This is a genomic window from Halarcobacter ebronensis (genome assembly GCF_013201825.1).
Taxonomy (GTDB): Bacteria; Campylobacterota; Campylobacteria; order Campylobacterales; family Arcobacteraceae; genus Halarcobacter; species Halarcobacter ebronensis.
This window is the reverse complement of sequence record NZ_CP053836.1, coordinates 1903158-2364530: the sequence shown is the minus strand read 5'-3', so window position 1 is coordinate 2364530 and position 461373 is coordinate 1903158. Positions and strand designations below refer to the sequence as shown.

Below are 461373 nucleotides of genomic sequence, written 5' to 3'. Positions count from 1 at the left end.
CTCTAAAGAACCGTGAAGATTATAGTGGTCAACTGTAAATCCGTGAGTTTCATCTTCTGCTCTTTCAAGGTTTGTAAGATACATAGTAACTCTATCACCTTTGTTTACAGTGATTCTCTCAGGATTGATGTGAGATCTAACTAAAGTTCCATAAACTTTTACATGGTTTCCATCCCTTTCAATTCTCTCTTGCCCTGCTAGAGTTTTACCAATGTGTTGTTTACCAGTTTTTGTATTTGTACCCATCTCATATCTTACATGAGGATGAAGTTTACTAGCTCTAATAGCAACTGCTTGGTGAGGTTCTCCCAATGGAAGAGGCATATCAACCAAAAGATCCATTGTTTTACCACTAATATCAATTAATTGGTGGTTTTGTGGGTGAAGTGGACCAACATTTTGGAATCTATCAATTGCCAATTTATTTAATGCAATAATATATTCCCCTTGAGGGTCAGCAGATTTCCCTTCCATACCAGCTAAGTGACCAATATTGTAGTGAACATTCTCTTTGTCAAGTACTTTTAGAGTTTTAAAGTTCCATTTTACAACTTGTGAGTCAACATATAATGAAGTATAAATCTCTCCATCAACAGGTGAGTATTGGTTATGCAGTGGCCCAAGTCCCAACTCTACTTGACCGTGAAGTGATTTTTTCATATCTAAAATTGGAATACCAAATGGGTCTTTACCAACAAACTCTTTATTGTCGATTAGTTTTTTGATTTTTTTGAAATCATAAACAGACGCATGAGTATCTAATTTACCACAAACAACAATATATTGTCCAGTTGGGTCAACATCAACTCCGTGTGGTGATTTTGGTTCAGGAATTAAAAATAGCGCATTATTTTTAACTGCAACATCCATTGGAATAACTTTGTGGTCGTTTATAATTTTTACATTTTTAGGGTCTTTAGATAGTTTGTAAAGTTTTTCCCAATTATAAACATGTAAGTAGTCAGTGTCATTTCTTGACATACCAGCTTCATTTGGTGGCATACCAACTTCAATTCCCCCTGTATACATCTCAGAGTTAAATGAGTTTGTAAATCCCCAACCATTACTTAACCCTTTCCCAGAGTCTGATAAATCTTGCATATATGGTGGCATCTCAATTGTATATGAGTCATTTGGAACAACTCTACCAATTTTTGGGTCAAATTTCCATACAGTTACCCCACCTCTATAAGTCTCTTTGTACTCTTCAATTGGGTGGTAGTTATTATCAAAAGGTGCAGCATATTGTGCAGCCTCTAAGATATGCTCAGAGTTTGGAGTAAAAAATGCTCCACCATGATCTGATTTGAATACAGGGTTAACTACAATCTGTTTTGTTTCAAAATCAGCTAAATCAATGATTGCAATTCTTGGGTTAGCTTTGTCATTGATTGCTAACCATTTCCCATCATATTTCCCATCAGTTTCAGAAAGTGCAGGGTGGTGAGTATCTCCCCAGTTAATCTCTCTACCTCTAATGTTTCCTTGTCTTAAGACATCAATTGAATCCTTATCGTATCCATAACCTTGCCAAGGTTCAGGAGTAAACACAGCAATATATTTAAGTATTCTCATAGATGGAACACCGTAAACAATCATTTGTCCAGATTGTCCACCAGAAGAAAATACCACATATTTGTCCTTGACACCAGTTGGATTATAAGTCTTAGCGGCTCTGATTACATCAACCTCAGAGAGACCTCTATCTTTCATAATCTTAGCTAACTCACCTGTTGCCCCAGAAGCGACTGAAGTAGTAAGTGCAGTTCCTAAAACCAATGAAGAAATTGTACTAAATGACTTTTTCATCTTAACTTCTCCTCCTTTAAATTTATTAGAAATAAATCCCTAATACGACAAATATTAACTATTACCAAGAATCAACATTAAAATTAATAATAAAAAATTACTATTAATATTAATTAAAACTTTATTGTCTAAATTAATATTTAATCTTAAAGTAATTCTACAATAGCTTGAGTCTCTTTTGAGTCGCTAGAATATAAATTAAAAAAATAATTTGAAAAGGTTAGTCAATCATATATCCAAGTTTGGATACACTTTTAATAACTTCACTATTTAATTTTTTTCTTAATTTGAAGACAAGATTTTTTAGTGCACTTGGTGGTACTTCATCATAGATGTAGAGTTTCTCTTCAATATCTTGTTTGGTAACAAGAGTTCCTCTGTGGGCTAAAAGTATTTCAAAAAGGTCAATTTCTTTGTTTGTAAGAAGGATATTTTCCTCTTTACAGGTAAAAATTTTATTATCAAAATCATAAAATTGATTACCCCCTAGATCTATTATTGTTTTTGAATTTTTAGATAGAATTTTTGCACAGCGTTCAAGTAGTTGTGAGAGATTTGCTTCGCGTATTGGTTTTACAACGTATTCAACAAGAGATAATTTTATAGATTCTAATAAAAAGTTTTGATCAGTATAAGCACTTGTAACAATAATTGGAATCTCTTCATTCTCTTCTCTAATTTTTTTTATTAAATCTAATCCACTTAGTTTTGGCATCTTTAAATCTGTTATTAAAATATCAGGTTTATACTTGTCATAAAGTTCCAAAGCTTCTTGTCCATCTGCTGCTAAGTAGACTTTGTCCACATAAAGTAGTAGAACTTTTTTAAAACTATTTCTTACATCATCTTCATCTTCTGCTAAAAGAATAGAAGACTTTTTAAGTTTTATCTCATATTTTTCTATCATTAAACTAATCCAGGAATAATTTTTAATAAGTTATGATAGCAACATAAGTTTAAATGATGATTAGGATGCCTATGCACGAAAGTTTAAGTCTTACCAAAAGATATATCTTAGCTCTTACTATTATTGCTTTTCTATCAATACTAGCTTTTTTTAATTTAAGTAAACTCTTATCAATTCAGTCAAACGATGCACAACTAGTTAATATGAGTGGGAATCAAAAAATAATTACAAGAGAAATTGCTTTTTATGCAATCTATTACAAAATTGATAAACTAAAAGCAAAAATAATTGAGATGGAAAAAACCCATAATATTTTGACCTCTTTAAAAATGTCAGAGGAATTACACTCAATCTATTTTGGGAAAGAGGTAAACTTAGATGAGAAGGTAAAAACTTATCTTTTTCATGCTAAAAGATTTTATGTTCACAGAGATGGGCGAAGTCAAAATTATGTACTAAAAAATTCAGAAAAACTTCTACTTGATTTAGAAAAAGCTGTAGTTGTATATTTAAAAGAGGCTTCTGAAAATACACGGAAACTACAAAAAGTAGAGACATATATTCTGATTCTTACTCTTCTTACTCTACTTTTTGAAGCAATTTTTATCTTTATGCCAGCAAGTAGACAAATTAATAGTCGCACAGAAGAGTTAATAAGAGAGAAAGAGTTTTCAAATGCTGTTATTGAATCAAGTAGAAATGCAATAATTACTTTAGATAGCAAAATGAAGATAAGAACTTTTAATAGTGAAGCAGAAAAGATATTTAAATATACAAAAGAAGAGATGTTAAATAAGACAAAATTCAATGAAATAGTTTTGGATAAATATAATATTAATGATTTAGAGAGTTTAAAAAAGGTTCAAGAGTCTAAAGGGAAAGATAAAAATGGAAAAAAATTTCCTATTAGAATCTCTTTTGGAACAAGTGGAGAGAATAGGGATATTGCGATTGTTGCAAATATTCAAGATATTTCAAAAGAGAAGTTAAATGACAAAATTTTACAACAGCAATCAAAATTTGCAGCTTTGGGAGAGATGATTGCAATTATTGCCCACCAATGGAGACAACCATTGGCTCAATTAAACTTTAATTGTATGTATATTAGAAAAAAATCAAAAGATAAAGAGATAATAGAAGAGACAATTGCAAATGAGGAGATTATTCAATTTATGTCTGAAACCATTACGAATTTTCAAGATTTTTATAAAAAGAGTGATAATACTATTTTTAATCCTCAAACAGCCATTGAACAAGCTCTTAAAATTGTCTCTTCTTCAATAAAACTAAATCAAATTGAGTTAAAAAAGCAGATAGATTCAAAAATAAAAATCTTTGGAAATCTAAATAGTTTAGCGCAGATTGTTCTCTCAATTATACAAAATAGTATTGATATTATAAAATCAGATAAAATAGACTCACCTACTATTACAATTACTTTAAAAGATAGTGAAAAACATACTATATTGATCATCTCTGACAATGCTGGTGGAATAAAAATTGAGCCTATAAAAGATGTCTTTAAACCTTTTAATACAAAAAAAGAGAAGGCTTCAACAGGTATTGGGCTTTATATGTCAGAGATAATTATAAAAAATCAGTTTAATGGAACAATTGAAGCAAGGAATATTGAAAATGGGGCAGAGTTTACTATTATCTTACCCCATAATTTGCCTAATTTAGGTTAATTAGATATCACCATTCAATAGCTCAATAAGAGCCTCTTTTAAATCAGAGAACTTTAGGATTCTTCTTCCATGGTTCTCATCCATAAATTTTTTTGCATCATCTAATTGTGCAAAAGCAGGAATATCATCTCCTGCAAGTGAAACCTTATGACTTCCATAAACATAAAAAGCCTTTTTAGCATCTATTGGTTTCATTGTTTTATAATCAGTTACAACAAGAGCTTTTAAATCCTCTTCTTTGTGAACATTTGTTTCTGGCCATTTTGCTGGATTATAGTAGTATTCCATTAAAGATTTTGGACTTATAAAATAGAACTCTTTATTCTCTTTTGTAACAATTTTAGCAGTCCAAGCTGGGTCCTTGTAAACTTTTATTTTTCTAATTAAACTTACAGTCTCTTTATCAAAATTCATTGAATAGGTTTCATTAGCAGATAGTATTGACGCTGCTATTAATGAAGAGAGTGTAAAAACTAAATATTTTTTCATCAAATAATCCTTTAAACTAAATCTTTTTTAGCAAAGATTGTATAACCAATAATGGCAAAAATAACACCTAATAAAAGTGGATACAAAATTGAGAAGAGTACAAATGTAGTCTGTTTGAAAGTATCCAAAATATAGAAAGCAACAGGTCCCATTACTGTAAGTGCTGGATCAAAAAGTGAGATAGCTGCAACTCTGAAAATTTCCATAGGGTTTAATAGGGCAATTGAGATAATCAAACCTTCACTAAATCTACTTTGCATCATAAGTGAGATAAGTGCAATATCAATAAATGCTAAAAGAAAAATCCAAATAAAAAATGAGATTCCAAGAGCAACTTCACTTGTTTTTACAAATGATGAGATAAAAAATGCAATTCCCAAAAATGAAGATGAGAGTGAGAAAAGTAAACCTGAGTATAATAAAAAAATATCCCAAGGTATATCAGCACCGATAATAGCTCCATAAATAATTGCAATAAACATTGCAAAAAATACAGGTAAAAATACAGTAATAAATCTACCTAAAATTTTACCCCAATAGTACTGTTTAAGTGAGATTGGAAAAGAGAGCATATACTCCAAGATATGTGTATCTCTATCTCCTGAGATAGATCGAACTGTTGTAATTAGTATAAATATTGGTAAAATAACAATAGTTACTTGAATATACATCAAAAGAAGTCTACTTAAACCACTAAATCCCATAACCTGAGACTGAGTAACACCAGCAATAAAAAACAGAGCAATCATCCCTCCAAAAACTAAAGAGTAGATAATAAACCACTTCGCTCTTATGGACTCTTTTAAGTCAAGGTATGCAATTAATGAAAGATTTTTCATATTTGTCCTTTAGTCAATTTTGTCAAATTATAGTGCATCATACAATAAGAATCAATAATTTTTATTGATTTTTATCAATTTTTTTAAAAAAAGATTAAATTTTTAAATTAAGTTGATAACTTATAGCTACTATTTTTGAAAATACAATTTTATAAGAAAACACCATTTCTAATATAAAAACTAAGAGGGTACAAACTTACAATTATCACATAAACAAAAGAAAAAATAATTGAGTAGTTATAGTATTTATTGCTACTATCTCTGTCTTGTAAGATAATGTTTTTTAAAGTTATTATAAAACCAAAAAAAGTACCTAAAAAAAGAGTTATATAGATAATATATCCAATATAATAGTACCCTTTTTGAAGCATACAAAATGGACAGTGGTGTGTTGGAAGTTCATATATATAAGTTCCAAAAAACATAATTAAAGAGATTAAAGAGATAATCAAAAATAGAAGATTGAAAATAGTATATAAGTAATCATTTTTAATAAAATATGATAGAACTAACAGAGCAAAAATAGTGTAGAAAACAATCAAAATATAGCTATTATCAAAGGCAAAAAGAGATGAAATATATGAACCACTACTATTTGAATATAGAGTTCCACAACAGCTAACTAATTTATCAACTTCTATTGAACCAAACATTGTAATTTCGATTATTGTTTCAACTAAGAAAATAAGATAAATAAAGAGATAAAAACCAAACTTTAGTTTTGTAAATTTCAGCTCTTTTGTTTTCATATCAATATTGTGAATAACAAGCCAGAAACCAAAAAAGTAAATATTTATAAGTTTAAATAGAAGCAAATAGATACCATAACTTGTAGCATCTACAACTCCTGCTGCACACATGGCTCCTGTTAGAACATTTGATATTTTGTCTAAAGTAAAGATAAAAAAGATAAAGATAAGTATTTTTAAAAATAGAATATATTTTATGATTGTTGCAGTTAGATAACTTTGGTTTTCCAAACTATATTGCAATTTTGAAGTTGAGTTTATATCCCAATTGAAAAAAATCTTTATACTTAATAAAAAGGCAACCGTTCCAAAGATTAGAAAGATTGAATTTATTATGATAATTGTCAATACTTCAGGGGTTAAAAGCATTTATAAAATCTCCCCATTTGAGACTTCAATTACTCTATCAACAAAATCAAGGTCAAAAAAGAGTGGGTCATGGGTTGCTACAATTATAGTTTTTCCATCGTTTTTTAACTCTCTTAAAATCTCAATAAAGTGAAGTGATAACTCTTTGTCCAAGTTTGCAGTTGGTTCATCTGCTATTATGATATTTGGATTATTAACTTGACTTCTTGCAATGGCTACTCTTTGTTGTTCTCCACCTGATAGATTCTTTACAATCTCATCTTTTTTATGTTCAATTTTAAATTTTTTCATAACTCTTTTTAAAATCTCTTTTGCCTCAAGGTTTGAAGGATTTTGAGGAATTAAAGGAACTAAAATATTTTCACTAACACTTAATGTTGGTATTAAATTATATTTTTGAAAGATAAAACCAATATTTTCTCTTCTAAAGAGTGAGGCAAAGTTATCAGGAAGTTTTGATACTCTATTTTCACCAATAACAACCTCACCTGTTGTTGGTTTAGATAATCCTGCAATTAAAGATAATATTGTACTTTTACCGCTTCCGCTAGCCCCTTTTAAAACAATTAACTCAGACTCTTTTATCTCTAAATTCACACTATTTACAGCAACAGTTTTATTGTTTTTATTTAGTTCAAAAACTTTTGTTAAATCTTTTAATATTATCATCTTAAAACCTTATCAGTTTCAATTGTTGCGCTTCTCCAAGAAGGAATTATAGTTGAGGCTATATATATTGGTACTGTTAGAAAAAATAGTAAAAACAGAGTATTTACATCCAATACAAAAGGCAATTGAAAACTTGTTTTTAGTTCAGAGTAACCGCTAAAAAGATTGCTTAAAAGAGGAGCATTGAAAACATATACAAAAGTAAGAGCAATTAAAACTCCAAAAATATAACCAAAAAATGAGATTATAAAACTCTCATAAAACTTCTCTTTTAAAACATCCTCTATTTTCCAGCCTAAAGCTTTTAGAACTCCTATTTCCCTTTTCTCTTCAGAGCTTAGACCACTTGCTTTATCATAAACAATTATAAAAAAGGTGAAAATTGCAACAATAAACACAGCTAAAAAAATCCCCCCTTTATAGTCAAAAATATTTTGATAACTAATCTCCAAATCTTTGTTTGTAATTACCCTTGTATCTGGATAAAGAAGTTTGATTTTATTTGCAACTGTTGGTATCTCTTCTGGGTTTGCTACTTTAACAACAATATCTGTTGCTTTTGAGTCATCCATTCCAAAAATCTCAAGAGCTAACTCTTTTGGAAGAAGAATTGTATCATTTGATTCAAGCTCCAAAGAGCTTTTAAATACTCCTGCAATATTAACTTTTTTGAAAGTTCCATCGGGTTTTATAAAGTTAAAATATTCATTGTAGTAGTTCTCATTTAAAGCTTTTTTTACGCCTTCTCCCACAATCATAGAATTGTTTTCCAAAGCTTTAGAAAAATCAAACTCTTTGATAATTTTATTTAGTGAGGTTTTATATTGGTTTTCATACTCATCAATTCCAATAATTGAAAAGTTTGCTCCCAAATTTGCAAAATAGTAGTATCCCCAAACTCTTGGAATAGCATCAGTAACACCTGCAATATTTATTATCTCATCAACTACATTTGTATTTATATCATAATGTCTTCCAGCTTTTAGTTTTTGCACTGTTATTTGTGGAAGAGCTTTTAGTGTTGAGTTTAGTTCATACTTAATTGAGTTTGAAATAAAAAATATTGAAGCTAATATTGAAGTTAACAAAATAAAAATAAAAAGAATAAAAATATTTTTGAATTTTTGTCTTAAAATAGAGTTTATTGCATACTCTATTAGATACAGATTTATTTTACTTTTCATTAATTACCTTTGATGGTGTATTTGAAAAAATATGTGAATGGGAATAGACAAAAGTTGAAGGGAAATACTCTCTTAGTTCCGGAGATTCTTTAAAAATAGAGAAGGTATCAGCCAAACTTCTATGTCTTATATACATGGCTTCAGTTGAGATTGCCAAATCTGGTAAGGCTGTAACTTTTAGTAGTGACAACTTTTCATCTATCTGTGTTTGTTTTAAACTTTTAAAACTACTTAGATAAAAGATTTCAAAAAAGATTGCAATGATTGTTAAAGATAGAATTGATATTAAATATTTACTCTTTTTATTCATCCAGTTTATAAATCTCACTCTCTTTTACAGTATCAAATTTTACAATCTTTTTCCCTAAATGGTCTTTTTTAAATGTTTTTGCATCATTTTCATTTAAAAAAGGTATCAGTTCATGTCCCATAGGACCATATACATCAGAGCCAATTACATAAAAAGCCTTTGTTGCATCAATGGCATTTTGAGAATAGTAGTCTGTAACTAAGATTTTACTAATCAAATCTTTTGAAACAGGATAGTCTCCCCATTTTTTAGGGTTAAAGTAAAATTTAAACATATCTTTTACTCCATCAAAAGAGAATCTGTGTTCATGATCACCATGTTTATAATAGATTTGTGCCGCCCATCTAGGGTATTTTGCTACAAACATTCCACAAACAGGACATTTCTCTTTCTCTTCAACTTTTATTCTATTCTCATTTGTTTCTAAATCTCCAAATCTTTTTACTTCCCAAAGATAAAGAGCAACTGCTTGAAGTTTCTCTTCATCAAGGGTTTTACACAGACCATTTTGTACTATATTGGCTTTTAGTTCATTTATCTCAATATATTGCGTTGGGTCAATATCTTTATTGCAGAGTTTTTCAAAAATCTTTTTCCCCATTGGGTAGACTTTTTTTATCTTTTTGGTTTTGATTTTTGTTAAATCATTTTTCATACTCTCTTGGGCAAGTTTTTGAGCCTCTTCAAAAGTAGCTAGTTTTCCACCATATTTTTTAATAAAATCTTGTGCATCATTTTTATTTTGGAAAGCTAGTTTGCTAACCATACTCATGGTTCCTTTTATTCTACTATCAATTACATAAAAAGCATTTTTTGCTTGGATTAATTTTTCTGTTTTTGCATCAACAACTTGGATACTCTCTTCTAAGATTCCATACTCTTCTTTATCTTTTACCAAACATGCAAGGGAACAGTATTGTCTTTGAGTACCATTTTCTAGTTTTGCAGTATGTGAAGTTTTATAATACTTTTTTATACTCATCCCACAAACAGGACACCATTGTTTTTCACTTCCTTTTTGAAGTAATATAGGTTCTTTCTGAGCCTCTTTGCTAAAGTTACCATCTGCTTGAGTATTTGTTATTATTAAAAAAATTGAAAGAATAATAAGAAGTTTATGCATTATTTTACCTTATACTTTTTCAAATAATAGCAAAGTAATGTTAAGTAAAAGTTAAATATTACTTAAATTTAACATTTAATTAACAGTTGAAAGATTATAATTATTTTGAAAATATCAAAAGGAAATAAGATGAAAAAACTATTTACAATTGTAGTAGCTTTAGCTATGACAATGAGCCTTTTAACTGCAAGTGAAGCAGAAAAAGAGAAACCAAAAATGGCATATCAAGCTGTGCCAATGAATAAAGCAACACTTGTACAAGAAGGAAAAGAGAAGAGTTATTGCCCTGTTTGTGGAATGACACTACCAATGTTTTATAAAACAAATCATGCGGCAAATCATGAAGGAAAAGAGAAACAATATTGTTCTATTCATTGTATGGTTGAAGATTTAGAACTAAATGGTGCAAAACTAAGTGATATGAGAGTTGTTGATAACAAATCTCTAAAATTAATCAGTGTAAAAGATGCAACATATGTAGTTGGAAGTTCTAAACCAGGAACTATGAGTATGGTTAGTAAATATGCCTTTGCAAATGGTGATGATGCAAAAGCTTTCCAAGCACAAAATGGTGGAGAGATTAAAAATTTTGATCAAGTTTACGCAATGGTAAAAAGCTCTTTAGCTAAAGAGAAAGAGATGATTGCAAAAAATCAAGCAAAAATGCAAATGATGGGTGAAAAAGTTTATAACAAAATGTGTAAAAAAACTGATATGAAATTCACATCAACTGCACAAGCTAAAGCATATTTAGTAGAGAGTGGTCTTTGTGGAAATATGAAAGGTAAAAATTTACAAGCTGTAGGAATTTATCTATCAAGAAGATAATAAAAGAGGAGAACTCCTCTTTTATTTAAAATACAAAAACTCTGTTTCTTCCTGCATCTTTTGCATCATATAAAGCTTTATCTGCATTTTTTAAGACGTCATCAAATTTTTGTCTACTATTTTTAAAGTTGCTAATTCCAAGAGATATTGTAACTTTGCCAACTTTTGAAAAAGTATTAGATTCAACCTCTTTTCTTATTTTTTCACAAAGAGACTCGGCAATAGTAAGATTATTATTGTTTATAATCAAAATAAACTCTTCACCTCCCCATCTTGCAAAAATATCATCAACTCTTATTTTGCTAGAGATTAAAAAAGCCAACTCTTTTAAAACAACATCACCTACATCATGTCCATAGGTGTCATTTATTAATTTGAATTTGTCAATATCAAGTATTGAAACACAATACTCTTCATTGTTTAACTCTTTGTTTATCTTCTCAAAAAGACCACTTCTATTTAACACTTTTGTTAAGGTATCAAAATAGGCTTTTTGCTGAAGAGTTTTATTATTTGTTGTAAGTTCTGTGTTTCTTTCTCGCAAATTTTCTAAAAGAATATTAAAAAATTTTGCAACAATACCTACTTCTGTATCCCTCTCTTCATATATCTTTTTTTGAATATTCCCTGTTTTCATAATACCAATAATACTCTCAATAGTTTCAACCCAAGGAAGTCTTGCATTATGTTCACTTGTATTAAGTCCAAGAACTTCATGTTTTTTTCTAACTCTTAACAGATTTAATTTATGTAAAAAAAGAAATAGGGCAAGACCTAAAATAAAAGAGAAGATAAAAGCACTTAAAACACCTATTGTTTGTATAGTTATAAAATCAAATCTTGTCATGCCTTCAGCTGGAACTGCAAAAATTCCAACTGCAATAGTTCCCCAAACTCCTGCAAATCCGTGAATACTTACAGCACTTAACGGATCATCTATTTTTAATTTTTTTGTTAAAAATTGGTCTGAAAAATGCATTATAAAAGTTGAGACAAAACCAACAAAAGCTGATTCGTATAAAGTCAAATTATTACAACCTGCTGTTATTCCAACAAGTCCGGCAATTATTCCAAAACTTAATATTTCAACTTCAAGTTTTTCTTTAGATACTAAAGAGATAAACCAAGCACCAACTCCTCCAAATACTGCAGAGATAAGTGTATTCATTAAAATTGAAGTAACCCTAAAGTCGATTGCTAATAAACTTCCACCATTAAAGCCAAACCAAGCAAAAAAGAGCATAAATACTCCAAAAACTATCAGATTATGATTGCTAGGAGAGAAATATTTAACTTGACCATTTTTAAATTTTCCAAGTCTTGGTCCAAGTACTATTGTTCCTGCTAACCCTATCCAAGCTCCAACTGAGTGTACAACAGTTGAACCTGCAAAATCTATAAAACCTAATTTGGCAAGCCAACCTTGGCTATTCCAAGCCCAGTGACCAACTATTGGGTAGATAAAAGCAGTTACTAAAATAGCAACAACAATATAACCATTGAATTTTATTCTCTCTGCTACAGCTCCTGAAATAATTGTAGTTGCTGTTGCAGCAAACATTGCTTGAAAAAGAAAGATTGCATTTAATTCAAAATCAGAGCCATCAATTAAAAATTTATCGGTACCAATTAGTCCAAAACTATCCGTACCAAACATCAATCCAAAACCAATAAGCCAGAAAAACACAACACTAAAGATAGTATCAATTAGATTTTTCATGGCAACATTAATTGTATTTTTAGTTCTAACAGTTCCAGTTTCTATTAAAGAGAAGCCAAATTGCATTAGAAAAACTAAAAATGAACTTAATAATATCCATAAAAGGTTTATTTCACTCATACTGTTTTCCAAAAAATAATTTATAAATCATAACAAAATCTAGACAGTAAAAAATCTTATAGTTATATATAAAATATACAAAGGTTTAAACAAGAAAAGACTAATGAACTTTTGAGTATAATCGCAAAAAAATTAAGATAACAGAGGATTTATTTTGAGAGCTCTAATTAGTGTTAGCGATAAAAGTGGAGTAGAGAATTTTGCCAAAGAGTTAGTATCTTTAGGTTATGAAATAATATCTACAGGTGGAACTTATAACAAGTTAAAAGAGGCTGGAATAGCTGTAGTTGAAGCGAATGAAGTTACTAAGTTCCCTGAGTGTTTTGAAGGAAGAGTAAAAACTCTAAATCCATATATTCATGGGGGAATTTTACATAGACGAGATAAACAATCACACCTAGACCAAGCAAAAGAGTTGGGTGTTGAAGGTATTGATTTGGTTTGTGTAAACTTATACCCTTTTAAAGCAACTATTGAAAAGACTGATGATTTTGAAGAGATTATTGAAAATATTGATATTGGTGGACCAGCAATGGTTAGAAGTGCAGCTAAAAACTTTGACAGTGTAATTATTGTAACAGACGTTGCTGATTACGATCTAGTATTAAATAATCTTAAAAATGGAACAAACAGTGTAGAGTTTAGAAGAGATTTAATGATAAAAGCTTATGAGCATACAGCAGCTTATGACTCTATGATTGCAAACTATATGAATAAAAGATTCAATGGTGGAATGGGAGCAAAACAGTTTATTGTTGGAACAAAAGTATTTGATACAAGATATGGAGAAAACCCACACCAAAAAGGTGCTTTATATGAGTTTGAAACTCAATTTACAAATAAATTTATTGTTGTAAAAGGTGAGCCAAGTTTTAATAATATGGGTGATATTAGTGGTGCTGCTAAAATTGCCGCTTCATTTGGTGATGATAATGCAGTTTGTATTGTAAAACATGGAAATCCATGTGGTTTTGCAATAAAAGATACACTTTTAGAAAGTTACACAGAAGCACTTAAATGTGACCCAGTTTCAGCATTTGGTGGAGTTGTTGCAGTAAATGGAACAGTTGATTTTGATTTGGCTGTTAAAATGAACGAAATCTTCTTAGAGGTTGTTTTTGCGGCTGATTTTACAGAAGAAGCAGTTGAAGAGTTAAGCAGAAAGAAAAGAATCAAACTATTTAAACAAGGTACAAAAAAACTAGAACTTGCAAATGATCCATACAACTTTAAAATGGTTGATGGTGGATTTGTTTACCAAGAGTCTGATAAAGTTTTAGAAAATGAAGTTACAAATGCAGAACTTAAATCAAAAAGAGCAGCAACAGCTCAAGAGATAAAAGATATGGAAATTGCTGTAAAAGTAGCAGCAGGAACTAAATCTAACTGTGTTGTTTATATCAAAAATTCAGCTATGGTTGCTGTTGGTATGGGTATGACAAGCAGAGTTGATGCGGCAAAAGCAGCTTTAAGAAAAGCAGAAGATATGGGACTTGATGTAACAGGTTCAGTTCTTGCTTCTGAAGCATTCTTCCCATTTAGAGACTCAATTGATGAAGCTAATAAAGCTGGTGTTAAATGTATTATTGAGCCAGGTGGAAGTATTAGGGATGATGAGGTTATTGCTGCAGCAGACGAATATGGTATGGCATTGTATTTTACAGGAATTAGACACTTTTTACACTAGTCAGAAAAAGATGATTTAAATAATCATCTTTTCTCATAAATAGGCGTTGGATAGAAAAACAGATATAGTCATTTACTTCAGTAAACTCCTATAATCTGTTTTCCTCTCCGCCTTTATTTCTTTCAAAATCTAATCATTTAAATCACTTTTTTTAATTAAAATTATTATTTTTTAAATATATTTTGATAATATATTTATTATTTACTTTATCATAATATTCTAAAATATTATAATAGGGGAAAGGAGTAAAGAATGGCTTATGAAAAACCAATGATATTGGCAGAAAGTACTATTCAAATGGCTGATTGCCGTCCAAATAGTAAGCCTAGTGGTAGACCTTGTAATCCACCTGGACCACGTGGAGGTAAATAATATTTTATCAGGTAGTGTGTATTAAAAAGCATTACCTGGGTTAAAGGAAATATAATATGTTTTTTAAAAAAAAATCTAACATATTGTTTAGATATTATGATTCTTTTGGATATATAACAGATAATAGAAATTTTGCATATAAACGATTAGATGATAATAGGGAAGATATTGGTGATAAAATATTATCAGAGAGTGGAGCAGTTTTTTTTTCTGTTTTAGATAATCATCCTCAAATTATTGGTGAATTATTAATAAAAATCAGTAATATTTATTCTGATATAAATATTAAGTTATTAGAAAGAGATGTGATAGAGTTTTACAGTACTCTTGAAAAAGCTGGATTTATTACTTCTGGAGATACTTTTAGAGAATGTGATGAAAAAGATGAAAAGTTTTCATATACTAAAATACTAGATACAACTTTTAAAAAGAATTTATCAAATAATCAAATGTCAACTCAAGATTATTTTCAAGCTTTTTTTAATAATAAACCACAATTAACAAGTTTACATATTGAAATAACAAGTAAGTGTAATGAACGATGTATTCATTGTTATATTCCTCATGAAAATAAAATTAATAATATTGATTCTGATTTATTTTATAATATTTTGAATCAAAGTAGAGAAATGAATTTATTGCACATTACTATCAGTGGTGGAGAACCAATGTTGCATAAAGATTTTTGTAATTTTTTAAAAGAATGTAGAAAAAATAATTTTTCTGTTAGTGTACTTAGTAATTTGACTTTATTAAATGAAAAAATTCTTAAAGAAATGAAATCTAATCCTCTTTTGGGTGTTCAAGTCTCACTATATTCAATGAATCCAAATATTCACGATGAAATAACTCAAATGAAAGGAAGTTTTGAAAAAACAAAGAATGCAATTTTAAAACTTGTTGAAAATGATATTCCATTAAAGATAAGCTGTCCCATATTGAAAGAGAATAAAAACTGTCATAATAATGTCGTAAAATGGGCTAAAAAAAATAATATATCTGTTGGTAATGATTATTTAATTTTAGCAAAATATAATCATTCTTGCGAAAATTTAAAGCATCGTCTATCAATTGACGATGTAAATGAGATAATTGAAAATATAGTTGAAAATGATTCAGAATATGTTATTGAAATAGAAAAAGAAGCTGAGAAAAAAAAGAATATTTCAGAAAATGATTTTGTTTGTAGTGTTTGTCATTCGTCAATTTGTATTTCTGAAAATGGTAATGTATATCCTTGTGCAGGTTGGCAAGATTACTCAGTAGGAAATATATTAAATGCTTCTCTTAAAAACATTTGGTATAACTCTGAAAAAGTTAATTATTTAAGAGATTTAAAGAAAAAAGATTTTCCACAATGTTTAACATGTTCAGATAAAGAGTATTGCACTATGTGTATGGTAAGAAATGCAAATGAAGATATATCTGGGAACCCTTTAGTCATAAATAAGTTTTATTGTAATGTTGCAAATATTAATAAAAATGTAATAAGAAAATTTAATAAAAAAATTAAAACTAAAGTATAGCAGTTTTAATAAAGTTTGCTTGCTTTTCTCAAAGAGAGTGCAAGCACAAGGCACAACCTTTTTCAATATGTAATCCTGCTTGCAGGCAAAAAGGTTGTAATCGTGACACACGAATGTGTGCACAGAAGAAAAGGAAATCTTGTGACTTAATGTCACAAGGAAACTTTTTGCGTAGATTTAGCACCTTGCGTAGCAAGTGCCAAAAGTTTTAAATCACAGCTTTTATTCTTCCACTATCCTTGACAAACCGTACGTAATCAAGTACAATATTAAAAAAACAAAAGGCTAAATATGACAAAAGTAATGCCAGCAAGCCAAGTTAGAGCAGATATATATAATCTTATGGATGAAACAGCATTAACACATGAGCCAATACTAATTACAGGTAAAAGAAATAATGCTGTAATGCTCTCTCAAGAGGATTGGAATGCTATTGAGGAGACTTTATATTTAAACTCTATTCCAAATATGGCAAAATCTATCCAAGAGGGTATGGCACAAAGTGATGATGAGTTTAGTGAAGATATCAAATGGTAGAGTATAAAATCCTTTACAGCAAACAAGCTCAAAAGGATGCAAAAAATCTAACAGGCGCTAAATTAGATAAAAAAGCAAAAGAGTTAATAGAGATAATCAAAAAAAATCCCTTTGAAAATCCACCACCATATGAAAAGCTTGTTGGGAATCTAACAGGGGCTTACTCTAGAAGAATAAATATTCAACATAGAATCATTTATGAAGTAAAAGAGGAGCAAAAGATTGTTAGAATCTTAAGAATGTGGACTCACTACGGTGATTAGTTTTCTATAATTCTAATAAAAGATAATCTAATTATTTAAATATCTTTTAAGCCTAAAGGGTATATTATCCAATTTTGTGAAAAATACAAATTTAAAATTTAAAAAACTAAATAGTTCAAAAATCATTCGTACAATTGAAGCAATTATTGAGATAATCTTTAGATTGTTTTCAATCTACTTGGTTTATCTTATCTTTAATTGGCTAATTACTACTGTTTTGGTAAAAGATGCATCCAATGACACTTTGCTAAGCCTTTTATTACTTCCAGCACTTTATGTACTAAGAGATTGTGGTCAAATTATTGATCCTTGTACGGTTGAAGTTTTACAATATGAGGATAGAATTACAGTAAAAAGGGGCTTACATCCAAGAGTAAATGATACCTTAGAGTTTGTTCATGTTGAAAATATAGAGATTATGACAACGCTACTTGGAAAATATTTTGACTATGCAACAGTAATATTATACTCTCCTGGAGGAAATGTGGAGATGCCATATATCAAAGGTGCAGAAGAGATAGTAAAAGAGATAAGAGACAAAAAACAAGAACTGAAAATTAGTGATAGTTTACAATCTTCAAATCTCTCTTTTAAAGATACAATAGCAGAGACAAAAACTAAAAATATACTTTTTGCATAGCAAAGAAATATAGTTTATAGTTAAACCTTTTATTTTAATTCAAATGGTGTCTCTTGATATACAAAATAGTTAAGCCAGTTTGCAAATAGTAAATGGGCAGAAGAGCGCCATTTTACTTTTACTTTTTGTTTAGGGTCATTATCTTTAAAATAGTTTTTTGGTATCTCTATATCAAGACCTTTTTTCACATCTCTTACATACTCTTTTTTTAGTGAGTTTGTATCATATTCCAAATGTCCACTCATAAAGACATGTTTTCTATCTTTTGAAGCAACTAAACATACCCCTGAATCTTCTGAGTAAAGTAAAAGTTCCAACTCATCAATTTTGTCAATATCTTTTTTTAAAACAGTTGTATATCGTGAGTGTGGAATATATGCTTCATCATCAAAACCTCTTAAAAGAGGATTTGTTTTATTAAAAAGTTCATGTTCAAATACACCAAAAGTTTTTTTCTTTTGTTCATATTTTTGAATTCCATGATGATAATATAAACCTGCTTGTGAGCCCCAACATATATGCAGAGTTGAAGTAACATTTGTTTTAGAAAAATCCATAATTTTTGTTAATTCGTCCCAATAAGAAACCTCTTCAAAAGGCATAGTTTCAATTGGAGCACCAGTTATGATAAGTCCATCAAAGGTATGTTTTTTTATCTCATCAAAGGTTTTATAAAAACTCTCTAAATGGTCTTCTGAAGTGTGCTTTGACTTGTAAGTTGCTGTTTTTAAAAGAGTTATCTCCGTTTGTAAAGGGGTATTCCCTAACAATCTTAATAATTGTGTTTCAGTTTCTATTTTATTTGGCATAAGATTTAATATGATGATTTTTAGAGGTCTTATATCTTGTTCCACTGCTCTAATGTCATTCATCACAAAGATATTTTCTTGGTTTAAAATTTCAACTGCTGGTAACTCTTTTGGTATAACTATTGGCACGGGTACTTCTTTGATTTTTTGTTGGATTATAGCATTATTGTATAAATAATTTATTAATATTAAATGCCCAATAGTTGTTTTTAAGATAGATTTTTAGCTTTGGTAAAGATTGCTTAATTTTTCCACATAATTATATTTAATCAATATGTGAATTAGTGTATTATATTGAAACTATAAAAGTAAAAGGTATAAAAATGACTATAGCACTAGTAGCACACGACAATTTGAAACATGATTTAATTGATTGGGCACTTTTTAACAAAGGAACTCTTCAAAAACATGTGATTTATGCAACAGGTACTACTGGTAAGTTATTACAAGAGAAAGGTTTTGGTGTTCATAGATTAAAATCAGGTCCCTTAGGTGGTGACCAACAAATTGGAGCAATGATAGCTGAGGGTAGGGTAGATATTCTTTTTTTCTTTGTTGATCCAATGGCTCAACAACCCCATGAACCAGATATTACAGCTCTTAGAAGAATATGTGATACCTATAGAATACCAATTGCAACAAACCGACAAACAGCAGATTTTATAATCTCTTCACCACTGTTTGAAGGGTATATTCATGAGATGCCAGATTGGTCAAAGTATCAAAATAGAAAACTTTAGTCTTCTTCTATATTTAGAATCTTTTTGATATCTAAGATTAAACCTTTACTTCTAAATTGAGGTAAGATATTTACTAAAAAATCTTTTCCATGATAAGAGATATGTTCTATTAATAACTCTTTTCTTGAATCAGAGTTTAAAATTAGCTCTTCAACTTCACTTATGTTGTTTGATTTTATTGCATTTAAAAACTGTACTGATGCTGGAATAAATGACATAAATTCTCTCCAAAATAAAAATTTGCTGGCATAATGGCAGGTTATTACTTAAGTTGTATTGATTTTGATGAAGCCATTTTGTAACCATTTAAAACCAGTTTTTTGTTTTTAATCTAATAAATCATAAAGAAGCTTAGTAGTATAATCTTCAAAATTAACAGATTCTAGAAGCTCAATAAATCACGGCTTTCCGTATATTTATACAAAAATTACTTATTACAAAAGTTATTTGAATCCCTATTTGAAAACCAAAGGAAATTATAATGACGATAAAAAAAGATAAAATTTTTAATGCCAATTTTGCAAAAAAATTAATTATTTTTACTATTGGACTTTTTATTATGGCACTTGGAGTTTCCTTGTCCATAAAGGCTGATATTGGTGTCTCTCCCATATCTTGTGTGCCTTATGTTTATAGTTTGGGTCTTCCCCTTACTGTTGGTGAGTTGACTATACTTTTAAATATATTTTTTATTATGCTTCAAATTGCAGTAGCACGTAAAAACTATAATATTTTTCAACTTGTACAACTGCCAGCTGTAATTGTTTTTGGTTATTGTATTGATATTACCATGTATTTTATTACTAATTTAATACCAACAAACTATATAGAGCAACTACTTTTATGTATTATTGCTTGTATCACTTTGGCTTTTGGAATTTTTCTTTTAGTTAAAACAAGACTTACCTATCTTCCAATTGAGGGTTTAGTGATTGTTCTTGTTCAAACATTTAAATTGGAGTTTGGTAAGGTAAAAATATCTATTGATAGCACAATGGTTATTGTTGGAGTTCTAAGCTCTTTTGTTCTTTTAAACAGTCTTCAAGGAATTAGAGAGGGAAGTATTATAGCAGCTCTTACCGTTGGAGTTTTAATTAAATTTTATAATACAAAATTGCCTTTTGTGGAGAAATGGATTTCAAAAGGTATGCCTACACCGCAAGTAGCAAAAGAAGAATTTAGCAAATATAATAATAGTTTTGTTATTACAATTTCAAGAGAGTTTGGTAGTGGAGGGCATGAGATAGGAAAACTTATTGCAAAAGAGTTAGGAATTGCTTTTTATGATAAAGAGTTAATTAGATTAACAGCAGAGCAAACAGGTTATAATATGGAGTATATTCAAGAGAATGAACAAAAACTTACAAACTCATTATTATATGATTTGTATGAGCAAAACTACTCTTATGTAAATGATGAACTTCCTCCAAAAGATGTACTTTTTCTAATACAAAGTAAAATTATAAGAGATATATGTGCAAAAGAGTCTTGTGTTATTGTTGGTCGTTGCGCAAACTTTATTTTAAAAGACCATCCAAATGCCATAAATATCTTTATTCATGCAAATAATGAGTATAGAATTGATAAAATAAATAATCAATACAAAAGGGTACCACCCTTTACTGAAGCTGATTTAGAAAAATCTGATGAACAAAGGGCAAATTACTCTATCCACTTTACAAAAAAAGAGTGGAGAGATGCAACAAATTATCATTTAACTATTGATAGTTCATTATATGGTTCTAAATTAAGTGCAACAAGAGTGATTGAATTTATAAAAAATAGAATAAAATAGAGCTATTTCATAACTAAGATTTTATATGAAGTTTCGCTAGAATAGTTTTTAAAGATAAAGGATTTGCATGAGTTGGCAAGAGATTGATAAAGAACATGTTTGGCATCCCTATAATAGTTTACCTTCTAAAACACCTATTTTATCAGTTAAAAAGACAGATAAAACAAAAATTATTTTGGAAGATAACAGTGAGCTAATTGATGGAATGAGTTCATGGTGGAGTGCTATTCATGGATATAACAACCTAAGATTAAATGAGGCTTTAAAGAGTCAAGTTGAGATTATGCCTCATATAATGTTTGGTGGTTTAAGTCATGAAAAAGCTGCCACCTTATCAAAAATCTTAGTTGATTTAACAGGTCTTCATAGTGTATTTTTATGTGATTCTGGTTCAGTTTCTGTGGAAGTTGCATTAAAAACAGCTATTCAATACCAAGAGGCTTTGGGTGAAAAAAGATATAAATTTATTGCCTTAGAACATGCTTATCATGGAGATACTTTAGCAGCAATGAGTGTTTGTGATCCTAAAAATTCAATGCACTCTATATATGGAACATACTTGCCAAAACATATCTTTACAAAAGCTCCAGAACTTGGATTTGATGCTGATTGCAGTGAATCAATTAGAGCCTTAGAAGAGTGTGTTGAAAAACACCATAAGCAGTGTGCAGGAATTATAATTGAACCTGTTGTTCAAGGTGCTGGTGGAATGAGAATTTATAATCCTATTTATGTAAAAAGAGTAAGAGAACTTTGTGATAAATATGATTTAGTAATGATTGCAGATGAAATTGCAACAGGATTTGGTCATACAGGGAAAATGTTTGCTTGTCAATGGGCAGGAGTTAAACCAGATATTATGACTCTTGGTAAGGGGTTAACTGGCGGTTATATGACAATGGCAGCAATGATAACAACAAAAAATATAAGTGAAACTATCTCAAACTCAACCTTAGGGGCTTTGATGCATGGTCCAACATTTATGGGAAATCCACTTGCATGTAGTGTTGCAATAGAGAGTGTAAACCTACTTTTAGAAAGCTCTTGGCAAGAAAGGGTAAAAAATATTGAGAATATTTTTACAGAAGAGCTAAGTGAAGCAAAAAATCTAAAGCTAGTTGCAGATGTTAGAAATATTGGAGTAATTGGAGTAATTGAGTTAAAAGATGACTCTTATGCTCAAAAAATACAAGAGTATTGTGTTAAAAAGGGAGTTTGGATTAGACCATTTGGAAAACTTGTATACTCAATTGTTGCCTATATAATCAGTGAAGAAGAGCTTAGAAAAATTATAAAAACAATGGTTGAAGCAATAAAAGCAATCGAGGAAAATATATAATAAATTTTTAAATAAAATAAGCAACTTTAATGAATAAATAAGAAAATTTTATGCTAAAATGAAAAGATTGCATGGAGAATTAATATGTTATTGAGAGTTTTTTTTGTTCTATTATTATCTTTATCAACCCTCTTTTCAAAAGACTTAAGAAGAGTATCTTTACAACTTTCATGGTTTGATCAATTTCAATTTGCTGGGTATTATATTGCAAAAGAAAAAGGCTTTTACAAAAACTATGGACTAGATGTAGATATCAAACCTTTTAAATTTGGAATAAATGTTGTAGATGATGTAAATTCAAAAAAAGCTGACTTCTCAATTGCAAGGGAGACTTTGATTTTAGATAGGGTTGAAGGCAAAAATGTTGTTGCACTTTATGCTCTTTTCCAAAACTCACCTTTAATACTTCTTTCTTTAAAAAACAGTGGTATAAATAATATTGAAGATTTTAAAAATAAAAGAATAATGACTACCATTGATGATGCAAGTGAAGTATCTATAAAAGCCATGCTTTTATCTAGAAATTTAGATTTTTCAAAATTAGATTTTATAAAACACAGCCACAATATTATGGATTTGGTTAATAATAAAACTGATGTAATCTCTGCATATATATCAAAAACACCCTATGATTTAAAAAAGATAGGTGTTGATTTTAATATTTTTGCACCAAAAGATTATGGTTTTGATATGTATAGTGATTTTTTAATTACAAATGATGACTTTGTAAAGAGTGATATTTATAGTGTAAGAGCTTTTAAAGAGGCATCATTAAAAGGGTGGGAATATGCATTTTCTCATATAGAAGAGAGTGCAAAACTAATTTATGAAAAATATAATACTCAAAATCTAAGTTTAGAGGCTTTAATTTATGAGGGTGAAAAACTTAAAGAGTTGGCTTATCATGGAAACAATAAGTTAGGCGATATAAAACTTGATAAGATACAAAGGATTTATGATTTATATAATGTAATGGGTTTAGTAAGCCATAAAATTGATCCTCACAAACTATATTTAAATGGAGATGGAAGTTCTCAAATCTATCTAAATAGAAAAGAGAGCAATTTTGTAAATAAGAATCAAAAAATCAAGATGTGTATTATTCCAAATATTAAACCATATAGTTTTGTGGATGATGGAACATTCTCTGGAATTGTTGCTGATTACATGAATTTAGTTGCAAAAAAGAGTTCATTGAAATTTGAATTAATAAATACAATGACTTTTAAAGACTCTTTAGAGTATCTAAAAGAGGGCAAATGTGATATTCTTAGTGCAGCTGAAAATATAAAAAGTAGAGAAGAGTTTTTTAATTTTACAAAGCCATATATAAATGTCTCTTTGGTTCTAATAACAAAAAATAGTGGATCATTTATTGATGATTTATCTATACTAAAAGATAAAAAAATAGGAATATATAAGCACTACTCTTTTAATAAAAAACTAAGAGAAAACTATCCAGAAAATGGTTTTGTGGATGTTGATAGTATTGATGATGCAATAAATAGAATAAACAGAGATGAGATATATGGATATGTGGATTTAATCCTTAGCTCTTGGAATAAAATTGTTGAAAAAGAGTTTGGAAATCTTAAAATATCTGCAAAGCTTAACTTAAATACGCCCCTTTCAATTGCTGTAAAAAAAGAGGAACCTACTTTATATGCAATTTTGGAAAAAGCTGTGGGAAGTATCTCAAAAAAAGAGAGAGAGGAAATCTTTAGAAAATGGCAAAATGTAGAATATAAAAAAGAGTTTGATTATGATTTATTATGGAAATTTTTAATTATTTTTGTTTTGATTGTTTCAGTAATTGTTTATAAACAAAGATTACTTAAAAATATGAATGATACCCTTAAAGAGAAGGTTGAAGAGAAAACAAAAGAGCTAAAACAGATAAATCAAGAGTTGGAACAAAGGGTAAAAAAAGAGGTTGAAGCGAACTTAAAAAAAGATAGTATTTTATCAAGACAAGCCAAATTTGCAGCAATGGGAGAGATGATACAAAATATTGCCCATCAATGGAGACAACCACTATCTATTATCTCAACTGGTGCAAGTGGGTTAAAACTAGAAAAAGAGTTAAATGGAGATATTGATGATAAGTTATTTGATGACACATTAAGTAGAATTATTGATACAACTTCTCACCTTTCAAATACAATTGATGATTTTATGTATTTTTTTAAACCAAATAAGAATAAGAGCAAATTTAAAATTGAAGAGACCATTGATAAAACTCTTTCACTATTTAATGATCATCTAAATAAGAGAAAAATAAATATTATAAAAGATATAAATAGTGTAACAATAAAAGGTTATGAAAGTGAACTGATTCAAATATTAATCAATATAATAAACAACTCTAAAGATGCTTTTGCACAAGAAAAAACAGAAGGTGAAATGTATATTTTTATAAGTGCAAAAAATCTTGAAAAAGCTATTTTGATTGAAGTAAGAGATAATGCAGGTGGAATAAAAGAGGAGATTATAGATAAAATTTTTGAACCATATTTTACTACAAAACATCAATATCATGGTACAGGAATTGGTCTATATATGTGTAAACAGATAATTGATAAACATATGCATGGCTCAATAGAGGGTAAAAATATTACATATAAGTATAATAACAAAGTTTATAAGGGTGCATCTTTTATAATCTATTTAGAGAAAGAACAGAATATTGAAAAAAAGTGAATTTAAAAAATTAATTAAAAGTTTGCCAAAATATCCAAATGTAATGGCAAGGGATAGATATTTAAACTCAGCAGTTTTAATACCTATTATAAAAATAGATAAAAAATTTTATATCCTTTTTCAAAAAAGAGCAGAAAATATACGACAAGGTGGAGATATTTGCTTCCCTGGCGGAAGATTTGAGGAAGAAGATATTACCTTTGAAAACACTGCAATTAGAGAGACATACGAAGAGTTAGGAATAAAAAAGAGAGATATAAAAATCTTTGGACAGCTTGATACCTATGTGGCACCTATTGGTGCAGTTGTTGAACCTTTTGTTGCAAGGGTAAAAAAGAGAGCTTTAAAGAGTATGAAGATTGATAAAAATGAGGTAGAAAAGACTCTTTTAGTTCCCATAGAATTTTTTAAAAATAATCCTGCTGTTGAATATACTTTAAAATATGAAGTTCATCCTTATTCAATAGATAAAGATGGAAATAAAGAGATACATTTTCCTGTCCAAGAGTTAAACTTACCCAAAACATACCACAAACCTTGGGGACATAAAAGACACAAGGTGTGGGTTTATAACTACAAAGGTGAAGTTATTTGGGGGCTTACAGCTGTAATAATAAATGAACTATTAAAAAAATTTAAATAGTCATTACAGCCCAACTCTCATCTTTTAAAGCTTTAGTTAAAAGCTCTCCTGTATGTTCAATGTTAATATTTAAGTTTTCCAATTTTTTAACTGCTTTATAATCTTCTACACAAACAATACAAGCACTCATTGTTACACCAGTTTTTTGAATCTCTATTAATTTTTTTCTAATTTTTTTACTTTTTTTTACCAAAAGTATTGATGGTCCCCAAAGCATTAGATGACAACTATTCCAATAATTTCTCTCCAAAAGAACTGATGAGTACAGAAGTGGAAACTTGTTTGCTACCTCTTTATCACCATTTGACCAAACAATAAGCAGATTTTCTTTCATTTTATTAAAACCTTTAGATATAATAATTTCTTGTTATGAAATTATAATATTATGTTAGTAAAAAAGGAAAAAAATGAATCATATAATTTTAGAAAATCAATTAATTTATCCATCAAAAGTAGTATGTATAGGAAGAAATTATACTGAACATATAAAAGAGTTAAATAATGAAACTCCTGAAGAGATGGTATTTTTTATAAAACCAAACTCTGCTATTACAAATAAATTATTATTTCCCAAAGAACAAAACAGTTGCCACTATGAAGCAGAAATCTCTTTTTTAATTGAAGAGAATAAAATAACAGCAGTAGCTTTTGGTTTGGATTTAACTTTAAGAGAGGTACAAAGTAAATTAAAAACCAAAGGTCTTCCTTGGGAAAGAGCAAAAGCTTTTAATAATTCAGCTGTTTTTTCTAAATTTGTGCCGATTTCGGAAGAAGATATCTCTAAATTATCAATTGAACTCTATATTAATAATGAACTAAAACAAAAAGGTGATTATTCACTTATGATAAATAAACCAAATGAGATGATTAAAGAGGCAAATACTTTTTTAAGTTTTGAAGATGGGGATATTTTAATGAGTGGAACACCAAGTGGAGTTGGTTCATTTAAAATTGGTGACACTTTTTTAGGTAAAATATTATTAGATAAAAAAGTAATAGTAGAAGAGAATTACAAAGCAATCTAAATAAAAAATAGATTTTGTGGGGGTTTTTGTTGAGATTTCTTATTGTTAATATTTTATTTATATTAGTTCTTTTTGCAAATGATAAAAACCTATTGACCCAAGATGAAAAGAATTGGATAAAGAGTAATCCTATTGTAAAAATAGGTGTTGATTCCAGTTGGCCCCCTTTTGAATTTGTTGATGAGAAGGGTGAGCACATAGGGATTTCATCTGAATATTTGAAACAAATCTCCGCAAAAACAGGTTTGAAATTTGAAATCTACTCCAATGATTGGAGTAGTGTAATGAAAAAGATAAAAAATAAGGAATTAGATGCTCTATCTTGTGCTGTTGAAACAAATGAGAGATTGGAGTATCTAAATTTCTCAACTGCTTATTTAGTTTTTGATAAAGTTCTTGTATCAAGAAAAGATTTTAAAATTAGTTCCTTAGATGAAATAGAAAAGTTTAGAGTTGTGGTTCAAAAAAGTGACTACATCTATGAACTTTTACTTGAAAAATTTCCCAATATTAAATTTATTTATGCAACATCAAATGAGGAGGCACTAAAACTAATCTCCTATGGAAATGCGGATATTTATATAGATAATCTGCCTGTGGTAAACTATTATATAGAAAAAGATTTATTAACAAATCTTGAAATAAAGTTTAGTGTTAAAGAGTTTGGTCAATCAAAGGTTGCAATTGCAACACTAAAAGAGAAGAGTGTTTTAAATGATATTATCAATAAAGTTTTAAACAGTATTAAAGATAGTGAAAAAAAAGAGATAAATAAAAAGTGGGTATTTGAAAAAGAGTTAAGATTTCATGGTATAGATTTTACTCTTGAAGAGCTAAACTGGTTGAAAAAAAATAGAGAAATTTTAGTTGCAGGAGATCCAGCCTGGCCACCATTTTCATATGTAGAAAATGGGAAATATGTGGGGATTGTTCCTGATTTAATACATTATATGAGCCAGATTAGTAAAGTGAATTTTAAAACAGTTACAAGCAATAGTTGGACACAGAGTATAGATCTTCTTAAAAAGGGCAAAGTACAAGTATTAGATGCAGTCTCTTTAAATAAAAAGAAGAGTGAATTTTTAGATATTACTTCTAAATACATACTATCTCCAATTGTAATAATTGGAAATGAAAATAACAAATCATACATTAGTTCAATACAAAATTTACCAAATCCACAAAAGATAAAACTTGGAGTGGTTGAAAATTACTCTATTGTTGAAAAAATAAAAAAAGGTAATCCAAAAATAGAAAAGTATGTTCAGTTTAGTACTACAGAGCAAGCGTTGAAATCTCTCTCTTCTCATACAATCGACTATTTTATTATTGATATACCAACCTTTGAATACTACTCAAAAAAATATAATCTTAGCAATCTTAAAATAGTTGGACCAACGGGTTATGAAAGTGAGTATGGTTTTGCAGTTGCCAAGGGAAATAAAGAGTTATTATCTATACTAGAAAAGAGTTTAAAACAAGTTCCTCAAGTTAAAAGAGATGAGATTTATAGAAAGTGGATTAAACTAGATTATGAACAAGGTATTGATTATACTTTGATGTGGAAAATAGGGATTATCTTATTTTTTGTTTTATTTGGAACTTTTTATTGGAATAGAAAATTGAAATTCCAAATAATTGAAAAAGAGAAGATGCAAGAGCAACTTGAAGATGAGAGAAATCATATTGAGGCTTTAAATAAAGAGTTAATAAAAGCAAAAAATTCGGCTGAAAATATTGCAAAACAAAAGGGTGAGTTTTTGGCAAATATGAGCCACGAGATAAGAACTCCTATGAACTCAGTTATAGGATTTGCAGAGATTTTGGATAAAGAGATAAAAGATCCTGTACATAAAGAGTATTTGGACTCTATAAAAAAGGGAGGAAGCTCTCTTTTAAGAATTATAAATGATATTTTAGATTTGTCAAAAATTGAGGCTGGAAAACTTGAAATAAAAAATGAGTCTTTAAATCCAACTTCACTATTCTTGGAAATTGAGTCTATTTTTCACTCTAAAATCATAAGTAAAAATATAAGTTTTATAGTAGATATTGATAAAACAATACCTAAATATATAATCATTGATGGAGTTAGATTAAGACAAATTCTTTTTAATCTAATTGGAAATGCAATAAAGTTTACTGAAAAAGGTTTTATAAAACTAAAAGTTGAGAATATCTATAAAGATAAAATTAAAAGTAAAGTAGATTTGATTTTCAGTGTAGAAGATAGTGGGATAGGGGTTGATGAAAAGAACCTTGAACTAATTTTTAATGCTTTTGAACAAGAGAGCAGCACAGATAGTGTCAAATATGGAGGAACAGGTTTGGGACTTGCAATTTGTACCAAACTTGTACAGATGATGAATGGAAAAATAAGTGTTGAAAGCCAAAAACACAAAGGTTCTAAATTTACTGTTCATATCTATGATATACCTGTTAGCTCAATGGTTGAAGAGAAGAGCCAAAACACTTTAGAAACAGATAATATTGAGTTTGAAAAAGCACAGATTTTAGTAGTTGATGATATAGAAGAAAACAGAAAATTAGTAAAAGCCTCTTTAAAAGATTATGATATTGAAATTATAACTGCAATTAATGGACAAGATGCTCTTGAAAAGTTAAAGAATGTAAGTGTTCAAATGGTATTGATGGATTTACGAATGCCTGTTATGGATGGATATGAAGCGGTTACAAAGATAAAAGAGGATAAAAAACTAAAAGAAATACCTGTTGTTGCCCTTACTGCTTCTGTTATGGGAAAAGATTTACAGAAGGTTTCTGAATATGGCTTTGATGGATATTTAAGGAAACCAGTTGTATTAAAAGATTTGATTGAAGAGTTAGCAAAATATTTAAAATATAGTTTTAAAACAAATAGTAGTAGTGTTGAGACAAAAGAGAAAAAAATAGATAAAAATTCTCTTATAAAAGTTATCTCTATTTTGGAAGAGGACTTAAAAGAGGATTGGCAAGAGATAAAAGATGGTGGAGATTTTACACTAATCGAACAATTTGCAAAAAGAGTAGAGGCAATAGCGTTAGAGTATGATATTTATATTTTAAAAGATTACAGTGATGAAATGCTAAAAGATATTGAGGCGTTTGATATAGAGAAGGTTGATTTTCTTCTAAATAGTTTTGAAGAGCTTATAAAAAGACTAAAGGATATGAATTGATTGCAAATATACTAATTGTAGACGATACACCAAAAAATATTCAAATGGCAATGAATATCCTAAAAAGTGAAGGGTATAAAATGTTTTATGCAAAGAGTGGCAAAGCTGCATTAAAACTAATTGATGAAAACAGTTTTGATCTTATTTTGCTTGATATAATGATGCCTGATTTAGATGGTTATGAGGTTTGTAAAATTATAAAAGAGAGTTCAAAAAATTGTAAAATACCAATTATTTTTCTCTCAGGGAAAGAGTCTTCAAATGATATTGAATTAGCTTATGAGTGTGGAGGGATTGATTATGTTGTAAAACCTTTCATCTCAATTGAGTTATTAACAAAAGCTAGAAATTATATAAAACTAAAAAAGCTAGAAGAGATGCAAAGTGAAAGGGAGTAATTAATATGGAAAAAAAATTTGAAGAGAAGATACTTCTTGTTGATGATGATGCAAAAAATCTACAAGTTGCAATGAACATATTAAAAGATTACAATGTTATCTATGCACAAAGTGGAGAGAAGGCTTTAGAGTTAGTTGAAAAAAACTATTTTGATTTGATTCTTTTAGATATTGTTATGCCTACACTAAGTGGTTTTGAAGTGTGTAAAATATTAAAAGAAAACGTACTAACAAGAGATATTCCTATAATCTTTTTAACAGTAAAAGATGAAGAAGGAGATATTGTAAAAGGCTTAAATCAAGGTGCCGTTGATTATATAACTAAACCATTTTCTTCTCAAGTTTTGTTAAAAAGAGTTGAGCTTCATTTAAGTCTTACCCATACTATAAAAGAGTTAAGTCAAGTTAATAAAAATCTAAACAGTATTGTTCAAAAACAACTATTGGATATTAGAAAAAAAGATGAACTTCTTTTTAAACAGTCAAAAATGCTTGCTATTACTGAAATGATTGAGATGATGACAGAACAACTAACATATCCTTTAGGACTTATAAAGTTACAAAATCAAGCATTAGAGATAATGATTTCAAATGATGACTTAAATAAAGAGATGATAGAAAAAACTATTGAACTAACTTTTAATCAATTAGAACATCTAAATCTTACAATTGATGACTTTAAAAGCTTTTTCAAAACCGATGCACAAAATGAAAGATTGTGTTTGAATGTTATGGTAAACAGTGCAGTCCTCTTTTTTAAAGATATATTTATAAAAGGTAAGATTACAACAACAATTAAAGGTGATATTAATATTCATGTAAATTTTGTTTTGGCTGAGTTGAAACATATTTTAATAAAACTACTGTTTAATATTGTATATTTATTTGAAGAGATTAAACAAAAAGATAAGAAAATAGAACTATTTTTTAGTGAGTATAATGACTATATACAGCTTGATTTGAAGACAAATATAGATAGTAAAAATACAAAATATATCAAAGAGTTGTTTGATAAAATTGAGTTTGATTTAGACTCTTCTGCTAACTACTATTTTGGTCTACATTTGGTAAAAATAATTGCCGAAAAAAACAATGCTTTGGTATATGTAGATGAAGAAAATGGGTTATTTTCTTTTAACATTAAGTTCTTTAAATGAAAAGTTTGACTAAGTATTAAAGATAAAAATTATATGTAAATTTTATTCTTATATTGTCTATCAATTTGTTAGAATTCCTAAAAATTACCATTTGAGGAAATGATGAGTTATAACAAATTAACTACAGAAGAGTCTTATGTCATAGATAACAAAGGAACTGAAAGACCCTTCTCTGGCAAATATAATGATTTTTATGAAGAGGGCACTTATCTTTGCAAAAAGTGTGGTGCTGCACTATACCGTTCAAAAGATAAATTTACCTCTGGCTGTGGTTGGCCTAGTTTTGATGACGAAATAAAAGGTGCCGTAAAAAGAGTAAGAGATAGAGATGGAAGAAGAGTTGAAATAGTTTGTGCAAACTGTGATGCACATTTAGGTCATGTATTTGAAGGTGAAGGTTTTACTAAAAAAAATACAAGACACTGTGTTAACTCTATCTCTTTGAAATTTGAAGGGAAAGAGAAGTGCTGCGAAGAGCACGCTTTTGCATATTTTGCTGCTGGCTGTTTTTGGGGTGTAGAGTACCATTTTGAGAAATTACCAGGGGTTCATTCAGCTGTTTCTGGTTATATGGGGGGACATTATGAAAATCCAACCTATAGAGTTGTATGTAGTGGAATGTCTGGACATTTAGAGACAGTAAGAGTAGAGTATGATGAGTGTATTATCTCTTTTAAAGAGTTAGCAAAACACTTCTTTGAAATCCATGATTTTACCCAAAAAGATGGACAAGGACCAGATATAGGGAATCAATATCTCTCTGCAATATTTTATACAGATGAAAAACAAAAACGAGCTACTTTAGAGCTAATTGATGAACTTGAAGATATGGGATATAAAGTTGCAACCTCTTTATATGATTTTTCAAAATTTTATGAAGCAGAAGAGTATCATCAAAACTACTACGAAAAAAATGGCAAGATTCCATATTGCCATACCCATCATAAAATTTTTAACTAAGTTAGTTCATAGTTAAAAGGGATTGTTAACTCAATCTCTTTTTTAGGAGCTTCAAACTCTTTTGAAGCCTTTTTTAAAATCTCAATACTATTTTTATTTAAAATTTCAAAAGATGATTTTTCCACAAAATCTATATTTCTAATTTCACCCTTTGAGGTGATTATACATTTGATAATAACTTTTCCTTCCATTTGCATCTTTTTAGCTAAGTAAGGATACTTTTTATGTTTTTTTATGGCAGCAATTATTTTTGATAAATTTGATTTTATATATTTTTCTTGATAGTTTTCACCATTTTTCACTCTTTTTATACTATCTTCTTCTTTTTTTATTATAGGTTTTTTCTCTATCTCTTTACTTTTTACTATCTTTTTTAACTCTTCTTTTTGTTCCTCTTTAATTTTCTCTTTCTCTAGAGTTTTTTTTACTATCTTTTTCTCTTTTTTTATTAAAGGTTTCTTTTCAATTCTTTCAACACTCTTTTTTTCATCTTTAGTATTGATTTTTTGTTCTGCTTTTTCTACTTTTTTTGTTTCAATAATCTTATCAATCATATTCATATTTAAAACTATTATCTCTTTTTTCTCTTTTGTAGTATTAATAGAAAAGTATGCAGCTACAAGTAGACTATGAACAAACAAAGAGATTATAAAAGCAATAACAGAGTATTTCATTTTTCTACTTCTGTTATTATTGATATTTTTTCTAGTTTCAGTTCTTTGAAAATACTAATAACATAAACAAAAGTTTTAAAAGGTGTATTTTCATCAGCTTTTATGGAGATATTTGTCTCTTTTGAAAGAGGTATTAACTTCTCTTTTAGATTTTGTAATGTTACAATCTCTTTTTCAAATGTTACACTGCCATTTTTATCTATTGTCAACTCTTTTAGTTTTAAATCAATTTGTTCACTTGTTGTTGATTTTGGGAGTTGCAATTGTAATCTTCCTTGTGCTATAAAAGTTGAAAAAGTAAGTACAATAGTCAATAATACAAGCATAATATCAATGAAAGGGATTACATTCATAGAGTCAAATTTTTTGATCTTCATTTAAATCTTCCCATCTTGTTATTAATACTTCTGCTTTTCTTGCCAACATATTATAAATAACTGTTGCAAGTATTGCCACTAAAATCCCTATAGCTGTTGCTTTAAGAGCCAAAGCAAGACCTAACATTACACTATTTGTCTCAAAGTTACCATCTAGTGAGATTTTATAAAAGGTAATCATAATCCCGCATACAGTTCCTAAAAGACCAATATATGGTGCATTTGACGCGATTGTTGAGATTATGGTAAGGTTTGAAGTGAGCCTATTTTCAAGCTCACCTCTTTTTTCAAAAGTTCTTATATCCACTTTTGTTAGATAAAAAACTCTCTCTAAACCAAACCATAAAGTTAAAAAACTCATAAATCCTAAAATCCCGATTATCGAGTATTCGATATATATTTTAATTAACTCTATCATTTAAATATCCTAAAATTTAATTGAATAACTTATTCCAAAAATTGCTCCAACATCTTCCCAACCAATTTTTGTCATATATTTTTTATCTGTTATATTTTTTCCATATATAGAAGCTATTGCATCATATCCATTGAGTTTATGTCTATAATCAACTCCCATATCAACAACTACAAAATCCCCAACTTTGTGATAATTATTATCTGTTGTAAAGAAGTTTGATTCGTATCCATCAACATATTTTGTTGTTATGTTTGTGTTAATATCTTTATATGTGTAACCAAATTTTGCAGAGGCTATATGATTTGGAATTTCATTGTTTTTATTGTCAGCTTTAACATATGAATAATTAAGTAAATAATCAAATGAGTCAATTTTCCCTTCAAAAGATAACTCACTACCATATCTCTCTTGGTCATATTGTGAGAATACAATTTGTGGGTTTGCAGCAGTTCCAATATAATATGGGGATTTTAAATTATTTATATCATAATAAAAAACATTTGCTTTTGCAACTGCTTTTGCAAAATTGTATTCATATCCCAACTCATATCTATATTGCTCCTCTTTTTCAAGAGCAGTTCCCACTTCTGATGTTGTTATATCACTTGTTACAGAGTTAGAAGCATAAGCAAATTTACCTGTTAGTGTATTTTTATCATCAATTTTATATAAGGCACCAAGAGCTAGATTTAGTGTTGCTTTTGCCCATTTATCATTTATAGTTGAAACTTTTGTATTATTTAGATTCCCAGGATAACTAAGATCTGTATTTGGGCTATATCTTTCCAAAAGAGAATCAATATGTTTTTTATCAATTCTAATTGCTTCATCAATTATAAGTTTGTCACTAATAAAGTGTTGAGCTTGGATAAAAGCACCATAAATTTGCTCTTTTCTCTCATATCCTTCATAAAAAAGTTCTCCATTTGGAGAATCATACCAGATAGCTTGTCCACCAACTTTTAAGATTGTATCAGCAAGTTTCATTGTATGTTTGATATTAACTGAATCATTAGTTTGTGAACCAACAAAATAGGTATAAGTTACCCCTGTTGTATCTTGATTGTGTGTCCAGTTTGATTTTGCGTGAGATAGTGTTATATTGGTATTTTGATTACTGTTCCAGTTTTTTGTCATACTAAGACTTATTAAACCATTTTCGAAAGGTTGGTATTTCCAATATACGTTGTAAAACCTACTAATTGGCAAATTGGCTTTTTGAATCTCTTGAAAATATCTTGAATAAAAACCACTTAGTTCAATATTGAAATCATCTTTATCCATACCAACTTTAAAAAAACCACTTGCTCCCTCTTTTGCAGTGTTATACCCATCTTTACCTTGGCTATCAACTGCATCAATTGAACCCATATAGTAGATATCATCACTTCTTCCACCATAAAAAAAGTTTGTCTTTTTTGTATTGAAACTCTCGTAAGCAACTTTTAATCCACCCTCATTTTTGAGTGGTTTTTTAGTTTTTATTACAATATAGCCTTGAAGAGGTGAACCATTTGGATTACCAAAAGCTTGCATTGGTGCAAGACTTAGGGCACTTGAATCTCTTACAATTTGTAAAGACTCTATCATTTCAGGAGGTAAAACCTCTAAAATTCTCATTGCTGTATTATCACTAAGTAAAGCCCCATCTAAAATAATGCCAAAAGAACTAGCACCAACTCCTGTTGAACTACCTCTAAAAGAGATTGTATAAGGGTGTTTTCTTCCCATATATAAGATGTTAACACTTTGGGCACTATTTAATATTTCATAAACATTTTTTGGTTTGATTTTTTCAATATCACTTTTTGTAAATGTCTCTGTTGATAAAGTTGAACTAGCTGTTGGCACTTGAGGATCGTTTAACTGCTCATATTTTATCTCATCCATTGTTTTTGCTGACAAAGTATCAGTAACCTCTATTTGCTCAAGTTTAAACTCTTGTGTAGCATAAAGTGTACTACTTAAAAATAGTGCTGTAATTAGACTTGTGTGTGTATATTTCATTGTTTTCCTTTTTTTAGTTATTGTTATCTCATGCAACCTTTTGTAAATAACATTAATTTAGGAACTCTTTTTTTACATCTAATCCTCTCCTTTATTCAATTAACTTAATTTGTATTTCATCTAAAGAATAAACGTGTCTAGGTCCAGTTAAAAAATCTTTTTTAGAATATAGAGAAAAGCTATTGTTTTCATATACTACAATTATGGAGTTTCCAATATCAGTATTGAATATTTCGTTATAACTAAAAGCAACAGCATAATCATCTGTTGCTTTTGCTAAAACTATAATTTGATTTAGCTTTTTTTTACTTTTTATAGCAACTTTAGCTTTTTGTACCAAATCCATTAATAAAACACCATTTAAATCTTTTGGTTTTTGTTTCTCTTCCCCTGATGCACACACCACACTTACATCTTTAAGTGTAGTGTGTGTTAAAAGATTGAACTCTTTTTCATCTAAAGAGTAGGGCTCTTTAATATCTCCTTGTATACTCAATGAGTATGCAAAAAGATTTAAAAAAGTTAAGGTAAATAGAACTATTATTTTCACAAAATTCTCCTATTAAAATGTATATTTCATATTTATAAAGTACTCTCTACCAGCCTCATAATAACCCAAGTCATAGTAGTAGTTTTCATCAAAAAGGTTTTTTACACCTGCTTCAAGTGTCATATTTTCATATTTATAAGTAAGTTTTGTATCAACGGTTGTATAACTATTTTTATCATAACTATTATCTCTATATTGTAAATATGTATCATCTTCAATTTTTAGATTTGCATACAAAGATAGATCATTTGTTAAATCATATTTTCCATATAAAAAGATAGAGTGTTTTGGAATACCTGTTCTTATATAATCACTTTCATTTCTATTGTCAATATCAATATAAGTGTAGTTTAAACCTGTAGTAAGTCTTTCAAAACTGCTGTTTAGTTCAACTTCTACTCCTTTATGTCTAAAATCTCCAATATTTTGATTTTGGTCTAGTCCTAAAACAGTTACACTTTGAATAGCATCTTTATAATCTATTAAAAAAAGATTTGTTTTTAGATTTAAGTAATCAGTTAACATATTTGAGTAAGAGAGTTCGTAGTGGGTAGCCTCTTCTTCTTTTAAATCAGGATTTGCTAATCCTGTACCCATTTTTTCAGAGTATCTCTCTTTCATTGTAGGAAGGTGAGTTTTTCTAGCAACAGTAAAACTTACTTTTTGTCTCTCGTTTATGTCGTAAAATATTCCAATTTGAGGATTAAAACTATCCATACTTTTTATTGAATAAGTTCCTGTACTATCCCAGATTTTATCATCATCTAATCTATCGTAGCTAAGTCCAGTAACAAGGGTTAAATCTTTTGTTATAAAATAGCTATCTTCCAAAGCAAGAGAGAGTGTTTTATCTGCATAATCTTCATCTTTTACATCACTTTCATCATAGGCTTTATGTGAATCATATTTATAACTAATTGATGAAACAATTTCATGGTTAGAAATTGGCATACCAAACTCTATTGAACCTCCGTAACTATAATCATCATATCTGCTTCCCCATTGAAAGTTTTTCCAATTTGAATTATTTTGATATTGAACTAAATAGTTGTCAAACTTATCATAAAACCATCTAGTTTTTAAATAGTTGTCGCCAAATTTATTATCTGTAAATGCATAAATTCCCTCTTTGTCCCATTGTGGCCAATCCCACTCTCTAGCTCTTGCTAAAGCATTATTGGCTATTGTAGTTTTTGGTTGCTCTTTTTGGGCATCTGTTTTAGAGTACATAAGAGCATATTCACTATCCTCTGTTGGTGTCCAACCACCTTTAATACTAAATTTCTTATCATTTGAAGAGGATTGAATTCTCTCTCCATTAGGTTGATTTGCTGTTGCTTGATAATCATGAGATAAATCAAAATGATCTCTGTCTCTTATGCTTCCTGAAAATTGTAAGTAGTAATTCTCTTGTTTTGTTCCTAAATTTATTGCTGTTGTATATTCGCTTAATCCAAAATCATCATCAAAACTTGAACCTAAACTAATATCTCCTTCAAACTCTTTAGTTGGTTTTTTTGAGATGAGGTTTATTACTCCTGCCATAGTATTTGCACCATATCTAACCGATGAAAAGCCTTTTGAGATGTCAATTTTTGACAAATCAGCAGTAGTGAATCTTGCATAATCAAAGTTACCATCATAAGGCATGTAAATAGGAATTCCATCCATAAATACAGCAACTCTTGTTGAACTAAAACCTCTAATTGAGATTGTTTTTTCAGCTCTTGCTCCACTATTTGATAAAAATATCCCACTTGTTTCACTTAATGCTTCAGAGATATCACTATAGTTGTGTAACTCAATATCTTCACTATAAATCTCTTCTTTACTGTTTACATCTTTTTTCCCATTAATATCTATTACACCTAAACTAAACTCTTCACTTTCACTTGCATATAGAAGTGAAGCTAAACAGATTGAACAAATTATTGTTTTCTTCATTTTTTCTCCTTTAAAATCTATATCTTTTCAAATTTGTAAAATAAGTCACAAAATTGTTATATACTTTTGTATATAACGATAATAAAAAAATTTTACATTGCTAAACAAACTTTTCTATTATAAACAGTTGTGATCTTTGATTCAATGTTATACACTCTTTTTATATTCTCCTCTCTTATTATTAAATTTGGATCTCCTTTTTCAAGGATTTTACCTCTATCCAAAAAAAGTGCTTCATTTGAAACAAAAAAAACATGGTCTGGGTAGTGACTTGTTTTTATAAAGGTTAAATCTTTTTTTGATAACTCTTTGATTTTATTGAGTAGTTTATATTGATTTCCAAAGTCTAAGCCATTTACTGGTTCATCCATAATAAATATATCAGCTTGTTGTGTTATAGCTCTTGCAATTAACACTAACTGTCTTTGACCTCCACTTAAGGTGGTATATATTTCATCTTTTAACTCTAAAATTCCTAAAGTATCTAAAGCTTTTAATGTAATCTCTTTATCATATTTGTTATAGTTTGAGAAGAGAGTTTTATAGGGCATTCTTCCCATTAAAACAACATCTTTTACCAAATATCCAAAGGCACCATCATGTATTTGAGGTATATAAGCTACTTTTTGAAAAAGCTCTTTAGGTTTTATTTTATGTATCTCTTTATTATCAAAATATATTTTCCCTTCTGTGGGTTTTAAAAAACCTAACATTATTTTTAGAAGAGTAGTCTTCCCACATCCATTTGGACCTAAAATAGATACTATGTCGGAGCTATTAATTTCAAAACTAATGCCTTTTAAAATCTCTTTTTTCCCATAAGAGAACTTTAGATTTTCTGCTCTAAACATCAACCCCATCCTTTTTTTACATTTTTTAAAGCATAAGCAAAGAAAGGTATTCCAATAAGTGAAGTTAAAATGCCTATAGGGATTTCTACACTAAAAAGTGTTCTAGATAGATTATCTATTATTAATAGATAAATTCCTCCAAGAAGTGCAGAGATAGGAACTATAATAATATTATTAGAGCCAAAAAGTAGTCTTGCAATATGTGGTATTACCAAACCTACCCATCCTATCATTCCTGCTAAAACTACAGTTAAAGCACTAATGAATGTGGCAATTAGGATAATAACAAATCTTATAAGTTTTACATTTACTCCCAAACTTTTTGCCTCTTCATCTCCCAAGCTTAATATATTTAGATATTTTGAGAGAAGTATCATTAGGAAAATTCCCAATAAAATTGGAATTGAGATTATATAAATAGTCTGTTTATCAATGAGTGCCAAACTTCCCATTAGCCAATATACAATTGCAGGAAGCTCATTATAAGGATCTGCCATATATTTAGTAATTGAGAGCATAGAACTAAAAAATGCTGAACTTACAACTCCTCCTAAAATCAATAGGATTAGTTGATTTTGCCTATTAAACATAGAGATAAATAGTGCAATAAATACAGCTAAAACACCAAAAACAAAAGATGAAACTTGAATTAATAAAAACTTTTTAAAAAATATCATTCCTAAAGCAGCGCCAAAAGCAGCGCCTGAAAGTACTCCTAAAATACCAGGGGAAACTAATGGGTTTTTAAACATTGATTGAAAAGCAACTCCAGAGATTGCCAATGAAGCACCAATTAATATTGAGGCAACAATACGAGGAAATCTTATCTCCATAATTATATTTTGTAGTAGTTGGAAATTATCAATCTCTTTTAAACCAACTTTATAAAGAAAAAAATCAAAAATTTGTGATATTTCTAAATGATATTGCCCCAATGAGAGTGAAAAAATAGAGATAAATACTAATAGTATAAATAGAACTAAAATCGATTTCATTTTATTAAAAGCTAGGTAAAATCTCTTTAGCAAATTTTTCTAAAGAGGTTTTGTTTTTTTCTACATCATTTGAAATCGGTTTTAATGCTAAGTTTGTTATGCCTAAATCTTTCAATTCTTTGATTTTTTTAATGCACGTTTCTTTATCCCCAATTATTCCATTTTCAATCCAATAATTTTCATCATAAAAAATTGGACTGCTAATTCCTTGTTTTTCCATCTGTTCTCTAAATCTTATAAGCGCGGGAAGCGCTTCATTTATAGCTTCTTCATTGCTACTTGCCATATAAAACCCTCTTGAACACATAATTTGGGGAGGAAGGTTCCGATAATTGGCTTTTTTATATTGCTCAATCATGGTTTTAATAATTTCAGTAGACCATAAATGAGCAGCCATTAATCCTATGTTATTTTGGGCTGCATAGGTAATAGATTGCTCATCTTTAGAAGCTATAAAAGTCGGAATATTGCTAATAGGTTTTGGAAATACAGAGCTTTCTTCTTTTAAATATGAAAATATTTCATCAAGAGAGTGAAGCATTCTCTCCCTTGAGTTTTCAAAGTCTAACAACTCATTCTGTTTTTTGAAGGGACCACCTTTTGCAACGCCAAAATTGAATCTGTTGTTACTGAGGACATTAAGAGTCGCAATTGCCTCAGCAACAATTATTGGACTATAAATAGGAGTAAGTATTGAGGCTGTTCCTACTCTTATTTTTTTTGTCGTTGCAATTATATATGCCATTAGAGTTAAAATTGATGAGCTTAAACTAAATTTATTAAAATGATGTTCAGTTATCCAAACTTCATCTAAACCTAGCTCTTCACCTAACAATATTAATTCCTGTTGTTGTTGGAAAGCATTTGAATAGTTGTTATCCCAATTTTCATACAAAAGCATTAAACCTATATTCATTTCAACCTACTTGCAATTTTTCGTTGTATATTGTAATATATAGCGAATAAAATGTCAACACAAAATAAAATAAATTTTGTTTATTTTATATACAAAATTACAAAAAAGGAGTTTTTGTGAAAAAATTGGTTTTATTTTTGCTAGTTTTAGATTTTCTTTACTCAAAGGATAATCTTACTATTTTTGGTGCTTCTCCTCCTGCAACATACTTTTTATACTCAATAAATCCTAAGTTAATTGCTGGGACAAATTATGCATTTAGAGATAAAGAGTTGCTTTATTTAAAAGAAGAGATGAGAAGTTTGCCTATTATAGGTGGTTGGTATGGGCAAGGAAAAACTCCAAACTTTGAAACACTTATAAAAGTAAATCCTGATCTTGTAGTAACTTGGAACTATAACAATGGATTTAAACAGGTAAATGAGAAAATAAATAGTTTGGGATTTAAAACTTTTGAAGTAAATCTTAGCTCTTTAAAAGATTATGTAAAAGTTTATGATGAAATAGGGAAAGCTCTTTTTATGGAAGAGAGAACAAAACTACTATCAGAATATACAAAAACAAAGTTAGAAGAGATTGAAAATTTGCAAAAAAAAATAAAAATGAGAAAGAGTGTCTATTATGCAGAAGGAACAGATGGGTTATTAACAGAGTGTGATAAATCTATTCATGCAGATTTAATTGAATACATTGGTGCAGAGAACCCTCACAAGTGTAGTAATAAAATGGGCTTTGGAAGAGATAGAATCTCTTTAGAACAACTGCTACTTTATAATCCAGATGTAATCATAACACAAGAGCAAAATTTTTATAACAATATTTATAAAAATGAAAAATTTAAAGATATCAAAGCTGTAAAAAACAAAGAGGTATATCTAATACCTAGTTCACCTTTTAGTTGGTTTGACAGACCACCTTCATTTATGAAAATACTTGGGGCACAGTGGCTTGGGAATCTTGTTTATAAAGATATTTATAGTTTCAATATAAATAGTAGAGTTAAAGAGTTTTATAGACTCTTTTTAGATGTTTCATTAGATGATGAAAAAATTATAAATTTATTAAAAGGAGAGTAGAAAATGGAACAATTTTGGGATTTTAAATCAAAAAATTATCCAACACCAATGGAAGAGGAGGGATTAATTACTCCAAATAGAGTTTTAAAAAGAGTAAAAGAGTTTGGAGTAGATTTTAGCAATAAAAGTGTATTGGATATTGGCTGTGGAACTGGATTATATAGTTCAATAATATCAAAAGATGCAAGTTCTATTTTAGGAGTTGATTTATCTAGTGGAATGTTAGGTCGTTTTAAAGAGTATATTGATAAAAATGCAATTGATAATATAAGATTGATAAAAGAGGATTTTAAAAAGTTTAATACAGATGAACAGTATGATATTGTTTTAAGTGCAATGACACCAGCTATTAGTTCTATTGAAGATTTGCATACAATGATGAATTTATCAAAAAAAAGCTGTATTTTTGTCTCTTTTTCTAAAGATAGACATAGTCCAATTATGGATGATATAATGAAACTTTTAGGATATGAGTTTGAAGGAACAGTAAATAAGTTTAATATGACAAAAGAGTATCTTAACTCTTTAGGATATGAAACAAAAGAGGAGTTTTTTGAGCATAATTGGACTCAAGAAGGAACAATAGAAGAGATTGCAAAAGATGTAGTGGAACATCTAAAATTAAAAGATATGGATATCTCTATTGATGAGGCAATTGAATTTTTAAGACCTTATGAAAAAGAGGGCAAAGTTATAAGAGAGACTTTCTCTAGTATTGGAGTTTTAGTTTGGGATATAGCTTAAGAAGATACTTTGGTATCTTCTTAGGTTTAAAAAGCCTCTTTTATGATACTTTGTAACTCTATAGTATTTAGCTCTTTATTAAAGAAGAGTTTATAAAAATCTTTTATCTCTTCGTTGATATCTTTTGTGTATCTATTAGGATAGAAGATTTTGCTTAACCAATGAATTGCAATAAGTCTCATAAAAGAAGGAGGTCTATCTATCCAGTTAAAAGGAACTCTTGGGACTAGATAAACATTTCTATTTTTTACAGCTTTTAAAATTTTCCATTTCTCATCTATAAATATCTTTTTATAAAACTTTGGAGACTGAACAATTATAAAATCAGGGTCTGCATTTAAAATTGTTTCAAAATTTATGCTCTCCATCCCCATGGTATCTTTTTGTGCACACATATAGATATTTTTTGCTTTTATAAATCTAAATGGCGTAGTATGAAAAGAGTAGGTACAGTCACTTTGAAGCCCTTCATTTCCTTCTGCATAATAAAAGCTTTTTTGCTCTTTATCACTAATATTCTCAGTAATACTTTTTATATAAGAGATAGAGTTTTTTGCATATAATGATAGTTCCTCTCCTCTTTTTTCATCATTTAGAACTTCTCCCAAAAATTTGAAAGTTTCAGGCATCTTTTCTAAGTTGTCTGCATCAACCATTACAACAGGTATATTAATGTTTTTTAAACTGTTCTCAACTTTTTTTAGTAAAAAATCATTTTGCCAAGAGAAGATAACTTGAGTGTTTAAACTTAAAAGTTTTTCAATACTTGCACCTTTTTGGTTCCCTTGCCATCCTCCTAAAATAGGAAGATTCATAAAATATTCACCCACATACTCTTTTGAAGCAAAGTTATTTATATTGTAAACAGGGAAGTTATGCCCTACAAGAATATTTGGATTAAAAAGCGAGATTAAATATGTGGTTGGTGGTGCAGAACCAAAAACCTTTTCTATTTTATCTGGAATCTCAACTTTTGTGTAACTCATATCAGTTATGGTTTTTGCTTGCAGTGATAAATTTATAAAACAAAAAAGGAGAAGATATATTAGTATTTTACTACTTTTCATTATTTTCTCCTAAGCCAAACTCATTGGCAATTGCTTCAAAAGGGTATCTTTTAGGAAGTTCCATCATTGTTCTTCTATTTATCATTCTAAGGGACATTGGCTCCAACCACTCCCAAAAAGCTTTTATATATTTTTTTGGAACATCTAAATCTTTTAAAGCTTTTTTAAAAAACATAAGCCAAATCTCTCTTGCTTTTTCGTCAATTGTAAAAGGGAAATGTCTAGCTCTTAAGTGAGGATGTCCATATTTTGAAGAGTATTTTTCTCCACCACCTAAAGCTTCAAGAAAGAAATCAGCAGTTCTGTCAAGTACAATTTTAAACTTATCTTCTTCATGGGTAAAGAGATGTCCAATGGCACTTTTTCTCATTAAATTGTGGTGATAAAAAACCAGTTCTCTAATTTTCTCTTCTCCTAACTCTTCATAAAAATATTTTGGAGGGAAGGGGATTTCAGGAAATACAAAATCAATCATTGGTTCTTTTATTCCAGTAGGATTGAATTTTTGTGTAATATCACATGCAGTGAATTTTTTTATATTTGGAAGATTTTCATAATCCAAATTTTGGTATGAATTTTTTGCATTCATATTTGTCCTTTACTTAATTTGTGAAAAATGCAAGTAGTTTAAGTAAATGAACTTCGTAGTATAATATAATATATAGCGTTTGTCAATAATTTAAATAATTATATTTAAATTATAAGTTTGAATTATATATGATAAATTAAAAAGAGGGGGAATAAGATCCCCCTAGAGTGTTATTTTGTTCCTAAAATATAATAAACTTCTTTTTTATCAAGTTTTTGAAGATCAACATTATATTTTTCTGCCCATTGATTAACATAATCATGGAACTCTTCTAATATTTCATCTGCGTCATTTTCATCACATTTAATTTTTAAGTATTCTGATGAGTTAGATAGAGCCACATAGGCATTCATTTTTTTTAAATTGTCATTTAAACTTATGATATGTTTTGAAAACTTATCAAACTCTTTTGTTTGTTTCATTATTGTTTGTGCTTGTTTTAGTGCTGAATCACTTTTTGTGTAGCCAAGTTGTGATAGTAGAACTTCAGGTGAAACTTCTAGTTGCATATTGCTCCTTTTTAAATATTTATTTTGTCATATTAACGTAAATTTGATGAAGATGTCTTAAATTAATAAAATAAATATTTTTTTAAAATTTAAATATTTTCACTTAAAATTTAATGTAATATAATTACTCAAAATATATTATTTAATAAGGTTGAAAATGAGCGTATTATTACAAATGGCAATGTTCCCAACAGACGGCAGTGAGAGCAAAAGTGAATATGTGGCAGAGGTTATAAAAGTAATTAGAGATTCAGGGGTTTCTTATCAATTAACTCCAATGGCAACAATTATTGAAACAGAAGAACTTTCAAAAGCTTTAGAAATAATCCAAAAATGTTATGATACCTTGGATAAATTAGGTTGTAACAGAGTTTATTCTCCAATCACTTTTGATATTAGAAAAGGTCATAGTAATAGATTAAAAGGGAAAGTTCAGTCAATTGAAAACAAAATTGGTGAAGTTTCAAAATAGGGTTTAAAAGAGAGTTTTTTGAACTCCTAGGCTCTCTTCACCCAAGGCTTTTAGTTTGAAGCTTTTTCTATGAAGTTCACATCTTCCAAACTTTTTGATTGTATCAACATGCTCTTGTGTGCCATATCCTTTGTGTTTTTCAAAGTTATAGTTTGGATATTTTGAAGCAATCTCACACATAAATCTATCTCTACTAACTTTAGCTAAAATAGAGGCTGCACTAACTTCCTCTTCTGTAGCATCTGCTTTTATTTTGTGTTGAAGTGTTTTTATTCCAAAAGAGGTATTTCCATCCATTAGATAAGAATTTGCTTCAATATTTTCCATAATCTCCAAAATTGAGCTTTTTAGACATGAGCTAATACCTTTTTCATCAATCTCTTTAGCGCTTTTAAAAACTATATGAAAATCACAATTTTTAATAATAACATCAAAAAGCTCTTCTCTTTTTTTTTCTGTTAGCTTTTTTGAGTCATTTAAGCCTTTTATCTCTTTTTTTATAACTACACCCGCCACAACTAAGGGACCAGCTAGTGGACCTCTTCCTGCTTCATCTATACCACACTTCATATAATCTCCTAAGAGTTGAATTCTAGTATGATTTTTTGTAAAGAAAGATAAATATAGGTTTGAAATTGTATAATTAATTATAACAATGGAGAGAAAATGAAAAAAACTATTATTTTATTAATTATTTTTTTTACTTGTTTCTTACTGTTTATTTTTTTTATAAAAAAAAGCGATCAAATTAGAATAGGTTTCATTGGTGGACTAAGTGGAAAATACTCTGATTTAGGACATTCGGTTTTAAATGGGCTTAGATTAGCTTTTGAAGATAGTGATTACAAAATAGGTAATACCAAACTTAGACTTTTAGTAAAAGATGATATGCAAAATGAAAGTCAAGCAAAAAAAATTATTAATTTCTTTAAAGAAGAAAAAATCTCTTTGGTAGTTGGTAATACAACAAGCTCAATGGTAAAAGTATCCCTAGAGGAAACAAAAAATAGCGATATAGTTTTTATTTCACCTTCAGCAAGCAGTAGCACTTTTAGTGGGATTGATGATAATTTTTTAAGAGTGCAAATGGCACAATCACAAAAAAAATTTGAGATACTTTTAGAATATCTAATTAAAAATAATCTAACTGATATTTATGCAATCTATGACTTAAAAAATAAGGATTATTCAGACAGTTATATTAAAAATATGCAAAAATCACTTTTTAGTAGTCTTGGGAAAAATTATCTTTCAGTTAGCACCTTTGATGAAAGTTTTGAAGAGATATTAAAGAAAATAAAAGCTCTTAAAAAAGTGGATGCCCTTCTTATTGTTGCAGGTTCATTGGACTCTTCAAAGTTGATTCAATATCTTAGAATAAATGGTATTAAACAAAAAATCATAACTTCAGCTTGGGCACAAACTACTGAGTTTATAACTGAGGGTGGAAAAAATATAGAAGGAACAATATTTTTATCTTCATATGATGAAAACTCTAAAGGAGAGAGATATTTAGATTTTGTAAATAAATATAAAAAAAAGTTTAATACAATTCCAACCACTTTTTCTGCCCAAGGATACGAAACAGGACTTATTATTTTGGAGGTTTTAAGAAAAAATCAAAATATAAAAGAGTTTAAAAATGAGTTATTGAAAATAAAAAAATTTCAGGGTTTGCAAGGGTATATACTATTTGACGAATTTGGTGATGTAAATAAAGAACAATATTTAACCCAAGTGAAAAATGGGAATTTTGTTAAAATAGAATAGGTTATGATGAAAGAGAAGAGTTTAAATAAGCAGATACTTCATCTGCTAATGTTGATTACTATTTCAGTAATTATTACAGTAGGGACATTGTCGATTATAAATATTTATAATTCAAAAAAAGAGTTGATAAATTTTAATCAAAGCCTTGTGTTAAAGCAAGTAAATACAAAGATAAATGAACTGATTAATGAGATTGATGATGTATCAAGATATATCAAGAGAAATTATGGTTTAGATGATAAAAGTTCAATAAACAATCTTTTAGAGTTAAAAAGTTTTATCTCTTCAATTCTGGTTTTAAATAAAGATGGTACTGTTGAAAACTTCTATTCAAAGTCAGTACAACAAAATGTTTATAAAGGTTTTGATTATTCAAATAAAGAGTATTATAAAAAGTTAAAAAGTACAAATGTTTATTGGTCAAATGTGTTTCTTTCATCTGTTGATGAAACTCCTACTATCTCATATAGCTTTAAAATGGGCAATAAAATAGGGGTAGTTTTAATAGATTTGTCAAGTTTGTCTACATTTGTAATAAAGTTTAAAAATCAAGATGGTTCTCATATGATTAGAGTTTTTGATAGAAATGGAATTATTATAATGAATCCAGATACAAAAGCTTTGATTTCACAAAGATATGATGCAAGCTCTTCAGAGGTTTTTACTGAACTTATTAATAAAAAAAGTCCTGACTCTCATGGGGTTTTCAAATCAAATGTAAGTGGAGAGAAGCAATATGGTTCCTATTGGCAAAATAGTAGAACAGGCTGGTATCTTATAGTAAGAAATAATTACAATGAGATAATGAGACCAATATACTATATTGTAGTAGTTTTTATTTTATTAATCATTTTTTTTATTGCCTTGTCAATCTATTTTTCATTTAAAATTTCTAAAAAGATATTTAAATCTTTTGATAATCTTCATACAATAACTTCAAAAATTGCAGATGGACACTATAGTTTAGAACATAAAGATATGTATTATGATGAGTTTAACAAACTGCTAAATAGTTTTAGCAAAATGCAAGAAGAGATTGATAAAAGAGAAGATAAATTAGAGCAATCTCTAAGTAGCTTTAAAGCACTTTTTAACTCTACTATGGAGTCAATTGTACTCTCTTCTGGATATGATATTATTGACTTAAATGATGTAACTGTTGAAATTTTTGGTTTTGAATCAAAAGAGGAAGCCATAGGTAGAAATGTATTGGATTTTGTAAGTGAAGATTATAAAGAGCTTGTAAAAGAGAGATTTAAAAAGAATATTCTTGAACCCTATGAAGTTGATTTTTGTAGAAAAGATGGAACTATAATTAATGGATTGGTTCAAGGTAAATTTTTAAAACTAGATGGTAAAAATATTAGGGTTTCTGCTTTAATAGATATAAGTGATGTAAAAAGTAAAGACAAACTTTTATTTCAACAAACAAAAATGGCATCAATGGGAGAGATGATTGGAAATATTGCCCATCAATGGAGACAACCATTAAATGTTATTAGTACAAGTGCAAGTAGTATTAAACTTGAAAAAGAGTTTGGAATATTAGAAGATAAACAAATAGATATAGCAATGGATATGATTGTTCAAAATGCTCTGTATCTTTCAAAAACAATTGATGACTTTAGAAACTTTTTTAGAATTGACAAAAGTTTAGAAAAATTTGAAATTAGAGACTCAATTGATAAGGCATTAAAACTACTCCAAGCAAGTATAAAAAATCATAATTTGGTTATTAAAACAGATTTTTTAGATAAAAAGTTTGAAGTTGAAGGTTATCCAAATGAGTTTATTCAAGTAATTATCAATCTAATTAACAACTCAAAAGATGCCTTTATTGCTAATGATATCTCTCCTAGAATAATAGAGATTAGAGAGCTTGTAAATAGAGACTCTTATAAATTAAAATTTAGTGATAATGCAGGAGGGATCCCTGATAGTATTTTACTTAAAATTTTTGATCCATATTTTACTACAAAACATAAATCACAAGGTACTGGAATTGGTCTTTATATGTCCCATCAGATAATAGTTGACCATATGAGAGGTGAGTTTTATGTAAAAAATATCAATTATAAGGTTGAAGATAAAAACTATAAAGGGTGCTGTTTTACAATAAAATTGCCTAAAAACATCTCACATTCATATACTTTTGAAATTTAACTTGACAAATTAGCACTCAAGTAGTATAATACTCTTAGCAATTAAACATTAGGAGTGCTAAATATGAATAAACTATTTGAAAAACTAACAAATCAACTAGCTGAAACTATTGATTCTTCAGTAGCTTTGGCTTTACATAATAAAAATCAAGAAGTTGAAGTTATACATCTTTTATGGGCGTTATTAACAAATACAAACTCTGTATTAAATCAACTTTTAAATAAAATGAATAAAGATAAAGCTGCAATTGAACTTGAAGCTAAATCTTATGCAAGTAAACTTCCGGCTGTTTCAAATTTAACAAAAGAGAATATAAAACTTTCAAGAAATTTTGTGGAATCTTTACAAAAAGCAGAAGGGCTAATGGCAAAAACAGGGGATAAATTTATAGCTGTTGATACTTGGCTTATTGCAAACTTTGATTCAAAAGTATTAAAAGAGGTATTAGGTAAATATATAAATTTACTTGATGCAAAAAAAGAGCTTGAAGCAATGAGAGCAGGAAGTACTATTGATAGTGCAAGCGCAGATGAAAATCTTGAAGCTTTAGGAAAATATGGAATAGATTTAAACAAAAAGGCTATTGATGGTGAACTTGATCCAGTAATTGGTAGAGATGAACAAATAAATAGGATGATGCAAATTCTAATAAGAAAAACAAAAAACAATCCAATTTTATTAGGGGAACCAGGAACAGGAAAAACTGCCATTGCTGAAGGACTTGCACAAAGAATTGTAAATAAAGATGTTCCAACTTCACTATTAAATAAAAGAGTTGTAACTTTAGATATGAGTTCACTAATTGCAGGGGCAAAATACAGAGGTGAGTTTGAGGATAGATTAAAAAAAGTAATTGATGAGGTTAAAAAAGCTGGAAATATTATTCTTTTTATCGATGAGATTCATACAATAATTGGAGCTGGAGCTAGTGAAGGTTCGATGGATGCTGCAAATATTTTAAAACCAAGTTTGGCTAGAGGTGAACTTCATACAATTGGTGCAACAACATTAAAAGAGTATAGAAAATATTTTGAAAAAGATGCCGCAATGCAAAGAAGGTTTCAACCTGTTAATGTTGATGAACCAAGCGTAAATGAAGCCTTACAAATTTTAAGGGGGATCAAACAAAGACTTGAAACACACCATAATGTAACTATAAATGATTCAGCCCTTGTTGCAGCAGCAAAATTAAGTGATAGATATATAAGTGATAGGTTTTTACCAGATAAAGCAATCGACTTAATTGATGAAGCAGCTGCTGAACTTAAAATGCAAATTGAGAGTGAGCCAATTGCACTATCAACCATTAAAAGAGAGATTCAAACAATAAATGTTGAAAAAGAGGCTCTTAAAATGGAAAAAACTAAAAAAAATGATGAGAGATTAGAGCAAATAGAAAAAGAGCTTGCAAACTTAAATGAAGAGAAACAAAATCTTGAAGCAAGGTTTGACAATGAAAAACAAACTTTTAATGCAGCTAGTGAACTAAAAGCAAAAATAGATGAACTTAAAACCCAAGCAGAAAGGGCAAAAAGAGAATCAAATTTTGAAAAAGCTGCTTCAATTGAGTATGGAGAGATTCCATCCCTTGAAGCAAAAATCAAAGAGAACCATGAAAAATGGGAAAGAATGCAAAAAGAGGGAACACTTCTTAGAAACTCTGTTGATGAAGAGGCGATTGCAAGTATTGTAAGTAGATGGACAGGAATCCCTGTAAATAAAATGATGGATTCTGAAAAAGAGAGAATCTTAAAAGTAGAAGATGAACTAAAAAAAGATGTTGTTGGACAAGATGAAGCCCTTAAAGCAATAAGTAGAGCCATAAAAAGAAATAAAGCAGGATTAAGTGAAGAGTCTAGACCTATTGGTTCATTTATGTTTTTAGGGCCAACAGGAGTTGGTAAAACTGAGAGTGCAAAAACATTAGCAAGATTTTTGTTTGATGATGAAAAAGCTCTTATTAGATTTGATATGAGTGAATATATGGAAAAACATGCAGTTAGCAGACTTGTGGGAGCTGCTCCTGGATATGTTGGATATGAAGAGGGTGGACAACTAACAGAAGCAGTTAGAAGAAAACCTTATAGTGTAATTTTATTTGATGAGATTGAAAAAGCTCATCCTGATGTATTTAATATTCTTTTACAAGTATTAGATGATGGAAGATTAACAGATAATAAAGGTGTAACAGTTGACTTTAAAAACACTATAATAATTTTAACTTCAAATATAGGAAGTTCTAAAATTATTGAAATTAGTGATAAAGAGGCAAGAAGAAAAGAGGTTTTAAATGAATTAAAAGCATATTTTAGACCAGAATTTCTAAATAGACTTGATGATATTGTTATATTTGAACAATTAGGACTTGAAGCGATTACAAATATTGTAGATATATTATTTAAAAGTATTAAAAAAAGAGTAGAGCAAAAAGATATAAATATCTCTTTAACAAAAGCTGCAAAAGAGTTTATTGCAAAAGTTGGATTTGATCCTGTATACGGTGCAAGACCACTAAAAAGAGCAATATACGAGATTGTTGAGGATAAATTAGCGGATTTAATTTTAGAAGATAAAATAGGTGAGGGCTCAAGTGTGGAGTTTGATGTTCAAGGTGATGAGGTGGTTGTAAAAATAAGTTAAATATTATAAATGACTTAAACTAAAGAAAGTTTAAGGATTCTTTAAATATAATACGCGACTTAATTCGTCAATAAGGGACTATGAATATGAAAAGAACGTATCAACCACATAACACACCGAGAAAAAGAACGCACGGTTTTAGAATTAGAATGAAAACTAAAAACGGAAGAAAAGTTATCAAGGCTAGAAGAGCTAAAGGTAGAAAAAGATTAGCTGTTTAAGCAAAAAACACCGTTTAAAAAATTCTAAAGATTTTAACAAGCTTTATAAAAGCGGCAAAAAGTGGCACACCCACTCATTTGTCGCTTTTTTTTCGCCTTATGAAAATTTTCATATAGCTTATGTAGCTTCAAAAAAAGTTGGTAATGCTATAAAAAGAGCAAAAGCAAAAAGAGTTCTTAGAGCTTTGTGCCTGGAAAATGAGAATAAAATTCAAAAGGGAAAATATATTTTTGTTGCAAAAGAGAAACTTTTTGAAAAGAGCTTTGAAGAGCTTAAAAAAGATTTTAATTATGCAATGAAGAAACTTCAATTAATCAAAAATGAAAACCCTAATTAAACTTTTAATTAGATTTTATCAAAAATATCTATCTGTCATATCATTTGGTAGTTGCAGATATTATCCAACTTGTTCCAATTATGCAATCTGGCAAATAGAGAACAATACTTTTTTTAAGGCAATTTATTTTACAATATTGCGCATATTAAAATGTAATCAACTTTTTGATGGTGGGTTTGATTATCCAGTAGTAACAAAAGTTGTAAAACATAATAATATCAATTTTAAAAAGATAAAAGTTAAGTATTGGTTTGTGCCAATAGCTAACAATAAATACCTCATAGTAAAAAATCGGGAGTGGAAGAGTAGTAATGAATAATCTTAATCAGAATAATGGTATGCAAAAAAGAATGTTAATAATGACACTTGTTGTATTTGTGTTTTTTATAGCTTATGAATTTTTGGTTTTAAAACCGCAACAAGAAGCAAGAGCTAAACAAGCAGAAGTTGAAAAACAACAAAGTCAAAATGCAGCTCCTGATGTTACAACAACAGATACATCAATTCAAGGTGCACCAACAAATAATAATATGAGTAACTCTATCTCAAGTCTTTCAAGTAAAGCAGTTGGTAGTTCAGATATTATTACAACAATTACAACAGCAAAAAATAGAATTTTAATTGATAGATTAGGAAGAGTTGCACAAGTAACACTTTTACAAAGTATCTATAAAGATGAAGAGGGTAAAGAGATTAAGCTTTTTGAAGCAGATCAGTTAAGACCCCTTGAAGTTAGATTTGCAAATACAGATATAAATAATAAAGCCTTTGAAGTTAATTATACAACAACAGCAGAGGTTGTTGATGCAACAAAAAATGTTCAAAAATTTACTTTGACACAAGATATTGATGGTTTAGTTTTAACTAAAGATTTTACAGTTTATCCTGATGGTCACTATGACTTAAAAGTTAAAACATCACAAAAAGAGCAGTTTTTTATCACAAATGGATTTAGACCAAATGTATTAGCTGATATGTATGCAGATCATGGTGTTTATGTTAAACAAAATGATGGAACAATGGAATTAACTTCAGATGAAAAATTGGACAAAATTAAATCATATACTGGAATTAAATTTGTATCAAACTTTGATAGATATTATGCAACAGTAATTTATAACTTTGATAAATCTCTTCAAGTTTCACTTATGCCTGATAGTGAACAAAATCCTCAAGCGTTTGTTCATGCTCAAGGGGAGATTGATTTCTCAGGTTATATGGGACCAAAAAACTTTAATGATTTAAAAGCTTTAAATCCACAATTAACTGATGTTATTGAGTATGGTTGGTTTACATTTATTGCAAAACCAATGTTTACATTCTTACAGTTTGTTCACACTTATGTTGGTAACTGGGGTTGGACAATTGTTATTCTTACAATTATCATTAAGCTTATTTTATATCCATTATCATACAAAGGTATGGTATCTATGCAAAAGCTTAAAGATTTAGCTCCAAAAATGAAAGAGATTCAAACTAAATATAAAGATGATAAACAAAAACAATCTATGCATATGATGGAGTTGTATAAGAAGCACGGTGCAAACCCAATGGGTGGATGTTTACCACTACTTTTACAAATCCCAGTATTCTTTGCAATCTATAGGGTTTTATTAAATTCAATTGAGTTAAAAGGTGCAGAGTGGATTTTATGGATTCATGACTTAGCTGAAATGGATCCATATTATGTATTACCAATTTTAATGGGTGTATCTATGTTTATCCAACAAAAAATTACACCAAATACAATGCAAGATGAAACACAAAAGAAAATTTTCCAAATGTTGCCAATTATATTTACGTTCTTCTTCTTGTGGTTCCCAGCTGGATTGACACTTTATTGGTTTACAAACAACTTGTTTACAATTGGTCAACAATATAGCATTAATAAAATTTTTGAGAGACAAAGAGCTGCTAAAAAGTAGTAGGAGATACTATAATGAAACAATTTGAGGGTAAGAGTTTAGAAGAGGTTTATGCACAGGCATCAAACGAGTTTAACTGTTCTATTACAGAACTTGATATTGATATAGTTCAACAACCAAGCAAAGGGTTTTTAGGAATTGGGAAAAAAGGTGCAATTATTATTGCAACTCCCAAAAGAAATAGAAAAAGAGATTTTAATAAATCTAAAGAGCATAATAGATTTAAGAAAAAAGATATCAAGATTGAAGATTTTTCTAAAAGAATTGAAGATTCAAATAGAAAAGATGAAAAAAGAGCTGAAGATAAAAGAAAAAAAGATGACAGATTTAAATCTGTTCCAAAAGTAGAATCAAAAGAGCAAATCTTTGATAACTTCTATAGTGAAGCTGAAGAGAAAAGAACAATTTCCAAAATTATTGTTAAAAAAGATAAAGAGCAGATAGTAAATGAGGTTAATGAAGGTTTAATCTCACTATTTAAAGATACCTGTTATGGTATAGATAATATCAAAGTTGAATTTTTTGATGAAGAGACTCTTTATATAGAGTTTACAGGAGAAGATTCAGCACTTCTAATAGGTAAAGAGGGATATAGATATAAAGCTTTATCTTATATCTTATTTAACTGGATAAATGAAAAATATGGACTTATGTTAAGATTAGAGGTTGCAGAGTTTTTGAAAAACCAAGAGACAGCTATCCATACATATTTAGGACCAGTGATTGAAACAATAAAAGATAAAGGTAGTTTTAAAACAAAACCTTTAGATGGAATTTTAGTTCATATAGCACTTAAAAAATTAAGAGATGAATTCCCTGATAAATATGTTGCAGTTAAAACAAATATCAAGGGAGACAAATATGTACTTGTAAACGAGTACAGAAGTAAAGAGCAATAAAATTGCTAAATGAAGATACAATTGTAGCAATTGCTACAGCAAACGGTATAGGTTCAATATCTATTGTAAGAGTAAGTGGAACTGCTGCTTTAGATATTGCTCTTAAACTCTCAAAAAGACCCCACTTAACTCCAAGATTAGCAACACTTAGCTCTATTTATAACTCTAAAGATGAAATAATAGATGAAGCTCTTTTAATCTATTTTAAAAATCCTTTCTCTTTTACAGGAGAAGATATTGTTGAATTTCAGTGTCATGGGGGTATTGCCATTTCAAATATAATTATGAGTGAAGTGATAAAACTTGGAGCAAGACTAGCTCAACCAGGAGAGTTTTCAAAAAGAGCTTTTTTAAATGGAAAAATAGATTTAAGTAAAGCAGAAGCAATAGCAAAAATAATAGAAGCTAGAAGTGAAGATGCTGTTAAACTATTAGCAAAACAGTTAAAAGGTGAATTAACTGATTTTGTAAATAGTATAAGAGAAGATTTGCTATTTATGCTTGCATATACTGAGGTAAATATTGATTATGCCGAAGAGGATTTGCCAAGTGATATTTTTGAACAAATTACTAATAAGTTAGAAAAAATAAAAATAAAACTAGAAGATACTTTAAGTGCAAGCAGAAGAAGAGAAGGACTTATTGAAGGTTTTAAAGTAGCAATTGTTGGAAAACCAAATGTAGGTAAATCTTCACTATTAAACAGACTTTTAAACTTTGATAGAGCCATTATCTCTGATATTGCAGGTACTACCAGAGATACAATAGAAGAGTCAGTAAAAATAGGAACTCATATTATTAAAATAGTGGATACTGCTGGAATTAGAGATGCACATGATGTAATAGAGAAAATTGGAATTGAGAAATCTATTAAAGCAGTAGAAGAAGCAGATATTGTAATAGCTTTGTTTGATAATAGCAAAGTTTGTGACAGAGAAGATGAAAAAATATTGTCTCTTCTAAAAGAGTATTCAAATAAAGAGATTATAAAAGTTTTAAATAAATCAGATTTAGATAATAATTTTGATAAAAGCAAATTAGAAGAGTTTATTCAATTAAGTACAAAAGAGACTATTAATCCTTTGATTTTTAAATTAGAGACACTTTTAGATTTAAATACTCATAGCGATGATATGACACTGATCTCAACCAGACAAATCGATGCAGTGGAACAAACACTCTCGCATATAGAACAATCAACATCTCCTCTTCAAACTGGAGAGTTGGAATTTTTTGCTTACCATATAAATGAAGCACTTCTAAATATTTCAAATATTACAAGACCATATGAAAATGATGAGATGTTAGATGTTATGTTTGGAGCCTTTTGTTTAGGGAAATAGTCTATATAAATAGACTATTTTCAAACAACTAAATCTACACTTGTAATTAAGCCAGCTTCCCCATTCTCTTTTAAAAATATGCTTGATTCTTTTAGACTTGCAGTTTGATTTCCATAAGATTGTGAATAACTAAATCCACTTGCTATACTTGATAAAAATATTGCGCCAACTCCTGCTTGTCCAAGAGTTATAAGATTATTTTCTCCATTTTCATTTATTTGCCAAATTCTCAAATCTTTAAAAATGGAGTCAGCCTCATCAATCCAATTATTTCCATCTTCATCATACTTAGCTAACTCTTCAAACCCATCACCAGTTTTTGCTCCAAATAGTTCACTTCCATCATCTATCTCATTATTATTGTTTTTATCTAAAGCTAGAAATCCACTCCCTTTTTTTAGAAGAGGGAGATCCTCTTTTTCTTTATTACTATTAATGTCAAACTTAAAAGTCATTTCATTATCAATATTATCAAATCCACTTGCATCATCTGAAAAGTTTATTATTAGTGGGTCTTGTAGATTCACTTCATATAACTCAATTTTTGTTTTGTGTTGTTCATAGAACTCTTGTGTATATGAGAGATTAAGATTTATATTAAAAGAACCATTATTTGTGTTAATAGTTGCTTTTGTTTCAAAATAGACTGAACTTTTTTGATAATATGTCTCTGTTGTTTCAAATGATGCACCATATGAGTTTATATTAGTTCCATTTGAAAAAGAGGGATTAAAAATATAGTTTTTGTTTTTTAATTCATTGCTAAAAGGGTAGATACTCTCTTTAGTTTTTTTGCCTTTGAACTTACCTAAAAGCATCTCAATAAGCGTTTTAATCATTCTATCTTTGATAGACAAATTTTCTTCAGAGTTAAATACCAAAGATTTACTATGATCAACTTGTTGTATATTTGAACTACTTATATCATCTCCACTTTGCCTATCATTAATTTTTTGTGTTATTGAAGTACTGTTTATTGATGATTCATGTTTTTGTACAAAACTACTTGCTGATTGCATTTTTAGATTGTAAGATTCAATTAGCATATTCTATCCTTTTATCTATATTTAAGAATTGTATAGCAATAAGTATAAATTTGTATTTAAGCAATAAAACTAATTATTAAAAGATTTTAGATAATATTCCACATGGAAAAAATTCAATATGATTTAATAGTTATTGGTTCTGGAGCTGCTGGAATGATTGCTTCCATAGTTGCTGCAAGAAGTGGTAAAAGAGTACTTTTATGTGAACAACAAAGTAAGCTTGGACCTAAATTAAAAGCAACTGGTGGAGGGAAATGCAACTTAACTAATACCCTTACAAATGAAGATTTTATGAACTCTTTTGGTAAAAATGGACGTTTTATGCAAGATGCATTAGAAAAGTTTGATTATAAGAGTTTGATAGAATTTTTAAATACTATAGGAGTTGAAACCCATATTCCAGATGGCTTTAGAGTTTTTCCTGTAAGCCACAGTTCTGAAACAATAATAAACGCTTTAGAAAATGAAATATTAAAACAAAATATTGAGGTAAAAAAAGAGACTAAAATAGTTGATATTTTATGTGAAAATGAGAAAATTTTAGGGGTTAAAAGCCAAATAGCTAACTACTATTCAACTTGTGTAATTGTTGCAACAGGAGGACTTGGTTTTTCAAGCTTAGGTGCAAATGGAGATGGTTATAAATTTGCAAAATCTTTAGGACACAAAATTACAGAACTTTACCCTGCAATGTTACCATTAATAACCAAAGAGAGTTGGGTTTCAAATTGTAGAGCAGATACAATTGCAAAAGCTCAAATAAGAGTTGATTTGAAAAAAGCAAAAAAACTAAAAGCTTGTGGAGATTTAATATTTACTTCAAAGGGGTTAAGAGGACCCGTTATATTAGATTTTTCTAGAGAAATTACACCACTACTTGAAAAGTATAAAGAAGTGCCACTTATAATAAATATGATAAAAGGTTTAAATGAAGATGAGCTTTTTTTATATATAAAAGAGTACTCTTTAAAACATAATGATGCCAATATTAAAGAAGTACTTGAACACCTTTTGCCTTTTTCAGTATTAAATGAACTTTGTAAATTGGTTGGCGCTGATTATAATAAACGGTTTAAAGATTTAGAAGGAACAATTAGACAAAATCTTATTAAGATATTAGTTTCAACTCCTTTAACAATTGTAGATCATATAGGTTTTGAAAAAGCGATGATAACAAGAGGTGGAGTAAGTTTAAAAGAGATAAATCCAAAAACAATGCAGAGTAAAATCATTGAAGGACTATATTTTTGTGGTGAAGTGATGGATTTAGACGGCCCTTGTGGAGGTTACAATCTTCAGTGGTCTTTTGCAAGTGGTAACCTTGCTGGTGAGCTTTTGAACTAGAGTTCGTAAAGCTCTACAAACCTTGAATTATTTCTATCTATTTGTGTCCAAGAGTCACAATCAAACTCAATTTTTATTGCTGTTGCCATTTGCAGTTCAGTTTTAAAATTTGTAAAAGTAATCGCTAGTGCTGTTAATGAAGGATTATGTCCTACTATCATAAGAGAGTTAATATTATCATAAGTATAACTAATTGATTCAACTAATTCATTTAGATATGCTTGATAAATTACTTCATTATACATTACCCCTTTGTTGTAATCTATCTCTTTTGCAATTACCTCTGCACTTTGTCTTGCTCTAATAGCTGGGCTTGAAACAATTAAATCAGGTAAAACTTTTTTTCTTTTTAGTAAAGTACCTAAATTTTTTGCAGCTTCAATACCTCTTTTTGTTAATGGAACATCATAATCATATTCGTAATTATCGGTATTTTCTTTTTGAGCATGTCTTATAATATATAGCTCTTTCATTTTGTAATAGCCTTTGGTTATTTATAATTATGATTTTAATCTATTTGAAATAAAATAGAATTGAAAAAATATCAATTTTTTATGGAACTTTTTTTATATTCTTTTTAGGGTAATCAAAGGATATAAATTTTGCATTTTTTCTACATACTTCTCTCCATGAATCACATTTAAATTTTATTTCAAGAATACCACATGTAGGTAGATTTTCATTAAAATCAATAAGATAAAAAGCCAATAGATTTAAACCAGGATTGTGCCCAACTAAAAAAATATCATCATATTGATCATCAATAAAGTTTAGAACATCTAAAATTGTTCTAAGTGAGGGTTCATAAAGGTATTCATTATACATAATTTTTTTACAATAGCCAATCTCTTTTGCAAAACCTTTTGCAGTTTTTCTTGCTCTAAAAGCTGGTGAAGAGATAATAAGATCGGGGCATATCTCTCTTTTGGCAACTCTTTTTGCCATAAAAGGAAGATCTTTTTTACCTCTTTCATTTAGAGGTCTGTCAAAATCATCCAAATCTGGATTTGTCCAATCAGATTTTGCATGTCTAATTATGAAGAGTCTTTTCATATGAGACCTTTTTATATTGTTTTTTATTATATCTATTTTTATTAAAAAGTAATTAATACGAAATTGTATGAAATATTAAGGAACATTATCTATATTTTGTTATAATTAAATATGGATAAAATAAAAATATTAATAGTAGAAGATGAAAGCATTGTTGCTTTAGATATAAATAGATCATTAAAACTTTTAGGTTTTGATATTGTTGCAAATGCAAAAAATTATGAACAGGCTTTAGATTATGTAGCAAACAAACCTATTGATATTATTTTGATGGATATTAATTTAAAAAATAGTCAAGATGGAATTCAAGCGGCAATTGATATTAAAAATAGAAGAGATATTCCTATTATATTTTTAACAGCATATAGTGATGATGCAACTATTGATAGAGCATTGGAGTGTGATCCTATTGGATTTTTAGTTAAACCTTTTAAAAAAGAGGAATTAAACTCTACAATAAAAATTGCAATAAAAAAGATGACAAATACAAAGGTTGAAAAAGTTAACTCAAATATGCAGCATATTTATGATAGGTATTATTATGAAAGTTCTACTAGCATGTTGTATTATGATGACTTACCTATAAAACTTAGTAAAACTGAAAAGAGTTTTTTGACACTTTTAGTCGAGCATAAAGGTAGAATTGTAACTTTTGAATATATAGAAAACTATATTTGGCCAGATAAAGCTGTTTCAAATAGTACAACAAGAAGTTTAATCCATAGATTTAGATGTAAAACTGATCCTAATTTCATACAAACAATTACAGGTTGTGGATGTAGATTAGTCTAAGCTATTTTTTTGCATCTAATCTTTTCTTTATATCTTTTATAGAGTAAATTACATAAAACAGTAAGATATGACCTAATCCAAAAGGTATAAAGATTCTACAAAATCCAAATAACCCTTCCAAAAAATTCCAATTAAATATCTCAATATTTTGATGTAATGCTTCTATAAATATTATAGAGAGTCCTAGCCAAAAAATGACAGGTAGAAATTTATCAACTACTGAAAATACAATATTTTTTTCAAAATCAAAACTTTTGTAATTGTAGTAGTCAACAGAGTTTTCACTATTTGTTAAGCTTTCTGATTCAATCTTTTTCATGATAAACTCCTTAATCTTTAATTCTACTAACATTTTGTTGCAATATTGTTGCAAATTCAAAATATTAAATTTTTGTTAACCATATCATGCTAATATTTTGATAATATTTAATATTAAATTTGAGGGAAGATATGGAACAAATAAAAACAGTTTTTTTGTTAACTCTATTAACAGTGTTATTTGTGTCAATTGGGTTCTATTTTGGTGGTACAAATGGAATGTTGATTGCATTTTTGCTTGCAGCAGGAATGAATTTTTATGCATATTATTATTCTGATAAACAGGTATTAAGCCACTATAATGCAACACCTATTGAAGATACAAGACATCCTGTTTATATTATTACAAAAAGATTAGTACAAAAAGCAAATCTTCCAATGCCAAAGGTCTATTTGATACCTGATCATACGCCAAATGCTTTTGCTACAGGAAGAAACTATGAAAATGCAGCAGTTGCAGTTACAATGGGATTGTATGAGATGTTAAATGAAAAAGAACTTGAAGGGGTTATTGCCCACGAACTTTCACATATAAAACATTATGATATGTTAATAGGAACAATTGCAGCAGTTTTTGCTGGGGCAATTGCAATGATTGCAAATATGATGCAATTTTCAGCCATGTTTGGTGGAAATAATAATAGACAAGGGGGAAACCCAATTGTAATGATTCTTATGGCTATATTGTTGCCGTTAGCAGCTTCTGTTATTCAAATGACTGTTAGTAGAAGTAGAGAGTTTATGGCTGATGAGGGCGCTGCTAAAATGACAGGAAATGTTGAAGGTTTACAAAGTGCTTTAATAAAACTTGAAAATTATGCAAAAAGAGGTAATCCTTTACATAATGCAACAGAACAAACTGCGCATATGTTTATTATAAACCCTTTTTCAGGTATGAAAAGCTCTTTAGGAAATCTGTTTAGAACCCATCCTACTACAGAAGATAGAATTGCAAGACTTGAAGAGTTAAAGTTTGATTTATAATAGAAGCTATTTAAGCTTCTATTGAAAAATACTTACAATATTATCTTTTGTAACTTCTTCTTGTAAAATAGGGTAAATACCTTTTGCAATAAGAGATATTTTTAAATCATAATCAATATCTCCCACAAGAAAATAGTTTACTGTATAATCGTATAAAACATCTGGTAGAATATTACAAGGTGCATCTTCCTCATTATTATATGCAGGATTATTAATACAGTTTACCGATTTTAATTTATAATCTTTTATAAAAAATATCCAGATATACCTAGCTTCTGGATCTGCATATTCTAGTTCAGTATTACTATTTGAGCATACTGCGACATGAAATTCATTTTTTATTTCGTGAACTTTTATATTGCTTCCCGTAATAAGCGCAAGTGAAATCTTTTTTCTAGCACTTTTGATAATTCTTGCAAAAGTAGCTCTTGATACATTCATTCTTTTTGCAGCATCCTCTTGATACATACAAAAAGAGTCCATTAAATGAATTGCTTCAAGTTCTTCATGCAATAAGATTACATCTTGTTTTGCTTCAATATCTTTTGGTCCGAAATATTTTGATACGGGCTTTAACTCTAACTTTCTTTCAAGCTTCTCTCTTGCCATGCAAACGCCTTCTTATATAATGTTAATTTTAGCATAATTTAATTGAATAATACTTGACATATGTTCAAAAAGTTGATACAATTCTGTCATATGTTCATAAAGCAGTATTAGGTTTGACTAATTAATGCATTTGGTGCAATATAAAATTGTGATCTCTCTCATTGGTGACCTTTTTGGTTCCCGTTATTGTACAAATTGTATATAAATATTAGCTTTAACAGAATATATTTTTAAACATCAGTTTAGTTAGGATAACACATAATTGTCTTTTCCCTAGTCATTACTTTTTTTCACTCATCCTAGCGAAAGACTGATGTTTTAAATCCCTTTATTTATTTTTTTAAGGAATTAAATATGACTAAAATCGTATTTCCTACACAAGAGAAATTAAGTTATATTTCCCCTGTTATTAACTCTTTTGAAGAGTCAAAATATCTTACTATAATTAGTTGCAAAGGTCAAAATATTGACTCTGTTGACATGGTTCTTAACCCTTATAATCCATCGCATAAAAAGAATTTTATAAAATATTGTAAAACTAGTCATTTTAATGTACTTGTTACTCCTGATGGTAGTTGTTTACCTGTTAAAAAATTAGAAGATCAACATATCTCTGTTTATAAAACAAAAGAGAATAAAATTATATTGAATATTTTTAGTGATTTTGTACAGGATAAACTAGCAAAAGTAAAATAAATTATAAAGTTTCTAAATATTGACATTTAGAAACTTAATAAATTTAAAAAATTGATTACTACTTTTTTATAGAATAGGTATTTATATTAACTATTTTATCTATCTTTGTTGACATATAGACAGCAAATAAACCAATAAAAGAACAAGTAAGTATTATATTTTCATATCCAAAAATACCTGATAAAGAGACTGACAAAGAACTAAAGATTATTCCTGAAAATGAGAATATACTATGTTGTATGGCAAATTGTGATGCAGGAGATTTTTGTGAAGATTGATTCATCATAAATGTTGACATAATTACCATAGAAGGCGTATATGATGAAAATATGAATCCAATTACTAAAATTGTTGTTAGATTACTGCTATCATGGAATAACACTAATAAAAGTAATGTTCCTAATGTTTGTCCTATTGCAGCGCCAATTAAAATATATTTCTTCCCAAATTTTTTAATAAACCATGAACTGGTAAATGATGCAAGTATTCCTATACTATAACCTACAATATGTACAATAAAACCTATTTTATCTAAACTCCATCCTAAATCAACTAGAATGGGTGTACTCATTCCATAAGCTGCACTAATAGAGGCTGGATATAGAAGTAATAATATTAGCCATTGTAATTTTTTCTTACTTTTCCAAAAATTTATATACTGTTTATAATCAATACTTTTTTGTATATTCTCTTTTTTAGTTTTTGTCTCTTTATAAAATAGCATTTGAATAAGTGCTATAAACATAGTTGTAGCAACAATTATTAGTGTGAACATCCAACCTATATGCGTATAAAGAATTAATCCTACCCCACCACCTAAAACCATTCCTATAAAACCACTTGAGGTTTTAATAGACATTGCAATTGCTCTTTGTTTTTTAAAAACAGATTTATAGACAAAACCATCAAGTGCAATACTTTGAGAAGAAGATAAAAAAGCAAATAGAATACTTAAAATAATAATTGTTTTAAGATCATTAATTACATTAAAAATAGATACAACAAGAAGAATAATAGTCATTAAAAATTGAAATATTATAATCCAACCTTTATAATGACCAATTTTTTTAAATTCTATTTTATCTATAAATGGTGCCCACAAGAATCTAAATACCCAAAATAGTCCAAGCATATAAATAATACCTAAATTTTCTAAGGAAACACCATTTTGTCTAAGTATACCAATTAGAGCTTGCATAAAAAAAGCTAATCCGATATATTGTGAGGTATAGAGGCTAAGTAGTAGTGACAAGTCTTTAATATTAAGTTTTTTTTTCATTTAATTTTTTCCTTTTAATATTACAATCAAATCTATTTTCAAATAGTTCAGTATTTATATATTAAATAATAGATCTTATCAATACTAGAGTATGAATAGAAGGATTTTTTTTTATTCCAAAGGGAAATTAGAATAATAAATTAGCAATAAACTTTACAACGATTCTCTTTTTTTATCTCTAATGGAGTTATTCCAAACTGATTTTTAAATATTCTACTAAAATGACTTGAACATTTATATCCAACTATTAAAGAGGCTTCGTTTATATTTATCTCATTGGATTCAAGAAGCTTTTTAGCCTTATTCAATCTATACTCTTGTAGAAATCCATAAACTGTATTCCCAAAAAGTTGTTTAAACCCTTTTTTTAGTTTAAATTCATTTATTGCTGATTTGTAAGCCAATTCTTTTAAAGATGGAGGATTTGTTATATTTTCAATTAAAATTTTTTTAGCTCTGTTTAAAGATTCTATATCTTGTGAACTTAAGTAGATCTCATTTGTTCTATTTTGATTTTCAACAGAATTTACACTTGCATAAATAAGTTCTAAAAGTTTTGATTCTAAATATAGAGTCTGAAGTTTATCCTCTAATGCAGAGGTAACTAATAAATCATTAAGAAGAGTTTTTTGGTGAGTATTAATATGATTATTAAAATTTACTTCTATTCTTTCACCCTTATATAGAGGTTTTATATTTTTGTAATTTTGATTATTTTGTGTAAAATCTTTAAATAAACTGTTGTCAAAACCAATATAGTGCATCATTACTCGTTGATTTTTTTTGTGTTTAGAAAGGGAAATATGTCCTGAATATTGTTCTCCGTTTAGACAAATGTTGGAATCCCATTGCATCTCGTTTTTGATAAAAGAATCTTTCATATAAATTGTATTTCCAGTATTAAAACTAAGAAAGGATGAGTTATATGAATTACAATTTTCAACAATAGTATCTTCATAGAAATTTGCAATAAAAGAGGAGTAAATAATTCCAAATCCTGTACTAAAATGATTAATATTTATTTCTCCATAATCATCTTTAATGGAAATATTATTTTTCCCTCTATTACTATTTGGATAACATAATTTTTTACAAATGGTATCCCAAAGTTGATTTGATGAAAGATATCTGCTCATTTATTACCTTTAGTCATTAAAATATTCCTTCTATTCATATATAAATATTGATAATTAGTATTAATTAAAATATAATTATGCTTAAAATACCATTAATATAGGAGAATAGATGTATTCAAAAAAAAATTTAATGATTTTTTTACTTGTAATAATTAATTGTCAAACTCTTTTTGCAAACAATTCAATTAATAACTTGGATGAAATCACAGTGACTGCAAATAAAATTGAAGAGAACATTAAAGATGTTCCCCAAAGTATTACTATAATTGATGCTGAAACCATAGAAAACAAGGGAATAAAAACGGTTTCTGATGTAATAGATATAATTCCTAATATGTATATGAATCCAGAAAATCATGGAGGAGCTATAAATTTTAGGGGATTAAATACTTCAATGTTTACCAATTCAAACCCAATTGTAATCTATGTGGATGGGGTTCCCACAAGTAGTAGAAATGCATTTGAAATTTCTATGGAAAATATAGAAAAAATTGAAGTATTAAGAGGCCCTCAAGGAACTTTGTATGGTAAGGATGCTATTGGAGGTGTTATTAATATAATAACAAAAGCCCCAGCAAATGAAACAAATGGGAGTATTGGTTTTGAATATGGAACTAATAACTATAACAGAGAAACTTTTAATATAAATACTCCAATACTTAAAGATAAACTTTTTTTGAATTTGAATAGTGAAATATCTTCTGATGAAGGTTGGATTACAAATAATTACAATGGTAATGATAAAGCTGCAAAGGAGAATAGTTATAAGTTAGGGTCTTCTTTATATTTTAAGGCTACCGATAATTTTTCTACGAAATTGGTAATAAAAAGAGAAAAAAGAAAAAATTATTGGGGAAATTATAGTGTAATGCAAAATGTTGTAAGTTTAGATCAATTTAGTAAAAATTCTGTAAAAAATGCAAATTTTGATATGCCCACAATTGAAAATAATGAGATAGATACTCAAAGTTTGAATTTGAAATATGAAACAGATAACTATCTTATTGAGGCAATTACCTCACATAAAGATACAGATTTTAAAAGTACTTATGATATTGATTTTACAGCTAATACATCTCTTGATGGTTCTTTTATGACTCGAAATACAAATACTGAGACTTATACTAACGAGATAAGAGTATCAAATAAAAGTGAGAATCTTAGATGGATAGGGGGAGTATATTTTGATTCTGAGAAAATCAAAGAGGATCCTTATAGTCAAACACTTTATGTATCAGGAGTAAAAGCTGCGTATGCAAACGCAACTTCAAGTAGTGACAATAGTACAAGTGCAATATTTACTCAGATGATGATACCTTTAAATAGTAGTTTTGATTTAACATTAGGAGCTAGATATCAAAGAGTAAAAAAAGAGATAGATATGACAGTGGATGGTTCTTCAAGCTTTGATTTTAATGCAGATAAGACATGGGATGTGTTTATTCCTAAAGGTGCGCTATCTTATAAAATAAATGATAATTTATCTACTTATTTATCTGTGTCAAAAGGTTATATGGCAGGTGGTTTCAATAGCTTTGCTTCTTCTTCAAATGTTGAGAATAACAGATTTGAACCACAAAAATCTACAAACTATGAGATTGGAATAAAGAGTATTTTTGATAATCTTATCTTAAATGCTTCAATATTTAGAATGAATATAAATGATATTCATATTTATAAACAAGTATTAGGAAATTATTATACTGATAATGCCGATAAAGCACATTCTCAAGGTATAGAGTTTGATTTTACTTATCTACCAACAGATACAATAGAGGTAAATGGAGCATTAGGTTTTATAGATACAAAATATGATTCTTATGATGCAGGGGATTATAATTTTAGTGGAAATAAAATAGAAAATACTCCATCTCATACAGCAAGTTTGAGTATATCATACTACCATCCAAGTGGTTTTTATGCAAGGGGTGATATAAAAAATCAAGGTTCTTTATATTTTTATGATGATAGACAAAAAAAATTCTTAAAAAATAAAGGATATACGACAATTGATGCCAAAGTAGGTTATAAATATTCAAATTTTGATATCTTTGCATATGCTAAGAATTTAACAAATGAAGAGTATATAACATATTATCAATCAAGTTCAATTGTATCCCTTGCTACTTTTGCTGATCAAAGAACCATTGGAATAGGACTTAGATATAGATTTTAGGAAAACTTATAAAGAGATTTTCTCTTTATAAGTTAGATTACACTAACTTTGAAAAGTTGTATGAAATATTTTTATATTTATTTAAAGCATTTTATTAAAGTAATAAAATTTTAAAACCAATTAAAATAAGTATCAATCCCCCTAGTAATTCAGCTTTGCTTTCATATTTGTTACCTCCTTTTTTACCAATATATATTCCAAATATTGATATAAAAAAAGTTGTAACTCCAATGATAAATAGTGCAGTATAAACTGTAACATTTAGAAGATGTAATGTAAAACCTGCAGCCATTGCATCAATACTTGTGGCTATTGCAAGTATTAATAATAGCTTATTAGATATTAAAGTGATATCCTCTTCAATATTCTCTCCAAAAGACTCATAAATCATTTTAGAACCAATAATCAAAAGTAATATAAAAGCTATAATAGAGTCATATCCTTGTATATATTGCTTTAAACCCACACCACCCATATAACCAATAAAAGGCATAAGTGCCTGAAACATACCAAAGAATAGGCCTGTTTTAATTGCTAATATTTTTATATTTTTAGTATTTTTTATTCCAAGTCCAATGGATACAGCAAAGGCATCCATGCTAAGTGCTAGGGCTAATAATAGTAGCTCTATCATCTGTATTTTGAACCTCCTTTTTTGTTATATTCTCAATTTTTAAAGATAATAATGCAGCAGAACCTCCAATAAGTGAGCAGATTATAATCACATTTGAATAACCAAAAATACCTGATAGTGTTAAGGAAATACTAGTAAAAAATATTCCTGCAAACATAAAAAAGCTATGTTGTATAGCAAATTGTGCTGCAGGGGATTTTTTTGAAGCTTGATTCATCATTAAAGTTGACATAATAACAGCAGAGGGAGTATAAAAAACAAAAATAAATCCAACAACAAACATTACTACATAATCGCTTGAGTCATAAAAAAGTACCAAAAGTAGAAGAGCACCAATACTTTGACCAATGGCTGCAATAACTAAACTATTTTTTTTACCAAAATATTTTATAAACCATGTGGCACAAAAAGATGCAATAATTCCAAAACCATAACCAATAATATTTACAATGTATCCAATTTTATCCAAGCTCCATCCTAAATCTACCAAAATTGGAGTAGTCATTCCATATGCAGAGGCAATACTTGCAGGATATATTAATAGAAGAACTAACCACATTTTCCTTTTTTTACCTCTCCAAAACTCTATATATTGTCTGAAATCAATTTTATTCTCACCCATTATTTTCTCTTTAATTTGTGGTTCTTTATAAAAAAATAGTTGTATTAATGATAGTGAGGTTACAAAGGATATAAGTAGAATAGTATATTGCCAATTTGTATAGGAGTAAATAATTAATCCCACTCCTCCACCTAATACCATCCCTATAAGTCCACTTGATGTTTTAATTGATAGTGCTAGTGACCTTTGACTTTTAAAGGTACTTTTATATACAAGGGCATCCAGAGCAATATTTTGTGAAGATGCAAAAAATGCAAAAAATAGACTTAAAAAAATAATTATACTTAATTGGGTTGCAACATCAAACATAGATATTGCTATTAATACTATTACCATAAGGGATTGAAATATTATAATCCATCCTTTGTAGTGACCTATATTTTTAAATTTAATTTTATCAATAAAAGGAGCCCACAAAAATCTAAACACCCAAAAAAGTCCTAACATATAAATCAGCCCTAGTTGCTCTAGGGGCATATCTTCTTGTCTTAAAATACCTATAAGAGCAACACTAAAAAATGCTAAACCCAAATATTGTGTAGTATATAAACTAAACAATAAAATTATCTGATTTATTGATAATTTCTTTTTATTCATTTTTTTTCTTTGTTATTGAATTCCATTCTTTAGTTCTTTCTTGAGCTTGAACCATAGAGTAGTATTTCTCTTTTTTAGCCATTAATTCAATATGTGTTCCTCTCTCTTTTAATTTTCCATCTTCTATTACTAAGATATTATCAGCATGGGCTATGGTTGAGAGTCTATGTGCTATTACAATTACTGTTTTATTTTTTATTAGTTCATCCAAGGCATTTTGAACTGCAACTTCACTTTGTGTATCAAGTGCAGAGGTTGGTTCATCAAGAATAACAATAGGAGCATCTTTTAAGATGGCTCTAGCTATTGAAATACGTTGTCTCTCCCCACCACTTAAACTTCCCCCAATCTCACCAATTTTTGTATCGTAACCTTTTGGTAACTTTGAGATAAATTCGTGACAAAAAGCAGCTTTTGATGCAAGCATCACTTCTGCATTATTAGCATTTGGTTTCCCCATTCTAATATTATTTAAGATGGTATCATCAAATAGGTAAACATCTTGAAATACCACAGAAATATAACTCATTAACTTAGATTGTTCCATATTTCTTATATCTACATCTCCTATTTTGATAGTTCCATTTTGTGGGTCTGCATAACGCATTATAAGTTTAGTAATTGTAGTTTTACCGCTCCCTGATGGACCAACTATTGCTGTTAGAGAATTTTGTTTTATCTCTAAAGATAAATATTCTAAAGCTTTTTTATCACTATCATCATAATTAAAAGTTACATTGTCAAAATCTATATTGAACTTTTTAGGTTCTAATATTGGCTTATGTATTGTAAAATCTTCTGTATCAAAAATTTTTTTAATATTTTTAAATCCTGCATGCATAACATCAAGAACTCCTGCGATGGCTAAAAAATTAGCTAAAGGTTCACTAAGCCTTCCTAAAATAATAAGAAGTGCAGCTAAAGCAGCAAAAGATAACTCCTCTTTTGCAACCCAAAGAGCTCCTAAACTAAGTATAAGTAAAAAAATAAACTCTATAAGTGTATTCATAATTATCATAGGTAAAGAGGAACCTATGACACCTTTTTTTTGAACTTCTCTTACGGTTACAATAGATTTTTTAAGTGTAGTTGCATTTTCTCCTATTTGATTGATAGATCTTAATACTGTAAGTCCTTGTAAATACTCTATTGTATCTGCTTCTAGTGTAGCGTGGGCTTTTGCCCCTTCTTCTTTTTCCCATTTAGTTTTTTTTCTTGACCAATTGTATATGGGAATTGCTATAGGAATAGCTACTAAAAGTGCAATTCCCATTTTAAAATCTATTATAAAAGTTCCAATCACAAGTACTATTGGTATAACAATAGTCTCTAGTGCCATTCCCGCAACAATACCCATATGAAGTACAGAGTCATCAACATTTTGTGCCAAGGTTGAGTTTAGCTCTCCTGTTCTATACTTATATAGACTTTGAAGGGGCATTGATTTTATTTTTTTTCCTAATTTCACTCTTAAAGAGTGGGTTACCTCTACTAAATCACCAGAATATTGAAAATTCGTAGCAAGCCATTTAAATATAAAAGATATTAGACTTAAAACAACTATTGCACTTAACCAAATAAGAGAGTTTTCTAGTGAAAACTCTTTTGCAAATATTGCATTTAATAGCGGATAAAAAAGTAGAAAAGCGATAGCTTGAAATATAAAAGATAAGATATAGTACATATAACTTTTTTTTACAAGTTTTGAATATTTTCCTGCAAGTTCTAAACTTATTTTATATGACTGTTTAAATGAAATGCTTTTATCTTGATTCATTGCAATCTCCTTTTTCTAAATTCCATTTTGTAGCTTCTTTGTAGTTTTCCCATAGTTGAAAATAGATTTTTTTATTTTCAAGTAGTTGATTATGTTTACCTTTTTCTGATATTTTTCCCCTATCAAAAACAACAATTTGATCCACGTTTTTTATGGTTGAAAGACGATGGGCTATCATAATAACAGTCTTGTTTTTTGTAAGATTTGATAAAGCTTTTATTATCTCCTCTTCACTCTCCGGGTCTGCAAATGCAGTAGCTTCATCAAGAACAATTATTGGAGCATCCCTTAAAATTGCTCTTGCAATGGTAATACGCTGTTTTTGTCCACCTGAAAGATTTGCTCCCCTATCTCCTGCTTTTGTATCATAGCCATTGGGTAAACTTTTAATAAATTCATCTATTTGGGCTGCTCTTGCAGCATTTATTACATCCTTCTTTGTTGCATTAGGATTTGCCATTTTTATATTATTAAAGATTGTATCAGCAAAAAGAAAAGTATCTTGAAATACGAAAGAGACCTTATCCATTAAAGTTTTTGAGTCAATATCTTTAATATTTATTCCTCCTATTAATATTTCTCCTTTAGTTACATCCCAAAATCTTGGAATCAATTTTGCAACTGTACTTTTACCTGCACCACTAGGACCTACTAGTGCCGTTACACTGTTTTGTTTAACCTCAAAGTTTATATCCTCTAAGGCATAATCATTTATATTGTCATATTTAAAATATACATTTTTAAATTCAATATTAAATTCACTTGGTTGTTTTGGATTTTTTGGCTCTTGTAAAATCTTTTCATCTAAAACCTCTTGAATTCTAAGTGCCGATGCTTGAGATTTTTTTATAAAGTTTTGAAGCCACATTATAGGCATCATTGATTCAGCCATTACTGTACTTAAAAAAAGAGCAGAAATAAAAGCAAAAAGATCCAAAGAACTATATTCCATCAATAAAATGCTTGTAATAAAAATTACAATAAGAGTAGGCAATGGACTTAATATAATCATACCTAGTTTTGCTGGAAATGAGCTAATTGCCATCCACTCATTTAAATTCTTTTTATACGACAAAAGTGAATTATTGTACCTTTTAAAAGAGCTACTTCCATCATCAAAAGTACGAACAACAGGCATAGCTTGAGCAAATTCAATAACTGCTCTATTTATATCACTTTGGCTTTTTTCATATTTTTGTCGTAAAACTTTTGAATCTCTCATGGCATATGCCATTGTAATCCATCCTAAAACTAAAACTAAAATGCTAACTAATGCTAGTCTATAGTCTATAATTAATAGTATAATTAGGGTGAAAATTGGAGCAATAATGCTTTTTGCAATCATAGGAGTGCTATCTGCGATAAAAGTATGTAAAGCTTTTACATCATCTTGCATAACTTTTTTTAAGCCACCTGAACCATTAGTGATAATATAACCTAAAGGAACTTGGGCCAAATGTTGAGCAAGTTTAGTTCTTAAAATTTCTTCTAATTTAAAAGCTCCCATATGAGATACAATAAAACTTGATAATCTTGATAAAAATGCAACTATAGTAATTGCACCAAGAATTAAAATTGCATTTAGAAGATTTAACTTTATATCTAATATTTGCAATTGACCACCATGCAAAATTTGAGTTAAAAAGTAAGATAATAGAGTTAGAAAAAAAATAAGACATATTGCTCCCAAAGATGAGAGAAACATTGCAGCTCTTATTTGAAACATTACAGGCTTTATAATAGCCCATAATCCATATTTTTTATTTGATTGTTTATTCATTTTAAACCTAATTTTATTTTAAGTATATGGATATTGATACTTTTTATCAACATATATATACTTGTAGCGGGATTTTTATTTATGCATAAGGGATTAAAAGCTATATCTTGCACCAATTCCAAAGAATCTTGGTTCATTAAATAGAGCAATTGCTAAACCTGATTTAGACATATATGAAGTTACATAATCTTCATCTGTTATATTATCAACATATGCGTATATATCCCAATTTGAAAACTTTTTACCTATTTTTATGTTTATAGTAGTGTTTCCATCATCCTCTAAGAATCTTTTGTTATTATTATCATAGAAGTTTATATTCCCTCTATTTACAACATTTACATAACCATAGATTCCACTATTCCCATTATAGTTTAATGAAAGATTTAAAGTATGTGAAGGTATATTTTCAATATCTTGTCCATCAAATTTAACTCCTCCTCCTGCATCATAATCGTCATATTCTGATTTAATCAATCCTAAACTACCACTAATATCAAAAACATCACTTAAAAAATATTTCCCTTCAAGTTCTAATCCATATGAGTGTGCTTTTTTTGCATTATCTGTAAACCAGTTCATTCCATCAGATTTATATATATGGATATCACTAATATCCATATAAAATAATGAAGCTGCAAAGTTAAAATCTTTAAATGCTCCTTTAACTCCCATTTCATAATTTATTGACTCTTGGGGTTTAAACATTGCATCATTGATATTTGGTGATGAAGGGAAATAGTTAAAACCTCCTGGCATATAGCCTTTAGAAATAGAAAGAAAAGATGCAAGATCTTCATCTATTTTATAAGACATAGCTACTTTTGGTAAAAATACATTCCAAGTTTTTTCTGTATCTATTGTAAAATCTGATAGTGTAAAACCACCCCAAGTATTTAAAACATCCACATAAAAATCTTTTTTAATTTTTTGGTATCTTCCTCCTAGAGTAAGCTCCAATTTTTCTGTAAGGGGTATCATTGTCTGACCAAAGAGTGCATAAGTTTTTGATTTAGTTGTCGAATCTGCATTCCCATGATATACAGCTCCTCCACTAACACTATCATATCCATAAGGACTTTGAACTACTTTTTGGGAATCAAAATATAGTCCTCCAACCCACTTGATAAAATTATCATAGTTTGATACTCTAAGTTCATTTGTATAAGTTTTAGTATCTGTAGAATTCCATTGGGTAAGACCAGCATCAGGTTTAGTTCCATCCAAATAATCTGAATCATAAATTCCATTAAGATCTGAGTCTCTGTATGTTGATACAAAATTAAGATCAAAATAATCTAAATTGTATTCTAAAGCTAAACTTAGTGAATCAGATTCAATTTTTTCTGTTGTTGGAATATCCATACTTACAGTTTCTGCTCCACTTCTTTTTATATCTTTTATATTTGTTGATGTAAAAACATTCCCATTTATACCATTATCATCAGTCTCACTATGAGTTATATTAAACTTCATACTCAATCTATCTGTAGGTAGATATTTGAAATATGCATTTATATCTTTATTTTCACTCTTCTCTGATTTATTATCATTTAGATAAGTATTTGTTTGCCATCCATCATCTTTAGAAAACTCACCATTAATTCCCGCATATAAGATATTATCAACTAAAGGAGCACTAATATTAAAATTTGTTTGCATAAAGTTATTACTACCATATTCAACTCCAACAAATCCTGTTATATTATCAGGTGTGTCTTCTGTAACTATATTAATAACTGCACCAATTGCATCTTTTCCATATAAGGTTCCTTGTGGACCTCTTAATACTTCGACTCTTTTTACATTAGTTAATGCTGCTTTATAAGAGTATTTATCCATTACAGGTACCCCGTCTATGTAAACAACTACTGGGTTATTGTTTGTAAACATAGATGTATTTAAGCCTCTAAAATTTACAGTTGTTCCAAATGCTTTTTCCTTTGCAATATGCATATTTGGAATTTGATCAATAATTTTTGGAATAGAGTTTATATTCTTTTCAGTTAACTCTTCTTTTTCAATAACTGTAATACTTTGTGGAACATTTATAATATTCTCTTCTACTTTATTCGCAGTTACTGTTACTTCCCCCACGCTATTTTCATTTCCAAAAAGAGCACAACTTATTAATATACTTCCATATATTATTCTTTTCGAAAACATTATCTTCTCCTTACACTTAACCAGAAATAAAGCAAAATTCTAGTTAAATTAAGAATAATTATCAATATTGTTTTATTGTTATAAGGATTTTTTTTATCATTAGGAGTATTTTTATGAGTAGAATTGTTTCTTCAAAAGAGTTTTGGGAGGATATAAAATATAAGTGTCTTCCTAATAGAAATAGAGATAAAAATAGTTTAACCTTTGATACAAACTTAGGTAAACTTAATTTAAGCTATTTTAACACAGGATTGGGGTTTACATACTCTTTTTATACTGCTTATTATTATGATGATATTATATTAGAAGCCTTAAATAGTGAAGAATTCTCTTTTATGGGTTTTAATATTGGTGAAGTCTCATATATGAAAGACAAAAAAGGCAGAACTATTGATATAAACACCAATTTATGCTACACAGGAGAGTACTTAAATGGCTCTGATACTAAAGGGTTATATCATAAAAATAGATTATACTCCTCCCACTATATAACTTTTGAGGATAATCTTTTTAAAGAGATAAAAAAGAATAATGAAAAATTATTAAAAACAAAACCTCTTTTTGAAAGTGATTTTATAAAGTTTTGTTTTAATAACTACATTAATGAGTATCAACAAACACTACTAAAAGAAATTTCACAAATCTCTATGGTTGAAGATAGATTAAAAGAGTTATATTTAGAGTCTAAACTTTATGATTTGATATATACAACTTTAAATACAGTAGAGATACAAAATGAGCAGATATTTCTAACTAATCAAGATATTGAATCTCTAAATAAAGCAAAAAAAATTCTTTTTGATAATATTATGAACCCTCCTTCACTAAAAGAGTTGGCTCATAAAGCTGCAATTAATGAGTTTAAATTAAAAAAGGGTTTTAAGCAGTTATTCGGAAATACCGTATATGGATTGCTTCAAGAACATAGACTAATGGAGGCAAAAAAACTTTTAGAAAGTAGTGATATAAATATAGGTGAAGCTTCTTTTTTGGTGGGTTATAAAAGTATAAGCCATTTTAGTAAAATTTTCAAAGACTATTTTGGTATTACTCCTATGCAGATAAAAAAAGAGAGTAGAACTATCTATTATGGGAGATAAAAGCTAGTATAAAACTAGCTTTTACTACAACAAGATTTATCTTCACAACAACTGCTTGTTACTGTCCCTTTTGAGGTATTAAAACCAGAAGTAGGTGCTTTAGAGCTTCTACTATCTTCTCTATTTCCCTCTTTAATTTTTTTCTCTTCTCTTCTAGTGTCTTTATTTTTACTCTCTTTTAATATTCTCATTGAGTTAAGTATTGCTAAAAGTGCTACACCAATATCAGCAAAAATTGCTTCAGCCATCCCTATTATAGCACCAGCTCCTAATATTAAAAAGCCAACTTTAATAATCATAATAAAAACTATATTTTGGTAAACAATTACTTTTGTTTTTTTTGAAATTTTTATTGCATCTAGTATTGAATCTAATTTATCATTTAGAACAACCACATCAGCAGATTTTACTGCTAAATCACTTCCAATTCCTCCCATAGCAAAGCCAATATCAGAGCTTGCTAGAGTTGGGGCATCGTTTATACCATCTCCTACAAAAGCAGTAATTTTGCCTGTTTTTTCTTTTATTTCTTTAAAACTTGATAGTTTATCTTGTGGTAATAGTTCATATCTAACTTCATCTATTCCTAAGTTATTTGCAACTTTTAAAGCTACTTCTTTTTTATCTCCTGTGAGCATATAAGTTTTTTTGATTTGAACTCTTTTAAGTTCTTCTATAAAGTTTTTTGCCTCTTCTTTTATTACATCGTCAACAACAATAAATCCAGCAATTTTTGAATTAATAGCTACAAAAACAACATTTAAATCTTCACTAATTTCTTCTGGAATATCAACTGAAAATCTATTTAATAATTTTTGATTTCCAACTAAAACTTCAGTATTTTGTATGGTGGCCTTTACTCCTAAGCCACTAAATTCTTCATGAGAGCTAACTTTTTCATGATTTATCTCTTTATTAAAAGCCTTTACAATTGATTTTGCAATAGGGTGGGTTGAGAAGCTTTCACTTAAAGCTGCAAGCTCTAAAAGTTCTTCTTCTTTTATTCCATAGGTTTTTATTTTTGTTACTTTAAAAATACCATGGGTCAAAGTTCCTGTTTTATCAAAAATAATATTCTCTATTTCAGTTAATTTTTCCACATAATTTGCACCTTTAACTAAAATACCCTTTTTTGAGATTGCTCCAATGGCACTAAAAAAAGATAAAGGTATAGAGATAACCAAAGCACAAGGACAAGAGATTACTAAAAATACCAAAGATCTTTCAATCCAATCAGAGTATAAGGCTCCTTCTATAAATAAGGGAGGAATAAATGCTAACAATAGTGCTGCTACAACAACAAAAGGTGTGTAAATAGAGGCAAATTTAGTTATAAATTTTTCTGCTCTTGCCTTTTGTGAAGAGGCATTTTCTATAAGTTCAATTATTTTTGCTATGGTTGAGTTTTTATATAATGAGGTTACTTTTATATTTGATGCTTGAGATAGATTTATATATCCACTTAATATCTCATCCTCTTTATTTAAGGTTTTTGGTTTAAACTCTCCTGTAATTGCACTTGTATCAAAAGAGCAAGTATCAGATAATAAAACCCCATCAACAGGAACTTTTTCTCCTACTTTAACTACAATAGTCTCACCAATCTTTACCTTTTCTGGATTTTTCTGGACAATGTTATTTCCCTCTTTTACATTAGCAAATTCAGGTTTTAAGTCAATTAAAGAGTTTATGCTATCCCTTGAATTATTAACAGCAACTGCTTGAAACATCTCACCTATTTGATAAAATACCATTACAGTAATACCTTCAATATATTCGCCTAGTGCAAAGGCTCCTATTGTGGCAATTCCCATTAAAAAATTTTCATCAAAAAGCTTTCCTTTTAGAATATTTCTAGTTGCTTTATATAATACATCCCAGCCTACTAATAAATATGCAAGTAAATACATTAAAACTTGAAAATAGTTTTGAGAAATATAGTTATATGAAAAAAAAGTTAAAAGAATAGAGATAGTTGTAATAAGTAGAAGTTTTTTATTTAATAGTTGCCAAAAACTTCTAGCTTCATCTTTTTTATCTTCTACAACATTTACATCTTTTTCAATACTTTGTATTACTTCTGTTATTTTATCAATAATATTTTCATTGCTTTTTTGCTCAAAACTAAGTGTTGAGGTAGAAAAGTTTAATTTTACATTCTCTAACTCCTCCATTGCATTTAAAGAGTTTTCAATTTTTAAAGCACAATGTGCACAATCTAAGTTTTCTAATTTAAGTTTTTGCATTTCTAACCCTTGGTTATATGTTCTAATCCCATATCATAGATTTTTTTTATGTGTTCATCATCTAGGGTATAAAATATCTGTTTCCCATGTCTTGTATGTTTTACAATTTTTGCATTTTTTAAGGCTCTTAATTGGTGAGAAATTGCAGATTGACTAATGTTTAATAATTCACTTATTGCCCCAACACAAAGTTCTTCTTCTTTTAATACAGATATGATTTTTATTCTTGTTGTATCAGCAAAAGCTTTAAAAAGTTCAGCTATATCGTAAAGAGTCTCCTCTTCAATTAGGTTTTTTTTAACCCTTTCTACCTCTTTTGAGTGATCACAGCAAGTTGTAGCCATCTAATTCCTTTATATGAACATATGAATATCTAATCATATGATATAAAAGCTTAAATTAAAATTTAATGAAGGCTCTTCTAACATCTTACTATATGATAAAAAAGCCATATTTAAAACAAAAGAGATTTTATTAGAAAATATGCAAAAGATAAAATAAATGAAGTTAAAACAATACTTGAATCTGGTAAATATAATATACATAAAGTGGCTTTACATATGGGCTTTAAATATTCAAATAACTTCACAAACTCTTTTTATAAAGAGTTTGCGGTTTTGCATAAAGATATTATGAAAAATTTTAGTTTTTCACTCTTTTTCTCTCAATTATACTTATAATTGCGGGTAAAAGCATAAGATCAAATACCATTGCTAAAGAGAGTGCAATTGAGCTAAATAATCCAAAGTTTGAATAAAGAGCAAAGTCACTAAAAAGAAAAGTTCCAAATCCTAAAACTAAGATAACTGTTGTAATAACTATGGCACTTCCACTTAGTAATAGAGACTCTTCAATGGCTTCAATTGGTGTTTCTCCTTTTTTTATTGCAGCTTTATATTTTGATAAAAAATGTACTGTATCATCTATAGCTATACCTATTATTATTACAAAAACAATAGCCATACCAAGGTCTAAATCCATTCCAAGCCAACCTGTAAGTCCTATTGTGATAAGAAGTGGTGCAATATTTGGTAAAGTTGAAACTCCCATAAAGAACTTACTTTTAAATGTAAACCAAAAGATTAATGTCACTAAAACTAATGCCAAAGAGATAGATTTTATCATAGTATCAGTTAGTTGTAGTCTCATGTGACCACTTATCATGGTCACACCCTCTATGCTAGCTGTGTACTTACTATTTTCTTTCCACCATCTTTTTGACCATTCATACATCTCAAACTTCTTTTTTTCACTAGAGATATTCATCATTGCACTTATCCTTAAATATCTAGCATCAACATCCATCATATCATTTATACCCATACCTTGTGGTAGAGATAAAGAGTAAAGAAGCATATATTGAGAGATAAGCTGCTTTGACTGGGGAATCTTATAAAACTCATCTGTATCGCCATTCATAAGTTTATGATAACGCTTTACAACTTGAGTTAGAGAGTTTATATGTCTTATTCGATCAAATTTTTGTTTAAAAGCTTCACTGTAGTTATCCACATCTTTCATAAGTTGCGGCTCATATATTCCTGAATTCTCTTTACTATCTATAATGATTTCTATAGGTATCGTACCACCAATATTTTTTTCCACAAACTCTGCACTTTTTCTAATTGGCATATCTTTACTAAACTGCTTTGCAAATTCTGTATCCACACTCACATCTTTTATACCTATTGTGCAAACTAAGATAAATAAAACCCAAATCGTTATAATTAATTTGTCATTTCTTATTATAAAGTTAGTGTACCTTTTAATAAATTTTTTTAAATTATTAGCCTTTTGTATTTTTACTTTTATTTTAGGATTTATAACACTAAGAAGGGCAGGTAAAAATAAAATACTTAGAATAAATGCCATAAGAGAACCACTTGCTAAAAGTAATCCAAATGCTTGTAGTGGTACTATTTTGCTAATTCCTAAGGAGATAAAACCTGCAAAAGTAGTAAGTGAAGTAATAAGTGCAGGAGTAAAGTTTTTTTCTATTGAAAAAATAATACTTTCATTATTATCTAGTCCCTCCTCCTGTTTATGTTTCCAAACCCAAAAGATATGTATGGAATCTGCAATTCCAATAGCTATAATAAATATAGGGAACATTGAAGTAATAGTATTTAGTTTATATCCAAGCCCAAAGGTAAACCCTGCAATAAATAAAATAGTAAGAAAAACTACACTTATAGGTAATATTACACTCCAAATATTTCTAAATATAATTGCAAGTAAAATTATAATTGTAATTAAAAAAACAGGGAAAAATGTTTTTCCATTACTTTGAATAGCATTTACAAAAGCATTGGTATATGCTGGGATTCCCATATTATGATACTCTACACCTTTTAGTCTGTACTTTTCAATAAGTAAATTTGCATCATTATATAAGTCAATATAATCATTTGGCGCCATATGTTTTGAATAAACCATTCTAGCAACTATAACTGCAGCCTTTCCATCCTCTGATATAAGTAAATTTTTTGTTTGTATATCTGTTTTGGCAAACTCCTCTTTTTGTCTAAGTTCTTCTTCACTTAAAGCATCTATATCATTTAAAAAATCTTCAACAATAATCTCATCTTCATCATCTTTACTTACATGTACATATTGAAAGTTTGTAATAGAATCAACCCTTGCTATATGTTTTACCTGCCAAAGTTCATTTGTCATCTCTTGGATGCTTTTTAAAATCTCTTTTTTAAAAATTCCATCTTCACTTCTTAAGGCAATAAGTAATCTATCATCTGAACCAAAGGTTTCTTTGAAGTGATCAAAGTTTTTCATAATAGCCGAATCTTCATCAAACCAGATTTTAAAATCTGTTTCAAAGCCTGCTTTTTTTATGTTTAGTATAAAAAGTAAAACTATCAAAAGTGGAGCAATAGTTACTATAGGCCATCTAAATTTTATAATATTTTGTGCAAATTTTGTTTTATTCATTAAAATTCCTTTTTTAAATTCCTTTTTGAATCAAGATTTAAAAAGAAACCATATTATTGATAATCTCTTTTAACGATGGAAATAAATTTCATCTAAAGAAACAAACTCTAAAGTAAGCAACGAGTTGCTCTATATTTAAAAGTAGTATCTTACTTCACATCCAAAACGTAGATGTTTATCTAGATAACTCTCACTCTTTACATATCTTAAATCTGCACTTATTTTCAAAGTATCAGTAAGTCTTCCCTCATATTTTATATATGCACTTAACTCTCTATCATCTATATCTTTTACAATACCACCTAAAAACTCACTTGAATCTGCATCGTTTAAAGAGTAACGAAGAGCTAAAAAAATATCATTATCCATACTTGTAAGAGAGTTGTCACTTTTATAATACTCTGCAATTATCCCTAAGTTATGATTTTTATATATTTGCTCAAAAGTATACTCTCCACCAAAACCAAGCTCATAAAAATTTTTTAAACCATAATTATCATCATCTTTTATTTTTGTATAACTAGCTTCAACTTTTAAAAGCATAGAATCCAATACAAAAGTATCATTTGTAAAGAACTTCATGCTTTGAAATAACATTGAGTGATAATCGTTATATATCTTTTTTGATAATATGTAGTTATCGTAACCGTAAAAAAATCCATAACTTACATCAGCAATAATATTTTCATCATAACTTTTTGAGTAAGTACCTAAAAAAGAGGGTCTCTCTTTATTATTAGCAAAAAGTATCTCTTTGTTATAGGAACTATTACCAAAAGGATAGTATGGTGAGTAAGTACTTGCAAATTTAATATTCTCTTCAAACCCTTTTATATATAAGTTTAGTCTTGAATTATCTTCAAAATAATAGTTTATACCACTAAGAAAAACTCCTATTTTATAGTCACTCAAACTATCTCTTTGATAATTTTGACGATTGAAAATATCTACGATATTGTATGCTTCTAAACTACCTAAAAATATCACTCTTTTTCCAAGATAAAAATCATAATCACTAAAAGAGTACATATAATAAAGCTCATTTATATTTATATAATCCCTTTGTTTTTCACTACTATCTTTTAAAGCCTCAATTTTAGAGTATATTTTAGAGTTATCAAATGAGTATTTAAGTTCATTTTGAAAGGTAATTGCACTATTGTGATTTTTAGTATCATCCACTCTTTTAAGGTATGATTTATACTCTAAACCTAAATAACTCTTTAACTCTAATTCAGCACAAAAAAGTAAATTATTAAGTAAATAAAATAAAACAATTTTTTTCAAATTTTAGTCTTTAAGATATCTTTTTGTAAAAAGTGATTCATCAAGCTTTAGATGAATTTCATCTTTAAGATAATTTAGTTTTGTACTTTTAAAGTTTTGATGGTTTTGCATAAAAATATTTGAAACCCTATAAGTCTTACCAATCTTTTTATATCCACTATAAGTTGCCGTTTTTAAAAGCTCTTTTTTCCTATCATAAAAGTCAATTTTTAAAACTATAAATCTATCTTTATCTACCCAAACTTCCTGTTTTGTATATCCCGAATCTTGATCTTTTGGATATCTTTCATATTTATAACACTCAATTCCATCTAAAGCTACCTCTTCAAAATTCTTAGAGTAATCATATTTATTTGGTTCTCTTGAAGAGATATCTTCATAGGAAAATTCACTCCCCATAAATGAACCACTTTTATTTTTACTAGTGATTCTTTTTATACGTTTAAGTGCTGGAAGATAGAGCCATTGATTATTGTTTTTATCTATTTTTTCATGGGTTAAAAATTTTGTACCCTTTACGTCAAGGGGAGTTTGAAACTCCATCAAAGATTTATCACCATTATCATCATCATGCTTTGTATTTTCCAAAGAGAAGGACTCCATTACTCTTGACGACTCATTTTTTGCTTGGTCTATCAAAAGCATCTCCATCATACTCTTTGAGCTACCATAACCATCTGAGTTTTCCTTAACTTTTGTAGCTATTTCAAAAGGTGTAAGGGCAAAAAGTTTACATATAAAAAGTGATGTAATAAGTATTTTTTTTAACATATATCAAAATCCTTTTTTTTGATATATGATATATAAATTGAGAGAGATTATCAATATGATTTTTATTGTTAAAGGGATTTTAATTTATTCTAAAAGTATTTATTTTGGTCAATATATATAATAACTATCAATTACAAACCATGTTTGTGAATTAAAAAAATTTGTTATAAAGGGAAATATCAATTATAAGCTCTCGTATTACATCTAGACTTTTTCACCGTTTATTTCTAATTTTATATGCAAAAGCTGAGAAGGAATACATAAGCAATCTTTTTAACTTATACCTTATAAAGAATACTTTTACAACAAAGAAAAATCCCTGTGGAGATAGATACATATTGATAACTATTATTAAAATAAATATAATACAAAATATTTAATTTTAAAAAAGGAAGAAATTGAAAGAGTTTAAGTTCTTAATGATAGTAAATATTTTATGTGTCTCTGCAATGATGGCATTTTTGTCAGTTGTAGGCCCAATAATTAGAGCATTGAATCTACAAGAGTGGCATGCTGGTGTTACTGTATCAATTGCAGGTATCCTTTGGGTAATATTATCAAGATTTTGGGGTAAAAAAAGTGATAAAATAGGTCGAAAACCTATTTTATTTATGGGAGTTTTAGGTGTTGCTATTGGTTATTTTCTTTTAGCAATATTTGTGAATAGTGCTATTGATTCTCCTCCTAGTGTACTTATCTCTTTTGTAATATTAATTTTAACAAGAGCCATCATTGGAGCTTTTTATTCTGCAATTACTCCTGTATCAAATGCTTTGGTTGCAGATGAAATAGATGAAAAGCATAGAACCTCTTATATAGCAAAACTTGGAGCATCAAATGGTTTAGGGATGGTTTTAGGCCCAGCAGCAGGTGGATTTTTGGCTATTTATGGTCTAGCTGCACCTTTGTATACTTTTGCAATACTACCTCTTATTGCTGCTTTTTTAATTCTTATTTTTATACCAAAAGTTAAGGTATCTGAAACAAAGGAGCCAAGTTATCTTAAAATATTTGATAAAAGATTAAGAGTACCTATGTTAGCTGCATTTTTGACTATGTCAGTTGTTATAACTTCTCAGGTATGTTTAGGCTTTTTTGTAATAGATAGATTAAATATGGAGCTAATACAAAGTGCAAAAGTTACAGGGTATATCCTATCTATTATTGGTATAGTTTTTATTGTGTCACAAATATTTGTAAGTAGATTAAAAGATATTACCCCTACACAGTGGCTTAAATATGGTTCAGTTTTTGCAGTTATTGGTTATTTAATTGTCTCATTTAGTCAAAACCAATGGGTTTTAGGTAGTGGTTTTTGTATTGGAACTTTTGGTTTAGGGTTTATTTTCCCTGCCTTTCAAACTTTAGCTGTTAATCTTGTATCAAAAGAGGAAAAGGGTGCAGCCTCTGGAACAGTTTCAGCTGCTCAAGGTTTAGGTATGATTGTTGGTCCCCTGTTAAGCACTTTTTTATATAAATTAAATCCTATGGCACCATTTTTATTATCAGCTTTTGTCTTTGTAATTCTATTTTTTGTATCTGTAAAAGAGTTAAAAAGAGTCCCTTAAGTTAAGGGGACTTTTTAAAGTGACATTCCAATATTTATGCTATATTGTTTTAATAATTACTAAATTTTTATAAATTTTTGATTTCCAAGTAGAATTATTAAAATACCAGCAAAAACAACGATTGAGCCAATAATATCCCATTTATTAAAATTCTGTTTTTCAATTGTAAATAGCCAAAAAAGAGAAGAAATTATATATATGCCACCATATACAGCATAGGCTCTTCCTGCAAATTCAAGGTTTATTTTAGTCAATAAGTAGGCAAATAGTATAAGTGAAATAAATCCTGGTAAAAGCCATAAAGTAGTTTTTTGAAGTTTAAATACCATCCAAAAGCTATAGCAACCAAATATTTCAAAAAGTGCTGCTAAAAAGTAGATTATAAACTCAAATATCAAAAATCCCCCTAGCATAATAAAAAAAAGCGAAGCTAAAGCTTCGCTTAAATCCTTTTAACTTGACCAAAGTAAAGGAAAATTTATTATTGCCAAAAAAATCTTTAGAACAATTAAAAAATTTTTAGATATATACTTTTTTAATATTTTCGATTTTACTACTCATATTTAATAACAACATATCTGCAATAACTAAAGCCATCATAGATTCAGCAACCACACTTCCTCTAATCGCAACACAAGGGTCGTGTCTACCTTTTAGTTCACATTCAACTTCATTATTGTTTATGTCAATTGTTTCTTGTTTTATAAAAATTGATGGTGTTGGTTTAAAATATACTTTTATATCTATCTCATCACCATTTGAGATACCACCTAAGATTCCACCACTGTGGTTTGACTTAAATCCAAAACTTCTTATCTCATCATTGTTTTCAGAGCCTTTTTTACTTACGCTTTCAAAGCCATCTCCAATTTCAATCCCTTTTACTGCATTTATACTCATCATAGCATTTGCAATTTGTGAATCAAGTTTATAATATAGTGGTTCACCCAATCCTTTTGGGGCATTTTTTACTTTTACTAAAGCTACACCTCCAACAGAGTTATGCTCTTTTTTGGCATTCAAAATAGCCTCTTTTTGAAACTCCTCTTTATCTTTATCCAGTGAAAAAATTTCAGAAGTTTTTGCAAACTCAAAATCAGCTTTACTTCCTTTTATCCCATCGATTTCACAAATACCACTTAAAACTTCAATGTTTAGCTCTTTTAATAAAAGTTTTGCAATAGCTCCTGCTGCAACTCTTGCTGCAGTTTCTCTCGCACTGCTTCTTCCTCCACCTCTATAATCTCTGATTCCATATTTATGAAAATAGGTAAAATCAGCATGTCCAGGTCTAAAAAGGTCTTTTACATTTGTGTAATCTTTGCTTTTTTGGTTTTCATTAAAAATTACCATTGATATTGGCGTTCCTGTTGTTAGCCCTTCAAAAACTCCACTTAATATTTCAACTCTATCACCTTCACTTCTTGCTGTTGCAAAAGCATTTTGTCCAGGTTTTCTTCTATCCATTTCACTTTGAATAAAACTTTCATCAACTTTTATTCCAGCTGGAACTCCGTCAACAATGCATCCCAAAGCTTTTCCGTGGCTCTCTCCAAATGTGGTAAATTTAAACTTTTGCCCAAAGCTATTCATTTGTTTTCCCTTTTAATATATCAATTGCAATTTTTGCTACTGCTTGTTGAGCCAATTTTTTGCTTTTTCCTATTGCTTTTCCATAAGTTTTTCCATCTATCCAAATAGATACTTCAAACTCTTTTTTATGATCTGGACCATATGAACCTTCTATTTTATATTCAGGAATTGAGCCAAATTCAGCCTGAGTTATCTCTTGTAAAGCAGTTTTATAATCACTAAAAAGAACATCTAAATTAATTTTGTCATATGAGTTTTCTAATAGTTGTAGAATTATTGGTTTTAGTGTTTCAAGTCCAGATTCTAAATAGATTGCACCCATAATTGCCTCAAAAGCATCCGATAAAATCGAGGCTTTGCTTCTTCCTTTATTTCTCTCCTCAGCATTTGAAATAAAGATATATTCACCTAGTTTTATCTCTTTGGCTAGTTTTGTAAAACCTGTTTCATTTACCAAACTTGCTCTTATTTTAGATAAATCTCCCTCATTTGAGTTTGGAAATTTTTTATATAGATACTCTCCAACAATTAAGTTTAAAACTGCATCTCCTAAAAACTCTAATCGTTCGTTGTTATAAGGCTTCTTATAACTTTTATGTGTAAGTGCTTCGATTATCAGATCTTTGTTTTTAAACTGATAATCCAAACACTTTTCTAGTTGCGTGTAGTCTGTCATTTTATTCTCCCTTTAATTTTTCTGCAAAAGTTCGTGCAAGTATATCACATCTTTCATTATGCTCATGTCCAGCATGTCCTTTTATCCAAGTTGCTACTATTTTATGTGGTTTTGAAACTTCAACATATTCTTGCCAGAGTTCAATATTTTTTACTGGTTTTTTTGTAGAAGTTCTCCAGTTATTTCTAATCCATCCCTCTAACCATTCATTTATACCTTTTACAACATAAGTTGAATCAGAGATAATATTTACATCACAAGGTTCTTTTAAAGCTTTAAGACCCTCTATAACTCCTTTTAATTCCATTTGATTGTTTGTGGTTAACTCCAAGCCTCCACAAAGTTCTCTCTCTTTTCCATTATACTCTAGGATTGTTCCCCAACCGCCAGGTCCAGGGTTTCCTAAAGAGGAACCATCACTGTAGAGATTGATTTGTTTCATTTAAACTCTTTACTAAATTATATTTTGTTTTTAATGTCATAATACTATGACAATGGGGGCATCTTGTATCAAATATTGGGTGTATCTGTTTACAAGAACTGCAAATAAATTCAAAATCTATTGTTGCAGGAATTTTATGTTCATGGGCATTTAAGGCTATAAGAATATCAAAAACAAAATCATCACTATGTCTTATGGTTTTTAGATAACCTTTTGCATTGTAAAGTTCATTTAATAACTTTATTTGTGCAACTTTATCAAAATCGATATCATCAAAATTTAAGTACCACATTAAATCTATTAGATTTTTAAAATCAAACTCTTCAACGTGCTCCCAGAAAAATTTTTTATTAAATTGTAAATAAAATTGAACAATAACCCTTTGAACTTCTGGGTTTTCTTTAAAAATCATATATAGTTTTTCACTCTTTTTTTCAAAGGATTCTATTGGATCATTTATGATTGAAAGGGTATTTATATATATTCTCTCTTTTGATATATCTGAGCCAACCTCTTCAAGAGATTCAATAATATCTTTTGCACTTTGGTAATCTTTTAGTTTTTCATTAATAATTAAAAGATAGTTTAGAGCTTTTACATTTCTTGGGGAGAATTTTAAAATTTTTAGAAAAATCTCTTTTGATCTTTGCATAAAACCACTTCTAAAATAAGTAGTACCCAAAAGCTCCAAAAGTTCCTCTTTTTTCACTCTATCAGTTACATGTTCTAAAAGAGTTAAATAGACTGAAATGGCTTTATTATAATGCCCCTTATGTAAAAATGTTGAAGCTAATAAAATAATAGAGTCAAAGGGAAGATTATATGTTTTATATAGATGTACATAATCCTCTTCTTTTAATTTTCCTATTTCAAATCTTTTTAGAAGTTTTCTATAATCTTCTCTTGCACGATTCTCTTTGTATAGTGAAAATGAGTATGTTAAAAATGAAATAATAAAGATAAGAGTAAAAAATACAATGATACCAAAAAGTGGATCTCTGTACTCTAGTATCAAACCATCCAAGGAAAACCTTCTTCTTTAATTTAAGAAGATAATATAACATAATTTAGATATAATCACCAAATGATAAACAAAGACTCAATAGAAAATCTCAAAAATCATCTTGATATTGTAGATGTAGTTTCCCAATTTATAGAACTTAAAAAGGCAGGTGCAAATTTTAAGGCATGTTGCCCTTTTCATGGGGAAGATACCCCCTCTTTTGTTGTAAGTCCACAAAAACAGATATATCACTGTTTTGGTTGTGGAGTTGGAGGAGATGCTATAAAGTTTGTGATGGAGTATGAAAAACTCTCTTATCCTGAGACTTTAGAAAAATTAGCCTCTATGTACAATGTAAATCTAAACTATGAAAATACAAATCAAAAAAAACAAGATTTTAAAATATTAGAAGAGGTTAATAAATATTATCAAAAGCTTTTTGTTGGCAATAAAACAGCAAAAGATTATATTATTTCAAGGGGAATTTCTGAGTTTTCAATTGAAAAATTTGAGATAGGTTATGCTCCTGCTTCCCATGATACAATCAACTTTCTAAAGAGCAATTTTTACAATCTGGCAGAAGCAAAAGAGTTAGGAATAATTGATACAGGACAGAATGGTTTGTATTCAAGATTTATTGAAAGAATAACTTTTCCTATTTATTCTATTAGTGGAAAGATTGTTGGATTTGGTGGTAGAACAATTACAGGTCACAATGCAAAATATGTAAACTCTCCACAAACAAAAGTTTTTAATAAATCAAGACTTTTATATGGTTATAACATTGCAAAAGAGAATATTTACAAAAGAAATAGAATAATTGTAACAGAAGGATATTTAGATGTAATTATGCTTCATCAAGCAGGTTTTACTTCAGCAGTTGCAACATTAGGAACAGCTCTTACAAAAGAGCATTTACCTCTTTTAAGACGAGGGGAACCAAGAGTAATAGTTGCTTATGATGGTGATAAAGCTGGACTAAATGCTGCTTTTAAAGCTTCAGTGATGTTAAGTCAAAGTGATTTTGAAGGTGGAGTTGTTATTTTTGGTGACGGAAAAGATCCAGCTGATATGGTTAAAGATGGAAAAGTTGAAGAGCTTAATGAAATCTTTGCAAATCCAGCACCTTTTATTCCCTTTTCAATTGATTATATTATCTCAAAATATAGCATAAATGACCCAAGTCAGAAACAAAAAGCTTTAATTGAAGTAAATGACTATCTTAAAACTTTAAATGTAATTTACCAAGATGAATATAAGAGATATATTGCCCAAAAATTAAATATTAGAGAGAGTTTTGTTAAAACTTCAACTGATATAAGTAGAAAGATTGAAGTTAATTTAACAAAAATCGATATTGCTGAGTTATCTGTTATAAAGTATATTTTAGAGAACAAAAATTCCCTTGACAATATTTTGGATATTGTTGATGAAAAGATGTTTGAGTTTCATAAAAATGAATTTTTGCTTTGCCTAAATGAGCCAGATAATATCTCTTTAAATAGAATTTTATTAAATGAACATATTTTAAACTACTCAAATGAAGAGTTGCAAGAGCAATTGCTTAGATTTTTAACAAAATTTTATACAAAGAAGATGTCAAATATAAAATTTGATGATAAGTTAAGTTTGAAAGAAAAAAGTCTATCCCTTAGAAAAATACAAGATAGCTTAAGACAATTAAGAAGTGGAAAATTAGTAAGTTATAATTTATAATGTTTTATGTAAAATTTATTACTTTAAGAAAGAAAGAACTTGTTCTTTCCTTTAGGGTTTGACTCTTTAAGTGGAATTTACTTCCACTGTTAAAAGAGATTATTACAATAATGGGTCCTTTGAAAATGGGATTTTTAGGGAGAATAAATGGAATTATTAGAGAGTAAAAACTTACCAGAGGCAATTGGTCCTTATTCACAAGCTATAAGAGCAAACGGGTTTATATATACTTCTGCTCAAATACCTTTGATGGCAAATGGACAAATAGTAGAGAGGGATATTAAAAAACAGACAAGACAAGTTTTGGAAAATTTAAAAATTTTACTTGAAGATTCACAAAGTTCAATGGACAAAGTTATAAAAGTAAATGTATATTTAGAAAATATGGATGATTTTGGGATTGTAAATGTGCTTTTTGCAGAAGCATTTGGGGATCACAAACCAGCTAGAACTACCATTTCAGCGAAAGAATTACCAATGAAATCAATGGTAGTTATTGATGCAATTGCACTGCCAATTGAGTTTAGATAATTGTTAAAGTTTTCTTAAAAATTAATTTCGCTTAAAGAAAGTTTAAACTAAGATTGGATAACATTCCGTCCCGTTAAATGAAATAGTTACTAAAAGATTGATAAATTTAGAGGATTGGAAAATGTACGCAATTATTAAGTGTGGTGGTAAACAGTATAAAGTTCACGAGGGTGATATCGTAGATATTGATTATACTGGAAAAGCTGCTAAAGAAACAATTGAAATCACTGACGTGTTAGCAATTAACGATGGTGAGTTAAAAACTGGAGATGCTATTTCTGCTGCTAAAGTTGAGGCTGAAGTAGTTTTAGATGGAACTGGTGTAAATAGAGATAGAAAAGTTATTATTTACAAAAAAAGAAGAAGAAAAGATTCTAAACTAAAAAGAGGTTTCAGAAGAAGCTTCACTAAAGTTAGAATTACTAAAATTGCAGCATAAGAGGAGATAGTCATGGCTCACAAAAAAGGTCAAGGTAGTACACAGAATAACAGAGACTCAGCTGGGAAAAGACTTGGAGTTAAAAAATTTGGTGGAGAAGTTGTAAGAGCTGGAAACATCATTATTAGACAAAGAGGAACTAAAGTACACTGCGGAGAGAATGTAGGAATTGGTAAAGACCACACTATTTATGCATTAATTGATGGTGTAGTAAAATTCGAAGTTAAAGATAAAAATAGAAAAAAAGTTTCTGTTTACGCTTCGTAAATATTATTAGGTTATTAATTTTCAAAGGGTGTAGAGCTTTTGCCTACACCCTTTTTTTGTTTAGGAGAAAATTGTGTTTGTAGATAGTGTTAAATTTACCATATCATCAGGAAAAGGTGGACAAGGTTGTGCCTCTTTTAGAAGAGAGAAGTTTGTCGTAAAAGGTGGACCTGATGGTGGAGATGGTGGAAAAGGTGGAGATGTAGTATTTGTTGTAGATAATAATACAGACACACTATCTTGGTTTAAGGGTAGAAGTATTTTAAAAGCTGATAACGGAAGACCAGGAGAAGGAAGAAATAAAACAGGAAAATCTGCTGAACCACTTATTTTATCTGTACCGCCAGGAACTCAAATAATAGATGAGAATAGTGGTGAGATTCTATTGGATATGTTAGAAGAGGGACAAAAAGAGGTTCTTTTAGAGGGTGGAAAAGGTGGTTTAGGAAATACACACTTTAAAAACTCTAGAAATCAAAGACCAACTTATGCACAACCAGGACTTCCAGGGCAAAAATTGGAGATAAGATTAGAGCTTAAGTTAATTGCTGATGTTGGTTTAGTTGGCTATCCAAATGTTGGGAAATCAACACTTATATCTACTTTATCAAATGCAACTCCTGAGATTGCAAACTATGAGTTTACAACAATTACTCCAAAACTAGGTGTTGTTGAAGTTGGAGAGTTTAACTCTTTTGTTATGGCAGATATTCCAGGGATTATTGATGGAGCTAGTGAAGGAAAAGGTTTAGGATTAGAGTTCTTAAGACATATTGAGAGAACAAAAACACTTCTTTTTACTATAGATATTGCAAATTATAGAGCAATAAAAGATCAATATGAGGTATTAAAAGAGGAGCTTAAAAAATTTTCAACTGAGCTTAGTGGTAGAAATTTTGCAATTGCTTTAACAAAAGTGGATTCATATTTAGGTGAAGATTTAGAAGGTGACATAAAAAGTTTTATAAGTGAATTAGGTTTAGAGTGTAGCTCTTCAAATGAGTATGGATTTGATAAAACTCTTCCATATTTTGTTCAAGATTTAACCTTCAGTAAATTAGATGAAGATAAACCATTTTTTGTTCTTCCTATCTCATCTGTAACACATATTAATACAAATGCAATAACATTTGCACTTTATGATTTAATATCTCAAGGTAAAAAATGAAAAAAAGATTGGTTATCAAAGTAGGAAGTGCAGTTTTAAGAGAAGAGAATCTCTTAGCTGTTACTAGATTAAATAATCTTGTGGATTTAATAGCAAAACTAAAAAAAGAGAAAGATTACGAAGTTATCTTAGTAAGTTCTGGTGCAGTTGCAGCTGGTAATACAAAATTGAATTTAGACAAAACTCAAGTTTTAAATAGACAAGCTTTAGCTGCAATTGGACAACCCCTTTTAATGAAATATTACAAAAAAAGATTTAGGGAACATGAACTTTTTTGTGCTCAAATGCTTCTTGTAGAAGAGGATTTTGACTCTAGAAGAAGATCAAGAAATGCAAGAGGCGTAATGGAGATTCTTTTAGAAAATAATATTATTCCAATTCTAAATGAAAATGATGTAATTGCAAATCAAGAGCTTTTAATAGGAGATAATGACCAATTAGCAGCACGTGCTGCATACTTTTTTGGTGCAGATTTATTGGTTATTTTATCTGATATTGATGGACTTTATGACTCTAATCCTCGAGAAAACCCTAATGCAAAAATGAGAAAAACAGTTGAACTTATAGATGATTCAGAACTTCATATGAAACATACTCCAAACTCAGAGTTTGCAACAGGTGGAATTGTTACAAAATTAAAAGCTGCAGATTTTGTTATGAGAAGAGGAATTCCTATGTATCTAAGCTCTGGATTTGATTTAACAAATGTTTATGATTTTTTAATAGAAGAGAAACATACAAGTGGAACATATTTTGTGCCACAAGAAAATATTAGGGCACAAGATGTATAAAAAAGTCCTATTTATGGGAACACCAGATTATGCTACTGAGATTTTTAAAGAGTTATTAAATAGCAAATATGATGTTGTAGGACTTTTTACCCAACCAGATAAACCAGTAGGAAGAAAACAGCTTATTACACCTCCTCATATAAAGCAATATTGTTTGGATGAAAATATAGATATTCCTATTTTTCAGCCAGAAAAATTAAGAGGAAATAGTGAAGCTTTTGAACAAATAGAATCTTTAAACCCTGATTTTATAGTTGTTGCTGCCTATGGTCAAATCCTTCCAAAGCTGATTTTAGATATTGCACCTTGTATAAATCTTCATGCTTCACTTTTACCAAAATATAGGGGTGCTAGCCCAATACAAGAGTCTTTATTAAATGATGATGAGTATACAGGAGTAACTGCAATGCTTATGGAAGAGGGACTTGATAGCGGCGATATTTTGGCTTTACAATATTTAAAAATAACTCCAACAATGGAAGTTAAAGAGGCTTTTGATGCTCTATCTTTAATTGCTGCAAAACTAACAATAACAACCCTAGATAATTTTGAAAAAATAGAACCTAAAAAACAAAATGAAGCAGAAGTCAGTTTTTGTAAAAAGATAAAAAAAGAGGATGGATTAGTTGATTTTTCAAATGCAAAAAAACTTTTTTTAAAGTATAAAGCATATTCTTTCTGGCCAGGGATATTTTTGGAATTTGAGCTTAAAATAAAAGATATAAAACTTTTAGATAACACCTCTTCTAACAAAAAAGGGGAGATTTTAGCCCTTGAAGAGAATCATATAGTTGTTGGATGCAAAAAAGGGAAAATATCAATTGGTATAATACAAGCTCCCTCTAAAAAAGCAGTAAATGCAGTTGATTATATTAGAGGAAAGAGATTAAATTTAGGTGATATCTTAAGTTAAAAATAGATAAAACCCTGTAACACTTAGTAGAGAAATCAAAACTCCAAGAACAAGTGAGTTAACGGCAAGTCTCTCATCAAGTCCACCTTGTATTGCTAAAATAACAGCAGTGGTCATAGGTGGCATAGCAGCTTCAATAATAGTTGTTTTACTCCAAGTATCTTCTAAATTGTGAAAAATATAAAAAAGTACAGTCACCACCAAAGGGACAAAAAACATTTTTATACCAAGAAGAATTGAAGTCTCTTTTATTTTATAAAATATGTTTTTTAATTCAAGTTTCATCCCAATGGCAATCATAGCCAAAGGAACAAGAGTCGCACCAATTGTTTCTGCTGTGTTCATTATAAAGTTTGGAATAGGAAATAGTTTCAAAACTACTGTAACAAAAAACATAATAATAGGTGGGAAAAAAATAACCCTTTTACTAATGGCTTTAAAATTTACATGTTGTCCACTTCCCCAATTTATAATTACTGTTCCTAAAGATACAACCAATAAAAAAGAACCAAAAAGATCATATATTAAAGCATATACAACATAATCTTGACCGTAAAAGGCATCTACATATGAAAACCCTACAAAAGAGGTATTTCCAAATGTTCCAACAACTATAAAAGTTGCCAATGTTTTTTTATCAAATTTTAAAAATCTACCAACAAAATAGGTTAAAAGAAGATTTACTATAATAATTGTATTAAACATAAAGATAAGATTTAATACTTTTAAGTCTAAGCTTAAAGGATAAATTTTAATAAATACCATAGCAGGAAGCGAAAAGTATATTACAAAATCAACCAAGGCGTGTGAGTGATCTTTTATAAAAAGTTTAAAAAAATAACCAATCATTAAATAGAGTGCAATTGGTAAAACTGGATCTAACATAATCTCTCTTTTTATTTGATTATAATTAATTCTTTCTTGAATAATTATAAGTTATAATCCCGTATGAAAATTATTTTTTTAGATGAAGTTACTTCTACACACACATATTTAAAAGAACTAATAAGTTCTCAAGGTTATAGTTATCCAATTTGTATAACTTCTAAAGTTCAAACTGATGGGATTGGTAGCCGAGGAAACTCTTGGGTAGGGAAAGAGGGAAATCTATTTTTTTCCTTTGTTATGAAAAAAGATGAATTACCAAAAGATTTAGAACTACAAAGTGCATCAATATTTTTTTCTTATATTTTAAAATTGTATTTATCTTCTAAAGGTTCCAATTTATGGTTAAAATGGCCCAATGATTTTTATATGGGTGATAAAAAAATTGGAGGAACAATTACTACTGTTACAAAAGATTTAATTTATTGTGGCATAGGGTTAAATCTAGTTGATGTATCTGATGAATATGGCAAACTTGATATTAAAATTGATCCCAAAGAGTGTTTAGAAAATTATTTTGATTCTTTAAAAAAAGATTTATCTTGGAAGGATATTTTTAGTCTATTTAAGATAGAATTTCAAAGTAGTAGAAAATTCACGGCCACAATAAATAATGAAAAAGTACTATTGGATAATGCTATTTTATTAGAAGATGGCTCAATTGAAATCAATAACGTAAGGGTGTACAGTTTAAGATGACAGAAGTAATCGCAATTGCAAATCAAAAAGGTGGTGTAGGTAAGACTACTACCGCGGTAAATTTGAGTGCAGCACTTGCTCTAGAAGGCAAAAAAGTTTTATTAATTGATGCGGACCCACAAGCCAATGCAACTACATCTTTAGGTTTCCATAGAGATACATATGAATATAATATTTATCATGTAATGTTAGGAACTAAAGAGCTTAATGAAATAATTTTAGATTCAGAAATAGAGAATTTAAAAGTCGCACCGTCAAATATAGGTTTAGTTGGTATTGAAAAAGAGTTCTATAAAAATGTAAAAGATAGAGAACTTGTACTAAAAAGAAAGATTGACCCAGTAAAAAAAGATTATGATTATATTATAATTGATTCGCCTCCTGCACTTGGACCAATAACAATTAATACGCTTAGTGCAGCAAATTCAGTACTTATTCCAATTCAGTGTGAGTTCTTTGCACTTGAAGGTTTAGCTCAGTTATTAAATACTATTAAATTAGTAAAACAGACAATTAATAGACAACTTCAAATTAGAGGGTTTTTACCTACTATGTATAGTTCTCAAAACAACTTATCAAAACAAGTATTTGCAGACCTTGCACAACATTTTGAAAATAAACTATTTAAGATTGACCAATCATCATATGTGGTAATTCCAAGAAACATTAAACTTGCAGAATCTCCAAGTTTTGGTAAACCAATTATGCTTTATGATGAAATGGCAATTGGAACAAAAGCATATACAAATCTTGCACGAGCTATTGCAGGCTAAATTTTATTTACAGGGATTAAAATGGCATTAGGAAGAGGATTAGGTGAACTTTTAGGTGAAGTAGAGACAGCATATAACAATTCAAATAGTAGTAGTAACAAAAATACTAACTCAATTATGGAATTAGAAGTTGAATTGATTAAACCTAATCCAAACCAACCACGTAAAATCTTTGATGAAGAGAAATTAAAAGAGCTAAGTGATTCTATTGTTGAACATGGACTTTTACAACCTGTAACTGTTAGAGAAGATAATAAAGGTGGATATATTCTAATTGCAGGTGAGAGAAGATTAAGGGCTCACAAACTTGCAAATTTAGAGACAATTAAAGCTGTAATCGTTGATATAGAAGAGTTCAAGCTTAGAGAATTAGCTCTTATTGAAAATATTCAAAGGGATGATTTAAATGTAATTGAGCTTGCTTATTCATATGCTCAATTAATAAATGAACACTCTATTACCCATGATGAATTAGCAAGAAAAGTTTTTAAAAATAGAACTTCTATTACTAATACTTTAAGATTATTACAGCTATCTTCATATGTGCAACAGATGCTTGCAAATGAGAAGATTTCAGCAGGTCATGGAAAAATTATGCTTGGTCTTGATGAAGAGTTGCAAAAAAAAGTTGCAGACTCTATTTATGGACAAAAACTTTCAGTTAGAGAGACTGAAAATTTAGTTAGAGAACTAAAAAATGGTGAAGAGAAATCAGATAAAAAAGAGAAGAATCTCAAAAAAATAACTTATGATTTTAAACCACTTCAAAATGCTATTGAAAACTTAAAAGGCAATGACTTAAAAGTTAAAGCCGAAAAGAACTATTTTAAGATCGAAATTAGGTCTCAAGAGGATATTGAGAAAATTTCCAACTACTTTAGTAACACTTTTTAAAATTCTTATTCGAAAATAAACATTTTAATCAGCTTTTATAATTCTTTTAGATAATATATAGTCAGTTTTAGTCAAACTAAACTGTAAAAAATATGGAGGAATGAATGTTAGACATAAGTCCTGTGTTGTTGCTTGCATCAGCAATCATTTTTCTTTTAGTTGTTGCTAGGCTAAACAGTTGTCTATTTGTTCCATTACTTAAGCATATGGATGATAGAGCTACTTCTATTAAAAAAGATTTAGAAGACGCTCGATCAAACTCTGCAAACGTAGATGGGATTTTAGAAGAAGCAAATCATATACTTGCTGAAGCTAAAAAAGAGGCAGCTGCAATTAGAGATCAAGCATATACTGAAGCAAAAGTTATAGCTGATTCAAAGCTTGCAAGTGCTAAAGAAGAAATGGAAGCTAAAACTGTTACTTTTTCTAAAGAATTAGAAGAAGAAGCAAAAGCTTTAAAAGAATCATTATTAGCTGCGATGCCTCAATTTAATGAGAGCCTAAAAGCTAAAATTAGCTCAATATAATAGGAGAATGAATTGAAAAAATTACTATTAATTGGGTTGGTCGCTTTAGCTCCTATGGCATTACTTGCTAATAGTGAAGGTGCGGAAACAGATATTGTTCAAAGAACCGTTAACTTTGTTATCTTTGCTGGTATTTTATGGTATGTACTTGCTGATAAAATTAAAGCATTTTTTGCAAACAGAACTGCATCAATTCAAGCTGAACTAGATAAAGTTCAAGATACATTAAAAGCTTCTCAAGAAAAAATTGAAGAAGCAAATAAAAAACTTGAAGAAGCTAAAACTTTAGCTGCAGAGATAGTTGATGGTGCAAAAGCTGATATAGAGTCTATTAAAAAAAGAGTTTCAGAAGCTGTTGATGCTGAGATCTCAAACTTAGAAAAAAGCTTTGATGAAAGAATCAAAGTTGAGACATCAAAAACTAAGAGACAAATTGTTTCAGAAGTACTTGATGAGCTATTAAGTTCAGGCAATGTTTCTTTAACTCAAGATGAGTTGGCAAATATTGTACTTAAGAAGGTAGCATAATGAATGATTTAATAGCAAAAAGATACGTAAAAGCATTATTAGATGGTAGAGATGTAAAATCTTCAACTGCTATTTATAATGATTTAAAAACTATCTCAAAAGCATTTAATGATGAGAAGTTTACTTTAATACTTACTTCTTCAGAAGTAAAAAACAGTGATAAAGTAGAGTTGGTTATTTCATTTTTAGAAAATAGTAGTGATGATTTGAAAAATTTTATTAAACTATTAGGTACTAATAAAAGATTAGGATTGATTCCTGCAATTGTAGATGAGTTGGAATCTAAAATCGCTAAAATGAATAACACATATACTGGTGTGGTTTATACTAACAAAGAGTTAGCAGCTGATTATATCTCTTCAATTGAGAAAAAATTCAGTGAAAGATTTAATGTTAAATTAACACTATCACAAAACATTTGTGATTATGATGGTATCAAAGTTGATATTGATTCTCTTGGAGTTGAGATTGCCTTCTCTAAAGAGAGACTTAAATCACAAATGATTGATCATATTTTAAAAGCAGTTTAGAACTTAAAAAGGAGAAATTGAATGGGTGCAAAAATTCAAGCAGATGAAATCAGTTCTATCATTAAAGAAAGAATTGATAACTTTGAATTAAATGTAGATATAAATGAAACTGGTAAAATCATCTCTTTTGCAGATGGTATTGCCCAGGTTTATGGTCTTAAAAATGTAATGGCTGGTGAGCTTGTTGAGTTTGAAAATGGTGAGAGAGGTCTTGCTTCAAACTTAGAAGAGTCTTCAGTTGGTATTGTTGTACTTGGATCAGGAAATGGTCTAAGAGAAGGTTCTTCTTGTAAAAGATTAGGAAAACTTCTTGAAGTTCCAGTTGGTGATGCAATGGTAGGAAGAGTTGTAAATGCTCTTGGTGATCCAATTGATGGAAAAGGTGCTATTGAGTCTTCTGAAACTAGATTTGTTGAAGAAAAAGCTCCTGGTATTATGTCTAGAAAATCTGTACATGAACCTTTACAAACTGGTATTAAAGCAATTGATGCACTTGTTCCAATAGGACGTGGACAAAGAGAGCTTATCATTGGAGATAGACAAACTGGTAAAACTACAGTTGCTATTGATACAATTCTTAACCAAAAAGGTGAAGATGTTATTTGTATTTATGTTGCAATTGGTCAAAAATCATCTTCTGTTGCTTCTGTTGTTAGAACATTAGAAGAGGGTGGAGCAATGGATTATACAATTGTTGTAAATGCTGGTGCTTCTGAGTCTTCTGCATTACAATTCTTAGCTCCATATACTGGTGTTACAATTGGTGAATATTTTAGAGATAATGCTAAACATGCATTAATTATTTATGATGATTTATCAAAACACGCAGTTGCTTATAGAGAAATGTCTTTATTATTAAGAAGACCTCCAGGTAGAGAGGCGTTCCCAGGGGATGTATTCTATCTACACTCAAGACTATTAGAGAGAGCTGCTAAAATGTCTGATGCTTTAGGTGCTGGTTCTTTAACTGCATTACCTATTATTGAGACACAAGCTGGAGATGTTGCTGCATATATTCCAACAAACGTTATCTCTATTACAGATGGACAAATTTTCCTTGAAACAAACCTATTTAACTCTGGTATTAGACCAGCTATTAACGTTGGTTTATCAGTATCAAGGGTTGGTGGTGCTGCACAAATTAAAGCTACAAAACAAGTTGCTGGTACATTGAAACTTTCTTTAGCACAATATAGAGAGCTTGAAGCATTTGCACAATTTGCATCTGACCTTGATGAAGCTACAAGAAGAGAGCTAGAATTAGGTCAAAGAATGGTTGAAGTACTTAAACAAGGTGTTAACAAACCATTAGTTATTGAAAAACAAATTATTATTATTTATGCAGGTACAAAAGGTTATTTAAATAATATAGCTGTTAAAGATGTTGTTAAATATGAAGAAGAATTACACTCTTTCATTGCACAAAAATATACTAATATCTTAGATGATATCAAAGCTAAGAAAAAATTAGAAGATGAAACAGAATCAGCATTAAAAGCTGCGTTAGAAGAGTTCAAAACTGTTTTTAATGCAAAATAAGGATTAGCAAATGGCTAACTTAAAAGAGATTAAATTAAAAATTGGAAGTGTTAAAAACACTCAGAAGACTACAAAAGCAATGAAGCTTGTATCTTCTGCAAAACTTACTAGAACTAGACAATTGTCTGATCAATCTAGAAGTTATGCTAAAAAGATAAATGAAGTTCTTTCTGAGATAGCAAACAGAGTTAGCAAAGTTCAAGATGGTGGTAACCAAAATAAAGCGTTTATCCCAGTTGAAAATCCAAAAACTGTTGATTTAGTTTTTGTAACTGCTGACAAAGGACTTTGCGGTGGTTTCAATATGGCAACAATTAAAACTGTTAGTAAACTTGCAGCTGAATATGAAGCAAAAGGTACTAAAGTTAGATATAGAGTAGCAGGAAGAAAAGGTGTTGACTTCTTTTCATTCCAAAAAGTTAAATTAGAACAAGCTGTTACTGATCTATCTTCAGCTCCTGATTATGACAGAGCTGCAAATTTCATTGGAGAAGTTGTAAAAGATTTCCAAAATGGAGAGACTGATAAAGTTATTTTAGTTTATAACGGATTTTTAAATATGCTTGCTCAAGAGATTAGAGTAAGAGATTTGTTACCAATTAGCTTAGAAAATGTTGAAGTTTCAGAAAACGAAACATCTATGCTAGAGATTGAGCCAGATGATGATGAAGAAGTGTTAAATGAATTGACAGGTAAATATATTGATTTTAATATGTATTACTCTTTAATTGACTCTTTAGCTGCAGAACATTCTGCTAGAATGCAAGCAATGGATGCTGCAACTAACAATGCAAAAGATAGAGTTAATAGTTTAACAGTTGAATATAATAAAGCTAGACAAGCTGCAATTACAACAGAGCTGATAGAGATTATCAGTGGTGTTGAATCATTAAAATAATATAAAGGAGCTGCCCGTATGAAAGGTAATATTATTCAGGTAATGGGTCCTGTAGTTGACGTAGAGTTCGACGGATACTTACCAGAAATAAATGAAGCAATCGAAGTTGTACAATCTGATTCTAAGAAAGACAGATTAGTACTTGAAGTTGCTGCACACATTGGAGATAGCAGAGTTAGAACTATTGCTATGGATATGACTGAAGGTTTACAAAGAGGTCAAGAGTGTACTGCACTTGGTGGACCAATTAAAGTTCCAGTTGGAGAAGCTGTACTTGGAAGAATTTTCAACGTAATTGGTGATCCAGTTGATGAAGGTGAAGCTATCCCTGCTGATACAGAAAGATGGTCAATTCACAGAGCTGCTCCTTCTTTTGAAGAGCAATCAACAAAAACTGAAATGTTTGAAACTGGTATCAAAGTAGTTGACTTACTTGCTCCTTACTCTAAAGGGGGAAAAGTTGGACTATTTGGTGGTGCTGGTGTTGGTAAAACAGTTATTATTATGGAACTTATCCACAACGTTGCTTTTAAACACTCTGGATACTCAGTATTTGCTGGTGTTGGTGAAAGAACAAGAGAAGGTAATGACCTTTACCACGAAATGAAAGACTCTAACGTACTTGACAAAGTTGCTTTATGTTATGGTCAAATGAGTGAGCCTCCAGGTGCAAGAAACAGAATTGCATTAACTGGTCTTACTATGGCTGAGTACTTTAGAGATGAAAAAGGTCTTGATGTACTTATGTTCGTTGATAATATCTTTAGATTTGCACAATCAGGTTCAGAGATGTCTGCACTTCTTGGAAGAATCCCTTCAGCTGTTGGTTACCAACCTACACTTGCTTCAGAAATGGGTAAATTACAAGAGAGAATTACATCTACAAATAAAGGTTCTATTACTTCTGTTCAAGCAGTTTATGTACCAGCGGATGACTTAACTGACCCGGCTCCTGCTTCAGTTTTCGCACACTTAGATGCTACAACAGTTCTTAACAGAAAAATTGCTGAAAAAGGTATCTATCCAGCAGTTGATCCACTAGATTCAACTTCAAGAATCTTAAGTGCAGATATTTTAGGACAAGAGCACTATAGTGTAGCTAGAGGTGTTCAATCAGTACTTCAAAAATATAAAGATTTACAAGATATTATTGCAATTCTTGGTATGGATGAGTTATCTGAACAAGATAAATTAGTTGTTGCTAGAGCTAGAAAAATTGAGAGATTCCTTTCTCAACCATTCTTCGTTGCAGAAGTATTTACAGGATCTCCTGGTAAATACGTTGAACTTAAAGATACAATTGAAGGATTCAAAGGTATCTTAGATGGTAAATACGATGATATTCCAGAAATGGCATTCTATATGGTAGGTGGAATTGACGAGGTTTTAGCAAAAGCTGAGGGAATGAAATAATTAAAGGCGGCTTATGGATACATTAAAATTATCGATAGTTGCACCAAATGGTCTAATTTTTAGTGATGACGTAAAAAGCGTAACTCTTCCTGGAAAAGAGGGAGAGTTTGGTGTTCTTCCTGGACACGCTTCTTTAGTTTCATCATTAACAGTTGGCGTAATTATTATAGAAATGGGTGATACCACAGAGGCAGTTGCCATCAATTGGGGTCACGTAAAAGTTAGTGAAAGTTCTGTTGATGTATTAGTTGATGGTGCAGTTGCACTTACTTCTGGTACTGATTCTGAAATCGCTAAAAATATAGAAGCTGCTAAAGATTTAGTTAACTCTGTAAAAGATTCTAATGTTTCACTAGCAGCAGTTGAAGCAAAAATCAATTCATTTGCATAACTTGCATGATTGATACAGCGTTAAATTACTTAAACAATGGTAGTGCAATAACACTTTTAGTGTTATTGACACTGTCAACTTACTTTATAATCTGTTTTTGGCTTTTTATCTATAGATATATGACTTTAAATGCAATGGTTTTTAATGAAAAAAAATCACTTGAAGCTTTAACATCACGAGGTGCTTCTTTAAGTCCTCTATCTGCTTTAAATAAGTGTTCAAGTACAGTACATACAAAAGAGATTTTACATGCTTGTGAAATTAGTATAATAAAAGATGCAAGTTCAGGGATTACTTGGTTGTCAATTATCTCTTCTACTTCTCCTTTTGTTGGTCTTTTTGGTACAGTTGTTGGAATTTTAGAATCATTTGCTAAGTTTTCAAGTCAAACAAAAGTTGGTTTCTCTATTATTGCACCAGCAATTAGTGAAGCTTTAGTTGCAACAGCAGCTGGTATTTTTGTAGCTATATTTGCTTATAGTTTTCATCAAGTGTTAGTTAGAAAAGTGTATGAGCTAAATATATACTTAAAGGCACAATCAGAAATTTTAATAGCTAAAGGTTAAGAGTGTACGATTACAATCAAAAGCCTGATTTAAACATTACTCCATTAGTAGATATTATGCTAGTGCTTTTGGCTATTTTAATGGTTACTGCGCCAGTAATTGAATTTGAAGAACCTATAAACCTTCCAAAAGGTAGTGCAACACAACAAATACAAGAAGTTAAAAAAATTGATATTTTAGTTACAAAAGATAGAAAAGTTTTAATTAATAAAAAAAAGTATGAATTAGATAACTTTGCTGATAGTTTTATTCTTTTTGCTAAAAATCAAGATAGAAAAACACCAATTCATATTAGAGCCGAAAAGTCTCTTATATACGATGATATTATGCAAGTTTTAAAATCAGTAAAAGAGGCTGGTTTTTTCAAAGTTGCTTTAATAACTGATGGGTGATTATGCAACAAAAAAATTATTTTTATATTTCAGGGGTTATCTCAACTACTGTTTATATTTTGATTTGTCTCTCTTTTTTATTATATATAAATGCACCAAAACCAAAGAAGTATGATTCAAATAAGACTACTGTTTTAGAATTAGAATTAATCTCAACAAAAGCAGATGAGAAAAAGAGTGCAGAAAAATCTACATCAAAAGAGGAAGAGATTGTAAAAAAATCAACATCTGCGTCTACAAAAAAGAGTGCAGATTTTAAATCACTATTTGCCAATGTAAAAACTAATGCACAAAATGTTGTTGAAGAAGAGGTTAACGCAGCAAAAGAATCTCTTGATCCAACCAGATTTAAATCTAAGTTTCAAAAGCAGAAAAAGAGTGATAATGTCTCTGTTTCTAAACTTTTAGATGATGTAAAAACAACTACAAATATGCCTCAAACAAACTCAACTACAAATGGAAAAGAGCATGAATATTTTTCAAAGATAAAAGAGATTTTGTGGAAAAGATGGAGCCCACGGCTTTTAGATGAAGGCTTAGAGGTAAAAGTTCTTGTAATGATTACAAATGATGGGATTTTTGATTATAGAATTATGCAGTACTCAAATAACCAAAGATTTGATGAATCATTAAAAGAGTTTTTGGAGACTCAGAAAAATGAGCAGTTTCCTACACATAATATTAACTCAAAAGTTGATATTATTATAAACTTTAAATCTGAAGGATAAGATATGCTAAAAAAAGTTCTATTTTTAATGATTTCGTTTTCATTGTTTGTTTTCGCAGCTGATGCAGAACTTGATATTATTAAAAAGAGCGTTAATCTACCAAAAATTGAGATTTCTGTCTCATCTGGTGCAGCAAAGATGCCTTTGACTCAAAAGGTAAAACAGTTAGTTGAAAATGATTTAAAGGTAAGTGGGCATTTTGATGTAATTGATACAACAGAAGTTGTTGATTTTAATTCAACTCCAAATATGTTGGCTCTCTCAAACAGAGGTACTGACTTATTTTTAAATATAGATTCTTCAATAAGTGGTTTTGGAGGTTACTCAGTTTTAATTAAACTTTATGATATCAATTTAAAAAAATTGGTATTTTATAAAACTTTAACAACTGCAAAAGAGGAGAGATACCCTTTCTTGGCTCACAGAACAGCGATTGCAGTTAACCAACATTTGAATGCACCATCAATTGACTGGATGGACAAATTTGTAATTTTTTCTCAATATAAATCTGCTAAAAAAGCTGACATTATAATTGCAGACTATACCCTTACTTTCCAACAAGAGGTAATCAAAGGTGGGTTAAATATTTTCCCTAAATGGGCTGATAGAAAAAAAGGTGATTTTTATTACACTACTTATGACAGAGGTGTACCAACACTTGTAAAAACAAATCTTTATACAAGAAAAAGAGAGACTATTATGAAAAGTGAGGGAATGGTAGTTGCTTCTGATGTTAACAGTGACGGAACAAAACTACTTGTAACTGCTTCTCCTGAGTCTCAACCAGATATTTATATGTATGATACAAGAACAAGAAATAAAATAAAACTAACAAATTACAAAGGTATTGATGTTGGTGCTCATTTTGTTGAGAATGACACAAAAATCGTTTTTGTATCAGATAGACTTGGATATCCAAATATCTTCTCTAAGAAGATAAAAGACAGAGGAGTTGAGCGATTGGTTTATCATGGAAGAAATAACTCTTCTGCAACTACATATAAAGATTATGTAGTATATACAAGTAGAGATAAAGATAATGAATTTGGTGGTTTTGCATTCAATTTATATCTAATGTCTACAAAGAGTGATTATCTGAAAAGACTTACTTCAAATGGAAGCAATCAATTTCCAAAATTCTCTGAAGATGGAGAGTCTATTATTTTTATAAAAAATGTAAATGGAAGAAGTTCTGTTGGAATAATTAGACTAAACTATGATAAATCTTTTCTATTCCCTTTAAAAAATGGAAAAATTCAATCAATAGATTGGTAATTTTATAAACTGACAAAAAAACCTTACAAAAATACCCTAGTTTTATTATCATTTCAAAAAGGAGTGAAAAATGAAACTAGGAGTATCATCTTGTCTTCTTGGCTCTATGTGCCGATATGATGGAGGACATTCAAGAGAAAAATTTATTGTTGATGAGCTTGGAAAATATTTTGAATTTAGTCCTTTTTGTCCAGAAAAACTAATCTTCCCAACTCCAAGGGAAGCAATAAGATTAGTTCGTGTAGATGAGAGTATTAAAATAAAAACTTCAAATACAAATAAAGATGTTACTTCTTTGGTTGAAAATATCTCTAAAGATTTAGTCTCAAAAATTGAAAATGATGAACTTTGTGGTTTTATCTTAAAATCAAAATCTCCAACTTGTGGTATGGAAAGGGTAAAAATCTATCCAGATAAGAAAAATGGTCAAAGTGAAAATGTAGGTATTGGAGTTTTTGCAAACGAGTTAAAAAATAGATTCCCTTATCTTCCAATAGAAGAGGAGGGTAGGTTAAATGACCCATGGCTTAGGGAAAATTTTTTAATGCAAGTTTTTGCATACGAAGCTATTTTTAAATTTTTAGAAAAGAGTCCAACACTTGGAGAGTTAGTAGAGTTTCATACTTCATATAAATATTTAATCTATTCAAAATCATACAACTATTATAAAGCCTTAGGAAATATTGTAGCTAATAGAGATAAAAAGAGTTTAAAAGAGGTTTTACAAGAGTATAAAAGATTATTTTTAGAGGCTATTTCTAAAAAAGGAACAATAAAAAATACACACAATGTTCTACTACATATCTATGGTTATTTTAAAAAAGTAATTTCAAAAGATGAAAAAGAGGAGATATTAGAGAGTATTGAGGATTTTAAAAAAGAGATTATCCCTTTAATTGCTGTTATAAAAATTATAAAGCTCTATACAAAAAAGTTTGATATTAAATATCTAAAAACACAAGTATTTTTAAATCCATATCCAAAAGAGTTAGCTCTTAGATCAAAAGTGGAAGCTTACAAATGAGACAAATATTGTGGTTTAGAAGGGATTTGAGAGTTGAAGATTCTGCTCTTTTAGAGAATGCAAAAGATGAAGTTTTGCCTATATTTATCTTTGATAAAAATATCTTAGGAAAGTTGCCAAAAGATGATAAAAGAGTAACATTTATCTATAAATCAGTTTTATCTTTAAAGTCTAAACTTAAAAATCTAGGTTTAGATTTGGCAATCTTTTATGGAGAGCCAAAAGAGATTTTTTCTAAACTAAAAAAACTTGAAATAGATGAGATTTTATGTTCAATAGATTTTGATTCTTATGCAAAAAAAAGAGATAAAGAGATAGAAGAACTTTTACCTCTTAGAAGATTTATTGACTCTTTTATTTTAAACCCACAAGAGCACTTAAAAAGTGATGGTACACCGTATAAAGTCTTTACCCCTTTTTATAAAAGCCTAAATACGATTACACAAGCTGACTCTATTGCTTTAAGAAAAAGAAATAAAACTATCACTTTAGTAGATTTTGATTATAAAAACTTTCCTACTTTAGAGGGATTAGGCTTTGAAGAGTCAATATTGCCAGAATCTCTTTATAAAGAGCCTTTAGAGCTTCTATCTTTGTTTTCTTTAAAGTTAGAAAATTATCAAGAAAATAGAGACTATTTCCATAAAGATGCAACTTCTAAACTTTCAGTACATTTAAGATTTGGCCTTATCTCTCCTTCAATGGTTTTTAACTATATAAAAAGATTTTCAAATAGTGAGTTTTTTATAAGAGAACTTTTTTGGAGAGAGTTTTATAACTATATTCTTTTTCATTTTCCAAATTCTCAAGCAGAAAATTTTAATGGTTTAGATATAAAATGGAATGAAAATGAAGAGAATTTTATAAAGTGGTGTGAGGGATATACAGGAGTTCCAATCATAGACGCAGCTATGAAACACTTAAATGAGACGGGAACTATGCATAATAGATTAAGAATGATAGTTGCCTCTTTTTTAACAAAAAATCTTTTTATTGATTGGAAAAAAGGTGAAGAGTATTTTGCCTTGAAACTTTTAGATTATGAGGCAAGTTCTAATATTGGCTCGTGGCAATGGGGTGCAAGTACGGGTGCAGATGCAGCACCATATTTTAGAGTTTTTAATCCCTATTCACAATCAAAAAAATTTGATGAAAAAGGTATTTTCATTAAATCAGTTTTAAAAGAGTTAAAGGATATTGAGACTAAACTTTTTCATATTGAAAATGGGGTTCAGTCAAATCTTTTTGTTAATTATCCAAAGGCTATTGTTGATATCAATTTTTCAAGAAAAAGAGCCATTGAGAAGTTTAAAGAGGCAAAAAAATGAAACTCCATGATTTAGCAATTGTTGGCTCAGGCATGGGTGGAAGTATGCTTGCCTCTTTAAACAAAGAAAAAGATGTAGTTCTTTTTGAAAAAGATAAAAATCTTGGAGGTTGTGCAAGTACCTTTAAAAGATTTGGTTCATATTACAATGCAGGAGCCACAACCTTTGTAGGTTATGAAGATAAACATATTGTAAAAGAGATTTTTGACAAAGCTTTATATATACCTGATATTTTAGAAAGCTCTGTTGCAATAAGAGTTTTGCAAAAAGATAAAATCATTGATAGAGTAAGAGATTTTGAGCACTTTTTAGAGCAGATAAATAGAGCTTTCCCCAATAAAAACAATAGAGAATTTTGGCAAAAGATAAAAGAGCTTGATGAGAGGTTTTGGAGTTTGAAAAAGCTCTATTATGCAAAATACTCTTTAGGCTCATATATAAAGAGTCTAAACTCTTTTATGGTTCTTCTTTACAAATTTAAAATTGATATTTTCAAAAGTGCTAAAAGCTTTATAAAAGAGGTTTTAGGTGAGATTTCAAAGGAGTACAAGGAGTTTATAGATGCCCAACTTTTAATAACTTTGCAAACAACATCAAAAGATATCTCTGTTTTATCTCTAGCTTTAGGTTTAGCTTATCCTTTCCATAAAGTCTTTTATGTAAATGGAGGGATGGGAAGTTTGTTTGAAAATCTTTTAAAAGATATAAACTTAAAAAGAAAAGAACAGATTTTAAAAATTATAAAAGAAGAGGATAGTTATAGAGTGATTTCAGACAAAGATGAATATCTATCAAAAAATATTGTTTTAAACTCTTCTATTTACAATTGTTCTGAGCTTTTTGATAATAAAAAGATTAGAAACTACTATCAAGATTTTCATTTTAGCAATCAAAGTGCTTTTGTAATAAATTTTAATCTAAATTGCAATGAAGAGTTTTTCCATCACTATCAAATTATTTTAGATAAAGAGATACCAAACTCTATTTCAAAATCATTTTTTATCTCAATAAGCGATAAAAATGATAAGAAGATGTCAAATAAAGGTTTAAGTGTTACAATCTCAACTCATAGTAAAGCAAGTTTTTGGGAAAATATAAATACTCAAGAGTATGAAAAACAGAAAAATATTACCCAAGAGTTTATAATTAATGCTTTTTTAGAGCATTTTGAAACAATAAAAAAAGAGGATATAATTAATATTTCAAGTGCAACAGCAAAAACCTTTAAAAGATATATAAATAGAAGCAATTGTGGTGGAAGACCAATAACACTTAGTAATATTTTACAAATCCCTTCATGCAAAACTCCATTTAAGGGGTTATATAATATAGGTGATACTGTGTTTGCTGGACAAGGTTGGCCTGGAGTTGCAATTGGGGTAAAAATTTTAAATGAGGAAATAAATGGATAGAATAAAACTAAAAATCTCTTCTAAAGATTGGATTTATATAGTCATTATTGGGGCTTTTTTTGGATTTTTGTTATCACTTTTTTTCTATTTCTTAAATATTGAGTTTAAAAACTTTTCAACTATTATTTTTACTGTATTTTGCTCTATTCTTATCTCTTTGTTTGCTTTTGTTTTAATAACTTTGTCAAATGATTATATCTTGCCAAAAATAGAAGAGAGGTTTTGGTATTTTATAAGCTTTATCTTCTCTTTCCTATCGGGTTTTTTAGGCTTTAGTTTCAGCTACTTTATATTTTTAAATAGTGGTTTTAATATAATAGAGTATATCTCATCTTTTTGGATTACCATTAGTATTATTGTTGGATTCTTAACTTTTCTTATTGGTTTGATTCTTCATCAATTTATCTTTATGAAACATAAGAATGAGGTCATAAAAAGTGAAACTTTAGAAAGTAAAATAAAAGCTTTAGAGAATGAGTTAAATCCACATTTTCTTTTTAATGCCTTAAACTCAATCTCTGAATTGATCTATATAGATAAACAAAAAGCTGAAAAAGCAACGTTAGATCTTTCACAGTTTCTAAGAAATGCAATAAATAAAGAGAGTTTAGTATCTATTAAAACTGAGTTAGAGATGGTTAAAACCTATTTAGAAATAGAGAATATTAGATTTGATAATAATATTATTTTGAGCATTGAATCAGAGCAAAATACCCAAGAAAGACTTATCCCAAAGTTTTCCATACAATTACTTGTGGAAAATGCAATAAAACATGGTTATGTTGCAGATAAACTTTATATTTATATAAAAATATTTGAAGAGAAAATTATAGTTTCAAATAGTGGCAAAGTAACTAAAAATATAAGTTTTGGAACTGGACTTAATAATCTGAAAAAAAGACTTGTTCTACTTAAAATTGGAGAATTGGATTATAAAGTAGAAAAAGATATGATGAATTTTATTATTGTTTTAAAAGGTAGTAGATGAAAGTTTTGATTGTAGATGATGAAAAGTTAGCTTTAAGTAGATTAAAAAGACTTTTAAATGAAGAGAATATTTTAGATATATGTGAGTGTAACTCTTCCATTGAGGCCTTAAAAGAGGCAGCAAAGCAGAGTTTTAATATTGCATTTTTAGATATTTCTATGCCTAATATTGATGGCTTAGAGTTAGCAAACACACTTTTGCAAATGAATCCAAATATCTATATAGTTTTTCAAACAGCATATGAAGAACATGCAATTCAAGCCTTTGAAATAGGAGGGATGGACTATTTGCTAAAACCAATATCAAAAGAATCCATTCAAAGAAGTCTAAATAAGGCACAAAAATATATAAATTTAACAGACAATTCTAAAAAACTTATTGCAAAAAGAGGAAACAAAATCTATTTAATCGATATAGATGATATTTTTTATATAAAAGCAGATTTAGATGAGGTGATCATAAAAATTAAAAATGCAGATGCATATTTGAGAAAAAAGATTGGAGATATGGAAAATCTTTTAAAAGGCAAAAATTTTTTCAGAGTTCATCGCTCTTATATAATAAATATAGACAAAATAAAATCTATGCAAAGTGTAGAACAGTCAAAGTTAGAGATCTCTTTTGAAGGAATTGATGATATTGTAACAAGCTCAAAAGATGGAGCTAAAGAGTTTAGAGAGTATCTAGAAAAAAAAAGCTTATAAAAATAATTTAACTAACATTTTATATATACTAAATCACATAAACTAATATATAATAATAAAAAGCTCACAAAAGGGGTTTAATATGAAAACAGTTTCAATAACAGGTTCAAATGGTTTTGTAGGAACAAACTTAAAACATTTTTTTGAATCTTTAGGTTTTAAAGTAGTAGGTATTAAAAGAGAAGAGTTAAAAGATATAAATAAACTCTCAAAAATTATTGAAGATTCAGAAATTGTTATCAATCTTGCAGGAGCAAATATTATTAATAGATGGAGTGAAAGTTATAAAAAGCTTCTTTATAGTAGTAGAATTGATACAACAAAAGCTTTAGTTGATGCAATGAATACAGCAAAACAAAAACCAAAACTCTTTATTTCAACTTCTGCTGTTGGTATATATGATAATAGTAAATGCCATACTGAGGATGATGCCATCTATGCAGAGGATTTTTTAGCTAATGTTTGTAAAGATTGGGAATATGAAGCACTTGAAGCGAAAAAACTAGGGATTAGAACTGCTATCTTTAGATTTGGAATAGTTTTAGGTCAAGGAGGTGGAGCTTTGGAAAAAATGCTTCTACCTTTTAAACTAGGAGTTGGAGGAACAATAGGAGATGGAAGCCAATATTTCTCATATATACATATAGAAGATTTGGTAAATGCTTACAAATTTTTATATGAAAATGAGCAATTAGATGGGGTATTTAATCTTTGTGCACCAAACGGTACAACAAATAAAGGATTAACAAAAGCTTTAGGAAAAGCCTTAAATAGACCAACTATTTTCCCTGTCCCACAATTTGTATTAAATCTTATTTTTAGTGAAGGAGCAAAGGTGTTAACAGATGGACAGTGTGCCGTGCCAAAAAGATTAGTTGATAGTGGATTTAAATTTCAGTTTAGCTCAATAGAAACCACAATTAAAGATATAGTAGAGTAGATGATGAAAACATTTGAAAAAACAACAATGATTAGATGTAGTGTAGAAGAGTTATTTGATTTTCATTTAGATATAGAGAATCTGAAGAAAATAACTCCTTCAAATATAAAAGTTGAAATATTAAATGAGAAATTTGAAGCAAAAGAGGGCGAAATATTAAAAATACGAAGCTCTAAATTTTTTGTTTCAACAAATTGGGAAGTTGAAATAAAAAAGATTCAAAAACCAAATATTCTTATAGATAAGGCACTTAAATCTCCATTTAAGTTTTGGGAACATACTCACACCTTTGCAAAAAAAGGGAATCAGTGCGAGTTGAAAGATATAATAAAATATGAGTTACCTTTTGGATTTTTAAATCCAATTTTAGAATTTTTCTTTGAAAAAGAGTTATTATCAATTTTCTCTTATAGACATAAGAAAACAAAAGAATTAATAACAAATAGCCTTAAAATTGTAACTTTTGAAGAATAAACTTATAATTGAGTAATCGCCGATTAAGTTTTACTTCTGTACAATTTTAGAAATTTAGCTAAAGGAAAGTAAAGTATGAAGAAGTTAAGCATTTATTCATTTTTAATTGCAGCTGTTCTTTTTACAGGTTGTAGTCAAAAAGAAGTTGAAGTATCAAATGAGTCAGCAAATTCTGAGTCAGCATTAAATAATGTTGATAACTCAAATGTTCAAAATGAAGTAGTTAATGATGAAATGGTAGAAAGTACTGCAAATGGTTTCTACTACACAATTAATGGTCAAAAAGTTCTTGTTGAAAATATCTATTTTGGATTTGACAAATATAATTTGACTGATGATATGAAAGCAGTTGCAAAATCAAATGCAGCAAAATTATCTGGTATTCAAGCAGGAACTACTATTAAAATCGAAGGGAACTGCGATGAGTGGGGTACTGATGAATATAACTATGCATTAGGTTTAAAAAGAGCAAAAGTTGTTAAAGATGCTTTAGTGATGGATGGTATTGCTGACTCTTCAATCTCTGTTGTAAGTTTTGGAGAATCAAATCCTGTTTGTAGTGACAAAACTAAAGATTGTTGGCAAAAAAACAGAAGATCAGAGCACAAATTAGTTAAATAATTAGTTTTTGATGTATAGATTTCTATTTTTACTACTATTAATATGTAGCACCCTTATAAAAGCTGAAGAGATTTCAGCTTTTGGTGCTGGCGATTTAGATTCAAAAAATCCTTATGGATTAAGCTCTGCAGAAAAAAATATTTTGAATAACAAAAAAACTTTAGGGAATATTGACTCTAAAGTAAAAGATGTAAAGCTAACAATTGAATCACTTAGTGAGAGAATTGATGGATTAGAATCAATTTATGAAGGTGATTCACAAAAATTAAATAAAGCAATTATTAAAATTAATGAAATTATTAAAAATGTTGAAGAGAATTCAACATTAACTCAAAAAAATTCAGGTGATATAGAAAATTTAAAAACAGTTTCAACTCAAATGTTATCAATGCAAGAAGAGTTTTCAAAGAGTTTAAATAGTCTGAAAGCAGCAGTAAGCAAAGTTACAGATACAGTTAATTCAATAAATAAAAGTTATATTTCAGAAAAAGAGTTTAAAAGTAATATGGATCAGTTCATAACAAGAGCTGAATTTGAAGCATTAAAGAACTCTTTAGGAATAAAAACTAATAGCAAATCAACAGAAAAAGATAATAGTAATAAGATATTATCAGGAAAAGATAATGCAGCCATTTTAGATGAAGCAATAGAGTTATTTAAGAAGGATTATTTTACAAAAGCGATACCAATGTTTGAACATTTAGTTGCTCAAAACTATAAACCTGCAACAAGTAACTTCTATTTGGGAGAGATTTGGTATTATAGAGATAAATATGAAGATGCAATTTCATATTTTAAAACCTCTGCAATGTTATATGATAAAGCATCATATATGCCAAAGCTTCTATTGCATAGCGCAATATCTTTTGAGAAGATAAATGATTTAACAAATGCAGCAAATTTTTATAGCTCTTTAATTAATATTTACCCAAATTCAGAAGAGGCTAAAATTGCTGTTAAAAATCAGAAAAAAATAAAATAAATTAAATAAAGGAAAAATATGTCAAAAGTAATTGGATTTGAATACAATTTAAAAGATGCTAATAGTGGAGAACAACTAGATAGCAATGTTGGTCAAGCACCTTTAGAGTTTGTTTCAGGAAAGGGACAAATTATCTCTGGATTAGAGTCAAAATTAATAGAGATGGCAGAAAATGAATCTGCTGATGTTTTAGTACAACCTGCAGATGCTTATGGTGAGTATAATGAAGAGGCAATGCAAACTCTTCCAAAAGAGCAATTTGCTGGAATTGAATTGGCAGAAGGTATGACTCTTTATGGTCAAGGTGAACATGGAGAAACTGTACAAGTTACAGTTAAATCATTTACTGATGCTGATGTAACAATTGATTATAATCACCCAATGGCTGGTAAAGCTTTAATGTTTTCTGTTACAGTTAAATCTTTAAGAGATGCAACTGATGAAGAGATTCAAACAGGTGTTGTTGGTGGAATGGCAGCAATGGGTGGATGTTGTGGTGGCGGTGGTCACTCTCATGGTGAAGGTGGTTGTTGTTCAAGTGAAGATGGACATGATCATGGTCACTCTCATGGTGGAGGATGTGGTTGCGGACACTAGTCTCAATCTAATATCTACTTCTAAAAAGCCCAAAAGTTCAATCTTTTGGGCTTTTTTATTTAATAGAGTATAAAAAAATTGTATAATACTGCTCATTTTGAAAATCAAATTTAAAAAAAGGTTAAATGTATGAAGAAAGTAGCTTTTATTTTTCCTGGACAAGGAAGTCAATCTTTTGGTATGGGGAAAGACTTTTTTGAAAATAGTGAAATAGCTAAAGAGATGATAAGCAAAGCTAGTGAAAGATTAAATATAGATTTCCAACAACTACTTTTTGAAGAGAATGAAAAACTTGGATTAACTCAGTTTACTCAACCTGCAATTTTACTTGTAAGTTCTATTGCTACTGCTATCTTTAAAGATAGATGTGAGATTACTCCTGAGTTTCTTTTAGGACACTCTCTTGGTGAATTTTCTGCATTAGTTGCAGCAGGAGCTATTGACTATCTAGATGCAATAGATTTAGTACATAAAAGAGGTCAATTTATGACAGAAGCTTGCGCAAATGGTGGTGCAGGAATGATGGCATTAGTTGGTATTGATGATAAAGTTGCTGAAGATATTTGTGAAGAACAAAGAAAAGCTGGAAAACAAGTTTGGCCAGCAAACTATAATCAAGATGGACAGTTGGTTTTAGCAGGAATCAAAGCAGATTTAGAAGCTCTTGTTGATACATTTAAAGAAGCTGGAGCAAAAAGAGCTATTGTTCTTGATATGTCAGTTGCTAGTCACTGTGAACTATTAACAAGTGCAGTTGAAAATTTAAAACCATATTTAGAAGAGTACTTAAAAGATGAATTCTCTCCTATTGTATCAAATGTAACTGCCCAAATCTATACAACAAAAGATGAAGCTATTGAACTTCTCTCTTCTCAACTTACAAGTCCTGTAAAATACAAACAAAGTGTTGCAGCATTTGCTAATAGAGTTGATGCTTTTATAGAGTTTGGAAATGGTGCTGTTTTAAAAGGACTTAATAGAAAAATTTGTAAAGACGTGCCAACATTAAATATTAGTGATATGGCATCACTAGAAGCTGTAATTGAAGAGGTAAATGCTTAATGAAAAAACTTGCAATAATGGGAGCAATGGTTGAAGAGATTGAACCGCTACTAGAGTATTTTGAAAATGTGAAATTAACTGAATATGCAAACAACAAATATTATGAAGTAAACTATAAAGGTCTTGATATAGTAATTGCATATTCAAAAATAGGAAAAGTATTTGCAAGTTTAACTGCAAGTACAATGATAGAAAAATTTGGTTGTGATACTCTTCTTTTCTCTGGTGTTGCAGGAGCAATAAATCCTAAACTAAAAATTGGAGATATGATTGTTGCTAATAAACTTTGTCAACATGATTTAGATATCACTGCTTTTGGTCATCCCCATGGTTATGTTCCAGAAGGTTCAGTTTTTGTTGAGAGTTCAAAAGAGTTAAGAGAAGTAGCAAAAGCTGTTGCAAAAGAGATGGGAATTGAGGTAATTGAAGGAACAATTGCAACAGGAGATCAATTTGTTCACTCAAGTGAGAAAAAAGATTTTATTGAAAAAACTTTTCAAGCTGATGCACTAGAGATGGAAGGAGCAAGTGTTGCTGTTGTTTGTAATGCTTTAAATGTTCCTTTTTTTATTCTTAGAGCAATCTCAGATAGTGCAGATATGGATGCAGGATTTGATTTTGATGAATTTTTAAAATCAAGTGCAAAAATATCTGCTGATTATTTAATAAAAATAGTTGACAAACTAAACTAACACTTAATAAACGCCCTTAGGGGCGTGATTATCCCTTTTTATTCAAACTTTAAAATAATATTCTAAATAATTTATTTAACCTTAAGAAATGTATTAGTCTCAATTTAGTTGTATTTTAAAATTTATATTCTAAAAATAATAAAGAAACTTTTTTGAGACTTTATAAATTATAAAATTATTTATAAATAAAAAAGGAGCTTATTATGTTTGAAGGTATTAAAATCCTAAATGGACAAAAAACAGTTGATTTAACAACTCTTAAAAAAGCAACAAATGGGGAACTAGTTTTAGATAAAATCAAAAATTTAAAAATTTATCTATCAAATGGAGCTATTGTAGCTGAAAAAGTTGATATATTAGAAAATAATAGCGATGTAAAAGTTACTTTTACTGATTCACAAGGGAATGATTTTTTTGTTGTATTAAAAGGCTTAGGAGAGATATTACTAACAAATAATAGTGGTACTCCTATTTTAGAAGTAATAAGTAATAATGATAAACTTTTATCAATGACAACTATTGATGATCTTGAAGCATCAGCAGCTGGTGGAGCAACACAATCAAGTGCACAAACAGAAAATCCTGCAGGTGCAGGAGCTTTGGGAGCTACAGATAGTGATGATTTAGCAGGAAGAATTGATGGGCCTTTAGTTGGAGCACTTGCGGAAGGAGAAGATCCTACAGGTATAAATACTCAACCTATAGTTTTAGATGTAACACTTGATGATGTCAATGAAATCTTAGGAGAAGAGGGTGCTGGAGATATCAATACAATTACAGGACAATTAGAAGAAATAGATCCAGATATTACAGATGCAGGATTACATACTTTTTCTTATGTTGAAGGAACTTTGACAGTTACAAGTTTCAATGACGATGGTACTATTTCTGAAGTAATAACACTTGATGATGACAATATCGAGTTAGTTCTAAACCCTGATGGAAGTTTTACTCTTACTGGTGATTTTAATGATTTAGCACTAGGGGAATCTGCTACTGTAACTTTTGATTATACTGCAACAGATATTAGAGGTCTTACAAGTGAACCAGCAACTGTAACAGTTACAATAAATGGTACAAATGATATCCCTGTAGTTGAAGATATAAATCTGAATAATAATGATACAGAATTATCTTGGTCAATAAATGGAAGCAGTGAATCTCAAGGTTATGGTGATTATGGTGATTATGGAGAAGATACAAAAGGTGCAACAATTGATGAAATAAACGCTCTTCTCTCTTCAGTTACTGTTGAATCAATTATAGAAGAGTTAAATGAAAATGGTGCAAACATAGATTTGTATAGTGATTATGGTAATTATGGTGACTATGATGTTGATGGATCTGCATTAGAAGTTACTTTAAATGTGCAAGCTGGTGAAACTGTAACTTTTGATTGGATATTTAATGATCTTGAAGGAGATGGAACCCCTTATAATGATTTCTCTTTTGTTGTAATAGATGGAGTAGAAGTAGAAATTCTTGCATTGGTATCAGATAGTGGAAGTCAAAATAGTGGTACATTCTCTTATACTTTTGAGAGTGCTGGCGAACATACAATAGTTTTTGCGGCAATAAATGATGAAGATAGTTCAGTTGATTCAAATCTTCAAGTAACTTATGTTTCTGGTGGAGAGATTATTGATACAAAAACAGTTGGATATGTAGAGAATGGTTCAATGACAGTTTTTGAAGGATTAGATACTTTTAATGAAACAGATCAATTATCACCTGCTTTAGGAGTAGATAGTGAAAATGATCCTATTCTTTATGGACAAGTATTTTTAGCTGAAGAATCTCTTTTGAATAGATTAGAATTGGAACTTTTTGATGCCGAAGAACAACAAGGTGAAAATTCTTCAAAAGTAATAATACATATTTATAAAGCAGATGGAAGTGGAACAATAATTTTAGGTGAAGAAGTATACACAAGTGATGAGATTGATCTTTCTTCTGATAACTTACTTTTAGAGAATATGGGCTTAAATTTAGATGTTGGTAGTAAATATGCAATAGTAATTGAATCAATAAGTGGCTCATATGAGTGGGAATACTCTTCTGGAGATTATGGAAATTATGGAGATGGTGATGTAATAGATGGTCTTGGAATGATTGGCAGTGAATATGCGCAAGGATATGGTGATGAAGAGAATACTTTTCATGAATTTTATAAAAATTTTTCTGTAAAATTGACTTATGGTTCAGATGGTATATTTTATGAAACTTTTGATCCAACTGACGAATTAGGTGTTGATGATACAAAAGATGATGGTTTAAATACCTTTGTAGGTGTATTATCAGTAAGTGATGATGATAACACAGATACTCATATTTTTGCAGTAGTAGAAGATAGTTTACAAATAATCTCTCCAGAAAATAGTCAAACTTCAAATGAAGAGTTACCAACTTTTGTAATAAATCCAGATGATGTGGAAATTTCAATTTCATTTAATGAAGAAACAGGAGAATGGGAGTATAGGATTGAAGGTGATTTCTCCGCTTTAGCAGAAGGTGAAACTGCAACTTTGTCTTTCCAATACTATGCAGATGATCAAAATGGACAAGATGGAACTGATGGTATAAATGAATCATCAATTTCAGAACCAGCAACTATTACTCTTACAATAACAGGAACAAATGATCAACCAATAGTAGCCGATGTAACTTATGGAGATTCTCCTTATGCCGAAGAAGTTGGAAACTCTTTAGATTCTAATCCAATCTATGAAAGTGCAGATAACAATCCTGATGATACAAATGGTGATGGTATATTAAGAAATGAAGATGTTACAACTACATATTCAAATACTCTTCCAGTTGTAGAAGATGATGATATTAATGATACCCATGAGTACTTCTTAGAAGAGGAGTCTTCATCTGTAGATAATGAATTGGTTGAAGAGTTTAATGTAGTAGTAGATACTAATGGAGAATTCACTGTTACAGGTGATTTTAATGCCTTAGCTGCTGGTGAAAAAGCTACTGTTTCTTTCCAATATTATGTAATAGATGATAGTGCTCAAGAGATAGATGGTGAAACAAATAAAAGTGAATTAAAAACTGCATATGTAACAATAACAGGAACAAATGATCAACCTGTAGTTGAAAATTTAACTTTTGGAGCAGAAGTATATACTAACAATACAGAAATGAGAATCCCAGGTGAAGGTGATAGTGGGATGATTACTTCTACTATTTATGTAGATAGTGTAGAAGATATTGAAGATTTAAATGTTCATCTAAATTTAGAACATATGTGGCCAGCAGATTTAGATATTTATCTAATTGCGCCAGATGGTACGAGAATTGAGCTTAGCACTGATAATTTAATTCAAGGAGATGTAGAGTTTAATGATGATTATTCATATAGTTATATCTTTAAACCTGAAGGGGATTTATCTATTTTAGATGGGAAAGATTTAACTGGTGAGTGGACTTTAGAGATAACTGATGATACTAATAATGGAGTTATAAATATGCCATTTGTTGGTAGCGTTGATATGTTATCAGATTATGGAACTCTATTTAGTTGGGGATTAGAGTTTAATTCAGAAACATATTTTGAATCACATACTTTAGATGAAAACGATGTAGTTGGAGTTGATGACACTGAAAATGAAGCATTAACAAGATTTAGTAATATTTTAGTTGCGACAGATCAAGATGTAAGTGATACACATACTATGCATATTTTGAATATGGATAATGTAGAGACTACAGAAGATGTGATGAATCAATCAATTTCATATATTGATGGTATTGCTACAACTGATGATACAGATGTAACAAGAGTTGTAACAGTAGAATCAACAGATGTAAATGTTGCAGATATTAGAATTGATAGAATAGAGTTATCAAACAATGATGATGGAACAGATAGTCAATCAAACTTTGATCTTTATGGTGATTTTTCAGCCCTAGGAGAAGGAGAAACTGCAACAGTTACTTTCACTTATCAAGCAGAAGATAGCTCAGTAACTCAAGAAAATGGTGAAACACAATACTCTGAACCAAAAACAGTTACTATCACAATCACAGGTACAAATGATAAACCAGTTGTTTCAACTGAAACTTATGATATCTCTGATGAAGTTTATGGAAGTACATATTATGAAACTTCTGATTTAGACGGAAGAGATAATTATGATACAAATGGTGAAAATGTTGATTTAGGTAGTTATACAAATGATGATGAAAATTGGAATACACTAAAAGGTAAAATCTCTGTAATCGATGATGATGTAAATGATAAACACCATTTCTATGTTGTTGATACTAATGGCAATAGTTATGGGCAAAATATATTATCTCTTGATGGAGATTTAGATTTAACTGATTGGGTTACTATCTCTTCAACTGCAATTGACCCATCAAATATCAATTTAGCAAGTATTACCCTTAACAATGAGAGTAACAATATTTTAGATAGTGACTACTTTTCATCACAAAAAGAGATTGAATTTGAACTTGTTGGAGATTTTTCAAATTTAGCTGCTGGTGAAGAGGCAACTGTAACATTTAGTTATATTGCAGTTGATGATTCAGAACAATTAATTGATGGAGAGAGCAATACTTCGGAAGTTAAAACTGTTACATTGACAATAATGGGAACAAATGATGAACCAATTGTATGGTCTGTTAATAATGGTTTAGGAACAATTGAGACTACAATTGCAAATGCTGCACAACAAGCATATGATAATGTAATTGGTGCAGGAGGAACAGTAGAAGAGGCAAATGCTGCAAAACTAGAAGCTATCTCTACACAAGTTCAAGCTGATAGATATGGTGAAGACGTAGTGGTTGATGTGGAAGTAAGAACCTCATACTTTGATACTATTAGTGGGTATGACGATGACTTAACAGATACTCATACTTTACATATGGCAAATACAACTTCAGAAAATACTATTTCTGTATCTACTGATGATGGGCAAATGAATGCAGCATTTAATTCAGATTATATTTCAGCAGAAGATATCAAAGATTTATCAATAGACTTTAGAACTTTAGTTGATGAACAAGATAGTACAAGTCAAACATACTCATATTTAGTTACTGGTAATTTCTCAGCTTTAGGTTTTGGAGAGAGTGCAACTATTGTTTTTGATTATTATGCAAAAGATGATTCAGAAGTTGGAGTAAATGGTGAATCTGATGAAAGTGATGTAAAACAGATTACTTTTACAATTTGGGGAACTAATGACCAACCTGTAATCACCTCATATGATAGTACTTCTTCAATCCAAGAGACAAATCAAGCAATTGAATTACCTCTTGAAGCCTTACAACAAATAGCTTATGATAAAGCATATAATGGAGTGATGGAAGAGATGTTTGATGATTCACCATATGCATATCCATCATATGAAGAGGGACAAGCAGCATTTGAAGCTGCACAAGCAGCAGCTATTATGGCAGCAAATATTGCAAAAGAGGCTGTTGTTGCAGATGATGAGTTAACTGTTTATGGAGATGGTTTAGGTACAGTTTATAATGATGATGTTATAAAAGGTTATGATGATGATATTAATGACAAACATGCACTATTTTTAGCTAATCTTGAAGCAGAATCTGCTGGGCAACAAGAGTTACTAATTGATTTTAGTACAACAAATGGGAATTTTAGTGATACAGGAAGTGATATAAAAGCTATATTTACAACAGATTCAGCAAATGTTACAGCAGAAGATATCAAAGATGTAAGTGTAATTTTTAATACAACATCAGATGAAACAGGCTCAAATCTTCAAGAATATACTTATCAAGTGGTTGGTAACTACAATGCTTTAGGTGCAGGTGAAACTGCTACAATTACTTTTGCATATTATGCAGGAGATGACAGCGGTTCTTATAATGAAGAATCATCAAGTGAACTTCATGAGATTACTTTAACTATTACTGGAACAAATGATAAACCAGTAGTTCAAGCTGATTCATTTGGGGGAAATGAATCAACTCAAGGTGCTGTAACAACTCTTACTCATACATTAAGTGTAAGTGATGATGATAATACAGATATGGTAAATGGACATCTTTTCAAAATTCAAGAAGATTTATCTGTAGATGAGGTAAATCCAGATGATGTCTATTTTATCAAATATGTAAATGTAGATACAGGTGAAATTGGAACAGTTGAAGTTGAAATTAATGGTCCTTTAGAAGAGATTGATACAACAAAAATTACTTTAATCATTAGTGGTAATCAGTTAACACTTCAAGGTGAATTTGATGCTTTGGCTGGTGAGTATACAGATAATAATCAAACAGTAATCCCTGCTGAAGAGTTGAGTTTGAAATTTAAATATTATGCAGATGACCAAAATGGTTTTGACGGAACTGATGGTTCTAATGAAAACTCAGTAAGTGATAGCCAATGGATGACAATAACTGTAACAGGAACAAATGATGTTCCAACTATTGAAACAAAAGATTATCCTTCTTCAATGGATGAAGATAATCATGTTGAAAATGGTATGTTAACAACTTTTGGTTCAGTTACCTTTGATGATTTAGACCATGGGCAAGACTACTTTAGTACAGATTATGTATCGCCGGAAAATGATATTGGTGGAGTATTTACTTTCAATGAAGATGGAACATGGGATTATAAAGTTGACAACTCTTTAGCAGTAATTCAAGCACTAAAAGATGGAGAGTATATTGATCAAACATATACTATAAAATCTATAGATGGAACAGCAACTTATGATATAACTGTAAGAGTTTGGGGAACTGAAGATATCTCTATTATTTCAGATGATTCAACTTTAACAGGAGATGTAAAAGAAGATACAAATGTACTAGATGATGTTCTTTCTGCAACAGGCACTTTATATATAGTTGATCCAGATGATTTCCCTAATGAAGCAGCGTTTAATGAAGCTGTAACTTATTCACCTCTTTCAGATGGAGAACAACTTGGAACATTAACTTTAGTAAATCAAAATGCAGAAGATAGAGAGTATCCAAATGGTGAAACTGTTTGGACATATGAAGTAAATAATGAAGATCCAAGAGTACAAGCTTTAGGTGAAGGTGAATCTATTAAACAGATTTTTATTATAACTTCAGCAGATGGAAGCAGTCCTGAAAATATCACAATTATAATAAATGGTACAAATGATGCTCCAACTATCTCTGTAAATACAGAAGATGTAAATGCACAATTTGTTGAAATGCAAGGAGCTGATACAGGTGCGAATGCAGTTGTAATTACAAGTAGTGTTGCTATAAATGATATTGATGGAGATAATATCAAATCAGCAACTGTAACAATAGAAAACTTACAAGAGGGTGATGAACTTATATTTGCAGGTTATGAAGGAATCTTTACAACTACATATGATGTAGGAGTATTAACAATAACCGCAATTGCTGAAGCTGGAGTCTCTCCTGAAATATTTGAAGCAGCATTAAATAGTGTTATGTTTAATAACACTTCAGATACACCTGATACAACTACTAGAGAGATAACTTTTAGTGTTACAGATATTCATGATGAACCATCAAATGTTACAAAAGAGTATGTTGAGGTTGAAGCTGTAAACGATGCACCTATTTCAACTCCTGAGGCAGATTTTGAAGTTTATGAAGATGATGAAATTTATAATGGTAGCGTTGAAGCATTTGACCCAGAGAGTACAACTTTAACATACAGTTTAGTTGGAGATGCACCAGATGGATTAGTATTTAACGAAAATGGAACATATTCATTTGATCCTTCACATGAAAGTTATCAATCTCTAAGCGAAGGGGAAGAGAGAGAAGTTACTTTCCAATGGAAAGCTTCTGATGGAGAGGCTGACTCAACAACAGATAGTGTAACAATCACTATAATTGGAACAAATGATCAACCATTAGTTGAAGCTGTAACAGATAGTGTTAGTGAATCAACTACATCTACTACAACAATTTTTGATGGAACATTGAGTGCAGTAACAGATGTAGATAGTTTAGATACTCATACTTATAGTGAATATGGAATAGTTAATGTCTCTTCAAATGATGTTGATACAAATGATTTAACAGATATTATTGTTCAAGTTTATGCAAATGGAGAGTACCAAGTTAGAGGAAATTTTGAAGCATTATCACAAGGAGATACAGCAACAGTAACATTCCAATATATTGTTACAGATAATTCAGGGGCAACAAATGCTCAAAGTGTAGCACAAACTGTTACGTTAACAATAACAGGAACAAATGACACACCAATTGTAAATAATGTGTTGTTAAATTTAACAGAAAATGAGTTTAGTAACTATGATAATGATGATTTAAATCCAGATGGGGAAAATTCAGTATTTACAAGTAGTGAATCTTTAATGCCTGAAAATGATTCAAATGATACTTATAGTTATATGATTCAGCCAAATAGTGTTTCAACAACGCCTTCTAATATTGTCACTTCACCAACAACTGTTGAGATTGATGAAAATGGATACTATACTGTAACAAATCCAGATTTCAATAAACTAGCTGCTGGAGAGAGTGTTACTGTTTTCTTTACAGCAATTGTTAGTGATGGTACAAATTTTGATACTCCTTCAATTATGATGACAATTACAGGTTCAAATGATAAACCAACAGTTACTAATGAGATTATCTCAGCAGTTGATGAAGCAGATGGTCTTCAAGTTGTAAAAACTGGCACATTAAATTATGATGATGTTGATACTTCTGATACACACACTTTTGAAATATCTACACAACCTTCGGTTGTTGTATATGCGTCAGACGGGGTAACAGTTGTTCAAGGAGTTTCAATTTTAGCTTTAGAGGTAGTTTTAAACTCTGCAACAGGTGAGTATGAAGTAAAAGGGAACTTTGATGCATTAGCTCAAGGACAAAAAGCTGTTATAGATTTTGGTTATAAAGTAACAGATGATTCAGGAGCAGCAAATGCTCAAAGTGATGAAGGAACAGTTACTTTGACTGTAAATGGAACAAATGATGTAGCAACTCTTACTTCTGAATTGGTTAGCTCATCTATAAATGAGACTGTTTCTGGGGAAGTTTTAGCAACACTAAATGTGGAAGACCTTGATGGTACTGCATCTTATTCTGGTTTTTCTCTAAGTGGAGATGATGCTTCTTTAGTTGAAATTATAGAAGAAAATGGAGAATTCAAACTAAAATTAAAAGACAATGTCTCTTTAGATTATGAAACTAATCCTTCTCTTGATGTTAGAGTTACATATAATGATGGATATGACAATAGTATTCAAGATATTAATATTGCAGTTAATAATATTACAGGGATTATCTCAACAACAGGTGCCGCTGATCCTATTATAAGCAATACTTTTAATGGCAATAATAATAATTGGGTTATTTTGTCTGGTAGTGAAAATAATGGAAATAATATTTTAGGATGGTTTAATAGTGATAATACTGTAGCGTATAAATCATTTGATTTAGATACTTATTCTGGAGAAAATGTTACAGTTAGTTTTGATTTAAGTACCTATCAATATAATGGACAGTGGGAATCAAATGATTATTTAGATGTTTTGATAAGAAATGGTAATGGTCAAATTATTAGTAATAACTCTTTTAATAGTAATGATGATACTACCTTTACATTTGAAGTTCCACAAAATGGAGAATTTACCATATATATAAGTTCAAACAATACAGCAAATTCAGAATATTGGGCAATAGATAATTTTGAAATAAGTGCAACAACTACAGGGGAACAAATTCTAACTTTAGATAGTTCAACAAGTGGTGAGATAAATATGGCTGAATTACTATCTCAAGCTAATGATTTTAGTGGAAATAGTTCATCTCTTAACGAGTTAGACACTATTGATTTAACAAATGGAGACCATATCTTATCAAATATCTCTATAGGTGATGTTTTAGCAATGACGGACAGTGATAAAACATTAACAATAACTGGGGATACTGGTGATACCATTAAATTAGATTTAGGTGCAAGTGTAAACAATGCATCTGAAATTAATGATAATCAATGGCATCAAGTTGATGATACAAATACCTATATAGGAAAAGCAGGAGAGGATACTGTAACTCTGCTTATCAATGGTATTCAAGTAGAAGATATATAACATAAATAAAGAAGGAGTATTTTCTACTCCTTCTTTTTTCTTATTTTAAAACTTCAAAATTTCTTAAAAAATTATTACTCTATGGTATAATAGTACTTATGGAAAAGAATATAGATATAAAAACACTTTTATCAAATGCAATTAGTCAGTATGAAGAGGATAGTGTGTGTTCCAAACATATATTGTCTGATATTACTACAAAAGATGCATTGCTTTTAGTTGATGAAACAAATACTTTAAAAATATTTACGAATAGTAATGATATCTTTACCTTATCTCACAATGAGTGGATACAAAGTTCTTCAAATGATGAAGATGGTTTTGCTACGTATTGTTCAACCCTTGATGATAAAATCACACTTCTAATAGATGAATTAGTAGTTGATATTATTTAAGTAAATATCTAAACTAATTGATACCCAATTCCAAAACTATTTTTTATAGTACCTTTCCCAACTTTTTGTCTAAGCCTTGAAAATAGAGATTTAAAAGCTGACTCTGTTATTGGTTCATCTGCCCAAAGATGCCTCTCTATCTCTTCTTTTGAAATATTAGTATTTCTATTTAATAAAAGTAGTTCTAAAAGTCTATACTCATTTTTTGTGAGTTTAATTTTTTGTTGTTTTTCATCAATAATGCTTTTTTCTTTATAGTTATAATACAAATTATTTGTTAACTTTACACTCATACCACCTTGATTTAGGACTTTTTTGGCAGTTTCATTTAGTGCATATATTAATTTTTCAGCTTTTATTGGTCTTAGAACATAATCAACAACTTGTAATCTAATTGCTTCAAAAAGAAGTTTTTCTTCCTTGCTTTTTGAAATTATTATTATAGGAATTGATGAATTTATTTTTTTTATATTTTTACAAAATTTTATTGCCATATCATTTTCATAATCTAAATCAATTATTATTATATCTGGATGAGTCTCCAAATATACCTTGTAACCTTTGTCACAAGAAATTGAAAAAATTATTTTATTAAAAAACATATTTAATATATTCATTTCAGTTGTAGTTATATCATCTTTTTTTGATATGAAAAGTACATTTAGGCTTTTTAATACGGCTTTTAAAGAGTATTCCATAGTTACAATCCAATTACATCGTAAAAATTTTATTTATTATTTTATTATAATTTATCTATTCTTAAAGAGTTATATGTTAATTTTATAAAAGTAATAAAAAAAGTAATTAACTTATGAAAAGGGTATAAAATGAAAAATCTTTCTATGAAATTGAGTATTCCTGCAATACTATTGTTAAGTGTTGTTTCTTTGGAAGCTAATACAATAAAAGAGGTAGTTGAATTAACAATGTCAAATAATCCAAAAATATCTTCAGTGTTAAAAAATAATGAAGGGTATAGATTATATATTGATGAAGCAAGAGGTAATTTTCTTCCTACTTTGGATTTGACTGCATATGTTGGTGCTAAACAAACAAAAAGAGATCCAAATGTTGGAAATAAATCAGATGTGTCAACAGAGGGGTTTAATGCACAAGTTGATTTTGAACAAGTAATTTATGATAATTCTTTATTTGGCGCAGTTGATCAAGCAGAGTATAGATTTACTTCTAATCAATTTTATAATCAGTCTATTGTAAGTGACATTCTTTACGATAGTATTGATTCTTATTTAAATTTAGTGAAATATAAAAATAGATTAGTAGTAGTAGAGAACAGTTTATCAATTTATGATACATATTTAGTAACTGCAAAAGAGACTCAAGATATTACAGGTGAAACTTTACAAAAAGCAGAAGTTAACTCAAAAATTCATTATGCAAAAAATATGTTACATGAAGATGTTAATAATAAATTAAGAGCTATAAGTTCTTTTAAGAAAAATGTTGGTGTTGACCCAGATGGTAAATCTTGTAGACCAAATTTAGACGAGAGTAAAATACCAAACAGTTTAAAAGGCTTAATTGATTTAGCAATTAAAACAAGTCCTTCTATTTTAGAACAAATTGAAAATATTAAAGAACAAAGAGCTGTTTTAAATCAAAGTGAAGCTAATTTTTTGCCAACTTTGAAATTTAAAGCTCAAGGTATTTATGATGATGACTTATTAAATCAAAATGAAGTAACAGAAGTATATTCTGCAAGAATTGAATTATCATACAATATTTTTAATGGAACAAAAGACAAAACAGCTGCTCAAAGAGAGAGAATCTTTTTAGAAGAGGCACAAAAAACTCTTGATACTGTTACTAAAGATGTAGTAGATAATGTTACAGCAGCATACAATAGTTATCAAGCTGCTAAAAAAAGAATTAAAGAGTTAGAAAGTTACATTGTAGATAACAAAGATATTTTAGTTGGTTACAAAAATCAATTTGAAGCAGGGACAAGAACTTTTATAGATGTATTAAATGTTGAAAGAGATTTAGTAAGTGCTAGAAAAGAGATAATTGATGTTGAGTATGAGTTAGATTCTAAATATTTTGAAATTTTTAAATATCTTGGAAATCTTGAAGAAGCTGTTTTAAGTAGTAACAACGATGTTTGTACAGATTCAAAACCAATAGTACAAAAAAAAGAAGTAAAAAAAGAAGATGTTGCATCTGAAGAGATTCAACAAATGCTTTCAGATGAAACACCTAAAAAACCTAAAGTTGAAGAAAAAAACAAAAAACCAGAAGCAAAAATTGAAAAACCAGAAGCATCTTTAAGCACAAACTATGCACTCTATTTAGTTTCATATAAAGATACAAATAGTGCAAAAATAGATATTGAAAAAGCAAAAGAGTTATTAGGTGATAGTTATAAAATAAAACTAGAAGAGTCAAAAGGCTACACAAGTGTAGTTGTATATAAACTTCCTACAAAAGACTCTTTGGATAAAGTAGTTCAATTGACAAAAAATGAATTTCCTTATTCATATATGATGAAATATGCTTCAAAATAATAATTTAAACGGATTTTAATTGGAAAAATTAGATGATGGATTTGAAGATATAGTCGATAACAGAGAAGTGGATACTCTTTTAGAGTGTCTACTTTTTTTGGCTAAATATCATAAAAGACCTACTTCTTCAGAGTCTTTAGTATTTGGACTTCCTATACATGGGGCACAAATGAGCCCATCAATGTTTATTAAATCGGCAAAAAGAGTTGGACTAATTGCTAAAGCAATAAAAAGAGAGATTAATGAGATTGATAATATGTCTTTACCAGCTGTTGCTTTTTTGGAAAAAAATAAAGCTTGCATAATATTAAATATTGATATAAATAAAAATCAACTAGAAGTGGTAATCCCTGAATTAAGTAAGGGCGAGATTACAATTTCATTAAATGATTTTAAAAAACAGTTCTCTGGAAATATTTTTATTGTAAAACCTGCATATAACTTTGAAAATAGAGTAGAAAAAGAGATTGTAATTGAAGATAATAGAAAGTGGTTTTGGTCAACAATGAAAAAAAACCTCAAAATTTATTATCTTGTAATTATTGCGGCAATTTTAATCAACTTGTTTGTTATTGCAGTTCCTCTTTTTACAATGAATGTATATGATAGAGTTTTGCCAAATAAAGCTGTTGATACACTTTGGGTTTTGGTAACTGGAATAGCTATAGTATTAATATTTGATTTTATTCTAAAACTTTTAAGGGCATATTTTATAGAACAAGCAGGACAACGTGCTGATACAAGAATGTCAAGTAAAATATTTGATCAATTATTAAATATAAAATTAAATGTTAAGCCATCTTCAACTGGTATGTTTGTAAGTAGACTTCAATCTTTTGAAAGTGTGAGAGAATTTTTTACAAGCGCAACAATAACTGCAATTGTTGATTTACCTTTTGTTCTTCTTTTTATAGGAATAATATTTTATATAGGAGGTCCTTTAGGTTTTGTTTCTTTAGCAACTGTAATAATATCAATACTCTTTTCATATTTTATGCAAAAACCTTTAAAAGAGACAATTTTAAAGTCAGCAAAAGAGGATCAAATAAAACAGACTGTTTTAACAGAAGCAGTTACAGGGCTTGAGATAATAAAGAGTGTAAGAGCGCAAAATAGAATGAAAACCCACTGGGATAAATCAATTTCCCAAACTGCATATTATGGTAATAAATCTCACTATTTAGCACAAATTGTGACATATTTTGTAAGTTTTATTTCACAGTTTTCTAGTATAGGAATAGTTGCAGCAGGTGTTTTATTAGCCAATGAAGGTGATATTACAATGGGTGCAATTATTGCTGCTATGATTTTAAATGGAAGAGTCATCTCTCCTGTTTCACAAATTGTTGGAATGATTGTAAGACTTGATAGAACAATGATATCTTTAAATAATATAGATGAAATAATGAAAATGCCTGTTGAAAGGGAAAATCAACGACACTATTTGAGTAGACCAGATCTTGATGGAGATATTATCTTTAAAGATGTAAGTTTCTCATATAAAGAACAAAATTTTAAAGTATTAAAAAATATTAATTTAAAAATTAAAAAGGGTGAGAAAGTAGGAATAATTGGAAAAATTGGTTCAGGAAAATCTACAATTGCAAAACTTTTGATGAATTTATATGAACCAACAGAGGGCTCAATTTTAATAGATAGCACAGAACTCAGACAGATAGATCCTGCTGATTTAAGAAGGGCAATAGGATATGTTCCTCAAGAACCATTTCTTTTTATGGGAACAATAAAAGATAATATAACAATTGGAGATCAATTTGCAACGGATGAAGAGATATTAAGAGCTTCAAAAATCTCAGGAGTTCATGATTTCTTAGGGAAACATCAATCTGGATATGATTTGCAAGTAGGGGAGAGAGGTGATGGTTTAAGTGGAGGAGAGAGACAATCTGTAACACTTGCAAGAGCTCTTGTATCAAATCCAAATATTTTGATTTTAGATGAACCAACAAACTCAATGGATGATTTAAGTGAAGAGGCATTTAAATCAAAATTAGCAGATATAGTAAAAGATAAAACAGTAATAATAATTACTCATAGACCTTCTATTTTATCTATTATTGATAGATTAATTGTTATTGATGATGGAAGAATTATTGCTGATGGTCCTAAACAAAAAGTTGTAAATTCTTTTGCAAATAATAGTAATGCTCAAGATAAAAAAAAGATAATAAGAGAAAAACAAAATGAAAAATGATGAAGATGCAAAATTTGTTAATACTTTATATGGACAAGAGAACGCTACAATAAATCAAAAAGCGTTGATTCTTTTTATTTTAATCGCACTTTTCTTTTTAATTGCACTTCTTTGGGCAGCTTTATCTCCTATTGATGAACTTGCAAGGGGTGAAGGTAAAGTTATCCCTTCTGAAAAAATCAAAACAGTGCAAAGTCTTGATGGAGGAGTAATTGCAGATATTTTAGTAAAAGAGGGGCAATTAGTTAAAAAAGACCAGCCTTTGATGAAAATTGATACTACAAGATTTCAAGCTTCACTTCAAGAAAATAAAAAAACATATTTACATCTTCTTATTACAAAAACAAGACTTGAAGCAGAAACTAATATAAATTTGGATTTACCTCTACCTAAACTTGAGTTTCCCAAAAAAGTTTTGGTTGCCGCAGAATTTTTTGCAAGAGAAGATGAAAATCTTTTTAGAAAAAGAATTGAAGAATTGAAGAGTTCAGTTGCAATTTTGGATGTACAATATAAACAAAAAAAACAAGAGTTAGTAGAGGCAGAGAGTAAAGTAAATCAACTTAGAAAAAGTCTTGGAATTTTGGAACAAGAGAAAGATACAATAGCAAGACTTGTTGCAAAAGGTGCCAGACCAAATGTAGATTTGCTTAAACTTGAAAAAGAGTATTCTCAATTAGAAGGGGATTTAAAATCAACCAAACTATCTATCCCTAGATTAATCTTAGCAATTAAAGAAGCTGAAAATAGAAAAATAGAAAAAGAAAAAATATTTAAATCAGAAGTATTAAATGAGTTACAAAAAGTTAATACTGAAATAAAAAAGTATGAATCAAAATTGATTTCAGAAGAGGATAAACTTTCAAAAACAGTTCTTCATTCACCTGTAAATGGAATTATTAAACAGATAAATATGAATACTATTGGAGGAGTTATTAAATCTGGTATGGATTTAATAGAGATTGTTCCAGATAGTGAAATTTTGTTAGTTGAAGCTAAAATAGATCCTAAAGACATAGCATTTATAAATCCTAAACAACAGGCAATAGTAAAAATAACTGCATACGATTTTTCAATTTATGGTGGATTAGAGGGAAAAATTGTAGAGATTTCAGCAGATAGTATAAAAGATAAAGAGTCAAAGGATGACAAGAGCTATTATAAAGTTGTGGTTAGAACAGAAAAAAACTATTTAGAAAAAAATGGTGAAAAACTTCCTATTATTCCAGGGATGATTGCCTCTGTTGATATAAAAACAGGGAAAAAGACAATTTTAGATTTTATAATGAAACCTATATTAAAAACTAAACAAAACTCACTTCATGAGAGATAGGAAAAGCAATGTTTGAAATTTTAGAAGATATAAATAGTGCAAATCTTTTACCCCTTGACAGTGATACTTTGGAAGTAACAAATTTAATAGAAAAGTATGACTTAAAAAAAGACAATACAATATTGAACAATATTGAAAATAACTATTTGATAGTAACTAAGTTTATCTCTAAACTTTATTTACTTAATTTAGAACTACCTGAAGATTTGAAAAGTTTTATAAAAACAAATCACAACTACAAAATATATTTATTAAACTATATTCAGCAAAAGATGAAAATTATAATCAGTGAAAACTCTATTTTCCTTTTTAAAGAGATTTTTATATTGATGAATTTACTTTCTAATGGAGAAAAATACTATTTTCTAACAAAAGATAATCATATTGATCTAAAAGAGTTAATGAGACTATTAAATAGTTATGAAAATGATGTTTGTGAAAAGTTTTTAAGAAACAATGAACAGATATTTAATATTTCATTTCATTTTTATCTAACTTTATTGGAGTTATTAAATGAAATATCAATTATAAACTCTTTAGATATTCAAAGAAGAAAAAATGTAATTATGATTTTGGATTCAATCACAAGTAGTATTTCAAATATAAAAAACAAAGTTAAACTTGAAGATTTCCAAATAGTGCTTTTAAATGCAGTTCTTGGGAAACAACTACTATATTTTACAAATATTTCTTATACTCAAATAGATACAGAAAATAGAGATGCTGTTATTAGTAAATATGCATTGATGTTTAAAAAAATAGAAGATGGATATAAACTATTGTCTTCAAATGATAAATATTATGTTATTTATTTAGAAAAAGTATCAACTCTCATACTTACTTTAATTTATAAGTTAAAAGTTAAACTACATTTGAAAACTATATTGCTAAAAGAAGAGAATGGTTTATATGAAATATACAATTTATATAATAACTCTGTAAAAAAAAGTCATACAATTGAGTGTAAATCAATAGATGACTTTAGGGATGAGTTGCTAAAAAACTTTAGATATATTTATGCCAAAAATACAAATACTATATTAGATGAGAGTGTTAATATGTTAGATTATTTCATAAATCTAAAAACTATATCTAATGTAGAGTTAATAGCTATTCACAATTTAGTTTTATATACTGATACCATAGAAAAAAAGAAATTAGATTTATTAGTAGGGCAACTACTTAATAACTGTAAGTATAATAATAACTACTATGAGTTCTATAAATTAAAGATTATTGACAGGGTTATACAAAAATATATATCTTTAAAAGTTGAAACTCAAAACAATACTATTATAGATGAAATAATTACATATATTGAGAACAACAACGTAATGTCACACTTAATGAGTATGTATGGAAAAATATATTTAAGTCTATCTCTATATTATTCATATGAAATAAACCTTCTTTCGCAAGAAAAATCAAAAAGTTTCTATTTTATATATCAAAACTTAGATAATGATGACTTTTTAGAAAAAGAGTTCAATAATATAAGTAGGCAAATAGTAACAAACTATGCAAAGAATTATTGTATGACAAAATTTGAATCAAATATTGATTTAACAAATGATGAGTTATATTTTATGGGAAGTGACTTTGTAAATAGATATATTGAAATTGAAAATCTTAAAATAAAAAATGAGATATATAAAAGTTCCCAAGAACTTATAAAAGAGATATTAGCAATGAATAAAGAAGATGACCTTTGGCTATTTAGTGAACTTGAAAAACTAATTTCAGAAAAGATATTTTTTAAAACTGTTGGATCTAAAATAGAAGATAAAAGTAAAAAAAACACGATAGAAATTGGGTACGATTGTGAAAGTATTGAATTATACAATGATTACGCACTTAATATTTGTTACTCTTCATACTATAAAAAAGCATTTATGAAAATATTTCAAGAGAATAGAGATTTTATTGAATTAATTTCTAGAAACATTTTTAAGTCATATATAAATAGTATTCCATCTTATAGTGATATTATTACAAAACTTCCAAATATAAACAAATTGAAAAATGAATTAAGACTCTTAGATAGTAAAAAAATTAATTTTGTTGAAATATATTTAGACTCATTAGTTGAGTTTTCACAGTCAAACAATGTTAAAAAATCAAATGAATTCTTTAGAGCAATTGCAGAGCAGATAAATAAAAAAGATGAGGCTTTTAGATTATTTGGACCAAAGATAGGAATAATATTAAATAAAAAAGAGGGTTTTAAAGAGTTAGTTAATTATATAAAAAGTATAAAAATAACTTTTGAAAATAGAGAGTATCCAATAAAATCTACTATTGCTTTATCAAAGGGTGAAGCAAAGACAATATTAGACAAGTCTTTTTTTGCACTTTCTTCTGCAAAAATCTCAAAAAGTAAGTTCTATATTTATGAATAAATGCCAAAAAATTGGTATATTGAAAAAATTTTCAAAATTTAAGGTTTAATTTAGTTTAAACTCTTGACAAAGGTAAAAAATTTGTCTATAATTCCCGTCCAATTTCAGAGGAACGACACAAAGTTCTAAAGGGATACGATCTTTAAAAACTCAGGTTTGTTAAGAGAGAAATAATCTTTATAAACCGAATATGAAATGACAAAAAAAATACAAGAGAATATGTGAATAACATATCCTTGTCTATTAACACGAGATTTGATTTTGTTACAATAGTAATAGAATTAAAGTCAAGATTAAATAATCTATAAATATTTTTATGGAGAGTTTGATCCTGGCTCAGAGTGAACGCTGGCGGCGTGCCTAACACATGCAAGTCGAACGAGAACGGGGTAAAGCTTGCTTTACTTGTCAGCTAAGTGGCGCACGGGTGAGTAATGTATAGTTAACCTGCCCTCAAGAAAGGAATAACAGATGGAAACGTCTGCTAATGCCCTATATGCCCATAATACAAAAGTATGCTGGGGAAACGCTTTAGTGCTTGAGGATGGGACTGTATTGTATCAGTTAGTTGGTGAGGTAATGGCTCACCAAGACAATGACGCATAACTGGTTTGAGAGGATGATCAGTCACACTGGAACTGAGACACGGTCCAGACTCCTACGGGAGGCAGCAGTGGGGAATATTGCACAATGGAGGAAACTCTGATGCAGCAACGCCGCGTGGAGGATGACACTTTTCGGAGCGTAAACTCCTTTTATATAGGAAGATAATGACGGTACTATATGAATAAGCACCGGCTAACTCCGTGCCAGCAGCCGCGGTAATACGGAGGGTGCAAGCGTTACTCGGAATCACTGGGCGTAAAGAGCGTGTAGGCGGATAGATAAGTCAGAAGTGAAATCCAATAGCTCAACTATTGAACTGCTTTTGAAACTGTCTATCTAGAGTATGGGAGAGGTAGATGGAATTTCTGGTGTAGGGGTAAAATCCGTAGAGATCAGAAGGAATACCGATTGCGAAGGCGATCTACTGGAACATTACTGACGCTGAGACGCGAAAGCGTGGGGAGCAAACAGGATTAGATACCCTGGTAGTCCACGCCCTAAACGATGTGCACTAGTTGTTGCGATGCTAGACATTGCAGTAATGCAGTAAACACATTAAGTGCACCGCCTGGGGAGTACGGTCGCAAGATTAAAACTCAAAGGAATAGACGGGGACCCGCACAAGCGGTGGAGCATGTGGTTTAATTCGACGATACGCGAAGAACCTTACCTGGACTTGACATTTACAGAACTTTCTAGAGATAGATTGGTGTCTGCTTGCAGAAACTGTAGGACAGGTGCTGCACGGCTGTCGTCAGCTCGTGTCGTGAGATGTTGGGTTAAGTCCCGCAACGAGCGCAACCCACGTCGTTAGTTGCTAACAGTTCGGCTGAGAACTCTAACGAGACTGCCTACGCAAGTAGGAGGAAGGTGTGGACGACGTCAAGTCATCATGGCCCTTACGTCCAGGGCTACACACGTGCTACAATGGGGCATACAAAGAGCTGCAATATCGTGAGGTGGAGCAAATCTCAAAAATGCCTCCCAGTTCGGATTGTAGTCTGCAACTCGACTACATGAAGTTGGAATCGCTAGTAATCGTAGATCAGCTATGCTACGGTGAATACGTTCCCGGGTCTTGTACTCACCGCCCGTCACACCATGGGAGTTGAACTCATTCGAAGCGGGGATGCTAAAGTAGCTACCCTCCACAGTGGATTCAGCGACTGGGGTGAAGTCGTAACAAGGTAACCGTAGGAGAACCTGCGGTTGGATCACCTCCTTTCAGAGATTATGTACCTTATTAAGATTCGTTTCTTAATAAGCATAAGAGAAGAGAAGATAAACAATTATCTTCTCAAAAAGCTACATAAGTAGCAAGTCATTCATGTTCGGTTTATAAAGATTATTTAAATAAATAGGTGAAGATGGGCCTATAGCTCAGCTGGCTAGAGCGCTCGACTGATAATCGTGAGGTCCCAGGTTCAAGTCCTGGTAGGCCCACCATGATTTAGATAATCTAAAGATTATAGAATAATAGTTGGGGATATAGCTCAGCTGGGAGAGCGCCTGCCTTGCACGCAGGAGGTCAGCGGTTCGATCCCGCTTATCTCCACCATCTATTAGAAGCAAATCAAGAGAAGAGTTTATAAAAACTAAATATAAGTCTTAAAATAGATAAGATTTATATTTGGTTTTAAAAGAACCAAAGCGTTACCTTGAAAAAACTTGTTTTTTTAAGTTAGCATGATATTTAAAAACATAATGTTAAAGTCTTTAATTTTTTTCGTTTAAATTGTCTTTCGTATGAAGATGATTTAAAAAAATAAAATTTCATATCTAAAAAAAAGTTGACTTGAAAGAACAATAGTTTTTTTAAGAAAATAAATAGATAGACACAACTGTTTTGTTGAATTGTTAAATTCAATAAGATAGTAGCCAAGGAATAATTATTCAAAAAAGGTAAGATAACGAAAGTTATTTTATTCTCAATAAGCTATAAAGGGCTAATGGTGGATGCCTTGACTGTAAGAGGCGATGAAGGACGTACTAGACTGCGATAAGCATTGGGGAGCCGTCAAGAGGCTTTGATCCAGTGATTTCCGAATGGGACAACCCAGTATGTTATGCATACTATCCTTTTTAAAGGAAGCGAACCTGGTGAAGTGAAACATCTCAGTAGCCAGAGGAAAAGAAATCAATTGAGATTCCCAAAGTAGCGGCGAGCGAAATGGGATTAGGGCGCTTAGTGATAGCATTTTAAATAGTAGAATTACCTGGAAAGGTAAACCATAGAGAGTGAAAGTCTCGTATGCGAAATTTTTAATGTGGTACTAGACTAAGGAACGAGTAGGGCGGAACACGTGATATTTTGTCTGAATATGGGAGGACCACCTTCCAACCCTAAATACTACTTACAGATCGATAGTGAACAAGTACCGTGAGGGAAAGGTGAAAAGTACCCCAGTGAGGGGAGTGAAATAGAACCTGAAACCATTAGCTTACAATCATTCAGAGCCCTATGATTTATCAGGGTGATGGACTGCCTTTTGCATAATGAGCCTGCGAGTTGTGGTATCTGGCAAGGTTAAGCCAAGTGTGAAGCCGTAGCGAAAGCGAGTCTTAATAGGGCGAATTAGTCAGATGCTGCAGACCCGAAACGAAGTGATCTATCCATGAGCAGGTTGAAGCTGGTGTAAGAGCTAGTGGAGGACCGAACCGACGGACGTTGAAAAGTCTCCGGATGACTTGTGGATAGGGGTGAAAGGCCAATCAAACTTCGTGATAGCTGGTTCTCTCCGAAATATATTTAGGTATAGCCTCTAGTAGTAGCGTATAGGGGTAGAGCACTGAATGGGCTAGGGCTGCTTACCGCGGTACCAAACCCTATCAAACTTCGAATACTATACGTGTAATCTAGGGAGTCAGGCGGTGGGTGATAAAATCAATCGTCGAGAGGGGAACAACCCAGACTAACAGCTAAGGTCCCAAAGTTACATCTAAGTGGAAAACGATGTGGAGTTACTGTGACAACCAGGAGGTTGGCTTAGAAGCAGCCACCCTTTAAAGAAAGCGTAACAGCTCACTGGTCTAGTGATTCTGCGCGGAAAATATAACGGGGCTAAGATGTACACCGAAGCTTTAGATTCATAATTTATTATGAGTGGTAGGAGAGCGTTCTATTCAGCGTTGAAGATGTACCGGTAAGGAGCGTTGGAGCGGATAGAAGTGAGCATGCAGGCATGAGTAGCGAGAAAAGAGGTGAGAATCCTCTTCGCCGAAAACCCAAGGTTTCCTACGCGATGCTCGTCATCGTAGGGTTAGTCGGGTCCTAAGTCGAGTCCGAAAGGGGTAGACGATGGCAAATTGGTTAATATTCCAATACCAATATATAAGCGCGATGTGGGGACGCATAGAGTTAATCGAGGTCACGGATGGAAGTGTGGCTCGAAGGATGTAGGTTGTAATTTAGGCAAATCCGGATTACGTTAGACCGAGATCTTACAGGCTCTTGACACTCTTCGGAGGAGATAGAGAATCGATGATACTGTCGTGCCAAGAAAAGCCACTAAGTATATTATATATTGCCCGTACCGTAAACCGACACAGGTGGGTGGGATGAGTATTCTAAGGCGCGTGGAAGAACCCTGGTTAAGGAACTCTGCAAACTAGCACCGTATCTTCGGTATAAGGTGTGCCTACTTTGGTATATGGACTTGCTCCAAAAAGCTAAAGAGGTTGCAACAAAGAGTCCCTCCCGACTGTTTACCAAAAACACAGCACTTTGCTAACACGTAAGTGGATGTATAAGGTGTGACGCCTGCCCGGTGCTCGAAGGTTAATTGATGATGTTAGCTCTGCGAAGCATTTGATCGAAGCCCGAGTAAACGGCGGCCGTAACTATAACGGTCCTAAGGTAGCGAAATTCCTTGTCGGTTAAATACCGACCTGCATGAATGGCGTAACGAGATGGGAGCTGTCTCAACCAGGGATCCAGTGAAATTGTAGTGGAGGTGAAAATTCCTCCTACCCGCGGAAAGACGGAAAGACCCCGTGCACCTTTACTACAGCTTGACACTGTAGCTTGGATATTCATGTGCAGGATAGGTGGGAGGCTTTGAAACGTAGACGCCAGTATACGTGGAGCCATCCTTGAGATACCACCCTTGAATATTTGAGTTACTAACTGCGATAGGTTATCCCTATTCAGGACAATGTCTGGTGGGTAGTTTGACTGGGGCGGTCGCCTCCTAAAAAGTAACGGAGGCTTACAAAGGTTAGTTCATGGCGGATGGAAATCGCCAGTTGAGTATAATGGCATAAACTAGCTTGACTGTGAGAGAGACAACTCGAACAGAGACGAAAGTCGGTCATAGTGATCCGGTGGTTCTGTGTGGAAGGGCCATCGCTCAAAGGATAAAAGGTACGCCGGGGATAACAGGCTGATCTCCCCCAAGAGCTCACATCGACGGGGAGGTTTGGCACCTCGATGTCGGCTCATCGCATCCTGGGGCTGGAGCAGGTCCCAAGGGTATGGCTGTTCGCCATTTAAAGCGGTACGCGAGCTGGGTTCAGAACGTCGTGAGACAGTTCGGTCCCTATCTTCCGTGGGCGTAGGAAAGTTGAAGAGATTTGTCCCTAGTACGAGAGGACCGGGATGAACGTACCACTAGTGTACCAATTGTTCTGCCAAGAGCATCGTTGGGTAGCTACGTACGGATGTGATAAGAGCTGAAAGCATCTAAGCTCGAAGCCAACTCTAAGATGAACTTTCCCTGAAGATCCCAGCAAGACTAGCTGGTTGATAGGCTAGATGTGTAAGTGATGAAAGTCATTTAGCTGACTAGTACTAATAGATCGTTTGGCTTATTTTTAATTTCTTGGTTTACTATCTTATTGAGTTTAACTCGTAAGCGTGTATATCTAAATGATATGAATAAAAGAAAACAATAAAGACATTTAACATTTAAACTCATTATATAATGTGAGTAAAGAGATATATTTTTTAAAATACTTTCTTTACTCATATTGCTGGTGGTTATAGCGAGGTGGAAATACCCAGCTCCATTCCGAACCTGGAAGTCAAGCACCTCTGCGCTGATAATACTGCCCCCTACGGGGGTGGAAACGTAAGCCACTGCCAGCTCTTGAGTATTTATTTATACTAAAATAAATTATTTAAGCCTTATCTTTATTAACTTCTTTAAGTTACTAGTGATAAGGCTTTTTTTTTGCTTTCTTTATGCCCGCATAGCTCCAACGGTAGAGCAATCCCATGGTAAGGGAGAGGTTACAGGTTCAAATCCCGTTGTGGGCACCAGAACAACAAATAAAAGCAAATTGCTTTGCTTTTATTTGTTGTGATATCCTTATTAATGAAAAGCTATATGTGAATGAAATGAGTATAGCTTGAAAAGAAATATCCAAACTGCTTTTATAATTATAGTCCTTTTTATAATTATACTTTTATAAAAATAATGTTCAGTATGATAGAGAGTTTTACAAAAGAGTAACAGGGAAATGAATTCTACAAGAATTTAATCTTGCAGAATTCATTTCTTATAGATATTTTTTAGTATATTTTTTTAAATTTGTTATTTAAGTGTTTATGAATTGCCCTTGCAAAACTACAAATATTATAACCGAATTGATATCTTTTCCTATTTTTCTTTTATAGCATCATCTATAGATTTGTGAAGTTCTTTAAAGTACTTGTTCATACCATCTTGACCAAGAATAAAAGGGTTGTTTTCTCCTTCTTTTCTATCTCTTACTTTATCTAGTTTTGCAAAGTTATCACCAATAAATAAATGTGCTGTTAACTCTATATCTGCATTTGCTTTTCTAGCTTCTTCTTCAAAATGAGCAACAGATTTTTGATAAGCTAATTTACTTTTCATATCATGAGGAATACCTGTTCCACCCCATAAAATTGCAGTATGTTTTTGCCCATCATTTGTAACTGGGAAGATAAATGAAATTCCCCCTGGTGTATGTCCTGGCGTTAATAATATTTTTACTGATTCATTCCCTAATGTTATAACATCACCATCTTTTACAAATATATCAGCAGGTGTTTTAGGTGAACGAGGGCCATTAGGTCCTTTATTTAATGAGTGCATAAAATCAAAATCCACTTTACTCATTGCCACTTTTGCATGGTATTTATTTCTTAAATAATTTGCTCCACCATAATGATCTCCATGTCCATGTGAGATTAATATGTATTTTAATTGTGTTGGGTCAAGTCCAAGTTCTTTCATATCTTTTATTATCAATTTTGCAGAATCATCATCCCACATAGCATCAATAAGAATAATTCCTTCACTAGTTTTTATAGCCCAAGCACTAACACTAACTGTCCCTATTGAATAAACATTGTCAAATACTTTTGTTGGTTTTAGTGGTGTATTGTCATTCAGTAGTTTCATAATTTGTGGAGGTGGTTCTGCTGCCATTAGTGGTTGAGTCACATAAGATAAAAGACTAAGCGTCGAAATAGTTACTGTTTTAATATATTTTTTCATATAATTCCTTTAATATTAAATATACATACTATATCAAAATAAATATTAATCTGTAAGTTATTTTTATGTTATTTAACATGAAATGAGATAAAAGAAGTCATGTACTTTTTTTATTATTCCTTGATATTCGTATTTTATCAGATTACACGGAATTTCTAACAGTCCCTAAAATTGGGTTAAAATTATTCTTCAACCCCATTTTAGTTAGGAGTAATTTTTTTAGGATAGTTTTACCCCTTAAAAATTATTTTTATTTCAGCTTTTTCTTTTAGTTTATTAATTTGTTCAAATGCCCAATTAATTACACTTTCTCTTGTATAATCATCTTTTACATTGATTTGGCTCTCTTTATAGCCTCTTTTTACTTCATCTTGGTATCCCATTACATAAACAAGTTCATAACCAAAATCTGTTTTAAAAGGTTTACTATATTGATTTCTTGTTAAATTCTTAACTGCTTCTTGAAGTTCTTTTGGCATTGCTTCATAATCGAATTGCCCTAAATAACCATTTTTATCTTTTGTAGGAGCTAATGATTTTTTTGAAGCTATTTCTTGAAATGTTTTTATTACAGCAGTGCTATTGTTTAAAGCTTTTTCAATTTCTAAAGCTTCTTCTTTTGTATTAACTATTATATGAAGTAATTCATACATTTTTTTAGTGTCGTATCTATTTTTATTAATTTCATAATATTTTTTTAGAGTATTTGTATCTGGTTTTAACTCTTGTGCTTTTTCATCTAATATCATATCAAATGCAAGAAGTCCTTTTTTACTTCTTAATTGTTCATTAGTATATTTATTCTCTTTGTCTTTTAATGTAGAGGCTAAGTCTTTACCATTTTCTACTTTAATAATATGATTAAAAGTATCTATAAATTTTTTACTTTTTACCATATCGCTATTTAAACCATATTCAATAGCTAACTCTTTTTCAACTAATCTTTTTATTGCAATCTTTTTTTGTTCCACATCCATATTAAAGAAATCTGTATGTGCAACATCTGTTGTTATTTCATTTCCATTAACTACCGCTAATAACTCCTTTGCGTATATATTTGTTGTAAATATTAGAAGTAGTAAGCCAATTAGATATTTCATAATTATTCCTAGTTAAGAATTTATATAAGGGAGTTTCCTCCCTTATATATTAGTCAATTTTTCCAGTTTTCATTCTGTGTTCGTATATTTTTTTCAACTCTCTAATATCTTGTTGAAGTTCAAATACACCATGCCAGTGAGCATAATCTGGTCCATTCATTAATGCCCCTTGTCTCATTCTTCTACCTTGGTGATGCCATAAGTGATAGTACACTTTATGGAATTCATCTGTCCATGGATCTTGAGCAATTAACCCTTTTGCTTTTAACTCATCATACATTTTTTTAGCAGGTTCAAAATATGATTCATTATATAGAATTACATGTTTATCTGCCATTTCAAAGAAGTTTTTAGTATGTAAAGTACTGTGACAAGAAGAACATACTTTTTCCATTTCAGCTCTTGCTGCAACTGAACCATCTGGGTGACCAGCTACAGGGTTACCTTTAGAGAATTTTCCTTCTTCTTTCCATACTTTAACAGCATTATCCAAACCACCATCTCTTAAGTTAGATTTTGGTGCCCATAGATTCCATTTTAATCTTCTACTAACATTGTGAGTAGTTTTTAAATCTCCAATACCACTCATATGGCAAGTAGCACAAGTTGGTGCTCTATAATCACCTGGTTCCCAAGCATCAGGAGCACTATCATATTTCCACTCATTTCCTTCTGCATTAAAGATATGACCATGTTTAGAGTTATCATAAATCTCTTTATCTGGATGATCAGGTCCTAAGTGACAAGAAGAACAAGCAGCAGGTTTTCTAGCTTCTGCAATTGAAAATTTGTGTCTTGTATGACATGAAGCACAGTTCCCAACACTTCCATCAGGATAGATTGTACCTATACCAGCTTGTGGCCAAGTCTCTGCTGTTGGTCTATTATCTTTACCTAACTCAACAACTTTACCATGACATTGCATACATCCTGTAGCTTCAGCAGAACCTTTTGTATGTGGATTATCTGCACCTTCAAAATGGTTCATAAGTTTTTGCATTCCATCTTTTGCATGAACTTGAAGACCAGCTCTTCCATGTCCACTTTCTTGGAACTCTTTTACTTCACTAGGGTGGCATCTTTCACATGTTTTAGGAGTAACTAATAGTGAAATATAAACATCAGTTCCTTTAACACCTGGACATGCTTGAGTTGCCATTGGCGAATCTTTTTTTACTTGGTGGCAATCAATACAAGAGATTCCTACATGACCATGTCTACTCTCTTTCCAATCATTAACCATACCAGGAGTCTCCTTAGCATGGCACTCTACACAGCTTTTTCCCATTTTAGTCATATCTCTGTCTATTTTCAGAGTTTTAACTGAACTTAGGTCACCAACATTAGCAGCAAACAGCATAACACTTGAAGCAAACATTGATAACAACAACTTTTTTAACATAACTTCTCCTTTAAAAAATTTGGACTTAATTTTTAGGCAGGTATAAACCTAAATCTTTATGTCCTACATTTTGGTGACAACCTACACATGTTTTATCTGTAGTTTTAGAAAAATACTTTCTATGAGCAATTAATGCTTTTAGATTTGACTCAGTTGAGTCTTTTAAATTGGTATGACAATTAAGACAGGCACTATCATAAGTAAATGATTCTCTGTGCTCTCTCATTGCTTGCCAATCTATTTTGGAAGTATCTTTAAAATATTCTGCATATAAATCATGCAAACCTGTTTTAACTTTTGTAGTTAAATAATTAGCCATTGAATCTTGAGGTAAGTGACAATAGACACATTTGACTTCTATTCCATGTTTTCCCGCACCACCATGAACATCCATTTTATATGAATTAGTCACTGGTTGCATAGTATGACAACTTGAACAGTAGTTTTTGTCGCTAGTGTGTTTAACCCCAATAGAGCTACCAAACGAAATAATCAGACCAAGGATGAGCCCGACTATAACAAGTGATAACGGAACAATGACTTTGGATTTAGATTTTTTGATCTCTTCCATTGTACTCCTTTACCGTTAGATTCACCAAAATAATTATAACTTAAATGAATATTCATTTAAGTTGACCTAGGTCAAGAAAAAGGGGTAAATTGAAATAAAAAAAGTAATAGTTTTAATTTAGGAAAAGTTTAGTATATGTTTGATTTTTATTAGAGAAATTGGAAGAGGGTACTCTAAGTGTAGATTACCCTTCTAATATTTTCATTGTCAAGATTTCTGTATTCATCATATAGTTTTTGATGTTTCAATTTAGTTTGATAATCAATAGGTGTTCTTATTGATTTATATTCAATTAGTTTTCCATCTTTATAGACTCCGCTAATTGTTGCATGTACCCAGTAGTAACCTCTGTCTTTTCTAAGATTTTTCACTACTCCTTCCCATTTTTGACCTTTTAGTAGTGTTTCCCACATCTGTTTAAAGACTCTTTTTGGCATATCTGGATGTCTTACTAGATTGTGTGGATTACCTACTAATTCATCAATTAAGTAACCACTTATTTGTGCAAAAGTTTCGTTGGCATAGGTAATAAAACCTCTTAAATCTGTTCTTGAAATAATTAGCTCATTTTCAGGAACTATAGTCTCTATTAGAAATTCGCTTTCATTAAATTCCATTTAGTCAACCTTATCAAACTCTTGTGCAAAACCTTCCAAATCTTTTCTTTTAAGATCACCTCTGTAGATAATTTTATCTGGATCGATATTGTCATCATTTAACATTTTAGGAACCATATCTGAATTTTCAAGTATTTCGATATGTTCATCCAACTCATCTTCACTATATGCCATTTGCATATCAGCTGAAATTACATGGGGAATTGCTTCAATTACTCTTAATTTTTCAAGCTCTTCTTTTACGCCATTTCCTTCAATTGTTACAATAATTCTTCCTTTGTCATCATGTAAATGATAATCACAAGCTTCACAATTTTTTAGATCTTCTAAAACTTGTTCTAAATATTTTGGTACAGTTTGTACTACAATACTTGAAATATTCATCTTAAACTCCTATTTAATTTTAAAGTAATTTATTTTTTGACTATCGCTACTTACAAAAATCTCATTACTATCTATAAAAAGAATTTTTGTAACAGTTGCCTCTTGACCACTAAGTTTATATAGATAATTTTTTGTTTTGGTATTAAATATTAAAACTTCATTCTCCTCATTAAAAGCGATTGCTCCCAAAGAAGCATTTGGACTTAGACCACAACTATATAGTAGAAAATCAAAATCCAAAGAGTAGACTAAAAGATTGTCATAAACAACAGCTTTTCTATCTTGTCCTGCTGTTAAGATAATGCCATTTTTATAATCAAGTTGATAGACTCTGTCCAAATTTAGAGCTTCTAACTCTTTTGTAACTCTTCCACTTTGTATTTGTAGTATTCTAACTATTCCACTTTCATCTGTACTAACTAACTCTTTTTTGTTTTCATCAATTACAAAATCTGAAAACGAAGAGGCACTTATTTGTATTAAATATTTTAATTTCTCTTCTTTAAAATTGTATAGACCTACTTGATTGCTTAAAAGGGCAAAGACAATCTCATTTTCTGATACAAAATAGGCTTTTTGTACATAATATTTTTTTTCTATATCAATAATTTTTTTTAAAGCGCCATTATCATAAACAAAAATATCTCTATAACCTTTTATTCCTTGTGCAACTATTAAAATTTTATTATCAATCAAGTCAATAGAGTATATTTTAGAAGCAATTGAATCTCCCATAAAATCTTTTATATCTGGGATTTTTATTGTTTGAATTTTTTCATTTGTAGTAGTATCAAAAATTTCAACTGTACCATTGCTTGTTGCAGCATAGAGTCTATTGTTTTTATACTTTATATCTTGCACATCTCCTGTTGTTTGAAAATTTTTAGTTGGCATTAAACTTTCAAGGGCAAAAAGATTTAAACCTAGGACTATTAAGATTAAAAGTTTAAACATAAGAGCTCCTTTTATCTGTTGAGTTCTGCAATTTCTGTCTCATACTCTTCTTGTAAAAGAGCCATTTTTTCATTCAAATCTTCAATATTTTTCAAAGATAAATCTTTTGATTTACTCCAAACAACTTCAATATCAAATCCATAATCACTTGAAAACTCTTCAAGTTTAATTTTGTACTCATCCAAACTTTTACAAGTTGCACTTTTGTGTCCTATTGGATCAGTTAATTGAATATACCAATTCTCTTTTTCATCTTGTTCTACATGTGAAGTAAATTTGATTGGCATTTTAGCTCCTTTTATTGATTATTTTTATTGCATCACTTGGGCAAATATTTAGACAAAAACCACAATTTGTACAAAGTTTTTCATCAATTGACGGTCTAAACATTCCTAAAAATTTTATGGCATCATCCAAACAAGGGTCTTTGCAAGAAAAACACATTGTATTATGCCAACTCATACACTTTAGTATATCTATTTCAACTTTAACATCAATAACTCTTTTATATTCAACGCTTAATACTTCATTTGGACAACTCTTTGCACAATCATCACAGTAAGTACATCCACCTTTTGAAAAATCGATAGTTGGTGTACCATCCTCTTTTATTATAATAATATTCTCTTCGCAAGAGGTGGCACACTCTTTATTACAAGTGTTACACCCTTTGAGAAAAGAATCTATTTCTTTATAGTATGGTGGTCTAATCAAACTCTCTTGTTTTTGCTCTTTAGAGCTAGCAAGAGAGCTAAAAAGCTCTCTTCTATCCATTTTATTTATCCAATAGAGTATCTAAACCTTCAGTTAGTTTAGAACCACTCCAATCTGATTTTTTAGCCCCATCTTCAGTTGTATAATCTGGTTGGAAAGTATTTTCAACCAATTGTCCTTTACTTTGAGGAGCATGACATTGTGAACAGTTAAATCTAGCACCACTTAGGCTAGCTAGTTTTTTAATTGAAACATCTGCAAGTTTTTCACTAGAAGTGTTATCAATCTCTTTACCATTTTTTGTAATTTTCCCATCAGCAGCCAAAGATGTATCAGGTCTAAAATTAATCATATGTGATTGTGGATAAGGCAAAGCACCCAATGAAGGAGCAACTTCTGGTGCGTGACATCCTACACATTGATTATTATCTACTGTAATAGGTAACATTCCATCTACACTGTGAGGAATCATTGGTGGAGCATCTTGGAACGCTCTATCAAGAGTTTTTCCTCCTGTACTAGGAGCTGTTTCGTTATACTCTGTTTTATCTGGAATTACACTGCTTTCGCTGTATAAATCAACTTTTCTTAAACCTAATGACTCTTCTGAATATGTTGGTTGAGCTTGACTACAACCTATAAATACAATAAATGAAGTTACTGCTAAACCAAAGCCAAGTTTAGTAACAAGTTTCATATCAACTCTCCTTATTTTTACTGTTTAATAAATCTCTAATAGAGAAGTTTAATGCATCGTCATCACAAACTTCAACACATCTTGCACAGTTTGTACACTCTCCAGATAGAACTTGTCCTGATGATTTTCCAACCATAAACAGAACTTGACTCTCTGGACAAACCTCTTTACACTTCATACAAAGTGTGCACTTCTCTTCTTGGTGTCTTACTCTAATAAGGCTAAATCTGCCTATTAGAGAGTAAAACCCTCCTAAAGGACATATATGTCCGCACCAGCCATTTTTCAAAACAAAAAGATCAAATAAGAAGATTATTAAAATTGCTGCCCAACCAAAACCTAAACCAAAGATAATACCTCTGTGAAGCATTGATATTGGAGATATAAACTCAAATGCTGCTACACCAAAGATAGCTGAGATAACTAAGCTTATAGCAATTATCCAATATCTCATACTTCTAGTTGCTGGTTGTTTTTTTTGGATTCTATTTAATCCAAATTTTCTTCTTATATAGTTTGCTAAATCAGTTATCATATTGACAGGACAAACCCAAGAACAAAATGCTCTACCACCTATTATTGAGTAGAACAATACGGCAATTAATGCACCAACAAAGATATCTGAAGCAATAATAGCTCCTGAAACAAACATTTGCAATACTGCATAAGGATCACTCATTGGAATAAGTCCTAAAATTTTTGATGAACTTAGATTTCCAATTAATATATTCCATCCCCAAGCATTTGCACCAAAGTATAAAACCATAAGCGATATTTGAACTAATCTTCTAAGGATTAAAAATCTATTTTTAATCATCTAATAGTCCTTTCATATCATTTAATGAGTCTATAGCTTTATGTTTGCTAATCTCAGTTTTTGTAGTTTTGCTAGTTGCATGTTCCAATCTTTTCTCATCGTTTTTATCCCAACCTTTGATGTAATAATCTCCAGCCTTTCCAAGAGCAACTTCTCTTGGTAGAACAAAAATAGAGGCTTTTTCAGTCACACATGCTCTTTCACAAAGACCACATCCTGTACAAAAATCACTATCTACTATAGGTTTTAAGTAGGCGTGTTTTCCTGTTCTTTCGTTTTGTGCATACTCTAACTTAATAGCAACATCTAATAAGGGACAGGCTCTATAACAAGCATCACACTGAATTCCCCAATAGGCAATGCAGTTTTTTGTATCAACTACAGCTACACCCATTTTAGCTTGGTTGATATTTAGTTGTCCGTTTGTACTTACTTTGTCTAAACTCAAAGCATCAGTAGGGCAAACAGGAACACATGGAATATCAACACACATATAACAAGGGACTTCTCTTGGTTCAAAAAATGGTGTTCCAAGAGGTTTATTATCACCTGGTTTTGCTAATTTTAGTGTGTCATATGGACATGCTTCAACGCACATTCCACATTTGATACAAGTTTTTAGAAAATCCTTTTCATCTAAAGCTCCAGGAGGTCTAAGAGTTAGTTGTGAGGCTGTAACTTCATCAACATAAGCACTCCATACAAGTCCTCCAAGGGCAGCAAGTCCTGCTGCTCTTGCCATTGTTAGAAAGAATCTTCTTCTGTCACTTATCTCTTCACTTTTCATTTCGTTTTCTTTCAAAGGATCATGACTGCTCAAGACAGCACTCCTTTCTTTTATGCTTTATATATTTTTACCGCACATTTTTTAAAGTCTGTCTGTTTTGATTGTGGACAAGTCGCATCCAAACAAACTTTATTAATGAAAACTTTTTCATCAAACCATGGTACAAATACCAATCCTCTAGAAGGTCTATTTCTTCCTCTTGTTTCAACTCTAGCTTTAACTTTTCCACGTCTAGATTCAACCCAACAAAGGTCACCTTGAATTAGGTCATTTTTCTTAGCATCTTCAGGGTGCATATAACATAAAGCCTCTGGAACTGCTCTGTAAAGTTCAGGAACTCTCATTGTCATAGTTCCACTATGCCAATGTTCTAAAACCCTACCCGTACTTAACCATAAAGGATACTCTTCATCTGGTTTTTCAGGTGGATCCATATATGGTCTTGCAAAGATTTTTGCTTTGTTTTTCAATGCTTTTTTAGTTTTGTCTTTAATTCCTAAAAGGTCTCCTTGTGGAAGAGCTTTTGCAATTTTTCCATAAAATGCAAAATCTGTATCACCAGTCTCTTGACCATATTTTTTTGCATATGGGTCATATTTTGCATTAAATCTCCATTGAGTCTCTTTTCCATCAACAACTGGCCATTTAAGTCCTCTAACTCTATGGTAAGTATCAAAGTCAGCTAAATCGTGAGCGTGTCCTCTTCCAAACCAAGCATACTCTTCAAATAGATATTTTTGGATAAAGAAACCATACCCTTTCCAAACCTCTCCATCACTTCCAACTACATTTCTAGCATCACCAAATCCTTCAGTGTTGTCATAACCTTTTTGGATAGGGTCTTCTAAATCTAGTTTGTAACTTTTTGCTTCATTGTTAGCAAATAAAATATCAAACATTGTTGTATTTTCATCATATCCTAACTCTTTTGCTTTAGAAGTCACATCTGGAAGTTTTTTACCATTTCTTAGAGTGTATTCACCCCATAAATCTTTAACAGTAAATCTTTTTGATAACTCAACCCATTGCCAAGTATCACTCATTGAATCGCCTACTGGAATTACTTGTTGTCTCCAGTGTTGTGTTCTTCTCTCTGCATTTCCATATGCACCCCATTTTTCATAAATCATAGCACTAGGTAAAATAAGGTCAGAAACTTTTGCAGAGATACCTGGATAACCATCAGAACAAACAATAAAGTTATCCATTTGTCTTGCTGCTTTAATCCAGTGACTAGCACTTGCTGTATCTTGATAAGGATTACATACATTTACCCAAGCAAATTTAATAACACCATCTTCAATATCTCTGTGGATTTTCATTATATGTTGATTTCCGACAGGATTTAGTGTACCTTCTGGAATTTTCCATCTATTCTCTACTATTTTTCTATGGTCACCATTTGCAACCATCATATCAGCAGGTAATCTGTGACAAAATGTTCCAACTTCTCTTGCAGTACCACATGCACTTGGTTGCCCAGTTAGTGAAAATGCACCAGAACCTGGTTTTGCTTGTTTATTTAATAAGAAGTGTACATTATATGCTAAAGTATTTACCCAAGTACCTCTTGTGTGTTGGTTCATACCCATTGTCCAAAAAGATACAACTTTTCTGTTTTTTTGAATATATAATGAAGCTAAAGTTTTAAGTTTTTTCTTAAACTCTTCAATATCTTCATCAGGATTTCCTTTTGCAATTTCGGCAACATAATCTACTGTATATGGTGCAAGAAATTTTTTATACTCTTCAAAAGAGATCTCCCAGTGTTTAAGACCTTGGTCTTTGTTTTCCATTACATCACCAGCTTTATATCCATAAGGAGCAAGTGCAGGAGCTTCTGTTTCAGAAACAACTTTTTTCATCTCTTTAGAGATAATTTCCATCTCTTTAGGAGAGTATTTCCCCTCTTTAATAGATTTTTCATCAGCTCTTCTCATCCCATAACCCATATTAACCGGACTAGCTGCAAAAACAATATGTTTTTTAACAAAATCCCAATCAATTGCTTCTGGATAGTTATATACAATCTCGTGAGCTATATAGTTCCATAAAGCAAGGTCTGTATTTGGAGTAAAGATGATTTCCATATCTGCTAAGTCTGAAGTTCTATGTCTGTAAGTTGAGATATTTACAACTTTTACATTATTTGGATCAGATAGTTTTCTATCTGTTACTCTTGACCATAAAATAGGGTGCATTTCTGCCATATTTGAACCCCAAGATACAACAGTATCAGTAAGTTCAATGTCATCATAACAACCACTTGGCTCATCAATACCAAAGGTTTGATAAAAACCAACAACAGCTGAAGCCATACAGTGTCTTGCATTTGGGTCGATAGCATTTGATCTAAATCCACCCTTCATCATTTTTTGCGCTGCATAACCTTCCATAACCGTATATTGTCCTGATGCAAATACACCAACACCTTCAGGTCCACTTGCTTTCAGTGCTTTTTTGATATGTACTTCCATCTCATCAAAAGCTCTTTGCCAAGATACAGGAGCAAATTTCCCATTTTTATCAAACTCACCTTTTTCATTTACTCTTAAAAGTGGAGTTTTTAATCTATCTGCCCCATACATGATTTTTGCATTAAAGTACCCTTTAATACAGTTTAATCCTCTGTTAACAGGTGCTGCTGGGTCACCTTTAACTGCAACAATTTTTCCATTTTTTGTTGCCATCATAATTCCACATCCTGTACCACAGAATCTACATGCTGCTTTGTCCCATCTCCAGCCAGCCTCGGCATTTGATGCAGCTGCACTAAGATTACTTGGTACGCTCATACCAACTGCAGCTGCTGCTGAAGCTGCTGCAGAACTTTTTAGAAAATCTCTTCTTGAAAGTGACATCTTTCTTCTCCTTCTAAAATTTTGCTTTCCAACAAACTAAGTTTAACACTTAAATATACATTATGCTTTGACTTAGGTCAAATAATTAAGTAAAGATTTATAAACGCCTTTAATGTGGTGTTTTATGAAGGTTTATTGAAAAAAAATAATATTTAAAATAATTTAATGTTTAACTAAAAAATCTCTTAATTTTGATAAATCCGAGTTTCATTCCACTATATCTCATTACTTTTGCAAGGCTTTTCCACTCTTTTTTTTCATAACATGGATTTGGACATTTTCTACATTTTGGTTTAATTTCGTGGGGACAGTTTTGTAGTCTTTCTATACTATAGTTTATTAAAGTATGACACTCTTCGCAAAGGTTTAAATCAATTGGAAGACTCTCTTGTTTATAGGAGATATTTTTATTAAAAACCAATTGATTTTTGTGTTTATGTTTACAATATAACTCCATAAAATTTTTTAGAGTTTTAAGTTCATTTTTAAATTTTTCTATTTCCATGTTTATCTTTAGTTTTTTCAATTATAACAGATTGAGATTTTTTTTATTTGATTAGAATCAATAATTATTTTAGATTTTTTATATATAATACAGGATGGTTAATACAAAAGAAGCAATAAAATCTATTAGTCTTTTTTCACATTTGTCCGATGAAGAGTTAGAGCTAATTGTCTCAATGTCTGATATATCTTCATATAATTCAGATACTATTCTTTATTATGAAACTGAAACTACTGATAGATTATTATTTTTAATTGATGGTCTTTTAAAAGTTTATAAAATTGATAAATATGATAATGAAATCTTTTTATATTATGTCTATCCAAACTCAATGATTTCAGAACTATCAAATCTTAATGACAACCAAATTAATTGTTTTTCGAATAGTGAGTTTTTAAGAGATAGTCTACTTCTCTCTATAGATTTTAAAAGGTTTAAACAAGAGTTTTTGATGCAAAATGAGATGGTCTCTAAATTTATTAATGAACTTATTCATAAAAATCAACAACTACAGTGTATTGTTAATAGAGAGTTAGTATTTGATGCTACCTCAAAAGTTGCATTTATGTTAACCAATGATTTAATTATGTTTAATCAATTAAAAAGAAATGAAGTGGCGTTATTACTTCACATTCAACCAGAAACCTTATCAAGAGTATTAAAAAGATTAGTTAGAAATGAGACAATAACTATAGATAAGGGAAATGTTGAGATATTAAAGCCTGATGAATTAAAAAGTATCTATTTAGGAATATAAGATGAAGAGAATAGGTGTTGGACAAAAGATTAAAATACTTGGAGCGTTACTGTTAAGCTCAATTTTTTGTGTTATTGTTATTACCATATATTTAAACCAAAAAAATATAAAAGATGCAACTATTGTAAATATTGCAGGTAAACAAAGAATGCTTACCCAAAGAATTACAAAAAATGTATTCTATTTATATCAAGTAAGATCTAACAATTTTACTGAAATTGATAATGCAATTGATGAGTTTAAATTTGGACTTAACACTTTAAGAAATGGAAATAGTTTATTAAAGATTTCAGAAGCTCCAACTGAAAAAATTGCAGAGCAAATTTCAAAGGTTACTGTTCTTTGGAATACTTTTGAAAAAAATGTTAATCAGTTTAAACATGCATTATTGAAAAATGATATTGAAGAATTAAACTCAATTATAAGTTATGTGTATCAGACAAATAATAAACTTCTTGAAGAGGTTGATGAAATTGTAACACTTTATACAGATTATATTGAGCAAAAAACAGCTTTTATTAAAAACTTTCAATATTTGGCCTTTTCATTTATGTTTATTTTTGCTTTATATTCATTAATTCAGTTAAAACAAATTGAGGCAAATGCTAAAGAGTTTATTGATAAATATAAAGAGATAGGTTCACACGATATTACAGAACTTGAGCCAATTCATGTTGAGACAGAAAAAGAGTTTGTTGAAATGGCAGATAATTTAAACTGCTTTATAAATAAAGTGAACTCTGCAATGGGTTACTCTCAAACGGCATTAGAACAATCAAGAATGGCATCAGAGAAATTGCAAGATTTAGCCGATGAGTTTGAAGATATAATAGTCGAATTGGGTGATAAAAATGACATAATAAAGGGAATTGACAGGAGTGAAGATATAGCAATAGAATCTTCTGAAAATCTATTAAGAACTACAAACAAATTAAATGATTTAAAAAAACAGCTTGATTTATTACTTAAAAGTTGTGAAAAACAAGAGGTCTAAATAAATTTTATTTTTTAGCCTCTAACTCCTCTTTTATATTCAATTTATGGCACATTTTTATACCATATAAATAGATTATCCAAGAGATATAAATCCAGAAAAATGAGAAGAGTAAAATAGCCAAAGAGCCGTAAATAGTTGTGTATGTTTTGTTGTAAACAACATAATATACAAAAAGGTTTTTTGTAATTGATAATACAATTAGAGTAAACAGTGATGAAATTGCAGCTGCTTTTATTGTAATTGGTCTATTTACACTTAATTTAAAAAGCCCAAAAAATATCATCCAAGCAAAGATAAAAGTTACAAACCAGTTGAAAAATGAGTTATCATAAAATGATAAAGCAATATTTAGAGCTGCTAACATAAGTGGAAGTGTAACTAAGAAAACAAGATAAAAGAAAAATGACTGAAAAAGTGGTTTTCTTTTTGCTTTATGGATTTTATTAACAATATACTCATAATCTTTGAAAAACATAATAAAAACAAAAAGCATATATAAAATACCTATTATTCCAAGTTTGTTTGAGTTTGAGATATAGTTTTTAAAAGCTTGAACAAACTCCTTTGAGTGTGTTGGATTTAAAATATCAAAAGTGTAGTTAACAAAAATATCTAAATAACCTTGAACAATCTCTAAACTTGAGATAATATAGATTAAAAGTGCAAAAATTGGAAGTATTGAGAAGATTGTAAAGAAACTAAGACTAGCGGCATAATATGTTGTGTCGTCATTAAAAAAGGAGTCTAATAGTTTTAAAAGACTCCTAAGTGGATTTTTTACAAAATCTGAATCTCTCATTTAAGATTCTTTTACAACCCCATCTTAAATGGGTTTAAAATATTGTTTGGATCAAAAGCTTTTTTGATACTTCTAAATAGTTCAAGTTCTGCTTCACTAAAGGCAATATTCATAAATGGAGCTTTTGAAAGTCCAATGCCATGTTCTCCTGAAAGTGTTCCACCCATTGAGACCACAAGTTTGAAAATCTCTTCAATTGCTTTGTGTCCATCTTCCATCTCTTTAGGATTTTCTTTGTCTTTAACCATTACATTTACATGTATGTTCCCATCTCCAGCATGTCCAAAACAAGGAACGTTAAAACCATATTTTTCACCAATTTTGTATATTTCATCTAAAGCTTCTGGAAGTTTTGATCTTGGAACAGAGATATCTTCATTTAGCTTTTTTGTACCATAAATTGCTGTTGCTGGACTTGCATTTTTTCTAGCAAACCAGAGAGATTTTGCATGGTTTTCATCTTTTGCAACTATAAAATCAATAGAACCATAGTTTGCAAAAGCCTCTTTTAAAGTCTCTATTTGTGAATCAATCTCCGCTTGAGAAGAACCATCCACATCACCAACTAAGATTCCTCCTGCATTTTCAGGTAGTTCAACTTGTGGAAATTTTTGTTTTAATGCTTTTATTACAAGAGTATCCAAAAACTCCATTGCAACAGGATTTGCACCACTTGCAAGAGATTTAAAAACAGCATTCATAGCTTTATTTACACCAGGGAAAACTCCCATATAAGTTTGTTTGAATTTTGGTTTTGGGATTAGTTTTAGTGTAATTTCAGTAATAATAGCTAGTGTTCCTTCACTTGCAATTAAAATACCAGCAGTATTGTATCCTGCCACATCTTTTATAGTTTTTTTACCACAAGTTATAATTTCACCATTTGGTAAAACCGCTCTTAATGCCATTACATAATCTTTTGTAATTCCATATTTTGCAGCTCTCATTCCACCTGCATTTTCAGAGACATTCCCTCCCAAAGTAGAGTACTCTTCACTAGCTGGATCTGGAGGATAAAATAGTCCCACCTCTTCAACAGCTTTTTGAAATTGCATATTAATAAGCCCTGGTTGAACTACACCCACAAGGTTTTGCATATCAATCTCTAAGAGTTTATTCATATGTCTTTCAAGGGAAAGAATAATCCCTCCATTTGCAGGAAGAGCTCCGCCAGTAAAACCGCTACCAGCTCCCCTTGGTACTATAATGATTTTATGTTCATTACAATATTTTACAATCTTTGATACATCTTGTTCATCCCTTGGAAAAACAACTGCATCTGGTTCAAATCTCTCTTTTGTAGCATCATAGCAATAAGCAATTTTATGTGCTTTATCACTCTTTACATTATCTTCTCCAACTACAGAGATAAAGTAACCTAAATGTGCTTCATCAATCATTTTTTTATACCTAACATTGTTTCATAGTAATTGTTGTAAACTTCACCTTTTACAGTAAGTTCCCCAGCTGCAATCTCATTTTCAAGTAATCTTTCATCTTCACTTCTAGTATCATCACCAAAAATTTTATTTAGGAAACCAAACCAGCTTTTATAATCAAGCATAGATGTGAAGATATTTTTTTCAATTTTCTCAACTCTTGTATAAAATGGCATTCTTTTGTTTTCAATATAGTTATAAGAGATGGTATCTTTATCTAAAATTGCAAAAGTTTTTGAGTCTACTACATATATTGTACTATCTATAATAAAGAAAATTGTTCCCAAGTTTTGAGAGATTGCGTACTCTTGAATAACCTCTTTAGGAGGAGTTGGAATACCTTCAGATTTTAGTTTAGCTGCAAAAAGGTCTGAGTGTAAGAAGTTGTTATCTTTATATTTCTCTCTTGTTGCACTAAAGGCATCTTGTGAAGGAGCAATAATCAATGAAGAGTCGTACATATAGTTCATTATGATTACATCACCAGTTACTGGTTTTCTGTTTGAGGTAGGAATTGCATTTTGTTTTAAATCTGTAAATGGGAAAAACTTTAATGTTGAAGCAGTTTCATTACTTGAAGTTACATAAGCATTTGAAACAATAAGTGTTTTGTTATCTTCATAGTAGTGTTGAACAATACCACTTTGACCAACTCTTAAATTACCAACATTAATTGTTGCAGTTTCATCTGTAACATTTAAAATTTTGATTGCAAAAGGTCTATAATCTAACTTTTTGTATTCATTTTTTAGTATAGTAGCATTATCAATTTCTACAACTCTTTTATCTGTTAGAGTATAGATATAGTTTAATCCATCTTTACCTTTTTCTATTTTAATATCTTTTAGAAACCATCCATTTTTAAGCATATCTCTATATGATAATTCACCTTTACACTCTCCACCTTCAAGTTTTTCAACTTCAATTGTTGCAGGAGAATTCCAATCTTTTTTATAACAAATAGTTGTCTTTGCAAATGCTTGTGAAAGCAATGCCGTCGTAAATAGTACTAATGTGCTTTTAAATAGTAGTTTCATTATTTTCCTTGTAGTTGTGATAATTTTTCTTTAACTTCATTTGTGTGTAAAACTTCAATTTTTTCACCTTTTACACTTTTTGTTTTTCTAACATTTACTTTATTCCAAATTGCAGCTATTTTGCCGTCAGGATTTATAATAAAGGTTGTTCTTACAACACCCATTGATTCTCTGCCCATAAATTTTTTAAGTTGCCAAACACCATAATCTTCACACATCTTTCTGCTTGTATCAGAAAGAAGTGTTATGCTAAGATTATATTTCTCTATAAATTTTCTGTGTTTTGCTGTATCATCGGGACTTACTCCTAAAATAATTGCATCTAAACCATCAAACTCTGGTTCAGCAGTTGTAAAGTCACAAGCTTCATTTGTGCAACCAGGAGTTAAATCTTTTGGATAAAAATATAATACAATCCATTTCCCAAGCAGATCCCTAGAGCAAATCTCTATGTCATCTTGGTTTAGTGCGCAAAAGCTTGGTGCTGTTTGTCCAACTTCCAACATATAATTTCCTTTTTATTAGTCCCTATAAAAAGGGACCTTTTAATTTTTTCTTCTTTTTAGTTTAGGAATAAATTCCTAATAAAAGAAGCAAAACCTAAAGAGCCTCAGAAAAGGCTTTATTTTTTAATTGCTATAAATGTAGCAAAGTTTACCCACTTGAATATAGTTTCGCAGTGGGAAAATCCTGCTTCTAAAATCATCTTTTTATTCTCTTCTTCTGTATAAGGAATTAGAACATTCTCTAAAGCTTCTCTTTTCTGTGCTATTTCAAACTCACTATATCCTTGAGTTTTTTTAAACTCATAATACTCGTCAATTGACTGTTTCCCAAGTATCTTATCTTGTGAGATTACTTTTTCACTAAAGATGAAGACTCCATCTTTTTGTAGGCTATTATAGATTTTTTTTACTAATTTTTCTCTTTGAAGAGGTCTTATAAACTGTAAAGTATAGTTTGAAATAATAAGTTTTGCTTCCTCGTAAGAGATATTATGTAAATCTTCATTAATAAGTTCTATGGCTACTCCAAAAGCATTTGCCTTTTTTTGAGCTCTTGCTAACATTGCTTCAGAGTTATCAATCCCAATTAATTGAAGAGGGAAAGATGAATGTTTTGCAAGTTCTATTAATGTAGAAGCTGTAGAACATCCCAAATCGTAAACTTTGTCATTTTCATTTAAGAACTTTAATCCAAAGTTTATTGTAAGCCTTTGCATCTCCTTATAGAAAGGGACTGAACGATTTAGCATATCATCAAATACTGATGCAACCTCTTCATCAAATTCAAACTGTTTGTTAATTGCTTTTTCAAATACTTTATCTGTCATAGGGGATATTTTAACTAAATGAAGTTTAATAATTAGTTATCAATTGAACTCTTTGATTGAAAAAACTCTTTAGCCTCTTTTATATCCATTTCAATCTGTTTTTTTAACTCTTCAAAAGAATCAAATTTTCTGTTTCCTCTTAGTTTATCCAAAAATTTTATTTGTACAAGTGAAAATCTATTTGTTATATTTTTATCTAAAATATGAGTTTCAACAGCAAAACTCCCATCTGTACTTACCCTATGTCCTAAAAAGGTAACAGAAGGTAGCTCCTCTTCGTTGATTATTGTTTTTGTAATATAAACACCCTCTGTTGGGAGTATAAAATTCTCTACATTTAGATTTATAGTTGGAACAAAGTTTTTAGAACCTAAGCCTTGACCTTTTATTTGAGTTCCAAATATTTTATACTCTTTCCCTAAAAGTTTGTTAGCCATTTTTATATTGCCATCATTTATATAGTCTCTAATAACCCTTGAATGTACAGCAATACCGTCAATTTTTACTTCATCAATAACTACAACTTCTCCGTCAAATAACTCTTTTAATTCATTTATGCAGTTTTTTCTATTTTTACCAAAACAGAAATCAAAACCAACAACTATCTTTTTAAGATTTGGATACTCCTCTTTTAAAAGAGCAATAAACTCTTTACCATCAAGGTGTTTGATATTTTGTAAAATATAGTAGTATATTGGATATTTAGAGTACTCTTGTCTATATGTTCTTGGCGTCAAATTTGCATAATCTGACTCAATTGATACAATTCCCCCGTTAGTTCCAAGATTTTTAAATAACTCTTGATGGGCAATATGCATTCCATCAAAACCACCCAATGCAATTGCAGTAATATTTTTTTTATTTATTAAAATAGAAGAGCTCTTCTTCATTCCCATCTTTTCCTTCTAGTTTACTTGGCAAACTACTAATTAAACTCCATCCTAAGAGTTTTGTTTCCCCAATAAATCTTTCTTTGGCTTTAAATATAGCCTCTTTATCTTTTACAACACCTTTTTTGTCTCTTTTAACATTTGTACCCACTTCAAATTGGGGTTTAAACAAAATAATAATTTTATCTTTTGCCAAGTTATTAATATCTTTTAAAATATTTAAAATTGAGATAAAAGAGACATCACAAGTTACCACTTCAAAACTTTTATCTGTTTTAAAAGTTCTAATATCTTGATTCTCAAAAAAAGTTATTCTTTTATCATCTTTAATTCTTTCATGTAATTGGTTTGAACCAACGTCTACACAAGTTACACTTTTAACACTATTTTCTAAAAGTATTTGGGTAAAACCTCCGGTGCTACTACCAATATCTAAAGCCTCACAGTTTTGTAGTTCTATTTTTATCTCTTCTAAAAAATATTTTAATTTGTAAGCTGCACGGCTTACATAAAACTCCTCTTCAAGAAGCTCAATTTTTGAAGTTTCATCTATATCAAAAGAGGGTTTAGTAATAACTTTTCCATCAACTTTGACTTTATTTGCTTTTATAAATTCATGCGCTTTATTTCTGCTTTGAATATCAAAATGGTTTGTAAGATAAAGGTCTAATCTCATGGTGGAATTATAGTAAAAAAAAGCTCTAAATCAGATTATTTGAGTAAAATTTAAAAATGTATTTTGTAAAAGATGAATATACCCAAACTTTCGAAGAGAAAAAATCAAAATTTATAGCCTATTTAACCCCTTATGAGAAGTTTAACGAACTAATGCAAAGGTTAAGGCAAGAGCATCCTAAAGCTAGGCATTTTGTATATGCCTATAGATATCTAAATGAGTTTGATCAAGTGGTTGAAAACTCAAGTGATGATGGAGAGCCAAAGGGTACTAGTGGAAAACCTTGCTTAAATGTATTAGCTGGCCATGAGATAATAAATAGTGCAGTAATAACTGTGCGATATTTTGGTGGAGTTAAACTAGGAACAGGTGGATTAGTAAGAGCCTATAGTGATGCGGTTAATAAAGTAATTTCAAGCGCAAATTTAATTAAATATGAAAAACTAGAGAGACTAATTTTAACTTTTGCATACTCTCAACTATCAAAGGTTGAGTATTTGATAAATGGCTTAAATATTATTGTTTCAAATAAAGATTTTCAAAATAGTGTTGTTTTAACACTTCAAACTACAAAAGAACAAAAAGAGAGTTTATTAAATGAGCTTCCAAGAGATATAGAGATAAAAATATAAGCCTTTATATAATATAATTTTTTACATTATTAAAAAAGGTTTAAAAATGAAACATTTACTCTTTTTTCTTCTTTTTGTCACTTTCTCTTTTTGCAATGATTATATAGATGTAAATATCAAAGGTTTAACAATAAATGAACTTATTATAATTACATCAAAAGTAATTGGCAAAAATATACTTACAACACAAAAAATTGATGCTTCTGTTAATTTTGTATCTAATAAACCAATAAAGAAGAGTGAACTTTTAGATATTTTGAAAATAAGTTTAAAATCAAATGGATATGAACTTATAAAGGAAAATGATATTTTAAAAGTAGTAAAAAATGAAAATACTAGAGTAAAAAAGATTGATAAAATTCAAAATAGAATAACTAAAAATTCAAACAGAGTTAAGGAGTTAATCTTTCTTTCAAATGTGGAAGCAAAAAATCTGCAAACAGTTTTAGAAAATATAGTTTTGAAAAAAGAGGATAAAGAGGCTTGTAAAATTGCAATTGATGAGGAGTTAAATGTTGTTATTTTAAGTGGAAAAGAGGATGAGGTTAAAGAGTTAAAAGAGTTAGTTAAAAAGATGGATAAGCAAAGGGAACAAATCTATGTAAAGGCAAAGATTGTTGAACTTGATGACAATATGGTTGAAGAGATAGGTTTACAATATGGAATTTTGGGAGGAAAGAGTTATTCAGGAGGAATATATACTTTTTCAAACAGTCTAAATTCAGGAGATGCAATAGCTATAAATACACAAGCAATTGGATTAGAAATACCAAATGTAACTTCAACAATAGCTTTAGGAGCAACACTGAACCTTTTAAACAGAACTTATGCTTTGGATATTATCTCTGAACCCTCTTTATTATGTATAAACAATAAGGAGAGCCAAATCTATGTGGGAGAGACAATCTCTTTACAAACAGGAACAACAGTTACAGATGGTGGAAATCAAACAATAACCTATGAAAGAGAGGATATTGGACTTACTTTAAAAGTAAAACCAAGAGTCTTTAAAGAGAAAAAAGTAGTTCTTAAAATTGATACTTTAGTTGAGAGTATAAAAAATAGAGTCTCAATTAATGCAAATCCAGATACTACTAAAAAGCAGATAATAACTGAAGCTATTTTAAACAATGGTGAGAGTGTTATAATTGGTGGTTTAACTGAAAAACGAAATGAAAAGAGCGTTGAAAAAGTTCCTTTACTTGGTGAAGTACCTTTGATTGGAGAGCTTTTTAAAAATAGAGCAACAACGTTAAATAGTAAAAATTTAATAATCATAATTACTCCATATATAATCCCTTCAAATAAAGATTTAACTTATGTAAGAGAAGAGTTGGCAAAACTTAAAAGTTTGGAAGATAAATTTTTAGAAGAGTCCTTAAAGAGATTAAAAGATAAACAAAAAAAAGAGAATAGAGTAGAAGATAGTTCAACTAAACAAAAATATAGTAAAGAGGTAAAAGAGTATTTTGGAATTTAAAAGTTATCAACTTTTTTAATAAGCTTATCTAATAAAGGAAGATCTTTTATTGTTTTTTCAAGATTTGATGATTTGATAATTTTACTACAATCATTACAAAGAATAACAATATTTTCAAGGTTAAATCCTCCACCATCTCTCATCTGTTTTGCAAAAAGGGCATTTGCATCAGGAAGTGAAATTTGAGTTCCACATCTATTGCATTTACCATTATCTCTTTTCCAAGCTACACTTTTTCTTTGTGCCCAATCAGGAGGAAGTTTATTATCTTTTTGAAGTATTGAGTTTTGCTCATAACCACTCCAATGCATATCTTTTGATGTATCTTTTTGTGTATGAAGTTCATATTCAAAATATGCAAACTGTCTAGCTAGTTCTTCAACAATCATTAGTTCTCTTAGTTTAACATCTTTTTCATTTTGATGTTTATTTAAAACAGAAAAATCAAATTGGATTTTTGGGTAGTTTTGTTGAAGATAAACTTTTACATCTTTGATAAAAGTTTCTGTATTACCACTTCTAGAAAATTTTTTGTAAATCTCTTTTCTATAGATATAAAGTGGAATTAGAGTCAATATTACAAGTAGACTTGCTATTATAAAATCGACATCTAATACCATAATAAATCTTTAGATTATTTCTGGATCAATAACATGCTTCTTAAGTTGAGGTTTTACAGCTTCATGTTCACCAGAAACAAGTTTTTGAAGTTCATTTTTATGTATTACAGGAAGAATTATCTCTCTTCCAGATACTTTTTGCATTGCTTTTCTATTTGAATCAAATAGATAAAAAAGATTTTCACAATCTACAACTAATAGATCTGCACTATTATCAAAAGCATCTAACATTACCGTTGAAGCCAATTTTATAGAAAAATCAGAGTTTACATGAAAAGTTTGTAGAGCTAAATCTGTGTGCATAGATGGAGTATCTATGATTTTTGCATTTAGACTCTCTAAAAGTTGAAGTGTTTGAACATCTTTTTCAAGTCCAGAAAAGTATGCAAGATTAAAATCTTCAAAGTTGTGTTTAATTTTATAATCATCTTCAAAAGTTCCAAAATCTATACTATTTTTTTTGTCTAAAAATAGATTTTGTTCTTTTATAGGTTTTATTAGTTTAAGCTTTTCTCTAATTGTTTCTATTTTATTCTCTACTTCATTATCAAAATTGAAAACTCTATTTTTTAGGTTTGTATGAAATTGTGCTCCACACTCATACTCTTTTAGTGCTTCTAAAATATCTTTCTCTTTAGAGTTATCTTTTTGGATTAAATCATATGCTAAAAGTAGTATTGCGTCACCAATATAATCATACTCATAGTTGATTGTATTTGATGCATAGAAATATATTTTATACTCATTATATTTTTTGATATCCTCTTCATCAATAAACTCTGCTAACACTTTTAATCTCTCTTGAAAATCTGCATCATTTATGCAAAGATCAGTATGAGCTCTTCTAATTGAGATTGGTTCAATAGTTAAATCTGTACCAAAATCTTCTACTAAATCTGAGATTGTAGTTGCTGTTGTAGTATAATATCCATTTACTACCAATAAAAAGTGGTCAGTATTTCTATACTCAAAAGGAGCTTCATCATTAATCGTATTTAAAATCTCTTGCAGAGTCTTTTCATTTTTTATTTTGATGAAGTTTTTTGTATAGTATGGTAAATAATCTGACTTATAATCAAATCTAAAAAGTGATATTTCTAATTTCATATTTAATAACCTTTAAGCTTATGTCGGGCTTATTTTATAAAATTTATTCTTAATTTATAAAATAGTCTACTCTTTATATCTTGCCACATTGGCACCAATTTTATTTAATTTCCCTTCTAAATCTTCATACCCTCTATCTAAATGATAAATTCTATGAATAGAAGTTTCACCTTTTGCAACAAGTGCAGATAAAACTAATGCCGATGAAGCTCTTAAATCTGTAGCCATTACATCTGTACCATTTAGTTGACCTTTTGTTCCATTTATTGTTGCAATATTTCCATTTAGATGTATGTCTGCTCCAAGTCTTAGAAGCTCACTTACATGCATAAATCTATTTTCAAATAGTCTTTCATCTATTGTACTTGTTCCATTTGCTTGAGTTGCAAGTGCCATAAACTGTGCTTGCATATCAGTTGGAAATCCTGGATATTCACTTGTAATTATATTTACAGGTTTTATCTCTTCTGTTGGCATAACTGTAACAGAGTTTTCATCTTGTATTATCTCAAAACTCATCTCTTCAAGTTTTGCAATTACAGCTTCTAAATGCACAGGTAAAACTTTACAAATTTTTAGTTTTGAGTTTGTAATAGCAGCAGCACACATATATGTTCCCGCTTCAATTCTATCTGGAATAACATCAAAATCTTTCATATGCAAAAGTTCTTTGTTTGAGCCATGAATTACAAGTGTAGATGTTCCAATTCCCTCTATTTTTACTCCAGAGTTATTAATTACTTCACATAATTGTTGAACTTCTGGTTCTTTTGCTGCATTGATAATTGTAGTAACACCTTGTGCTAATGCAGCAGCCATTACAGTATTCTCAGTTCCCCCAACAGTAACTTTGTCGAATACAATTTTTGTTCCTTTGAGACCATTTGGAGCTGTTGCTTCTATATATCCATGATTTATATTTATTTGTGCTCCCATTGCTTCAAGGGCTTTAAGGTGCAAATCTACGGGTCTTTGACCAATAGCACACCCTCCTGGAAGTGAAACTTCACAATGACCAAATCTTGCTAAAATTGGACCCAAAACTAAAATTGAAGCTCTCATTGTCTTTACAATATCGTAAGTTGCAGTAGTATTATTCAATTTTGAAGTATCAATTTTGATACAGTCTTCACATTTTGTAAATTTTCCACCAAGTTTATCAAGAAGTTTTAAAAGAGTATTTATATCAACAACATCTGGTAAATTACAGATTGAAACTTCATTTTTTGCTAAAATTGTAGCAGCTATTAGAGGTAGTGCAGCATTTTTTGCACCTGAGATTGTAACCTCACCATTTAATTTTTGTCCACCAGTAATCTTTAAATATTCCATTTTTTTCCTAAAAGGGTATTCCCAAAAATCTATAAAAAATTGCGTCATTTTATCCTAATGTAGCTAAAAATATTAATTTTGTAATTTAGCTAATTTAATAATCATCATTTAACAAGAAACTAAATAAAATTCAATCTTTGATTTAAGGAAAATTAATGACTGAAAATGTATCTTTAGGTATAAAATATATGCTTTTTGCCTCTTTTATGTTTGCTTGTATGGGAGCTTTTGCAAAAGAGCTAAGTGACTCTATGAGTTCACTTGAAGTAGTTTTTTTTAGAAATGTATTTGGTGTTATTTTAATATTAATCTCTATTTATAGATCTCCCCTAAAACAAATTGGTGGAAAACCTTTACTTCTTATTTTTAGAGGAACAGTAGGATTTTTGTCTCTTCTTTTTTTCTTTTATAATATTGCAAATATTCCTTTGGGTGAAGCTATGACTTTTTCTAAAACTTCAACAATCTTTAGTGCTATTTTTGCTTATATTTTCGTAAAAGAGAAGTTAGGCTTTAAAGGTTGGCTTGGAGTTTTTATAGGTTTTATTGGAATACTTTTTATTACAAAATTTGATGGAAGCTCTTTGGATAAAACTGATTGGTTGGGAATTTTAAGTGGTGTTGGAGCAGGGCTTGCTTATACTTCAATTAGAGAACTTAGAAAATATTATGATGGAAGAACAATTGTACTTTCATTTATGGGAATTGGAACACTTGGACCTCTTATATTAATGTTTGTTTCTGAATTTTATACGGTTGCAAACTATGATTATATTTTTGCAACATTTGTTATGCCACAAAGTGGTGATTGGCTCTATATTATTCTTTTAGGTATTGTTTCAACCTATGCGCAAGTTTATATGACAAAGGCTTATTCTGTTGCAAAGGCAGGAATAATAGGTACAATATCTTATGCTAATATTGCCTTTTCTATTTTTATTGGGATTTTATTAGGGGATAGTTTTCCAGATATTTGGATACTATTTGGAATAGGATTGATTGTTATTAGTGGAATTTTTGTATCAAGTAAAAAAGAGTAAACAAAACTTGTTATAATCATCTATTTGATAAAATTTAAATTAACTTGAGAAGGAGAAGTGATGAATTTAGATAAAGTAATTTCAGGTTTTTTTATAATCTTAGCCATGACACTTAATTTTGGATTTTTTTATGGGGATATGACCTCATTGGAACACCATAGTAAGTATGAGTTAATGGCTGCAATTGTTGTAAATATAATTGCAACTACTCTTAAACTTGGAGATAAAACGCAAATGGGTTCAGTTTTACTTGCAACCTCGCTAGTTGCAGATATTCAACTTATAGCTGCTGCTTCTATTTGGACTATTGCTTTTTATGCGTATACAATAAATCAAGAAGTTATTGGAATAATAATTTCATTATCTGGTGGTGCCTTAATAGCAAATTTTGTCTCTGTTGCTCTATATGTTGGAGATACACTAAAATCAAAAAGATAAAAGGCTTTTTGTGAAAAACAACTCTTTATTTATTGTCCTTCAAAGGATGAGAATACCTTTTTTGGTTATAGTTGTAACTTATACAATTGCTATAGTTGGATTACTAATAATTCAAGGGGTAGATGATAAGGGAGAACCTTATCATATGACTATCTTTGATGCTTTCTATTTTATCAGTTATACAGCTTCAACTATAGGTTTTGGTGAGACACCATATACTTTTACTTATCCTCAAAGATTGTGGGTTAGTTTCTCTATTTACATAACTGTTCTTGGTTGGTTTTATGGTATTGGTTCATTAGTTAGTCTTTTTCAAGATAAGCTTTTTTTAAAAGAGATGGAAAAGTCTAAATTTAAAAGACAAGTAAAGGGATTAAAAGATAAATTCATTATTATTTTAGGTTATAATCAAATAAGTAGTGAGATAATAAATAGGGCTTTGGAACAAGGTATTAGAACTGTTGTTATTGAAAAAGATGAGAGTAGGGCAAATGAGCTTATTTTAGAAAATTTTACACCAACAGTTCCAGTTTTAGTTGCCGATGCCTTTACTCCAGTGGCATTAATCGAAGCAGGAATAAAAAAGAGTAACTGCAAAGGTTTAGTCTCTATTTTTGAAGATGATGCTCTAAATCTTAGAATTGCACTTACTTCAAAACTTTTAAACTCTTATGTAAGACTTGCAATAAAATCAACAACAACAAATCACAGTGAAAATTTAAGAGATTTGGATGTTGAGATTATTGCCAATCCTTTTTCTATTATTTCAAATGAGATTGCTTTAGCTATAAATGCTCCAAATATTTTAAAGCTTGAAAAATGGATATATAAAATTGATCATCTAAATACAAATCTTCCATCTTTTCCCAAAGGGAAATATATTGTTTGTGGGTATGGAAGAATGGGACAACATATTTATGAGAACTTAAAATCAAGTAGTATTGAAGCAGAGTTTGTTGAGTTGGATAAATCAAAGGTTACAGGTTTTAATCAAGATAATACTTTTAAGATTAGATGTGGAAATGCTGATGATAAAGATATGTTACTTGATGTGGGAGTTAAAGAGGCAGTTGCAATAATTTCTGCAACGAATGATGATACAACAAATCTCTCTATATTAGCAACAGCTAAAAAGCTTAATCCAAAAATTATGACAATTGCAAGGGAAAACGAGATGGATGATTTTTCAATTTTCAAAAATGCAAAAGTTGACCATATTTTTATGCCTGCAAGAATTTTGATAAATAAAACTACAAATGCTCTAATAAGTCCACTCTCTGATAAATTTATTTCAATGATTTGTAAAAAAGATGACTCTTGGGGAGCAAAACTTTTAAAAGATTTAATTCAAATAATTGATGAGAATCCATTACTTTATGAAATTAAAATTAACAAAAAATCTGCTCCTCAAATTTTTGACGCATTAAAAGAAAACAAAGAGATAGATTTGGGTGTTTTTAATCACTCTTTATATAATAGAGAACAAAAAAATAATATAATACCGCTTTTGATACTAAAAGAAGAGGAAGAGATACTTCTTCCTAATTTTAACACATCTTTAGAAGAGGGTGATGAGATTCTTTTTGCTTGTGATGAAAATGCAAAAGATGAGATAGAGTATATTGCACAAAATTTTTATGAGTTTTATTATGCATACACAGGACAAGAGAGAAAAACAATATTTTTAAGGAATAAAAAATGATTATTTTAACAGGACCTTGTGTTTTAGAAGATAGAGACAAGGTTATGAAAATTGCAGAGATGTTAAAACCTTTAAGTGAAGATAAAAGAGTAGATTTCTATTTTAAAGCCTCTTTTGATAAGGCAAATAGAACAAGTCTTAGCTCTTTTAGAGGACCAGGTTTAGAAGAGGGGTTAAAACTATTTCAAGAGGTAAAAGAGCAGTTTGGTTATAGATTAATAACAGATATTCATGAATCTTATCAAGCTGCACCTGTGGGTGAAGTTGTGGATATTTTACAAATTCCTGCCTTTTTATGTAGACAAACAGACCTTCTAGTTGCAGCTGCAAAAACAAAGTGTAAAGTAAATATAAAAAAAGGGCAGTTTTTAGCTGCAAATAGTATGAAACATCCAGTTGAAAAAGTACTTAAAACAAGAGGTGTTGATGAGGTTAGTTTCCAAGCTTCAAAAGATAACGGAGTTTGGCTTTGTGAAAGAGGAAATACCTTTGGATATGGAGCTTTAGTTGTGGATATGAAAAATCTAATAGCTATGAGAGAGTATGCTCCTGTGATTTTTGATGCAACTCACTCAGCTCAAGTTCCAAGCACTGGTGAGACTACTGGTGGAAATAGTGCAATTGTTCCAAGTTTGGCAAGAGCAGCTGCAGCTGTTGGAGTGGATGGTTTTTTCTTTGAAACTCATTATGATCCTTCTATTGCTTTAAGTGATGGACCAAATATGCTTCAAATAGATGAACTTTATAAAACTGTTAATGAGATTTTTGCTATTAAAGAGGCATTAGGGTATAATTAATGCCTTACATATTTTTTGGAGAATATAAATGAAGATTTTAGAAGGTAAATTAAGATTAAAAGGTGACGAAAAAGTTGCTATTATAAATGGAAGATTTAATCATATAATAACAGATAGATTGGTTGAAGGTGCAAAAGATGCTTTTATAAGACATGGTGGTGATGAAAAAAATTTAGATTTGATTTTAGTACCAGGAGCATTTGAAATTCCATTTGCTTTAGAAAAAGCGTTAGCATCAGGAAAATATGATGCAGTTTGTTGTGTTGGTGCAGTTATTAGAGGTGCAACTCCTCATTTTGATTATATTTCAGCAGAAGCAACAAAAGGAATAGCAACAGTTACATTAAAATATGGAAAACCTGTATCAAATGGGGTTTTAACAACAGATACTATTGAACAAGCAATTGAGAGAGCTGGAAGCAAAGTTGGAAACAAAGGTGCAGAGGCAATGGTTACAATTATTGAGATGTTAGATTTATATAGTGAATTAGGAAAATAATTTGGCAACAAGAACACAAGCAAGAGAGTCTGTAATTGGTCTGCTTTATGCCTATGATTTAGGAAATGAAGGTATAGCAAAATTTGTAGATGAAATTTTAGAAGAAAAAAAGATTAGAAACAAACAAAAAGAGTTTGCTTTAGAGCTTTTTAACGGTGTTGTTGAAAATATTGAAGCTATTGATGAAGAGTTAATAAGCCATTTAACTCAAGGTGGAATAAATGACACAGGAAGTGTTGAAAAATCTATTCTAAGACTTGCAATTTTTGAAATTATGTTCAAAGGTTTGGATAAAGCTATTGTTATAAATGAAGCTATTGAGTTAGCAAAAAAACTAGCTTCAGATTCTGCTCCTAAGTTTATAAATGGATTACTTGATAAAGTAAGTAAAAAGGCTTAGTTGTGAAACTTTGTGTGTCTTTGGATTTGCCTAGTGCAGTAGAAAATTTAGCATTAGTTGAACAGATAAAAGATTTTGATGTTTGGTTAAAAGTTGGACTTAGAAGTTATACTAGAGATGGAAAAAATTTTTTAGAAGATTTAAAAGCTATAAATCCAAGTTTTAAACTCTTTTTGGATTTAAAGCTTTATGATATTCCAAATACAATGGCTGATGCAGCTCAAGAGATAGCTCAATTTGGGCTTGTAGATATGTTTAATGTTCATGCAAGTTCGGGAAAAAGAGCTATGCAAACAGTTATGCAAAGAATAGAAAATATTCCAAATAAACCTTTGGTTTTAGCTGTAACTGCACTTACTTCTTTTGATAATGATGAGTTTAAAGCAGTTTATAATGAAGATATTAAAACAAAAGCAACAAAACTTGCCATTGATACCTTTGAATCGGGTGTTGATGGTGTTGTTTGTTCTGCTTTTGAAAGTTTAGATATAAAAAATAGTACTTCAAATGAATTTATAACTTTATGTCCAGGGATAAGACCTTTTGGTGAAGATTCAGGAGATCAAAAAAGAGTTGCAGATATTCCCTTTTCAAAAGAGAATCAAGTTGATTTTATAGTTGTTGGAAGACCAATTTATAAAGCACAAAATCCTAAAGAGGTAGTAAAAAAGATTTTAGATAATATCTAATCTCTTTTATCTCTTTATTGTATTATCTCTCCCACCTTTTTTTGCTTCATACATTAGTGTATCAACCCTTTTAAATATTGTTTTGTAAGTATCATTTTTATTCAATGTTGTACATCCAATACTAACTGTAATATTCATATTTATATTGTCAATAGTAATCTCATTTACCAATTTTCTAATTCTTTCAGCAAGAATGTAAGCCTCATCTAAATTGGTATTTGCCAAAGAGATTAAAAACTCTTCTCCTCCTATCCTTCCTACAATATCACAACTTCTTATTAGGTATCTAAAAAGATTAGATATTTTAACTAAAACTTCGTCTCCAATATCATGTCCATAAGAGTCATTAAACTTTTTGAAATGATCAATATCTATTAAAAGAAAAGAGAGAGGTTGTTTATATCTTCTACTTATTTCAATCTGTTTGTTTATTGCACTCTCTATGGCTCTTCTATTAAGTAGATTTGTCAATGAATCAGTATTTGCTAAATGTTGTAGTTTTAAAGACAATATTCTTAAATAGATTAGAATAATTAAAATAGAGATTAGAAGAAAAAGAATAAGAATCTTTCCAATGCTGTTTAAAAAAGCATTTTTAAATAGTTCAAAGTTATCAATAATATGAACTAATGATAATTGGTTTTCTAAGATTTGGTATTTTATGAAATCTTTGTTAGACGTATCTAATGTGCTATTTAAAAAGTTTTTATTTTTTGAAGCAATAACTCTATTTTTGTCATTTATAATATAAGTCTCTCCTTTCAAATTTAAAGCAGATATAAAGTCATTAAAAGTATTCAATTCAATATCAATACCTACTGCACCTTTAATTCTGTTTTTATTTTTAATAGGAATCATCAAAGTAATAATGTATCCATCTGCTAAACGGTCTTTTATTAAATCTGTTAAAATAAAATTATTATTAGTTTGCATCTTTTCAATTGATTTTTTCCACTCTTTACATTCATACAATTTTTTTAATGTTTTGCTATTTTGAAAAGTAAAATCTGGATAGATAAAAACAAATTCATTTAGGGATTTATAATAGACCCTTTTTAAATCAAAGATAACATCTTTTGCTGCAAGAAAAATAGGTTTTAGATATAAAGAACTATTTATTTCGTTTATACTCTCTTGTTTAAAAGTTTTGGGATTTCCAATTCCACATAAACTAGATTCCCCTTCTATACCTTTTATATTAGTAATAGTATAGATATCTTTTTCTTTGTTGTATTGTAGATTTATATATGAAGGATGAGAACAATTACATTCAAGTTTTAGTTTATCTTCAATGGTATATTTCATTGAATACAAAAATGATTCTGAAATTGTAAAGTACTCTTTTAGATATTCAACATTTCTGTAAGTGTTGTAATATGAGTTTTTTTTAAATTCATAAACTTCATTTTTGTAGATAAGGTAAGAAGAAAATATAAATAATAAAATTAAAAACCCTACAATGTAAGGAGACGATTTCTTTAATTTTTGATCCATAAAGTATCCTTCCTATATGAATTATATACCCTTGAAACTTAAAAATATAATTATGATTTGTATTTGTGAAAAAAATAAAAAATCTAGGCTAAAGTTAAGATATATTTAAGAACAATAAAAGTAAAATTACATCCCTAAAAGAAGGACAAGTGGGTGAGTTGGCTGAAACCACATCCCTGCTAAGGATGCGTACTGGCAACGGTACCGAGGGTTCGAATCCCTCCTTGTCCGCCACTAATCATCGGATTAGTTGTGTGGGTCATTAGCTCAGCTGGTTAGAGCACTCGGCTCATAACCGAGTGGTCGAAGGTTCGAGTCCTTCATGACCCACCATTTTAGGTTTTTTAGAATTTGAGTTTACCTCAAATTTTATATATGCGGGAGTAGCTCAGTTGGCTAGAGCTTCTGCCTTCCAAGCAGATTGTCGCGAGTTCGAGTCTCGTCTCCCGCTCCATTTTAAAAGCCCTATGAAAGAGAATTTTATTTTTTTTCATAGGGCTTTTTTTATTCTATCCTCCACATCTAAATATAATAAATAACTAATAATTTTCATTTATAAAGAAATAAAAAGATAATATAATAAATAACTAATTATAAGGTTTAAAATGAAAAAAGTTTTAGGTTTAGATATTGGTACAAATAGTATAGGTTTTTCCTTAAATGAAATAGAAATAAAAAATGAACAAACAGTTTTTAATGAGTTAACTTCAAATAGTATTATTTTTAGTGAATATATTAAAGCAGAAGATAGAAGAAAATTCAGAAGTGGTCGAAGAAGAAATGAAAGAAATAGTAGAAGAAAACAAATAGTTAGAAAACTTCTTTGTGATTTTAATTTTGCTGATAAATTAATTGTTTCTCAACCAATAAAATACTTCAATAAACTATCACAAAAACAAAATCCATATATATTAAGAGAAGTAGCAGTAAATGGCAAAAGTCTTTCAAAAGATGAGTTTACCTTTGCTCTTTATACAATTATTTCAAGAAGAGGTTATTCAAATCAATTTAAAACAGAAGAATCAAAAGATGATGGTGCTATAACAGAACCAATTAAAAAAAATAAAACAATTTATTTAGAAAACAAATTAACTATACCATCTTTAGTTTTACTAAACAAAAAAACAGAACTTGAAAAAGATGGATTTATAAATGTAGCAATTAGAAATAAAAAAGATGATTATACCAACTCAATAGGTAGAGAATTTTGGGAAGAAGAGTTAGAAAAGTTATTACATAGCCAAAAAAACAATATTGAGCTTTTTGAAAACAGTGAAAAATATGAAACTTTTAAAAACAAGCTTTTATATGGAGTAAATGAAAACTCTTTAGGACAATTTGAACAAAGACCTTTAAAAAGCATGGAAGATATGGTGGGATATTGTAGTTTTTATAATATTTATCATCAAAATCCACAAAAAAGAGTTGCTAAATCACATATTTCAAGTATAGAATTTACACTTAGACAAAGAATTGAAAACTCAAAAGAACTGATTTTTAATGATAAAACAGGAGAAATATTTACACCGTCAAAAGAAGAGATAGAAAATACAATAGAACTTTGGCTAAAAAAACCACCGACACAAACAATTAATACAAAAAATGTATTTGATAAAGCAGGACTTAAAAATATAAAAATAAAAACAACAGATAAACAAGATGACACTATCTTAGATATAAAACTGCATACTCAACTTTTAGAAATATTTAAAACTGCAAACATAGATATCTTTGAAAAACACAGAGATTTATATACAAAAATTTTAGAAAAAATCCATTATTTTGTAAATAAAGACCAAATAGTAAAAGAGATAAAAAAAGTTGATATTCAAAATATTTTAAGTGATGAAACCATTGACAGATTATCAAAAGTTGATAAAGGGACTAAAGAAGCTTATTCATCATTTTCACTTCTTTTTATAGATGAAATTTTACAAAAATTAAGAGATGGGAAAACCTATCAAGACAGTTTAACCCAACTTGGATATTTTAGAAAATATTTGGATATAACACCTTATGATTATCTTCCTCCATTAAATCCCTCAAAAGATGATATAAAATGGCTTGAAAAAAATATAAAAAATTTTAAAGTAGAACATCTGTTTTATCAACCTCTAGTTTCTCCAAATGTAAAAAGAGTTATCTCAATTCTTAGAAGACTTATAAATGATTTGATAAAAAAATATGGAAAAATTGACCAAATTATTATAGAAACAGCAAGGGAATTAAACTCAAAAACAGAAGAAGATAATATAAAAGAATCTCAAGCAAATAGTAGAAAAGAGATAAAAGAGGCTGAAAAATTACTAGAAGCCAATAAATATGAAGTTACAAATAAAAATATTGAACGAGCAAGACTATTTACTGAACAAAAAGCAAGATGTCTTTATAGTGGAGATCCAATGACTTTGGAAGAGGCTTTAGATGAAACCGTAAGTGAAGTTGAACATTTTATTCCACGAAGCAAGATTTGGATAAATTCATATAAAAATAAAATCTTGGTTTTTAAAAAATACAATCAAAATAAAAGTGATACACACCCAATAACTTATCTAAAATCAAAAAATGCTTGGGAAGATTTTCAGCATAGAGTAAATGAAAATTTATTAAATAAGAGTAAAATCAATTGGTTAACAAATGAAGATAATATAAACAATATTTGGAACAATGAGAAGCTTGAAGATAGATTTTTAAATGACACAAGAAGTGCTACAAAAATCATAGCAAACTATTTAGAGCATTATCTCTATCCAAAGCAAAATGAGCATGGAAAAGGTGAAACAAACGATAAATTAATAAGAGTAACAGGGAAAGCCATAAGTGAACTCAAACGACTTTGGGGAATAAATAAAGTTCAACCTAAAAATGAAAATGATAAAAAAGACAGAACTACAAACTATCATCATACTATAGATGCTATTGTTATTTCACTTTTAAACTCTTCAGCAAAAAAAGCATTAAATGACTTTTTTAAACAAAATGAAAACGGCTTTAAAACAAAAGCTATTTTAGAAAATCTAAGTGCAAGATTTCCTAAAACTAAAGAGGGTATCTCTTTGGTTGATTTTGTAAAAGAAAAAGTTACAAAATATGAAAATGATGAGTTATACATTTGCCCTATAATGAAAAAAAGAGATAATATCGTGGGATTTAAAGATGGGAATATTAAGCTTTATTGGGATGAAGAGAAAGAAATATTTTGCCAAATTGATAAAAAAAATATAGATAAAAATCTACTTTTTGACCAAAATGGAAAAGATGTAAATGATAGTGAAGTGAAAAAAAGAGTAGAAGATTTAATAAAATCTTTAGATTTACCAAAACAAAATAATATAAAAAATGCAATAGAAAACTATAAAGAGATATTGCTTCAAACTAGAACAAAAATCAAAGATTTAGAAGAACAAATAAAAGAGTTAAAAGGCAATTTACCCAATAAAAAAGATTATATTGAAACTCCTGAAACTATTGATATTAAAGAAAAAATGAAACTTTTAACCGATGAAAAACAAATTCAAATAGATATACAAAATCAACCTTGTTTTTTCCTAACGAACAAAGGACAAAAACAAATCATTAGAAATATTAAAATCAAAACAAAAGAGGCTTCAAAAGTTGACAGTATAATTATTACAGATAAAACTCAAACTTCCAGAGTTAAAAGGCTTACAAAAGATATTTATGATGAGTTAAAATCAACTCAAACTCCTTTTGTAGCAAAACTCAATGATACAACTTTAAACGTGGATCTATATAATACTGTAAAAGGTCAAGTAATAGGATTGAACTATTTTTCATCTATTAAAAATAATATAGAACCTAAAATATATGAAACAAAGATTTCTTTAATAAAAAATTATGAAGATAAAATCACTATTTCTAAAGGAGATTTGTTAGAAATAGAAAACCTTAAAGATAATACAAAAAAATATTATGTATTTAATGGAGGTGGAAAAATATCAGCTGGTAATAATAAATTGGTTTTAAAATCAATTAATACAAAAAATGAATTTCAAATAACTTTAAATAAAGATACAATTGCAAAAAAAGTGTTTATAAATTATCAAGGAGATATTTCCTATGAAGAGTTTAAGAAATAATATTATAAAATTTTTCCATATCAAATGGGGATTTGATAGTCTGATTAAAACAAGGGACGATTTAGTCCCGCAAAAATTTTATAAACCTTTTTTTAAAGGTTTATAAAATGTCTCTTCAAAAATTATATATCAAAAACAAATCATATCTAAGTTACAAACACAATCTTATATCCGTAAAAATTGATGACTATGAAACGACTGTTTGCTTTGATGATATTGATACCATAATCATAGAAAATCAACAAAGCACTATAACCTCTGCTCTTCTGTCCCAACTTTCTAAAGCTGATATCAATGTAATCTTTTGTGATGAGAAGTTTATGCCAAGTTCTATTCTACAAGGTATCAATAAAAACAGTCGTACAACCAAAATACAAAAAGCTCAAATAGAGGTATCTAAACCAAAGTTAAATCAGATTTGGAAAAATATAATTATACATAAAGTGAATAATCAATCTAAAGTTTTGAAAAAACTTCATAAAAACAGTGATTATTTGGATTCTTTAATTTCTCGAATAACATCAAATGATAAAGAAAATATAGAAGCTACAGCTGCTGCATACTATTTTAAAGAACTCTTTGGAAAAGAGTTTTCAAGAAATGATCCTGAAAATATAAATAATGCCATTTTAAATTTTGGTTATGCCATTTTTAGAAGTTCCATTTGTAGGTATCTTGTAGCTTATGGTTTAAATCCAGCTTTTGGTATACATCACAGCAGTGAGCTTAATGCTTTTAATCTTGCAGATGATTTGATAGAGCCTTTTCGCCCTATTGTAGATGATTATGTGGTAAGAAATATAAAAAAAGAGATGGAATTAAATAGTAAAATCAAAATTGATTTATTGAAGCTTTTGGATAAAACAGTTATTTATGATAGTAAAAATGTAACAGTTTCTAATTGTATGAAAGCTATTGTAGCAAATTATCAGTCAATTTGTTTATTAAAATGTGAAGAGTTAACTCTTTTTGAATTATGACTAATATAGAAGAAATAAGCAGGTACAGAAAAATGGTTTTATTTACAATGTTTGATATGCCCACAAATACAAAAAAAGATATAAAAAAATATACAAAATTTCGTAAAAAACTTTTGGAAATGGGATTTATTATGTTCCAGTATTCTATTTATATAAGATTTTGTAGAAGTTTAGTTATAGCACAAAAATATGAGAAAAAAATAGAACTGGCAGCACCAGTTGGTGGTTCTATAAGAGTAGTAAAAATTACAGAAGCACAATATAAAAATATGCTAGTAATTGAGAATTATCGAGAAAAACCAGAAAAAAAATTACTAAAACAAACACAAGCAGTGCTTGTTTTTTAGTAATAAAAATGCCATAAAAGCCTAAAATAAATGGTTTTAAGCTACTCTATTATATCAAATGGGGATTTGAGAGTAGATTAAAACTGCCTCAATAGTTGATCTACTCTCAAAAGCATTATATCAAATGGGGATTTGAGAGTAGATTAAAACCAACATTTTATACCCTATTTCTGTATAAGTATTATATCAAATGGGGATTTGAGAGTAGATTAAAACTGTAAGGCGTAATAAGTGGATGATAGCAAAATTATATCAAATGGGGATTTGAGAGTAGATTAAAACATAGCTTCTATCTCACTTTTTGGAGAGGATATTATATCAAATGGGGATTTGAGAGTAGATTAAAACTGTAACATTGAATTACTCCTTTTATATAATATTATATCAAATGGGGATTTGAGAGTAGATTAAAACTTAGTTCTTTGATTAATTGTTTGAGACAAAATTATATCAAATGGGGATTTGAGAGTAGATTAAAACAACAATAGTATCTTTTAATGCAGATGAAAAATTATATCAAATGGGGATTTGAGAGTAGATTAAAACTGGGTGGTGGACTTTATGCACAGACAACATATTATATCAAATGGGGATTTGAGAGTAGATTAAAACCTGGTTGAGTATCTACTCCTGCAGTTAAAATTATATCAAATGGGGATTTGAGAGTAGATTAAAACAGTTTTTAGTTAAATATGTAAGTCTTGCACATTATATCAAATGGGGATTTGAGAGTAGATTAAAACTTATATGCTATCTTCTTAGCGTGTCCATAAATTATATCAAATGGGGATTTGAGAGTAGATTAAAACTATCAATTTTTACAGATGGAAGTAAAACTCATTATATCAAATGGGGATTTGAGAGTAGATTAAAACCTCTCCTTTATTTATTAGCTTTTCCATTCTATTATATCAAATGGGGATTTGAGAGTAGATTAAAACCATTGACCCCAGAACAAGAAGCAGCAAAACATTATATCAAATGGGGATTTGAGAGTAGATTAAAACCACACAACACCCCTATCCAACCATTATAATATTATATCAAATGGGGATTTGAGAGTAGATTAAAACCAGTATATGTTTCTTTACTTACTCCACTAAATTATATCAAATGGGGATTTGAGAGTAGATTAAAACCATTATTTATATAAGGAGATTATTATGGATATTATATCAAATGGGGATTTGAGAGTAGATTAAAACTATGTTGTATGCTTCCTAAATAATCGAAATATTATATCAAATGGGGATTTGAGAGTAGATTAAAACCGGTATTTTATCCTTTATTTTCAATCTGCAATTATATCAAATGGGGATTTGAGAGTAGATTAAAACAATATCAAATAAGTAGGGTATAGATTTAATATTATATCAAATGGGGATTTGAGAGTAGATTAAAACATAGCTTTTTTGCATTAGCGATTAAATCTCATTATATCAAATGGGGATTTGAGAGTAGATTAAAACACTGCAATAACTTCACCTGTAAGTCCTGAAATTATATCAAATGGGGATTTGAGAGTAGATTAAAACAGAAGAAATTTTTTTAGCTTCATCATAAAGATTATATCAAATGGGGATTTGAGAGTAGATTAAAACATGGTATTAATTGGACCTCAAGAACTAGTATTATATCAAATGGGGATTTGAGAGTAGATTAAAACACTTGCTTTTGCAAGTTGTTTAGCCATCTCATTATATCAAATGGGGATTTGAGAGTAGATTAAAACCATTGTGCATTATAACTTACATAAGTACTATTATATCAAATGGGGATTTGAGAGTAGATTAAAACGATGAGATAGGATTAATGGCTTGTGATGAAATTATATCAAATGGGGATTTGAGAGTAGATTAAAACGTTAATTGCTTAACCGTTCCTGGCAAAAACATTATATCAAATGGGGATTTGAGAGTAGATTAAAACAGAGGTGTACCGGAAAATGAAATTGCATTTATTATATCAAATGGGGATTTGAGAGTAGATTAAAACCGGCTATGTCTTGCCATGTTTGAGATTTTAATTATATCAAATGGGGATTTGAGAGTAGATTAAAACATAGTTTCAGGACTTCCACCGATATAAAAATTATATCAAATGGGGATTTGAGAGTAGATTAAAACCGCTCTAAACTTAATCTCTCTCATTTCTAATTATATCAAATGGGGATTTGAGAGTAGATTAAAACCCCTTGTAACAGTTATCTATTTCATAGGCTATTATATCAAATGGGGATTTGAGAGTAGATTAAAACCATACCAAGTTTTAGTCTCTGCTAACCACTATTATATCAAATGGGGATTTGAGAGTAGATTAAAACTCGAGCCCTAGTATAAAAGATGAAGTAACATTATATCAAATGGGGATTTGAGAGTAGATTAAAACGCTTAATTCCTTCTTTCCTCCCTCGATAAGATTATATCAAATGGGGATTTGAGAGTAGATTAAAACATAACTCTAGTATCCAAGTAAAGCCTAATAATTATATCAAATGGGGATTTGAGAGTAGATTAAAACCTCCAAATCAATTGAAAATTAGGCACTCCCATTATATCAAATGGGGATTTGAGAGTAGATTAAAACATACTGTTTTTAACTAAAGCATTACCATTTATTATATCAAATGGGGATTTGAGAGTAGATTAAAACAATATAAAATTCGACCAGCTTTTTAAATTATTATATCAAATGGGGATTTGAGAGTAGATTAAAACCAGACTATAAAAACATAGCTGATGCAATAGATTATATCAAATGGGGATTTGAGAGTAGATTAAAACAATACTGAAATAGCACAACAAGACTATTTTATTATATCAAATGGGGATTTGAGAGTAGATTAAAACTTACTTTGCTAGGTATTATCTCAAACTGACATTATATCAAATGGGGATTTGAGAGTAGATTAAAACCCACACTTTACACAAAATGGATTTTTACTTATTATATCAAATGGGGATTTGAGAGTAGATTAAAACTTTATTTATTGTTATCCTATTTATTAAATTAAATTAAATTTAATTAATCCATAAAATTATTTTGAATAAAATAATAATAATATGCATGATATTAATTAATTAAATAGTTATTCTCCTTTGAATAGCTATTAAAGGAATTAATATGTTCAAAAATATAAGTATAAAGATGAAGTTGATAGCATCTTTTTCAATGGTTTCAATATTTGTTGCATTCTTATCTATTTATAGTGTGAGTGGGATTGATGAATCTTCTGATGGTTTTAAAAACTATAGAGCAATGGCAAAGGATAGTTTATTAGCAAGTAGTGTTCAATCAAATATGTTGATGTTAAGAATGAATGTTAAGGATTTTTTAAATACCTCTTCTGATGTAGATATAAAAGAGTTTAATGATTATTATAAAAAGATAAGCGAATTAACAAAAGTTGCTTTAAAAGAGATTGAAAATCCAAAAAGAGCCCCTTTAGTAAAACAGATAGATGAAAACCTAATAAAGTATAAAGAAGATTTTGAAAAGCTTATTAAATTAACTAGAAGCCAAGATAAGTTAGTTTTATCTGTTTTAACAAGCACTGGAAAAAAGATAGAAGTATTATTAAATTCAATAATGGTAACTGCTGATATTGATGGAAAAAATGAAGTTGCAATTGAAACAGCATTTGCAATAAGAGCAATTATCTCAAGTAGATTAAGTGCAATGGAGTATAAAAACTCAAAAAATAGTGAAGATTTAAAAAAAGCAAATAAAGATTTAGATGATTTGTTTGAGCAACTTATTGAAATTAGAGATATAGTTACAAATGTATCAAGAAAAAATAAGCTTTTAGAAGCTATAAAATTAGTTGAAGAATACAAAAAAGGTCTAAAAGATTTAGAAACTATATTTTTGCAAAGAGATAAAACTATTGATAAGACCTCTTCTTTAGGGGAAAATATTGCTCAAATGACTGAAGATATTAAAGTATCAATAAAAGAAGAGCAAGATAATATTGGTCCAAGAGTTGCAAAATTGAATAGCAATCTTATGGAAGCCTCTTTAACTGTATCAATAATAATTATTTTATGTGTAATCTTTTTTGCAATTGTTATACCTATTAATATTGCAAAATCAATAAAAAGATTAAATGATGGTATTTTAAATCTTCTTCATAGTAATGATGTTAGATCACGAGTAGAAGTTCTTTCTAAAGATGAATTGGGTGAAGTATCAACAAACTTTAACAAATATTTACAAGCTATTGAAGATGGTTTAAAACAAGATTCTTTGGTAATAGATGATGTTAAAAGAGTTGTAAATGAAGTGAAAAATGGAATTCTCTCTAAAAAAGTTGAACTTGATACTAAAAATGAGTCATTAAAAGAGTTAAAGGATATTTTTAATCAAATGTTAGAACTTTTAGGTAACAGAATTGCTCCTAATATGAATGAAATTAAATTTGCATTGGAAAAATACCAAGAGTTGGATTTTACTCATAGACTTCCTAAAATTGGTGGTGAAACTTTAAATGGATTAAACTCTTTATCTGAAATCATAAACGAGATGCTAGTAGAGAATAAATCAATAGGATTAACACTGCAAGAGAGTGCAGATATACTATTGGAGAATGTAGAATCATTAAGTAACTCAACAAATGAAGCAGCAGCATCTTTAGAAGAGACAGCAGCAGCCTTAGAACAAATTACAGGGAATATTACACAAAATACAGAAAATGTTGTAAGAATGTCAAAATATGCAGAAGAGTTAAATAGATCAGCAAATAGTGGAGAGAAACTAGCTTCTGAAACAACAACAGCAATGGATGAGATTAATAATCAAGTTGAAGCAATAAATGAAGCAATTACTATTATTGATCAAATAGCTTTCCAAACAAATATTCTTTCACTTAATGCAGCAGTTGAAGCAGCAACAGCAGGAGAAGCAGGGAAAGGATTTGCAGTTGTTGCCCAAGAGGTAAGAAACCTAGCTTCAAGATCTGCAGAAGCAGCAAATGAGATTAAAGCCTTAGTTGAAAATGCTACTACTAAAGCAAATGATGGTAAAAGTATTGCAGATAAGATGATACATGGATATCAAGATCTAAATGAGAATATTATAAAAACAATTCAAATTATAAAAGATATAGAGATGTCATCAAAAGAGCAACAAGCAGGAATTGAACAGATAAATGATGCAGTAACTGAGCTTGACCAACAAACCCAAGAGAATGCTAGTGTTGCAACCCATACCCAAGAGGTTGCTGTTCAAACCCAACACATTGCTTTAGCTATTGTTAGAAATGCAGATGAAAAAAGGTTTATAGGTAAAGATAGTATAAAAGCCAAAACTATAAATACAAGTAGCAAAAAAGTAGAACCAATAAAAAAAGAGAAATCTAAAGAGGAATCAAAAAGCAAAGTAGAACTTAAAGATAAAAATACCACTAAAAAAAATGAACCTAAAAGTGGTGAGGTAGTAGCATCAAATATTAAAGAGGATGATGAGTGGGAGAGTTTTTAAAATATAGTTAATTTTTATACAGTTTTGGTTCTTTAAGACTATATTTCTTTGCTATTATTTTATATAGCATACATGTCAATACTTTTGATTAGAAAAAGGGGAGATTCAGCTTTCTTCTATCTCCTCTTTTTTATCCCATTGAGCACAAACTTTGTCCCGTTTTTAGAAAAAATGCAGTTACAGTATCCATAGTTTGAATATGATTAACAAGCCATTTTGGTGTAAATTCACAAACATACTCTTTTAAATATTTTATATCTTCATCTGCTTGCCATTTTTCAAAAACATCACTCATGCTTTTTAGTGCATTTTCATGCTCCTCTTTATGTATCATATAAACAGGAAAACCTTTTTTTAGCATCTCTTCCTCTTCACCTTTGAAATGAAGTATTGTATGATTACACCACTGCATATATTTGGCATTTATTTTATATCTATTATCTTTGTTTGGAGTTTTTTCATAATCTAAAATTAATTCATAAAGTTCATTTAACAAAGCAACATCTTCAAAGTGAACTTCATTCATAAATTCCATAGCAACTAATGGTAAATTTTGTTGATTAATTAGCATAAAAATATCCTTTTAAATTTCTAAATTGAATTATATCCATTAAAATAAATAAAATTATTGATTGTAATCAATATCATAAAATGGGAGTTTTTAAAATTTATTTGAATACAATTATGGAAAAAGTTAAAAGAGAAAAAATGAAAAAATCCAAATATATGGTTGTAATTTTAATCACATCTTTATTAATTATACTTTCAGTTACAGTTTCAACTATTAATTATATTGTATCTCTAAATAATGCGCAAAATCAACTAAAAAATCAAGCCTTACCTCTGTCATTAGATAACATTTATTCAGATATTCAAAAAAGTATTATTCAACCATACTTAGTCTCATCTTTAATGGCTAATGATACCTTTGTTCAAGATTGGCTTGTTAATGATGAAGGAAACAGTGACAAAATCACAAAATATTTAGAAACAATAAAAAATAAATATGATATGTTTAATGCTTTTTTAGTCTCTGATAAAACAAAAAATTACTATACACAAGATGGTTTTGTGGAAAAAATAATAGATACAAAAGATGATAACAAATGGTATTTCAAATTTAAAAGAATAGAGAATAAACATGAAATTAATTTGGACATGAATGCAATGTTATCAAACAACCTAATGATGTTTATAAATTATAAAATTTTTGACAGTAACTACCATTTTTTAGGAGCAACAGGAGTTGCTTTAAAGATTTCATATATTGATGATTTACTTAAATCTTTTAGAATTAAACATAAATTTATTGTTACTTTTTTTAATAACAAAGGTGCGGTGATTTTATCTGAAAGACAGATAAATAGTAGAACAAATATTGATGAATATGAAGAATTGGTAAAAAATAAAGAGATAATATTATCAAAAAAGACAAATGTTTTAGAGTATTCAAGAGATGGAGCTACTTATATTATAAATACAAAATATATTCCTGAACTAGATCTTTATTTAACAGTTGAGGCTAAACTGGATGATTTTGTTGGTGATGTACGTCAAATATTCTATTTTAACTTGCTTATTTCAATCTCTATAACTATAATAATCTCTTTTTTAGTTGCATATATTATAAAAAACTATAGTAGAAAACTAGAGTATTTATCTCAATATGATACCCTTACAAAAATTCCAAATAGAAGAGATTTTGAAGAGAAATTAAATAATCATATTTTTCTTCAAAAAAGAAGAGCAAATGAGATTGGTTTGATTTTCTTTGATGTGGATAATTTCAAACTTATTAATGATAGATTGGGACATCAAACAGGTGACTTGGTTTTAAGAAGAGTTGCAAATATATTAAAAAATAGTGTTAGAAAAAGTGATTTGATTGCAAGATGGGGTGGAGAAGAGTTTATTATAGCTTTGATTGATTCTTCAGTAGATGATTGCATGAAGTTAGCAGAAAAAATAAGAGCAGAACTTGAACATGATTATGAACTAAAAGATATCTGTTCATATAGTGTTACAGCAAGTTTTGGATTAACAATGGTGACAGAAGAGGATACTAAAGATAGAGTTTTATCAAGAGTTGATGAAGCTATGTACAAATCAAAAGATGAAGGAAAAAATAAAATTACTTTTTTAATTTAATTTCTACCATATTTTATTTATTATACAATTATTTATTATGAGGCTTTGTTACTAATAATAATCTGTAAAATAAGATGATGGTGCAAAATGGAAAACTTGTCTAGTTTAAAAGTAACATACTCAATTGTGTTTTTATCTCTTATCTCTTGGGCATTTTTTGCCTATTTTACGATGAATCAAATAATCACTACTCAAGAGATTTATGCAAAACTTATAAATATAAGTGGTAAACAAAGAATGCTCTCCCAAAAGACTACCCTTATTGCAAAACGAGTTTTTGAGACAAAAGATAAGAAATTACTATCTCATTTGGAAGAATTGATTTTATTAATGAAAGATGAACATCAGTTTTTATTAAATAATCTTAATACTCAAAATATGAAAGATGTCTATTTTACAGATGAAAAAGATCTTGACAAAGAGGTTCGAGGATATTTTGAGCTTTTAGATAACTATTTAAATAACAATAATGATGCAAATATAATATCCCAAATAGAAAACTACTCCTACACTTTGTTACCAAAGCTTGATTATGCGGTAAATAAATTTGAGAGGGAGAGTGAAAAATATACCAATGAATTAAAAAATAGAGAACTTTTTATTCTTTTAGGTACATTATTTACAATTTTTTTAGAAGCTATTTTAATAGTTATTCCCTCAATAATTAAAATAAAAAATACCGAAATGAAACTAAAAGAGTTAAATGAGAGTTTAGAAGAAAAATTATTTGAACAAAAAGAGATGATATTAAAAGAGCAAGAGGAGATAAAACAAAAAGAGAAGGTATTTTACGAACAATCAAAGTTAATATCTATGGGTGAGATGATTGGTAATATTGCACACCAATGGAGACAACCTTTAAGTGTAATCACCACAATTGCAAGTGGAATAAATCTAAAATTAGATTACGGGGATAAAATAGAAGAAAATGATTTAAGAAATTTTACCCATAATGTTCATGAACAGGCTAATTATCTCTCAAAAACAATTGATGATTTTAGAAATTTTATAAAAGGTGATCAAAACTATAAAAAAACAAAAATCTCAGATGTTATTAAAAATACAATAAATCTTGTAAATGCCTCTTTGAAATCTAGTAATATTACTTTGGAAACTAAAATTGAAGATGATATTACAATTTTTGGAAATGAGAATGAGATACAACAAGCTTTGATTAATATAATTAAAAATGCCAAAGATAGTTTGGTTTTGCTTAATGAAAGAGAGAATTCAAGAGTAATTTTTATAGAGACAAAAAAAATAAATAGAAATGAGTTGGAATTAACTATTTTGGATAATGGTGGAGGGGTTAATGAAGATATTATGGATAGGATTTTTGAACCATACTTTACAACAAAATATCCCTCTATTGGAACTGGAATTGGATTATCAATGGTAGATAAAATCATAAGAGAGCGTCATAAAGGTTTAGTTGAAGTAAAAAATAGAGAGTTTACTTATAAAGAGAAAGATTACAAAGGTGCTTGTTTTATAATAACTTTTTACAAAAGAATTATGCCTCTACCAACTCTTCCATAGGTTTACCATGATAAAAACCTTGAGCATAATCAATATCTAACTCTTTTAATAACTCATCCAACTCTTTAGAGCTTACAAATTCAGCTATTACTTTTATATTAGATTTTTTAGCAAAACTTACAATTGATTTAACAAGGGTTTGGGTTTTCTCATCCTCAAGAATATGTTTTATAATTGAACCATCTATTTTTATATAATCAGCTTGAAGTTTAATAAGATAATCATAATTTGAATAACCGCTTCCAAAGTCATCAATAGCAATTTTGCATCCTCTATCTTTAAATCTTTTTAGAAGAGTGGCAATTGAAGTACTGTCTTCAATCTCTTCTGATTCTACAATCTCTAATACCATTTTAGAAAAAACCTCTTTTTGTTCTGCAAAATCATAAAGATAAGACATTAGCTCTTCATTCATCAAATCTTCAACACTTAAATTTATAGAGAACTCTTTATCTATTAAAGAGAATTTACTAATAACTTTTTCAACCATTTTATAGGTAAGTTCAGGATAGAGTCTTGTTTTTTTAGCGATACTCAAATACTCATTTGGATAGATAATTTTTCCATTTTCAACCAATCTCATAAGCGCTTCATACTTTTCAATTTTTCCTGTTTTATAGTTATATATTGGCTGATAATGGGCAATAATTCTATTTTCTGCAAGTGCTAAATGAAGTCTTTCAACCCAAAGTAAGTTATTTCTAAAGCCTTCAATGCTTTTCATAGAGTTATCATACTCTTTGATTCTTACTTTTTTCTTCTTTGCTTCACTTAAAGCAACTTCTGCATAAGTAAATAGGTTATTATTACTTGCAGCTACTCCACAAGTATAAGTCAAAATAAAATTTTTATCTTCAATTTTGTATGGCTTTTTCCCAACAGTGTCCATAAACTTTTCAATTTTTTGTATAAACTTTTTGTTATCATTATCTATTAGATGAATTGCAAAGATATCTGCTTGTACTCTATATATTTTATATTTGTTATAAGAAAAAAAGTCAAAGAGTCTATTTGAAAGCTCTTTTATAACCATATCTCCTACATTTTGATTAAAGCTATCATTTACCTCTTTAAATCTGTCAATATTTATCAGTGCTAATAGGGCATTTTCATTTCTTGCTAAATGACTAATAAGGCTAACTCTATTTCTAAGTCCAGTAAGTGGGTCATTTCTAAAAAGGTCATTTAGTTTTGTTTTATTTTCAATTAATTCTGTTACATCAATAGAAGACGAAATATATTCTATTATTTGGTCATTTGAGTCTTTTATTGGCACTATTGTTGTTTTATTATAATATGTGGCACCATCTTTTGTGAGATTTTTTATGATACCTTTCCATATTTTCCCTCTTGATATGATTTCCCATAACTCTTTAAAGAGTCTTTTTGGATTTTCAGGGTGTTTAATCACACTATAACTTTTGCCAAGGATGTTACTTTTATCATAACCACTAACTTTTTCAAAATTATCATTTACATAAGTAATAATACCTTTTGTATCAGATTTTGAAACTACAGAGGTCTCATCCAATATTAGTTTATATTGCTTAAGCATATTATAGTTTTCAATTCTTTCATCTTCAATATTTTTTATATTGTGGTGAACATAAATACCAATAATTATACTTATAATTGTAAGAATAGCTAGGATTGTTAAAGTATTTACTACATAGATATTAATTAATCTTTTAAGTTGTTTTTTCTCATTAGAAAGTAGAGATTTTAACTCTCCTAAATAAAACCCTGAACCAACAATTATATTCCAATCTTTTATTAATCTATAATATGAAGTTTTTTCATCTAATTCACCATTTTTATCAACTCTTTTCCATTTGTATGTAATATATCCAGAACCATTCTCCAGTGCTTTTTTTGAAATTTCAGAAACAAAATTATAACTTTCGGTATATTCTTTGAAAAAATCAAAATCTTTGCCAATAAGTTCTGGGGACTGTGGATGCATAACTACTTTTGCTTCAGTATTTTGTACCCAAAAGTAGCCATAATCTGATTCTCCAAACCTATCTTTTTTAAGCTCATTTATATAAACATCAATTAATTTTTTATCCATCTCCTTTTTATATACACCAGCTGCAATAAAAATTTTTAATCTCTGATATTTTTTTATATACACATATTTTTTGAAGAGTTGATTGTTATTTATATTTGGCATTTGCCATTTATAACTTCCATAATTTTCATCTTTTTTTAGAGTTTCAGATAAAAAAGAGTCTAATTCAGGATTATTTTTAGCAATCTTAAATATATTTTTTGAAAGAAGTGTTTCATTATATCCATGATATAAAACTTTTCCTTTATCGTTAAAAATATAGATATATCCAGTGTCGTTATCCCATTTATATAAATCAAGCTCTTTTTTATAGCTTTTTACAAACTCTTCCGCTGTTTTGGTATTTATATATTTGTTATCTAAAACTTTTTGAACAAAGTCAATCTTTTCTTCTAATTTATTTTTATTGTTTTCATATTCAAGATCTTTTAATATTTCTGCTCTTTGAATTGATCTTTCAACTTCATTTTTGATTAGGATTTTATTTTTTTCAATATATCTTTTCTCAAAATCGTCCATACGGCTGTTATAAAAGTCATCTACAAACTTAAAAATAAAAAAAGCAGTTACAATTGAAAAAACTAGGATTGTACAAATAAGATTTAAAAAATTTATTTTAGAGAGAGAAAATTTCATACATATACCTTGTTTCTTCTAAACGAATTGTGATTTTCAATTATATAAGGAAAATTAATTAAAATCAAGGTAAATAAATTATTTTTTTAAATAAGAGGGGGAACCCCTCTTATTTTATTCCTCTTGCACCGATGTTTCCATATCTGTGGTATGAGTGAGATATTGATTGTTCTATAAAGTAATTAAGAAGTTCAACTCTTCCCTCCATCATAGGTTTTGCTCTTATAATGAAAGTTAAAGTTTTAGCAGCTTTTTCAAAAACTTCAGCAGGTACTTTTGTTATATCTGAGTAAATAACTTTTTCATAATGTGGAATTGATTGCATAAACTCTTTAGTATTTTCAACAGCAAAGGCATCTCTAGGTCCAAAAAGTTCATTTTTATGAGTTGTTAAAAAATTTTCTACTCTTTTATTGTTATCAATAGATACTCTAAAGTGTACTTTTGACACTTTTGCTGCAAGAATTCTTGAGATAACTTCAAAAAGTGAATCATCATTTGATACTCTTATTAGAGCATTTTTTATAGGAAGATATTTAAAAATATTGTCTTCACCTCTTACTTTACAATAATCTCTCTCTTTAGAAAACTCATTTTCATAGCTCTCTAGATATGATTGAAGTGCAGCTTGTAGTTTTATTTTATCATCTTTATCAAGGTTATTATCTTTTAGATTTTCAATAAATCTAGTTAAGTCATTATTATATTTTTTAGAAGCTTTAGGTTCTGAAATTTCAGTAAAGTTCATAAACTGTGTTACATAGTTTAAGCTTCCTGCTTTTCTTCCTGAACCAATTGCTGATTTAGCCATCCCACCAAATGGTTGTCTAAGTACAATTGCTCCTGTTGTTCCTCTATTAATATATAGATTTCCAGCTTTTACATTAGATCTCCAATAATTAACTTCTCTTTCATCTAATGATTCAATTCCAGAAGTTAGACCATAACCAGTTGCATTTACAATTTTAACAGCATGTTCTAAATCTTTGGCTTTCATTACTGCTAACACTGGACCAAAAAGCTCATTCATGTGCATAAAGCTTCCCTCTTTTACACCCCATTTGATTGCAGGTTTTAACATGTATTCATTGTTTTGAGCATAAGATGGCTCCAATAACCACTCTTCACCATCTTCTAAAGTGCTAATAGCTTTTTGAAGTTTACCTGAAACTTTGTTTGCTAAAGTTCCTACTCTATTTTTTAAATCCCAAACAGAACCTACACTCATAGATTTAGCTGTGTCAAGAAGTGCCTTTTTGAAGTTTTCGTCATTATAAACCTCTTCTTCAAGAATTAAAAGTGAAGTAGCAGAACATTTTTGCCCTGAGTTAGAAAAAGCACTATGACAAACATTTTTAATAGCTTGTTCTCTATCTGCCATACTTGTTACAATAGTTGCATCTTTCCCACCAGTCTCTGCTGTTAAAAATAGATTTGCTCTAGTATTTAGCATAGTTGCAGCTGTATCTTCACCACCTGTTAAGATTACAAAATCAACATCTTCATTTTTAATTAGATGTTCTCCTGCTAAACTTCCTGAACAAGGTACAAATTGAAGAGTATTTTTAGATATTCCTGCATCCCAAAAACATTTGCACATCTCATAAGCAGTAAGTGCAGCTGCTGAAGCTGGTTTTATAATTGCAGTATTTCCAGAAGCTAAAGTTGCAACGACCCCACCCATTGGAATAGCAACAGGGAAGTTCCAAGGTGGGATAACTACTCCAACACCTTTACCACTAAATTGGAGGTTTTTATATTTTTCAAAGTAGTGTGTTGAGTATGGATAGAACTCTAAAAAGTCAATTGCTTCAGATACTTCAACATCAGTCTCAATAAAAACTTTTCCAACTTCTGCTGCAGCAATTCCTATTAAATCATCTCTTCTTTCTCTAACTATTTTAGCAACCTCTTTTAATGCTTTATGTCTTTGTTCATGGCTTAAAGCTCTCCATCCATCAAGATCTGCTTTTGCAACTTCAACTGCTTTTTGTAAATCTTGTGCATTTGCTGTTGCAAATTTACCTGCAAGGATATTTTCTTCAAGTTGTGATTTATCAATAGCTTCAACAATTACTCTATCTGTGATATCTTCACCTGCAACTACTACAGGTACAATTTTATGTTCTGTATCTTTTGTAAATTGCCATTTTTTTACAATGTTTCTTGCCCACTCTTGGTTTTGAGGAAGAACGAAATCTGTATCAGCTTCATTATGGAACTCTTTTGTATCATAAGAACTTTTGTCAAAATTTGACCAATCTTCTGTAAGCCTATTTTGTTGTCTTTTTGCCCCAACAAAAGAAGTTTTTTCATTTTCAAAAGATTTTAGGAAAAGCTCTTTTTGCATTTGCCAATCTTTTGAACCAACTTTAAGACCAAATGAGTATCTAATAAAGTTATCTTCCCCTGTATTTTCATCAAGTCTTCTAACTAAATATGCAATAGCATTTGTAAACTGCTCTTTTGCTGCTGTTGGTGCATATAAAATTACCTCTTTTGATATCTCTTTAATTGCAAGTCTTGCAGCTTCACTCATCCCTTCTAACATCTCAATAGTATGGTATTGTGAAGTTTCATTTACTTTTGCAAGTTCAGTAGCAAAAGCTTGTTCAAATAGGTTGTGTGAAGCAGTTCCCACATGCATATAGGGAGCATTTTCTGGAAGTAGGGCATATTTAATCATTCTTTTGTAGTTTGAGTCTGTATCACTTTTATCTGTATAAGTTACCATTTCCCAATGTTTTTGAGAAGCTTCAGTCTCTTCCATCTCCATATTAGCACCTTTTACAAGTCTAAATTTAATAGGTGCACCACCATTTTCTACTCTTTCTTTAGCCCACTCTCTTAAATCTTTTTGCCAATTGTATGAGTCTGGAAGATAAGCTTGAAGAACAATTCCTGCGTAGAAATCTTTGAACTCCTCTTTCTCTAATGTTTTTTTGAATACTGCAACAGTAATAGCTAAATCTCTATACTCTTCCATATCAAGATTTATAAATTTGTTTGATTTTGTTCCATCTGGTGCGATATAAGGATATTTTTTTGCTTGAGCGTAGATTTTACTTAATTTGTCAACTAAAACATTAACAGTATTGTCAAAATTTAGTGCATTTATTTGTGAATAGATTGTTGAAATTTTAATTGAAATGTAGTCAATATTTGGATTAGATAGGGCATCTAAATATTTTTCAATTCTCTCACTAGCCTCTTCTTCTCCAAGAACTACTTCACCAATAAGGTTAATATTAACCCTTGTTCCTTCTTTTTTTCTCATAACTAGGTGTTTATTAAAAATCTCTTTTTCACCTTTTATTACAACTGTTTTAGTATCTTCTCTAATTTGACTTATAAACATAGGAACAGAAAGGTTTGGTAAAAATTTACCTACATTTTGGAATAACCATAAAAGCATTCTATCTTTTGTTGTAAAGAAGTGTGCCATTCCATGTTTTTCTAATAAAAAGCAGATTTGATCAGCCACTCTAGCATTTGAATCACATCTAAAACATTGATCCATTAATTCTATTAAAAGAGCTTTATCCTTTGGATGCTCTAACATTTTGTTCATTTTTACATAAAATTCTCTATCAAAATCGCTTACAAGTTCTGTTGCTCTATTTTGCCATTTTTCTGCTAATTGTATTGCAGATTGAATAATAGTTTCTTCATTTTTCATACACTGTCCTTAAAATTTATTGAGGTTTAATAAAATTTTAAGTAGCCTAAAGCGCACGCTTTCAAATGTGCTTTAGAGGGGAACACCGCCAAGTAAAACCCCTCTTGCTACTTGATATTTTTCTTCTTTTGATTAATGTTTTTTACCCAAATATGCCTCTTGAATTGTTTTTGAATTTAACAACTCTTCAGATGTTCCTTGATGGGTAATTTTTCCAACTTCTAAAACATATGCTCTATCTGCTAGTTTTAGTGCAGCTTTTGCATTTTGTTCAACTAATAACACAGTAACACCACTTAAAGCAATCTCTTTAACTGCTTTAAATATCGCCTTAACCAAAATTGGAGCAAGTCCAAGTGAGGGCTCATCCAAAATAAGTAATTTAGGTTTACTCATAATCGCTCTTCCAATAGCTAGCATTTGTTGCTCACCACCTGAAAGAGTTCCTGCTAATTGCTTTCTCCTTTCTTTAAGTCTTGGTAAAATATCATATATCCACTCTAAAGTCTCCTTATCATGGCTTTTTAAAGTATAAGCACCCATCATTAGATTCTCTTGGACGCTTAACGTTCCAAATACTCTTCTTCCCTCAGGAGAGTGTGACATCCCAAGAGCTACAATATCGTGTGCTTCACATTTAGTAATATCATTTTTATCAAAAATTATATGCCCAGCTTTTGCTTTAAGTAGTCCTGAAATTGTTCTAAGAGTTGTTGTTTTCCCTGCACCATTGGCACCTAAAATTGTAACAACTTCACCTTTTTTTACATGTAATGAGATACCTTTAATAGCAGCAATAGCTCCATAGCTTACCTCTAAATCTTTTATATCTAATAGAATTTCATTATTCACCATTGTTACTCCTCTTCTTCATCATCACTACCAATATATGCTTCAATAACTTTAGGGTCATCTTGTATAAAGCTTGGAACTCCTTGTGATATCTCTTTACCAAAATTTATAACAGTAATATAGTCAGTTAAATTCATAACCATCTCCATATCATGCTCAATCATCATAATACCGATATCCATTTTACTGATGTCTCTTATTATTTCTGTTAACTCTTCGGTCTCATTTTCATTAAGACCAGCTGCTGGTTCATCCAAAATAAGAAGTTCAGGATTTGCAGCTAATGCTCTTGCCATTTCTACTTTTCTTTGATTACCGTAAGATAAATCTCCAGTAGGAGTTGTTGAGTAAGCGCTTAGATTAAAAAATTTCATTAGTTCATCTACTCTTTGCCAAGCAAGTCTCTCATCTTTTTTATAAAAAGGTGTATGAATAATTGCGTGATACCATTTTTGTTTTGATCTTGTATGGTATCCTGCCATAATATTTTCTGCAACACTCATCTCTTTAAAAAGTCTAATATTTTGGAAAGTTCTTAAAATACCCCTTGCTGCAATTTTATGTGGTTGCATTCCTGTTATATTTTCACCTTTGTATTTAATTGTTCCTTGTTCAGGGGTATAAATACCTGTTACACAGTTAAAAAGTGTAGTTTTCCCAGCTCCATTTGGACCAATGATTCCATAAATTTGTCCAGGTTTTACCTTTATTGTTAAATCATCAATTGCAACTAAACCATGGAAAAATTTAGATACATTTTCTATCTCTAATACATATTCCATTATTTAACCCCTTTTTTTGGTTTTAAAAATTTTGGAATATTTCCAAAAGTTGCTGGCCAAACACCATTTGGTCTTAAAACCATTGTTAAAACCATTGCTGCTCCAAAGATTAAATATCTTGATTCTTTAAACTCTGTAAATAACTCAGGTAGTACAAACATTACAAAAGTACCAATTATAACTCCAGGAAGGGAAGCTGAACCACCTACAAGAACAATTGCAAAAAACATAACTGATTGCATAAAGTTAAATGATTCTGGACTAACTGCTGAATATTGGACTGCAAATACACTTCCAGCAGCTCCTGCAATAGCAGCTCCTAATGCAAAAGCAAAAAGTTTATAATATGGAATATTTATACCCATAGATTTTGCAGCAATTTCATCTTTGTTTATATAATAAAGCGCTCTTCCATATCTTGAGTTATCCAAGTTCCTAATAATTAGAAGTGTTATTAGAAGAAGTGCAAAAGCTATATAATAGATCGCTTTATCTGAGAATAACTCATATCCGAAAACCCTTACTACATCAATACCAAAAATACCATTTGGCCCACCTGTAAGACCAAATATATCATTTTTTAGAACTTGTTCAAAGATGATGTTAAATCCAATTGTCGCTACTAAAAGATAATCCCCTCTTAAGTGAATAATTGGACCTGCAAGAAGTAGGGCAATAATTGCAGGAAGAATGATTGCAAAAGGAAGAGTTGCAATAATTTCAAATCCAAAATGTACATTTAAAATAGCAGTTGTATATGCTCCCATTCCAAAGAAAATTGCATGTCCCATATTAAACACACCAGCTCGTCCTAAAATAATATCTTGAGAAAAGGCAACTGTTGCAAAAACTAAAAAAGTAATTCCTATTGATAACCAAGCAGAGTCAACTAAAAATGGAAAAACTCCCATTACTACAACAAAAAGTGTTGCTATTGCTGTTGTTTTATTCATTATACTTTCTCCGCTGTTTTTTCACCAAGGATACCCGTTGGTCTAACTATTAAAATGATAATTAATAGAATAAAAGTAAAAGTCTCTGCCCATTCAGTTGAGATATAACCTGCAATTAGAGCATTAAAAAGTCCTAATAAAAGTCCACCAATCATTGCTCCTGGGATTGAACCAATTCCACCAATAATTGCTGCAATAAAGGCACTTAAACCATAAAGCCATCCCATATCAAAAATTAAAGCTCTATAATAAAGACCAATAAAAAGACCTCCAATAGCTCCTAAAATTGAACCTATTATAAAGATAATCATAATAATTCTATTTACATTGATTCCCATTAATTTTGCTGCATCTTGATCTATTGCAGTTGCTCTAATTGCTGTACCCATTTTGGTTTTATTAATAAATATATATAAAGCTGCCATTAAAACAGCTGATAAAATCAGAATACAGACTTGTGTAAAAGTGATAATAACTCCACCAATATTCCATGTGGTATTTGGAAGTAAATCTGCTGGGAAAATTAACATATTTGGTCCCCAAATAAGCATGATACCATTTTGTATAACTAAAGCCGCTCCAAGGGCAGATACAACTGCACTAAGTCTTGGTGCCGTTCTTAAAGGTCTATAGGCAAGGCGCTCAAGAAGGACACCCACAAAAGCAACAATAATTGAAGTTAATACAAAAATAATAATTACACTAACAAAAGAAGTTGCACTGCTACCAAATAATTGAGAAAAGATTGTAAGTCCAACATAAGCTGAAAAGGCAACTAGGTCTCCATGGGCGAAGTTGATTAACTTCATTACCCCATAGACCATAGTATAACCTAAAGCAACTAATGCATATAGACTTCCTATAGTTAAACCATTAATTAACTGTTGAAGAAAAATATCCATATTGCTCCTTTATCTTTTATTGACCTACAACGTCTTTTGTTCCATTGTTATTCAATTTATATACTACAAATTTAGCTCCAACTCTTTCTCCATCTTCTCTAATATTAAAAGGTCCAGTAATACCTGGGAAATCTTTCATATCATTTCTAATATAGTCAGAGATTTTTTTAGTATCTAATGAACTTGTTTTTTCAATAGCTTCAAAAATTGCTCTTAATCCATCAGCATTTGTAACAGGCCAAATTGAAGGAGGATTCATATTAAACTCTCTTTTATATGCAGCTAAATATTTTTTTGCCGCTTCATAAGGTAAAATTTCTGGAGTAGGGAAGTTTATAATAACTGTACCTTCAGCTGCATCGCCAGCAAGTTTATAAAAGTCTGGGTTATCATTTGAGTCTCCACCAACAAAATCAGCATTGATTCCAAGTTGAAGTTGTTGAGCTCTTAAAAGACCTCCATCAGTATAGTACCCAGAGTAATAGATAACATCAGGTTTCATAGCTTTGATTTTTGTTAGAACTGCTGTAAAATTTTGAGTTCCCGATTTAATCTTTCCTCTAAAAATTACATTTGCTCCAAGTTTTTTTAAAGACTCTTCTGTTGCTGTACCAAGTCCATCAGAGTATGAAGAGTAATCAGATAAAACAACAATTCTTTGATATTTTTTTTGATTTACAAAATAATCAGCTGTAAAGTCACTTTGTGAAGAGTTTGGAAAAGAGTTTCTAAAAAAAGTCCAATATTTGTTTTCTATTAGAGAATCACTTGTTCCATCACTTGTTTGTAATACTTTATTTCTATAATATGTAGTTTGAGCAGCTTCTGTTGCTCCTGAAGTGTATGAACCAATTACAGCTATAACACCTGCATTTACAAGTTTTTTTGCACACACTGCCGCTTTTTGTGCTTTTGCTTCATCATCGCAAGTTACAACTTCAATTTTTTTACCTAAAATTCCACCTTGCTCATTTTTTTCGTCAACTAAAAGTTTTACAAAGTTATCAATACTTTGCCCTTCATTTGCATATTTACCTGTAATAGGTGCTTGCACCCCAATTTTTACCACATCACTTGCTAGTAATGAGCAAGTAACAATACTACTAAGCGCTAGCGTTTTTATAATTTTCTTCATATTTGACTCCTAAAATTTTTTACTTTTTGTCTTATTGTTTGATTATAAAGTTGGTTCAATGATATAACATCCAATACACCACTCACCTATCTTTTCTATGTTTGCTATTTCCCCTCCTTTAAAAGTTGATTTAAGATTATTGAATTTTGATACTATATTATCAAAAGATTCAATTATAGACTCAAGTCTAACATCTGCTTTCTTTCTTGCACTTGAAGAGATATCTAAATAAAAAGCAAAAATTCCATAATCTAAAGTTGTATCATTTTTATGTTCTCTTTGCAATACTTTACACATCAATTCAATATCATCAAGGTACTCTTGTTGAACGTTCCTTACACCGTTTTTTAAAGAGATTATAACTCTTGAAATTGAGTCATTATCACTTTTGTGTTCAAATCTTTCGTCTAAAGTTATGCAGAAATTTCTTTCCATAATGTAGTTTTTTCTCATAAACTCTCTAAAGTCAGATCTATTTGGTAGGGAACATCTTAATATATCGGAGATAGTTGCATCAATGAAAATTTCTGGTGCATTGTTTAACTTTGCAATCTCTTGTGCAACATGAATTGATAAAAACTTTGGTGGAGCATATGATAAATAGAGTTCATCACAAGTCCAAAAAGTATAGTTCTTTTTTGCGCTTTTGATTCCTGAAATAACAGCAGATATAACATCATCTTTTAAAGGAAATATACCCATTAATCAATCTCCACATAGTTCTCATCAACTTCTTGAATTATACCACTTTCATATAGTATATCTTCAATAAGTCTATTTTTTGAGATATTCAAATCTTTGCTTAGAATAGCTAAAGCTTCATCCAATTTACTATCAATCTTAATAGTAAGTTGAGCAATCTCTTTTTTTGAGCCCTCTTTATGTTTATTAATAACCTTTTTAATAATGGTTCTGTTGTTCTTTAGTTTTGCCAAATTGTTTAAGCCTTATCTAAGTTAATTTAGTATTACTTTTTGTAGTACTAATTGAAACATAGTAAATTATTTCATATTAAAACTTAAGTGAAACTTAATTTATAATAGGAAACATGTATAATTAATAAGCAATTCATATGATTTATTTGTAACAAATAAGCTATTTTTAAGATTAATGTCCATTTATAAAAACATATTAAATGTTTTTTAGATAAACTTTCCTTTTTTTAGAGGGTTTTAAATTGAAAGAAGAGATAAACGTAGGTAGCAAAATAAGAGAGTTAAGAGTTAAAAAGTCAATGACAGCAAAAGATTTGGCAAATCAGTCAGGAATATCTTTTGGTATGTTGTCGCAACTTGAAAAAGGTTCAACTCAAGGTTCTGTTGAAACATTAAGAAAAATAGCAAAAGTACTTGATGTAACTTTGGCATTTCTATTTACAAATGATAGTGAAGATTATTTGGCAAATGGGAATATGGATGCAATAAATGATGAAAAACACTATGTGGTTAGAAAAGATGAGCGAAAAAAGATATCTTTTCCTGATCCTTTATATACTTGTGAGCTGTTAGTTCCTGATCTACAAGGGGATATTGAGATGTTACAAGTAAATATGGAACCAAATAGAGTTACTGATGAGATAATTCCACATACAAAAGGTGGAGAAGAGTGTGATTATGTATTAGAGGGTGAAATTGTAGTGACTTTAAATACAAAAGAGTTTTCACTTCAACAGGGAGATTCTATTAGATTTAATCCTGAAATACCTCATAAAATAGAGAATAGAAGTAACAAAAAAGCCTCTTATCTGTCAGTTATTACTCCTGTCTCTTTTTAATTGTTGTATCACAAGTCCAGCTATAATTGTAATCAAACCAAACAAAGTAGAGTAATATATCTCCTCTTTTAATACAAAATGAATAAATATTAAAGATAAAAAGGGAGAGATAAAGATTAAGTTTGCAATCTTTGATGTTGAAACTGCATATTGCATTGCATTTAACCAAAATAAAAAAGTGACTCCCATTTCAAATACTCCAATATAAAGTGAAGCAAAAATTCCATTAAGTTCTGGCAAAGAGTTTAGAGTTCCTGAAAAATATCCATAAAGAGCAATCAAAGGGAGAGAAAAAAGAAAATTAGAGAATACTCCAATTAGCGGATCAACTCTATTTTTTGTATTTGCAATCCAATACATAGACCAAAGAATTGTTGAAAGCAGTGCTAATAATACTCCATCTATATTTGAAAAATTAAGAGAAAAAGGTTCCCCTTTTGTTGAGATTATAAGAACACCAAAGTAGCAAATAATTCCAGCAACAATATCATTTAATGTTAGTTTTTGTTTTAAAAAAATAGCTGAAAGAAAAGCCAACATTAAAGCCCAAGTATAGTTTATGGCTTGAGCTTCTTGTGCTGGTAAAATATTATAAGCCTCAAATAGAACAAGATAGTATAAAAAAGGATTGATTAAGGCTAATAAAAAAACAGTTTTCCAGTTTGATTTTATAAAAACTTGAACATCTTTAACTCTTTTTTTTATAAGGATAATTAAAAGTAGAATAAGTGCTGAGCTAATTGAAGCATAAAAAACCAACTCTACAGGATTTAAGTATTTAAGGGCAACTTTAAAAGCTGTAGCTACCGTTGACCATAAAAAAATAGCTGTTATTGCATATTTATATGCGACATTTTGTGATTTCATATATTACCTTTGATAAGGAATTTTAATCAATAATCTTTAATTTTTATTTAACTGCTTGATTTTTGACACACTCTTTTATTTTTTTGTGTAATTATTTCAAGATTTATGTCACAGAGTTTAGTTTTAACTATATTTTAATTTGAACTTAAATAAAATCATTAACATTTTAAGGATTTATTTTTAATGACAGAATTTTTAGAAAAAAACTTTTTTAATATATTAGAAGCAACATTCTCCCTCTCAAACCAATCAATATTTTTAATAGATGAATATGGAAGATTTGTTTTTGCAAATAATAATGCACTTAATTACTTGGATTATACTCTTCCTGAACTACAAAGACTTAAAGTCTGGGAAGTGGATATTGTTTTAAAAGATGAAAATAGATTTTATGAAAGATTTTCAGAAATTAAACTAAACGATGGCAAGAATAATACCAACTCTTTAGAGAGTTTGCATAAAAAGAAAAATGGCGAAATCTTTCCTGTTGAAATCCATTCAAGAGATATTATAATAGACAAAAAAGAGTATCTTATCTCTTATGTTAAAGATATCTCTTCAAGAGTAAAAAGAACAGAAAAAATAGATTTATATTTTGAATTGATTGAATCATCAAGAGATATGATTTTTCTTATTGACAAAAAAAGTGAATTAATAGAGTTTGCAAATAGAACTGTATCTGATAATCTGGGATATGATATTAATGAGCTAAAGAGTATGAGAATCTCTGAATTTAGATTTTCTGTTGAAGGGAAACAAAAAATAGAGATAGATGAAGTTTTTAGAAGACTTGAGAAAGAGGAGAATCTAATAACTTTTGCTAAATATAAATGTAAAGATGGCACATTCATTCCTGTGGAGACTTCAATTCATGCAAAAAGTTATTTAGGAAGAGATTTTGCAATTGCAATTTCAAGAGATATTAGAGATAGAGTTGAGATTGAAGAGAAAAAAGAGGAACTAAATTGGAAATTAAAAGAGTACAATAGAACTCTACACCAAGAGATTGCAAAGGTAAAAAAAGAGCTTATTGAGTATGAAGATATAATGAAAAAGCAATCAAAGATGGCTGCAATGGGAGAGATGCTTGAGAATATTGCCCATCAGTGGAGACAACCTTTATCTGCTGTTTCTGTGCTTTCTAGTGGAATGATTTTACAAAATGAAGAGGGAATTTTAAATAAAGATATTCTAACTTCAGGGCTTAATACAATAAGTGAACAAGTTCAGTATTTATCTAAAACAATAGATGACTTTAGGAATTTTTTCAAACCAAATAAAGAGAAAAGCAGATTTCAAATAGAGCAGCTAATAGATAGTGCAATTAAACTTATTAATTCAAGATACAATCATCTCTCAATTGAATTTATAAAAAAGATAGATAATACAGAGATTTATAGTTACGAAAATGAATTACTGCAAGTTATTCTAAATATTATAAATAATGCGGTTGATGAACTGATTAAAAAAAGATATAAAAAAGCAATTTTTATAAAAAGTTTAAAAGAGAATAGTTATCTTAGTATTCAGATAATAGATAATGGTGGTGGTGTATCACAAAGAATAATTGATAGGATTTTTGAACCATACTTTACTACAAAACATAGTTATCAAGGTACAGGAATAGGGCTATATATGTCAAAAAATATTATGAAGCACCTTAATGGAACTATTGAAGTTAAAAATATAGAAATTGAGTATAATAATAAAACATATGTTGGCGCTTGTTTTGAGCTAAAAATACCTTTAGAGCAAGATTAAGGAAAGAGTATGAGTGATAGCAGATTACATGAGATAATGGCGCAAGTTAGTATGATTCACAAAACTTTGCTTGAAGATGGGAAAATAGATGATTTAGATTATGTTACACAATATCTTGATGCCTATGAGAGTGATATAAAAGAGCACTATTTAACTCTACTTCTACAATACTATTTCCAAAAAAATGATATTAAAAATTTTAAAGAGCTTCTTCTTTTGGGCTTTAAATTTGATTTACGAATGAATGATATAAAAGAGGCTTTTTTAAATATAAAAACAAATGAAGAGAATGTAATAGAGTTCTTAGAGGATAATGTGGTTTTCTTTAAAGATACCAATTATGAAGAGCCTTTATTTGAAATATATGAGTATTATCAAAAGGCAAATGAGGATTTAAAAGTAGCCTTAGAAGAGAGTTTAGAGTTAATTAGAAGAAACAGATATGTCTGTGCCTTTGCTTATAAAAACAAAGACCAAGCGTTTGCAAAGTTTTTTATAAATGAAGATTTGTTAAAGTCTCTAAGTAGAGATCTACCTTACCTTTTAAAATAGGATATTATATAAAAAAGTTTAGAAAAGTACATGTGGAGATAACAAATATTTGCAACTTAAAATGCAGTTTTTGTCCTCCCAAAAGTGTACCAAATGCCACCATGAGTCTTGAAGACTTTGATAGTTTAAATGCCCAGTTAAAAGAGATGACAAATGAACTAGCTTATCATGTAGTTGGAGATCCTTTGGTTTTAAGCAACCTAGAAGAGTATCTAAATATAAGTTTGAAACATGGTTTAAAAGTAAATATAACAACAACTGCAAATAATCTTCAAAAAAAGCATTTCTCTTCTCTTATGAATGAAACAATAAAACAGATAAATTTTTCAATAAATTCATATAATGCAAACTCTCATAAAAAAAGTATAGATGAGTATCTAAATCCAATTTTAGATTTTATTGAATTTGCCCTTGAAAAGAGACAACACTTTTTTATAAATCTTAGAATCTGGAATTTAGATGAAAGCAGAAGTGCAAAAGAGTTTAATAAAGAGGTTTTTAAAAGAGTTAATGCTAGATTTAAAACCAATATTGATATGGACGAAGTTTATGCAACAAAACCTAAAAATATAAAAATTGCAAGAATGGTGTTTTTTAATTTTGATGACTATTTTAAATGGCCAAATTTAGAGAATGAAGTAGTTTCACAAAAAGGGTTTTGTTATGGTTTAGACTCTCATTTTGCTATATTAAGTGCAGGAGAGGTTGTTCCTTGTTGTTTGGATAAAGATGCAGTTATAAAACTAGGAGATATAAAAGAACAAAGCCTAAAAGAGATTTTAAACTCAAAAAGAGCAATTGAGATGAAAAAGGGCTTTAAAAACAACTCTTTGGTTGAAGAGTTGTGTCAAAAGTGTGATTACAGAAGAAGATTTGATAAAAAGGAAATAGAGTGTTAGAGGGTGAAATTATAGCTCAAAGTGTGAAAGATTTTTTTACAAAACCAATGTTGAAGATTGCCGTTGTGCCACTTCTTTTAACTTTAATAATTATGTTGTCACTCTTTTATTTGGCTGCTGGTTATGGCTTTGATTCTTTACAAATTTATATTCAGCAAACACAAAATGGACAAGATGTTTTTGTAGATGAACAAGCACCTTTTTATTTTGTTTGGATGACAACTTTAATGGCTTTTTTATTTAAGTATTCAATTACTTCTTGGTTAGTTGGCTTTTTAGTTTATACTGTGGGAACGCTTTTTATTATGATGTTTTCAGTTTTTACAACTGTAATAATTATAGGTTTTTTAACGCCAATGATTTTAGGTATTTTACACCAAAGACACTACCAAGAACTTCCAATAAATGGATTTGGAACAATGATGACTCCACTATTTATTGCAGTGAAAAGTTTTTTAATAATGATAGGACTTTTCTTTTTGTTTATACCTCTATATTTTATTCCATTAGTTAATATTTTGGCTATAAATTTTCCTTTTTATTACTTTTTTCATAAGATGTTAAATCATGATGTTGCTTCTACAATCTTAACTGATGAACAGTATGCAATAATTCATCATAAAAAAGCTAATGCTTTTAGATTTAGAACACTGTTTTTATACTTCTTATCACTTATCCCTTCTTTAATGCTTTTTACTGCTGTATTTTTTGTTATCTATTTGGGACATGCATATTTTTTAGAGTTAAGAAGTTTAAATAAAAAAGAAAATAATTCAAAACTTATTGAACAGGATTTAGAGAACTAATCTATATCCTGTTCCTTGTACATTTCTTAGTGTATCTGGTGGAAGTTTTTTTCTAAAGTTTTTAATAAAGAGTCTCATTGCATTTGGTGTCATAATACTATCTTCTGTCCAAATTACATTTTCCATCTCTTGGTAGCTGATAATTCTATTCTTTTTAATTAAAAGATTTAAAAAGAGATTCTCTTTTTTTGTTAGTTTAAACTCTTGATGATCTGCTTGAATTATTGATTTACTAGCATCAAAAAGCCAGCCTTCTTTTAAATTAAATATCTCTGTGTTATGGTAACTTTTTATAAAAGCTTCAAGAGCTTCTGTTAGTTTATCTTCTGTTATAGGTTTAATAATATATTTTACCAAATGAAGCTCTGTAGCTTCTAACATATACTCTAAATCAGTGTAAGCAGATGTTATAATAACTCTTACTTTACTATCTCTTTTTCGAATATTTTTTATAAATTCAATTCCTGTTTCATTGGGCATTTTTATATCTGTAATTATTAAGTCGGGTCTATTTGAGTCGTACATATTATATGCCTCTTTTGCATTTTTTGCAACAAAGGTTTTTTTAAATAGGTGTCTTAAAATCTCATATATATTGTTTCTAATTCCCTCTTCATCCTCCACATATAAAAGTGTAAAATTACTTAAGTTTGAAATTAGTGTTTTGTCCATATAAAGCCTTATTATAAAAGATATGCTATCATATCAAAAAACCTTTTTATGGAAGTTGAATTGAAGTTTATTACAGAAAAAAATATCTCAAAAATCATCATTTATATTTTTATAATTATTATGACCTCTATGATTTTGATGATATCTTACTTTTATGTTAAAAATACCTATGAAGACTTTAATATTCAAATGGAGAAGTTTGTTCAAGATAAGTATAAAAATCAAAAAACAATTCTAAAAAAAGAGATAAGTACCATAATTGACATTATCAATTATAATGCAACAAAAAGTGATGAAGATGAGAGAGAGTTAAAAGCAGATACAGTAAGACTTCTAAATAATATTACTTTTGACAGGGATAAAAGTAACTATATTTTTGTATATGATATTCTTAAAATTGAGGGTGGGGATGCTTTTGCAAAACTTTTGGTAAATCCAAATAGACCTGATTTGATAGGGGAATTAATCTCAACAAACTATAAAGACTCTAATGGCAAAAAATTTAGAGAAGATTTTATGAGAGATATAAGAGAAAATGGTGAATCTTTTATGGAGTATTCATACAATAAAGTTTATACAAACGAACCAAAACAAAAACTCTCATATTTTAAATATTTTCCTAGATGGAACTGGGTAATTGCTGTTGGAATTTATGTTGATGATATAGAACAAGAGATTCAAAGTAGTAAAGAACATTTAAGTAAAAGGGTTAAAAATCAAGTTGTTCAAAATATTCTGCTATTTTTACTATTTTTATCTATTGCCATTGTTATTTCAATTTTGGTTTCACAAAAAATCGATGAAGTTTTTAAAAGATATCAAAAGAGTGTTCAGTCAAAATCAAAAGCTTTAAAAGAGTTAAATGAGACTTTGGAAAAAAGAGTAGAAGAGGAGATAGAAAAAAATAGGGAACATGAGCAACTTCTTGTTCAAAAATCTAGATTTATAGCTCTTGGAGAGATGATTTCAAATATTGCCCACCAATGGAGACAACCCCTTTCAGAGCTTTCAACAATATTGATGTTTATTAAATTTAAATACAATATGGGGCAACTAAATGAAGAGGTTATGAAACAAAAATCAAAAGAGGCTGACTTTGTTTTGGAGTATATGTCCCATACAATTGATGATTTTAGAAACTTCTTTATGCCAAAAAAAGAGAAAGAGAATTTTGTATTAAATACTGCTATGGACTCTATTATGACCATTATCTCTAGCTCTTTATCAAACAATAATATAAACATCACTATTTGTATTGATAATAATATTGTGTTAAATACCTATTTAAATGAGTTTCAGCAAGTAATACTAAATATAATAAGTAATGCAAAAGATGTAATTATAGAGAATAAAATAGAGAAACCTTGGATAAAAGTAGATAGTAAAGAGTACGATAAAAATAATATAATTATTAGCATTGAAGATAATGGTGGTGGTATTAAAGTTGAACCAAAAAATAAAATTTTTGAACCATACTTTACAACAAAAAAAGATAGTGATGGAACAGGTATTGGTCTATATATGTCAAAAATTATTGTTGAAAAAAATATGAATGGAAAACTAAAAGTCAAAGCTGGTGAGTTTGGAGCAAGATTTGATATAATCTTGCCCAAATAGTTAAAAAGAGAGCATCGATTTGTTTTTAATAACTTGTTGATTCTCTTTTTGTAAGTTTGTAACCAAATCTTTTAAATCAGCAATTCTTTTATTCAATTTTAGTTCTCTTGTTATGTAATCATCAACCTCTTGAACTTTATTTTGATAGAGTCTATCTTTCTCTTTTAACTCTTTTTCTATTTTGTTAAATTTTGTTTTGAGATTATTATAAGAGTTATAAATCTCTTCAAACTGTTTTGTTTTATCTTTTTGTGTCATTAACTCTTTTTTATTATATTCTAAATGGCTTTTTTCATATGCCTCAAGTTGAGCCATTAACTCTTTTCTTCTTTTTTCACTATTTTGATATTTCTCATTTAATGAAGAGATATTAACATCAACATCTTTTAACTGTTTGAGTAAAACTTCTTTCTCTTTATTGAGTGTATTAAATGCCATTTTGAAGTTTGTAATTTGACTTAAATAGTTTTTATGACTCTCTCTTTTTTGTGTTTCTGCTTCTGTTACTAGAAATCTAACTGCCATAAACTCTTTTATATTTTTATTATCAAGTTCAAATACAGGAAAAATTTTTGAACTAACATAATAAGTTTCTCCATTTTTTGCTTGATTTTTGTGTGTGCCACTCCAAACTTTTCCATCTTTTATAGTTTCCCACATCTCTTCAAAAAACTCTTTTGGAACAGAAGGGTGTCTTACTATATTATGGTGTGAACCAATAAGTTCCTCTCTTGAATAACCAGAAACTTCACAAAACCCATCATTAACAAAAGTTATTTTCCCTTTTAAATCAGTTTTTGATACTAAAGCTTCTTGATCAAGAATATCCATATAGGTTTTCATTTCTGACTCTTGTTTATTAAATATTTTTCTATAAAAAATATCTTTACATACCATATCTAATTTACTGTTTACAACATCAAAATCTATTGGTTTTAGAATATAACCTTCAACATGTAAGTTTATAGCTTTTAGCATCTGTTCAGATTCAGATCTTGCAGTTATAAATATTACAGGGACTTCTTTGTCATACTCTCTAATCCCCTCTAATAACTCAAGACCGTCCATTTTAGGCATATTTATATCACTGATTATTAAATCAAATTTTTGGTTTTTCATAAAGTATTCTTGAAACTTCATAAAACCTTCAACACCATTAGCTGCTAAAATAACTTCTGAAAATCTTCTGTGTAGAAATTTTCCAAACTTTTCCCTAGCTAACTCTTCATCTTCAATATATAAAATTCTAAATGTAGATGTATCTATTTCATTCATTTATCATCCTTAATTTGTAACCAAGACCATAAACATTCTCTATCTTTAAATCAGGTATTTTTACTCTGATTCTAGATATTAAGTTTTTCAAATTTGAGAGACTTGAATCATAATCAAGTGAGTCTTCCCAAAGCTCATAGAGAATGGTATCTGTGTTTACTACTTGATTAATGCTTGTACACAACATATCTAAAAAGAGGATCTCTTTTTTTGTCAACTTAACGACTTTCTCATCTTGGTAAATAGATTTTTCAACAGGATCCCAATAGAGTTTACTACTTAGAAATATTTGTTCTTTTGCTGTTGAGAGGAATTTCCTTTTGAAACTTTTTCTGATGGTTTTCTCTATACTTTTAAGTAGAGTATTAACATCAATTGGTTTCAAAATATAGTCATCTATATCTAACCTTACAATCTTTAAAAGAGTCTCTAACTCCAATTGTGCAGTTACAAATATAAATGGCAATAGTTCATCAATTTGCCTTATATTTTCAAGGAGACTAATCCCATTCATAATAGGCATATTAATATCACTAATAACCAAATCAAAAGGTTTTCTTTTTAAATAATAATCCCTATAAAGTCTTAAAGCATCATCGCCATTTTTTGCAACAACGATATCTTCATAGAATCTATTTAAAATTTTTACCAACTTCATTTGAGTATGCAAATCATCCTCAACTAACAGTATTTTTATATTTCTTTCGTAATCTTTAAAATTATCCATGGCTCAATTCTATTAAAATAAGGTACTATAATAGTACCATATTTTTAAAAGTAAGTATAGTCGTTATTAATCGAATACCCTTTTTTAGATGCGTTAGAGATAATATCATAATAAGATTTTTCTCTTATTTTATTAATAACATTTCTCATACTATAAATTGAACAGTGTTTATTTTTCCATACATCTCTTTTAAGCTCTTCATAACTTACAACTCTATTGACATTTTTGATTAAATATTCAAAAACTTTCAACTCCAATTTTGTTAAAGAGACCTCTACATTTCTGTGATAGAATTTTTCATCTTTTAAAGAGTATGAAAAATCGTTTTTTAATATTATTTTGTCACTTTTTTGTAAAATAATATATGTATAGATAAATAAGTTATCTAAAAAGATAGGCTCTTTTAACAATATATTTTTAACTGATATATTTTGCACCTGATTAAAATCCACACTATTTAAATCTGATGTTAGAAATATAATAGGTGTATTATAAAAATCATTAGAAAGTATATGAGTCAACTCATTTATATTGAACTCATCTATATCAACTAATATTAGGTCATAGTTTGCAAGATTTACATATCTAGGTATCTCTTGAACTATATCAATATTATTGACATAATTATTTAATGATGATTTAACTTTACTATTTGTTTTTGAATCTAATCCAAAAAATAGTATTGACTTATCTCTTATTAATTCATAACTGTATGTTCTCATTGTCATAATAATCTCCTTATTTTTGAAAATTATAACAACAAAGAATATTTCAAAAGTAACCTTTTCTCAAAAAAAAAATTACTTTTCAAATACCATTTATCGTTATACTTTTTCAAAGGATTTTTATGGTTAGTTTAATGTTAAATAATGAATATTTAAAGAGATTAAATATCTTATATATTGAAGATGAGGCAGAAGCAGCAAATAGATTGCAAAAACTTCTAAGTAGAGTTTTTGATAATATCTTTTATTGTATAAATGGAAAAGAGGCTTTGGATGTTTTTAATAAAGAGAGTATTGATCTAATAATCAGTGATATAAATATGCCTGTTATGGATGGAATGCAAATGGCCTCTAAAATAAGAGAGAGCAACAAAGATATTCCAATAATATTTACAACAGCAAGAAATGAATCAGATTGCCTTATAAAAGCAATTGATTTAAATGTTGACTCTTTTATATTAAAACCAATAGATTTCTCAACTTTAATAGATAAGGTTAAAAAAGCAGGGGAGAAAATATTCTCATTTGAATCTAAAAAGTTGCTTGAAGAGTATAAAGATGTTGTTGATAAAACCTCTATAGTTTTTAAATTTAGTAGTGAAGGTAAAATTACTTTTGTAAATGAAAAGTATGAAGAGCTTACAAAATATGAAAAGAGAGAAGTTAAAAATAGATTTTTTAATTTCAACTTTTTAAGCAGTGTTTCTGAAAAAACTTTCTCAGAAATTTGGGAAAAGATTGAAAACAAAGAGACATGGAGAGGAAAGTTAAAAGGTAAAACAAAAGAGAATAAAAGCTTTGTTCTTGATGTTTCAATACTTCCAGTAGTTGATTACAACAACAATATTATTGAGTATATTGCAATTTCAAATGATATTACACAAGAAGAGGCAATAAATGAACTGCTTCAAGTGGAACTAATAGAGTCAAAAGATATTTTAAGTAATAAAAACTACCTTTTAAATGAGTATAAAAGATGTTTAGATATCTCTTCAGTTTTTATAAGTATAAATAAGAATTTTAAAATTATAAATGTAAATAGTAAATTTTTACAACTAACAAAAGGAAGAGTAGAAGAGTATTTAGGTAAAAAACTTGAAGTAATAGTTAATGATAAAACAATCTATGATGAGATTCATAGTACCTTAGCACAAAAAAAAGAGTATAGAGGGATTTTAACAATTACTAACAAAAGAGGTGAAGAGAAATATATTGATTTTACTTTTACCCCTGTATTTAATGAGCTAAAAGAGGTTGTTGATTATTTAGCTGTAGGTAGCGATATAAGTGAATTAATAGAACTACAATTTGAAATAGAAGATACTCAAAAAGATTTGATATTAACTCTAGGAACAATAGGAGAATCAAGAAGTAAAGAGACAGCAAATCATGTAAAAAGAGTTGCTTTATATTCTTATCTTTTGGCAAAAGAGTATGGACTTTCTGAAGAGGAGGCAAACCTTTTGAAAATGGCTTCTCCAATGCATGATATTGGAAAAATTGGTATTCCTGATTTTATATTAAATAAACCAGGTAAATTAACCAATGAAGAGTATGATGTGATTAAAACACATACAACTATAGGCTATAACATGTTCAAAAATTCAAATAGAAAAATATTAAGAAGTGCTTCTGTTGTTGCTTATGAACACCATGAAAAATGGGATGGAACAGGGTACCCAAGAGGATTAGAGGGATATCAAATACATATTTTTGGAAGAATAACTGCTGTTGCAGATGTTTTTGATGCATTAATTAGTAGAAGAGTATATAAAGAGAGTTGGTCATTAGAGGAAGTTATTGATTATATGTGTTCAAAAGCAGGGTATGCTTTTGAACCTAGAATCGTTGATTTGTTAATTAAAAATCTTGATAAGATTCTTGATATTAATAGTAAATATGAAGATAGGTAGAGGTTAGATTTATGAAAACTATAAAATATTATGAGAAGTTAAAAACATTTATAGATACAAATAGAGATAAAAATGCAGAGTATCTTCTTTTAGTAGGAGAGAATACAGATTTTGATATTGAACTTCTAAAAGAGTCAAATATTAATTTCAAAGGAGCAATAGTTCCTCAAATTGTATATGAAGATTTCAATTCAGATAGTGGAATTGTAGCTTGTGAACTAAGTGAAGATAGTGATACTATTTTTATTGAAGATATTACAAATATAGATTTAAAGAAAGAGGATTTTACACAATATGACTCTGTAATCATTGTTGTAGATGGACTTAGTAAACATCTTACAACTTTTTTAGAGTCAATTTTTCATCTTTTGCCAATTGATTGTGAGATTGTGGGAGGAGGAGCAGGAAAGATGACTTTAAAACAAGAACCTGTTATCTTTTCAAAGGATGGAATACTTCAAGATGCAGCAATTCTAATTGCAGGAAAACAGACAATTAGCGTTGGGGTTGAAAATGGGTGGGAGTATTTAGAAGGTCCTTTTATAGTAACTTCTGCGGAAAAAAATCTATTAAAATCATTAAACTTTTCAAATGCTTTTGATGTTTATAAAAGCATAGTTGAAGAGAGTAGTGGGTTAAAGTTTAATGAAGAGCAGTTTTTTAATATTGCAAAATCTTACCCTTTGGGAATAATTAGATTTAACAAAGAGATAGTTGTAAGAGATGCAATAGGTTTAGATGAGAATGGGAATATAATTTTAATAGGTGATATTGAGCAAAACTCAACAATCAATTTTTTAACGGGTAAAAAAGAGAAACTTATTAACTCTTCATCTTTTGCCATTAAAAATGCCTTGAAAAAAATCAAAGATAAAGATAATATTAAAAATATAATTATTTTTGATTGCATATCTAGAAAAGAGTTTTTAGAAAAAGACTTTAAAAAAGAGTTGGCTGTAATAAAAGATGCCGTTCCAACAAAAAGAGTATTTGGAGCTTTGAGTCTAGGTGAAATTGCAAATAGTGGAAATGAGTATATAAATTTTTATAATAGAACTTGTGTTGTTGGAGTATTATGTTAGTAAATAATTTAGCTATCACATATAAATGTTTTGCCTCTATAGGTAATTCTTTGGATTTAAAAGAGATGATGAGTGAAGCCTTAAGAACTTTTGTATGTGAAACTTATGCCATATATGCTGTTTATTGTATTGAAGAGGCTGATAATATTGAAGAGATCTCCTCTTTTGGGAAAATAGATAATTTTCATCCTTTGAACTACAAAAAATATCAAGATAAGATTAATAAAATAGTTGAAGAGAATAAAATAGTATTGATATTAAGGCTAGATTATGGCTCTATTTTTCTTGTAATAAAACAGCTTGATTCTGATATGAACTTTTTTATCTCTATGTTTGAGAGTTTTATCTCTAAACTTAATCTTAGTATTAAATCTTGCCTAAATGTTCAAACAATGAAAGAAAAAAATGAACTTTTGAATGAGCAAAAAAGAGATTTGGAAATTGCAAATAAATCAAAAGACGATTTTTTGGCAAATATGAGCCACGAATTAAAAACTCCACTAAACTCTATTAATGTAATCTCCTCTTTAATGAAAGAGAATAAAAAAGGAAATCTTTCTGTTCAAGATGTAAAAAATCTCCAAATTATAAATAGCTCAGGCAAATATCTTTTAGATTTGATAAATGATGTTTTAGACCTCTCTAAACTAGAATCAGGAAAGAGTGTTCTTGATTTTGCCCAATTGGATTTATATAAGGTTCTTGATGAGGTCTATTTGATGTTTTTACCACAAACAGAAGAGAAGGGAATTAAGTTATATTTTGAATACGATAAAAATATAGATGAAATTTATAGTGATGAAAAGAAGATAAAACAGATTGTAAAAAACTTACTAAGTAATGCTGTGAAATTTGTACAAAGTGGTAAATCAATCTATTTTAGAGTAAAAGATGAAGATGAAAATATAACAATATTAGTAGAAGATGAAGGGATAGGAATTGCCCAAGATAAATTAATTGATATCTTTGATAGGTTTAAACAAGCAGATAGTAGTACAACTAGAAAATTTGGTGGAACAGGTTTGGGATTGGCAATTATAAAAGAGTTATTAGTTTTACTAAAAGGTTCAGTTTATGTAAAAAGTAAACTAGGAGTTGGAACAACTTTTTATGTAACTCTTCCTAAAAACAAAGATACTATTAGATGTTTGGATATTTTAGATATTGATGTTTTTGAATCAAAAAAGAGAAAAGAAGAGAAAAAAATAGATTATGAAAAACAGTTGGAAATAAGAAAAAATATACTTATTTTTAATACCGATGCAGTTAAATTTATAAATATTGTTATACAACTTCAAAAGAGCCATTCTTTAACACAAGTTACAAAATTTGAAACTTTGTTAGAAAAAGTAAATGACTCTTTTGATGTTGTAATAGTTGATAGCGCAGGTCTTTCAAAATATGAGCTTGAAATATTAAAACAGAAATTTAACAATGAAATATATGTAATAAAAGAGAACATAGTGGATATAAATAATATTAAAGAGTTTATTGGAGGAAGAAGATGAAGAATAGATTTTCAATTTTAATTTTGGATGACGTTGAAGAGAATATATACTCTTTAAAACTTTTGATTGAAGAGTTTGATGTTGATATATATACAGCTTTAAATGCAAGTGATGCCATTGGAATTCTGATGAATAATGATATTGATCTTATCTTAAGTGATATTCAAATGCCTGATATTGATGGATTTCAATTTGTAGAGTATATAAAAGGTATTGATAAATTAAAAGATATTCCAATTATTTTTATTACAGGTATTTATGATAAAGATGCTTATCAACAAAAAGGGTATGATTTGGGGGTAATTGAGTATATCTCTAAACCAATTGATGTAAATTTATTAAGCTCAAAACTAAAAGTTTATATTGATCTTTTTCATAAAAATAAAGAGACAAAAGAGTCTTTAAACGAGGCAAATAAATTAGTAGTCCATAATACAAAGATGGCTTCAATAGGAGAGATGATTGGAGTTATTTCACATCAGTTAAAACAGCCTTTAAATATATTGTCATTGTATTGTGATGATATTAAATACTCTTTTGAGTATGGGGAGTTAGATAAGGCTACAATAGACGATTTCTCTGTAAATACAAAACTTCAGATACACCATATGAGAGATACTATTGATGGCTTTTTAGAGTTTTTTAAACCTACAAAAGAGAAAAGCAGTTTTACTATTAAAAAAACTTTGGATGGAAGTTTTGATTTAGTTGATTCAATGATTAAAAAAAATAATGTAGAGCTTGAGTTGGATTTAAAAGAGGATTTCTCTTTAAAAGGGGTAGAGATGGAGTTAACCCAAGTATTAATGAATCTTGTTACAAACTCTATACAAGCCTTTGAGGAAAGAGGAATAAGTGATAGAAAAATAAAAATAGAGGTTTACTCTAAAGATGATAAAAACTACTTAACTTTTAGTGACAATGCAGGTGGAATAAATGAAGATGATTTGGAAAAGATTTTTGATCCATACTACACAACAAAATCAGAGGGTACGGGAATTGGACTTTATATGGTTAAATTAGTTGTTAAAAATTCATTTGAAGGAAATCTTACTTTAGAAAATTCAAATTTGGGAGTCAAATTTATAATGGAATTTGATAAAGGTGAAGAGTAAAAAGAGTAAATATGAATAAGAGAATCTCTTACTCATATTTGTTTGCATTAAAGTGTTTGTAAAGCTGTTGAAACTTCTGAAGCTTTAATTAAAGCAATGCTTAGTTTTTCTGTCTCCCCTGTTGTTGTTAAAGCAGAGATTTCAATAATACTTTGTGATTTGTTATCTAATAATTTCAAATTCAAATCCTTTGCATTTGATATGTTAAAAAAATAAATAGACCAAAAATAAAAGTTAATAATTGTTTTATCATTGTTGTTCTTTTTTTAGTTTAATGAATTATAATAGTTATCCAAAACAGGATCTAACCACTCATTGCTTGTTTTAGTTCCAGGAACTTCAATTGAGATATGACTAAACCAACTATCTTTTTTTGCTCCATGCCAGTGTTTTGTTCCTGTTGGTATATATACAAGAGAACCCTCTTTTAAACTAACAGGTTTATCTCCCTCTTTTTGATACCAACCTTCACCAGCCGTGCAAATAAGTATCTGTCCACCACCAGATTTTGCATGATGGATATGCCAATTATTTCTACATTCAGGTTCAAATGTTACATTTGCCATAAAAATTGGAGTTTCTCCTGGGTTAACTAAAAAATTTAGGAAAGAGTTACCTATAAAATATTGTGCATAGTTATCATTAGGTTGCCCCATTCCAAACATATTTGCTTTTTCAAATTCTTCTTTGTTTTTATATTTCATTTTTTATCCTTTATAATAAGGTTTAGGGTGTTTTTTAATATATCTTTGTTTTTAGTATATATAAAAAGAGTTTTTTTAAATAGCACAATTTTATAAATTAATTGCATAATTCTCTAAATAATAGAAATAGTTCAAGTTTTATAGATTTTGTAGAATTAGGCAATTAAGCTAGAGAATTTTTATACTCACATTTTCGAATATTTTATATAATATATAAATATTTATATATTATATGTTGGAGTTAATTATGGAAAAAAACATAGAAGATTTTAGAAAAGATATACTTAGACTAATTGAAGAACGATATACTTTAGGAATCAATGGTGGATTACAAACAGAGATTCCTAATTTGGATTTCTATTTTTCAAATGAACAAACAGAGTTCCTTTCTACAATATATGAACCATCTCTTTGTATTATTCTACAAGGAAGTAAAGCAGTTGGATTTGGTGAGGAACTTTATAGTTATGGAACTAAAGAGTATCTTCTTTCCTCAACCCATGTCCCTGCAAAAGTAAGAATACTTGAAGCAACTAAAGAGACTCCATATGTTTCATTTCGTATAAGATTTACATTAGATGATATTTATGATGTGATTAAAAATGTTAATCCAAAAAAATTAGTTATAAGTGAAAAATCTGAAAAAGGATTGTTCTTTGATGATATTAATGATAGATTATATGAGCCTGTTTATCGATTGATTAAGTTATTAAATCGGACAACTGAAGAGGTACAATATTTGTCTGTTTTAATTATAAAAGAGATTCTTTTTATATTAATTAACAATAAAAGTGGATATTTCTTAAATAAATTTGCCATGGAAGGTACGGTTTCTAATAAAATAGTACATGCAATTTCTGAGATTAAAGATAATTTTAATGAGAAGCTTAATGTTAAAGAGTTAGCAAGAATGATTGATATGAGTGAATCTTCATTATATCAAAACTTCAAAACCATTACTTCCATGTCTCCTATTCAATTTCAAAAAAAGATTAGACTAGAAGAAGCAAAACTTATGCTTTTAAATCAAAAAATTGATGCCTCTGAAGTAGCTTTTGCAGTTGGATATGAATCTCCTTCTCAGTTTAGTAGAGAGTATTCAAGAATGTTTGGAATGTCTCCAAAAGCACATGCTCAACACCTAAAATATGGAGCTTGATTTAAAGAATTAGGAACTTTTTATTATCACGTAAACTATAAATTAGAGTTGCCAAACTTTTGAAATTAATTCATAAGATTGTATTCGTATTTTTGGATCGTGAATCCAAGAGTTAATCATTATCTCATTTGCCCCTGTTCGTTCAACTAAACTTTCAAGTTTTTGTTTTACATATTCAGGTGTTCCCCAAATTGATTCACGAAGTTTGTGTTTTATAGCCTGTTCTTCCCAATCTTCCCAAAGCTTATCCATATCATGTGTAGGTTTAGATAATAATCTGTCATCTCCCCTTTGTAGATAAAGAAATTTTTGATACTCTGTAGTAGCTAGAAATTCAGCCTCTTCTTGTGTATTAGCACAAATTGCGTTAATACAGATAATAATATATGGCTCTTGTAGTTGTTTTGAGGGTTTAAAATTGACTCGATACTCTCTTATTGCTGCATACATTGCATCTGGAGCAAAATGAGAGGCAAAAGCAAAAGGAAGACCTTTTTGTGCCGCTAAAAAAGCACTAAAAGTACTTGAGCCAAGAAGCCATATTGGAATATTTAAACCATATCCAGGAATTGCTTTTATTCCATTTTTACCTGCTTCATTTGATAAATAGTATTGTAAATAATTAAGCATTTGGGGAAAATCTGAGCCATCATTTTTATCTCGTCTTAGTGCCATTGCCGTTCTTTGGTCCGTTCCTGGTGCTCTACCTAATCCCAAATCAATTCTATTTGGATATAAAGATTCCAAGGTTCCAAACTGTTCTGCAATAACCAAAGGAGGGTGATTGGGTAACATTATCCCACCTGAACCAATTCTAATTTTACTTGTTTTTGCACCTATATGGCTTAAAATAACAGAGGTTGCAGCACTTGCTATATTAATAAAATTGTGATGTTCTGCAATCCAATATCTACTAAAGCCAAAAGCCTCAACTGCTTGTGCAAGTTTTGTGCTATTTTCTAAGGCTTGCGTGATTGAAAAGCCTTCTGCAATAGGAACTAAATCGAGTACTGATAGGGGTATAGATTGTTTCATTTTTATATTCCTCTTTCGTTCTTTATTGAGGATTATACAAAAAAAGTCTTAGTTACAATAGAATAATTATCTATAGATTTTGCATGATATTTTTATTTAAAAAAACTTGCTATGAGATTTTTAAACTTTATTAAAAACTAAATTTAGAGAATTTGGCAATTCCTTTGGATTATCTTTCTATTCTTAAAATAAAAGGATAGATTATAATTTAACAATAAAGTTTAGGAGTCTAGTATGAAAAAAAGGAGAGTCAATGACAATAAATGTTTACTCAAATGGTAATACGATTGTTTTTAAACTTAATGAATCAAATGCTTCTAAAGAGTTATATGCCCAATTACCATTGAGTATAGAGACTGAAAACTTTGGGAACAATGAGAAGATATTTTATCCCCCTATTAAATTATCAATAAAAAATACTCCTGTAGCAAATGCAAAAGCTGGAACGCTAGCATACTATGCACCTTGGGGTGATGTGGTGATGTTTTATAAAGATTTTGGAAGTGTTAGAGGATTGTACGAATTAGGTTCTGTCGTATCAGGCAGTGAAAATATTAAAAATATCTTTGGAAAAATAGAGATAAAAAAGGGTAAATTATGAATAATACAGTAAAAACAAGAGGATATGCAGCATTTGATGAATCAGGGGTTATTAAACCTTGGGAGTTTGAAAGAAGAGCTGTTGGTGATGATGATATCCTAATTGAAATCAAAGCAGCAAGTATTTGTCACTCAGATATTCACCAAGAAAAAGGTCACTGGGGAAAACAACAATATCCACAAGTTCCAGGACATGAGATAGCTGGTGTTGTAACACAAGTAGGAAAAAATGTAATAAAATTCAAAATTGGTGACAGAGCAGGTGTTGGATGTATGGTTAATGGTTGTACAACTTGCGAAGAAGAACAATATGAACCAGATACAAAATTTACTTATGGTTATCCAGAAAAGAAAGAGCCAACAGGTATCACTCAAGGTGGATACTCAACACATATAGTTGTAAGAGATCATTATGCAGTACATTTACCTGAAAATATATCTTTTGAAAAACTTGCACCACTTCTATGTGCTGGTATTACAACATACTCACCAATTATAAAAGCAGATATTAAAAAAGGTGATAAAGTTGCTATTGCTGGTATTGGTGGATTAGGACATATGGCTGTAAAACTTGCAGTTTCAAAAGGTACTGAGGTTTATGCTTTTACAACAACTGCTGATAAAGTTGAAGATATTAAAAAAATGGGAGCAAAAGAGGTAATTGTTGTTGATGATACAAAAAAATTATATCAATATGCAGGGCAAATGGATTATATGATTTGTACTATTCCGTATCAATTTGATGTGGCATCATATGCTTCTGTTGTAAAACCTTATGGTTATTTTACAATGGTTGGTATGCCTGTAGGATTTCAAATAACATTAAATAATTTAATGCTTGCTGCAAGTAGAGTAAACTTTAATGCTTCACTAATTGGTGGAATGAAAGAGACTCAAGAGATGGTAGATTATTGTGCAAAAAACAATATATTACCTGAAATCCAAATTATTAAAGCTAGTGAAATTACACAAGCTTGGAAAAATGTTGAAGAGAAAAAAGCTAGATATAGATACGTGATTGATACTGCAACAATTTGATTTATGACAGAAAGAAATAAAATGGTTGAGTGTTTACGAAATAAAGAGAGTATAGAATACAAAGCAGATCATTATGCAAATGGGAAATTTAGAAATTTAGAGATAGATTATAGTTCAAATTTTAGTGAGTTTTTTTCTAATGTATGGACATTTTTAAATGATAAAACAGAAAATAAAATTCCTGAAGAGAATAGTATTCCAATTGTAAAACTATCTAAAGATGATATTTTAAATATGCCTGATAATTCAGTTGTAAGATTAGTACACTCAACACTTCTTTTTAAAATAGATAATAGATATATTTTAACTGATCCTGTATTCTCTGATATGATTACTCCTTTTCCTTTTGTTGCTCCTAAACGATTCCATGAAATACCTATTACAATAGAAGAGTTGCCTTTTATAGATATAGTAATTATTTCACATAACCATTATGACCATCTAGATGAGCCAAGTATTATTAAACTAAAAGATAAAGTAGGACATTTTTATACTACTTTGGGTGTAAAACAGTCTTTAATTGATTTGGGTGTGGATACTATGAAAGTGTGTGAACTTGATTGGTGGCAATCATGTACAATAAAAAGTATAAAAGTTACAGCAACGCCAGCTCAGCACTTTTCAGGAAGAGGTTTATTTGATAGGGATAAAACCCTATGGGCTTCATGGGTAATAACATCTTCAAAAGTAAATGTTTTTTTTAGTGCAGATACTGGATACTTCAATGGCTTAAAAAAAATTGGTGAAAAATATGGTCCTTTTGATATGACTTTTATTGAAGCTGGAGCTTATAATGAAAGATGGAAAGAGATACATATGATGCCTAAAGAGAGTATACAAGCGCATAAAGATTTAGGAGGAAAAGTATTCTTTCCCATTCATAACAGTAGTTTCAAACTCTCCTTTCATCCTTGGAATGAGCCATTAAATCTTGTAACAGATATTGCAAAAAAAGAGAAAATAGAAATAAGACATCCAAAAATGGGAGAGATAATCTCTATTTTAGAACCTAAAAAAACTGCAAAGTGGTGGAGAAAAGACTAAATTACTTTTAAAAGAATTAGACTAAAAGCCATAACAAAAAAAAGGTGCTTCGTATCTACATGATATAATACAAATAAAAGCAAAGCAAGTTTGCTTTTATTTGATGTTATCGTTATCACCTGACGCCCTATTTGCCCTATTTGTTATTTGATGTTATCGTTATCCCCTGACGCCCTATTTGTGACGCCCTATTTGCCCTATTTGCTTTAGACAATGATTCTTTATTTTTTAGATAGAAAGTTATTACAGTTTGTAATTAATTGATATACTGTCCCCTGATTTTACTCTTTATTCTAAGTTATTTCTCTTGGTAACCAATCCCAATATTTTTGTATAAACTTTTCTTTCTCAGTTAAATTTATGATAAATAAATCCATTCCTCCATCATATGGTGCATATATATTCTGAGTTTTTAGTGAAACGATAAGAGGAAATTCAATTTTATCATCTGCAATCTCTAGAAGATAGTTATTAAAGCTATTAGATTTCCAAATCATAGAATTTATTTTAAAATCATCATATTGTAAATATTTTTTTGGAATAAAAACTATACACTCTGCATTGTCACCTAAAACTTCGCTGGCAATTTGATTATGACGATATAAAATTTCTTTTTTTTCATCATCTGTTTCTGCATATTGTTTACTTAGAGGTAAGCTATGTATTCTTAAATGTCTTCTAGGATATATATCTTTTATTTGATATACAACTGGGGCTGTTCTTTTATAATTTTCATACCACCAATTTTTATAATTTTTAGTTTGTTCAGTATTCGCTCTTAATTTATATATTAAATTATAATCTTTATCAAAAACTTTATTTTCATCTAGCCATATAGATTTAAGTTTTTTAGTTTGCCATTTTTTTACAAACTCACTAGAAAAATCATCAATAAAAATCAATTTTTTCTTTTTAATTTCTTTTTTGTAAATGGCATCTTTTTTATTGATATATGCCTTGATAAATCTTTTATATAATTTTTTCATATCTATATCATATTTGCATATTATTTGTTTTTCCATTTTCATTTGTTTTGGGATTAAGTCTTGTAACACAATTCTGATTTCATGAAGCATTGAAGTATGAAGAGAATATATCAAACTATCCTCTAAATTAAAAATATGTTTTAAACTTTTTTCCAAATATATCTCTTCAAATTGAAATCGTTTTCCAAGATATAGATATGTCGGGTATAATTCAATACAAGATAAAAATAATTCTGTATATTTTACTTTTAACATTTACTATTTATCCTTTTTAATAATTTTTCCATTTTTATCAACTGTAGTTTTATTTCCCCTTGCTGGTTCTTGATTTTTTTTATTTCCTACTTTCCAGCCATCTTCTCCATAATGTCCATTATTGTCTTCTTTTTGCCATATTTCACCTGTTTTATTATTGCGATAATTTGCCCCATTTTTGGTAAATCCTGCTCTTATCTTTCCCTTTTCATCAAGAGGTGTCTGAACATAATCACCTTCATTTGCAGTACGAACTTTTTGTTTTGGGTTATCTCTATAATCCACAGGATTAATATTGATTCCACTCTCATTCCCCATTATACCATCAACACTATTATTTCTTGCATCTTTTGTTGCAACAATTGTTGTAGTAATAATACCTGCAGAAATTAAAAGTTCATATACTAAAGATGGTATTGCAATTGCAGGAAGAAATGCAGTTTGTTCCCCCATTTCTTGCTGTTGTTTTAAAGCTCTATCATATTCTTGTAAGGCGATTAATGTATCCTCATATAATTGAGGATTCTCTTGTTCTAATCTAGCCAATTCTTTTGTTATTTTAGTAGTAGCTTCTTGTGCATTTTTTTGTATCTCAATTATCTTGTCATAATTTATAATAATATTGCTCAAGATTTCAATATTATCAACCAAATTTTTTACATTTTCTACAATATTACCATCCACATTCATATCTGCTTTAAGGTTAGTTTTTGCAGAGTAGATATCTTTTGGTGTTTTTGTTGTATCTCTATTTAAAGCAGTTGTATCATCAGAGTTTTCTTTGTCTGCAATAGTTAAGTTTCCTTTTCCTATTGTTGCTAGAGTTTTTGATTTTTCATATGTTTTACTATTTGCATATTTGATTGAAGCGGTATTCAGTTTTAACTTACTTTCTTCTTTAAAATTATTAGGAATTTTTATTATTTTTTTATATTTAAAAGCTAAATAGTTTATTATTTTTGCTTGTTAATATATTTTAAGAGTTAAAATAAGAAAGTTTTTTTATATAAGTTTAAAAAGAATTAAACTAAAAGCCATTATAAACATGCCAAGTGTAATTCCTAATATTGCTGTATGAGCATTTCCGTAAACTCTAGCTGCTGGTAGGAGTTCATCAAAGGAGATATAAATCATAATTCCTGCAACTAAAGCAAAAGTGATTCCAAGTGTTGCACTTCCCATTAAAGGGTATAGAATAAAAAAACCGATTATTGCACCAATTGGTTCAGCAAACCCAGAAGCAGTTGAATACCAAAAAGCTTTTTTCTTATTGTTTGTTGCATGATAGATGGGAAGGCTAACTGCCATACCTTCTGGAATATTGTGTATTGCAATTGCAAAGGCAATTGTTATTCCTATGGTTAAATCATCTAAAGATGAAATAAAAGTTGCAAACCCTTCAGGGAAATTATGAATACCTATTGCAAGTGCAGTAAAAATACCTGTCCTTTTTAGACTTTTTGTATCTTTTTCTAAAGAGTTTGGTTTTAACTCTTTTAATTCATTATAAGATTTTGGTTCATGGGGATTTACATCTTCAGGTATTAGTCTATCAATTAATGCGCTAAGGGCAATACCTGCAAAAAAACAGACTAAAACTAAGACTTGGGCAGTTATTTCATTTGAGTAAATTTTTATAAAAGAGTCTTTTGCTTTAATTAAAATTTCCATAAATGAGACATAAATCATAACTCCAGCTGAAAAACCAAGTCCTAGTGAGAGAATAGTATAACTTCTGCTTTTTGAGAAAAAAGCGATAACTGCTCCAATTGAGGTGGATAACCCTGCAAAAAGAGTTAATAAAAAAGCGTAAAAAAAGTTATTAAATTCATAAATTTCAAACATATCATTATCTTTCATTTTTTTTATTTTAACATAAAGGATAATATTTCTTTCTTTTGATATAATCTCTTTTTTAAAAATATGGATGGATTATTATGATTGAAGTATTATTTTTAGCATTTGCTTTGTCAATGGATGCCTTTGCTGTTTCAATAGGTCTTGGAGTAAAAGGCAAAGGATTTAACAAATCTTTGGCTTTTAAAAGTGCACTCCTTTTTGGTTTTTTTCAAGGTTTTATGCCTTTGGTTGGATATTTAGCTAGTGTTGGAGTTGGGACATTTATTGAAGCTTTTGATCATTGGATAGCATTTGTTCTTTTAAGTTTGATTGGTGGGAAAATGCTTTATGAGAGTTTTGGTGAAAATACTGAAGAGGAGATAAGTATAGTAACAAACAAAGTTCTGCTTATCTTGGCAATTGCAACAAGTATAGATGCAATGGCAGCAGGATTTACTCTTTCTTTACTTAGATTGGATCCTTATCTTTCAATGCTTATAATTGCAGTAGTAACTTTTATTTTTTCATATATTGGAAATTTTATAGGAACAAAAGGTGGAGCTTTTTTAGAGGATAAAGCAGAAAAAATAGGTGGAATTGTATTAATAGGGATTGGACTTAAAATATTAATTGAACATACTTTGTTAAGTTAATATTTTGAAACAGCAAAAGAGATTGAGACTCTCAATCCTTTAGTGTTTTCTACTTTAATTTCTCCATTTAATTGATAAGTAGTTATAGAGTTTATAAGCTTCATTCCCAAAGAGTTACAACTATTTATATCAAAATCCTTTTTTAATCCTTTTCCATTATCTTCAAAGATTAAGGTATATATTTTTGATTTTTTAAAAAATTTGATTTTTATCAAATTGTTTTTGTTTAATTCAAAGGCATATTTAAAACTATTTGTGATTAGTTCATTTAATATTAGTCCACAATTCATAGCAGTTTCAATATCCAAATCCATCATCTGTATATTTTTTTTGATTTTTATATTTTGTGAGTTGTTGAAAGTATTTGAAATTGAATCAATTAAATCATTAATATAGTGTTGTGCACAAATAGAATCAAAACTTTTTAACTCAAAAAGTTTTGTGTGTATTAAAGAGATTGTATAGATTCTATTTTCAATTGTATTTAAAGAGTCAATAATCTCTTCACTTTTTAATTTTGATTTTTGTAGTTTTATAAAGTTGATTATCATAAAAAGATTGTTTTTTACTCTATGATTCAACTCCCTTAGAAGTATCTCTTTTGATTTTACATTTTTTGTTAACTCTTTTGTTCTCTCTTCTATTTTTTTATCAAGGTTTTTTATATTATCTTCTAAATCATCAAGCATTAAATCAAAAGTAACACCTAATAAACCAAGTTCATCATTTCCTTTAACTTCACTTCTAATACTTAAATCTCCATTTTTGACTGCTTTTGCAACTGTTGATAATCTATCAATATTTTTTATCCATTTTTTGAAAATTATTATTCCAAGAAAAATTGAAGCAAGTAAGGCAAAAATAGAGATTGGCAATATTCTTAATATTGGAGAGTTTATATTACTTTTAAAATCATCTTCAAAGGCACTTAATACAAAAATAAATTTTTCTGTATCATTTTCATAGATAGTACTTACAAAAGTTATACTATCTCTATTTTCTATCTTATGATATAGATAGTTTGTATCTTTGATTTTCAAAATCTCTTTTAGTGTAAGTTCTCCTGATGTGGGGATTTTTATATTTGATATTTTACTAATACAGTAGTTTTTATTGTGTTCATTATCTAATTGAGCAAGTGGCGTATTTAAGCCCTTTGTATTTGGGTTTTTATTTACCCACATTAGAAAAACTTTTCCTTTGTGAATAGCTTGGCTTAGTGAAAAACCCTCTTGAATGATTTTTTTTACTCTTAACTCAATGTTTTTAGGGTCAGGTTTAAAATATGAGCTGCAGTTTAACTCTATTTGCATATCTTTAATAAGGGTTTTATACAAAAAGTTGCTAGGATGTGGGCATAAGTTATCTTTTGTCTCTATATGTAACCACTCATCATTTTTTATTTTTTCAAAATCAAAATTTATAAAATTCTTTTTATCTAAAACTGAGTCCTTTTTTAGAATATTTACTTGACAGTTGTACTCCTTTGAGATTTCATTTATCTCTTTTGTTAACTCCTCTTTTGTATAGTTTTTATCAATTTTATATCTGAATTTTACCTTTTCTATATGGTTTAATATCTCTTTTTTTGCTTCCTCTTTTCTAAAACTACCATACTCTTTAAAATAGTCAACCACTAATCTAACTTGTTGTTTTATTAACAATACTTTTTTCTCTGTATTATTTAAAGCCTCTTTGTACTGCTCTTCTTGAATTTTTGGGATTAGAAGTAAAAATAGAAAAGTAAGAAGAAAAAGACCAAGTAAAAATAGTACAAAAGCAATTTTGATATTTAAAGAGAGGTTTTTGTATCTAAACAAGTTATGCTACTTTTAATCTATATCCAGTTTCAAAGATATTCTCTATTATATCTTCATCTATTTTTTGTTTTAGTCTATACACCAGAGTTCTAAGTTTTCCTAAATCATATAACTCTTCTCTCCAAATATATGATGCAATTCTTTCAAAAGTTATAGTCTCACCTTTATATTCACATAATATCTGTATAAGTTTAATCTCATTTCCCGTTAGTTTTTTTGGTAAATCATCTACATATAAGATATTTTTCCCTTTATGAAATTTCACTTTTTCATTGATTAAAACAAGACTTGATTTTGTATCAAAGACTTCAATATTTTTGAAAAAATATTTATGTTTATGAATTGCAGTTTGAATAGCTACATTAAGCTCTATATCTTTACAAGGTTTAACTAAATAGCAGTAAGGTTCACACTCCATGCACTGCTTAATCGTTTTTTCATCACAATAAGAGGTTAAAAAAATTATAGGTATTTTTTTTGTTTGCCAAATGTTTTTTGCCACATCAATCCCGCTTAAATTTCCTTTTAAATTAATATCAACTAAAACAATATCAGGAAGTTTTGAAAAGCAATGTTTAATTGCTTCATTACCATTACACTCAATACCACATACTTCATATCCATAAGATTGAAGTGTATGTTCAAGTCCTAAAGCTAATATTACTTCATCTTCTACAATTAAAATAGAGATATCTTTTTTTTCAATTTTTTGCAAAAAATTTCCTTTTGTGATTTTATTGTGAGTAATATAGGTTATGATACTCAATATCAATTTAAAAAAGGATTAAATTATGATAGGTAGAAATAAAATGCTCTCAATATTTGCATCTTTTGCTCTTATAAGTAGTGTACTACTAAAAGCAGAAGAGACAACAAAACTTCAAGATGTAACTATTGAAGATAGAATAAATAATATGACAGAAGGTAGCGATTCTTATACCATTAACTATATGTCAAGTGCAACAAAAATGAAGCTTTCACCTCTTGATACACCTCAAAGTGTTTCAGTTGTAACTTCTCAACAAATAGAAGATTTTATGTTAACAGATATAAATGATGTTTTAGGTGTGGCAACAGGTATTGATGTACAAAAAGTTGAAAGAGATAGAACCCATTATACTTCAAGAGGTTTTGATATAACAAATTTCTTAATTGATGGTGTAGGAGCTCCTACTACTTTTATCTATATTAATGGTGATTTAAATATGACTTTATATGACCATGTGGAAGTAACAAGAGGAGCAACAGGACTTTCTAGTAATCATGGTGACCCTTCTGCTTCAATAAATTTAGTTAGAAAAAGACCTACAAAAGAGTTTCAGGCAAGTACAAAATTATCTGGTGGATCTTGGAATTATAAAGGGATTGAAGCTGATATATCAGGTCCTTTAAATGAAGACAAAACTATTAGATATAGAGTTATAGGTTCTTTTGAAGATAGTGAATCTTTTCAAGATAGATACAAAAGTAAAACAAAGTTATTATCTGCTATGTTTGATGCTGATATAACAGATAATTCTACTGTAACTGTTGGTATAAGTAAAAATATAGATGACAACGATGGAACAGAGCAGGGTGGTTTTGATGCGTATAGTTTAGCTGTAAGAGATTATGATATTTCAACTACAACTGCTCCTGATTGGGCATATAGAGATATTGACACTACTGACGCTTTTTTAGAGCTGGATACAAATCTTTCTGATTTTTGGAAAATAAAAGGTACTTATGCTTATAAAAAAATTGATCAAGATGCACAGATGCTTACTGTTTGGCATACAGGTGCTAATCCAAGTCAAAGCTATTTAGAAAATTTTATAAAATCTGAAAATGAGACTAAACAACATATTTTTGATATTACTTTAGATGGAGTCTATAATCTTTTTGATAAAGATCATGAAGTTGTATTTGGTTTAAATTATACAAGGCAAGAGTATGATGAATTAAACTCTTATGATACAAGCCATTATGGAACAATTGTTGATTTGGACACTTGGGATGGTTCAACTGCAACACCTGTATTTGATGATAGATATAGTAAATCTGATTGGACACAAAAAGAGAGATCATTTTTTGCAGCAACAAATTTCCATATAACTGATAGTTTAAGTTTATTAGCTGGTTCAAAACTTGTTACCTATGAAAAGAGTGGTATAAACTCAAATAGTGCTTTATTTCAAAAAGATAGCAATAAATTTTTACCGTATGCTTCTTTATCTTATAAATTTAATGACAACTTATCTACATATGTAAGTTATACAACTACTTTTACTCCTCAAAGTGAAATAGATGCAAGTGCTACACAACTTACTCCAAAAGAGGGTATAAACTATGAAGCTGGAATCAAATCTTCATTTTTTGATGGTAAATTAAATACTGCTTTTGCACTATTTAAAACCAAACAAGACAATGTTGCAGAAAGCGTTGGTATTTTAAGTGATGGTACAGGAAGAACTTATTATAGGGCTATTGATGGAGTTACAACAAAAGGTTTTGAGTTTGAAGTTGCAGGAAATATTACCGATGAGATTGATGCATCACTTGGATATACAAATTTAACTATTAAGGATGCAGACAGTTTACAAGTTAATGCATATATTCCTAGACAGATGTTAAAAGCAACACTCTCTTACTCTCCTAATGTTTTAAAAGCACTAAAAATTGGAGCATCTGCAAATTATAGAAGCGAAACAAACAATGCTGCAATAAAACAAGGGAAATATACAATTTATAATTTAGTGGCAAGTTATAAGATTAGTAATGCAATGAAGTTAGCATTTAATGTGGATAATGTTTTTGATAAAAAATATTATGGTGGATTGATCAAACCATATGCAACATATGGAGCACCACGAAGTTTTGGAGTATCTCTTGAATATAAATTCTAAAAAAGTAGTAAGGGTAATTTTATTACCTTTGCTTCTTTTCTCTTTTTGTTTTGCAAATGATGCAAAAGAGATAGAGGTACAAATAGAAGCAAATGGTATAAATAAGACATCAATAAAGTTTTCAAAAGATGAGTATATTGTTGGTTCTTATAGTTTTAGTAGTGATGTTGAGTCCTTAAATCTTTTAGATGAAAAAAGAAATTTGATTAGAAGATTAGATAAAGATAATAAAAAAAACGGCAATTTCTACTTTTTAGCAGATGCTACGCAAAACTATTTTTTTGAAATAAAAAATTTAAATGAGAGCAATAAAGTTAAAATTAAAATTGAAAAAGTTGTTACTACAAAAGGAAATAGTAGTGCAGAAAATGAAGATTTTTTAAGTAAAAAAATAGAAGAAGTTTATAAAGAATTAAAAAACAAAGGCAATACAGATAGGTTTTGGGAAAATGTTAAAAAAGAGGGAACTCCTTTAGTTGAAGAGTATGACAAGGAGAGTTATGTTTTAACTTTTTTATATAGAGATGCAAAAAAAGATGTAAAAATATTAGGTGCTCCTGTTTCAGAACATGTAAAACTAAAAAGATTATTAGAAAGTGATATTTGGTATAAAAGTTTTATTGTGCCTAAAGGAACAAGACTATCTTATCAATTAGCCCCTGATACTCCAATTTTTGAAGGAACTAGATGGGAAAAGAGAGTATCAATTTTAGCAACGGCTCAAAAAGATAATTATAATAAATATCCACTAATTTATGGAAATTATAAAGATAAATATAATATATCTTCATCAATTGTTTTACCAAATGGTAAGTTAAAAGATTGGTCTTTAGAAAAAGCTAAAGAGAACTTTGATAAAAAAGAGATAACTTTTAAAAGTGAGTATCTTAAAAATAGTAGAGATATAACTATTTTAAGACCAAAAGAGCTGAAAAAAGAGAAAGAGTATCCACTGCTTTTTATTTTTGATTCTGTTGATTATCAATCTAAAATCGATACACAAACAATTTTAAATAATCTTATTTCAAAAGATGTTATTCCTGAAGTAATAGCAGTTTTTATAGCAAATCCTACACCAAAATCAAGGGCCACAGAACTTCCTTGTAATGAAGATTTTGCAAATTTTATGGCAAAAGAGTTATATCCATACATAAAAAAAGAGTTTAAAAAAGAGTTCAAAGCCTCAAATAATATCTTGATTGGTTCAAGTTATGGAGGATTGGCATCTTCATATATTGCATTTAAATATCCAAATATTTTTGGAAAAGTTTTAAGTATGTCAGGCTCTTATTGGTGGAAACCTGATGAAGATAAAGAGTATAGATGGTTATCAAAAGAGTTTATAAAAAGTGAAAAAGTTCCTGTAGAGTTTTTTTTAAGTGCAGGAATTTTTGAAGGTGGAGATAGTGAAATTGAGATATTAAACTCAAATAGATATTTTAGAGATATTCTAAGAGCAAAAGATTATAAAGTTTTTTATGAAGAGATTGCAGGAGGACATGACTATTTTTCTTGGAGAGTTATTCTACCTTATGGTCTTAAAATATTGTTAAATAAATAAATGTGATTTCTTTGTGATTTTTATGGGTTATGATACTCATTATCAATTAATACATAAGGACAAAAATGGATAAAAGTAGGGTTTTATTAAGTGCAATTACATCTTTTGCAATTTTTTCAACGCATATATTAGCAGATGAAGCTGTTAAAAATGTTGAGTCAGTTGATGTTTGGGATACGCAAATTATTAGTTCATCTTTAAATTTAGGTGAGAATTCAATAGAGACAAAACAAGCTGATCATTTAAGTGATTTGTTAAGAGATCTTCCTGGAGTTGATGTTGGTGGAACTCACTCTATTAATAATAGAATAAATATTAGAGGACTTCAAGATGAAAATTTAGACATTACCCTTGATGGAGCAAAAATTCAAAATGCAAATATGTTTCACCATATTGGAAATCTTTTAATCAACCCAGATATTTTGAAAAGAGCAAATATTCAAGTTGGTACAAATTCTGTTGTAAATGGAAGTTTGGGTGGTTCTGTAGCTTTTGAGACAAAAGATGGAAAAGATATGCTTACTGATGGGAAAAATTATGGAGCTAGAATCTCTACAACATATGAATCAAATGATAGTTTAGGTGGTTCTCTCTCTGCATATGGAAAAGTTTTTGAAAATGCAGATTTTCTAATTTATCACAACTATTTAAATAAAAATAACTGGAAAGATGGTAATGGTACTGAAACTTTTGGTGTAGATGGAGAGGTTAATAATACACTTATTAAATTTGGTGTTAATCTAACTGACAATCAAAGGCTTTCTCTCTCTTATGATACTTTAAAAGATGAGGGTGATTATGCACCAAGACCAGATTTTGGTAGAGAGTATAATGAGGCAAGAACAGGTTTAGATACTTTTCCTACTGAATATACAAGAGAGACAATAATCCTAAAACATGAGTTAGATTTAGATGATAAACTATTTTTAACTACTTCAATTTATTCAAATGAAAATGAGTTAGAAAGATATGAAGGTCCTTTAAGCAGTGGATCAAGAGTTAGACCACCCGCAGGACTTCCAGCTGGAACAAGTAGTTTTGAAGGAATGTTAATTGGAAAAGTAAAAACAGAGGGGATTAACTCTAAAGCTCAATCATTTGTTGAAACAGGTTCAATCTCACATAGATTTACTTATGGTGGCCTTTATGATAAACAAACAAGTAAAGTAACTTGGGAGGGTAAAAAATATGGAGATGATGAAGAGGCAAAATCTTTAGCATTTTATATTGAAGATGCAATAGATTTTAATAATGGTTTAATCGTAACTCCAGGTATTAGATATAACAACTATGATTTTGATGGTTCATATGGGAAGATGGATGATAGTGAAGTTACTTATGGTTTGGCAACAGAGTATAGTGTAAATGAAGATTTAACTCTATTTGCAAGTGCAACAACACTTTTTAAAGGTGTAGAGATGGTTGATGTTTTAGCATCAAATAGAGCAGTTGTTGCAGATAATACCAATTTAAAATCTGAAACAGGTATAAATAAAGAGATTGGATTTAAATATATTAAAAACAATATCTTAGGTGCGGATACAATAGGAGTCTCTTTCACATATTTTAATACTACAATTGATGATTATATATTCCAAGACTCTTCAGCAATGTCAAATATGGGAGAGTTAGATATAAAAGGTTTTGAGGCAAATTTTGCATACAATAAAGGGAATTTAAACTCACTTCTAACATACGCTCACTCATCTTCAAACTTTGAGAGAACAGGTGAACCTTTGATTGAAGAGCCAGGAGATTCAATCTCTTTAGGAATTGATTATAAATTGACTCCACGATTAGATATCTCTTGGGAGTCTTTATTTGTACTAAAAGAGGATGATGTTCCTTCAGGAGCTTATCAAGAGAAAAAAGCTTATGATGTACATGATATAGCACTTAAATGGAGACCAGAAAGTGTAAAAGATTTAACAGTTATTGCAGGAGTTGAAAACATCTTTGACAAAGCTTACTCTTCTCATATTTCAGAAAATAGATATTTTGCAGGATATGGGTATACAACTGATTATGAGCCAGGAAGAAACTTTAAAATCACGTTGGCATATAAATTTTAAGAGTTAGTATGTTTAACAAAATATATAGTTATATGAATGAATCCAAACCAAAAATTGGTTTGGTTCATGCAACTCTTGCAATATTAGGTTCTTTTGTTTTAGCATATCTTACAATGATGGTTTATTCAAAATTTATGATTGGTGATTATGCCATTAAAATTATGCCTTCTGTTATATTCTCTTCTATACTTATACCTCTTTATGGAATATGGCTGCTTTTATCAAAAAAACTACTTTTGGTAATTTTAAAAATAGTTGTAATTTTATTACCCTGTATAATTTTATTAAAGGTTTTTTAGATGAATATAGATAATCTTTATTTAAAATATTTAATTAGATCACATACAATAATAGGTATTTTTGTTCTGTTTTTTTTCTTCTTATCAACCTATTTTGGAACAATAACTTTATTAAAGCCATATCTAAATAGTTGGCAAAATCCTTCTAGATATTTTGTTGATACTTCAAAAAATATAGATTTGGATAGTTCAATTAACAATGCTTTAAAACAACTTGGAAATCCAAAAGATAGAGTTCAAGTTGAGTTACCTTCTTTTAAAGATAGAGCTTTAAGTGTAAACTTTGGTTTATCAAATAAAGTTTATGTAAATCCAGCTACAGGAGAGCTTTTAGATACGAAATTAGAAGACAATTTTCTATCAGATTTTTTCAATAAAATGCATATTAATTTAAACATGTCAAAAGTTGGACAAACACTAATTGGTCTCTCATCTATAGGTATTATTTTTCTAACTTTTACAGGAGTATATCTTTGGCTTTTAAATAGGAAAAACAGAGTAAAAGTAAAGAATTTTTGGTTTAAGTGGCACAAAGATTTATCTTTGATTGCAGTTCCATATATTTTTGCTTTTGCTATAAGTGGTGCTTTTTTTGGTTTTACCCTTGGTAATTCAGAGTTTTTTACTAAAAGTGCAACAAATGGAAAAGAGAGTAGTACTGGGAAAGTTGTACGACCTATTATTTATCCTCCTTTAGCAAAAGTAAAGATGAGTAATGAGAGTGCTGAAATGTTGTCTTTCTTGACTCTATTTAATATAGCTAAAGAGAAATATCCAGAGTTAAAGATTACAAATATAAATCTTTTTAAATGGGAAGATAAAAATGCACAGATTGTATTTAGTGGATATTTACAAAACAACAGAATATTAACAGGAAAAGTAAATAGAGCAACAGTAACATTAAGTGGTGTAAACGGGGAATTAATTGATAAAAAAGGTTTAGAAAAAAGTCATCTAATAAGCACCTTCTTATCTGGATTTTACTTTTTCCATTTTATTCCAGATGAGGGGTTTGTTGTTAGATTACTCTATTTTATATTTGGTATAGGTTTTGCTATTAGTATGGTTTTTGGACTTCTTATTTGGATAGAGAAGAGCAAATCAAAAGTGAGTATAAATGGGAACTATTTTAGTATTTTTTCAAAACTTATTTTTGCTTCATCTTTAGGAATTATTCCTGCAACAACTTTTGTTGTTTTGCTCTATTGGCTTCTTCCTTTTGATATAGAAGATAGAGCAACTTGGTTAAGTGGTTCTTTTTTTGCTTTTTGGAGTTTTTCTCTATTTCTTTGTGTTTATATTAAAAAAACACTTATAACTCTAAAAATCTTTACTTTTTTTACCACGATATTTTTGATATTAATCTTTTTTGTTCATCAAATAACAACAGGATTTTTTATTTGGGAACTCTATTTTAGTAATCTAAAAGTAGCTTTTTATATTGATTTGACAATACTTGCTTTCTCTATTTTATTGTCTATTTTAATTTTCAAAATAGAGAAAATAAAATTTCTAAAAAGATTTGAAGGTTTATAGATGAAAATGGCATTTAAAATTGTAGGAGTTTTATTGCTTTTAAAACTCTCTTTGTTTTCCCATACTATTTTGTTAAGTACTATAGATAATGAAGATGGAACAATGGAAGTTATGGGAGCATATAGTACAGGAGTAACTGCGCAAGGTGCAATACTAAAGATACAATCTTTAGTAAATAAAAAATATCTATATGAAAAACAATTACCTGAATCAGGAAGCCTTATTATAAAAATTCCAGAGGAACCATATAAGATTTTACTTGAAGCAGGAAAAGGTCATGTGGTAGAAAAAATTGGTGATATTCTTCCCAAAAATGGATTCAAAAAGAATTTAGAAGTTGCAATAGATATTGATATTGCATTTTGGATAACTTTTATAATCTCTACAATATTTTTAATTTTATCATTAATAGTTAGTTTAAAAAGATATAAAATTCAAAAATGCTTAGTACAGTAGTTTTCTACTGTACGAAAAAAATATTTCTTTTAAATATAAATAATTTTATAACATATATATTTTACTTTATGAACAGTTGTTCATTTTGTAAGATATTTTTATGTTATAATTATCAAAAAACTTTTGAAAGTATATATATGAAATCAAATAGTAGATTAGATATTTTATCGGATAAAAAGGTTTTGTGTGCTGATGACAATGAAGGTATATTAAAAGAGATTATAGAGATTTTAGAACTTTTTTTCAAAGATGTTGTTGGCGTTAATAATGGAGAAAGAGCCTTAGATGAGGCAAAAAATAATTTATATGATGTAATGATTTTTGATATTTCCATGCCAAATATGGATGGTTTGGAAGCAATTAAAAAAATCAGAAAATTTAATAAAAAAGTTCCTATTATTATTCTCTCTGCACATACCGATCAAGAGTATTTATGGCGAGCTGTTGATCTTAAAATCACAAAATATTTAACAAAACCTTTTATAAAAGAAGAGATTTTAGATGCTTTGGAGTTGGTTGCATTGGAACTTGTTGATTATAATCCAACACTAAGCTTAAATGAACACTGTTTTTATGATTTTTCTAAAAAACAGTTAGAAAATGAGAATAGAGTTATTCCATTATCAAAAAGCGAAAGTAGATTGTTGGAGTATTTCTTTAATAATCTAAATCAAGTCATAACTTATGATTTGATACTTGATTATATGTGGGATTATGATAAACCAAGCAAAGAGGCTGTAAAAGCAATAGTAAAAGAGCTTAGAAAAAAAATTGGTGGGGATGTCATAAAAAATATTTATGGTTTAGGTTATAAGTGTGAAATTTAATTTCAAGTTTATAATAGCTATTTTTATTGTTTTATATGCAATAATTACCCTTCTTTTTTTCAATTTTTATAAAGAGATAGCTATAAAAGATACCAGACAAGAGGCTGGTTCTATGTTAAATAGTATGAATGCTATTAGAACCTATATTGAAGAAATCCAAAGACCTATGATATATAATCTTATTGAAGATAATCAATCCTTAGATAAATATTTTGATGCAAGAATACTCTCTTCAACTTATATTTCCCAATATATATATGAAAAACAAAGACAGAACAAAGAGTTAAAATATAGATACAAACTTGTAGCAACTAATCCTTTAAACCCTATTCACATGGCTACCGATTTTGAAGCAAATATTTTGAATAAATTTAGAGATAATAAAATTCAAGACTACTTTTCAATTATAAAAGAGAATGGAGAATCTTACTTCTTTATAGCAAAACCAATAAGTAGAAATACAAAAGCTTGTTTACTTTGTCATGGAAATCCAGCAGATGCCCCAAAAAGATTGGTAGATCAATATGGAGATACAAGAGGATTTTATGAAAAAGAGGGTGATCTAAGAGCTATGATATATCTTAAAATTGCCATATCTGATATTATTGAGTACCATAAAGATGAGTTTGTAACAGGTGGTATTACAATGTTTGCAGTTTTTATTATTTTTATTATTTTGATATATATAATCTATAATAAGAATGTGAAACTTCAAGAGAGAAAAGAGATTTTATTTGAACATCAAAATAGATTAGCAGTGATGGGAAGTATGATAGGAAATATCTCCCATCAGTGGAAACAACCCTTGTCCCATTTGTCCTCAATGCTTATAAATATTGAGCTTTTAAGTGAAAGAGGAAAACTAAGCCATGAAAAAGTACTTAGTAAAATAGGTGATGCAAATGAACAAATCTCTTTTATGTCAAATACAATTAATGATTTTAAAAACTTCTTCTCACCAAAAGAGATTAATAGTGATTTTAAAATTGAAGATATTATTGGACAATCTGTAAGACTGCTTCAAGCCTCACTTAATAAAAACAATATAAAAGTAATAATTGATATAGAAGAGAATTTTACTTTTGTGGGTTCTAGAAATGAGTTTGTTCAAGTATTTGTAAATATTATAAACAATGCAAAAGATGCTTTTATCTCAAATAAAATAGAGAATAGAGAGATTCTTATTCGTTCATATAAAAATGGAGGAAAAACTATTGTTTCAATTCAAAATAATGCAGGAGAGATAAGCAAAGAGGTAATAGATAAAATATTTAAACCCTATTTTTCCACAAAAGATTTAAGTGTTGCAACAGGTATTGGTCTTTATATTTGTAAAGTTATAATTGAGAGATATAAAGGTGATATTAGTGTTAAAAATATTGATGATGGAGTTATCTTTAAAATAAAATTTTAATAACACTTTTTAAAACTTAAATTTAAACTTAAAAATAAAATCTAAAATTACATATTTATATTTAGAGTCATAAAATTGATATATATAGACTTTTTAAATATAAAAAATCTATAAAATTACAAATTAGGTTGTTCTTGAAATTCTGAAAAAACTTTGCAAATCTATCCTATTTATAGAGTTTTCTCCCTTTTGCCACCCTTTTTATTGTTACTATTTTAATCGGTAGTTATAGATTAATTTTATTTTTTAATTAAAGTTAATTTTTAAATACTAATTATAGAGAGGAGGAGAAGATGAAAAAAGTAAACAGAAAGCTAATGCTAGGTTTATTTTTGTCTGTAGGTGTTATGGCTAGTGCATCATTTGCATCAAGCCAAGACAATAGTAAAATGCAGATGAGTAAAGAGGCTCAACATATTATTGCTGAGAATGCTGGTACTAAAGATACAAGAGGCGTTGTAACTTTAAAAGATTATGTTATTCAAGAAAAAGCGAGATATGACTGGATTTTTAAAAACCATCCAATTTTTACAAAATATTTGCCAAACAATAAAGTTGTTGGTAAATTGAGTGTCGTAGATAGGGGTGAAGAGTTTGTAGAGGGTGGTCATGGTAATGATTTCCAAAAATATAGTAAAAGAAAAGGTGTTACTTCTACTATGTATAGACTACCAGCTACTGATCCATTAGTATTTCCAAATAAATTTATTGGACCTGATAAATGTGGTGAGTGTCACGCTGCACAATATGAAAAATGGAGTAGATCAAGACACTCTTCTACTGTTAGATTCCCAGGAGAACACCCTGAAGTAAGTAATGAGTTAAATAAATCAGTTTTCGGTCCTGATACAGCTTCAATCTTACCAAAAGGTATTACTCCCGACGCAATTTATTGTACAATAGGTCACCTTAGAACTAAAATGGGATACTTCGATGCTTGGCTGTTAAGAGGTACATACCATGTAGTTGATGGATTATTAAAAGATGGAACTGGTACAGTTGTAGCAGGTTCAAACCAATTTCAAAGAACTTGGGCAAATGATTTAACTCCTGATGTTGCAAAAGAGATTAGAAAATATATTCCTAATTTCCCAGTAACTTTGGAAGAACATGGTGATAATTCTGGTTATGTTAGAGGTTTAGCTTCTTATGCGGCTAAATATAAAAAAGGTATGGCTGTACAAGCTGCATCTTCATATTGTCAAGTTTGTCACCCTTGGAAATTTGATTTCAAAACTACAAAAGAGTTTGAAGCTGCACTTGGTAACGCAAAAGAGTTACAAAAACACACAATTTCAAAAGGTATTAGCTGTGAAGAGTGTCATGGTGCTGGTGGTCACTTAAAAGGTGGCGAAGGACTAATGACTTCAAACTGTGAAAGATGTCACCAAAGATTTAGTTTTAGACCTTTCTTAGCTGAAAAATATAGAAACTCTAAAGATCCAAAAATGAAAGCAAGAGCTGCTGAACTTGGATTAACATCTAAATTTAAATCTGCAGGTCCAGGATGTGGTACAGAAGGTTCACAATCATATTTTACTGCACACTATGAAGCAGGTATGAGATGTACTACATGTCACGATCCTCACGATGTAACAGGATATGTTGTAACTGATACAGCAAAACCAGGTGGTGTATATCAAGATACTGGTGATTATTTAAGTTCATTCTATACTAAACCAAGTATTAGAAAAAGTTGTGCAAGCTGTCACAAAGAAGCAGCATATATTGCTGATAATACAAAAGATACTCACAGTAAAGTATCTTGTCAATCTTGTCACATGCCTTATTTAATGAGTTGTGAAAACTTCTATGCTGTTCAATATCAAGATCATGGTGGATTTGATACACAAAGAAGATCTCATATTTGGAAAATTGATGTAAGTCCTGATCATAAAACTCTTAACCCACCAGATGGTCAACCAAGAGAACAAACAGTACCAAAAAAATACAAAGATTGGTATATTGCTAAAAATGATGAAGGGCACAACTATATTGACTTAATGTGGGCTTGTGGAAAAACTTCATGGGCAGATAAAGATATGGTAGACAATAAAGGATGCCATAGTATTGTTCAATCTCAATTGAAAAATACATTACACTTTAAAGACCAAAACAGAATTTATGATGAGGTTATAGGTTGGCAAAAACCAATCAAAAAAATCTACTCAGAAGTTACTGTTGCAATCAAAGGTGTATATGAAATGTTAGATGTAACTAAATTGAGTGTTGAAGATAGATCAAGAGTTAATGAATTAATTGAAAAAGCTCAAGAGACTATGGACTTAATCAAAAAAGATGGTTCATGGGGTGTGCATGGATTTAAATTCACTGAAAGAAGAGCAAAAGCTGCAAAAGCTTATGTTGAAGAGGCTCAAAATATTTTATCTAAAGCTTCTAAATAATATTTAAAACCAAAAATAAGGATTACACTTTTTGTGTAATCCTTGATTAAATGACAAGGATCAATTGATGAAATTAACAAGGATAAAATTAAGTTTTATAGTACCAATGACTTTATCAGTACTAACAGCACACACTTTTGCTACAGAGCTAAAAACTGATGTACAAAAAGAGTCATATAGTTTAGGTGCTTCAACTGGTAACTATATAAGTAATCAAATATATGGACAACTTCAATTAGGTGCACAAACAGACATAGATCTGATTGTTCAAGGTTTTGAAGATGCATTAAAACAGAAGTTACAAATGGATGAGAAAGATATTATTGCTAGTTTGAACAAAAGAGCAGAAACATTAAATGCTGTTCAAAAAGATAATATAAAAAAAGAGCAAGAAGCAAATGCAAAAAAAGAGAAAGAGTTTCTTGCAAACAATGAAAAAAAAGATGGTGTAATAGTTACAAAATCTGGATTGCAATATAAAGTCATAAAAGACGCAAAAGGTGAGAAACCAAAACCTGAAAGTATTGTAATTATTAATTATAAAGCTTCACTTAGTGATGGATATGTGTTTGATGATACTTATGAGAGAAAAACTCCTGCACATTTATCAATGGTCAATGTTATAGATGGCTTAAAAGAGGGTCTAATGTTAATGAGTACTGGTTCAAAATATACATTTTACATCCCAAGTAAATTAGCTTATGGAAGTGTTCAAATGAGAGATGTTCCACCAAATTCAGCTCTTGTTTTTGAAATTGAACTATCAAAAGTTTTAAAACCTGGAGAAATGAAAGTAAATAATAATGTTGAAATAGGACATGGTACTACAAAAATGGAGACCTCAAAAGTTTCTAATTAAGTTAAGAGGATACAACAATGAGTAGTGAAAATAAAAGAAGAAGCTTCATAAAAGGAATAGGTTTAGGGTCTGCTCTTCTTGGTTCTATTCAGTATGGCTTGAATGCCTCTGAAGAGAGCAAAAAGAAAAAACCTCATTATGCAATGCTATTTGACCAAAATAAATGTGTTGGCTGTAGTGACTGTGAAATAGCATGTGCAAAAGTAAATCATGTACCGAAAGGACAACATAGGTTATATGTTGAAGATCAGACCAATCCTAATGATTTAAAATTTAAAAAATATATGAGAGTCTCTTGTCAACAGTGTGTGGATTCACCTTGTACAGAAGTTTGCCCAACAAAGGCTTGTCATAAAGACTCTATTACAAACATAGTTACCATGAATACAGATGACTGTATTGGATGCAAATATTGTATTGTAGCATGTCCTTATGATGTGAGATTTATTAATGAAGAGACAAATGCAGCAGAAAACTGTAACTTTTGTCTTAATACAAATTTTAAAGAGGGCAAAGAACCTGGATGTGTAGCTGCATGTAAATATGATGCACTTGTGTTTGGGGATTTAAATGATGAAGAATCTTATATAAATAAGATATTAGCTGTAAAAGATGCGGCTAGACTAAAACCTGGCTTCGGTACAAAACCAAGTCTTAGATATATACCAAAACTCAAAACAGGAGTTTATGATGAATGAGATAATTAATTACAGCTCAGGTTTTACTGAGGAGATTGGTTGGGAATGGCCAATTTCAATATATCTGCTTTTAGCAGGAATCTCTGGTGGTGCAATTATTGTTGCACTGTTGATTAGATTTTATAAAAACCAAGTTGAAAGTACAGCAGTTTACAAAGCATCAGCTTTGGTTTCATTCTTTACTATTTTATTAGGAATGGTTTGTTTAGTTGGCGATTTAACAAGACCTCTAATGTTTTGGAAGATTTTAATAAATTACAATTGGACATCAGTAATGTCTATTGGGGTGGCTGCACTTTTATTATATATACCTTTAGCTTTTGTTGCAGTTATTTATGCTTTCGAAAAAGAGCTTAGAGAAAAGCTTCCATTTCTGTGTGGAATAATTGATATTTTAAATAGATTTAGAGCTGTTTTAGAGGGAGTTCTTTTCTTATTTGCTGTAATTATCTGTGCATATACAGGTTTTTTAATTTCGGTGTTAGTTAGGTTCCCCTTATTAAACACTTCAATTCTTCCTGCACTTTTTGTTATTTCTGGGCTTTCGGCTGGAACAGCAGCATTATGTATAGTTGCAAGAAGGTTTTTTAAAGAGGATGCTCACTCAAGTGATATGGCAATTTTACATAAAGTAGAGTGGCCAATTATGGCAATTGAGATTATGTTTTTATTTATGCTTTATATCTCTTTGGCAACTGGTAATGCAGCAAATGAGACTGCACAAGCTGGATTTCATGAAGGTGTTTGGTCAAATGTTTTTTGGCTGGGAATTGTAGGAATTGGATTTATTCTTCCTTTAGTTTTAAATTTTTTGTTTGGTAAAAAAATTGCCAATACAAATGTAGTGTTTTATGTATCTGCTTTATGCAGTATTATTGGAGTGTTATGCCTGCGTCTATTTATTATTTATGCAGGACAAACGTTTAGTATCTAGGATATATAGATTATCTTAAGGGTTTTTAAATGTATTTTTTTAGTAGATTATTTCTTTCATACAAATTTATAATTTTTATGTTGCTTACTTTGGCTTTAGGTGCAGCCGTTGCTACTTTTATAGAAAACGATTATGATGCACAAACTGCAAAAGTTTTGGTTTATAACTCATTTTGGTATGAAACTGTAATGATAATCTTAACCATCTCATTGGTTGGAGTAATTATAAAACAAAAAATGTATAAAAGAGCAGGTGCTTTTATTTTTCATTTAGGTTTTGTATTTGTTTTAATTGGAGCTGGTGTTACTAGATATTTTGGCTATGAAGGGGTTATTCATATAAGAGAAGGGATGACTGAAAATAGAGTTATCTCAGAAGAGAGCTACTTACAAATAAAAGTTGCTAATGAAGTTTATGAACACCCCTTAGCCCTTGGGAAAATTGGAGATAATAGTTTTGAGTTTACTGACAAAATAGATGGAAAAGATTTTGTTGTAAACTTTTTAAGTTACAAATATACAAAAGGGACAAATGTTGAGCAACTGTTTGTTAATGTATCTTATGATGGAATAAAAAAATTAATAGAGATTAATGGTGGACATGGAAGTTTAGAACCAGCTTCAACTTTTGAAGCAAATGGTAAAAAAATTGAACTTAGCTGGGGATCAAAAATTATAAAATTACCTTTTAATATAAAACTTAGAGATTTCCAAATAGAGAGATACCCAGGTTCACAAAGCCCCTCTTCATATGCAAGTGCAGTGGAATTGATTGATAACAGTGATAGTTTTAATTATGGAATATATATGAATAATCCTTTAACATACAAAGGGTTTAAATTTTTTCAATCATCTTATGATAGAGATGAAAAAGGTACAGTTTTATCTGTAAACAGAGATCCAGGAAAATGGCCAACATATTTTGCATATTTTCTTTTATCTTTGGGATTTGTTTTAAACTTTTTTACAAAAAAAAGTAGATTTGATAGATTAAGAGGCTTTTTAATAAATAACAATTTATCTTTAATACTACCACTGTTAGTGGTTTTTAGTATAACTTTAAAAGCCGATACAACAAAATATTTAGATACTTTTAGAGCAAATACACAAGAACATGCAAAATCTTTTGCTCAAATTTATGTACAAGATTATAATGGTCGTGTAAAACCAATGGGAACTGAAGCTATTGATATTTTAAATAAGATGTCAGGTAAAAGTTCTCTTTATGGTCTAACTGCCACACAAATTATGCTTGGGGTTTTAGCAGACTCTGCCCTTTGGGAAGAGATTAAATTAATAAAAATAAAAAACAGTGAAATTAAAAAGCTTTTGAAATTACCAGAAGATACAAAGATGATCTCATTTTCTCAAGCTTTTGATAGTGATGGTAAATATATATTAAATAGTTATGTTAATGATGCAAATGAAAAAATGCCTTCAAAAAGAGGAACTTTTGAGAAAGATTTAATAAAACTAGACGAGAGATTAAATATCTTTTATTTGGCAACTATGGGAATGTTTTATAACTTTATTCCAAATCCTTATGATAGTACAAGCAAATGGTATAGTCCACAAAAAGCTATTGATGAACCTTGGCTTGACCAAGATATGAAAAGTGTTATTTTTAGCTATATAAATGGACTAAATGAGGGAATTTTAAATAATAATTGGAATAATGCAAATCAAACCCTTGAAATACTAAAAATAAATCAAAAAGAGATTGATGGTGATATTTTGCCTTCAGAGTATCAAACAAAGATTGAACTTCTTTCAAATGAGTTAAAAATCTTCCAAAAACTAACAGGTTTTTACTTTATTTTAGGGGTTGTTTCTCTTATCTTTGCAATTGTATTAATCTTCTTTAAAAAAGAGTATCCATTTATTAAAAATATACTTTTTGCCCTTTTATTATTAGGTTTTATTGCCCATACTTTAGGTCTTGGAATGAGATGGTACATCTCAGGTCATGCCCCTTGGAGTGATACTTATGAATCTTTGATTTATGTGGGTTGGTCAGCAATTTTAGCAGGGATACTTGTTTTTAGAAAGTCTCTGCTTTCATTATCTTCTGCAGCTATTTTAGGTGCAATAATTATGTTAGTTGCTAATTTGAATTTTATAAGTCCACAAATTACCCCTTTGGTGCCTGTACTTAAATCTTATTGGCTGAGTATTCATGTTTCAATAATTACAGCTAGTTATGGATTTTTAGGATTCTCTGCTTTGTTAGCGTTTTTAGCCCTTGATTTAATGATTTTTAAAACAGAACAAAACAGACCTAGAGTTGAGCTTCAAATTAGACAACTTGCAGCAATTGCAGAAATAAGTATTATTATTGGATTATCAATGCTAACAGTTGGAAACTTCATTGGCGGAGTTTGGGCAAATGAGAGTTGGGGAAGATATTGGGGTTGGGATCCAAAGGAGACTTGGTCTTTTATCTCAATTATTGTTTATACAGTAGTTTTACACCTTAGATTTATTCCAAAATTAAATAGTGTATATGTGTTTTTAGTAGCAACAGTTTTTGCTTTTTCATCTATTATAATGACATATTTTGGAGTGAATTTTTATCTATCAGGTATGCACTCATATGCAACAGGAGATAAAGTTCCTGTTCCAAGTTTTATCTATTATGTAATAGGTATAGTTTTACTTATAGTTCTTTTTGCTTATCCTAAAAAAGAAGTGAAAGTTATTAAATAAGAGAAAAGAATTAAGATGAAAAATTTTATTGAACCATTAGCTTTTCTTTATGGCTCGAAACTAATTGAGAACTCTATGAATAGTTGCGTAAATATAGAGTATACAAAAGAGAAAATAGTTCATAATTTTGATAAAAACAAAAAATATCTTTTATATATGCATATCCCTTTTTGTGAAGAGTTTTGCACTTTTTGTTCTTTTCATAAGTTTAAATACAATGAGTATGATTGCAAAAAATATTTCAAAAAATTAAGGGTTGAGTTACTGAAAATAAAAGAGTTGGGTGTTGATTTTAACACTTTATATATTGGAGGTGGAACCCCTTTGATAAATGAAGGCGAACTATTAGAGACAATAGAGTTTGCAAAAGAGATTTTTAGTATTAGAAGTGTTTCTTGCGAAACAACACCAAATCATATTGATCCTCAAGTTTTAAGAAAATTTAGAGGAGTTATTGATAGGTTATCAATTGGCGTTCAAACCTTTGATGATGAGATTCTTAAAAAAACTAAAAGATATGAAAGATATGGCTCTTCTAAACAGCTTCAAGAGAAAATCTCAAAAATAATAGGTGAGTTTCCTATTGTAAGTTTAGATTTGATTTTCAATTTCCCAATGCAGAGTTCCCAAATGCTTATAAATGATTTAGAAATTGCAAAAAGTTTAGGTTCTCAACAAATTGTAACTTATCCTTTAATGACAAAACACAAATATGCTACAACATTAGAGTATATAAATGCACTAAAAAGAAGTAAAGAGTTTGAGTTTTATAAAGTTATTAAAGAGGAGTTGAAATATTACATCGCAAACAATGCTTGGGCTTTTTCAAAAACTGCAGAAAAACTTGTTGATGAATATATTGTTGAAAGTAGCGAGTATATTGGTGTAGGAAGTGGAGCTTTTTCTTATATTAATAAACGATTATATGTAAATGCTTATGATTTAGATGAGTACTCTTATTTATTAAATAGTAATTCAAATGCAATTATTGCAAGAACAGAAGAGTTTAGTGCAAAAAAATCTTTACAATATCAATTTTTGGTTCATCTTTTTGGTGGAGTTGTTGATATAAAAAAATTTAATAAACTCTTTAATTGTAGAGTTGAAGAGAGATTAAAAGTTGAACTTTTGATGCTAAAAATAGCAGGTGCAATTAGTTTTGAAGGAGACAAAATATATCCAACAAGATTTGGGGAATATTTAACGCTAGTTATGATGAAAGAGTTTTATATGGGCATGGATAGAGTTAGAGCAAAGTTAAGAGAAAGTATTAAATCAAACTAGATTTTCTCTTCTAAATACTAATTTAGTATCTAGAAGAGAGAATTATATTTTTGGAGGACAATTATGAAAAAGATTTTATTACTGTTTATTTTAGGGACACTTTTCCTTTATGCAAATAGTGTAGAAGAACAAGCAGATAGTAGCTATTCAAAGGGAGAATATGCGAAAGCCTTTTCTCTTTATACAGAGGCTTGTAGCAAAGGAAGTAGTGAAGGGTGTTATAAAGTAGGATTTATGTATGAAAACAAACAAAGTGTAAAACAAGATTTTCAAAAGGCTTTTGAATATTATGATAAATCTTGCTCTTTAGGAAATAAAAGGGGTTGTTTTAATGTGGGAGTTTGTTATGACAAAGGTGGAATTGTTAAAGTTGAAAAAGATTATAAAATAGCAGAAAAGTATTATCAAAAGTCTTGTAAAAATGGTTTCCCTTTGGCTTGTTATAACCTTGGTTCAATCTATCAATATTTTTATGAGCCAGAAAAAAACAGTAAAAATTCTTTGGCTTTATATGAAAAATCTTGTGATGATGGGTTCCTTTTGGGATGTTATAAAGCGGGGAATATTCTTGGTAAAAACAAAGATGAAAAAGCTGCTGTTGTTTGGTATAAAAAAGGGTGTGATAGAAAAGATACAGAGTCATGTTTTAGACTTGTTGATCTTTATATAAAAGATATTGCTACACAGAACCCAGACAATTATAAAAAACTCTTTAAAGAGTATAAAACTGGATGTGATAAAGATGATACTGTTAGTTGTTATAAATATGCAGTTTTATATGCAACAGGAAGAGGAATAGAGCAAAATTATGTTCAAGCAAAAAGCATATATGAAAGAGCTTGTAACTTGGGTGACAATGCAAGTTGTTTAGAGTATCTCATGTTAGATGATATGGGATTTTAAAGGATTTATTATGGCAAAGATTCTATTTATATTTACTCTTTTGTTAACCATGCTTGAGGCTGGTTATATAAAAGATAGCGTTGAAGCACATAAAAAAGGGGAGCATGAAAAAGTAGCCTCAATTTATGAGAAAGCTTGTAATGAAGAGAAAAAAGCTTCTGCTTGTTATAACCTTGGAGTTTTATATATGGGTGCGACTGGAGTTAAAAAAGATATTGAAAAGTCTTTGAAATATTATAAAGAGGCTTGTTCAAATAACTTTATCTCTGCTTGTTATAACTTGGCACTTATCTATTATACAGGTAAAGATGTAAAAAGAGATATTCAAAAAGCAATTATCCTTTATGAAAAAAGTTGTAATGGAAATGATGGAGCAGGATGTAACAATCTTGGAAGAATTTATGATACAGCAGATGGGGTAAAAAAAGATATTAAAAAAGCTTTTGAATACTATAAAAAATCTTGTAATAGTTATGATGAAATGGGATGTAGTAACTTAGCTTTTATGTATGCTAATGGTAGTGGAGTAAAACAAGATATTGTTATGGCAACTAAACTATATGAAAAATCATGCAATGCAGGTGTTTCAATAGCTTGTGAGAACTTAGGTCATATGTATGAAAATGGACAAGGTGTAAAAGTTGATTACAAAAAAGCTTTTGAGTTATATGATAAATCATGCAAAGGCAAAGATGGTCTGAAAGGGTGTAATAATCTTGGAGTTTTATATGTTAATGGAAGTGGCGTAGAACAAAACTTTACAAAAGCAAAAGAGCTGTTTAAAAATGCTTGCGACAAAGGATTAGGTCTAGCTTGTTCAAACTATGATTTATTAAAAGATTATCATAATACAAAGGCAAATAAGTGATAAAAACTCTACTTTTAATAGCTATTTTGTTAGATATCTTGTGTTCAAAAGAGATTAAACCTGAAGTTCAAAAACAAGATCTGTTTCTAAAAAAGATAGAAAAAAATTCTCTTGTTTTAAAAAAAGATATTAAAGAGAAAGAGTATTGTATTCTTGAATTAAAAAACTCTTGTTTGAGTGAAAAGAGTTTAGATAAAAAGAGTATAAAGGATGGGAAATGAAAATTATACTTTTCACAATTGGATTGTTTATTACTATTTTAAATGCCCAAATATTTCAATCTGTACTAAAAGATAAAGGGGTATTTATAAATGAAGGGGAAGATAAATATTATTGTAGTTCTTGTGGTATGAGTCTTCCTATGTATTATAAAACAAACTATATTTATCAAAACCATCAATACTGCTCTTTCCACGCCCTTTTAGAGGCAAATAAAGGTAATTTTGAAGATGAATTAAAAGTTGTTGATGCAAAAAAACTAAAGTTTATTGATGCAAAAAAAGCCTTTTTTGTTGTTGGAAGTAAAAAACCTGGAACAATGACTATGAATAGTAAATATGCCTTTGAGACAAAAGAGGATGCATTAAGTTTTCAAAAAAGTAACGGTGGAGAGCTTCTTGATTTTGTTTCAACACTAAAAATTGCAAAAGATGATTTTGTAAAAGATAGTGCAATGATTGATACAAAAAAAGAGAAAAAGATATATAAAATAGGAATGAAACTTTACAAAGCAAGATGTAATAAGATTGATGCAAAGAGTTTTAACTCTATTGCAAAATTGAAAGCTAAATTAAGTAGCAGTTGTAAAACAAAAAAAGATAAAGATTTACAAGCCATTGCTACATATTTATGGGACATAGAAAAGTTAGGTAAAAAATTAAGAGTAATTGAGACACTAAATATTCCAAAAGATGCAAAGTGTCCTATATGTGGTATGTTTGTTGCAAAATATCCTAAATGGGCTTCAATGCTTGAATTTGAAGGAAAACACTACTATTTTGATGGTCCAAAAGATATGTTTAAATATATCTTTGAAAAGGGAAAAGAGAGTATTGGTGAGATATATGTAAGCGACTATTTTACAACTAAAAAAGTTGATGGAAGAAAAGCCTATTTTGTAATGGGTTCTGATGTTTATGGTCCTATGGGCAAAGATTTAGTTGCTTTTGAGTCTGATGAGGCTGCATATAGCTTTAAAAATGATCATTTTGGTAAAAGAGTAATGACTTTTAGCGAAATGACAGATGAGGTATTAACATATTTAAAATGAGTTTCTTAATTAAACTATCTATTCTTTTTATGATTCTATTTGTAGCTATTTTTACAAATTATAGTAGTTATGATAAAAACAAAAAGGTAGAAGAGTTAAAAGAGATATCTTCAAAAATATATTTAAAACCATCATTTATTTTTAAATCAAAAGAGTATAAAGAGTTTGTATATGCTAAATAAAAATTTTATAGATTATTCAATAAAACTGCTGTTTAAAGACAAAATGGAGCACTTCTTTAGTTTCTTTATTTTTACTTTTATTATCTTTATTTTAAGTTCAGTTTTGTTTGTCTCTGACTCTATAAAATATGATTTGTTATCAACTATAGGCAAAAAAGATCAAATTACATTAACAAATACAAAAGCAGGGAAATATTATCCTTTGATGGAGAGTCATATTGATGAGATAATTCAACTAAATGGAGTTGAAGATGTGATGGGAAAAGTTGATGGATATTATAATTTTGCCCAAAGTCAAAGATATATTCATATTGTTGGCGATGAGAATTTAGATGATGAAACAATGGTTATCTCAAAAGATATACAAGAGCTTTTTAAAAAATTTGAATATATAGAAGAGTTTAATTTTTTAACTTTAAATGGAATAATTACAGAACCAATATCAAAAGTTATAAACTCAAATATTTTATCAAACAATACAATTTTTGTTAGTTTTGATATGGCAAGAAAACTTTTGCAAATGAGTGATGATGAGTACTCTTATATGACAGTTTATGTTCCAAATAGTGATGAAGCAGACTTCTTAGCTAGAAAAATCATGGATATTTATCCAAATATAAAAGCAGAAACAAATCTGCAAAGAGAGGCAGATTTTAGACATATTTTCTATTATAAAGGTGGAATTTTTATGATTTTGTATATTGTTTGTATGCTTGCTTTTTTTATTCTTTTGAAAAATCAAGTCTCATCAATGTTTGGAGATAAAAAGAGAGAGATAGCAGTTTTAAGAAGCATTGGGTTTTCAATAAAAGATATTATTGCTTTAAAATTTATTCAAAACTGTGTTGTCTCTTTTAGTGCTTTTATTATTGGAATCTCTTTGGCATACTTTTTTGTTTTTATTTTTAATGCACCACTTCTTAAAAATATATTTTTAGGGGATGGCATGGAGTATCTTATTTTCACTCCTGTTATTGATTTTAGAATGTTATCTATTCTTTTTATGTTTACAGTTATCCCTTTTTTAGCTTTTATTTTGATTCCTTCTTGGAGAGTTGCCATTGAAGATCTAAGTGAGATAATGAAATGATGAAAAAAGTTCTAATAAAAAATCTATTTAAAATCTATAATGAAAAAAAACAAAATGAGTTTGTAGCCCTAAAAAATATAAATTTAGAGATAAACAGTGGCGAAGTTATAGTATTAAGAGGTAAAAGTGGAAGTGGAAAAAGTACTCTTTTATCAATAATTGGAGGTATTAGTAAACCAACAAGTGGTGATATTTTAGTTGATAATGAGAATATTGCAAAACTTCCAGATATTTATACTTCAAACTTTAGAAATGAGAAGTTAGGTTTTATTTTTCAATCTTTTAATCTAATAAACGGATTAAGCACCTATGAAAATGTAATGGCACCTTTGGTTTTAAAACCTTTAAAAAAAGAGCTTTTAGAATCAAAAATATCACAGGCTCTACATTTAGCAAATATTGAACATAAAAGGGAACAAAAAGTTGAAAGTCTAAGTGGGGGAGAGAAACAAAGATGTGCAATAGCAAGAGCTCTTGTAATGAATCCTTCAATAATCTTAGCAGATGAACCAACGGCAAATTTGGATAAAAGTAACTCTTTGGTTTTTGTGGAGATGTTAAAAAAATTTAAAGAGTTGAATAAAACAGTAGTTGTTGCAACCCACGATTCGCTTTTTGAAAACTTGGATTTTGTTGATAGATATATTGATATAAAAGATGGAGAGATAATAGAGTGAATATATTTTTGTTAAATGATATTATTGTTTTCCTTTTTATTGAAATAATCCTTGTAGTTTTAATGCTTATTAGTGAGTTTTCTGTTATAAAAATCCTAAGAAAATGGGATTTTGGAGTAACTACTTCTTTGCAATACTCTTTGGAAAAAAGAAACTACTTGGTTAATACAATAATAGATTTTACAATAATAGGCAAAATTGTTCTTTTTATCTTTTTTATAAAAACCTTGGCTGAACTCTCCCATGTTGTTCCTGGGGCTATGTGCATAGCTGGGGTCGTTGGTGCAAACGATTATGGAGAGGTTCTCCTCCTTCTTAAAATCTTTATTGTTTTTATGCTTGCTGTGTGGTTAATAATAAATAGGCTTGATTTGAAATCAAAAAGATTTGTTTATATAAAAAAGAAGTATCTTTTTTTTAATTTTTTGCTTCTTCTTGTTCTTATTGAACTGCTTGCAGAGGTTTTATATTTTAGTAATATTCCTTTGAAAGTTCCAGTATTTTGTTGTTCAACAATTTTTAAAGCAGATGCCTTGCCTTTTGGATTAGATAGAACAACTTTAGCATTGGCTTTTTATGCCATTTTTGCAGTAACAATAGTTGTAAGTTATTTAAAAAAGATTATATTGAGCTTTTTATTAAATGCTATTTTTCTTTTTTCTTCTTATTTCGCAGTTACCTATTTTTTTAGTATTTATATTTATGTTTTACCAAATCATCAGTGCCCTTTTTGTATCTTGCAGAAAGAGTATTTTTATATAGGATATTTTATTTGGATTTCTCTTTTCCTTGGAGTTTTTTTTGGAATAGCTGCTTATGTAGTTGAGTCTATTATAAAAATAAAAGAGACTACTTTTTTTAAATATTCAATTCTTTTTAATACCATTTTTACTGCAATTTGTAGTTACTTTGTTCTTATATATTATATAAAAAATGGAGTATTTCTATGAGAAGAGTTTGGCCTTATCTTTTTTTAGTAGCTCTTAGTTTGACTTTATATAATTACTCAAAGGAAACAAGAGAAGATATAAAAGTTGTACATGGATATTATGGTGAGGGTCCTTATAGAATTGTTTTAGAAACTTACAAAAATAGATATATTTGTAATGACTGTGGGATGATGATTAAAAGCTATCAAAATTCAGCGCAAGTTATCTCTTCAACTGGAGATGTATATGTTTTTGATGATGTTGGATGTATGCTTAGATGGCTTAATAGACAAGATTTCAAAAATGAAGTTAGAATTTATGTATTTACTACAGATACAGGAGCCTATATAGATGCAAACTTGGCTTGGTATGTAAGGGATGCAAATACACCAATTGGTTATGGTTTTGGAGCTTACGAAACTTCAATAGGAGCAATTACCAGTGGTAAAACAAGATCTTCTATTGAATCACAAGTAGGTACTTTTGAGATAAAAAGAGAGAATAAACAGATTTATAGTTTTGATGAAATTAAACTCTATGCAAATAGAGGAGAGACTTTGCTTAATCCTATGATTAAAAGAGAGTTATTAAAAAAAGAGTAAGATGGAAAATCCACCTTACTCTTTTTTATTAGCTTCCATACATAATGTTTGGTAAGAACATCACTATTTCAGGAATATATGTGATTAGTACAAGTCCAGCTAAAATTGTAAGGGTCCATGGCCAAGCTGCAATAATAACATCTTTGATACTCATACCTGTAAGCCCAGAGGTAACAAAGAGATTAAGCCCAACAGGTGGGGACACCATTCCAAGCTCCATATTCACTGTAATTACAATACCAAAGTGAATTGGATCAATTCCAAGTGCAACTGCAACAGGAAGAAGTAATGGAACCATAATCATAATAATCGCACTTGGTTCCATAAATGAACCAGCAAGAATTAGAAGTAAGTTAACCATAAGTAAGAACATATATTTATTTACATTTGCTTCTACTAAAGCTTCGGTAATGTGTTGAGGAATATTTTCAATAGTTAAGAAGTGAGCAAAAAGCATTGCATTTGCAATAATAAACATAATCATTGAAGTTGTTTTTGCTGACTCCAAAGCTGTTGTATATAGTTCTGTTAACTTAATATCTTTATAGATAAATACAGAAACAATAAATGCCCAAACAGCAGCAACAGCAGCAGCTTCAGTTGGAGTAAATACTCCTCCATAAATACCACCAATTACAAGTACAATTGTAAATAGACCCCAAGCTGCATCTTTCATCTTTTTAAGTCTAATTTTGTATGGTTGTGGTTCTTCTCTTTCAAAACCTAATTTTCTTGCACCAATATAAGTAACAAGCATAAGCATAAAACCAAGCATAAGACCTGGGATAACCCCTGCCATAAATAGTTTACCAATAGAAACTTCTGCTGTAACTCCATATACAATTAATACAATTGAAGGAGGAATTAGAATACCTAAAGAACCAGCTGTTGCAATTGTCCCAACTGCATATTTTTTAGGATAACCAGCTTGCATAATAGCACCAAACATAATAGAACCAATAGCAACAACAGTTGCTGGAGATGAACCTGAAACTGCCGCGAAGATGATTGACGCAAAAATTGCAGAGATTGGAAGTCCACCTGGGAAATGTCCAACACAAGATTTAGCAAACTCAATAATTCTTTGTGCTGCACTACCTTTACTTAGAAGGTTCCCTGCAAAAATAAACATTGGAATAGCCATTAAAGAGTAACTCTCAACTTTTTCAAACATCATTGCTGAAATTTCAATTGGAGAAATATCAGTAAATACTAAAAGAGTAATAAATGTTGAAGCCCCAAGACAAATTGCAATTGGAGTTCCTAGAATTACAAGAGTAAAAAATATTGCAAATAGTAAAGCTATACTCATACCATTCCTCCTGTTTTCTTTTCAACTTCTTTAATCATTTTATTAAGTTCCTTTACATGCTCATTATCTTGATTTGTTCTTGCACCAATACCCATCTCTGCAATAACATGTTCAGCTTCACTCTCCCTTAAAATTTTTGTATGTGAAGTTGATAAAATTCCATGGATTCTCTCTGCAACTCTATATGCTGCAAAAGAGAAAGCAATTGGAATTACTAAATAAGGAACCCACATTGGCATTCCCCATAAGTCAATTGATCTTTCATCTAAATCAATAACAAGCAGTAGATACTCATAACCATAATATGCAACAGCAACTAAAAATACTATTGTTACTAAGTGTGCAAGTAGTAACATTATTTTAGCAATTCTACTTGGCATAATGTCAAGTATAATTGTTACAGAGATATGCTTATCCCTTTTGAAACAATATGCTGTACCAAAAAAGACACTCCATAAAAATAGGAATACTGTAAGTTCAGTTGCCCAAACAAATGAGGCATCAAAAACATATCTTGCAACAACATTAACAAATGCTACTGTTACCCCTCCAGTTATGCCTATTACAGCGATAGATTGGTTAATAAAACCAATTATCTTACTAATAATTTTAAAAATAATCATCTTTTACTCCGTTGCTAATACACCTTTAATCAAATCTTCTCCAATTAAACTTTTATCATAAAAGTCAGGATAGATTTTACTAACGGTTTTTCTCCAAAAATCTTTTTGTTCTTTTGTTAGATTTATAATCTCTAACTTACCACTCGTTTTTGCATACTCTTTAATAAGATTATACTGTTTTATATTTAATTCTTCAGCATACTCCCTCTCCTTTATTGTCGATTCTTTCATTGCTTGTAAAATAGCATTTTGTAACTCTTTTGGTAAAGTATTCCAAAATTTTTCTGAGATTACAACTAAATATCCTAAGTAACCGTGATTTGTTATGGTTAGATACCTTTGAACTTCATGAAATTTTTTCGTATAAATATTAGAGATTGTATTCTCTTGTCCATCTATTACCCCTTGCTGTAAAGCGGAATAGACTTCAGAAAATGGCATAACTTGTGGATTTGCGTCTAAAACTTTGAATTGTTCTTCAAGAACTTTTGAGGACATAATTCTAAATTTTTGTCCCGCTACATCTTCAGGCACGATTAATGCTCTTTTTGATGAGGATAGTTGTTTAAAATTATTATCCCAAAAATCAAGAGCAATATAACCTTTTTCATTAACCATATCTTTTAGTTTTTGTCCAACTTCACCATCTTGTACCCTATGCAGATGGTTAATATCTTTAAAAAGAAAAGGTAAATCAAAAAGTGCCAATTGTGGTACTATTTTTCCAAATTTTGAAAAACTAGGTGCCGCCATTTGAACAGAATCAAGTTTTAAAGCTTTTAAAACTGCATTATCTTTGTAAAGTTGTGAAGAGGGGTATACTTGAACATCAATTCTACCTTTTGTTAACTCTTCAACTCTCTTTTCAAAGAATTCAGCTGCTTTGCCTTTTGGTGTGTCTGGGCTTACCACATGAGAAAATTTCAAAATATACTCACCTAATTGAATAGGATTTTCTTTTATGATTTTTTCCTCTTTTTTTTCACTTCCACAACCAATAAAGAACAGAATAGGAGTAGCTATAATAGTAGATATTATTACTTTAGTACTTATTGTCATACATTATTCTCCTTCTTGTCTTATACATAGATTATAATTAAAAGTTATGTACCTATTGTGTAATTTAGTTGAAATTTGGAAATTTAAATTAAATATAAGAATCATAAAAATAGTATAAAAAGCTTGAAATTATGGGGGATAGACTATCATGTTATTTGATAGTCTATCTATAATAATTATTTAGTGTTAAGAGCACCTTCAATTAAGTCTTTACCAATTTTATCTTTGTCATAAAACTCAGGGTAAATTGTACTTTCAACTTTTCTCCAAGCCTCTCTCTGCTCAGGTGTTAAAGTGATAATTTCTAAGTTTCCAGTCTCTTTTGCATATTTTTGAATCTCTTCAAATTGTTCTTTGTCTAAAGCTTGTGCTAATTTTCTCTCTTCAGCAGTTGCCTCTTTCATAGCTTGTTTTACATTTGCTTGTAAATCAGCTGGTAAAGAGTTCCAGAATTTTTTAGACATAACTACTAAGTATCCTAAATATCCGTGGTCTGACATTGTTAAATATTTTTGTACTTCGTGGAATTTTTTAGTATAGATATTAGAGATTGGGTTTTCTGCTGCATCAATAACACCTTGTTGTAATCCTGAATATACTTCAGAAAATGGCATCATTTGTGGGTTTCCACCAACTGCTTTGATTTGAGCTTCTAATACTTTAGAAGACATAATTCTAAATTTTTGTCCCTCTGCATCTTCTGGCATAACAATAGCTTTTTTTGATGAAGAGAATTGTTTAAATCCTGCATCCCAAAAATCTAATGCAACTATACCTTTAGCTGAAACCATCTCTTTTAATTTTTCACCAACTTCACCATCTTGTACTCTATGTAAATGATCTACATCTTTAAATAGAAATGGTAAGTCAAATAGTGCTAATTGTGGCACGATTTTACCAAATTTAGAAAATGATGGCGCTGCCATTTGAACTGAGTCTAATCTTAATGCTTTTACAACTGCATTATCGTTATATAATTGAGAAGATGGATATACTTGTACGTCAATTCTTCCTCCAGATAACTCTTCTAATCTTTTTTCAAAGAACTCAGCTGCTTTCCCTTTTGGCGTATTCGCGCTAACAACATGTGAGAACTTTAAAGTGTACTCTGCTGCTAAAGTAGCTGTAGCAAGCATTGCTGCTGCAACTGTTCCTATTACTAGTTTTTTCATTTTCACTCCTTGTTTTCTGTTTCAAAAAGAGTATAATGTAAAGTTATGTAAAAGTTATGTATAAATATTGCAAATTATAAAAAAGTGTATATTATAGGCAAGAAAGTAGCATTTTAGTGCCATTTTACCCAATTTATCTTAACCATGTTTTAAACAAAAGAAAGATACAATCTTCAACTTTTTGGAATATAAAGATTATAAAGGATGAAGATGGGTTGTAATTTAGATTTACTTACTTCTTTTAAAGATAACTGTGGTTTTGGACTACTTGCAGATTTAAAAAATAGACCTAGCCATAAAAATTTAGAAGATGCAATAACCTCGCTTGAAAGAATGATGCATAGAGGTGCGATTGCAGCTGATGGTAAAACCGGAGATGGTTCTGGGTTATTACTATCTATGCCAGATAAGTTTATGAGAAAAATAGCTTTAGAAAGCGGAATAGATTTACCAGAAAAATATGCTGTAGCTATGATTTTTACAAAAGAATTAGATGATATAGAAACATTCAAATTAAAATGTGAAGAGAATGATTTAAAAGTATTATTAACAAGGGAAGTTCCAGTAGATACGGATGCCTTAGGTCAACAAGCCTTAGAGAGTTTGCCTCATATTATTCAAGTATTTGTAACAGCAAGTGCTTTGATGAGTTTAAAAAGATTTGATGCAATGTTGTATTTAACAAGAAAAGAGTGTGAACATAAATTAGTTGATAAAAAAGATTTTTATATTCCGACTTTTTCATCAAAAGTAATTGCTTACAAAGGGCTTATTATGCCTACTCATATTAAGCATTTTTATATTGATTTAAGAGATGAAGATTTTCAAATTTCGTTTGCACTATTTCATCAAAGATTTTCAACAAATACCCTTCCACAATGGAGACTTGCTCAACCATTTAGAGCAATTGCACACAATGGAGAGATTAACTCTGTTGAAGCAAATAGAGTAAATGTACAGATAAAATCAGAACAAATAGAATCAGAAATATTTACCGATGCTGAAATAAAAAGAATTCTTCCAATTCTGCAAAATGTAGGTTCAGACTCAACATCATTGGATAATATGTTTGAATTTTTAATTGTAAATGGTGTTGATTTCTTTAAAGCAGCAAGAAGCATGATCCCTGCACCTTGGCAAAATGCACCACATATGGACTCTGATTTAAGAGCTTTTTATGAGTATACATCAACAGCAATGGAAGCATGGGATGGCCCAGCTGCTGTATCTTTAACAGATGGAAGACATATAGGGTGTTTGATAGATAGAAATGGATTAAGACCTTCTAAATATATTATTACAAAAGATCATAAAATCTATATTACTTCTGAGTATGGAACTGTTGCATTAGATGAAAATAACATTCTAGAGAGAGGAAGATTACAATCAGGACAAATGATTGGAATTGATTTAAAACATGGAAAAGTTTTAAAAGAGGAAGATATCAACGATTACCTAAAATCTTCTCAAAAATATAGTAGATGGCTAAATGGAGATATGGAGTATCTACAAGAGTATATTGATGAGTCTTTCGTAGAAGTTGAAGATTATAAATTTGATAATTTAGAGAAAAAACAAAAATATTTTAATATCACTTATGAAGTACTTGATCAAATGATTGAGCCAATGGCTAAAGATGGAAAAGAACCTGTTGGTTCTATGGGAGACGATACTCCTTTAGCATGTTTTTCAAAAGTAAGTAGAAACTTTACAGACTTCTTTAGACAAAAATTTGCACAGGTTACAAACCCACCAATTGACCCATATAGAGAAAAAATAGTAATGTCTTTGGAGACAGGATTTGGACATACTCATAATATTTTAGATGAAAAACCAGAGTATGCAAAAAGATTAAAAGTAGCAAGTCCTATTTTGATGAAAGAGAAATTTGATGTTCTTATATCTTTTGGACAAGAGAAATCTCCAAGATATGATGAATACTATAAAAACAGAACTTTTACAACAACTTTCAAAAAGGATTTAAAAGCCTCTTTAGAACAGTTGGCAAGTTATGTAATTAAAGCTATAAAAGTTGATAAAGTATCAATTGTTGTTCTTGATGATAGAGATGTTTCTCAAAACACAAAAGTTATTCCAATGGCTATGGCAGTTGGTTTTATAAATGAAAAACTTTTAAACGAGGGAATTAGACATCAAGTATCAATTGTAGCTGTATCTGGAGAGATTTATGATCCTCATATGGCAGCTGTACTTATTGCATATGGGGCAACTGCAATCTATCCATATATGATGTATGCATCAGCTGTTGCACTTTATGAAAGAAAAGATGCTTCTAAATATGAGATGCAAAGGGTTCTAAAAAATACTCAAAAATCGATAAATGCTGGACTTCTTAAAATTATGTCAAAAATGGGTATCTCTACAATTGCTTCGTATAGAAACTCAAGATTATTTGATATTATTGGTCTTAGTGATGAGATAATTAAAGAGTGTTTTAATGGAAGTCATTCAGATTTGTGTGGACTTGATTATTCTGATATTGAAGAGAGAATTGAAAAACAACATTTTGATGCATTTTTTGATGACAAACATATGTTTCCTTTAAATCTTGGTGGATTTTATAAATATATTGATGGTGGTGAATACCATGATTATGGTCCAGCAACAACAAGAGCAATGCATAATAAACAAGCACAAAACAAAGAAGATATCTCTGATTTTGACAAATTAAGAGAGCTTGTAGCTAATAGAGATAAAAAATTTATCAGAGACTTTTTTGAGTTTAATTCAGATAGAAAACCTATTGATGTAAGTGATGTAGAATCAAAAGAGGATATCTTTAAAAGATTTGCAACAGCAGCTATGTCTTGTGGTTCTATCTCTCCTGAAGCTCACGAAGCAATGGCAATGGCAATGAACACTATTGGTGGTATGAGTAACTCAGGTGAAGGTGGAGAGGATCCAAAAAGATTTGGGACAATTAAAAACTCAAAAATCAAACAAGTAGCTTCTGGAAGATTTGGGGTTACTCCTGGATATTTAAGAAGTGCAGAAGAGATTCAAATCAAAGTTGCACAAGGTGCAAAACCAGGTGAAGGTGGACAGTTACCAGGGCATAAAGTAACTGCACTTATTGCAAGTTTAAGACATACTGTTGAAGGGGTTACCCTTATTTCACCTCCACCACACCATGATATCTACTCTATTGAGGATTTAGCGCAACTAATTTTTGACCTTAAACAGATAAATCCAGAGGCAAAAATCACAGTAAAACTTGTATCAACAATTGGTGTTGGAACAATTGCAGCTGGTGTTGCAAAAGCTTATGCTGATAGAATTGTTATTTCTGGTTCTGATGGTGGTACAGGAGCAGCTCCTTTAACATCTATCAAACATACTGGAAACCCTTGGGAAATGGGATTATCAGAAGCTCATAATGCTTTAAAAGCCAACCATTTAAGAGAATCTGTGCATGTACAAACAGATGGTGGACTTAAAACTGGACTTGATGTTGTAAAAGCAGCAATGCTTGGAGCAGAATCATATGCTTTTGGTACAGCTTCATTAACTCTTCTTGGATGTAAAATTTTAAGAATTTGTCATACAAATAAATGTTCTGTAGGGGTTGCTACTCAAGATGAAGATTTAAGAGAACAATTTAAAGGATCAGTAGAAAGACTTATCTCATACTTTACTTTTATTGCTGAAGATGTAAGAAATATCTTAGCGAGCCTTGGATATTCAACAATTGAAGAGATTATAGGTAGAAGTGATTTACTTAAAGTAATTGATGATAAATTTGCACAAAAATTTGATTTCCAAAATATTTTAAGAAGAATTGATGGTGTTGATACTTGTCAAAAAGAGTTTAATGAACCATTTGATAAAAACAAATTTGAGAGAGAACTTCTTAAAAAAGTTCATAGAACAATTGAAAAACCAGCAACACCAATTAAGATTAAAGAGAATATTTCAAATCTAAATAGATCATTTGGTACTTTAATCTCTGGTGAGATTGCAAAATATTATGGGGATGCAGGTCTTCCTGACGGTTCTATAAATATTTTCCTTACAGGAATTGCGGGACAATCTTTTGGAGCACTATTAAGTAAAGGAATGAACCTATACTTAGATGGTGCAGCAAATGATTATGTTGGTAAAGGTATGAACGGTGGAAAAATAATCGTTAATACTCCTCACCAAGGTTCAGAATTTGCAGGTGCAGGTAATACTTGTTTATATGGGGCAACTGGTGGTAAACTTTATGTTAGAGCGGCAGTTGGTGAAAGATTTGCAGTTAGAAACTCAGGAGCAACAGCTGTTGTTGAGGGAACTGGAGATAATGCCTGTGAATATATGACAGGTGGTATTGTTGTAATTTTAGGTAATACAGGTATCAACTTTGGTGCAGGTATGACAGGTGGATTATCATTTGTTTATGACCCTGAAAAACATTTTGTTGATAAAATGAATCAAGAGTTAATCGAAGCAGTTAGAATTGATACTGATGATACTGAAAGAGAGAGACTCTATTTAAAAAGATTATTAATGGATTATTTAAATGAAACTGAGTCTGAAAGAGCTGAATCTATTTTAGAAAATTTCAGAGCAGAGATTAGAAACTTCTGGATGGTAAAACCCAAAAATATGACTGTATTACCATTGAATCCAGATGAGGGAGTTTAAGAGATGTTAAATTTTACTAAATTTGAAAGAATAAGCCCTGAAAAAAGAGATGTTTTACAAAGATTAAAAGATTATGGTGAAGTTTATCAAGTGTTTGAAAAACAAAGAGCTAGGGAACAAGCTGATAGATGTATGCAGTGTGGAGATCCATACTGTCATACTGGATGCCCTTTACATAACTTTATTCCTGCTTGGCTTAAACAAACAGCAGAAAAAGATATGGAGTTAGCATTTGCTTTATCAAATGAGACTTCTCCTTTCCCTGAAATTCTAGGAAGAATTTGTCCTCAAGATGTATTATGTGAAGGTGCATGTTCCCTAAATACAGGACATGGTGCAGTATCAATTGGTGCAATTGAGACACATTTAAATGAAAGAGCATTTGAAAATGGTTTAAAACCAAGATTTTCTCCTTTAACAGCAGGTAAAAAAGTAGCAGTTATTGGTTCTGGACCTTCAGGAATTTCAGCAGCAACTTTCCTTTTAAGAAGAGGTTTTGAAGTTGAAATGTTTGAAAGAGAAGATAGAGCAGGGGGACTTTTAATGTATGGAATCCCTGGATTTAAACTTGATAAATCAACAGTTATTAGAAGAGTAAATTGGTTACTTGAAGCTGGAATGAAACTACATACAAATTGTGAAGTTGGAAAAGATATAAGTATTGCTGAACTTGAAAAAGAGTTTGATGCAATTTATCTTGGAATTGGTGCAAAAAGTGGAAGATTTCCTAAAATTGAAGGTGAAGATTCTCCTAATGCATATTTAGCAATGCAATTTTTAACTGGAATTCAAAAAAGAAACTTTGGAACTAAAGATGATAACTTTATAGATGTAAAAGATAAAAGAGTCGTAGTAATTGGTGGTGGAGATACAGCAATGGACTGTGTTAGATCATCTGTTAGAGAAGGTGCTATGAGCGTTAAATGTCTATATAGAAGAGATGAAGCAAATATGCCAGGATCTAAAAAAGAGGTTGTTAACTCAAAAGAGGAAGGAGTTGAATTTATCTTCAATGTAAGTCCTAAAAGAGTTATAAAAGAGGGTGATATAGCTGTTGGAATTGAGTTATTAGAGACAGCTTTAAGTGAACCAGATGCAAGTGGAAGAAGAAGTGTTAAAGAGGTTGAAGGAAGTGAATATATTGAAGAAGCAGATGTAATCATTTTTGCTCTTGGTTTTGCTCCTGAGGCTCCAGCATTTTTAAAAGAGTTAAATGTTGAACTTAACTCTTGGGGCGGAATAATCACAAATAACTATCAAACTTCAAATAAAAAAGTTTATGCGGGTGGAGATTGCCAAAGAGGTGCTCACTTAGCTGTAACTGCAGCAGCAGATGGAAGAGAAGCTGCAAAAGAGATAGCAAAAGCTCTAGCTTAATGCTAAATTGTTAAATAGGTTTTTCCCTATTTAACAATAATTTTTCTTTTAAAAAAATATTACTTTTTGATACTTTTTTTACTATTAAAATCTCTAATTCTTAATTATGACTAAAAAAGTTAGCTTTTTTATATTACTTAAAGAAATTATTAAAGATATTTAGGTTATAACTCCAACAGAATATAAATTTAGTTAGGGAAAAGGTTAATGTCTTTAATAATTACTGATGAATGCATAGCATGTGATGCTTGTAGGGAAGAATGTCCAAATTATGCGATAGAAGAGGGTGATCCAATATATGTTATTGATCCAGATAGGTGTACAGAGTGTGTAGGTCATTATGAAGAACCAGCATGTGTAGAAGTTTGTCCTGTTGATTGTATTATAGTAGATCCAGATAATCAAGAGACAATGGAAGAGTTGCAATTTAAATACGAACAATTACAGGAAGAAGAAGCTTAATATGGCCAAAATAACAACTATTATTGACATTGGGTCCAACTCAATGCGAATGGTTGTTTTGGAGAAGACAAGTAGGTTCGCATTTAACTTAATAAATGAGACGAGAAGTCGTGTAAAGATATCTGAAGGTTGCTACGAAAATGGTGGCAATCTCCAGGAAGCTCCCATGCAAAGAGCTTTTAACTCATTAGAATCTTTTTTAAATATATCCAAAGCATTAAAATCAAGAAAAATTATCTGTGTTGCAACTTCTGCATTAAGAGATGCTCCAAATTCAAATCTCTTTTTAAATAGGGTTCGAAATGAATTAGGTCTTAATATAAAAGTTATTGATGGAAAAAAAGAGGCTTATTATGGCGGAATAGCTGCACTTAATTTAGTATATAGTGATAGATTTGTTACTGTGGATATTGGTGGTGGTTCTACTGAATTTGCTTTTATAAAAGATAAAAAGATAGAAAAGTGTATTTCACTAGATATAGGAACTGTAAGACTATCTGAGCTATTTTTTAATAAAAATGATTATGTTGGTGCAAAAAATCATATTTTAGAGAAACTTCAAGAGGTTTTAGATTGTGGACATGAGATACCTCAAACTGTTGTTGGGATTGGTGGTACAATAAGAGCTTTGAGTAAGGTAATTATGATTAAAAACAATTACCCTTTAGATATCTTGCATGGATATAGTTATAGTGTTGATTTAAATAAATATATTTGTGATGAAATAATAAATGCAAAAGATTGTGAAATATTAAAAACTCTTGGAGTTAAAAAAGATAGATTTGATACCATTAAAGAGGGTACTTTTATCTTTAAAACAATTCTAGAAGAGTTACAAATAAAAAGGGTTATTACCTCTGGTGCTGGTGTTAGAGAAGGGGTTTACTTAAACGACCTTTTAAGAAACTCTAATTATATCTTTCCAGTTAATTTTAATGTAAGTGTTAGAAATCTTCTTGATAGGTTTCAAATTGATGAGAGACAAAGTGCTTATTTTGGTAGAAATGCAGGAGCAATTTTTGATGCTTTACAAGAGTTGCATAATCTTCCTCCTAAATATAGAGTTCTTTTAATAATAGCTTCAAAGCTTCACTCTATAGGTAATGCTTTAAACTTCTATAAATCAAATGACAATACTTTTGATTTTATTTTGCATGGTTTAAATTATGATTTCCTTCACTCTTCAAGGGTAGTTGTAGCTCATACAATTAAATTTTCAAAAAAAGCACTTCCAAAAAGAAAAGATTTAAAAGATTATGAACAGTTGCTTCCAGAGCTTGATGTTATGCAGTGGCTTTCATTTATGATCTCTTTAAATTTAACTATAAACCAAGATTTATCAAATCCTAAAGTTGAGTATAAGTTAGTTGGAAATGAGCTTAATCTCTTCTTTGAAAAAGAGATATTTATGGTAAAAAATGAGGTAGATAAGTTGGAGACTCCAAAAGATTTGAAAGTTTGTATCTATTCATGAAAATTGCCATAGTAAAACTCTCTGCAATGGGTGATATAATCCATGCAATGATTGCCTTACAATTTCTTAAAAAATATAATTCAAATATTAAAATTGATTGGTTTGTCGAGAGAGCATTTTCACAAGTGCTTGAAGAGAATCCAGATATTGATAATATCTATAAAATTGATTTAAAAGCTATTAAAAAAGATAAAAGTAAAATTTTTTCTCAAATAAAAGAGTTAAGAGAGTACTCAAAAAACAGTTATGATTTAGTAATTGATGCCCAAGGTTTAATAAAATCTGCAATTGTCTCAAGATTACTTGGCAAAAAAATTGCTGGCTTTAGTAAAGATTCAACAAGAGAAGGTTTAGCTTCAATCTTTTATTCAACAAAGGTTGAATCAGACTATTCAAAAAATGTTATTGAAAGAAATTTAGATGTGATATTAAAACCCTTTGAGATTAATTTTTCAAAGGATGATATTCTTAATAAAAAGTCTTTTTTGTTTTTTAAAAAAAGTATTGAAATTGATAGTTTTTTATCACAAACAAAAAAGAGTATTCTTTTGATTGTTGGGGCAAGTTGGCCTTCAAAAATATATTCTAAAGAGAAGTTTGCTAAAATATCAAACTATTTAGAGGAAAATATCTTAATTGCATGGGGAAATGAAGATGAAAAAGCTAGTGCAACTTTCATTGCTTCAAACTCAAATGCTAAGGTTTTACCAAAACTTGATTTAAATAATTTAAAATATCTAGTATCAAAAGTTGATTTGGTTATTGGAAATGATACAGGTCCAACACATATGGCTTGGGCACTTAACATACCCTCAATAACTATTTTTGGTTGTACACCAGGAAAAAGAAACACCTATGAGACTAAAATAAACAAAGTTATTGAATCAGACTCTTTTGTAAATCCTTTGAAATTAAACAGAGAGGATTTTTCTATAAATAGTATTGACGAAAAAAGAATTGTTGAAATGGCGAAGGATCTCTTATATGGAAATTAAAACTTCTCATAAGTTTGTTTATTATCTGTATCTATTTTTTAGATTTCTATTCAATTATACTCCCAATTTTATCTTAAAACCTATTTTAAAATCTTTGGCTTGGATTGCTTCAGTTAGTAGTAAAAAATATAGAAAAATTGTAAAAACAAATCTTGATATAGCTTTTAAAGATGAGATGAGTGATGAAAAAAAATATAGCATAATCTATGAATCATATAAATCTCTGATTTTTAATATGTATGAGTTTATAGAGAATCAAAATGCTACAAAAGAGGAAATTTTTGCAAAAGCTAAAATGACAAATGAAGATTTGGTTTGGGATGCTATAAAAAATGGTAAAAAAATTATCTTCTTTACAGCTCATTATGGTGGATGGGAGATTGCATTACCATATTGCGCACTAAAATTTGGAACAATTGCAGTAGTAAATAGAAAAATGAACAATCCTTTGATGAATGAGTTATATATTCAAGCAAGGGACAATAACAATATTATTATGGTAGATAAAAAAATTGCTGCTAAAGGGATGTTAAAGGCTTTAAAACAGAATCAACATGTGGCAGTTGTGGTTGATCAACATATTGGTATTGGAGTAGAAGTTGAGTTCTTTGGTGAAAAAGTTATGGCAACAGATTCTGTTTCTAGACTTGCTTTAAAATTTGATTCAGTATTAGTGCCTATTTTTTGTGAGATGAATGATTTTAGAGACTATACAATAAAAGTTGGACAACTAATTGATGCAAATAGTTATGAGTTTAAAACTGATGATAAAATAAAAGAGTTAACGCAACTACAAGCAACTTTAATTGAAGAGCAAATTAGAGATAAACCAGAACAATGGTTTTGGCAACATAAAAGGTTTAAACATAAACATGCAGAATTTTATACCCTTTGAGAATAAAAACTTTGAGAAATTCGTTACTAAAGAGTTTCTAAAAGAGAATAAAGAGATTTTCAGCATTGAATATGAAGGTGAAAAATATTGGATAAAAAGAGGAAGAAAAACCTCTTCAAATATATTTCACAAGATCTTTTATAAACTTTTGCCTTTTGAAGTTTTAATACCTGTACAAACTAAAAGTGCTGTTGAATCTATAATTTTTGAAACAGAAAAATTAGTAAGATTTAAAAGCTTAGGAATAAATGTACCTGATGTTTTAGGCTCAACAAAAGATTTTTTTGTATTAAGTGATTGTGGAACTCACATATATGATTTAATTCGTTTTACTAAAGATGAAAAAGAGTTTTACAACTATTTGGATTTGTATATTTTGGAACTTTGTAAAATTCATAATGCATCTGAGTATCATGGTGGTGCACAAAGTAGAAATTTTACTTTTTTTGATAAAAAAGTATATGTAATTGATTTAGAAGATAGTTTTGATGAAAAAATTGATTTAAAGACTTTACAGTTCAGAGATTTACTTTTACTTTTATCTTCAATGACAAAGTTAGAGAATATTGAGTTTTCTTATAGCTATATTATAAATTTGTATGTAAATAATACAAATAATAGAGATTTTTTAGATAGATTAAGATTTTTAAGAAAAAGATTAACTCTAATAAACTCTTTTGGCAAGCTCTCTTTAATTAGAGATTCTTCTCGTGATGCCAAGGGTTTTTTCAAGCTTTTAGATGAACTTAAAAATGTGTGATTTTACAGTCAATAATCAGTTTCTTTTTTATATAATAACTTTTTTAAATTAGGAGAGTAAATGTCTTTTTCAATTATTTTGGCAAATAGGTTATCAAAAATTATTGGTAATGTAAGTAAAGTTCTAATTTGCTATCCTTTTCATTTCTTTTTTCCAAAAAAAAGATTTACAATTCCTGAAATTAGTAAAGCAAAAATTAAATCTGATAAAAAATATAAGATTACAAAAATTATTTGGCAAACAAACTACTCGAATCGCTCAAGTCTTCCAGTTTATTTAAACTATCTTTTTAATAGGTTACTATCTTTAGATTTTGAATATAGATATGTAAGTACAGAAGCTAGACTTGAATATATAGAAAAGAATGGAACTAAAGAGCAGTTTGAAGCTTTTAAAAAACTAACTGATGGGGCAGCACAAGCTGATTTTTGGAGAGTTTTTACCCTTTTAAAAGAGGGAGGAGTTTATTTAGATATTGATGCCCATCTTGTCTGGCCTTTATCAAAAATTATAAAGCCTAATGATGAAGAGGTTTTTTTAATGACTAAACATAATTATAGCAACTACTTTATAGCAAGTGCTCCTGGTAATAAGTATCTAAAAAAAACTCTTGATTTGATAGTTGAAAATATTGAACAAAAAAAGATAGGTAATGGTGTTTATGATTTAACAGGACCAACAGTACTAAATCTTGCAATAGGTGAAGATAAAGTAAATAGTAGACACAATAAAATAACTTGTGTGCAAGGAAGTTTTACTAATGAGTATTTTCAGTATATTGATAAACCAAGAGGAAAATGGACCCATGCAAAAAAAGAGGAATTATTAAAAGAAGATAATAGTTCTTTTATTATTAAATAAAATTATTAGAGAATCAAATGTTAAATATAAAAAGTTTAAGTTCAATACCTTTAGAAAGGATTTCTTACTATTCATTGATAGTTTTTGCCTTTACCCTCCCTCTTTCAAGGGCTGCAATTAGTTTTTTTTTAATATGGTTTGTCCTTTTAGTGATATTAAAAAGAAATTATAAAAATAGTTTTGAAAAATTAAAAGAAAAAGATATTTTTAAATTTATAATTTTATATTTCATATATATTATTATAAGTTCCTTTTGGGGAGATGATACAACTAATACAATAAGACATCTAAGGCTCTACTCTTATTGGATAATTTTACCAGCAATAGTTATTTTAATAAAAAAAGAGTGGACTAATGTAATTTTAAATGCATTTTTTGTGGGTGTTTTTATTAGTGAACTATTATCTTATAGTATTTATTTTAATTTTGGAATAATTGAGAATACTGGGGGAAATATAGCACCTTTTATGACATCAATTCATTATAGTGTTTTTTTAGCCTTTACTTCTTTAGTTCTGTTATATAAAATTACATTTGAAGATAAATCATTAAAGATTAGAATTTTAATAATTTCTTTTTTTATTATGACTTTTATAAATCTAATGATTTCCAATGGAAGAACAGGACAAGTTGCTTTTTTAACTACTTTAATTATATTTGTTATAGTTAAATTTAGGGCTAATATTAAAAAAATTATTATTAGTTTATTTTTCTTAATAAGTATTATGTATTTTGCATATTCAAATTTAAATACATTTCAAACCCGTGTAAATACTACTGTAGCTAGTATAAATAAAGCCATTTTAAATAGTAATTTTGATAGTTCTTGGGGAATTCGTGCAGCTTTTTGGATAATTACATATGATGCATTAAAAGATAGACCATTCTTTGGATATGGTTTAGGAGATTATGAAATTGCAGCTAAAAAAGTTATAGCTGAACATGATTATAAATTTATGAATGAAAATGTAAAAAATTTTGTCACTTCTTATCACTATCATAATCAATATTTAATGATTGCAGTTGAAGGAGGGATTATTGCTCTTTTCCTTTTTTCTCTTATTCTATATAAATTATATAAATTAAGAATTGAGGAAATAGAATTAAAAGACATTAGTATAATTGGATTAACAACTCTTTTAGTTAGTTTTGTAGGTGATCCAATGTTATTTTTGCAGTTTCCTCTAGTTCTTTTCTTATTTATTGTTTCTTTGTTTATATCTAATTCAAATTAAAATAAAAAATGAATATTAATATGAAAAATAATACATTAATAATATGTTTATCTCCAAATAGAGGAGGCATGGAAATTTCATCCCTTAAACTCGCTTCTAAGCTTGAAAGTTATGTTAATATATTTTTTTTAACACGAAAGAGTAGTTTTATAGATTCAAATTTAGATAAATATCTAAATAACTCATTAAATAATAAATTTAGTATTTCTTTTAGTTCAAACTTAAGTATAAAATTAATATTTTTAATTAGAAAAATAGTTAAAAGTAAGAATATTAAAAATGTAATATTTTTTGGCGCAAGTGAAATAAAATCTTTGTATTTTGCTTTTTTGGGATTAAATATTAATTTTATAGTTAGGCATGCTACAACAAAACTTACATCTAAAAGGGATTTTATTCATAAGCTTTTATATTCAAATGTTAATTATCATGTTGCAATTAGTGAACACTTAAAAGAAAATGTAAAAAAAATTGTTCCTTTAAACAATCATTGTGAAGTAAAAGTTATTTATCCTTCTATAAAAATTGAAAATTATGATTTTAATAATATTTTATCTAGTAGAAAAAGAAATGAGAAAATCAGAATAATTCATACAGGAAGAATTATAAAAGGTAAAGGGCAATTAGATGCAATTTTAGCTTGTGAAATATTATATAAAAACAATATAGAGTTTGATTTTTTTATTCTTGGTTCCTTTGAAAATGGTTTCGAAATAGAATTTAAGAAAGTATATGAAAAACTTAAATATAAAGATTCAATACATTTAATTGGTTTTGAAAAAGATATATTTAAATATTTGATGAATTCAGATATTTTTTTATTTCCTAGTTATGGAGAAGGTTTCTGTAATTCTTATGCGGAAGCTCTTTCATGTGGATTATATTGTATAAGTTATGAAAATACAACATTTATAGAATTTAAGAAATTAGGCTTTATAAATGCATTATCTAAAAATAAAGATATTGAGTTACTAAAAGATGAATTATACAAAGCTGTATTTTTTATCTCATCTAATGATACATATAGACAAAAAAATTTAGATTTAGCAAAACATCTTTTTTCAGTTGATTCTGAAGTTAATGGTTATTTAAAATTATTAAAGTAGAGAGAAGAAGTAGATGTTGTTTAATAGCTATGAATTTATATTTGTATTTTTGCCAATAGTATTTTTTGTATATTTCTACCTAAATAGTAAAAGATTAACTGTAGGAGCAAAAGGGTTTTTAGTATTTGCAAGCTTGTTTTTTTATTCTTGGTGGAATGTAGTATACCTGCCATTAATCTTAAGTAGTATGCTCTTTAACTATGTAATAGGTAATAGTTTAGCATTTGATAATAAAAGAGGTATTAATAAAGGTTTTTCTAAAAATACAATCCTAACCTTTGGAATAGTTTGTAACCTGGCACTTCTTGGATACTTTAAATATGCAGATTTTTTTATATTAAATTTAAACCTTGTAACAGATATACAAGTAGAACCACTAAATCTACTTCTTCCTTTGGCTATTTCATTTTTTACCTTCCAACAAATAGCATATTTAGTTGATAGCTATAGAGATGAGACAAAGGAGTATGATTTTTTGAATTATGCACTGTTTGTAACTTTTTTCCCTCAATTAATTGCAGGTCCAATAGTTCATCATAAAGAGATGATGCCACAGTTTGCATCTAAATGGAATTTAGTTAAAAATTATAGAAATATAGCTCTTGGACTTTTTATATTTTCATTGGGACTTTTTAAAAAAGTAGTAATAGCAGATACCTTTGCAGAATGGGCAACTAATGGATTTGATAGGGCAGTAACATTAAACCTAGTAGAAGCCTGGGCAACATCTTTGTCTTATACCTTTCAATTGTACTTTGACTTTAGTGGATATACAGATATGGCAATAGGAATAGCACTGTTGTTTAATATAAAACTTCCTATAAACTTTAATAGCCCATATAAAGCATTAGATATACAAGACTTCTGGAGAAGATGGCATATAACACTTTCAAGATTCCTAAGAGATTATATCTATATTCCATTAGGAGGGAATAGAAAAGGAAACTTTAGAACCTATGTAAATCTTATGGCAACATTTGTAATAGGTGGATTGTGGCATGGAGCAGGGTGGACATTTGTATTCTGGGGATTTTTGCATGGAGTTGCATTGTGTATACATAGAGTTTGGCAAAGTATAGGGTTTAGACTTCCAAAAGTAATAGCATGGTTCATAACCTTCAACTTTGTAAATATAGCCTGGATATTTTTTAGAGCAAAAGAGTGGGATGATGCGGTTAAAGTATTATCTTCTATGTTCTCTCTTGATAATGTAGTGTTAAGTCCAAAATTAATGTTTTTAACAAAAGTTTTAGAAATAGATAATATTATATATGATAGAGTTTTTTGTATATCAGAGGAGGGGAATAGAGTAATAATTTTTTTAGTTTTCTTCTTTACAATTATACTTTTTTCAAAAAATTCAATAGTAAAACTTCTATTATTCAAAATAAGTTTTAAATCAGTTATTTTTAGTAGCTTTTTATTTATTTATAGTGTTTTTCAACTCACAAAAGTGAGTGAGTTTTTATATTTTAATTTTTAGGAATTTTTGTGCTTTATAAAGATTGGATAAAAAGATGGTTTCTCTTTATTTTTTTTATACCTTTTTTAGTAATTGTAAACTATTTAGTAGATCCTTATGAAATATATATGAATGATTTTTTTAATTTAGAAAAAACAAAACAAGCTAAAAAAATTAGATTATCAAAAATTGAACATATAAAAATTATTAAACCAAAAGTTTTAGTAATGGGAACTTCTAGAGTCGAAAATGGATTTGATCCAAAACATAAATATTTTGAAGACAGTGGCTATAATTTTGGATTATCAGGTGCTTCAATGTATGAAATATCTAAAAGTTTTGAATTCATTGTAAATCAAATTCAACCCAAAAAAGTTTTGCTTGTTCTTGATTGGATTATGTTTAATTCATATAATCAAGTTAGAGTAAAAGATTTTAATGAATATTTTAATAAAGATTTTAATAAATATAAATATTTAATATCTTCTGATATGACAGGAGAGAGCTTTGTTACTATTTTAGATAATTTTAAAAATAAAAAAAGTAGTTATTTAGATAATGGACAGCTAAAACATGATTCAAAAGCAAATGATATATTAAAACATGGTGGACAAAAGAATGTAATGATCAAGGAAGAAGCTTTTTACTATAAAAAGTACACTGTTCAGAATAATTATGGGGATACTAAAAGAGATGCTTTCCTTGATTTTGAAGATTTACTTAATTTTGCATTTTCAAAGGATATTCAATTGGAAATAATATTTGGTCCTTCTCATATTAGACAATGGGAAGCATTTTCTTATTATCATGATTACAATTTACTTTTAAATTGGAAAAAGAAGGTTGTATTAACTGTAGATAGGCTTTCTCATAAATATAATAAAAAATCTTTTAATATTGTTGATTTTAGTATTTATAACAAATATACATCTGAAAAAATACCTTCTAAAAAAGAGGAATTAATGAAATATTATTGGGAAGGAAGTCATTATAGAAATAGTTTAGGCCAGTTGGTTCTAGATTTTCTTTATGGAGATATTTATGATAAGGAGTTGGGAGTAGTGTTAACAAAAAAAAATATAGATGAACATTTAAAAAAGTTGCTTTTAGATAGGAAAAAGTATATAGATAGTAAAGAGTATAAGTTTAAAATTAATGGTTATTTAAAATTATTAAAGTAGAGAGAAGAAGTAGATGTTGTTTAATAGCTATGAATTTATATTTGTATTTTTGCCAATAGTATTTTTTGTATATTTCTACCTAAATAGTAAAAGATTAACTGTAGGAGCAAAAGGGTTTTTAGTATTTGCAAGCTTGTTTTTTTATTCTTGGTGGAATGTAGTATACCTGCCATTAATCTTAAGTAGTATGCTCTTTAACTATGTAATAGGTAATAGTTTAGCATTTGATAATAAAAGAGGTATTAATAAAGGTTTTTCTAAAAATACAATCCTAACCTTTGGAATAGTTTGTAACCTGGCACTTCTTGGATACTTTAAATATGCAGATTTTTTTATATTAAATTTAAACCTTGTAACAGATATACAAGTAGAACCACTAAATCTACTTCTTCCTTTGGCTATTTCATTTTTTACCTTCCAACAAATAGCATATTTAGTTGATAGCTATAGAGATGAGACAAAGGAGTATGATTTTTTGAATTATGCACTGTTTGTAACTTTTTTCCCTCAATTAATTGCAGGTCCAATAGTTCATCATAAAGAGATGATGCCACAGTTTGCATCTAAATGGAATTTAGTTAAAAATTATAGAAATATAGCTCTTGGACTTTTTATATTTTCATTGGGACTTTTTAAAAAAGTAGTAATAGCAGATACCTTTGCAGAATGGGCAACTAATGGATTTGATAGGGCAGTAACATTAAACCTAGTAGAAGCCTGGGCAACATCTTTGTCTTATACCTTTCAATTGTACTTTGACTTTAGTGGATATACAGATATGGCAATAGGAATAGCACTGTTGTTTAATATAAAACTTCCTATAAACTTTAATAGCCCATATAAAGCATTAGATATACAAGACTTCTGGAGAAGATGGCATATAACACTTTCAAGATTCCTAAGAGATTATATCTATATTCCATTAGGAGGGAATAGAAAAGGAAACTTTAGAACCTATGTAAATCTTATGGCAACATTTGTAATAGGTGGATTGTGGCATGGAGCAGGGTGGACATTTGTATTCTGGGGATTTTTGCATGGAGTTGCATTGTGTATACATAGAGTTTGGCAAAGTATAGGGTTTAGACTTCCAAAAGTAATAGCATGGTTCATAACCTTCAACTTTGTAAATATAGCCTGGATATTTTTTAGAGCAAAAGAGTGGGATGATGCGGTTAAAGTATTATCTTCTATGTTCTCTCTTGATAATGTAAATTTTTATACATATAAAATTAGTTCATTACTTGTCTCAATAAATGGTAATGACAAGACATTAGGGTTAAGTGTTTTTGCATTTATTTTAGTCTTATATTTTAATAATAGTATGTACTATTATAATAATAATTTTGATAAAAATAGAAAAAGTAGTCTTTTGACATCTTTTTTATTATCTTATGCTGTAATTGAAGTGCATAGAGTATCTGTATTTCTGTATTTCAATTTTTAGGGGGGTATTATGAGTAATAAAAAATATATTTATAATAGTTTAATTATTTCATCTTTTATTGTTGCATTTGTATTGGGATTTAATTTTGTTGTTGACCCTTATGGAGTTTTTAATAATAAACCTATTAAAGGTTTTAATGATGTTAAAAATCACACGATAAGTGAAAAGATGACAAAGTTTTATCAAGCTAAAAATAGTGATTTTGATATTTTATTAATTGGTACTTCTAGAATGGAACATATTAATCCCAAATATATTGAAAAATATATTAATGGTAAAGCATATAATCTTGGACTGCAGGGATCTGGAATATCAACACAATATACAAATATAAAATATTTTATAAAAAATAAAAATATACATTTTATAGTATTAGGTTTAGATTTTTTTTCATTTAGTCCAGAGAATATAGATAATTATAAAAAATTAGAAAAAACTAGATATACAGATTATTATTTAAAAGATTATATGGATTCACTTTTTAGTATTCAAACATTAAGAAGATCATTTAAAACTATATTAGAAAGTTCAGAAGGAATGATTCAACAAGTAAATTCAAGAGGCTGGGATACAGAGTATTATAATATGAAAAAATATACAGAAAAAGGGGAACCTTGGTTAGAAAAAAGAGTTAATAATCCTATCAAATTAAGTGTTGCAAATTATAATAGTGAAAGATTTAGAAATCCAAAATTTTTAAAAGAAGGCCTTGAAATTTTAGATAAAATCGTTAAATTATGTAAAGAAAATAATATTAAGCTTTATATGTTTACCTCTCCTTTATATAAAAATGTATATGATGTAATAGAAGAAAATGGGTGTAAAGATAGTTATGATTATTGGAAAAAGAGTTTAAGAAAATATAAAAATATTTATGATTTTAGCTATAAAAATAGTATTACTCTCAATTATAGAAATTATGTAGATCCTTCCCACTATCAATCACATGTAGGTGATTTAATACTAAAAAGAATTTTTAGACCAGAGAGTAGTGATTTACCGGAAGATTTTGGAGTTTTATTAGATTAAATTTTGAAATTTTTCTAATATATTTTTTATCTCATCAAACTGTTTTTTACTATCAAATATCTCTTTTGCTCTATTCTTTCCATTTTGAGCAAGGGTTTTTCTAAGTTCTTCATCTTTTTGGATTAATAATAGTTTTTCAAAAAGGTCATTCTCTTTTTCATCATCAAATAAAAGACCACTTCTATTATCTTCAATTATCTCAAGTGGTCCTCCTTTATTATTTCCTAAAACACAGATTCCACATTTCATAGCTTCAATTAAAACTAAACCAAAAGTCTCTTTTTTTGTAGCTAAAACTAAACAATTAGAAATCTGCATTAATTCAGAGGCATTATTTACAAAACCAGTAAAAATATCCTCTTTGTATATATTTTTAAGCTTTTCTAAATAGTTTTCATCCATAGTATGACCTATAACAAGAGTTTTTGCATTTATACCTTTTTCTCTTAGGTTTTTTACTGCTTCTAAAACTAAATGTTGCCCCTTTGGTATCTCTATTCTTCCTACAATTGAGACTAGAAATTCATCTTTTATATTATATTTTTCTTTTAGCTCATTTTTTTTCTCTTGGCTTATCTCTTGAAAATCTTTTGCACCAATATAACTTTCAAATATTTTCGGTCTAACTTCAAGGGGAATAAACTCTTCAAGCTGTTTTTTTACAAGTTTTGTTACAGCAATTATGGCATCAAGGTTTTTATATAAAAATTTATGATAAAAATCATCTTTAAACCTTGTCATATGCATATGTCTAGTTTGAATTATTTTTGGTTTCCTTTTAGAAAAAAGTTTTGCCAAAACGGCAATAGGCAAATCTTTAGTCCAATGAAGATGAATAATATCTATCTCATTTTTATCTATTATTTTTGCCAAGTTTAAAAAGGCTCTTTTTTTTAGTTTTAAGTATGAGATTTTATTTTTATCAAAATAAGAATCAAGTCTAGAATTTTTTCCTATAACGGCCATTGCCTTTAATTCAATGGTCAAATCTTTCATATAAAGTTCAAGTCCACCTAAATCTGGAGACAAACATATTTCTAATATTTTTTTATCCAAGGAATAAGACACCTTTTGTTATAATATATGTTTAATATTTTATCAAAAAGTTTATTATTTTATTGTAAGAAGTGAGTTAGATGAGTTATAGATATATTATAAATATTGGTTGTGAGAAGTTTAAAGAGTTTACTTTAAATATTAAAAATATTTTTAGTGAGAACCAACAAACCATTCACAAAGCTAGAAATGAGCTTAAAATATTTAATTTTGAGCAAGAAGAGTTAGTTGTAAAATCTTTTAAAAAACCAAATCTTTTAAATAGACTTATCTATTCATACTTTAGAAGTTCAAAGGCAAAAAAGTCTTATGATAACTCTATAATAATTGGTGATTTTACACCAAAACCAGTCTCATATATTGAGTATTTCTCTTATGGTTTGATTGAACAAAGCTATTTTATAAGTCAAAGATTTGATTATGACTTTACAATTAGAGAACCTCTTATAAAACCAGATTTTGAAAATAAAGAGGAGATTTTTAAAGCTTTTGCAAATTTTAGTTTCAAACTTCATGATAGAGGTATTTTCCATAAAGATTTTTCTCCTGGAAATATTCTTGTAAAAGTTTTAGAAAATGGTTATGAGTTTAAAATAGTTGATATAAACAGAATGAAGTTTATGCCATTATCTCTAGAAAAAAGATTAAAAAACTTTTCAAAACTATGGGCAAAAAATGAAGATATGAAGATAATCGCACAAGAGTATGCAAAACTTATGAATGAAGATGAAGAGAAGTGTATTGATTTGGCAATTAGATTTTCCCAAAAACATAAAGATAGAATCAATATGAAAAAGAGATTAAGAGGAATAGAAGTTGTTGATTAATTTGATGTATCATCACGCAAATAGTGATAGATGTAGCAATGAATTAGAGATTTTAAAAGAGCATATCAAATATATAAGTGAAAATTTTAAAACAGTTTTCCCAACAGAGGAAAAACTTAGTGGCAAAAATGCTTGTTTGGTTTTTGATGATGCATATGTCGACTTTTATTATCTGATTTTTCCTATTTTAAAAGAGTTTAAGATAAAAGCACTTTTGGCAGTTCCTACAAAGTATATTTTGGATTCATCTCAAAATGATAAAAATCTTAGAATGAGCTTTGAGCATAATGATGAGTTTAAAAACTATGAAAAAGGAACTTTTTGCACTTTTAGTGAGATGAAAGAGATGATTAACAGTGGTTTGGTTCAAATTGTTTCCCATTCCCATTCTCATACAAATTTATTAGAAGAGAGCATAAATTTAGATGAAGAGTTAGTTTTGTCAAAGAAAATATTAGAAGAGAAGTTAAACATTTGTGTTGAAACCTTTGTTTACCCTTTTGGAAAATATAATGAAGAGATTGCAAAAAGAACCCATGAAATATATAAATACTCTTTTAGAATAGGAAATGCAATTCACAAAGATTTTTCTGGGATAAAGGGGATAAACTACAGAGTTGATGCAGATGGTTTAAGTAAACCAGATGAAATATTTAAATTTACAAAGCTTTTAAAATACAGATTTAAAGCTTTTTTAAAATCATTTTAGGAAAATTATGAATATTAGTGCAGTAGTTTTAGCAAAAAACAGTGAAAATACCTTAGAAAAAACACTTGAAGCCTTAAAGGGTTTTGATGATGTTGTTGTTTATGATAATGGTTCAATAGATAATACAGTTCAAATTGCTCGAAAATATTCAAATGTAAATTTGATTGAGGGTGAGTTTAGAGGTTTTGGCTGGACAAAAAATAGGGCTTCAAGTTTTGCAAAAAATGATTGGATTTTGATAATTGATAGTGATGAAGTTGTTGATTCAAAACTTTTTGAAACTCTAAAAAACAAAAAACTTGATGATAATACAGTCTATAAACTAAACTTTAAGGCGTTTTATAAAGATATTCAAGTTAAATATTGTGGTTGGAATAATCAAAAAATAAAAAGACTATATAATAAAAAATTTACAAAATACAATAGTAATGATGTGCACGAAGATATAATAACTGATGGCTTTAAAATAGAGGAATTAGAAGGAAATGTGGAACACTACAGTTATCAATCAATTTCACAATTTGTTATAAAAGCTGATTACTATTCATCTTTATATGCAAAAAATAATGTAGGAAAGAAAAAATCTTCACCCACAAAAGCATTTTTTAATGCAATGTACTCATTTTTTAGAACATACTTTTTAAAAAAAGGTTTTTTAGATGGTTATGTTGGACTTATTATTGCCTATTCACACATGGTAACAAACTTTTACAAATATATAAAACTATACGAAGCAAACAAAGAGTTAGAGAATGAATCTATTAATAACTAGACATGATAAAATAGGGGATTTTGTGGTGACACTTCCCCTTTTTAAGGCTATAAAAGAGCAATATCCTGAGGTTAAAATAACAGCACTTGTATCAAAAATAAATTTCCAGTTTGCAAAATCTTTAGAGTTTATTGATGATGTGATTTTATTTGATAAAGAGGATCTTTTAAAAACTAAACAAGAGATAAAAACTAAAAAATTTGATGCAAGTATCTCTTGTTTTATTGACACAGCTTTGGGAAAACTCCTCTTTTTAAGTGGTATAAAAAAAAGAGTTGCTCCTGCAACTAAGGTTGCTCAACTTTTTTTTAACAAAAGAGTAAAGCAAAGAAGAAGCAGAGTTGAAAAAAAAGAGTGGGAATACAATTTGGATTTGGGTCTTGCTCTTTTTTCTGAACTAAAACTTGAATTTACAAGACCTTTGATTGATTTTGGTGTGAAAAAAGAGAAAAGAGTAGTTTTCCATCCTGGTTTTGGTGGAAGTAGTGATGGAAATCTAACTTTAGATGATTATATAAATCTTGCAAGAGTAGTAAGTCAAAGCTCATATAAAGTTGTTTTTACTTTTGGACCAGATGATACTTTTTCAAAAGAGTTTATAGAAAAAAACATAGATTTTAAAGCAGAACTAATAGATTCAAAAATGTCTTTAATAGATTTTACAAAATATATTAGTGAAGCTTCACTTTTTGTTAGTACTTCAACGGGTCCTATGCACCTTGCAGGATTAACTAATACAAAAACTCTCTCGTTTTTTGGTGATACTTTATTTGCAAGTTCAAAAAGATGGGGAACTATAAGTGAGGAATCAAATCAAAACAATTTTATGATACCAAAAAATTACAATAGAGAGATTTATGAGAAGATTGAAAAAAGATTAAAAGAGATAGTTAATGAATAAAGCTCCATTTTTTTGGGACTCTTTTTCTGATCAACCTGAAGTTATAAAAGATAAAACCTATAAAAAAGCAATGAGAAAAAGGTATTTCTTTGATTATCTAAAGATGTTTTTTACTTCACTTTTTATTCTTCCTTTATCAATTGTTTTAATGAAGTTTTTTCAAGCAAAAAAGAATGAAATCAAAGATATTTATGGTCTTGGTGTAAATTTGGATAAAGGTGATTTGCAACAAAGCTTAATTGAAGAGCTTGGTGTTAAAAATCTTCTCATACGAATCCCTTTATGGGATGTGAAAAATATTGATTCTTATGTGAAGTTTGCAAAGAGTTTTAATGAGTTTTCTAAAAAAGAGATTTTACTTAATATTATGCAAGATAGAGAAAATATTGAGGATTTAAGACTTTTTAAACAAAATCTTCAAATAATCTTTAAAAAGTTTGAAAATATTTCCCAAGAGTATCAAATAGGAACTACAATAAATAGAGCAAAATGGGGTTTTTTTAGTGTACAAGAGTATTTGAACTTTTACAAAGTAGCTCAAGATTTAAGAGATGAAGAGTTTAAAGAGTATAAACTTTTAGGTCCTAGTGTTATAGATTTTGAGTATTATCATACAATAAGAGCTCTATTTAATTTTGAAGATATAAAGTTTGACAAAGTAAGTTCCCTTTTGTATGTGGATAGAAGGGGAAAACCAACAAATACACAATATGGATTTTTTGATACAAAAAATAAAATAGATTTGCTTTACACTCTTTGTAAACTCTCAAATAAATGTGGTGATGATATATATATTACAGAGGTAAACTGGCCTTTGTCAAACACAGCTCCCTATGCTCCAACCAGTGAAAAAGAGTGTATTTCTTGTGAAGATTACACAAAATATATTAGAGACTATTTTGAAATAGCAAAAAAAAGTAAAAAGATAAAAAAAGTCTATTGGCATCAACTGATTGCTCCTGGGTATGGATTAGTTGATAATAGGGATTCAAAAATAGTAAAATACCCGCAATTTTATGCTTTTAAAGAGATGGTAAAAAATGGTTAAAACGATATTTATAGAGATACCTACTTGGTTAGGCGATGCTATTATGGCAACTCCTGCAATTGAAAATATTATAAAAACATATCCTAAGGCAAAGATTACTCTTCTTGGCTCTTACGTCTCAACAAAAGCTTTTGAAGGCTTTCCAAATATTCAAAGAGTAATTATTGATGAGACAAAAAAGAGTGGAAATAGATATCTAAATCTAATAAAACAAGCAAGAAGCATTGGAAAAGTGGATTTGGCAATCTCTTTTAGAAGAAGCTTCTCTTCAAAGTTTATGATGCTTTTTGTAAAGGCAAAAAAGAAGTTTAATTATAGAAGATTAACAAAAAAAGAGATACATCTAGTTTTAAGATACAATGATTTTGTAAATAAAGTTTTAAATCTAAACAATAGTGCAGGGGGCTTAAAACTTTACTTTGAACCTTTCTCATATACTAAACCAACGCTAGGAATAAATCCAGGAGCAACATATGGAAGTGCAAAAAGATGGTATCCTGGGGAGTTTGCAAAAGTTGCAACAAAACTATCAAAAGATTATGATATTGTTATTTTTGGTGGACCAGGAGAAGTTGAGATTGCAAAAGATATTGAAAATATCTTAATTGAAAATGGTGTTAAAAACTATCAAAATCTAGCAGGAAAAACTTCAATAAAAGAGTTAATAGAGAAGATTGCTGGACTTTCTCTTTTTATCACAAATGATAGTGGACCTATGCATGTGGCTGCTGCATATCAAGTTAAGACGGTGGCTATTTTTGGACCAACAAAATTTACTGAAACAAATCAATGGAACAACAAAAACGGTATTATAGTAACTAAAAATTTGGATTGTGCACCATGTATGAAAAGAAAGTGTCCTTTAGGACATCATAACTGCATGAAGTTAATTACTGCTTCTGATGTATTAGAAGCAATAGAGGAAAACTTCTCATAATTTAGAGTTTTATCAAAATTTCAATATAATATCACCCATTTATGTAAACTAATTCAAAAGAGTATTTATGAAATATAACAATATAGATTTTAATGAAAAAAATATTTTAATAACTGGAGCCGCAGGTTTTATTGGCTCAAGTCTCTGTTTTTACTTTCAAGAGAACTATCCAAAAGCAAATGTTGTAGCTCTTGATATATTTAGAAGTGGAGAGACCTTTTCAAATGGGAATTTAAAAAGTTTTGGACACTTTAAAAACCTTTTAGGGTTTAAAGGACAAGTAATAAGTGGAGATATAAATGATAAAGAGCTTTTAAAAGATTTGGAAAACTCTTTTAAATTTGATTATATTTTCCATCAAGCAGCTATCTCTGACACAACAGTTCAAGAGCAAAATGTGATGATTCAAACAAATGTAAATGCCTATGAGGATTTATTAAAACTTGCAATCAAACACAATGCAAATATGATTTATGCAAGTTCAGCAGCAACCTATGGGGATAGTGACAGATTTGAAATTGGTTTTGAACAACCAAATAATGCTTATGGTTTTTCAAAAGTTATGATGGATAATATTACCTATAAATACATAGAACAAGGGGTAAATATCTCTATTGTTGGATTAAAATATTTTAATGTTTATGGTCCAAGGGAGTTTTTCAAAAATAAAACTGCTTCTATGGTAGTGCAGTTTGGACATCAAATCTTAAGAGGTGATACTCCAAAGCTATTTGAGGGAAGTGATAAAATTTTAAGAGATTTTATCTATATTGAAGATGTAATTCAAGCAAATATTAAAGCTTGTTCTCCTAAAAAGAGTGGTGTTTATAATGTAGGAACTGGAAATGCTAGAAGCTTTGAAGACATTGTAAATATTCTGCAAAAAGAACTTAATATTGACAATGGAAAAGAGTATATTCCAAACCCTTATGTGGGAGCTTATCAATTCTTTACCCAAGCAAATATTGATTCAACTAAAGAAAATTTAGATTATGAACCAAGATTCTCAATGGAAGAGGGAATAAAAGCTTATATTCCTGAGATTAAAAGATTGTTTGATACAGAAGTTAAAAAAGGGTAAGCGTTGAGAAATATTCAAGAGTTAGCACAACAAAAAGAGTCAAAAATCCTAGTAATAGGTGATTTGATGATAGATGAATATCTATGGGGAGATTGTGAAAGAATCTCTCCTGAAGCTCCCGTTCAAATAGTTGATATTAAAAAAGAGAGTACACTATTAGGTGGAGCTGGAAATGTTATTAGCAATCTAGTTGCTTTTGGAGTAGATGTTGGAGTTTTATCTGTAGTTGGAGATGATGAAGTTGGTCTTTTAGTAAAAAATATGATTTCAAAACAAGGAGCAAAAGCTTTTTTAGTTGAACAAAAGGGAAGAAAAACTTCAAGAAAAACTAGACTTATGGCTTCAAATTCTCAAGTTGTAAGATATGACAAAGAGAGTAAAAATGATATCTCTCCAATTAGTGTAAAAGCTTTATTTGAGAGATTTCAAGAGAAAATAAATCATTATGATGTGGTTCTTATTTCAGATTATAACAAAGGTGTTTTAACAAAAGAACTTTTAAATAAAGTTATCTCTTACTCTAATCAAATTGGAAAAAAAGTTCTTGTGGACCCTAAAGGAAATGATTTTAGTAAATATAGTGGAGCTTATCTTTTAACTCCAAATAAAAAAGAGGCAGAACTTGCAACTGGATTTAAAATTCAAAGTGATTTAGATCTAAAAGAGGCTTTGGCTAAACTACAAAAAACTGCAAATCTTGGAGTCTCTGTTATAACTTTGAGTGAGAATGGAATTGCAATTTTAGATAAAGATGAAGTTACAATCAAACCAACTGTTGCAAGGGAAGTTTATGATGTAACAGGAGCTGGAGATACGGTTTTAGCTTCACTTGGTTTTGCTTTATCTTTAGGATGTGATATTTTTAAAGCAACAGAGTTTGCAAATTTAGCTGCTGGAGTTGTTGTTGGAAAAATAGGAAGTGCGACAGCAAGTTTAGATGAAATAGAAGATTACCAAGCAACTCTTCATAAAAGTTCAATTGAACTTCATATAAAATCTTTTGTGCAGATTGAAAAAACAGTAAAGAGATTAAGAAATCAAGGCAAAAGTGTAGTTTTTACAAATGGTTGTTTTGATATTTTGCATAAAGGTCATGTAAGTTACTTAAACACAGCAAAATCTTTTGGTGATATATTAATTTTAGGTCTTAACTCTGATAAAAGTGTAAAAAGGTTAAAAGGGAAAAATAGACCAATAAATACTCAAGATGATAGGGCATATATTTTATCAGCTTTAGAGTGTGTTGATTATGTTGTTATTTTTGATGAAGATACTCCTTATGAACTTATAAAACTTGTACAACCTGATGTTTTGGTTAAAGGTGCAGATTATGAAGGCAAAGAGGTTGTTGGTTCAGATATAGCAAAGCAGACTAAACTTGTAACTTTTGTAGATGGAAAAAGTACAACAAAAACAATAGAAAAAATAAAAAAGGCAAAATAAATTGAAAAACGTTATTGAAAAAGAGTTTTTAGGACATTTAGAGACTATTCAAAAAGTTATTGAAACAATGAATGAACCATTGCAAAAAGCTTCAAAGCTTGCTGTTGAGACACTAAAAAATGGTAATAAAATTCTATTATTTGGAAATGGTGGAAGTGCAGCAGACGCTCAACATATAGCAGCAGAATTAACAGGAAGATATAAAACAGAAAGACGTGGACTACCTGGAATTGCCCTTACAACAGATACATCAGCACTAACAGCTATTGGAAATGATTATGGATATGATAGAGTTTTTGATAGACAAGTTGAATCTTTGGCACAAAAAGGGGATTTACTTATTGGGATTTCTACTTCTGGAAACTCAAAAAATGTAATTAATGCTTTTAAAGTTGGTCAGGAAATAGGGTGCAAAATTGTTGGTCTAACTGGAAGAGATGGAGGAGCTATGAATGAGTATTGTGATGTAAATTTAATTGTTCCTTCAAATGATACTCCAAGAATTCAAGAGATGCATATACTTTTCGGACACACTATTTGTCAAATTATAGATAATGAGTTAAGCTAATAGATGAGTTTTACAATTGATTTTAGATCAAATAATCTTTTAATAGATGAGCTTTTAAAGCAAGAGAGTATTTCAAAGCCTAAAAAAAGCTCATTTGTAGATAAACTTTTTGTAAAGAAAAAAGAGTATGCATATATCTATTTTCATACTGGAACTTTAGATAATGAAGCAACGGAAAAGATAAAAAATGCAAAATTAGTTATTGTAAACTCTTTATTAGCTCAAAAAGAGGTTTTATCTAAATTAAATATTGAAAAAGAAAAAGTTCAGGTAATCTATCCAGCTATTAATATGGAATATAAAAAACCAAAAGAGGTCAAAGAACAATTTTGCAATAAACATCAAATTGATTCAAAAAAGAAGATTATATTTTTTACAGGGAAAAATCTAAAATCTTCTGGAGTTATTGAGTTTATAAATATAACTATGCAACTAACTATGCCTGATATTTTTATGATAATTGCAGGAGATAGTAAACAAATCTACAACTTGAAATTTCAACTTTCAAAATTTAATCTTGAGGAAAAACTTCTTCTTTTGGAAGATTATAGTGACACAAATGAGCTATTTTTAGCTTCAGATATTTTTCTTTTGCCTACTCATAATAAAAGTTTTGCTACAAATGTTCTAAAAGCGATGTTTTGTAAATGTGTTGTTTTTACAACTGCAAATAATGCAGCAAAAGAGTTAATTGATGTTTTCTCTACGATGGAAAATCCAAGTGATAGAAGTATTCAGTTTAAACTTGAAGCAATACTTCAAAACAAAGAAGATATGAAACTAATAAAAAAACAGAATAGAAAAGTTGCCAAAGAGTATAGTTTGGAAAATCAACTTCAAAAGTTCAATGCCCTTTTAGAGACTCTTTAATCTTTTCTTATATGTAAAAAAGAGGCAAATTTAGGTTTGCCATTTTTTGTAAAACCAAAATATTTGAAAGTTACAATCTCTCCAATTTTTGGTGGATTCTCTCTTTGCTCTTTTGTAAAACCACCTCCTAGATTAAAAGTGATTCCATTTTCAAGTTTTATAACTAGACTTTTTAAAACTTTTGTTTTTTCTGAGATATTAATATCTATAACTTCTCCTTCCATATCTTGGGCATTTTTCATTTTTAAAACAAAGGGTGTTCTTCCTGCTTGATACTCTTTACTTGGATCTTTTACAATTACACCTTCACCTTTATTTAGAACAATCTCATTAAAAAAACTATTAAGATTTTCCTCATTTTTAACTTTTTTTTGTTCTATTATTTTTACTTTTTCATTTGGATTTTTTTCAAACCAATTTTTTGCCTTTTCTAATCTTTTATAGAAGTCCCCTTTTGCATTTGGTATTTCAAAGATATTGTAAGTTATCTCTTCCCATTTTTTGGAAGGATTTTTATCTAAAACAATACTTTGAATATTTTCAAAATCATCTCTTTTTGTATATAACTCTCCATCAAGTTCAAAATTTGGAAAGTTTTTAATAAACCATTTTGGAACATAGATTACTTTTCCTTTTCGTGTAAGAAATTGCTTTCCATCCCAGTATGCTCTTATCCCATCAAGTTTTTCACTCATTACCCAAGTGTTGATATTTTCATTGTTTTTATATATTTGTGGATGTTGTAGCTCTATGGCAAAAGAGAAAATAGATAAAAGAGATAGTATAATATATTTCATTGTTAACCTTTTGAAAATAATACTAAACATTATCATAGGGAAATTATTTTAAAATTATTCTTAAATTTAAATTTAACTTAAGATTCAAAAGGTATAATACGCGAATATTTTTCACTATAAAATTTTGAAGGAACTAAAATGTCAAGAAGATGCGCAGTATCAGGAAAAGGACCTATGGTTGGTAACAACGTAAGTCACGCAAAAAACAGAACTAAGAGAAGATTTTTACCAAACTTAAGAACAGTTAAAGTTACACTAGAAGATGGTACAAGTAGAAAAATCAGAATCTCTGCTAAAGAGTTAAGAACTCTTAAAAAACAATCATAGAGAGCACTTAAGAATTAAAGTGCTTTCATGAGCATTTTTAAAAAAATAAAAAAATCCCTAGGATGGGAATTTCGTACTGCCAAACCAGAGTATGATCTAAATCCTCTTATCTATTCACAGTTAAAACCATTTAGATTACCATTAGTTCTAGTTCAAGTCGTAATGATTATTGGAACAATGGGTTATATTTTAATCGATGACTTTCCAATATTAGATGCGATTTATCAAACAGGTATTACTTTTACAACTGTTGGTTTTGGAGAAGTTGCTCCAATCTCTCCAGCTGGAAGATTTTTTACCATTACGCTAATTATTTTTGGATTTGCTCTGTTTACCCTTTCAACTGCAATTTTGATTGAAGCAGTAATTAAAGGGAATTTATTTGAACTTTATAAGGAAAGAAACATGCTTTATAAAATTGCTAGACTTAGAAAACATTTTGTCCTTTTTTATCACAATGAGTATACTGCACAATTAGCTAGACAGTTTAATCAAAACCATGTTCCATTTGTGGTTGTAGATCCAAGTGATGATATAGAAGAGATTGCAAAAGAGTGTAACTATCCATATTATGTAAAAGAGGAACCATATAAAGAGAAAGCATTTTTAAAATCTCACCTAAGTTCAGCTAAGGGTGCAATTTCACTATCTAAAAATATCTCTAACAATATTACTCTTATTGCTTCAGTTAGACTATATGAAAAAGAGTTAGGAAGGTCTCCATTTCTGATTATCTCAAATGCAGAGACTCAAAATGAAAAACTAAGACTTATGAAACTTGGAGCCGATAAAGTTGTTGCAACTCCTTCACTAATGGCAAAAAGAGTTTCAGCTATGGCAATTAGACCAGATATGGAGAATGTTTTAGAAGAGTTTTTATATAAACCAGATACTCCTATTGATATGGAAGAGGCTTTTGTACATGAAGAGTCATGGGCAGTTAATAAAGAGATAAAAGATTTACAATTAAGAGATAAATTTAAAGTCTCTATTATTGGAATTACTGAGAAAAAAGGCAGGTTTATTCAAATGCCAAAGGGTAATGTATTAATTACTCCAGGATGTAAGCTTCTTTTAGTTGGAAACCAAAGAGGAATCACAAGAGCTAAAAGAATTGTCTCTTTAAGAAACAAACCAAAAGATTTATAAGGATTTTTAAAAAATGTTTACAATTTTACCTACTAAAGGTTTTATAGACCAAATTGATGGTTTTTTTTGTGATGGTATTCATGCAGGATTGAAACCAAATGGAAAACTAGATTTGGGTTTTATTTATAGTGATACTTTGTGTGATGTGGATGCAGTATTTACACTAAACAAGTTCCAAGCAGCACCAGTAAAACATTTTCAAAGATATGAAAAAGGGTTTAAAACAAACTTTGTTTTAATCAATTCAAAAAATGCAAATGCACTAACAGGACAAAGTGGAATTGATAATATTGACAAAGTATTCTCTTCTTTGAAATTTGATTTAACAAATCCAATTATGAGCAGTACAGGAGTTATTGGAAATCCACTTCCCGTTGAAAAAATAGTATCTGGAGCAAATAGTTTTAACCTATCTTCAAAAAATGGGGATAACTTAAGCAAAGCTATTATGACAACTGATGCTTACCCTAAAACTTCACTTTATGAAGTTAAACTTGAAGATGGAAGCTCATTTAAAATTGGAAGTGTGGCAAAAGGTGCAGGGATGATAAATCCAAATCTTGCAACAATGCTTTGTTTTATCTGTACTGATGCAGCAATTCCACAAGAGGATATGAAAGAGCTTTTAGAAGCTAACTCACATACAACATTTAATGCAATTTCAGTTGATGGAGATACTTCTACAAATGATACAGTTTTATTATTAGCAAATAAAAAATCAAATACATATAATAAAGAGGCTTTTAAAGAGGCTCTTAGACTTGTAATGCATGATATGGCTATGTTAATGGTTGCTGATGGAGAGGGCGCTAAAAAAGCTGTTGCTTTTGAAGTAAACGGAGCATTAAATGACCAAGAAGCAGAGATTGCTGCTAAAGCACTCTCTAACTCACTATTAGTTAAAACTGCACTTTTTGGAGAGGATCCAAATTTTGGAAGAATTGCTTCAACAATTGGTGCAAGCAGAGTTACTTGTGATGAGAATACTCTTGTTATTTCATATAATGATGTTATTGTATTTAACAAAGGTGAAATATGCTTTGATAAAGCTCAAGAGGCAAAAGCTTCACAAGTTTTAAAAAATGATAAATATAAAGTTATTTGTGATTTAGGAATTGCTGAGGGTAAATTTACAGCTTATGGGTGTGATCTTGGATATAAATATGTTGAAATAAATGCAGATTATAGAAGCTAAATAAAGAGGGTGAAAACTCACCTTCTTTTCTAAAAATATTATCTTTTTAAATTAATCCTAAAACTCTTTTTTTAATCTTCTCTACCATTTTTTATTAAGTCTCATATTGTTATAATTTACTTATCTATTTTATTAAGAGAGGAAAGTACAATGTTTCACGAACATAGAGAAGTGATAGCTCAATTAAAAGAGTCAAACGGGTATTTTGTTACAGTTTTTGAAAAACATAATAGTTTGGATGAAGAGATTGCTCAAATGGAAAAAAACCTCGCAAATCAATTTGAGATTGAAAAAAAGAAAAAAGAGAAACTAAGACTAAAAGATGAAGTTTACAATATAATAATAAAACATAAAAGTGAAGTTGCTGTTTAATAAAAACAGTTTTAAATAAAAAGGGATAGGAGTTTTTTACTTCTATCCCTTTTTTTTTCCTTAAAATTTCCATACTAAGCCTTATACTAAGCCACTTTTGGATAGAATATCTAAATTTTACTATAAAGGCATTTTTTAATGGAAAACCTTTTCGAAAATCAAGATATTATAGATATAAATATTGAAGATAGTATAAAAGCTTCTTATCTGGACTACTCAATGAGTGTTATCATTGGTAGAGCGTTGCCTGATGCTAAAGATGGTCTAAAACCTGTTCATAGAAGAATCCTTTATGCAATGCATGATTTAAATATGAGTGCAAGAGCACCATATAAAAAATCTGCAAGGATTGTAGGGGATGTAATCGGTAAGTATCACCCACATGGAGATACTTCTGTTTATGATGCACTTGTAAGAATGGCTCAAAACTTCTCAATGAGAGCACCTCTTGTTGATGGACAAGGAAACTTTGGTTCTATTGACGGAGATAGCGCTGCAGCTATGAGGTATACAGAGGCTAGAATGACTAGAATCTCTGAAGATGTATTAAAAGATTTAGATAAAGATACAGTTAACTTTGTACCAAATTATGATGATACTTTAAAAGAGCCTGATGTTCTTCCTACAAGAGTTCCAACACTTCTTTTAAATGGTAGTGAAGGTATTGCTGTTGGTATGGCTACAAAGATTCCTCCACACAATCTTGGAGAACTATTAGATGCAGTACTTCATATGGTTGATAATCCAACTGCTACAGCAGATGATTTAATGGAGTTTATCCAAGGACCAGACTTTCCAACAGGTGGTACAATCTTTGGAAGAAGAGGTATTATAGATGCTTATAATACAGGTAGGGGTAGAGTTAGAATTAGAGCTAAACACCATATTGAAACTAAAGGTAAAAAAGAGGTAATTGTTTTAGATGAATTACCATACCAAGTAAACAAAGCTAGACTTATTGAACAAATAGCAAACCTAGCAAAAGATAAGCAAATTGAAGGGATCTCAGAAGTTAGAGATGAATCAGACAGAGATGGTATTAGAGTTGTAATTGAACTTAAAAAAGATGCTATGGGAGAGATTGTATTAAATAACTTGTACAAATCAACTCCTATGGAGACTACTTTTGGAATTATTCTTTTAGCAGTTTATAATAAAGAGCCAAAAGTATTTGCTCTTCCTGAGCTATTAACAGTTTTCTTATCACATAGAAAAACTGTAATTATTAGAAGAACAATTTTTGATTTAGAGAAGGCAAAAGCAAGAGCACATATCTTAGAAGGTCTAAAAATTGCTGTTGATAATATTGATGAAGTTGTAAAAATTATTAGAGCTAGTGAAAATGATGCGGATGCAAAAGAGAAACTTCAAGCAAGATTCTCTTTATCTGAGATTCAATCTCAAGCAATTTTAGATATGAGACTTGGAAGATTAACTGGTCTTCAAAGAGATAAACTAGAAGCAGAGTATCAAGAGTTATTAGCACTTATTGCTGAACTTGAAGCTATTTTAAAATCTGAAGATAAATTAAATGAGATTATCAAAGATGAATTAAAGGAAGTAAGAGAAAAATACTCAGATGCAAGAAGAACTGAGATTGAAGACTCTTATGATGAGATTGATATTGAGGACTTAATTCCAAATGAGCCAATGGTAGTTACAATTACTCATAATGGATATGTAAAAAGAGTTCCAATTAAAGCTTATGAAAAACAAAGAAGAGGTGGTAAAGGTAAAGTAGCTGTTACTACCCATGATGATGATTTTATTGAGAGATTCTTTGTAACGAACACTCACGATACCTTGATGTTTGTTACAAATATGGGACAACTATACTGGTTGAAAGTTTATAGAATCCCAGAAGGATCTAGAACAGCAAAAGGTAAAGCAGTTGTAAATCTTATCAGTTTAAGACCTGATGAGAAGATTATGGAGATTATTCCTACAACAGATTTTGATGAGTCAAAATCTTTAGCATTCTTTACTAGAAATGGTATAGTAAAAAGAACTTCTTTATCAGAGTTTAGTAACATAAGAAGCAATGGTGTTAGAGCTATTGTACTTGATGATGCAGATGAGATTGTAACAGCTAAGATTACAACTCCAGAGACTCAATATTTGATGATATTTACAAGTCTTGGTCAATGTATTAGATTTGATATGGAAAAAACAAGAGAACAAGGTAGATCTACAAGAGGTGTTAGAGGTATTAAGTTCAAAAAAGATACAGACTTTGTAGTTGATGCAAATGTAGTTGACAATGAACAACAAGAGTTGTTAACTGTATCTGAAAAAGGTATAGGAAAAAGAACAACAGTAGATGAGTATAGATTAACTAACAGAGCTGGAAGTGGTGTTATCTCTATGAAACTATCTAGCAAAACAGGAAATGTTGTTGGTGCTGTTTTAGTTGATGAAACACAAGATTTAATGGCTCTTACTTCTGTTGGTAAGATGATTAGAGTTGACATGGAATCAATTAGAAAAGCTGGAAGAAATACTTCTGGTGTAATTATTGTAAATGTTGATGCTAAAGATAAGGTTGTATCTATTGCAAAATGTCCTAAAGAGGATGATGATGAACTAGATATAGAGAGTGCTGATACTATGGATGGTATCGATTTAAATGAGTATAATTTAACAGATAACTCAAATGATAATAATGATGAAGGAATAGAGTAATGAGAAAATTTAATGTAGCAGTGGTTGGTGCTACAGGTGCAGTTGGGGAAGAACTTTTTAGAGTACTAAAAGAGTATAACTTTCCTATTAATAAATTAGTTCCATTAGCAAGCGCAAGAAGTGCAGGAAGCAAGATAGAGTTTGATGATAAAGAGATTACAGTTTTAGAGCTTACTGAGACTTGTTTTGCTGAAAATGAAGTTGAGATTGCATTTTTTAGTGCAGGGGGAAGTGTATCTGAAAAATTTGCTAAATATGCAGTTGAAGCAGGTGCAGTAGTAATTGATAATACAAGCCACTTTAGAATGGAACCAAATGTTCCTTTAGTAGTACCAGAAGTAAATCCAGAAGATATTGCTTTATGGAAAGAGACAGGTATTATTGCAAATCCAAACTGTTCAACTATTCAAATGGTTTTATCTTTAAAACCATTAGATGAGTTATATGGTATCAAAAGAGTTGATGTATCAACTTACCAAGCTGTAAGTGGTGCAGGTAAAACAGGTATGGAAGAGCTAGTACGTCAGATGCAAGACTTTTTTGCTTTCCAATTAGAAGATGCAGAGAAAAAAGCATTTGCTCACCAAATTGCTCTAAATGTAATTCCACAAATTGATGTTGCTCAACCAAATGGTTTTACTAAAGAAGAGATGAAAATGGTAAAAGAGACTCAAAAAATTATGCACAAAGATATTCAAGTTGCAGCTACTTGTGTTAGAGTTCCAGTTCTTAGAAGTCACTCTGAGTCTATTACTGTTACATTTAATGATGGTGTAGAAGTGGATGTTGAAGCAGTTAGAGAGTCATTAGAAAGATTTGAAAATGTTGAAGTTATTGATGATTTAGCAAATAATGCTTATCCTATGCCAATTATCTCAACAGATACAGATATTACTTATGTTGGAAGAATTAGAAGAGATGTATATCAACCAAATATAGTTCATTTCTTCAATGTTGCAGATCAAGTAAGAGTTGGAGCTGCTACAAATGCAGTTAGAATAGCTCTCAAATGGATAGAATTAGGAGAATAATTCCCCTATGATAGAAAAACTATTTGAAAGTGCAATGTGGAAGGCAAGACTTTTTGTCCTTCTTGCTGTTATATTTGGACTTATTGGTTCTTCAATTCTTTTTATTGTAGCTTCAATTGATATCTATGAAGTTCTTAAATATACATTAGATGTATATTTAAATGGACTTCATCCAGAAGATTTCCATGAAGCTATTGTTAGTAAGATAATTGGAGCAGTAGATTTATATTTAATCGCTGTTGTTATGTTGATTTTTGCTTTTGGTATTTATGAACTATTTATTTCAAAAATTGATGTGGCAGAGGATACAAGTAATGGTGCAAATATACTAAATATTTCATCTTTAGACCAACTAAAAGATAAAATAGCAAAAGTTATTGTAATGGTTTTGATTGTAAGCTTTTTCCAAAAGGTTTTACATACAAGTTACAATGGTGCTTTAGAGATGCTATATTTTGCTCTGTCTATTGGACTTTTAGCTGTAGGGCTATTTTTCCTTGGAAAAGTTGGAAAACACTAAAATAAATCAAATAAGAATAAAAAGTCCCTACACTTTAGGGACTATTTTGGAACGCTTTATTCATAAAGCACTTTAGATAAAAAAAGAGAAAGGTCCCTTAAAATAGGGACTATTTTAAGGAACATACATGTCAAAAATTTTTGTAGATGCCTGTCTTAGAAAAGAGACTCCATACACTCCTGTATGGATGATGAGACAAGCAGGAAGATACCTACCAGAGTATATGGAAGTAAGAAAACAAGCGGGAGATTTCTTGTCTTTATGCCATAACCCTGAACTTGCTTGTGAGGTTACTATTCAACCTCTTGATATAGTTGGAGTTGATGCAGCTATTCTTTTTTCTGATATTTTAGTTATCCCAAATGAGATGGGAATGGCTCTTAAATTTGTAAAAGGTGAGGGACCAATTTTTGATAAACCAGTTGAAACAGAAGCTGAGGTTGATGCCCTTTTAGGTGGAGAAGAGGCTGCTAATAGACTTACTTATGTATATGAAACAATCAAACTATTAAAACAAAGACTTCCTGAAGACAAAGCTCTTATTGGATTTACAGGAGCTCCTTGGACATTAGCAACTTATATGATAGAGGGACAAGGAACAAAAACATACAATATCTGTAAAAAGATGATGTACTCAAATCCAGAACTTCTTCATAAAATACTTAAAAAAGTAACCCAAGTTGTTAAATACTATATGATAAAACAGATTGAAGCTGGAGCTGATGTGGTTCAAATCTTTGATTCATGGGCAGCAGCAATTGAACCATCAAAATATGATGAGTTTTCTTGGAAATATATGGTTGAGATTGCTGATTTTGTAAAAGAGAAGTATCCTAATATTCCAGTTATTATGTTTCCTAAAGGTGTAGCATCATTTATTGAAAGAGGGCTTGTATATGGTAACTTTGATGTATTTGGTGTAGATTGGGGAACTCCAATGGCATTAGCAAAAGAGAAACTTGGAAGCAAATATGTTCTTCAAGGAAATATGGAACCATGCAGATTATACTCAAAAGAGAGAACTACAGAGTGTGTAGAAGCTCTTCAAAATATTATGCAAGGTGAAGGTCATATTTTTAATCTTGGACATGGAATTTTGCCAGATGTTCCAGTAGAAAATGCTATTCACTTTGTAAAAGAGTGCCAAAGAGTAAGTAAAAAATAAATTTTAGAAGTAGGAAATTTCCTACTCTAAACTCTCTATAGAAAGATAAATCATGTCATATTCAAACTCAATTATTTTTGGTCCAGTTCCCTCAAGAAGATTTGGTATCTCTTTAGGTGTGGATCTATCTCCTTCTTCAAAACAGTGTAATTTTGATTGTCTATATTGTGAACTAGAAAAAGCAAAAACAGTTGATAAGATGACTACATATCCAACAGTTTTTGAAGTAGTTACAGCTATAAAAGAGGCTATAGCAAAGCACTCTAAAATTGATGTAATAACAATTACTGCAAATGGGGAACCAACCCTTTATCCAAACTTACCAGAACTAATAGATGAGATAAATAAAATCAAAGGTGAAATAAAAACAATGATACTATCAAATGGAAGTACCATTTATGATAGTAAAATCTATGAGGCTTTGCTTAAACTAGATACTGTTAAACTCTCACTAGATTGTGTTAGTCAAAAGTGTTTTAAAAAGCTTGATAGAATTCACTCTGGAATTGATATAGACAAAATGATTGAGAGTATGATAAGTTTTAGAAAAGAGACTAAAAACAGGCTTGTATTAGAGATACTTTTTGTAAAAACTTTAAATGACAAAGAGGAAGAGATAAATCTTCTTTATAAGGCTGTAAAAAAGATAAATCCTCATAGGGTAGATATAGGAACTATTGATAGACCACCAGCTTATGAGGTAGAGCCTGTTAGCTTTGAAACCTTAGAAAAAGTTGCTAACACTTTTGAAGGGATAAATGTAAATATAGCTTATAAAAATAGACCAAAACAGATAAATAGTTTTGATGAAAAGGAGATAAAAGCACTACTTACTAGACGACCTTTAACAACAGAAGACATTGGAAATATGTTTGATGAAGATTCAAAAGAGTTGCTTAAAAAACTTGTTATAAAAGGTGAAGTTAAGCAAGTAGATAGCGGAGGTTTAAATTTTTATAAAATTTGCTAATTTTTCCTAAAATTTCTTGACAAATACAAAAATTTTAAATATAATTCCATCCCATTTAAAGGGAAGTATAGATTCCGGCATAGCTCAGCGGTAGAGTAGATGACTGTTAATCATTTGGTCCCTGGTTCGAACCCAGGTGCCGGAGCCACTTTAGCTTCACTTTTAAATGACAAAATATTTCAAATTCCGGCATAGCTCAGCGGTAGAGTAGATGACTGTTAATCATTTGGTCCCTGGTTCGAACCCAGGTGCCGGAGCCACTTTGTTCTCGAAGAGAACAAATCAAATCACTAAACATACTTTTTAAAGATTTCTTCTTCAAATCAAAAAAACATCATAGTCATTACCCGACGGTAACTCCCATAATATTTTTTCAATTTTCATTGAACTATTCAAAAATTTTATTCATTGATTTGATTTTATCTATTGAATATCAATATAAAAATTAAAAAAAGGTACCTGTCCCCTTTATTTCTGTCCCCAGATTTTTTAGCAGATACTAGGTTATCGTTATCATCTGACCCCTATTTTCCTAGGTTATCGTTATCATCTGACCCCTATTTTTGACCCCTATTTTTTTGAAATTACTTCGTTAAAAATTTTATTTTATTCAGTCATTACCGTGATGGTAACTCCTTCACAAAAGAAAACCTTTGCCTCGTACTTCCTAAAAAATATCATTTATTAAATTGATTTGAATTATCTTAGAAATTTAATGAATTCGTTATTGAAAAAGAACTAATAAATAGATTTTTATAATTACTGTTATTTATAATAGTATAAAACCTGTATATTGGTTAGATATAAATAATTAAATATTTGTCTTAGTTTTAAAAGTGGGGTTATTTGATATTATCTGTAACTACTAAGTATAAGAATTTGAGTTTTTAATTTTTATAAGTGAAGATTCAACCTTTGGATACAATTCATAATTTTTAATTATTCTATAAAAACAATATAATTTTCTTAGTTTAAAATTATTTTTGATAAAATTATATTTTAATAAACTAAGAAAGTATTTTTTATTATTTAATGAAAGTGATATATTATAGTGATAAAAAAATATAATTTAATTTTAAGATTACAAAATAATTGTTGTTTATTAAATTTTCTAGAAATGAAAGTAAATATATTTTGATTTTACTTAAAATACCTTTTATAAAAACTAAATGATTAAAACATTTAATAAAAAGAAGATTTATGTCAAAAAAAATTGATGGAATTAGATTTGTAGATGGGAGAAAAAGCTTATATAGTATTTGCACAATAGAATTTTTTTCAGATGAATTAAAAAATTTAATAAAAAAGCAATTATCTACAATCTGTTATGGTATATCAAAAGCAGAAAGTGATAGAAAATCATATTCTTATAAAAATACTTTAAAAGAGTTTTTTAAAAGATATGATGAAAAAACAAAAAAAACAAAAATTGGTATGATGGGCGAACTTTTAACTCATGTACTTTTGTTGTATTATTTTGAAAAATTATGCGCAGTGTCTCCTTTTTTTAATACATCAGATAAAAATATCAAGATGGGGTTTGATTTAGTTTTATATTCTGAAAATAAAAAAGAAATTTGGATTACTGAGGTTAAATCAGGTTGTTTATATATTAAAAAAGATTCTAATCAAATGACAAGCATTTTTTTAAATAGAGCAAAGGCAGATTTGTTAAAAAGACTTAATGAGAATGAATGTTCTTTATGGGAAAATGCAATTAATGGTGCTAAAATAGCTTTAGATAACAATATCGATAGAAAAAAAGTTGTTGAAGATATTTTATTGGATATTGAAGATGAAGTATCAGATGAAAATGCTACAAGTTTAGATAAAAATGTAATTTTAGTTTCTTCTTTATTTTCTTCTCCAAAGAATATTGTTGAGAGCCGATATATAAAGGATTTTAGAAATCGATTAAATAAAAAGAATTCATTTAAAAAAGAGTTTATCTTTTCTATACAAAAAGAAACTTATTATAAAATTGAAGATTTTCTTAGAAATGAGATTAAATCATGAGAAAAGATTTAACATTATCAAGATTACGAAATACTAAATTTGATAAATTTTATGAAAAAGTATTGTTAAAAGAAGATTTACCTAAAAAAAAATTAATTAGATTACTTCAGATAGCAATAATCTTTCTTAATGAAAAAGATATTAATATTATTAATTTAGGGTATAAAATTATATTAATGTATTCAAATAAGACTGCTGACTATAAACCTTTATTTGATATATCTATAAATAAAGGATTTATCCCTATATCAAAGTTTATAGAAAAAAATCTTTTATATAAAAAAGAAAGTTTTTTCAATATATTGAATTCTTCATATATGGAAAATTATAAATCTGAAAAAATTTATTTAACTAGTGAACAAAAAAAATTAAATGAATTTTTTATGAATGAAATAGATACATCTTTATCTATTGTTGCACCGACATCTTATGGTAAATCAGAATTAATTATAGAGGGTATAAAAAAGCAGCTATATAATAATATTTGTATTATTGTTCCAACTAAAGCACTTGTATCTCAAACAAAAAAAAGAATAATAGAGTCAAATATTGAAAACATACCAAGTATATTAACTTTTCCAGAAATGTATACACCTACATCTAAAAATATATTAGCAGTCTTAACTCAGGAAAGATTATTAAGATTACTGAAAAAGGATAGTCATTTGAAATTTGATTTAGTATTTGTTGATGAAGCCCATAACTTATTAGACAATAATTCAAGAAGTACCTTATTAGCAATTACAATAGCTATTCTAAATAAAAGAAATCAAAAAGCTGTTTTTAAATATTTAACACCTTTTTTATTAGATAGTAAAAATTTAAATATTTCATATGCAAAACATGAATTAAAAGAATTTAGAGTTAGTGAATATATAAAGTCTGAAAAATTTTTTATAAGAGATTTTAGAGAAAAAAGTGAGAACAAAAATATTGAAATTTATGATCAGTTTTTGAATAAGTTTTTTGAGATTAAAAATAAGTCTTTTATAAATGAGATTGATTTAATTATAAATGAACAGGGCTCTAAGAATATAATTTATTTTAACAAACCCAAGCAAATTGAGTTGTTTTCAATCATGTTATCAGAAAAATTACCTATAGTTAAATCAAAAAAAATTGAAGATGCATGTAAGAATTTATCTAAGTTTCTTCATAAAGATTATAATTTAATTAAATGTTTAAAAAAAGGAATAATATATCATCATGGCTCTGTGCCTAATCAAGTTAGATTATATATTGAAGATTTATTTAGAAAAGAAAAGTGTATAAAATTTATTGTTACTAGTTCAACTTTACTCGAAGGAGTAAATCTTCCAATAAATAAATTATTCATGTTGGATAATAAAAAAGGAAAAGGATTACTTACTCCTTCTCAGTTCAAAAATTTAATAGGTAGGTTGTCAAGGTTTAGTGAAGTTTTTTCTAATAATAGCAAAAATATGAATCTTTTAGAACCAGAAATATATTTAATAGGTTCTGATTTTATTGCGGAAAATGCAGATATTAAAGGTTTTATTAAAAACTGTATGCAAGTAGATAAAAAACATAGAGAAGTGCCTACAAATGTTTTATTAGAAAATACTAATATTTCAGAGAAAAATAAAAAAGAAAAAAAAGAAGCTGATGAGTTTATTGCTAATTTTGAATCAGATATTTTAGAAAATAAAAAAATAGAAAAGTCAAAAACAAAAATTGGAAGTACTTGTTTCTCTAATAATATAGTTGAAATTGATATTTTACAATATGAAGAAGAAATGAATAACATCTTAATTGAGTATCAAGATGATAATGAAAGAATTTCTTCTCCCAAAGAGGTTTTTAATGTAATTGTAAAAATATTTCTTCCTTTTATAAAAGAAAAAAGAGAATATGAAAATATTAGACGTCTACATCATAATGAAACTCAGAATTTTTATACAATGTTTTTAGAATGGAGAATGAATGGCACACCTTATAATTATATGGTAGGTCATTTTTTATGGTATTGGGAAAGGTTTAATAAAAAAGAAGATGACACTAATATTTCTAATCTTGAATTAGAAACATTAGATGTTAAAAAATATAAAGTTGAGTTAGAAGATGAAAAGTGTCTTGTTTATGTAGGAAAATGGGGGGATGAAAAAAGAGGAGGTTTTGCTGAACTTTGGACAAATATAAGATATAAAACGAAAAGAAAAAGGGTAAATTTAGCAATAGTTAGAATCCATGAAGAACAAGAGTTTTTAGACAATACTTTGATTAAGTTTATAGAAGTACTTAATGAATTAGAGGTATTAGAAGAAAGTTTATATAATCTTATAAAATATGGAACAGAAGATATAGAATTGATTTTATTAATTAAAAATGGAATTAGTTTGTATTTAGGAAATAAAATTGTCAATGAATATTCAACTTTCATAGAAATAAACTTATTAGAAGAAACTTATTCAATAGATAAAAGAATTGTACAAGAAATGATGAATAATAATGAAGATACAGTTACAATATTTGAGTTAGCATATATTTTAGGTGTTGAAATACAAGGATTATAAATATTTCTAGCTAGATATAATATTTCCCCCTAATACAACTTCCCAAATCTATCTACATATGTAAGATAAACTCTTAAATCAAACTCATATTGGTGATAGTTTGGTTCCATAAAGGTGCATAGGCTATAAAAGGTTTTGTCGTGTTGTTTCTCTTTTATATGGGCTAGTTCATGTACTACAATCATTTGTAAAAACTCTTGGGGTACGTTTTTAAAGATTGAGGCTATTCTTATTTCGTTTTTGCTTTTTAGTTTTCCACCTTGAACTCTTGAGATGATGGTATGTAAACCTAAGGCGTCGTTTATGACATTGATTTTTCCATCATATACTACTTTGCTAAGTGGCAGAGATTTTTTTAGGAATTGGTTTTTTAAATCCATTGTGTATTCATACAAAGCCTTGTCACTTTTATATTCGTGACAGGTTTTATATTTGCTAAGTAGATATTTATCTAGCTTTTTTTCATCTAGTAGCTTTTGTATTTGCTCCACATACTCTTTTGGATAGTGTGCTAGATATTTTAGCTTACTCATTTTAGATACTAAATCTCATCTAGCTTTTTTTGAAACTCATCATTTAACTTATCAAGTTGTTTTTGTAACTCTCTTAGTTCTTGCTCATGTTTTAATTTTTCTTGGCCACTTAAAGCCTCTATCTCTTCTATTCTTGTTCTTATAGGTTTTGTTGCTTGGCTTTTTTGAGTTACTATTTCTGCTCTTAGTTTTTTTATCTCTTTTTTGTTTCTTTTAGGTTTTTCAACCTTTTTCTCTTCAACTGCGTCATCTTCCCAACCAATTTTTTCTAAGAACTCATCATAAGTTCCATTGAAATAATCTGCACCATCATTTGTAAATACAATCAATCTATCACATACAGCTCTTAATAACTCTTCCGAGTGGGTTACAATCATACAAGAACCTTTAAAAGCTTTTATGGCATTTGTTAGGGCATCTATAGAGTCTATATCCAAGTGGTTTGTTGGCTCATCTAGGAAAAGTAGGTTTACATTTTGAGCTATTATTTTACCAAGCATTACCCTTGATTTCTCTCCCCCTGATAGTAGTGAGATTTTTTTCTTTGCATTATCTCCACTAAACATCATCAGCCCACAAATACTTCTTATAACTGCTTCTTCTAATTTGTGATTTACACTATAAATCTCATCCATGATTGTATTGTTTTGATTTAGGTGTGAGATATTTGTTTGACCAAAGTGACCAAATACACAAGATGAGTGAAAATCTACACTTCCACTTAAAGCTTCAAGTTCACCTGCAATTGTATTTAATAAAGTTGATTTACCCTTTCCATTTTTTCCTATAATTCCTATAGTTTCACCTTTAGATAGTGCAAAAGTGATATCTTTAAATAGGATTTTATCAGGAGTATATCCAAAAGATAAATCTTTTACTTCAACTAAAAACTTAGCAGCAGAATCTTTATAGTTAAAATCAAACTTTAGATTTGCATCATAATCCAAGTCTTCTAAAATATCCATTTTCTCCAAGATTTTTACTTTTGATTGGGCTAGTGTAGCAGTTGCTGCTCTTGCTTTGTTTTTAGCAATAAACTCTTCCAGGTCTTTTATCTTTTTCTCTTGTGCTATTTTTTGTTTTTCATGGTGCTCTTCATTTGCTAAGATTTGTTCATAGAATTTTCTAGTTCCACCTTGAATCATAAATGCACTTTTTCTAACTATTCCTAAAGTGTGTGTACAAACACTATCCATAAAATCCCTGTCGTGAGTGATTAGGATAACTTCACCTTGGAAGTTTTTTAAAAACTCTTTTAGCCATCTAATAGACAAAATATCCAAGTAGTTTGTAGGCTCATCTAAAAGTAGCATATTTGGCTCTGTTAAAAGCAGTTTTGCTAGATTTATTCTGATTTGATAACCACCAGAAAAAGATTTAGGATCTTTTTCTAAATCTTCCATAGTAAAACCCAAACCAAAAAGTATCTTTTCAGCTTTGTAGATTTCATATTTGTCCTCTTCACTTAGTGCAAGGGCTGTTTCATTTATCAAAGTTTTTTCAGTGAAGTCAAAATACTGTTTTAAAGCACCTATTTTATATGCTTTTGGAAGTTTTATCTCCCCACTATCTTGATGCTCTTCACCAAGTATAAGTTTAAATAATGTAGATTTTCCTGTACCGTTTCGTCCTACAAGACCAACTTTGTCTTTGGCATTTAATCTAAGATTTAAATCTCTATATAAATCATTTGTTGGATAACTTTTTGATATGTTAACTAATTCAATCATGGATACTCTTCTTTATGCGTTTTTTAAATTTGGGATTATACGGTATGATGGGTTATAGCCTTATAAAATTCTAAAAAAAATCAAAAATAGAAAAAAAGAGCAGATAATAACTTTTTTAACATTTTCTAAAAATTGATAGTAAAACTACTTTGTATAAATATTGAAAATTTAGGGCAGAGGAGATTATATTATAATAACAAAGTCATAAGTTTTAGATTTATGACTTTAAATTATTTGAGAGAGTTTTATATTTAAGCGATTTGTTTTTTATATTGATTTATTGATTCAAAAAGTGTATCCCATATCTCTGATAGTTCTAATACATCTTTTTTATTAAATAGGTTAGAAACATCTTGTGCCATTTCACTGCTATCTACTTCATATCTGATTACTTTATCACTGAATCTAACTACTACATTCTTATCTTGTGATGTAGCTTTACATATGCTTTTTATCATTTTATTTCCTATCTTTTAAAATATAAATAGTAATAGAATAATATAATAAGAAAGTAGCCAAAAAGTAACAAAAAAGTTTTAATAGATAAAATTATTTATAAAAGTTCAAGGGGCGAACTATTATATTTGTGAAAGGTAATATAGATATTGGACTTTTCCTATTATAAAGTAGTTTGTGGGAATTTTTATTATGATATTTTCTACTTCTTGTCTCTCTTATTGACTGCTTATTTTTCTAAAATATATATAGCATTAAATATTTAAAATCAAAATTGACTTTTGTTTTCTACGACGAACATGTCACATGGGAAACTCCAGCTATTCCAAATAGAGAGTCTGGTTTTTTGCTATAGTATTTCTCTTCTATCTCTTTAGTTTGTTCTTCATATGGTTTTGTCATAACCTCTTGTAGTTCATGTACTTTTGTATAGTCGCCTTTTTGAGCTTCTTGGTAGGCTTCTACTAAGTGCCACTCTCTTAAGGTATATTTTGGATTAGTTTGTTTCATTTTAGTTGATAATTTCTCCTTATCCTCTTTTGTGCTAATATCAAGGCTACTATTCCATTTTTTAAGCCAGTTGTTCCATCTCTGCTTTAATTTTTCATTTTCAAAGCTATTTCTATAAAAACTCTTCTCAATCTCTTTTACACTATTTGGAATATTTGAGAGTTCTCTATAAAATATTGTGTAGTCAACTTTTGTCTCAATCAAAAGCTCCATTAATTCATCAAAGAGTTCATAATCAAATTTATCAAATCCCATTTTTGAAGCCCACATTTTTTCTATTTCTATTTTCATGGTTAAGGCAAAATTTTTTTCTACATCTTCAAGCTCTTTTATATCTTCAGTAGTTTTAAGAAGTTGTTTTAAAGCACTACAAAAAGAGCCATAGTTTTTTTGTGCAGCTTGGGGTTGGTTGAAAAATGAGAAATGCATTCCTCCACCTGTCCAAGGTTGATATTGTGGGTCAAACATCTCAATAAATCCAAAAGGACCGTAGTCTAAGGTAAAACCTCCAGCGGCGCAGTTGTCACTGTTGAAATTTCCTTGACAGTATCCAACTCTTATCCAGTTTGCAACCAAAGAACAAAGCCTTTTTTGATATAGTTTTGCTAATAAAATTACTTTTTCTTTTAGACTTAAATCTTGATTTATCTCTTTATTATACTCTCTATCAATTAGATGTAAAACAAGCATTTCTAACTCTTTGTAAGAGTTTTCATACTCTTTTTTTCTTGTTCTTCTTCCGAAAAGTTCCACTTGTCCAACACGAATAAATGAAGGAGCTACTCTAGTGGTTATTGCCACATACTCTTTTATCATTTTCTCTGGGTCTCTTGAATAAGAGTTCTCTTTAAACCATGGTCTTAATACTTGTTCTTTTTTTGAAGTAAATAGAGTTAAAGACCTTGAAGTAGGAATATGCAAAGCGTACATATGTTCTTGTGCTAAAAACTCTCTTATGCTTGATCTTAAAACTGCTCTTCCATCTGCACCTCTACAATAAGGGGTACATCCTCCACCTTTTAGTTGAAACTCCCATCTTTTGTCATCTATAAAACTTTCTAAAACGGAGATTGCTCTACCATCTCCATAACCATTTCCTGTTTGAAAAGGGCATTGTGCATAATACTCTGTTCCATAAATAGAGAGAGCATATCCAGTTGCCCAGCCTTTATCTCTAAGCGGTTTTGTTAACTCTGAAATATTTCCAGAGAACATTTTTATAAACCTTTCATCTTTTAGCAACTCTTCACTAAGACCTAACTCTTTAAAAAAAATTTTGCTATGGGCTATATATATTGGTTCAGGGATTGGTGTTGGTTCAACATTTACATAGTGCCCACTAAAGACTTGTCTTGGGTCTTTGTTATCGCTTTTTTCTCCATTGGGGTCACTATTTAGTTTTTCTACAAAAGAGTAGTTAACTTCATTACTAAATTTTTCAAAGGTGTCAATATATTTTTTAGAGTTCTCTTTCATCTTTATTTATCCATATTTTATTATCTAATAATATTTTTATCATAAAAGTTTGAAGTAGATAAAAAAAGTTAGATTTAAAAATTTTTATTAAGTCAAAAATAAATTTTGTGAAACCATATAAAAGATATGTTAAAATCCATTTTAATTCCATATAAAAAGAGGTATTTAGTGGCAATTTTTGCTTTACAAGCGTTGGCTGGTGGATTTTTAGATGAAGATTTACACTCATTTAATAAATATTTTGATGACTGGTGTATTCAGTTTGAGAGTTATGAAGATGCAATGGATATAGTTCAGACTCTTGAAGACCCAGAATCTATTGATGTTGTTGAAATAACTCCATTAAGTTATCCAAAATATTTTTTTAACTCTTTACAAGGGACTATCTATGCAACAAGACAGATTGATGACAAGATTATCTGCGTAGTTGAGCCATACATAGGTTCTAGTTTTAGAATTGCTATCTGCGATTTAAAAACTAAAAATGTAAGGTTAACAAAAACAACATATAAAAATATTCCAAGTATTGAAAATGCCTTTTCAAATTTTGGAGAGAGCTTTTAAAGTTCATCAACCTTTACAGTCTGATCTCTTCCTTTGTCTTTAGCTTTATAAAGTGCTTTGTCTATATCTTTTTGAAAACTCTCTAATGTGTCATTTTCTTTTGGAGTTCCAACTCCAATACTGATTGTTAGTTTGTATTTTTGTAGTTTTTTTGACTCTTTTAAAGCTAAATGTAGTTTATGAGCTAGTTGGAAACTACTATTTATATCACTACTTGGATAGATAATAAGAAACTCTTCACCACCCCATCGTCCTACAATATCTGTTAATCTTGTAGATTCTTTTAAAATCTCTGCAAAATGTTTTAATACTTCATCTCCCTCTTTATGCCCATATTTGTCATTAATCTTTTTAAAGTGGTCTAAATCCAACATTAATAAAGCAAAATTATGTCCATGTTTTTGGTAGTTTTCAAAATGTATTGCTAACTCTTTATCAAGTTTATATCTATTATGAAGTCCTGTAAGAGAGTCTGTAATAGATTTTTTTGAGACCTCTTGATATGCTTGATGTTTATCTTTTAAGATATTTTTATAAGTAATAATAATTGGAACAATAGATAACAAAAAGAGTAAAAACGATAATAGCGTTTGAAGGGTATTTTGTTTTAAAACTTTGTTTACATAAGTAATATCCATATCAACGCCAACTACATAGAGGTTTCCTTTTTCTGTTTGTATTGGAAGTACAATAGAACGGTATGTTCCCCATCTATCGCTAAAAATAGGTACATAAGATGGTTTATATATTTTGTTTGGAGTAATATAATCTGTGTTTAGATGTTCAAAGCTATTTTTCAAAACTTCACTTGCATCTGGATAGGGGGTAAAATATCTAACTTCTGTATGTTCTTTTATCTCTGAATCCAGAGCACTTGAGCTTGTTAGATAGTATGATTTGTTTTTTCCATGTATTACAGTATAAAGAAATTTTGTACCCAACTGATTGTTTAATTTTGAGAGATTTTTTATATTTTGATTATCCTCTTGGGTACTAATTGATAATGCATTAAGTGCTCTATCATGAAAATCATCTTCTAAGACAAAAGGAACTGCAACTGCCGCCGAATAAAGCTGTTTATCTATTTGTGAAATTAGACGCTCTTTTTCGTAAAAGTAATTCCATATTGAGTAGATAGTCAAAATTGTTATAGTGAAGCTTATTGCCGCAACTATTTTTATAGTCTCTTTTTTCATCATTGGATAAGTGGTAAACCTTTAAATAAATTGATACTTGGTTATTCTACATAAAATAATTTTTTGTTTTCTTTTAGATTATAATTAAAATCATAATTTATTTTTTCTTTTAACTAAGTTAGAGAGAGTGGAAATTTTGTATATTTTTTAACTGATTTTATCTTTTTATTAATATAAGTCTATTTAGTTCTCTTTTTAATGATACTTGGCAAAGCATTTATAAAAATTGCACAGATAACTAAACTTCCACCTATTAGTGTCATTTTTGGCGGTATTTCACTTAGAAAAAGCCAGAGCCAAATTGGTGCCATGGTTGTCTCAATTGTTGAAAAAAGGCTTACTTCTGCTGAGCTTATATATTTTGTAGATATAAAAATAAAATACATAGCAATAGGAATTTGAATAAAACCCATAAGGCTTAACCAAAGTAGGGTTTCTAATGATATATCAAAAAGTTTATCCCCTAAAATAGACATAACAAGAGCAACGATAAAACCACTAAATGAGATAATAAGCATTGTAGGGAAATGGGAATATTTTCTAAGTAGTGTCAACTCTAATCCCATAGTTATAGCTAAAGCTACCCCAAACATATCTCCAAGGAGATTTCCTGTTATACTAAAAGAGTTTCCAAAAACAATAAAAACTCCCAAAAACGAGACTATTATAGCTATAAAAGTTTGTTTTTTTATTTTCTCTTTTAGTAAAAAAAAACTAAAAATTGCTGCAAAAAAAGAGGAGGTTGCTAATAGTACAACAGTATTTGCAGCAGCTGTATATTTTACAGAAAATACAAAAAAACAAGTTCCTAAGGCAGAGAGAGATACAACAAGTGCAAAATTCATAAACTCTCTTTTATTTTTTGGAGTCCAAGATTTTAAGCTACTTCTTCTAAAAAGAATCAACATACTAATTCCCATAAAAAGACCTCTATAAAAAGAGACTATAGAGGCATCTACATTTGCAAGTCTTATTAAAAGAGCATCAAAACTTATTATAAAAACACCCAATGCAGCAAAAATCATCCCCTGAATTTTTATATCTTTCAAAAGTTATATCTCCAACTAATCTAATAGTTTTATTACTTTTCAGTAATTCTATTTTGACTTATCCATGAGTTAATACCGTTTTCTAAATGGAAAACATGTTTATATCCTAGTTTATTAGCTAGAAAATCTCCAACAACACCAGTTCTATTCCCTGATCTACAAACAAGAACAAAAGGTTGTTCGCTACTTTTTACATATTTTGAGAATTCATTAAGCCACTTATCAACATCATATTTTCCACTTTGGTCAAAAAACATAATCTTTTTACTTGTTGGAATAACTCCTGATTCTTTCCATTCTTCGGGAGTTCTTATATCAATAACTACTATTCTTTCATCAATTTTATTTTGAAGTGTATTTGGTGTTAATCCTATAAAATCTGCAAAAGATAAAGTTATTAAAAAGAACAGTGATAAAAATAGTTTCAATTTCTAATCCTATATAATAAATTATTTTTGAAATAATAGCTGTAAATGGTTTAAAAGCTAGTCTATAGTCTCAATATTAACTAATTCAATTCCAGAATAATCTTTTTTTATAAGTTTTTTTATTTTTACATCCTCTTCTGCTAAGGTTATAATATCTGCAAAATCATCTTTGTTCACTTCAAATTGATATAACTCTTTTTGGGTTTCAATAGTGATTTTTGTATCACTCTCTTTTGTGTTAAGTTCTATATTTCTTAAGCCTTTGGCAAATTCACTTTTTATGAGTTTTGATACTTTTTCATTTTCAAGTAATTTTTTTAGACTTAGTTCCAAACAAAAGTCATTTTTGCATAATAGTTTATAAGTTACTAACATTTTTCCATCCATTTTTTTTCCTTCAAATTTTGTAGTTGAAATTTTAGCACTAAAAAAAGAGTATTTTAAAAAGTCTTACAAGCTGTAATATTTTTATAAAATATAGAGTTTATTTGGTCAAACTATTAATTAGTTCAACTAACTCTTCTTCTTCAAAAGGTTTTTCTAAAGTAGCATTTGCACCTATTAATTCAGCACTTATCAGATATGAAGTATCAAGTCTTCTGCTTCCTCCTGAAATAGCTATTATTGGAATATTTGTATCAATTTTTCTTAATGCAGTAATAAGTTCTAAGCCCTCTACATCAGGCATGATTATATCTGTTATAATAATATCAGGATTAAAATTTTTATATTTTTCAATAGCTTTTAAACCAGAAGAGAGAGTTTCCACTTCAAAATCTTTTTTTTCAAGATATCTGCTTAGTGCATATGATACTAATTCATCATCATCAATTAACAATACTTTTTTCATTTAATACTCTTTTATAATTGGAATTTTTATTATAAACTCTGTATATTCATTCTCTTTTGAGTCAACTTCTACTGTTCCCTTGGCATTTTTTATTATACCAAAAGTTTCAGAAAGTCCAAGTCCTGTCCCTTTTCCTTGCTTTTTTGTAGTAAAAAATGGGTCAAATATCAGCTCTTTGTTTTTATTACTAATACCACAACCATTGTCTTTTACTTTTATAATAACTTGTTCATTAGTTGTTTCAAAAGTAGTTTTTATAAAACCTGTTCTTCTATTTTCAAGGGCATGAATGGCATTTGTTATAAGATTAAAAATAACAATCTCCATATTTATTCTTGAAACAGGGATAATCAAATCAGAATTTTCTAAGTCTGTTTTAAACTCTATTGATGAAGGTATTGTAGCTTTTACAAGCTCTAATGTTTTTTCTAAAGTCTCAAAGATATGACAACTATTTGTTATTTTTGTGTTATCTTCTCTTGTAAAGTTTAATACTTGTTTTAAAATATCTCTTAATCCATAACTTGCTTCTATTACTTTTGATATATCTTTACTACTTTGACTATCTTTTGGTAGGTCATCTTTTATCATTTTACTTAGAGTTATTATTGGTACTAAATGATTATTAAGGGAATGTGCAAGTCCACCAAGCATACTTCCCATTGATTGAAGTTTTTGATTAGTTTGTGCTTTTTTTTGCTGCTCAAGTTCATGTTTTGTAAATTCAAGTACCTTTTCCCCAAAAATAATAGAGAGATAAAACAAAGCAAAAGAGAGAGAGATAAAAAAGGCAAATACTCCAAGTATTAGTTCATCTAACTCCCAACTTTCATGGGCTCTCGTATAAAGATAAAATTTATCAAAAAAATTAAAATGGATTAATAAGTAGGTTAAAACTAAAAATATTGAAATAAAGATTAGAAGGGCAATTATGCTATTTCTTTTTGAAAAAGAGTTTTTAATTAAATTTTCAGTCTCATCCATAAATTATCCTTATTTTCAAAGGGTTAGTAATAACTAACCCTTTGTTTAGGTTATGCTTTTAGTTTTTTTGTAACAAGTTCATTCACAACTTTTGGATTTGCTTTTCCTTGAGTTGCTTTTAATACTTGTCCTATAAAAAAGCCAAATAGTTTATCATTTCCTGCTCTATATTTTTCTACATTGTCAGGATTCTTTGCAATAATCTCATCAATAATTGGTTCAATTATTTTTGGGTCACTTATTTGAACAAGCCCATTACTCTCAACAATTTTAGAAGGGTTTTGCCCAGTTTGTGCCATCTCTTCAAAGACTTGTTTTGCAATTTTACTTGAGATTGTCTCTTCATCAATCATTTTAACAAGCTCAACAATTTGTGATGAAGTGAAGTTTAGTTTTCCTTTATCTTTTAGCTCTTTTGCCACATCATTTGCCACAATATTTGCCAAAGTTATAGGGCTATTTAGCTCATTTAAACAAGATTCATAAAAAGATGAAAGATTAGTATCCCTTGCTAGGATATTTGCAACTTCACCATTTAGATTTAATTTATTAGTATATCTATCAAATAGTGTTTGTTGCTCTTCACTCATAGCTTGAGCTTCACCATGAATTACCTCTTTTTTTGGTTCAACTTTTATCTCAACTTTTGGTTTCTCTTCTGTTTTACTCTTTTTAGCCCAAGAGTCTTTTAAACCAACAATTTTATTAAATACTGGGTTTTCATCACTATAATCAATTGGATCAGCATAGAAGTAACCTTGTCTCTCAAATTGAAATCTTTCATCAGCTTTTTCTAAAATTACAGCTGGTTCAATTAGAGCATCTTTTATGATTTTTAAAGAGTTTGGATTTAAATCCTCTAAACTTTCTGGTGCTTCATTTTTATATAATCTATCATAAAGTCTTACTTCAACTCTTTTTGCCTTTTTTGCACAAACCCATTGAATTGCACTTTTTACTTTGATTCCACTTTTATCTTGACCACTTTTTGAGTCTTTGTTATATAAAGCTTTTATCTCTACAATATTTCCCAAACTATCTTTTATTACCTCTTTACAAGTAATAATATATGCGTGTCTTAATCTTACAGGTTGCTCTAAAGTTAGACGATTATACTCTTTTGGAGGATTCTCCATAAAATCTTCTCTTTCAATATAGATTTCATTTGAAAAAGGTATTTTTCTACTTCCCTCTTTTGGTACATCGTGAGGATAGTATGAAGCTTCAATCTCTTCATCTCCTTCATAGTTCTCAATCGTCACTTTTATAGGATCTAGTACACACATAACTCTAGGTACTTTTTTATTTAAATCATCTCTTATACAAAATTCAAGTTGTGATACATCAACCATTGAGTTTGCTTTTGCAATACCAATTTGGTCACAAAAGTTTAAAATAGATTCAGGAGTATAACCTCTTCTTTTATATCCAGCAATTGTTGGCATTCTTGGATCATCCCAACCACTTACATAGTTTCCATTTACAAGTTCCAGAAGTTTTCTTTTGCTCATAACTGTGTAGTTAATTCCAAGTCTTGCAAACTCATGTTGATAAGGTCTTGGTGGAGTTAGGTCTAATTCATCTAATAACCAATCATAAATATCTCTATTATTCTCAAACTCTAAAGTACAAATTGAGTGTGAAACTCCCTCTATATAGTCAGATAAACAGTGAGCAAAGTCATACATTGGATAGATGCACCACTCATCTTTTGTTCTAAAGTGGTGAGCATGTCTAATTCTATATAAAAGTGGATCTCTCATTTTCATATTAGCTGCGCCCATATCAATCTTAGCTCTTAAAACATGTTCCCCATCTTTAAACTCGCCGTTTTTCATTTTTTCAAGTAAGTCTAAGTTCTCTTCAATAGTTCTTTGGGCATATTTACTTCTTTTCCCCGGTGTTGTAACTGTTCCTCTATACTCTTTTATCTCTTCTTCATTTAAACTGTCAACATAAGCTTTACCCATTTTTACTAGCTTTACAGCATATTCGTAAATTTTTGGAAAATAATCAGAGGTATAACGTACTTCTCCTATCCATTTAAAACCTAGCCATTTAACAGCATCTTTTAAAGCCTCTACATATTTTGTATCTTCAGTAGTTGGATTTGTATCATCCATTCTAAGATTACAATGACCGCTGTAATCTTTAGCAATACCAAAATTTATGCAGATAGATTTTGCGTGTCCTATGTGTGGGAAACCATTTGGTTCAGGTGGGAATCTTGTAACAATCTCTTTATAAGTACCTTTTTTTATATCCTCTTCAACTATTACACGTAAAAAATCTTTGTTTTCACTCATTATTATTAAACCTTTTTTCTAACTCTTATTGGTTTGAATTTTATCAAATTTGAGCTTATATTATAGGCTTTGTGTTAGATTAGGAAGTGAGGAGAACTCTATTTATATTTTATTGTTCATCAACTTCTAAAATTGGTTCAACAATACTATATAAAAATTTCTCTTTACTAAAAACAGTTTTAGAGATAATAGCAACAAGTTTACCATCTTGGAAAACTCCACCACCACTATTTGATGGAATTGCCAAACAAGTGCTTCTGATCTCATCTTTTTTATTTAAATCTGCTAAATCAAGGCTTAGATTGATCCCTGTTGGGTTGTTTTTAACTTTATAAAATTTACAATTTTTTTCCTCTAAAAGAACATCATAAAACATTCCCTCTTTTGACATTGAGTAGTATTTAAAAACCCCTTTTTTATTTAAGTTAAGTTTTGCAACTTTTAGTTTTGAACTATCTTTTGTCTCTATATAGTTTAAATCAAAATGAAGGTTTTTTGACTCTTTTATATTACAATGTTTTGCTGTATAGATTCTATTTTTTGCATGGACTCCATTGCAACTCTTATCAAACTTTACAAAATAGTTATACTCTTTATTTAAAATTGGTTTTGAAGAGTTCATCTCCAAATATTTCGGTATTTGTTCTAAACTATTTTTTGGAAAAGAGTAGTTAGGTATTAAATTATTCATATACTTTTCAAGCAAAATGATATTGTCGCTCATTGCTTTTACAGTAAATTCTGGGTCTGGATTTTGTATTAAAAAATTTCTAAATTTGACTAAACAATTTTTTGTCGATTTTAAATAGATATATGACAATCTTGTATAGTCATTAAACTCTCTTGCCTTTTCATATTTTTCAATACACTCGTCCCATGTAAAAGCATAAATATGAGTTGAACTCATTAGTAAAATCAAAAAAATTACATAACGCTTTTTCATAATATAGAATTATACTATATTTTATAGAGAAAGTAAACTTTTTATGAAAGCAAAATTAAGCTTTTACAAAGTTGTTATTTAACTTAAAGTATAATTTTCTCTTTTTTTAAAGGGATTATTTATGTCAGAGTATTCATTTTTATTGGCAATTGCAGTTGTATTTATTTTTGGAAGTATGAGTCCAGGTCCTAGTTTTATTTTAGTTGCAAAAACTGCAGTATCAAGACCTCTTAATGAAGGTATAGGTATCTCTATAGGTTTGGCTTTAGGTGCTGTATTTTTTACAATTTTAGCAATTTTAGGACTATATGCACTATTTGAAGCAGTACCTTTTTTATATGCACTTTTTAAAATATTAGGGGGCTTATATCTTCTTTATTTAGCTTATCAAATTTTAAAACACTCAAATGAACCTTTAGAGATGAATATGAAATTAGAAAAAAACTCAAAGGGTTTTTTAAAAGCTTTGGTTTTTGGTTTTTTAACACAAATTAGTAATCCAAAAACAGCAATTATTTTAGGTTCAATTTTTGCAGCACTTTTGCCAAAAACTATGCCTGAATACGGAGAAATATTACTTTGCCTTTTAGCTTTTACTATAGATGCTTTTTGGTACTGTATTGTAGTATTTTTACTCTCTACAAAAAAATCTCAGAAAGTCTACTTACGATTTAAAAAATATATAGATAGAGTTGCCGGAAGTTTGTTGGCTGTTTTAGGTCTTAAGTTGGCAATTGATTAAAAAAAGAGGGAAGAACCTCTTTTTTTATAATAAACCATTAAGTTTATCAGCAAGGGCTGCTTTTGTTGTAGCTCCAATTACATGATCAACTATCTCTCCATCTTTAAAAAACAGAATGGTAGGAATTGATCTAATTCCATACTTAACTGTTAACTCTTGTTCAATTTCAGTATTAACTTTACAAATTTTTGCTTTTCCCTCAAACTCTTGTGCTAATTGTTCAATTGCAGGAGCAATCATTCTACAAGGACCGCACCAAGGAGCCCAAAAGTCAACTAAACTAATGCCACTACTTACAGTATCTTCTATACTATTTTGATCTAGTTCAATATATTTTGACATTTAAATCTCCTCTTATAAATTTGCTTCGTGTTTTCCCAAGTATTCAGCAACACCAGCAGTTGAAGCTTTCATACCTTCGTCACCTTTAGTCCAACCAGCAGGACAAACTTCACCATGTTCATTAGTAAAAATCATAGTATCAACCATTCTAATCATTTCATCAATATTTCTTCCTAATGGTAAGTCATTGATAACTGCATGTCTAATTGTTCCATCTTTGTCTATTAAAAAAGATCCTCTTAATGCAACTGATTCTCCAAAAAGAACATCATAGTCTCTTGAAATTTGTTTAGTTTTATCTGCAACCATTGGGAATTTAACTCTTCCGATACCACCATTTTCTACTGGTGTTTCTCTCCAAGCAAAGTGTGAAAACTCTGAATCAACAGAACAACCTATAACTTGAATACCTCTTGATTCAAACTCTTCAACTCTTTTTGAAAAAGCAATAATTTCTGATGGGCAAACAAATGTAAAATCTAATGGCCAGAAAAATAATACTGCACCTTTTTTACCAATATTTTTATATAAATTAAAATCTTCAACGATTTGACCATCTGCTAATACAGCTGTTGCTGTAAAATCTGGAGCTTTTTTTGTTACTAACATTTTATATCCTTTTATTTAATTATTTTTTGTGATGGTGAAAGTATACATAGATTAATTTAAATTAATATTAATAAATTTTACTAAAGGAAAAAAATTATCCTTTATTGAAAATTGATATTTATCAATTTTGTAAGTTCTCTAATATATGTAAACGTTTTTGAAAGTTCCAATATTTAACTTATAAAGTAATAGAATTAAACTATGAAACAGATACTAATTATTTTAACTCTACTTAATGCCCTTTATGCAGATTATAAAGAGCTTCTTTTTAATGGTAATTGTATTACTTGTCATAGGACAGATGAACTAAATAAATCTGCACCAACTATTATTGAAATTAGAAAAAGATATATTGAAGTATTCCCCAAAAAAGAGGAGTTTGTTAAACATTTAAGTCAATGGGTTTATAGACCAAATGAAGAGAAATCTATAATGCAAAAGGCTATACAAGAGTATAAACTTATGCCTGAGTTGGGTTATGATATAGATACTTTAGAGCAGATTGCTGAGTTTATTTACGAAAAAGAGTTTATGTAGTCTTTTCTCTCTTATTCATAGGAATAAAAATTGCATAAAAATTATTTAATAATTTTACTAAGGGTGCATTATGATTTTAGATATGAATATAAAACTTTCTGGTATTAATGAAGAGTTTTTAAATGAGCTAGATGAACTAATAGAAGATACAAGAGTAGAGTATTTTATAATAAATCCAAAGAGTGAAATAGAGTTAGAAGAGACTTTAGAGCTTTGCAAAAAATATAGAAGATTTAAATATACACTTCCTGTAGCGTTTAGAGAGAAGATGGATAAAAACTGTGTTGCTTACAAAGTTACAAAAGAAGAAGAGTTGGATTTAGTAGAGAATATTCCTTTGGTTGTAGAATCAAATTGTTTAAATGAAAGCTTTATTTTGGCGCTAAATAGTAGGATAAATAGAGGTGTTGTTTTAGATGCAAAACAGAGTGATACAAAATTAGAAAAATTTGCCTACTCTATTTCCCATGATTCCCTTAAAGATTGGACTAAAAAGGGTATTACAGATGTTGATTTTAATAAACTTGCATTGCAAAGTAATTATCCTGATTTTAGTTATGATGAACTTATTAATGGACTATTAAAAGATATTTCAGATTTAACTTTTAGAGCAGAGCAGACAATAGCTGCAGGTGGAACAAGAACAGTTTTAAAGACTTTTGAGTTATTGCAATAGTATAATTCTCTTTTTAGGAGAAAAACTATGACTATTGTACAAGTCTCTGATACTCATATTAAAGCTAATGACCAATTAGCATATAATAAAGTAGATACAGTTAAAGCACTTATAAAGTGTGTTAATCATATAAATAACTTAAAACCAAAACCTGATTTTGTTATGTTTTCAGGAGATATAACTGATAGTGGTAGCAAAGAAGAGTATAAGATTTTTAAAAATATAGTTACTTCTCTTGAGATTCCTTTTTATATAATTCCTGGAAACCATGATAACAGAGATAATCTACGAGAGAGTTTTAAAGAGTATGGTTGGTATAAGGATGGTGAATTCCTTCATTTTAGCCTTGAAAATTTTCCTTTAAGAGTTATTGGTTTAGACTCTATTGTTTTAGAAAAACCTTATGGTGCTTTGTGTGAGAAAAGATTAAATTGGCTTGATGAAAAGTTAAAAGAGTTTCCTTCTAAAGAGACACTACTTTTTGTTCATCATCCTCCAATTGAGATAGGAATAGAACATATAGATAAACTAAATCTTTCAAAAGGTTCAAAAGAGTTAAAAGAGATTTTTGAAAAAAATTCTCAAGTTGTTGCACTTGCTTGTGGGCATGTGCATCGTACAACTTGTAGTTTATGGGGTAGGGTTTTAGTTACAACAGCAGCTTCATCATCTCATCAATTTACACTTGATTTAAAAGAGGGTGCAGCAGCAAATTTTATACTTGAACCACCTTCTGTTGCATTGCATCATTACAATAATAAAAGAGTTACAACCCATGTAAGTTTTATAGAAAAGTTTGAGGGACCTTATCCTTTAGAATAGAGTAGTTTAGTTGAAAACTACTCTGTTTCTTCCGCCTTTTTTAGCTTCATATAAAGCATCATCGACTCTTTTAACAATAGTTGTTACACTATCTTCTGGTGTATATACTGTAACTCCTAAACTAATAGTAAGATTAGATATTTTTGGAAATTTATGTTCTTCTATATGTTTTCTAATATTTTCTGCAATTATTTCCACTGCCTCTTTTTGTGTTTCTGGGCAGATAATTAAAAACTCTTCTCCACCCCATCTTCCAATAATATCGGTTTTTCTAATAAGCTCACCTATTTTTGTTGTAATTTCAACAAGGACATCATCTCCTGCTTGGTGTCCAAAGGTATCATTGACTTTTTTAAAGTAATCAATATCAAAAAAGATTATTCCAAAAGTGTGGTTAAATCTTTTACTTCTTTCAATCTCTCTATCTAAGAGTTCATCCAGTCTAGCTCTATTATAAATATCTGTTAGTTTATCTGTTATGGCAAGTCTTTGAAGTTCCATATTTTTTTGCTCAATCTCTTTTTTTGCTTCTTTTAAAAGTTTATTTGTTTTTGAGATTTTTCTATTCCAGTATCCAAAAAATGAAATAAAAATGATTGCAATTAGAAGTGTTTTCCAAAATAATGAATAGTCTGGTTTTTTTTCATATTTTATAGATAACCATTTATTGATTATCCCTCTGTGTTGTTCAGAAGTGATACTATTTACACTTTTTTGCAAGATATTAAGTAGTTTTGGGTCATCATTTCTTACCCCAATACCAAGTTTTATATCTTCACTCATTGTTCCTGATATTTTTAATTTACCAATATAATCTTGTTGGAGATTATAACCAACTGTAACAAGTGTTCCAAGGTAAGCATAAAGTTCATCTTTGTTAACTTTTTCTAATCCATCTTTTACATTGTTAACTTCAATTATATTTATATTAGGATACTCTTTTTTAAATAGTTCCACATAAGCATAACCTTTTGTAATTCCAACTTTTTTACCTGCTAAATCTTTAAAATTATTAATAAAAGGTTTATCAAGTTTTGTAGTTAAAACAAGAGGAATAGTTAAATAAGGAGTTGTAAAATTAAGATATTCTCTTCTTTGGGGTGTTTCCATGATTAGAGAAACAATATCACATTTTTTCTCTTTTGCAAACTGTAAAGTTTGACTCCAAGAATTGGTTTTAATAGGGATAAATTTAATAGAGAGCATATCTTCAAAGAGTTTATAATAATCTGCACTTATCCCTGTATAATTCCCATTTTTATCAAACCCTTCATAGGGCATTAAATCTGGGTCAATACACATTGTTATATCTTTTTTCTCTTTTAAATATTTACTCTCATTTATTGTCAATGAGGTATATTTTTTATGTCCCAAATTATACTTTACATCTATCCATCTATCAATTAGAACATCCCACTCATATTTTTGTATAGCATTTAAACTCTTTTGTATAATAGAGTGAAGAATTGGTTTATCTTCTCTAATTCCAAATCGTAAATCCTCTTTTTTTATATCTGGAAGTTTTAATTCACCAGCTAATTTCAGATTTGTATAAAGATTTTTTTTGATTAGATAGTTGATATTTGGAAGGTTTTGGATTAGCGCATCAATTTTTCCAAAAACCAAAGCTTGGGTAATCTCTTCATAGGTTTCATAAACAACAAGATTCATACTATTCATCTCTTTTAGCTCTTTATAATAAAAGACATCTTTTAAAATACCAACTTTTTTACCCTTTAGGCTATCTAAGTTTTTATATTCACCAAAAGTGTCTCTAACAAAAATCATAATAGGGATCTCATAATAAGGTTTAGTATATAGTGTATAAGGTTCCCTCTCCTCTTTATATGAGATACTTGCAATCATATCAACTTGTTTTGTTTTAAATTTATAAAGGATTTTATTCCAAACCCCATAATTATTTACAAAATTAAGACCACTTTTTTGTGATAATAAAGAGAGAAGATCTTGCTCAAAACCTATAATTTTATTATCTTCAATAAAAGAAAAAGGTGAGAAATCTGGCATAAGGGCAACTTTAATATTTTTATTATTTGAAATAAACTCTTTTTCTTCTTCGGTAAAATCAATTGAAAGCAGTGAAATAGGAATAAAAAATAGTAATAATATTTTTAAAAATGTTATTTTTTTCATTGTTTTCCTTGTAGTATATTAAAATAATAACTAAATAATAAGTTTTATTTTATTGAAAAAAGATTATAAAATATACTTAATAATACAAAATTATGAAATTTCTATATTGTAATGTTTTATTTTGGCAGGTTTAAGCTATAAAATAGGAATATATAAAGTTTTGGAAGAGATATTAAAATGGGTTTACTTTTCTCTCCATATGTACAGTTTGAAGATAGTCTTTTTCATCTAATGTATTGTAAAAACCCATTTTATTCCAAAATTGATAACCTCCTGGCAAAAAGTACTGTGTATGTAAATAGAGGCTTTCATATTCTTTATTTTTGGCAAAATCATAGGCTAATTCAAAGAGTTTTGAGCCAATCCCTTTTTTTCTAAAACTCTCTTCTATATAACATCTTCCCACTTCTGCAATATTTCTATTTAGATATCTTTTTTGTAAAGCTTTAATACGATTATCATATTCACAAATACTTATCGCTCCTATAGTTTTATTTTTATATTGGGCAATAAAAAAAGCATTATGGCTTCTTTTTAATAAAAGTAAATCCATTTTTTTGTATAAAATTTCATATTGAGATTTAGGAAAATAAGTATCATAATGTTTTATATACTCCCCAATAATAAAATCTTTTGTCTGTTTTTCTAAGTCTGGTGTTACATATTTAAAATCAATTTCATTTATCATTTTTTTCTCTTTTTAGTCTAAATTTAATGGAATCACTGCATCTAACAATGTTTTTGTATATGAGTGTTTGGCATCTTTTAAAAAATCGCTGTTTAATATCTCTATTAACTCTCCTTCTTTTAGGATAATCAATTTATCACAGAACATTGTTGCAATTTCCAAATCATGGCTGATTAGTATTGTTGTCATAGCTTTTTTTTCTTTTTTCTTTTTCAAAAGATTAGTTATTAAAATTTGGTTTGATATATCTAAAGCATTTAAAGCTTCATCTAAAACAAGAAGGGTAGGATCTGTTAACAAAGCTCTTAAAATAGCTATTCTTTGTAATTCTCCTCCACTTAATTCATGGGGAAATCTACTTAAAATAATTTTTTCTAAATTGATCATTTTTAAAAAAGATTCCAACTCACTTTTTGTTCTCTTTTTTTCTTTCCAAAATATCTCTTGGATGGACTCTTCTATTGTAAAAAAAGGATTTAGAGACTCTTTGTAATTTTGAAATACAAAGCTTACTTCTCCTAAATTGTTTTTGTGCCATGAAGAAGAGTCTTTATTCTCTATTAAGATTTTACCTTTTGTAACTCTATCCAGCCCTAAAATCAATTTTCCTAAAGAGCTTTTTCCACTTCCACTCTCACCTATTATTCCAACGGTATCTCCTCTTTTTACATTAAAATTTATATTTTTTAAGGCTATACTATTTTTATTATACATTTTATAAACATTTTCTATTTTAAGCATTCTAAAAACCTTTTAGATAATCTTTCTCTTTTTAAAAGAAGATCTTTTGTATAGGAAGTTTTAGGAGTGGCGAAAACTTCATTTGATACACCATACTCTTCAACTTTACCATTATTTAAAATTAGAATTTTATGTGCAATTTTTGAGATAAGTGCTAAATCATGAGTAACAAAAATTAGTGTTTTGTTTAACTCTTTTATTAAATCTATAATCTGTTTTTGAGTTATTAAATCCAAAGACGAAGTCGGTTCATCAGCAATTATAAGTTTAGTTTCTTGAAGTAAGGCAATTGCAATCATAACTCTTTGTAACTCTCCACCACTTAACTCATTTGGATAACTAAAAAAAGTTCTTTTGCAATCTGTTATACCAACTCTTTTTAATAAAGAGAGGCTTATTTTTTGAGCCTCATTTTTATCAATCTTATATAAAAAACTTTCACACATATGCTCTTTAATTGTACAAAGGGGATCAAAGGCATTTAATGCATCTTGCCAAATAACAGAGACATCTCTACCTAAAATAAAGTTTTCATCTGAATTGTTAAATTTTATTACACCTTCTTTTTTAAAAGTTGCAGGAAGTATTTGAAGAAGAGCTTTACAAAGTAGAGATTTTCCACTTCCACTCTTTCCTACAATTCCTAATATCTCTTTATTATTTAGGGTAAAGTTTATATTTTCTACTATAGTTAAGTCTCTATTTCTATCTTTTATAGTTAGATTTTTTACTTCTAGGATAGTGCTCAAATCTTCTCCTTTTCAATCCTATAAAAGTTTGGATCTAAAGCATCTCTAATACTATCTCCTAAAAAGTTAAAAGCAGCAACACTAAAAAGAATCATAACTCCTGGCGCTATCATCTGAAAAGGAGATATACTCATTACATTTTTTGCTTCATTTAACATTATTCCCCATTCACAACTAGGGGCCTGTACACCTAAACCTAAAAAAGATAAAGCAGAAATACTTAAGATTACAGTTCCAATGTTTAGTGTTGCAAGCATTATTATATCGCTTATTATAAGAGGCAAAAGATGTTTTTTAAGTATGGTTTTTGAAGGGGTCCCCATAAGTTTTGCAAATTGTATATAATTTTTATTTACATGTTTTTCTGTAAAAATATAGGTCATTCTAGTATACCAAGCAATCTTTGCAACTATGTTTGCAATAATAATATTCTCTATACCAGTTCCCAATACACCTACAATTGTAATCATAATCAATTCACTAGGAAAAGTTAACATAATATCACACACTCTTAATATATAGTCACTACTTTTTTTAAAAAAACTTGCTAAAAGACCAAAAAATAGACCAATAGATACAGTAATTGTCATAGCAAGAAATGAATAAAAAAGGGTAATTCTTATTCCATAGATTAATCTTGAGGCGATGCATCTACCTAGATAATCTGTTCCTAAAGGGTATTGTAAACTAAAAGATTGAAGTTTATTTATTAAGTTAGGTTCATAGGGATTATTTGGTGCAAAAAAAGGTGCAAAAATTCCTAAGATTATGGTTATTAATATAAAAAGTATTGAGATTAGGCTAAGAGGCTCTTTGAAGAGTTTATTTAAAAAATCTTTTCTCATTTATACTCTTTTTCTTGGATCTTTTATTACAATCCAAAGATCTGCTATTAGATTAAAAACTATAAAAAGAATTGCCATAAAAAGAATATATGTTTGGATTATGGGAAAGTCTCTATTAAAAATTGCTTGTATACAGATTCTTCCTAGTCCTGGCAATCCAAAAACATTTTCAACAATAATAGTTCCTGCAAATAGTCTAGGTATTGACATATTTAAAGCCACAATAAAAGGGGGTATGATATTTTTAATTTGGTGTTTTAATATTTTACTTTTTTTCAATCCTCTTAGTTTTGCATAGATTATAAAAGGAGCATCTTTTATCTCTATTAGCGAATTTCTTATTATTCTTATAAAAGTTGATATATAGGTAATTGCCAAAGTAAAAGCTGGCAAGATTAATGAATATATTGAATCATAGCCTCCTGAGGGTAAAAGATTAAGCTTAAGGGAAAAAAACCAAATAAGAAGTAATCCTAACCAAAAACTTGGAGTTGCTGTTGTAATAAAGATAAGACTCCTTATTGTTTTATCAAACCAATGATTTTCATAAACTGCACAAAGAATTCCAAAGAAAAAACTAAAAAATACTATTAATCCTAAAGCAAAAATTGTAAGATAAAAAGTTATAGGAGTAGCCTGTAATAATTCTTTTAATACACTCTTTTTTGATTCATAACTAAATCCAAAATCTCCTTTTAAAACAATATTTGACACCCAAGTCATGTATTGCTCCAAAAAAGGTCTATCTAAGCCTAATTCTTTTCTTGTTTCTTCAATTGCTTCTTTTGTAGGAACAATATCATTGACTCTAAGTGTAACCTCCGCTGGATCACTTGGTGACAAATTAGCTAAAAAAAATGAACCAAAAGAGATTAATAGTAATAAGAGAGGTAACGTAACTATTCTTTTTACTATTAAGTTCTGAATATATTTACTCTTCAAAATAAAATTTCTCAAATGGTATCTCATATTGTGAAATATTAAAAGTTACCCCTTTTAGATTTGGATTAAATACTGCTTTTGTTCTTGAGTAACTTAAAGGGATGTAGACATACTGATCATGAATATATTTAAATATTTCATAATACATCCTCTCTCTATTTTTTTCATTGGTTTCTAGTAAAATAGCTTTTATTTGATTATCTAACCACTCTTTTTTTGCTAAACCTAATTGTGCTTGATAATCACTATGTGAAAGTGCTCTCCAAGAAGAGATATAAGATTGAGGATCATATGGTGCTCCCCAAGACAAAGAGTAAACTAAATCAAAATCACCACTTCTTTGTCTATCCAAAAATGTTTGTTTCTCTTCTCCTATAATAGATAGTTTAATACCAATATCTTTTAGATTACTTTGGATATATTCACTAATAATCTTTTCTTGTGCATTTTTTGCATTGTAGTAGAGCTTTATATGTAATTGTTTATTATCTTTTTCTCTTATTTTTGTCTCTTTGTTAAGAATCCAACCATCTTTTTCTAAAATTTCATTTGCTTTTTTTGTTTCATACTCTTTTATGCTCAAAGGGATGTTTGAATATGGTATATTTTTTGAAAAAAGAGTATCTGCAATCTTTTCAGTTCCATTTAATATCCCTGAAACAATACTTTTTTTGTCAATTGCATACTCTAATGCTTCTCTGACTTTTATATCCTTTGTAATTTCTCTGTTCGTATTTATAACGATAGTTCTTGAGGCAATTGGATTACTTAAAATAGTAGAATATTTTTTATTTTTCTCTAACATTGTAAATACATTTAAATCAATCATATCTCCATCAGAACCAAAAATAAGGTCAATTTCACCTTTTTCTAAGGCAAAAATTAAAGATTGATGATCGGGGATTACTCTCCATTTAACTGAAGTTATTTTAGGTTTTATATTCCAGTAATTTTTATTTTCTTCAAAAAGTGTATAATTATTTTTTTTATGTTCTTTTAAAATCCAAGGACCAGTTCCTATATAACAATTTACACCATCTTTAGTCTTATTATTTTTAAAACAATTTGGTGAAATAAATCTAAAAGGACGGGTTAGAGATAGTTCAATAAGGGTGGGATAATATGCATTTTTTAAATTAATTTTAAAAGTATAAGGATCAATAACTTCTGTATAATTTATCTCATTTATTAATTCCATCCATGAGTGCCTTATTCTATTTTCCATAACAGCATCAAAATTCTTTTTTACTACTTCTGCTGTAAAAGCAGTTCCATCGGAAAAAAAGATATTATCTCTTAGATGAAAAGTATAATTTTTTCCATCTTTTGAAATATCCCAACTTTTTGCAAGCCAAGGTTTAATTCCTTCTTCTGTGTTTATAACTAAAGATTCAAAAACCATATTTTGGGCTGCCATCTCTCCTCTATAAAGGTGAGGGTTGATATCTCTAATATCTTTTGTACTAGCAAAAATAAGTTGATTTTTATTTTTTGGCTCTTTTTTATCTGTGCTACAAGCTGCAAAAAAAGTTATTATTAATATAAAAATTAAAATATTTAAAAATCTTGTCATTAAAAATCTCCTTAAAATTTTTATTGAATTCTATTAAGTGGATTATTATATTACGATGATTTTTTTATTTACTTATGTATTATTGGAACTAAAATATAAAAAACTTATTATTTATTATTATATGTCATTGATAATAAAGAGTGTTTTGGGTTTTTATTTAATGTTTATCTTTTTAAAGATTAAAAAAAGAAAAGAAGAGGTCGAGTATGCAAGACTATATTAAATAGTCTCTTTAGCATACTCCAATATTTTTATTTGTAGATTTTGTATAAACTTATCACTTACAACTAAGTTATAGTGCTCAAAAGTTCTTTGATAGTTAGATTCGAAATTATATTGCATTATTTTATTAAAGAATTTATCCTTTAAAATATCCTCTTTTTTTACTGATATGTAATATTTAGCACCTAATAAATCTTTATCTTTTGTTACAAAATCTTCTAATGCTTTTAAAGAAGCATCTCTTTTAATCAAATTTTCCAACTCTTTTTCCATAGAGTTACTAAATTGGTTCTCTTCTATTATTTTATAAATATTAAATAGTGCAATTTCAGGGGTAATATATAGATTTAATTCTTCAAGTTTTTTTACTGTACTCTCTTGATCTAAAAAGGTTTCAAAAATAAAATTACCTAATGAGATTTGATAATACAATTCATATTTTGTGATTAAATCAACTATTTTATTTTTTTGAAAAAAATTATTATAAATATTGTTTGAATCTTTTTTATAATAGTTTATAAAAGATTCTGTTGTTGTCAAATTATTGAAATCTTTCATAACCTTACATCCTTTATTAAATTTCACTCATTATAACACATAAAATTAGCACTTGTCAAGTGTGAGTGCTAAAATTATTTTATTGTGTGAGTAGAATCAATTAGACTAGGTTTACAATTGGAAGTTCTATAATAAAAGTTGTACCTTTATGTCTTTTTGAGAGTAGGGAGAATTTGCAGTTTTCAACCTCTATATTTCCATCCATATGTTCTGAAATAATCATTTTTGAAAGGTGTAGACCAATTCCTGAACTATCTTTTGTAGAGTAAAACTGTTCAAAAATATTTTCTATATGTTCCTCTTCTATTCCTCCTGCGTTGTCTCTTATTTTTATATAGTTTTTTGATTCTTTTGTATAGGTTTGTATTTGTATTATTGGATTAGATATTTTTCTTCCAATAAAGGCATCTCTGCTGTTTGAAAGGATATTTATTAGAACTTGTGAAAACTCATTTTGATATCCAAAAAGCTGCATATTATCTTTTTTATTTCTTATTACTTCAACTTTCAATTTAATAAAATCATGTTCTAAAAGTTTTAGTGCAACATCTAAAGTATTACTAAAAAGAAAACTCTCTTTACTTTTATCTTGGATATGAAAATTTTTAAATTCATCAACCAAATTACCCATATAGTTCAAAGTATTTTGCATATTATCTAAAAAGTTTAAAAGTTTTTGTTTTGTAGGAATCCCTTTAAACTCCAATTCACTTTGTATGGCAATCACATTTGAAGAGAGTTTTGAAAGTGGACTTCTCCACTGGTGTTCAATATTTGAAAGGGTTTCTCCTATGGTTGCATATCTTGATTGAATATATAAAATATCATCTTTGTTTTTTAGCTGTTGTATTGATTCTAGTTTTTGATTATGATCTCTATTAATTTTATAAGAGACTATAATAGTTAGTAAAACTCCAACAATAAGGCTTAATTCAAAGGCAATACTTCTATTTTGAATAATATAATTAACATTTGGTATTGCTTCAAAATTCCATTGTCTTGACCACATTTGTGGCAAATCTTTTTTATATTTTATATGTTTATAGTTTTTATTTTCTAAATTATATGTGAAAATAGGCTCTTTTTTACTGCTATTATGGTCAAAGATTTTAAAGCTAGTATCTTTAGAAAAGTCATCATTTAAAACTGATTTTTCAAAAATATCTTCAATAACAAAAACTCCAAGAACAAAACCTCGTATCTCTTCTTTTTTGTCAAATATTGGTAAAAAAGCTAAAAATCCTTTTTTATTATTGTATTGTACAAGCTCTATTGCTTGCGTTATTTGAGGACTTTTTGTTTTTAGTGCAGCTTGAATTGTTTGATTTCTACTTGGATTACTTGATAGATCAAAACCCAAGGCTTTTTCATTGTTTTTATATGGCTCCACATAATAAACAGGGAAATAAAACTCTTTTTCTTCAACTCTTTGCATACTTTTATTTGGAAGTTGTTTAGTAAAGAAAAACTCTTTTTCAAACTCTTTTCTATTTTTGTTTTCAACTTTAGGAATCCACTCTAAAGCTTGAATTGCATTATGTCTTTTGATAATCTTTTTTGCCTCTTTAGCGAACTCCTCTTTTGAAGGTGTTTTATTGTCATTAAACAAAATTGAGAGGGTATAAAGTGTTTCTAGGTTTACTAAAATCTCTCTATAAAAAGATTTCATCTTATTATCAACAATATTTTCAAAGCTATTTTTAATTGCTTTTTCTTCCATACTATAAATAATATAACCTACAGCTAAAGAGAGTAAAAGACCAATTATTATTATAGAAGAGACGTGAAGTTTATATCTATTTTTTATCAAAGTAAAAGCCTGTATCCTTGTTCATTTTCGTTAACTATGGTATTTTTACCAATTTTATGTCTTAGTTTTCCTATTAGCACTTTTAGGGTACCTTTATTTAAACTATCACCTTCCCAAACATTTTCTTCAATAATATCATAAAAGACAAGCTCATTTTTAAACTCAATTAGTGTCTCTAAAAGAAGTTTCTCTTTGTTTTGAAGTTTTTCAATTTCGCCTTTTTCATTTGTAAAAATTGTTGTATGAATATTATATTTTGCATTATTTGGAAAAATAATCTCAAATTTGTTTCTCTCTAAAAGTTTTTCTGAACAGTTAAACAGTGCCTCTTTTAAATCTTTGTAAGAGATAGGTTTTATAATATAAGATTCAAGGTGTAAAGAGACAGCTTGCATTAAAAATCTTTCAGTTTTAAAAGCTGTTAATACAACAATTGGAGTTAAACTATCCTCTTCTCTTATCTCTTTAACAAAATCTAAACCGTTCATACCTTTCATATCAATATCTGTAAAGATAATATCAGGTTTATATTTGTCATAAAGTTCCAAAGCATCTACTGCATTTGATGCAGTATATACTTTTTTTACCATATTTGCTATGGAGTTTGAGATATTTATTCTTACTTCGTCATCATCTTCAACATATAAAATTGTTAAATACTTTAGTATATTTTTCATGGTAAAAATTATATCCAAAAAGGCTTATTCCTCAACAAGAGCTAGTTTCTCAGGCTCAAAATGAGGTATTGATGCAATAAGTTTTTTAGTATACTCCTCTTTGGGATTTTCTAAAATATCATAAACATTTCCTTGTTCAATAATCTCTCCTCTATTCATCACAATAACCCTTTCACAAAGCAGTTTAACCACATTTAAATCGTGAGATACAAAAATATAACTCATTTGTAACTCTCTTTTTAATTTGTCTAAAAGTTGTAAAACAACTGCTTGTACAGATACATCCAAAGCTGAGGTTGGTTCATCAAGGATTAAAACCTTTGGATTTACTGATATTGCTCTTGCTATTCCAACTCTTGCTTTTTGTCCACCAGATAATTGGTGGGGAAATCTAGAAAGAAGATGAATAGGAAGTCCAACCATTAAACTTAACTCTTCAACTCTTTTTTTTATCTCTTTATTGTTTTTCATATTAAGTAATCTTTTTAAAGGCTCAGAGATTGAATCAAAGGCTGTAAATCTAGGATTTAGACTCTCAGTTGGGTCTTGAAAAACCATTTGAATTTTACTTCTTTGTTTCATTTTGGCAAAAGCTGTAGCACTATAAGGGGTTATATTTTCATTTTCTAAGATAATATCACCTGAGGTTGGTTCTAAAAGTTTTGTTATCATATTTGAAGTTGTTGATTTTCCGCAACCTGATTCTCCAACCAAACCTAGACTTTCACCTCTTTTTAAAGAAAATGATATACCATTTACAGCTGTAAAAACCTCCTCTTCATCTTTTTTTGAAAAAGAAAAAAGTGCTTTTTTACCAATAGGAAATTTTTTAACTAAATCTATAACTTCAAGTACTATCTCATTTGATTTAATTAGCTTTTTTTTCTCCTCTTTTTTTACTATTTTTATAGTTTCATTCTCCATCTCATCTGGAATTGCAGTTAAATCTTCAAGTTTTGATTTAGGTCCAGGAGAGGCTGCGATTAGTTTTTTTGTATAAGGATGGGTAGGGTTTCTAAAAAGATTAAAAACAGAGTTTTTTTCAACTATTTCACCCTTTTGCATAACACAAATATTATCACAATATAGTGCTGCCATCCCTAAGTCATGGGTAATAAGCATAACTGACATATTGTGTTGTTTTGCTAACTCTTTTATTAAATCCATAATTACTTTTTGAGTAGTAACATCAAGCCCTGTTGTTGGTTCATCAGCAATTAATAGTCTTGGATTACAAGCAATTGCAATTGCAATCATAACCCTTTGACACATACCTCCTGATAGTTCAAAAGGGTATGACCAATATCTCTGTTTTGCATTTACTATTTTTACTTTTTCAAGCATTTTAATAGCTTTCTCTTTTGCATCCTGTTTTGTAGCTTGTTTATGGCAAATAAGTACATCTTCTATTTGTTTACCTACACATCTAATTGGATTTAGTGCAGCCCTTGGATTTTGAAAAATCATAGAGATTTCTCTACCTCTATACTCTCTTAGTTCTTTCTCTTTTGCTTTTGTAAGGGAAAAACCTTCATATTTAATCTCTCCATTACTTACATATCCAGCACTATCAAGAAGTCCCAAAACAGTAAATGCAGTTACCGATTTCCCAGAACCACTCTCCCCAATAACACCTAAAATTTGACCCTTATCTATCTCAAAAGATACCTCTTTAACCCCATGAACAATTCCATTTCTTGTTTTGAAATCGACACTTAGTTTATCAATATTTAAAAATGAATACATTTTATATCCTTATGTTCTTTTTTTAGGGTCAACTAAATCTCTTAGACCATCACCTAAGAGGTTAAAACAGAAAACTGCAAGCATTAGAGCAAGTCCTGGAAAGAGTGCTAACCACCACTCACCTGAAACAATATATGTTGCGCCTTCAGCTACCATGATTCCCCACTCTGCATCAGGAGGTCTAACACCAAGACCAATAAACGAAAGTCCAGCGGCATTTAATATTGCCCATCCCATATTAAGAGATACTTGAATCATCATAGGGGGCAAAGAGTTTGGAAAAATTTGTAGAGCTAAGATTCTTAAATCAGAGTTTCCATTTAATTTTGCTGCTTGTACATAACCTGCATCTCTTCTAATTAGAACTTCAGATCTTGTAACTCTTGCATAAAAAGGAAGATTGATTATTGCTGTTGCGTAGATGATATTTTCCACTGAATTCCCTAATGTTGCAACTATTCCCATTGCTAAAACAAAAAGGGGAAATGCCATAATAGCATCACAAAATCTTCCTATAATTTTGTCAAGCCATCCTCCCCAAAAACCTGAAATTGCACCTAAGGCACTACCAATAAAAAATGATAAAAATACAGCAGAAAAAGCGATCCATAAATCAAGTCTTGTGGCAACAATTACTCTGCTTAATACATCTCTTCCTAAATTATCAGTCCCAAATGGATGAGCTAATGAAGGGGGAGATAAAACAGCTGTTGCGTCTGTTAAAAGTGGATCATAAGGGGCAAGGTATGAGCCAAATATTGATAAAAAAACTATTACAAAAAACATAAAAAAAGAGAGTGCTGTTACTAAGTTTTCTTTTAATATATATTTAAAATGAGTTAAGAATTGATTCATATTTATTCCTTAATTATCTATTGATACTCTTGGGTCAATAAGAGTTAAAACAATATCTATTATTAAATTTACTACCACAAAAAGCATTGCCATTGTTAAGACAAAACCTTGTACAGCAGCATAATCAGAAGCAACTAAAGCTTCTATAGCAAAAGAACCAATACCAGGCCATGAAAATACTTTTTCAACTAAAACATTTGCACCCAATAAAAATGAGAAAACCATTCCAAGGGTTGTTAATATTGATAACAAAGAGTTTCTAAGGGCATAAGTTACTAAAATCATTCCTTGTGGAAGTCCATTTGCCTTTGCAGTTCTTACATAATCACTTGAAAGAGCATTTATCATTGAAGCTCTTGTCATTCTTGCAATTGGAGCTAAAGCAAATATTCCCAAAGTAATAGAGGGTAAAATAAGCTGTTTAACACTAGCCATAAAAGTCTCCATATCATTTGCTAGTAAAGAATCAATAGTATAAAATCCTGTTACATGTGGAGGAGATAGATATATAATATCAAGTCTTCCAATAGGAGAGGGCGCTACACCTAAAAGAAAATAGAAAACATATATCAAAAACAATCCTGTAAAAAAGGTTGGCAAAGATACTCCCATTGTTACTAATACTCTTGTAAAATGATCAATAAAACTGCCAGGTTTTGTTGCTGATAAAATACCTAAAGGAATTGCAACTAAAATTGCAAAACCAAGTCCAATAAATGTTAACTCCAAAGAGGCAGGTAGTCTTGTTGTAATCTCTTCAAGCACAGAAACACCTGTATTTAAAGAGAGTCCTAAATTACCTTGAGTCAGATTTTGAATATAGATAAAAAACTGTTCAATCAAACCCTTATCTAAACCTAAAGCAACTCTTACTTGTTGTATTGACTCTTCATCTGCCATAGCTCCAGCAAAATATACTGCTGGATCCCCTGGCAAAGATCTGGTCAATAAAAATGAGATTATTACAATACCTATAATAGAGGGTATTGCTTGTAATAATCTATTTACTATTTGTCCAATTTTTGTTTTCATTGTTTTACGATTTTGTTAATGTACTACAATCCAATTGTCTATGGAACCAAGAAGAGTATCCATCAACATTTTTTTGCATTGCAGCATCTAAATATGGTTGATAAAGGGGAATTCTAGGAACATCTTCGAATGCAATCTCTATCATCTGTTTAATTAGTTTTTCGTACTCTGGATTATTTACTTCCATATGAAGTGTTTTTTCAACAAGGGTTTCCATCTCTTCATTTTTATAGTTTGATGAGTTAAATAGATGTCCATATTGATATGCCCAGAAAAAGTAATAATCAGGATAATTTAACCATCCACCAAAATTCTCTAAGTGCATTGGAAGTCTTTTTTCAACTAAAGCTGCTGTTCTCCAATTTGCCCCAGGGATTTTGTCAAGTTTGACTTTTATACCGATTTTTTTGAGTGCTTCTTGAATTAAAAGAGCAGTTGGTTCTTCCCAATCAGCCATTCCAAGGTTATAAGATAGTGTTGTTTCAAAACCATCTTTAAATCCAGCCTCTTCAAGTAGTTTTTTAGCTTTTTCTATATTTGTATCATAAGGGAAAGGTTGTGGCCATTTTATTGTTGAAGGTTTTGTCTCTTTTGCTCCAAACATAACTTCCCCTCTGCCATAAGCTCCTGAAGATAAAATCTCTTTGTATGGAAGTGCATAAGCAATAGCTTGTCTAACTTTTTTATTGTCAAAGGGTTTATATTTTACATTTAATCCTAAAACATGTAAGCAGTTATCAACAGGAGCACCTGAAACTTTTATTTTCCCTTGCTCTTTAAACTCTTTTACATCTTTTGGCGGAACATCTGTATAAAGGTCAGCGTCTTTTCTTTCAAGTAAAGCTCTTCTTGTAGAAGCTGAAGGAACTTCCCTTACAATTACTCTTTTAATTGCAGGTTTTGTACCTACTTCATAGTCGTCATTTCTCTCATAAACATACTGTTGCCCAGCATCCCATCTTGCAATTTTATATGGACCTGAACCAGCAGGAGTTTTGTGTAGATACTCAGTTGCCCAAGGATCTTTTGCAGTTGCGTGTTGTTTAGCTACTTTTGAATTAATAATAAATGGAATTGGAACAGCTAAATCTGGAAGTGTTAGTTTAGAAGCAATTAGTGTATCAATTCTAAAAGTCATATCATCAACAACAACAAACTGTTTAGGATCACTCATAGAACCAGCTTTCATTTGTACAGTTGGAAAACCACCTAAACTTACAGCTCTATCAAATGACCATTTTACATCATGGGCAGTTACTGGTGTTCCATCCCAAAATTTTGCCCTTTCATCAATTTTAAATGTGATTGATTTTCTATCTTCTGAAAACTCCCATGATTTTGCAATTTGAGGTTCAATTTTTGTTGAGTCATAAGAGATTGTTCCATCTGCTAATGTTTTAAGACCAAATCTTACAAGTCTATCATAGATGTTTACTGTTACTTCATAACTAGGTCTATTTGTACCTTGTCTATGTAAATCTAAACTATTAATTGTATGTCCTGAAACAATAACTAAAACTCCATCTCTAGAAGCTGCATGTGCTTCTGTTGGTAAATATCTTAAAAATGGCAATACAGAAGCTGCTGCCGCTACTCTCATAAAATCTCTTCTTTCCATAATTTTTCCTTTATTTTGAAATTGAATTTAAATAAGTTCTAAAACCACCAAATTGTGAAATATCAGTTGCAGTTTCAATTGCATATGATTCACATAAAAACCCTTTTACCTCTTTTGAGTCTTCAAGCTCAATTGTTCCAATACACAAAGGGGAAGGAATAGTTTTTTCAAAAGCTCCAAAGTTTTCCAAAGGCATTGCCCAAACTTCTAACTCAATAGCAACACCATCTTTTACTTTTACAAGTCCTGGTCTTATTGGCAAATCCCCTTGAAGTTTATAAAATTTGTATTTTTTAGCTGTTTTTGTTTTGTATAAAAATCTTGAATTTAGTTTTAGAAGTTCACCATTTAGTGCCATACCACTCATATGTGCACCAACAACTGCAATCTCTATTTCATTGTTTTTTAGAGTTTTTTCCTCTTTTCTTTTTGTCACTATTTTTTGATTAGAATTTCCATAATAAAGAGTCATCTCTTCTTGTAACTCTTTTGAAAACTCAACCAAAACTGACTCTTTATGTGCAGTTGACATTGCTGTTATTCCACTTGCAAAACCATCTTCTCTTTTTTCAACAGGAAAAGCTATGGCGCTAAAGTTTAATAAATTTACAAATTTTGTATATAAACCTAATCTTGAGTTTGCAACAATAGGTTCATCTTTTAAATCTTGTACACTATAAGGTCTTGGAATAGTTGGAAGAGCTAAAAGATCAACATCTTCCATAATAAGCTCAATCTCTCTTTTTAGTTTGTTTAATTTATAAATATCTCTGTAAACATCACTAGATGAAAAGTTTTTTGCTTTTGAGATGATGTTTCTTGTTATCTCAAGAATTTTTTCAGGAGAACTCTCTATTAGATTTCCTATAACTGTATATCTCTCTGCAACCCAAGAACCTTCATATAAAAGTTCACCCACTTCAAAAAATGGTTCTAAATCTATCTCTTTTATAAAAAAACCTCTTTTTTTAATTAGTTCAACAGTTTTTTTATAAGATTTCTCTTCAAAACTATCTTCATAAAAAATCATTGAGTTTTTATTTGGAATTGCGACTGTAAGATTTGAAGAGTTTTTAGGATATTTCTCTTCTTTTTTTATAGAGTAGGGATCTTTTACATTATATTTTGAAGTAATATCAAATAGTTTTGTTGCATCATCGATTGTAAGAGCAAAGATGGAAATTGTATCCAAAGTAAGACAAGCAGGAACTACACCTTGTTTTGATAAGGTTCCTAAAGTTGGTTTAAATCCTACAATATTATTAAGTGCAGCAGGAACTCTACCTGAACCAGCTGTATCTGTTCCTAACGAAAAACTAACAATTTGATGTGATACACAAACAGCAGAACCAGAGCTTGAACCACCAGGAACAATAGATGAATCAACAGCATTTTTTGGAACTTCATAAGGAGTTCTAACCCCCACTAATCCAGTTGCAAATTGGTCAAGGTTAGTTTTACCAATACAAATAGCTCCCGCTTCTTTTAGAAGTTTAACAACAAAAGCGTCCTCTTTTGCTATATATTCATACTCTGGACAAGCAGCTGTTGTAGGTAAATCTTTTACATCTATATTATCTTTTACTGCAAAAGGGATCCCCCATAATGGTTTTTTTGTTAAATCCATCTCTTCTAAAGATGAAACTTCTTTTAAAACTTCCTCTTTAGAGTTTAGATAGATAAAAATCCCATTATCAGCAATCTCTTCTATTCTTCTATATACTTCTTGAATAATCTCTTCAGCTTTTATACCTTTTTTGTATGCTTCATGAATATGAGATATATCAAATAGTTGATCCTTTAACATAATCCACCTTTTTATTAAAATCATTGATAATGAAATTGTAAAAATAACTGGTAAATTGAAAGTTAATTATTATTTTTTAATACCGCATAAAAGCCATATATATCGAATAAGTAAGAAATTATAAAAGTATAATAAATTATAAATATTAAACAGTATTTTAAAAAAAAATATTAAGAATTCAGGTAAAATTAAGAAAAATTAAAAAGGTTGATAATGTTAAACAAAATCTCGATAAAAATCAAGCTGTACATACTAGCTGGGCTCTCAATTTTTGGTTTAATTGTTTTGAGTTTACTTCTTTTTCAATCAGTTTCAACAATATATTCATTAAGTAGCTCAAAAACATTAATTGAAGAGTTAGATACTAGTATGTTGATGTTAAGAAGAAATGAGAAGGATTTCCTTGCTAGAAAAGAGTTAAAGTATAAAGAGGAGTTCTCTACAAATGTTAAACAATTAGAGCAAAATATAGCTCTTTTGGAAAAAGATTTAAAAGAAAACTCTATTGATATAGCTGAAGTTGAAAATTTCAAAAAAGTAATTGAAGAGTACAAAGGTATATTTTTTGAATTAATTGCAATGCAACAAAAAATAGGTTTGACTCATAATGATGGACTATATGGAAGTTTAAGGGATGCAGTACATAAAGTTCAAGAGGGTGCAAAAAAATCAAAAAATCATGAATTGTTGTCAATAGTTTATGACTTAAGGAAACAAGAGAAAGATTTTATGCTAAGAAAAGATTTAAAATATGTTGATAAGTTTACCCAAATAGTTGATGGACTATTAAATAGAAGTGATTTGCTTGATGAAGATATTAAGGGTTTCTTGGTTAATTATAAAAGAGATTTTATTTCATTGGTTGAAGCAGAAAAAGAGTTAGGGCTTAATAGCAAAGTTGGAATCCAAGGAAAAATGAGACAAACTATTCATAAAACAGAGCAGTTACTTGTTAAAATGAGTGATGAAGTTACTATTGTAGTCGAAAAAGCAATTGATAAAACAAAAATTGTAGCTTTGGTCGTCTCTTTTGTTGTAATTTTATTAATTGTTATTTTCTCTTTGATAATCTCAAGAAGTGTTGCACATAGATTGGAAAATTTCCAAAGTGGACTTTTGACTTTCTTTAAATACTTAAATAGAGAGATACATGAAGTTAAACCTTTAGATGCAAATAACTATGATGAGGTTGGAATAATGTCAACTGTAGTTAATGAAAATATTAATAAGATAAAAGCATCTATAGAAGAAGACAGAAAAACAATAAATAATACAATTGAAGTATTATCAGAGTTTGAAAAGGGTGCCTTTGCAAAAAAAGTTGAAGTTTCATCTTCAAACCCATCATTAAAAGAGCTTACTACTTTAATAAACAAAATGGGTACAAATTTAGAAAGAAATATTACAACAATATTGGATATTTTAGAGCAATATTCTAATAGTAATTTTTTAAATAGAGTCCCAATGGAAGGTTTAAAAGAGCATATATTAGAGTTGGCAACTGGAGTTAACTCTTTAGGTAATGCAATTACTGCTATTTTAGTGGATAACAAAAAAAATGGTGTTCAAATTAATGACTCTAGTAACATACTTTTTGAGAATACAAAAATATTAAATACTAACTCAAATAAAGCTGCAGTTGCACTTGAAGAGACAGCAGCAGCTCTTGAAGAGATTACTAGTAATGTGACACACAATACAGAAACAATAGCACAAATGGCAAAATATGCAAATGAGTTAAATAGTGCAGCCTCTCAAGGGGAAAAACTTGCAACACAAACAACTATTTCTATGGATGAAATAAACAATGAAGTAACAGCAATAAATGATGCAATTACAGTAATTGACCAAATTGCATTTCAAACAAATATTCTTTCACTTAATGCGGCTGTAGAAGCTGCAACTGCTGGAGAAGCTGGAAAAGGTTTTGCTGTTGTTGCCCAAGAGGTTAGAAATCTAGCAAGTAGATCTGCTGAAGCAGCTAAAGAGATAAAAAATCTTGTTGAAAATGCAAATATTAAAGCAAACAGCGGTAAATCAATTGCAGATACTATGATAAAAGGGTATAACAGTTTAAATGAGAATGTATCAAAAACAATCTCTTTAATCTCTAGTGTTGAAACAGCAAGTAAAGAGCAATTAACAGGAATAAGACAAATAAATGATGCAATTAACTCTTTAGATCAACAAACTCAACAAAATGCTGTAATTGCAGGACAAACACAAGAGATTGCAAGTGCAACTGCTGTTATTGCAAAAGAGATTATTGAAGATGCAAATAAAAAAGAGTTTGAAGGGAAAAACACTATACATGAGAGTAAAAAAAGTGTTAGCACAAAAACACCTAAAAAAGAAGAGCTAAAAGAGACTCATAAAGAAAAAAACAAAGAAAATACTAAGGTAAATAACAAAGATAAAAAATTTGAACCAATCAATAACAAAGATGATGAGTGGGAAAGTTTTTAGTAGTAATAGAGAATTATTTTCTCTTTACTACAATTAATTGTTTCATCATTTTATAAATTTCATGACTTTCGTTTAAAAATTCAACATAATCTAAAACTTCAAAATTATCATCAAAAAAAGATTTCAACTCCTCTTTTTTTAATAAAAATTCAGAGTTTGATGGTGGTTTTTCATTAATCTCATCTTCCATATAGGTTTCAATTAGCAAAATTCCCTCTTTTTTCAATGCTTTTGCAAGGCTAGGAATAAGTTTTCTATCCAAAAAATTTGTTTGAACTATTAAATCATAACTCTCTTTTGCAGGTGTAAATTCATCTAAATCAACTTGTTTTGTAGTAATATTTCTATAATCTTTTCTATTTAAATTTTCCAAAGCAACTTCAGAAATATCAATTGCATCTACAACAAACCCTTTACTTGCTAGAAAAATTGAGTTTCTTCCTGTTCCACATGCAACATCTAAAGCTTTGTTACCTTTTACAAGATCAATAATCTCTTTAAGTTTTGCACTTGCCTCTCTTTTTTCAAGTAGAGCAGGAGTTGTTTCGTATTTTTTATCCCATTTAAGTCTATCTTCTAGTGCCATTTTCTCTCTTTGTAGTTTTTTCTATTATAACTACTGTTAAATAAAATTTTTGCAAAAGAAAAAAATTAAATGGTTTAAGAGTTTTTTAGTAGTTTTATATACTCTTCCCTAGGAATCTCTTTTGCTCCTAAAGAGGCTAAATGTTTGTTATAAACTTGACAGTCTATTAATTTTATTCCATTTTGTTCAGCTTGATTACATAGATGATACAAAGCTACTTTGGAAGCATCTTTTTGTTTTGCAAACATACTCTCTCCACAAAAAATGTCATTTATCATAACACCATAAAGTCCCCCAACAAGCTCTTCATCTAAATAACATTCAATTGAGTATGCAAAATCAAGTTTATTAAGATTTGTATAGGCTATTATGAAGTTCTCATCAATCCATGTTTCATCTTCATGTTTTCTTTTTATATTTGAACAGTTTCGCATAACCTCTTCAAAGTTTTCATTTGTTTTTACAATATAACCTTTGTTATTGATTGTTCTTTTAAGACTTTTTGAGAGTTTGAATTCATTTGGAAAAAGAACCATTCTTTTTTTTGGAGAGAACCAATGAATGTAGTTGTAATCATCAATAAACCAAGGGAATATTCCATTTTTGTATGCATTAATCAATCTTTGTGGATGGAAATCTCCACCCACTGCAACTAAATCATCTTTCATCATTTCAAGTGTAGGGAAATCGTGGTTGTTGTCATCTAATAAATAGATTTTGTTTTTTTTATCTAATAATTCCATTGCTTATTATAAGAGAAAGTTTATTCAACTTTCCCTTCAAAATCATTCATATTTACATTATCTACTATATCTAAAGAGACTCTATTTGTCTCTTGCGCAATAGTATTTGTTTTGTCTGCAATAGCAGCATTTTCTTGAGTAAATCTATCAAGTTGATTTATTGCATCACTAATTTGTGTCATCCCTAGATTTTGCTCTTTTGCTGCATTTGTAACATCATCAATTAGATTGTTTGTATTTGCAATTTTTGATTCAAGTTCTGTAAATCCTTTAATCATTGATGAACTAATATTTTTACCTTCTGCTGCTTTAACTGTAGCATTTTCAACTAAATCTTTAATCTCTTTAGCTGCTTCAGCAGATCTACTTGCTAGATTTCTAACCTCTTGGGCAACAACAGCAAAACCTTTTCCAGCTTCACCAGCAGTTGCAGCTTCAACAGCTGCATTAAGTGAAAGAATATTTGTTTGAAATGCAATTTGGTCAATTACTGTAATTGCTTCGTTAATATTCATAACTGTTTCATTTATCTCATCCATTGATTTTGCAGTTTTACTTGCTAAATCTTTACCTGTATTAGCAGAAGATTTTGTTTCTGCTGAAATATTTAACATCTGTTGTGCTTTTTCATTTGTTTGTTTAATATTTCCTGTAATCTCTTCTATTGAGGCAGCAGTCTCTTCAAGTGAAGCAGCTTGAGAAGTTGCATTGTCACTTAAAGTTTTTACATTTGAACTTAACTCTTCAGATTTATTTTTTAATAGAAGACCATCTTTTTGATTATCTTGCAAAATTTTTGTAATCATATCATGCATATTAATAATACTTGTACCAATCTTACCACTATCTTTAGAGTTGATTTTTTGAGTAAAATCTCTAGAAGCATATTTTTCTAATACTTCTGTTAGTGCATTAATATTTGTTCCAACAAGTGATTGAAGGTTTTCAAGCATATTATTAAGTAGAGATTTTAACTCCTCTAAAGATTCATTATTTGTTGAACCTTTGATTTTTTTATCAATATAACCATTTCCAACATGATTAACAATCTCTTTTACTTCACCAATCAATTTATTATCTTGTTCAATTATTGTTTTTGATTTATCAATATTTTGATTTATAATTGCAGACATTTTTCCTATCTCATCATTTGCTTCAATTTTTAATAGATCTATATGACTTTGTTCTTTATTTATATATTTAAAGAAGTTTAATAATCCCACTTGGAAATTTTCCAATGGGTTAAAGAGTAGTTTTTTCATTAATATTACAGCTAAAACTGAGATAATAGCAATAATAACAAAAATGGCAATTATATTTCTCATTATCAAGGCACTTAGGTTTTCATCGGTTGTTTTTCTCATCTCTTTAACTGTATTTTCAACATCAAAGACATAAGCTCCTGTACCTATAATCATATCCCAAGGTTCAAATTTTCTAACAAATGAAAATTTTAAGAAATCTCCTTTTTTTTCTGGCATACTCCAATAATATTTAACCAAACCACCATTTTTGTTCTCATTCCCTGCTTTTACAATCTCTCTATATAGGTATGTTCCTTTTGAATCTTTTAGGTCATACATATTTTTCCCAACAAGTTCAGGCTTTGCTCCATGAGCTGTTACCACATGGTTAGAATCATTTATCCAGAAATATCCATTTGTCCCATATTTCATATCTGTAATTGCTTTTAAAGCTTCTTGTTTCATCTTTTCAGAAACATTATCAATATATTCCCCTGTTCCTATAATCCAATTAAAAGGTTTAAACATTTTTACATAAGAGACTTTTGGTTGAGGATTATTAAACCCTGGTTTATCCCATAAATATTTTAAAAAACCTTCCCCTTTTGGTGATAATCCAAGTTCAACCAAACTTTTTATAATATATACTCCATTCTTATCTTGTACATGGGATAGATTTTTCCCTTCTAATTCTGGTTTTGGTGGCAATGATATATTTACACCATTTGGATCATAAACAAAAAAATAGCCAGATTTACCAAATTTTGCATCATTTAAAATCGATTTTAATCTTTTTTTCATCTCTTCTGTAGATAAAGTGTTTTTATATTTATTATATTCCCCCTCTATAATAGAAAAAATATAATTGGTTTGTTCTTTTAAATAACTTTCAACTTCCTCTTGAATTTTATCTTCAGCTGTTCTTGCATAATATGATTCAACTGTTTTATATGCCAACGAGACATAATTTTCTAGTTCCTTCTCTTTTGCATTGTATGCAGCTTTTGCACTCTCCTTGCTTAGTGTTGTTACTTCATTATTAATTGAAATAGTCATTTCTACTAATAAGATTAATGCAATCAAAACAATAGAACCTATAACTGTTGAAAGCAATTTGGCTTTAATTGAAATGTTTTTTAGCACCTTTTTTTCCTTTTAGTTGCAGATTTATTTCACTATTCTACTCCTCAATTATTAAATGTAGCATAAAAATGAAAAGTTATTTTTACAAAATTAATAAAATATTATGATATGGTTATTTTTTTCATTGAATGGTTATTTATTCCTTGTTTTTGGTAGCTATTATAAAGGGTAATGATATTTATTATCATAAACATAATAATTATTTTATTTTCACAAAATTATTTATTTATAATTAATAACGTAATAATAGATAATTATTCAACACTTATTGGGATAAAGAGTTCTATTTCAAAATCTTTCATTCCAGTTAAAAAGTAGTTTTTATGATATATTGCATAAGCTGGAATTGTTTTGGCTTCATAACCTGAGTTTGGCAACCAATAGTGATAAACATATCTAATTAGGTTTAAAACATCTCCATATACTCCTTTTAGATAAAAAACTGCATAAAGGGATTCGGGAATATCAAAGGTGCTAATTGCTTTAAAATCTTTGTCTACACTAATACATGCCACATATGAGCAATTATCTTGTGGCGTTATTACTGGATTATCATGAAATAGTGCTATCTCCTTATACTCCTTTATTGAATAAGTATATGCAATGGCACTAAGTTTGTCCCAACATTTTTTTATGGATTTGTTATAGCCTTTATGCCTTATATAAGCACAGTGAATCTCTTTACAAACTTTTATTTGAGGTTCAATATCACTAAATTTTTTGTTTGAAGTAAAATCCTCTAAAATAGATTTTGAAAACTCTTTATATTTTCCATTTCTCCATTGTTTTGGCGTATATTGATACCTTGCTTTAAAAGCTTTTATAAAAGAGGAGTGAGAAATATAACCACACTTATTTGCTATTTCACTAATTGTTGAGTGGGTATTTGTAATAAGTAAATTTGCTGCTTTTTTAAGTCTTTCATCACAAATGATTTCAAAAAGTGTTTTACCTGTTGACTCTTTTATTATTCTATGATAGTGAAATTTACTTACATGATTGATTTTAGCAAGTTCATCTAAAGTAATTTTAAACTCTAAATTTTTGTAAATATAATAAAAAGTTCTATTTACAATATCTTCTCTTTGGTGAATGGTATCTTTTTTCATAATTTAATTTTAGCAAAAAAAGCAATTTAAAACAATTATTTTGCAATTTAGGATAAAGATTTATTTTTTTTATTAGAGTAAAATCTTGTATTTTTTTTAAGGACATACAAGATGAGAAAGCTTCAAAGATCATATATAAGAGAGATTTTAGATGCAATAAATGAGAGAACAATCTCTTTTGCAGGCGGATTGCCAAATGAAAATTTGTTTCCAATTCAAGATATAAAAAAAGCAACAAATAGAGTATTGGAAAACCCTCTATCTTTACAATACTCAAAATCACAAGGAGTCCTTAGCCTTAGAGAAAAAATTGCAAAAATTTATTGTGAAAAATTTGATTTTCCTACAAATAAAGATGAAATATTAATAACAACAGGGAGCCAACAAGCCTTTGATATTATTGCTAAAACTTTTTTAAAAGAGGAGTTATATGTTCAAAGTCCAACATATATAGGGGCACTTAGTGCATATAAGGTTTTAAATTTAGATATTAAATCTTTTGATGAGTTAAAAGAGTTGGAGAGCAAACTAAATCCTCAAAATGGTTTTTATATGATGAGTGATTTTACAAATCCAACAGGAAGAGTTTTAAGTAATGAAAGAAGAGAAGAGGTTGCTTCATTATTAAATAAAACAGATACATTTTTGATTGAAGATGGTGCCTATTCTTTAATAGATTTTGAAGGGACTATTAGAAAACCAGTTGCTGCTTTATATGAAAATAGTTTCCATTTGGGTTCATTTTCAAAAATAGTTGCACCTGGATTTAGAGTTGGTTGGATTAGAGCAAAAAAAGAGTTAATAGATCAAATAATTGTTTCTAAAGAGGCAATTGATTTACATACTTCAACATTTAACCAGATGATTTTAGATGAATATATGAATGAATTTGATGTTTTTGAACATATAAAAAAAGTTAGAAAAGAGTATGGATCAAAAATGAACTTTATGGCTGAGTGTTTTGAGAAATATATTCCTAGTTTTAAGTTTAAAAGACCAAATGGTGGTATGTTTATATATGGAAGTTTTGAAGAGGACTCTTTTACTTTGGCAAAAAAAGCTTTGGAAAATGATATTGCTTTTGTTCCAGCGCAAGTATTTTTCCATGATAATAGAAAATCTACTGAGGCTAGATTTAACTTTACAAACTCAACTTTTGAACAAATAGAAAGAGGAGTTAAAAAACTATCTGAGCTTTTAAATAAATAGTAAGTACAAAAAGAGAAAATAGCCTAAGGCTATCCTCTTTTTAAGACAATTTCACCAAGATTTCTTGAAATTGTATTTGCAACAACTTCACATTTAACTTTAAATAAAAAGAAAATTTTAGAGTCATTTGTAGCCTCTAAACACTCAAAATTTCCCATCCCTTTAGATAATATTAGTTGTGTTGATTCAAAAAGTTCTAAAAACTCTTTTGAAGCTTGTTTTTTCTCTAATCCTGGTGTATCTACTCCTGTACTAATTACTTTGCAATAGTTATCAATACCTACTTGAAAAGCCTCTTTTGTTGTTATATCATTGATTATAGGTTTCCCTCTTGTTGCATAATATATCTCTAAAGTAGGGTAGAGTTTTTTAATAGTTTTAACCAATACTTTATCAAAAACATTCTCACCTGCGTTATCAGATAGAATTATTAGTCTATTGGTTTTTTCTAACTCCTCTTTAAATTTATTATAATCGTTTATTGCAAAATCTGTTTCAAATATTGAGTTTATCTCATTGTCTAAACAAAACTCTTTTGTTGTGGCAAAATCAATAACATTTCCCGCAACTGCTGCTTTTATTGCTGTAAAGAGTTTATCTTTACTTTTTTCTAGTTTCTCTTCAATAAAAGGAAGATAAGTTGTTGCTTTTTTTATAGACTCTTGTTTTAATTTTTCCAAAGGATCTTCTAATTTTGCCATTTTTGCTAAATATTCATAAACATCTTTTGCCACAAAAGGTGGAGTTTCATTATAAGAGAAATTTTTTGCTCTTCTTTTTACCTCTTCCATAATAGTTATTGATATCTCTTCATTTAGGCATAGAAGTTTTGTTGCTTTTTCAATTTGTCCAGTTATACATTTGACACACTCATTAGTAATATTCATAAAGTTACTCTTTTCTTAGATTTAAGTTGTACATTTTATACAATTTTTTAGTATAAATAAACCTTAGATTATGTAAAATATTTTTTTTATATCGATATGAAGGATATGCTTATGTTTAAACTAAAAGAACATAACACTACTGTAGGTACCGAGCTTAGCGCAGGGTTTACTACATTTTTAACTATGATGTATATAGTCCCTGTTAATGGATTTATTCTATCAGATGCGGGACTTCCAATGGATGCAGTTGTAACTGCAACGGCACTTATCACTATTTTAGCTACACTTTTTAGTGGTTTATGGTCAAACACTCCAATTGCAATGTCTGTTGGTATGGGCTTAAATGCTTACTTCTCTTTTGGGTTGGTTCTTGGAATGAATATTCCTTGGCAAACTGCTTTAGGAATAGTATTTTTATCAGGTATTTTGTTTGTAATTCTCTCTTTTACCAATTTTAGAGTTTGGGTAATGACCTCAATTCCTATGAATCTAAGAAGGGCAATTAGTGCTGGTATTGGTTCATTTATTGCATTTATTGGACTAAAACAGATGGGTATGATTGTAGATAATAAAGCTACTCTTGTATCAATTGGAGATTTTTCTAAACCTGAGGTTTTACTTGGTGTTTTAGGTCTTGTTTTGGCATTCTCTTTTTATGCTTATAGAATTAGAGGTTCTTTTATTTTAGCTATAGCAATCACTTCTATTGTTGGATGGATTTCAGGTATTGGAAATCTTCCTGAAGGTATTTTGTCAGCTCCTGCTTCAATTGCACCAATTGCTTTTGAGCTTGATATCCCTAGTGCTTTAACACTATCTTTACTTCCTGTTGTTATTACATTTTTAATTACAGATATGTTTGATACTCTTGGAACTTTAACAGGAGTTGGAACAAGAGCAAATCTATTTCAAGAGAATAATAAAGATGACAAATCTTTACAAAGAACACTTGAAGCTGATGCTATTGCAACAACAGCAGGTTCACTTCTTGGAGTTTCAACAACGACTTCATTTATTGAGAGTGCATCAGGAGTAGAAGAGGGTGGTAGAACAGGATTAACTGCTGTATTTACAGCTCTATTTTTTATTGCAACTTTGTTTATGCTTCCACTTTTTAAAGCAATTCCTTCAAATGCAATTTATCCAGTTTTAGTTGTAGTTGGGGTTTTGATGTTTACAGAGTTAGGTAAAATTAACTTTGAAGACTCAGATTTAGCAACAAGTGCAGGGGCTTTTTTAATGGTTATTTTTATGCCTCTTACATATTCAATCACAAATGGTATAGCTGCTGGATTTTTAATTTATACCATTATAAAAATAGCAAAAAAAGAAACAGCTGATTTAAATATCGGTATTTTAGTTATTACATTTATAAGTGCTTTGGCATTTGTACTATAAGGAAAATTGTTGGAAAAGTATTATTACGGTTATGATGAGTTTTTAAAAGATACAAAAGTTTTAATAGAGAAGTGTAGGGATTATGAACCTGATATTCTTTTAGCTGTAGCAAGGGGTGGACTTACGTTAGGACACTTGATGGCACATGGTTTAGATATGAGAAATCTTTATACCCTTAACTCAATTCATTATGAGGGAGAGTTAAAGCTTGACACTTTTAATATCTTTAATATCCCAGATGTTTCCCATGCAAAAAGAGTTTTACTAATAGATGACATTATTGATTCTGGTGAAACAATGAGAGAAATAATAAAGATTTTAGAGAAAAAGTTTCCCAAAGTGGATTTTAAATTAGCATCACTTTTTTATAAAAAAACAGCAGTAATTCAACCTGATTTTGCTGTTAAAGAGTCTAATAAATGGATAGATTTCTTCTGGGAAGTTGATCCTGTGTAAAGGTTTCATAACCTTTACACTACTCTATAAAATATATATAAAAACCATATATGAATACTATTTTTTGAAAAAATCAAGTCTTGTTAGTGTATAATAAATAATAAATTTTTATATGGACTAAAAAATGACATTTATCGAGTTTAAAAAATTATTGCTTGACGCAGAACTTACAATCCCAAAATTTACTGCATTAATCAAAGTTAGTGAGAAGAATATTCAATCCTATAAGAAAAAAGAGGAAGTTCCAAATGCTATTGCAGCAGTTGCAGCTTGTTTTGCTTATATGAATACAGAAGGTATCGATTATAAAGAGATAATTGATGAACTTGATTTACAGAAAAAAGAGAAAAAAGGTGCAGGTTTCTCTTCAAAAAAGAAAAAATAGTTAAAATTTCCATTAATATTTTTTAGATATACTTCCCAAAAAAATAGGGATGTATAATATGACAATTAACAACAATGTAAAAACTTTTTTATTTATTGCTTCAGTTATGATGGGTTTAGCTATTGCAATAGGTGCTTTTGGAGCTCATGGATTAAAAGCTATTGTAGAACCAAATATGCTTGTGGTTTACCATACAGGCGTGGAGTATCAGTTTTATAATACATTAGGACTTTTTGCAGTTTCATTTGTAATCTATTTAAAACCTGATTCAAAAAAGAGCGTAATTGCTGCTTGGCTTATCTTTATAGGTATGATTATTTTCTCTTTTTCTTTATACTTATTAGTAATTTTAAATATGCCTGTTTTAGGTGCAATTACTCCAATTGGTGGAACTTTAATGATAATTGGATGGCTATTACTGGCTTACTCAATACTTAAGGCATAAATAGTGACACTTATTCAAAAAATTGAACAAATAAGAGATTCCAGGTGGTTTTCGAATTTAACCACTTTTATTATTATTGCTTACGCTTCGGTGTTGGGTTTTAAAACTTTAGGTGAAGTTGAACAAAATTATACGCTGTTTTTAAAACTTGCTGATTATTTTGTAACAATATATTTTATCTTTGAAATAGCTATCAAGATGGTGGCAGAAAAGAGATTTTTAAACTTCTTTAAATCTGGATGGAATGTTTTTGACTTTACTATTGTAGTTGTGACACTACTTCCTTTAGAACAATCAGGTTTTGCAGCAGTTGCTAGGGTTTTAAGGGTATTTAGAGTTTTAAGACTTTTTACTGCACGTCCAGAACTAAAAGCAATAATTGATATGTTAATTAAAGCAATACCTTCAATTATTGATATTGTAATACTTATGTTTATAATCTTTTATATCTATGCTATTGTAGGAAATTTTTATTTCCATGAGTTACCTTCTGGACTTTGGAAAGATTTTTTAATCTCAATGTTAACTCTTTTTAGAGTACTAACTTTTGAGGATTGGACAGATGTTATGTATGAAGCAATGGAGGTTTATCCTTGGGCATGGATATATTTTGTCTCTTTTGTTATTATTGCTGCTTTTGTGTTTTTTAATCTTTTTGTTGCGGTTATTATTGGAGAGATGCAAAAAATTCAAGAATCAGATTTTCATAATGAAATCCATGAAGATAGCAAAAAATTAGATTTGTTACTTGAAGAGATAAAAGATTTAAAACAAGAAGTGAAAGAATTAAAAATAAAAAAATGATAATGAAAACTTTTTCTATATTAGGCACAGGTTGGTTAGGTTTTGCTTTAGCAAAAGAGTTGAAAAAAGATTATTCTGTTAAAGTAAGCATAAGAGACTTGGAAAAAGAGAATCAAATGATAAGTGAGGGATTAGACCCTTACTTATTAGATGAAAACAATTTACAAAACTTGGACTCATTACTAAATAGTGATTTTATCTTTATAAATTTCCCACCTAAAAAATCAAAAGATTATATAACTTTTTTAGAGAATATATATTCAAATAAAAATATGTTAAATAAAAAAGTTATATTTATTAGTTCCACTTCAATATATAAAAATGAGGAAGGAGTTTTTGATGAAAATTCACCTCTTAACAACTCAAACTCTTTGGTTTTTAAAGCAGAAAATTTAATAAAAAACAAAACAGATATAATCTTTAGATGTTCTGGACTTATGGGTTATAATAGGATTGCAGGTAAATATTTTGCTGGAAAAAGTTTAGATTGTGAAGATTCAAAAATAAATTATGTCCATAGGGATGATGTAATCAATGCCACAAAGTTTGTAATTGAAAATGATATTAGTGGAGTATTTAATTTATGTTCTAAAATTCATCCAACTAAAAAAGAGATTTACACATACAATGCAAAAAGGTTTGGTTTTGAAGAGCCAATATTCAAAAATAGAAAAAGTTATGAAAATAGAATTATAGATGGAAGTAAAATTGAAAGCTTAGGATTTAGATATAAATATCCAAATCCAATAGAGTATTTTTAGTTTGTATTAAATGCTCTATCTCCAGCATCACCAAGACCAGGTCTAATGTATTTTTTATCATCTAGTCTCTCATCAACTTGTGCTATAAAAATATCTACATCAGGATGAGCTTTTTGGACTGCATCAATTCCCTCAGGAGCCCCCAAAATATTAAGTGAAATAATCTTTTTTGCACCTTTTGATTTTAAGTAAGTAATTCCATCAATTAGTGAACCACCTGTTGCAACCATTGGATCTAAAAGTAAAACAGTTTTATCTTCTAAGTGTGGAATATTTTCATAAAATAGTTTGCTTTCTGCTGTTTTTTCATCTCTTTTCATTGCTAAAAAACCACTTCTTGCATAAGGCAGAGTTCTTAAAATACCAGTTAACATAGGCTCACCAGCTCTTAAAATAGGAACAAGTACAAGTTTTTGAACCTCTAATACTTGAACATCAAGTGGTCCTTGCCATGTCTCAATATTTGTAGTAATAGTTTTAAAATCACTTAATGCTTCTGAAGCAATAATTCTTGAAATCTCTTCAATTGTTAATCTAAATTCATTTGGAGCTGTTCTTACATCTCTTAATCTATTTACAAGATGTTTTACAACTACATTTGTACTCTCTTTATACATAAATACTCTCTTTATCTTTTTGAAATTATGTTATCGTAAAATTGCTTATAAATTACACATTTATTTACGCCCATCTTATCTTACTTTGGATATTATCTTGGTATTTATTTCTACAAAGTGAGGACGTATGAAACCTACAGATTACAACTTTAGAGTCAAAGACTCAATAATCGGTATACAGTTTCTGTTTGTTGCATTTGGAGCGTTAGTTTTAGTTCCTATTTTAACTGGACTTGACCCAAATGTGGCACTATTTACTGCTGGTGTTGGTACTTTATTATTTCAATTTATAAATAGAAGTGCTGTACCACCAATCTTTTTGGCTTCTTCTTTTGCCTTTATTGCTCCAATTTCATATGGTGTTAAAACTTGGGGAATTGCTGCAACTATGTCAGGGCTTGTGGCAGCTGGGCTTTTATATGTGGTTTTAAGCTCTATTATTAGAGTAAGAGGAGATCAGTTTATTCATAAATATTTGCCAGCAGTTGTTGTTGGACCTGTAATTATCTCTATTGGTCTTATTTTGTCTCCTGTTGCAGTTAATATGGCAATGGGTAAAACAGGGGATGGAGCAATTCAATTAGTGCCATTTGGAACAGCTATTACAGTTTCAATGCTTTCACTATTTACAATGATGTTAATCTCTCTTTTAGGAAAAGGAGTTTTTAGATTAATTCCAATTCTAGGTGCAATCTTAGTGGGTTATATTGTATCTATCTTTTTAGGAATTGTTGATTTTAGTGCAGTTAAAAATGCAGCTTGGTTTGCAATGCCAAACTTTGTTGCACCAACATTTAGTTGGGAAGCAATAATCTTTATTTTACCTATTGCAATAGCTCCTGCTATTGAACATATTGGTGATATGTTAGCAATTTCAAATGTAACTAAAAAAGATTATCTAAAAAAACCAGGCCTTAAAAACACTCTTTTAGGTGATGGATTAGCAACTTCAGTTGCTGCACTATTTGGTGGACCACCAAATACTACTTACTCAGAAGTTACAGGTGCAGTTACAGTTACAAAAGCTTATAATCCTGCAATTATGACATGGGCTGCAATTTTTGCAATAGTTCTTGCTTTTGTTGGAAAACTTGGTGGTCTTTTAGCAACAATTCCTGTTCCAGTTATGGGTGGAATTATGCTTTTACTATTTGGTATTATTGCAAGTGTTGGTATCTCTACCCTTGTTAGAGCAGATGTTGACTTCAATTGTCCAAGAAACTTGATTCTTGTTTCAACAATTTTAGTATTCTCAATTGGTGGTATGACTTTTAATTTTGGAGGAGTACCATTTTCAGGAATTGGTCTTGGAGCAATTACTGGAATTATCTTAAATATTATCTTACCACAACCTAGAAAAGATGATCATATTCTTTAATAAAAAAGGGAATTAATTCCCTTTTTTATTACTTTTTAATAGTTATAAAACTTTGAATTTCCTATAATAAGAGAAAAATTAGGAGTATGTATGGCAGCAAAAGAACATAGTTTTGATATCTCTGCAAAATTAGATTTACAAGAGATGAAAAATGCTGTAGTTCAAGCTCAAAAAGAGATTGAAACAAGATATGATTTTAAAGGAATTGCAAAAGAGATAGATTTTAATCAAGGAGCAAAGACTTTAGTTTTAAACTCTTCAAGTGATAATAAAGTTGAAGCTATGTATGATATTTTAATCTCTAAAATGAATAAAAGAGGAATCTCTATTAACTCATTAGAAGAGTTAAAAAAAGAGGATAGTTCTGGTGGAAATAGAAAATTCACTTACTCAATTGTTGACTCTATAAAAGCTGATGAAGCAAAAAAGATACAGCTAGAGATTAAAAATCTAAAACTAAAAGTAAAAGCTGTAAATCAAGGGGATGAAATAAGAGTAACTGGGAAAAATATTGATGATTTACAAACTATTATGAAACACCTAAAATCCCTAGATTTTAAATCTCCATTGGTTTTTGATAACTTCAAATAATTTTATTGAAATCAAATTGATACCTTAAGTTGATAATATTTTCCAACTTAAGGATATACAATGGAAGATTTTGATTACTCAATTAAATATACAGAAACAGAAGAGATTGCAGTCAAAGAGTGCAATAAGATTGAAAAAATTCGAGCTAGACTCTACTCTTTGGGTCTAATAGGTGCACACACAAATGGAAATTGTTTTGGCAGTATCTCAACAAGATACAATAAAAACAAAAGCTCGTTTGTTATAACTGGAATTAATACAGGTGAGTTTCCCAAACTAAATCCAAACTACTACTCTTTTGTAAAAAAGTTTGATTACGAGAGAAAAAAGATGTTTTGTATTGGAAGTAGTAAACCTTCAAATCAGTGGCTTCTTCACTCTTACTTATATGATTTAGATTCTCAAATAAAAGCAGTAATTATAATAAATAATGAAAGAGTGTGGGATTATATGATAAATAATGAGTTTCTTAAAATAGATTATAGTAATTTAGAAAATTGTAAAGCTGTTGAGGATATATATAAAAATATTGATTGTTTCTTAAATAACTCTTTTTTAATTGATGGTAATGATTTCTCAATTGTTGCTTTTGGAAAGAGTTTAAGTGAAACAGAAAAGGCTTTGTATAACATAATAAAAAAAGTACTAAAGAGTTAATACACACTTGGTAAACAAACTTTTAGTATAATGACTTAGTTTCAAAAAGGAGTTATATTGAAAGTTTTATTACTAGAAGATGATCCTGCATTAAGTGATTTATTAAATGAACACCTACAAGACAAAGGGTATGATGTAACCCTTTGCAATAATGGGCAAGAGGCTTTGGAAACTCTTCTTGATGAAGTTTTTGATTTGGCTCTTTTAGATATAAATACTCCTTTAATGTCAGGACTTGAAGTTTTAAGAACCCTAAGAGATGATTATAAAAATAAAACACCAATAATAATTTTAACAGCATACCAAGATACAAAACATCTTAAAGAGGCTTTTGAGAATGGTGTTGATGACTATATTAAAAAACCTTTTGATTTAGAAGAGTTAGATCAAAGAGTTAGAAAGCTTTCAAAACAGTTTTTTATTGAAAACTCCCATGAGATTCAAATTTGCAAAGATACAATATTTTTGCCTGAATTTTGTCAACTTAAGATAAATAATAGAGTAAAAAGTATAGCTTTAAAAGAGAGAGATATTCTAAAATATTTTATAAAACATAAAAAAAGGGTAATCTCAAGTGAAGAGCTTTTACAAAATATTTGGGCTTATGAAGAGATGCCAACAGAAGCTACAATCAGAGTTTATATAAAAAACCTAAGAGAGTTGCTAGGAAAAGAGGTAATTCAAACCATACGAGGAGTAGGCTATAAATTTGAATAGTGATGAAAAAAGAGCACTTTTTAGTTTCTTATCTATCTATATTTGCTCTGCAATCTTTTTAATTGGAATGCTTCTTTATGTTTATTATCAAGATGAGGTTGAATCTTTAGAAAAGAGTTGTAGCATGGAGCTAAATAATGCTTCAATGAAAATAAAAACTGATATTTTAAACTCATATATGCACAATAAAAAATTTATACCCAAAAATTTGGATAAAAAAGAGTTAAGATATGGTTTATATGATGAGAAAAGAAAACTTATTTTTTCAAATCTAGATAGTAAAGAGTCAGTTGATTTAGATAAAAAATTTTATGAAAATAGACTTAATCACTACTTCATTGATGAGTTAAATGAAGTGGGAATACCAATAAAATATATTGTTTTAGAGACTTGTCAAGGGGTTGTAAATAAAGATAGATTAGTTGTTTATACTATTTTGGCTTTCTTTTTGAGTGCAATTTTTGTTGGCTTTATTGCTTTTTTTCTTGCCAAACTTCTTTTAAAACCTGTACGACAAAAAGTTTTGCAACTTGATAATTTTATCAAAGATTCAGCCCATGAATTAAATACTCCAATCTCTGTATTAATGACCTCTGTTAGTATGTTAAAAAGGGGTAAAAATCCAGAAAAGATGATGAAATATATTTTAAGTAGCAGTAAACAAATATCACATATTTACAATGATATTCATTTTTCTGCTTTTAATAATTTTGGAGAGAATTTGGATGAGAGGTTTAATCTTAACGAGCTTATTTTAGAAAGTGTAGATTTTTTTAGAGATATCTCTGTAACAAAAAGTATAATAATTGAAGCTAATTTAGAAATATGTGAAGTATTAATGGATAGAACAAAAACCCAAAAGTTGATAAATAATCTTTTATCAAATGCTATAAAATATAGCAAAAATAACTCTAAAATAGTTGTATCTTTAGAAAAAGGTTTTTTAAAAGTTCAAGATTTTGGAATTGGAATCTCTAAAGAGGAACAAAAAGAGATATTTAAAAGATATAAAAGGGGTAAAAATGTTGAAGGTGGTTTTGGTATAGGTTTAGATATTGTAAATCGTATTTGCAAAGATTATAACTTGGAGTTAATGTTAGAGTCAAAACCAAATGAAGGTTCTACCTTCATTGTTGATTTTAATAAAATTATTATTTCCCAATAGAGTTTATTTTTAAAATAATTCTAATATCTTCACTATTATGATTTGTATCTAAATTTGAACCAATTGATTTGTGATTATGGTTTGAAAGTTCCCCTTGAATTGATTGTAAAATATGCCAATATCTTTCATTGAAAGGGGAATTGATCTCTTTTAATTTATGTTCAATTATATCATCAACTATAATTTTGATTAGTTCATAATAGATGATTTTATTAGTCTCCCTTTGGACTCTATAGTCTTTCATAATCAAAAGATTGTTTTTAAAAACTTTTTTCTCTTCCTCATTATAATCTTTATGCTCTTCTACTTTTTCAATTTCACTATCAAGAAAACTTTTGATTTTCTCAAGCTCCTCTTCACAACTCTTTTTTAATTCAGGTCTTAACTTTAAAATCTCATTTACTAAAGCTTCATCATTTATTCTTTTGCCATCAATATTGTGTGAATAGATATGACCCTTCTCATACTCGTGGTGAATTGCTTTATATAATTGATATGCTGGATAGATATATACGTATTTGTCATCTTTTCCATTTTTAAAACTTATTCCATGTGCGGAGATAATCTCTTTTGGACCTGTATATTTTAGTATCATGTTAAAACCTTTATGAATTCGAAAAAATTAAATTTACTCTTATTTTATTCAAATATAAATAAAATAAACAAAAGGTTTATAATGAATAATAAAATTGAAGAGTTTAAAATAAGTAAATTGGACAACACAAAATTTGTCCATCCAGTAAAAATAACCTATAAACAAAATGGGATTAATAAAAGTTGGGAAGCTGTAAAGAGCTTTGATTCTGTTGCTATTTTACTCTATCATGAGACAAAAAATGCATTTTTATTAGTAAAGCAGTTTAGGGCACCAGTCTATTTAAATGATAAATCAAAACTTTGTACCTATGAACTTTGTGCAGGAATTGTTGATAAAAATAAAACACTTCAAGAGATTGCAAAAGAGGAGATTGATGAGGAGTGTGGTTTTGATGTTTCTTTAGAAAATATTGAAAAGATTACTTCTTTTTATACAAATGTGGGAGTAAGTGGAGGGTGTCAAACACTTTTTTATGCAAAAATAGATGATTCAATGAAAATACATGAAGGTGGTGGAATACAAGATGAGTTAATAGAACTTATGTATCTTCCATTAAAAGATTATGAAGAGTTTATTTTTGATGAAAGTAAAGCAAAAACTCCAGGACTTATGTTCTCTTTTATGTGGTTTATGAAAAATAAAACAAAAAACTAGATATCTCTTTCAATTTAGATATTTTATTAATAGAATATCTAATCTCTTCTGTTTTAAAATTGTTAAAGATTTAGAAACAAAATAAAAATATTTACAGAATTAGGCAAAAAATTTAGAGAATCAATCTACAGGAATCTTCTATATTAATATATAATTAATACTGGTTTAATATCAAATTTGTGGAGGTACAAATGGAATTAATCGTAGATAAGAAAAAATATAAACTAAAGGATATCTCTGATGATACTCCTGTTTTATGGGCTTTAAGAGATTATCTAAATATTACTGGGGTAAAGTTTGGATGTGGTGTTGGAATGTGTGGTGCCTGTACTATTTTGCTAGATGGAAAAGCAGTTAGAGGGTGTCAAACATCTATAAAAGAGGCTATAGGAAAAGAGATTACCACTATTGAAAATAGTGAAGATAGGGTAATTAATACTTTAAGAAAATATTGGAAAGAGGAAGATGTTGCCCAATGTGGGTATTGTCAACCAGGACAGATTATTAATGCTGCTGGTTTATTAAAACAAAATAACAAACCAACTGAGCAAGAGATAGTTGATGCTATGGATGGTAATATCTGTAGATGTGGTACTTATAATAGAATTAAAATAGCAATTGCAAAAGCAGCAAAGGAGATATAATGAATGTTTCAAGAAGGGATTTTTTAAAGAATACATCATTAGTAGGTTCTGCTTTTATAATTGGATTTTATGCTCCTATTAAAGGTAGAGCAAAAGAGGCAGAAAAAACTAATATCTTAGAACCAAATGCTTTTATAAAGATTGATAGTGATAATACTATTACTTTTATGATTGGGCAAGCAGAAATGGGTCAAGGTGTTTACTCAACAATGTCAATGTGTATTGCAGATGAATTAGATGCTGCTTGGGAAGATATTGTTTTTGTTCCAGCTCCTGTAGATCCTATTTATAATAGACCAGGAATGGGCATCATGCTAACAGGTGGTTCAGGTTCTATTACAAATCATCAAGAAAGTATTAGAAAAGTTGGTGCTACAGTTAATAGTATGTTGAAAAAAGCAGCTGCAAAAAGATGGAAAGTAAGAGTTTATGATGTAATAACAAAAGACTCATATGTGATAAATAAAAAAACCAATGAAAAGTTATCTTATGGGGATTTGGTAGAAGATATTAAATCTATGAAAATACCAAATGATGTAACACTTAAAAAAGAGAGCGAATTTACATTAATTGGTAAACCAATAAAAAGACATCCAAAAGAAGTGGAAGAGAAAATTACTGGAAAAACTAAATTTGGTATTGATGTTAGATTAGAAAATATGAAATATGCTTGTCTAATTCAACCAAGAGTATTTGGGGCAAAAATAAAAAGTTTTGATGATTCAAAAGCAAAAAATATGCCAGGAGTTTTAAAAATAAAGCAACTTCCAAATGAAAAAATAGCTGTAATTGCTAATTATTGGTGGCAAGCTAAAAAAGCAAGTGAGCTTGTTTCTGTTGTATGGGATGAGGGTGAGTTTAAAAATATCAGTTCAAAAGATTTAGAAAAAGAGTATGAGGCTAAAGTTAATGCTGAAGATATCCCTGTTATGAGAAAAGATGGAGATATAAATAAAGCTTTTGATGAGGCCTATAAAACTGTTGAAGCTGATTTTCATTTTCCATTTTTGGCTCATGGTATGATGGAACCACTTAACTGTACTGTTCATCACGATAAAGAGAAAGCCTTTATCTCACTTGGAAGTCAATTTCAAACAAATGTAAGAGATCTTTGTGCAGAAATTTTAGGTGTTGAACAACAAAATGTTGAGTACTATAATAACTATTTAGGTAGCAGTTTTGGACGAAGAGGGCCAGCTAATTTTGACTATGTAAAAGATGCAATTTATGTTGCAAAAGATGAGTTATGGCCTATTCAAACACTTTGGACTAGAGAAGATGATATTAAAATGGGTAACTATAGACCAATGACCAGACTAAAAACAAAACTATCTATTGATAGTAAGGGTAATATTACAGGTCTTAAAGGTAGTATTGTAAGTCAATCCCTTGTAAAAGGAACAATATTTGAAGCTTTTATGTTTAAAGATGGAATTGATGCCTCTCAAAGGGAAGGTTTTCAAAATCACCCCTATAGTGTGCCAAGTAATGATTTAAAAGCCTTTTGTCCTGAATCACCAATTCCTGTTTTATGGTTGCGTTCTGTTGGGCATACTGTTACAGCTCCAGCAATTGAAACAATTGTAGATCAAGGTGCAATTGCAGCAAATATGGATCCAATTGATTTTAGAATTAAAAATCTAAAAGATGAGAGATTTATAAATCTTCTTAAAAATGTGGCAAAACAATCAAATTGGTACAAAAGAGAAAAAAATAGTGGTTATGGTGTAGCTATTGCTGAATCTTTTGGCTCTATAGTAGCTTATGTGGCAAAAGTAAAAGTAGAGAACAATGATTACAAGGTTGAAAAAGTTTGGGGTGCAGTTGATTGTGGTTATGCCTTTAATCCTTTTAATGTTGAAAACCAAATTTTAAGTGCTGTTAACTTTGCTATTGGTTATACAAAATATGCAGAGATAACAATAGAAAATGGTAGTACAGTACAAAACAACTTTTATGACTATTCTGTAAATAGAATTAGTGATACCCCTGAAATTTATGTTGAGATTATAAATTCAGGAGCAAAAATTGGTGGTATTGGAGAGCCTGGAGTTCCACCTGCATTTGGAGCAATAACAAATGCACTATTTGATGTAACAGGTAAAAGATATACAAAATACCCTATAAAATTGGGGTAAAAATGTTTTTGGATAAACATTTTATTGAGTTTTTTGAAAACAAAAAAGAGAAAAAGTTGGATATTGCAGTTGCAACTGTTATTGAAACTAAAGGCTCAACTTTTTCAAAAGTAGGCAATATGATGCTTATTGATTCCAATGGGGAGTCTATAGGCGTTTTAGGTAGTAAATATCTTCATGAAAAAGTTTTTCAAGAGGCTAAAAAAGCTTTGATTGATGGGGAAAGTTATACTTTTGAATCAATACCAAAAGATGAATCTTCTGGGCATGGTACAAGTAAGTATGAGATTAAACCATATTTTTTTGATAAAAACTATTCAAACTTGGAAGAGTTGTTAAATATTGATTTAGTATATTCTCTTTTGATTTTTGGTTCAGATTCTCATGTTACACCACTTGTTTTAATGGCAAATCTAATGGGATGGAGAACAACAGTTATTGATGTAGAGATAAAAAAAGAGTTTGTAGGGCAAGCTGATGTTTTAATTGAGTTAGAAAAATTAGAAGATGTTTTTACAATGGATTTAAGCTCATATAATGGCAGTGTAATATTAAGTCATAGCCCAAAAACAGATGATAAATATTTGCAAGCTTTGCTTAATACTAATATGAATTATATAGGAATGATGGGAAATAGAAAAAATATGCAAAAAAAAGCAGAGATATTTAACTTAATAGATGATGATAGATTTTTTGCTCCTGTTGGACTTAAAATAGGTGGGAATACTGCTCAATCCATTGCATTGTCTATTTGTGCTCAAATTGAGGCAAAAAAGAATGGAAAAATATAAATCTCTAGCAGTTTTAATCTTAGCTGCAGGAAGTTCTAATAGATTAGGTGAACCTAAACAGTTACTAAAACATGAAGGCTCATCTCTATTAGAATTATCTGTAAAAAATGCTCTAAATCTAACTAAAAATGTTTTTGTTGTATTAGGACACAAAAAGAAAGAGTGTAAGGAAGAGATAAAAAAATATAGTGTAAATACTGTTTTTAACAGAGATTATGAGTTTGGAATGGGAACATCAATCTCTTTTGGTATTAAACATACAAAAGATTTTGATAATACTTTGATTATGTTGTGTGATCAACCTTTTATTCCCCTTGAACATTTTAAGGCATTAATAGAGAAAGCAGATAGTAAGAATATAATCTGTTCTTTATACGAACACAATTCAAAAAAATCAGTTCCTGCTCTTTTCCCAAAAGAGTATTATGAAAAGTTAGAAAAATTAGACAAAGATTTTGGTGCGAAATTCCTATTAAAAGATAATAAAACAATAGATGTTCTACTAAAAGAGAGCTTTACTGTAGATATTGATACTAAAGAGGATGTAAATAAGTTTTTAAATCTTTAGATATCTACGATATTTATAATCCTTGGCGTAGTTTGTATTAATATTTTTTCTATACAGTTTATTTTAAATTTAGCAGTTGTTTCAACTCTAATTGCCCTTGTAATATATCTACTTACCCTAAAGAAAAAAAGGTTAATTGAAAAATAGATTTAGTTATCTAGATAGAGATATCCCAAAACTAAATCTATTTATCTCTTTATTATAATCAATCAAACTATCTCCATATCCATTTGAGAGCTGAACATATCCAAAAGTTGTTTTAGAACCAAAAAATGGAAAAGTCCAATCAAATTGAGTAAAACCTTTATTGTCTCCATTTGTTCTAAGATTATTTCTAAGAAGAAGTTTGAAAGTTTGGTCTTTATATGGGAAAAGAAGAGTAATATCCCCATACCCTAAATATTTTTGAATATCTGGATTATCATCTTCTGCTTCACTCTCTGGAAGTTTATACCAAACTCTAGGAGCTAAGAATAAGTTACCCATTTGAAAATAACTTGTTAGATATATTCTATTCCAAGATCTAGAATCAGCACCTGCTAAACCATTTGATTCATGTAAAAGACCAAATTTAAAACCTTTTAAAGAGGTTTCATCTCTTTTCCCATAAGGAACTTCAACAAAGATTTCAGGTCTATAATTTGTCTCCCTAAATGGAGAAGAATCATCATATAGTTGCCACCAAGAAGTTTGTGTATATCCAAAGTTGATTGTCTCATTCATTTTAAAGAAGTTTGTTAATATAGGTTTTTTTACACTGATTTGAAATTTAACTTCTGTACTTTTTCTATCACTTTTCTTTTTATTGTCATAAGAGAAAGGAAGAAGATAGTTCTCTTCATAAGGGTATAAATCAAAAGAGCTAGCAAGGATTTGTTCAATTGTTGATCTTGTCTCTTTATCCTCTATTTTATCTAAGGTATTGTTTGCAACTTCTTGTGCAATTTCTTTGTTCTCATCATAATATATTCTACTGTTCTCTTTCTGTTTTAGAGCAATCTCTTTGTAGATTTCCATTGCCTCTTTATATCTGTTTTGGGATTCAAGTTTTGAGGCTTTTTCATACAATTCATCTAAAGTTTGAGCAGATAAAAGTGATGAAAATATAGATAATATTATTAGTTTTTTAATAAATTTCATAACTTTTCCTAATAAATTTTGTCAAATGGTATCATAAAAAGGAAAATAAAACTATAAAATAGTATAATCGCGATAATTTTTAAATAAAAAGGTTTTAGATGTTAGTAGCGCCTTCGATATTATCAGCAGATTTTGGAAAGTTAAATGAGGAGATAAAAGCTATTTGCGATGGTGGATGTGATTTAATCCACGTAGATGTTATGGATGGACATTTTGTTCCAAATATGACATTAGGTCCAGTAGTAGTAGCTCCAGTTGCAAAGGCTGCAACAAAACCATTGGATGTACACTTAATGGTTGAAAACAATACTTTTTTTGTGGAGCTTTTTGCCCCTTTGAAACCAATGTATATCTCTTTTCATATAGAGAGTGAGAAACATCCCCACAGACTTATTCAAAAAATAAGAGATTATGGAATTAGACCAGCTATTGTTTTAAATCCACATACAGCTCCAGAGGCTATTGAGTATCTTTTAGAAGATTTGGATATGGTTCTTTTAATGTCAGTAAATCCAGGTTTTGGTGGACAAAAATTTATTACAAATGTTATTGAAAAAGCTAGTAAATTAAAAGAGCTAATAGAGAAAAGAAACCCTTCATGTCTAATCCAAGTAGACGGAGGAGTAAATGATAAAAACATTCTTGAACTAAAACAAGCAGGTGTTGATGTTGTTGTGGCTGGTTCTTATGTTTTTGGAAATGAAGATTACTCTAAAGCTATAAAATCGCTACAGGTTTAAGATGAGAGTTAAAATTTGTGGAATTACAAATCTTGAAGATGCACTAAATGCAATAGAAGCTGGTGCAGATGCTTTAGGTTTTGTATTCTATGAAAAAAGCCCAAGATATATAACTCCCAATGAAGCTAGAAAAATTGTAGAGACTCTTCCCCCTTTTATACAAACAGTTGGACTTTTTGTAAATGAAAACTCATCTACAATAAATTATATTTGTAAAAAAGCTTTAATGCAACTTGCACAAATTATTGATGATAACAGTTATACTGATTTTACCCTGCTTGAAATAAAAGCCTTAAAAGTTATTCGTGCAGAAACAAAAGAGGATATTTTGAACTCTTTAGATAATTATTATTTAGTTGATGCTTTTGTAGAAAGTTTTGGTGGTGCAGGAAAAAGAGTTGCATTGGAGTGGTTTAAAGATTTAGATTGTTCAAAATTTATCCTTGCAGGAGGATTAAGTGAAGATAATCTTTTAGAACTAAAAGGTTTTAATTTTTATGGGGTGGATGTAAGTTCAGCGGTTGAAATTAGCAAGGGAAAAAAAGATAAACAAAAAATGTTTAACTTTGTAAAAGCTGCCAATGAAATCTAAGAAAATTCCCTCTTTCTCATCAAAACTCATAACTAAACTAAAAAAAGAGCCAATACTATTTAATGATTTTTTGGAAGAAATTTCAAAAAATGGTGAGAGATTTTTTGACTCTCCTGAGTTAGAGTTTGAACTTCTAATTACAAATGGATTGCCTTTGGAAATTGAAGAGGACAGAGTCTATTTAAAAACTTCAAAGACTCTGATTGATGAACAGACTTTTTGTATTGTTGATATAGAGACAAATGGTTCAAATGTTAATAAAGGTCATCAAATAATTGAAATTGGGGCTGTAAAATATAAAAATGGTAAGATTATAGATAGTTTTGAATCCCTAGTTTATGCAAAAAATATCCCTGAAAATATTCAAGAAATAACAAATATAACACCTAAGATGTTGGAAAATGCACCTGTTATTGAGAAAGTTTTAAAAGAGTTTAAACTCTTTTTAGAAGATGATGTTTTTGTTGCCCATGATATAAAATTTGACTATAACTTTATCTCAAGTTCCTTTAACAAATATGATTTAGGAAAACTTGAAAATAGAAAACTCTGTACAATAGATTTAGCAAGACGAACAATAAAAGCAGAAAAGTATGGTTTAAGTTTTTTAAAAGAGCTTTTAAATATAGATATAAAAAACCATCATAGAGCCTATAGTGATGCTTTAAGTACCACATATATTTTACAAGAATCTCTTAAATCTTTAGATGAAAGTGTTAAAACAGTAGAAGATTTGATAGATTTTTCTAAAAATGCAAAACCTGTTATGCCTAAATTAGAGGTAAATACTGGAGCAAAAAAAGAGAGTAAAGAGGAGGAGACAAACTAATGTTTACCCAAGAAAAATACCTAAAAGCACTAAATTTTGCAGCAAAAGTTCATGGTGAACAAAAGACGCCAAATGGTTTGCCATATCTTACTCACCTTTGTTGTGTTGCCATGGAAATAATACACGCTTGTGAAGAGTCAAAACTTGAACAAAAAAAGAGTGATATAGCAATAGCAGTAGCTCTTTTGCATGATACTACCGAAGATACAAATACAACATACGATGAACTTTATAGTGAGTTTGGAGCTGAAATTGCTGAAGGAGTTGATGCTTTAACAAAAGATAAAACTCTTCCAAGTAAAAAAGAGCAGATGCAAGATAGTATAAATAGACTTTTAATGCAACCCTATGAGATACAAATGGTAAAACTAGCAGATAGAATTACAAACCTACAAAGGCCACCTGAACATTGGGATGGTTTAAAAATACTTAATTATCACAAAGAGGCAAAGTTTATCCATTCATGCCTAAAAAATTCTAATTTGTATTTATCAAAAAGATTAGAAGAGAAAATAGGTAATTATATAGTTTATATAAAATAGAGTATAACCTCTTCAAATGAAGAGGTTATAAAAATTAAGCAACAGCTTTTTTAGCGTACTCTATACCCAAATCAAAAGCTTTATTGTTTATATCATGAACTTTTTCAGGTACTTTTGAAAGCATTGCAGCTCTTAAAATTTCATCATCAACAGTATGTCCTGTCATATAGTTTGCAATAGACAGAGCAAGTACAGATTGAGTGATAACATTTCCAACTTCCTCTTTAGCTATTGTAATAATTGGAATCTCATAGATATTCCATGTTTTTTTATCTTCATCTGTAGGAGTTACTAAATTTGGTTCAATAACAATTGTTCCTCCTGGTTTAACCCCTTTTTTAAATTGGTCATATGAAACTTGTGCAACAGAGAGCATAAAATCAATCTCACCATCATTTGCGTATGGATATAAAATTGGATCATCCTCTAAAGTAATATCAACAACAGTTGCTCCACCTCTTACTTGTGAAGTATAAGTTGCAGTTTTAAGTCCATACCCTCCAGCTTTTATTTTAGCAGCTGCAAAAATAGAGCCTGCAAGAAGTACACCTTGTCCACCAACACCTGTAAATCTCATTAATGTTCTAGCCATGATGTTCCTCCTTAAAATTGTACCATTGTTTTATTTTGGTGAGCTTCTTTAACTTTTGCATACATATCAGTATACTCCCTTGCTTCAGTATCTTCTTTTAATACTCCTGTAGGAAAAAGTCCTTTTTTCTCACTCTCTTCCATTTTGTCATATTTAGTTTTTGGTACTGTAATTGAGTCAATCCACTCTAAGTTTGCCATAGCTGAATTCATCTTATTTTTTCTACCAAGATTTACATGGCAGTTTGAGAAAATATCAAAAAATGAGTATCCTTTATGTTCTAATCCTTTTACAAAAACTTTCTCTAATTTTTTTGGATCCAACATAGTCTCTCTTGCTACAAAAGAAGCTCCAGCAGCAGCTGCTAATTCACAAGCATTAAAAGTAGGATCAATATTTCCTCTTTTCATAGTAACTGTCCACATCCCTTGTGGAGTTGTTGGTGAAGTTTGAGAGTTTGTAAGACCATAAATGAAGTTATTAATCACAATATGATTTATATCAATATTTCTTCTACATCCATGAATAGTATGGTTTCCTCCAATTGCCAAGCCATCTCCATCTCCTGTAATACAGATAACTTTTTTATCTGGATTTGCCATTTTTACACCAGTTGCATAGGCAATTGCTCTACCATGAGTTGTATGGATTGTATTACAATTGATATATGAAGAGAATCTTCCAGAGCATCCAATACCAGATACTACACAAACATCATCCATATTCCAACCAAGTTTATCAATAGCTCTAATTAGTGCTTTTAAGATAACTCCGTCACCACATCCCCAACACCAAAGTGTAGGCATTTTGTTTGTTCTTAAATATTCATCATAATTAAAAGCCATCTTACATTCCTTTCACTTTTTCCATAATTTCAAGTGGTGCAATTGGTCTACCATTTGCTCTAAATAGAGTTTCAAAATCTCTTCTTCCACTTGCTCTTTCAATCTCTTGGATATATTGCCCCATATTAAGTTCAGTAACTAAAACTTTTTTAAATTTATCGCAAAGCTCTTTGATTTTTGCTTCTGGACTTGGCCAAAGGGTAATTGGTCTAAACATACCAACTTTTATCCCCCCAGTTCTTAATCTATTTACAGCTTCTCTAACAGATAGAGCTAAAGAACCATATGCAATTATCATAATCTCTGCATCTTCTAACATATACTCTTCATATGATTCAATTTCATCAAGATGAGCTTCAACTTTATTAAATAATCTTTCAATTAGATTTTGACACAGAGTCGCATCTTCTGTTGGATGTCCATTAAAATCGTGATGTAGTCCTGTATAGTGATATCTATAACCTTTAAACATTGGGTTTAAAACAGCAGCTTCATCTTTTGCTACATTATATGGCTCATACTCTTTTGGATTACCTTCAAATATTTTTCTTGGTTTGATACTATCTTTTACATCTTGTAAATCTGGAAGTACTGCACGTCCAGACATATGTCCTATTGTTTCATCTAAAAGTACAAATACTGGTTGCATAAATCTATCTGCAAGATTAAATGCTCTTACAGTCTCTGTATAACACTCTTCTAAATTAGAAGCACAAACAGTAATTGATTTATAATCTCCATGTGTTGGAGCTTTTGCTTGATTAATATCTCCTTGTTGTACCCTAGTTGGAAGACCAGTTGATGGTCCACCTCTCATTACATTTATAATTACTAAAGGTACTTCTGCAATATATCCAAGACCAATATTTTCTGATTTTAATGAAATCCCTGGTCCTGAGGTTGCAGTAAGAGATCTTTTCCCACTCATTGCTGCACCAAGTGCTGCACAAATACCTGCTATTTCATCTTCCATTTGAATAGATGCTCCACCATTTTTAGGCAGTAAATCAGAGATAGTATGCATTATTTCGCTTGATGGAGTGATTGGATACCCACCAAAGAACTCACATCCAGCATCAACTGCAGCTATTGCAGCTAAATCATTTCCTGTTGAAATTAATTCTCTTGCCATCCCTTCTCCTTACGCACTAAGTTTTCTGTAGTTGTTGTTTTTAATTGCTTCTGCTCTACTTTTTGATTCATCAGTTAGCTTTGCAAATTTAAACTCTTTTTTATCTGCAACATAAATTGCAAAATCTGGACATGATAATTCACAATCAGTACATCCAATACATGATTCTGGATTAACAATCTCTACCATGGCACCTAGTGTCGAAGTTGGTTCTTGTCTCATTGCAAGTACTCCTGCTGGACAAACTGATACACAAACATCACAGGCTTTACATCTGTTTTCATTAACCCAAACAGGTGTATTCTCTGGAGCTTCTAAAATCGCCATTTTTCCCCCTTGAAGTATATTGATAGTTGAGCAGAAATTCTCAATTATTCTTGAAGTATGATAACTAATTAACTAATTAAAGTTAATTTAAATCTTCAATAATAAGTGTATAATTTCATTTTTGTTACTATCTGGAACAATAAAAAATATAAAAAAATGTTATAAAAAACTATAATTATTTAATATAGTTAATATATTTTTTTGTTTGGCTTATGATAGTCTAATCTCACTTATTTTAAATAAAATATTAGGTATAATCACTAAAATTTATATGAAGGTATTTTTTTGGTTTTATATCAGCCAAATAATGGTTACTGCTACAATAGTGATACCCATTTTTTGTATAGCTTTATTCTTGAAAATTTGAAGAAATTTAAAAATATTCAAGGGGAACTTTTAGACATTGGTAGTGGCAGTGGAATATTGGGACTTTTAGTTTCAAGGGATAATAAAAAACTTAAGCTAAATCAATGTGAAATACAAAATATATTTCAAGAGTTATCAGTAAAAAATGCACAATGTAATGGTATTGAAACAACAATGTACAAAGGCTCTTTATTAGACATAAAGTTTGATAAAAAGTTTGATATATGTATTTCAAATCCACCATTTTATCACTGTGATGTAATAAAAAGTGAAAATGAAAACCTTAAAATTGCAAGATATAATGATAGTTTGCCTTTAGATAAGTTTGTTAAAAAAGTTTCAAATATATTAACTAACAGTGGTAAGTTTTTTTTCTGCTATGATGTAAAACAGTTAAATGAAATAATTAAAGTTTTAAGTGATAATAGGCTTAATATAGAGGCTTTACAATTTGTTCATCCAAAAGAGGATAAAGATGCTTCTTTAGTTTTAGTATATGCTAGAAAAGAGTCAAAATCTTTACTAAAAGTTTTAGAACCTTTAATAGTATTTGAAAATGATGATTTCTCTTTAAAAGCTAAAGAGATTTATAAAAAGAGTTCAACACATAGTATAAAAGTGGAAATATGAGTATTATCAAAAAAGAGGGTTTTAATTTTGCCTTTGATCCAAAAGGGTGTGAAAGTTGCCAAGGTAATTGCTGTATAGGTGAAAGTGGCAATATATGGATAAACAAAGAAGAGATGATAAACTTAAGTGAGTATTTAAAAATATCTTTAGATGAAGTAATGTTTAGTTTTTTAGAAAAAAGAGGGTATAAGTATAGTATTAAAGAAACAAAAGTGGCTGAAAATAATTATGCATGTGTATTCTTTGATTTAGAAAGAAGAGCATGTTCAATATATGAAGTAAGACCAGTTCAGTGCCGTACTTTTCCATTTTGGGATTACTTTAAAACAAAAGAGGATGAGGTTAAAAAAGAGTGTCCAGCTATTTTAGATATATAATTATAATTTTTTTATTGTTCTTAATTACAGGTTGTAGCCTAATGCAACAGCCAGATAATAATTTGATAAAAACAAATTTTAAATACAAAGTTTATGCCCAAGAGGATAGGGATATTCTTTTTGCATTAGAGTATTTAAAAAATGGTAATCAAAAAGATTCAGCTTTACTTTTTGAAGAGTTGTTCCTAAATACTTTAAATGATGAATATCTTTTAGAATCTGTAAAATTGAAATTTGCATTAAAAGAGTATGAGAACATAGTTACTTTAGTAGAGAGTAATAAAGAGAATCTTAAAGCAAATGAAGACTCAATTTTAAAAATATATATTTTGTCTTTACTTCAAATGAATCAGTATGAAAAAGCAGAAATAGAGATCTCAAAACTTTTAGAAAAAGATGAGAGTGAAGCAAACTTTGAACTACTTGGTAATATCTATATTCAAAGAGCAGAGTTTGTAAAAGCAAAAGAACTATTTGAAAGATTATATGAAGAGAAAAAGTCAGCTAATGCTCTGATTAGTTTGGCAAATATTATGTTTTATGATACAAATGAAAAACAAAAAGCAACAAAACTACTTCAAACATATGTAACAATGAACGGCTGCAAAAATATTGTTTGTTCAAAACTTTTAAAATTTTATGAAGAAGAGAATAATTTGGATGGAGTTATATTAGTTTTAAAAAGAACCTATTATGATTTTCAAGAGAGCAATGAAACTGAGACAAGAAATAAAATCTATAATCTTTTGATGTTTTACTTAGAGAAAAAAGGTATTAACGAAGAGATAGCCTTTTTGGAAGAGAGTAAAGCAAATGATAAAAAACTATTATCTTTATACAGGGACAATAACCAATATGAAAAGGCTTATTTTTTAGCAAATAAACTCTATGAAAAGAGTTTAAATATTGACTATTTAGCGCAAATTGCAATTTTAGAGTTTGAAATGGCAAAAGATAAAAGAAAAGTTTTAGATAGTGTAATAAAAAAATTTAATGATGTATTAACTGTATTAGATAATCATGTTTATCAAAACTATTTAGGATATATTTTAATTGATTTTGATATTGATGTGAAAAAAGGAATAATGTTTGTAAAAAAAGCATTAGAGAAAGCTCCAAACAACCTTGCATATATTGATTCTTTAGCTTGGGGACAATATAAACTAAAAGATTGTAAGAATGCATATATAAATATGAAAAAAGTTGTAGATACAGTTGGAACAGAAGAGGAAGAGATTAGAATTCACTGGGAAAAAATCAAGGAGTGTAGTAAGTGATTTTAGATGAGATAAATAGAAGAACAAGAGAAGATGTTGAGAGAAGAAAAAAGGAGTACTCACTTGATTGGTTAGGAAGAAGCTTAAGTATCAATCCTTTTCCTCCAAGAGATGTAAAACCATATTTAACTTCAACAAAAGAAGAACCAATAAGGATTATTGCTGAGGTTAAAAAAGCAAGTCCTAGTAAAGGTGTAATAAAAGAGGATTTTGATCCACTTATAATTGCTCAAGAGTATTCAAATAATGGCGCAAATGCTATCTCTGTTCTAACTGAACCTCACTATTTTCAAGGTAATTTGGAGTATCTTACACAAATAAGAAGATATGTCCCAACACCACTTCTTAGAAAAGATTTTATCTTAGATAAATATCAAATTGTTGAAGCACTTGTTTATGGTGCAGATTTTATTTTACTTATAGCAAAGAGTTTGAGTACAAAAGAGTTAAAAGAGTTATATGAGTATGCTCTTCATTTAGGATTAGAAGTTTTAGTTGAAATTCATGATAAAGAGGATTTGAAAAAAGCTATGAAATGTGGAGCCAATATAATTGGAATAAATCATAGAAATTTAGAGACTTTTGAGATGGATATGAATCTTTGTGATGAATTAATACCAATGATACCCAATGGAAAAATTATAGTTGCAGAATCAGGAGTTTCAAATATTGAAACGATTAAAAGATTAAATTCAATTGGTGCTGATGCTTTTCTAATAGGGGAGCATTTTATGAGAGTGCCTTCTATTGCTGAAGAACTTACAAAATTTAAAAAGGCTGTTTTATAACAGCTTTTATTTTATATTTTTCAAGTGAATTTTATTATTGAGTTTATGGATTTAAAATTTGATATGTTAAGGTTTATAAGTAAGTCGTAGACTTTGGCTATATTGTAAAACTTCAGAATCGTGTACAGGGAAGCTTATTGTTGGATCATTAAACTCAGCACTTGCCTTTGCTCTATCACTAAATTCAACTTTATAGGCTTCTTGAAAGAGTTTGTTTCCACTATTTTTATTTGCAATACTTTGAAGAGAAGAGGAGCTTGGTTGTATTGCTGAGTCATATCTATTATAATCACTAGATATTTGCATAATACTCTCCTATATCTCTTGGTCAAAGACACTTTGGAGTATCTCTTCTTCTGACATTTCTCTTTTTTCTCTCTCTTTAGGAGGGTTCTTAATCATAAGTACCATCTCTTTTAAGTCATGAAGATTGTATTTTGTAAGGTTCTTTAAAAGAGTATCATTTATCATCTCTTTTTTCAAAGTATCATTATTTATCATTTTATTAATAGCACTTTGTATATTTCTTCTTGTCATTTCAAAGACTTGTTCCTCTTCAGTTAGAACCTTACACTCTCTTTCTAGATAGTCTAAAACACTATCACCTTGATATTTGTAAGTTTTTACTGAGTTATAGGTAAATTCTTGATGTTTTAAATTTTCTATTAATAGATTTGAAAATACAAAACCTCCAACGTCAACAATTCCAACTAAACTTTTAAGGGGGTTGTGAGAACAGATGTAGTCCTCTTTTACTTTTAGAGGAGAGTACTCCAAAGAGGTAATATTGTTTTTAAGTACAATAAAGTTTTTACCAACTTCAATTGGTCCACCTTTTAAAGTAGTTAGCTCATTTTTATAAGCTAAAAAGTTTCCTCCAACTCTTTTTGGACACCCTTCCAAAGTTGTTAGAACATTATCACTTATATCAAATTCACCTGAAACTTCATGAAATCTAAGAGGAAGTTTTGAAAGGTTTTCTAGTTTTTTAGAAAGGTTTACATCACCTTGAACTTTTACTGAGTTGTCTTTTAAAATATGGTAATCTTTAACTCCATGTTTCCCAAGCCATTTTTTAATATCTTCTTTATCTGTTAAGTCAACAAGAGGTTTTAAAATGTGACCAATAACCTCTTCACCTCTATATTTCCAAGTTTTTTTCTCTTCATCAAAACTTTTTGTAATATGATTTAAAGAGATATCTGTAATAAGATTCCAACCAATCTCATCAGCTATTTCACTTAGGTTTTTTAGCTGGTTCCAAAAACAGATATAATCTTGTCCAACTGTAATTGGACCACCTTTTAAAGATTCAAGTCTATTTTGCGAACAGTCAAAAAAACCATCTACATATTTAGGTCCACCTTTTAGACTTGTAATTAGATTGTTTGAACAGTTAAAATATTCAACAATACTTCTTGGTGCTCCATCAATTGATGTTAATCTATTATTAGAACAGTTATAGTATCCATAAACCTCTTTTGGACCATATGAAAGATTGTTTTTTAATTCATTATTAGAGCAATCGAAGTCTCCAACAATTGCAGGTGCTCCAAAAAGGATTGGAAGTTTATTATTAGAACAGTTAAAATCTTTAGCTACTTTTTTTGGACACCCTTCTAGTGTCTCCAAGCTATTATTTGAGATATTAAAAAAGCCATCAACAACATCAAATTTTACAGGAAGTTCTTTACCCTCTATTTTCCCCTCTAAACTTACATTGCCATGAACAGTGATATTCAAATCTTCAGAAATAGTGTAATTTTCTACACCTTTTGAAGCTAACCATTTTCTAATATCACCTAAATCTGTTAGATTTTTCATTTAATACCTTTTAGGAAAATTACCTGATGTTTGCTAGATTAATTTATTCGTATTATACCTAAAAACAATTAATTTTTAGAATAAACTTATTTGAATAAAGAGGACCCAACTCTTATCATATTTGAACCGCAAGTAATTGCTAATTCGTAGTCAGAACTCATTCCCATAGAGCAGTAAATAGCCCCAAAAGAAACAACTTCATCATAAATTTTTTTTGTAATTAAAAAAGAGTTTTTTATTGCTTCTTTGTCATCACTATGAGCGCCAATACTCATAACTCCTTTTAATTTTATATTAGGACAATTTTCTAAAATCTTTTTATAAATATCAAGTGCTTCTTTAGGATCAACTCCTGTTTTACTCTCTTCAAAAGCTGAGTTTATTTGAAGAAGACATGACATCTTTTTCTTTTTTAATTCTAGTTTTTTATCCAATTCCAGTGCAAGTTCATATGAATCAAGGGATTGCATTAATGTGGGATTTAAATCTATAAGATTGTTTATCTTATTTTTTTGTAATCTACCTATAAAATGCCACTCAAGAGGTAACTCTTCTAACTCTTGAGATTTTTGTTTTAAATCTTGTACTTTATTCTCTCCAAAAGCTCTTTGTCCAGCACTGTAAAGCATGGCAACATCTTTAGAAGTTGAATATTTTGATACACCAATTATTTTAACAATATGATGTTCAGAGACACGAAGTCTTGCTGCTTCTACCTTTGAAATAACTCTATCTAAATTTTTAACGGCAAGCTCTTTTTCCATTATTCTCCCTTTAAAAATATTCTATTTATATCGTTGTAAATACCAAGTAACATAAGTGAAGCTAAAATCATCCAACCAGCAAGAGTTAAATACATAAATACTTTATCACTTGGTTTTCTTCTTGTTATAATCTCATAAAGATTAAACATAATATGTCCACCATCAAGAGCCGGAATAGGCAGTAAGTTAAGAACTCCTAAATTTACAGAAATCAAAGCTGTAATTGCAAGAAGAGCTACAATTGATGATTGACTTGCATCAGAGATAACTTTTCCAATTGAGATAACTCCTCCAACTTCTGAACTAGGAATAATTCCTTGGATAAGTTTTTGAACACCCATAAATATCATTTTAGATGATTCAATTGTTTTATCCCAAGCATAAGTTAAAGCTGAAAGAGGATTATGATATATTGTAACTATTTTTGGTGCAGGAGAGATTCCAATCATTCTTTTTTTGATGTTCTCTTTAAAGATATTTTGAGCATCAGAGATATGAGGATTAATTATCTTAACAAGAACTTTATTCTCCCTTTGAACAAAGAACTTTAAAGCACCTTGTGAAGAAACTATATACGCTCCAATCTCATCCCAAGTTTTAATCTCTTTGTCATTGATTTTTACAACCACATCACCAACTTCTAAACCAGCTTTTTGTGCAGGAGAGTTCTCTTGTACGTTGCCAATTGTTGGGCTCAATGAATTTGAACCTGCAAGGGCGATTACAAAATATAAAATTGCTGCTAAAATGAAGTTTGCAAAGGGACCAGCAAATAAAATTACTATTCTTTGCAAAGGAGTTTTATTATTGTATGAGTCATTACCCTCTTCAACAAGACCTGGTTTTGTATCATCTTGTCCTTTCATTTTTACATATCCTCCAAGTGGAATCAATGCAAACTGCCAAAGTGTTCCTTTATACTCTTTTGCATAAAGTTTTTTACCAAATCCAATAGAGAATACATGCACTTTTACACCAAAATAACGTGCAGCTAAAAAGTGTCCTAGTTCATGAAAAAATACTAAAAAAGAAAGTACTAGTAAAAAAGTAATTGTACCCAAAAAAAACCCTTAATTTTTAAAATAATCTCTTGTATATTCATATCCTGAATATAGCGTTAAAGCTACTGCAATCCAGAGTAAAATAGTTGCAAAAGGCCAATTCATAATTAGAAAACCAATTGCTATCATTTGAAATACAGTTTTTACTTTTCCTGCCATTGAAGCAGCAACATTCTGTCCGTCAGCAACTGCTACAACTCTAAGTCCTGTTATGAAAAACTCTCTTGATAAAATCAAAAATACAGCCCATCCAGAAGCTCTATCTATTAACATAAGACCTAAAAAACCAGCTAACATAAGCATTTTATCTGCTAATGGGTCTAAAATTGCACCCAATTTTGTCATTTGGTTCCATTGTCTTGCTATATATCCATCAAAAAAATCAGTTACTGAAGCTATTACAAAGATTAGTCCTGCAAAGTAGTCAAGCCAGCTTGCATGCCATCCTTGAAAAAGAAGAGAGTCTCTTTCCATAAGGAAAAGCAGCATTAGTGGAGCTAATGCTACTCTAAAAAGGGCTAAACAATTAGGAAGATTTAGACTCTTTTTCATTATTTAAAAGTTGTCCCACCGTCAACAATTAGTGTGTGACCTGTAATCCAAGAAGCATCTTGTGTACATAAGAAGAAACAAGATTGTGCTAAATCTTCAGGTTGACCGATTCTGTTTAATGGAGAGTATTCAGCAGTTTTTGCTTTAACCTCTTCATAGTTTGTAAATGCTTTAAGTGCATCAGTATCAATAGGACCACCAGATACTGCATTTACTCTAATTCCCATTGCTCCAAGTTCTGTTGCTGCATATCTTACCATTGCTTCAACAGCTGCTTTATTTGTACCATGACCAGCATAATTTTCAATATAAACCAAGTTTCCTGTAGAACTTAGAGAAACAATTGAACCACCACCAATTTTTTCCATTCTTTTTGCAGCTTGTTGTGCACCACAAACAAAAGCATTAACAGTAGCAGTATAGATGTTATTTAACCCTCTTGGTTTTAATTTCATAAATTTACCATATCCACCAACAACTGCTCTACCATAAATCATAGCATTAGAGATAAAGAAATCAACTCTATCAAAATCTTTGTCAATCTCTTCGAAAAGCTCTTTGTATTTCTCTGGTTCTAAGATATTAAATGGATAACATTTACATTTAACACCAAATTTCTCTTCAACATCTTTACAAATATCTTCTGCAACTTGTGCATTTGAATTATATGTAAATGCAACATTTACACCATTGCTTGCAAATTTATAAACACATTGCTTTCCAATACCTTTGGTTCCACCACTAATTACTAATGTTTTCCCTTTCATGAATTCATTCATTATTTTATCACCTCATATTTAGTTAATACTTTTTCTAGTTTTTTCATTGTTTCAGCACTAGGAGCTGTTAAAGGAAGTCTATATTCTAAAGTATCCAATAAACCTGCAAGATACATTGCAGCTTTTATAGGAATAGGATTTGGCTCTATAAATAGATTTTTATTTAGTTCATACAATTTGTTATTTATCTCTCTTGATGTGTCATAATCTCCTTCAAAAACAGAGTGAACAAGTTTAGATTTCAAATTAGGAAGTAAGTTAGCTGTAACAGAGATAATCCCTTTTGCTCCATTTGCTAACATAGGAAAATCTATTGCATCATCTCCTGAAATTACACAAAAATCTGGTCTTTGTGAGTTTATCTCTATTGCTCTTTCAATTGAACCTGTTGCCTCTTTAATTGCATATATATTTTTTACTTCATCATATAGTCTAATAGCAGTTGCTGCACTAATATCTGAACCAGTTCTTCCTGGAACATTATAAAGTACAAAAGGGATCTCTACAGATTGTGCAATTGCTTTATAGTGTTGATAAATTCCCTCTTGAGAAGGTTTGTTATAATATGGTGCAACTGATAAAAGTCCATCTGCACCAACTGCTTGTGCATGTTTTGCAATATTACAAGCTTCGTGTGTTGCATTAGAACCAGCTCCAGCAATTACTTTCACCCCAGTTCCTTTACAAGTTGCAACAGCTATTTCTATACACTCTTTATCTTCATCAACTGATAGTGTAGCACTCTCTCCTGTAGTACCAACTGGTACAACTACGTCTATGCCTTGCGCAATTTGTCTTTTGATTAACTCTTCATATTTTAAAGTATCTACTTTACCATTTTTAAATGGCGTAATTAGTGCAGTCATTGCACCCGTTATAATCTCCATAATCTTCCTTTAACTCTTAAACTTTTACTATATCTTCTGGTAGTTTTAAACCAGTATTAACATTAACTGTATGTTTAGAAAATCTCTCTAAATAGTCCCAAAAGCTCTTTTTTGCTTCATCTGAGATAGTAGATTTTCTTAAAATTTCTTCCATACATCCCAACCACTCTGTTCTAGCTTTTTCTGTGATTGAAAAAGGCTCATGTGCCTTTATCATATCAAAATGTCCAACAGCCTCAGAGTAGTATTTAGGTCCACCACAAGCTTCAATAAAAAACTTCACATTGTGACTCTTTATCTTTTGCAACTCCTCTTCATCTTGTGGAAAGAAGTTTCCAATATCACTCTGTGCAACTAAATCATAAAATTCATCAAAAAGTTTTACCAATCCTTCTTCACCCATCTCTTCAAGAAAAATAGGCTTTGGAAGTTCATAATCTGGTCTCTCTCCAAACTCTGTTTTTGTAATTTTATAATCCATTAATTCTCTTCCCCTTTTTTCAAAATAACAGTTGTAGAGTTTCCTTTGGTTAAATATCTTTTCGCAACTTCTACAATATCTTCTTTTTTGAGTTTTGATACTTTCTTTTCATACTCAAATAGGGGCTTTATATTTCCTCTTACAAAGTAGCTTCCATATAGTGAAGCAACTGAACTTGAATCTTCAAGGGAGAAGATAAAATCAGCCTTTGTATTTATCTTAATTTTTTCGATTTCAGAATCTTTTATCTTCCCATCTTTTATTTCAGCTATTATTTTGTCAATCTCTTTTTTAACATCTTTTGCTTTAACACCTTCGTTACAAACAGCCATAAAGATAAAAACTCCTGGATCAGTTAACTCCATATTATAAGCATAGATTGAGTTTACTAATCTTTTTTCATCAATAAGCTTTTTTTGAAGATACGAACTTTTCCCTGAACTTAGAAGTTCACTAAGTGCAGAAAGAGCAAGTTGATCTTCATGCTCATAATTTGGTATATGATAAGCAATTGCAAGCATTTGAATTTGTGTATCTTTATAAACTGTTATGCTTTTTTGCCCATCTTGTTTTGGTTCTACCATATGAACTTTTTCTGGTATCTCTTTTTCATTTTTTATATCTTTGAAATATTTTTCTGTAGAGGCAAAAACTTCATCTTTTGAGATATCTCCTGCAACAACAACTGTTGCATTTTTTGGTTGATAATATGTAGAATGAAAATTTCTAATATCTTCAATAGTCCAATTTTTTATATCTTGGGTAAAACCAATTGGAGTCCAGTGATATGGATGGTAGATATAAGTATTATTAAATAACCTATATTGTAAATATCCCATTGGATTATTATCTGTTCTCCATCTTCTCTCTTCTGCAACCACATCTCTTTCTGGTTGGAACTCTTCATCTTTTAGCGTTAAATTTTGCATTAATTCTGCAAAAAGTTCTAAAGATTTATCCATATTTTTAGAGCTTGATTTTATATAATATTTTGTATAGTCAAATGAGGTAGAAGCATTGTTTACCCCACCAAATCCTTTTACAATCTCATCAAATTCACCAGCTTTTAAATTCTTTGTTGATTTAAAATTTAGATGTTCAAGCATATGTGCAATACCTGATTTCCCCATCATTTCATTTCTACTTCCAACATTGTAGAATATATTTGTAGATACAACATTCGTACCATTATCCATTGGAATTGCAACTATTTTTAATCCATTTTCTAAAGTTTTTTCATAATATTTTGGTAAACTCTGAGCCATCAATTCTCCCATAAAAATTGTCAATATAAAAAGATAAAAAGATAATAATTTTATCTTTTTTAAATTTGTCATTTATTTAACCTTTGTTATTTTAAATCTGAACCAATAACTTCACTAATGTTATTGAATCCATCTTTTTCCATAAGTTCTAAAATACCTTCGTTTATCTCTTTTACAACTGAAGGACCTTCAAAAATCAATCCTGTGTAAACTTGTATCAAAGAAGCACCTGCTTTTAATCTTTTGTATGCCTCTTCTGCATTAGAAATTCCTCCAACTGAGATAAGAACTGTTTTACCATATAACTCTTTAGCAATCTCTTTAAAAAGTTCATAAGATTTTTGGGTTAAACAAGCTCCACTCAATCCTCCAAAATCTTTTGCATTAGGAACTAAAGAGTAATCAATAGTTGTGTTTGTTGCAATAATCCCTGCTGCTCCTGCATCAACTGCTGTTTTGCAAAGTTCAATTGCTGTAGAGGCTTCCATATCTGGAGCAATTTTAAGAAAAACAGGCTTTGTTGTCATCTCTTTTGCCATAGAGAATAGCTCTTTAATAAACTTTTCATTTTGCAAATCTCTTAAATTTGGAGTATTTGGACTTGAAATATTAATTACCAAATAGTCACTTTCATCTTTAAATTTTCTAATTAATGTTTTATAATCTTGTATTGCAAACTCTTCAGAAGTTGTTTTATTTTTTCCAATATTTGCTCCAACAGGAATTGAAAAAGGATAAACTTTTTTTAGATTCATTAATACTGTTGCTGAACCTTCATTGTTAAAACCCATTGCATTTTGAATTGAGTTTTGTTCAGGAAATCTAAATGCTCTTGGTTTTGGATTACCTGGTTGTGGTCTTGGGGTCATTGTTCCAATCTCTGTGTATCCAAATCCTAAAGCCATCATTGGTTTAACCATAGTTGCATTTTTATCAAAACCTGCTGCTAATCCCACAGGATTTGGAAAATTTATACCGTAAATCTCTTGTTTTAGTTTTGGATTTATAATAAAGTTTCTATTAACCATATAATTATAAATAAATTTAAAATAGGGAAGTATTCTAAGTCCTATCTCTGCTAGACTGTGTGCAGTCTCTGGTTGAAATAAAAATAGTACTTTTTTTAATGTTTTATAATTAAGCAAAGATGTTCCTTTAATAAAAAAATTTTAATATTTTATCGAAAAAGTATTGAAAAAAAGTTGATTTACTATAGATTTGCAAGATTATATAATCTTTGGTACTCGCTACAGTTATTAAGAAGATTCTTCTCTTTATCAACACAAACAATTTCACCATTTTTAAATACGGCAATTTTATCTGCATTTTTTATTGTACTTAGTCTATGAGCAATAACAAAAGTGATTCTATTTTTACTAATCTCATCTATTACTTCAGAGATAATTGATTCACTCTCATTATCTAACGCTGATGTTGCTTCATCCAAAATTAAAACCTGTGGATTTTTATATAAAGCTCTTGCAATAGCGATTCTTTGTCGCTGACCTCCACTTAAGTTTGTCCCAAACTCATCAAGTTTTGCATAAATACCATCTTCCATTTTAGAGACAAAATCATAAGCATGGGCTTGTTTTAAAGCTTCAATAACTTTTTCTTCATCTATTTTTTGCCCATAAGCAACATTTGAAGCAATAGTATCATTAAAAATATAAACTCTTTGGGTTACCACAGAGATATTTGTTCTAAGTGATTTAATATTAATCTCTTTTAAAAGAGTCTCATTAAATAGAATCTCTCCACTATTTACATCATAAAATCTAATTAAAAGATTTATAAGTGAAGATTTTCCTCCACCACTATCTCCAACAAGGGCAATTTTTTCACCTTTTTTTGCACTTAAATTTATATTTTTTAAAGCTTGTAATTCACCATAATTTAGTGATACATTTTTTATATCAATGGTTTCAATATTTTCAGGGAAATTTTTATCTCCTGTTAATATTTGAGGTTTAATTTCATATAAAGAGATAACTCTTTCATGGGCAGCAACTGCATCTTGAAGTTGATTATAGATTGCAGAGAGCCTTTTAACTGGAGTATAAAGCATAAATAGTGCAGCTATAAAAGACATAAAAGAACCAGCTGTTAGTTCACCTCTTATTACCTCTGAACCTCCATACATAATAACAATAGCAGCAGCAACTGCACCTAAAAACTCCATAATTGGAGAACTAAGTTCAGAGGTTTTTACTGTTTTTATATTTATATTAAAGAAGTTTTTATTATGCTCTTCAAATTTTTCAAGTTCCATTTTTTCTGTACAGTTTGCTTTTATTATTTCAACATTATTAAAAGTTTCACTTAAATGAGAAGTGATATCTGAAGCACTCTCTTGAGATCTAAATGAGAGTTTTTTTATTTTTCTAGCTAGAATTGACAGAGGATAAACAGAAATAGGTAAAACAATTAAACCATAAAAAGCCAATTCAGCACTTTGGTAAATAACTACGAAAATTAGAGCAACTATAGTTAAAGTTTCCCTAATAAGTCCTGCAATTTGGTTTGAAACAGCCGTTTGAATTCTATTTATATCATTTGTTAATCTAGAGATTAACTCTCCACCATGTTTTTTTTGAAAAAATGAGATATCTAAAGTTAGAATATGTTGAAGTAGTCTATCTCTTGTTATTCTAATAATATCTTGCCCAATATATGAGACATAATAGACCTGTATATATTTTCCAAAACCTTGTGCTGATTGAACAAGAATTAATAAAAAAGGTATCATTAAAAGCATATCTTTATCTTTTGCAATAAAGACTTCATCTAGAAGTGGTTTAACAATATAAGCTAATCCTCCACTTCCCCCAGCTACAAGTAAAATACCAATTAGTGAATAAAAAATTTTAAGTTTATAATTTTTGTAAAGTGGCAAATAGTATTTAAAAAAGTTTTTCATAAAGCTTCCGTATTTTTTGAATTAAGGATATATTTTATCTAAAATTACATAAAATAGAGGGTTTTTACTTTTTTAAATCCAAACTCTTTTAGGGTTAGATAAAGCAAAATAAATCCACTTAGAGTACTTGCAAAAGCAAGTCCAGCTGCCTCATAAGGGATAATTAAAAGTAAAGAAAAAACTATATTTGCTCCAAGGGCTTTCATAGATATTTTTGCAGCTAAAAACTGTTTTTCATTTGCATAAAGCCATAATGAAAAAATTTTTGCTAAACCAAAAGGGACTAAACCAAGTAGATACATAACTAGAACTAAAGCAGTATTTTGTGTATCAGTTGAAGTAAAAGCACCCCTTTCAAAAAGAAGCCAGATTATCTCTTTGTTAAAAACTGTTCCAATTAATGTAGCTACAAAAAGAAGAACAAAAAGTATTAGTGATGATTTTTTCATTAAATGTAACGCTTTGTTCTCATCTTTGTTTTTTATTGCCTTTGCAATCATTGGAAACAAAGCAGTAGAAGTTGCTATTGCAAAAAGAGCAAGGGGTAGTTGAAAAACTCTATTTGCGTAATATAAATAAGAGATAGAACCACTTACTAAGAATGAAGCCAACCAAGTATCTAAAAAAGCAGAGATATGTGCTGTTGAACTTCCTACTGTTGCAGCAAAAAAGCTTTTATAAAATCTATTCTCATCCTTTTTTTTATGTTTTCTAAAAGTAAATATTTTGCAAAGATTGTGTTTTTTCATTGTCATTAGATGAACGGCAACTTGTAAAAAACCACCTACAATTACTCCATAAGAGAGATAAAAGGTAATCTCATATTTATCCATATTTTTAGATATAAGTAGGGCTATAATCATTGCAATATTTAATAAAGCTGTTGAAAAAGCTGTTGTTGCAAAGTGATTTTTATATTGTAAAAGTGCTGCAATAAAAGTTACACAAAAAATAAGAGGTAGATAATAAAAGTTTATAGCAACTAAAGGTGAAGCTAATTTGATGGTTGCTTCATCAAAACCAAAAGCAACAACTTTTGTTACAAGAGTTGAAAAAAGTGTTACAACTAAAGATAAAATTATTAAAAAGAAAAATAGTTCCAAAAAGACCATAGAAGAGAATCTGATCTTATTTTTACTTTTTGCATAAGAGGGAATAAAAGCTTGTGTAAAAGCACCTTCAGCGAATATTCGTCTAAAAAGATTTGGTAGTTTAAAGGCAACAAAAAAGATATCAGAGTAGATATTTGCTCCAAGAATTGAGGCAGTTAAAAGATCTCTTATAAAACCAAGAACTCTTGAGACTAAAATTCCACTGCTGTTTGTAAAAATCGATTTAATTAACATCTATATCACTTTTATTATTTATTACTAATTGAACGCCATTTTTATAATACCCAATTTGCGCTCTTTTAATTATTATATTAGTTCCATCTTTTGGTTCAAGCTCTTTATCTTTGAAGTAGAGCCTAACTTTTTTATTATCAAAAAAAAGATCTCTTTTTTTATATATACCTTCAATATTTTGTATTATTTCATTTTGATACTTAGTATCCTCAAAATCTATATTAGCATCAACATACATGGTTTTATAATTTTTTTCTTTTTGATTACTATTTAATATCTCAAACTCTGATATCTCTTTTAAGCCAAAATACTCTTTTATTTGAAGTACTTTTATATCATAAGAGAAGCCTTCTTTTAGCTCTTTGGCATTGTTATATAAAAAAATAGCTCTATCATTTTTTTGTTTAATTATGGCGTTATTTGAGCTTTTGTAAATTACAATAGCATCTTTTATAACAAGTGGTTCAATAAGTTTTATTTTTTTATAAAGGGTTGATATTTTATTCTCATTCTCATCTTTTTTTATACTATTTTTTATTTTATCAGTGGTAAAAGTCGCCATAATTGGAAGATGATCAGAAAAGCCTTCACCTTTATGAATCTCATTTTTTATCTGCCATCTAAAAATATTTTTATTTTTAAAAAGATAGTCTGGTTTAAAGATTTTAAAACTATTTTTTACGTAACTCATTTTTTTATTGTCAAATAGAGCAGGGGATACAATAATATTATCAGGAGTATTATAGTTATTTCTAAAAATTGTTGAGAATCTATCTTTATACTCTAAATCAAGCCATAGATTATAGTGTACTCTTTTATCTCTTCTTAATATATCATCATAAGTTATATATTTTTTATCTAAAGTTGTATTTAAAACTTGATTTATCCCTGTTATCCCATTTGTAGAGTTTAACTTTTCATCATATTTTATTGTTTCAAATTCATTATAATTTGAGTTAAAATCTCCAAGCAAAATGTAGTCGTAATCTCTTGGTAATTCATTTACACTATCAAAAAGTGTTTTTGCATATTTTATTCTATAACTCTCATTTGATTTTTTAGAAGGCCAATGGTTATTAAAAATTTTGAATTCAATATTATTAACAACAAAGGTGTTCTCTAAAATAGGTCTAAAGAGTTTATCACTAAATTTTACATCAATAGTTTTATTTTCTACAATTTTAATTGCACTTAAAAATCCAAGTCCTACACTTGCATTTTTAAATTTAGAAAAAGATGAGTAAGCGTATTTTGGTAGTTTTTTTTGTAAAAGTTTTATTAGTTTTTCATTTTCTATCTCTTGAAGTGCAACAATATCACAGTTCATATCATTTAAAACTTTTAAAATATTTGAAACTTTTATATCAAAAGTTTTTTTATTCCATTTAGATTTTTCATTTGGTTTGTACTCTTTATATTCACTTTTATCATTTTCTAAATCAAATAGATTTTCAACATTATAAGAGCATATGGTGATATTTTTTGAATATAGTTGAACTAATAAGAGAGATAATAGAAAAAGGGCTTTTATCAAACCAACTCCAAATGATAAATTAGTTTGATATTTTATCTAAGAGTAGATAAATTCTACTCTTAAGATAAGACTATTTTTTGCTGTTTAGTCTTGATTGATACTCTTGTGGGTGTTTACATACTGGGCATACTTTTGGTGGTTTTTTACCTCTATGTACATGTCCACAGACTTCACAGATCCACTCTTCATCTTCATTATCACTTTCAAACTCTTTACCTGATTCAAGTCTCTCTAAAAGCATTTTATACATATTTTCATGCTCAACTTCAATTTTACCAATTAGTTCAAGCATTTTTGAGATTTGATTTTTCCCTTCTTCTTTAGCAATTTTTGCAAAATCTGGATACATTGTGATATTTTCATAACTTTCTCCAGCAATTGCATCTAAAAGGTTTTCAACTGTATTTCCTAACTCTTTACCTTTAATCATCTCATTATGAGCTCTAAGTTCTAAATTTGCATGTTTTTTCTCATTATTTGCTGCCCTTTGGAAGTGTTCAGCTATATCTCTGTATCCCTCTTTTTGAGCAACTTTTGCATAATACTCATATTTATTTCTTGCCATAGACTCTCCAGCAAACGCTTTCATTAAGTTAACAGCAGTTAAATTTTCTGTAATCATTTCCATTGCTTGACCACAGCAGTGAAGCTCTCCACCACCTACTTTTTGCACTTCTACAACATTTCCACATTTGTTACATTTATACGATTGATACTGTTTCATTTCTTCTCCTTATGGTTTATTTAAATTAATTATTAAATGATAAAAATTATCAAGTGAATTATAGTATAATGTAACTTATACAATTTTTAAGTCTAAAAGTAAGCTTAAAAGAAAATAATTTTCTTTTACTAATATTAATTAATAAAAGAGAAAAAAAGTTTTTTTTAATAATATTTCAAAATGAATAAAGCTGCGATAAGTAAAATTAATAAAATTTTATGTAAAATACGCAGGAAAGGAAGAGACATGTTCAATAGTTCGATACTGCTAAAAGAGTATAATCTAAAAGTAACACCTCAAAGAGTTGCTATTGTAGATGAGTTGTATAAAAATGGGCATATGAACATAGATGAGTTATATCAAAATTTATTAAAAAAATTTCCTTCTATTTCTCTTGCAACTATTTATAAAAATGTTAATGCGATGGTAGAAAAAATATTTTTAAATGAAGTTAAAATTCCTGAATCTAAATCAGTATATGAGTTAGTAAAAGAGGAACACTCTCATCTTGTTTGTAAATCTTGTGGAAAAATTGAAGATATAAATATTGATACTTCTATTTTAAATAGTTCAATTTTATCAATTTCAAATTTCAAAGTTGAAGATACAAAAGTTGTATTTTCTGGAGTTTGTTCTAATTGTCAATAAGTTTCAAAATAGCTTTATAAGCTATTTTGAATAACCAATCCAAATACTACCATAAGTGCAATTCCTGCACTTTTATTATAGAGTTTATTTGCTGTAATAAATACAAGCATAAGTGATAAAACAAATGCTGCTGCTATATCAAAAAAGTTTGCTGACAGGTTTACATTTAGTGGATTTACCATTGAGCTAAAACCTAATACCATAGTAAAGTTTGCAACGTTTGAGCCTATAATATTACCAATTGCTAAATCAGAATTATTATTAAGTGCCGATTTTACAGAGATTGTAAGTTCAGGTAAAGATGTTCCAAAGGCAACTAAAAATAGTCCAATTACCCATTCACTGATACCAAAACTTCTTGCAATATTTCCTGCACTATCAATTGCAAAATCTGCCCCACCTATTGTTAAAACAAATCCAAAAAGAAGCATAACTGAAGATTTTCCCCAAGCAAATTTCTCTTTTTTTAACTCTTCATCAACTTTGTCAACTTGATTTGAAGTAACAAGAAATAACAGATATCCAAGCATTAAAATAACAAAAAGAACTCCATCAACAAAGTTTAATTTACCATCAATACTCATTAGAATAAAAACTAAAATAGGGAAAAGTGCCCATGCAGAATCTTTTGCAAAAAGATCTCTATTGGGTGTTATCTTTTTAGAAATTAAAAAAACCACTCCTAAAACAAGAGCAATATTAAAAATTGTACTTCCAATAACATTTGCAACTGCTATATCTCCACTTCCTTTAGCTGAGGCTGAAATTGATACTGCCATTTCAGGAAGTGAGGTTCCTACAGCAATTAAAGTAGCACCAATAACAAAAGGTGATATTTTGTAGTGAAGGGCAATTCTTTCACTCTGCTCAATAATAAAATCTGCACCATAAATAAGTGCTGCCATTGCTACAATAAATATCAATATATCCATTATGAGTTCCTTACAATCAAGCTACTAGGAAGATTATACTTTTCAATCAATCTCTCTTCTTCTTCTCTATGCTCTCCATTATCCACCTCATGGTCAAAACCAAGTAAGTGAAGAAGTCCATGAATAAACAAAAGTTTTAATTCATCATCAAAAGTGTGCCCATACTCTTTTGCTTTTTCCTCAACAAAATCAATAGAGATAACAATAGAACCTAAAGGCATATTTTCCATCTCAAACTCTAATGGAAAACTCAAAACATCTGTTGCTTTGTCTATATTTCTGTACTCTTTATTTAGCTCTTTTATTGTTTCATTATTTACAACTAGAAGTTCAATATCTTTTGAAGTAGAATCTTCTGCAATCTCTTCTAAAGTAGAAATGTCTATTTTTACATCTGTTTGATTATCAAAGTCAATCACTTTTTTCCCATTATTTTTTGGGGGATTATATCCAACTTTTGTTAAAAAAGTTCTATCATTTTAGCAACTTCATCAACAGCAAATGTTTTAAGATTTAGTTTCAGATTTGTTTTTTGAGCTATTACAGCTTTTTTTATTCCTTGGGCTTGTGCCTCTTTTAATCTTAAATCAATAGAGTAAACATCCTTTATCTCTCCTGTAAGAGATACTTCTCCAACAAATACAGACTCTTTTGATATAGGTCTATCTCTAAATGAACTAATTATTGCTGCAATTACAGCTAAATCAGCTGAACTCTCTTTTATTTTTATTCCTCCACTTATATTTATAAAAACATCGTAGTGGTTTAGGGGTAAGTCAATTTTTTTCTCAAGTAAAGCTAAAAGCATATTTAATCTATTTGCATCAAAACCTGTTGCACTTCTTTTTGGATTTGGATAGGTTGATTCTGTAACTAACGCTTGAACCTCTATAATTAAAGCTCTACTTCCTTCCATTACAACTGTTAGAGCTGAACCACTTTGAGCTTTACTTTTATCAAAAAATTTTGAAGCAATATCTTTTGCAGAAATAAGTCCTTCTCCTGTCATCTCAAAAATACCTATTTCTGAAGTTGAACCAAATCTATTTTTAAAGCCTCTTAACATTCTAAGTTCTCTACTCGCTTCCCCTTCAAAGTATAAAACTGTATCAACCATATGTTCTAAAACACGAGGTCCTGCAATACTTCCATCTTTTGTAATATGTCCAATAATAAACATGGCTATATCAGACTCTTTTGCTTTTCTCATAAGTTCAAAGGTTATCTCTCGCACTTGTGAAACTGAACCAGGAGCAGAAGTAATAGAGCTTGAATAGATAGTTTGAATAGAGTCAATAATACATACCTCATAATCTTCTCTTAAAAGTTCATCAAGTATCTCATCAAGTTTAATTTCACTAAGTAAATAGAGTCTTTCACTATTTGCTTCAAGTCTGTTTGCTCGCAGTTTTATTTGTCCTGAACTCTCTTCTCCTGATACATATAAAACTTTTTTACCTGAATGGGCAATACTTCCTGCAACTTTAAGAAGTAGAGTTGATTTTCCAACTCCTGGGCTTCCTCCAATTAAAGTTAAACTTCCTGGAACTATTCCTCCACCTAAAACTAAATCAAACTCATCATTATATGAAGAGAATCTACTTACATCATCTTGTTCTATTTGGGTTATTGGTGTAGCTTTTGATGTTGTATTAACTACTTTTGCTGTTTGTTTGAGTACCTCTTGTTGCTCTTGATTTAGTTCAATAAAACTATCCCATGAACCGCAGTTTGGACATTTCCCAAGCCATTTAGTGCTTTGTTCTCCACAATGTTGACACTCAAAAAGTGATGTTTTCTTTTTTGCCATTTTTTACCCTTTTATTTCTTATTTGAATTATATAAAACTTTTTATAAGAGAGGAAAAAATATGACAATTTGCAATATGAGCTTTTTAAGAGATAAAGGACTAAAATACTATCTTTAAAAATAAGGATTGTTTTGATTTCAAGGGAAATTTGTTTTAGATGTTATAGACCTAAAAGTAGTTGTATGTGTAAATTTATTAAAAGTATAGATACAAATACTAGGTTTGTTATTTTAATGCATCCTAAAGAGTATAGAAAAACTAAAAATGGTACAGGACATTTTACTAATCTCTCTTTGAAAAACTCCGAGCTAATTGTTGGTATTGATTTTTCTAACAATAAAAGAGTAAATGAGATAATTAATAATCCTGATATAAATTCATATTTGCTCTATCCATCAACAAATAGTATTGAACTAAATAGTGAAAAATTGGAAACAAAAGATAAAAAAAGTGTTATTTTTATAATTGATTCAACTTGGCCTTGCTCTAAAAAAATTATCAGATTAAGTGAAAATCTAAATAGACTTCCAAAAGTTAGTTTTAAATATACCAATAGCTCTAATTTTAAAATAAAAACACAACCAAATGAGTATAGCCTATCAACTATTGAGTCAGTATATTGTGTATTAAAACTTTTATGTGAACAAAATCTTGAAGATATAAAAGAGTCTGAACTCAATAATTTTTTAAGCCCATTTGAAATGATGGTCTCATATCAATTAAAGTGTCAAAAACAAGAGAGCATAAGATACAAAATAAGATAGCATTTATACAAAACCTATTTTTACTTTGTTTAATACTTTAGTATAATATAAAAAACATTGGAGATTTTAAATGGAGATATTTACATTAAACTTTTTTATAGCTTTATTAATATATCTTTTAGGAGTTGCTAGTCCAGGACCAAGTAATTTGGCAATTGCACACACTTCAATATATGCAGGAAGAAAAGCTGGTATTGTTTTTGCTTTAGGAATTACTTGTGGGTCGTTTTTTTGGGGAATTTTAGCTGCTTCAGGACTGCAACCACTATTAAATAAATATTCAGACCTTTTGTATATTTTAAAGCTTTTAGGAGGTTTGTATTTTCTCTATTTAGCTTTTAACTCTTTTAAAATGGCATTTAATAAACAAAAAAGAAAAAGTGTAGATATCTCTAAAAAAAGAGTTTCATATCCAAAATATTTTTTATTTGGTGTTGTAATGCATCTATTAAATCCAAAAGCAATTGCAGTATGGATTGCAATAATAGCTGTTGCCCTGCCAAATGAGAGTTTAAATACAGGTTCATTATATGTTCCTGTTATAGCTTGTTTGCCAATTGGAATATTTGTTTTTATTGGATACTCTTTTATGTTTTCAAATGAAAAAGTTGTAAATAGATATTTTAGTTTTAAAAGATATATTGATAGTATTGTTGGAACTACATTTTCTGTTGTAGGACTAAAATTAATATTTGAAGAGAAATAGTTGAATAAAAATATAGAACTTTTTTGTGATGGAAGTGTTGATCCTAAAACAAATATAGGGTTTGGAGCCTTTTTTATTTATAACAAAGATACACAAAATCAAAATATAAATATAAAAATGTTTAAAGAAACCTCTTCTACAAAGTTAGAATTAGAAGTTCTTCTTTGGGCTTTAAAAGAGCAAGAAGATGGACAATGTGTTAAAGTCTATACAGATTGCCAAAATATTCTAACTCTTTTGGATAGAAGAGAAAAGTTAGAAAAAAATAGTTTTTTAACAAGTAGTAAAAAAGAGTTAAAGAATAGTGAACTTTATAAAGATTTTTATAGACAAAATGATAGATTAGAACTCTCATTTATTAAAATAAAGGGACACAAAAAAAGTAGTTTAAAAGATAGTATTGATAACTTGTTTAATTTAGTAGATAAGGCTTCAAGACAAGCCTTAAGAGAATTTAATGAAAAAGAGGAAAAATGATTTTATATATTCATGGATTTGGAAGTAGTGGTTTTGGTGGTAAAGCTACTCTTTTTAGAGACTATTTTGAGGATGAAGTAATTACTCCATCACTATCTTATGTACCTGTTCTTGCTATTGATACTTTAGAGCAGATAATAGAACTTTTACTATCAAAAGGGGAGAGCGTTGGACTTGTTGGTTCTTCATTAGGTGGATACTATTCAATCTATTTAGCAAATAAATATGATTTGAAAGCTGTATTAATTAACCCAGCTGTTTATGCTTATAAAACATTAGACAAAGTGGGTATGGCAATAAACTATTATGATGGAACAACTTTTGAAATAACACAAGAACATCTAAAGAGTCTAAAATCTTTTGAAGTAAAAGAGATAAAAAATCAAGAAAACTTTATGACTCTTTTACAAACTGATGATGAAGTTTTAGATTACAGTGAAGCAGCTAAAAAATTGAGTCAAAGTGGATTAATAATAGAAGAGGGTGGTAATCACTCTTTTGAAAATATTGAGAGTTATTTTAGAAAGATAGGTAAATTCCTGGACTTATAAACAAAAAATATTTAATAGGGAAGATAATGAGTGAAAAGATATTTTGGATAGAGCCTTATAAAACAGAATTGGATTCTATAGTATTGACTATACAAGATGATAAAGTAGAATTGGCACAAACAATTTTTTATGCACAATCAGGTGGTCAAGAGAGTGATGCTGGAACTATAAACAATATACCTGTTATTAAAGCTGAAAAAAAGGATGATACTATAATTTATACCCTTGCTTGTAAACCAAATTTTAAAGTAGGGGATAAGGTTCATACAAGTATAGATTGGAAACGAAGATATCAACTTATGAAGTTGCATTTTGCGGCAGAACTGGTTTTAGAACTGTTTTATAAAGAGTATGAAAACATTCAGAAAATTGGAGCACATCTCTGAAGATAAAAGCCGTATTGATTTTGAATGGGAAGAAAATATTTCATCGTTATTAGTAAATATTCAAAATAGGGCACAAGAGTTAATAGATAAAGATTTACCAATACAAAGTGATTTTTCAGATAAAAGTAAAGGAAAAAGATTTTGGAAAATAGATGGCTTTGCGGAAGTACCTTGTGGAGGTACACATTTAAAAAGAACTTCTGAAATAGGAAAAATAAGTTTAAAACGTAAAAATATTGGAAAAGGTAAAGAGAGAGTTGAAATTTTTGTCAATAATAAGTATCTCAAAGAAATTTCTTTGAGATAGTATTAAAATCGGTAACTAACTTTTGCCAAAATAGTTCTTGGTGTTCCTACATAAACTCTTGTATCACTTGTAGTACCTGAAGCTGAACCATCTACATATTCTTCATCTGTTAAATTTTGAATACTTAAAGAAGCTTGCCAATTTCCTTTTTTATATCCAATTGTAGCATTATAAATAATTTCAGAATCAAATTTTATTGTATTTGCATCATCTCCGTATCTCGTTCCAATATATCTTGCTCCTCCACCAATGTAATAGTTTGGTAAATTAAATGAGCTAAGGTTATATGTTGTAAATATATTAGCTGTATGTTTAGGAATATTCCTTAATTGAAGATTGTTTTCTTGTTTATTCTCTGTACTTGTATATCCATATGAAGCTACAATTGATAAGTTATCTGTAATATTTCCTGTTAAGTCTAACTCTATGCCTCTACTTGATTGCTCTCCGCTAGCCACATAGTCAGTTGTATTTATTGTAGTATCATCTGATAAAGCAATATTCTCTTTTTCAATTTTAAAAATTGCAGCGGTTAATAACATATTGTCGTTATATAGCTTCTTTTTTATTCCCATTTCATAACCAATTCCCTCTTCTGGATCAAGGATTTTTCCATCTTTATCCGTCACACTATTTGGTGAGAATGATTCGGAATAGCTTGCATAAATCGATGTTGTTGGGTTTATTTTGTAAACCAAACCAAATGAAGGAGTTAATGCATTACTTTTTAATCCATCCTGAGGTTTTGATTCGCTATATCTTAATCCTACATTCATTATTAAATTTTCAGATATATTAATATTATCTTGAATAAAAGAGCCCCAAGTTTCTACATAAGTTTTATCCCCAGACATATCTCTGATTGTACTGTATTCATCTACACTTACTATTCTATCTTCATAATCTGGGTTTGCTAAATCTATTACAAATGGATCCATTACAACTCTTGAGGTTGTTTGAGAATATGCCTTATTGTAATCTGTTCCTACACTTAAATTGTTTTTAAATTTAAATAAAGAGAACTCTTTGTTTAGAGTGTATTGCAATAGATTTTCAGAAAATTCTTGTCTTTGTTGGGCTGGGAATCTTGTCACACTATTTGTAGATTCATTGTATAATAGAGGTAAATAAACATTTCCATAATCTCTTATATGCTTAATATATCTATATTTAAAATTTGAGTTCCAAGATGAATAGATACTATCCACATCAAAGCCAATCATTTTTTGAGTTTTTTCAAACTCTTCATCTGGATGGGATGCCAAGTTTTCAATTGGAGCTACAAGGTCACCTTTACTGTTCACATTTGTACCAAAGGTAGTCGGCCCTTTTTCATTTGAATATTCACTAACAAAAGTTATGGTATTGTTATCATTTATATCATAAGATAAGCTTGGAGCAATAAATGCTTTATTTGTATCTGTATTGCTATTTGTCCAACCTTCATTATGTTCTAAAGTTGAAAGTAATCTAAAATATAGTGATTTATCTTCATTTAAACTTCCTCCCACATCTAGTTTAGGAGTAATAGATGGATTATCTGATACTTCTAGTTCAATTTTTCCTGCAAAATCTTTAATTGGTTTTTTTGTTACAAGGTTTACAATTCCACCTGGACTTGATGTTCCATATTGAAGAGAGTCTGGTCCTTTTTGTATCTCAACTGTTTCAAAATTGAAAACTTCTGGGTGTGCAGTTTTATTTGTTATTTTTAAACCATCAATTAATATTGGAACTCCTGAGAATCCTCTCATTGAAATATTTGTTGATTTACCATCTGTATCACCTGTATAAACAGTATTTGAAGACATTTTTATAATATCTTCAATATTTTGTGATTGTGCATCTTCAATATATTCTTGATTAAATAATTGAATAGATTTTGACATATCTTCCAACTCAATATTTGATCTATTGATTGATGTTTTATCTTTATTAAGATAGTTTGATGATTCTTTAGCAATAATTGTCACAGAATCGATTTTTTTAGATTTATTTTCTTTTTCATTTGCAAATAAATTTAAGCTTGTAATTAGTAGCGATGAAACAGCAAATGAAATAGTTTTTTGTAATGATTTGTTTCTCATTCATACCCTTTTTTATAAAGTCTAGAATGGTATCAATTATAATAGTGATTATCAATAATAAAATATCACAATAAGAAATTAAATATATTCAATAAGAAATTTATTTAACGAATGTCGTTTTTTTATATTTACTTGGGGAAATTCCAAAGTGTTTTTGAAATATTTTAATGAAATTTCCTGAGTGTTTATATCCAACTTTTAGAGCTACTTCTTTAACTTCTAAATCATTTTGTAATAGCTGTTTTGATACTTCAAGTCTTCTTTTTTGAATCATTGCATAAACAGTGAGCCCAAAGTACTCTTTAAAATCTTTTTTCAAATAACATTGATTTATTGCAGATCGGTATGAAATCTCTTTTATTGATAAGTTTTTATTGTATTCATTAAAAATAATCTCTTTTGCTCTTTCAAGAGAGCTTATTCTGTTTTCATCATAATTAACTTTATTGGAATTATTTAATATTTTTGCAGTTTTTTGGATTGAATAATGAAGTAAATCCATAGTTTTTGATTCAAGGTAAATACTTTTTAAAGTATCTTCAAAATGGTTTTTATTTTTATAATTTTCTAGTAGTTCAATTTGAACAGTATCATTTTTTAACTCTTTTAAGATGTAATAACTATTGTCAAATGCTTTTTTCATGTGTATTTCTATGTCTGAAATAGAATTACTAAGTTTTAAGAATAAATCATTTTTTATTCCTATGAAGTAACTTATATATTGCTTTCCCATTTTTAGTGGAGTTTCACAATAAAATTCATTAGATGCTAATTCAATGAAAAAATGGTTTTTATTTAAAAGGTGTTTTTTTTTATCTTTGTATGAAAATTCAAGTTCTTCCCCTAAGTTAAAAATAAAGCAAGCTCCTGGAATAAAGCTCTCTTCACTTAGAATTATGTCTTGGTTTAATACAAATTGCCGAACATATATAGCAAGACCATTTCCAAAGTCATATTTTACCAGTGTTCCTTTGCCAAATTGTTTTTTTACATTAGCAATAGATATTTTTCTTGAAAAAGGATGAGCAATTTCATTTTTGATTTCTATTAATTCATCATAGCTGATTTTTTTCATAAGTTTAGTATTCTTCAAAATAAGATTAATTTTCAAAAAATTATAATGACAATTTATAAAATAGTGCTTAATTTGATTTTGTTGTAGTACTTTTGAAATAAAATAGTAAGCCTAAGCTTACTATTTACCATTTTTAATTTGTTTTAAATCAAGTCCTAGGATTTTGAAATTACTTTCAACTGTATGTTTCTCTTCAAATACTTTTGAGTTATATACTCCAGCTTCTTCTTTTGGAAGTAAGTGCTCTTTTAAATCAAAAGGAGCTCTCTCTTGTGCATTCATATATAAAACAACATCAGCAGTCTCTTGATCAGTTAAGCTATTACCTTGACCTAAAGGCATATTTGATTGTACCCAAGCAGCAGCCTTGTCAAGTTTGCTCATTCCTGCTCCAGTATTATAACTTAGCCATTTTCCATTTGCGTCTTTACCCCATAGAGGAGGGAATGCTCCAGGAATACCTGCACCAGTTGTACCATGACAAGTAGCACATTTTTGTGCATAAATTTCTTGACCAGCAAGATAATTTTGGTGTGTTGCTTTTTTCTGAATAGCATTAAATTTTTTTACATTTTTTGGATAGAGTTTAGTATTGTGTTCACTCCAAGGTCCTTTCTCATTCATTTTTATTGTAGTACCTTCAGATAACCAAGTAATATACGCAGCTATAGCTATACTTGCTTCACTATCAATAATAAGTCTTTTACCATTCATACTTCTCATGAAACAGTTATTTGATCTATCTTGCAGTGTTTGAACAGTTTTTTCTCTTTTTGACCATGCTGGAAATGTTGCAGCAGTTCCTACCCAACTAGAAACACCTTCTCCTGTTCCAACTTTTCCATCTGCACCTTTTAAGTGACAGCTTTTACATTGAAGTTTGTTACCTACAAAATCTTTTGTTAATGGATGTGTGTCAGTATTAGCAACTATATCTTCACCTAGTTTAACAAGTCTTCCCACTTCACCAGTTGGATACTCTTTTGGTGCTTGATTTGCTTGTAACATACAGGCAAAAGAAGCTAAAATTAGCATCGAAATTAAAGCTTTCATATCTTCTCCTTTTAATTTTTTATATTGTAACAATTAAATATAAATTAAAAGTTGGTTTTTAGATATGGTTTTTAAGATTAAATTAAGAAAAATAATAAGTGAAGGTTGATCCGACATCTAGTTGTGAAATTACTTCAATTTTGATACTGTTTTTTTTACAAATATGTTTAACTATATTAAGCCCAATTCCAAAACCACCTTTTATCTCCTCTTCCCTATGATATCTTTCAAAGATTTTATTTTTGTCTTTTATCCCTTTTCCAAAATCTTCAATTGATAAAACAGCTTTATAATCACTGTCTTTTTTAAGAGTAATATTGATTTTAGAAGACTCATTTGAGTATTTGATTGCATTTGATATTGTATTATCAATTACCCTTTGAAGCTCAATTCTATTTATTGATATTTTTATATTCTCTTTTATGTTTTCATTTAGTTTTATACTTTTTGCTTGGGCAAGACTTTTAAATATCTCAACCCTATGTCTTAAAAATAGGGTGAAATCAATATTTTCTTTTGTATAAGAGACTCTTTTTTGTTTCATCAAATATTCAATATCTTCATAGGTTAGTTGCAGATTTTTTACAGCATTTAAAGATCTTTTTACTTCAATTAAGTCACTGTTTTTCTCTTCAAGTAGTTCAAGATTTAGTTGTAGAATCCCCAAAGGTGTTTTTAGTTCATGCATTGCATCATTAAAAAATCTATCCAAATAGTTATTTGCTTTTTTATATGGAGTAATGGTTTGTTTAAGTATTAAATAGGCACTAATAAAGATAAAAAGACCAACACTTATTATTAGTATTGAGATTTTAAGATAAACTTCATTCAAATTGAAACTCTTCTCCACTATAAGTTTTTTTGCATCAAGTCTATTTTCATTAAGCAGATACTTTTTGCTGATTATATTTCTATTTTCTAATTTTATATTTGATGTTGAATAGATTAACTCCTCTTTAGAGTCATATATATAAGCGTTTATATTAAATGATTTTGGAAAGAAAAAAATATCATTTTTAGAACGATTAAAATCATAAATTGCCCTTTGTATATTTAAAGCATACTGTTCAACTAAATTTGTTTGATTTATTTTATAGTTTTGAATTTCGCTTTTTGTATAGAAGTATGAAGGTACAAAAATAAGTATTATTATAAAAAGTGAATACCATACAGATATTTTGATTAGATGGTTTTTATTAATTAGTTCTTGCAATTTTATAACCTAATCCACGTTTTGTTTCTATAAGTTCTTTTGAGGTTTTATCTCTTATATTTTTTATAAAGACTCTAATATCGGCTTCATTCATATACTTTTCGTTCCAGATATCACATCTTAGTTGCTCAATACTTACAAAGCAGTTTTTATTGCTAATTAGTAAAAATATAATCTCTTGCTCTTTTTTAGTAAGGTTCATAATCTCTTCATTTTTATATAGTTGTCTAGAAGAGGTATCATAGAAAAAATCATCATTTAGTTTAATCCTATTTTCACTTAAAGTGAAATAGAAAGATTTTATAACTTGTTCAATTCTATACTTTAGTTCTTTGGGAGAAAAAGGCTTTTTTATATAATCATTACATCCTAGTTCATATCCCATACTAAGGTTATTTATATCTGTAAGAGAAGTAATAAAGATAACAGGAATATTGTTGTTTTCTGCTCTTAGATTTTTTACTATTTCATAACCACTTAATCCAGGAACTCTAATATCCAAAATAAGAAGATGGTAGTTTTTTTCATAAATTGCGTCATAAGCATCATTGCCATTTTCAAAATCATCAATAGCATATCCTAAAGTTTGCAAGTACTCTTTTATACTATTTTTATAGTCAAAATCATCTTCAAGTAGAAGTATATTCATTCTATTATCACCCCTTTATCACGTATTGTTCTATCTTTTTCATAGGAGTTATATATTGATATATTATCTTTATTTGATAAAGAGACAATAATATATGCAAGCTTTTCTCGGTTGAAAGAGTAGATGGAAAAATAGCTAAAGGCTTTGTCATCGCTTGTAAAATAACCATAATCTTTTAGTTTTGAAATATCGATTTTACTTAAAGCTGCAATCTCTTTGTTTTTGTCATTAACTAAAGTAAAATTACCTATTTTTATATTATTTGTTAAAGTATCTGCAATATTTAGATATCTGTTTTGAAGCAGAATAAAAGTATCTAAACCTCTTTGTTTAAGCTCATTTTCCAAATAGTCAAAACCAATAATAACCTCCAATGAACCAATCATTTTGTCATCTTTAATCAAAGGAGAGATAGCTTTTATATTTAATCTTTTCCCAAGCTCTATAGAGACACTAGGTTTTTTATCTTTGTGAACTTTTACAATCCCATATCTAAAACTCTCTAAAGGAACATCTTTTATAGAGAAGTTCCAACTTCTAATATATGTAGTAAGATCACTATTGTGCATTTGTACATCTATTTGGCTATTTTGAAGTTTTTTTAAAAGAACAATTTTTCTATTTACAATATCAAAGCTCTCTGCTCTATTATGTTTAACAAAACTATCCAAAATCTCTTTGTCTTCAGATAACAAAATAGATAAAGATAGGGCATATCTTTTTTGCTCTTCAAAGAGATACCTAGTTGTTGTTAGAGCATTTTCAAGTCTGTTTATTAAATTGTGAGTTTTATTAACTAAAGTTAATTGATAAAAGATAAAAGATAAAAGAAGAGCAGTAAAAATTAATATAATAAATATCCAACGATTTATAATCTTCAAAGGGCTATTCCAATAGTTTTAAATTTCTATTTAGTATAGCTTAACTTATATCAATTTTTACATTAGTAATATTTTGTTATTTCTCTTCTGTATAGATTTCATTAAGCAAGCTATCTACAAACTCATCTGGGCTAAATTCAATCAAATCTTCCGCACTCTCTCCAATACCAATATAAAAAATTGGAACTTCAAGTTGGTTTGAAATAGAAAATAGAGCACCACCTTTTGCAGTTCCATCAAGTTTAGTAACTATTATTCCATCAATTCCAACCATTTCATTAAAAGCACGAGCTTGTGCTATTGCTGAGTTCCCTTGTGTTCCATCTAAAATCATTAATTTTTGATGAGGTGCATCACTCATTGCTTTACTACATACTTTTACAATCTTTTTAAGTTCATTACTTAGGTTTGTTTGCGTTTGAAGTCGTCCTGCTGTATCTATTATTACATTATCAATATTTTTTGCAATAGCAGAAGAGATAGTATCATATGCAACTGCACTTGCATCATGTCCTTGTTGAGTCTTTATAATAGGAACATTTAGTTTATTTGCCCAAGTTGATAGTTGTTCAATTGCTGCTGCTCTAAAAGTGTCTCCAGCTCCAAGAATAACAGATTTTCCCTCTTTTTTGCTTTTGTTTGCAAGTTTTGCTATTGTTGTTGTTTTTCCTGCCCCATTAACTCCAATAATAAGTCTTACAAAGGGTTTTGGAAGATTTGACAAATCAACATCTGGAGCATGTTCAAAAAGCATTACAAGTCTGTGTCTTAACTGTTTTCTTGTAATATACTCAGGAAGTCCATCCATAGCTTTTTCTATTATTTCGTATTCCATATCTGCTTCAATTAACAGCTCTTCAATCTCATCAAAAGATATTTTCTCTTTTTTTTGTGGAACTACAGCTTTTATATTTTCAAAGGTTTTTGATAAGGCTTTTGAAAAAAAACCACTATTATCCTCTTCTTTTATAATATCTTCGCTCTTTTGCTTTTCATTTCCTTTTTTCAAAAAGCCAAACATTTTATATTCCTAATGCTTTTTTTATGTCTGTTTCCATCATCTCTTCTGGAACAATTCCCACATACTTTTGAACAATTTTTCCTGTTGTATCAAAAAGAAACATGGTAGGGATAACTCTTACATTCCCCATAATATCAGAAATTTTGAAGTTCTCTTTACTATTTGAAACATGATAATTAATCATATAATCATTTATAAAAGCATTAACCTTTTCTTGGGGAGAAAGTGTCCCATTCTCTTCACCCATATTAAGTGCAACAATCTCAAAATTATCTTTATATTTATCTTTTAGTCTTATTAAATGGGGAATCTCTGCTTTACAAGGTGGGCACCAAGTTGCAAAAAAATTAAGTAAAATAACTTTACCTTTTAACTCTTTAAAATCAATACCTATATCATTTTTTTCTAAAGTTAATTGTGGAGCAAGTTGTGAGCTTATTTGAAACTTTGTTTGCTCTTTTACTACTGTCTCTTTTTTAGAGTCACATCCAGTAACCACTAAAATTATTAAAATTAACAAAAATGTCAATTTTTTAAACTGCATTTTAATTCCTTGTGGGTAAAATAATTTAAGGTAAGAATTTTACCTAAGTAAGGCTTAAATATGGAAAGAGATCACAAGAGTGATTTTAGGAAATCGTGTATTAAAAGATTAGAGTTTACAAGCCAGTTTTTAAAGTTTAGCAAAGAGAAAAAAACAGTAGAAAAATTAAAAAACATTATAGAAAAATATAAAGCAAATAGTATTTTGTTATATATTCCAGTGGGTATGGAAGTTAATGTTTTTCCATTGATAAATTATTTAAGAAAGAGACAAAAAAAGGTATTTGTCCCTTTTATGGTTGAGGACAGTTTTAAATTAGTAAGATATAGGTTGCCACTTGAGACTAAAAAGTTCAAGATAAAAGAACCCGCAAATTCATTTTGTATAGATAATAGAATAGACCTTGCAATAGTTCCTGTTGTAGGGGTTGATAAAGAGTGCAAAAGAGTTGGTTTTGGCAAAGGGATGTACGATAGGTTTTTTGATAGATTAAAGTACAGACCAATAATAGTTTTTACTCAGCTAACTTTATGTAAAACAGAAAAGACTCTAACTGATAAGTACGATATTCAAGCCGATTATATTATTACAGATTAAGGTTTTGAATATGGAATTTATTATAAGTGATATAATAGTAGGAATAGTCGTAGCAATAATAAGTGTTGCAATTACTGTCTTTGTTCTTAAAAAAATCAATAAAGCAAAATTTGATATCTATATTGAACAAGCAAAAGCAAAGGCAAAGGTTATAGAACATGAGGCTGAAGTCCTTTTAAAAGATGCACAAATTAGGGCAAAAAGGGATTATGATAGGGAGTTTAAGTCTGCAAAAAGAGAGTATGATGATATGCTTTCTCAAATCGAAAGAAAAGAGAAAGAGTTAAATCATCATCTTGAATCAGAACTTAGAGCAATCAAAGAGGAAAAAGCTCAAATAGTTGCGAATAATGAAAAAATCACAACTATTAAAGAGGGTTTAAAAAGACAACAAAAAACTTATGAAGAGAAAATTTCAAAAGCAATAAAAGTTTTAGAAAATGCTTCAGGGCTAACAGAAGATGAAGCAAAAGAGCTTATGATTGAGCAAGTAAAAGAGGATAGTAGAGCAAAAATTGCCTCTATTTTTAGAAAAAGATATAAACTTGCAGAGTTAAAATGCAAAGAAGAGATTAACAATATGTTATCTCATGCGGTTACAAGATATGCAGGAGAGTTTGCAGCGGAGAGACTTATTAATAATATTCCACTTAGTGATGAAGAGACAAAAGGGAAAATTATTGGTAAAGAGGGAAGAAATATTAAAGCTCTTGAAATGTTACTTGGGGTTGATATTATTATTGATGATACGCCAAATACAATTACTATCTCTTCTTTTAATCTTTATAGAAGAGCTGTTGCAACAAAAACTATTCAAGAACTTCTTGAGGATGGAAGAATTCAACCTGCTAGAATTGAAGAGATTTATAGTAAAGTTAAACATGAATTTGATAAAAACATCCAAAAAGAGGGTGAAGATGTGATTATGGAGCTAGGAATTAAGTCTATGCATCCAGAGCTTATCAAACTTGTTGGAAGATTAAGATATAGAGCTTCTTATGGTCAAAATGCTTTAGCTCATACCTTAGAAGTAGCTCACTTAGCAGGACTGCTTGCAGCACAAATGGGAGGAGATCCTATTTTAGCAAGACGTGCTGGACTTCTGCATGATATAGGAAAGGCATTAACACATGAAATGCCAGGAAGCCATGTGGATTTAGGTGCAGAAATCTGTAAAAGATATGATGAACCAGATACTGTTATAAATGGTATTTACGCTCACCATGGTCATGAAGAACCAATAAATGTTGAGAGTGCCGCTGTATGTGCAGCAGATGCCCTAAGTGCAGCTAGACCAGGTGCTAGAAGAGAAGTGTTAGAGAGTTTCCTAAAAAGAGTTGAAGAGGTTGAAAATATCTCTACAAGTAAAACAGGAGTAATCAATGCATTTGCAATTAATGCTGGAAGAGAAGTAAGAGTAATTGTAAAAGCAGAACTTGTAAATGATGATGAAGCAGTATTACTAGCAACTGAAATTGCTCAAGAGATTGAAGAGAAAGTTCAATATCCTGGGGAAATAAAAGTAAATGTAATTAGAGAACTTAGAGCTTCTTCTTATGCAAGATAAGGTATTTTTTACCTTATCTTTTTCCCACTCATTTTTTAATTATTAATCATTCTTTCTTTTAACTATAAAACATAAAAAAATGTTTAAAACATCGTTATATAGGTATTTCTATATAGAAAAAAATATATAACGTATGAAGTTATTCTTAAGTTTTCAGGGAATATAATGTTTAAAATAATTTAAAGGGACGTAAAATGAAAACAAGTGCAAGAAATGAATTAACAGGAAAAATTTCAGATATTCAAGTTGGTGTTGTTATGTCGGAGGTTAAACTTGATGTTAACTCTGGAATTCATATCTCAGCAACAATAACAAAAGAGTCAGTTGATTCTTTAGGATTAACAAAAGGTATGGAAGTTACTGCTTTAATTAAATCTTCATCTGTAATTCTTTCAAAAGAACCACTAAAAGTTTCAGCTAGAAATACAATAAAAGGTACTATTAAAGAGCTTATTAAAGGTGCTGTAAACTCTGAAGTTAAACTATCAATTGGAGACAATGGAACTATTTATGCTATTGTTACAAATGATGCTGTAGAAGATTTAGGATTTAGTGTAGGTGAAACTGCATATGCGATAATTAAAGCTTCTAATGTAATTTTAGTTGCATAAAGTTAAGTGAGGTTATTCCTCACTTATATATCTATTTTGTGAAGTTTTTCTATCTTTTCTTACTGTTCTAATCCATACAAAGTTTACAATAAATCTTGAAACAAATGCTAAAATCAAACCTAAAATAATTGAGCCTAAATATAAACAAAGTGCAATTTCATCAAAGTTATCATACATTGAATCAAAATTAAACTCAACTGGATTTTCAGGTTGAAGTATCCATTTCCCTATTTGATACTCAAAGAAAAATAGTGGGGGCATTGTAAGAGGGTTAGTTATAAATATCAAAGCAAAACTTATTGGAAGATTGACATTAAAAATTATTGCCAAAAGTGAAGCTAAAACCATTTGAAGTGGCATTGGAAGACAAGCTACAAATATTCCAATAAAGACTCCGCCTAATACTTTTTTTCTACTTAGACTCCAAATCTCTCTTTTATGTAAAAAATTTCCAAATATTTTTAATAGTTTTTGTTCTTTGATTTTTTCATGGGTAGGTAAAAATTTTTTAAGTTTTTTCTTTGGCAAAAATACCCTTTTTGTTAAATTTTTGAATTCTATCTTATAAAGAGTATTTTTTTAATTACAAAATTTATTTAGCTGTAATTATTGCAATAATTTTAAAGGGACTTGCACTATTTGCTTTTGCTATGTCTCCAATTGAGTTTGCATCAACATTTTGAATATTCTCTTTTGTCAATTTTAATTTAGCACTTTCATAATCAACTCCTAAAACCTCTAAAGAGCTTTTAATTGGTGCATCAACAACACTTTTTAATACTAAACCTTTTGGGTCATTGCCTATATTTGCACTTTGAAAAATGAAAATGGCACTTATTACTACAACAATTAGTGATACTCTAATAAAAATTTTCTTTTTAAAGTAGCTTTTCATAGGTTTCCAATTTGCAACAAGATGCAACACCACAGCAGCAACAAAAAGTAAGCCTAAAATTTCATGTAACTCTTTTACTTGACCATTAAAAATTTTAAAATACAACATTACTCCACTAATTCCAACAACTAAAAATATAAGAGTTGTAAGAGATGTTGCCAAATCTTTAAATTTAAATCTATTCATAACTTCGTCCTTCTAAATCTAATAGCAAAATTATAACATGATAAAATTACTAAAATTGAATCTTATATTAACCAAATATTAATAAACTTATTTCAAATTAAATCCTTAACAATTTTAGATTATAATACATTAAAATTTATTATTGAAAAAAGATATGAAAAACAGTAAACCAACAACAAAAATTATTGCAGGAAAATATAAAGGGAAAGTTTTAGAACTTCCATCTTTAGATGTAACAAGAAGTTCAAAGGCTAGGCTAAAAGAGTCACTTTTTAATGTATTACAATTTGATATTATTGATAAGATTTTTATTGAAGCTTTTGCGGGAAGTGGAAGTATTGGTCTTGAAGCAATCAGTAGAGGTGCAAAAAGGGCATATTTTGTAGAGTTGGATAGAAACTCATATAAAATTTTGACAAAAAATTGCAAAACCATTGAACCTGATAGTTGCCAAACTATGATGGGTGATACTTTTGTTCAAACGCCAGCAACTATTAGTAGTCTAAAGAACTCTAATGATGAGTTAATTATATATATTGATCCCCCTTTTGATTATAGGGAAGGGATGGAAGAGATATATAATAAAAGTTTTCAGATGATTGAAAATATTGAAAATGAAAATATTTTTATTGTTATTGTTGAACATGTTTCAACCCTTGATATGCCAGAAGTCTTAGGAAAATTTGTTTTAAATAAAACAAAGAAATTTGGAAAGAGTTCTCTTTCATATTACACGTACAAGTAAATATTTATGGTAAAAGTAGCTTCATATATTTTAGTAACACTTATTTTATTGGTATTTCTTCTTCCATTTTTTTATACTACTTCACCATATATACTAGATCCTACTAAAATATTACAAGCTCCCTCTTTACAACATCTATTTGGTACAGATAGATTAGGAAGAGACATTTTAGCAAGGGTTTTAAATGGAGGTCAAACCTCTTTGATTGTTGGTTTTTTAAGTGCAGCAATTGCTTCAATCATTGGACTTTTTATTGGTATAAATGCAGGATTCTTTAAAGGTAATATTGATAAATCTATTACAATTATAATTGACCTGTTTCTAACTTTTCCTACTTTCTTTTTACTTTTAGCTCTTGTTTCATATATTCAAGCTTCCTCTTTAATTTTAGTAATTGTTATCTCTATTACAGGATGGATGGGAATGGCAAGGCTTATTAGAAGTGAGAGTTTTGCAATAGGAAATAGACCTTTTATAAAGATTTTAAAACTTGCAAATGTATCTAAAATGAAAATTATCTTTAAATATTTTGCACCACTTTTTGCTCCTATTTTTCTTATCTCTTTTACTTTTGGAGTAAGTGGAGCAATATTGGCAGAATCTGGACTCTCATTCTTAGGTTTAGGAGTAAATCCTCCTAATATGTCTTGGGGAACTCTTCTTAGTGATGGGAAAGCTGTCATAGATATTGCATGGTGGGTTAGCTTCTTCCCTGGTCTTATGATTTTTATTGTAACTTTTTGTCTGATACAAATATCAGATTTTTTACAAGCAAAAGCAAACTCAAAAGAGATTCAACAAACCTAAGTTATGAAACTTTTATAAGATTATCTTGTAATTTTGAAACTCTTTAACCACTCTTTTGCTATACTTTTTACTATTTTTTTTAAGGAAAATATTTGAAGACAATATTAAATATTATAGTATTCTTAGTTCTTTTTCCCTTACTTGGGTTTTGTGCTGATAATACAGATAAATCTACTGTTTATGGGGTTCTTACCCTTTTACCGCCTTTAGTTGCAATTGTACTTGCTTTTATTACAAGAAATGTAATTTTTTCATTATTTATGGGGATATTTGTTGGTGCATTTATGATAAATATTAGCCAAGAGAATATTCTCTCTTCTTTATACAATGTATTTGTAGATATCTCTTCTAAAATGGTTGGTTCACTAGCTGATTCTTGGAATGCAGGTATTGTTTTACAAGTTTTAACAATTGGTGGAATGATTGCTCTTATTACTAAAATGGGTGGTCCAAAAGCTATTGCTGAAAAACTTGCAAAAAAGGCAAAAACTCCTGCATCAGCTCAGATTTACACTTGGATTATGGGATTTTTTATCTTTTTTGATGATTATGCAAACTCACTTGTAATAGGACCAATTATGAGACCAGTAACAGATAAGTTAAAGGTTTCAAGGGAAAAATTAGCATTTATTATAGATGCTACTGCTGCTCCAATTGCTGGACTTGCTTTGATTTCAACATGGGTTGGTTATGAGTTATCACTAATTAAAGATGCTTATGAAGCAATTGGACAAACAAATATAAATGCCTTTGCAATTTTTGTTGAGACTTTACCTTATAGATTCTACAACATTTTAATGTTGGCTTTTGTATTCTTTTCAGCTCTTACTTTAAGAGAGTTTGGACCTATGCACAAAGCAGCAACAAGAGCCCACCATAAAGGTGAAGTTACTGATCCAAAAACAGATAGTGCCCTAATGAATCAAGAAAACTCTTTTATGTTGCCAAAAGAGGGAATAAAATACTCTATTTATAATGCAATTATTCCAATTATGGTTTTAATAGTAATGGCAATTATTGGTTTTTATATCAATGGAGTCTCTTCTTTAGAAGGAGATGCTTTAAAAGTTCTTGAAGCTGATCCATATTCATTTTCTTCTATTAGAGAAGCTTTTGGTGCAGCTGATGCCTCTGTTGTAATCTTTGAAGCAGCTTTATTATCTTCAATTGTTGCAATTGCAATGGGATTAAAACAGAAAATATTTAACCTGCATGAAGCATTAGAGACTTGGGTATATGGTGTAAAAGCTCTTGTAATAACTGCTGTTATTCTTATTTTAGCTTGGTCTTTAAGTGCAGTTATGAAAGAGGTTGGAACAGCTAATTATTTAGTAACATTACTTTCAAGTTCTACTCCACAATTTATTCTTCCAACAGTTATTTTTATACTTGGTTCTATTATCTCATTTTCAACTGGTACTTCATATGGAACAATGGGAATTTTGATGCCTCTTACAATCCCTTTAGCAAATGCAGTTGGTATTCAAACAGGTTTAGAGGGAGTTGATTTACATAACTATATAGTTTTAAATGTTGGAGCAGTATTAACAGGTGCTATTTTTGGAGACCACTGTTCACCAATTTCAGATACCTCAATTTTATCTTCAATGGCATCTTCTTGTAATCATATGGATCATATTACAACACAACTTTTTTATGCTATTTTTGTAGCTGTGATTGCAGTTGTTTGTGGATATTTACCTGCGGCATTTGGTGTACCTGCATATATCTTATTACCTCTTGGATTTTTGATTGTTTTTTTAGTAATAAGATTTTATGGGAAACCTTATCTTTTAATACAAAAATAGAAGAGTATTTCTCTTCTATTTTATTCTAGTTTATATCCACACTCTTTACTATTTGCAATTTCTAAAAAAGGAACTTTTCTTTTAATTCTGAAAATTGAACCTCTTATTTTACTGATATTGACAATATCTTTTTCCCAAACATATGAAAATAGACTCTCATAGGAGACATAATTGTTTTTATTTTTACATAATAGATATATTAATTTTTTCTCTTTTCTTGTTAATAAAATCTCTTTATTATCATGATAGAGGGATTTTTTTTCTAAATTAAAGGAAAAACAATTTTTTAGTTCTACTTTCTCTTTTCCTTTTGTATAGCTTTTTGAATTTTTATTTATTATAAAATGAATAGCGATTAAAAGCTCTTCATATTTTATTGGTTTTGTAAAGTATGCTTTTGCATAACTATCTTTTATCATCTCAAGAGTATCCTCCTCCTTATGAGCACTTAAGAAAATAATAGGAATTTTATATTTCTGATAAATTATATTACAGCTTTGAATTCCATCTGTTGGACCTGAAATATTTATATCCATCAAAATTAAATCAACATCTATCCTACTATTTAATGAATCATTAATTTTGACAATTGTTTGTTTATGAGAGTTTGAAATTCCTATTACATTAAAGTTATTTTTCTTCAATGTATTTTTTATATCTAAAGCAATAATCATCTCATCTTCAACAATTAAAATATTCTTTTTCAAGATAAAAACTCCTTTATCGACTATCTTAATATAATAATTTTTTTAAAAACAAATTTACGACAAATTTAAAATATATATGATTATTTTTTATTTTTAAAAAGGAGAGAATATGGATAAAAAAATAAATCAAGAGGGGATAGTTTTAATCAAGCACTTTGAATCACTAAGATTAGAAGCATATCAAGATAGTGTAGGAATTTGGACTATAGGATGGGGACATACAGGAAATAGAGATGGAAGTGTTTATAAAGGACTTATTATCACTGAAGAAGAGGCTGAAAACTTTTTATTAGAGGACTTAAAAGTTTTTGAATCGGGTGTTAATAGTTTAGTAACTTTGGATATTAATGATAATCAATTTTCTGCATTGGTTTCTTTTGCTTTTAATTTAGGAGTTAACAGTTTAAAAAAATCAACACTTTTAAAGTTGTTAAATGAGAATAATCAATTTAATTGTGCAAAAGAGTTTGTAAAGTGGTCAAAAGCTGGTGGTATTAGATTGGAAGGTCTAGTTAGAAGAAGATTATCTGAACGAAATCTATTTTGTTCCTATCCCAATTTTATAGTAGAAAAACTTACTAAGGATTGGGAAAATAACTATTTAGAGATGTAGGTTTTAATGAAATATTGTCATGCCCTATTAGCAGTTATTCTTTTTTCTCTTTTTGGTAGTTTAATGATTTACAAAATTAATAATACTTTTCCAAATGAGTTAAAAATTGCAACTGCTGATAAATTAGGAGCTTACTACTATTTTGCACAAAAGTATCAAAAGGTTTTAAAAGAGGAGGGAATAGATTTAAAAATAGTACAGACAAAAGGTTCTTTTGATGCACTTAAACAGTTAAGTGAAAGAGATGTAGATATTGCTTTTGTTCAAGGCGGTACGGCTTCTAAATATAAAGATAAAAATCTTATCTCATTAGCAAGTGTTTTTTATGAACCTTTATGGGTTTTTTATAAAAAAGATTTGAAGATTAAACATCTTTCAGATTTGAAAAATCATAATATTTCCATAGGACAAGAAGGAAGTGGCACAAATGAATTGTGTAAAACTTTATTAATTGAAAATAGTGTAAATGATCTGAATAAAATCTACTCTTATTCAAATGAGGAGGTTTTAAATAGGTTAAAAAGAAATGAGCTTGATGCTGTTTGTATAGTCGTTTCAGCTCAAGCAAAAGTAATAAAAGAGTTATTAAATTTAAAAGATATGGAGCTAATGTCTTTTAATCGTAATTTGGCATATAAAGTTAAATACCATTTTATAAATAGTATTGTTTTAGGTGAAGGAGTAATTGATTTATATGAAAATAAACCTTCAAGTGATAAAAAACTGCTTGTTACTACTGCATCTTTGGTTGTAAGAGCTGATTTTAATCAAAATTTGCAAAATCTGATAATTAGAAAAATTGAAAAAATACATAAAGAGGGTGGGTTTTTAGATCCAAAAGGATTTTTCCCTTCTATTGAGTTTGTTGATTTGCCTATTAGTGAAAATACAAAAGCATATTTGCAAAATGGACCATCATGGATTGAAGATTATCTGCCTTTTTGGTTGTTCTCTTTTATCGAACAATCTTTAATTATAGTATTACCTTTGATCCCTTTAATAATTATTTTAATAAAGATGATTTTTCCCTCTTACTCTTTATATATAAAACATAAAATATTTTTGTATGAACAAAAGTTATATAACCTAGAAGATAAATTAGATGAAAATTTAAATGAGAGTGAGTTAGATGAGATTAATAGGCTTAAAAGGGCTATAGAGAGAGATTGCATAGTATATTTTCTTTATACTCAAATATATTATCTTTTGATTTTAAAGCTTTATGTTTTAAAAAAACGTTTAACTGACAATAAGAACAAATTTTAATCAAATTTTTCTAAGTCATACTTTCATCACTTAATTCAAAACAAGTCGACATTTTGTTTAAGTACAAAACTATGAAGGAGATAATATGGCACTAGGTGATGAATTTAAAGGTTTACCAATGGAGTCTCTAATTGGAGCTCCTCTTACGGCTGCTTGCGAATCTAATTTAAAGTTAGCAAAAACAACAGCTGAGTTTATAGATACAGTTGGGTTTGATACTCAAGGGGACAAAAAAGTTGTAAGAACTGCACAGTTTGCATACAATGTTTTTGATCAAGACGGAAAAGAACAAAAAGTTGATATAGATGTACCTCTATTAGCTGTTGTTCAAATTCCAAGTTTAAAAGTAGATTTAGTTGATATAACTTTTGATATGGAAATTAGAAGCTCAGAAACTTCTAAAAGTTCAGAAGATAAACAAGCCTCTTTATCTGCTACAGGTAAAATAGGTTATGGTCCATTTAGTCTAAAAGTATCTGTGTCAGGTTCTGTATCTGCACATAAAGAGAATACAAGAAGTACAGATAAATCTGCAAAATATCATGTTCAAGTAAGAGCAACAGATCATGGTATGCCTGAAGGTTTAGCTAGAGTCTTGGATATTATGAATAAGGCAATTGTTCCAACTGGATTACCAGCTTCACAAGCTAAAGAGAAAGCTATTACAGAGTAACTTCACAATACACACCTTTTTTGGTGTGTATTCATAAAGGAAAAAAATGGATGATAAATTTTCATTAGCAGATGTAAAACACATCAAACGTATTACAGTGGGGGATGTTGACCCAAATAAACCAATGAGTGACGAGAAAAAAGATGAACAAGTTAAAAGGCTTAATGAGTATTTAAATGGTTATCCAAAAGGAAAATTAATAGGAAAAGATGTAAGTTTTGCTATTTTCCAAGTAGGAGAACATCAACTTACTACACAAGCTACAACTTATCATATAGGTTTTCCAAGAGAAGTTAATTAAAAGGATAAGTAATGGCAATTTTTTTAGACAATATATTAAAAGCAATTCATAATTCAGTTATAGAGGCTCAAAAAATTTCAGAGCAACAACATATGAGAGCTTTAGGTAGATATTTTTATTTAGATAAAAATGAAGAGATTATGGAGTACGAAGGTGTAACAATTGATGATTTAGGGATGCCTAAAAATGTTGATGTAAAATTACCGTTTATTGAGGAAAATGAACTAAAATATCATGATGTACAGATTCCTTTGATTGCTTTAAGTCCTCCAAGTTCTATCAAAATAAAAAACTTGAAAGTAAGCTTTGAAGCTAGAATTACAGGTGTTGATGAGAGTCAAAAAAGGGAAAAAGGTTTTTTCAAATTTTTTAAATCAAAAGATGGTTCTAGGCAATTAGAGAAAAAAGATGATAACTCTTCAAAAGGACCAATAAAAGTTGATTTTTCAGGTGATAATAAAAATGCAGGTGTGGCAAAAATTGAGATTGAATTTGAAAACTCAGATGTACCTGAAACTTTTGCTAGAATTAATGATCATATTGTAAAGACTTTTCCATTTTAAAGATGGTAAAATATAAAGAAGGAGAATATTATGAATAAAATAAGTGTATTTAAAATAGTGGTTTTTTTTGTGGTTTCTGTATTAAGTTTAAATGCTGATGTTGCATATCAGCAAAATTGGAATAGACAACCTCTTCTTGAAAGCGACATAAAAACTAAAGCTGCTTTAGAAGAGTTTCTTAAAGAGTCTAATTGTAATAAGGTGGCTGATTATTCTAAAGATAAAAATTTATCAGCTGTTGTAATTAGAGGATTAACTGTAAATGATAGCCTTACTTCTCCACATTATGAAATTAAACTTTATAATTGCCCAACTTCTAATCTAACTTATGAAGGGAATATGTTAGGTTGTGGAAAAAATAATTGGGCTGGAACTTATTATATTTTAGAAGATGGAACTTGTAACTAAAAAGAGAGAACTCCTCTTTTTTAGATTTTATTTAAGAGTTTATCTAACAAAGAAGTTGATAAAACTCTTTTTGCAAAACCTAAGATGTATGTTGCTTTTGTAACATAGTATCTAGGTTTTGCTCTTTTTGAGTTCATTATTTTTAAAACAACATTTGCAACACTACTTGCGGGAAGATTAAACAGACCTCCATCATCTGTACTCTCTAATCTTTTTTTTACCTCTTTTTTATAGATTTTACTAAAGAAACTATTTTCTATATCTATATTTTTTCTAAAATTATTCAAAGAGTTTTCCCTAAATTTACTTGTAACTGGGCCGGTGTTTATGGTACTTACAGTTATATTTGTATCTAATAACTCTAATCTTAAAGTATCTGCAAGTCCTTCAATTGCATATTTTGAAGCGTTGTATGCTCCTCTAAATTTAAGGCTTATTATTCCTAAAACAGAGGAGTGTTGGATAATTTTTCCATATCCTTGTTTTCTAAAAATTGGCAAAATTTGTATTGTAACTTCATGCATTCCAAAAAAGTTTGTCTCAAACTGCTCTTTTAAAACTCTTACAGAGATATCTTCAACTGCTCCTGGTTGCCCAAACCCTGCATTATTAAAAACTGCATCAATTTTTCCATCTTTTGAAATAATATATTGAAGGGATTCTTTTATATTTTGAGCATTTGTTACATCAAGCAAAAGTGCGTCAAAGCCTAAAATTTTTAACATCTCTACATCTTCTTTTTTTCTTGCACTTGCATAGACTTTTATGCCATTTTCTTTTAGTATTCTTGCAGTTTCAAATCCAATACCACTAGAACAACCTGTTATTAAAATATTTCTCATTAAAAACCCTATTTAGCTCATTATTTAAATGATGATATAATATCCAAACAAAGAATAATATTGGATTTTGTATGGGTAAAAAAGTAGTTATTTTAAGTGGAGCAGGGCTTAGTGCAAGTAGTGGAATCTCAACATTTAGGGATAGTGATGGCTTGTGGGAAAAACATGATATAAATGAGATTTGTAGTGCAGGGTGTCTGGATTGGAACTATGAAGCTACAATAAATTTTTATAACCTAAGAAGAGAAGATATAAAAGACAAAAAACCAAACAATGCCCATAAAATGATTGCAAGAGTTAAAGAAAAATATCCAAGTATAGTTGAAGTAATTACCCAAAATATTGATGATTTATTAGAAAAAGCAGATTGTAAAGGGGTTCTTCATCTACATGGTTTTTTAAAAGAGCTTAGATGTATGAATTGTGAAAGAGTAGTAAACATAGAGTATAAACTCCAAGATAGTACTAACTCAACTTGCTCTAAATGTGGAGGTAAACTTCGACCAAATATTGTATTTTTTGGAGAAGCTGCACCACAATATGAAAAATTATATAAACTTCTAGAAGAGTGTGGACTCTTGGTAGTAATTGGAACAAGTGGTTATGTGATAGATGTAAGCTTTTTATCCCAATATGCAGACAAAGCAATATTAAATAATCTTGAGCCAAGCCAAGCAATAGTTGAAGATTGCTTTGATAAAATCTATTATGAAGATGCAAATAGTGCTTATAAAAAAATTGAAGATGATATAGAGGAATATATAAATAGTCTATGAGAAAAAAAGATTTAGAGATAAAAGAGCTTTTAGATAAAGAGATAGCTCTTAGAAATAGTGAGTTTGAACTTTCTTATGAAAAACCAGATCCACTTTTAGTTGCAAAAAGATATAAAGATGAATATGCAATTTTACTTTGTGCTCTTTTTGCTTATGGTAAAGCAAGTTTGATTGTAAAGTTTTTAGATAGTCTTGATTTTTCTCTTTTAAATGGGAGTGAAGAGAATATTGATAAAGAGTTAGATAGTTTTTATTATAGATTTCAAAATACTCAAGATGTAAAAAACATTTTTAAAACTTTTAGAAGAATGAAACAGGAAAACTCTTTAAATGAGATATTTTTAAAGGCATATAAAAAAGAGAACAATATCTTAGAGGGCTTAGATTTTCTAATAGAAAATATCTATAAATATGCAAACTATAACTCCCAAGGATTTACTTTTTTGGTCTCAAACAGACTAAAAAGGGACTCAAAAAATAAAATAAAAGAGATGGGAAATGCCCCATATAAAAGATGGCATATGTATTTAAGGTGGATGGTTAGATTTGATAATCTTGATTTAGGGCTTTGGAAAGGTATTGATAAATCTGATTTAATTCTTCCTTTGGATACTCACACTTTTAAAGTATCACAAAAACTAGGATTACTAAGCAGACAAACATATGATTTAAAATCTGCACTTTTAGTTACACAAAAGTTAAAAGAGTTTGATATAAAAGATCCCATAAAATATGATTTTGCACTTTATAGAATTGGTCAAGAAAAACTATACTAATCCTATAATATAGTACTTTAAGATATAACTAAAATAAATTAACACACTTTTAACACGCTTAAAACAATTTAATCAAAATTGTAAAATCTAAAAGAAAAAAAGAAATTTTGAAATTTGTTGTTTTTTTTAGAAACACATATAACCTTATATACTTTTCTACTTAAAACAGCAATAAAATAATTTTTATACCTGAACTTTTTATCGTATAAATCCCATATTTAAGGGATTTGTATTTTATTAAACTAAAATAAATAATATTTTTCAAATTTGCTTTTTGTTTTGTTTCTTGGTTATAATTTCATATATATATGCATATATACTAACAAAATTAAAGGAAAAATTATGATGATAGCAATTGATGAAAAGAGGTTAGAAATTTTAGAAGAAAAAATCTCAAACCTTGCTGAATATTTAATAAAAAATCAAAATAATAAAACTTCAAGTAATAATACAACATTAGAGTTAATGACTGTTAAAGAAGCATCTAAATATTTAAATATATCTGAAATAAGTGTTAGGAAGATGATTGAGAGAAGGGAAATAAAATTTAAAAAAATTAGGACAGCTATTAGAATAGAAAAATCAGAACTAGACAAACTAGTTAAATAAATTCCACTCTTTTAATCCAACGCCAATTTTTTTAAAAGAGTGGGTAATTAAATCCAACTACAGGTTTTAATCATCTGCATTATAACATAATTACTGCATATGATTATTTAACTTTTAATGTAATTTATTAAAGGTAAATAATGAGTAACAATAAAAAGTTCTTTTGGTTGAAACTAAAGAATGATTTTTTTGATAGAGAAGAAATCAAAATAATTGAAAATCAACAAAATGGAAAAGACTACATTATCTTCTATATGAAACTATTGCTAAAAAGCGTAGAGAGTGAAGGTCAGCTTTTTTTTAGAAATACAATTCCATATTCCCCTGACATGTTGGCAACAATTACAAATACATCAATTGACACAGTTAAAGTTGCAGTAAGCTTATTTATTGAACTTCAACTTATGGAAAGATGGGATGATGGTACTTTATTTATGATAGAAACTCAAAATATGGTAGGTTCGGAAAGTAAATGGGCACAGTATAAAAGAAATGAAAGAAAAGAAAATAAAAACAAAATTGGACATTGTCCAACGAGTGTCCAAAAAAGTCCAATAGAGATAGAGCAAGAGTTAAAAGAAGAAATAGAAACTGAAGATTATTCAAACTGGGATGCATTAATCTGCATGCATGAAGTTGAGAAAGAAAAAAAGAAAAAATCAAGAGCTTATACACAAAAGCCAAGAACAACGAAATCAACTGCTCATAATACTGCTTAAGCAACTTTAATCGTGCTAAATAACTACAAGGTACGCAGTACCCACATTTTTGGAGTACCAAAAATCGTGGAAAAGGGTTAGAAATTTTAATTTTATGGGTAAGCTAATTATTTATTCATAAAATTAATTTTCTTTAATCATAGACCAACTTGAGCGTAAGCGAAAGGCGGTAGCAAGCGTTTGCAGTGAAATTTTAACTATCTAAAAGTTTCGCTATGTCGCTTGCCTAATATTTGGATTATAATATGGATTTTAAAAAATATAAAATTAGAGTAAATAAATATCCTTATTTACTTTGGTTGGGATATACGACTGATATAAATTTAGACTTTAAAAATAAGAAAGCAGTTAGTGAAGTTGCAGAATCAAAATTTAAAAAAGTTGATCTATGGAAAGTTCTTCTAATGAAGTACGGTGTTTTTGTGTTCATAATTTTTGGATTATTTATATATCCAAAAGAGCTTTTAGATTTTAAAATATTTGGAGCTTCTTTAATATCAGTTGCAATTGGTGGATTTGTACTTATCAAATTTCCAAAATATTTTATCAAGTTTCTAGTTCTATTGCTAGTAGGTGGTTTTTTAGTATTTTACAATTATATACAAATTGGTGTGTATGTAGAAAGCTATGTAATGTATGCTTCTCAAATAATCATAGTAGCTATTTTAATAAGAGATATAGTTAAAAAGAAATATGAAAATTACTATTACTTAAAAGATATCAAAAAAGTAAATCAAGTAAATCTAACAAAACAACACAATAGACCACTTATACCTCTACTTCCAAGAGTAGATTCTTTTGGTTGGCAAGGCAAGGGATTATTTAGAGTTAAAAGAGGATTCAATTTTGGATTTAATTTTAGCGTAGGTGGATATTTTATGAGGATTGAAAATGAAGTTAAATAAACTAATTTTAATATGCATATTAGCCTTAAACTATCTTTTTGCTAGTCAAACTCCAAGTGAGATTATAAATAGCTTTGAAGACACTTTAAATCAAAAAGAAAGCTATATATCATCATATCCAAATAGAAATAGTTGTTATTACGAGTGTCCTACATTAAAAGAAGGATATTTTGGAAGAATTGCTAACATAGATATCAAAAGAGGTGAAACTTCTTGCTATGTATATGACAAAAAAATGCCTGATAATATTCTTGCAAGAGTTTCAAATGTAAATCAATCTTGTAAAAGTGAATATAATAATATAAAAATTCAACCTTTAGAATCTAAACCAAATGAATCAATGAGTTTACAAAATTTTGAAGATCTAAAAAAGATTGAAGAAAAATATAAAAACTATAGTAACGTAGGTACTAATCAAGAATTCGTAAATCTTTCAAAATATATGATCGCTGGTTTAACTGTAGATGAAGAAATTATTGATGTACCAAGTACTATAAAATATAACCAAGTTACTTTAAATAGTGGTTATACACTTTACCCAAATTCAATTGTAGTGAATGAAAATAAATCATTACTTGATGAATTAAAATCAATAGTAAATTCTGCTAGAACTTCATTCCAAGAAAGTTTAGGAATAGATATAAAGGAATCTCAACCTAATACAAATACCATAGAAAATAAAGACTTAGTAAGTACAGTAAAAGGCTTTTTAACTAATTCAATAATCTTTATAATTAACTTTTTAAACGAATACAATGATGTAATGTTAATAGGTAAAACTTTCATTTTATTTACCATAATACCAATTACTATTGGAATGTCAGTTCTTTCAAAACTAACAAAATATGTAAGTAATGTTAGTGATTTTGATGATATAGCAGAAAGAATAATATTAGGTGTTGCAACTATGTTTATATTTTTCTTTTCAACAAGTAATATTAAAGTTGATGATAAAGAAAATAAGATATCTCAAACTAACTTTCATCAATTAATAAGACCTGTTCTCTATAAAGGTGCATATTTAGCAGATTTGGCAAGTTCAAGTGCCACCAATGCATATTTGAAATATAAATTAAGAGACGTAGGCTTAGCTCCTGTTTCTACAATAAATGAAATAAGCTTAGAAAAAGAAAAAATAAACTATGAACAAACTAAATTAACAAGCTTATTAAACACTTGTTCTGATATTTATAATACAGAAGCTTTAAAACAGTATATAGGTGTAACTGTTGGATTAAATCAAACTTACCCACCAAGCGAGAATCTAAAAAGGTATTCTTCTCAAATAGGTGGTGATACATATACTAATTTTTATAATACAAGCTTCTTAAAAAATGAAAGTTTTATAAAAATGAATGGACTTTATAGTGTTAGTTCTTGCTATAAGTTTGAAAGAAAATTTTTAGAGAATAAAACAGAATTAAAATCATTAAACTATTTAATTAAATCATATCAAAATGCAAAAGAGAATGATGTAATTAAAAAGCAAGTTGAGATTATTGCAAATATGCAATATAGAAACAATTCTGAATTAGGTTTTACAAGCTTACCAATGTTGGCAACAACAAGCTTTTTTATAGATAATATAGGCTTAAAAGGTAGCTTTGAAGAAGAACAAAGAGAACAAACTATAAAAGACTATAGGAAATCTAGTGGCTATGAAATTGGTGCTATAGCAGAAGGTGAAGGTTGGATAGATTCATCTATAAACTGGTCTTTTTCAAATATACCTTATGTTTTAGTGCCAGGATTTGACTCTATACAAAGATTTACAGAGACTTTATTGTCACCTTTAAAACTATTTCCAAGTAAGCTTATAAACTTAGTAAATGACGTTTCAAATAATGTTCAATCAAAAAATGCAAACATTATAAACAAGGGAAATAATAGTAATTCTGTTCATTCAAAAATGACTAATCAAAAGCCTGTAACACAAAACTCTTTATACACTATGGCTTCTAATTTTAAAAGTTTAGTTTTGGGAATAGTAGCTGATATGGCAGAGGGAATACTTGACGCTTTAATAAAAATACTATCTATATTTCTAGCTATATTAATTATTAAATATTTAATTTCATATTTACCAATTATAGCTATTTCTACAGCTTCTTTTATGGTTATATTTTTCTACTATTTTATGATTGAAATTTATTACTTAGCAGTTCCATTTATGATAGCTTTTGCATTCTCAACTAACCAACTAGAACACCTTAAAACATTTATGAAAGTAGGTTTAACACTAGCTTTTAAACCCTTGCTAATTGTGATATCTATCGTGATGGCATTATTTGCAAAAGAGTTTTTTGAAACAATAAACGTGATGTTAATAAATCTACAATTTGAGCCAATGTATGCACTCAATGAAGCTTCTAGTTTTTCTATTGGTAGCTTCTTCGATACTTTGGGACTTACAACAATAAAAGGATTTTTATTAATAGGAAATTCGATAATAGGTGTATTTGTTGTGTTTTATTTAGTGTTCAATGGTGCAAATATGATACTTGATATTTTTGGAATCAGAGATTCAATTTCTGAAAATCAACTTGTAGGAAATGTAGAATCAAAAACTGCTAAATGGCAAAATCCAATTTAATAATTTAATCTAAAAGGAGTAGGGCAATGAGAGTAAACAATAAAAGATTAATGGCAATTGAGAAAATGTATGGACTAGTTCCAGTAGTTACAAGAAAAGTAATTAAAGTAAAAGGTGAAGAGTTTTCGGGTTGGTATATAAATGGATATCCAAGTTTTGCAGATTTATTAAAAATTATGTCGTTATCAGACATTGAAAAAATATATGATTCAGGAGAATAAAAATGAAAAAAAGTTTTTTAATAGTAGTTATTTTAGCAAGTTTATCAGGTGTATTAAATGCAAAAGAAAATGGGTTTGTATTTGTAACTATTACAGATGGTAAAGGGAAGATGAGAATGGTAGAGAAAGACACTTTAGATAGATTAAAAAAAGAGAATAAATCTAATAAAGAGATATTTGAAATTTTAGAAAAAAAACAGAAAGAGTTTGAGAAAAAATTCATTAAAAATATTCAGGGGTAGAATAAAGAAAAATCATAAACCCCTTGTGGGTTAGCAATGATTTTCAAATTTCATCCTTTAGGGTGTTAATTTGCAAATTAACACCCCAACTATGTGAGGTATAAATTTGCTTTTCTTTTAAAACCCGCAAGGGGTATGAGAAAAGTTTCAGAATAAAAAGGGGTAGGGGAGCAATGGCAGTTTCTAAAAGCAGTTTTAATTTTCAAAAAGCAGACTTACAAAGAGCCGAAGAACACAATTCAAGAACTTCAAAAATCACATATCTTTTAAAACATTTAGATTCAAATAAAGTAAATGAAAATAAAAGATATATGGACTATGTCAGATTTAAAAAATTAGCAATAGACTCATACAAACAAAAACATAATCAATCTATGCAGAAAAAACAAGTAGATAATCTATTCTTAGAAGCAGTGATAAATTTAAAAAAAGAACATAACGTAAAAGATATAGAAAACCTATTTAAAGAGCTTAAAAAAGAGTTTACAGGATTTGAATTACTTGATGTCTCTATTCATAGAGACGAAGGAGTGTTTTTAGATAGTCCATATCCTGAAAATGAATTAATCTATGACAGTATTAATTTAAAATGGTATCACAATGATTTAGATGTTACAGATGAAATTATTGATTATAAACCAAGTAAAGATATCTTTTATAATGAAGATACAAAAGATTGGTATTTAGATAAAGAATTTAAAATAAAAGCTGATATGTCAAAACTACAATTAAAAATGAATTATCATGTACATACTATATTTTCCTTATATGATTTAGATACTTGTAAGAGTGCAAGGTTAAATAGAACTAAAATGTCTTTACTTCAAACAAAAGTAGCAGAGTTTTTAAAAATGGAAAGAGGAACAGTTTGGAGCAAAACTAAAAGAAAAAATCATTGGCAGATTAAAGAGGAACATGCAAAAGTTAGAGAACAAAAACTAAAAAAGAAAGCTTCTGATAATGATTTAAAAGAGATTATTAAACAACAAAGAAAAGAACTTCAAAAGTTAGGTGCAAAAAGGGAAGAACATGCAAAACTTGAAGCTTTACATAAAAGCTTAAAAATACAATTAGAAGATGATAATTTAAGTATAGAAGATATTGAAAATATTGTTAGTAATGCTTCATATTTTAAAACTGAATATGAAAAGTTAAAAATTAGAATTGATGAAATTATTAATGAAAATATTGATTTAAAAGAATCTCTTAAAGATGTAAAAGATGAAGTTGAAATATACAAGCAAGTAATTAAAACTTTAGAAGCTGATATTGAAGAACTTAAAAATAAAAGTGCAATGTATTTAAATTTAAATGCCGATGTAAGTAAAGAACTAAAACAAGCTAAGTTTACTTTAACAAGCTTATATAATGAACTTGAAAAATCAAAAGAATCTAATAAAAATCTTCATTCAGAGAATAGAGATCTAAAAGAATATATACAAGCTTTAGAAATTGAAAATGATAAGCTTAGAAAAGAAAATACAAGCTTGCATGCGACTATTGATGATATGGATGAAAATTCATATCAAAATATAATGAATAGAATAAAGCAACATACAAATAACTACCAATCAAAATCAGAACCTTTAGAAGAAAGTTCAAATACTAAAAGAAAATTTAGAAAAAAATAAAAGGAATAAAAAATGAGTTTAGAAAATAGTCAAGAAGATTTTATTAGTAATGAGGAACATAAAAGTAGAATGGAAAGAATAAAAGCTTTTGTAAGTAAATGTAGTATAAGAAATTGTCCTATTGTTAATATAGGTAATGGAAGTGAAGAAAAAGAGTCAAATGTAGAGACTTTTAATAGTGATAATAAACTAAAATTAGAGCCTATTCCTGATACATCATATCTCAAAAAGAAAGTTAATAGGTAAGTAATATTGATTTTGTCCTGCTAATATATTAATGAGTACTTAATAATGGTGCTTTTCTTAATATATTAGCTAGATAATATAATATATTAATAGGACATTCTTTAAAAATATGTGTTTTTTAATATATTAGGTGGACAAATGATAATATCTAATATATTAGCAAGATAAAATATTTTTATTTATTTCCTTGTATCTTTTCTTAATGTAGTTGTGAAATGATATATAAGGTATATCATAATTATTTTAGAAATACTTTTATCAGTAAATTCTATATTGTCTATATCCTTTGAGAAGTCAATAACATTTAAAAATCTAACAAGATATTCAATTCCATTATGCATATAAAAATAAAAAATGGTGCTTAATATTAATGCTAAGATGTAAATATATAGTTTTTTACTCTCATCTATATAAGTTTTAAATGATAATGCTAATATTGAACTTACTAAGGTAAAAGATAAAACTGCTATTTCATCAATGTCTAATTGTGAACTATAAAAAAAACCACTATAAAAAAAACCTATATAAAACATCCAAAACAATGGTAACATCCAATTTAGTCCATGATTAGATATATTATTATTCATGAAATAAACAATATGATCTAAAGTATTATGTAAATTAAATCCTTCTTTTTTTAATTCTTCTCTCTTTGCTATTAGTTCATAGCTATGAAACCTGTTAGCATCAATTTTATTACCATTATTTTCAAGGATTTGTTTAATCTCTCTAAAAGTACTTCTTGAAATGTTTTTTAGATCAGAAAAATGTAAATCAGAAATTTTTACGTTAATCTCTTTACTAAAAAAAGCTTTATCTAAATCTGTTGTTTTAATGTAAAGGTTTTTAAAAGAAGTATCATTATTAAAGCTAACTCCATCTAAATCAAGCTTAGTATCAAAAAAAGAATTAATTAAAAAGAACCTTCCATTAAATGTGCATTCCATAAATCTTAATTGTTCTTGTTTTTTATCTAAAGATGTGTTTATCTTATTAAATGATATATCAATATCTGATATTACCTTCCAAAATGTTATACGATTTATATTGCAATTTTCAATATTAAATTTATTTGATTTATTGTTCTTAAGTTCAATATGTTGTAACTGTAACATTTCAATAGTATTACCAATTAAATCAATTTCAATATTTTCAATATTCTCTACTTCATTATTACTTAAAAGAATACTTAAATTTGTAAAAACACAATTGCTAAAGTTACCTTTATTTAATTTTATTGTTTCTATATGACTAGCTATGTCTATATAAATATTTATTTCTGATTCTACAAAAACAAGATAAAAAGGGAAGTCAATAGATTCATTTAAAATTTGAATATGAGAATTTTTTAATATAAAGGATATAAATGCTCCTCTATTACTTTTTTCTAATATGGAATATAATGAATTAATTTCTTGTTTTAATAATCTTGCAGTATTACCTTTTGAATTATTAATTATTTTAATATCTGAAAATACTATTTCAATAGTGCCAGGACTATTGTCTTGAATATTAATCACAGGGGTACTTTTAAACCATTGTGATAGTGGAGAATTTACCATGTGGTAATTAACAATATGTTCTATTTCTTTTTTGGTATTCAAATTACTTCCTAGTTTTATCTATACGTTTCATTCATAAAATTTAGAAAAGTGTATAAAGTTATACTACTTTCTAAGATTTTTATATTAATCTTCTATTTTTTAGTACTTCACAAATTTCCTGATAATCTTCTCTTATTGCCCGTTCTAAATCCGATTGTTTCTCAATTGGTAAATCTTTTTGTGGTAAGCTATCAAATAAATCTTCATGCTCTTTTTTTAATCTTATTAAATCTTCTTGTGATAAATCACTATATGATCTATTCTCATCTAACAAAGTGCTTACTAAATCTAAGTTTACTTTTTCTTGTATTTGTGACTTTTTCTTAGCTACTACCATACTTTCAAGATTAGAATTATATTGATAGTCTGTTCCTGTTGTTAAATCATCTTCATACATATATGCTCCTTTTTTATTTCTTTATCAATTATTTTATCACTTAGCAAGTAAAATAATCTTTCAGGAATATATAGTAGTATATAATGTTATATATTAAAATAACAAAGGTCTTTTATGAGTGATTATAATAATTATAAAAGTGCAAAAAATAAAAGTAATTCAAATAAAAGAGATAATGCATTAAAACTTTATCTCTTTATTTATGTATTATATTAAAAAGGAAGTTCAATCTCAGAAGTTTGACACCAATCATTCCATTCTTTAATTTCTCCTATAAATTTATTTCCTTCATTATCTATATCTTCATATTTATCAATATTAAAATCTCTATAAGAGAATTCAATTCTTTGATTTTCAATATCTAATTCAATAAAATAGTCTGCATTATTAGCATCTATATCATTGTGAAATGTCTGATAATTACTTGAAATATAACCTGCATATGCACCACCTTCTACACATAATTTTTGGTTATCTGTCAGTTTATTGAGCACATTTCCAAAAAACATTTTTGCAATAGAATTAGATAACTCTGCAGCTTTTTCTTCTATTTCTTCAATCAGTTCTTCTCTTGTTTCTTCGTCATCGTCATACTTTTCATTAAATCGAATTTCTCCATACTTTTTAGACAATTTTTCAATTTTTATAAAATTTGATTCAATATGCTTTCGATTTTCAAATACATTCGATTTAAATTCTTTGATTTGATTATCTTCATCATCAATATAATCTTTTTTAATTTTTTCCAGTAATGCTTGATAAGCTTTAAAGCCATTTTTTTTAGCTACTTTATGCAACGCCTGATTATATGTTATCTTTTGATTAACTTGAAGTTCTTTTGCCTCGTTTTGGATTTTCAATAAGCTAATTGCTTTCATTTTTTCCTCTTTTAATTCATTTTGCTATTTTTATATTTGCACTCATTAATACTACATTGCAAGAATCAATTCAGAAATCTGAAACCAATCTTGTAAGTTTAAGACACTTTACCATACCTTTCGGTGAGTGCGGTTGGTGTGAATTACCAATTACAACATATTATATCACAATAAGTAATAGTTGTAAATAAAACTATTAATATTTATTGAATTTGAAAAGGTTTATCCAAAAGCAGATGTATTAAAAAAACTTCATGTGTCTGTAAATAAATTTAGAGTAGAAACTTAACGGTATTTAATACGGTACTATAAAAAATATATTTAATAAATCAGCTATAAAATAGGCTTTATGTTATATAGTTTAGTTCCTGATTGTGGAACTTAATATATTCATAGGATATTGTAATATAAGCTTAATATTTATACTTTTATATCATATTCTCTGCAATATCTTTATGCTTTTTTAGTAATTCTTTTACTTTATAATTTCTATTTTTTTAAGCTTGTATTTTTATCTTTTTTTTAACAATTTATTATAACAAAAAGTATTCAAAAAATAATTTATAATTTAATAAAATTTCTATATAATTAAATCTATATATATTTATTAAGGTTATTATGTTTAGTAAGTTGATTAAGTTATTTATAGGATTATGTGTTTTTTTATTCATAGGGTGTTCATCTAATAATAAAAATTTAGAAAAAAATAAAGACTTATTTGTAGAAGAAAATAGTGAACTAGAAGTTAGTGAACCTTTTATACTTAAGGAACAACAAATTATTTTAAAGAAATCAAAGTTTATTAAAAAAAATGGATCTTTTAAAAAGATTGATTTAGGTTCATTATAATGAAAAGAATATTTGGATTACCAATATATTTTTTAATAATAATAATTTTATTTAAAACTGTATATTTATTAGTAGAATCTTCTTATAATACTATTGTATTAGACTCTGGTGTTATAAAAGACTTTTCAGAGGAAATATTTAATAATCTTGAACTTTTAGGTCATAATATAACATCAATTGGTGTAACATTATTATTAATGCCTTTATCTTATTTGTTAATACAAAAAATCTTCAATAAAGGTGAATGGTTTAAGTTTATTCTTACAATGATTGTATCATCTGTTATATATGTATCTATCTTTTTTTCACTAACTTCTTTAATGGATTATATTGTTGAACAAAATAAAGATAAAAGGTATAGTGCATATTATTTAAATATATTAAAAAATGGAATTGCTAATAATGTATTGGGTCATAGTTCAATCTTAAAATTTGAAGACAATAATGAACGAGAGTTTTCAGTTGATGAAAAAGTAATTATCAATAATATTTTTTTATTATCCTATATTGATGAAAATAAAGTTGTAGAAAAAATTGCAACAGTTGGAATGGATTCATTTTTAAATTTTTATACTCAAAAAAAATATGAAAATGAATTTAAAGAGCAAAATGAAAACTTTATACAGTTTGCTAGTGGATTAAAAGAGTTATATGTAAAATATACTGAAGCACAGAAAAAAGCAAATAAAGAATTTTTAAAGGCTAAAAAACAATCACATAAAAAATATTTAGATTTTAAGAGAGAATCAAAAAATAGTTTTACTAAATATCAACAAGAGGTATCAGACTTAAATAATAATATTAAAAAAAATGTTAAAAAATTACAAAATGATAGTTCATTTAGATCAAAATGGAATGATTTTGTTAAATATTATAATAGAGGTGGATATTATAAGAAAAGAGCACTTAAAGACTATAACAGCTATATGATACAAAAATTTGGAAGAAAAATTGAACCTTCTTCATGGTGTAAAGTACCAGGTGGTTTATTAGCTCCTTTTGTTGAAATAACTGATGGAATCTTAGGTGAAATTTTTAGAGCTTTTACTGGTGGTGGTGATAGTTATAGTGGTTGTTTAAACACATATGCAATTACAGAAATTATATCAAAAAACTATCATGATAAATGGAAAACTAAAACTAAGGTTCCTTATGAAGGAATAGATACTTTTAATGATTATCTTTTAAACAAGGAAGTAAAAAACGAAATAATTAATAATTTGAGAAAAAAAGGGATTAAAGTAAGTAATAGTTTTAATTACAAAGAAAAAGAATTTAGAAATGCTTATATAAAAAATGTTACAAAAGAAACCTATATAAATGTTAATAAATTATATAAAAAAATGGGTATAGCAGGCATAAAACATAACTTGAGTTTTAAAAGTTTTGTTTTAAGTAATCAAATTAGAGAGAAATTTAAGGCTACTCTATCAATGTATAATAAAAAAGAACAGAATAAAGTTTTAAGATTAATTGCGTATCAACGAACTGAAAGGTTTTATGATGATGTGTATATGCCAAATCTAAAAGAAGGATTGAAAAAGGAATTTGTATTAACAAAAAAACAATTATTTTCTTCATATAAAGATAAAGGTAATAAGTCAATTAAAGCTTTATATATACCACCTATTGCTATAGCATTAAGTTTAATATTTGGTGTTTTAAATGCAATAAGTTTATTTAGTTTGATCATTTGTTTAATGTTAGTACTTATTTTTAAAATGAATGAAAACAAGGTAAATATTATCAAAAAAATTATGGTGTTTTCATTAGTTATTATTGTTGTAATGTTACCTTTCTCAATTAAAGGAGATAATTACTTCAATAATGCACAAAATATTTTAGAAAATAATACAAGTACTTTAATAAAAAAATATTCTGAAGTATTAACTTGGATATTTATTTTTGAAAAATACAATTATCCATTAGGCGTATCTCTGAGAAATAATTTAACTGAAAAACAATTGAAATCTTATGGTTTAGAAAAAAATAAAATTTAGAAGTAAGGGTTATTCTTGTTAAAAAATTATACAAATGTATTTATTAACTTAGTTGATGATGCATTATTTGAAGAAAAAGCTTTTTTTGAAGAATTAGAACAAGATAAAATAATGATTGAAAAAAAGATATTTGAACATTTTAAGATTTTTTATAATTCAAATCAAAATAATATGAAAGAACTATTTAAAGAATATATAAAAGAGTTTATATTAATGAATAAAAATAATTTTACAATGAGTACTTCTAAATTATTTGATATATCAAAACAGATACATATTGATTATTTATTAGGTGATTGTAAAGAAGAAAGGTTTAATATATATTATTCTATTTCTAAAGCTTTACAACATTATGGAATCTATAGTGAAGATAAAATTTGTGACTTATCCAATACAGTTTTTTGGAAGAAATTAATTAAAAAACTCTATCTATTATATTTTATTAGTAAAAATTCTTTTCTTAAAATAATAGAGCATAACTTTATTAAAGAAAACTCTACTCTTGTTGAGTCATTAAAGTACTTTAAAAATAATACTTCATTTAAAATAGACTGTATAGATGGAAATATTGTTTTTAAAAAATGTCAAGAAATGAAAATTATTAAGTTTATAGAAAAAAAACTACAACAAATAGATATATTTGAATTTTTAAGTTTTATTTTAATTCAAAAAAGGAATGACCGAAGGATTCCTTTTAACTATATTATAAATTTAGCATTAAAAAATATTCATCTTTCAAATCTAAAAAAATCAAATGATAAAATATTTAAAACAATAGTAACATTATTTATAAATTTTATTAATTTATATCAATTAAGATCTTTTAATATGTGGGAGTATATGTATATTGATGAACAAAATATTGAAGAAAAACTAAAGAAACAAGTTTTACATTTAAATTTATATTCGTTGAGTTATCCTTTAAATACTGATACCTTAATAGCCTATATAAATAATTTAATTGGTAATGAAATATTAAATAAAGAATTTAAAAATAAATTTGGTTTTTCAATGCATGAACTCACTACTTTTTTAATAAATACAGATAAGTTATCTAAAAATGCAAATATAATAAAAATAGATTTAAAATACTTCAAAGAGTTGGAAAAAATAGTTAGTTTTTTTTCTGTTGATTCGAAAGTAATAAATAAAAATTACTTAATACCTACAAGTTTAGTTAATATAGAAAACTTATTTATACATAATCCAATAATAAAGCATAAGAACACTTATTACTTAGTTGGTTTTAAATACTTTAAAATGAATTTTTATAATGCACTTGTAGAAAAAATTAGATTAAATTTTGATTCAAAAGTAACTACAAAGATTGGTAATAATATAGATACTTATGTTAAACATATCTTTAGTAATAAAAATTTTGATATCTATTCAGATAAATATAAAACTACTAAAAATAATAAGCCGTTAGAATGTGATTTAGTTATAAAATTAGATGATAAAATTATATTTATAGAAAATAAAAATAAAGGTTTGAGAAAAGAATCTTATTCTGGTTCTTCTATTCATATTTTGCAAGATTTTATAAGAGCATTTGCAACTTCACAATTTCAGCTACTAAGACATGAAAAAAATCTCTTAGATAATAAACAACTTATCTTTGAAAATGGAAAAATTCTTACTTACAACAATGAAAAAATTATTAAAATTTCTTTATCCCCTAATAATTGGTATAGTATTATGAATAATTTACCTAGAAATATAATTCATGCTTTAACTAATATTAGATTTACTTTTAAACAAAATGTACCTATTGAGGTTGAGAAAGAGTTTACTAAAACTAATAAAGATTTACAAAAATTGACAGATATCATTTTAGAACTTGATAAAAATTATAATATAGATGATATCCTTTTTAATAGTTTATTTATACCCTTAGAATTATTAAGTGAAAATGAAAATGATAAAAAAGCAATAGAGTATATTATTGGCTTACTTTATTTAAAAAATGACATAACTAATATTTATGATGGATATAATAATTATAAAAAACTTCATTAAACTAAAACTATTAAATAATACTATCCAAAGCTTTCAAAGCTCTTGAAGCTTGTTCTTTAGATTTAGTTACATATCTTTGTTCTGTAACTATAATTGAACTATGTCCTAACATTCTACTTACATCAGCTACTGCTACTTCATTTTGAAGTAGTGTAGTTGCTAACATATGTCTAATATCATGTAATCTAAGTTTTGGTAGATTTAATGTTTTTAATAGCTTTTGAAAATGCCATCTAGGTGTTTCTTTTGTGTAGTTAAATATTCTTAGATCTAATTTATCATTTAGTTCAATATGATTAATTTTAGATTGTGTTTCAAGTGCATTTAGTAATGTATCATCTAAATCAAAAACTAGTTCTTTTTTCCCTTTTGCTTTGCTAGCTGGTATTCTAAAAATCTTTTGTGATAAATTTAGATCTGAATACTTTAGATTTAAAACTTCACTTACTCTCCGTCCAGTTAATAAAAATAAAAAAATATTTCTAACTTCAGGAAATTGATAATATTCTTTATCAGAAACTTTTATTAAGCTATAACTTCTCATTGCTTTAATAATTGTTCTTGTATCCTCAATAGGAAGGGTATAATCTACTTTATTATGTACACTTGGTATTTCTAATGTAGACCAATCAAGATTTAAAGGTTTTAAAAAGGTTTTTAAGTTTAATGCTAATAGCTTAACTGTTGCTGGTTTTCTTTTCCCTATTAACTTATTTAATTGCTTTTGTACATCATGTATTGTAATACTATTATATAGCTTATTATGAAGTTCTTTTGAGTGTGTTAAAAGATTAGTTGAATAGTTATCAATAGATGACTGTCTTAATGATATAGACTTTTGTTTTATAAATAGTTTTGCTTGTTCTAAGAATGTATTAGACTCCATTGAGTTTTCAATATACTTTTCTCTTAATGTACCTTTTGTAGCAAGTTTCTTTTTTAGTTCTTCTCTTGTTGAAGATACTTGATCTATAGATTTTTTAAATCCAATATCATTAGTATTAAAATAAAATACTTTAGAACTATCTATACCATTCTTTTTAATTCTAAGATGAAGTTTATAAACACCATTAATATATTTATTTGCTTCTTTAACTGTTGTAACTTCTTTTATATTAATATCTGAATCAATTTCAAGGGAAATACCTGTACAATTTGAATTAGGAAGTTTAACTCTAATATATTTTTTCACAACACACACCTTTTTAATCACACACTTTTTAACACACTTTTTTAGATTAGTTAATATGAAAGTATATATATTGAAAGTTTAATAAAAGCTTATTTTATGGTATTTTTTGTGAAGGAATGGTACTCTGTATGAATGAATATAAAAGTATATAATATTATATAGAATAGGGCAGGAGAAAATCGTTTAATTAATAATATTATTATTTTTTGGTAGAATAATATATCTTTTCAAAGTAGGGTATAAATGATATGAAAATAAGATTATTATCTCTTGCAATTCTTTTTACCATAAGTTGTTTTGGTTCGCAAATTAATCCAATAATAATTGGAATCGCACCCCACTCTTCAACTAGAGTTATTTTAAAATTACATCAAGATTTAAGAGTCTTTTTAGAAAAATATTTTCAAAGACCTGTAGAGATTTTGACAGCAAAAAATTTTAGTGAATTTTCAATGAGGTGTAATGAAGGAAGTTATTATGACCTAATTTTGACATCACCAAATCTTGCGGTTCTTGCTCAAAAAATGGCTTCTTATACTCCTTTGATGACCTATAAAAAAGGTTTATCAACTATTATTTTATCAAAAGATAAAGATATTTTAAAAAGTACACAATTACCTTTACATGTTGTAGGACTTGATCCTGTCTCTTTCCCAACTTTAGATGCACAAGATTGGTTAGATAAACAAGGATTTAAAGAGGGGGAAAAAGTGGAATATACCTATACAAGTGCTACAGATAGTTCAATATCTATACTTCTAAATAATCATGCGGATATGATAATTATTTCTTTGCCAAACTATATAAAACTTATGACTGATAAGTTAAAAGATAAAGTTACTGTAATATATCAAAGTGAGCCAAAACCAAGCAGAATTTTCTTGGCAAAGGATAAAAATGGTATCACTTTAGAACAATGGAAAAAAGCACTTGATGCTTTTTCAAAATCTAGCGAAGGTGAAAATCATCTAAAGATAACAAAACTTGAAGGATTTAAAAAAATGGCTCCAAATGATTTAGATAATCTAGGTGAGATTGTAGATAAAACAATCCATAGGTTATATAACTAATGAGGATATCATTAGCATGGAAATGGGTAATTGCCAGCCTATTAATAGAGAGCTTAATGCTTACACTATTGGTAATAAAAAATGTAATACAGTTAGAAAATAATTTATCAACACAGACTCACATAAGACTCAATGAACAAAAGATACTTTTGCAAAGTGCCCTTGCTGCTCCAATTGTACAAATGGATTATGCAACAATAGATGCAATACTAAAAGAGACAAAAGCTATTTCAACTATTGATTATTTGATTGTTGTTGATAATAATAACAACTGTATCTCCTCTCTTGGCTGGATAAATTGTGATGTTTTGCCAAAAATAGAGCTAGATCCTTTTAGTTCGACCTCATTAGAAGATGAGAGGTTTGATACAAATATTCCAATAACTCTTGCTTCTCAAACGCTAGGAAAAGTCTATTTGGGTCTATCTACAAAATTTTATATTCAAGCTAAAAAAGAGATGATAGTACGAAGTATTATAATTGCAATGATTGAGTTAATTCTTTCTGCAATACTACTTATAACAGTTAGCAAATGGATAATAAAAAACCTTGTTAAACTAACTCACACAGCAAATGCTATTGCATTGGGTGATTATTCCCAAAGGATAGATTTAGGTGATAGTAACGAGACTTTTGAATTACAAAACTCTTTTAATCTTATGGCAACAAATATAGAAAAAAATATAAAAGATTTAAAACTTTCAAATAAAAAAGAGAAGGAACTTTTTAAAAAACTAAAATCACAGTTAGAAAAAAACTATGAACAAGATTTACTTCTAAAACATCAAACAAGAATGGCTGTAATTGGAGAAATGTTAAATAATATTGCCCATCAATGGAGACAACCACTAAATGCAATAACAGTACAACTAAGTAGCCTAAAACTAAAAAATGAACTAAAAATGATTGAAGAAAGAGATATAAATGAGACTGCAAATAGTGTGATTAAATATGCAAATTATTTAAGTAATACAATTGATGATTTTAGAAATTTTATGAAAGATAATCCAGAAAAAGAGCATTTCAAAGTATTGGATAGTTTTAATAAAGCTATTGATATAGTCTCAGCTTCTTTAAAAAACCACTACATAACTCTAAATATAATCGAGTCTAAAGAGGAACTTTTTGTAGATGGGATAATGAATGAATTAACTCAAGTCTTTATAAATATAATAAACAATGCAAAAGATATTTTAAATGAAAAAAATCTTGATGAAAAAGTTATAGAGGTCACTTTTTATAAAGAAGATAGCCAGATATTTATCACTCTTCAAGACAATGCAGGAGGAGTACAAGAAGATATTATAGATAAAATATTTGATCCATACTTTACTACAAAACATAAAAGTCAAGGTACAGGTATAGGATTGTATATGAGTACAAAAATTATTCATGAACATTTCTTGGGAGAAATCATTGTTAAAAATGAGGATATAGAGTATAACAATCATAACTACAAAGGAGCAAAATTTTATATAATTTTGCCAATCTAAACTTTTCATATATTTTTATAGAATTTGAGATTATAGATTATATAATACTCAAATTCATCATATAATGATAAAAATCTTAATAAAATAATAATATAATTTATTCTATGTTTATAAAATGTATTTTTAATTTATATTTATAATTACTACCATTTTAATTCTTTTTTTTAGGTGATATTAAAGTTAAATTTTCATATATTTAGAAAATTATTTTTTATATAAATCAAATAAAAGAGAGTCTAAATTTTGAAATCGGTTACAAATAAATAATGAAAAAAATATTCTTTGTTATAATTTTTTTTAACTCACTGTTTGCTGGTTATTTTAACGAAGCATTAAAACAATATGAAATAGGAAATGAAAAAAAGGCACTTGAACTTTTTCGTGAATCTTGCAACAGTGATATTTCAAACTGCAGTGAAATAGCTAATATGTTCTTGGATGGAAATATTATAGAACAAAATGAAAGCTATGCAAAAGAGTTTTATAAAAAGAGTTGCTATCTTAATGATTATTCCTCTTGTTATTATGTTGGGTATCTTTTTTTAAAAGAGAAAGATCATCCAAATGCTTTAAAATATTTAGAGTATGCTTGTAACAATGATATTTCAGATGCCTGTTTTTTAGCTTCTGCAATACATTACAAAACTTATAAAGATGATAAAAACTATGTAAATTATTTGCAAAAAGCTTGTCAAAAAGGTGACTATCAATCGTGTTCACAAATTGCCCTTATCTATTATAAAGGAAAACATAAAGTAAGTGTGGATAAATATAGAGCTTATAGACTTTTTTATAGTGCTTGTGAAAAAGGGAAAAGAGATGAAAGTTGTCTAATGTTAGGCTACTTTAATCAAGTAGGAGAAGTAGTAGAAAAAAACCTTTATATGGCTGAAAATATCTATAAAAATCTATGTAGCAAAGAGTATAAAAAAGCATGCATACAACTTGAAAACTTCTATCAAAAAGTTGATACCACTTCAAATCAAGAGTATCTCAAATCAAAAGAGAAAGTTATAACTAAATCTAATTAATCTAAATGATATAAATCTAACTATTTATCTATATCTTAAAAAATTATTAAATCTATTATAATAAGATAATAAATTATAAATCTTATATAATCTCTATTATGTGACGTATGTTACAATTATTGTTACTTTTTATTTATTATTTATTTACATTTTTATTACTTTTAAGTTTAAATCTTGTATATTTTTCAATTATTTTTTTATATTTATAAAGTAGCATTATAAGTTAAGTCTGTTTTATAAGTTTTACTTTTTATAAATATTTAGAAAATAAGAAATTATGAAAGCAATAAATTACATAATGGAATAGTATGGCATATTTTTTAATATTTTGGATTTTAATGATTGTTCTTGTTATATTAATTGAGCAAAAAATAATTGCATCAAAATTTTTAATAAAAAGAGCACATAAATATAGACATAAAACTAGAGCTGAAAGAATTGAGAGAAGAAAAGAGATAGAAGAGTATAAGAAAAGTTTAACTCATAAGTATTATCTTGATAATAATTTAAAAGACCCCGAGTTACAAAAAATGATTGATAAAAATAAATATAAAAGCTTAGATGCTTTTAGATTTGAAGCTAGACTTTTTTATTATGGTTTTTTTATCTCTATTTTATTTGGCTTTATCTTTACTATTACAGGACTTTATAAAGATGAATTTATCAGCTCTTTATATCCTTATATACAACCATATTTTAAAGTATTTTATCACAACTTTGAAAAATATACTTTCAATCCTTTATCTTTTAAAGTTTGTTTTTCTTGGGTATTTGTTTTTAGTGTATTTATATTAATAATATTAATAGCATATTTTATAAAAAATCCTCATAGATATTATTCTATTATTAAAGATGAAGTAGATGCTTTAGGAAGTAAAATATTGTTATTCCTTTTTGTTTTTGTTCTAAATAGATTGATAGTATATTTATTAAATAAACAGAATTTCTATTTAGGAGAAAAAATATTTTATGGATTTCCTACTGCATATGCTATTCATTTTAGTCTGATTTTGATTTATTTTATTTCAATTTTATCATTTTTTATCATTTTAATAAAAATTTTGTTGGATTGCTTAGAGTATATTAAAGGAAAATATTATGTCAATTACTGAAAATGATTTATACGAAAAAGATTATTTAGATATAGATAATCTACAAGGTAACACAAACGGTGTAGGTAGTACTTTTGGTGATGTCTACGGGTATATAGGAAATGGTTCAGATATAGCAGCTGTATTTAATTCTGACCCAGTGATTGGAAAAACGCTAGGTTATTTTAGTAATAAAGTAGCAATAATAGATGCCATTGATTCTGGTATAAATGGAAGATATAATGGTTTTATGTCCTCTGTTGCAGGTACTTTTTCTGGTGCAAGTGCAGTTATGCTTGTGTCTAGTTTATTTCCTCAATCGAAAATTTTTAAATTAATCTCTTTAGGAATAGGTTATGAAGTTGGAACATTCACAAAAGAAACTTTCCTAAATAAAGAATATAGAAAATTAGAATTTGACCCATATGACACACAAACACATAAGTTTGAAAATGGTAATTGGTATGAAAAAAGTGATAATGGAAGTTTAACTTTAAAAATAGGGGTCGGGTGATAACGATAACAACCTTATGCTATTTTATAAGTTTTACTTTTTATAAATATTTAGGAAATAATAAATTATGAAGGTGAAAATTAAAGATCATATGAATAAAAATAAATTAAAAATCTCAAAAGATAGTAATGGGTTATATTATAAAGTTCAAAAATCAAATAATGACTTTACAATCTCTTATGATAATACAAAAACAGTAACAAATATAGAGATAACAGGTGATAATGTCAGTTTGGATGATGTATCAAATCTTACAGAGTATTCAAAAGAAGACCTACAAGCTTTTAATTTCTTAGATGGAGATATGAATAATTTTTATAAAACTCTTAAAAGGAAAGTAGCATGAAAAATAATATTATTTTGACATTAGAATATAATTTAGGTTGGAGAATTTTTATATTATCTTTTTTTATATTCTCAATTTATTTTAGTTCTATTTTTATTATTTTTTATATAAATTTATTGATGTTTATTATAGGTTTAATGTGTTGTTTACTTTTTACATTTGTTTTTCTTGATACGATTTTTTTTAAACGAGTAATTTTTACAAAATTTAATGTAATAAAATATTGGTCAATATTTGGGAAAAATTATATTAATAAAATTAAATATAAAGATTTAAAAATAATTCATAGTAAAAAAGGATATGTATTTGGTACATTGAATTTTACAGAAAAGAAAGCTGGTTTTTTTAAAAGATTTTGCTTTTTTGTAAGTTTAACTCCTCTTCAAGATGAAACAATTAAACAGGTTAAACAGATTTTAATAGAAAAAGAAATATTAAAAGGAGATGAATATGACTGGAACTACTAATATTGAAAAGATAGAAGACTATGAAAAAAATCTATCAGTTGGTATAGATAATGAAGAAATAACTTTTTTAAGCAAAAATGGTTCTAGTGATTTTGCATTAGCTTCTTTTAGTGGATATATGTCTTAAAATAGGGGTCAGGTGATAACGATAACAAACTTATGCTATTTTATAAATTTTACTTTTTATAAATATTTAGGAAATAAGAAATTATGAAGGTGAAAATTAAAAATCATATGAATAAAAATGAATTAAAAATCTCAAAAGATAGTAATGGGTCATATTATAAAGTTCAAGAATCAAATAATGAAAATCTATTATTAAACACTCTCTTTTCTCCTTCTTCGTTACAAAGAAAAAATCTTTACTCACTTAGTCTACTAAGCTCCTACAAGATTTTATCTTCAAGCCTTGAGCTAGAAAAAAATAGGGTGCTTAATAATAGATTTTATGAAAGAAAGGTGGCGTAAGTAAATAGGGGTCAGGTGATAACGATAACAACCTTATGCTATTTTATAAGTTTTACTTTTTATAAATATTTAGGAAATAAGAAATTATAAGTATAAAAAAGAGAAGTTTTGAAAAAGTATAGAAAAATAATTTTGACAGTTTTAACAATTTTTTTAATATTTACACTTGGACTTTATTTAGTGCATTATAAAAATAGGGGTCAGGTGATAACGATAACAACCTTATGCTATTTTATAAGTTTTACTTTTTATAAATATTTAGGAAATAAGAAATTATGAAGGTGAAAATTAAAAATCATATGAATAAAAATGAATTAAAAATCTCAAAAGATAGTAATGGGTCGTATTATAAGTCTTTAGAAGCAAATAATGAAAATCTATTATTACACACTTTCTTTGTTCCTACTTCTTCGTTACAAAGAAAAAATCTTTACTCACTTAGTCTACTAAGCTCCTACAAGATTTTATCTTCAAGCCTTGATCTAGAAAAAAATAGGGTGCTTAATAATAGATTTCATGATGAAAGAAAGGTAGCTTAATGAGTGGATTAATAATTATTCCTATTTACATGATTTATGTAGTTATCGGATTTATATTATTTAAATGGGTTTTAAAACTATTTAAAAAAAGATTAAACTCAATCATTGTTTTAGTAATAGTGATTTTCTTCCCTTTTTGGGATATATTTGCTGCAAACGGGATACTGAAAGTATTATCTTATACAACTAAGCCTATTATCTATGAAATGCCTGAGAAAGATAAAGATGGAAAGATTGAGAGTATAGGAGTTAGTTTAACTAGAGGCTATATAGATTTAGATGACTATAATATGGAGTTCTACAAAAAAACATATGCAGATAAAGTTCGTGATTATGTAGAATATACAGCAAGAACTAAAAATCCTTTATATAAAGATAAAAAAAATTTAATTGCTAAAGTATATTTAGACCCAAACTCAAAAAAAGATTATGAGATTATTGAAAAATCAGAGGCTAGGTATATATATAAACTTGTTGACTCTGAAGATGATACACTTTTAGGATTTAAGATATTTAAATCTCAAGCTGAATTTATTGATACTAAAAAAAATAAAACTATAGCAGTAGCTCCAAGTATTCGTGTTGGAACCCCTTATATTATGAATCTATTTCGAGGTGGTATTTTAATGCTTATAAGCGGTGGAGGAGGTGCTCCTATGTTTGGCACTAAACCAATAATAACATTTGAAGATTGCAAAAATCAACTATTTGATATAAAAGGATTATAAGATGGCAATAAAACCAACTATGGCCAATACTTTAGAATATGGTTTAATCTCCGAGTTTTCTTATTTAACTTTAGAGAGTAAGTATTTTCAAAAAGTGACAACTGGCGATTTGAATCAACAAAATAGATCAGGTGATAACGATAAAAAATAGAAAAATAGGAGTCAAGGGATAATAATAACAAGTAAGAGAAGAATTTATATTGCAAAATGTAATTAATTTAATTATAAAAAGAACTTAAGCTAAAATAATCTTATCTTAATATAAGGTGAGAGTATGGCAAGAAGACCACGAATAGAGATTGCAGGATATTATCACATAATAAATAGGGGAGTAGAGAGAAGAGTAGTATTTTATGATAAGGATGATTTTGAGTATTTTATAGATTTATTATCTAGGGGATGTAAGAACTTTAATATAAAATTGCACAATTATTGCATAATGAGTAATCACTACCATCTTTTGATTGAATTAATAGAGGAAAACCTTTCAAAATTTATGAGATACTTAAATGCTACTTATGCAATTTATTTTAATAAAAAATATAAAAGAGTAGGACATCTGTGGCAAGGAAGATTTAAGTCATGGTATGTGACAAATGAAGCTTATCTTTATATTTTGATGAGATATATTGAACAAAATCCAATAAAGGCAAAAATGGTAGAGAAAATAGAATATTATCCATATAGCTCAAGTTTCTATTTTTTTAAAAAAGATAAAGTACCCGAATATTTAGAAAATTCATGGATAGTAAAAACATATAAAGAAAATATAAAGGAGATAGAAGATTTTTTTTCATTGGAAATTGATAAAGAGGATTTATTAGAACTTAAAAAAGCATCAAGCTTAGTTGATGCACCAGATATTAATAAAGAAATAGATAATGAAAAGTTAAAAAAAGTTTTTTATGGAATTAGTGATAAGAAAATAAGAAATAGATATATAGTAGAAGTATATAATCAGGGATATTCTCAATATTTAATTGCAAAAACTATAGGAATATCTCAACCAGCAGTAAATAGAATAATAAAAAGATTTGGTGGATAATGTTATTGTTATCACCTGACCCTACTAAGACCCTACTAACTAACTACTAACTCTTGACAATTAGAATTCTAACTATTATAATTCTAATTGTATTAAAAGATAGGAGACAATTGTGTATCATAAATTAATGGTGGAAAATCACTTATTATTTACAAAAAAGGTATATGAACAGCTAGCAGATCGAGAACTTTCTTCAGGTCAACCCAAAATTCTAGAGTACTTATATGAACATAATGGTTCCGTACAAAAAGAAATTGCATTGGCTTGCATAATTGAGCCCGCAACAGTTACAAGCCTGTTATATCGCATGGAAAAAAGTGGGATGATCGAACGAAAAACAAAAGATGGTAATCGCAGATCCTTATATGTCTTTTTAACTGAAAAAGGGAAAGAGGAAGCTAGATATGTTAAAAAAGCTTTTAATACATTATCAAACCTTGCATTAAATAATTTTACAAACAAAGAGAAAGAACAGTTTATAGAATATTTGGAGAGGGTAAATAAAAATCTAAAAGAAGTGTCATTAAATTTTGACAAATAATTAATAAAAGGAATTACAAATGGAAATCAAAAAAACATTCAAAGATTTAGAAGATTTTATAGGAACACATTTTATATATACATATGACAATGGCTGGGAATATGAATGGTATGCAAAAAATGAAAATACAGTAGACTACCGTATTCATGGAGGTATGGTTGCAGGTAGATGGGTAACAGATCAGAAAGCTGATATAGTTAAATTGACAGATGGTGTTTTTAAAATCACTTGGACAGAGCCTACAGGAACAGATGTAGCCTTAGATTTTATGCCAAATGAAGGTAAATTACATGGTGTTATCTTTTTCCCAAAATGGGTTCATGAGCATCCTGAAATCACTGTTTGCTATCAAAATGAACATATTGATTTAATGGAAGAATCTAGAAATAAATATGAAACTTATCCCAAATATGTAGTTCCAGAATTTGCAACTATCACTTATATGGGTAATGCTGGCAAAAATAATAACGATGTGATTTCTGAAGCTCCATATGACGGGATGATAGATGATATTAAAAAAGGAAACTATTATTCAAAAGACTATAAACGTATTAATAAATAGTATCGTATCAAATCATAGGAGATCATGCAAAAATACTTCACAAAATGTTTTTGTAATAAAATAACGAATCGAAAATTGCAAAGGCTTTAAAACTACTTCATGATAACTATAAACAAAACCAAGATATAGAGAGTTTGGCTAGGGTTTGTGATATGAATGTTTCTTCTTTCATAATCATTTTAAAAAAACACTTCCCATTCTCCTTTGCAATATAGGGTATGTAAGTTTTATTTGATTTTCTTTGAAAAAGAGTGTAAAATTATTACAAGAGGTATTAATATGAATCTTTGGCAAAAGTTTAGTAGATATTTTGATGATAATACTAGCAAAATCATCTGGATACTTTTGGGAATCCAGACTTTGATTATTGCTATTCTTTCATTTCCAAATTAAATTATTGTTCCATCTTCTAAGATGATTTTATTTCTTCCATCCTCTTTTGCTTGATACAAAAGCATATCTGCTTTTTGGAGGGTACTTTCATAACTATTGTAACTATTTCTAATAGAGACACCAGCTGAAAAGGTAATGTGAATTTTATTATTTTTATATAAAAAGTTGTTTTCTTGAATAATAGCTTTTATTCTTTTTAGGTATTTAAGAAGTTCTCTTTTTAGATTAAAGTGAACTATAGCTACAAACTCTTCTCCACCATATCTTCCTACAACATCCACTTCTCTTGTATTTTTTTCTAATACTTTTCCAAAAGTTGATAATACAACATCTCCAGCATCATGTCCAAAAGTGTCATTTATCTTTTTAAAGTGATCTATATCAAAAAATACAACTGCATATTGGGTATTATTGCGAATAAAGTTATTCTCTATTTTTTTAACAGATTCTTCATAGGCTTTTCTTGTTAAAACCCCTGTTAAATGGTCTCTTATACTCTCTTCTCTTGTCTTTTCAAGCTCTTCTTGAAGTTTTTTAACTTGTAGTTCCAAAGACTCAACTTCTGATTTTCCTGTTGAGAGTTTTTTCTCTACAGAGTTCATCTCTTCTTCTATTGATTTTGCTGCATCTATAAGTTTTGATTGTAACTCTGTTAAGGCTTTTATACTTGGTGATTCCATATCCATAGATTGGATTTGAGATTTGATATCTGATACCTCTTTTGAACCATCTCCACTGCTTTTTATTGCATCATTGAAATATTGTCCCATAAGAGTTAATAGTTTTGCAATCTCTGAGGTCTTTTGTTTTACAACTTTTTTGTCAGCTTCAAATCTTTTTATAATAAACTCTTGCATCTCTTTTTGAATGTCATCTTCAAAAATGAGAGCAGGAGAGTTTCCTATTTTTACTGAAAACTTTTTTAAGTCTTCATCTATATCTATACTAATAGAGGGTTTAATTGATTGTTGAAAAAGTTCAGCCAGTGCATTTATATTATCTTTTGAAACTCTGTTTAGAAGTATGGGTATAATATCTTCAAAGCTATTTATCTCTTTTTCATCAATATTGAGTTGTTCATCTTTACTTAGTTTCTCAACTAATTCTTTAAATAATTCACACTCATCAACTGAAAGATTAAACTTTTTTGAAACTTTACAGAACTCTTTTCTATACTCATTTGGAGTTGCCAAAACACCTTTTTTGTGAAGGTTTAAGAGAGTCTCTTTTACTACTTTTTGAACTTCTGAATCCATTTTTAGTCCTAGTATATTATCCTAATATTTTTTTAGTCATTTCGTTGATTCTTTTCCCATCAGCAACACCAGCAAATTTTTTTGATGCTTGTCCCATAACTTTACCAATATCTTTCATTGATTGTGCACCAACTGCTGTGATAATCTCTCTAAGACCAGCTTCAAGCTCACCATCACCTAATTGTGCAGGTAAATATAGACTAAAAACATCAATTTGTTCTTGCTCTTTTTGTACTAAATCATCCCTTGAAGCCTCTTTATACTGAGCAACAGCTTCTTCTCTTTGTTTGATTCCTTTTTGGATAAGCTTTATAACATCTTGGTCATTTAGCTCTTTTCTTTCATCTACTTCAATCTGTTTAATCATTGTATTAATAGCTCTAATTGAGTCTCTTTTTACAACATCTTTTTCTCTCATTGCAATTTTTAAATCTTCTTTTAATTGCTCTTTTAAACTCATCTAAAAATCCTTCTTTATATTTGTACCATTATATCTTATTAAGAGTTAAAGCTTTCAACCAGTTCTTCTAACTCTAAAAATCTTTCAACCTTTTGTTCATAAAGCTCTTTAATATCTTCAAGCTCCTTTGAAAGGGCTACGATTCCCTTTTGTTCATAACATGAAGGGTTATATAAACATCCATTTATCTCTTCAATTTTTTCTTCTAATTCTTCTATCTCTTTTGGTAAATTATCATACTCTCTTTGGTCTTTATAAGAGAGTTTTGTTTGTTTTTTATCTTTTTGAGTGTTCTCTTGTTTTTGAAGATTCTCTTGTTTTGAACTCTCCTCTTCAAGGGTAAAAAGCTCTTTTAACTCTTTTTCAATTTCTAAATATTCTGTATATGGTTGAAAACTCTCTTCAACATTACCATCTCCTTTAAAAACAAAAAGTTTTTTTGCAATTTTATCAACAAAATATCTATCGTGAGATACAAAAATAAGTGCACCTTGGAAGTTTTGAAGATACTCTTCAAGTATGTTTATTGTAGGAATATCCAAATCATTTGTTGGTTCATCAAGGATTAGACAGTCAACTTTTTTAGTAAATAAAAGGGCAAGGGCAACTCTGTTTTTTTCACCACCACTTAACACACCAATTTTTTTATCTAAATATTCTTTAGGGAAAAGGAAGTTTTTAAGATAACCAAAAACATGCATTGATCTTCCATCATCTAATATAACCCTATCTCCTCCATTTGGGCAAAAGGTCTCCATAAGGTTTTTTTCATCATCTAACATATCTCTTTGTTGGTCAAAGTAACCAATGTTGAAATCTCCCTTTTTAAAGTTTCCAGAGTCAATTTTGAGTTTTTCCATAAAGATTTTTAGCATTGTTGATTTTCCACTTCCATTTGGTCCAACTATTGCTATCGTATCCTTTTGCAGAATTCTTGTTGTAAAGTTTTCTATTAAAAGTTTATCCCCTAAAGATTTGGTGATATTATCTAACTCATAAAGCATCTTTTTTTTGTTTTGTTGTTTCTCTTCACTATTAAAAGATTTTTGCTCCCTTTGAAGCTCTAAGCTCATCTTTTTTATAAGTGCTGGGTTTGATTTTGCTTTTTTCTTTAGATCAAAATATTCTGCTTTTCTTCTCTCATTTCTTTTTCTTCTAGCTGTTACTCCATGTTGCATCCAATGGGCTTCTCTTTTTACTAGCCTTAAAAGATTGTCATGCTCTTTTTGCATACTTTCAAGCATCTGCTCTTTTTGTTCCAAATATGAAGAGTAACCTCCATTAAACTTTTTTAAAACTCCAGCATCTATCTCAACAACAGAAGTTGCAATATTATCAATAAAATATCTATCGTGAGAGATAAAAAGTAGAGTAAAATTATTTCTTAAAAGAAGACTTTCCAAAAACTCAACCATATATACATCAAGATGGTTTGTAGGCTCATCAAGAAGAAGAACATCTGGTTTTTTTAGCAAAAGTCCAGCCAAACTTACTCTTCTTTGTTCCCCTCCACTTAAAAGATTTACATCTTTATATTCAAACTGTTTTAACTGAAACTCAATAAGGATTCTTTCAATCATATTGTCCAAATCCCATGCATTGTGAAACTCAATAAAAGTTGCTAATTCGCTCTGTCTTTTTATCAACTCTCCATTCTCATACTCTGTTGATAATCTATGAGTAATATCCTCATATTCTGTTTTTGCTTCTTTAAGTTCACTTAGTTGAGCTTCAATAGCTTCTCTAACACTTAAGTTTGCTTTGAATTTTGGTTGTTGATCAAGCATCTCTATTTTTATAGATTTGTCGATTGCCATCTCACCACTATCTGGCTCAACTTGATTCATTATTATTTTAAATAGTGTTGATTTTCCTTGACCATTTTGTCCTATAACAGCTATTCTTTGACCTTGTGTCAAAGTGAAATTTACATCTTTTAAAATTACTTTTATATCATATTGTTTATTTATATTTTGAAGATCTATTAATGCCATGAAATCTTTGTTCTCTTTACTAAGTTTTTGCCAATGATAGCGAAATACTACTTAGTAAAGGAACAAATCTTTATTATTGTCTAGTTCCTATAAAAGAACCAATAGCTTGGTTTGAGTCTGTGCTAAGGTTGAAATTTCCTCCAACACTTTTTATTGTTCCATTAGAACCATAAGCATGACCATATACTGAACCACTACTTATTGTTCCACCTGCGCCAGTTCCTCCAACATTTGAAGTATAAAATGTACTTCTCTCTCCACTTGCATCATTACCTGAAAAATTTGCTGACCAAATTTCACCATTTGCAGTATTGAAGCTAAGATTTCCTGTGTAAGCTCCACTTCCAAGATTAAGGTTCATATTAAAAGAGTTGTTATTATTATATAAAATTGGATTTAGAGTAGAATTTCCTATGGCCTTTGTATATCCTATAGCATGTCCTGAAAAGCTTATATCTCCTGATTCAGAAAGAGATGAAAGATTAATACTATTTCCTGCAACCCATGTACCTTTTATTGTACGATTTAGCCCATCTAAATCATTCCAATAACCCCAAGAGACTTCATTATCACTATTTGTACTATAAGTGCCATCTGCATTTAGTACATCAGGAATAGCTTGAAACCAACCTTTTTCTGATTGCATACCAAAATAGTCACTATTGACATAATAGGTGTTTGTATCATAGGTTGTAATAGTTGGCAAAAGATGGTGTTGCTCTGTTTTAACGGCTTCATATACACTATTACTATTACTTAACTCAATTGTTCCAGAATAATCTTCAGGTCCTAAATAGGTATGGTATCCTTCAAAATTAAACTCTTCTGAAGGGCTACTATTAGAGTTTTCTGGTTTATTGTATTGGGTTGGATAAACTCTTTGGTTATTTAATATAGATAAATCTATTTTATCTTTTATATCTTGAGCATCATTTTTAGTGTCATCGTCCTTCTTCTCTTTATCAACATCATCAGCTTCTTTAGGTTTATCTAATGTATTAGGTTCTACCTTAGGGGCAGTTCCACTAGCTTCTTTTTCCTCTTCTCCTAATTGTTCACTTATTGGTTGTTCTTGATCTTGATTATAGTCTTGTGCATCACTTGGAGCTTGATTTGGTAAAGTATTAGTATATTGCCCAGAATTAACAATTACACTTTTGTTTTGAGATGTTACTAAAACAGAACCCTCTAAAACAATAATTCTCTCTTGGTTTCCAATAATTGTTGTACCTCTAATACCTATAGTGGCACTTTTAGTTTTTAGTTTGAATTTAGAAGGATTGATTTTCCCAATTTTTCCAGTAACAGATTTAAAAGCACCTTTAAAAAAATTGAAATTAGTTTCATTTTTAGATGAATCTTTCTCATCAAAAACATACTCTTCAATATTAAGTGCAGATTCTTTACCAATAGTAATTAAAGTATTATCATTTAAAACTATTTTAGCAATAGAGTCTTTGCCAGTAGTAATAATGTCATATCTCTCTATTTCACTATTAACTTGTGCTTGAATAAGACTATTTTGTCTTTGTATCTCTACTTTTCCCTCTATTGTTGATATAGAGCCTATTGAACCAAACAGTGTTGTTAGAAAACATACACCTAAGAGGATTAAAATTTTTTGCATATCTTCTCTTTTGTAATAATAAATTATTATTTTTGATATTTTATTTATATTACTAAATAAATAGTTAAAAAATGGTTACTTTTATTAATTAATATTATTATTAGAAAGATTATTATTCTTTACTAATTGAATATTTAGTAAAGAATAATATTTTTAGAAAGGATAATATAAAAAGAGTTTTGTAATCATCTTATCATATTCAAATGGTTTATGGTTTGACTCTCTATTTATATATTGCCAACTTCCACCAACTGAAATATTATTTTTCAAAGATTTAGTAAGTTCAATAGAATAAAAATAGTTTTTATCTTCTCTTTTAGTTCTAAAGTTTACATCTGTATCTTTATATGAAGTATCTTTATATTCAAGATAATTACTTAATACTAATCCCTCTTCAAGAGGATATCTATTTACATATCTTAAAGTATAAAAGCTATTGTTTACATCTGTTCTTGTACCTTTTCTTCTATCGCTAAGACCAACTTCAAGGGTAAAAGAGTTTAACCCATAAGTTTCATCATAGATTGAGTAGGTGTTTGCAAAAGTGTATTCATAAGAGCCTCTATCTTTATTTGATGATTGTAAATAACTCTTTTTATTTAATTTAAACGAAGCAATATAGTTTGAATTTTGTGAAAGATTATAAGTTACTTTTGGTTTTAAATAAGTATTTGTTTGATAGTTTCTATTTCCTACTTGGATAAAATCTTTATACAATTCAACTGAAAGTTTTGATTTATCTAATTGATAACTTGGTTCAATAGCCCAAGAGAGTAGATTGATATTATTTTCAGAGTGACTAAAATATCTTTGAGTATAAGCAGTCAATTTATTTTGAATATCGATTTTATTATTAACTCTATAAGTATGAGTTAAAAGTCCTACAAGTTCAGAAAGTGTATCTCCCTCTTTTTCTGTATTATCTGTTATATTTAAATCTCCAAATGCAGGAATATATAAAGAGTAGCTCCCTTTATCTGCCTGATTTTTCACATTTGAGTCATAAGATAGGCTTAAAAGAGTCTCTAACTTAAGTACACTTTTTTGTAGTCTTGTCTCAATACTATTGAGTTTTAAGATAATATTCTCTTTTACTTGTGCAGGAACTTTTGTGTCTAAAACAGATAAAAAAATCTCTTTTGCCTCTCTAAGATTTCCTAGTTTCTCATAAGATTGAGCAATTTCTAGTTGGACTCTTCTATTACTTGGTTCTTCTTGTAAAATCATTTGGTAGTTTAAAATGGCTTCATTGTATCTACCAAGTTCATAAGCACTTCTACCTAAAATAAAATACTCATTTGATGTTAAAACTGCAGTTTTTGTTTTTTTATTTAAAGTCTCATAAACTTTTTCATAATTTTTTGAATCAAAGGCTTTTGTAATCTCTGTTGATGTTTTTATCTCTTGTGCATTTAAAAATGTAGAGATTATTATACTACTTATTAAAACTGTTCTTTTCATTATTGTCTATCTCCTATAAATGAACCAAAGGCTTGATTTGTAGTTGTATTAATACTAAAGTTTCCTCCAACACTTGTAGGAACTGTATTATTCCCTGTTCCATAAAATTTACCATTTAAATTGCTAATACTTTGAGAATCTAGTACTCCTGGTGATTTATCAAGAGTAGATATGGTTGCTGAAAACCTATCTGATGAAACGTTTGTTGTAGAGTTAAAGCTTCCAGACCAACTTTCATTATTCGAAGTATTAAAAGAGAAAGTTCCTGTGACTTGACCATTCGTCCCAGCTCCAAGGTTAAGATTCATATTAAATGAGTTATTATTATCATATAAAATAGTATTTAAAGTAGGATCTCCTATCGCTTTTGTATATCCAATCATATGTCCTGAATAATTTACATTTATACTCGTGTCATAATTATTAATAGTTATAAGATTTCCAGCAACCCATGTTCCTTTTATATCTGCGCTATTTCCCCAATAACCCCAAGAAATATGATTATCATTGTTTACGCTATAAGTTCCATCTGTATTTAGTACATCAGGAATTGCTTGCATCCAAATTCTATCTTCATTAATTCCTCCAAAGTAGTCACTATTTATATAGTAGTAACTATCAGGTTCAGTTTTAGTACCTAACTCATAACTACCTATTTGTGCAAAAATTTGACTACTATCAAGAAATACTCTTATAATGTTATCTTCTGTTGCTGAATAAGTTCCTTCTGAATATGAAGTACTATATCCTTCTAATTGATTTAATCCAGATATATCCTCACTTGCTTGAGAAGGTTTGTTCCATTTAGTTGGATAAACTCTTTCACTATCAAATGCTGCAGGAGTATTAGCTATATCTTGAGCATCATTTTGAACATCATTAGCTACAGAAGAGGCATTAGAAGTTGAAGGATTATCAGTTGCACCTTCTGTTTGAGGAAGAGTTGCTTCTGCTTCTTTTTCCTCTTCTCCTAATTGTTCACTTATTGGTTGTTCTTGATCTTGATTATAGTCTTGTGCATCACTTGGAGCTTGATTTGGTAAAGTATTAGTATATTGCCCAGAATTAACAATTACACTTTTGTTTTGAGATGTTACTAAAACAGAACCCTCTAAAACAATAATTCTCTCTTGGTTTCCAATAATTGTTGTACCTCTAATACCTATAGTGGCACTTTTAGTTTTTAGTTTGAATTTAGAAGGATTGATTTTCCCAATTTTTCCAGTAACAGATTTAAAAGCACCTTTAAAAAAATTGAAATTAGTTTCATTTTTAGATGAATCTTTCTCATCAAAAACATACTCTTCAATATTAAGTGCAGATTCTTTACCAATAGTAATTAAAGTATTATCATTTAAAACTATTCTAGCAATAGAGTCTTTGCCAGTAGTAATAATGTCATATCTCTCTATTTCACTATTAACTTGTGCTTGAATAAGACTATTTTGTCTTTGTATCTCTACTTTTCCCTCTATTGTTGATATAGAGCCTATTGAACCAAACAGTGTTGTTAGAAAACATACTGTTAAAAGTAGCAGTATCTTTTTCATGTTCTCTTCCTCTTTTTATTAATTTTTTATCCCTTAATTTTGTGCTTATAAACTCCGTTAAAATTTTCTGGGGGAGTTTTTATATACTCTTCACATCTATTAATATATATATTATAAATATTTTTATTTGTTTTATTTTCATTCTCTTCTAACTCTCTAAAAAGTTTTAAAGCTTCACTAAATTTTGAATTTTTATATAAATCAATTGCATTTTGATAACAATCAAGCTCTTCTTTTAACTCTTTATTTGGTTTGCCTTGCTCTAGTACTTGCCAAATCTCTACAGGTTCTTTTTTCCCTTTTACTGTAACTAAGTCTAAAAATCTAAAAATATATTCATCTTTTAACTTCTCTTTTGTATAGTTTGAAATATTAAGTCTAGAGTTATAATATTTACACAAAGATTCAAGTCTTGAACCAAGATTTATAGGATCTCCTATAACTGTATAATCACTTCTTCCAATACTTCCCATCTCCCCAACTATTGCAAGCCCTGTATTTATACCAATACCTATATCAATCAAAGGAAGATTAGCTTCACTTAATTTTTTATTTAGAGTTTCAAGTTCTCTTAGCTGAGCAAGTGCTGCTTGTACAGCTTTGTCTTGATGGTTTACCACATTTGCTGGAGCATTCCAATATGCCATAATAGCATCACCAATATATTTATCAATAGTCCCTTCATATTTTGTAATAATATTACTCATTGGTTCCATATACTCATTTAGGTATTGGATTAACTCTTTTGCATTTCCCATTTGTTCAGAAATATTTGTAAAACCTCTTACATCACTAAAAAAGATAGTAACCTCTTTTTCCATTGCTTGAAACTCATTACTATCAATATTTTTTAGTAAGTTATCCATAACAGATTTTGATACTTTTGAAGCAAACTTTTTCTTAATAGCTTCCTCTTTTTTTATCTCATAAAAATAATCAACTAACGTTACAAGAATCGTTCCCAATACAATAGTTATTACTGGGAAAAAAATATTTAGTATAAGTCCATACTTGAACATTGCTTGATACAAGCCAAAAAGTGTTCCTCCAAGAAGAGTTAAACTTATTATAGGATTTAACCAAAATGGAGTAAAAGTTATAAATAGAACAGTAACTATAGATAAAAGGAAAATCAACCAAATATTTACACCATCAACCCAAGAAGGTTTTGATAAAAAATCTCCTTCAAGAATATTATCAATAACATTTGCATGAACTTCAACTCCTGGATATACTGAATCAAAAGGAGTTGCTCTTAAATCTAAAAGTCCAGCTGCAGAGGTTCCTATTATTGCAATTTTTCCTTCTAACTCTTTTTTGCTAATCTTTCCATTTAATACATCTTTTGCTGAGTAGTATTTAAAGGTTTTTTCTCCACCTCTAAAATTAAGTAACAATCTTCCATATCTATCTGTTGGAATTGTTATATTATTTAGTTTAATACTTTCAACTCCAAACTCATCATAATTGATTATAACTCTTTGTGTTTGAGTAATTACACGCATAATTTCAAGTGCCAAAGAGGGATAGATAAGATTATTATAAGAGATTAGTAAAGGAACACTTCTAATTATTCCAGATTCATCAGGGATGTTATTAAAAAAACCACTACTATAAGCTAAATCTTGTATTTCAGGAACATTTAGTATCGTGCCTTGGGCTTTTAAAAGATAATCATCTCCTAAATGTTTATTTTTTTCAATAAAAATTGCAGGAATAGTTGGAGCTTTTTTATTTGTGTATTCATCTTTGTTAAACTCAAATACATAACCTAAGATTGTTGGAGTATTTGAGACAGTTTCCCCTAAAATTTTGTCATAGTTTGGAGGATTTGGAACATTGATATTATATTTTTTAAATACTCTATGGGGAGAACTTTTATCAGGTTCTGCAAAAACCATATCAAAGGCAATAATTGCTGTATTTGCTTGGGTTAATTTTTCTAAAAGTTCAGATACTTTTGGTCTTGACCAAGGCCATTGACCAACTTCAGCTAGGGAAGCTTCATCAACATCTATTATAACTACACTTCCATTATCTTTAATGCTTCCTCTAATAGTAAAAAAGTAATCTCTTAGTCTATTATCTAAAGAGTTAGGTAATTTATCAAAATTTATATATATAGAAGTAAGGGTAGTTGCTAATAAAATACCTAAAAATAGAAATAGTAAAATTTTTTTGATTAGCTTTTTATTCATTAAATAGTTACTTCGCTCTTATCTTTTTGAAACTCTTTTAACTCTTCATCCGAATATTTTTTTAATACTTCATGTTCATGGAAAAATTTCAAAAGTTCTCCATCTATCTCTTTATCTTTTACCATAAATGAGAGAATTTTAAAGACCTCAGAGAGTTTTTTCCCCTCTTTATATGGTCTGTCACTTGCTGTTAAGGCTTCAAAAATATCTGCAAGTATCATAATTTTGTCTTCTAATGTTAGAACTTTTTCATCTAAACCTCTTGGGTATCCTTTTCCATTTAGTTTTTCATGGTGGTTTGATGCAATATTTAGAACTCTATTGTACTTTTTGGGAAAAGGAAGTGCTGATAACATATCAAGGGTAAGTTGAGCATGACTATTCATTATATCTTTCTCTTCTTCTGTTAGAGTTCCTTTTCTAATTGATAGGTTTGCAACTTCATCTTCATTAAGAAGTGGAATTGTCTCTTTATCTCTTTTATATGTAAGTTTTGAAACCTCTTTTATTCTCTCTAGGTCTTCATCTCTCATAAACTCTCCACCAATATTTACTTTTTCAACAAAAATTTCATTCTCTTCTAACTCTTGAACTCTTTTTTTATATTCATCTTTTGAAATTTCATTTTTTAGATAACTTATTTCATAATCCCTTTTTATAACTTCAAATCGTTCTTTGATTATCTCTATTCTATCAAGCATAGATTGAAGTTTAGTAGCTTTATCGATTATTGATTCTGGCATAGATATTTTACCAATATCATGCATCCATGCAGCTAGTTCAATTTGTCTAAATTCATTTGATGAGTATTTTACATCTTTATAAATTGTTTCATCACTATCAATTGCTTGGGCTAAGTAGCTTGCAATTTTTGCAACTTTTCCTATATGGTTTCTTGTATGAGTTGATTTTGCATCAATTGCATGGGCAATAGTTTCCACAAAGGCATTTAAAAACTCTTCCAAACTATTTATTAATAAGCTGTTTGTTAAAGCCATGGCAGCTTGGCTGGAAAAAGCTTTAATTATCTTTTCATCATCTATTGTAAAAGGTATTACATGATTAATTGTTTTGGTTTTGTTTATAAGTTGTAAAACTCCTATAACATCTTGTTCATGGTTGATTAGAGGTATTACAAGCATTGTTTGAGAGTGATAGCCTGTTGATTTATCGAACTTTTTTGTACCTTCAAAATTATATGCAGTTTCATTGTAAACATCTGAAATATTGATAATTCTTTTTTCTAAAGCAGAAACAACTGCAACCATCTGTTTGTTTTCACTTCCATCTTCCAAATATAGAGGCAAAGAGTTCCAGGTTATATTGTCTTTTGTTCCTCCCATATTGATATTTAAAGGAGTATTTTGGACAACTTTGAAATCTAAATATTTTTTATCTTTTGAGACTATATATAAAGTTCCACCTTCACAGTGAGTAAGCTCTTTAGTTAAAGTTAAAATCATCTCAAAAAGTTTATCTTTGTCAAGCTCACTTGAAAGCTCCAAGTTTATTGCTAAGATTTTGTCAAACTTATCTTTGCTTATCATATTTGATTCTGTTACTCTTAAATCAAAATGGATAACATCTTCATCTTCTAAGATTTTTCCACCATTTCTAAATAGTTTTCTATCAATAATTTCTTGTTTAATCTCTTCATAATGTGAAGATTTTAGGTGATAAATAAAGATTTGTAAATCATCTCTTTTTAGATTCTCTTCTATATCTTCAGCCAAATATTTTGCAGTTAAATGTTTACTGTCTTTAGCTAGCTTCCCTAAATTTGAGGGGAAAGAACACTCTATTAAAAGGGCAGTAATGTTTTCATTTTTATTAATATATTCCCAAATTTTTGCATTTTTGTGGGTATCTCCACTTATTATGTAGCCATTGCTATTTTCCTTTTCAATCATAAAGCCAAAAGAACCATTAATATGATTTGCTTCAATAGGAGTTATTTTTAGAGGGTCTAGATATATTGGTTCATCAACATTGATTTCTATAAATATTAAAGAGTATTCCTCTGAATCTAAAAGTTTTATTTTTGAGAAATCTGGCCAAACTTCATTGTTAAAAGTATGATTTTTCAAAGAACTGATTGTCTGTTTTGAAGCATAGATTCTTAATGGAGTTCTTCTTTGCTCAAAAAAGTTATCAATAATAAAAGGTAAATCAGTGATATGATCAGCATGGGAATGAGTTAGAAAAATATGGTTTATATCTAAGGCATTATTACCTAAAACATTTAATATATTCCCTGCATCTATAACAATATCTTTGTAAACTTGAAATGATGTAGTACCTGAGAATTTGGTTTTGCTTCCTGAAGAACCTAATACTTTTAAATAATTCATAACTATTCCTAAATAATAAAATAATGATTATTTAATAATTTTATCATAATTTAATTACATATAGTTTATAGTCATTTTTTTTATAAAAAAACTAATTAATAGGACAGTTATTTGCCCCATTGTCATTTATTTCGAAGTCATCGTATGGGTCCATATGAATAGTTATAACCCAATCTCTATTTGGTTCAATCATTTTTATTTTTTCTTCGATTCTATCACTTATTCTATGTGCTTCCATAAGTGTAATTAGACAATCAAAAACAAGATGAACATCAACAAAGGTTTGATTCCCTGCCTCTCTTGTTTTAAGTAGATGGTGTGTGTTTACCCTTTGCTCAGCTTTTATTATATTTGTAATTTTTTCTACTATCTTTTCATCAACAGCTCTATCAAGTAAAACCAAAACTCCCTCTTGAATAAGTTCATATGCAGAATAAATAATAAATAAAGATATTCCTCCTCCGACAATAACATCAATTAGCTCAATACCTGTAAAATTAACTAAAACTAAAGATATAAGTACTGCAAGGTTTGTATAAACATCTGTTTTATAGTGTAACACATCGGCTTTGATTACCATATTATCAGTTTTTTTGGCAACATTATTTAAAAATAGAACAAGCAAAATAGTTATTACTAATGAAATAATCATTATTGTCAAAGATATTCCAAGATATTTTGAAGTCTCACCTGTTATAGCTTTTTCTATTGCTTGATAAAGAAGGAAAAGCCCAGATATGGTAATAATTGTTCCTTCAATTACTGAAGCTAAGGCTTCAATCTTTCCTCTTCCATAATTGAAAGTTTCATCGGCAGGTTTTTCTGAGTTGTGAATTGCAAAGTAGTTAAATAAAGATACAAACATATCTAAAACTGAATCAATTGCAGAAGCCAAAACTGCAACTGATCCACTTGCTATTCCTACAACAAGTTTTAATAAAGTAAGTAGTGCCGCAACACTACTTGATACGACTGTGGCTTTTTTTTGTGTAGTCATTTTTTATTTTTTTTCTATAAACTCTCTAATTCTTTTAATTCCCTCTTCAATACTTGCTAAATCTGTAGCAAAAGAGAATCTAAAATATCTTTCCATTCCAAATGCAAGACCAGGTACTACTGCTACACCTTTTTCTTCTAAAAGGTCAGCTGCAAATCTTATAGAATCTGGATTGATATCTTTTATATTTACAAATAGATAAAATGCTCCTTGAGGTTTAAAACATGATACTCCCTCAATCGCATTAAATGCTGATACAGCATAATCTCTTCTTTTTTCAAACTGTACTCTCATCATCTCAATATCTGCATCAACTTCACCTAAAAGTGCAGGGATAGCTGCATGTTGAGTTATTGAGTTAATATTTGAAGTTACTTGACCTTGAAGTTTAATCATTGCTTTTGCAATTTCAGTTTTTGGAGTTGCAATATATCCAAATCTCCAACCAGTCATAGCAACTGCTTTGCTTAAACCATTTATTGTAATAGTTCTTTGATACATATCTTCGCTGATACTTGCAGCAGATACAAATTTTTTACCATCATAAATGATTTTTTCATACATCTCATCAGACCAAACAAGAATATCAGTTCCCTCTAAAACTTTTGCAATATCTTCTAACTCCTCTTTTGTATAAACAGCACCAGTTGGGTTTGAAGGTGTATTTAAAATTAAGGCTTTTGTTTTAGGTGTAATAGCTGCTTGTAATTGATCAGGCGTAATTTTAAAATCTGTTTTTTCATCAGTATTTATAATAACTGGTACCCCATCAGAAAATTTTACTTGTTCTGGATATGTAACCCAATATGGAGCTGGAATAATTACTTCATCCCCTTTTTCAATCAAAACTTGACATAAGTTAAATAGTGAATGTTTTGCTCCATTGCTTATTACAATATGATTTAATTCATAATCTAATCCATGGTCTCTTTTTAATTTATTAATAATTGCTTGCTTCGTTTCAGTGATACCTTCTACTGCAGTATATTTTGTGAACCCACCATTTAGAGCTTTAATAGCTGCATTTTTAATCATTTCAGGTGTGTCAAAATCTGGTTCCCCAGCACTAAAACTTAAAATGTCTCTACCTTGCGCTTTAAGTTCTCTACCTAAAGCAGTAATAGCCATTGTTACTGACGGAGATAAATTCTCCATTCTTTGCGCAATTTTCATTAGTTTTTCCCTCTAATAATTTTCAATATGTTAATATTACGAAGACATAATATTTCGTGGATTCTATCTAAAAAAAACTTAAGGATTAGCTTGAATTTTTCAACATATATTAATAATAAAGAGGTCACCGTAGATCTTATTAGAAAAAGAGCTTTAAAACATACTTACTTAAGGCTTATTTCCAAAGATTTAATACAAATTAGTGCGAATATTTTTTTTACTGTAGATGATGCAAAAAGATTGATTGATAACAAAATAGAATGGTTAGAAAAAGGCTTAGTAAAATTAGAGAAAAATTTTATGGAAAAAGATGAATTTCTTTTTTTGGGAATTAGACACAAAAATCTTGATTTTAGAGATTTAGATAAGTTCTATAAAAGTGAAGCAAAAAGATTGATACCTCCAATAGTGGAAAAATATTCAAAAATTATGAATCTAAGTCCAACCTCTATAAAATTTAGGAAAAATAAAAGAACTTGGGGAAGTTGTAACTATAAAAATGAATTAAATTTTAATATTCTTTTGATGAAATTTCCAATTCCTTTAATTGAATATGTGGTTATACATGAACTTGCCCACATAAAAGAGAAAAACCATTCAAAAAGATTTTGGTCTTTGGTTGAAGAGTATTGTCCTGATTATAAAAGAAGGATGAAAGAGTTTAAGAGTTTTTTATAATTGCTCTTATCTCTTCAAATTTATCATGTAGTTTTTTATCTGTAATTTTATTTGCAAAAATACCGTAAGAACGCTCTTTATAACTTTCATTGATAGCTTGTTTTTCTTGTTCTTTTTTCTCTATTTTATTGGTTACGAAAAATCTTATCTCTTGAACATTTGCTATATTAGATTGTTTTAATAAGTCATTTATCAAACTCTTGTTATACTCAAACTCCATTTTATAAACAGGATGGGTTAATACAAAAAAGAAGATTTGTTGCCTAATATAGGCAAATTTGACCCCTTTTTTCATTTTAGGTGGTAACAATTCAATAAATTTATGAATTGTCTCTTGGGTATTAATTCTTCTGAATTCAGGATTATTTTTAAGATGATAAAGTATTTCACTCAATTTTTTCATGTTCTAATTATAGCAGGTTTTTTATTAGCTGCTACTGGATGCGGTTACAAAGCACCACCTACATATGTTGACGATAAACAGGAAGTTTCAAAATAATGATTTACGATTATATTATTATAGGTTCAGGGGTTGCAGGATTAAATGCAGCAAGACTGATCCCTCCATCAAAAAATGTTTTACTTTTATGTAAAAAAGAGCCTTGGGAGTGTAATACTTTTTATGCCCAAGGTGGTATTGCCGCTGCTGTTGATAAAGATGATATCCCTGTGCATATAGAAGATACTCTAGTAGCAGGTGTCAATCATAATGACAAAAAAGCAGTTGAAGTTCTTAGTGAAAATTCAAGAGAAGCAATTGATAACTTAATAGAAAATGGAATGAAGTTCGATTTAAATGATAAGGGTGAATTAGCTTTTACAAAAGAGGCTGCACATAGTAGAAATAGAATTCTTCATGCAGATGGAGATGCGACAGGAAGAATGTTGCACCTCTTTCTAATGGGTACTTTTATTCATAAAATAGAGACAAATTGTGTTGTTAATGATTTATTAATTCAAGATGGAATTTGCTATGGGGTTAAATATTTTATAAGTGAGACTGAAGAAAAAGTTGCCTATGCCCATAACACTATAATTGCAAGTGGTGGAGTAGGATCAATCTATAAATATCATACAAACTCAACAGCAGTTGCTGGGGAAGTTCAAGGTATATGTATAGAAAAAGGTCTTGAATTAAAAGATATGGAGATGATGCAGTTTCATCCGACAGTATTTAAAGGAACTTCATTTGCTAGAAAAGCACTTTTAAGTGAAGCTTTAAGAGGCGAGGGCGCTTATATTGTTGATGACAATGATTATAGATTTCTTTTTGAATACCATCCTGACGGAGAATTAGCCCCAAGGGATGTTGTAAGTAGATCAATCTTTGATTATCACAAAAGAACAGGGCATGGTATTTTTCTCTCTTTTGATAAATTTGAAAAAATTTGGTTTAGAAAAAGATTTCCAAATATTTATGCAAACTTTGAAGATCTAGGTTATGATTTACCTTTTGAAAAAGTTCCTATTTCTCCAGCTTTTCATTATGCAATGGGAGGAATTTTGACTGATCTAAATGGTAAAGTTATAAATATGAAAAACCTTTATGCTGTTGGAGAAGCAGCTTGCACAGGAATTCATGGTGCAAATAGATTAGCATCAAACTCAATGTTAGAAGGTTTAGTGTTTTCAAAATTAGCTGTAAATGATAGTTTTAAAAATAATTTCACTATAGATAAAAAAGCATATAAAAAAGAGATAAAATATTATATAAGAAATAAAGAGATAGATAAACCTATTAAAGATAGAGTAAGAAAGTTAATGTGGGAAAATGCTGCAATAGTTAGGGATTTTGACTCTTTAAAAGCAGCACTATTTGAGATAGATGAATTTTTAAAGCAGGATGTTGGAAGACTGCTTTATTTAAGGTTGCTTACGGCAAAATCTATTTTAAAAGCTGCAATTGACAGAAAAGAGTCCCTTGGAGCTCACTTTATTAAGGAGAATTAATGTTAAAGATTCTGATGGTATTATTGTTATCATCTCTAGCTTTATTTGCAAGTGGCGGTGGTGCTACTTCAGGAGAGGTTGCACCTGACTTAACCATGACATGGGTAGGTTTTGCATGTCTGTTTATTTTTGTTGTGGGTTACTATTTTGTAGCTGCTGAAGAGAAATATGAAATTGATAAGGCTAAACCAGCTTTATTTATTGGTACATTTATGTTTATTCTAGTTGCTATTTATTATGCGCTAAATCATTTAGATATGGGATTAGTGCATACGCAA

At 28.9% G+C, this 461373-nt stretch carries 434 protein-coding genes, 8 tRNA genes, 3 rRNA genes and 1 CRISPR repeat array (2 of these 446 running past the window's edge); of the genes, 256 read left to right on the top strand and 189 right to left on the bottom strand.

What is annotated here, in order from left to right; all coding sequences use genetic code 11:
* On the bottom strand, positions 1-1809 hold the 5' portion of the coding sequence (gene nosZ / locus AEBR_RS11670; RefSeq protein WP_129086724.1) for a Sec-dependent nitrous-oxide reductase. It extends 789 nt beyond the left edge of the window; the window shows 1809 of its 2598 coding nt (coding positions 1-1809); its start codon is at positions 1807-1809; its stop codon lies beyond the left edge, outside the window.
* Positions 1810-2029: 220 nt separating this feature from the next.
* Entirely contained in the window at positions 2030-2716 is a 687-nt protein-coding gene (locus tag AEBR_RS11665; protein ID WP_129086723.1) for a response regulator transcription factor, read from the bottom strand.
* 71 nt (positions 2717-2787) lie between these two features.
* On the opposite strand from AEBR_RS11665, the gene AEBR_RS11660 reads away from it, so the two are divergent.
* A complete protein-coding gene (locus AEBR_RS11660) occupies positions 2788-4404 on the top strand; it encodes a PAS domain-containing sensor histidine kinase (RefSeq protein WP_164969457.1) in 1617 nt (538 codons plus the stop codon).
* On the opposite strand, the gene AEBR_RS11655 is transcribed toward AEBR_RS11660, so the two are convergent.
* From AEBR_RS11655 to AEBR_RS11625, 7 genes are all read right to left on the bottom strand, one after another.
* Entirely contained in the window at positions 4405-4893 is a 489-nt protein-coding gene (locus AEBR_RS11655; protein ID WP_129086721.1) for a nitrous oxide reductase accessory protein NosL, read from the bottom strand.
* 11 nt (positions 4894-4904) lie between these two features.
* A complete protein-coding gene (locus AEBR_RS11650; protein WP_129086720.1) occupies positions 4905-5732 on the bottom strand; it encodes an ABC transporter permease in 828 nt (275 codons plus the stop codon).
* A 149-nt stretch (positions 5733-5881) separates the two neighbouring features.
* Positions 5882-6850: a hypothetical protein gene (locus AEBR_RS11645; protein ID WP_129086719.1), complete on the bottom strand. Its 969-nt coding sequence runs from the start codon at positions 6848-6850 to the stop codon at positions 5882-5884.
* Positions 6851-7519, bottom strand: coding sequence for an ABC transporter ATP-binding protein (locus tag AEBR_RS11640; protein WP_129086718.1), 669 nt, complete (start codon positions 7517-7519; stop codon positions 6851-6853). It lies immediately after the preceding gene.
* A complete protein-coding gene (locus tag AEBR_RS11635) occupies positions 7516-8703 on the bottom strand; it encodes an ABC transporter permease (protein ID WP_129086717.1) in 1188 nt (395 codons plus the stop codon). Before AEBR_RS11635 ends, AEBR_RS11640 begins: the two co-directional genes overlap by 4 nt.
* Positions 8693-9013 (bottom strand): hypothetical protein, encoded by a 321-nt coding sequence (locus AEBR_RS11630; RefSeq protein ID WP_128979161.1) that lies wholly within the window; start codon positions 9011-9013, stop codon positions 8693-8695. The genes AEBR_RS11635 and AEBR_RS11630 overlap by 11 nt, the downstream gene beginning before the upstream one ends.
* The gene (locus AEBR_RS11625) at positions 9006-10136 is read right to left on the bottom strand and encodes a nitrous oxide reductase accessory protein NosL (RefSeq protein WP_129086716.1); all 1131 of its coding nucleotides are present in this window, start codon (positions 10134-10136) and stop codon (positions 9006-9008) included. Before AEBR_RS11625 ends, AEBR_RS11630 begins: the two co-directional genes overlap by 8 nt.
* Positions 10137-10265: 129 nt before the next feature.
* Between AEBR_RS11625 and AEBR_RS11620 the strand changes: the two genes are divergently transcribed.
* Positions 10266-10964, top strand: a complete 699-nt coding sequence (locus AEBR_RS11620; RefSeq protein ID WP_129086715.1) for a nitrous oxide reductase accessory protein NosL — start codon at positions 10266-10268, stop codon at positions 10962-10964.
* Positions 10965-10989: 25 nt separating this feature from the next.
* Here the strand turns inward: AEBR_RS11620 and amt are convergent, their stop codons facing one another.
* On the bottom strand, positions 10990-12804 hold the full coding sequence (amt, locus tag AEBR_RS11615; RefSeq protein WP_129086714.1) for an ammonium transporter: 1815 nt from the start codon (positions 12802-12804) through the stop codon (positions 10990-10992).
* A gap of 154 nt (positions 12805-12958) precedes the next feature.
* On the opposite strand from amt, the gene purH reads away from it, so the two are divergent.
* The 5 genes from purH to AEBR_RS11590 all read left to right on the top strand — a co-directional run bounded on the left by purH (position 12959) and on the right by AEBR_RS11590 (position 17829).
* Positions 12959-14491 carry a bifunctional phosphoribosylaminoimidazolecarboxamide formyltransferase/IMP cyclohydrolase gene (gene purH, locus AEBR_RS11610; RefSeq protein ID WP_129086713.1) on the top strand — a complete coding sequence of 511 codons (1533 nt, stop codon included), beginning with the start codon at positions 12959-12961 and terminating at the stop codon, positions 14489-14491.
* A gap of 428 nt (positions 14492-14919) precedes the next feature.
* Entirely contained in the window at positions 14920-16389 is a 1470-nt protein-coding gene (locus AEBR_RS11605) for a radical SAM/SPASM domain-containing protein (RefSeq protein WP_129086712.1), read from the top strand.
* Between the two features lie 291 nt (positions 16390-16680).
* The gene (locus AEBR_RS11600) at positions 16681-16926 is read left to right on the top strand and encodes a type II toxin-antitoxin system Phd/YefM family antitoxin (RefSeq protein WP_129086711.1); all 246 of its coding nucleotides are present in this window, start codon (positions 16681-16683) and stop codon (positions 16924-16926) included.
* Complete coding sequence (locus AEBR_RS11595; RefSeq protein ID WP_129086710.1) at positions 16920-17189, top strand: Txe/YoeB family addiction module toxin; 270 nt, start codon at positions 16920-16922, stop codon at positions 17187-17189. Before AEBR_RS11600 ends, AEBR_RS11595 begins: the two co-directional genes overlap by 7 nt.
* Positions 17190-17265: 76 nt before the next feature.
* Positions 17266-17829 carry a PH domain-containing protein gene (locus AEBR_RS11590; RefSeq protein WP_164969456.1) on the top strand — a complete coding sequence of 188 codons (564 nt, stop codon included), beginning with the start codon at positions 17266-17268 and terminating at the stop codon, positions 17827-17829.
* Positions 17830-17858: 29 nt separating this feature from the next.
* Here AEBR_RS11590 and metA read toward each other — a convergent pair whose 3' ends face one another.
* The gene (gene metA, locus AEBR_RS11585) at positions 17859-18767 is read right to left on the bottom strand and encodes a homoserine O-acetyltransferase MetA (protein ID WP_129086708.1); all 909 of its coding nucleotides are present in this window, start codon (positions 18765-18767) and stop codon (positions 17859-17861) included.
* 194 nt (positions 18768-18961) lie between these two features.
* On the opposite strand from metA, the gene AEBR_RS11580 reads away from it, so the two are divergent.
* Positions 18962-19378, top strand: a complete 417-nt coding sequence (locus tag AEBR_RS11580; RefSeq protein ID WP_128978942.1) for a methylglyoxal synthase — start codon at positions 18962-18964, stop codon at positions 19376-19378.
* On the opposite strand, the gene AEBR_RS11575 is transcribed toward AEBR_RS11580, so the two are convergent.
* Positions 19375-19596 (bottom strand): hypothetical protein, encoded by a 222-nt coding sequence (locus AEBR_RS11575; RefSeq protein ID WP_129086707.1) that lies wholly within the window; start codon positions 19594-19596, stop codon positions 19375-19377. The genes AEBR_RS11580 and AEBR_RS11575 overlap by 4 nt on opposite strands.
* Before the next feature lie 263 nt (positions 19597-19859).
* On the opposite strand from AEBR_RS11575, the gene AEBR_RS11570 reads away from it, so the two are divergent.
* From AEBR_RS11570 to AEBR_RS11555, 4 genes are all read left to right on the top strand, one after another.
* A complete protein-coding gene (locus tag AEBR_RS11570; RefSeq protein WP_129086706.1) occupies positions 19860-21173 on the top strand; it encodes a cytidylate kinase family protein in 1314 nt (437 codons plus the stop codon).
* A 67-nt stretch (positions 21174-21240) separates the two neighbouring features.
* On the top strand, positions 21241-22512 hold the full coding sequence (gene bioA, locus AEBR_RS11565) for an adenosylmethionine--8-amino-7-oxononanoate transaminase (RefSeq protein ID WP_129086705.1): 1272 nt from the start codon (positions 21241-21243) through the stop codon (positions 22510-22512).
* An 84-nt stretch (positions 22513-22596) separates the two neighbouring features.
* Positions 22597-25212, top strand: coding sequence for an ABC transporter substrate-binding protein (locus AEBR_RS11560; RefSeq protein WP_129086704.1), 2616 nt, complete (start codon positions 22597-22599; stop codon positions 25210-25212).
* Complete coding sequence (locus tag AEBR_RS11555; RefSeq protein WP_129086703.1) at positions 25199-25855, top strand: NUDIX hydrolase; 657 nt, start codon at positions 25199-25201, stop codon at positions 25853-25855. The genes AEBR_RS11560 and AEBR_RS11555 overlap by 14 nt, the downstream gene beginning before the upstream one ends.
* Here AEBR_RS11555 and AEBR_RS11550 read toward each other — a convergent pair.
* A complete protein-coding gene (locus AEBR_RS11550) occupies positions 25848-26189 on the bottom strand; it encodes a DsrE family protein (protein ID WP_129086702.1) in 342 nt (113 codons plus the stop codon). The genes AEBR_RS11555 and AEBR_RS11550 overlap by 8 nt on opposite strands.
* A gap of 73 nt (positions 26190-26262) precedes the next feature.
* Here AEBR_RS11550 and AEBR_RS11545 point away from each other — a divergent pair, with 73 nt between their 5' ends.
* From AEBR_RS11545 to AEBR_RS11525, 5 genes are all read left to right on the top strand, one after another.
* A complete protein-coding gene (locus AEBR_RS11545; RefSeq protein WP_129086701.1) occupies positions 26263-26880 on the top strand; it encodes a fumarylacetoacetate hydrolase family protein in 618 nt (205 codons plus the stop codon).
* Positions 26881-26909: 29 nt separating this feature from the next.
* Positions 26910-30059: a transporter substrate-binding domain-containing protein gene (locus tag AEBR_RS11540; protein WP_129086700.1), complete on the top strand. Its 3150-nt coding sequence runs from the start codon at positions 26910-26912 to the stop codon at positions 30057-30059.
* Entirely contained in the window at positions 30056-30457 is a 402-nt protein-coding gene (locus AEBR_RS11535; RefSeq protein ID WP_129086699.1) for a response regulator, read from the top strand. The genes AEBR_RS11540 and AEBR_RS11535 overlap by 4 nt, the downstream gene beginning before the upstream one ends.
* Positions 30458-30462: 5 nt before the next feature.
* Positions 30463-31614, top strand: coding sequence for an ATP-binding response regulator (locus AEBR_RS11530; RefSeq protein WP_129086698.1), 1152 nt, complete (start codon positions 30463-30465; stop codon positions 31612-31614).
* A gap of 102 nt (positions 31615-31716) precedes the next feature.
* Complete coding sequence (locus AEBR_RS11525) at positions 31717-32574, top strand: bifunctional methionine sulfoxide reductase B/A protein (protein WP_129086697.1); 858 nt, start codon at positions 31717-31719, stop codon at positions 32572-32574.
* On the opposite strand, the gene AEBR_RS11520 is transcribed toward AEBR_RS11525, so the two are convergent.
* From AEBR_RS11520 to AEBR_RS11480, 9 genes are all read right to left on the bottom strand, one after another.
* Positions 32571-33248, bottom strand: coding sequence for an energy transducer TonB (locus AEBR_RS11520; RefSeq protein ID WP_129086696.1), 678 nt, complete (start codon positions 33246-33248; stop codon positions 32571-32573). The two genes, AEBR_RS11525 and AEBR_RS11520, sit on opposite strands and share 4 nt — an antisense overlap.
* Entirely contained in the window at positions 33245-33625 is a 381-nt protein-coding gene (locus AEBR_RS11515; RefSeq protein WP_129086695.1) for an ExbD/TolR family protein, read from the bottom strand. Before AEBR_RS11515 ends, AEBR_RS11520 begins: the two co-directional genes overlap by 4 nt.
* On the bottom strand, positions 33606-34043 hold the full coding sequence (gene exbB, locus AEBR_RS11510; RefSeq protein WP_172658901.1) for a TonB-system energizer ExbB: 438 nt from the start codon (positions 34041-34043) through the stop codon (positions 33606-33608). The genes AEBR_RS11515 and exbB overlap by 20 nt, the downstream gene beginning before the upstream one ends.
* A 9-nt stretch (positions 34044-34052) precedes the next feature.
* Complete coding sequence (locus AEBR_RS11505; protein ID WP_129086694.1) at positions 34053-36050, bottom strand: TonB-dependent receptor plug domain-containing protein; 1998 nt, start codon at positions 36048-36050, stop codon at positions 34053-34055.
* Between the two features lie 91 nt (positions 36051-36141).
* Complete coding sequence (locus tag AEBR_RS11500) at positions 36142-36600, bottom strand: hypothetical protein (RefSeq protein WP_129086693.1); 459 nt, start codon at positions 36598-36600, stop codon at positions 36142-36144.
* Between the two features lie 12 nt (positions 36601-36612).
* Positions 36613-38544, bottom strand: coding sequence for a TonB-dependent receptor plug domain-containing protein (locus AEBR_RS11495; protein ID WP_129086692.1), 1932 nt, complete (start codon positions 38542-38544; stop codon positions 36613-36615).
* A 92-nt stretch (positions 38545-38636) separates the two neighbouring features.
* Entirely contained in the window at positions 38637-39395 is a 759-nt protein-coding gene (locus AEBR_RS11490; protein ID WP_129086691.1) for an ABC transporter ATP-binding protein, read from the bottom strand.
* Positions 39395-40390, bottom strand: coding sequence for a FecCD family ABC transporter permease (locus AEBR_RS11485; RefSeq protein WP_129086690.1), 996 nt, complete (start codon positions 40388-40390; stop codon positions 39395-39397). Before AEBR_RS11485 ends, AEBR_RS11490 begins: the two co-directional genes overlap by 1 nt.
* Before the next feature lie 4 nt (positions 40391-40394).
* Entirely contained in the window at positions 40395-41306 is a 912-nt protein-coding gene (locus tag AEBR_RS11480; RefSeq protein ID WP_129086689.1) for an LLM class flavin-dependent oxidoreductase, read from the bottom strand.
* Positions 41307-41422: 116 nt separating this feature from the next.
* On the opposite strand from AEBR_RS11480, the gene AEBR_RS11475 reads away from it, so the two are divergent.
* Positions 41423-42382 (top strand): ABC transporter substrate-binding protein, encoded by a 960-nt coding sequence (locus AEBR_RS11475; protein WP_129086688.1) that lies wholly within the window; start codon positions 41423-41425, stop codon positions 42380-42382.
* A 3-nt stretch (positions 42383-42385) separates the two neighbouring features.
* Positions 42386-43126: a methyltransferase domain-containing protein gene (locus AEBR_RS11470; RefSeq protein WP_129086687.1), complete on the top strand. Its 741-nt coding sequence runs from the start codon at positions 42386-42388 to the stop codon at positions 43124-43126.
* A gap of 26 nt (positions 43127-43152) precedes the next feature.
* Here AEBR_RS11470 and AEBR_RS11465 read toward each other — a convergent pair whose 3' ends face one another.
* The 3 genes from AEBR_RS11465 to AEBR_RS11455 form a co-directional block, all read right to left on the bottom strand.
* On the bottom strand, positions 43153-44193 hold the full coding sequence (locus AEBR_RS11465; RefSeq protein ID WP_129086686.1) for an ABC transporter substrate-binding protein: 1041 nt from the start codon (positions 44191-44193) through the stop codon (positions 43153-43155).
* The gene (locus AEBR_RS11460) at positions 44183-44782 is read right to left on the bottom strand and encodes a globin domain-containing protein (RefSeq protein WP_129086685.1); all 600 of its coding nucleotides are present in this window, start codon (positions 44780-44782) and stop codon (positions 44183-44185) included. The genes AEBR_RS11465 and AEBR_RS11460 overlap by 11 nt, the downstream gene beginning before the upstream one ends.
* A 170-nt stretch (positions 44783-44952) precedes the next feature.
* Positions 44953-45291 carry a hypothetical protein gene (locus AEBR_RS11455; RefSeq protein ID WP_128978990.1) on the bottom strand — a complete coding sequence of 113 codons (339 nt, stop codon included), beginning with the start codon at positions 45289-45291 and terminating at the stop codon, positions 44953-44955.
* Between the two features lie 157 nt (positions 45292-45448).
* On the opposite strand from AEBR_RS11455, the gene AEBR_RS11450 reads away from it, so the two are divergent.
* Positions 45449-45763, top strand: a complete 315-nt coding sequence (locus tag AEBR_RS11450; RefSeq protein WP_129086684.1) for an MTH1187 family thiamine-binding protein — start codon at positions 45449-45451, stop codon at positions 45761-45763.
* 3 nt (positions 45764-45766) lie between these two features.
* Here the strand turns inward: AEBR_RS11450 and AEBR_RS11445 are convergent, their stop codons facing one another.
* On the bottom strand, positions 45767-46333 hold the full coding sequence (locus AEBR_RS11445; protein ID WP_129086683.1) for a ribonuclease HII: 567 nt from the start codon (positions 46331-46333) through the stop codon (positions 45767-45769).
* Between the two features lie 96 nt (positions 46334-46429).
* Between AEBR_RS11445 and AEBR_RS11440 the strand changes: the two genes are divergently transcribed.
* The 9 genes from AEBR_RS11440 to mnmE all read left to right on the top strand — a co-directional run bounded on the left by AEBR_RS11440 (position 46430) and on the right by mnmE (position 57062).
* Positions 46430-47533: an ABC transporter substrate-binding protein gene (locus AEBR_RS11440; protein ID WP_129086682.1), complete on the top strand. Its 1104-nt coding sequence runs from the start codon at positions 46430-46432 to the stop codon at positions 47531-47533.
* Positions 47534-47536: 3 nt separating this feature from the next.
* Positions 47537-49696 (top strand): cache domain-containing protein, encoded by a 2160-nt coding sequence (locus tag AEBR_RS11435; protein ID WP_129086681.1) that lies wholly within the window; start codon positions 47537-47539, stop codon positions 49694-49696.
* 63 nt (positions 49697-49759) lie between these two features.
* On the top strand, positions 49760-52336 hold the full coding sequence (locus tag AEBR_RS11430; protein ID WP_129086680.1) for an ATP-dependent Clp protease ATP-binding subunit: 2577 nt from the start codon (positions 49760-49762) through the stop codon (positions 52334-52336).
* An 86-nt stretch (positions 52337-52422) separates the two neighbouring features.
* Positions 52423-52557: a 50S ribosomal protein L34 gene (rpmH, locus tag AEBR_RS11425; protein ID WP_044417745.1), complete on the top strand. Its 135-nt coding sequence runs from the start codon at positions 52423-52425 to the stop codon at positions 52555-52557.
* Positions 52545-52895 (top strand): ribonuclease P protein component, encoded by a 351-nt coding sequence (gene rnpA, locus AEBR_RS11420; RefSeq protein WP_128979164.1) that lies wholly within the window; start codon positions 52545-52547, stop codon positions 52893-52895. The genes rpmH and rnpA overlap by 13 nt, the downstream gene beginning before the upstream one ends.
* The gene (gene yidD / locus AEBR_RS11415) at positions 52879-53214 is read left to right on the top strand and encodes a membrane protein insertion efficiency factor YidD (RefSeq protein WP_129086679.1); all 336 of its coding nucleotides are present in this window, start codon (positions 52879-52881) and stop codon (positions 53212-53214) included. Before rnpA ends, yidD begins: the two co-directional genes overlap by 17 nt.
* Entirely contained in the window at positions 53207-54820 is a 1614-nt protein-coding gene (yidC, locus tag AEBR_RS11410) for a membrane protein insertase YidC (RefSeq protein ID WP_129086678.1), read from the top strand. The genes yidD and yidC overlap by 8 nt, the downstream gene beginning before the upstream one ends.
* Positions 54821-54834: 14 nt before the next feature.
* Complete coding sequence (locus AEBR_RS11405; RefSeq protein ID WP_128979009.1) at positions 54835-55719, top strand: Jag N-terminal domain-containing protein; 885 nt, start codon at positions 54835-54837, stop codon at positions 55717-55719.
* A gap of 2 nt (positions 55720-55721) precedes the next feature.
* Positions 55722-57062, top strand: coding sequence for a tRNA uridine-5-carboxymethylaminomethyl(34) synthesis GTPase MnmE (mnmE, locus tag AEBR_RS11400; protein ID WP_129086677.1), 1341 nt, complete (start codon positions 55722-55724; stop codon positions 57060-57062).
* Between the two features lie 20 nt (positions 57063-57082).
* Here mnmE and AEBR_RS11395 read toward each other — a convergent pair whose 3' ends face one another.
* Positions 57083-58108 (bottom strand): hypothetical protein, encoded by a 1026-nt coding sequence (locus tag AEBR_RS11395; protein ID WP_129086676.1) that lies wholly within the window; start codon positions 58106-58108, stop codon positions 57083-57085.
* Between the two features lie 102 nt (positions 58109-58210).
* Between AEBR_RS11395 and AEBR_RS11390 the strand changes: the two genes are divergently transcribed.
* Positions 58211-59452 (top strand): BaiN/RdsA family NAD(P)/FAD-dependent oxidoreductase, encoded by a 1242-nt coding sequence (locus tag AEBR_RS11390; RefSeq protein ID WP_129086675.1) that lies wholly within the window; start codon positions 58211-58213, stop codon positions 59450-59452.
* Here the strand turns inward: AEBR_RS11390 and AEBR_RS11385 are convergent.
* Positions 59449-59925 (bottom strand): SixA phosphatase family protein, encoded by a 477-nt coding sequence (locus tag AEBR_RS11385; RefSeq protein ID WP_129086674.1) that lies wholly within the window; start codon positions 59923-59925, stop codon positions 59449-59451. The two genes, AEBR_RS11390 and AEBR_RS11385, sit on opposite strands and share 4 nt — an antisense overlap.
* A 79-nt stretch (positions 59926-60004) precedes the next feature.
* Entirely contained in the window at positions 60005-60505 is a 501-nt protein-coding gene (locus tag AEBR_RS11380) for a SixA phosphatase family protein (protein ID WP_129086673.1), read from the bottom strand.
* 111 nt (positions 60506-60616) lie between these two features.
* Between AEBR_RS11380 and AEBR_RS11375 the strand changes: the two genes are divergently transcribed.
* The gene (locus AEBR_RS11375; protein WP_129086672.1) at positions 60617-61297 is read left to right on the top strand and encodes a response regulator; all 681 of its coding nucleotides are present in this window, start codon (positions 60617-60619) and stop codon (positions 61295-61297) included.
* Between the two features lies 1 nt (position 61298).
* Here the strand turns inward: AEBR_RS11375 and AEBR_RS11370 are convergent, their stop codons facing one another.
* On the bottom strand, positions 61299-61616 hold the full coding sequence (locus AEBR_RS11370; RefSeq protein ID WP_129086671.1) for a hypothetical protein: 318 nt from the start codon (positions 61614-61616) through the stop codon (positions 61299-61301).
* A 131-nt stretch (positions 61617-61747) separates the two neighbouring features.
* Here AEBR_RS11370 and htpX point away from each other — a divergent pair, with 131 nt between their 5' ends.
* A complete protein-coding gene (gene htpX, locus AEBR_RS11365) occupies positions 61748-62599 on the top strand; it encodes a zinc metalloprotease HtpX (protein WP_129086670.1) in 852 nt (283 codons plus the stop codon).
* A gap of 18 nt (positions 62600-62617) precedes the next feature.
* Here htpX and AEBR_RS11360 read toward each other — a convergent pair whose 3' ends face one another.
* Positions 62618-63208: a DUF134 domain-containing protein gene (locus AEBR_RS11360; protein ID WP_129086669.1), complete on the bottom strand. Its 591-nt coding sequence runs from the start codon at positions 63206-63208 to the stop codon at positions 62618-62620.
* Between the two features lie 354 nt (positions 63209-63562).
* Between AEBR_RS11360 and AEBR_RS11355 the strand changes: the two genes are divergently transcribed.
* Positions 63563-63904: a hypothetical protein gene (locus AEBR_RS11355; RefSeq protein ID WP_129086668.1), complete on the top strand. Its 342-nt coding sequence runs from the start codon at positions 63563-63565 to the stop codon at positions 63902-63904.
* Between the two features lie 58 nt (positions 63905-63962).
* On the opposite strand, the gene AEBR_RS11350 is transcribed toward AEBR_RS11355, so the two are convergent.
* Positions 63963-65183, bottom strand: a complete 1221-nt coding sequence (locus tag AEBR_RS11350) for an MFS transporter (RefSeq protein ID WP_129086667.1) — start codon at positions 65181-65183, stop codon at positions 63963-63965.
* Between the two features lie 140 nt (positions 65184-65323).
* Positions 65324-66319 (bottom strand): AraC family transcriptional regulator, encoded by a 996-nt coding sequence (locus AEBR_RS11345; protein ID WP_129086666.1) that lies wholly within the window; start codon positions 66317-66319, stop codon positions 65324-65326.
* Between the two features lie 109 nt (positions 66320-66428).
* Here AEBR_RS11345 and AEBR_RS11340 point away from each other — a divergent pair, with 109 nt between their 5' ends.
* On the top strand, positions 66429-68495 hold the full coding sequence (locus AEBR_RS11340) for a TonB-dependent receptor (protein ID WP_129086665.1): 2067 nt from the start codon (positions 66429-66431) through the stop codon (positions 68493-68495).
* A 94-nt stretch (positions 68496-68589) separates the two neighbouring features.
* On the opposite strand, the gene AEBR_RS11335 is transcribed toward AEBR_RS11340, so the two are convergent.
* The 5 genes from AEBR_RS11335 to AEBR_RS11315 form a co-directional block, all read right to left on the bottom strand.
* Positions 68590-69129, bottom strand: coding sequence for a manganese efflux pump MntP (locus tag AEBR_RS11335; protein ID WP_129086664.1), 540 nt, complete (start codon positions 69127-69129; stop codon positions 68590-68592).
* Positions 69095-70348: an MFS transporter gene (locus tag AEBR_RS11330; RefSeq protein WP_129086663.1), complete on the bottom strand. Its 1254-nt coding sequence runs from the start codon at positions 70346-70348 to the stop codon at positions 69095-69097. Before AEBR_RS11330 ends, AEBR_RS11335 begins: the two co-directional genes overlap by 35 nt.
* On the bottom strand, positions 70341-72125 hold the full coding sequence (locus AEBR_RS11325; RefSeq protein ID WP_129086662.1) for an ABC transporter ATP-binding protein: 1785 nt from the start codon (positions 72123-72125) through the stop codon (positions 70341-70343). Before AEBR_RS11325 ends, AEBR_RS11330 begins: the two co-directional genes overlap by 8 nt.
* Positions 72112-73905, bottom strand: coding sequence for an ABC transporter ATP-binding protein (locus AEBR_RS11320; protein WP_129086661.1), 1794 nt, complete (start codon positions 73903-73905; stop codon positions 72112-72114). The genes AEBR_RS11325 and AEBR_RS11320 overlap by 14 nt, the downstream gene beginning before the upstream one ends.
* Before the next feature lie 93 nt (positions 73906-73998).
* Positions 73999-76071 carry a TonB-dependent receptor gene (locus tag AEBR_RS11315; protein WP_129086660.1) on the bottom strand — a complete coding sequence of 691 codons (2073 nt, stop codon included), beginning with the start codon at positions 76069-76071 and terminating at the stop codon, positions 73999-74001.
* A 113-nt stretch (positions 76072-76184) separates the two neighbouring features.
* Here AEBR_RS11315 and AEBR_RS11310 point away from each other — a divergent pair, with 113 nt between their 5' ends.
* On the top strand, positions 76185-77171 hold the full coding sequence (locus AEBR_RS11310) for a helix-turn-helix domain-containing protein (protein ID WP_129086659.1): 987 nt from the start codon (positions 76185-76187) through the stop codon (positions 77169-77171).
* A gap of 14 nt (positions 77172-77185) precedes the next feature.
* On the opposite strand, the gene AEBR_RS11305 is transcribed toward AEBR_RS11310, so the two are convergent.
* The 5 genes from AEBR_RS11305 to AEBR_RS11285 form a co-directional block, all read right to left on the bottom strand.
* Positions 77186-79417, bottom strand: a complete 2232-nt coding sequence (locus AEBR_RS11305) for a heavy metal translocating P-type ATPase (RefSeq protein WP_129086658.1) — start codon at positions 79415-79417, stop codon at positions 77186-77188.
* Positions 79418-79419: 2 nt separating this feature from the next.
* Positions 79420-79761: an ArsR/SmtB family transcription factor gene (locus tag AEBR_RS11300; protein ID WP_129086657.1), complete on the bottom strand. Its 342-nt coding sequence runs from the start codon at positions 79759-79761 to the stop codon at positions 79420-79422.
* Positions 79762-80059: 298 nt separating this feature from the next.
* Positions 80060-82363 (bottom strand): efflux RND transporter permease subunit, encoded by a 2304-nt coding sequence (locus tag AEBR_RS11295; RefSeq protein WP_129086656.1) that lies wholly within the window; start codon positions 82361-82363, stop codon positions 80060-80062.
* Positions 82364-82498: 135 nt separating this feature from the next.
* Positions 82499-83650 carry a TonB-dependent receptor gene (locus AEBR_RS11290; protein WP_129086655.1) on the bottom strand — a complete coding sequence of 384 codons (1152 nt, stop codon included), beginning with the start codon at positions 83648-83650 and terminating at the stop codon, positions 82499-82501.
* A 3-nt stretch (positions 83651-83653) separates the two neighbouring features.
* The gene (locus AEBR_RS11285) at positions 83654-84421 is read right to left on the bottom strand and encodes an outer membrane lipoprotein-sorting protein (protein ID WP_129086654.1); all 768 of its coding nucleotides are present in this window, start codon (positions 84419-84421) and stop codon (positions 83654-83656) included.
* Positions 84422-84819: 398 nt separating this feature from the next.
* Between AEBR_RS11285 and AEBR_RS11280 the strand changes: the two genes are divergently transcribed.
* On the top strand, positions 84820-85989 hold the full coding sequence (locus AEBR_RS11280; RefSeq protein ID WP_129086653.1) for an MFS transporter: 1170 nt from the start codon (positions 84820-84822) through the stop codon (positions 85987-85989).
* Between the two features lie 59 nt (positions 85990-86048).
* On the opposite strand, the gene AEBR_RS11275 is transcribed toward AEBR_RS11280, so the two are convergent.
* The 5 genes from AEBR_RS11275 to AEBR_RS11255 form a co-directional block, all read right to left on the bottom strand.
* Positions 86049-86387: a YnfA family protein gene (locus AEBR_RS11275; RefSeq protein ID WP_206732662.1), complete on the bottom strand. Its 339-nt coding sequence runs from the start codon at positions 86385-86387 to the stop codon at positions 86049-86051.
* A gap of 121 nt (positions 86388-86508) precedes the next feature.
* The gene (aroC, locus tag AEBR_RS11270; RefSeq protein WP_129086652.1) at positions 86509-87582 is read right to left on the bottom strand and encodes a chorismate synthase; all 1074 of its coding nucleotides are present in this window, start codon (positions 87580-87582) and stop codon (positions 86509-86511) included.
* Complete coding sequence (gene rnc, locus AEBR_RS11265; RefSeq protein WP_129086651.1) at positions 87575-88258, bottom strand: ribonuclease III; 684 nt, start codon at positions 88256-88258, stop codon at positions 87575-87577. The genes aroC and rnc overlap by 8 nt, the downstream gene beginning before the upstream one ends.
* A 1-nt stretch (position 88259) precedes the next feature.
* On the bottom strand, positions 88260-88700 hold the full coding sequence (rnhA, locus tag AEBR_RS11260) for a ribonuclease HI (RefSeq protein WP_129086650.1): 441 nt from the start codon (positions 88698-88700) through the stop codon (positions 88260-88262).
* Positions 88675-89724 (bottom strand): tetratricopeptide repeat protein, encoded by a 1050-nt coding sequence (locus AEBR_RS11255; RefSeq protein ID WP_128979066.1) that lies wholly within the window; start codon positions 89722-89724, stop codon positions 88675-88677. The genes rnhA and AEBR_RS11255 overlap by 26 nt, the downstream gene beginning before the upstream one ends.
* A 60-nt stretch (positions 89725-89784) precedes the next feature.
* On the opposite strand from AEBR_RS11255, the gene dnaG reads away from it, so the two are divergent.
* The 7 genes from dnaG to fmt all read left to right on the top strand — a co-directional run bounded on the left by dnaG (position 89785) and on the right by fmt (position 95528).
* Positions 89785-91419 (top strand): DNA primase, encoded by a 1635-nt coding sequence (dnaG, locus tag AEBR_RS11250; RefSeq protein WP_129086649.1) that lies wholly within the window; start codon positions 89785-89787, stop codon positions 91417-91419.
* A gap of 147 nt (positions 91420-91566) precedes the next feature.
* On the top strand, positions 91567-91950 hold the full coding sequence (locus AEBR_RS11245; protein ID WP_129086648.1) for a Rid family detoxifying hydrolase: 384 nt from the start codon (positions 91567-91569) through the stop codon (positions 91948-91950).
* Positions 91951-92071: 121 nt separating this feature from the next.
* Complete coding sequence (gene rplU / locus AEBR_RS11240; RefSeq protein WP_129086647.1) at positions 92072-92389, top strand: 50S ribosomal protein L21; 318 nt, start codon at positions 92072-92074, stop codon at positions 92387-92389.
* A gap of 12 nt (positions 92390-92401) precedes the next feature.
* On the top strand, positions 92402-92656 hold the full coding sequence (gene rpmA, locus AEBR_RS11235) for a 50S ribosomal protein L27 (RefSeq protein ID WP_128979074.1): 255 nt from the start codon (positions 92402-92404) through the stop codon (positions 92654-92656).
* Positions 92657-92729: 73 nt separating this feature from the next.
* Positions 92730-93824, top strand: a complete 1095-nt coding sequence (gene obgE / locus AEBR_RS11230; RefSeq protein WP_129086646.1) for a GTPase ObgE — start codon at positions 92730-92732, stop codon at positions 93822-93824.
* Positions 93821-94615: a glutamate 5-kinase gene (gene proB / locus AEBR_RS11225; protein WP_129086645.1), complete on the top strand. Its 795-nt coding sequence runs from the start codon at positions 93821-93823 to the stop codon at positions 94613-94615. Before obgE ends, proB begins: the two co-directional genes overlap by 4 nt.
* Complete coding sequence (fmt, locus tag AEBR_RS11220; RefSeq protein WP_129086644.1) at positions 94608-95528, top strand: methionyl-tRNA formyltransferase; 921 nt, start codon at positions 94608-94610, stop codon at positions 95526-95528. The genes proB and fmt overlap by 8 nt, the downstream gene beginning before the upstream one ends.
* Here fmt and AEBR_RS11215 read toward each other — a convergent pair.
* Positions 95520-96413 carry an AEC family transporter gene (locus AEBR_RS11215; RefSeq protein WP_129086643.1) on the bottom strand — a complete coding sequence of 298 codons (894 nt, stop codon included), beginning with the start codon at positions 96411-96413 and terminating at the stop codon, positions 95520-95522. The genes fmt and AEBR_RS11215 overlap by 9 nt on opposite strands.
* 63 nt (positions 96414-96476) lie before the next feature.
* Here AEBR_RS11215 and AEBR_RS11210 point away from each other — a divergent pair, with 63 nt between their 5' ends.
* The 28 genes from AEBR_RS11210 to AEBR_RS11075 all read left to right on the top strand — a co-directional run bounded on the left by AEBR_RS11210 (position 96477) and on the right by AEBR_RS11075 (position 128861).
* Positions 96477-97112: a biotin--[acetyl-CoA-carboxylase] ligase gene (locus AEBR_RS11210; RefSeq protein ID WP_128979084.1), complete on the top strand. Its 636-nt coding sequence runs from the start codon at positions 96477-96479 to the stop codon at positions 97110-97112.
* Entirely contained in the window at positions 97109-97885 is a 777-nt protein-coding gene (locus AEBR_RS11205) for a ParA family protein (protein WP_128979086.1), read from the top strand. Before AEBR_RS11210 ends, AEBR_RS11205 begins: the two co-directional genes overlap by 4 nt.
* A 21-nt stretch (positions 97886-97906) precedes the next feature.
* Positions 97907-98779, top strand: a complete 873-nt coding sequence (locus AEBR_RS11200; protein WP_129086642.1) for a ParB/RepB/Spo0J family partition protein — start codon at positions 97907-97909, stop codon at positions 98777-98779.
* 104 nt (positions 98780-98883) lie between these two features.
* Positions 98884-99306, top strand: coding sequence for a F0F1 ATP synthase subunit B family protein (locus AEBR_RS11195; protein ID WP_128979090.1), 423 nt, complete (start codon positions 98884-98886; stop codon positions 99304-99306).
* A 12-nt stretch (positions 99307-99318) separates the two neighbouring features.
* Positions 99319-99834, top strand: coding sequence for a F0F1 ATP synthase subunit B (locus AEBR_RS11190; RefSeq protein WP_129086641.1), 516 nt, complete (start codon positions 99319-99321; stop codon positions 99832-99834).
* Positions 99834-100364 carry a F0F1 ATP synthase subunit delta gene (locus tag AEBR_RS11185; protein WP_129086640.1) on the top strand — a complete coding sequence of 177 codons (531 nt, stop codon included), beginning with the start codon at positions 99834-99836 and terminating at the stop codon, positions 100362-100364. The genes AEBR_RS11190 and AEBR_RS11185 overlap by 1 nt, the downstream gene beginning before the upstream one ends.
* Positions 100365-100385: 21 nt before the next feature.
* Positions 100386-101903, top strand: coding sequence for a F0F1 ATP synthase subunit alpha (gene atpA, locus AEBR_RS11180; protein ID WP_128979096.1), 1518 nt, complete (start codon positions 100386-100388; stop codon positions 101901-101903).
* 10 nt (positions 101904-101913) lie between these two features.
* A complete protein-coding gene (atpG, locus tag AEBR_RS11175) occupies positions 101914-102801 on the top strand; it encodes an ATP synthase F1 subunit gamma (protein ID WP_128979097.1) in 888 nt (295 codons plus the stop codon).
* An 18-nt stretch (positions 102802-102819) separates the two neighbouring features.
* Positions 102820-104214: a F0F1 ATP synthase subunit beta gene (atpD, locus tag AEBR_RS11170; protein ID WP_128979100.1), complete on the top strand. Its 1395-nt coding sequence runs from the start codon at positions 102820-102822 to the stop codon at positions 104212-104214.
* A 13-nt stretch (positions 104215-104227) separates the two neighbouring features.
* Positions 104228-104605 (top strand): ATP synthase F1 subunit epsilon, encoded by a 378-nt coding sequence (gene atpC / locus AEBR_RS11165; RefSeq protein WP_128979102.1) that lies wholly within the window; start codon positions 104228-104230, stop codon positions 104603-104605.
* Between the two features lie 5 nt (positions 104606-104610).
* Entirely contained in the window at positions 104611-105171 is a 561-nt protein-coding gene (locus tag AEBR_RS11160) for a MotA/TolQ/ExbB proton channel family protein (RefSeq protein WP_129086639.1), read from the top strand.
* 2 nt (positions 105172-105173) lie between these two features.
* The gene (locus AEBR_RS11155) at positions 105174-105563 is read left to right on the top strand and encodes a biopolymer transporter ExbD (RefSeq protein ID WP_129086638.1); all 390 of its coding nucleotides are present in this window, start codon (positions 105174-105176) and stop codon (positions 105561-105563) included.
* A gap of 2 nt (positions 105564-105565) precedes the next feature.
* Entirely contained in the window at positions 105566-106291 is a 726-nt protein-coding gene (locus tag AEBR_RS11150; RefSeq protein ID WP_129086637.1) for a TonB C-terminal domain-containing protein, read from the top strand.
* 3 nt (positions 106292-106294) lie between these two features.
* Positions 106295-107566, top strand: a complete 1272-nt coding sequence (gene tolB, locus AEBR_RS11145) for a Tol-Pal system protein TolB (protein WP_129086636.1) — start codon at positions 106295-106297, stop codon at positions 107564-107566.
* Positions 107567-107636: 70 nt separating this feature from the next.
* Complete coding sequence (locus AEBR_RS11140; RefSeq protein WP_129086635.1) at positions 107637-108590, top strand: YbgA family protein; 954 nt, start codon at positions 107637-107639, stop codon at positions 108588-108590.
* Positions 108587-109918, top strand: coding sequence for a cryptochrome/photolyase family protein (locus AEBR_RS11135; protein WP_129086634.1), 1332 nt, complete (start codon positions 108587-108589; stop codon positions 109916-109918). Before AEBR_RS11140 ends, AEBR_RS11135 begins: the two co-directional genes overlap by 4 nt.
* On the top strand, positions 109915-111330 hold the full coding sequence (locus AEBR_RS11130) for a phytoene desaturase family protein (RefSeq protein ID WP_129086633.1): 1416 nt from the start codon (positions 109915-109917) through the stop codon (positions 111328-111330). Before AEBR_RS11135 ends, AEBR_RS11130 begins: the two co-directional genes overlap by 4 nt.
* On the top strand, positions 111323-112318 hold the full coding sequence (locus tag AEBR_RS11125) for a sensor histidine kinase (RefSeq protein WP_129086632.1): 996 nt from the start codon (positions 111323-111325) through the stop codon (positions 112316-112318). The genes AEBR_RS11130 and AEBR_RS11125 overlap by 8 nt, the downstream gene beginning before the upstream one ends.
* Positions 112315-113022: a LytR/AlgR family response regulator transcription factor gene (locus tag AEBR_RS11120; protein ID WP_129086631.1), complete on the top strand. Its 708-nt coding sequence runs from the start codon at positions 112315-112317 to the stop codon at positions 113020-113022. The genes AEBR_RS11125 and AEBR_RS11120 overlap by 4 nt, the downstream gene beginning before the upstream one ends.
* Before the next feature lie 82 nt (positions 113023-113104).
* On the top strand, positions 113105-113962 hold the full coding sequence (locus AEBR_RS11115; RefSeq protein WP_129086630.1) for a TIGR01777 family oxidoreductase: 858 nt from the start codon (positions 113105-113107) through the stop codon (positions 113960-113962).
* The gene (locus AEBR_RS11110; RefSeq protein WP_172658899.1) at positions 113963-114436 is read left to right on the top strand and encodes an SRPBCC family protein; all 474 of its coding nucleotides are present in this window, start codon (positions 113963-113965) and stop codon (positions 114434-114436) included.
* A 75-nt stretch (positions 114437-114511) separates the two neighbouring features.
* Positions 114512-115057, top strand: coding sequence for an OmpA family protein (locus tag AEBR_RS11105; RefSeq protein WP_129086629.1), 546 nt, complete (start codon positions 114512-114514; stop codon positions 115055-115057).
* 10 nt (positions 115058-115067) lie between these two features.
* Entirely contained in the window at positions 115068-116039 is a 972-nt protein-coding gene (locus AEBR_RS11100) for a tetratricopeptide repeat protein (RefSeq protein WP_129086628.1), read from the top strand.
* 18 nt (positions 116040-116057) lie between these two features.
* Entirely contained in the window at positions 116058-116636 is a 579-nt protein-coding gene (locus AEBR_RS11095) for an FKBP-type peptidyl-prolyl cis-trans isomerase (RefSeq protein WP_129086627.1), read from the top strand.
* Positions 116637-116765: 129 nt separating this feature from the next.
* The gene (gene fabD / locus AEBR_RS11090) at positions 116766-117698 is read left to right on the top strand and encodes an ACP S-malonyltransferase (protein ID WP_128979130.1); all 933 of its coding nucleotides are present in this window, start codon (positions 116766-116768) and stop codon (positions 117696-117698) included.
* Positions 117698-118390 carry a 5'-methylthioadenosine/adenosylhomocysteine nucleosidase gene (locus tag AEBR_RS11085; RefSeq protein ID WP_129086626.1) on the top strand — a complete coding sequence of 231 codons (693 nt, stop codon included), beginning with the start codon at positions 117698-117700 and terminating at the stop codon, positions 118388-118390. The genes fabD and AEBR_RS11085 overlap by 1 nt, the downstream gene beginning before the upstream one ends.
* A gap of 203 nt (positions 118391-118593) precedes the next feature.
* Positions 118594-128466 (top strand): VCBS domain-containing protein, encoded by a 9873-nt coding sequence (locus tag AEBR_RS11080; protein ID WP_129086625.1) that lies wholly within the window; start codon positions 118594-118596, stop codon positions 128464-128466.
* 98 nt (positions 128467-128564) lie between these two features.
* Positions 128565-128861 carry a hypothetical protein gene (locus AEBR_RS11075; protein WP_129086624.1) on the top strand — a complete coding sequence of 99 codons (297 nt, stop codon included), beginning with the start codon at positions 128565-128567 and terminating at the stop codon, positions 128859-128861.
* A gap of 8 nt (positions 128862-128869) precedes the next feature.
* Here AEBR_RS11075 and AEBR_RS11070 read toward each other — a convergent pair whose 3' ends face one another.
* Positions 128870-129559, bottom strand: a complete 690-nt coding sequence (locus AEBR_RS11070) for a winged helix-turn-helix domain-containing protein (protein ID WP_129086623.1) — start codon at positions 129557-129559, stop codon at positions 128870-128872.
* Positions 129560-129688: 129 nt separating this feature from the next.
* On the opposite strand from AEBR_RS11070, the gene AEBR_RS11065 reads away from it, so the two are divergent.
* The 10 genes from AEBR_RS11065 (at position 129689) to AEBR_RS11020 (ending at position 143199) form a co-directional block, all read left to right on the top strand.
* A complete protein-coding gene (locus AEBR_RS11065) occupies positions 129689-131386 on the top strand; it encodes a TolC family protein (protein ID WP_129086622.1) in 1698 nt (565 codons plus the stop codon).
* Between the two features lie 19 nt (positions 131387-131405).
* Positions 131406-133601, top strand: coding sequence for a type I secretion system permease/ATPase (locus AEBR_RS11060; protein WP_129086621.1), 2196 nt, complete (start codon positions 131406-131408; stop codon positions 133599-133601).
* Positions 133591-134934, top strand: coding sequence for an HlyD family type I secretion periplasmic adaptor subunit (locus tag AEBR_RS11055; RefSeq protein ID WP_129086620.1), 1344 nt, complete (start codon positions 133591-133593; stop codon positions 134932-134934). The genes AEBR_RS11060 and AEBR_RS11055 overlap by 11 nt, the downstream gene beginning before the upstream one ends.
* Positions 134935-134942: 8 nt before the next feature.
* On the top strand, positions 134943-137333 hold the full coding sequence (locus tag AEBR_RS11050; RefSeq protein ID WP_129086619.1) for a hypothetical protein: 2391 nt from the start codon (positions 134943-134945) through the stop codon (positions 137331-137333).
* Between the two features lie 313 nt (positions 137334-137646).
* Positions 137647-139164 (top strand): 16S ribosomal RNA (locus AEBR_RS11045).
* A gap of 144 nt (positions 139165-139308) precedes the next feature.
* Positions 139309-139385: transfer RNA gene (locus tag AEBR_RS11040), tRNA-Ile, on the top strand.
* A gap of 36 nt (positions 139386-139421) precedes the next feature.
* Positions 139422-139497 (top strand) — tRNA-Ala (locus AEBR_RS11035).
* 371 nt (positions 139498-139868) lie between these two features.
* A 23S ribosomal RNA gene (locus AEBR_RS11030) occupies positions 139869-142753 on the top strand.
* 156 nt (positions 142754-142909) lie between these two features.
* Positions 142910-143025: ribosomal RNA gene (rrf, locus tag AEBR_RS11025) — 5S ribosomal RNA — on the top strand.
* The 16S, 23S and 5S rRNA genes sit together here with 3 tRNA genes alongside, the layout of an rRNA operon.
* A gap of 98 nt (positions 143026-143123) precedes the next feature.
* Positions 143124-143199: transfer RNA gene (locus AEBR_RS11020), tRNA-Thr, on the top strand.
* Between the two features lie 340 nt (positions 143200-143539).
* Here AEBR_RS11020 and AEBR_RS11015 read toward each other — a convergent pair.
* The 14 genes from AEBR_RS11015 to AEBR_RS10950 form a co-directional block, all read right to left on the bottom strand.
* A complete protein-coding gene (locus AEBR_RS11015; protein ID WP_129088302.1) occupies positions 143540-144406 on the bottom strand; it encodes an MBL fold metallo-hydrolase in 867 nt (288 codons plus the stop codon).
* Between the two features lie 230 nt (positions 144407-144636).
* Complete coding sequence (locus AEBR_RS11010) at positions 144637-145506, bottom strand: peptidylprolyl isomerase (protein WP_129088301.1); 870 nt, start codon at positions 145504-145506, stop codon at positions 144637-144639.
* A gap of 49 nt (positions 145507-145555) precedes the next feature.
* The gene (locus AEBR_RS11005) at positions 145556-146908 is read right to left on the bottom strand and encodes a multiheme c-type cytochrome (RefSeq protein ID WP_129088300.1); all 1353 of its coding nucleotides are present in this window, start codon (positions 146906-146908) and stop codon (positions 145556-145558) included.
* A 25-nt stretch (positions 146909-146933) separates the two neighbouring features.
* Positions 146934-147479, bottom strand: coding sequence for a cytochrome c3 family protein (locus AEBR_RS11000; RefSeq protein WP_129088299.1), 546 nt, complete (start codon positions 147477-147479; stop codon positions 146934-146936).
* Positions 147480-147652: 173 nt separating this feature from the next.
* Entirely contained in the window at positions 147653-148096 is a 444-nt protein-coding gene (locus AEBR_RS10995; protein WP_129088298.1) for a PAS domain-containing protein, read from the bottom strand.
* Positions 148097-148480: a chaperone NapD gene (locus AEBR_RS10990; RefSeq protein ID WP_129088297.1), complete on the bottom strand. Its 384-nt coding sequence runs from the start codon at positions 148478-148480 to the stop codon at positions 148097-148099. It lies immediately after the preceding gene.
* Positions 148481-148489: 9 nt separating this feature from the next.
* On the bottom strand, positions 148490-149434 hold the full coding sequence (locus AEBR_RS10985; RefSeq protein ID WP_129088296.1) for a WD40 repeat domain-containing protein: 945 nt from the start codon (positions 149432-149434) through the stop codon (positions 148490-148492).
* A gap of 11 nt (positions 149435-149445) precedes the next feature.
* A complete protein-coding gene (locus tag AEBR_RS10980; protein ID WP_129088295.1) occupies positions 149446-149721 on the bottom strand; it encodes a hypothetical protein in 276 nt (91 codons plus the stop codon).
* 1 nt (position 149722) lies between these two features.
* Positions 149723-150208 carry a ferredoxin-type protein NapF gene (locus AEBR_RS10975; protein WP_129088294.1) on the bottom strand — a complete coding sequence of 162 codons (486 nt, stop codon included), beginning with the start codon at positions 150206-150208 and terminating at the stop codon, positions 149723-149725.
* A gap of 1 nt (position 150209) precedes the next feature.
* Positions 150210-150845 carry a nitrate reductase cytochrome c-type subunit gene (locus AEBR_RS10970; RefSeq protein WP_129088293.1) on the bottom strand — a complete coding sequence of 212 codons (636 nt, stop codon included), beginning with the start codon at positions 150843-150845 and terminating at the stop codon, positions 150210-150212.
* 1 nt (position 150846) lies between these two features.
* On the bottom strand, positions 150847-151662 hold the full coding sequence (napH, locus tag AEBR_RS10965; RefSeq protein WP_129088292.1) for a quinol dehydrogenase ferredoxin subunit NapH: 816 nt from the start codon (positions 151660-151662) through the stop codon (positions 150847-150849).
* Positions 151655-152449 carry a ferredoxin-type protein NapG gene (gene napG, locus AEBR_RS10960; protein WP_129088303.1) on the bottom strand — a complete coding sequence of 265 codons (795 nt, stop codon included), beginning with the start codon at positions 152447-152449 and terminating at the stop codon, positions 151655-151657. Before napG ends, napH begins: the two co-directional genes overlap by 8 nt.
* Before the next feature lie 50 nt (positions 152450-152499).
* Positions 152500-155310, bottom strand: coding sequence for a nitrate reductase catalytic subunit NapA (gene napA / locus AEBR_RS10955; protein WP_129088291.1), 2811 nt, complete (start codon positions 155308-155310; stop codon positions 152500-152502).
* A 169-nt stretch (positions 155311-155479) separates the two neighbouring features.
* Entirely contained in the window at positions 155480-155815 is a 336-nt protein-coding gene (locus AEBR_RS10950) for a nitrous oxide-stimulated promoter family protein (RefSeq protein ID WP_129088290.1), read from the bottom strand.
* 94 nt (positions 155816-155909) lie between these two features.
* On the opposite strand from AEBR_RS10950, the gene AEBR_RS10945 reads away from it, so the two are divergent.
* Complete coding sequence (locus tag AEBR_RS10945; protein WP_128983099.1) at positions 155910-156572, top strand: Crp/Fnr family transcriptional regulator; 663 nt, start codon at positions 155910-155912, stop codon at positions 156570-156572.
* Position 156573: 1 nt separating this feature from the next.
* Positions 156574-157566, top strand: coding sequence for a type IV pili methyl-accepting chemotaxis transducer N-terminal domain-containing protein (locus tag AEBR_RS10940; RefSeq protein ID WP_129088289.1), 993 nt, complete (start codon positions 156574-156576; stop codon positions 157564-157566).
* Positions 157567-157573: 7 nt separating this feature from the next.
* Here AEBR_RS10940 and AEBR_RS10935 read toward each other — a convergent pair whose 3' ends face one another.
* The 7 genes from AEBR_RS10935 to tlyA all read right to left on the bottom strand — a co-directional run bounded on the left by AEBR_RS10935 (position 157574) and on the right by tlyA (position 163743).
* Positions 157574-158368: a YihY/virulence factor BrkB family protein gene (locus AEBR_RS10935; RefSeq protein ID WP_129088288.1), complete on the bottom strand. Its 795-nt coding sequence runs from the start codon at positions 158366-158368 to the stop codon at positions 157574-157576.
* An 11-nt stretch (positions 158369-158379) separates the two neighbouring features.
* On the bottom strand, positions 158380-159768 hold the full coding sequence (locus tag AEBR_RS10930; protein ID WP_129088287.1) for an FAD-binding oxidoreductase: 1389 nt from the start codon (positions 159766-159768) through the stop codon (positions 158380-158382).
* Entirely contained in the window at positions 159765-160844 is a 1080-nt protein-coding gene (locus tag AEBR_RS10925; protein ID WP_129088286.1) for a plasminogen-binding N-terminal domain-containing protein, read from the bottom strand. The genes AEBR_RS10930 and AEBR_RS10925 overlap by 4 nt, the downstream gene beginning before the upstream one ends.
* Complete coding sequence (locus tag AEBR_RS10920; RefSeq protein WP_129088285.1) at positions 160844-161350, bottom strand: peroxiredoxin; 507 nt, start codon at positions 161348-161350, stop codon at positions 160844-160846. The genes AEBR_RS10925 and AEBR_RS10920 overlap by 1 nt, the downstream gene beginning before the upstream one ends.
* A 116-nt stretch (positions 161351-161466) precedes the next feature.
* Positions 161467-162177, bottom strand: coding sequence for a carboxy-S-adenosyl-L-methionine synthase CmoA (cmoA, locus tag AEBR_RS10915; protein ID WP_129088284.1), 711 nt, complete (start codon positions 162175-162177; stop codon positions 161467-161469).
* Between the two features lie 32 nt (positions 162178-162209).
* A complete protein-coding gene (locus AEBR_RS10910; RefSeq protein WP_129088283.1) occupies positions 162210-163067 on the bottom strand; it encodes a bifunctional riboflavin kinase/FAD synthetase in 858 nt (285 codons plus the stop codon).
* Positions 163036-163743 carry a 23S rRNA (cytidine-2'-O)-methyltransferase TlyA gene (tlyA, locus tag AEBR_RS10905; RefSeq protein WP_129088282.1) on the bottom strand — a complete coding sequence of 236 codons (708 nt, stop codon included), beginning with the start codon at positions 163741-163743 and terminating at the stop codon, positions 163036-163038. Before tlyA ends, AEBR_RS10910 begins: the two co-directional genes overlap by 32 nt.
* A gap of 56 nt (positions 163744-163799) precedes the next feature.
* On the opposite strand from tlyA, the gene AEBR_RS10900 reads away from it, so the two are divergent.
* Positions 163800-164375 carry a YigZ family protein gene (locus AEBR_RS10900; protein ID WP_129088281.1) on the top strand — a complete coding sequence of 192 codons (576 nt, stop codon included), beginning with the start codon at positions 163800-163802 and terminating at the stop codon, positions 164373-164375.
* A 46-nt stretch (positions 164376-164421) separates the two neighbouring features.
* On the top strand, positions 164422-165855 hold the full coding sequence (locus AEBR_RS10895) for a type II secretion system protein GspD (protein ID WP_129088280.1): 1434 nt from the start codon (positions 164422-164424) through the stop codon (positions 165853-165855).
* On the opposite strand, the gene AEBR_RS10890 is transcribed toward AEBR_RS10895, so the two are convergent.
* From AEBR_RS10890 to murA, 3 genes are all read right to left on the bottom strand, one after another.
* On the bottom strand, positions 165852-166475 hold the full coding sequence (locus AEBR_RS10890; RefSeq protein WP_129088279.1) for an HNH endonuclease: 624 nt from the start codon (positions 166473-166475) through the stop codon (positions 165852-165854). The two genes, AEBR_RS10895 and AEBR_RS10890, sit on opposite strands and share 4 nt — an antisense overlap.
* A gap of 9 nt (positions 166476-166484) precedes the next feature.
* On the bottom strand, positions 166485-167582 hold the full coding sequence (locus tag AEBR_RS10885; protein WP_129088278.1) for a DUF5644 domain-containing protein: 1098 nt from the start codon (positions 167580-167582) through the stop codon (positions 166485-166487).
* A gap of 66 nt (positions 167583-167648) precedes the next feature.
* Entirely contained in the window at positions 167649-168914 is a 1266-nt protein-coding gene (murA, locus tag AEBR_RS10880; protein ID WP_129088277.1) for a UDP-N-acetylglucosamine 1-carboxyvinyltransferase, read from the bottom strand.
* 155 nt (positions 168915-169069) lie between these two features.
* Here murA and AEBR_RS10875 point away from each other — a divergent pair, with 155 nt between their 5' ends.
* Genes AEBR_RS10875 through pyrF form a run of 7 tightly spaced genes read left to right on the top strand, consistent with a single transcriptional unit; the run spans position 169070 to position 174479 of the window.
* Positions 169070-169954 (top strand): DMT family transporter, encoded by an 885-nt coding sequence (locus AEBR_RS10875; RefSeq protein WP_129088276.1) that lies wholly within the window; start codon positions 169070-169072, stop codon positions 169952-169954.
* Between the two features lie 60 nt (positions 169955-170014).
* Positions 170015-170392, top strand: a complete 378-nt coding sequence (locus tag AEBR_RS10870; protein WP_129088275.1) for a DUF6394 family protein — start codon at positions 170015-170017, stop codon at positions 170390-170392.
* Positions 170393-170402: 10 nt separating this feature from the next.
* Positions 170403-172094, top strand: coding sequence for a potassium channel family protein (locus AEBR_RS10865; RefSeq protein ID WP_129088274.1), 1692 nt, complete (start codon positions 170403-170405; stop codon positions 172092-172094).
* Complete coding sequence (gene kdsA / locus AEBR_RS10860; RefSeq protein ID WP_129088273.1) at positions 172091-172891, top strand: 3-deoxy-8-phosphooctulonate synthase; 801 nt, start codon at positions 172091-172093, stop codon at positions 172889-172891. Before AEBR_RS10865 ends, kdsA begins: the two co-directional genes overlap by 4 nt.
* A 28-nt stretch (positions 172892-172919) precedes the next feature.
* Positions 172920-173390 carry a 6,7-dimethyl-8-ribityllumazine synthase gene (gene ribH / locus AEBR_RS10855; protein ID WP_129088272.1) on the top strand — a complete coding sequence of 157 codons (471 nt, stop codon included), beginning with the start codon at positions 172920-172922 and terminating at the stop codon, positions 173388-173390.
* A 1-nt stretch (position 173391) separates the two neighbouring features.
* The gene (gene nusB, locus AEBR_RS10850; RefSeq protein ID WP_129088271.1) at positions 173392-173790 is read left to right on the top strand and encodes a transcription antitermination factor NusB; all 399 of its coding nucleotides are present in this window, start codon (positions 173392-173394) and stop codon (positions 173788-173790) included.
* 2 nt (positions 173791-173792) lie between these two features.
* Positions 173793-174479: an orotidine-5'-phosphate decarboxylase gene (pyrF, locus tag AEBR_RS10845; RefSeq protein WP_129088270.1), complete on the top strand. Its 687-nt coding sequence runs from the start codon at positions 173793-173795 to the stop codon at positions 174477-174479.
* 6 nt (positions 174480-174485) lie between these two features.
* Here the strand turns inward: pyrF and AEBR_RS10840 are convergent, their stop codons facing one another.
* Positions 174486-175973: a sensor domain-containing diguanylate cyclase gene (locus AEBR_RS10840; protein WP_129088269.1), complete on the bottom strand. Its 1488-nt coding sequence runs from the start codon at positions 175971-175973 to the stop codon at positions 174486-174488.
* A 143-nt stretch (positions 175974-176116) separates the two neighbouring features.
* Here AEBR_RS10840 and AEBR_RS10835 point away from each other — a divergent pair.
* The 7 genes from AEBR_RS10835 to AEBR_RS10805 all read left to right on the top strand — a co-directional run bounded on the left by AEBR_RS10835 (position 176117) and on the right by AEBR_RS10805 (position 186878).
* A tRNA-Ser gene (locus AEBR_RS10835) sits at positions 176117-176207 on the top strand.
* A 22-nt stretch (positions 176208-176229) separates the two neighbouring features.
* Positions 176230-176306, top strand: a tRNA-Ile gene (locus AEBR_RS10830).
* Between the two features lie 44 nt (positions 176307-176350).
* Positions 176351-176427 (top strand) — tRNA-Gly (locus tag AEBR_RS10825).
* Positions 176428-176578: 151 nt separating this feature from the next.
* Positions 176579-180073 (top strand): type II CRISPR RNA-guided endonuclease Cas9, encoded by a 3495-nt coding sequence (gene cas9 / locus AEBR_RS10820; RefSeq protein ID WP_129088268.1) that lies wholly within the window; start codon positions 176579-176581, stop codon positions 180071-180073.
* Between the two features lie 107 nt (positions 180074-180180).
* Positions 180181-181053, top strand: coding sequence for a type II CRISPR-associated endonuclease Cas1 (cas1, locus tag AEBR_RS10815; RefSeq protein ID WP_129088267.1), 873 nt, complete (start codon positions 180181-180183; stop codon positions 181051-181053).
* A gap of 32 nt (positions 181054-181085) precedes the next feature.
* Positions 181086-181400, top strand: a complete 315-nt coding sequence (gene cas2, locus AEBR_RS10810; RefSeq protein WP_164969530.1) for a CRISPR-associated endonuclease Cas2 — start codon at positions 181086-181088, stop codon at positions 181398-181400.
* Positions 181401-181448: 48 nt separating this feature from the next.
* Positions 181449-184381: a CRISPR direct-repeat array (repeat unit 36 nt; unit sequence ATTATATCAAATGGGGATTTGAGAGTAGATTAAAAC).
* Between the two features lie 142 nt (positions 184382-184523).
* The gene (locus tag AEBR_RS10805) at positions 184524-186878 is read left to right on the top strand and encodes a HAMP domain-containing methyl-accepting chemotaxis protein (protein ID WP_172658898.1); all 2355 of its coding nucleotides are present in this window, start codon (positions 184524-184526) and stop codon (positions 186876-186878) included.
* Between the two features lie 130 nt (positions 186879-187008).
* Here the strand turns inward: AEBR_RS10805 and AEBR_RS10800 are convergent, their stop codons facing one another.
* Positions 187009-187449, bottom strand: coding sequence for a bacteriohemerythrin (locus AEBR_RS10800; RefSeq protein ID WP_129086248.1), 441 nt, complete (start codon positions 187447-187449; stop codon positions 187009-187011).
* 137 nt (positions 187450-187586) lie between these two features.
* Here AEBR_RS10800 and AEBR_RS10795 point away from each other — a divergent pair, with 137 nt between their 5' ends.
* Both AEBR_RS10795 and AEBR_RS10790 read left to right on the top strand, forming a co-directional pair.
* A complete protein-coding gene (locus AEBR_RS10795) occupies positions 187587-189026 on the top strand; it encodes a sensor domain-containing diguanylate cyclase (RefSeq protein WP_129086249.1) in 1440 nt (479 codons plus the stop codon).
* Between the two features lie 87 nt (positions 189027-189113).
* A complete protein-coding gene (locus AEBR_RS10790; protein WP_129086250.1) occupies positions 189114-190565 on the top strand; it encodes an ATP-binding protein in 1452 nt (483 codons plus the stop codon).
* Here the strand turns inward: AEBR_RS10790 and AEBR_RS10785 are convergent.
* From AEBR_RS10785 to AEBR_RS10745, 9 genes are all read right to left on the bottom strand, one after another.
* On the bottom strand, positions 190540-193272 hold the full coding sequence (locus AEBR_RS10785) for an EAL domain-containing protein (RefSeq protein ID WP_129086251.1): 2733 nt from the start codon (positions 193270-193272) through the stop codon (positions 190540-190542). The two genes, AEBR_RS10790 and AEBR_RS10785, sit on opposite strands and share 26 nt — an antisense overlap.
* Before the next feature lie 109 nt (positions 193273-193381).
* On the bottom strand, positions 193382-196951 hold the full coding sequence (locus AEBR_RS10780; protein WP_129086252.1) for a proline dehydrogenase family protein: 3570 nt from the start codon (positions 196949-196951) through the stop codon (positions 193382-193384).
* 132 nt (positions 196952-197083) lie between these two features.
* On the bottom strand, positions 197084-197806 hold the full coding sequence (locus tag AEBR_RS10775) for an ABC transporter ATP-binding protein (protein WP_129086253.1): 723 nt from the start codon (positions 197804-197806) through the stop codon (positions 197084-197086).
* Positions 197807-197808: 2 nt separating this feature from the next.
* Positions 197809-198585, bottom strand: coding sequence for an ABC transporter ATP-binding protein (locus AEBR_RS10770; protein WP_129086254.1), 777 nt, complete (start codon positions 198583-198585; stop codon positions 197809-197811).
* Positions 198585-199538: a branched-chain amino acid ABC transporter permease gene (locus tag AEBR_RS10765; RefSeq protein ID WP_129086255.1), complete on the bottom strand. Its 954-nt coding sequence runs from the start codon at positions 199536-199538 to the stop codon at positions 198585-198587. The genes AEBR_RS10770 and AEBR_RS10765 overlap by 1 nt, the downstream gene beginning before the upstream one ends.
* Positions 199538-200440 (bottom strand): branched-chain amino acid ABC transporter permease, encoded by a 903-nt coding sequence (locus AEBR_RS10760; RefSeq protein ID WP_129086256.1) that lies wholly within the window; start codon positions 200438-200440, stop codon positions 199538-199540. Before AEBR_RS10760 ends, AEBR_RS10765 begins: the two co-directional genes overlap by 1 nt.
* A 16-nt stretch (positions 200441-200456) precedes the next feature.
* Positions 200457-201575, bottom strand: coding sequence for a branched-chain amino acid ABC transporter substrate-binding protein (locus AEBR_RS10755; protein WP_129086257.1), 1119 nt, complete (start codon positions 201573-201575; stop codon positions 200457-200459).
* Positions 201576-201617: 42 nt separating this feature from the next.
* Positions 201618-202277, bottom strand: coding sequence for a hypothetical protein (locus AEBR_RS10750; RefSeq protein WP_129086258.1), 660 nt, complete (start codon positions 202275-202277; stop codon positions 201618-201620).
* On the bottom strand, positions 202277-202510 hold the full coding sequence (locus AEBR_RS10745; protein WP_128983472.1) for a hypothetical protein: 234 nt from the start codon (positions 202508-202510) through the stop codon (positions 202277-202279). The genes AEBR_RS10750 and AEBR_RS10745 overlap by 1 nt, the downstream gene beginning before the upstream one ends.
* 242 nt (positions 202511-202752) lie before the next feature.
* Here AEBR_RS10745 and AEBR_RS10740 point away from each other — a divergent pair, with 242 nt between their 5' ends.
* The gene (locus tag AEBR_RS10740; RefSeq protein ID WP_129086259.1) at positions 202753-203349 is read left to right on the top strand and encodes a helix-turn-helix domain-containing protein; all 597 of its coding nucleotides are present in this window, start codon (positions 202753-202755) and stop codon (positions 203347-203349) included.
* On the opposite strand, the gene AEBR_RS10735 is transcribed toward AEBR_RS10740, so the two are convergent.
* Complete coding sequence (locus AEBR_RS10735; RefSeq protein WP_129086260.1) at positions 203323-204216, bottom strand: DMT family transporter; 894 nt, start codon at positions 204214-204216, stop codon at positions 203323-203325. The genes AEBR_RS10740 and AEBR_RS10735 overlap by 27 nt on opposite strands.
* 183 nt (positions 204217-204399) lie before the next feature.
* Here AEBR_RS10735 and AEBR_RS10730 point away from each other — a divergent pair, with 183 nt between their 5' ends.
* From AEBR_RS10730 to AEBR_RS10715, 4 genes are read left to right on the top strand one after another with little or no spacing between them, the layout of a single operon-like run.
* Positions 204400-205977: a PAS domain-containing sensor histidine kinase gene (locus AEBR_RS10730; RefSeq protein WP_129086261.1), complete on the top strand. Its 1578-nt coding sequence runs from the start codon at positions 204400-204402 to the stop codon at positions 205975-205977.
* A 9-nt stretch (positions 205978-205986) separates the two neighbouring features.
* Positions 205987-206529, top strand: a complete 543-nt coding sequence (locus tag AEBR_RS10725; RefSeq protein ID WP_129086262.1) for a hypothetical protein — start codon at positions 205987-205989, stop codon at positions 206527-206529.
* Between the two features lie 32 nt (positions 206530-206561).
* Complete coding sequence (locus AEBR_RS10720) at positions 206562-207428, top strand: radical SAM/SPASM domain-containing protein (RefSeq protein ID WP_228712137.1); 867 nt, start codon at positions 206562-206564, stop codon at positions 207426-207428.
* Entirely contained in the window at positions 207422-208234 is an 813-nt protein-coding gene (locus tag AEBR_RS10715; protein WP_129086264.1) for an EI24 domain-containing protein, read from the top strand. Before AEBR_RS10720 ends, AEBR_RS10715 begins: the two co-directional genes overlap by 7 nt.
* Here AEBR_RS10715 and AEBR_RS10710 read toward each other — a convergent pair.
* Positions 208223-208906, bottom strand: coding sequence for a response regulator transcription factor (locus AEBR_RS10710; RefSeq protein ID WP_128983485.1), 684 nt, complete (start codon positions 208904-208906; stop codon positions 208223-208225). The two genes, AEBR_RS10715 and AEBR_RS10710, sit on opposite strands and share 12 nt — an antisense overlap.
* Positions 208907-208954: 48 nt before the next feature.
* Here AEBR_RS10710 and AEBR_RS10705 point away from each other — a divergent pair, with 48 nt between their 5' ends.
* Positions 208955-210523, top strand: coding sequence for a cache domain-containing protein (locus AEBR_RS10705; RefSeq protein ID WP_129086265.1), 1569 nt, complete (start codon positions 208955-208957; stop codon positions 210521-210523).
* Here the strand turns inward: AEBR_RS10705 and AEBR_RS10700 are convergent, their stop codons facing one another.
* The 3 genes from AEBR_RS10700 to AEBR_RS10690 are packed head-to-tail and all read right to left on the bottom strand — an operon-like array spanning position 210524 to position 213253.
* Positions 210524-211798 (bottom strand): response regulator, encoded by a 1275-nt coding sequence (locus tag AEBR_RS10700; RefSeq protein ID WP_129086266.1) that lies wholly within the window; start codon positions 211796-211798, stop codon positions 210524-210526.
* Positions 211791-212525: a response regulator transcription factor gene (locus AEBR_RS10695; protein WP_129086267.1), complete on the bottom strand. Its 735-nt coding sequence runs from the start codon at positions 212523-212525 to the stop codon at positions 211791-211793. The genes AEBR_RS10700 and AEBR_RS10695 overlap by 8 nt, the downstream gene beginning before the upstream one ends.
* 44 nt (positions 212526-212569) lie before the next feature.
* Positions 212570-213253 (bottom strand): winged helix-turn-helix domain-containing protein, encoded by a 684-nt coding sequence (locus AEBR_RS10690; RefSeq protein ID WP_129086268.1) that lies wholly within the window; start codon positions 213251-213253, stop codon positions 212570-212572.
* A gap of 119 nt (positions 213254-213372) precedes the next feature.
* Here AEBR_RS10690 and AEBR_RS10685 point away from each other — a divergent pair, with 119 nt between their 5' ends.
* Genes AEBR_RS10685 through AEBR_RS10670 form a run of 4 tightly spaced genes read left to right on the top strand, consistent with a single transcriptional unit; the run spans position 213373 to position 218868 of the window.
* On the top strand, positions 213373-215163 hold the full coding sequence (locus tag AEBR_RS10685) for a response regulator (RefSeq protein WP_129086269.1): 1791 nt from the start codon (positions 213373-213375) through the stop codon (positions 215161-215163).
* Between the two features lie 11 nt (positions 215164-215174).
* The gene (locus AEBR_RS10680; protein ID WP_129086270.1) at positions 215175-216245 is read left to right on the top strand and encodes an FIST signal transduction protein; all 1071 of its coding nucleotides are present in this window, start codon (positions 215175-215177) and stop codon (positions 216243-216245) included.
* Positions 216239-217753, top strand: coding sequence for a sensor histidine kinase (locus AEBR_RS10675; RefSeq protein WP_129086271.1), 1515 nt, complete (start codon positions 216239-216241; stop codon positions 217751-217753). The genes AEBR_RS10680 and AEBR_RS10675 overlap by 7 nt, the downstream gene beginning before the upstream one ends.
* Positions 217750-218868, top strand: a complete 1119-nt coding sequence (locus tag AEBR_RS10670; RefSeq protein WP_129086272.1) for a hybrid sensor histidine kinase/response regulator — start codon at positions 217750-217752, stop codon at positions 218866-218868. Before AEBR_RS10675 ends, AEBR_RS10670 begins: the two co-directional genes overlap by 4 nt.
* Before the next feature lie 47 nt (positions 218869-218915).
* On the opposite strand, the gene AEBR_RS15570 is transcribed toward AEBR_RS10670, so the two are convergent.
* Positions 218916-219047, bottom strand: a complete 132-nt coding sequence (locus AEBR_RS15570) for a hypothetical protein (RefSeq protein WP_267284945.1) — start codon at positions 219045-219047, stop codon at positions 218916-218918.
* An 87-nt stretch (positions 219048-219134) separates the two neighbouring features.
* Positions 219135-219572 carry a cupin domain-containing protein gene (locus tag AEBR_RS10665; protein WP_129086273.1) on the bottom strand — a complete coding sequence of 146 codons (438 nt, stop codon included), beginning with the start codon at positions 219570-219572 and terminating at the stop codon, positions 219135-219137.
* Between the two features lie 247 nt (positions 219573-219819).
* On the opposite strand from AEBR_RS10665, the gene AEBR_RS10660 reads away from it, so the two are divergent.
* The gene (locus AEBR_RS10660) at positions 219820-220731 is read left to right on the top strand and encodes an AraC family transcriptional regulator (RefSeq protein ID WP_129086274.1); all 912 of its coding nucleotides are present in this window, start codon (positions 219820-219822) and stop codon (positions 220729-220731) included.
* Between the two features lie 42 nt (positions 220732-220773).
* On the opposite strand, the gene AEBR_RS10655 is transcribed toward AEBR_RS10660, so the two are convergent.
* On the bottom strand, positions 220774-221766 hold the full coding sequence (locus tag AEBR_RS10655; protein ID WP_129086275.1) for an LLM class flavin-dependent oxidoreductase: 993 nt from the start codon (positions 221764-221766) through the stop codon (positions 220774-220776).
* Positions 221767-222019: 253 nt separating this feature from the next.
* On the opposite strand from AEBR_RS10655, the gene AEBR_RS10650 reads away from it, so the two are divergent.
* Genes AEBR_RS10650 through AEBR_RS10640 form a run of 3 tightly spaced genes read left to right on the top strand, consistent with a single transcriptional unit; the run spans position 222020 to position 224448 of the window.
* Complete coding sequence (locus tag AEBR_RS10650; RefSeq protein ID WP_129086276.1) at positions 222020-222367, top strand: cyclophilin-like fold protein; 348 nt, start codon at positions 222020-222022, stop codon at positions 222365-222367.
* Entirely contained in the window at positions 222364-223404 is a 1041-nt protein-coding gene (locus AEBR_RS10645) for an NAD(P)-dependent alcohol dehydrogenase (protein WP_129086277.1), read from the top strand. The genes AEBR_RS10650 and AEBR_RS10645 overlap by 4 nt, the downstream gene beginning before the upstream one ends.
* Before the next feature lie 3 nt (positions 223405-223407).
* Complete coding sequence (locus AEBR_RS10640; RefSeq protein WP_129086278.1) at positions 223408-224448, top strand: MBL fold metallo-hydrolase; 1041 nt, start codon at positions 223408-223410, stop codon at positions 224446-224448.
* Positions 224449-224741: 293 nt separating this feature from the next.
* On the opposite strand, the gene AEBR_RS10635 is transcribed toward AEBR_RS10640, so the two are convergent.
* The 3 genes from AEBR_RS10635 to zupT all read right to left on the bottom strand — a co-directional run bounded on the left by AEBR_RS10635 (position 224742) and on the right by zupT (position 227549).
* On the bottom strand, positions 224742-225689 hold the full coding sequence (locus AEBR_RS10635; protein WP_129086279.1) for a DUF3885 domain-containing protein: 948 nt from the start codon (positions 225687-225689) through the stop codon (positions 224742-224744).
* 3 nt (positions 225690-225692) lie between these two features.
* A complete protein-coding gene (locus tag AEBR_RS10630) occupies positions 225693-226379 on the bottom strand; it encodes a hypothetical protein (RefSeq protein ID WP_129086280.1) in 687 nt (228 codons plus the stop codon).
* 312 nt (positions 226380-226691) lie between these two features.
* Positions 226692-227549: a zinc transporter ZupT gene (gene zupT, locus AEBR_RS10625; protein WP_228712138.1), complete on the bottom strand. Its 858-nt coding sequence runs from the start codon at positions 227547-227549 to the stop codon at positions 226692-226694.
* 77 nt (positions 227550-227626) lie between these two features.
* Between zupT and AEBR_RS10620 the strand changes: the two genes are divergently transcribed.
* Positions 227627-228181 (top strand): manganese efflux pump MntP, encoded by a 555-nt coding sequence (locus tag AEBR_RS10620; protein ID WP_129086281.1) that lies wholly within the window; start codon positions 227627-227629, stop codon positions 228179-228181.
* Here AEBR_RS10620 and AEBR_RS10615 read toward each other — a convergent pair.
* Positions 228178-230001 carry a sensor histidine kinase gene (locus AEBR_RS10615; RefSeq protein ID WP_129086282.1) on the bottom strand — a complete coding sequence of 608 codons (1824 nt, stop codon included), beginning with the start codon at positions 229999-230001 and terminating at the stop codon, positions 228178-228180. The two genes, AEBR_RS10620 and AEBR_RS10615, sit on opposite strands and share 4 nt — an antisense overlap.
* A gap of 1 nt (position 230002) precedes the next feature.
* Positions 230003-230716, bottom strand: a complete 714-nt coding sequence (locus tag AEBR_RS10610; RefSeq protein ID WP_172658897.1) for a response regulator — start codon at positions 230714-230716, stop codon at positions 230003-230005.
* A 76-nt stretch (positions 230717-230792) separates the two neighbouring features.
* On the opposite strand from AEBR_RS10610, the gene AEBR_RS10605 reads away from it, so the two are divergent.
* The 23 genes from AEBR_RS10605 (at position 230793) to AEBR_RS10495 (ending at position 256457) form a co-directional block, all read left to right on the top strand.
* Positions 230793-232886 carry a TonB-dependent siderophore receptor gene (locus tag AEBR_RS10605; RefSeq protein WP_129086283.1) on the top strand — a complete coding sequence of 698 codons (2094 nt, stop codon included), beginning with the start codon at positions 230793-230795 and terminating at the stop codon, positions 232884-232886.
* Positions 232870-234447, top strand: coding sequence for an alpha/beta hydrolase-fold protein (locus AEBR_RS10600; RefSeq protein WP_172658896.1), 1578 nt, complete (start codon positions 232870-232872; stop codon positions 234445-234447). Before AEBR_RS10605 ends, AEBR_RS10600 begins: the two co-directional genes overlap by 17 nt.
* 65 nt (positions 234448-234512) lie before the next feature.
* A complete protein-coding gene (locus AEBR_RS10595; RefSeq protein WP_129086285.1) occupies positions 234513-236519 on the top strand; it encodes a TonB-dependent receptor domain-containing protein in 2007 nt (668 codons plus the stop codon).
* 8 nt (positions 236520-236527) lie between these two features.
* Positions 236528-236818 (top strand): hypothetical protein, encoded by a 291-nt coding sequence (locus AEBR_RS10590; RefSeq protein WP_129086286.1) that lies wholly within the window; start codon positions 236528-236530, stop codon positions 236816-236818.
* A complete protein-coding gene (locus tag AEBR_RS10585; RefSeq protein ID WP_129086287.1) occupies positions 236819-238354 on the top strand; it encodes a PepSY-associated TM helix domain-containing protein in 1536 nt (511 codons plus the stop codon).
* Positions 238355-238810 (top strand): hypothetical protein, encoded by a 456-nt coding sequence (locus AEBR_RS10580; RefSeq protein WP_129086288.1) that lies wholly within the window; start codon positions 238355-238357, stop codon positions 238808-238810.
* A 137-nt stretch (positions 238811-238947) separates the two neighbouring features.
* Positions 238948-239637 (top strand): response regulator transcription factor, encoded by a 690-nt coding sequence (locus AEBR_RS10575; protein ID WP_129086289.1) that lies wholly within the window; start codon positions 238948-238950, stop codon positions 239635-239637.
* On the top strand, positions 239627-241051 hold the full coding sequence (locus tag AEBR_RS10570; RefSeq protein WP_129086290.1) for an ATP-binding protein: 1425 nt from the start codon (positions 239627-239629) through the stop codon (positions 241049-241051). The genes AEBR_RS10575 and AEBR_RS10570 overlap by 11 nt, the downstream gene beginning before the upstream one ends.
* Before the next feature lie 293 nt (positions 241052-241344).
* Entirely contained in the window at positions 241345-243456 is a 2112-nt protein-coding gene (locus AEBR_RS10565; protein ID WP_129086291.1) for a multiheme c-type cytochrome, read from the top strand.
* A 67-nt stretch (positions 243457-243523) separates the two neighbouring features.
* On the top strand, positions 243524-244315 hold the full coding sequence (locus AEBR_RS10560) for an FKBP-type peptidyl-prolyl cis-trans isomerase (protein WP_129086292.1): 792 nt from the start codon (positions 243524-243526) through the stop codon (positions 244313-244315).
* A 17-nt stretch (positions 244316-244332) separates the two neighbouring features.
* Positions 244333-245013: a 4Fe-4S dicluster domain-containing protein gene (locus AEBR_RS10555; protein WP_129086293.1), complete on the top strand. Its 681-nt coding sequence runs from the start codon at positions 244333-244335 to the stop codon at positions 245011-245013.
* A complete protein-coding gene (gene nrfD / locus AEBR_RS10550; RefSeq protein WP_129086294.1) occupies positions 245006-245947 on the top strand; it encodes an NrfD/PsrC family molybdoenzyme membrane anchor subunit in 942 nt (313 codons plus the stop codon). The genes AEBR_RS10555 and nrfD overlap by 8 nt, the downstream gene beginning before the upstream one ends.
* Positions 245948-245976: 29 nt before the next feature.
* Positions 245977-248652 (top strand): cytochrome c biogenesis protein CcsA, encoded by a 2676-nt coding sequence (gene ccsA, locus AEBR_RS10545; RefSeq protein WP_129086295.1) that lies wholly within the window; start codon positions 245977-245979, stop codon positions 248650-248652.
* 15 nt (positions 248653-248667) lie between these two features.
* A complete protein-coding gene (locus AEBR_RS10540; protein ID WP_129086296.1) occupies positions 248668-249936 on the top strand; it encodes a coproporphyrinogen III oxidase family protein in 1269 nt (422 codons plus the stop codon).
* Positions 249937-249999: 63 nt separating this feature from the next.
* Positions 250000-250839 (top strand): tetratricopeptide repeat protein, encoded by an 840-nt coding sequence (locus AEBR_RS10535; RefSeq protein ID WP_129086297.1) that lies wholly within the window; start codon positions 250000-250002, stop codon positions 250837-250839.
* Positions 250840-250849: 10 nt separating this feature from the next.
* A complete protein-coding gene (locus tag AEBR_RS10530; RefSeq protein ID WP_164969438.1) occupies positions 250850-251707 on the top strand; it encodes an SEL1-like repeat protein in 858 nt (285 codons plus the stop codon).
* Positions 251704-251928 carry a hypothetical protein gene (locus tag AEBR_RS10525; RefSeq protein WP_129086299.1) on the top strand — a complete coding sequence of 75 codons (225 nt, stop codon included), beginning with the start codon at positions 251704-251706 and terminating at the stop codon, positions 251926-251928. Before AEBR_RS10530 ends, AEBR_RS10525 begins: the two co-directional genes overlap by 4 nt.
* Positions 251925-252977, top strand: coding sequence for a nitrous oxide reductase accessory protein NosL (locus AEBR_RS10520; protein WP_129086300.1), 1053 nt, complete (start codon positions 251925-251927; stop codon positions 252975-252977). Before AEBR_RS10525 ends, AEBR_RS10520 begins: the two co-directional genes overlap by 4 nt.
* On the top strand, positions 252974-253159 hold the full coding sequence (locus AEBR_RS10515; RefSeq protein WP_129086301.1) for a hypothetical protein: 186 nt from the start codon (positions 252974-252976) through the stop codon (positions 253157-253159). Before AEBR_RS10520 ends, AEBR_RS10515 begins: the two co-directional genes overlap by 4 nt.
* Positions 253149-254249: an ABC transporter permease gene (locus AEBR_RS10510; protein ID WP_129086302.1), complete on the top strand. Its 1101-nt coding sequence runs from the start codon at positions 253149-253151 to the stop codon at positions 254247-254249. Before AEBR_RS10515 ends, AEBR_RS10510 begins: the two co-directional genes overlap by 11 nt.
* Complete coding sequence (locus AEBR_RS10505) at positions 254249-254926, top strand: ABC transporter ATP-binding protein (protein WP_129086303.1); 678 nt, start codon at positions 254249-254251, stop codon at positions 254924-254926. Before AEBR_RS10510 ends, AEBR_RS10505 begins: the two co-directional genes overlap by 1 nt.
* Positions 254923-255876 carry a hypothetical protein gene (locus AEBR_RS10500; RefSeq protein ID WP_129086304.1) on the top strand — a complete coding sequence of 318 codons (954 nt, stop codon included), beginning with the start codon at positions 254923-254925 and terminating at the stop codon, positions 255874-255876. Before AEBR_RS10505 ends, AEBR_RS10500 begins: the two co-directional genes overlap by 4 nt.
* Positions 255873-256457: a nitrous oxide reductase accessory protein NosL gene (locus tag AEBR_RS10495; protein WP_129086305.1), complete on the top strand. Its 585-nt coding sequence runs from the start codon at positions 255873-255875 to the stop codon at positions 256455-256457. The genes AEBR_RS10500 and AEBR_RS10495 overlap by 4 nt, the downstream gene beginning before the upstream one ends.
* Positions 256458-256485: 28 nt before the next feature.
* Here AEBR_RS10495 and AEBR_RS10490 read toward each other — a convergent pair whose 3' ends face one another.
* The 4 genes from AEBR_RS10490 to AEBR_RS10475 form a co-directional block, all read right to left on the bottom strand.
* Positions 256486-257769 carry a TRAP transporter large permease gene (locus tag AEBR_RS10490; protein WP_129086306.1) on the bottom strand — a complete coding sequence of 428 codons (1284 nt, stop codon included), beginning with the start codon at positions 257767-257769 and terminating at the stop codon, positions 256486-256488.
* A complete protein-coding gene (locus AEBR_RS10485) occupies positions 257766-258392 on the bottom strand; it encodes a TRAP transporter small permease (RefSeq protein WP_164969439.1) in 627 nt (208 codons plus the stop codon). Before AEBR_RS10485 ends, AEBR_RS10490 begins: the two co-directional genes overlap by 4 nt.
* 3 nt (positions 258393-258395) lie before the next feature.
* A complete protein-coding gene (locus tag AEBR_RS10480; protein WP_129086307.1) occupies positions 258396-259451 on the bottom strand; it encodes a TRAP transporter substrate-binding protein in 1056 nt (351 codons plus the stop codon).
* A 176-nt stretch (positions 259452-259627) separates the two neighbouring features.
* Positions 259628-260623: a TRAP transporter substrate-binding protein gene (locus AEBR_RS10475; RefSeq protein ID WP_129086308.1), complete on the bottom strand. Its 996-nt coding sequence runs from the start codon at positions 260621-260623 to the stop codon at positions 259628-259630.
* A gap of 210 nt (positions 260624-260833) precedes the next feature.
* Between AEBR_RS10475 and gltB the strand changes: the two genes are divergently transcribed.
* From gltB to AEBR_RS10405, 14 genes are all read left to right on the top strand, one after another.
* Entirely contained in the window at positions 260834-265270 is a 4437-nt protein-coding gene (gltB, locus tag AEBR_RS10470) for a glutamate synthase large subunit (protein WP_129086309.1), read from the top strand.
* A gap of 3 nt (positions 265271-265273) precedes the next feature.
* The gene (locus tag AEBR_RS10465) at positions 265274-266647 is read left to right on the top strand and encodes a glutamate synthase subunit beta (RefSeq protein WP_129086310.1); all 1374 of its coding nucleotides are present in this window, start codon (positions 265274-265276) and stop codon (positions 266645-266647) included.
* A 207-nt stretch (positions 266648-266854) separates the two neighbouring features.
* Positions 266855-267109, top strand: coding sequence for a YfhL family 4Fe-4S dicluster ferredoxin (locus AEBR_RS10460; RefSeq protein WP_128979246.1), 255 nt, complete (start codon positions 266855-266857; stop codon positions 267107-267109).
* Position 267110: 1 nt separating this feature from the next.
* Positions 267111-268583: a Ppx/GppA phosphatase family protein gene (locus tag AEBR_RS10455; RefSeq protein WP_129086311.1), complete on the top strand. Its 1473-nt coding sequence runs from the start codon at positions 267111-267113 to the stop codon at positions 268581-268583.
* Positions 268580-269578, top strand: coding sequence for a lipopolysaccharide heptosyltransferase I (waaC, locus tag AEBR_RS10450; RefSeq protein ID WP_129086312.1), 999 nt, complete (start codon positions 268580-268582; stop codon positions 269576-269578). The genes AEBR_RS10455 and waaC overlap by 4 nt, the downstream gene beginning before the upstream one ends.
* Positions 269568-270473: a lipid A biosynthesis lauroyl acyltransferase gene (locus tag AEBR_RS10445; RefSeq protein ID WP_129086313.1), complete on the top strand. Its 906-nt coding sequence runs from the start codon at positions 269568-269570 to the stop codon at positions 270471-270473. The genes waaC and AEBR_RS10445 overlap by 11 nt, the downstream gene beginning before the upstream one ends.
* On the top strand, positions 270451-271233 hold the full coding sequence (locus AEBR_RS10440) for a BUD32 family EKC/KEOPS complex subunit (RefSeq protein WP_129086314.1): 783 nt from the start codon (positions 270451-270453) through the stop codon (positions 271231-271233). The genes AEBR_RS10445 and AEBR_RS10440 overlap by 23 nt, the downstream gene beginning before the upstream one ends.
* Positions 271234-271293: 60 nt before the next feature.
* Positions 271294-272094: a glycosyltransferase family 32 protein gene (locus AEBR_RS10435; RefSeq protein ID WP_129086315.1), complete on the top strand. Its 801-nt coding sequence runs from the start codon at positions 271294-271296 to the stop codon at positions 272092-272094.
* 17 nt (positions 272095-272111) lie between these two features.
* On the top strand, positions 272112-273329 hold the full coding sequence (locus AEBR_RS10430; protein ID WP_129086316.1) for an O-antigen ligase family protein: 1218 nt from the start codon (positions 272112-272114) through the stop codon (positions 273327-273329).
* A gap of 68 nt (positions 273330-273397) precedes the next feature.
* Positions 273398-274435: a glycosyltransferase gene (locus tag AEBR_RS10425; protein ID WP_164969440.1), complete on the top strand. Its 1038-nt coding sequence runs from the start codon at positions 273398-273400 to the stop codon at positions 274433-274435.
* Positions 274436-274448: 13 nt separating this feature from the next.
* The gene (locus tag AEBR_RS10420) at positions 274449-275918 is read left to right on the top strand and encodes an MBOAT family O-acyltransferase (protein WP_129086318.1); all 1470 of its coding nucleotides are present in this window, start codon (positions 274449-274451) and stop codon (positions 275916-275918) included.
* Between the two features lie 8 nt (positions 275919-275926).
* A complete protein-coding gene (locus AEBR_RS10415) occupies positions 275927-277078 on the top strand; it encodes a hypothetical protein (protein ID WP_129086319.1) in 1152 nt (383 codons plus the stop codon).
* Between the two features lie 13 nt (positions 277079-277091).
* The gene (locus tag AEBR_RS10410; protein ID WP_129086320.1) at positions 277092-278525 is read left to right on the top strand and encodes an MBOAT family O-acyltransferase; all 1434 of its coding nucleotides are present in this window, start codon (positions 277092-277094) and stop codon (positions 278523-278525) included.
* 9 nt (positions 278526-278534) lie between these two features.
* Positions 278535-279554 (top strand): hypothetical protein, encoded by a 1020-nt coding sequence (locus tag AEBR_RS10405; protein WP_129086321.1) that lies wholly within the window; start codon positions 278535-278537, stop codon positions 279552-279554.
* Here AEBR_RS10405 and AEBR_RS10400 read toward each other — a convergent pair.
* Positions 279546-280610, bottom strand: a complete 1065-nt coding sequence (locus tag AEBR_RS10400) for a glycosyltransferase family 4 protein (RefSeq protein WP_228712139.1) — start codon at positions 280608-280610, stop codon at positions 279546-279548. The genes AEBR_RS10405 and AEBR_RS10400 overlap by 9 nt on opposite strands.
* A gap of 80 nt (positions 280611-280690) precedes the next feature.
* On the opposite strand from AEBR_RS10400, the gene AEBR_RS10395 reads away from it, so the two are divergent.
* The 10 genes from AEBR_RS10395 to AEBR_RS10350 all read left to right on the top strand — a co-directional run bounded on the left by AEBR_RS10395 (position 280691) and on the right by AEBR_RS10350 (position 289766).
* The gene (locus tag AEBR_RS10395) at positions 280691-281437 is read left to right on the top strand and encodes a lipopolysaccharide kinase InaA family protein (RefSeq protein WP_129086322.1); all 747 of its coding nucleotides are present in this window, start codon (positions 280691-280693) and stop codon (positions 281435-281437) included.
* Entirely contained in the window at positions 281427-282146 is a 720-nt protein-coding gene (locus AEBR_RS10390; RefSeq protein WP_228712140.1) for a polysaccharide deacetylase family protein, read from the top strand. The genes AEBR_RS10395 and AEBR_RS10390 overlap by 11 nt, the downstream gene beginning before the upstream one ends.
* A gap of 7 nt (positions 282147-282153) precedes the next feature.
* Positions 282154-282918, top strand: a complete 765-nt coding sequence (locus AEBR_RS10385) for a glycosyltransferase family 2 protein (RefSeq protein ID WP_129086323.1) — start codon at positions 282154-282156, stop codon at positions 282916-282918.
* Positions 282899-283819 (top strand): glycosyltransferase family 9 protein, encoded by a 921-nt coding sequence (locus AEBR_RS10380; RefSeq protein ID WP_129086324.1) that lies wholly within the window; start codon positions 282899-282901, stop codon positions 283817-283819. The genes AEBR_RS10385 and AEBR_RS10380 overlap by 20 nt, the downstream gene beginning before the upstream one ends.
* Positions 283812-284867 carry a hypothetical protein gene (locus AEBR_RS10375; RefSeq protein ID WP_129086325.1) on the top strand — a complete coding sequence of 352 codons (1056 nt, stop codon included), beginning with the start codon at positions 283812-283814 and terminating at the stop codon, positions 284865-284867. Before AEBR_RS10380 ends, AEBR_RS10375 begins: the two co-directional genes overlap by 8 nt.
* A complete protein-coding gene (gene waaF, locus AEBR_RS10370) occupies positions 284860-285804 on the top strand; it encodes a lipopolysaccharide heptosyltransferase II (protein WP_129086326.1) in 945 nt (314 codons plus the stop codon). Before AEBR_RS10375 ends, waaF begins: the two co-directional genes overlap by 8 nt.
* A 67-nt stretch (positions 285805-285871) precedes the next feature.
* The gene (gene rfaD, locus AEBR_RS10365; protein ID WP_129086327.1) at positions 285872-286885 is read left to right on the top strand and encodes an ADP-glyceromanno-heptose 6-epimerase; all 1014 of its coding nucleotides are present in this window, start codon (positions 285872-285874) and stop codon (positions 286883-286885) included.
* A 3-nt stretch (positions 286886-286888) separates the two neighbouring features.
* Positions 286889-288328 carry a D-glycero-beta-D-manno-heptose-7-phosphate kinase gene (gene rfaE1, locus AEBR_RS10360; RefSeq protein ID WP_420370927.1) on the top strand — a complete coding sequence of 480 codons (1440 nt, stop codon included), beginning with the start codon at positions 286889-286891 and terminating at the stop codon, positions 288326-288328.
* A gap of 1 nt (position 288329) precedes the next feature.
* The gene (gene gmhA / locus AEBR_RS10355) at positions 288330-288896 is read left to right on the top strand and encodes a D-sedoheptulose 7-phosphate isomerase (protein WP_129086328.1); all 567 of its coding nucleotides are present in this window, start codon (positions 288330-288332) and stop codon (positions 288894-288896) included.
* A gap of 3 nt (positions 288897-288899) precedes the next feature.
* A complete protein-coding gene (locus tag AEBR_RS10350; protein ID WP_129086329.1) occupies positions 288900-289766 on the top strand; it encodes a glycosyltransferase family 4 protein in 867 nt (288 codons plus the stop codon).
* Here AEBR_RS10350 and AEBR_RS10345 read toward each other — a convergent pair.
* Positions 289763-290593 carry a DNA ligase gene (locus AEBR_RS10345; RefSeq protein WP_228712152.1) on the bottom strand — a complete coding sequence of 277 codons (831 nt, stop codon included), beginning with the start codon at positions 290591-290593 and terminating at the stop codon, positions 289763-289765. The two genes, AEBR_RS10350 and AEBR_RS10345, sit on opposite strands and share 4 nt — an antisense overlap.
* Positions 290594-290701: 108 nt before the next feature.
* On the opposite strand from AEBR_RS10345, the gene rpmB reads away from it, so the two are divergent.
* The 13 genes from rpmB to AEBR_RS10280 all read left to right on the top strand — a co-directional run bounded on the left by rpmB (position 290702) and on the right by AEBR_RS10280 (position 304524).
* Positions 290702-290890, top strand: coding sequence for a 50S ribosomal protein L28 (gene rpmB, locus AEBR_RS10340; protein WP_128979291.1), 189 nt, complete (start codon positions 290702-290704; stop codon positions 290888-290890).
* Positions 290891-290917: 27 nt separating this feature from the next.
* Entirely contained in the window at positions 290918-292039 is a 1122-nt protein-coding gene (locus tag AEBR_RS10335) for a potassium channel family protein (protein WP_129086331.1), read from the top strand.
* Between the two features lie 13 nt (positions 292040-292052).
* Positions 292053-293234, top strand: a complete 1182-nt coding sequence (gene argJ, locus AEBR_RS10330) for a bifunctional glutamate N-acetyltransferase/amino-acid acetyltransferase ArgJ (protein ID WP_129086332.1) — start codon at positions 292053-292055, stop codon at positions 293232-293234.
* A gap of 150 nt (positions 293235-293384) precedes the next feature.
* Positions 293385-293606 carry an HP1242/YdcH family protein gene (locus AEBR_RS10325; RefSeq protein WP_128979297.1) on the top strand — a complete coding sequence of 74 codons (222 nt, stop codon included), beginning with the start codon at positions 293385-293387 and terminating at the stop codon, positions 293604-293606.
* A gap of 138 nt (positions 293607-293744) precedes the next feature.
* Positions 293745-296288, top strand: a complete 2544-nt coding sequence (gene gyrA, locus AEBR_RS10320; RefSeq protein ID WP_129086333.1) for a DNA gyrase subunit A — start codon at positions 293745-293747, stop codon at positions 296286-296288.
* The gene (locus tag AEBR_RS10315) at positions 296288-297319 is read left to right on the top strand and encodes an aspartate-semialdehyde dehydrogenase (RefSeq protein WP_129086334.1); all 1032 of its coding nucleotides are present in this window, start codon (positions 296288-296290) and stop codon (positions 297317-297319) included. The genes gyrA and AEBR_RS10315 overlap by 1 nt, the downstream gene beginning before the upstream one ends.
* A 7-nt stretch (positions 297320-297326) precedes the next feature.
* On the top strand, positions 297327-297839 hold the full coding sequence (locus AEBR_RS10310) for a YqhA family protein (RefSeq protein ID WP_172658895.1): 513 nt from the start codon (positions 297327-297329) through the stop codon (positions 297837-297839).
* 127 nt (positions 297840-297966) lie between these two features.
* On the top strand, positions 297967-299004 hold the full coding sequence (gene hemE, locus AEBR_RS10305) for a uroporphyrinogen decarboxylase (protein ID WP_129086335.1): 1038 nt from the start codon (positions 297967-297969) through the stop codon (positions 299002-299004).
* 52 nt (positions 299005-299056) lie between these two features.
* Complete coding sequence (locus AEBR_RS10300) at positions 299057-299974, top strand: radical SAM protein (protein WP_129086336.1); 918 nt, start codon at positions 299057-299059, stop codon at positions 299972-299974.
* Between the two features lie 73 nt (positions 299975-300047).
* Positions 300048-300122 (top strand) — tRNA-Asn (locus tag AEBR_RS10295).
* 37 nt (positions 300123-300159) lie between these two features.
* Positions 300160-300234 (top strand) — tRNA-Asn (locus AEBR_RS10290).
* Positions 300235-301174: 940 nt separating this feature from the next.
* Positions 301175-301990 carry a Hachiman antiphage defense system protein HamA gene (locus AEBR_RS10285; protein ID WP_129086337.1) on the top strand — a complete coding sequence of 272 codons (816 nt, stop codon included), beginning with the start codon at positions 301175-301177 and terminating at the stop codon, positions 301988-301990.
* Positions 301991-302052: 62 nt separating this feature from the next.
* Positions 302053-304524 carry a DEAD/DEAH box helicase gene (locus AEBR_RS10280; protein ID WP_172658894.1) on the top strand — a complete coding sequence of 824 codons (2472 nt, stop codon included), beginning with the start codon at positions 302053-302055 and terminating at the stop codon, positions 304522-304524.
* A 29-nt stretch (positions 304525-304553) separates the two neighbouring features.
* Here AEBR_RS10280 and AEBR_RS10275 read toward each other — a convergent pair whose 3' ends face one another.
* The 4 genes from AEBR_RS10275 to AEBR_RS10260 form a co-directional block, all read right to left on the bottom strand.
* On the bottom strand, positions 304554-305057 hold the full coding sequence (locus AEBR_RS10275; protein WP_129086339.1) for a YgjP-like metallopeptidase domain-containing protein: 504 nt from the start codon (positions 305055-305057) through the stop codon (positions 304554-304556).
* An 8-nt stretch (positions 305058-305065) separates the two neighbouring features.
* Complete coding sequence (locus tag AEBR_RS10270) at positions 305066-306787, bottom strand: ABC-F family ATP-binding cassette domain-containing protein (RefSeq protein ID WP_129086340.1); 1722 nt, start codon at positions 306785-306787, stop codon at positions 305066-305068.
* Between the two features lie 251 nt (positions 306788-307038).
* Entirely contained in the window at positions 307039-307245 is a 207-nt protein-coding gene (locus tag AEBR_RS10265) for a hypothetical protein (protein ID WP_129086341.1), read from the bottom strand.
* 286 nt (positions 307246-307531) lie between these two features.
* On the bottom strand, positions 307532-309229 hold the full coding sequence (locus AEBR_RS10260) for a protein adenylyltransferase SelO family protein (protein ID WP_129086342.1): 1698 nt from the start codon (positions 309227-309229) through the stop codon (positions 307532-307534).
* Between the two features lie 168 nt (positions 309230-309397).
* Between AEBR_RS10260 and AEBR_RS10255 the strand changes: the two genes are divergently transcribed.
* A complete protein-coding gene (locus tag AEBR_RS10255; protein WP_129086343.1) occupies positions 309398-309793 on the top strand; it encodes a hypothetical protein in 396 nt (131 codons plus the stop codon).
* Here the strand turns inward: AEBR_RS10255 and AEBR_RS10250 are convergent.
* From AEBR_RS10250 to AEBR_RS10215, 8 genes are all read right to left on the bottom strand, one after another.
* Entirely contained in the window at positions 309790-310992 is a 1203-nt protein-coding gene (locus tag AEBR_RS10250; RefSeq protein WP_129086344.1) for a GGDEF domain-containing protein, read from the bottom strand. The two genes, AEBR_RS10255 and AEBR_RS10250, sit on opposite strands and share 4 nt — an antisense overlap.
* A 176-nt stretch (positions 310993-311168) precedes the next feature.
* Complete coding sequence (locus AEBR_RS10245; protein ID WP_129086345.1) at positions 311169-312038, bottom strand: DMT family transporter; 870 nt, start codon at positions 312036-312038, stop codon at positions 311169-311171.
* Positions 312039-312070: 32 nt separating this feature from the next.
* Positions 312071-312466: a rhodanese-like domain-containing protein gene (locus AEBR_RS10240; protein WP_129086346.1), complete on the bottom strand. Its 396-nt coding sequence runs from the start codon at positions 312464-312466 to the stop codon at positions 312071-312073.
* 57 nt (positions 312467-312523) lie between these two features.
* Positions 312524-312853 (bottom strand): hypothetical protein, encoded by a 330-nt coding sequence (locus AEBR_RS10235; RefSeq protein WP_129086347.1) that lies wholly within the window; start codon positions 312851-312853, stop codon positions 312524-312526.
* A gap of 97 nt (positions 312854-312950) precedes the next feature.
* Complete coding sequence (locus AEBR_RS10230; RefSeq protein ID WP_129086348.1) at positions 312951-313316, bottom strand: response regulator; 366 nt, start codon at positions 313314-313316, stop codon at positions 312951-312953.
* The gene (locus AEBR_RS10225; RefSeq protein ID WP_129086349.1) at positions 313317-314300 is read right to left on the bottom strand and encodes a sensor histidine kinase; all 984 of its coding nucleotides are present in this window, start codon (positions 314298-314300) and stop codon (positions 313317-313319) included.
* A gap of 50 nt (positions 314301-314350) precedes the next feature.
* The gene (locus AEBR_RS10220) at positions 314351-316606 is read right to left on the bottom strand and encodes a glutamine--tRNA ligase/YqeY domain fusion protein (protein WP_129086350.1); all 2256 of its coding nucleotides are present in this window, start codon (positions 316604-316606) and stop codon (positions 314351-314353) included.
* A 109-nt stretch (positions 316607-316715) separates the two neighbouring features.
* The gene (locus AEBR_RS10215; RefSeq protein WP_216843182.1) at positions 316716-317525 is read right to left on the bottom strand and encodes a hypothetical protein; all 810 of its coding nucleotides are present in this window, start codon (positions 317523-317525) and stop codon (positions 316716-316718) included.
* Positions 317526-317670: 145 nt separating this feature from the next.
* On the opposite strand from AEBR_RS10215, the gene AEBR_RS10210 reads away from it, so the two are divergent.
* A complete protein-coding gene (locus AEBR_RS10210) occupies positions 317671-318291 on the top strand; it encodes a LysE family translocator (protein ID WP_128979345.1) in 621 nt (206 codons plus the stop codon).
* Positions 318292-318315: 24 nt separating this feature from the next.
* Here AEBR_RS10210 and trxA read toward each other — a convergent pair whose 3' ends face one another.
* Together trxA and AEBR_RS10200 are read right to left on the bottom strand one after the other, a co-directional pair.
* Entirely contained in the window at positions 318316-318633 is a 318-nt protein-coding gene (gene trxA, locus AEBR_RS10205; protein WP_129086352.1) for a thioredoxin, read from the bottom strand.
* 12 nt (positions 318634-318645) lie between these two features.
* Positions 318646-319242: a peroxiredoxin gene (locus AEBR_RS10200; RefSeq protein ID WP_129086353.1), complete on the bottom strand. Its 597-nt coding sequence runs from the start codon at positions 319240-319242 to the stop codon at positions 318646-318648.
* 201 nt (positions 319243-319443) lie between these two features.
* Between AEBR_RS10200 and AEBR_RS10195 the strand changes: the two genes are divergently transcribed.
* From AEBR_RS10195 to AEBR_RS10185, 3 genes are all read left to right on the top strand, one after another.
* Positions 319444-319779, top strand: coding sequence for a c-type cytochrome (locus tag AEBR_RS10195; protein WP_129086354.1), 336 nt, complete (start codon positions 319444-319446; stop codon positions 319777-319779).
* 70 nt (positions 319780-319849) lie between these two features.
* Positions 319850-320455, top strand: coding sequence for a hypothetical protein (locus AEBR_RS10190; RefSeq protein ID WP_129086355.1), 606 nt, complete (start codon positions 319850-319852; stop codon positions 320453-320455).
* A gap of 27 nt (positions 320456-320482) precedes the next feature.
* Positions 320483-321277: a phosphodiesterase gene (locus AEBR_RS10185; RefSeq protein WP_129086356.1), complete on the top strand. Its 795-nt coding sequence runs from the start codon at positions 320483-320485 to the stop codon at positions 321275-321277.
* A 6-nt stretch (positions 321278-321283) separates the two neighbouring features.
* Here the strand turns inward: AEBR_RS10185 and AEBR_RS10180 are convergent, their stop codons facing one another.
* From AEBR_RS10180 to atzF, 15 genes are all read right to left on the bottom strand, one after another.
* Entirely contained in the window at positions 321284-323431 is a 2148-nt protein-coding gene (locus AEBR_RS10180) for a transporter substrate-binding domain-containing diguanylate cyclase (RefSeq protein WP_129086357.1), read from the bottom strand.
* Positions 323432-323603: 172 nt separating this feature from the next.
* Positions 323604-324119 (bottom strand): GNAT family N-acetyltransferase, encoded by a 516-nt coding sequence (locus AEBR_RS10175; RefSeq protein ID WP_129086358.1) that lies wholly within the window; start codon positions 324117-324119, stop codon positions 323604-323606.
* Positions 324120-324131: 12 nt separating this feature from the next.
* Positions 324132-324860: an ABC transporter ATP-binding protein gene (locus AEBR_RS10170; RefSeq protein WP_129086359.1), complete on the bottom strand. Its 729-nt coding sequence runs from the start codon at positions 324858-324860 to the stop codon at positions 324132-324134.
* On the bottom strand, positions 324848-325609 hold the full coding sequence (locus AEBR_RS10165) for an ATP-binding cassette domain-containing protein (RefSeq protein ID WP_129086360.1): 762 nt from the start codon (positions 325607-325609) through the stop codon (positions 324848-324850). The genes AEBR_RS10170 and AEBR_RS10165 overlap by 13 nt, the downstream gene beginning before the upstream one ends.
* Positions 325606-326454: a nickel/cobalt ABC transporter permease gene (gene opp1C / locus AEBR_RS10160; RefSeq protein WP_129086361.1), complete on the bottom strand. Its 849-nt coding sequence runs from the start codon at positions 326452-326454 to the stop codon at positions 325606-325608. The genes AEBR_RS10165 and opp1C overlap by 4 nt, the downstream gene beginning before the upstream one ends.
* A complete protein-coding gene (gene opp1B / locus AEBR_RS10155) occupies positions 326455-327396 on the bottom strand; it encodes a nickel/cobalt ABC transporter permease (protein ID WP_228720437.1) in 942 nt (313 codons plus the stop codon).
* Positions 327386-328969: a nickel ABC transporter substrate-binding protein gene (gene nikA / locus AEBR_RS10150; RefSeq protein ID WP_129086362.1), complete on the bottom strand. Its 1584-nt coding sequence runs from the start codon at positions 328967-328969 to the stop codon at positions 327386-327388. Before nikA ends, opp1B begins: the two co-directional genes overlap by 11 nt.
* A gap of 219 nt (positions 328970-329188) precedes the next feature.
* Positions 329189-329749 carry a hypothetical protein gene (locus AEBR_RS10145; protein WP_129086363.1) on the bottom strand — a complete coding sequence of 187 codons (561 nt, stop codon included), beginning with the start codon at positions 329747-329749 and terminating at the stop codon, positions 329189-329191.
* Between the two features lie 100 nt (positions 329750-329849).
* Positions 329850-331559 carry a CHASE domain-containing protein gene (locus AEBR_RS10140; protein WP_129086364.1) on the bottom strand — a complete coding sequence of 570 codons (1710 nt, stop codon included), beginning with the start codon at positions 331557-331559 and terminating at the stop codon, positions 329850-329852.
* Positions 331556-332236 (bottom strand): response regulator transcription factor, encoded by a 681-nt coding sequence (locus AEBR_RS10135; RefSeq protein WP_129086365.1) that lies wholly within the window; start codon positions 332234-332236, stop codon positions 331556-331558. The genes AEBR_RS10140 and AEBR_RS10135 overlap by 4 nt, the downstream gene beginning before the upstream one ends.
* 24 nt (positions 332237-332260) lie before the next feature.
* The gene (locus AEBR_RS10130; protein WP_129086366.1) at positions 332261-333982 is read right to left on the bottom strand and encodes a dipeptide ABC transporter ATP-binding protein; all 1722 of its coding nucleotides are present in this window, start codon (positions 333980-333982) and stop codon (positions 332261-332263) included.
* Between the two features lie 9 nt (positions 333983-333991).
* Entirely contained in the window at positions 333992-334837 is an 846-nt protein-coding gene (locus AEBR_RS10125; protein ID WP_129086367.1) for an ABC transporter permease, read from the bottom strand.
* 9 nt (positions 334838-334846) lie between these two features.
* Entirely contained in the window at positions 334847-335869 is a 1023-nt protein-coding gene (locus AEBR_RS10120; protein WP_129086368.1) for an ABC transporter permease, read from the bottom strand.
* A 4-nt stretch (positions 335870-335873) separates the two neighbouring features.
* Complete coding sequence (locus AEBR_RS10115; RefSeq protein WP_129086369.1) at positions 335874-337487, bottom strand: ABC transporter substrate-binding protein; 1614 nt, start codon at positions 337485-337487, stop codon at positions 335874-335876.
* 10 nt (positions 337488-337497) lie between these two features.
* A complete protein-coding gene (gene atzF / locus AEBR_RS10110; protein WP_164969442.1) occupies positions 337498-339294 on the bottom strand; it encodes an allophanate hydrolase in 1797 nt (598 codons plus the stop codon).
* 213 nt (positions 339295-339507) lie between these two features.
* Between atzF and AEBR_RS10105 the strand changes: the two genes are divergently transcribed.
* Positions 339508-341760, top strand: coding sequence for a methyl-accepting chemotaxis protein (locus AEBR_RS10105; protein WP_228712142.1), 2253 nt, complete (start codon positions 339508-339510; stop codon positions 341758-341760).
* A 13-nt stretch (positions 341761-341773) separates the two neighbouring features.
* Here AEBR_RS10105 and AEBR_RS10100 read toward each other — a convergent pair whose 3' ends face one another.
* The 4 genes from AEBR_RS10100 to AEBR_RS10085 all read right to left on the bottom strand — a co-directional run bounded on the left by AEBR_RS10100 (position 341774) and on the right by AEBR_RS10085 (position 346585).
* Entirely contained in the window at positions 341774-342346 is a 573-nt protein-coding gene (locus tag AEBR_RS10100) for a class I SAM-dependent methyltransferase (RefSeq protein WP_129086371.1), read from the bottom strand.
* A gap of 74 nt (positions 342347-342420) precedes the next feature.
* Positions 342421-343089, bottom strand: a complete 669-nt coding sequence (gene aat, locus AEBR_RS10095) for a leucyl/phenylalanyl-tRNA--protein transferase (RefSeq protein WP_129086372.1) — start codon at positions 343087-343089, stop codon at positions 342421-342423.
* A 20-nt stretch (positions 343090-343109) separates the two neighbouring features.
* Positions 343110-345476 (bottom strand): methyl-accepting chemotaxis protein, encoded by a 2367-nt coding sequence (locus tag AEBR_RS10090; protein WP_172658893.1) that lies wholly within the window; start codon positions 345474-345476, stop codon positions 343110-343112.
* A 254-nt stretch (positions 345477-345730) separates the two neighbouring features.
* The gene (locus AEBR_RS10085; protein WP_129086374.1) at positions 345731-346585 is read right to left on the bottom strand and encodes an AraC family transcriptional regulator; all 855 of its coding nucleotides are present in this window, start codon (positions 346583-346585) and stop codon (positions 345731-345733) included.
* Between the two features lie 111 nt (positions 346586-346696).
* Here AEBR_RS10085 and AEBR_RS10080 point away from each other — a divergent pair, with 111 nt between their 5' ends.
* Positions 346697-347794, top strand: a complete 1098-nt coding sequence (locus AEBR_RS10080; RefSeq protein ID WP_129086375.1) for an aminotransferase-like domain-containing protein — start codon at positions 346697-346699, stop codon at positions 347792-347794.
* Positions 347795-347823: 29 nt separating this feature from the next.
* Here the strand turns inward: AEBR_RS10080 and AEBR_RS10075 are convergent, their stop codons facing one another.
* Positions 347824-348681 carry a damage-control phosphatase ARMT1 family protein gene (locus AEBR_RS10075; RefSeq protein ID WP_129086376.1) on the bottom strand — a complete coding sequence of 286 codons (858 nt, stop codon included), beginning with the start codon at positions 348679-348681 and terminating at the stop codon, positions 347824-347826.
* 105 nt (positions 348682-348786) lie between these two features.
* Between AEBR_RS10075 and AEBR_RS10070 the strand changes: the two genes are divergently transcribed.
* The 6 genes from AEBR_RS10070 (at position 348787) to AEBR_RS10045 (ending at position 352930) form a co-directional block, all read left to right on the top strand.
* Positions 348787-350079 (top strand): NCS2 family permease, encoded by a 1293-nt coding sequence (locus AEBR_RS10070; RefSeq protein WP_129086377.1) that lies wholly within the window; start codon positions 348787-348789, stop codon positions 350077-350079.
* Between the two features lie 9 nt (positions 350080-350088).
* Positions 350089-350535, top strand: coding sequence for a phosphoribosyltransferase (locus AEBR_RS10065; RefSeq protein WP_129086378.1), 447 nt, complete (start codon positions 350089-350091; stop codon positions 350533-350535).
* A 124-nt stretch (positions 350536-350659) separates the two neighbouring features.
* Positions 350660-350920, top strand: coding sequence for a hypothetical protein (locus AEBR_RS10060; RefSeq protein WP_128979406.1), 261 nt, complete (start codon positions 350660-350662; stop codon positions 350918-350920).
* A gap of 58 nt (positions 350921-350978) precedes the next feature.
* Complete coding sequence (locus AEBR_RS10055) at positions 350979-351365, top strand: DUF423 domain-containing protein (RefSeq protein ID WP_129086379.1); 387 nt, start codon at positions 350979-350981, stop codon at positions 351363-351365.
* Positions 351366-351368: 3 nt separating this feature from the next.
* A complete protein-coding gene (locus AEBR_RS10050) occupies positions 351369-352169 on the top strand; it encodes an ion transporter (protein ID WP_164969443.1) in 801 nt (266 codons plus the stop codon).
* A gap of 2 nt (positions 352170-352171) precedes the next feature.
* Positions 352172-352930 carry a Rossmann-fold NAD(P)-binding domain-containing protein gene (locus AEBR_RS10045; protein WP_129086381.1) on the top strand — a complete coding sequence of 253 codons (759 nt, stop codon included), beginning with the start codon at positions 352172-352174 and terminating at the stop codon, positions 352928-352930.
* Here AEBR_RS10045 and upp read toward each other — a convergent pair.
* Positions 352927-353547: a uracil phosphoribosyltransferase gene (gene upp / locus AEBR_RS10040; RefSeq protein WP_129086382.1), complete on the bottom strand. Its 621-nt coding sequence runs from the start codon at positions 353545-353547 to the stop codon at positions 352927-352929. The two genes, AEBR_RS10045 and upp, sit on opposite strands and share 4 nt — an antisense overlap.
* Before the next feature lie 127 nt (positions 353548-353674).
* Between upp and AEBR_RS10035 the strand changes: the two genes are divergently transcribed.
* From AEBR_RS10035 to AEBR_RS10015, 5 genes are all read left to right on the top strand, one after another.
* Complete coding sequence (locus AEBR_RS10035; protein WP_129086383.1) at positions 353675-354925, top strand: uracil-xanthine permease family protein; 1251 nt, start codon at positions 353675-353677, stop codon at positions 354923-354925.
* A 90-nt stretch (positions 354926-355015) separates the two neighbouring features.
* Positions 355016-355516 carry a YajQ family cyclic di-GMP-binding protein gene (locus AEBR_RS10030; RefSeq protein ID WP_129086384.1) on the top strand — a complete coding sequence of 167 codons (501 nt, stop codon included), beginning with the start codon at positions 355016-355018 and terminating at the stop codon, positions 355514-355516.
* Positions 355517-355576: 60 nt separating this feature from the next.
* A complete protein-coding gene (locus AEBR_RS10025) occupies positions 355577-356173 on the top strand; it encodes a hypothetical protein (RefSeq protein ID WP_129086385.1) in 597 nt (198 codons plus the stop codon).
* 57 nt (positions 356174-356230) lie between these two features.
* Entirely contained in the window at positions 356231-356890 is a 660-nt protein-coding gene (locus AEBR_RS10020) for a response regulator transcription factor (RefSeq protein WP_128979421.1), read from the top strand.
* Positions 356883-358055 carry a sensor histidine kinase gene (locus tag AEBR_RS10015; RefSeq protein ID WP_129086386.1) on the top strand — a complete coding sequence of 391 codons (1173 nt, stop codon included), beginning with the start codon at positions 356883-356885 and terminating at the stop codon, positions 358053-358055. The genes AEBR_RS10020 and AEBR_RS10015 overlap by 8 nt, the downstream gene beginning before the upstream one ends.
* Here AEBR_RS10015 and AEBR_RS10010 read toward each other — a convergent pair.
* A complete protein-coding gene (locus AEBR_RS10010; protein WP_129086387.1) occupies positions 358042-358650 on the bottom strand; it encodes a hypothetical protein in 609 nt (202 codons plus the stop codon). The two genes, AEBR_RS10015 and AEBR_RS10010, sit on opposite strands and share 14 nt — an antisense overlap.
* An 81-nt stretch (positions 358651-358731) precedes the next feature.
* Between AEBR_RS10010 and AEBR_RS10005 the strand changes: the two genes are divergently transcribed.
* From AEBR_RS10005 to AEBR_RS09985, 5 genes are all read left to right on the top strand, one after another.
* The gene (locus AEBR_RS10005; RefSeq protein ID WP_129086388.1) at positions 358732-359307 is read left to right on the top strand and encodes an NUDIX hydrolase; all 576 of its coding nucleotides are present in this window, start codon (positions 358732-358734) and stop codon (positions 359305-359307) included.
* Between the two features lie 191 nt (positions 359308-359498).
* On the top strand, positions 359499-359951 hold the full coding sequence (locus AEBR_RS10000; protein WP_129086389.1) for a (2Fe-2S)-binding protein: 453 nt from the start codon (positions 359499-359501) through the stop codon (positions 359949-359951).
* Positions 359951-362089, top strand: coding sequence for a xanthine dehydrogenase family protein molybdopterin-binding subunit (locus AEBR_RS09995; protein WP_129086390.1), 2139 nt, complete (start codon positions 359951-359953; stop codon positions 362087-362089). Before AEBR_RS10000 ends, AEBR_RS09995 begins: the two co-directional genes overlap by 1 nt.
* A 2-nt stretch (positions 362090-362091) precedes the next feature.
* Entirely contained in the window at positions 362092-362880 is a 789-nt protein-coding gene (locus tag AEBR_RS09990) for an XdhC family protein (RefSeq protein ID WP_129086391.1), read from the top strand.
* Positions 362867-363448, top strand: coding sequence for a nucleotidyltransferase family protein (locus AEBR_RS09985; RefSeq protein ID WP_129086392.1), 582 nt, complete (start codon positions 362867-362869; stop codon positions 363446-363448). The genes AEBR_RS09990 and AEBR_RS09985 overlap by 14 nt, the downstream gene beginning before the upstream one ends.
* Positions 363449-363601: 153 nt before the next feature.
* Here the strand turns inward: AEBR_RS09985 and AEBR_RS09980 are convergent, their stop codons facing one another.
* A complete protein-coding gene (locus tag AEBR_RS09980; RefSeq protein ID WP_172658891.1) occupies positions 363602-364588 on the bottom strand; it encodes a phospholipase A in 987 nt (328 codons plus the stop codon).
* Between the two features lie 98 nt (positions 364589-364686).
* Between AEBR_RS09980 and rpe the strand changes: the two genes are divergently transcribed.
* The 4 genes from rpe to AEBR_RS09960 are packed head-to-tail and all read left to right on the top strand — an operon-like array spanning position 364687 to position 367291.
* Positions 364687-365328: a ribulose-phosphate 3-epimerase gene (rpe, locus tag AEBR_RS09975; protein WP_128979439.1), complete on the top strand. Its 642-nt coding sequence runs from the start codon at positions 364687-364689 to the stop codon at positions 365326-365328.
* Between the two features lies 1 nt (position 365329).
* Positions 365330-365920: a phosphoribosylanthranilate isomerase gene (locus AEBR_RS09970; RefSeq protein ID WP_129086393.1), complete on the top strand. Its 591-nt coding sequence runs from the start codon at positions 365330-365332 to the stop codon at positions 365918-365920.
* Positions 365910-366749, top strand: coding sequence for a 3'-5' exonuclease (locus AEBR_RS09965; protein WP_129086394.1), 840 nt, complete (start codon positions 365910-365912; stop codon positions 366747-366749). The genes AEBR_RS09970 and AEBR_RS09965 overlap by 11 nt, the downstream gene beginning before the upstream one ends.
* Positions 366749-367291 carry an HD domain-containing protein gene (locus tag AEBR_RS09960; RefSeq protein WP_129086395.1) on the top strand — a complete coding sequence of 181 codons (543 nt, stop codon included), beginning with the start codon at positions 366749-366751 and terminating at the stop codon, positions 367289-367291. The genes AEBR_RS09965 and AEBR_RS09960 overlap by 1 nt, the downstream gene beginning before the upstream one ends.
* A gap of 34 nt (positions 367292-367325) precedes the next feature.
* On the opposite strand, the gene AEBR_RS09955 is transcribed toward AEBR_RS09960, so the two are convergent.
* Genes AEBR_RS09955 through AEBR_RS09940 form a run of 4 tightly spaced genes read right to left on the bottom strand, consistent with a single transcriptional unit; the run spans position 367326 to position 370187 of the window.
* Complete coding sequence (locus AEBR_RS09955) at positions 367326-367883, bottom strand: 2-oxoacid:acceptor oxidoreductase family protein (RefSeq protein ID WP_129086396.1); 558 nt, start codon at positions 367881-367883, stop codon at positions 367326-367328.
* 11 nt (positions 367884-367894) lie between these two features.
* The gene (locus tag AEBR_RS09950; RefSeq protein ID WP_129086397.1) at positions 367895-368728 is read right to left on the bottom strand and encodes a 2-oxoglutarate ferredoxin oxidoreductase subunit beta; all 834 of its coding nucleotides are present in this window, start codon (positions 368726-368728) and stop codon (positions 367895-367897) included.
* Between the two features lies 1 nt (position 368729).
* A complete protein-coding gene (locus tag AEBR_RS09945) occupies positions 368730-369860 on the bottom strand; it encodes a 2-oxoglutarate synthase subunit alpha (RefSeq protein WP_129086398.1) in 1131 nt (376 codons plus the stop codon).
* A gap of 9 nt (positions 369861-369869) precedes the next feature.
* Positions 369870-370187 carry a 4Fe-4S dicluster domain-containing protein gene (locus AEBR_RS09940; RefSeq protein WP_129086399.1) on the bottom strand — a complete coding sequence of 106 codons (318 nt, stop codon included), beginning with the start codon at positions 370185-370187 and terminating at the stop codon, positions 369870-369872.
* Between the two features lie 285 nt (positions 370188-370472).
* Here AEBR_RS09940 and AEBR_RS09935 point away from each other — a divergent pair, with 285 nt between their 5' ends.
* Genes AEBR_RS09935 through trpC form a run of 4 tightly spaced genes read left to right on the top strand, consistent with a single transcriptional unit; the run spans position 370473 to position 373625 of the window.
* Complete coding sequence (locus AEBR_RS09935) at positions 370473-371183, top strand: tRNA1(Val) (adenine(37)-N6)-methyltransferase (RefSeq protein ID WP_129086400.1); 711 nt, start codon at positions 370473-370475, stop codon at positions 371181-371183.
* The gene (locus tag AEBR_RS09930; protein ID WP_129086401.1) at positions 371180-371560 is read left to right on the top strand and encodes a YkgJ family cysteine cluster protein; all 381 of its coding nucleotides are present in this window, start codon (positions 371180-371182) and stop codon (positions 371558-371560) included. The genes AEBR_RS09935 and AEBR_RS09930 overlap by 4 nt, the downstream gene beginning before the upstream one ends.
* A 41-nt stretch (positions 371561-371601) precedes the next feature.
* Positions 371602-372837 carry a tetratricopeptide repeat protein gene (locus AEBR_RS09925; RefSeq protein WP_129086402.1) on the top strand — a complete coding sequence of 412 codons (1236 nt, stop codon included), beginning with the start codon at positions 371602-371604 and terminating at the stop codon, positions 372835-372837.
* Entirely contained in the window at positions 372834-373625 is a 792-nt protein-coding gene (trpC, locus tag AEBR_RS09920) for an indole-3-glycerol phosphate synthase TrpC (RefSeq protein ID WP_129086403.1), read from the top strand. Before AEBR_RS09925 ends, trpC begins: the two co-directional genes overlap by 4 nt.
* A gap of 66 nt (positions 373626-373691) precedes the next feature.
* Here the strand turns inward: trpC and AEBR_RS09915 are convergent, their stop codons facing one another.
* The 14 genes from AEBR_RS09915 to AEBR_RS09850 form a co-directional block, all read right to left on the bottom strand.
* Positions 373692-373931, bottom strand: coding sequence for a hypothetical protein (locus tag AEBR_RS09915; RefSeq protein ID WP_129086404.1), 240 nt, complete (start codon positions 373929-373931; stop codon positions 373692-373694).
* Between the two features lie 9 nt (positions 373932-373940).
* Positions 373941-375449 carry a hypothetical protein gene (locus AEBR_RS09910; protein ID WP_128979465.1) on the bottom strand — a complete coding sequence of 503 codons (1509 nt, stop codon included), beginning with the start codon at positions 375447-375449 and terminating at the stop codon, positions 373941-373943.
* Between the two features lie 86 nt (positions 375450-375535).
* Complete coding sequence (locus AEBR_RS09905; RefSeq protein WP_129086405.1) at positions 375536-376213, bottom strand: YggS family pyridoxal phosphate-dependent enzyme; 678 nt, start codon at positions 376211-376213, stop codon at positions 375536-375538.
* The gene (rseP, locus tag AEBR_RS09900) at positions 376213-377274 is read right to left on the bottom strand and encodes an RIP metalloprotease RseP (protein WP_129086406.1); all 1062 of its coding nucleotides are present in this window, start codon (positions 377272-377274) and stop codon (positions 376213-376215) included. The genes AEBR_RS09905 and rseP overlap by 1 nt, the downstream gene beginning before the upstream one ends.
* Before the next feature lie 9 nt (positions 377275-377283).
* Positions 377284-377826, bottom strand: a complete 543-nt coding sequence (pgsA, locus tag AEBR_RS09895; RefSeq protein WP_128979471.1) for a CDP-diacylglycerol--glycerol-3-phosphate 3-phosphatidyltransferase — start codon at positions 377824-377826, stop codon at positions 377284-377286.
* A complete protein-coding gene (locus AEBR_RS09890) occupies positions 377826-378605 on the bottom strand; it encodes an enoyl-ACP reductase (RefSeq protein WP_129086407.1) in 780 nt (259 codons plus the stop codon). The genes pgsA and AEBR_RS09890 overlap by 1 nt, the downstream gene beginning before the upstream one ends.
* Complete coding sequence (dapA, locus tag AEBR_RS09885) at positions 378605-379495, bottom strand: 4-hydroxy-tetrahydrodipicolinate synthase (protein ID WP_206732071.1); 891 nt, start codon at positions 379493-379495, stop codon at positions 378605-378607. Before dapA ends, AEBR_RS09890 begins: the two co-directional genes overlap by 1 nt.
* Positions 379496-379508: 13 nt before the next feature.
* Positions 379509-379973 (bottom strand): globin domain-containing protein, encoded by a 465-nt coding sequence (locus AEBR_RS09880; RefSeq protein WP_129086408.1) that lies wholly within the window; start codon positions 379971-379973, stop codon positions 379509-379511.
* Complete coding sequence (locus AEBR_RS09875; RefSeq protein WP_228712143.1) at positions 379973-381238, bottom strand: M16 family metallopeptidase; 1266 nt, start codon at positions 381236-381238, stop codon at positions 379973-379975. Before AEBR_RS09875 ends, AEBR_RS09880 begins: the two co-directional genes overlap by 1 nt.
* A gap of 86 nt (positions 381239-381324) precedes the next feature.
* Positions 381325-382383 carry a quinone-dependent dihydroorotate dehydrogenase gene (locus AEBR_RS09870; RefSeq protein WP_128979481.1) on the bottom strand — a complete coding sequence of 353 codons (1059 nt, stop codon included), beginning with the start codon at positions 382381-382383 and terminating at the stop codon, positions 381325-381327.
* A 65-nt stretch (positions 382384-382448) separates the two neighbouring features.
* Entirely contained in the window at positions 382449-384158 is a 1710-nt protein-coding gene (locus AEBR_RS09865) for an ABC transporter ATP-binding protein (RefSeq protein WP_129086410.1), read from the bottom strand.
* A 44-nt stretch (positions 384159-384202) separates the two neighbouring features.
* Complete coding sequence (murJ, locus tag AEBR_RS09860) at positions 384203-385504, bottom strand: murein biosynthesis integral membrane protein MurJ (protein WP_129086411.1); 1302 nt, start codon at positions 385502-385504, stop codon at positions 384203-384205.
* The gene (locus AEBR_RS09855; protein WP_172658890.1) at positions 385494-387038 is read right to left on the bottom strand and encodes an endonuclease/exonuclease/phosphatase family protein; all 1545 of its coding nucleotides are present in this window, start codon (positions 387036-387038) and stop codon (positions 385494-385496) included. The genes murJ and AEBR_RS09855 overlap by 11 nt, the downstream gene beginning before the upstream one ends.
* A gap of 70 nt (positions 387039-387108) precedes the next feature.
* Positions 387109-387762, bottom strand: a complete 654-nt coding sequence (locus AEBR_RS09850) for a ferritin family protein (protein WP_129086413.1) — start codon at positions 387760-387762, stop codon at positions 387109-387111.
* Positions 387763-388008: 246 nt separating this feature from the next.
* Here AEBR_RS09850 and AEBR_RS09845 point away from each other — a divergent pair, with 246 nt between their 5' ends.
* On the top strand, positions 388009-388410 hold the full coding sequence (locus tag AEBR_RS09845; protein ID WP_129086414.1) for a Fur family transcriptional regulator: 402 nt from the start codon (positions 388009-388011) through the stop codon (positions 388408-388410).
* A gap of 14 nt (positions 388411-388424) precedes the next feature.
* Here AEBR_RS09845 and AEBR_RS09840 read toward each other — a convergent pair whose 3' ends face one another.
* The 3 genes from AEBR_RS09840 to radA are packed head-to-tail and all read right to left on the bottom strand — an operon-like array spanning position 388425 to position 391152.
* Entirely contained in the window at positions 388425-389342 is a 918-nt protein-coding gene (locus tag AEBR_RS09840) for a calcium/sodium antiporter (RefSeq protein ID WP_129086415.1), read from the bottom strand.
* On the bottom strand, positions 389342-389761 hold the full coding sequence (gene ybeY, locus AEBR_RS09835) for an rRNA maturation RNase YbeY (RefSeq protein ID WP_129086416.1): 420 nt from the start codon (positions 389759-389761) through the stop codon (positions 389342-389344). The genes AEBR_RS09840 and ybeY overlap by 1 nt, the downstream gene beginning before the upstream one ends.
* A 41-nt stretch (positions 389762-389802) precedes the next feature.
* Positions 389803-391152 (bottom strand): DNA repair protein RadA, encoded by a 1350-nt coding sequence (radA, locus tag AEBR_RS09830; RefSeq protein ID WP_129086417.1) that lies wholly within the window; start codon positions 391150-391152, stop codon positions 389803-389805.
* Between the two features lie 131 nt (positions 391153-391283).
* On the opposite strand from radA, the gene AEBR_RS09825 reads away from it, so the two are divergent.
* The 6 genes from AEBR_RS09825 (at position 391284) to AEBR_RS15460 (ending at position 394343) form a co-directional block, all read left to right on the top strand.
* Positions 391284-391916, top strand: coding sequence for a tRNA-uridine aminocarboxypropyltransferase (locus tag AEBR_RS09825; protein ID WP_228712144.1), 633 nt, complete (start codon positions 391284-391286; stop codon positions 391914-391916).
* Positions 391917-391986: 70 nt separating this feature from the next.
* On the top strand, positions 391987-392622 hold the full coding sequence (locus tag AEBR_RS09820; RefSeq protein WP_129086419.1) for a LysE family translocator: 636 nt from the start codon (positions 391987-391989) through the stop codon (positions 392620-392622).
* Complete coding sequence (locus AEBR_RS09815) at positions 392623-393099, top strand: ribonuclease HI (protein ID WP_129086420.1); 477 nt, start codon at positions 392623-392625, stop codon at positions 393097-393099.
* The gene (locus tag AEBR_RS09810) at positions 393096-393650 is read left to right on the top strand and encodes a YqiA/YcfP family alpha/beta fold hydrolase (RefSeq protein ID WP_129086421.1); all 555 of its coding nucleotides are present in this window, start codon (positions 393096-393098) and stop codon (positions 393648-393650) included. The genes AEBR_RS09815 and AEBR_RS09810 overlap by 4 nt, the downstream gene beginning before the upstream one ends.
* Positions 393651-393676: 26 nt before the next feature.
* Positions 393677-394036, top strand: coding sequence for an alanine--tRNA ligase-related protein (locus tag AEBR_RS15465; RefSeq protein ID WP_206732657.1), 360 nt, complete (start codon positions 393677-393679; stop codon positions 394034-394036).
* The gene (locus tag AEBR_RS15460) at positions 394002-394343 is read left to right on the top strand and encodes an alanyl-tRNA editing protein (protein ID WP_206732658.1); all 342 of its coding nucleotides are present in this window, start codon (positions 394002-394004) and stop codon (positions 394341-394343) included. Before AEBR_RS15465 ends, AEBR_RS15460 begins: the two co-directional genes overlap by 35 nt.
* 2 nt (positions 394344-394345) lie before the next feature.
* Here the strand turns inward: AEBR_RS15460 and AEBR_RS09800 are convergent, their stop codons facing one another.
* From AEBR_RS09800 to AEBR_RS09765, 8 genes are all read right to left on the bottom strand, one after another.
* Entirely contained in the window at positions 394346-396430 is a 2085-nt protein-coding gene (locus AEBR_RS09800; RefSeq protein ID WP_129086422.1) for a TonB-dependent siderophore receptor, read from the bottom strand.
* A 100-nt stretch (positions 396431-396530) separates the two neighbouring features.
* Positions 396531-397505, bottom strand: a complete 975-nt coding sequence (locus tag AEBR_RS09795) for a helix-turn-helix domain-containing protein (protein WP_129086423.1) — start codon at positions 397503-397505, stop codon at positions 396531-396533.
* A gap of 120 nt (positions 397506-397625) precedes the next feature.
* A complete protein-coding gene (locus AEBR_RS15565) occupies positions 397626-398558 on the bottom strand; it encodes a c-type cytochrome (protein ID WP_129086424.1) in 933 nt (310 codons plus the stop codon).
* A gap of 82 nt (positions 398559-398640) precedes the next feature.
* Entirely contained in the window at positions 398641-399771 is a 1131-nt protein-coding gene (locus AEBR_RS09785; RefSeq protein WP_129086425.1) for a sensor histidine kinase, read from the bottom strand.
* Positions 399755-400420 (bottom strand): response regulator transcription factor, encoded by a 666-nt coding sequence (locus AEBR_RS09780; RefSeq protein ID WP_129086426.1) that lies wholly within the window; start codon positions 400418-400420, stop codon positions 399755-399757. The genes AEBR_RS09785 and AEBR_RS09780 overlap by 17 nt, the downstream gene beginning before the upstream one ends.
* Entirely contained in the window at positions 400417-401301 is an 885-nt protein-coding gene (locus tag AEBR_RS09775; protein WP_129086427.1) for a cache domain-containing protein, read from the bottom strand. Before AEBR_RS09775 ends, AEBR_RS09780 begins: the two co-directional genes overlap by 4 nt.
* Positions 401302-401377: 76 nt before the next feature.
* A complete protein-coding gene (ftsY, locus tag AEBR_RS09770; protein ID WP_129086428.1) occupies positions 401378-402322 on the bottom strand; it encodes a signal recognition particle-docking protein FtsY in 945 nt (314 codons plus the stop codon).
* A gap of 1 nt (position 402323) precedes the next feature.
* The gene (locus AEBR_RS09765) at positions 402324-402866 is read right to left on the bottom strand and encodes a TlpA family protein disulfide reductase (RefSeq protein ID WP_129086429.1); all 543 of its coding nucleotides are present in this window, start codon (positions 402864-402866) and stop codon (positions 402324-402326) included.
* Positions 402867-402926: 60 nt separating this feature from the next.
* On the opposite strand from AEBR_RS09765, the gene AEBR_RS09760 reads away from it, so the two are divergent.
* The 3 genes from AEBR_RS09760 (at position 402927) to AEBR_RS09750 (ending at position 405641) form a co-directional block, all read left to right on the top strand.
* The gene (locus tag AEBR_RS09760) at positions 402927-403463 is read left to right on the top strand and encodes a 5-formyltetrahydrofolate cyclo-ligase (protein WP_129086430.1); all 537 of its coding nucleotides are present in this window, start codon (positions 402927-402929) and stop codon (positions 403461-403463) included.
* 22 nt (positions 403464-403485) lie between these two features.
* Entirely contained in the window at positions 403486-405030 is a 1545-nt protein-coding gene (rny, locus tag AEBR_RS09755; protein ID WP_129086611.1) for a ribonuclease Y, read from the top strand.
* A 194-nt stretch (positions 405031-405224) separates the two neighbouring features.
* Complete coding sequence (locus AEBR_RS09750; RefSeq protein WP_129086431.1) at positions 405225-405641, top strand: TOBE domain-containing protein; 417 nt, start codon at positions 405225-405227, stop codon at positions 405639-405641.
* A 12-nt stretch (positions 405642-405653) separates the two neighbouring features.
* On the opposite strand, the gene AEBR_RS09745 is transcribed toward AEBR_RS09750, so the two are convergent.
* Complete coding sequence (locus AEBR_RS09745; RefSeq protein ID WP_164969444.1) at positions 405654-406169, bottom strand: DUF2062 domain-containing protein; 516 nt, start codon at positions 406167-406169, stop codon at positions 405654-405656.
* 64 nt (positions 406170-406233) lie between these two features.
* A complete protein-coding gene (locus AEBR_RS09740) occupies positions 406234-406722 on the bottom strand; it encodes a DUF4405 domain-containing protein (protein WP_129086433.1) in 489 nt (162 codons plus the stop codon).
* Between the two features lie 154 nt (positions 406723-406876).
* Between AEBR_RS09740 and rsmD the strand changes: the two genes are divergently transcribed.
* The 3 genes from rsmD (at position 406877) to AEBR_RS09725 (ending at position 410082) form a co-directional block, all read left to right on the top strand.
* A complete protein-coding gene (gene rsmD, locus AEBR_RS09735; protein ID WP_129086434.1) occupies positions 406877-407467 on the top strand; it encodes a 16S rRNA (guanine(966)-N(2))-methyltransferase RsmD in 591 nt (196 codons plus the stop codon).
* A gap of 6 nt (positions 407468-407473) precedes the next feature.
* The gene (locus AEBR_RS09730; protein ID WP_129086435.1) at positions 407474-408274 is read left to right on the top strand and encodes an ABC transporter permease; all 801 of its coding nucleotides are present in this window, start codon (positions 407474-407476) and stop codon (positions 408272-408274) included.
* 92 nt (positions 408275-408366) lie between these two features.
* Entirely contained in the window at positions 408367-410082 is a 1716-nt protein-coding gene (locus tag AEBR_RS09725; protein ID WP_129086436.1) for a Na+/H+ antiporter NhaC family protein, read from the top strand.
* Positions 410083-410102: 20 nt separating this feature from the next.
* Here the strand turns inward: AEBR_RS09725 and AEBR_RS09720 are convergent, their stop codons facing one another.
* Entirely contained in the window at positions 410103-410789 is a 687-nt protein-coding gene (locus tag AEBR_RS09720; protein WP_129086437.1) for a response regulator, read from the bottom strand.
* Between the two features lie 109 nt (positions 410790-410898).
* Here AEBR_RS09720 and AEBR_RS09715 point away from each other — a divergent pair, with 109 nt between their 5' ends.
* The 6 genes from AEBR_RS09715 (at position 410899) to AEBR_RS09690 (ending at position 414613) form a co-directional block, all read left to right on the top strand.
* The gene (locus tag AEBR_RS09715) at positions 410899-411402 is read left to right on the top strand and encodes a lysozyme (RefSeq protein ID WP_129086438.1); all 504 of its coding nucleotides are present in this window, start codon (positions 410899-410901) and stop codon (positions 411400-411402) included.
* 6 nt (positions 411403-411408) lie between these two features.
* A complete protein-coding gene (locus AEBR_RS09710) occupies positions 411409-412668 on the top strand; it encodes a TAXI family TRAP transporter solute-binding subunit (protein ID WP_129086439.1) in 1260 nt (419 codons plus the stop codon).
* An 85-nt stretch (positions 412669-412753) separates the two neighbouring features.
* The gene (locus AEBR_RS09705) at positions 412754-413341 is read left to right on the top strand and encodes a DUF2589 domain-containing protein (RefSeq protein ID WP_129086440.1); all 588 of its coding nucleotides are present in this window, start codon (positions 412754-412756) and stop codon (positions 413339-413341) included.
* A 46-nt stretch (positions 413342-413387) separates the two neighbouring features.
* Positions 413388-413642: a hypothetical protein gene (locus AEBR_RS09700; RefSeq protein WP_129086441.1), complete on the top strand. Its 255-nt coding sequence runs from the start codon at positions 413388-413390 to the stop codon at positions 413640-413642.
* Between the two features lie 11 nt (positions 413643-413653).
* Complete coding sequence (locus AEBR_RS09695; RefSeq protein ID WP_129086442.1) at positions 413654-414205, top strand: DUF2589 domain-containing protein; 552 nt, start codon at positions 413654-413656, stop codon at positions 414203-414205.
* A gap of 30 nt (positions 414206-414235) precedes the next feature.
* The gene (locus AEBR_RS09690; protein WP_129086443.1) at positions 414236-414613 is read left to right on the top strand and encodes a hypothetical protein; all 378 of its coding nucleotides are present in this window, start codon (positions 414236-414238) and stop codon (positions 414611-414613) included.
* Between the two features lie 20 nt (positions 414614-414633).
* On the opposite strand, the gene AEBR_RS09685 is transcribed toward AEBR_RS09690, so the two are convergent.
* Positions 414634-415455, bottom strand: a complete 822-nt coding sequence (locus tag AEBR_RS09685; protein WP_129086444.1) for an SDR family NAD(P)-dependent oxidoreductase — start codon at positions 415453-415455, stop codon at positions 414634-414636.
* Between the two features lie 71 nt (positions 415456-415526).
* On the opposite strand from AEBR_RS09685, the gene AEBR_RS09680 reads away from it, so the two are divergent.
* The 10 genes from AEBR_RS09680 to AEBR_RS09635 all read left to right on the top strand — a co-directional run bounded on the left by AEBR_RS09680 (position 415527) and on the right by AEBR_RS09635 (position 424173).
* A complete protein-coding gene (locus AEBR_RS09680) occupies positions 415527-416231 on the top strand; it encodes an SIR2 family NAD-dependent protein deacylase (protein ID WP_129086445.1) in 705 nt (234 codons plus the stop codon).
* Positions 416228-417007, top strand: coding sequence for a TIGR02757 family protein (locus tag AEBR_RS09675; RefSeq protein WP_129086446.1), 780 nt, complete (start codon positions 416228-416230; stop codon positions 417005-417007). Before AEBR_RS09680 ends, AEBR_RS09675 begins: the two co-directional genes overlap by 4 nt.
* Before the next feature lie 342 nt (positions 417008-417349).
* Positions 417350-417616 carry a helix-turn-helix domain-containing protein gene (locus tag AEBR_RS09670; protein WP_129086447.1) on the top strand — a complete coding sequence of 89 codons (267 nt, stop codon included), beginning with the start codon at positions 417350-417352 and terminating at the stop codon, positions 417614-417616.
* Between the two features lie 140 nt (positions 417617-417756).
* Complete coding sequence (locus AEBR_RS09665; RefSeq protein WP_206732659.1) at positions 417757-418335, top strand: phage replisome organizer N-terminal domain-containing protein; 579 nt, start codon at positions 417757-417759, stop codon at positions 418333-418335.
* Between the two features lie 245 nt (positions 418336-418580).
* Entirely contained in the window at positions 418581-419240 is a 660-nt protein-coding gene (locus AEBR_RS09660; protein ID WP_129086449.1) for a hypothetical protein, read from the top strand.
* Positions 419227-421833: a hypothetical protein gene (locus AEBR_RS09655; protein WP_129086450.1), complete on the top strand. Its 2607-nt coding sequence runs from the start codon at positions 419227-419229 to the stop codon at positions 421831-421833. Before AEBR_RS09660 ends, AEBR_RS09655 begins: the two co-directional genes overlap by 14 nt.
* Positions 421834-421859: 26 nt before the next feature.
* On the top strand, positions 421860-422054 hold the full coding sequence (locus AEBR_RS09650; protein WP_129086451.1) for a hypothetical protein: 195 nt from the start codon (positions 421860-421862) through the stop codon (positions 422052-422054).
* A 2-nt stretch (positions 422055-422056) separates the two neighbouring features.
* On the top strand, positions 422057-422296 hold the full coding sequence (locus tag AEBR_RS09645) for a hypothetical protein (protein WP_129086452.1): 240 nt from the start codon (positions 422057-422059) through the stop codon (positions 422294-422296).
* A 173-nt stretch (positions 422297-422469) separates the two neighbouring features.
* On the top strand, positions 422470-423927 hold the full coding sequence (locus AEBR_RS09640; RefSeq protein ID WP_129086453.1) for a coiled-coil domain-containing protein: 1458 nt from the start codon (positions 422470-422472) through the stop codon (positions 423925-423927).
* Between the two features lie 12 nt (positions 423928-423939).
* Positions 423940-424173, top strand: coding sequence for a hypothetical protein (locus tag AEBR_RS09635; RefSeq protein ID WP_129086454.1), 234 nt, complete (start codon positions 423940-423942; stop codon positions 424171-424173).
* A 179-nt stretch (positions 424174-424352) separates the two neighbouring features.
* Here the strand turns inward: AEBR_RS09635 and AEBR_RS09630 are convergent, their stop codons facing one another.
* The 3 genes from AEBR_RS09630 to AEBR_RS09620 form a co-directional block, all read right to left on the bottom strand.
* On the bottom strand, positions 424353-425777 hold the full coding sequence (locus AEBR_RS09630) for a hypothetical protein (protein ID WP_129086455.1): 1425 nt from the start codon (positions 425775-425777) through the stop codon (positions 424353-424355).
* Between the two features lie 79 nt (positions 425778-425856).
* Positions 425857-426174 carry a hypothetical protein gene (locus tag AEBR_RS09625; RefSeq protein WP_129086456.1) on the bottom strand — a complete coding sequence of 106 codons (318 nt, stop codon included), beginning with the start codon at positions 426172-426174 and terminating at the stop codon, positions 425857-425859.
* Between the two features lie 212 nt (positions 426175-426386).
* Positions 426387-427052, bottom strand: coding sequence for a hypothetical protein (locus AEBR_RS09620; RefSeq protein ID WP_129086457.1), 666 nt, complete (start codon positions 427050-427052; stop codon positions 426387-426389).
* Between the two features lie 618 nt (positions 427053-427670).
* Between AEBR_RS09620 and AEBR_RS09615 the strand changes: the two genes are divergently transcribed.
* The 3 genes from AEBR_RS09615 (at position 427671) to AEBR_RS09605 (ending at position 431920) form a co-directional block, all read left to right on the top strand.
* On the top strand, positions 427671-427901 hold the full coding sequence (locus AEBR_RS09615) for a hypothetical protein (protein ID WP_129086458.1): 231 nt from the start codon (positions 427671-427673) through the stop codon (positions 427899-427901).
* A 548-nt stretch (positions 427902-428449) separates the two neighbouring features.
* Positions 428450-429901 (top strand): NADH dehydrogenase subunit 6, encoded by a 1452-nt coding sequence (locus AEBR_RS09610; RefSeq protein ID WP_129086459.1) that lies wholly within the window; start codon positions 428450-428452, stop codon positions 429899-429901.
* Positions 429902-429916: 15 nt separating this feature from the next.
* A complete protein-coding gene (locus AEBR_RS09605) occupies positions 429917-431920 on the top strand; it encodes a hypothetical protein (protein ID WP_129086460.1) in 2004 nt (667 codons plus the stop codon).
* Positions 431921-431930: 10 nt separating this feature from the next.
* Here the strand turns inward: AEBR_RS09605 and AEBR_RS09600 are convergent, their stop codons facing one another.
* On the bottom strand, positions 431931-433112 hold the full coding sequence (locus AEBR_RS09600) for a tyrosine-type recombinase/integrase (protein ID WP_129086461.1): 1182 nt from the start codon (positions 433110-433112) through the stop codon (positions 431931-431933).
* 248 nt (positions 433113-433360) lie between these two features.
* On the opposite strand from AEBR_RS09600, the gene AEBR_RS09595 reads away from it, so the two are divergent.
* The 14 genes from AEBR_RS09595 to AEBR_RS09530 all read left to right on the top strand — a co-directional run bounded on the left by AEBR_RS09595 (position 433361) and on the right by AEBR_RS09530 (position 443007).
* Positions 433361-434182 (top strand): phosphate/phosphite/phosphonate ABC transporter substrate-binding protein, encoded by an 822-nt coding sequence (locus AEBR_RS09595; RefSeq protein WP_129086462.1) that lies wholly within the window; start codon positions 433361-433363, stop codon positions 434180-434182.
* Positions 434182-435675: a HAMP domain-containing sensor histidine kinase gene (locus tag AEBR_RS09590; RefSeq protein WP_172658888.1), complete on the top strand. Its 1494-nt coding sequence runs from the start codon at positions 434182-434184 to the stop codon at positions 435673-435675. Before AEBR_RS09595 ends, AEBR_RS09590 begins: the two co-directional genes overlap by 1 nt.
* A 266-nt stretch (positions 435676-435941) precedes the next feature.
* Positions 435942-436706, top strand: a complete 765-nt coding sequence (locus tag AEBR_RS09585; protein ID WP_129086464.1) for a tetratricopeptide repeat protein — start codon at positions 435942-435944, stop codon at positions 436704-436706.
* Between the two features lie 308 nt (positions 436707-437014).
* On the top strand, positions 437015-437818 hold the full coding sequence (locus tag AEBR_RS09580) for a hypothetical protein (protein WP_129086465.1): 804 nt from the start codon (positions 437015-437017) through the stop codon (positions 437816-437818).
* On the top strand, positions 437805-438311 hold the full coding sequence (locus tag AEBR_RS09575) for a hypothetical protein (protein ID WP_129086466.1): 507 nt from the start codon (positions 437805-437807) through the stop codon (positions 438309-438311). Before AEBR_RS09580 ends, AEBR_RS09575 begins: the two co-directional genes overlap by 14 nt.
* A gap of 67 nt (positions 438312-438378) precedes the next feature.
* On the top strand, positions 438379-438657 hold the full coding sequence (locus AEBR_RS09570; RefSeq protein WP_129086467.1) for a hypothetical protein: 279 nt from the start codon (positions 438379-438381) through the stop codon (positions 438655-438657).
* 314 nt (positions 438658-438971) lie between these two features.
* Positions 438972-439124, top strand: coding sequence for a hypothetical protein (locus AEBR_RS09565; RefSeq protein WP_164969446.1), 153 nt, complete (start codon positions 438972-438974; stop codon positions 439122-439124).
* On the top strand, positions 439108-439251 hold the full coding sequence (locus tag AEBR_RS09560) for a hypothetical protein (protein ID WP_164969447.1): 144 nt from the start codon (positions 439108-439110) through the stop codon (positions 439249-439251). Before AEBR_RS09565 ends, AEBR_RS09560 begins: the two co-directional genes overlap by 17 nt.
* A gap of 616 nt (positions 439252-439867) precedes the next feature.
* The gene (locus AEBR_RS09555; protein WP_129086468.1) at positions 439868-440131 is read left to right on the top strand and encodes a hypothetical protein; all 264 of its coding nucleotides are present in this window, start codon (positions 439868-439870) and stop codon (positions 440129-440131) included.
* Complete coding sequence (locus AEBR_RS09550; RefSeq protein WP_129086469.1) at positions 440131-440859, top strand: hypothetical protein; 729 nt, start codon at positions 440131-440133, stop codon at positions 440857-440859. Before AEBR_RS09555 ends, AEBR_RS09550 begins: the two co-directional genes overlap by 1 nt.
* A 1-nt stretch (position 440860) precedes the next feature.
* The gene (locus tag AEBR_RS09545; protein ID WP_164969448.1) at positions 440861-441010 is read left to right on the top strand and encodes a hypothetical protein; all 150 of its coding nucleotides are present in this window, start codon (positions 440861-440863) and stop codon (positions 441008-441010) included.
* Positions 441011-441133: 123 nt separating this feature from the next.
* Positions 441134-441904 (top strand): transposase, encoded by a 771-nt coding sequence (locus tag AEBR_RS09540; protein WP_129086470.1) that lies wholly within the window; start codon positions 441134-441136, stop codon positions 441902-441904.
* 112 nt (positions 441905-442016) lie between these two features.
* Positions 442017-442445: a MarR family winged helix-turn-helix transcriptional regulator gene (locus AEBR_RS09535; protein WP_206732660.1), complete on the top strand. Its 429-nt coding sequence runs from the start codon at positions 442017-442019 to the stop codon at positions 442443-442445.
* Positions 442446-442464: 19 nt separating this feature from the next.
* Positions 442465-443007 (top strand): phenolic acid decarboxylase, encoded by a 543-nt coding sequence (locus AEBR_RS09530; protein ID WP_172658887.1) that lies wholly within the window; start codon positions 442465-442467, stop codon positions 443005-443007.
* A 389-nt stretch (positions 443008-443396) separates the two neighbouring features.
* Here the strand turns inward: AEBR_RS09530 and AEBR_RS09525 are convergent, their stop codons facing one another.
* The 10 genes from AEBR_RS09525 to AEBR_RS09480 all read right to left on the bottom strand — a co-directional run bounded on the left by AEBR_RS09525 (position 443397) and on the right by AEBR_RS09480 (position 458467).
* The gene (locus tag AEBR_RS09525) at positions 443397-444656 is read right to left on the bottom strand and encodes a GGDEF domain-containing protein (RefSeq protein ID WP_129086471.1); all 1260 of its coding nucleotides are present in this window, start codon (positions 444654-444656) and stop codon (positions 443397-443399) included.
* A 16-nt stretch (positions 444657-444672) separates the two neighbouring features.
* Positions 444673-445116, bottom strand: a complete 444-nt coding sequence (locus AEBR_RS09520) for a GatB/YqeY domain-containing protein (protein ID WP_129086472.1) — start codon at positions 445114-445116, stop codon at positions 444673-444675.
* A gap of 38 nt (positions 445117-445154) precedes the next feature.
* Positions 445155-447110, bottom strand: a complete 1956-nt coding sequence (gene abc-f / locus AEBR_RS09515; RefSeq protein ID WP_129086473.1) for a ribosomal protection-like ABC-F family protein — start codon at positions 447108-447110, stop codon at positions 445155-445157.
* A gap of 73 nt (positions 447111-447183) precedes the next feature.
* Positions 447184-448737 carry a FecR family protein gene (locus AEBR_RS09510; protein ID WP_172658886.1) on the bottom strand — a complete coding sequence of 518 codons (1554 nt, stop codon included), beginning with the start codon at positions 448735-448737 and terminating at the stop codon, positions 447184-447186.
* A gap of 153 nt (positions 448738-448890) precedes the next feature.
* Positions 448891-450198: a tetratricopeptide repeat protein gene (locus AEBR_RS09505; protein WP_129086475.1), complete on the bottom strand. Its 1308-nt coding sequence runs from the start codon at positions 450196-450198 to the stop codon at positions 448891-448893.
* The gene (locus tag AEBR_RS09500) at positions 450198-451748 is read right to left on the bottom strand and encodes a FecR family protein (RefSeq protein WP_129086476.1); all 1551 of its coding nucleotides are present in this window, start codon (positions 451746-451748) and stop codon (positions 450198-450200) included. Before AEBR_RS09500 ends, AEBR_RS09505 begins: the two co-directional genes overlap by 1 nt.
* A 26-nt stretch (positions 451749-451774) precedes the next feature.
* Positions 451775-453946 (bottom strand): CHASE2 domain-containing protein, encoded by a 2172-nt coding sequence (locus AEBR_RS09495; protein WP_129086477.1) that lies wholly within the window; start codon positions 453944-453946, stop codon positions 451775-451777.
* Entirely contained in the window at positions 453946-456297 is a 2352-nt protein-coding gene (locus tag AEBR_RS09490) for an HD domain-containing phosphohydrolase (protein WP_129086478.1), read from the bottom strand. Before AEBR_RS09490 ends, AEBR_RS09495 begins: the two co-directional genes overlap by 1 nt.
* 91 nt (positions 456298-456388) lie before the next feature.
* Complete coding sequence (locus AEBR_RS09485; protein WP_129086479.1) at positions 456389-457294, bottom strand: cation diffusion facilitator family transporter; 906 nt, start codon at positions 457292-457294, stop codon at positions 456389-456391.
* A gap of 3 nt (positions 457295-457297) precedes the next feature.
* The gene (locus AEBR_RS09480; protein WP_129086480.1) at positions 457298-458467 is read right to left on the bottom strand and encodes a pyridoxal phosphate-dependent aminotransferase; all 1170 of its coding nucleotides are present in this window, start codon (positions 458465-458467) and stop codon (positions 457298-457300) included.
* Between the two features lie 90 nt (positions 458468-458557).
* Here AEBR_RS09480 and AEBR_RS09475 point away from each other — a divergent pair, with 90 nt between their 5' ends.
* Positions 458558-459145: a M48 family metallopeptidase gene (locus AEBR_RS09475; protein WP_129086481.1), complete on the top strand. Its 588-nt coding sequence runs from the start codon at positions 458558-458560 to the stop codon at positions 459143-459145.
* Here the strand turns inward: AEBR_RS09475 and AEBR_RS09470 are convergent.
* Complete coding sequence (locus tag AEBR_RS09470; RefSeq protein WP_128979608.1) at positions 459129-459548, bottom strand: DUF721 domain-containing protein; 420 nt, start codon at positions 459546-459548, stop codon at positions 459129-459131. The genes AEBR_RS09475 and AEBR_RS09470 overlap by 17 nt on opposite strands.
* Positions 459549-459643: 95 nt before the next feature.
* Here AEBR_RS09470 and nadB point away from each other — a divergent pair, with 95 nt between their 5' ends.
* The gene (gene nadB, locus AEBR_RS09465) at positions 459644-461095 is read left to right on the top strand and encodes an L-aspartate oxidase (protein ID WP_129086482.1); all 1452 of its coding nucleotides are present in this window, start codon (positions 459644-459646) and stop codon (positions 461093-461095) included.
* Positions 461095-461373, top strand: the beginning of a protein-coding gene (gene nhaD / locus AEBR_RS09460; RefSeq protein WP_129086483.1) for a sodium:proton antiporter NhaD. It continues 1110 nt past the right edge of the window; only the first 279 of its 1389 coding nucleotides appear in the window; the start codon lies at positions 461095-461097; the stop codon falls past the right edge of the window. Before nadB ends, nhaD begins: the two co-directional genes overlap by 1 nt.

What these genes read in the sequence shown, in the direction of transcription:
- AEBR_RS09865 (WP_129086410.1), bottom strand. Translation starts at nt 384,158, where the DNA reads ATGAAAAACTTTTTTAAATACTATTTGCCACTTTACAAAAATTATAAA.
- AEBR_RS09495 (WP_129086477.1), bottom strand. Translation starts at nt 453,946, where the DNA reads ATGAATAAAAAGCTAATCAAAAAAATTTTACTATTTCTATTTTTAGGT.
- AEBR_RS10630 (WP_129086280.1), bottom strand. Translation starts at nt 226,379, where the DNA reads ATGAATGTGGATGGTAATATTGTAGAAAATGTAAAAAATTTGGTTGAT.
- AEBR_RS10005 (WP_129086388.1), top strand. Translation starts at nt 358,732, where the DNA reads ATGAATAATAAAATTGAAGAGTTTAAAATAAGTAAATTGGACAACACA.
- AEBR_RS11440 (WP_129086682.1), top strand. Translation starts at nt 46,430, where the DNA reads ATGAAAAAAACTATTATTTTATTAATTATTTTTTTTACTTGTTTCTTA.
- AEBR_RS11050 (WP_129086619.1), top strand. Translation starts at nt 134,943, where the DNA reads ATGTTTGAAATTTTAGAAGATATAAATAGTGCAAATCTTTTACCCCTT.
- AEBR_RS10125 (WP_129086367.1), bottom strand. Translation starts at nt 334,837, where the DNA reads ATGAATCAATTCTTAACTCATTTTAAATATATATTAAAAGAAAACTTA.
- AEBR_RS10950 (WP_129088290.1), bottom strand. Translation starts at nt 155,815, where the DNA reads ATGGAAATAGAAAAATTTAAAAATGAACTTAAAACTCTAAAAAATTTT.
- AEBR_RS09810 (WP_129086421.1), top strand. Translation starts at nt 393,096, where the DNA reads ATGATTTTATATATTCATGGATTTGGAAGTAGTGGTTTTGGTGGTAAA.
- AEBR_RS10665 (WP_129086273.1), bottom strand. Translation starts at nt 219,572, where the DNA reads ATGAAATATAAAAACAAAGAAGAATTTGAAAAAGCAAATATGTTTGGA.
- AEBR_RS10670 (WP_129086272.1), top strand. Translation starts at nt 217,750, where the DNA reads ATGAAGAATAGATTTTCAATTTTAATTTTGGATGACGTTGAAGAGAAT.
- bioA (WP_129086705.1), top strand. Translation starts at nt 21,241, where the DNA reads ATGAGTTGGCAAGAGATTGATAAAGAACATGTTTGGCATCCCTATAAT.
- exbB (WP_172658901.1), bottom strand. Translation starts at nt 34,043, where the DNA reads ATGATAGAGTTAATTAAAATATATATCGAATACTCGATAATCGGGATT.
- AEBR_RS10325 (WP_128979297.1), top strand. Translation starts at nt 293,385, where the DNA reads ATGTTTCACGAACATAGAGAAGTGATAGCTCAATTAAAAGAGTCAAAC.
- AEBR_RS11070 (WP_129086623.1), bottom strand. Translation starts at nt 129,559, where the DNA reads ATGGAATACTCTTTAAAAGCCGTATTAAAAAGCCTAAATGTACTTTTC.
- AEBR_RS11085 (WP_129086626.1), top strand. Translation starts at nt 117,698, where the DNA reads ATGAAAAAACTTGCAATAATGGGAGCAATGGTTGAAGAGATTGAACCG.
- AEBR_RS09470 (WP_128979608.1), bottom strand. Translation starts at nt 459,548, where the DNA reads ATGAAAAAATTGAGTGAAATACTTTATCATCTTAAAAATAATCCTGAA.
- AEBR_RS11515 (WP_129086695.1), bottom strand. Translation starts at nt 33,625, where the DNA reads ATGAAGATCAAAAAATTTGACTCTATGAATGTAATCCCTTTCATTGAT.
- AEBR_RS11115 (WP_129086630.1), top strand. Translation starts at nt 113,105, where the DNA reads ATGAAAACAGTTTCAATAACAGGTTCAAATGGTTTTGTAGGAACAAAC.
- dnaG (WP_129086649.1), top strand. Translation starts at nt 89,785, where the DNA reads ATGATAAACAAAGACTCAATAGAAAATCTCAAAAATCATCTTGATATT.
- AEBR_RS10635 (WP_129086279.1), bottom strand. Translation starts at nt 225,689, where the DNA reads ATGTTAAAAGTAAAATATACAGAATTATTTTTATCTTGTATTGAATTA.
- AEBR_RS09650 (WP_129086451.1), top strand. Translation starts at nt 421,860, where the DNA reads ATGAGAGTAAACAATAAAAGATTAATGGCAATTGAGAAAATGTATGGA.
- AEBR_RS11095 (WP_129086627.1), top strand. Translation starts at nt 116,058, where the DNA reads ATGTCAAAAGTAATTGGATTTGAATACAATTTAAAAGATGCTAATAGT.
- AEBR_RS10465 (WP_129086310.1), top strand. Translation starts at nt 265,274, where the DNA reads ATGTTAAATTTTACTAAATTTGAAAGAATAAGCCCTGAAAAAAGAGAT.
- waaC (WP_129086312.1), top strand. Translation starts at nt 268,580, where the DNA reads ATGAAAATTGCCATAGTAAAACTCTCTGCAATGGGTGATATAATCCAT.
- AEBR_RS10555 (WP_129086293.1), top strand. Translation starts at nt 244,333, where the DNA reads ATGAGTAGTGAAAATAAAAGAAGAAGCTTCATAAAAGGAATAGGTTTA.
- AEBR_RS09990 (WP_129086391.1), top strand. Translation starts at nt 362,092, where the DNA reads ATGTTTTTGGATAAACATTTTATTGAGTTTTTTGAAAACAAAAAAGAG.
- AEBR_RS11100 (WP_129086628.1), top strand. Translation starts at nt 115,068, where the DNA reads ATGTATAGATTTCTATTTTTACTACTATTAATATGTAGCACCCTTATA.
- AEBR_RS10490 (WP_129086306.1), bottom strand. Translation starts at nt 257,769, where the DNA reads ATGAGTATAGCTTTACTATTTGCAATATTTTTTACTCTTGTAATTCTA.
- AEBR_RS10505 (WP_129086303.1), top strand. Translation starts at nt 254,249, where the DNA reads ATGAAAAAAGTTCTAATAAAAAATCTATTTAAAATCTATAATGAAAAA.
- AEBR_RS11630 (WP_128979161.1), bottom strand. Translation starts at nt 9,013, where the DNA reads ATGAATAAAAAGAGTAAATATTTAATATCAATTCTATCTTTAACAATC.
- AEBR_RS11195 (WP_128979090.1), top strand. Translation starts at nt 98,884, where the DNA reads ATGTTAGACATAAGTCCTGTGTTGTTGCTTGCATCAGCAATCATTTTT.
- AEBR_RS10455 (WP_129086311.1), top strand. Translation starts at nt 267,111, where the DNA reads ATGGCCAAAATAACAACTATTATTGACATTGGGTCCAACTCAATGCGA.
- nadB (WP_129086482.1), top strand. Translation starts at nt 459,644, where the DNA reads ATGATTTACGATTATATTATTATAGGTTCAGGGGTTGCAGGATTAAAT.
- AEBR_RS11430 (WP_129086680.1), top strand. Translation starts at nt 49,760, where the DNA reads ATGAATAAACTATTTGAAAAACTAACAAATCAACTAGCTGAAACTATT.
- ftsY (WP_129086428.1), bottom strand. Translation starts at nt 402,322, where the DNA reads ATGTTTGGCTTTTTGAAAAAAGGAAATGAAAAGCAAAAGAGCGAAGAT.
- AEBR_RS10175 (WP_129086358.1), bottom strand. Translation starts at nt 324,119, where the DNA reads ATGATAAATGAAATTGATTTTAAATATGTAACACCAGACTTAGAAAAA.
- AEBR_RS11140 (WP_129086635.1), top strand. Translation starts at nt 107,637, where the DNA reads ATGAAACTAGGAGTATCATCTTGTCTTCTTGGCTCTATGTGCCGATAT.
- AEBR_RS09540 (WP_129086470.1), top strand. Translation starts at nt 441,134, where the DNA reads ATGGCAAGAAGACCACGAATAGAGATTGCAGGATATTATCACATAATA.
- AEBR_RS11620 (WP_129086715.1), top strand. Translation starts at nt 10,266, where the DNA reads ATGAAAAAACTATTTACAATTGTAGTAGCTTTAGCTATGACAATGAGC.
- AEBR_RS09945 (WP_129086398.1), bottom strand. Translation starts at nt 369,860, where the DNA reads ATGGCAAGAGAATTAATTTCAACAGGAAATGATTTAGCTGCAATAGCT.
- AEBR_RS10590 (WP_129086286.1), top strand. Translation starts at nt 236,528, where the DNA reads ATGTTTAACAAAATATATAGTTATATGAATGAATCCAAACCAAAAATT.
- AEBR_RS10135 (WP_129086365.1), bottom strand. Translation starts at nt 332,236, where the DNA reads ATGAAAAATATACTAAAGTATTTAACAATTTTATATGTTGAAGATGAT.
- AEBR_RS10640 (WP_129086278.1), top strand. Translation starts at nt 223,408, where the DNA reads ATGACAGAAAGAAATAAAATGGTTGAGTGTTTACGAAATAAAGAGAGT.
- AEBR_RS11650 (WP_129086720.1), bottom strand. Translation starts at nt 5,732, where the DNA reads ATGAAAAATCTTTCATTAATTGCATACCTTGACTTAAAAGAGTCCATA.
- rnc (WP_129086651.1), bottom strand. Translation starts at nt 88,258, where the DNA reads ATGACAGACTACACGCAACTAGAAAAGTGTTTGGATTATCAGTTTAAA.
- AEBR_RS11355 (WP_129086668.1), top strand. Translation starts at nt 63,563, where the DNA reads ATGACTAAAATCGTATTTCCTACACAAGAGAAATTAAGTTATATTTCC.
- tolB (WP_129086636.1), top strand. Translation starts at nt 106,295, where the DNA reads ATGCTAAAAAAAGTTCTATTTTTAATGATTTCGTTTTCATTGTTTGTT.
- AEBR_RS10055 (WP_129086379.1), top strand. Translation starts at nt 350,979, where the DNA reads ATGACAATTAACAACAATGTAAAAACTTTTTTATTTATTGCTTCAGTT.
- AEBR_RS11635 (WP_129086717.1), bottom strand. Translation starts at nt 8,703, where the DNA reads ATGAAAAGTAAAATAAATCTGTATCTAATAGAGTATGCAATAAACTCT.
- AEBR_RS11455 (WP_128978990.1), bottom strand. Translation starts at nt 45,291, where the DNA reads ATGCAACTAGAAGTTTCACCTGAAGTTCTACTATCACAACTTGGCTAC.
- AEBR_RS10435 (WP_129086315.1), top strand. Translation starts at nt 271,294, where the DNA reads ATGTCTTTTTCAATTATTTTGGCAAATAGGTTATCAAAAATTATTGGT.
- AEBR_RS11485 (WP_129086690.1), bottom strand. Translation starts at nt 40,390, where the DNA reads ATGAAATCGATTTTAGTTCTATTTATACTATTAGTATTTATCTCTATT.
- AEBR_RS10405 (WP_129086321.1), top strand. Translation starts at nt 278,535, where the DNA reads ATGAGTAATAAAAAATATATTTATAATAGTTTAATTATTTCATCTTTT.
- AEBR_RS11160 (WP_129086639.1), top strand. Translation starts at nt 104,611, where the DNA reads ATGATTGATACAGCGTTAAATTACTTAAACAATGGTAGTGCAATAACA.
- AEBR_RS09680 (WP_129086445.1), top strand. Translation starts at nt 415,527, where the DNA reads ATGGGTAAAAAAGTAGTTATTTTAAGTGGAGCAGGGCTTAGTGCAAGT.
- napA (WP_129088291.1), bottom strand. Translation starts at nt 155,310, where the DNA reads ATGTCACTTTCAAGAAGAGATTTTCTAAAAAGTTCTGCAGCAGCTTCA.
- AEBR_RS10675 (WP_129086271.1), top strand. Translation starts at nt 216,239, where the DNA reads ATGTTAGTAAATAATTTAGCTATCACATATAAATGTTTTGCCTCTATA.
- atpA (WP_128979096.1), top strand. Translation starts at nt 100,386, where the DNA reads ATGGGTGCAAAAATTCAAGCAGATGAAATCAGTTCTATCATTAAAGAA.
- AEBR_RS10730 (WP_129086261.1), top strand. Translation starts at nt 204,400, where the DNA reads ATGACAGAATTTTTAGAAAAAAACTTTTTTAATATATTAGAAGCAACA.
- AEBR_RS09765 (WP_129086429.1), bottom strand. Translation starts at nt 402,866, where the DNA reads ATGCAGTTTAAAAAATTGACATTTTTGTTAATTTTAATAATTTTAGTG.
- AEBR_RS10870 (WP_129088275.1), top strand. Translation starts at nt 170,015, where the DNA reads ATGAATTTAGATAAAGTAATTTCAGGTTTTTTTATAATCTTAGCCATG.
- AEBR_RS10085 (WP_129086374.1), bottom strand. Translation starts at nt 346,585, where the DNA reads ATGAAAAAAGATACCATTCACCAAAGAGAAGATATTGTAAATAGAACT.
- zupT (WP_228712138.1), bottom strand. Translation starts at nt 227,549, where the DNA reads ATGAAAGATAATGATATGTTTGAAATTTATGAATTTAATAACTTTTTT.
- AEBR_RS10580 (WP_129086288.1), top strand. Translation starts at nt 238,355, where the DNA reads ATGAAAATGGCATTTAAAATTGTAGGAGTTTTATTGCTTTTAAAACTC.
- AEBR_RS09645 (WP_129086452.1), top strand. Translation starts at nt 422,057, where the DNA reads ATGAAAAAAAGTTTTTTAATAGTAGTTATTTTAGCAAGTTTATCAGGT.
- AEBR_RS09625 (WP_129086456.1), bottom strand. Translation starts at nt 426,174, where the DNA reads ATGTATGAAGATGATTTAACAACAGGAACAGACTATCAATATAATTCT.
- AEBR_RS11545 (WP_129086701.1), top strand. Translation starts at nt 26,263, where the DNA reads ATGAATCATATAATTTTAGAAAATCAATTAATTTATCCATCAAAAGTA.
- AEBR_RS09610 (WP_129086459.1), top strand. Translation starts at nt 428,450, where the DNA reads ATGGATTCATTTTTAAATTTTTATACTCAAAAAAAATATGAAAATGAA.
- AEBR_RS10685 (WP_129086269.1), top strand. Translation starts at nt 213,373, where the DNA reads ATGGTTAGTTTAATGTTAAATAATGAATATTTAAAGAGATTAAATATC.
- AEBR_RS10975 (WP_129088294.1), bottom strand. Translation starts at nt 150,208, where the DNA reads ATGGATAGAAGAGAGCTTTTTAGCTCTCTTGCTAGCTCTAAAGAGCAA.
- AEBR_RS10385 (WP_129086323.1), top strand. Translation starts at nt 282,154, where the DNA reads ATGAATATTAGTGCAGTAGTTTTAGCAAAAAACAGTGAAAATACCTTA.
- AEBR_RS09980 (WP_172658891.1), bottom strand. Translation starts at nt 364,588, where the DNA reads ATGAAATTTATTAAAAAACTAATAATATTATCTATATTTTCATCACTT.
- AEBR_RS11330 (WP_129086663.1), bottom strand. Translation starts at nt 70,348, where the DNA reads ATGAATAAAAAGAAATTATCAATAAATCAGATAATTTTATTGTTTAGT.
- AEBR_RS09550 (WP_129086469.1), top strand. Translation starts at nt 440,131, where the DNA reads ATGAGTGGATTAATAATTATTCCTATTTACATGATTTATGTAGTTATC.
- AEBR_RS09710 (WP_129086439.1), top strand. Translation starts at nt 411,409, where the DNA reads ATGAAATATTGTCATGCCCTATTAGCAGTTATTCTTTTTTCTCTTTTT.
- AEBR_RS10655 (WP_129086275.1), bottom strand. Translation starts at nt 221,766, where the DNA reads ATGAAACAATCTATACCCCTATCAGTACTCGATTTAGTTCCTATTGCA.
- AEBR_RS10105 (WP_228712142.1), top strand. Translation starts at nt 339,508, where the DNA reads ATGTTAAACAAAATCTCGATAAAAATCAAGCTGTACATACTAGCTGGG.
- AEBR_RS10220 (WP_129086350.1), bottom strand. Translation starts at nt 316,606, where the DNA reads ATGAGTGAAAACAAAGATTTTTTACGTGTAATAGTTGAAGAGGATATA.
- AEBR_RS10380 (WP_129086324.1), top strand. Translation starts at nt 282,899, where the DNA reads ATGAATCTATTAATAACTAGACATGATAAAATAGGGGATTTTGTGGTG.
- AEBR_RS09620 (WP_129086457.1), bottom strand. Translation starts at nt 427,052, where the DNA reads ATGAAAGCAATTAGCTTATTGAAAATCCAAAACGAGGCAAAAGAACTT.
- AEBR_RS10710 (WP_128983485.1), bottom strand. Translation starts at nt 208,906, where the DNA reads ATGGACAAAACACTAATTTCAAACTTAAGTAATTTTACACTTTTATAT.
- AEBR_RS10595 (WP_129086285.1), top strand. Translation starts at nt 234,513, where the DNA reads ATGGATAAAAGTAGGGTTTTATTAAGTGCAATTACATCTTTTGCAATT.
- AEBR_RS10765 (WP_129086255.1), bottom strand. Translation starts at nt 199,538, where the DNA reads ATGAATAAAACAACAGCAATAGCAACACTTTTTGTTGTAGTAATGGGA.
- AEBR_RS10530 (WP_164969438.1), top strand. Translation starts at nt 250,850, where the DNA reads ATGGCAAAGATTCTATTTATATTTACTCTTTTGTTAACCATGCTTGAG.
- yidD (WP_129086679.1), top strand. Translation starts at nt 52,879, where the DNA reads ATGAAAACCCTAATTAAACTTTTAATTAGATTTTATCAAAAATATCTA.
- abc-f (WP_129086473.1), bottom strand. Translation starts at nt 447,110, where the DNA reads ATGGCATTAATAGATCTTCAAAATATAAATAAACAATATGATATAAAA.
- AEBR_RS11640 (WP_129086718.1), bottom strand. Translation starts at nt 7,519, where the DNA reads ATGATAATATTAAAAGATTTAACAAAAGTTTTTGAACTAAATAAAAAC.
- AEBR_RS11495 (WP_129086692.1), bottom strand. Translation starts at nt 38,544, where the DNA reads ATGAAGAAAACAATAATTTGTTCAATCTGTTTAGCTTCACTTCTATAT.
- AEBR_RS10790 (WP_129086250.1), top strand. Translation starts at nt 189,114, where the DNA reads ATGGAAAACTTGTCTAGTTTAAAAGTAACATACTCAATTGTGTTTTTA.
- AEBR_RS11445 (WP_129086683.1), bottom strand. Translation starts at nt 46,333, where the DNA reads ATGAAGTGTGGTATAGATGAAGCAGGAAGAGGTCCACTAGCTGGTCCC.
- AEBR_RS11370 (WP_129086671.1), bottom strand. Translation starts at nt 61,616, where the DNA reads ATGAAAAAGATTGAATCAGAAAGCTTAACAAATAGTGAAAACTCTGTT.
- AEBR_RS10010 (WP_129086387.1), bottom strand. Translation starts at nt 358,650, where the DNA reads ATGATACTAAAATATACAGGTCCAAAAGAGATTATCTCCGCACATGGA.
- AEBR_RS11125 (WP_129086632.1), top strand. Translation starts at nt 111,323, where the DNA reads ATGGATAGAATAAAACTAAAAATCTCTTCTAAAGATTGGATTTATATA.
- AEBR_RS09925 (WP_129086402.1), top strand. Translation starts at nt 371,602, where the DNA reads ATGCAACAGCCAGATAATAATTTGATAAAAACAAATTTTAAATACAAA.
- AEBR_RS10495 (WP_129086305.1), top strand. Translation starts at nt 255,873, where the DNA reads ATGAGAAGAGTTTGGCCTTATCTTTTTTTAGTAGCTCTTAGTTTGACT.
- AEBR_RS09700 (WP_129086441.1), top strand. Translation starts at nt 413,388, where the DNA reads ATGGATGATAAATTTTCATTAGCAGATGTAAAACACATCAAACGTATT.
- AEBR_RS09545 (WP_164969448.1), top strand. Translation starts at nt 440,861, where the DNA reads ATGGCAATAAAACCAACTATGGCCAATACTTTAGAATATGGTTTAATC.
- AEBR_RS09615 (WP_129086458.1), top strand. Translation starts at nt 427,671, where the DNA reads ATGTTTAGTAAGTTGATTAAGTTATTTATAGGATTATGTGTTTTTTTA.
- AEBR_RS11120 (WP_129086631.1), top strand. Translation starts at nt 112,315, where the DNA reads ATGAAAGTTTTGATTGTAGATGATGAAAAGTTAGCTTTAAGTAGATTA.
- AEBR_RS10270 (WP_129086340.1), bottom strand. Translation starts at nt 306,787, where the DNA reads ATGATTGAATTAGTTAACATATCAAAAAGTTATCCAACAAATGATTTA.
- AEBR_RS11245 (WP_129086648.1), top strand. Translation starts at nt 91,567, where the DNA reads ATGGAATTATTAGAGAGTAAAAACTTACCAGAGGCAATTGGTCCTTAT.
- AEBR_RS11075 (WP_129086624.1), top strand. Translation starts at nt 128,565, where the DNA reads ATGGAAAAGAATATAGATATAAAAACACTTTTATCAAATGCAATTAGT.
- AEBR_RS10750 (WP_129086258.1), bottom strand. Translation starts at nt 202,277, where the DNA reads ATGGGTATATTTCCTTTAAAAGATGATGTTATATCTGCTGTTATTTCA.
- AEBR_RS11055 (WP_129086620.1), top strand. Translation starts at nt 133,591, where the DNA reads ATGAAAAATGATGAAGATGCAAAATTTGTTAATACTTTATATGGACAA.
- AEBR_RS11340 (WP_129086665.1), top strand. Translation starts at nt 66,429, where the DNA reads ATGTATTCAAAAAAAAATTTAATGATTTTTTTACTTGTAATAATTAAT.
- AEBR_RS10190 (WP_129086355.1), top strand. Translation starts at nt 319,850, where the DNA reads ATGATTTTAGATATGAATATAAAACTTTCTGGTATTAATGAAGAGTTT.
- rplU (WP_129086647.1), top strand. Translation starts at nt 92,072, where the DNA reads ATGTACGCAATTATTAAGTGTGGTGGTAAACAGTATAAAGTTCACGAG.
- AEBR_RS10995 (WP_129088298.1), bottom strand. Translation starts at nt 148,096, where the DNA reads ATGGAATTTAATGAAAGCGAATTTCTAATAGAGACTATAGTTCCTGAA.
- AEBR_RS10920 (WP_129088285.1), bottom strand. Translation starts at nt 161,350, where the DNA reads ATGTTGGAAGTTGGACAAACAGCACCAAGCTTTTGCGCACTAAACCAA.
- hemE (WP_129086335.1), top strand. Translation starts at nt 297,967, where the DNA reads ATGTCAAAAATTTTTGTAGATGCCTGTCTTAGAAAAGAGACTCCATAC.
- AEBR_RS11130 (WP_129086633.1), top strand. Translation starts at nt 109,915, where the DNA reads ATGAAACTCCATGATTTAGCAATTGTTGGCTCAGGCATGGGTGGAAGT.
- AEBR_RS09750 (WP_129086431.1), top strand. Translation starts at nt 405,225, where the DNA reads ATGAAAACAAGTGCAAGAAATGAATTAACAGGAAAAATTTCAGATATT.
- AEBR_RS10605 (WP_129086283.1), top strand. Translation starts at nt 230,793, where the DNA reads ATGATAGGTAGAAATAAAATGCTCTCAATATTTGCATCTTTTGCTCTT.
- AEBR_RS10375 (WP_129086325.1), top strand. Translation starts at nt 283,812, where the DNA reads ATGAATAAAGCTCCATTTTTTTGGGACTCTTTTTCTGATCAACCTGAA.
- rpmH (WP_044417745.1), top strand. Translation starts at nt 52,423, where the DNA reads ATGAAAAGAACGTATCAACCACATAACACACCGAGAAAAAGAACGCAC.
- AEBR_RS09530 (WP_172658887.1), top strand. Translation starts at nt 442,465, where the DNA reads ATGGAAATCAAAAAAACATTCAAAGATTTAGAAGATTTTATAGGAACA.
- AEBR_RS10475 (WP_129086308.1), bottom strand. Translation starts at nt 260,623, where the DNA reads ATGAAAAAACTAGTAATAGGAACAGTTGCAGCAGCAATGCTTGCTACA.
- murA (WP_129088277.1), bottom strand. Translation starts at nt 168,914, where the DNA reads ATGGAATATTTAAAGATTACTGGTGGACAAAAATTAAATGGTGAGGTT.
- AEBR_RS10410 (WP_129086320.1), top strand. Translation starts at nt 277,092, where the DNA reads ATGTTGTTTAATAGCTATGAATTTATATTTGTATTTTTGCCAATAGTA.
- AEBR_RS09905 (WP_129086405.1), bottom strand. Translation starts at nt 376,213, where the DNA reads ATGGAAAAAGAGCTTGCCGTTAAAAATTTAGATAGAGTTATTTCAAAG.
- AEBR_RS11570 (WP_129086706.1), top strand. Translation starts at nt 19,860, where the DNA reads ATGACGATAAAAAAAGATAAAATTTTTAATGCCAATTTTGCAAAAAAA.
- AEBR_RS10540 (WP_129086296.1), top strand. Translation starts at nt 248,668, where the DNA reads ATGAAAAATTTTATTGAACCATTAGCTTTTCTTTATGGCTCGAAACTA.
- AEBR_RS11465 (WP_129086686.1), bottom strand. Translation starts at nt 44,193, where the DNA reads ATGAAAAGTAGTAAAATACTAATATATCTTCTCCTTTTTTGTTTTATA.
- AEBR_RS11300 (WP_129086657.1), bottom strand. Translation starts at nt 79,761, where the DNA reads ATGGCTACAACTTGCTGTGATCACTCAAAAGAGGTAGAAAGGGTTAAA.
- AEBR_RS11210 (WP_128979084.1), top strand. Translation starts at nt 96,477, where the DNA reads ATGAAAATTATTTTTTTAGATGAAGTTACTTCTACACACACATATTTA.
- AEBR_RS11645 (WP_129086719.1), bottom strand. Translation starts at nt 6,850, where the DNA reads ATGCTTTTAACCCCTGAAGTATTGACAATTATCATAATAAATTCAATC.
- waaF (WP_129086326.1), top strand. Translation starts at nt 284,860, where the DNA reads ATGGTTAAAACGATATTTATAGAGATACCTACTTGGTTAGGCGATGCT.
- AEBR_RS10520 (WP_129086300.1), top strand. Translation starts at nt 251,925, where the DNA reads ATGAAAATTATACTTTTCACAATTGGATTGTTTATTACTATTTTAAAT.
- AEBR_RS10120 (WP_129086368.1), bottom strand. Translation starts at nt 335,869, where the DNA reads ATGAAAACAAAAATTGGACAAATAGTAAATAGATTATTACAAGCAATA.
- AEBR_RS10460 (WP_128979246.1), top strand. Translation starts at nt 266,855, where the DNA reads ATGTCTTTAATAATTACTGATGAATGCATAGCATGTGATGCTTGTAGG.
- AEBR_RS11015 (WP_129088302.1), bottom strand. Translation starts at nt 144,406, where the DNA reads ATGAAAAAATATATTAAAACAGTAACTATTTCGACGCTTAGTCTTTTA.
- cas2 (WP_164969530.1), top strand. Translation starts at nt 181,086, where the DNA reads ATGGTTTTATTTACAATGTTTGATATGCCCACAAATACAAAAAAAGAT.
- AEBR_RS10185 (WP_129086356.1), top strand. Translation starts at nt 320,483, where the DNA reads ATGACTATTGTACAAGTCTCTGATACTCATATTAAAGCTAATGACCAA.
- AEBR_RS10230 (WP_129086348.1), bottom strand. Translation starts at nt 313,316, where the DNA reads ATGAAAAAAGTATTGTTAATTGATGATGATGAATTAGTATCATATGCA.
- AEBR_RS09695 (WP_129086442.1), top strand. Translation starts at nt 413,654, where the DNA reads ATGGCAATTTTTTTAGACAATATATTAAAAGCAATTCATAATTCAGTT.
- pgsA (WP_128979471.1), bottom strand. Translation starts at nt 377,826, where the DNA reads ATGAAAAAGAGTCTAAATCTTCCTAATTGTTTAGCCCTTTTTAGAGTA.
- napH (WP_129088292.1), bottom strand. Translation starts at nt 151,662, where the DNA reads ATGATTAAAAATAGATTTTTAATCCTTAGAAGATTAGTTCAAATATCG.
- htpX (WP_129086670.1), top strand. Translation starts at nt 61,748, where the DNA reads ATGGAACAAATAAAAACAGTTTTTTTGTTAACTCTATTAACAGTGTTA.
- AEBR_RS10350 (WP_129086329.1), top strand. Translation starts at nt 288,900, where the DNA reads ATGAGTTTTACAATTGATTTTAGATCAAATAATCTTTTAATAGATGAG.
- AEBR_RS09715 (WP_129086438.1), top strand. Translation starts at nt 410,899, where the DNA reads ATGGATAAAAAAATAAATCAAGAGGGGATAGTTTTAATCAAGCACTTT.
- AEBR_RS09655 (WP_129086450.1), top strand. Translation starts at nt 419,227, where the DNA reads ATGAAGTTAAATAAACTAATTTTAATATGCATATTAGCCTTAAACTAT.
- AEBR_RS11065 (WP_129086622.1), top strand. Translation starts at nt 129,689, where the DNA reads ATGAAAAATCTTTCTATGAAATTGAGTATTCCTGCAATACTATTGTTA.
- AEBR_RS10650 (WP_129086276.1), top strand. Translation starts at nt 222,020, where the DNA reads ATGACAATAAATGTTTACTCAAATGGTAATACGATTGTTTTTAAACTT.
- AEBR_RS09675 (WP_129086446.1), top strand. Translation starts at nt 416,228, where the DNA reads ATGAGAAAAAAAGATTTAGAGATAAAAGAGCTTTTAGATAAAGAGATA.
- AEBR_RS10735 (WP_129086260.1), bottom strand. Translation starts at nt 204,216, where the DNA reads ATGAAATCACAAAATGTCGCATATAAATATGCAATAACAGCTATTTTT.
- AEBR_RS10250 (WP_129086344.1), bottom strand. Translation starts at nt 310,992, where the DNA reads ATGATGAAAAAAGAGACTATAAAAATAGTTGCGGCAATAAGCTTCACT.
- amt (WP_129086714.1), bottom strand. Translation starts at nt 12,804, where the DNA reads ATGAGTGAAATAAACCTTTTATGGATATTATTAAGTTCATTTTTAGTT.
- AEBR_RS10565 (WP_129086291.1), top strand. Translation starts at nt 241,345, where the DNA reads ATGAAAAAAGTAAACAGAAAGCTAATGCTAGGTTTATTTTTGTCTGTA.
- gyrA (WP_129086333.1), top strand. Translation starts at nt 293,745, where the DNA reads ATGGAAAACCTTTTCGAAAATCAAGATATTATAGATATAAATATTGAA.
- AEBR_RS10070 (WP_129086377.1), top strand. Translation starts at nt 348,787, where the DNA reads ATGCTTATGTTTAAACTAAAAGAACATAACACTACTGTAGGTACCGAG.
- AEBR_RS11600 (WP_129086711.1), top strand. Translation starts at nt 16,681, where the DNA reads ATGACAAAAGTAATGCCAGCAAGCCAAGTTAGAGCAGATATATATAAT.
- AEBR_RS09635 (WP_129086454.1), top strand. Translation starts at nt 423,940, where the DNA reads ATGAGTTTAGAAAATAGTCAAGAAGATTTTATTAGTAATGAGGAACAT.
- AEBR_RS11665 (WP_129086723.1), bottom strand. Translation starts at nt 2,716, where the DNA reads ATGATAGAAAAATATGAGATAAAACTTAAAAAGTCTTCTATTCTTTTA.
- AEBR_RS11550 (WP_129086702.1), bottom strand. Translation starts at nt 26,189, where the DNA reads ATGAAAGAAAATCTGCTTATTGTTTGGTCAAATGGTGATAAAGAGGTA.
- AEBR_RS09485 (WP_129086479.1), bottom strand. Translation starts at nt 457,294, where the DNA reads ATGACTACACAAAAAAAAGCCACAGTCGTATCAAGTAGTGTTGCGGCA.
- AEBR_RS11375 (WP_129086672.1), top strand. Translation starts at nt 60,617, where the DNA reads ATGGATAAAATAAAAATATTAATAGTAGAAGATGAAAGCATTGTTGCT.
- nikA (WP_129086362.1), bottom strand. Translation starts at nt 328,969, where the DNA reads ATGACAAGATTTTTAAATATTTTAATTTTTATATTAATAATAACTTTT.
- AEBR_RS09845 (WP_129086414.1), top strand. Translation starts at nt 388,009, where the DNA reads ATGTTCAATAGTTCGATACTGCTAAAAGAGTATAATCTAAAAGTAACA.
- AEBR_RS09950 (WP_129086397.1), bottom strand. Translation starts at nt 368,728, where the DNA reads ATGGCTTTTAATTATGATGAATATTTAAGAACAAACAAAATGCCTACA.
- AEBR_RS10660 (WP_129086274.1), top strand. Translation starts at nt 219,820, where the DNA reads ATGGAAAAAAACATAGAAGATTTTAGAAAAGATATACTTAGACTAATT.
- AEBR_RS10900 (WP_129088281.1), top strand. Translation starts at nt 163,800, where the DNA reads ATGTATTTTGTAAAAGATGAATATACCCAAACTTTCGAAGAGAAAAAA.
- AEBR_RS11000 (WP_129088299.1), bottom strand. Translation starts at nt 147,479, where the DNA reads ATGGAAGAGATCAAAAAATCTAAATCCAAAGTCATTGTTCCGTTATCA.
- AEBR_RS09490 (WP_129086478.1), bottom strand. Translation starts at nt 456,297, where the DNA reads ATGAATTATTTAAAAGTATTAGGTTCTTCAGGAAGCAAAACCAAATTC.
- AEBR_RS09575 (WP_129086466.1), top strand. Translation starts at nt 437,805, where the DNA reads ATGTCAATTACTGAAAATGATTTATACGAAAAAGATTATTTAGATATA.
- AEBR_RS11435 (WP_129086681.1), top strand. Translation starts at nt 47,537, where the DNA reads ATGATGAAAGAGAAGAGTTTAAATAAGCAGATACTTCATCTGCTAATG.
- fmt (WP_129086644.1), top strand. Translation starts at nt 94,608, where the DNA reads ATGTATAAAAAAGTCCTATTTATGGGAACACCAGATTATGCTACTGAG.
- AEBR_RS11205 (WP_128979086.1), top strand. Translation starts at nt 97,109, where the DNA reads ATGACAGAAGTAATCGCAATTGCAAATCAAAAAGGTGGTGTAGGTAAG.
- rnhA (WP_129086650.1), bottom strand. Translation starts at nt 88,700, where the DNA reads ATGAAACAAATCAATCTCTACAGTGATGGTTCCTCTTTAGGAAACCCT.
- AEBR_RS09590 (WP_172658888.1), top strand. Translation starts at nt 434,182, where the DNA reads ATGAGGATATCATTAGCATGGAAATGGGTAATTGCCAGCCTATTAATA.
- AEBR_RS09840 (WP_129086415.1), bottom strand. Translation starts at nt 389,342, where the DNA reads ATGGATATATTGATATTTATTGTAGCAATGGCAGCACTTATTTATGGT.
- AEBR_RS11185 (WP_129086640.1), top strand. Translation starts at nt 99,834, where the DNA reads ATGAATGATTTAATAGCAAAAAGATACGTAAAAGCATTATTAGATGGT.
- AEBR_RS15460 (WP_206732658.1), top strand. Translation starts at nt 394,002, where the DNA reads ATGAAAACATTCAGAAAATTGGAGCACATCTCTGAAGATAAAAGCCGT.
- AEBR_RS10195 (WP_129086354.1), top strand. Translation starts at nt 319,444, where the DNA reads ATGAAACAGATACTAATTATTTTAACTCTACTTAATGCCCTTTATGCA.
- AEBR_RS10935 (WP_129088288.1), bottom strand. Translation starts at nt 158,368, where the DNA reads ATGAGAGATTCAGATTTTGTAAAAAATCCACTTAGGAGTCTTTTAAAA.
- AEBR_RS10755 (WP_129086257.1), bottom strand. Translation starts at nt 201,575, where the DNA reads ATGAAGAAAATTATAAAAACGCTAGCGCTTAGTAGTATTGTTACTTGC.
- nrfD (WP_129086294.1), top strand. Translation starts at nt 245,006, where the DNA reads ATGAATGAGATAATTAATTACAGCTCAGGTTTTACTGAGGAGATTGGT.
- AEBR_RS09570 (WP_129086467.1), top strand. Translation starts at nt 438,379, where the DNA reads ATGAAGGTGAAAATTAAAGATCATATGAATAAAAATAAATTAAAAATC.
- AEBR_RS10025 (WP_129086385.1), top strand. Translation starts at nt 355,577, where the DNA reads ATGGAAGATTTTGATTACTCAATTAAATATACAGAAACAGAAGAGATT.
- AEBR_RS10515 (WP_129086301.1), top strand. Translation starts at nt 252,974, where the DNA reads ATGAGTTTCTTAATTAAACTATCTATTCTTTTTATGATTCTATTTGTA.
- AEBR_RS11520 (WP_129086696.1), bottom strand. Translation starts at nt 33,248, where the DNA reads ATGAAATACTCTGTTATTGCTTTTATAATCTCTTTGTTTGTTCATAGT.
- AEBR_RS09760 (WP_129086430.1), top strand. Translation starts at nt 402,927, where the DNA reads ATGGAAAGAGATCACAAGAGTGATTTTAGGAAATCGTGTATTAAAAGA.
- AEBR_RS09665 (WP_206732659.1), top strand. Translation starts at nt 417,757, where the DNA reads ATGAGTAACAATAAAAAGTTCTTTTGGTTGAAACTAAAGAATGATTTT.
- AEBR_RS11395 (WP_129086676.1), bottom strand. Translation starts at nt 58,108, where the DNA reads ATGCTAATTGAATCTTACAATCTAAAAATGCAATCAGCAAGTAGTTTT.
- AEBR_RS11460 (WP_129086685.1), bottom strand. Translation starts at nt 44,782, where the DNA reads ATGAATGCAAAAAATTCATACCAAAATTTGGATTATGAAAATCTTCCA.
- AEBR_RS10115 (WP_129086369.1), bottom strand. Translation starts at nt 337,487, where the DNA reads ATGGAAAGAAGAGATTTTATGAGAGTAGCGGCAGCAGCTTCTGTATTG.
- atzF (WP_164969442.1), bottom strand. Translation starts at nt 339,294, where the DNA reads ATGTTAAAGGATCAACTATTTGATATATCTCATATTCATGAAGCATAC.
- AEBR_RS11530 (WP_129086698.1), top strand. Translation starts at nt 30,463, where the DNA reads ATGGAAAAAAAATTTGAAGAGAAGATACTTCTTGTTGATGATGATGCA.
- gltB (WP_129086309.1), top strand. Translation starts at nt 260,834, where the DNA reads ATGGGTTGTAATTTAGATTTACTTACTTCTTTTAAAGATAACTGTGGT.
- AEBR_RS09505 (WP_129086475.1), bottom strand. Translation starts at nt 450,198, where the DNA reads ATGAAAAGAACAGTTTTAATAAGTAGTATAATAATCTCTACATTTTTA.
- AEBR_RS11660 (WP_164969457.1), top strand. Translation starts at nt 2,788, where the DNA reads ATGCACGAAAGTTTAAGTCTTACCAAAAGATATATCTTAGCTCTTACT.
- AEBR_RS10700 (WP_129086266.1), bottom strand. Translation starts at nt 211,798, where the DNA reads ATGAATGAAATAGATACATCTACATTTAGAATTTTATATATTGAAGAT.
- AEBR_RS11605 (WP_129086712.1), top strand. Translation starts at nt 14,920, where the DNA reads ATGTTTTTTAAAAAAAAATCTAACATATTGTTTAGATATTATGATTCT.
- AEBR_RS11380 (WP_129086673.1), bottom strand. Translation starts at nt 60,505, where the DNA reads ATGAAAAGACTCTTCATAATTAGACATGCAAAATCTGATTGGACAAAT.
- AEBR_RS09995 (WP_129086390.1), top strand. Translation starts at nt 359,951, where the DNA reads ATGAATGTTTCAAGAAGGGATTTTTTAAAGAATACATCATTAGTAGGT.
- AEBR_RS10890 (WP_129088279.1), bottom strand. Translation starts at nt 166,475, where the DNA reads ATGGTATTAGATGTCGATTTTATAATAGCAAGTCTACTTGTAATATTG.
- AEBR_RS09670 (WP_129086447.1), top strand. Translation starts at nt 417,350, where the DNA reads ATGATGATAGCAATTGATGAAAAGAGGTTAGAAATTTTAGAAGAAAAA.
- AEBR_RS10265 (WP_129086341.1), bottom strand. Translation starts at nt 307,245, where the DNA reads ATGATAAAAAGCATATGTAAAGCTACATCACAAGATAAGAATGTAGTA.
- AEBR_RS09780 (WP_129086426.1), bottom strand. Translation starts at nt 400,420, where the DNA reads ATGAATATACTTCTACTTGAAGATGATTTTGACTATAAAAATAGTATA.
- aat (WP_129086372.1), bottom strand. Translation starts at nt 343,089, where the DNA reads ATGGAATTATTAGATAAAAAAAACAAAATCTATTTATTAGATGACAAC.
- AEBR_RS10910 (WP_129088283.1), bottom strand. Translation starts at nt 163,067, where the DNA reads ATGAAGAAGAGCTCTTCTATTTTAATAAATAAAAAAAATATTACTGCA.
- atpG (WP_128979097.1), top strand. Translation starts at nt 101,914, where the DNA reads ATGGCTAACTTAAAAGAGATTAAATTAAAAATTGGAAGTGTTAAAAAC.
- opp1C (WP_129086361.1), bottom strand. Translation starts at nt 326,454, where the DNA reads ATGAGAAAAGATTTTTTAAATAAACTCTTCAAAGAGCCTCTTAGCCTA.
- AEBR_RS10705 (WP_129086265.1), top strand. Translation starts at nt 208,955, where the DNA reads ATGGAAGTTGAATTGAAGTTTATTACAGAAAAAAATATCTCAAAAATC.
- AEBR_RS11135 (WP_129086634.1), top strand. Translation starts at nt 108,587, where the DNA reads ATGAGACAAATATTGTGGTTTAGAAGGGATTTGAGAGTTGAAGATTCT.
- AEBR_RS09705 (WP_129086440.1), top strand. Translation starts at nt 412,754, where the DNA reads ATGGCACTAGGTGATGAATTTAAAGGTTTACCAATGGAGTCTCTAATT.
- AEBR_RS10130 (WP_129086366.1), bottom strand. Translation starts at nt 333,982, where the DNA reads ATGTATTCATTTTTAAATATTGATAAACTAAGTGTCGATTTCAAAACA.
- AEBR_RS09555 (WP_129086468.1), top strand. Translation starts at nt 439,868, where the DNA reads ATGAAGGTGAAAATTAAAAATCATATGAATAAAAATGAATTAAAAATC.
- AEBR_RS10225 (WP_129086349.1), bottom strand. Translation starts at nt 314,300, where the DNA reads ATGGATGAGACTGAAAATTTAATTAAAAACTCTTTTTCAAAAAGAAAT.
- AEBR_RS10045 (WP_129086381.1), top strand. Translation starts at nt 352,172, where the DNA reads ATGAAAACTTTTTCTATATTAGGCACAGGTTGGTTAGGTTTTGCTTTA.
- AEBR_RS10100 (WP_129086371.1), bottom strand. Translation starts at nt 342,346, where the DNA reads ATGGCACTAGAAGATAGACTTAAATGGGATAAAAAATACGAAACAACT.
- AEBR_RS09480 (WP_129086480.1), bottom strand. Translation starts at nt 458,467, where the DNA reads ATGAAAATTGCGCAAAGAATGGAGAATTTATCTCCGTCAGTAACAATG.
- AEBR_RS11285 (WP_129086654.1), bottom strand. Translation starts at nt 84,421, where the DNA reads ATGTTAAAAAAAATACTTATTACATCACTTTTTATATGTAAACTTTTT.
- AEBR_RS10805 (WP_172658898.1), top strand. Translation starts at nt 184,524, where the DNA reads ATGTTCAAAAATATAAGTATAAAGATGAAGTTGATAGCATCTTTTTCA.
- proB (WP_129086645.1), top strand. Translation starts at nt 93,821, where the DNA reads ATGAAAAAAAGATTGGTTATCAAAGTAGGAAGTGCAGTTTTAAGAGAA.
- AEBR_RS11320 (WP_129086661.1), bottom strand. Translation starts at nt 73,905, where the DNA reads ATGAATAAACAATCAAATAAAAAATATGGATTATGGGCTATTATAAAG.
- AEBR_RS11385 (WP_129086674.1), bottom strand. Translation starts at nt 59,925, where the DNA reads ATGAAAGAGCTATATATTATAAGACATGCTCAAAAAGAAAATACCGAT.
- AEBR_RS11450 (WP_129086684.1), top strand. Translation starts at nt 45,449, where the DNA reads ATGAGCGTATTATTACAAATGGCAATGTTCCCAACAGACGGCAGTGAG.
- AEBR_RS11325 (WP_129086662.1), bottom strand. Translation starts at nt 72,125, where the DNA reads ATGAATCAAGATAAAAGCATTTCATTTAAACAGTCATATAAAATAAGT.
- cas1 (WP_129088267.1), top strand. Translation starts at nt 180,181, where the DNA reads ATGTCTCTTCAAAAATTATATATCAAAAACAAATCATATCTAAGTTAC.
- AEBR_RS10080 (WP_129086375.1), top strand. Translation starts at nt 346,697, where the DNA reads ATGAGAAAGCTTCAAAGATCATATATAAGAGAGATTTTAGATGCAATA.
- AEBR_RS09740 (WP_129086433.1), bottom strand. Translation starts at nt 406,722, where the DNA reads ATGAATAGATTTAAATTTAAAGATTTGGCAACATCTCTTACAACTCTT.
- AEBR_RS11575 (WP_129086707.1), bottom strand. Translation starts at nt 19,596, where the DNA reads ATGTCATTTATTCCAGCATCAGTACAGTTTTTAAATGCAATAAAATCA.
- AEBR_RS11150 (WP_129086637.1), top strand. Translation starts at nt 105,566, where the DNA reads ATGCAACAAAAAAATTATTTTTATATTTCAGGGGTTATCTCAACTACT.
- AEBR_RS11580 (WP_128978942.1), top strand. Translation starts at nt 18,962, where the DNA reads ATGACTATAGCACTAGTAGCACACGACAATTTGAAACATGATTTAATT.
- AEBR_RS09915 (WP_129086404.1), bottom strand. Translation starts at nt 373,931, where the DNA reads ATGCAAATATCTAGTGATTATAATAGATATGACTCAGCAATACAACCA.
- AEBR_RS10445 (WP_129086313.1), top strand. Translation starts at nt 269,568, where the DNA reads ATGGAAATTAAAACTTCTCATAAGTTTGTTTATTATCTGTATCTATTT.
- AEBR_RS11200 (WP_129086642.1), top strand. Translation starts at nt 97,907, where the DNA reads ATGGCATTAGGAAGAGGATTAGGTGAACTTTTAGGTGAAGTAGAGACA.
- AEBR_RS11350 (WP_129086667.1), bottom strand. Translation starts at nt 65,183, where the DNA reads ATGAAAAAAAAACTTAATATTAAAGACTTGTCACTACTACTTAGCCTC.
- AEBR_RS10680 (WP_129086270.1), top strand. Translation starts at nt 215,175, where the DNA reads ATGAAAACTATAAAATATTATGAGAAGTTAAAAACATTTATAGATACA.
- ccsA (WP_129086295.1), top strand. Translation starts at nt 245,977, where the DNA reads ATGTATTTTTTTAGTAGATTATTTCTTTCATACAAATTTATAATTTTT.
- AEBR_RS10060 (WP_128979406.1), top strand. Translation starts at nt 350,660, where the DNA reads ATGACATTTATCGAGTTTAAAAAATTATTGCTTGACGCAGAACTTACA.
- cmoA (WP_129088284.1), bottom strand. Translation starts at nt 162,177, where the DNA reads ATGACAGATAAAGTATTTGAAAAAGCAATTAACAAACAGTTTGAATTT.
- AEBR_RS10170 (WP_129086359.1), bottom strand. Translation starts at nt 324,860, where the DNA reads ATGCTTAAAATAGAAAATGTTTATAAAATGTATAATAAAAATAGTATA.
- AEBR_RS11080 (WP_129086625.1), top strand. Translation starts at nt 118,594, where the DNA reads ATGTTTGAAGGTATTAAAATCCTAAATGGACAAAAAACAGTTGATTTA.
- rpmB (WP_128979291.1), top strand. Translation starts at nt 290,702, where the DNA reads ATGTCAAGAAGATGCGCAGTATCAGGAAAAGGACCTATGGTTGGTAAC.
- AEBR_RS09795 (WP_129086423.1), bottom strand. Translation starts at nt 397,505, where the DNA reads ATGAAAAAAATCAGCTATGATGAATTAATAGAAATCAAAAATGAAATT.
- AEBR_RS10145 (WP_129086363.1), bottom strand. Translation starts at nt 329,749, where the DNA reads ATGAAAGATTTCAATAATTTGACAACAACAGAATCTTTTATAAACTAT.
- AEBR_RS10510 (WP_129086302.1), top strand. Translation starts at nt 253,149, where the DNA reads ATGCTAAATAAAAATTTTATAGATTATTCAATAAAACTGCTGTTTAAA.
- AEBR_RS10485 (WP_164969439.1), bottom strand. Translation starts at nt 258,392, where the DNA reads ATGATTATTTTTAAAATTATTAGTAAGATAATTGGTTTTATTAACCAA.
- AEBR_RS09640 (WP_129086453.1), top strand. Translation starts at nt 422,470, where the DNA reads ATGGCAGTTTCTAAAAGCAGTTTTAATTTTCAAAAAGCAGACTTACAA.
- AEBR_RS09890 (WP_129086407.1), bottom strand. Translation starts at nt 378,605, where the DNA reads ATGAATGAATTCATGAAAGGGAAAACATTAGTAATTAGTGGTGGAACC.
- AEBR_RS10785 (WP_129086251.1), bottom strand. Translation starts at nt 193,272, where the DNA reads ATGAAATTTTCTCTCTCTAAAATAAATTTTTTAAATCTTATTTGTACA.
- AEBR_RS11105 (WP_129086629.1), top strand. Translation starts at nt 114,512, where the DNA reads ATGAAGAAGTTAAGCATTTATTCATTTTTAATTGCAGCTGTTCTTTTT.
- AEBR_RS11525 (WP_129086697.1), top strand. Translation starts at nt 31,717, where the DNA reads ATGAGTTATAACAAATTAACTACAGAAGAGTCTTATGTCATAGATAAC.
- AEBR_RS09985 (WP_129086392.1), top strand. Translation starts at nt 362,867, where the DNA reads ATGGAAAAATATAAATCTCTAGCAGTTTTAATCTTAGCTGCAGGAAGT.
- yidC (WP_129086678.1), top strand. Translation starts at nt 53,207, where the DNA reads ATGAATAATCTTAATCAGAATAATGGTATGCAAAAAAGAATGTTAATA.
- AEBR_RS11470 (WP_129086687.1), top strand. Translation starts at nt 42,386, where the DNA reads ATGGAACAATTTTGGGATTTTAAATCAAAAAATTATCCAACACCAATG.
- AEBR_RS10235 (WP_129086347.1), bottom strand. Translation starts at nt 312,853, where the DNA reads ATGGATGGAAAAATGTTAGTAACTTATAAACTATTATGCAAAAATGAC.
- AEBR_RS09960 (WP_129086395.1), top strand. Translation starts at nt 366,749, where the DNA reads ATGTTTACCCAAGAAAAATACCTAAAAGCACTAAATTTTGCAGCAAAA.
- AEBR_RS09930 (WP_129086401.1), top strand. Translation starts at nt 371,180, where the DNA reads ATGAGTATTATCAAAAAAGAGGGTTTTAATTTTGCCTTTGATCCAAAA.
- AEBR_RS10770 (WP_129086254.1), bottom strand. Translation starts at nt 198,585, where the DNA reads ATGGAATATGTATTAGAGATAGAAAATGTATCTAAATTTTTCCATGGT.
- AEBR_RS10075 (WP_129086376.1), bottom strand. Translation starts at nt 348,681, where the DNA reads ATGAATATTACTAATGAGTGTGTCAAATGTATAACTGGACAAATTGAA.
- AEBR_RS10430 (WP_129086316.1), top strand. Translation starts at nt 272,112, where the DNA reads ATGTTAAATATAAAAAGTTTAAGTTCAATACCTTTAGAAAGGATTTCT.
- AEBR_RS09525 (WP_129086471.1), bottom strand. Translation starts at nt 444,656, where the DNA reads ATGGATTCAGAAGTTCAAAAAGTAGTAAAAGAGACTCTCTTAAACCTT.
- AEBR_RS10560 (WP_129086292.1), top strand. Translation starts at nt 243,524, where the DNA reads ATGAAATTAACAAGGATAAAATTAAGTTTTATAGTACCAATGACTTTA.
- AEBR_RS11305 (WP_129086658.1), bottom strand. Translation starts at nt 79,417, where the DNA reads ATGCAAAAACTTAAATTAGAAAACTTAGATTGTGCACATTGTGCTTTA.
- AEBR_RS09510 (WP_172658886.1), bottom strand. Translation starts at nt 448,737, where the DNA reads ATGCAAAAAATTTTAATCCTCTTAGGTGTATGTTTTCTAACAACACTG.
- atpD (WP_128979100.1), top strand. Translation starts at nt 102,820, where the DNA reads ATGAAAGGTAATATTATTCAGGTAATGGGTCCTGTAGTTGACGTAGAG.
- AEBR_RS10480 (WP_129086307.1), bottom strand. Translation starts at nt 259,451, where the DNA reads ATGACAATAAGTACTAAAGTAATAATATCTACTATTATAGCTACTCCT.
- kdsA (WP_129088273.1), top strand. Translation starts at nt 172,091, where the DNA reads ATGATTATTTTAACAGGACCTTGTGTTTTAGAAGATAGAGACAAGGTT.
- AEBR_RS10795 (WP_129086249.1), top strand. Translation starts at nt 187,587, where the DNA reads ATGAAAAAATCCAAATATATGGTTGTAATTTTAATCACATCTTTATTA.
- AEBR_RS10345 (WP_228712152.1), bottom strand. Translation starts at nt 290,593, where the DNA reads ATGTTTAGTATTATTTTCAAAAGGTTAACAATGAAATATATTATACTA.
- AEBR_RS10585 (WP_129086287.1), top strand. Translation starts at nt 236,819, where the DNA reads ATGAATATAGATAATCTTTATTTAAAATATTTAATTAGATCACATACA.
- AEBR_RS09800 (WP_129086422.1), bottom strand. Translation starts at nt 396,430, where the DNA reads ATGAGAAACAAATCATTACAAAAAACTATTTCATTTGCTGTTTCATCG.
- AEBR_RS09940 (WP_129086399.1), bottom strand. Translation starts at nt 370,187, where the DNA reads ATGGCGATTTTAGAAGCTCCAGAGAATACACCTGTTTGGGTTAATGAA.
- AEBR_RS11505 (WP_129086694.1), bottom strand. Translation starts at nt 36,050, where the DNA reads ATGAAATATACACACACAAGTCTAATTACAGCACTATTTTTAAGTAGT.
- AEBR_RS10930 (WP_129088287.1), bottom strand. Translation starts at nt 159,768, where the DNA reads ATGATTGATGAAGCACATTTAGGTTACTTTATCTCTGTAGTTGGAGAA.
- AEBR_RS09500 (WP_129086476.1), bottom strand. Translation starts at nt 451,748, where the DNA reads ATGAAAAAGATACTGCTACTTTTAACAGTATGTTTTCTAACAACACTG.
- AEBR_RS09595 (WP_129086462.1), top strand. Translation starts at nt 433,361, where the DNA reads ATGAAAATAAGATTATTATCTCTTGCAATTCTTTTTACCATAAGTTGT.
- rpe (WP_128979439.1), top strand. Translation starts at nt 364,687, where the DNA reads ATGTTAGTAGCGCCTTCGATATTATCAGCAGATTTTGGAAAGTTAAAT.
- AEBR_RS11345 (WP_129086666.1), bottom strand. Translation starts at nt 66,319, where the DNA reads ATGAGCAGATATCTTTCATCAAATCAACTTTGGGATACCATTTGTAAA.
- AEBR_RS10970 (WP_129088293.1), bottom strand. Translation starts at nt 150,845, where the DNA reads ATGAAACTTGTTACTAAACTTGGCTTTGGTTTAGCAGTAACTTCATTT.
- AEBR_RS10725 (WP_129086262.1), top strand. Translation starts at nt 205,987, where the DNA reads ATGAGTGATAGCAGATTACATGAGATAATGGCGCAAGTTAGTATGATT.
- AEBR_RS10335 (WP_129086331.1), top strand. Translation starts at nt 290,918, where the DNA reads ATGAGCATTTTTAAAAAAATAAAAAAATCCCTAGGATGGGAATTTCGT.
- AEBR_RS15565 (WP_129086424.1), bottom strand. Translation starts at nt 398,558, where the DNA reads ATGAAAGCTTTAATTTCGATGCTAATTTTAGCTTCTTTTGCCTGTATG.
- AEBR_RS10645 (WP_129086277.1), top strand. Translation starts at nt 222,364, where the DNA reads ATGAATAATACAGTAAAAACAAGAGGATATGCAGCATTTGATGAATCA.
- AEBR_RS09685 (WP_129086444.1), bottom strand. Translation starts at nt 415,455, where the DNA reads ATGAGAAATATTTTAATAACAGGTTGTTCTAGTGGTATTGGATTTGAA.
- AEBR_RS10535 (WP_129086297.1), top strand. Translation starts at nt 250,000, where the DNA reads ATGAAAAAGATTTTATTACTGTTTATTTTAGGGACACTTTTCCTTTAT.
- AEBR_RS11490 (WP_129086691.1), bottom strand. Translation starts at nt 39,395, where the DNA reads ATGTTTAGAGCAGAAAATCTAAAGTTCTCTTATGGGAAAAAAGAGATT.
- AEBR_RS09580 (WP_129086465.1), top strand. Translation starts at nt 437,015, where the DNA reads ATGGCATATTTTTTAATATTTTGGATTTTAATGATTGTTCTTGTTATA.
- AEBR_RS10990 (WP_129088297.1), bottom strand. Translation starts at nt 148,480, where the DNA reads ATGAATATTTCAAGTATTGTAGTACAAACTGTACCAAAATATTTAGAA.
- AEBR_RS10300 (WP_129086336.1), top strand. Translation starts at nt 299,057, where the DNA reads ATGTCATATTCAAACTCAATTATTTTTGGTCCAGTTCCCTCAAGAAGA.
- AEBR_RS10440 (WP_129086314.1), top strand. Translation starts at nt 270,451, where the DNA reads ATGCAGAATTTTATACCCTTTGAGAATAAAAACTTTGAGAAATTCGTT.
- AEBR_RS11315 (WP_129086660.1), bottom strand. Translation starts at nt 76,071, where the DNA reads ATGTTTTCGAAAAGAATAATATATGGAAGTATATTAATAAGTTGTGCT.
- AEBR_RS09820 (WP_129086419.1), top strand. Translation starts at nt 391,987, where the DNA reads ATGGAGATATTTACATTAAACTTTTTTATAGCTTTATTAATATATCTT.
- AEBR_RS10035 (WP_129086383.1), top strand. Translation starts at nt 353,675, where the DNA reads ATGAAACCTACAGATTACAACTTTAGAGTCAAAGACTCAATAATCGGT.
- AEBR_RS10575 (WP_129086289.1), top strand. Translation starts at nt 238,948, where the DNA reads ATGAAATCAAATAGTAGATTAGATATTTTATCGGATAAAAAGGTTTTG.
- AEBR_RS10180 (WP_129086357.1), bottom strand. Translation starts at nt 323,431, where the DNA reads ATGAAAAAAATAACATTTTTAAAAATATTATTACTATTTTTTATTCCT.
- AEBR_RS10310 (WP_172658895.1), top strand. Translation starts at nt 297,327, where the DNA reads ATGATAGAAAAACTATTTGAAAGTGCAATGTGGAAGGCAAGACTTTTT.
- AEBR_RS11595 (WP_129086710.1), top strand. Translation starts at nt 16,920, where the DNA reads ATGGTAGAGTATAAAATCCTTTACAGCAAACAAGCTCAAAAGGATGCA.
- AEBR_RS09965 (WP_129086394.1), top strand. Translation starts at nt 365,910, where the DNA reads ATGAAATCTAAGAAAATTCCCTCTTTCTCATCAAAACTCATAACTAAA.
- AEBR_RS10285 (WP_129086337.1), top strand. Translation starts at nt 301,175, where the DNA reads ATGTCAAAAAAAATTGATGGAATTAGATTTGTAGATGGGAGAAAAAGC.
- AEBR_RS11655 (WP_129086721.1), bottom strand. Translation starts at nt 4,893, where the DNA reads ATGAAAAAATATTTAGTTTTTACACTCTCTTCATTAATAGCAGCGTCA.
- AEBR_RS10030 (WP_129086384.1), top strand. Translation starts at nt 355,016, where the DNA reads ATGGCAGCAAAAGAACATAGTTTTGATATCTCTGCAAAATTAGATTTA.
- atpC (WP_128979102.1), top strand. Translation starts at nt 104,228, where the DNA reads ATGGATACATTAAAATTATCGATAGTTGCACCAAATGGTCTAATTTTT.
- AEBR_RS09850 (WP_129086413.1), bottom strand. Translation starts at nt 387,762, where the DNA reads ATGAAACAGTATCAATCGTATAAATGTAACAAATGTGGAAATGTTGTA.
- AEBR_RS11360 (WP_129086669.1), bottom strand. Translation starts at nt 63,208, where the DNA reads ATGGCAAGAGAGAAGCTTGAAAGAAAGTTAGAGTTAAAGCCCGTATCA.
- AEBR_RS09880 (WP_129086408.1), bottom strand. Translation starts at nt 379,973, where the DNA reads ATGGATTATAAAATTACAAAAACAGAGTTTGGAGAGAGACCAGATTAT.
- rfaD (WP_129086327.1), top strand. Translation starts at nt 285,872, where the DNA reads ATGAAATATAACAATATAGATTTTAATGAAAAAAATATTTTAATAACT.
- AEBR_RS10885 (WP_129088278.1), bottom strand. Translation starts at nt 167,582, where the DNA reads ATGAAATTAGAAATATCACTTTTTAGATTTGATTATAAGTCAGATTAT.
- radA (WP_129086417.1), bottom strand. Translation starts at nt 391,152, where the DNA reads ATGGCAAAAAAGAAAACATCACTTTTTGAGTGTCAACATTGTGGAGAA.
- AEBR_RS10425 (WP_164969440.1), top strand. Translation starts at nt 273,398, where the DNA reads ATGGAAATTTCATCCCTTAAACTCGCTTCTAAGCTTGAAAGTTATGTT.
- upp (WP_129086382.1), bottom strand. Translation starts at nt 353,547, where the DNA reads ATGTATAAAGAGAGTACAAATGTAGTTGTAAAACATCTTGTAAATAGA.
- AEBR_RS10395 (WP_129086322.1), top strand. Translation starts at nt 280,691, where the DNA reads ATGAGTTATAGATATATTATAAATATTGGTTGTGAGAAGTTTAAAGAG.
- AEBR_RS09690 (WP_129086443.1), top strand. Translation starts at nt 414,236, where the DNA reads ATGAATAAAATAAGTGTATTTAAAATAGTGGTTTTTTTTGTGGTTTCT.
- AEBR_RS10945 (WP_128983099.1), top strand. Translation starts at nt 155,910, where the DNA reads ATGGTTAATACAAAAGAAGCAATAAAATCTATTAGTCTTTTTTCACAT.
- AEBR_RS10875 (WP_129088276.1), top strand. Translation starts at nt 169,070, where the DNA reads ATGACTGAAAATGTATCTTTAGGTATAAAATATATGCTTTTTGCCTCT.
- AEBR_RS11010 (WP_129088301.1), bottom strand. Translation starts at nt 145,506, where the DNA reads ATGAAATATCTAATTGGCTTACTACTTCTAATATTTACAACAAATATA.
- AEBR_RS11110 (WP_172658899.1), top strand. Translation starts at nt 113,963, where the DNA reads ATGATGAAAACATTTGAAAAAACAACAATGATTAGATGTAGTGTAGAA.
- AEBR_RS10200 (WP_129086353.1), bottom strand. Translation starts at nt 319,242, where the DNA reads ATGTTAGTAACAAAAAAAGCTCCAGATTTTACAGCAACAGCTGTATTA.
- AEBR_RS10840 (WP_129088269.1), bottom strand. Translation starts at nt 175,973, where the DNA reads ATGGATCAAAAATTAAAGAAATCGTCTCCTTACATTGTAGGGTTTTTA.
- AEBR_RS10210 (WP_128979345.1), top strand. Translation starts at nt 317,671, where the DNA reads ATGTCAGAGTATTCATTTTTATTGGCAATTGCAGTTGTATTTATTTTT.
- rsmD (WP_129086434.1), top strand. Translation starts at nt 406,877, where the DNA reads ATGAAAAACAGTAAACCAACAACAAAAATTATTGCAGGAAAATATAAA.
- AEBR_RS09730 (WP_129086435.1), top strand. Translation starts at nt 407,474, where the DNA reads ATGGTAAAAGTAGCTTCATATATTTTAGTAACACTTATTTTATTGGTA.
- AEBR_RS11295 (WP_129086656.1), bottom strand. Translation starts at nt 82,363, where the DNA reads ATGAATAAAACAAAATTTGCACAAAATATTATAAAATTTAGATGGCCT.
- AEBR_RS10760 (WP_129086256.1), bottom strand. Translation starts at nt 200,440, where the DNA reads ATGGATATTTTTCTTCAACAGTTAATTAATGGTTTAACTATAGGAAGT.
- AEBR_RS10315 (WP_129086334.1), top strand. Translation starts at nt 296,288, where the DNA reads ATGAGAAAATTTAATGTAGCAGTGGTTGGTGCTACAGGTGCAGTTGGG.
- AEBR_RS11405 (WP_128979009.1), top strand. Translation starts at nt 54,835, where the DNA reads ATGAAACAATTTGAGGGTAAGAGTTTAGAAGAGGTTTATGCACAGGCA.
- AEBR_RS09910 (WP_128979465.1), bottom strand. Translation starts at nt 375,449, where the DNA reads ATGAAAAATCTAACAGATTTAGGTGATATTAGAAAATGGTTAGCTTCA.
- AEBR_RS09970 (WP_129086393.1), top strand. Translation starts at nt 365,330, where the DNA reads ATGAGAGTTAAAATTTGTGGAATTACAAATCTTGAAGATGCACTAAAT.
- AEBR_RS10275 (WP_129086339.1), bottom strand. Translation starts at nt 305,057, where the DNA reads ATGAGTAAGCTAAAATATCTAGCACACTATCCAAAAGAGTATGTGGAG.
- trxA (WP_129086352.1), bottom strand. Translation starts at nt 318,633, where the DNA reads ATGTCAAAATATATTGAACTAGATCAAAATAGTATAGAAGATACTGTA.
- AEBR_RS10775 (WP_129086253.1), bottom strand. Translation starts at nt 197,806, where the DNA reads ATGGTGAATAATGAAATTCTATTAGATATAAAAGATTTAGAGGTAAGC.
- AEBR_RS10260 (WP_129086342.1), bottom strand. Translation starts at nt 309,229, where the DNA reads ATGAAAGAGAACTCTAAAAAATATATTGACACCTTTGAAAAATTTAGT.
- AEBR_RS09520 (WP_129086472.1), bottom strand. Translation starts at nt 445,116, where the DNA reads ATGAGTTTAAAAGAGCAATTAAAAGAAGATTTAAAAATTGCAATGAGA.
- AEBR_RS10690 (WP_129086268.1), bottom strand. Translation starts at nt 213,253, where the DNA reads ATGACAATGAGAACATACAGTTATGAATTAATAAGAGATAAGTCAATA.
- AEBR_RS11390 (WP_129086675.1), top strand. Translation starts at nt 58,211, where the DNA reads ATGGAAAAAATTCAATATGATTTAATAGTTATTGGTTCTGGAGCTGCT.
- AEBR_RS11310 (WP_129086659.1), top strand. Translation starts at nt 76,185, where the DNA reads ATGAGTAGAATTGTTTCTTCAAAAGAGTTTTGGGAGGATATAAAATAT.
- AEBR_RS10980 (WP_129088295.1), bottom strand. Translation starts at nt 149,721, where the DNA reads ATGCCAATCAAATTTACTTCACATGTAGAACAAGATGAAAAAGAGAAT.
- AEBR_RS10800 (WP_129086248.1), bottom strand. Translation starts at nt 187,449, where the DNA reads ATGCTAATTAATCAACAAAATTTACCATTAGTTGCTATGGAATTTATG.
- AEBR_RS10985 (WP_129088296.1), bottom strand. Translation starts at nt 149,434, where the DNA reads ATGTTTAAACTTTTAATCTTAATAGTCCTAGGTTTAAATCTTTTTGCC.
- AEBR_RS09955 (WP_129086396.1), bottom strand. Translation starts at nt 367,883, where the DNA reads ATGGCTAGAACATTAATGAGATTTACAGGTGTTGGTGGACAAGGTGTA.
- murJ (WP_129086411.1), bottom strand. Translation starts at nt 385,504, where the DNA reads ATGTTAATTAAATCGATTTTTACAAACAGCAGTGGAATTTTAGTCTCA.
- tlyA (WP_129088282.1), bottom strand. Translation starts at nt 163,743, where the DNA reads ATGAGATTAGACCTTTATCTTACAAACCATTTTGATATTCAAAGCAGA.
- AEBR_RS09585 (WP_129086464.1), top strand. Translation starts at nt 435,942, where the DNA reads ATGAAAAAAATATTCTTTGTTATAATTTTTTTTAACTCACTGTTTGCT.
- ribH (WP_129088272.1), top strand. Translation starts at nt 172,920, where the DNA reads ATGAAGATTTTAGAAGGTAAATTAAGATTAAAAGGTGACGAAAAAGTT.
- AEBR_RS11480 (WP_129086689.1), bottom strand. Translation starts at nt 41,306, where the DNA reads ATGAATATAGGTTTAATGCTTTTGTATGAAAATTGGGATAACAACTAT.
- napG (WP_129088303.1), bottom strand. Translation starts at nt 152,449, where the DNA reads ATGAAAAGTGAAGAGATAAGTGACAGAAGAAGATTCTTTCTAACAATG.
- cas9 (WP_129088268.1), top strand. Translation starts at nt 176,579, where the DNA reads ATGAAAAAAGTTTTAGGTTTAGATATTGGTACAAATAGTATAGGTTTT.
- AEBR_RS09875 (WP_228712143.1), bottom strand. Translation starts at nt 381,238, where the DNA reads ATGGCTCAGAGTTTACCAAAATATTATGAAAAAACTTTAGAAAATGGA.
- AEBR_RS11215 (WP_129086643.1), bottom strand. Translation starts at nt 96,413, where the DNA reads ATGTTAGATCCAGTTTTACCAATTGCACTCTATTTAATGATTGGTTAT.
- AEBR_RS09660 (WP_129086449.1), top strand. Translation starts at nt 418,581, where the DNA reads ATGGATTTTAAAAAATATAAAATTAGAGTAAATAAATATCCTTATTTA.
- AEBR_RS10000 (WP_129086389.1), top strand. Translation starts at nt 359,499, where the DNA reads ATGGAATTAATCGTAGATAAGAAAAAATATAAACTAAAGGATATCTCT.
- AEBR_RS10420 (WP_129086318.1), top strand. Translation starts at nt 274,449, where the DNA reads ATGTTGTTTAATAGCTATGAATTTATATTTGTATTTTTGCCAATAGTA.
- AEBR_RS09560 (WP_164969447.1), top strand. Translation starts at nt 439,108, where the DNA reads ATGACTGGAACTACTAATATTGAAAAGATAGAAGACTATGAAAAAAAT.
- AEBR_RS10940 (WP_129088289.1), top strand. Translation starts at nt 156,574, where the DNA reads ATGAAGAGAATAGGTGTTGGACAAAAGATTAAAATACTTGGAGCGTTA.
- AEBR_RS11625 (WP_129086716.1), bottom strand. Translation starts at nt 10,136, where the DNA reads ATGCATAAACTTCTTATTATTCTTTCAATTTTTTTAATAATAACAAAT.
- AEBR_RS11560 (WP_129086704.1), top strand. Translation starts at nt 22,597, where the DNA reads ATGTTATTGAGAGTTTTTTTTGTTCTATTATTATCTTTATCAACCCTC.
- AEBR_RS10925 (WP_129088286.1), bottom strand. Translation starts at nt 160,844, where the DNA reads ATGAAACTACTATTTAAAAGCACATTAGTACTATTTACGACGGCATTG.
- AEBR_RS11005 (WP_129088300.1), bottom strand. Translation starts at nt 146,908, where the DNA reads ATGTTAAAAAAGTTGTTGTTATCAATGTTTGCTTCAAGTGTTATGCTG.
- AEBR_RS10695 (WP_129086267.1), bottom strand. Translation starts at nt 212,525, where the DNA reads ATGGATAATTTTAAAGATTACGAAAGAAATATAAAAATACTGTTAGTT.
- aroC (WP_129086652.1), bottom strand. Translation starts at nt 87,582, where the DNA reads ATGAATAGCTTTGGGCAAAAGTTTAAATTTACCACATTTGGAGAGAGC.
- AEBR_RS10895 (WP_129088280.1), top strand. Translation starts at nt 164,422, where the DNA reads ATGAAACATTTACTCTTTTTTCTTCTTTTTGTCACTTTCTCTTTTTGC.
- AEBR_RS15465 (WP_206732657.1), top strand. Translation starts at nt 393,677, where the DNA reads ATGAGTGAAAAGATATTTTGGATAGAGCCTTATAAAACAGAATTGGAT.
- AEBR_RS10780 (WP_129086252.1), bottom strand. Translation starts at nt 196,951, where the DNA reads ATGAAAAATGAAGAAACTATTATTCAATCTGCAATACAATTAGCAGAA.
- AEBR_RS11335 (WP_129086664.1), bottom strand. Translation starts at nt 69,129, where the DNA reads ATGATAGAGCTACTATTATTAGCCCTAGCACTTAGCATGGATGCCTTT.
- rpmA (WP_128979074.1), top strand. Translation starts at nt 92,402, where the DNA reads ATGGCTCACAAAAAAGGTCAAGGTAGTACACAGAATAACAGAGACTCA.
- fabD (WP_128979130.1), top strand. Translation starts at nt 116,766, where the DNA reads ATGAAGAAAGTAGCTTTTATTTTTCCTGGACAAGGAAGTCAATCTTTT.
- AEBR_RS10620 (WP_129086281.1), top strand. Translation starts at nt 227,627, where the DNA reads ATGATTGAAGTATTATTTTTAGCATTTGCTTTGTCAATGGATGCCTTT.
- argJ (WP_129086332.1), top strand. Translation starts at nt 292,053, where the DNA reads ATGTTTACAATTTTACCTACTAAAGGTTTTATAGACCAAATTGATGGT.